406 protein-coding genes, 9 tRNA genes, 1 other RNA gene and 1 pseudogene (1 of these 417 only partly in view) are annotated in these 456049 nt (G+C 65.6%); 268 read left to right on the forward strand and 149 right to left on the reverse strand.

Annotated elements, in window-relative coordinates:
- The first annotated feature begins 57 nt into the window (after nt 1-57).
- From arcA to HNO51_RS06085, 7 genes are all read left to right on the forward strand, one after another.
- Nucleotides 58-1305: an arginine deiminase gene (gene arcA / locus HNO51_RS06055; protein ID WP_197450141.1), complete on the forward strand. Its 1248-nt coding sequence runs from the start codon at nt 58-60 to the stop codon at nt 1303-1305.
- A gap of 25 nt (nt 1306-1330) precedes the next feature.
- Nucleotides 1331-2260 carry a carbamate kinase gene (gene arcC / locus HNO51_RS06060; protein ID WP_197450142.1) on the forward strand — a complete coding sequence of 310 codons (930 nt, stop codon included), beginning with the start codon at nt 1331-1333 and terminating at the stop codon, nt 2258-2260.
- 241 nt (nt 2261-2501) lie between these two features.
- The gene (locus tag HNO51_RS06065) at nt 2502-3926 is read left to right on the forward strand and encodes an MFS transporter (protein WP_197450143.1); all 1425 of its coding nucleotides are present in this window, start codon (nt 2502-2504) and stop codon (nt 3924-3926) included.
- 192 nt (nt 3927-4118) lie between these two features.
- On the forward strand, nt 4119-5900 hold the full coding sequence (locus HNO51_RS06070; RefSeq protein ID WP_209538754.1) for an acyl-CoA dehydrogenase: 1782 nt from the start codon (nt 4119-4121) through the stop codon (nt 5898-5900).
- A gap of 86 nt (nt 5901-5986) precedes the next feature.
- Nucleotides 5987-7618 carry an acyl-CoA synthetase gene (locus HNO51_RS06075; protein ID WP_209538755.1) on the forward strand — a complete coding sequence of 544 codons (1632 nt, stop codon included), beginning with the start codon at nt 5987-5989 and terminating at the stop codon, nt 7616-7618.
- A gap of 13 nt (nt 7619-7631) precedes the next feature.
- Nucleotides 7632-8480: a 3-hydroxybutyryl-CoA dehydrogenase gene (locus HNO51_RS06080; protein ID WP_197450146.1), complete on the forward strand. Its 849-nt coding sequence runs from the start codon at nt 7632-7634 to the stop codon at nt 8478-8480.
- A gap of 71 nt (nt 8481-8551) precedes the next feature.
- Complete coding sequence (locus HNO51_RS06085; protein WP_209538756.1) at nt 8552-9325, forward strand: enoyl-CoA hydratase-related protein; 774 nt, start codon at nt 8552-8554, stop codon at nt 9323-9325.
- A 75-nt stretch (nt 9326-9400) separates the two neighbouring features.
- Here HNO51_RS06085 and HNO51_RS06090 read toward each other — a convergent pair whose 3' ends face one another.
- From HNO51_RS06090 to HNO51_RS06100, 3 genes are all read right to left on the reverse strand, one after another.
- A complete protein-coding gene (locus HNO51_RS06090) occupies nt 9401-9985 on the reverse strand; it encodes a hypothetical protein (RefSeq protein ID WP_197450148.1) in 585 nt (194 codons plus the stop codon).
- A gap of 179 nt (nt 9986-10164) precedes the next feature.
- Complete coding sequence (locus HNO51_RS06095) at nt 10165-11046, reverse strand: DMT family transporter (RefSeq protein WP_209538757.1); 882 nt, start codon at nt 11044-11046, stop codon at nt 10165-10167.
- 115 nt (nt 11047-11161) lie between these two features.
- A complete protein-coding gene (locus tag HNO51_RS06100) occupies nt 11162-11542 on the reverse strand; it encodes a Rieske (2Fe-2S) protein (protein WP_197450150.1) in 381 nt (126 codons plus the stop codon).
- A 138-nt stretch (nt 11543-11680) separates the two neighbouring features.
- On the opposite strand from HNO51_RS06100, the gene HNO51_RS06105 reads away from it, so the two are divergent.
- From HNO51_RS06105 to HNO51_RS06145, 8 genes are all read left to right on the forward strand, one after another.
- A complete protein-coding gene (locus HNO51_RS06105; protein WP_197450151.1) occupies nt 11681-12535 on the forward strand; it encodes an MOSC domain-containing protein in 855 nt (284 codons plus the stop codon).
- 87 nt (nt 12536-12622) lie between these two features.
- On the forward strand, nt 12623-13522 hold the full coding sequence (locus HNO51_RS06110; RefSeq protein ID WP_209538758.1) for an MBL fold metallo-hydrolase: 900 nt from the start codon (nt 12623-12625) through the stop codon (nt 13520-13522).
- 33 nt (nt 13523-13555) lie between these two features.
- Nucleotides 13556-13978, forward strand: a complete 423-nt coding sequence (locus HNO51_RS06115; RefSeq protein WP_197450153.1) for a protein tyrosine phosphatase family protein — start codon at nt 13556-13558, stop codon at nt 13976-13978.
- 49 nt (nt 13979-14027) lie between these two features.
- The gene (locus HNO51_RS06120; RefSeq protein ID WP_209538759.1) at nt 14028-14486 is read left to right on the forward strand and encodes a hypothetical protein; all 459 of its coding nucleotides are present in this window, start codon (nt 14028-14030) and stop codon (nt 14484-14486) included.
- Between the two features lie 270 nt (nt 14487-14756).
- Nucleotides 14757-15110, forward strand: coding sequence for a DUF488 domain-containing protein (locus HNO51_RS06125; protein WP_197450155.1), 354 nt, complete (start codon nt 14757-14759; stop codon nt 15108-15110).
- Nucleotides 15111-15204: 94 nt separating this feature from the next.
- The gene (gene trkI / locus HNO51_RS06130) at nt 15205-16707 is read left to right on the forward strand and encodes a Trk system potassium transporter TrkI (protein WP_209538760.1); all 1503 of its coding nucleotides are present in this window, start codon (nt 15205-15207) and stop codon (nt 16705-16707) included.
- A gap of 15 nt (nt 16708-16722) precedes the next feature.
- Complete coding sequence (locus HNO51_RS20960) at nt 16723-18711, forward strand: ATP-binding protein (RefSeq protein ID WP_242597216.1); 1989 nt, start codon at nt 16723-16725, stop codon at nt 18709-18711.
- A complete protein-coding gene (locus tag HNO51_RS06145) occupies nt 18701-19414 on the forward strand; it encodes a response regulator (RefSeq protein ID WP_197450157.1) in 714 nt (237 codons plus the stop codon). The genes HNO51_RS20960 and HNO51_RS06145 overlap by 11 nt, the downstream gene beginning before the upstream one ends.
- A gap of 69 nt (nt 19415-19483) precedes the next feature.
- Here HNO51_RS06145 and HNO51_RS06150 read toward each other — a convergent pair whose 3' ends face one another.
- The 8 genes from HNO51_RS06150 to HNO51_RS06185 all read right to left on the reverse strand — a co-directional run bounded on the left by HNO51_RS06150 (nt 19484) and on the right by HNO51_RS06185 (nt 25537).
- Nucleotides 19484-19927: a DUF411 domain-containing protein gene (locus HNO51_RS06150; protein WP_197450158.1), complete on the reverse strand. Its 444-nt coding sequence runs from the start codon at nt 19925-19927 to the stop codon at nt 19484-19486.
- Nucleotides 19924-20076: a hypothetical protein gene (locus HNO51_RS06155; RefSeq protein WP_197450159.1), complete on the reverse strand. Its 153-nt coding sequence runs from the start codon at nt 20074-20076 to the stop codon at nt 19924-19926. The genes HNO51_RS06150 and HNO51_RS06155 overlap by 4 nt, the downstream gene beginning before the upstream one ends.
- Before the next feature lie 72 nt (nt 20077-20148).
- Entirely contained in the window at nt 20149-20469 is a 321-nt protein-coding gene (locus tag HNO51_RS06160; protein WP_197450160.1) for a hypothetical protein, read from the reverse strand.
- 78 nt (nt 20470-20547) lie between these two features.
- Nucleotides 20548-20811 (reverse strand): DUF2933 domain-containing protein, encoded by a 264-nt coding sequence (locus HNO51_RS06165; protein ID WP_197450161.1) that lies wholly within the window; start codon nt 20809-20811, stop codon nt 20548-20550.
- Nucleotides 20808-23309, reverse strand: coding sequence for a heavy metal translocating P-type ATPase (locus tag HNO51_RS06170; protein ID WP_197450162.1), 2502 nt, complete (start codon nt 23307-23309; stop codon nt 20808-20810). Before HNO51_RS06170 ends, HNO51_RS06165 begins: the two co-directional genes overlap by 4 nt.
- Nucleotides 23310-23380: 71 nt before the next feature.
- Complete coding sequence (locus HNO51_RS06175; protein WP_209538761.1) at nt 23381-24001, reverse strand: Spy/CpxP family protein refolding chaperone; 621 nt, start codon at nt 23999-24001, stop codon at nt 23381-23383.
- Nucleotides 24002-24112: 111 nt separating this feature from the next.
- A complete protein-coding gene (locus HNO51_RS06180) occupies nt 24113-24505 on the reverse strand; it encodes a hypothetical protein (RefSeq protein WP_197450164.1) in 393 nt (130 codons plus the stop codon).
- Nucleotides 24506-24700: 195 nt separating this feature from the next.
- Complete coding sequence (locus HNO51_RS06185) at nt 24701-25537, reverse strand: Spy/CpxP family protein refolding chaperone (RefSeq protein WP_209538762.1); 837 nt, start codon at nt 25535-25537, stop codon at nt 24701-24703.
- Between the two features lie 328 nt (nt 25538-25865).
- Here HNO51_RS06185 and HNO51_RS06190 point away from each other — a divergent pair, with 328 nt between their 5' ends.
- The 10 genes from HNO51_RS06190 (at nt 25866) to HNO51_RS06235 (ending at nt 34183) form a co-directional block, all read left to right on the forward strand.
- A complete protein-coding gene (locus HNO51_RS06190; protein WP_197450166.1) occupies nt 25866-26873 on the forward strand; it encodes a L,D-transpeptidase family protein in 1008 nt (335 codons plus the stop codon).
- Between the two features lie 79 nt (nt 26874-26952).
- Nucleotides 26953-27447 (forward strand): cupredoxin domain-containing protein, encoded by a 495-nt coding sequence (locus tag HNO51_RS06195; protein ID WP_197450167.1) that lies wholly within the window; start codon nt 26953-26955, stop codon nt 27445-27447.
- 6 nt (nt 27448-27453) lie between these two features.
- Nucleotides 27454-28119 carry a response regulator transcription factor gene (locus HNO51_RS06200; RefSeq protein ID WP_197450168.1) on the forward strand — a complete coding sequence of 222 codons (666 nt, stop codon included), beginning with the start codon at nt 27454-27456 and terminating at the stop codon, nt 28117-28119.
- A complete protein-coding gene (locus HNO51_RS06205) occupies nt 28100-29428 on the forward strand; it encodes a sensor histidine kinase (RefSeq protein ID WP_209538763.1) in 1329 nt (442 codons plus the stop codon). The genes HNO51_RS06200 and HNO51_RS06205 overlap by 20 nt, the downstream gene beginning before the upstream one ends.
- 68 nt (nt 29429-29496) lie before the next feature.
- Complete coding sequence (locus HNO51_RS06210; RefSeq protein ID WP_209538764.1) at nt 29497-31428, forward strand: copper resistance system multicopper oxidase; 1932 nt, start codon at nt 29497-29499, stop codon at nt 31426-31428.
- 9 nt (nt 31429-31437) lie between these two features.
- The gene (locus tag HNO51_RS06215) at nt 31438-32208 is read left to right on the forward strand and encodes a copper resistance protein B (protein ID WP_209538765.1); all 771 of its coding nucleotides are present in this window, start codon (nt 31438-31440) and stop codon (nt 32206-32208) included.
- 178 nt (nt 32209-32386) lie between these two features.
- A complete protein-coding gene (locus HNO51_RS06220; RefSeq protein ID WP_197450172.1) occupies nt 32387-32770 on the forward strand; it encodes a hypothetical protein in 384 nt (127 codons plus the stop codon).
- Nucleotides 32771-32862: 92 nt separating this feature from the next.
- Complete coding sequence (locus HNO51_RS06225; RefSeq protein WP_242597217.1) at nt 32863-33087, forward strand: DUF2933 domain-containing protein; 225 nt, start codon at nt 32863-32865, stop codon at nt 33085-33087.
- On the forward strand, nt 33084-33746 hold the full coding sequence (locus HNO51_RS06230) for a methyltransferase family protein (RefSeq protein ID WP_209538766.1): 663 nt from the start codon (nt 33084-33086) through the stop codon (nt 33744-33746). Before HNO51_RS06225 ends, HNO51_RS06230 begins: the two co-directional genes overlap by 4 nt.
- Before the next feature lie 68 nt (nt 33747-33814).
- Nucleotides 33815-34183, forward strand: coding sequence for a cation transporter (locus HNO51_RS06235; RefSeq protein WP_209538767.1), 369 nt, complete (start codon nt 33815-33817; stop codon nt 34181-34183).
- A gap of 268 nt (nt 34184-34451) precedes the next feature.
- Here the strand turns inward: HNO51_RS06235 and HNO51_RS06240 are convergent, their stop codons facing one another.
- From HNO51_RS06240 to HNO51_RS06260, 5 genes are all read right to left on the reverse strand, one after another.
- A complete protein-coding gene (locus tag HNO51_RS06240; protein WP_209538768.1) occupies nt 34452-35549 on the reverse strand; it encodes an ABC transporter permease in 1098 nt (365 codons plus the stop codon).
- Nucleotides 35549-36646 carry an ABC transporter permease gene (locus tag HNO51_RS06245; RefSeq protein ID WP_209538769.1) on the reverse strand — a complete coding sequence of 366 codons (1098 nt, stop codon included), beginning with the start codon at nt 36644-36646 and terminating at the stop codon, nt 35549-35551. Before HNO51_RS06245 ends, HNO51_RS06240 begins: the two co-directional genes overlap by 1 nt.
- A complete protein-coding gene (locus HNO51_RS06250) occupies nt 36643-38373 on the reverse strand; it encodes an ATP-binding cassette domain-containing protein (RefSeq protein WP_209538770.1) in 1731 nt (576 codons plus the stop codon). Before HNO51_RS06250 ends, HNO51_RS06245 begins: the two co-directional genes overlap by 4 nt.
- The gene (locus HNO51_RS06255) at nt 38343-39299 is read right to left on the reverse strand and encodes an HlyD family secretion protein (RefSeq protein ID WP_209538771.1); all 957 of its coding nucleotides are present in this window, start codon (nt 39297-39299) and stop codon (nt 38343-38345) included. The genes HNO51_RS06250 and HNO51_RS06255 overlap by 31 nt, the downstream gene beginning before the upstream one ends.
- Nucleotides 39300-39416: 117 nt before the next feature.
- Nucleotides 39417-39875: an ATPase gene (locus tag HNO51_RS06260; RefSeq protein ID WP_209538772.1), complete on the reverse strand. Its 459-nt coding sequence runs from the start codon at nt 39873-39875 to the stop codon at nt 39417-39419.
- 562 nt (nt 39876-40437) lie between these two features.
- On the opposite strand from HNO51_RS06260, the gene HNO51_RS06265 reads away from it, so the two are divergent.
- Nucleotides 40438-41004, forward strand: a complete 567-nt coding sequence (locus HNO51_RS06265) for a DUF305 domain-containing protein (RefSeq protein ID WP_234283535.1) — start codon at nt 40438-40440, stop codon at nt 41002-41004.
- Between the two features lie 21 nt (nt 41005-41025).
- On the opposite strand, the gene HNO51_RS06270 is transcribed toward HNO51_RS06265, so the two are convergent.
- Both HNO51_RS06270 and HNO51_RS06275 read right to left on the reverse strand, forming a co-directional pair.
- Nucleotides 41026-42429, reverse strand: coding sequence for a heavy metal sensor histidine kinase (locus tag HNO51_RS06270; RefSeq protein WP_209538773.1), 1404 nt, complete (start codon nt 42427-42429; stop codon nt 41026-41028).
- The gene (locus HNO51_RS06275) at nt 42426-43106 is read right to left on the reverse strand and encodes a heavy metal response regulator transcription factor (protein ID WP_197450181.1); all 681 of its coding nucleotides are present in this window, start codon (nt 43104-43106) and stop codon (nt 42426-42428) included. Before HNO51_RS06275 ends, HNO51_RS06270 begins: the two co-directional genes overlap by 4 nt.
- Nucleotides 43107-43319: 213 nt before the next feature.
- On the opposite strand from HNO51_RS06275, the gene HNO51_RS06280 reads away from it, so the two are divergent.
- The 5 genes from HNO51_RS06280 (at nt 43320) to HNO51_RS06300 (ending at nt 50098) form a co-directional block, all read left to right on the forward strand.
- Nucleotides 43320-43730 carry a hypothetical protein gene (locus tag HNO51_RS06280; protein WP_209538774.1) on the forward strand — a complete coding sequence of 137 codons (411 nt, stop codon included), beginning with the start codon at nt 43320-43322 and terminating at the stop codon, nt 43728-43730.
- Nucleotides 43731-44090: 360 nt separating this feature from the next.
- The gene (locus tag HNO51_RS06285) at nt 44091-45119 is read left to right on the forward strand and encodes a TolC family protein (protein ID WP_479688691.1); all 1029 of its coding nucleotides are present in this window, start codon (nt 44091-44093) and stop codon (nt 45117-45119) included.
- The gene (locus tag HNO51_RS06290; RefSeq protein ID WP_209538776.1) at nt 45116-46576 is read left to right on the forward strand and encodes an efflux RND transporter periplasmic adaptor subunit; all 1461 of its coding nucleotides are present in this window, start codon (nt 45116-45118) and stop codon (nt 46574-46576) included. Before HNO51_RS06285 ends, HNO51_RS06290 begins: the two co-directional genes overlap by 4 nt.
- An 11-nt stretch (nt 46577-46587) precedes the next feature.
- Nucleotides 46588-49755 carry an efflux RND transporter permease subunit gene (locus tag HNO51_RS06295; RefSeq protein WP_197450185.1) on the forward strand — a complete coding sequence of 1056 codons (3168 nt, stop codon included), beginning with the start codon at nt 46588-46590 and terminating at the stop codon, nt 49753-49755.
- Complete coding sequence (locus HNO51_RS06300) at nt 49748-50098, forward strand: copper-binding protein (RefSeq protein ID WP_197450186.1); 351 nt, start codon at nt 49748-49750, stop codon at nt 50096-50098. The genes HNO51_RS06295 and HNO51_RS06300 overlap by 8 nt, the downstream gene beginning before the upstream one ends.
- 65 nt (nt 50099-50163) lie before the next feature.
- On the opposite strand, the gene HNO51_RS06305 is transcribed toward HNO51_RS06300, so the two are convergent.
- From HNO51_RS06305 to HNO51_RS06320, 4 genes are read right to left on the reverse strand one after another with little or no spacing between them, the layout of a single operon-like run.
- The gene (locus HNO51_RS06305; RefSeq protein WP_209538777.1) at nt 50164-50796 is read right to left on the reverse strand and encodes a response regulator transcription factor; all 633 of its coding nucleotides are present in this window, start codon (nt 50794-50796) and stop codon (nt 50164-50166) included.
- The gene (locus HNO51_RS06310; protein ID WP_197450188.1) at nt 50793-52373 is read right to left on the reverse strand and encodes a PAS domain-containing sensor histidine kinase; all 1581 of its coding nucleotides are present in this window, start codon (nt 52371-52373) and stop codon (nt 50793-50795) included. Before HNO51_RS06310 ends, HNO51_RS06305 begins: the two co-directional genes overlap by 4 nt.
- The gene (locus tag HNO51_RS06315) at nt 52373-53032 is read right to left on the reverse strand and encodes a 2OG-Fe(II) oxygenase (protein ID WP_209538778.1); all 660 of its coding nucleotides are present in this window, start codon (nt 53030-53032) and stop codon (nt 52373-52375) included. The genes HNO51_RS06310 and HNO51_RS06315 overlap by 1 nt, the downstream gene beginning before the upstream one ends.
- A 29-nt stretch (nt 53033-53061) precedes the next feature.
- Nucleotides 53062-53706, reverse strand: coding sequence for a CoA pyrophosphatase (locus HNO51_RS06320; protein WP_209538779.1), 645 nt, complete (start codon nt 53704-53706; stop codon nt 53062-53064).
- A 70-nt stretch (nt 53707-53776) separates the two neighbouring features.
- Here HNO51_RS06320 and HNO51_RS06325 point away from each other — a divergent pair, with 70 nt between their 5' ends.
- The 15 genes from HNO51_RS06325 (at nt 53777) to HNO51_RS06395 (ending at nt 69217) form a co-directional block, all read left to right on the forward strand.
- Nucleotides 53777-54334, forward strand: coding sequence for an NUDIX hydrolase (locus HNO51_RS06325; RefSeq protein ID WP_209538780.1), 558 nt, complete (start codon nt 53777-53779; stop codon nt 54332-54334).
- A gap of 55 nt (nt 54335-54389) precedes the next feature.
- Nucleotides 54390-55343: a sugar-binding transcriptional regulator gene (locus tag HNO51_RS06330; protein ID WP_197450192.1), complete on the forward strand. Its 954-nt coding sequence runs from the start codon at nt 54390-54392 to the stop codon at nt 55341-55343.
- A gap of 165 nt (nt 55344-55508) precedes the next feature.
- A complete protein-coding gene (locus tag HNO51_RS06335; RefSeq protein WP_197450193.1) occupies nt 55509-56807 on the forward strand; it encodes an ABC transporter substrate-binding protein in 1299 nt (432 codons plus the stop codon).
- 67 nt (nt 56808-56874) lie between these two features.
- Nucleotides 56875-57765 (forward strand): carbohydrate ABC transporter permease, encoded by an 891-nt coding sequence (locus HNO51_RS06340; protein WP_197450194.1) that lies wholly within the window; start codon nt 56875-56877, stop codon nt 57763-57765.
- A gap of 15 nt (nt 57766-57780) precedes the next feature.
- On the forward strand, nt 57781-58692 hold the full coding sequence (locus HNO51_RS06345) for a carbohydrate ABC transporter permease (protein WP_242597218.1): 912 nt from the start codon (nt 57781-57783) through the stop codon (nt 58690-58692).
- Nucleotides 58693-58703: 11 nt separating this feature from the next.
- Complete coding sequence (locus HNO51_RS06350) at nt 58704-59846, forward strand: ABC transporter ATP-binding protein (RefSeq protein ID WP_209538781.1); 1143 nt, start codon at nt 58704-58706, stop codon at nt 59844-59846.
- Nucleotides 59847-59857: 11 nt separating this feature from the next.
- The gene (locus HNO51_RS06355) at nt 59858-60577 is read left to right on the forward strand and encodes an HAD family hydrolase (RefSeq protein WP_197450196.1); all 720 of its coding nucleotides are present in this window, start codon (nt 59858-59860) and stop codon (nt 60575-60577) included.
- Nucleotides 60574-61356 carry an L-iditol 2-dehydrogenase gene (locus HNO51_RS06360; protein ID WP_197450197.1) on the forward strand — a complete coding sequence of 261 codons (783 nt, stop codon included), beginning with the start codon at nt 60574-60576 and terminating at the stop codon, nt 61354-61356. Before HNO51_RS06355 ends, HNO51_RS06360 begins: the two co-directional genes overlap by 4 nt.
- A 4-nt stretch (nt 61357-61360) precedes the next feature.
- On the forward strand, nt 61361-61984 hold the full coding sequence (locus HNO51_RS06365; protein ID WP_197450198.1) for a nucleoside triphosphate hydrolase: 624 nt from the start codon (nt 61361-61363) through the stop codon (nt 61982-61984).
- A gap of 65 nt (nt 61985-62049) precedes the next feature.
- Nucleotides 62050-63525: a mannitol dehydrogenase family protein gene (locus tag HNO51_RS06370; RefSeq protein ID WP_209538782.1), complete on the forward strand. Its 1476-nt coding sequence runs from the start codon at nt 62050-62052 to the stop codon at nt 63523-63525.
- 11 nt (nt 63526-63536) lie between these two features.
- Nucleotides 63537-65021 carry a xylulokinase gene (gene xylB / locus HNO51_RS06375; RefSeq protein WP_197450200.1) on the forward strand — a complete coding sequence of 495 codons (1485 nt, stop codon included), beginning with the start codon at nt 63537-63539 and terminating at the stop codon, nt 65019-65021.
- Nucleotides 65022-65054: 33 nt separating this feature from the next.
- A complete protein-coding gene (tal, locus tag HNO51_RS06380; protein ID WP_209538783.1) occupies nt 65055-66005 on the forward strand; it encodes a transaldolase in 951 nt (316 codons plus the stop codon).
- A 310-nt stretch (nt 66006-66315) separates the two neighbouring features.
- Nucleotides 66316-67326, forward strand: a complete 1011-nt coding sequence (gene dctP / locus HNO51_RS06385; protein ID WP_197450202.1) for a TRAP transporter substrate-binding protein DctP — start codon at nt 66316-66318, stop codon at nt 67324-67326.
- 68 nt (nt 67327-67394) lie between these two features.
- Nucleotides 67395-67922 carry a TRAP transporter small permease gene (locus tag HNO51_RS06390; RefSeq protein WP_197450203.1) on the forward strand — a complete coding sequence of 176 codons (528 nt, stop codon included), beginning with the start codon at nt 67395-67397 and terminating at the stop codon, nt 67920-67922.
- Nucleotides 67922-69217, forward strand: a complete 1296-nt coding sequence (locus tag HNO51_RS06395; RefSeq protein WP_197450204.1) for a TRAP transporter large permease — start codon at nt 67922-67924, stop codon at nt 69215-69217. Before HNO51_RS06390 ends, HNO51_RS06395 begins: the two co-directional genes overlap by 1 nt.
- A gap of 52 nt (nt 69218-69269) precedes the next feature.
- Here the strand turns inward: HNO51_RS06395 and HNO51_RS06400 are convergent, their stop codons facing one another.
- Entirely contained in the window at nt 69270-69581 is a 312-nt protein-coding gene (locus HNO51_RS06400; RefSeq protein ID WP_197450205.1) for a YqfO family protein, read from the reverse strand.
- 178 nt (nt 69582-69759) lie between these two features.
- On the opposite strand from HNO51_RS06400, the gene HNO51_RS06405 reads away from it, so the two are divergent.
- The 6 genes from HNO51_RS06405 (at nt 69760) to HNO51_RS06430 (ending at nt 77062) form a co-directional block, all read left to right on the forward strand.
- Nucleotides 69760-70266, forward strand: coding sequence for a fasciclin domain-containing protein (locus HNO51_RS06405; RefSeq protein WP_197450206.1), 507 nt, complete (start codon nt 69760-69762; stop codon nt 70264-70266).
- A gap of 121 nt (nt 70267-70387) precedes the next feature.
- Complete coding sequence (locus HNO51_RS06410) at nt 70388-71233, forward strand: fructosamine kinase family protein (protein WP_209538784.1); 846 nt, start codon at nt 70388-70390, stop codon at nt 71231-71233.
- 65 nt (nt 71234-71298) lie between these two features.
- A complete protein-coding gene (locus tag HNO51_RS06415; protein WP_209538785.1) occupies nt 71299-71700 on the forward strand; it encodes a hypothetical protein in 402 nt (133 codons plus the stop codon).
- Nucleotides 71701-71779: 79 nt separating this feature from the next.
- On the forward strand, nt 71780-73063 hold the full coding sequence (locus HNO51_RS06420; RefSeq protein ID WP_209538786.1) for an efflux RND transporter periplasmic adaptor subunit: 1284 nt from the start codon (nt 71780-71782) through the stop codon (nt 73061-73063).
- Nucleotides 73060-76227, forward strand: coding sequence for an efflux RND transporter permease subunit (locus tag HNO51_RS06425; protein WP_197450210.1), 3168 nt, complete (start codon nt 73060-73062; stop codon nt 76225-76227). Before HNO51_RS06420 ends, HNO51_RS06425 begins: the two co-directional genes overlap by 4 nt.
- Before the next feature lie 142 nt (nt 76228-76369).
- Nucleotides 76370-77062, forward strand: coding sequence for a hypothetical protein (locus HNO51_RS06430; RefSeq protein WP_209538787.1), 693 nt, complete (start codon nt 76370-76372; stop codon nt 77060-77062).
- A gap of 8 nt (nt 77063-77070) precedes the next feature.
- Here the strand turns inward: HNO51_RS06430 and HNO51_RS06435 are convergent, their stop codons facing one another.
- Entirely contained in the window at nt 77071-77688 is a 618-nt protein-coding gene (locus HNO51_RS06435) for a TetR family transcriptional regulator (RefSeq protein ID WP_197450212.1), read from the reverse strand.
- Nucleotides 77689-77867: 179 nt separating this feature from the next.
- On the opposite strand from HNO51_RS06435, the gene HNO51_RS06440 reads away from it, so the two are divergent.
- A complete protein-coding gene (locus HNO51_RS06440; RefSeq protein ID WP_197450213.1) occupies nt 77868-78899 on the forward strand; it encodes a succinylglutamate desuccinylase/aspartoacylase family protein in 1032 nt (343 codons plus the stop codon).
- Here the strand turns inward: HNO51_RS06440 and dusA are convergent, their stop codons facing one another.
- Both dusA and HNO51_RS06450 read right to left on the reverse strand, forming a co-directional pair.
- Nucleotides 78900-79937 (reverse strand): tRNA dihydrouridine(20/20a) synthase DusA, encoded by a 1038-nt coding sequence (gene dusA / locus HNO51_RS06445; RefSeq protein ID WP_209538788.1) that lies wholly within the window; start codon nt 79935-79937, stop codon nt 78900-78902.
- A gap of 226 nt (nt 79938-80163) precedes the next feature.
- Complete coding sequence (locus HNO51_RS06450; RefSeq protein WP_209538789.1) at nt 80164-80337, reverse strand: YqaE/Pmp3 family membrane protein; 174 nt, start codon at nt 80335-80337, stop codon at nt 80164-80166.
- 2122 nt (nt 80338-82459) lie between these two features.
- On the opposite strand from HNO51_RS06450, the gene HNO51_RS06455 reads away from it, so the two are divergent.
- From HNO51_RS06455 to HNO51_RS06465, 3 genes are all read left to right on the forward strand, one after another.
- Nucleotides 82460-83062, forward strand: a complete 603-nt coding sequence (locus HNO51_RS06455; protein ID WP_197450259.1) for a hypothetical protein — start codon at nt 82460-82462, stop codon at nt 83060-83062.
- Between the two features lie 155 nt (nt 83063-83217).
- Nucleotides 83218-83550 carry a TraR/DksA family transcriptional regulator gene (locus tag HNO51_RS06460; protein ID WP_197450260.1) on the forward strand — a complete coding sequence of 111 codons (333 nt, stop codon included), beginning with the start codon at nt 83218-83220 and terminating at the stop codon, nt 83548-83550.
- Nucleotides 83551-83621: 71 nt separating this feature from the next.
- Nucleotides 83622-84200 (forward strand): LptM family lipoprotein, encoded by a 579-nt coding sequence (locus HNO51_RS06465; protein ID WP_197450261.1) that lies wholly within the window; start codon nt 83622-83624, stop codon nt 84198-84200.
- 12 nt (nt 84201-84212) lie between these two features.
- Here the strand turns inward: HNO51_RS06465 and HNO51_RS20965 are convergent, their stop codons facing one another.
- Nucleotides 84213-84809 carry a helix-turn-helix domain-containing protein gene (locus HNO51_RS20965; RefSeq protein WP_234283525.1) on the reverse strand — a complete coding sequence of 199 codons (597 nt, stop codon included), beginning with the start codon at nt 84807-84809 and terminating at the stop codon, nt 84213-84215.
- Between the two features lie 243 nt (nt 84810-85052).
- Here HNO51_RS20965 and gltX point away from each other — a divergent pair, with 243 nt between their 5' ends.
- From gltX to HNO51_RS06485, 3 genes are all read left to right on the forward strand, one after another.
- The gene (gene gltX / locus HNO51_RS06475; RefSeq protein WP_197450262.1) at nt 85053-86531 is read left to right on the forward strand and encodes a glutamate--tRNA ligase; all 1479 of its coding nucleotides are present in this window, start codon (nt 85053-85055) and stop codon (nt 86529-86531) included.
- Between the two features lie 123 nt (nt 86532-86654).
- Nucleotides 86655-86730: transfer RNA gene (locus HNO51_RS06480), tRNA-Ala, on the forward strand.
- Nucleotides 86731-86761: 31 nt separating this feature from the next.
- Nucleotides 86762-86837 (forward strand) — tRNA-Glu (locus HNO51_RS06485).
- 496 nt (nt 86838-87333) lie between these two features.
- Here HNO51_RS06485 and HNO51_RS06490 read toward each other — a convergent pair.
- Nucleotides 87334-88296 (reverse strand): annotated as a pseudogene (locus HNO51_RS06490) (NAD(P)-dependent oxidoreductase); the annotation flags it as partial.
- Nucleotides 88297-88362: 66 nt separating this feature from the next.
- Complete coding sequence (gene gltA / locus HNO51_RS06495; protein ID WP_197450264.1) at nt 88363-89646, reverse strand: citrate synthase; 1284 nt, start codon at nt 89644-89646, stop codon at nt 88363-88365.
- A 462-nt stretch (nt 89647-90108) separates the two neighbouring features.
- Between gltA and sdhC the strand changes: the two genes are divergently transcribed.
- From sdhC to sucD, 9 genes are all read left to right on the forward strand, one after another.
- Nucleotides 90109-90486 (forward strand): succinate dehydrogenase, cytochrome b556 subunit, encoded by a 378-nt coding sequence (gene sdhC, locus HNO51_RS06500; RefSeq protein ID WP_197450265.1) that lies wholly within the window; start codon nt 90109-90111, stop codon nt 90484-90486.
- Nucleotides 90480-90827 (forward strand): succinate dehydrogenase, hydrophobic membrane anchor protein, encoded by a 348-nt coding sequence (sdhD, locus tag HNO51_RS06505; protein ID WP_197450266.1) that lies wholly within the window; start codon nt 90480-90482, stop codon nt 90825-90827. The genes sdhC and sdhD overlap by 7 nt, the downstream gene beginning before the upstream one ends.
- Nucleotides 90828-90830: 3 nt before the next feature.
- Entirely contained in the window at nt 90831-92603 is a 1773-nt protein-coding gene (sdhA, locus tag HNO51_RS06510; RefSeq protein ID WP_197450267.1) for a succinate dehydrogenase flavoprotein subunit, read from the forward strand.
- 14 nt (nt 92604-92617) lie between these two features.
- Nucleotides 92618-93322, forward strand: a complete 705-nt coding sequence (locus tag HNO51_RS06515) for a succinate dehydrogenase iron-sulfur subunit (RefSeq protein WP_010627754.1) — start codon at nt 92618-92620, stop codon at nt 93320-93322.
- A gap of 254 nt (nt 93323-93576) precedes the next feature.
- Nucleotides 93577-96405: a 2-oxoglutarate dehydrogenase E1 component gene (locus HNO51_RS06520; protein WP_197450268.1), complete on the forward strand. Its 2829-nt coding sequence runs from the start codon at nt 93577-93579 to the stop codon at nt 96403-96405.
- A 42-nt stretch (nt 96406-96447) separates the two neighbouring features.
- A complete protein-coding gene (gene odhB / locus HNO51_RS06525; RefSeq protein ID WP_197450269.1) occupies nt 96448-98013 on the forward strand; it encodes a 2-oxoglutarate dehydrogenase complex dihydrolipoyllysine-residue succinyltransferase in 1566 nt (521 codons plus the stop codon).
- A 51-nt stretch (nt 98014-98064) separates the two neighbouring features.
- Entirely contained in the window at nt 98065-99504 is a 1440-nt protein-coding gene (gene lpdA / locus HNO51_RS06530) for a dihydrolipoyl dehydrogenase (RefSeq protein WP_197450270.1), read from the forward strand.
- Between the two features lie 154 nt (nt 99505-99658).
- The gene (gene sucC / locus HNO51_RS06535; RefSeq protein ID WP_197450271.1) at nt 99659-100825 is read left to right on the forward strand and encodes an ADP-forming succinate--CoA ligase subunit beta; all 1167 of its coding nucleotides are present in this window, start codon (nt 99659-99661) and stop codon (nt 100823-100825) included.
- Nucleotides 100825-101697: a succinate--CoA ligase subunit alpha gene (gene sucD, locus HNO51_RS06540; RefSeq protein ID WP_197450272.1), complete on the forward strand. Its 873-nt coding sequence runs from the start codon at nt 100825-100827 to the stop codon at nt 101695-101697. The genes sucC and sucD overlap by 1 nt, the downstream gene beginning before the upstream one ends.
- A 72-nt stretch (nt 101698-101769) precedes the next feature.
- On the opposite strand, the gene HNO51_RS06545 is transcribed toward sucD, so the two are convergent.
- Nucleotides 101770-103629: a cellulose binding domain-containing protein gene (locus HNO51_RS06545; RefSeq protein ID WP_209538790.1), complete on the reverse strand. Its 1860-nt coding sequence runs from the start codon at nt 103627-103629 to the stop codon at nt 101770-101772.
- 392 nt (nt 103630-104021) lie between these two features.
- Here HNO51_RS06545 and HNO51_RS06550 point away from each other — a divergent pair, with 392 nt between their 5' ends.
- From HNO51_RS06550 to HNO51_RS06560, 3 genes are all read left to right on the forward strand, one after another.
- Nucleotides 104022-105779 carry a type I secretion system permease/ATPase gene (locus HNO51_RS06550; RefSeq protein WP_197450274.1) on the forward strand — a complete coding sequence of 586 codons (1758 nt, stop codon included), beginning with the start codon at nt 104022-104024 and terminating at the stop codon, nt 105777-105779.
- Nucleotides 105776-107089: an HlyD family type I secretion periplasmic adaptor subunit gene (locus tag HNO51_RS06555; RefSeq protein WP_197450275.1), complete on the forward strand. Its 1314-nt coding sequence runs from the start codon at nt 105776-105778 to the stop codon at nt 107087-107089. Before HNO51_RS06550 ends, HNO51_RS06555 begins: the two co-directional genes overlap by 4 nt.
- An 88-nt stretch (nt 107090-107177) precedes the next feature.
- Nucleotides 107178-108065, forward strand: coding sequence for an urea carboxylase-associated family protein (locus tag HNO51_RS06560; protein WP_209538791.1), 888 nt, complete (start codon nt 107178-107180; stop codon nt 108063-108065).
- Between the two features lie 46 nt (nt 108066-108111).
- On the opposite strand, the gene HNO51_RS06565 is transcribed toward HNO51_RS06560, so the two are convergent.
- On the reverse strand, nt 108112-110052 hold the full coding sequence (locus HNO51_RS06565) for an exoribonuclease II (RefSeq protein WP_197450953.1): 1941 nt from the start codon (nt 110050-110052) through the stop codon (nt 108112-108114).
- A gap of 194 nt (nt 110053-110246) precedes the next feature.
- Here HNO51_RS06565 and HNO51_RS06570 point away from each other — a divergent pair, with 194 nt between their 5' ends.
- The 7 genes from HNO51_RS06570 to HNO51_RS06600 all read left to right on the forward strand — a co-directional run bounded on the left by HNO51_RS06570 (nt 110247) and on the right by HNO51_RS06600 (nt 117818).
- Nucleotides 110247-111044 (forward strand): Cof-type HAD-IIB family hydrolase, encoded by a 798-nt coding sequence (locus HNO51_RS06570; protein WP_197450277.1) that lies wholly within the window; start codon nt 110247-110249, stop codon nt 111042-111044.
- Between the two features lie 153 nt (nt 111045-111197).
- Nucleotides 111198-111920, forward strand: coding sequence for a response regulator (locus HNO51_RS06575; protein WP_209538792.1), 723 nt, complete (start codon nt 111198-111200; stop codon nt 111918-111920).
- Entirely contained in the window at nt 111917-113404 is a 1488-nt protein-coding gene (locus HNO51_RS06580; RefSeq protein WP_209538793.1) for an ATP-binding protein, read from the forward strand. The genes HNO51_RS06575 and HNO51_RS06580 overlap by 4 nt, the downstream gene beginning before the upstream one ends.
- Nucleotides 113405-113514: 110 nt before the next feature.
- Nucleotides 113515-114786, forward strand: coding sequence for an ABC transporter substrate-binding protein (locus tag HNO51_RS06585; protein ID WP_197450280.1), 1272 nt, complete (start codon nt 113515-113517; stop codon nt 114784-114786).
- Nucleotides 114787-114864: 78 nt separating this feature from the next.
- Nucleotides 114865-115797, forward strand: a complete 933-nt coding sequence (locus HNO51_RS06590) for a carbohydrate ABC transporter permease (RefSeq protein WP_197450281.1) — start codon at nt 114865-114867, stop codon at nt 115795-115797.
- Nucleotides 115790-116668, forward strand: a complete 879-nt coding sequence (locus HNO51_RS06595) for a carbohydrate ABC transporter permease (protein WP_197450282.1) — start codon at nt 115790-115792, stop codon at nt 116666-116668. Before HNO51_RS06590 ends, HNO51_RS06595 begins: the two co-directional genes overlap by 8 nt.
- Nucleotides 116669-116696: 28 nt before the next feature.
- Nucleotides 116697-117818 (forward strand): ABC transporter ATP-binding protein, encoded by a 1122-nt coding sequence (locus tag HNO51_RS06600; protein ID WP_209538794.1) that lies wholly within the window; start codon nt 116697-116699, stop codon nt 117816-117818.
- A 54-nt stretch (nt 117819-117872) separates the two neighbouring features.
- On the opposite strand, the gene HNO51_RS06605 is transcribed toward HNO51_RS06600, so the two are convergent.
- From HNO51_RS06605 to HNO51_RS06635, 7 genes are all read right to left on the reverse strand, one after another.
- Nucleotides 117873-118313 carry a universal stress protein gene (locus tag HNO51_RS06605; protein ID WP_197450284.1) on the reverse strand — a complete coding sequence of 147 codons (441 nt, stop codon included), beginning with the start codon at nt 118311-118313 and terminating at the stop codon, nt 117873-117875.
- 255 nt (nt 118314-118568) lie between these two features.
- Entirely contained in the window at nt 118569-119027 is a 459-nt protein-coding gene (locus HNO51_RS06610) for a universal stress protein (RefSeq protein ID WP_209538795.1), read from the reverse strand.
- A gap of 102 nt (nt 119028-119129) precedes the next feature.
- On the reverse strand, nt 119130-120176 hold the full coding sequence (locus HNO51_RS06615; protein ID WP_209538796.1) for a YcjF family protein: 1047 nt from the start codon (nt 120174-120176) through the stop codon (nt 119130-119132).
- On the reverse strand, nt 120173-121564 hold the full coding sequence (locus tag HNO51_RS06620; RefSeq protein ID WP_209538797.1) for a YcjX family GTP-binding protein: 1392 nt from the start codon (nt 121562-121564) through the stop codon (nt 120173-120175). The genes HNO51_RS06615 and HNO51_RS06620 overlap by 4 nt, the downstream gene beginning before the upstream one ends.
- 26 nt (nt 121565-121590) lie before the next feature.
- A complete protein-coding gene (locus tag HNO51_RS06625) occupies nt 121591-122769 on the reverse strand; it encodes an MFS transporter (protein ID WP_209538798.1) in 1179 nt (392 codons plus the stop codon).
- 25 nt (nt 122770-122794) lie between these two features.
- Nucleotides 122795-123790: a GlxA family transcriptional regulator gene (locus tag HNO51_RS06630; protein ID WP_197450289.1), complete on the reverse strand. Its 996-nt coding sequence runs from the start codon at nt 123788-123790 to the stop codon at nt 122795-122797.
- 95 nt (nt 123791-123885) lie between these two features.
- A complete protein-coding gene (locus HNO51_RS06635) occupies nt 123886-124065 on the reverse strand; it encodes a hypothetical protein (RefSeq protein ID WP_197450290.1) in 180 nt (59 codons plus the stop codon).
- Nucleotides 124066-124147: 82 nt separating this feature from the next.
- Here HNO51_RS06635 and HNO51_RS06640 point away from each other — a divergent pair, with 82 nt between their 5' ends.
- Nucleotides 124148-124702: a DUF924 family protein gene (locus HNO51_RS06640; protein WP_197450291.1), complete on the forward strand. Its 555-nt coding sequence runs from the start codon at nt 124148-124150 to the stop codon at nt 124700-124702.
- Nucleotides 124703-124787: 85 nt separating this feature from the next.
- Complete coding sequence (locus HNO51_RS06645; protein WP_197450292.1) at nt 124788-125030, forward strand: GlsB/YeaQ/YmgE family stress response membrane protein; 243 nt, start codon at nt 124788-124790, stop codon at nt 125028-125030.
- Nucleotides 125031-125098: 68 nt separating this feature from the next.
- On the opposite strand, the gene HNO51_RS06650 is transcribed toward HNO51_RS06645, so the two are convergent.
- Nucleotides 125099-125779, reverse strand: a complete 681-nt coding sequence (locus HNO51_RS06650; RefSeq protein WP_234283523.1) for a hypothetical protein — start codon at nt 125777-125779, stop codon at nt 125099-125101.
- 217 nt (nt 125780-125996) lie between these two features.
- On the opposite strand from HNO51_RS06650, the gene katE reads away from it, so the two are divergent.
- On the forward strand, nt 125997-128147 hold the full coding sequence (katE, locus tag HNO51_RS06655; RefSeq protein ID WP_197450293.1) for a catalase HPII: 2151 nt from the start codon (nt 125997-125999) through the stop codon (nt 128145-128147).
- An 82-nt stretch (nt 128148-128229) separates the two neighbouring features.
- On the opposite strand, the gene gabT is transcribed toward katE, so the two are convergent.
- A complete protein-coding gene (gene gabT, locus HNO51_RS06660; protein WP_197450294.1) occupies nt 128230-129522 on the reverse strand; it encodes a 4-aminobutyrate--2-oxoglutarate transaminase in 1293 nt (430 codons plus the stop codon).
- Between the two features lie 33 nt (nt 129523-129555).
- Nucleotides 129556-131001, reverse strand: a complete 1446-nt coding sequence (locus HNO51_RS06665; RefSeq protein ID WP_209538799.1) for an NAD-dependent succinate-semialdehyde dehydrogenase — start codon at nt 130999-131001, stop codon at nt 129556-129558.
- Between the two features lie 203 nt (nt 131002-131204).
- On the opposite strand from HNO51_RS06665, the gene HNO51_RS06670 reads away from it, so the two are divergent.
- Both HNO51_RS06670 and HNO51_RS06675 read left to right on the forward strand, forming a co-directional pair.
- Entirely contained in the window at nt 131205-133670 is a 2466-nt protein-coding gene (locus HNO51_RS06670; RefSeq protein WP_209538800.1) for a DUF1266 domain-containing protein, read from the forward strand.
- Between the two features lie 319 nt (nt 133671-133989).
- Complete coding sequence (locus HNO51_RS06675; RefSeq protein ID WP_422674261.1) at nt 133990-134526, forward strand: C40 family peptidase; 537 nt, start codon at nt 133990-133992, stop codon at nt 134524-134526.
- 83 nt (nt 134527-134609) lie between these two features.
- Here the strand turns inward: HNO51_RS06675 and HNO51_RS06680 are convergent, their stop codons facing one another.
- Complete coding sequence (locus HNO51_RS06680; protein ID WP_197450297.1) at nt 134610-135497, reverse strand: LysR family transcriptional regulator; 888 nt, start codon at nt 135495-135497, stop codon at nt 134610-134612.
- Between the two features lie 109 nt (nt 135498-135606).
- Here HNO51_RS06680 and HNO51_RS06685 point away from each other — a divergent pair, with 109 nt between their 5' ends.
- Nucleotides 135607-136809 carry an MFS transporter gene (locus HNO51_RS06685; RefSeq protein WP_209538801.1) on the forward strand — a complete coding sequence of 401 codons (1203 nt, stop codon included), beginning with the start codon at nt 135607-135609 and terminating at the stop codon, nt 136807-136809.
- On the opposite strand, the gene msrA is transcribed toward HNO51_RS06685, so the two are convergent.
- Complete coding sequence (gene msrA, locus HNO51_RS06690; RefSeq protein ID WP_234283522.1) at nt 136795-137415, reverse strand: peptide-methionine (S)-S-oxide reductase MsrA; 621 nt, start codon at nt 137413-137415, stop codon at nt 136795-136797. The genes HNO51_RS06685 and msrA overlap by 15 nt on opposite strands.
- 108 nt (nt 137416-137523) lie before the next feature.
- Between msrA and HNO51_RS06695 the strand changes: the two genes are divergently transcribed.
- Nucleotides 137524-139758 carry an FAD-dependent oxidoreductase gene (locus tag HNO51_RS06695; protein WP_209538802.1) on the forward strand — a complete coding sequence of 745 codons (2235 nt, stop codon included), beginning with the start codon at nt 137524-137526 and terminating at the stop codon, nt 139756-139758.
- Nucleotides 139751-140377 (forward strand): CDP-alcohol phosphatidyltransferase family protein, encoded by a 627-nt coding sequence (locus tag HNO51_RS06700; protein WP_197450300.1) that lies wholly within the window; start codon nt 139751-139753, stop codon nt 140375-140377. The genes HNO51_RS06695 and HNO51_RS06700 overlap by 8 nt, the downstream gene beginning before the upstream one ends.
- Nucleotides 140378-140467: 90 nt before the next feature.
- Here HNO51_RS06700 and HNO51_RS06705 read toward each other — a convergent pair whose 3' ends face one another.
- The gene (locus HNO51_RS06705; RefSeq protein WP_197450301.1) at nt 140468-140950 is read right to left on the reverse strand and encodes an FKBP-type peptidyl-prolyl cis-trans isomerase; all 483 of its coding nucleotides are present in this window, start codon (nt 140948-140950) and stop codon (nt 140468-140470) included.
- A gap of 209 nt (nt 140951-141159) precedes the next feature.
- Between HNO51_RS06705 and HNO51_RS06710 the strand changes: the two genes are divergently transcribed.
- Nucleotides 141160-141444, forward strand: a complete 285-nt coding sequence (locus HNO51_RS06710; RefSeq protein ID WP_197450302.1) for a hypothetical protein — start codon at nt 141160-141162, stop codon at nt 141442-141444.
- Between the two features lie 113 nt (nt 141445-141557).
- On the opposite strand, the gene HNO51_RS06715 is transcribed toward HNO51_RS06710, so the two are convergent.
- The 8 genes from HNO51_RS06715 to mnmA form a co-directional block, all read right to left on the reverse strand.
- Nucleotides 141558-142025: an outer membrane lipoprotein gene (locus HNO51_RS06715; protein WP_197450303.1), complete on the reverse strand. Its 468-nt coding sequence runs from the start codon at nt 142023-142025 to the stop codon at nt 141558-141560.
- Nucleotides 142026-142304: 279 nt separating this feature from the next.
- Nucleotides 142305-143900: an isocitrate lyase gene (locus tag HNO51_RS06720; RefSeq protein ID WP_209538803.1), complete on the reverse strand. Its 1596-nt coding sequence runs from the start codon at nt 143898-143900 to the stop codon at nt 142305-142307.
- Nucleotides 143901-144287: 387 nt separating this feature from the next.
- On the reverse strand, nt 144288-144722 hold the full coding sequence (locus tag HNO51_RS06725) for a GNAT family N-acetyltransferase (protein ID WP_197450305.1): 435 nt from the start codon (nt 144720-144722) through the stop codon (nt 144288-144290).
- 3 nt (nt 144723-144725) lie between these two features.
- On the reverse strand, nt 144726-145898 hold the full coding sequence (locus tag HNO51_RS06730) for a cupin domain-containing protein (protein WP_197450306.1): 1173 nt from the start codon (nt 145896-145898) through the stop codon (nt 144726-144728).
- A 101-nt stretch (nt 145899-145999) separates the two neighbouring features.
- Nucleotides 146000-146563, reverse strand: a complete 564-nt coding sequence (locus tag HNO51_RS06735) for a cob(I)yrinic acid a,c-diamide adenosyltransferase (protein ID WP_197450307.1) — start codon at nt 146561-146563, stop codon at nt 146000-146002.
- A 29-nt stretch (nt 146564-146592) separates the two neighbouring features.
- Nucleotides 146593-147957, reverse strand: a complete 1365-nt coding sequence (gene purB / locus HNO51_RS06740) for an adenylosuccinate lyase (protein ID WP_209539179.1) — start codon at nt 147955-147957, stop codon at nt 146593-146595.
- A 59-nt stretch (nt 147958-148016) separates the two neighbouring features.
- Complete coding sequence (gene hflD / locus HNO51_RS06745; RefSeq protein ID WP_197450308.1) at nt 148017-148655, reverse strand: high frequency lysogenization protein HflD; 639 nt, start codon at nt 148653-148655, stop codon at nt 148017-148019.
- Nucleotides 148652-149764, reverse strand: a complete 1113-nt coding sequence (gene mnmA / locus HNO51_RS06750) for a tRNA 2-thiouridine(34) synthase MnmA (protein ID WP_197450309.1) — start codon at nt 149762-149764, stop codon at nt 148652-148654. The genes hflD and mnmA overlap by 4 nt, the downstream gene beginning before the upstream one ends.
- Before the next feature lie 137 nt (nt 149765-149901).
- On the opposite strand from mnmA, the gene HNO51_RS06755 reads away from it, so the two are divergent.
- The 3 genes from HNO51_RS06755 (at nt 149902) to HNO51_RS06765 (ending at nt 154648) form a co-directional block, all read left to right on the forward strand.
- Nucleotides 149902-150507 (forward strand): TetR/AcrR family transcriptional regulator, encoded by a 606-nt coding sequence (locus tag HNO51_RS06755; RefSeq protein WP_209538804.1) that lies wholly within the window; start codon nt 149902-149904, stop codon nt 150505-150507.
- Between the two features lie 68 nt (nt 150508-150575).
- Nucleotides 150576-151649, forward strand: a complete 1074-nt coding sequence (locus HNO51_RS06760) for an efflux RND transporter periplasmic adaptor subunit (RefSeq protein WP_197450311.1) — start codon at nt 150576-150578, stop codon at nt 151647-151649.
- Complete coding sequence (locus tag HNO51_RS06765) at nt 151646-154648, forward strand: efflux RND transporter permease subunit (protein ID WP_209538805.1); 3003 nt, start codon at nt 151646-151648, stop codon at nt 154646-154648. Before HNO51_RS06760 ends, HNO51_RS06765 begins: the two co-directional genes overlap by 4 nt.
- Here HNO51_RS06765 and HNO51_RS06770 read toward each other — a convergent pair.
- Both HNO51_RS06770 and HNO51_RS06775 read right to left on the reverse strand, forming a co-directional pair.
- Nucleotides 154645-155097, reverse strand: a complete 453-nt coding sequence (locus HNO51_RS06770) for an NUDIX domain-containing protein (protein WP_197450313.1) — start codon at nt 155095-155097, stop codon at nt 154645-154647. The genes HNO51_RS06765 and HNO51_RS06770 overlap by 4 nt on opposite strands.
- On the reverse strand, nt 155094-155702 hold the full coding sequence (locus HNO51_RS06775; RefSeq protein ID WP_209538806.1) for a pseudouridine synthase: 609 nt from the start codon (nt 155700-155702) through the stop codon (nt 155094-155096). The genes HNO51_RS06770 and HNO51_RS06775 overlap by 4 nt, the downstream gene beginning before the upstream one ends.
- A 119-nt stretch (nt 155703-155821) precedes the next feature.
- Between HNO51_RS06775 and icd the strand changes: the two genes are divergently transcribed.
- The 3 genes from icd (at nt 155822) to clpA (ending at nt 160018) form a co-directional block, all read left to right on the forward strand.
- Complete coding sequence (icd, locus tag HNO51_RS06780; RefSeq protein WP_197450315.1) at nt 155822-157078, forward strand: NADP-dependent isocitrate dehydrogenase; 1257 nt, start codon at nt 155822-155824, stop codon at nt 157076-157078.
- Nucleotides 157079-157217: 139 nt separating this feature from the next.
- A complete protein-coding gene (gene clpS / locus HNO51_RS06785) occupies nt 157218-157601 on the forward strand; it encodes an ATP-dependent Clp protease adapter ClpS (protein WP_197450316.1) in 384 nt (127 codons plus the stop codon).
- A gap of 140 nt (nt 157602-157741) precedes the next feature.
- A complete protein-coding gene (clpA, locus tag HNO51_RS06790; protein WP_197450317.1) occupies nt 157742-160018 on the forward strand; it encodes an ATP-dependent Clp protease ATP-binding subunit ClpA in 2277 nt (758 codons plus the stop codon).
- Nucleotides 160019-160126: 108 nt separating this feature from the next.
- On the opposite strand, the gene infA is transcribed toward clpA, so the two are convergent.
- The 3 genes from infA to aat form a co-directional block, all read right to left on the reverse strand.
- Nucleotides 160127-160345 (reverse strand): translation initiation factor IF-1, encoded by a 219-nt coding sequence (gene infA, locus HNO51_RS06795; protein ID WP_010627817.1) that lies wholly within the window; start codon nt 160343-160345, stop codon nt 160127-160129.
- A gap of 156 nt (nt 160346-160501) precedes the next feature.
- A complete protein-coding gene (locus HNO51_RS06800) occupies nt 160502-161251 on the reverse strand; it encodes an arginyltransferase (protein WP_197450318.1) in 750 nt (249 codons plus the stop codon).
- A 12-nt stretch (nt 161252-161263) separates the two neighbouring features.
- Nucleotides 161264-162007 (reverse strand): leucyl/phenylalanyl-tRNA--protein transferase, encoded by a 744-nt coding sequence (gene aat, locus HNO51_RS06805; protein WP_209538807.1) that lies wholly within the window; start codon nt 162005-162007, stop codon nt 161264-161266.
- A 202-nt stretch (nt 162008-162209) separates the two neighbouring features.
- On the opposite strand from aat, the gene HNO51_RS06810 reads away from it, so the two are divergent.
- Both HNO51_RS06810 and lolA read left to right on the forward strand, forming a co-directional pair.
- Entirely contained in the window at nt 162210-165272 is a 3063-nt protein-coding gene (locus tag HNO51_RS06810; protein WP_422674254.1) for a DNA translocase FtsK, read from the forward strand.
- A gap of 126 nt (nt 165273-165398) precedes the next feature.
- Entirely contained in the window at nt 165399-166025 is a 627-nt protein-coding gene (lolA, locus tag HNO51_RS06815; protein WP_422674255.1) for an outer membrane lipoprotein periplasmic chaperone LolA, read from the forward strand.
- 49 nt (nt 166026-166074) lie between these two features.
- On the opposite strand, the gene HNO51_RS06820 is transcribed toward lolA, so the two are convergent.
- The gene (locus tag HNO51_RS06820; protein WP_209538808.1) at nt 166075-167415 is read right to left on the reverse strand and encodes a replication-associated recombination protein A; all 1341 of its coding nucleotides are present in this window, start codon (nt 167413-167415) and stop codon (nt 166075-166077) included.
- A gap of 251 nt (nt 167416-167666) precedes the next feature.
- Between HNO51_RS06820 and HNO51_RS06825 the strand changes: the two genes are divergently transcribed.
- The 5 genes from HNO51_RS06825 to HNO51_RS06845 all read left to right on the forward strand — a co-directional run bounded on the left by HNO51_RS06825 (nt 167667) and on the right by HNO51_RS06845 (nt 176449).
- Nucleotides 167667-168212: a hemerythrin domain-containing protein gene (locus HNO51_RS06825; RefSeq protein ID WP_197450960.1), complete on the forward strand. Its 546-nt coding sequence runs from the start codon at nt 167667-167669 to the stop codon at nt 168210-168212.
- A gap of 113 nt (nt 168213-168325) precedes the next feature.
- The gene (gene murI, locus HNO51_RS06830) at nt 168326-169102 is read left to right on the forward strand and encodes a glutamate racemase (RefSeq protein ID WP_197450321.1); all 777 of its coding nucleotides are present in this window, start codon (nt 168326-168328) and stop codon (nt 169100-169102) included.
- 37 nt (nt 169103-169139) lie between these two features.
- Nucleotides 169140-170249, forward strand: a complete 1110-nt coding sequence (trmA, locus tag HNO51_RS06835) for a tRNA (uridine(54)-C5)-methyltransferase TrmA (RefSeq protein ID WP_209538809.1) — start codon at nt 169140-169142, stop codon at nt 170247-170249.
- Between the two features lie 203 nt (nt 170250-170452).
- Nucleotides 170453-175291: an NAD-glutamate dehydrogenase gene (locus tag HNO51_RS06840; RefSeq protein ID WP_209538810.1), complete on the forward strand. Its 4839-nt coding sequence runs from the start codon at nt 170453-170455 to the stop codon at nt 175289-175291.
- Nucleotides 175292-175408: 117 nt separating this feature from the next.
- The gene (locus HNO51_RS06845) at nt 175409-176449 is read left to right on the forward strand and encodes a quinone-dependent dihydroorotate dehydrogenase (protein ID WP_197450324.1); all 1041 of its coding nucleotides are present in this window, start codon (nt 175409-175411) and stop codon (nt 176447-176449) included.
- 86 nt (nt 176450-176535) lie between these two features.
- Here the strand turns inward: HNO51_RS06845 and rmf are convergent, their stop codons facing one another.
- Nucleotides 176536-176742 carry a ribosome modulation factor gene (rmf, locus tag HNO51_RS06850; RefSeq protein WP_111412507.1) on the reverse strand — a complete coding sequence of 69 codons (207 nt, stop codon included), beginning with the start codon at nt 176740-176742 and terminating at the stop codon, nt 176536-176538.
- 279 nt (nt 176743-177021) lie between these two features.
- Between rmf and rlmKL the strand changes: the two genes are divergently transcribed.
- From rlmKL to HNO51_RS06865, 3 genes are all read left to right on the forward strand, one after another.
- The gene (gene rlmKL, locus HNO51_RS06855) at nt 177022-179223 is read left to right on the forward strand and encodes a bifunctional 23S rRNA (guanine(2069)-N(7))-methyltransferase RlmK/23S rRNA (guanine(2445)-N(2))-methyltransferase RlmL (protein WP_209538811.1); all 2202 of its coding nucleotides are present in this window, start codon (nt 177022-177024) and stop codon (nt 179221-179223) included.
- On the forward strand, nt 179220-179582 hold the full coding sequence (locus HNO51_RS06860; protein ID WP_197450326.1) for a glutaredoxin family protein: 363 nt from the start codon (nt 179220-179222) through the stop codon (nt 179580-179582). Before rlmKL ends, HNO51_RS06860 begins: the two co-directional genes overlap by 4 nt.
- Nucleotides 179583-179690: 108 nt before the next feature.
- Nucleotides 179691-182690: an EAL domain-containing protein gene (locus HNO51_RS06865; protein WP_209538812.1), complete on the forward strand. Its 3000-nt coding sequence runs from the start codon at nt 179691-179693 to the stop codon at nt 182688-182690.
- A gap of 25 nt (nt 182691-182715) precedes the next feature.
- Here the strand turns inward: HNO51_RS06865 and HNO51_RS06870 are convergent, their stop codons facing one another.
- The gene (locus HNO51_RS06870; protein WP_197450328.1) at nt 182716-182997 is read right to left on the reverse strand and encodes a hypothetical protein; all 282 of its coding nucleotides are present in this window, start codon (nt 182995-182997) and stop codon (nt 182716-182718) included.
- A gap of 130 nt (nt 182998-183127) precedes the next feature.
- Here HNO51_RS06870 and pdxB point away from each other — a divergent pair, with 130 nt between their 5' ends.
- On the forward strand, nt 183128-184282 hold the full coding sequence (gene pdxB / locus HNO51_RS06875; RefSeq protein ID WP_209538813.1) for a 4-phosphoerythronate dehydrogenase PdxB: 1155 nt from the start codon (nt 183128-183130) through the stop codon (nt 184280-184282).
- A gap of 76 nt (nt 184283-184358) precedes the next feature.
- On the opposite strand, the gene htpX is transcribed toward pdxB, so the two are convergent.
- The 4 genes from htpX to msrB form a co-directional block, all read right to left on the reverse strand.
- Nucleotides 184359-185258: a protease HtpX gene (gene htpX, locus HNO51_RS06880; RefSeq protein ID WP_197450330.1), complete on the reverse strand. Its 900-nt coding sequence runs from the start codon at nt 185256-185258 to the stop codon at nt 184359-184361.
- A 126-nt stretch (nt 185259-185384) separates the two neighbouring features.
- Nucleotides 185385-186617, reverse strand: a complete 1233-nt coding sequence (locus HNO51_RS06885) for a pyridoxal phosphate-dependent aminotransferase (protein WP_197450331.1) — start codon at nt 186615-186617, stop codon at nt 185385-185387.
- A gap of 65 nt (nt 186618-186682) precedes the next feature.
- Complete coding sequence (ylqF, locus tag HNO51_RS06890; RefSeq protein WP_209538814.1) at nt 186683-187663, reverse strand: ribosome biogenesis GTPase YlqF; 981 nt, start codon at nt 187661-187663, stop codon at nt 186683-186685.
- 71 nt (nt 187664-187734) lie between these two features.
- Nucleotides 187735-188136 carry a peptide-methionine (R)-S-oxide reductase MsrB gene (gene msrB, locus HNO51_RS06895; RefSeq protein WP_197450333.1) on the reverse strand — a complete coding sequence of 134 codons (402 nt, stop codon included), beginning with the start codon at nt 188134-188136 and terminating at the stop codon, nt 187735-187737.
- A 151-nt stretch (nt 188137-188287) separates the two neighbouring features.
- On the opposite strand from msrB, the gene HNO51_RS06900 reads away from it, so the two are divergent.
- The 12 genes from HNO51_RS06900 (at nt 188288) to HNO51_RS06955 (ending at nt 193032) form a co-directional block, all read left to right on the forward strand.
- Nucleotides 188288-188363: transfer RNA gene (locus HNO51_RS06900), tRNA-Glu, on the forward strand.
- 47 nt (nt 188364-188410) lie between these two features.
- A tRNA-Gly gene (locus HNO51_RS06905) sits at nt 188411-188485 on the forward strand.
- 40 nt (nt 188486-188525) lie between these two features.
- Nucleotides 188526-188601, forward strand: a tRNA-Glu gene (locus HNO51_RS06910).
- A gap of 58 nt (nt 188602-188659) precedes the next feature.
- Nucleotides 188660-188734, forward strand: a tRNA-Gly gene (locus HNO51_RS06915).
- Nucleotides 188735-188754: 20 nt separating this feature from the next.
- A tRNA-Glu gene (locus HNO51_RS06920) sits at nt 188755-188830 on the forward strand.
- Between the two features lie 44 nt (nt 188831-188874).
- A tRNA-Gly gene (locus HNO51_RS06925) sits at nt 188875-188949 on the forward strand.
- A gap of 167 nt (nt 188950-189116) precedes the next feature.
- Nucleotides 189117-190079 carry an ABC transporter ATP-binding protein gene (locus HNO51_RS06930; protein WP_197450334.1) on the forward strand — a complete coding sequence of 321 codons (963 nt, stop codon included), beginning with the start codon at nt 189117-189119 and terminating at the stop codon, nt 190077-190079.
- Nucleotides 190076-190849, forward strand: coding sequence for an ABC transporter permease (locus HNO51_RS06935; RefSeq protein ID WP_197450335.1), 774 nt, complete (start codon nt 190076-190078; stop codon nt 190847-190849). The genes HNO51_RS06930 and HNO51_RS06935 overlap by 4 nt, the downstream gene beginning before the upstream one ends.
- Nucleotides 190846-191679 (forward strand): NADPH-dependent 7-cyano-7-deazaguanine reductase QueF, encoded by an 834-nt coding sequence (queF, locus tag HNO51_RS06940; RefSeq protein ID WP_209538815.1) that lies wholly within the window; start codon nt 190846-190848, stop codon nt 191677-191679. The genes HNO51_RS06935 and queF overlap by 4 nt, the downstream gene beginning before the upstream one ends.
- A 92-nt stretch (nt 191680-191771) precedes the next feature.
- Nucleotides 191772-192332, forward strand: coding sequence for a nitroreductase family protein (locus tag HNO51_RS06945; protein ID WP_197450337.1), 561 nt, complete (start codon nt 191772-191774; stop codon nt 192330-192332).
- Between the two features lie 4 nt (nt 192333-192336).
- On the forward strand, nt 192337-192840 hold the full coding sequence (locus tag HNO51_RS06950; RefSeq protein WP_209538816.1) for a YiiD C-terminal domain-containing protein: 504 nt from the start codon (nt 192337-192339) through the stop codon (nt 192838-192840).
- 104 nt (nt 192841-192944) lie between these two features.
- Nucleotides 192945-193032: transfer RNA gene (locus HNO51_RS06955), tRNA-Ser, on the forward strand.
- A 176-nt stretch (nt 193033-193208) separates the two neighbouring features.
- Here HNO51_RS06955 and HNO51_RS06960 read toward each other — a convergent pair.
- From HNO51_RS06960 to HNO51_RS06985, 6 genes are read right to left on the reverse strand one after another with little or no spacing between them, the layout of a single operon-like run.
- Complete coding sequence (locus HNO51_RS06960) at nt 193209-193778, reverse strand: cob(I)yrinic acid a,c-diamide adenosyltransferase (RefSeq protein ID WP_197450339.1); 570 nt, start codon at nt 193776-193778, stop codon at nt 193209-193211.
- Nucleotides 193779-193800: 22 nt separating this feature from the next.
- Nucleotides 193801-194712 (reverse strand): ArgK/MeaB family GTPase, encoded by a 912-nt coding sequence (locus HNO51_RS06965; RefSeq protein WP_209538817.1) that lies wholly within the window; start codon nt 194710-194712, stop codon nt 193801-193803.
- Between the two features lies 1 nt (nt 194713).
- The gene (locus tag HNO51_RS06970; RefSeq protein ID WP_209538818.1) at nt 194714-195892 is read right to left on the reverse strand and encodes a CaiB/BaiF CoA transferase family protein; all 1179 of its coding nucleotides are present in this window, start codon (nt 195890-195892) and stop codon (nt 194714-194716) included.
- Entirely contained in the window at nt 195889-196284 is a 396-nt protein-coding gene (locus tag HNO51_RS06975) for a cobalamin-dependent protein (RefSeq protein ID WP_209538819.1), read from the reverse strand. The genes HNO51_RS06970 and HNO51_RS06975 overlap by 4 nt, the downstream gene beginning before the upstream one ends.
- Before the next feature lie 34 nt (nt 196285-196318).
- Nucleotides 196319-197929: an acyl-CoA mutase large subunit family protein gene (locus HNO51_RS06980; RefSeq protein ID WP_197450343.1), complete on the reverse strand. Its 1611-nt coding sequence runs from the start codon at nt 197927-197929 to the stop codon at nt 196319-196321.
- On the reverse strand, nt 197926-198702 hold the full coding sequence (locus HNO51_RS06985; protein WP_197450344.1) for an enoyl-CoA hydratase/isomerase family protein: 777 nt from the start codon (nt 198700-198702) through the stop codon (nt 197926-197928). Before HNO51_RS06985 ends, HNO51_RS06980 begins: the two co-directional genes overlap by 4 nt.
- Nucleotides 198703-198845: 143 nt before the next feature.
- Between HNO51_RS06985 and HNO51_RS06990 the strand changes: the two genes are divergently transcribed.
- The gene (locus HNO51_RS06990) at nt 198846-200105 is read left to right on the forward strand and encodes an MFS transporter (RefSeq protein WP_209538820.1); all 1260 of its coding nucleotides are present in this window, start codon (nt 198846-198848) and stop codon (nt 200103-200105) included.
- On the opposite strand, the gene HNO51_RS06995 is transcribed toward HNO51_RS06990, so the two are convergent.
- Nucleotides 200078-200866, reverse strand: coding sequence for an IclR family transcriptional regulator (locus HNO51_RS06995; RefSeq protein ID WP_209538821.1), 789 nt, complete (start codon nt 200864-200866; stop codon nt 200078-200080). The genes HNO51_RS06990 and HNO51_RS06995 overlap by 28 nt on opposite strands.
- Before the next feature lie 322 nt (nt 200867-201188).
- Here HNO51_RS06995 and HNO51_RS07000 point away from each other — a divergent pair, with 322 nt between their 5' ends.
- A complete protein-coding gene (locus HNO51_RS07000) occupies nt 201189-202205 on the forward strand; it encodes a TAXI family TRAP transporter solute-binding subunit (RefSeq protein ID WP_197450347.1) in 1017 nt (338 codons plus the stop codon).
- Nucleotides 202206-202306: 101 nt separating this feature from the next.
- Nucleotides 202307-204328 (forward strand): TRAP transporter permease, encoded by a 2022-nt coding sequence (locus HNO51_RS07005; RefSeq protein WP_209538822.1) that lies wholly within the window; start codon nt 202307-202309, stop codon nt 204326-204328.
- Between the two features lie 142 nt (nt 204329-204470).
- On the opposite strand, the gene HNO51_RS07010 is transcribed toward HNO51_RS07005, so the two are convergent.
- The 8 genes from HNO51_RS07010 to HNO51_RS07045 form a co-directional block, all read right to left on the reverse strand.
- Nucleotides 204471-204899: an acyl-CoA thioesterase gene (locus HNO51_RS07010; protein WP_234283520.1), complete on the reverse strand. Its 429-nt coding sequence runs from the start codon at nt 204897-204899 to the stop codon at nt 204471-204473.
- 43 nt (nt 204900-204942) lie between these two features.
- The gene (locus tag HNO51_RS07015) at nt 204943-206523 is read right to left on the reverse strand and encodes an indolepyruvate oxidoreductase subunit beta family protein (RefSeq protein WP_209538823.1); all 1581 of its coding nucleotides are present in this window, start codon (nt 206521-206523) and stop codon (nt 204943-204945) included.
- Nucleotides 206516-208672, reverse strand: coding sequence for a thiamine pyrophosphate-dependent enzyme (locus HNO51_RS07020; RefSeq protein ID WP_209538824.1), 2157 nt, complete (start codon nt 208670-208672; stop codon nt 206516-206518). The genes HNO51_RS07015 and HNO51_RS07020 overlap by 8 nt, the downstream gene beginning before the upstream one ends.
- 57 nt (nt 208673-208729) lie before the next feature.
- Nucleotides 208730-210046, reverse strand: a complete 1317-nt coding sequence (locus HNO51_RS07025) for a TRAP transporter large permease (protein ID WP_197450359.1) — start codon at nt 210044-210046, stop codon at nt 208730-208732.
- A 1-nt stretch (nt 210047) separates the two neighbouring features.
- The gene (locus HNO51_RS07030) at nt 210048-210572 is read right to left on the reverse strand and encodes a TRAP transporter small permease (RefSeq protein WP_209538825.1); all 525 of its coding nucleotides are present in this window, start codon (nt 210570-210572) and stop codon (nt 210048-210050) included.
- Entirely contained in the window at nt 210565-211542 is a 978-nt protein-coding gene (dctP, locus tag HNO51_RS07035) for a TRAP transporter substrate-binding protein DctP (RefSeq protein ID WP_197450361.1), read from the reverse strand. The genes HNO51_RS07030 and dctP (HNO51_RS07035) overlap by 8 nt, the downstream gene beginning before the upstream one ends.
- A 40-nt stretch (nt 211543-211582) precedes the next feature.
- Nucleotides 211583-212680, reverse strand: a complete 1098-nt coding sequence (locus HNO51_RS07040) for a cyclase family protein (RefSeq protein ID WP_209538826.1) — start codon at nt 212678-212680, stop codon at nt 211583-211585.
- Between the two features lie 195 nt (nt 212681-212875).
- On the reverse strand, nt 212876-214174 hold the full coding sequence (locus HNO51_RS07045) for a ferredoxin reductase family protein (protein ID WP_209538827.1): 1299 nt from the start codon (nt 214172-214174) through the stop codon (nt 212876-212878).
- A gap of 286 nt (nt 214175-214460) precedes the next feature.
- On the opposite strand from HNO51_RS07045, the gene HNO51_RS07050 reads away from it, so the two are divergent.
- On the forward strand, nt 214461-215546 hold the full coding sequence (locus HNO51_RS07050; protein ID WP_209538828.1) for a cytochrome c3 family protein: 1086 nt from the start codon (nt 214461-214463) through the stop codon (nt 215544-215546).
- Nucleotides 215547-215557: 11 nt separating this feature from the next.
- Here the strand turns inward: HNO51_RS07050 and HNO51_RS07055 are convergent, their stop codons facing one another.
- The 8 genes from HNO51_RS07055 to HNO51_RS07090 are packed head-to-tail and all read right to left on the reverse strand — an operon-like array spanning nt 215558 to nt 224556.
- On the reverse strand, nt 215558-216772 hold the full coding sequence (locus HNO51_RS07055; RefSeq protein ID WP_209538829.1) for an MFS transporter: 1215 nt from the start codon (nt 216770-216772) through the stop codon (nt 215558-215560).
- A gap of 4 nt (nt 216773-216776) precedes the next feature.
- Nucleotides 216777-217709: a hydroxymethylglutaryl-CoA lyase gene (locus HNO51_RS07060; RefSeq protein ID WP_209538830.1), complete on the reverse strand. Its 933-nt coding sequence runs from the start codon at nt 217707-217709 to the stop codon at nt 216777-216779.
- Nucleotides 217706-219667 carry an aconitate hydratase gene (locus HNO51_RS07065; RefSeq protein ID WP_197450367.1) on the reverse strand — a complete coding sequence of 654 codons (1962 nt, stop codon included), beginning with the start codon at nt 219665-219667 and terminating at the stop codon, nt 217706-217708. The genes HNO51_RS07060 and HNO51_RS07065 overlap by 4 nt, the downstream gene beginning before the upstream one ends.
- Complete coding sequence (locus HNO51_RS07070) at nt 219660-220178, reverse strand: TRAP transporter small permease subunit (protein WP_209538831.1); 519 nt, start codon at nt 220176-220178, stop codon at nt 219660-219662. Before HNO51_RS07070 ends, HNO51_RS07065 begins: the two co-directional genes overlap by 8 nt.
- Before the next feature lie 11 nt (nt 220179-220189).
- Nucleotides 220190-221236, reverse strand: a complete 1047-nt coding sequence (locus tag HNO51_RS07075) for a TRAP transporter substrate-binding protein (protein WP_209538832.1) — start codon at nt 221234-221236, stop codon at nt 220190-220192.
- Nucleotides 221237-221293: 57 nt separating this feature from the next.
- The gene (locus HNO51_RS07080; protein ID WP_197450370.1) at nt 221294-222583 is read right to left on the reverse strand and encodes a TRAP transporter large permease; all 1290 of its coding nucleotides are present in this window, start codon (nt 222581-222583) and stop codon (nt 221294-221296) included.
- A 10-nt stretch (nt 222584-222593) separates the two neighbouring features.
- Nucleotides 222594-223811, reverse strand: a complete 1218-nt coding sequence (locus HNO51_RS07085; RefSeq protein WP_197450371.1) for a CaiB/BaiF CoA transferase family protein — start codon at nt 223809-223811, stop codon at nt 222594-222596.
- Nucleotides 223812-223842: 31 nt separating this feature from the next.
- Nucleotides 223843-224556 carry a GntR family transcriptional regulator gene (locus HNO51_RS07090; protein ID WP_197450372.1) on the reverse strand — a complete coding sequence of 238 codons (714 nt, stop codon included), beginning with the start codon at nt 224554-224556 and terminating at the stop codon, nt 223843-223845.
- A gap of 718 nt (nt 224557-225274) precedes the next feature.
- Between HNO51_RS07090 and HNO51_RS07095 the strand changes: the two genes are divergently transcribed.
- The 3 genes from HNO51_RS07095 to HNO51_RS07105 all read left to right on the forward strand — a co-directional run bounded on the left by HNO51_RS07095 (nt 225275) and on the right by HNO51_RS07105 (nt 229733).
- The gene (locus HNO51_RS07095) at nt 225275-227143 is read left to right on the forward strand and encodes a putative bifunctional diguanylate cyclase/phosphodiesterase (RefSeq protein ID WP_242597219.1); all 1869 of its coding nucleotides are present in this window, start codon (nt 225275-225277) and stop codon (nt 227141-227143) included.
- Nucleotides 227144-227262: 119 nt separating this feature from the next.
- A complete protein-coding gene (locus tag HNO51_RS07100; protein WP_197450373.1) occupies nt 227263-227688 on the forward strand; it encodes a DUF3617 domain-containing protein in 426 nt (141 codons plus the stop codon).
- A gap of 248 nt (nt 227689-227936) precedes the next feature.
- On the forward strand, nt 227937-229733 hold the full coding sequence (locus HNO51_RS07105) for a thiamine pyrophosphate-requiring protein (RefSeq protein WP_209538833.1): 1797 nt from the start codon (nt 227937-227939) through the stop codon (nt 229731-229733).
- A 47-nt stretch (nt 229734-229780) separates the two neighbouring features.
- Here HNO51_RS07105 and HNO51_RS07110 read toward each other — a convergent pair whose 3' ends face one another.
- Together HNO51_RS07110 and HNO51_RS07115 are read right to left on the reverse strand one after the other, a co-directional pair.
- Nucleotides 229781-232891 (reverse strand): efflux RND transporter permease subunit, encoded by a 3111-nt coding sequence (locus HNO51_RS07110; RefSeq protein WP_209538834.1) that lies wholly within the window; start codon nt 232889-232891, stop codon nt 229781-229783.
- Nucleotides 232891-234009 carry an efflux RND transporter periplasmic adaptor subunit gene (locus HNO51_RS07115; protein ID WP_209538835.1) on the reverse strand — a complete coding sequence of 373 codons (1119 nt, stop codon included), beginning with the start codon at nt 234007-234009 and terminating at the stop codon, nt 232891-232893. The genes HNO51_RS07110 and HNO51_RS07115 overlap by 1 nt, the downstream gene beginning before the upstream one ends.
- Before the next feature lie 358 nt (nt 234010-234367).
- Here HNO51_RS07115 and HNO51_RS07120 point away from each other — a divergent pair, with 358 nt between their 5' ends.
- The 13 genes from HNO51_RS07120 to HNO51_RS07180 all read left to right on the forward strand — a co-directional run bounded on the left by HNO51_RS07120 (nt 234368) and on the right by HNO51_RS07180 (nt 246858).
- Complete coding sequence (locus HNO51_RS07120; RefSeq protein ID WP_209538836.1) at nt 234368-234556, forward strand: Flp family type IVb pilin; 189 nt, start codon at nt 234368-234370, stop codon at nt 234554-234556.
- A gap of 53 nt (nt 234557-234609) precedes the next feature.
- Nucleotides 234610-235149, forward strand: a complete 540-nt coding sequence (locus tag HNO51_RS07125) for an A24 family peptidase (protein WP_209538837.1) — start codon at nt 234610-234612, stop codon at nt 235147-235149.
- 94 nt (nt 235150-235243) lie between these two features.
- Nucleotides 235244-236614, forward strand: a complete 1371-nt coding sequence (locus HNO51_RS07130; protein ID WP_209538838.1) for a P-loop NTPase family protein — start codon at nt 235244-235246, stop codon at nt 236612-236614.
- Nucleotides 236611-237426, forward strand: coding sequence for a Flp pilus assembly protein CpaB (gene cpaB / locus HNO51_RS07135; RefSeq protein WP_209538839.1), 816 nt, complete (start codon nt 236611-236613; stop codon nt 237424-237426). The genes HNO51_RS07130 and cpaB overlap by 4 nt, the downstream gene beginning before the upstream one ends.
- Nucleotides 237427-237532: 106 nt before the next feature.
- Complete coding sequence (locus tag HNO51_RS07140; protein WP_209538840.1) at nt 237533-239092, forward strand: type II and III secretion system protein family protein; 1560 nt, start codon at nt 237533-237535, stop codon at nt 239090-239092.
- Nucleotides 239093-239138: 46 nt separating this feature from the next.
- Complete coding sequence (locus HNO51_RS07145; RefSeq protein ID WP_197450381.1) at nt 239139-239435, forward strand: hypothetical protein; 297 nt, start codon at nt 239139-239141, stop codon at nt 239433-239435.
- A gap of 36 nt (nt 239436-239471) precedes the next feature.
- Nucleotides 239472-240659 (forward strand): CpaE/TadZ family protein, encoded by a 1188-nt coding sequence (locus HNO51_RS07150; protein ID WP_209538841.1) that lies wholly within the window; start codon nt 239472-239474, stop codon nt 240657-240659.
- Between the two features lie 54 nt (nt 240660-240713).
- Nucleotides 240714-242084 (forward strand): TadA family conjugal transfer-associated ATPase, encoded by a 1371-nt coding sequence (locus HNO51_RS07155; protein ID WP_242597220.1) that lies wholly within the window; start codon nt 240714-240716, stop codon nt 242082-242084.
- Nucleotides 242075-243073 (forward strand): type II secretion system F family protein, encoded by a 999-nt coding sequence (locus HNO51_RS07160; protein WP_209538842.1) that lies wholly within the window; start codon nt 242075-242077, stop codon nt 243071-243073. The genes HNO51_RS07155 and HNO51_RS07160 overlap by 10 nt, the downstream gene beginning before the upstream one ends.
- 13 nt (nt 243074-243086) lie before the next feature.
- The gene (locus tag HNO51_RS07165) at nt 243087-244058 is read left to right on the forward strand and encodes a type II secretion system F family protein (protein WP_209538843.1); all 972 of its coding nucleotides are present in this window, start codon (nt 243087-243089) and stop codon (nt 244056-244058) included.
- 36 nt (nt 244059-244094) lie between these two features.
- Nucleotides 244095-245045, forward strand: coding sequence for a tetratricopeptide repeat protein (locus HNO51_RS07170; RefSeq protein ID WP_209538844.1), 951 nt, complete (start codon nt 244095-244097; stop codon nt 245043-245045).
- A gap of 38 nt (nt 245046-245083) precedes the next feature.
- Nucleotides 245084-245536, forward strand: a complete 453-nt coding sequence (locus tag HNO51_RS07175) for a TadE/TadG family type IV pilus assembly protein (RefSeq protein ID WP_197450386.1) — start codon at nt 245084-245086, stop codon at nt 245534-245536.
- Between the two features lie 2 nt (nt 245537-245538).
- Complete coding sequence (locus HNO51_RS07180) at nt 245539-246858, forward strand: TadG family pilus assembly protein (protein ID WP_197450387.1); 1320 nt, start codon at nt 245539-245541, stop codon at nt 246856-246858.
- 68 nt (nt 246859-246926) lie between these two features.
- Here the strand turns inward: HNO51_RS07180 and HNO51_RS07185 are convergent, their stop codons facing one another.
- The gene (locus HNO51_RS07185; protein ID WP_197450388.1) at nt 246927-247823 is read right to left on the reverse strand and encodes a helix-turn-helix transcriptional regulator; all 897 of its coding nucleotides are present in this window, start codon (nt 247821-247823) and stop codon (nt 246927-246929) included.
- 356 nt (nt 247824-248179) lie between these two features.
- Between HNO51_RS07185 and HNO51_RS07190 the strand changes: the two genes are divergently transcribed.
- From HNO51_RS07190 to HNO51_RS07205, 4 genes are all read left to right on the forward strand, one after another.
- A complete protein-coding gene (locus HNO51_RS07190) occupies nt 248180-249394 on the forward strand; it encodes a BaiN/RdsA family NAD(P)/FAD-dependent oxidoreductase (protein ID WP_197450389.1) in 1215 nt (404 codons plus the stop codon).
- 190 nt (nt 249395-249584) lie between these two features.
- A complete protein-coding gene (egtB, locus tag HNO51_RS07195) occupies nt 249585-250898 on the forward strand; it encodes an ergothioneine biosynthesis protein EgtB (protein WP_209538845.1) in 1314 nt (437 codons plus the stop codon).
- A 1-nt stretch (nt 250899) separates the two neighbouring features.
- A complete protein-coding gene (egtD, locus tag HNO51_RS07200) occupies nt 250900-251865 on the forward strand; it encodes an L-histidine N(alpha)-methyltransferase (RefSeq protein ID WP_197450391.1) in 966 nt (321 codons plus the stop codon).
- 64 nt (nt 251866-251929) lie between these two features.
- The gene (locus HNO51_RS07205; RefSeq protein ID WP_197450392.1) at nt 251930-252580 is read left to right on the forward strand and encodes a TetR/AcrR family transcriptional regulator; all 651 of its coding nucleotides are present in this window, start codon (nt 251930-251932) and stop codon (nt 252578-252580) included.
- A 63-nt stretch (nt 252581-252643) separates the two neighbouring features.
- On the opposite strand, the gene HNO51_RS07210 is transcribed toward HNO51_RS07205, so the two are convergent.
- The 4 genes from HNO51_RS07210 to HNO51_RS07225 all read right to left on the reverse strand — a co-directional run bounded on the left by HNO51_RS07210 (nt 252644) and on the right by HNO51_RS07225 (nt 254818).
- Nucleotides 252644-252955: a YqjK family protein gene (locus HNO51_RS07210; protein ID WP_197450393.1), complete on the reverse strand. Its 312-nt coding sequence runs from the start codon at nt 252953-252955 to the stop codon at nt 252644-252646.
- On the reverse strand, nt 252936-253337 hold the full coding sequence (locus HNO51_RS07215) for a phage holin family protein (RefSeq protein ID WP_209538846.1): 402 nt from the start codon (nt 253335-253337) through the stop codon (nt 252936-252938). Before HNO51_RS07215 ends, HNO51_RS07210 begins: the two co-directional genes overlap by 20 nt.
- Nucleotides 253337-253669 carry an ElaB/YgaM/YqjD family protein gene (locus tag HNO51_RS07220; RefSeq protein WP_209538847.1) on the reverse strand — a complete coding sequence of 111 codons (333 nt, stop codon included), beginning with the start codon at nt 253667-253669 and terminating at the stop codon, nt 253337-253339. The genes HNO51_RS07215 and HNO51_RS07220 overlap by 1 nt, the downstream gene beginning before the upstream one ends.
- Before the next feature lie 87 nt (nt 253670-253756).
- Complete coding sequence (locus HNO51_RS07225; protein ID WP_197450396.1) at nt 253757-254818, reverse strand: phospholipase A; 1062 nt, start codon at nt 254816-254818, stop codon at nt 253757-253759.
- Between the two features lie 284 nt (nt 254819-255102).
- On the opposite strand from HNO51_RS07225, the gene mscK reads away from it, so the two are divergent.
- The gene (gene mscK / locus HNO51_RS07230) at nt 255103-258462 is read left to right on the forward strand and encodes a mechanosensitive channel MscK (protein WP_422674262.1); all 3360 of its coding nucleotides are present in this window, start codon (nt 255103-255105) and stop codon (nt 258460-258462) included.
- Nucleotides 258463-258467: 5 nt separating this feature from the next.
- On the opposite strand, the gene HNO51_RS07235 is transcribed toward mscK, so the two are convergent.
- On the reverse strand, nt 258468-259232 hold the full coding sequence (locus HNO51_RS07235; protein WP_209538848.1) for a TlyA family RNA methyltransferase: 765 nt from the start codon (nt 259230-259232) through the stop codon (nt 258468-258470).
- Between the two features lie 62 nt (nt 259233-259294).
- On the opposite strand from HNO51_RS07235, the gene HNO51_RS07240 reads away from it, so the two are divergent.
- The gene (locus HNO51_RS07240; protein WP_209538849.1) at nt 259295-260341 is read left to right on the forward strand and encodes an AbrB family transcriptional regulator; all 1047 of its coding nucleotides are present in this window, start codon (nt 259295-259297) and stop codon (nt 260339-260341) included.
- On the opposite strand, the gene HNO51_RS07245 is transcribed toward HNO51_RS07240, so the two are convergent.
- Nucleotides 260335-262386 carry a hypothetical protein gene (locus HNO51_RS07245; protein WP_209538850.1) on the reverse strand — a complete coding sequence of 684 codons (2052 nt, stop codon included), beginning with the start codon at nt 262384-262386 and terminating at the stop codon, nt 260335-260337. The two genes, HNO51_RS07240 and HNO51_RS07245, sit on opposite strands and share 7 nt — an antisense overlap.
- Nucleotides 262387-262429: 43 nt before the next feature.
- Nucleotides 262430-263653, reverse strand: coding sequence for an ATP-grasp domain-containing protein (locus HNO51_RS07250; RefSeq protein WP_197450400.1), 1224 nt, complete (start codon nt 263651-263653; stop codon nt 262430-262432).
- A gap of 211 nt (nt 263654-263864) precedes the next feature.
- On the opposite strand from HNO51_RS07250, the gene ffs reads away from it, so the two are divergent.
- Nucleotides 263865-263961: signal recognition particle sRNA small type (gene ffs, locus HNO51_RS07255), an RNA gene on the forward strand.
- Nucleotides 263962-264233: 272 nt separating this feature from the next.
- Complete coding sequence (locus HNO51_RS07260) at nt 264234-264539, forward strand: hypothetical protein (RefSeq protein WP_197450401.1); 306 nt, start codon at nt 264234-264236, stop codon at nt 264537-264539.
- Nucleotides 264540-264630: 91 nt separating this feature from the next.
- Here the strand turns inward: HNO51_RS07260 and HNO51_RS07265 are convergent, their stop codons facing one another.
- The 9 genes from HNO51_RS07265 to HNO51_RS07305 form a co-directional block, all read right to left on the reverse strand.
- Nucleotides 264631-265431 (reverse strand): amino acid ABC transporter ATP-binding protein, encoded by an 801-nt coding sequence (locus HNO51_RS07265; RefSeq protein WP_302925422.1) that lies wholly within the window; start codon nt 265429-265431, stop codon nt 264631-264633.
- A 12-nt stretch (nt 265432-265443) separates the two neighbouring features.
- Nucleotides 265444-266097, reverse strand: coding sequence for an amino acid ABC transporter permease (locus HNO51_RS07270; RefSeq protein WP_197450402.1), 654 nt, complete (start codon nt 266095-266097; stop codon nt 265444-265446).
- Between the two features lie 73 nt (nt 266098-266170).
- Nucleotides 266171-266827, reverse strand: coding sequence for an amino acid ABC transporter permease (locus tag HNO51_RS07275; RefSeq protein WP_197450403.1), 657 nt, complete (start codon nt 266825-266827; stop codon nt 266171-266173).
- A 73-nt stretch (nt 266828-266900) separates the two neighbouring features.
- Nucleotides 266901-267704 carry a transporter substrate-binding domain-containing protein gene (locus HNO51_RS07280; RefSeq protein WP_234283515.1) on the reverse strand — a complete coding sequence of 268 codons (804 nt, stop codon included), beginning with the start codon at nt 267702-267704 and terminating at the stop codon, nt 266901-266903.
- Between the two features lie 173 nt (nt 267705-267877).
- A complete protein-coding gene (locus HNO51_RS07285; protein ID WP_197450404.1) occupies nt 267878-269068 on the reverse strand; it encodes an acetyl-CoA C-acyltransferase in 1191 nt (396 codons plus the stop codon).
- A complete protein-coding gene (locus HNO51_RS07290) occupies nt 269065-270348 on the reverse strand; it encodes an ArgE/DapE family deacylase (protein WP_209538851.1) in 1284 nt (427 codons plus the stop codon). The genes HNO51_RS07285 and HNO51_RS07290 overlap by 4 nt, the downstream gene beginning before the upstream one ends.
- Nucleotides 270348-271001, reverse strand: coding sequence for a 3-oxoacid CoA-transferase subunit B (locus HNO51_RS07295; protein WP_197450406.1), 654 nt, complete (start codon nt 270999-271001; stop codon nt 270348-270350). Before HNO51_RS07295 ends, HNO51_RS07290 begins: the two co-directional genes overlap by 1 nt.
- Nucleotides 270991-271692, reverse strand: a complete 702-nt coding sequence (locus tag HNO51_RS07300) for a CoA transferase subunit A (RefSeq protein WP_209538852.1) — start codon at nt 271690-271692, stop codon at nt 270991-270993. Before HNO51_RS07300 ends, HNO51_RS07295 begins: the two co-directional genes overlap by 11 nt.
- Nucleotides 271693-271716: 24 nt before the next feature.
- Nucleotides 271717-273066, reverse strand: coding sequence for an aminotransferase family protein (locus tag HNO51_RS07305; RefSeq protein WP_209538853.1), 1350 nt, complete (start codon nt 273064-273066; stop codon nt 271717-271719).
- Between the two features lie 112 nt (nt 273067-273178).
- Here HNO51_RS07305 and HNO51_RS07310 point away from each other — a divergent pair, with 112 nt between their 5' ends.
- The 8 genes from HNO51_RS07310 (at nt 273179) to HNO51_RS07345 (ending at nt 280349) form a co-directional block, all read left to right on the forward strand.
- Nucleotides 273179-274123: a LysR family transcriptional regulator gene (locus HNO51_RS07310; RefSeq protein ID WP_209538854.1), complete on the forward strand. Its 945-nt coding sequence runs from the start codon at nt 273179-273181 to the stop codon at nt 274121-274123.
- A gap of 177 nt (nt 274124-274300) precedes the next feature.
- Nucleotides 274301-276298: a DNA polymerase III subunit gamma/tau gene (gene dnaX / locus HNO51_RS07315; protein WP_209538855.1), complete on the forward strand. Its 1998-nt coding sequence runs from the start codon at nt 274301-274303 to the stop codon at nt 276296-276298.
- A gap of 37 nt (nt 276299-276335) precedes the next feature.
- Nucleotides 276336-276662, forward strand: a complete 327-nt coding sequence (locus HNO51_RS07320) for a YbaB/EbfC family nucleoid-associated protein (protein WP_149329092.1) — start codon at nt 276336-276338, stop codon at nt 276660-276662.
- Nucleotides 276662-277267 carry a recombination mediator RecR gene (gene recR / locus HNO51_RS07325; protein ID WP_197450411.1) on the forward strand — a complete coding sequence of 202 codons (606 nt, stop codon included), beginning with the start codon at nt 276662-276664 and terminating at the stop codon, nt 277265-277267. The genes HNO51_RS07320 and recR overlap by 1 nt, the downstream gene beginning before the upstream one ends.
- A gap of 36 nt (nt 277268-277303) precedes the next feature.
- On the forward strand, nt 277304-278434 hold the full coding sequence (rnd, locus tag HNO51_RS07330; RefSeq protein WP_197450412.1) for a ribonuclease D: 1131 nt from the start codon (nt 277304-277306) through the stop codon (nt 278432-278434).
- Entirely contained in the window at nt 278431-278742 is a 312-nt protein-coding gene (locus tag HNO51_RS07335) for a YcgL domain-containing protein (protein WP_197450413.1), read from the forward strand. The genes rnd and HNO51_RS07335 overlap by 4 nt, the downstream gene beginning before the upstream one ends.
- Before the next feature lie 2 nt (nt 278743-278744).
- Entirely contained in the window at nt 278745-279194 is a 450-nt protein-coding gene (locus tag HNO51_RS07340) for a YcgN family cysteine cluster protein (RefSeq protein ID WP_197450414.1), read from the forward strand.
- Nucleotides 279195-279416: 222 nt separating this feature from the next.
- On the forward strand, nt 279417-280349 hold the full coding sequence (locus HNO51_RS07345; protein ID WP_209538856.1) for a hypothetical protein: 933 nt from the start codon (nt 279417-279419) through the stop codon (nt 280347-280349).
- Nucleotides 280350-280400: 51 nt separating this feature from the next.
- Here HNO51_RS07345 and HNO51_RS07350 read toward each other — a convergent pair whose 3' ends face one another.
- On the reverse strand, nt 280401-282491 hold the full coding sequence (locus tag HNO51_RS07350) for a S9 family peptidase (protein WP_197450416.1): 2091 nt from the start codon (nt 282489-282491) through the stop codon (nt 280401-280403).
- Nucleotides 282492-282576: 85 nt separating this feature from the next.
- Here HNO51_RS07350 and HNO51_RS07355 point away from each other — a divergent pair, with 85 nt between their 5' ends.
- The 9 genes from HNO51_RS07355 (at nt 282577) to HNO51_RS07395 (ending at nt 295535) form a co-directional block, all read left to right on the forward strand.
- Nucleotides 282577-283056, forward strand: a complete 480-nt coding sequence (locus HNO51_RS07355; protein ID WP_197450417.1) for a hypothetical protein — start codon at nt 282577-282579, stop codon at nt 283054-283056.
- 69 nt (nt 283057-283125) lie between these two features.
- Nucleotides 283126-284910 (forward strand): vWA domain-containing protein, encoded by a 1785-nt coding sequence (locus HNO51_RS07360; RefSeq protein WP_209538857.1) that lies wholly within the window; start codon nt 283126-283128, stop codon nt 284908-284910.
- Nucleotides 284903-285724 carry a class II glutamine amidotransferase gene (locus tag HNO51_RS07365; RefSeq protein WP_197450419.1) on the forward strand — a complete coding sequence of 274 codons (822 nt, stop codon included), beginning with the start codon at nt 284903-284905 and terminating at the stop codon, nt 285722-285724. Before HNO51_RS07360 ends, HNO51_RS07365 begins: the two co-directional genes overlap by 8 nt.
- A 241-nt stretch (nt 285725-285965) precedes the next feature.
- Nucleotides 285966-287633, forward strand: a complete 1668-nt coding sequence (locus HNO51_RS07370) for an AMP-binding protein (protein ID WP_209538858.1) — start codon at nt 285966-285968, stop codon at nt 287631-287633.
- A gap of 126 nt (nt 287634-287759) precedes the next feature.
- The gene (gene hrpA, locus HNO51_RS07375) at nt 287760-291782 is read left to right on the forward strand and encodes an ATP-dependent RNA helicase HrpA (protein ID WP_209538859.1); all 4023 of its coding nucleotides are present in this window, start codon (nt 287760-287762) and stop codon (nt 291780-291782) included.
- A gap of 85 nt (nt 291783-291867) precedes the next feature.
- Complete coding sequence (locus tag HNO51_RS07380) at nt 291868-292989, forward strand: beta-ketoacyl-ACP synthase III (RefSeq protein WP_197450968.1); 1122 nt, start codon at nt 291868-291870, stop codon at nt 292987-292989.
- Nucleotides 292990-293027: 38 nt separating this feature from the next.
- On the forward strand, nt 293028-293819 hold the full coding sequence (locus tag HNO51_RS07385; RefSeq protein WP_209538860.1) for an MlaA family lipoprotein: 792 nt from the start codon (nt 293028-293030) through the stop codon (nt 293817-293819).
- An 11-nt stretch (nt 293820-293830) separates the two neighbouring features.
- Nucleotides 293831-295036: a PP2C family protein-serine/threonine phosphatase gene (locus tag HNO51_RS07390; RefSeq protein WP_197450423.1), complete on the forward strand. Its 1206-nt coding sequence runs from the start codon at nt 293831-293833 to the stop codon at nt 295034-295036.
- Nucleotides 295023-295535 (forward strand): STAS domain-containing protein, encoded by a 513-nt coding sequence (locus HNO51_RS07395; protein WP_197450424.1) that lies wholly within the window; start codon nt 295023-295025, stop codon nt 295533-295535. Before HNO51_RS07390 ends, HNO51_RS07395 begins: the two co-directional genes overlap by 14 nt.
- A gap of 83 nt (nt 295536-295618) precedes the next feature.
- On the opposite strand, the gene tal (HNO51_RS07400) is transcribed toward HNO51_RS07395, so the two are convergent.
- Nucleotides 295619-296554 (reverse strand): transaldolase, encoded by a 936-nt coding sequence (gene tal, locus HNO51_RS07400; protein WP_197450425.1) that lies wholly within the window; start codon nt 296552-296554, stop codon nt 295619-295621.
- A gap of 144 nt (nt 296555-296698) precedes the next feature.
- On the opposite strand from tal (HNO51_RS07400), the gene HNO51_RS07405 reads away from it, so the two are divergent.
- From HNO51_RS07405 to HNO51_RS07435, 7 genes are all read left to right on the forward strand, one after another.
- A complete protein-coding gene (locus tag HNO51_RS07405; RefSeq protein WP_197450426.1) occupies nt 296699-297904 on the forward strand; it encodes a Bcr/CflA family multidrug efflux MFS transporter in 1206 nt (401 codons plus the stop codon).
- Between the two features lie 94 nt (nt 297905-297998).
- On the forward strand, nt 297999-299027 hold the full coding sequence (locus tag HNO51_RS07410) for a PstS family phosphate ABC transporter substrate-binding protein (protein WP_197450427.1): 1029 nt from the start codon (nt 297999-298001) through the stop codon (nt 299025-299027).
- A 103-nt stretch (nt 299028-299130) separates the two neighbouring features.
- The gene (gene pstC, locus HNO51_RS07415; protein ID WP_197450428.1) at nt 299131-300387 is read left to right on the forward strand and encodes a phosphate ABC transporter permease subunit PstC; all 1257 of its coding nucleotides are present in this window, start codon (nt 299131-299133) and stop codon (nt 300385-300387) included.
- An 18-nt stretch (nt 300388-300405) separates the two neighbouring features.
- Nucleotides 300406-301572, forward strand: a complete 1167-nt coding sequence (gene pstA / locus HNO51_RS07420) for a phosphate ABC transporter permease PstA (RefSeq protein WP_197450429.1) — start codon at nt 300406-300408, stop codon at nt 301570-301572.
- Between the two features lie 57 nt (nt 301573-301629).
- Entirely contained in the window at nt 301630-302439 is an 810-nt protein-coding gene (pstB, locus tag HNO51_RS07425; RefSeq protein ID WP_197450430.1) for a phosphate ABC transporter ATP-binding protein PstB, read from the forward strand.
- Nucleotides 302440-302496: 57 nt separating this feature from the next.
- Nucleotides 302497-302850, forward strand: coding sequence for a metalloregulator ArsR/SmtB family transcription factor (locus HNO51_RS07430; protein WP_234283514.1), 354 nt, complete (start codon nt 302497-302499; stop codon nt 302848-302850).
- A 114-nt stretch (nt 302851-302964) separates the two neighbouring features.
- On the forward strand, nt 302965-304644 hold the full coding sequence (locus HNO51_RS07435; RefSeq protein ID WP_197450432.1) for a methyl-accepting chemotaxis protein: 1680 nt from the start codon (nt 302965-302967) through the stop codon (nt 304642-304644).
- On the opposite strand, the gene arsB is transcribed toward HNO51_RS07435, so the two are convergent.
- Nucleotides 304641-305726, reverse strand: coding sequence for an ACR3 family arsenite efflux transporter (gene arsB, locus HNO51_RS07440; protein ID WP_197450433.1), 1086 nt, complete (start codon nt 305724-305726; stop codon nt 304641-304643). The two genes, HNO51_RS07435 and arsB, sit on opposite strands and share 4 nt — an antisense overlap.
- Nucleotides 305727-305857: 131 nt before the next feature.
- Here arsB and HNO51_RS07445 point away from each other — a divergent pair, with 131 nt between their 5' ends.
- Nucleotides 305858-306478 carry an ABC transporter ATP-binding protein gene (locus HNO51_RS07445; RefSeq protein WP_197450434.1) on the forward strand — a complete coding sequence of 207 codons (621 nt, stop codon included), beginning with the start codon at nt 305858-305860 and terminating at the stop codon, nt 306476-306478.
- On the forward strand, nt 306469-307272 hold the full coding sequence (locus HNO51_RS07450) for an ABC transporter permease (RefSeq protein WP_197450435.1): 804 nt from the start codon (nt 306469-306471) through the stop codon (nt 307270-307272). The genes HNO51_RS07445 and HNO51_RS07450 overlap by 10 nt, the downstream gene beginning before the upstream one ends.
- 51 nt (nt 307273-307323) lie before the next feature.
- Here HNO51_RS07450 and HNO51_RS07455 read toward each other — a convergent pair whose 3' ends face one another.
- Nucleotides 307324-308511, reverse strand: a complete 1188-nt coding sequence (locus HNO51_RS07455) for an acetyl-CoA C-acyltransferase (RefSeq protein ID WP_197450436.1) — start codon at nt 308509-308511, stop codon at nt 307324-307326.
- A gap of 167 nt (nt 308512-308678) precedes the next feature.
- On the opposite strand from HNO51_RS07455, the gene HNO51_RS07460 reads away from it, so the two are divergent.
- From HNO51_RS07460 to HNO51_RS07480, 5 genes are all read left to right on the forward strand, one after another.
- A complete protein-coding gene (locus HNO51_RS07460) occupies nt 308679-309263 on the forward strand; it encodes a TetR/AcrR family transcriptional regulator (RefSeq protein ID WP_197450437.1) in 585 nt (194 codons plus the stop codon).
- Nucleotides 309264-309437: 174 nt separating this feature from the next.
- Nucleotides 309438-311102, forward strand: a complete 1665-nt coding sequence (locus HNO51_RS07465) for an AMP-binding protein (protein ID WP_197450438.1) — start codon at nt 309438-309440, stop codon at nt 311100-311102.
- 16 nt (nt 311103-311118) lie between these two features.
- The gene (locus HNO51_RS07470) at nt 311119-311886 is read left to right on the forward strand and encodes an SDR family NAD(P)-dependent oxidoreductase (RefSeq protein ID WP_197450439.1); all 768 of its coding nucleotides are present in this window, start codon (nt 311119-311121) and stop codon (nt 311884-311886) included.
- A 91-nt stretch (nt 311887-311977) separates the two neighbouring features.
- On the forward strand, nt 311978-312430 hold the full coding sequence (locus HNO51_RS07475; RefSeq protein ID WP_197450969.1) for a MarR family winged helix-turn-helix transcriptional regulator: 453 nt from the start codon (nt 311978-311980) through the stop codon (nt 312428-312430).
- A gap of 293 nt (nt 312431-312723) precedes the next feature.
- On the forward strand, nt 312724-314535 hold the full coding sequence (locus HNO51_RS07480) for an acyl-CoA dehydrogenase C-terminal domain-containing protein (RefSeq protein WP_197450440.1): 1812 nt from the start codon (nt 312724-312726) through the stop codon (nt 314533-314535).
- A 110-nt stretch (nt 314536-314645) separates the two neighbouring features.
- Here HNO51_RS07480 and HNO51_RS07485 read toward each other — a convergent pair whose 3' ends face one another.
- Together HNO51_RS07485 and HNO51_RS07490 are read right to left on the reverse strand one after the other, a co-directional pair.
- Entirely contained in the window at nt 314646-315656 is a 1011-nt protein-coding gene (locus HNO51_RS07485) for an alpha/beta hydrolase (RefSeq protein ID WP_197450441.1), read from the reverse strand.
- Nucleotides 315653-315955, reverse strand: a complete 303-nt coding sequence (locus tag HNO51_RS07490) for a winged helix-turn-helix domain-containing protein (RefSeq protein ID WP_197450442.1) — start codon at nt 315953-315955, stop codon at nt 315653-315655. Before HNO51_RS07490 ends, HNO51_RS07485 begins: the two co-directional genes overlap by 4 nt.
- A 179-nt stretch (nt 315956-316134) precedes the next feature.
- On the opposite strand from HNO51_RS07490, the gene HNO51_RS07495 reads away from it, so the two are divergent.
- Nucleotides 316135-316395, forward strand: a complete 261-nt coding sequence (locus tag HNO51_RS07495; RefSeq protein ID WP_197450443.1) for a hypothetical protein — start codon at nt 316135-316137, stop codon at nt 316393-316395.
- Between the two features lie 20 nt (nt 316396-316415).
- On the opposite strand, the gene HNO51_RS07500 is transcribed toward HNO51_RS07495, so the two are convergent.
- Nucleotides 316416-316841, reverse strand: coding sequence for a DUF721 domain-containing protein (locus HNO51_RS07500; RefSeq protein ID WP_234283513.1), 426 nt, complete (start codon nt 316839-316841; stop codon nt 316416-316418).
- 97 nt (nt 316842-316938) lie between these two features.
- On the opposite strand from HNO51_RS07500, the gene HNO51_RS07505 reads away from it, so the two are divergent.
- The 4 genes from HNO51_RS07505 to HNO51_RS07520 all read left to right on the forward strand — a co-directional run bounded on the left by HNO51_RS07505 (nt 316939) and on the right by HNO51_RS07520 (nt 322509).
- On the forward strand, nt 316939-317331 hold the full coding sequence (locus tag HNO51_RS07505) for a hypothetical protein (protein WP_197450445.1): 393 nt from the start codon (nt 316939-316941) through the stop codon (nt 317329-317331).
- Between the two features lie 62 nt (nt 317332-317393).
- Nucleotides 317394-320132 (forward strand): preprotein translocase subunit SecA, encoded by a 2739-nt coding sequence (secA, locus tag HNO51_RS07510; protein ID WP_197450446.1) that lies wholly within the window; start codon nt 317394-317396, stop codon nt 320130-320132.
- Between the two features lie 94 nt (nt 320133-320226).
- On the forward strand, nt 320227-321456 hold the full coding sequence (gene argJ / locus HNO51_RS07515) for a bifunctional glutamate N-acetyltransferase/amino-acid acetyltransferase ArgJ (RefSeq protein WP_197450447.1): 1230 nt from the start codon (nt 320227-320229) through the stop codon (nt 321454-321456).
- A 93-nt stretch (nt 321457-321549) separates the two neighbouring features.
- Nucleotides 321550-322509 (forward strand): Nudix family hydrolase, encoded by a 960-nt coding sequence (locus HNO51_RS07520; RefSeq protein ID WP_197450448.1) that lies wholly within the window; start codon nt 321550-321552, stop codon nt 322507-322509.
- Between the two features lie 56 nt (nt 322510-322565).
- On the opposite strand, the gene HNO51_RS07525 is transcribed toward HNO51_RS07520, so the two are convergent.
- Together HNO51_RS07525 and HNO51_RS07530 are read right to left on the reverse strand one after the other, a co-directional pair.
- Nucleotides 322566-323468 (reverse strand): carbon-nitrogen hydrolase, encoded by a 903-nt coding sequence (locus HNO51_RS07525; protein WP_197450449.1) that lies wholly within the window; start codon nt 323466-323468, stop codon nt 322566-322568.
- Nucleotides 323465-324526, reverse strand: a complete 1062-nt coding sequence (locus tag HNO51_RS07530) for an agmatine deiminase family protein (RefSeq protein WP_197450450.1) — start codon at nt 324524-324526, stop codon at nt 323465-323467. The genes HNO51_RS07525 and HNO51_RS07530 overlap by 4 nt, the downstream gene beginning before the upstream one ends.
- A 162-nt stretch (nt 324527-324688) precedes the next feature.
- Between HNO51_RS07530 and HNO51_RS07535 the strand changes: the two genes are divergently transcribed.
- Both HNO51_RS07535 and HNO51_RS07540 read left to right on the forward strand, forming a co-directional pair.
- Nucleotides 324689-325930: a lipoprotein-releasing ABC transporter permease subunit gene (locus HNO51_RS07535; RefSeq protein WP_209538861.1), complete on the forward strand. Its 1242-nt coding sequence runs from the start codon at nt 324689-324691 to the stop codon at nt 325928-325930.
- Nucleotides 325923-326666 (forward strand): ABC transporter ATP-binding protein, encoded by a 744-nt coding sequence (locus tag HNO51_RS07540; protein ID WP_197450452.1) that lies wholly within the window; start codon nt 325923-325925, stop codon nt 326664-326666. Before HNO51_RS07535 ends, HNO51_RS07540 begins: the two co-directional genes overlap by 8 nt.
- 43 nt (nt 326667-326709) lie before the next feature.
- On the opposite strand, the gene HNO51_RS07545 is transcribed toward HNO51_RS07540, so the two are convergent.
- A complete protein-coding gene (locus HNO51_RS07545) occupies nt 326710-327249 on the reverse strand; it encodes a DUF2062 domain-containing protein (protein ID WP_197450453.1) in 540 nt (179 codons plus the stop codon).
- Between the two features lie 140 nt (nt 327250-327389).
- Between HNO51_RS07545 and HNO51_RS07550 the strand changes: the two genes are divergently transcribed.
- The 9 genes from HNO51_RS07550 (at nt 327390) to murB (ending at nt 336111) form a co-directional block, all read left to right on the forward strand.
- The gene (locus HNO51_RS07550; RefSeq protein ID WP_197450454.1) at nt 327390-329669 is read left to right on the forward strand and encodes a DNA internalization-related competence protein ComEC/Rec2; all 2280 of its coding nucleotides are present in this window, start codon (nt 327390-327392) and stop codon (nt 329667-329669) included.
- A 33-nt stretch (nt 329670-329702) separates the two neighbouring features.
- Nucleotides 329703-330371, forward strand: a complete 669-nt coding sequence (locus tag HNO51_RS07555) for a MotA/TolQ/ExbB proton channel family protein (RefSeq protein ID WP_197450455.1) — start codon at nt 329703-329705, stop codon at nt 330369-330371.
- Nucleotides 330368-330796 (forward strand): ExbD/TolR family protein, encoded by a 429-nt coding sequence (locus HNO51_RS07560; RefSeq protein ID WP_197450456.1) that lies wholly within the window; start codon nt 330368-330370, stop codon nt 330794-330796. The genes HNO51_RS07555 and HNO51_RS07560 overlap by 4 nt, the downstream gene beginning before the upstream one ends.
- Nucleotides 330793-332550, forward strand: coding sequence for a lipid A export permease/ATP-binding protein MsbA (gene msbA / locus HNO51_RS07565; protein ID WP_209538862.1), 1758 nt, complete (start codon nt 330793-330795; stop codon nt 332548-332550). The genes HNO51_RS07560 and msbA overlap by 4 nt, the downstream gene beginning before the upstream one ends.
- Nucleotides 332547-333557, forward strand: a complete 1011-nt coding sequence (lpxK, locus tag HNO51_RS07570; RefSeq protein ID WP_197450458.1) for a tetraacyldisaccharide 4'-kinase — start codon at nt 332547-332549, stop codon at nt 333555-333557. The genes msbA and lpxK overlap by 4 nt, the downstream gene beginning before the upstream one ends.
- A 78-nt stretch (nt 333558-333635) precedes the next feature.
- Nucleotides 333636-333845 carry a Trm112 family protein gene (locus tag HNO51_RS07575; protein WP_197450459.1) on the forward strand — a complete coding sequence of 70 codons (210 nt, stop codon included), beginning with the start codon at nt 333636-333638 and terminating at the stop codon, nt 333843-333845.
- Complete coding sequence (gene kdsB, locus HNO51_RS07580) at nt 333845-334618, forward strand: 3-deoxy-manno-octulosonate cytidylyltransferase (protein WP_197450460.1); 774 nt, start codon at nt 333845-333847, stop codon at nt 334616-334618. The genes HNO51_RS07575 and kdsB overlap by 1 nt, the downstream gene beginning before the upstream one ends.
- Before the next feature lie 9 nt (nt 334619-334627).
- Nucleotides 334628-335107 (forward strand): low molecular weight protein-tyrosine-phosphatase, encoded by a 480-nt coding sequence (locus tag HNO51_RS07585; RefSeq protein WP_197450461.1) that lies wholly within the window; start codon nt 334628-334630, stop codon nt 335105-335107.
- Entirely contained in the window at nt 335104-336111 is a 1008-nt protein-coding gene (gene murB, locus HNO51_RS07590; protein WP_197450462.1) for a UDP-N-acetylmuramate dehydrogenase, read from the forward strand. Before HNO51_RS07585 ends, murB begins: the two co-directional genes overlap by 4 nt.
- An 86-nt stretch (nt 336112-336197) precedes the next feature.
- Here the strand turns inward: murB and rne are convergent, their stop codons facing one another.
- Nucleotides 336198-339371, reverse strand: coding sequence for a ribonuclease E (gene rne, locus HNO51_RS07595; RefSeq protein WP_209538863.1), 3174 nt, complete (start codon nt 339369-339371; stop codon nt 336198-336200).
- A gap of 564 nt (nt 339372-339935) precedes the next feature.
- Here rne and HNO51_RS07600 point away from each other — a divergent pair.
- Genes HNO51_RS07600 through sppA form a run of 3 tightly spaced genes read left to right on the forward strand, consistent with a single transcriptional unit; the run spans nt 339936 to nt 342697 of the window.
- Complete coding sequence (locus HNO51_RS07600; RefSeq protein ID WP_197450464.1) at nt 339936-340883, forward strand: RluA family pseudouridine synthase; 948 nt, start codon at nt 339936-339938, stop codon at nt 340881-340883.
- A 36-nt stretch (nt 340884-340919) separates the two neighbouring features.
- Nucleotides 340920-341570, forward strand: coding sequence for an HAD family hydrolase (locus tag HNO51_RS07605; RefSeq protein ID WP_197450465.1), 651 nt, complete (start codon nt 340920-340922; stop codon nt 341568-341570).
- 23 nt (nt 341571-341593) lie between these two features.
- Nucleotides 341594-342697 (forward strand): signal peptide peptidase SppA, encoded by a 1104-nt coding sequence (gene sppA, locus HNO51_RS07610; protein ID WP_197450466.1) that lies wholly within the window; start codon nt 341594-341596, stop codon nt 342695-342697.
- On the opposite strand, the gene HNO51_RS07615 is transcribed toward sppA, so the two are convergent.
- Nucleotides 342685-343278: a Maf family protein gene (locus HNO51_RS07615; RefSeq protein WP_197450467.1), complete on the reverse strand. Its 594-nt coding sequence runs from the start codon at nt 343276-343278 to the stop codon at nt 342685-342687. The genes sppA and HNO51_RS07615 overlap by 13 nt on opposite strands.
- Before the next feature lie 119 nt (nt 343279-343397).
- Here HNO51_RS07615 and HNO51_RS07620 point away from each other — a divergent pair, with 119 nt between their 5' ends.
- From HNO51_RS07620 to HNO51_RS07700, 17 genes are all read left to right on the forward strand, one after another.
- Nucleotides 343398-343925: a YceD family protein gene (locus HNO51_RS07620; RefSeq protein WP_197450468.1), complete on the forward strand. Its 528-nt coding sequence runs from the start codon at nt 343398-343400 to the stop codon at nt 343923-343925.
- A gap of 31 nt (nt 343926-343956) precedes the next feature.
- Nucleotides 343957-344127: a 50S ribosomal protein L32 gene (rpmF, locus tag HNO51_RS07625; RefSeq protein ID WP_021820795.1), complete on the forward strand. Its 171-nt coding sequence runs from the start codon at nt 343957-343959 to the stop codon at nt 344125-344127.
- A gap of 35 nt (nt 344128-344162) precedes the next feature.
- Nucleotides 344163-345200 (forward strand): phosphate acyltransferase PlsX, encoded by a 1038-nt coding sequence (plsX, locus tag HNO51_RS07630; protein WP_197450970.1) that lies wholly within the window; start codon nt 344163-344165, stop codon nt 345198-345200.
- Nucleotides 345201-345205: 5 nt separating this feature from the next.
- Entirely contained in the window at nt 345206-346159 is a 954-nt protein-coding gene (fabD, locus tag HNO51_RS07635; RefSeq protein ID WP_197450469.1) for an ACP S-malonyltransferase, read from the forward strand.
- 71 nt (nt 346160-346230) lie between these two features.
- Nucleotides 346231-346974 (forward strand): 3-oxoacyl-ACP reductase FabG, encoded by a 744-nt coding sequence (gene fabG, locus HNO51_RS07640; protein WP_197450470.1) that lies wholly within the window; start codon nt 346231-346233, stop codon nt 346972-346974.
- A gap of 122 nt (nt 346975-347096) precedes the next feature.
- The gene (gene acpP, locus HNO51_RS07645; protein ID WP_008956801.1) at nt 347097-347330 is read left to right on the forward strand and encodes an acyl carrier protein; all 234 of its coding nucleotides are present in this window, start codon (nt 347097-347099) and stop codon (nt 347328-347330) included.
- Between the two features lie 189 nt (nt 347331-347519).
- The gene (gene fabF / locus HNO51_RS07650; protein WP_422674263.1) at nt 347520-348761 is read left to right on the forward strand and encodes a beta-ketoacyl-ACP synthase II; all 1242 of its coding nucleotides are present in this window, start codon (nt 347520-347522) and stop codon (nt 348759-348761) included.
- A 22-nt stretch (nt 348762-348783) separates the two neighbouring features.
- A complete protein-coding gene (gene pabC, locus HNO51_RS07655; RefSeq protein WP_197450472.1) occupies nt 348784-349605 on the forward strand; it encodes an aminodeoxychorismate lyase in 822 nt (273 codons plus the stop codon).
- A 93-nt stretch (nt 349606-349698) separates the two neighbouring features.
- On the forward strand, nt 349699-350703 hold the full coding sequence (gene mltG / locus HNO51_RS07660; RefSeq protein WP_197450473.1) for an endolytic transglycosylase MltG: 1005 nt from the start codon (nt 349699-349701) through the stop codon (nt 350701-350703).
- Between the two features lie 24 nt (nt 350704-350727).
- Nucleotides 350728-351381 carry a dTMP kinase gene (tmk, locus tag HNO51_RS07665; RefSeq protein ID WP_197450474.1) on the forward strand — a complete coding sequence of 218 codons (654 nt, stop codon included), beginning with the start codon at nt 350728-350730 and terminating at the stop codon, nt 351379-351381.
- The gene (locus tag HNO51_RS07670) at nt 351348-352373 is read left to right on the forward strand and encodes a DNA polymerase III subunit delta' (protein ID WP_197450475.1); all 1026 of its coding nucleotides are present in this window, start codon (nt 351348-351350) and stop codon (nt 352371-352373) included. The genes tmk and HNO51_RS07670 overlap by 34 nt, the downstream gene beginning before the upstream one ends.
- Before the next feature lie 24 nt (nt 352374-352397).
- Entirely contained in the window at nt 352398-352733 is a 336-nt protein-coding gene (locus HNO51_RS07675) for a PilZ domain-containing protein (protein ID WP_197450476.1), read from the forward strand.
- A gap of 49 nt (nt 352734-352782) precedes the next feature.
- Nucleotides 352783-353628: a TatD family hydrolase gene (locus HNO51_RS07680; RefSeq protein ID WP_197450477.1), complete on the forward strand. Its 846-nt coding sequence runs from the start codon at nt 352783-352785 to the stop codon at nt 353626-353628.
- Between the two features lie 30 nt (nt 353629-353658).
- The gene (locus HNO51_RS07685; RefSeq protein WP_197450478.1) at nt 353659-354216 is read left to right on the forward strand and encodes a DUF1285 domain-containing protein; all 558 of its coding nucleotides are present in this window, start codon (nt 353659-353661) and stop codon (nt 354214-354216) included.
- Entirely contained in the window at nt 354213-356444 is a 2232-nt protein-coding gene (locus HNO51_RS07690; protein WP_197450479.1) for an ATP-dependent helicase, read from the forward strand. Before HNO51_RS07685 ends, HNO51_RS07690 begins: the two co-directional genes overlap by 4 nt.
- Nucleotides 356441-357262: a sulfurtransferase gene (locus HNO51_RS07695; protein WP_209538864.1), complete on the forward strand. Its 822-nt coding sequence runs from the start codon at nt 356441-356443 to the stop codon at nt 357260-357262. The genes HNO51_RS07690 and HNO51_RS07695 overlap by 4 nt, the downstream gene beginning before the upstream one ends.
- 89 nt (nt 357263-357351) lie before the next feature.
- The gene (locus tag HNO51_RS07700; protein WP_197450481.1) at nt 357352-358332 is read left to right on the forward strand and encodes a Gfo/Idh/MocA family oxidoreductase; all 981 of its coding nucleotides are present in this window, start codon (nt 357352-357354) and stop codon (nt 358330-358332) included.
- A 92-nt stretch (nt 358333-358424) separates the two neighbouring features.
- Here the strand turns inward: HNO51_RS07700 and HNO51_RS07705 are convergent, their stop codons facing one another.
- On the reverse strand, nt 358425-360095 hold the full coding sequence (locus HNO51_RS07705; protein ID WP_197450482.1) for an electron transfer flavoprotein-ubiquinone oxidoreductase: 1671 nt from the start codon (nt 360093-360095) through the stop codon (nt 358425-358427).
- Nucleotides 360096-360445: 350 nt separating this feature from the next.
- Here HNO51_RS07705 and HNO51_RS07710 point away from each other — a divergent pair, with 350 nt between their 5' ends.
- The 3 genes from HNO51_RS07710 (at nt 360446) to HNO51_RS07720 (ending at nt 363031) form a co-directional block, all read left to right on the forward strand.
- Nucleotides 360446-361195 carry an electron transfer flavoprotein subunit beta/FixA family protein gene (locus HNO51_RS07710; protein WP_197450483.1) on the forward strand — a complete coding sequence of 250 codons (750 nt, stop codon included), beginning with the start codon at nt 360446-360448 and terminating at the stop codon, nt 361193-361195.
- A 14-nt stretch (nt 361196-361209) separates the two neighbouring features.
- Nucleotides 361210-362136 (forward strand): electron transfer flavoprotein subunit alpha/FixB family protein, encoded by a 927-nt coding sequence (locus tag HNO51_RS07715; RefSeq protein ID WP_209538865.1) that lies wholly within the window; start codon nt 361210-361212, stop codon nt 362134-362136.
- Nucleotides 362137-362419: 283 nt separating this feature from the next.
- A complete protein-coding gene (locus tag HNO51_RS07720) occupies nt 362420-363031 on the forward strand; it encodes a superoxide dismutase (protein ID WP_197450485.1) in 612 nt (203 codons plus the stop codon).
- 128 nt (nt 363032-363159) lie between these two features.
- On the opposite strand, the gene HNO51_RS07725 is transcribed toward HNO51_RS07720, so the two are convergent.
- Entirely contained in the window at nt 363160-363927 is a 768-nt protein-coding gene (locus HNO51_RS07725) for an ABC transporter ATP-binding protein (RefSeq protein ID WP_209538866.1), read from the reverse strand.
- A gap of 20 nt (nt 363928-363947) precedes the next feature.
- Nucleotides 363948-364352, reverse strand: coding sequence for a hypothetical protein (locus tag HNO51_RS07730; protein WP_197450487.1), 405 nt, complete (start codon nt 364350-364352; stop codon nt 363948-363950).
- Between the two features lie 169 nt (nt 364353-364521).
- On the opposite strand from HNO51_RS07730, the gene fhuB reads away from it, so the two are divergent.
- Complete coding sequence (gene fhuB / locus HNO51_RS07735; RefSeq protein WP_209538867.1) at nt 364522-366525, forward strand: Fe(3+)-hydroxamate ABC transporter permease FhuB; 2004 nt, start codon at nt 364522-364524, stop codon at nt 366523-366525.
- Nucleotides 366526-366558: 33 nt separating this feature from the next.
- On the opposite strand, the gene HNO51_RS07740 is transcribed toward fhuB, so the two are convergent.
- Genes HNO51_RS07740 through HNO51_RS07750 form a run of 3 tightly spaced genes read right to left on the reverse strand, consistent with a single transcriptional unit; the run spans nt 366559 to nt 368734 of the window.
- A complete protein-coding gene (locus tag HNO51_RS07740) occupies nt 366559-367479 on the reverse strand; it encodes an ABC transporter substrate-binding protein (RefSeq protein ID WP_209538868.1) in 921 nt (306 codons plus the stop codon).
- The gene (locus HNO51_RS07745; protein WP_209538869.1) at nt 367470-368426 is read right to left on the reverse strand and encodes a sucrase ferredoxin; all 957 of its coding nucleotides are present in this window, start codon (nt 368424-368426) and stop codon (nt 367470-367472) included. The genes HNO51_RS07740 and HNO51_RS07745 overlap by 10 nt, the downstream gene beginning before the upstream one ends.
- Nucleotides 368423-368734 (reverse strand): hypothetical protein, encoded by a 312-nt coding sequence (locus HNO51_RS07750; RefSeq protein WP_197450491.1) that lies wholly within the window; start codon nt 368732-368734, stop codon nt 368423-368425. The genes HNO51_RS07745 and HNO51_RS07750 overlap by 4 nt, the downstream gene beginning before the upstream one ends.
- A 200-nt stretch (nt 368735-368934) precedes the next feature.
- Between HNO51_RS07750 and HNO51_RS07755 the strand changes: the two genes are divergently transcribed.
- Nucleotides 368935-371121 carry a TonB-dependent siderophore receptor gene (locus HNO51_RS07755; RefSeq protein ID WP_209538870.1) on the forward strand — a complete coding sequence of 729 codons (2187 nt, stop codon included), beginning with the start codon at nt 368935-368937 and terminating at the stop codon, nt 371119-371121.
- A 134-nt stretch (nt 371122-371255) separates the two neighbouring features.
- On the opposite strand, the gene HNO51_RS07760 is transcribed toward HNO51_RS07755, so the two are convergent.
- The gene (locus HNO51_RS07760) at nt 371256-374315 is read right to left on the reverse strand and encodes a cellulose binding domain-containing protein (protein WP_209538871.1); all 3060 of its coding nucleotides are present in this window, start codon (nt 374313-374315) and stop codon (nt 371256-371258) included.
- Nucleotides 374316-374685: 370 nt separating this feature from the next.
- Here HNO51_RS07760 and HNO51_RS07765 point away from each other — a divergent pair, with 370 nt between their 5' ends.
- From HNO51_RS07765 to HNO51_RS07790, 6 genes are read left to right on the forward strand one after another with little or no spacing between them, the layout of a single operon-like run.
- Nucleotides 374686-375453, forward strand: a complete 768-nt coding sequence (locus tag HNO51_RS07765; RefSeq protein WP_242597222.1) for a DUF3450 domain-containing protein — start codon at nt 374686-374688, stop codon at nt 375451-375453.
- A complete protein-coding gene (locus tag HNO51_RS07770; RefSeq protein WP_209538872.1) occupies nt 375450-376826 on the forward strand; it encodes a MotA/TolQ/ExbB proton channel family protein in 1377 nt (458 codons plus the stop codon). Before HNO51_RS07765 ends, HNO51_RS07770 begins: the two co-directional genes overlap by 4 nt.
- A complete protein-coding gene (locus tag HNO51_RS07775; RefSeq protein ID WP_209538873.1) occupies nt 376774-377343 on the forward strand; it encodes a MotA/TolQ/ExbB proton channel family protein in 570 nt (189 codons plus the stop codon). The genes HNO51_RS07770 and HNO51_RS07775 overlap by 53 nt, the downstream gene beginning before the upstream one ends.
- Nucleotides 377336-377743 (forward strand): ExbD/TolR family protein, encoded by a 408-nt coding sequence (locus HNO51_RS07780; RefSeq protein WP_197450496.1) that lies wholly within the window; start codon nt 377336-377338, stop codon nt 377741-377743. The genes HNO51_RS07775 and HNO51_RS07780 overlap by 8 nt, the downstream gene beginning before the upstream one ends.
- Complete coding sequence (locus tag HNO51_RS07785) at nt 377740-378489, forward strand: energy transducer TonB (RefSeq protein WP_209538874.1); 750 nt, start codon at nt 377740-377742, stop codon at nt 378487-378489. Before HNO51_RS07780 ends, HNO51_RS07785 begins: the two co-directional genes overlap by 4 nt.
- Before the next feature lie 9 nt (nt 378490-378498).
- A complete protein-coding gene (locus HNO51_RS07790) occupies nt 378499-379587 on the forward strand; it encodes a tetratricopeptide repeat protein (protein ID WP_209538875.1) in 1089 nt (362 codons plus the stop codon).
- Nucleotides 379588-379623: 36 nt separating this feature from the next.
- Here HNO51_RS07790 and xthA read toward each other — a convergent pair whose 3' ends face one another.
- Nucleotides 379624-380454: an exodeoxyribonuclease III gene (gene xthA, locus HNO51_RS07795; protein ID WP_197450972.1), complete on the reverse strand. Its 831-nt coding sequence runs from the start codon at nt 380452-380454 to the stop codon at nt 379624-379626.
- The gene (locus tag HNO51_RS07800; RefSeq protein WP_197450499.1) at nt 380454-380702 is read right to left on the reverse strand and encodes a hypothetical protein; all 249 of its coding nucleotides are present in this window, start codon (nt 380700-380702) and stop codon (nt 380454-380456) included. Before HNO51_RS07800 ends, xthA begins: the two co-directional genes overlap by 1 nt.
- Nucleotides 380703-380846: 144 nt before the next feature.
- On the opposite strand from HNO51_RS07800, the gene rhlB reads away from it, so the two are divergent.
- Together rhlB and dinG are read left to right on the forward strand one after the other, a co-directional pair.
- Entirely contained in the window at nt 380847-382121 is a 1275-nt protein-coding gene (gene rhlB / locus HNO51_RS07805; protein WP_197450500.1) for an ATP-dependent RNA helicase RhlB, read from the forward strand.
- 209 nt (nt 382122-382330) lie between these two features.
- Nucleotides 382331-384466, forward strand: coding sequence for an ATP-dependent DNA helicase DinG (gene dinG / locus HNO51_RS07810; RefSeq protein WP_209538876.1), 2136 nt, complete (start codon nt 382331-382333; stop codon nt 384464-384466).
- Between the two features lie 61 nt (nt 384467-384527).
- On the opposite strand, the gene HNO51_RS07815 is transcribed toward dinG, so the two are convergent.
- Nucleotides 384528-385604, reverse strand: a complete 1077-nt coding sequence (locus tag HNO51_RS07815) for a 3-deoxy-7-phosphoheptulonate synthase (protein ID WP_197450502.1) — start codon at nt 385602-385604, stop codon at nt 384528-384530.
- Nucleotides 385605-385903: 299 nt separating this feature from the next.
- On the opposite strand from HNO51_RS07815, the gene rpoE reads away from it, so the two are divergent.
- From rpoE to acpS, 11 genes are all read left to right on the forward strand, one after another.
- The gene (gene rpoE, locus HNO51_RS07820) at nt 385904-386509 is read left to right on the forward strand and encodes an RNA polymerase sigma factor RpoE (RefSeq protein WP_197450503.1); all 606 of its coding nucleotides are present in this window, start codon (nt 385904-385906) and stop codon (nt 386507-386509) included.
- 179 nt (nt 386510-386688) lie between these two features.
- Entirely contained in the window at nt 386689-387396 is a 708-nt protein-coding gene (locus HNO51_RS07825; protein WP_197450504.1) for a sigma-E factor negative regulatory protein, read from the forward strand.
- Nucleotides 387396-388391, forward strand: a complete 996-nt coding sequence (locus HNO51_RS07830) for a MucB/RseB C-terminal domain-containing protein (protein WP_197450505.1) — start codon at nt 387396-387398, stop codon at nt 388389-388391. Before HNO51_RS07825 ends, HNO51_RS07830 begins: the two co-directional genes overlap by 1 nt.
- Nucleotides 388392-388516: 125 nt before the next feature.
- Nucleotides 388517-389941, forward strand: a complete 1425-nt coding sequence (locus HNO51_RS07835) for a DegQ family serine endoprotease (protein ID WP_209538877.1) — start codon at nt 388517-388519, stop codon at nt 389939-389941.
- A gap of 197 nt (nt 389942-390138) precedes the next feature.
- The gene (lepA, locus tag HNO51_RS07840; protein ID WP_197450507.1) at nt 390139-391956 is read left to right on the forward strand and encodes a translation elongation factor 4; all 1818 of its coding nucleotides are present in this window, start codon (nt 390139-390141) and stop codon (nt 391954-391956) included.
- A 13-nt stretch (nt 391957-391969) separates the two neighbouring features.
- Entirely contained in the window at nt 391970-392773 is an 804-nt protein-coding gene (gene lepB, locus HNO51_RS07845) for a signal peptidase I (protein WP_197450508.1), read from the forward strand.
- Nucleotides 392774-392797: 24 nt separating this feature from the next.
- Nucleotides 392798-393490 carry a ribonuclease III gene (gene rnc, locus HNO51_RS07850; protein WP_197450509.1) on the forward strand — a complete coding sequence of 231 codons (693 nt, stop codon included), beginning with the start codon at nt 392798-392800 and terminating at the stop codon, nt 393488-393490.
- Nucleotides 393487-394386, forward strand: coding sequence for a GTPase Era (gene era, locus HNO51_RS07855; RefSeq protein ID WP_197450510.1), 900 nt, complete (start codon nt 393487-393489; stop codon nt 394384-394386). The genes rnc and era overlap by 4 nt, the downstream gene beginning before the upstream one ends.
- A gap of 51 nt (nt 394387-394437) precedes the next feature.
- On the forward strand, nt 394438-395139 hold the full coding sequence (gene recO, locus HNO51_RS07860) for a DNA repair protein RecO (RefSeq protein WP_209538878.1): 702 nt from the start codon (nt 394438-394440) through the stop codon (nt 395137-395139).
- 32 nt (nt 395140-395171) lie between these two features.
- Complete coding sequence (gene pdxJ / locus HNO51_RS07865) at nt 395172-395957, forward strand: pyridoxine 5'-phosphate synthase (protein ID WP_209538879.1); 786 nt, start codon at nt 395172-395174, stop codon at nt 395955-395957.
- On the forward strand, nt 395954-396337 hold the full coding sequence (gene acpS / locus HNO51_RS07870; protein WP_209538880.1) for a holo-ACP synthase: 384 nt from the start codon (nt 395954-395956) through the stop codon (nt 396335-396337). Before pdxJ ends, acpS begins: the two co-directional genes overlap by 4 nt.
- Here the strand turns inward: acpS and HNO51_RS07875 are convergent.
- Nucleotides 396271-398991: an ATP-binding protein gene (locus HNO51_RS07875; protein WP_209538881.1), complete on the reverse strand. Its 2721-nt coding sequence runs from the start codon at nt 398989-398991 to the stop codon at nt 396271-396273. The genes acpS and HNO51_RS07875 overlap by 67 nt on opposite strands.
- A gap of 117 nt (nt 398992-399108) precedes the next feature.
- Between HNO51_RS07875 and cysM the strand changes: the two genes are divergently transcribed.
- From cysM to ppc, 5 genes are read left to right on the forward strand one after another with little or no spacing between them, the layout of a single operon-like run.
- On the forward strand, nt 399109-400005 hold the full coding sequence (gene cysM, locus HNO51_RS07880; protein ID WP_197450515.1) for a cysteine synthase CysM: 897 nt from the start codon (nt 399109-399111) through the stop codon (nt 400003-400005).
- Between the two features lies 1 nt (nt 400006).
- On the forward strand, nt 400007-401425 hold the full coding sequence (locus HNO51_RS07885) for a TRAM domain-containing protein (RefSeq protein WP_209538882.1): 1419 nt from the start codon (nt 400007-400009) through the stop codon (nt 401423-401425).
- A 2-nt stretch (nt 401426-401427) separates the two neighbouring features.
- A complete protein-coding gene (relA, locus tag HNO51_RS07890) occupies nt 401428-403704 on the forward strand; it encodes a GTP diphosphokinase (protein ID WP_197450517.1) in 2277 nt (758 codons plus the stop codon).
- Nucleotides 403701-404597: a nucleoside triphosphate pyrophosphohydrolase gene (gene mazG, locus HNO51_RS07895; protein ID WP_209538883.1), complete on the forward strand. Its 897-nt coding sequence runs from the start codon at nt 403701-403703 to the stop codon at nt 404595-404597. The genes relA and mazG overlap by 4 nt, the downstream gene beginning before the upstream one ends.
- Nucleotides 404594-407242 (forward strand): phosphoenolpyruvate carboxylase, encoded by a 2649-nt coding sequence (gene ppc, locus HNO51_RS07900; RefSeq protein ID WP_209538884.1) that lies wholly within the window; start codon nt 404594-404596, stop codon nt 407240-407242. Before mazG ends, ppc begins: the two co-directional genes overlap by 4 nt.
- Nucleotides 407243-407341: 99 nt before the next feature.
- Here ppc and HNO51_RS07905 read toward each other — a convergent pair whose 3' ends face one another.
- From HNO51_RS07905 to HNO51_RS07920, 4 genes are all read right to left on the reverse strand, one after another.
- Complete coding sequence (locus HNO51_RS07905; RefSeq protein WP_197450520.1) at nt 407342-408001, reverse strand: peroxiredoxin; 660 nt, start codon at nt 407999-408001, stop codon at nt 407342-407344.
- Between the two features lie 161 nt (nt 408002-408162).
- Nucleotides 408163-408837 (reverse strand): hypothetical protein, encoded by a 675-nt coding sequence (locus HNO51_RS07910; protein ID WP_197450521.1) that lies wholly within the window; start codon nt 408835-408837, stop codon nt 408163-408165.
- Nucleotides 408838-408970: 133 nt separating this feature from the next.
- Nucleotides 408971-409873 carry a ketopantoate reductase family protein gene (locus tag HNO51_RS07915; RefSeq protein WP_209538885.1) on the reverse strand — a complete coding sequence of 301 codons (903 nt, stop codon included), beginning with the start codon at nt 409871-409873 and terminating at the stop codon, nt 408971-408973.
- Between the two features lie 65 nt (nt 409874-409938).
- Nucleotides 409939-411867: a DNA topoisomerase III gene (locus HNO51_RS07920; protein ID WP_209538886.1), complete on the reverse strand. Its 1929-nt coding sequence runs from the start codon at nt 411865-411867 to the stop codon at nt 409939-409941.
- Between the two features lie 129 nt (nt 411868-411996).
- On the opposite strand from HNO51_RS07920, the gene HNO51_RS07925 reads away from it, so the two are divergent.
- Nucleotides 411997-413241 carry an ABC1 kinase family protein gene (locus HNO51_RS07925; RefSeq protein ID WP_209538887.1) on the forward strand — a complete coding sequence of 415 codons (1245 nt, stop codon included), beginning with the start codon at nt 411997-411999 and terminating at the stop codon, nt 413239-413241.
- 83 nt (nt 413242-413324) lie between these two features.
- A complete protein-coding gene (locus HNO51_RS07930; protein ID WP_197450525.1) occupies nt 413325-415142 on the forward strand; it encodes an SEC-C domain-containing protein in 1818 nt (605 codons plus the stop codon).
- A gap of 9 nt (nt 415143-415151) precedes the next feature.
- Here HNO51_RS07930 and HNO51_RS07935 read toward each other — a convergent pair whose 3' ends face one another.
- Entirely contained in the window at nt 415152-416519 is a 1368-nt protein-coding gene (locus HNO51_RS07935) for an AmpG family muropeptide MFS transporter (protein ID WP_209538888.1), read from the reverse strand.
- A 178-nt stretch (nt 416520-416697) separates the two neighbouring features.
- Between HNO51_RS07935 and rfaH the strand changes: the two genes are divergently transcribed.
- The 3 genes from rfaH to ccoM all read left to right on the forward strand — a co-directional run bounded on the left by rfaH (nt 416698) and on the right by ccoM (nt 418061).
- Nucleotides 416698-417240 carry a transcription/translation regulatory transformer protein RfaH gene (rfaH, locus tag HNO51_RS07940; protein ID WP_197450527.1) on the forward strand — a complete coding sequence of 181 codons (543 nt, stop codon included), beginning with the start codon at nt 416698-416700 and terminating at the stop codon, nt 417238-417240.
- 41 nt (nt 417241-417281) lie between these two features.
- Nucleotides 417282-417788, forward strand: coding sequence for an FKBP-type peptidyl-prolyl cis-trans isomerase (locus HNO51_RS07945; RefSeq protein ID WP_197450528.1), 507 nt, complete (start codon nt 417282-417284; stop codon nt 417786-417788).
- Between the two features lie 156 nt (nt 417789-417944).
- Complete coding sequence (gene ccoM / locus HNO51_RS21135) at nt 417945-418061, forward strand: cytochrome c oxidase subunit CcoM (RefSeq protein WP_276571223.1); 117 nt, start codon at nt 417945-417947, stop codon at nt 418059-418061.
- Between the two features lie 94 nt (nt 418062-418155).
- On the opposite strand, the gene HNO51_RS21245 is transcribed toward ccoM, so the two are convergent.
- The 3 genes from HNO51_RS21245 to HNO51_RS07960 all read right to left on the reverse strand — a co-directional run bounded on the left by HNO51_RS21245 (nt 418156) and on the right by HNO51_RS07960 (nt 421444).
- Entirely contained in the window at nt 418156-418887 is a 732-nt protein-coding gene (locus HNO51_RS21245; RefSeq protein WP_422674257.1) for a lytic transglycosylase domain-containing protein, read from the reverse strand.
- Nucleotides 418823-420544 carry a proline--tRNA ligase gene (locus HNO51_RS07955; RefSeq protein WP_209538889.1) on the reverse strand — a complete coding sequence of 574 codons (1722 nt, stop codon included), beginning with the start codon at nt 420542-420544 and terminating at the stop codon, nt 418823-418825. Before HNO51_RS07955 ends, HNO51_RS21245 begins: the two co-directional genes overlap by 65 nt.
- A 306-nt stretch (nt 420545-420850) precedes the next feature.
- Nucleotides 420851-421444 carry a GNAT family N-acetyltransferase gene (locus HNO51_RS07960; protein WP_197450530.1) on the reverse strand — a complete coding sequence of 198 codons (594 nt, stop codon included), beginning with the start codon at nt 421442-421444 and terminating at the stop codon, nt 420851-420853.
- Nucleotides 421445-421578: 134 nt separating this feature from the next.
- Here HNO51_RS07960 and HNO51_RS07965 point away from each other — a divergent pair, with 134 nt between their 5' ends.
- Complete coding sequence (locus tag HNO51_RS07965; RefSeq protein ID WP_197450531.1) at nt 421579-422016, forward strand: hypothetical protein; 438 nt, start codon at nt 421579-421581, stop codon at nt 422014-422016.
- 6 nt (nt 422017-422022) lie between these two features.
- Here HNO51_RS07965 and HNO51_RS07970 read toward each other — a convergent pair whose 3' ends face one another.
- The 5 genes from HNO51_RS07970 to HNO51_RS07990 form a co-directional block, all read right to left on the reverse strand.
- Nucleotides 422023-422940, reverse strand: a complete 918-nt coding sequence (locus HNO51_RS07970; RefSeq protein WP_197450532.1) for an N-acetylmuramoyl-L-alanine amidase — start codon at nt 422938-422940, stop codon at nt 422023-422025.
- A gap of 2 nt (nt 422941-422942) precedes the next feature.
- A complete protein-coding gene (locus HNO51_RS07975) occupies nt 422943-423701 on the reverse strand; it encodes a DUF3307 domain-containing protein (protein ID WP_197450533.1) in 759 nt (252 codons plus the stop codon).
- On the reverse strand, nt 423698-424339 hold the full coding sequence (locus HNO51_RS07980; protein ID WP_197450534.1) for a helix-turn-helix domain-containing protein: 642 nt from the start codon (nt 424337-424339) through the stop codon (nt 423698-423700). Before HNO51_RS07980 ends, HNO51_RS07975 begins: the two co-directional genes overlap by 4 nt.
- Nucleotides 424340-424561: 222 nt before the next feature.
- On the reverse strand, nt 424562-425740 hold the full coding sequence (locus tag HNO51_RS07985) for a vWA domain-containing protein (RefSeq protein WP_209538890.1): 1179 nt from the start codon (nt 425738-425740) through the stop codon (nt 424562-424564).
- Between the two features lie 3 nt (nt 425741-425743).
- Nucleotides 425744-426598, reverse strand: a complete 855-nt coding sequence (locus HNO51_RS07990; protein WP_197450536.1) for an AAA family ATPase — start codon at nt 426596-426598, stop codon at nt 425744-425746.
- Nucleotides 426599-426721: 123 nt separating this feature from the next.
- On the opposite strand from HNO51_RS07990, the gene HNO51_RS07995 reads away from it, so the two are divergent.
- Nucleotides 426722-427567 carry a sterol desaturase family protein gene (locus tag HNO51_RS07995; protein WP_197450537.1) on the forward strand — a complete coding sequence of 282 codons (846 nt, stop codon included), beginning with the start codon at nt 426722-426724 and terminating at the stop codon, nt 427565-427567.
- Here HNO51_RS07995 and HNO51_RS08000 read toward each other — a convergent pair.
- On the reverse strand, nt 427564-428448 hold the full coding sequence (locus tag HNO51_RS08000; RefSeq protein WP_209538891.1) for an NAD(P)-dependent oxidoreductase: 885 nt from the start codon (nt 428446-428448) through the stop codon (nt 427564-427566). The two genes, HNO51_RS07995 and HNO51_RS08000, sit on opposite strands and share 4 nt — an antisense overlap.
- Before the next feature lie 222 nt (nt 428449-428670).
- Between HNO51_RS08000 and HNO51_RS08005 the strand changes: the two genes are divergently transcribed.
- From HNO51_RS08005 to HNO51_RS08015, 3 genes are read left to right on the forward strand one after another with little or no spacing between them, the layout of a single operon-like run.
- Nucleotides 428671-429216, forward strand: a complete 546-nt coding sequence (locus HNO51_RS08005; RefSeq protein WP_172976073.1) for a TnsA endonuclease N-terminal domain-containing protein — start codon at nt 428671-428673, stop codon at nt 429214-429216.
- Nucleotides 429217-429220: 4 nt separating this feature from the next.
- Nucleotides 429221-431173, forward strand: a complete 1953-nt coding sequence (locus HNO51_RS08010; RefSeq protein ID WP_209538892.1) for a Mu transposase C-terminal domain-containing protein — start codon at nt 429221-429223, stop codon at nt 431171-431173.
- Nucleotides 431173-432183, forward strand: coding sequence for a TniB family NTP-binding protein (locus HNO51_RS08015; protein WP_152484056.1), 1011 nt, complete (start codon nt 431173-431175; stop codon nt 432181-432183). The genes HNO51_RS08010 and HNO51_RS08015 overlap by 1 nt, the downstream gene beginning before the upstream one ends.
- 177 nt (nt 432184-432360) lie before the next feature.
- On the opposite strand, the gene HNO51_RS08020 is transcribed toward HNO51_RS08015, so the two are convergent.
- The 4 genes from HNO51_RS08020 to HNO51_RS08035 all read right to left on the reverse strand — a co-directional run bounded on the left by HNO51_RS08020 (nt 432361) and on the right by HNO51_RS08035 (nt 433999).
- Nucleotides 432361-432801, reverse strand: coding sequence for a DUF411 domain-containing protein (locus HNO51_RS08020; RefSeq protein WP_152484055.1), 441 nt, complete (start codon nt 432799-432801; stop codon nt 432361-432363).
- Nucleotides 432798-432950 (reverse strand): hypothetical protein, encoded by a 153-nt coding sequence (locus HNO51_RS08025; RefSeq protein WP_023007307.1) that lies wholly within the window; start codon nt 432948-432950, stop codon nt 432798-432800. Before HNO51_RS08025 ends, HNO51_RS08020 begins: the two co-directional genes overlap by 4 nt.
- Before the next feature lie 78 nt (nt 432951-433028).
- The gene (locus HNO51_RS08030) at nt 433029-433331 is read right to left on the reverse strand and encodes a hypothetical protein (protein WP_209538893.1); all 303 of its coding nucleotides are present in this window, start codon (nt 433329-433331) and stop codon (nt 433029-433031) included.
- 119 nt (nt 433332-433450) lie between these two features.
- Nucleotides 433451-433999, reverse strand: a complete 549-nt coding sequence (locus tag HNO51_RS08035) for a Spy/CpxP family protein refolding chaperone (protein ID WP_209538894.1) — start codon at nt 433997-433999, stop codon at nt 433451-433453.
- 215 nt (nt 434000-434214) lie between these two features.
- On the opposite strand from HNO51_RS08035, the gene HNO51_RS08040 reads away from it, so the two are divergent.
- The 18 genes from HNO51_RS08040 to HNO51_RS08125 all read left to right on the forward strand — a co-directional run bounded on the left by HNO51_RS08040 (nt 434215) and on the right by HNO51_RS08125 (nt 454564).
- The gene (locus tag HNO51_RS08040) at nt 434215-434715 is read left to right on the forward strand and encodes a cupredoxin domain-containing protein (protein WP_209538895.1); all 501 of its coding nucleotides are present in this window, start codon (nt 434215-434217) and stop codon (nt 434713-434715) included.
- Nucleotides 434716-434724: 9 nt separating this feature from the next.
- Entirely contained in the window at nt 434725-435390 is a 666-nt protein-coding gene (locus HNO51_RS08045; RefSeq protein ID WP_209538896.1) for a response regulator, read from the forward strand.
- Nucleotides 435391-435412: 22 nt separating this feature from the next.
- A complete protein-coding gene (locus HNO51_RS08050; protein ID WP_242597223.1) occupies nt 435413-436705 on the forward strand; it encodes an ATP-binding protein in 1293 nt (430 codons plus the stop codon).
- 72 nt (nt 436706-436777) lie between these two features.
- Nucleotides 436778-438589 carry a copper resistance system multicopper oxidase gene (locus HNO51_RS08055; protein WP_209538898.1) on the forward strand — a complete coding sequence of 604 codons (1812 nt, stop codon included), beginning with the start codon at nt 436778-436780 and terminating at the stop codon, nt 438587-438589.
- 9 nt (nt 438590-438598) lie between these two features.
- Nucleotides 438599-439369 carry a copper resistance protein B gene (locus HNO51_RS08060; protein WP_209538899.1) on the forward strand — a complete coding sequence of 257 codons (771 nt, stop codon included), beginning with the start codon at nt 438599-438601 and terminating at the stop codon, nt 439367-439369.
- A gap of 130 nt (nt 439370-439499) precedes the next feature.
- Nucleotides 439500-439919, forward strand: coding sequence for a hypothetical protein (locus tag HNO51_RS08065; RefSeq protein WP_209538900.1), 420 nt, complete (start codon nt 439500-439502; stop codon nt 439917-439919).
- A 171-nt stretch (nt 439920-440090) separates the two neighbouring features.
- Nucleotides 440091-441257, forward strand: a complete 1167-nt coding sequence (locus HNO51_RS08070; protein WP_209538901.1) for a DcaP family trimeric outer membrane transporter — start codon at nt 440091-440093, stop codon at nt 441255-441257.
- Nucleotides 441258-441918: 661 nt separating this feature from the next.
- Entirely contained in the window at nt 441919-443175 is a 1257-nt protein-coding gene (locus HNO51_RS08075) for an ISL3 family transposase (protein ID WP_209538902.1), read from the forward strand.
- 102 nt (nt 443176-443277) lie between these two features.
- Entirely contained in the window at nt 443278-443694 is a 417-nt protein-coding gene (locus HNO51_RS08080; protein ID WP_143004405.1) for a hypothetical protein, read from the forward strand.
- Nucleotides 443695-443919: 225 nt separating this feature from the next.
- On the forward strand, nt 443920-444333 hold the full coding sequence (locus tag HNO51_RS08085; RefSeq protein ID WP_143004406.1) for a hypothetical protein: 414 nt from the start codon (nt 443920-443922) through the stop codon (nt 444331-444333).
- Between the two features lie 157 nt (nt 444334-444490).
- Nucleotides 444491-445795 carry a TolC family protein gene (locus HNO51_RS08090; RefSeq protein WP_242597224.1) on the forward strand — a complete coding sequence of 435 codons (1305 nt, stop codon included), beginning with the start codon at nt 444491-444493 and terminating at the stop codon, nt 445793-445795.
- Between the two features lie 35 nt (nt 445796-445830).
- Complete coding sequence (locus HNO51_RS08095) at nt 445831-447459, forward strand: efflux RND transporter periplasmic adaptor subunit (RefSeq protein WP_209538903.1); 1629 nt, start codon at nt 445831-445833, stop codon at nt 447457-447459.
- On the forward strand, nt 447459-450584 hold the full coding sequence (locus HNO51_RS08100; protein WP_209538904.1) for an efflux RND transporter permease subunit: 3126 nt from the start codon (nt 447459-447461) through the stop codon (nt 450582-450584). The genes HNO51_RS08095 and HNO51_RS08100 overlap by 1 nt, the downstream gene beginning before the upstream one ends.
- Before the next feature lie 280 nt (nt 450585-450864).
- On the forward strand, nt 450865-451674 hold the full coding sequence (gene lgt / locus HNO51_RS08105) for a prolipoprotein diacylglyceryl transferase (protein ID WP_089686930.1): 810 nt from the start codon (nt 450865-450867) through the stop codon (nt 451672-451674).
- Nucleotides 451675-451749: 75 nt separating this feature from the next.
- On the forward strand, nt 451750-452088 hold the full coding sequence (locus tag HNO51_RS08110; RefSeq protein WP_089677396.1) for a hypothetical protein: 339 nt from the start codon (nt 451750-451752) through the stop codon (nt 452086-452088).
- Nucleotides 452089-452134: 46 nt separating this feature from the next.
- The gene (locus HNO51_RS08115) at nt 452135-452608 is read left to right on the forward strand and encodes a hypothetical protein (RefSeq protein ID WP_089686935.1); all 474 of its coding nucleotides are present in this window, start codon (nt 452135-452137) and stop codon (nt 452606-452608) included.
- 138 nt (nt 452609-452746) lie between these two features.
- Nucleotides 452747-454087: an APC family permease gene (locus tag HNO51_RS08120; protein ID WP_209539187.1), complete on the forward strand. Its 1341-nt coding sequence runs from the start codon at nt 452747-452749 to the stop codon at nt 454085-454087.
- Between the two features lie 18 nt (nt 454088-454105).
- A complete protein-coding gene (locus HNO51_RS08125) occupies nt 454106-454564 on the forward strand; it encodes an ATPase (protein ID WP_209538905.1) in 459 nt (152 codons plus the stop codon).
- A 147-nt stretch (nt 454565-454711) separates the two neighbouring features.
- On the opposite strand, the gene HNO51_RS08130 is transcribed toward HNO51_RS08125, so the two are convergent.
- Both HNO51_RS08130 and HNO51_RS08135 read right to left on the reverse strand, forming a co-directional pair.
- Complete coding sequence (locus HNO51_RS08130) at nt 454712-454972, reverse strand: DUF2933 domain-containing protein (protein ID WP_209538906.1); 261 nt, start codon at nt 454970-454972, stop codon at nt 454712-454714.
- Nucleotides 454969-456049: the final stretch of a heavy metal translocating P-type ATPase gene (locus HNO51_RS08135; protein ID WP_242597225.1), read on the reverse strand. Its footprint extends 1463 nt past the window's final position; 1081 of the gene's 2544 nt are visible here — the last part of the coding sequence; the start codon falls outside the window, past its right edge — the gene reads right to left on this strand; the stop codon is at nt 454969-454971. The genes HNO51_RS08130 and HNO51_RS08135 overlap by 4 nt, the downstream gene beginning before the upstream one ends.

Here is a 456049-nt window from a genome sequence, read left to right on the forward strand (position 1 = left end):
CGAGGCGGTTAGCCGCTAACGGAACCGTTGGCGAGACATGCGAAAGGAGACGTCCCCATGCCGATTCAGCTAGGCGTACATTCCGAAGTCGGCAAATTGCACAAGGTGTTGGTCTGTTCGCCGGGGCTCGCCCACCAGCGCCTGACGCCGGGCAATTGCCACGAGCTATTGTTCGACGACGTGCTGTGGGTCAGCCAGGCCAAGCGTGACCACTTCGATTTCGTGACCAAGATGCGTGAGCGTGGGGTGGAAGTGCTGGAGATGCACAACCTGCTGACCGACATTTTGAAAAGCGCTGATGCAAGGAAATGGGTGCTGGATCGCAAGATTACTCCCGATCTCGTCGGGGTCGGGCTCGCAGACGAAGTTCGCGCTTGGCTGGACGACATGGAAGCAAGGCAGCTGGCGACCTATCTCATCGGCGGCATTTCGGGTGCCGATCTTCCCGAGACGGAAGGGGCGGAAGTATTGAAGATGTTTCGTGATTACCTGGGGCACTCGAGCTTCCTCCTACCGCCTCTACCAAATACCGTCTTTACCCGCGATACGACCTGCTGGATCTATGGCGGGGTCACGCTGAACCCGATGTACTGGGAGGCCAGGCGGCAGGAAACGCTGCTGACCACGGCCATCTATCGCTTCCATCCCTCCTTTACCGACGCGGAGTTTCGAACCTGGTATGGCGACCCTGAGCGCTATCATGGGCTGGCCACGCTGGAGGGTGGCGACGTGATGCCGCTTGGCAAGGGCATCGTCCTGATTGGCATGGGCGAACGCACGTCGCGACAAGCCATCGGTCAACTGGCCCAGTCTCTCTTCGAAGCCGAGGCCGCTGAGCGAATCATTGTCGCGGGGCTGCCAAGATCCCGTGCCGCCATGCATTTGGATACCGTGTTCAGCTTCTGCGATCGCGACCTGGCTACGGTGTTTCCTGAAGTGGTGCAGGGAATCGTGGCATTCAGCTTGCGCTCCGACGAGAGCAAGCCCGGCGGCATTGACCTGCGCCGCGAAACCTTGCCGTTCCTGGACGTCGTTGCCGAAGCGCTTGGCCTGAAGGCGCTGCGTGTCGTCGAGACAGGGGGCGACTGGTTCGAGTCGGAGCGTGAGCAGTGGGACGACGGCAACAACGTCGTGGCGATCGAACCCGGTGTAGTGATCGGCTATGACCGCAATACCTACACCAATACCCTGCTGCGCAAGGCCGGGGTGGAGGTGATCACCATTGACGCAAGCGAACTGGGCCGTGGGCGCGGCGGCGGTCATTGCATGACCTGCCCCATTGTGCGCGATCCGATCGACTACTAGCCGAAAGGTCAAGGAGGATGATGGCATGCGTATCGTGATTGCCCTTGGGGGCAATGCGCTGCTGCGCCGAGGCGAACCCATGACTGCTGACGCCCAGCGCGCCAATATCGGTGTCGCCTGCGAGCAGATCGCCAAGGTGGCTTCGGGCAATGAGCTGGTCATCGCCCATGGGAACGGGCCCCAGGTAGGACTGCTGGCATTGCAGGGAGCGGCCTATACCGCTGTTTCCCCCTATCCACTGGATGTGTTGGGTGCGGAAACGGAAGGCATGATCGGCTACCTGATCGAGCAGGAACTCGGGAACCGCTTGCCCGCCGAGGTACCTTTCGCCACCCTGCTGACGCAAGTGGAGGTCGAGCCCGACGATCCTGCCTTTCAGCGTCCCAGCAAGCCGATTGGCCCCGTCTACTCGGCGGACGAAGCTGAACGCTTGGCTAGGGAAAAAGGGTGGTGCATCGCGCCGGATGGTGACAGGTTCCGTCGGGTCGTGCCGAGCCCTCGCCCCAAGCGGATCTTTGAACTCAGGCCGATAAGGTGGCTGCTGGAGAAGGGCACCATCGTCATCTGCGCCGGCGGGGGAGGCATTCCTGCCGTCTATGATGAGAACCGCAAGCTGCGCGGAGTCGAGGCGGTGATCGACAAGGACCTTTGCTCGGCGCTGCTGGCCGAGCAACTGCAAGCCGACCTGCTGGTCATCGCCACCGATGTCGACGCGGCATACGTCGATTGGAGCGATCCGAGCCGCAAGGCCATCGCCAATGCACATCCGGACGCCTTGGAGGCGATCGAGTTCGCTGCCGGTTCGATGGGGCCCAAAGTCGAAGCTGCTTGTGGTTTTGCCAGGCGTACCGGCAACGAGGCGGTGATCGGCACCTTGGCCGACATCGAGGCCATCGTGAGAGGGCAGAGAGGGACACGGGTGAGCGTTGCTGCAGTCGGACTCACCTATCGCTAGCCGTGGCTGTGTGTTCGAAAGGAAAAATTGTCGAGTTGATCGTGTTAGCCAAGATAATATTCCAGCTGTTCTGACTGGTTCAATGAAAGCGATTGACTTGGTGTGCGGTGGGCGTATGATTCGCGCCGCCCCGTCCGAGCCGTAGCCCTCATTTCAGCGCTGCACAGGTGGGAGTGGGCAGCGTTCCACGGTGTTTTCTGTCATCTTTCTTTATTTCCATCTGCTGTCGAGAGGCGCGCAAATGTCGCGGCAACTGCTGGCCATGGCCCTGGCCCCCCTGCTGGGGCTCTTCATCCTGGGGATCGGCAACGGCTTCCTGGCCACGCTGATTACCCTGCGGCTGGACGCGGCCGGCGAGTCGCCGGTGGTAATCGGCTGGGTCTCCTCGGCGTACTTCATCGGCCTGGCGCTAGGGGCGATGCTCAACGACCGGCTTTTGCTGCGCATCGGCCATATTCGCGCCTATGGTAGCTTCGCCTCGCTGGTGGCGGTCACGGTGTTGTTGCAGGCGCTGTTCTTTGAGCCCTGGGCCTGGTTCGTGCTGCGCCTGATCGGTGGCTGGGCCACCGTGGGGGTCTACCTGGTCATCGAGAGCTGGCTGCTCACCTCCGGCGACCAGAAGGTGCGCGGCAGGCTGCTGGCGCTCTACATGATTTCGCTGTACGCCGCCGGGGTCGTCGGCCAGCTGTTGCTCGGCGTTACCGATGCCATGGGCGAGACCGCCCCGTTCATGGTGATCGGCATGCTGGCGTCGCTGTCGGTGTTGCCGATGGCGATGATCCCCCGGGTGTCGCCGCTGATCGATCATGCCGAGCCGCTGTCGCCGATGCGCCTGATCACCATCACGCCCACCGGCGTGATGGGCAGCTTCGGCTCCGGCCTGGCGGTGGCCGCGGTCTACACCCTGCTGCCGCTCTATCTTCAGCGCATCGGACTCTCGGTGGCGCAGGTAGGCCAGATGATGGCGGTGGTCGTGCTTGGCGCCATGCTGCTGCAGTATCCCATCGGGCGCTGGTCCGACCGTCACGACCGTCAGATCGTGCTGATCATGATCGGCGTCTTCTGCACCTTCATCTCCGTCGCCATGCTGCTGCTGCCGCTCTCGACCTGGCTACTGGCGGGGTTGCTGTTCCTGCTGGGGGGCGGCATCTTCGCGCTCTACCCGGTGGCGGTGAGCCACGCCGCCGACCGTGCCCCGGCCGGTGCGCTGGTGCGCATGAGCCAGGGGCTGCTGCTGATCAACGCCATCGGCTCGACGGTCAGCCCGCCGCTGATCTCGCCGGTGATGGCCTGGGTGGGGGATGCCGGTCTGTTCTGGGCCTTCGGTGGCATGGGTGTGTTCCTGGTGGGCTTCTTCGCCTGGCGGCGCAGCGTGCGCCCGGCACCGGTGCCGGTGGCGCCGTTTGCTCCGAATACGCCGATGTCGCCTGCGGGCGCCGAGCTCACCGTGACCGAGGAGCTGGTGCAGGGCGCTATCGAGCACGAGTACGTGGAAGACCTCTCCAATGTCGTGCCGGAAGTCGAAGTGGCTGAGCCCCTGGTCGGCCCGCCGCCGCCGGACGAGCCGCATATCGTCTACTATCAAGATGACGACGATACCGACCTGCCACCGAGCGATGAGTGCGAGCGAATCGAGGAGCCGCTTGACAGCGACGCCCGCCGCTGAGGGGGCTCTCGCGGCCTGGTGGTCTATTCTCGAGCTGTTGGCTTTCCCGAAGCGCCCGATGCCTCGCATCGGGCGCTTTGTTTTGCGTGGAGGTGCCAAATGAGCATGGCCTCGGGGCTGCGACCTAGGGATAATGGTTAACGAAAAGTAGGGAATCTACTATCGCCGTTATCATTTTCCTGAGGTAGTGCCATGTCTCCCTTTATTGCCCCCGTTCGTGACCTTCGCTTCGTGCTCGAGGAACTGCTCGAGCATCGCTCGCTCGCACTGCCCGGCTTCGACGAGGCCAGTCCCGACCTGGTCGAGGCGGTGCTGGAGGAAGCCGCCAAGTTGGCCGGGGAGGCCTGGGCCCCGCTCAATGCCAGCGGCGACCGGCAAGGCAGCGTGCGTCGTGAGGATGGCGGCGTGACCCTGCCGGACGGTTTCGCCGAGGCCTACCGAGCCTATGTGGAGGGTGGCTGGAACGGCATCGGCGTGTCCCAAGCGCTGGGCGGCCAGGGGCTTCCCGAGGTGGTGGCGAGCAGCGTGCAGGAGATGCTGCACGGCGCCAACATGGCGCTGGGGCTGTGCCCGATGCTCACCGCCGGGGCCATCGAGGCGCTGGCCCACCACGGCAGCGATGCGCTCAAGGCGACCTACCTGCCCAGGCTGGTCGAGGGCAGCTGGACCGGCACCATGAACCTCACCGAGCCCCAGGCCGGCTCCGATCTCTCCAAGGTGCGTACTCGCGCCGTGCCTGAAGACAATCATTACCGCCTGTTCGGGCAGAAGATCTTCATCACCTGGGGCGAGCACGACGCCAGCGAGAACATCATCCACCTGGTACTGGCGCGCAAGCCCGACGCCCCCGAGGGCAACAAGGGCATCTCGCTGTTCCTGGTACCTAAGTTCCTGGTCAACGACGACGGTTCGCTGGGCGAACGCAACGACGTTACCTGTGCCTCCATCGAGCACAAGCTGGGCATTCACGGCTCGCCCACCTGCACCCTGAGCTTCGGTGAAAACGACGGCGCCATCGGCTACCTGGTAGGCGAGGAGGGGCGTGGCCTCAACCACATGTTCACCATGATGAACGAGGCGCGCCACAAGGTCGGCGTGCAGGGCATCGGCGTGGCCGAACGTGCCTGCCAGCACGCCTTCGCCTACGCGCTGGACCGCGTCCAGGGCAGGGCGCGCGGCACCGAGGCCACCATCAGCGAACACCTCGACGTACGCCGCATGCTGCTCTCCATGCGTGCCCGCACCGATGCTCTGCGGGCACTGGCGCTCTACTGCGCCGCCCAGCTCGACGTGGCCCGCCATGCGGCCGACGCCGCCGAGCGCGAGGCCGCCCAGGCGCGGGTCGACGTGCTGATCCCGGTGGTCAAGGCGTTCTCCACCGACCAGGCCGTGGAAATCGCTTCGCTGGGCGTGCAGGTGCATGGCGGCATGGGCTATATCGAAGAGACTGGCGCGGCCCAACTGCTGCGCGACGCCCGTATCGCCCCGATCTACGAGGGCACCAACGGCATCCAGGCCCTCGACTTGGCCGGGCGCAAGCTCTCCCGCGATGGCGGTGCGGCGCTGAGCGGGCTGATCGACGAGGTCGAGGTTACCGCCGGTGAGCTGCGTGACAGCGGCGAGCTTGCCGCATTGGGCGAAAGCCTGGAAGCCGGTGCCGCCGACCTGCGTGCCGCCATGGCCCTGGTGCTGGAGGCGGGCCGCGATCCGGATAGCGGCCCGGACGCCGTTCAGGCCTACGCCACGCCGTTCCTGACGCTGGCCGGCCACGTACTGTGTGCCTGGCAGATGGGGCGCGCGGCGCTCAAGGCCCGCGCCGCGCTGGCAGAAGGCAGCAGCGAGCCCTTCTATCGGGCCAAGCTGGCCGCCGCCGACTTTGCCCTGCGCCAGTGGCTGCCGCTCGGTCGCGCCAACCGCAGCGTGATCGAGGCCGGCATGCAGAGCCTGATCAACTTCCCGGTCACCGCCTCCTGAGGCAACGGGCAGCGATCGGTCGACTTGCCGATCGGTGCCCTCGCGTCCAGCACTGCACAATAACGACACCACACCCGGAGCCCACCATGAACGACAGCATCTTCGAACAGGACCTGCCCAAGACGCCGGCCAACTTCGTCCCGCTATCCCCGCTGACCTTCATCGAGCGTAGCGCGTCCATCTATCCCGACTACCCGGCAGTGGTGCATGGCGATATCCGCCGTAGCTGGAGCGAGACCTGGGCGCGTTGTCGCCGGCTCGCTTCGGCGCTCGAGAAGCGCGGCATCAAGCCCGGCGAGACGGTGGCCGTGATGCTGCCCAACGTACCGGCCATGTTCGAGGCGCACTTCGGCGTGCCGCTGGCCGGCTGCGTGCTCAACACGCTCAACATCCGCCTCGACGCCGAGGCCATTGCCTACATGCTCGAGCACGGCGAAGCCCAGGCGGTGCTGGTCGACCCGGAATTCGCCGGGGTGATCGAGGACGCCGTCTCGCGGCTGGCCATCAAGCCGCTGGTGGTCGATGTGGACGATGCCCTGTACGAGGGCGAGTCGCGCCATATCGGTGAGCTGGAATACGAGGCCCTGCTGGCCGAGGGCGATCCGGACTACGCCTACCAGCTCCCCGAGGACGAGTGGCAGGCGATCTCGCTCAACTACACCTCCGGCACCACCGGCAAGCCCAAGGGGGTGGTCTACCACCACCGCGGCGCCTACCTCAATGCGGTGAGCAATATCCTCGAGTGGGCCATGCCGCACCATCCGGTCTACCTCTGGACCCTGCCGATGTTCCACTGCAACGGCTGGTGCTTCCCCTGGACCATCGCCGCCAACGCCGGCACCAGCGTGTGCCTGCGCAGGGTCGACCCCAAGCGGATCATGGACCTGATCGCCGATGAAAAGGTGACCCACTTCAGCGGTGCGCCCATCGTGCTCAACGGCCTGGTCAACCTGCCGGCGGAGCAGAAGCGCGAGTTCGATCACCCGGTGAAAGTCACCACCGCCGGCGCCGCGCCACCGGCCTCGGTGATCGCCGGGGTCGAGAAACTCGGCATCGAGGTGACGCACGTCTACGGCCTCACCGAGGTCTACGGGCCGGTGACGGTGTGCGCCTGGCGCGAGGCCTGGGATGAGCTGCCGCTGGAGCAGCGTGTCCGGATCAAGGCGCGCCAGGGGGTGCGCTACCACATGCTGGAAGCGCTCTGCGTGGCCGACCCCAGCACCCTGGAACCGGTACCCAAGGATGGCGAGACCATCGGCGAGATCCTGATGCGCGGCAACAACGTGATGAAGGGCTACCTCAAGAACGAGGCCGCCACCGAGCAGGCGCTGGAGGGCGGCTGGTACCACACCGGCGACCTCGCCGTGTGGCATCCGGACGGCTACATCGAGATCAAGGACCGCTCCAAGGACATCATCATCTCCGGCGGCGAGAACATCTCCACCATCGAAGTGGAGGATGCCATCTACTCGCATCCGGCGGTGGAGGAGGCCGCGGTGGTGGCCAAGCCCGACGAGAAGTGGGGCGAAACGCCCTGCGCTTTCGTCAAGCTCAAGGTGGGCTTCGGCGAGGTCACCGAAGCCGACATCATCGAGCATTGCCGCCAGCATCTGGCGCGCTTCAAGGTACCCAAGACGGTGATCTTCACCGAGCTGCCCAAGACCTCCACCGGCAAGATCCAGAAATTCGTCCTGCGCGAAGAAGCGCGCAAGCACTGAAGGGAGAGACACGATGAGCCAACGAACCATCGGGGTGGTCGGTGCCGGCACCATGGGGCAGGGCATCGCCCAGGTGCTGGTCGCGAGCGGCTTGCCCGTGCAGCTCTACGACGTGGCCGACGAGCAGCTCGGCCGGGCCCAGGCCGCCATCGACAAGGGGCTGGGCAAGCTGGTGGCCAAGGAGAAGCTCGGCGAGGCCGAGAAGGGCGAGGCCATGGCGCGTCTCGAGCTGACCACCTCGCTCGAGGCCCTGCGTGGCTGCGAGGTGATCATCGAGGCCGCTCCCGAGCAGCCGGCGCTGAAGGAGAAGCTGTTCCGCGATCTGAGCCGCCTGAGCCACGATGCGATACTCGCCTCGAACACCTCGTCGCTGTCGCTGACCCGTCTCGCCGCGGTGTGCGAGCGCCCGGAGCGCGTGGTGGGCATGCACTTCTTCAACCCGGTGCCGGTGCTCAAGCTGGTCGAGGTGATCCGCGCCGAGCAGACCAGTGACGCCACCGTGGCGCGCATCGAGGCGCTGGCCAGGCAACTGGGCAAGACGCCGGTGGCCATCGCCGACTCGCCGGGCTTCGCCGTCAACCGCCTGCTGGTGCCGATGATCAACGAGGCGGCATTCCTGCTCCAGGAGGGGGCCGCCAGCGCTGAGGACATCGACCAGTCGATGAAGCTCGGTGCCGCTCACCCCATGGGGCCGCTGGCGCTTGCCGACCTGATCGGCCTGGACGTCTGTCTGGCGATCATGGAAGTGCTGCAGGAGGGCTTCGGCGATCCCAAGTATCGCCCCTGCCCGCTGCTCCGACGCATGGTCGCGGCCGGCTATCTGGGGCGGAAAACGGGTCGCGGCTTCCACATCTACGAATAAGGGATTGCCGACCAACCAAGCGTTCGCTAGGGTTGGTCGGTATCGTCCAGACAACAAGCAAGGAGCCCCACATGAGCGAGAAGCTGATCGAGGTGGTCGACAACGCCGGCGTCGTGCGCCTGACCATCAACCGCCCCAAGGCGCTGAACGCCCTCAACAGCGCCGTACTCACCGAGCTGGAAGCGGTGCTCACCGAACTCGAACAGCGCAATGACCTGCGCGCGGTGCTGATCACCGGGGCGGGCGAGAAATCCTTCGTGGCCGGCGCCGACATCACCGAGATGCGCGAGAAGACCCCGGAAGAAGCGCGCGCCTTCGCCAGCCAGGCCCTGCGCACCATCAAGCGACTGGAAACCCTCCCGGTGCCGGTGGTCGCCCTGGTCAACGGGTTTTGTCTTGGCGGCGGCTGCGAACTGGCGCTGGCCTGCGACTGGGCCGTAGCCAGCGACAACGCCATCTTCGGCCAGCCCGAGGTGCTGCTCGGGGTGATTCCCGGCTTCGGTGGCACTCAGCGCCTGCCACGTCGGGTCGGGCCGGCCATGGCGATCGACCTGGTCACCACCGGGCGCAAGATCGATGCCCAGGAGGCCCTGCGCATCGGCCTGGTCAACCGCGTGATGCCCCAGGCCGAACTCGAGGCCTACGCCGAAGAGCTGACGCAGCAGCTGGCCGGCAATGGCCCCCAGGCGGTACGTGCCGCCAAGCAGGCGGTGCACGACGGCATGGACCAGGACCTCGACAGCGCCCTGGCGCTGGAGACTGCGCTGTTCGCGTTCTGCTTCGCCGGGGGGGAGCAGAAGGAGGGCATGGGCGCCTTCGTCGAGAAGCGCAAGCCGAATTTCTGAGGAATGCTCGAGCAGTTCTGACAAGGACGGCGGCGAGGTATCTCGCCGCCGTTGTTGGTTGGCAAAGCGCCTCTCTCAGGTAAGGTGATGCGTACAGCTCACTCGAGGATTGAACGACTCGAGGTGAAGGGTGCCGTCATCATTGAACCAGACATGCTGATCGTAGTGCGGCTCGAAACCGTGCGCTTCGTCGATCGTTGTGGCGGGATCGTCGGCCATGGCATCCCATGTGCGGCCGGCAAAGACGGGGGGTTCGCTGTTGCCGGCGGCATGCCAGGCCTTCTGGAACACTAGATTTTCGACACCCACAAGCTTCATTGTTCCGTCTTCCTGGGGCTCGTAGAGCAGAATGGCCGGCGCGTGGAAGTCGGTATGCAGGCCGTTGCCATCGACACGAGGATGGGTTGCCGTAATGCCGAGCAGGTCGGGGCGCAAGTAGTGCAAGCCCATGCCTCCCAGTTCGGCGTCCAATCCTTCCGTCTCAGCGCTTACGCACCTACCGGACGGGTCCGGCACGTAGCCCTCCGCCAAGGCGGTATTTATGTTCTCGAAGCGCTGCGTGGCTACGCGTATGGCGCCGACCAAGGCTGTCTCATCAAGTTCATCGACCGGCTCGGCCGCTGATACAGCTGTTGCCTGGATTAGTGCCGCAATCGCCATGACGATGCCCCCTCCAAGTACCAGGCTTGGAAGAAGGGCGCTCTTGTATCTTATTGTCATTGCCCGTGTCCTCACATGAGCGACCGCGTCAAGGGTGCGGTTCGCTATGGGAGCATAGCAAGAGCGTCGGCCCCAGAGAGGTTGATTTCAACTAATGCGAAGCGAGGCTCAGGCCGGTCTCATGCCATCTCTCGCCGCCGCCAGCGAAGCATCCCGGTGGCGATGGCGGTGCCCGCCAGGGTGATGGCCATGCCGACCATGACCTGCAGGCTGAGCCTCTCGCCCAGCAGCAGGTAGCCCCACAGCAGGGCGCTGACCGGCACCAGGAAGGTGACCGTCGAGGTAGCGGTGGCACCGGCACTCGAGATCAGCCCGAAGTAGAGCAGGAAGGCGAGCGTGGTGCTGAAGATGGCCAGCCCCAGGCCGTTGGCCCAGGCCAGGCCGCTGATCGGCTCGCTGGGCCACAGCCACAGGCCGGGGATCAGCAGGATCAGCGCCGACATGGCGGTGCTGCCGGCCGCCAGCACCCGCACCGGCAGGTGCGACAGGTAGGTCTTGGAGTAGTTGGTCGCCACGCCGTAGCAGAAGGTGGCGCCAACGGCGGCGAGGATGAACCAGCCGTCACCGCCCAGGGCGAAGTCCAGTCGGTTTGCCGAGAGCACATAGACCCCGAAGAAGGCCAGTGCCAGGCCCAGGTACTGCCGGCGCTGTATCGGGGTGGTGAAGAACAGCGCGCCGAGCAGGGCGGTGAAGATCGGCGTGGTGGCGTTGATCAGCGAGGTGAAGCCCGCCTCGAGCCGCACCGTGGCCATTGCCAGCAGGCTGAAGGGCAGCACGTGGTTGACCAGCCCCAGCAGCAGCAGGCCGCCCTTGTTCTCCCACACCAGCGTGAGATAGCGCAGGCTGAACAGCAGCGGCAGCAGCAGCAGCGAGCCGATACCCATGCGCACCAGGATCAGCGGTACCGGGCCGAATTCCGGCACCGCCACGCGCATGAAGATGAACGACATGCCCCATAGGGTCGAGAGCAGGATCAGGCGTAGGGAATCGGCCGGCGACATGCGACGTCCTTGGCAGGTAGGTGGAGAGAATAAAGAGCCTAGACCATGTCGCTGGTCTATGAATAGCCTGTTTTTTATCAATAATATTGATGTGAAATATCAGCGATCGTGCTGGTCAGGGAGACGTGCCAACGACGATCCAGCCCTTGTCGTCGACGCTTACCGGCACCGGATCGAGCGTGCAGCCGAGGCCCAGGCCGCCGGTTCCTTCGCCGCTTCGGGCCGAGAAGGTAGCATCGTGGTTGGTGCAGCGCAGCTGTTCACCATCCTGGCTGAGCACCCGCCTGCCGCGCTGGTCGAGAGGCAGGAACTGATGGGGGCAGGCGTTGACGTAGCCGAACAGGGCATCGTCCAGACGCACCAGCAGCAGCGGAAAACTGCCACGCTCGCTCTGCAGCGTCAGGCTGGAGGTATCGCCGGGAGCGATGTCATCGAGTCGGACGAGGCGCGTGCCTGGCGCCGGTGCGCTACGATATTGCTGCCATGCCTGGGTCATGACGACTGCCTTGGTTGGGGGATGGGCCGCCATTGTCGCCAATCAGGGCGTATCTGTCAGCGCCAAGCGGGAATGCGAACGCGGCCCTCTGGCGTGACGGCTGGGAAGGAAAATGGACGTGCTACAGAGGAACTGTACGTGAGAATTGCCGAACTCAATCTCTACCCGGTCAAGTCGCTGAGTGGGATTTCGCTCGCACGAGCCACCCTGGGCGAGCGTGGCCTGGCCTACGACCGCCACTGGATGGTGGTCGACCAGGTGGGGCGCTTCGTCACCCAGCGCCAGATGCCGGGCATGGCACGGGTCACGGTCCGGCTCGAGGACGACTGGCTGGTGCTGGAGCATCCCGAAGCGCAGCCGTTGGCCATCGCACTGGCAAGGCGCGACCAGCCTCGGCTGACGGCCTACGTCTGGGACGATACCTGCCAGGCGCTGGATGAAGGGGAGGAGGCGGGCCGTTGGCTCACCGCTGTGCTTGGCGACCTGCGCGGCAGCGCACTGCGTCTGGTGCGCTTCGACGACGACCACCGGCGCCCGGTGGAATCCCGCTACCTGCAGGGCGAAGCGGCACATACCGCCTTCGCCGATGGTTACCCCTTCCTGATCGCCTCGCAAGCCTCGCTCGATGCCCTCAATACCGCCTTGCAGGAGAAGGGATTGGTGCCACTGCCCATGAACCGCTTCCGGCCCAACATCGTCGTCGATGGTGCTGCCGCCTTCGCCGAAGATGGCTGGCGCGAAGTCGCCGCCACGGAGGGGCACTATCGCTTCGGGCTGCGCAAACCGTGCCAGCGCTGCAAGATCACTACCGTCGACCAGACCCGCGGCACCATCGACGTGCCCGGCGAGCCGCTGCAGACCCTGATGCAGATGCAGACCCAACCATTGCGGCCCGGGGCGTACTTCGGCCAGAACGCCACGCTGCTGGACGGAGCAGAACAGCGCATTGCCGTAGGGGATTGGCTCGAAGCGACGCCGGTCGCAGAGTGTTAAAACTTGTAGGGTTTATTTTTCCCAGGCTTTCTTGTCTCTCCTTTTGAACTAACGTAATAACTTTATTGCATTGGTTCAGGAGGAAGCATGCAGACACGTCGAGAATCCCCAGGAGCGCCAAGCGTGGCGGGCTTCTTCGATCCTGTCACTTTCAGTGTCCAGTACGTGGTGACCGACACGGCGACAGGCCGCTGCGCCATCATCGACCCGGTACTCGACTTCGAAGAGAAATCGGGAGCGACTGCCACAAGGAATGCCGATGCGCTGTTGGCGTACGTGGAACAACACGGCCTCGAAGTGGAATGGATCCTCGACACCCATCCACATGCCGACCACTTCTCCGCCGCCCAGTACCTGAAAGCCAGGACCGGTGCGCCCACGGCCATCGGCACTTACGTCAAGAAGGTTCAGGAGCTGTGGAGCGAGCTCTACCACTGGCCGGATTTTCCTGCCGACGGCAGGCAGTGGGACCGGCTGTTCGCCGAGGGCGACACCTTCCGCATCGGCGAAACGGAGGGGCGCGTGCTGTTCTCGCCCGGCCATACCATGGCCTCCATCACCTACGTGATCGGCGATGCCGCCTTCGTTCACGACACGCTTTTCCAGCCGGACTCAGGCACCGCCAGGGCCGACTTTCCGGGTGGTAACGCCCGTAAGCTCTGGCAGTCGGTCCAGCAGATACTCGCCTTGCCGGACGCTACTCGCCTGTTCACCGGCCACGACTACATGCCGGAAGGGCGCGAGCCGGAGTGGGAAAGCACGGTGTGTGAACAGAAGGCATCCAACACCCACGTGGCCGAGGGGCAGACCGAGGAAGCATTCGTCTCGCTGCGCAACGAGCGCGATGCCCAACTGCCCATGCCGAAGCTGATACTGCATTCCCTGCAAGTCAACATACGAGGCGGCAGCCTGCCCGAGCCTGAAACGAACGGCCGCCGTTACCTCAAGATACCGCTCGATGCGCTGCCGGGCGCCGCCTGGGAATAGGCGCACGCTACACTGGCACAGGAGGCCTGCTTTATGGACGTCAAACCATTGGATGATCGACTCAGCGTGATGGCTCAGCCAACCGAGGAGGATCTCGAGAGGCTCGCTCAGCAAGGCTACAGAACCGTCATCTCCAATCGGCCACGTGGCGAAGAGGATGCCCAGCCGGATCCGGAGCGTCTCAAGACCAAAGCGGAAGCGCTTGGCATGTGCTGGAAGGAGATTCCCGTCAAGCCGCGCGAATATTCGCAGCAGGACATTGATGCCTTTGCCCGTGCGCTTGACGATGCTCCTTCCCCAGTAGTGGGCTTCTGTCGCACCGGTATGCGAGTGACCCATTTGTGGGCTCTGTCCAAGGCACCGCATTGGCCGCTTTCCGAGTTGCAGGCATCTGCCGAAGCGGCAGGCTACGACCTTGGGCCTTTGCGCGAGGATCTGGCGCGACAGCAAGCATGACGGCAAAGAATGGAATGGAGTCGAAGCAAACGGAAAGGGAGGAAAGAGCATGTTGCCAACCACCACTTCACGCGTGGAGCAGAATACCGCCGCAGAAGCGAATGAGCGTATTCGGCTCCGTACAGAGGACAGCATCTACTATTTCGCCGAGCATCCTCACGAGATAGGCAACCGGCTACGTGAGCTGGATGCCGAGTGGGACATCGAGCGTACCCTGGAGGCCAATGCGGCGACGCTGGGGTTGGCGGGGGTTGCCATGGGTGCCTTCGTCGACAAGCGCTGGCTGCTGTTTCCAGCCGTCATCTCGGGTTTTCTGCTTCAGCATGCCCTGCAGGGGTGGTGCCCACCCATCGTGTTGTTCCGCAAGCAGGGGGTGCGCACCTCGACCGAGATAGACCGCGAACGCTATGCGCTCAAGGCGCTGCGCGGCGACTTTGCCCTGGCGGATGAAACTGAGGGGCTCAGCCACGATGAAAAGGTGCAACGTGTGCTGGCGACGCTCCACTGAACGAACCCACCGGAAAAAAGAAGCCCGCCGTGGTGGCGGGCAGAAGCAAGGGACTCACGACTGCTGTGCAAGAACCGGCGTGAGTACGTTCAAGGTAGCGCTATTCCAGCATTGAGAATGTCATCCATTTTCCTTCCGTTTTGTAGGAAATTGACTACATAACCTGTAAGCCGTGGGCGCAGGGGGCGTCTTGTGCTGCCGCTGGCCCCAGCTGGCTGCCTCAGCGCTTTCCTCGTCGCACCGTGCGGCAACGACAAAGGGAGCGTCGCGATGAATGTCACGCTCAAGCGAGCCTACGAACCGCCTTCGTCCCAGGATGGCTATCGCGTGCTTGTCGATCGCCTCTGGCCCCGGGGCATCTCCAAGGCCGATGCCCGGATCGATGCCTGGCCCAAGGAGGTCGCACCGAGCGATGAGCTGCGTCAGTCATTCCATGACGGCAGGCTGGGTTGGGGGGAGTTTCGCCGTCGCTACATGACGGAACTCAAGGCGCGGCGCGACACACTGCGGGAACTGGCGGAACGCGCACGAGAGGGACGCGTGACGCTGGTCTTCAGCTCGAAGGACGAACGGCACAACAACGCCGTGGTACTCAAGCAGTACCTGCAAATGCTGCGACGCTAGACAGCGTGCCGAAGCGTTGTGATTTTTACGGCTTTTTTAGGCTGGGCTGTGCTTTCATACCGTGACGTTCGGTAGAGAGATAACGGATCAGCCAATGCGTATCGCCGCTCAGGGTGCGAATGGATTAGGCTTACGGCTCAGGTACCACTGGCGCAATTGGTCGCCGGTGCTGAAGGTGATCTCCGTCCTGTGGGCGGTATTGGCCATCTTCATGGCCGTTCCTTGGATCGTCCTGGTCGTCGAACGAGATCCCGATGCCCGCGCCTTCGGGCTGTCGATGCTGCTGGTGCTGGCGGCGGTTGGCCTGGTGTGGCTGTCCACGCTGCGCACCCCGATCGAACTCAAGCCGTGGCAGATGTTCGTGCTGACCACCCTGAGCTGGGTCACTGTCAGCGGCTTTGCCAGCCTGCCGTTGGTGCTGGGGGCGCCGCAGTTGTCACCGACCAACGCCGTGTTCGAGTCGGTTTCGGCGATCACCACGACCGGCTCCACCGTGCTGACGAAAATCGATACGCTCTCCGATGGTCTGAAGCTCTGGCGGGGCATCATGCAGTGGCTGGGCGGCATCGGCATCATCGTCATGGGCATCGCCATCCTGCCGTTCCTCAAGGTCGGGGGGATGCGCCTGTTCCACACCGAGTCGTCCGATTGGTCAGACAAGGTCATGCCACGCACCGGAGGCATCGCCAAAGCCACTCTCGGTATCTACTGTGGCTTCACCCTGCTCGCCATGCTGGCCTACTGGCTGGGAGGCATGACGCCGTTGGATGCCGTCGTGCACGGCATGACGTCGCTCGCCACCGGGGGCTTCGCCAACTCCGATGCCTCCTTCGGCGCGTATGCCGGCCAGCCACACCTGCTGTGGCTGGGGTCGCTGTTCATGCTGCTTGGGGCGCTGCCCTTCGTGCTCTATATCCGCGTGCTGCGTGGCTCGCGAACGGCGCTCTGGCGTGACCAGCAGGTCCAGGGTCTGCTGCTGTTGCTGGCGCTGGTCATCCTGGTGCTCTCGCTGTGGCTGGTCTGGCTCGGCACACCGCCATTCGAGGCGCTGACCCACGTCACCTTCAACGTCATTTCGGTGGTGACCACCACCGGGTATGCTTCCGACGACTACAGTCTGTGGGGATCACTGGCCTATGTGGCCTTCTTCTACCTGACCTTCGTCGGCGGCTGCAGCGGTTCCACCAGCGGGGGCATGAAGATCTTTCGCTTCCAGGTCGCGACCATCCTGTTGCGCAACCAGTTACGTTTCCTGGTCCACTCGCATGGCGTCTTCGCTTCGCGCTACAACGGCCAGCCGCTCACCGACGACATCACGCGCGGTGTGGTGGCATTCTCATTCTTCTTCTTCCTGACCATTGCCGGGCTGGCACTGGGACTCGCGCTGATGGGGCTGGATTTCACCACGGCACTCTCGGGAGCCGCCACGGCCGTGGCCAACGTGGGGCCGGGGCTGGGGGATATCATCGGGCCGGCCGGCAACTTCGCCCCGCTGCCGGACGCCGCGAAGTGGCTGCTGTGCGTGGGCATGCTGCTCGGGAGGCTGGAGATCCTCACGGTGCTGGTGCTGCTGACGCCGATGTTCTGGCGCAAATAGGCAGGAGGCGTGCCGATGCAACGAGTGACGCAGGACGCGTCCCGCCCCGCCCCGGTAGACTCGCGGCGACCGCAAATGCTGGTGGCCCTGGGCGGGAGGAGTGAGGAGGATGCCGCTCTGGCCAGGGCGGCACACCGCTACGCGCAGCGTGAAGGTATACGATGGTGGGCCGTGCACGTGGACGACGGCCGCAGCGCGCCCAGGCAGCGGCTGGCGCTGGACCAGGTCCTGGCGCTGGTGAATCGGCTGGGCGGCGAGGTACGCATTCTGCAGGGGGCGGGACGCGCACGCGAACTGCACGAGTATGCCGTGGAGCAGGGCGTTGCCACGCTGATGGTGGGACGCACGCGTCCTTCGGGTTGGCGCATCTGGCGTCGCCCGCTGGCGGAGCGGCTGCTGCGCTATGGGGGAACCTATGATCTGGTGGTCGTTGCCGAGGCCCGCCAGCGGCGTCGCTTCCGCCCCGCTCGCCGTCGCCATTCGCCCGGGTGGCGCGAAGGCTGGGTCGTGGCCGGTAGCTTTCTCGTCGCCGTGGTCGTGGCGTGGGCGCTCGAGTTCTGGCTGGAGCTGGCCAACCTGTCGCTGATCTTCCTCGCCGCGGTGCTGGCCAGTGCCACCCTGGCGGGAACCCGTGCCGCCATGATCACCGCTGCCCTCGGGTTTCTTGCGTTCAACTTCCTGTTCACCCGGCCGCGGTTCTCCCTGGCGATGGTCGAACGCGAACAGCTGCTGACCGTGATCTTCTTCCTGCTGGTAGCGGTGGTGGTGGGGCAGCTTGCGGGCAGCGGCCGCCATCGTCTGATGGCGCTGCGCAGCAGTCGCGAGCAGAGCCACAGGTTGCTGACCTTTTCCCGTGCGCTCTCGGTTGCCACCGACCGCGAGCAGGTGCGTGACGTCGGCATCACCACCCTGGAGCGCTGGCTGGGCGTGCCGGTGGTGTTTCTCGACGAGGACGGTGAAGGGACCGGCCTGGCGGTGCGCAGTGCAGTTCCGCCCAATGCCCGGCTTGGCGCGCAGGAGGAGGCCGCCGCGGTATGGAGCTGGCAGCAGCGCAAGCCGAGCGGCGCCGGCACGGCCACCCAGAGCGCGCTGCGCTGGCGCTTCATTCCGCTGGTCGAACAGGAACGCGTGCTGGGCATCGTGGGGCTCGAGCTCGCCGTGCGCGAGCGACCGCTCGGCCCCGACCAGGAGACGCTGGTCACCACCCTGACGCGCCAGCTCGGCATGGCGCTGGAGCGCACGCGCCTGGTGGCCGAGCTGGGTGCCTCGCGGCTCTCGGAAGAGAACGAGCGATTGCGTTCGGCACTGCTGTCATCGGTATCGCACGACTTGCGCACGCCACTTGCCTCGATCATCGGTTCGGCCAGTTCGCTGAGAGAGCTCGAGCCGCAGCTCAGCCGCGCCGACAGACGCGAGCTGCTCGATGGCATCCTGGCCGAGAGCGAGCGCCTCGACCGCTATATCCAAAACCTGCTCGACATGACCCGGCTGGGCCATGGCAGCCTCAAGCTCGAGCGTGACTGGGTCTCGTTCGACGACCTGGTGACCGCCGCACTGAAGCGGCTGGGCACCACGCTGGAAACGGTACGCATCGAGCGCGAGGGGGCCGACGGACTGCCGCTGCTCTATGTCCATCCGGCACTGATCGAGCAAGCGCTGGTCAACGTCATCGACAACGCCGTGCGCTTCTCCCCGACGAACGGTCGAGTGACAATCCGCGCCGGGCTCGACGAGGCCCGCGAGTGGCTGGAGGTCCGTATTACCGACGAAGGGCCGGGTATCCCCCCGGCACAGCGCGGTGCGGTGTTCGACATGTTCATCACCGGCGGTGAGGGTGACCGCGGACCGCACGGCAGCGGCCTGGGCCTGGCCATCTGCCGTGGCATGCTGGGCGCCCACGGGGGGAGCGTCGAAGCGCTGCCCGGTCCCGATGGCAGGGGCACGACCATCGTCATGCGTCTGCCGCTGGCAGCGCAGGAGGAGCGTAGCCGCGATGACGACTGAACGAGGCCGCATCCTCGTCATCGATGACGAGCCGCAGATTCGCCGCTTCCTGCGTATCAGCCTGGTGTCCCAGGACTTCGCCGTGAGCGAGGCGGCAACGGGCAGGGAGGGGCTTACGCTCGCCGTTTCCCAGGCCCCGGATCTGGTGCTGCTGGACCTGGGGCTGCCGGACATGGACGGCCAGCACGTGCTCGACGAACTGCGCCGAGCCAGCCAGGTGCCGGTGATCGTGGTATCGGTGCGTGAGCAGGAGGCGGAGAAGGTGCGCGCGCTGGATTCCGGCGCCAACGACTACGTCACCAAGCCGTTCGGTATCCAGGAGCTGCTGGCGCGGATTCGCGCGTTGCTGCGACAGCAGAGCTCGGCAGGAAGCGGCCCGGGTACGCTACGCCTGCGGCGAGCGGGGCTCGAGATCGATCTCGCGGCGCGCAGCGTGACGCTGGCGGGCGGCGCCGTGCATCTCACGCCCAAGGAGTATGCCGTGCTCGACCAACTGGCGCGCCATGCCGGCCGGGTGGTGACCCAGACCCAGCTGCTGCGGCACGTGTGGGGCCTCTCCCACACCCACGACACCCACTACCTGCGTATCGTCATCAGCAAGCTGCGTCACAAGCTGGGCGATGACCCGCAGTCTCCGCAACTGCTGCAGACCGAGGCGGGGATCGGTTACCGGCTGCTGGTCGAACCCGTCGAGAAGCACTGAGTCGCCGTGTCGGTTGTCGGCACGGCCTCAACTGCCGGGCGCCGGCCTTGGCCGGCGCCCGGCAGGGTTTCACAGCGTCATGAACGGCATGGGCTCCTGGTCGGTGAACTGATAGACGTTCCACTCATCCCGCTTTGGCCCGGGCATGCCGGGCGTACCGATGGGCATGCCGGCCAGACCGATGCCGTCCACCTTCGGTCGCTCCTCGAACAGCCGCTCCACCGCTTCGAAGGGTACGTGACCCTCGATGGCGTAGCCGCCCATCAGGATGGTGTGGCAGGACCCCAGTCCGTAGGGCAGGCCGGCCTCCTGCTTGATCTTGCCCAGGTCCTCGTCGTCGATGATGGTGACCGAGACCCCGCGTTCCTCGAGCTGGCGCGCGTACTCGTCGCAGCAGCCGCACTGCGGGTTCTTGTACAGGGTGGCCTCCTCGGGCAGGGCGGCGTGAACGGCCGAGGCGGTACCGATCAGCAGGCTGGCGGTGAGCAGCAGGGAAGTGGCGCGACGGTTCATGAGCGTGCTCCGGTAGAGGGCTTGGTCGAGGTAAAGAGATACTTGAGCAGGGCGGCAATGCCGAGGCCCAGCAGAGTGAGTACGGCCAGCGGCATCAGCCAGCCCAGCCAGCTCATGTGGCCCATCAGGGCCAGGCAGTCGGTTGTCATGGCGAGTCTCCTTGAGAACGCTTTACGTTTGGTCGTGCGCGGGCAGCGCCTGGCGGGCGCCCGTTTGCGTTCTCAGGCTCGCGGAGGCCGCCGCGGCGGCGGCATTCGGTGGTCGGCCATGGCCAAGGCCGGGGCGACGGCCGGGAAGGGGGGCTCGACGGCACTCAGGCTGCCGAGGTGGGGCACCATGGTGCAGGCCGAACAGCGCGAGTCGCCCGAGGTGTCGTCGTCGAACTGCTGCACGGACGAGGCGACGCCGCAATCGGCTTGATGGGTATCCATGGCCGCGTGAGTCGACAGGCTGTTCAGCGCCAGCAGCAGGGCAAGCAGAAGCGCCAGGAAGCGTGCTCCCGGAGTGCGTCTGCTGTGGGTCGGCCTGGCGACATCCGTCATGGATAGTCCTCGCAATGTTGCCTGCTCATTGAAACCGATCCTGTGGCCTCCTTCAATGATCCAGCGCAAGGCGCTGGATCATTCGTCCCGGTGGTGGTCGTGGCGATGCATCAGCAGGTGCATGCCCAGGCACAGCAGCATGGGCAGCAGCAGCCAGGCGCCGCCGGCGGTCTCGCCGCGCCACAGGAGCAGCAGGAAGGCGCTCCCCATCAGCACCAGGCAAAGCGGCATCATCCAGGCATGCAGCCCCCGCGAGCGGGCGCCCCGCGGCCGTTCCGCCGAGCGTGGCCCATCGTGGTCGTGATCCTCCTGCAGGGGAGGAGTGGAGCGAAGACGGTTCATGGCGTGTCTCCCTTGTGGATGCGCGCATAACGGCGCTTGAGCAGCAGCGAATTGCCGATCACCGACAGCGAGCTGGCGGTCATGGCGATCACGCCGATCATGGGGTGGAGCAGGCCGGCGGCGGCCATGGGGATGGCGGCCACGTTGTAGCCGCTGGCCCAGAGCAGGTTCTGCACGATCTTGCCGAAGGTGGCGCGGGAAAGATGCATGGCCTCCACCACGCCGCTCAGTTCGCCGCGCACCAGTGTCACGTCGGCGGCCTCGATGGCCACGTCGGCACCGGCACCGATGGCGATACCGACGTTGGCCTGCTTGAGGGCAGCGGCGTCGTTGATGCCGTCGCCCACCATGGCCACGTGATTGCCGTGCTTGCGCTGCAGCGCGCGGATGGCATCGACCTTGCCCTCCGGCAGCACGCCGGCCTGGACCTCGTCGATGCCGACCTCGTCGGCCACGGCTCGCGCGGCGCGCTCGTTGTCGCCGGTGATCATCACCACGTGCAGGCCGAGCGCATGCATGCCGCGGATAGCCTCGACCGACTCCTCCTTGAGCGTGTCGGCCACCGCCACGATGCCCGTGGCCCGGCCATCGGCGGCGACGATGACGGCGGTGCGCCCCTTGGCTTCGAGCCGGCGCATCGCCTCGTCCAGCGCCTCCAGTCCCTCGATGCCCTGCTCCTCGAGCAGCCGGCGGTTGCCGATCAGCACCTGCTTGCCATCGATTCTGCCGGAGACACCGCGGGCGCCGGTGGAACGGAACTCGGTGACTTCACCGGGCTTGATACCGCGCTCGACGGACCCGTCGACGATGGCGCGGGCGATGGGGTGCTCCGAGGCGTTCTCGACGCTTGCCGCCAGCGTCAGCAGCTCCCTCTCTTCGACCCCTGCCGCCGTGACCACCTCGGTCAGCTTCGGCTCGCCGCGAGTAATGGTCCCGGTCTTGTCGAGCACCATGACCTTGATGTCCTTGAAGGTCTGGATCGCCTCGCCGGAGCGGATCAGGATGCCGCGCTCGGCGCCGATGCCGGAGCCCACCATCAGCGCCGTCGGCGTGGCCAGCCCCAGCGCACAGGGGCAGGCGATGACCAGTACGGCGATGGCGGCGATGAGCGCCAGCACCGGTGTGCCGGCGTCCGGGTTGACCCAGGGCAGGAAGCCTGCGCCCCAGTCGAGGATCGGGCGCAGGACATCGGGGAACAGCAGCCAGGCGGCCAGGCTTGCCAGTGAGATCAGCAGCACTGCCGGCACGAAGCGCCCGGTCATGCGGTCGGCGAACTCCTGGATGGGCACCCGCGAGCCCTGCGCCTGATCGATCAGGCGCACCACCTGGGAGAGGAAGGTGTCGCCACCGACCCGGGTGGCCCTTACCCGTAGCCGCCCCTCCTTGTTGATGGTGGCGCCGATCACGCTGTCGCCGGGGCCCTTGTAGACCGGTATCGATTCGCCGGTAGCGATGGATTCGTCGAGGTGGCTCTCGCCATCGACCACGTCGCCATCGGTGGGAATCTTGTCGCCCGGGCGCACGATCATGACGTCGCCCGGTTCGAGCTCCTTCACCGGCACCTCGACCTCCTCGCCGTCGCGCTCGACCCGGGCCGTCTTGGCGCCCAGGGTGAGCAGGCGGCGAATGGCCTGGGAGGCACGGCCCTTGGCCAGTGCCTCGAGATAGCGCCCCAGCAGGTGGAAGGTCATGATGGTGGCCGCCATCTCGATGAACGAGGTCATCGGGTAGACGAAGCCGACCAGACCGATCAGGTAGGGTGGCAGGCTGCCCATGGAGATCAGCACGTCCATGTTGAAAGTACCATTCTTCAGCGAGCGCCAGCTCGAGCGATGGGTGGCCGCACCGCCATGGAGAAAGACGACCGGGAAGGCGAGCAGGGCGACGATGGCCAGGTAGCCGGGGATCGGCTGCCAGAACATGTGCGGCATCATCAGGATCATGATCAGCGTGGTAGGCACGCCGGCGATCCACAGCCGCTTGCGCGCCTGGCGCAGGTAGCCTTCCTCGATGGCGGCAACGGCCTCGCCATCTTCCTCGGCCTGCCCGCTCACCGCGGCGACGTCGTAGCCGGCACCTTCGATGGCCTGCTTCAGCCGGTTGCCATCCGGGCCGCCTGCCTCAATGGTGACGCTGACCCGGTGGCCGGCGATGTTGGTGTCGATCCTGGTGACCCCGTCGAGCCTTTTCAGCGTATCCCGGATGATCCCGGCACAGTGGTCCGAGCCCATGCCCGGCACCGTGAGGCGGAACTGTCGGGAGCTCGCGCCGTCGTTGACCGCCGCAACATCGTAGCCGGCGCCCTCCACGGCCCTTTTCAGGACGTTGCCATCGGGTCCGTCCGGCTCAACGCTGACACTGACCCGGTGGCTGGCGATATTGGTCTGGACCTCCCCCACGCCGTACTGGCGCTGGAGCGTCTGGCGCACGATGCCGGCACAGTGTTCGCTGCCCATGCCGGGTACCGTCAGGGTTATCTTTCGCAAAGTCACAGTCATTCCCATGCTCTCCGGAGATGAAGCTTTCCGGGGGCCCTTACAAGCCACCCGGCTCGCAACGGCACCGCCCGTCAGTGGTGGGCTTCATGGTCATCGGGCGCGACCGTCTCGGGCGCGGCCGGCTGCCGCTGCTCCTCGGTCATGAGGTCCTGAAGACGGTGCTGCAGACGTACCCTTTCCGTCAGCATCTCGCCTTGCAGCTCCGCCATCCGGGCATGAAGCGCCTGGAGGGTTTCCAGTTCGGGGCGTTCGGCTTGCAGAGCGACGGCCATGTCGTCGCGGAGGTTCATCAGTTGCCCCAGACGCTGCAGCTGGGCAGGGCGATGCTCGTGGATCAACTCGCGTAGTTCGCTGCGCTGCGCCTGGTCGAGCATGGGCAAGGCGCCCTTGGATCCTCCGCCCATCATGGGGCAGGGCATCCTGCCGCCACCCATCATGCCGCTCATCCTGCCGCCACCCATCATGCCGCTCATCATGCCGCCACCCATCATGCCGCTCATCATGCCGCCACCCATCATGCCGCCACCCATCATGCCGCTCATCATGCCGGAACCCATGTCGCCGCTCATCATGCCGGGGCTTGCCACGTCGACACTTGCCGTGCCGGAGTTAACCTCCTGAGCCGTGGCGGCGCTTGCCATGGCGCCCAGTGCCAGGCCGAGGCAGAAGCAGAGGGAAAGTCGGGATATCATGTCACTCTCCTTGAGGGCATGCGCCCAAGAGGGGGCGTCGGTAGCAACCATGGGGAGATCGACAACCGACGCCATTGTGCTGGCTCATTGCTCGGCGATGCAGAGTGACGCTCAGGACCGAATGCGTCCTGTCACCAGATAGATCGGAAGCGGGGAGGGGTCGGGATGCGTTCGGGGAAAACCGAGGGCCGAGGTGCGATGGGGAAGGGCGCCCTGCCCTGGGACGAGCCCCTCGGAGCAGGCGGCGTCCTGGCTGTCGTGGCGTTCACTGCGTAGCGTGACGTCGCTTGGCTGGGCGATACGCGTGTCGTGGTGGCACTCCTCTCCATGATTGGCCGTGGTCGCCACGATGCTCGGCGTCTCGCTGCTGGCGTCGACCCCACTTGCCATGGCAGGTGGCGCCAAGAGCAGCATCGCGAGGCCCAGCGCAGCGAACAGCCAGTACCGCGCCCATGCCCAGACGGGGGCGGGCTGCGGTCGGGCGTAGGCGGGTCGTGGGGCCATGGAACCACTCTATGCGAGCCATCGGTCATTTCAGCCTAGCCGAACCGGAGCGGGCGAATCTTGACGCATATCAATCGATGCGAGACGCGTGCTGCCTCAGCCGAACAGGGGGCCGCGTTCGAGCAGGCACCATGGCGAGGCGAGACATCGGCACAAGCCGAGCTGTGCCGAAGCCTCGTCACGCGCCCTCGGGGCTCACTCCGTAGTGGAGGGAGACGCCGGCTTTCCGCGCTGCATCGGCATGCCCTGCTGCAGCTGCTGACGCTGCTCATCGGTGAGCAGATCCTGCATGGCGTTGTGCAGGCGCACCCGGTCACCCATCATCTCGCCCTGAAGCTGAGCCATGCGGCTGTGCAGTTCCTGGATGGCGTCGGGATCGGGCCTGGCCTCTTGCATCTGTGCCATTGCCGACTCGCGCAGTTCCATCATCTGGTTCATGCGCTCGGTCTGTGCGTCGCGATGCCGTTCCAACAGGGCGCTCATATCCTCGCGTTGATCGGGTTCGAGGAATTGCCACATCCCCCCTGGTCCCGCGCCATGGCAGGGTCCGAATCCCTGGCCGCCCATCATGCCGGGCCCCATGCCCATGCCGGGGCCGAAGCCCTGGCCGCCCATCATGCCGGGGCCCATGCCCATGCCGGGGCCGAAGCCCTGGCCGCCCATCATGCCGGGGCCCATGCCCATGCCGGGGCCGAAGCCCTGGCCGCCCATCATGCCGGGGCCCATACCCATGCCGGGGCCGAAGCCCTGGCCGCCCATCATGCCGGGCCCCATGCCCATGCCGGGGCCGAAGCCCTGGCCGCCCATCATGCCGGGGCCCATGCCCATGCCGGGGCCGAAGCCCTGGCCGCCCATCATGCCGGGGCCCATGCCCATGCCGGGGTCGTAGCCCTGGCCGCTCATCATGCCGGGCCCCATGCCCATGCCGGGGCCGCCGTAGCCCGGGCCGCCCATCATGCCCTGCGCCCCAGCCGAGCCGGTAAAGATCAGCGTGGCAAGGCCGAGAGAGGCGGCGATTCCGCGAAGTTTCATGATACCTCCTGGTGACGTGCACCCATCCGCTTGGTGGAGCCGGCACGATGCCGCGCCGGCGGTGACTTTCCACAGCATAGAAAGCCGGGCGTCATCGGAAATTGACGTGCATCATTAAAGCGGCTGACCTGCCGCGATGGCCAAGGGAATTCCGAGAAGAGATATTTGCGCCGCGGATGTAAGGAATGGGCACGGCGGCTGTCTTAACCTTTCGCGGACGAATAGACTAGGACGCCGATACCTTCATTCCTTGAGGATGGATAAACGAGTGAATACCGACATGACGCATCATGCCAAAGCCGGCCGACGCTTCGAGACGTCGTGGCGAATGAGTGGGCTGCTCCCGCTGCTGCTGGCCATGCTGTGGGCGTTGCCGCTGATGGCCGCCGAGGACGAACAGGCCGAGGGTGAGTGGCCCAAGGGGCACTACCCGCTACCCGAGCGGGGCGACGTTATCGGCGAGGATTACATCGTAGAGGCGCGTGACGAGGAGACCCTGCTCGACATCGCCCGTGAACACAACGTGGGCTACCAGGAGATTCGCCGCGCCAATCCCGACGTCAGCGTCTGGATGCCGGGCGAAGGCACCGAGGTGGTGATCCCGGGGCGCTTCATCCTGCCGCCGGTGGAGCGGGAGGGGATCGTGATCAACGTCGCCGAGCTCCGGCTGTACTACTATCCGCCGACAGGCGAGGGCGAGACGCCGCGGGTGGAGACCTATCCGATCGGCATCGGGCGCGAGGGCTTCGATACCCCGCTGGGCAAGACCAAGACCACCATGAATCTCAAGGATCCGGCCTGGTACCCGCCCCAGTCGGTGCGCCAGGAGGCCGCCGAGCGTGGCGAGGAGGCGCCCGCCGTGGTGCCGCCGGGGCCCGACAACCCGCTGGGGCGCCACGCCATCCTGCTCGATATCCCCGGCTATCTGATCCACGGCACCAACAAGCCGGATGGCATCGGCATGCGCGCCAGCCGCGGCTGCATTCGCATGTTCCCCGAGGACGTCGCGTCGATCTTCGAACGCGTGCCCGTCGGCACTCAGGTTCACCTCATCAACCAGCCGATCAAGGCCGGCTGGGACGGGGACATGCCCTATGTCCAGGTCTACGAGCCGCTGGGCGAGCAGGAAGCCGGCATGGCCGCGTTCATGGAGACCCTGGCCATGCTCGAAGGCAGCGACGACGAGGCCGACACGCCGTTGAACTACGAGCTGCTGCGCGAACTGCTCGAGAACCCCAGCGGCGAGGTCGTCGCGCTGACACCGGCGCCCGCGCCCGAACCCGAGGAAAAGACCGAGGAGCAGGAGAGCCTGCTGTGGGAGGAGCTGGCGGTCTAGCCAGGCATCCTTCGTTTCAGCTTGCATTCAGAGTGATGCGTTAGCGTTGTGCTTCCCTTAGGCGAATCGAGACATAACCATGTACAAGTCGCTTTTTGCAGCCCTGGTCACCCTCTGGTCGGCCAACGCCCTGGCGGCCCCCGGTCACCAGGCCAACGGTACGCAACCGGCCGACGAGGCGAAGGTGGATCGCGTCATCCAGGTCGAGGCGGAAGAGATGATGTTCGGTCCCGAGGCATTGACTGTCTCACCGGGCGAAACGGTGAAGTTCGAGATCCATAACAGCGGGGCCCTCCCGCACGAGTTCGTCATTGGCGACCGGGCGGCTCAGGAGGAGCACCGTCGCATGATGCAGGAGATGGGTGGCCACGGTCACGGCCATGGTGATCATGGCGGCCACGACATGGCCGAGGGCGAGCATGGCGGCAACATGCCTGCCGTGACCATTGCTCCCGGCGAGACTGCCATGCTCGTCTGGACGGCGCCCGAGGGGGCAGGCCAGTTGGAGTACGCCTGCAACATCCCCGGGCACTACGAAGCCGGCATGGTGGGGCAGATCGACTTCGAGGGATGAGCGGCAATGAAGCTGTTACTTCTCGAAGATGACGACCTGCTGGCGGAAAGCTTGTCGGAAACTCTGGAAGACAACGGCTACCGTGTCGACTCGGCGGCGTCGGTTCGCGCCGCCGAGTCGTTGATGGCGACCGAGGACTACGCCCTGGCGATTCTCGACCTGGGACTGCCGGACGGCTCCGGGCTCGACCTGATCGCGCGCTGGCGTGGTGAGGGGCGCCGCCTGCCGATTCTCGCCCTCACGGCGCGGGACACCTGGGAAGACAAAGTCGATGGCCTGCGTCGCGGGGCCGATGATTACCTGACCAAGCCGTTCCATGAAGCCGAACTGTTGGCCCGATTGAATGCGCTCTTGAGGCGGCAGACCGGCCGCCTGAGCCCCATCCTCAGCGTCAACGGCATACAGCTCGACGAAGACACACGGCAGGTCAGTGTCGATGGCGACGCCTGGCAGAGCCTCACCGCTACGGAGTTCCGCCTACTGCGCTACCTGATGCACCATCCCGGCCGTGTCTTGTCCAAGGCTCAGCTGCTCGATCAGCTCTACTCCCTGGAGCAGGATGCTCCCGCTCCGAATCTGGTGGAGGTCTACATCGCCAAGCTTCGGCGTCGGTTGGGCAAGAACGCCATCCAGACTCGGCGTGGCCAGGGCTATGTCCTTGCGTCGCGTTGACCGGCGCAGCCTGCGCTTCCGCCTGCTGGCCTGGCTCGGGGGCGTGGCCTTCATCGTGGTGGGCCTGACCTGGCTGATGCACGGCATTCTGCTGCACGACCTGGCGCGGAGCTTTCTCGGCGAGCGGCTGCGCCAGGAGGCGGAACATACGCTGCTCCAGTTTCGCCAAGGGCAGCTCTCCACGCCGCTCTGGCGCGCGGAGAGTCCTGCCTTCCAGGTCTTCCATCACCTCTACGTGCTGGAGCTGGACGGCGAGATCACCACCTCGCACCCACGCTGGCTCGAAGCGCTCGTGCCTTTCCTCGAAGGCGAGGACGACACCTTGGACGTGGTGGCCTGGGGAGGGCGCCATCTGCTGGTGTACCGTGCGCGCTTCGAATTCGACGGCCGCTCAGGCGTGCTGCTGATCGGCGAGGACTTCGGCCAGGTCGAGGATGGCCTGGAAGTGCTTCACTGGTGGGTGGGTGGCATCGCCGGCCTGCTGTTGGTCCTGCTCATCGGCCTCAATATGATGGCGGTCAACCGCGCACTGCGTCCGCTCTCGCGCCTTCGTCGGCAGCTCGATGAACTGCGTGCCGGGGCGCGTGACAGGCTGCATCTCGACGCGCCTTCCGAACTCGATGGCCTGGTGGAGCAGCTCAATCGTCTCATGGATGAACACGCGCGACGGCTCCAGCGTTCGCGAGAGTCCCTGGCTAATCTTTCTCATGCGCTCAAGACGCCGCTGACCGCGATCTTGCAGGTGCTGCGTGGCTCACGCCCTATCGACGCAGAGCGCAGGTTGAAGATGCAGCGTCGACTCGAGGACATGCATGCCCAACTGGAGACCGAGCTGAAGCGCTCCCGCATCGCCGGGCCCAATGCGGGGCAGCGTGCGGTGGTCCGGCGCGAAGCCGAGCAATTGATCGAGATGTTCTCGAGCCTCTATCCCGATCGGCGCTTTCGTCTCGACATCGCCGCTGCGGTGCCCACCACCGTCAGCGTCGAGCGGCAGGACTTCGCCGAAATGCTGGGTATCCTGCTGGACAATGCCGGCAAGTGGGCTTCCCGCGAGATCCATTGCCACCTGCACCAGGACGCCTCGTTGACGATTCTGGTCGAGGACGACGGTCGTGGCGTCGCGCCTGGCGACCTGAGCCGCCTGGGCCGTCGTGGCAATCGGCTCGACGAGGGCAAGCCCGGCCATGGGCTGGGCCTGTCCATTCTGCATCAGATCGTTGAACGCTATGCGGGCCGGGTCCGTTTCGAGCCTTCGCCGGTGGGAGGGCTGCGGGTCGAGATCGTGCTGCCGCTACCCGAGACGAACTGATCCATTCAGCGTGGTTTCAGTAAGCCATCGCATCATGGCGCCTGGAGTTCCCCTGACAGGAGCCATGCATGACAACCAAGAACGCCACCGGCCTTACCCTTTCCCGTCGACAGCTGCTCAAGGGCGGGGTCGCCTGCGGCTTCGGGGCTGCGGCCCTGGGGCTGGTTCCCGCCTGGGCCGATCCCTGGGGGCAGAGCAATGCCTACCCCCAGGGGGCGGTCGAGGGCAATGACATCGCCCTTGCCATTCGCCGGGAGACGCTGAGGATCAATGGGCGCAACGCGCGCCCGATCACCATCAACGGGACGAGTCCCGGCCCTCTGATCCGGCTGCGGGAGGGACAGGATGCGACGCTGCGCGTTACCAACCTGCTGGACGAGCCGACTTCCATCCACTGGCACGGCCTGATCCTGCCTCCCGCGGTCGACGGGGCACCGGGGATCAGCTTCGCCGGCATCGCCCCGGGGGAGACCTTCACTTATCGCTTCCCCGTGGTGCAGAACGGTACCTACTGGTACCACAGCCACTCCGGCCTGCAGGAACAGCTGGGCCACGCGGGACCGATCATCATCGACGCCGCCGAGCGCGAGCCGTTCCGCTTCGACCGCGAGCATGTGGTGTTGCTGACCGACTGGACCTACGAAGATCCGGCCACGGTCTTTCGCAACCTGAAGACCGCCGAGGGCTACTACAACCTGCAGGAACGGACCATCGCGGACTTCCTCACCGAGGTGCGCGAGAACGGCTTTCGCGAGACGGCCCGCACGCGCGCGATGTGGGCACGCATGCGCATGAGCTCGCGCGACATCGCCGATGTCACCGGCAGCACCTACACCTACTTGGTCAACGGCCAGGCGCCGGAGCAGAACTGGACGGCACTGTTCAAGCCGGGAGAGCGGCTGCGGCTGAGATTCATCAACGGCTCGGCGATGACCTACTTCGACGTGCGCATTCCGGGGCTGAAGATGACGGTGGTGGCTGCCGACGGCCAGCCCGTGCAGCCCGTACCGGTCGACGAGTTCCGTATTGCCGTCGCCGAGACCTACGACGTCATCGTCACCCCCGAGGCGGACACGGCGTATACGGTGTTTGCCGAATCCATGGACCGCAGCGGCTTCGCCCGCGCGACCCTGGCGCCGCGCCTGGGGATGGAGGCCGGTATCCCCGAGCGGCGCAGGATCGCCGACCGCGGCATGGAGGCGATGGGCGCGCATGGCATGGATCACGGCGACATGGCAGGCATGGACCACTCGAACATGGCGGGCATGGACCACTCGAACATGGCAGGCATGGACCACTCGAACATGGCGGGCATGGACCACTCGAACATGGCGGGCATGGACCATTCGAACATGGCGGGCATGGACCACTCGAACATGGCGGGCATGGACCACTCGAACATGGCGGGCATGGACCACTCGAACATGGCGGGCATGGACCATTCGAACATGGCGGGCATGGACCATTCGAACATGCAGCACGGCACGTCGCCTGGCGCCTCCGAGGGCGGCATGCTGCCGGCGGGGGCCGCCCAGCCTGGCTCGCAGTATGACCAGGCAGGGATCGGCATCGACCCGGAGGAGCGGCGCATCCTGATGTATCGCGATCTCAAGGCATTCCGTCCCTGGCCGGACCGCCGTGAACCGGAGCGCGAGATGGAGATCCACCTGACCGGCAACATGGAGCGCTACATGTGGTCGTTCGATGGCAAGACGTTCAGCCAGGTCGACGGCCCCATCCATTTCCGCAAGGACGAGCGGCTGCGCCTGATCCTGGTCAACGACACCATGATGGAGCACCCCATCCATTTGCACGGCATGTGGATGGAGCTGGAGAACGGGGCGGGTGAGCTCATTCCTCGCAAGCACACCATCAACGTCAAGCCGGGCGAGCGGGTCTCGGCACTGATCACCGCCGACGCCGAGGGCAGCTGGGCCTTCCATTGCCACCTGCTCTACCACATGGATGCCGGCATGTTCCGGGTCGTCAGGGTCTCGTAAGGAGTTCGCATGAAAACCAGAATGACACTGCCTGTCGCCGGCGCCACCCTTGCCTTGCTGGCCACTGTCGGGGCTCATGCCGAGGATGGCTACGACGCGCCGGGCGACTGGCCCTCTCCGATGGCGAAGCATCATGTCGGGACGGCGGTCTTCGATCGGCTCGAATACGTCTTTCCCGACAAGGAAGACGAAACCCTGGTGTGGGATTTCGAAGCCTGGTACGGCGGCGACATCAGCCGCTTCTATCTCAAGAGCGAAGGCGAGAATGTCCAGGGCGACGGAGCGGGCGCCGAGTTCGAGGCCCTCGACCTGCGCTACAGCCACCTGGTCGCGGATTTCTGGGAGCTCCAGGGCGGCATCGGTTACCAGGGCAACGTCGGCACGAACGACCATCCCGAGCGTTTCTATGGCGTCGTCGGCCTGCAGGGAACGGCGCCCTACCGCATCGAGACCAGCCTCGACCTCAAGGTCAGCGAAGAGGGCGACGCCTGGGTCCAGTTGGAAGCCGAGCACGACGTGCGCCTCACCCAGCGTTGGTACCTGCAACCCCGTGCGGAGCTGGTCGCAGCAGGCAGCACAGTGGAGGAATTTCATATGGGAAGCGGGGTGAATACGTTGAATGCCGGCTTACGGCTTCGCTACGAAATCACCCGCAAGCTTGCCCCTTATGTCGGTGCCTATTGGGAGAAAAGCTACGGCGAGACCGCCGACATGGCACGCGCCCATGGCGAGCCTACCGAAGACACCGGTCTCGTCGCTGGCATTCGCCTGTTGTTCTGATATAGCCGGTGCAGCAGCCGGACGCTGCTGCACCGGCTTTACCGTAGTGACATGGTCTAGCCAGAACAAATCGATGCTTGATCTGCATCAACTCAGGCAACGCCCTCCATTGTCATACTAAGTTCGTCGGCGCGCCCTGCCGTCTGATCAGGACCTCTGGAATGGAAGGCACATCCCGATGAGCCTGTACGAGTTGCACGGATCATTGTTCACCCGGCTGCCGGGAATACTGCTGCTCTGGCTACTGGCTTGGACGGTGGGAATCGCCTATGCCTGTTCACCTCAGATGGAAATAGGTGAGTCGGTGAGCCAGGCGATGCTTGCCGCGGTAGATGACCTGCATGCGGAGAACTGCGACAAGCACTCTCCGAGCATTACTATGGCCAGTCTCGGCAAGGTGTCAGCAGGTGATCTGCGCAACTTGACCACAGCGAGCCTGTTTCCCGGCTTGCTCTCCTTGTTCCTCTTGCCTGTCGGAGTGGGTGGAAATCTGATGCTGCCAGGTTTCTCGCCGCACTCGCCTAGCCCCATTTATCTCGCCACGGCTCGGATGCGTATCTGAGATCGGTCGTTCGCTACGACGTCTCAAGGATTACGTACCATCCGCGAGTTCGGCCCTTGAGATGGCCGCACTCCCAGCATGCGAGGTGAACCATGGATCACGACAAGCCCCCATCCGATTCCGGTGGCCTGCAGCCCATGCGCTTCAGGCTGCCCCTGGGACTCTTTCTCGCCTTCGTGGTGTATCTGCTGTGGGCCGTGCACAGGGTTCATTTCGTGCAGTTTATGCCGTTTCTCATCCTGCTGGCCTGTCCGCTGATGCATCTGTTCATGCATGGCGGGCATGGCCGGCACGGCAAGGGAGGGGACGAGACATGAACGCTGGAGGAAGCGCCTATGGGCTGTGGATACTGGTCATCCTGAACTCAGTGGTCTTCGTCTTCTTCGCCTTCAGCTTCATCAAGCCCCGCAGCGAGGCGGACTGGCGAAGTCTGGGCGCCTTCTCGGCCTTCGTGGTAGCGCTGTTCGTGGAGATGTACGGCTTTCCCTTGACCATTTACTTCCTCGCTGGCTGGTTGGCAACGCGTTACCCCGGTATCGACCCCTTCTCCCACGACAGCGGTCATCTGCTGCAGACCTTGCTGGGAGTGGAGGGAGACCCTCATTTCAATGTCCTGCATATTGCCAGCAATGTCATGATCGTTGTGGGCTTCTTCATGCTGGCATCGGCCTGGCGTGTGCTCCATCGAGCGCAACAGAGCGGCGAAGTCGCCATGACCGGCTGGTATTCGCGCTGCCGCCACCCTCAGTATGCCGCCCTTATCCTGATCATGTTCGGGTTCCTGTTGCAATGGCCCACGCTGCTGACTGTCGTCATGTTCCCGATTCTGGTCGTGGTCTATGTGCGCCTCGCCCGTCATGAAGAGCATATGAATCTGATGGAATTTGGTGAGGTATATCGAGATTATATGGAGCGTACTCCAAGGTTCATCCCCCGGATATTTCCCAAGTTCTCTACCCGTTTCCGAGGAGGGTAATTGCACACTGATCATCAAGACAGATCGGTCGAGTCTGAGTGAGAAGAAAACTAAGAGGTGAATTTGTCATGAGTAATAAAGAGCATCGCCTTGGTGTATCCGAGATCAATCTGGTAACTCGTCATCTGAAGCTGGAGCCTAACGATGAGGTGTCGATTCGAGCAGCTGTCGCCGACATTGATCAGCTCTATGGGCTGGACGGCGTGTCTTTTGACGAGAAAAAGTGGAGGCTGGATCTGGCCTATGACGCATCGAGAGTTTGCCTCGATTGCGTAGAGGATATTTTAAAGAAACATGCTGTCGAGATCAGCCATGACTGGTGGACGCGTTTCAAGGAAGAGCATTACCGGTTTGTCGATCAGAATGTGAAGGATAATGCTAATCATGAACCCTGGAGCTGCCATCAATCCCCACCCGGCAGTGGGAAGAAAAAATAGCAAGGCAGAGTTGGCCCCGGCGGATCCCGTAGCCGATGAGGGAGAGAATGGCGGCGACGGCAATCAGCACGAACAGAACGGAAGCGACAAGCGACAATCCGTGCAGGGCCCTTCTCTGAACGCTCTGTGTTGGTAGATGAGCCAAACCAGCGCCATCTGCAACAGCGAGAATGCCAACGGTACAGCGAGAACCGCAGCCACACCCTGACCTCGGTTTGTTGCCGCTGCGTCGTAGAGCTTGCAGCGCTTGAAGTGGCTGGTGGGGGTGTCATGGCAGGCGCCGAAAAATCAGCCAGGCAGCTAGGTACAATGGCATGCCTATCACCACGAGAGCGAGAGCATGCGGCCACAGGATCTCCATGCCCACACCCTTGAGGAAGATGCCCAGGGTGATTTCCAGATAGTGGCGCAAGGGGCTGGCCAACGACAGCCGCTGGAGCAGGTTCGGCATGCTCTCCACCGGCACCATGGTGCCGGACAGGAACATCAGCGGGAAGAGGCCGAAGAAGGCGAGCAGCAGGGCCTGCTGTAGAGTTCGCGAAACCGCCGCCACCAGGACGCCGAGGCCGATGGCGCTGAACAGAAACAGCGCGGTCAGGGCGAAGAACAGCGACAGGTTGCCTCTGACCGGCACGCCGAACCAGCCGACCAGCGCCAGGCTGGGGAGTACGGCGATCAGGCCGATCAACAGGGTGGGCACGGTCTTGGCGATGAACAGTTCGCCACGGCGAATGGGTGTGACCATGAGCTGCTCGATGGTGCCGACCTCCTTCTCGCGAACGATGGAGGCGGCGGGATGCACGACACCGATCATCAACCCCGCCAGGGCGATCATCGCCAGCACCGTGAAGTTGACGTTGGTCTGGTCCGGGTTGTACCAGGTGCGGAGCTGCGCGGTTACCGTCGCGAGCGGTCGCTCGTCGAGTGTGCCCTGGCGCATCCGGAAGGCCTCCACCGTCTGCAGCGCATAGCCACGGGCGACGGCCGCCGTATTGGCGTTGCTGCCATCGATCACGAACTGCAGTGCCTGACCGCTACCGCGGTAGAGTTCGCGCTCGAAATCGACGGGGATGACCAGTACCGCCTGTGCCTCACCGCGTTCCAGATACGGCTCGGCCGCCGCAACATCGCGCAGGTGCGCCACCAGACGGAAGTTGCCGCCTGCGACGAAGTCATCGATCAGGCGGCGGCTGATCGGGCTCTCGTCGGCATCGACCACGGCCAAGGGCAGGTCGCGCATCTCCATGCCCAGGGCGTAGGCGCAGATCACCACTTCGATGGTGTAGAGCCAGAAGATCAGGAACAGCACCACGGGATCGCGGAAGAATTGGATCAGCTCCTTGTGCAACAGGCTGCGCAGTCGCATCAGGCCACCTTCTTCTTGAGCCGCCAGGCCGCCAGGGCGAAGACCAGCAGGGTGTAGACGGCGACGATGGCGATGCTCGGCCACAGGACCTCGAGTCCGACGCCCTTGAGCACCACGCCACGGGAGATGTCGACGAAATAGCGTCCCGGAAAGGCCAGGGTGTAGAGCTGCACCACATAAGGCATGGTGAAGATCGGAAACAGCATGCCCGAGAACAGGAGGGAGGGCATCAGGGTCACGATCAGCACGGCCAGCAGGGCGACCAGTTGGGTACGGGTCACGGCCGACACCAGCAGGCCGATCCCCAGGGTGCAGAGCACGTACAGCAGCGATATCGCCAACAGGAACGCGACGCTGCCCCGGAACGGCACCCCAAACCAGAGAAAACCGACACCGATCACCATCGCCATCTGCACGAAGGCGATGATCGCGTAGGGCATCAGCTTGCCGGCGAGAAACTCGACGGAGGAGAGCGGCGAGGCATAGATCTGCGCGATGGTGCCGGTTTCCTTCTCCCGCACCAGGGCGAGCGCGGTGAGCAGAGGCGGGAAGGCCATCAGGATCACCGCATAGAGGCCGGGCACCACGGTGTGCACGCTGCTGAGCGAGGGGTTGTACCAGACGCGGGTTTCCAGGTGCAGGGCCGACGATGGCGCTGCATGGCCAAAGCCGCTGGCGATGGCCAGCGCATGACCGCCGACCAGCGTCGCCGTGGCGGAAAAGGTGCCGTCCACCAGCAGTTGGACCGGGCTCGGCTCGTGGCGGGCGAGGGCGCGTTCGAAACCGGGCGGGATGATCAGTGCCAAGCGGATCTCGCCGCGCTGCAAGGCGCGCTCCATCGCCTGCGGGTCACTCAATTCGCGCTCCAACCGGAAGGTCTCGCTCGCCGTGAACGCCTCGCTGAGCTGGCGGCTGGCGGGCGTACGGTCCTGATCCAGCACCCCCATCGGGATGTCGTCGACATCGAGCGTGATCGCATAGCCGAACAGCAGCAGCATGACCAGCGGCATGATCAGCGCGACGCCGACGGTGATCGGGTCGCGCAGCACCTCTTTCGCCTCCTTGGTCGCCACGGCGGCGATGCGCTTGGGGTTCATGATGCCAGCTCCCGCTGCGTGCGCTCGAGATGGCCGAGGAAGACCGCTTCCATGCCGGCGTCGGCCGGCAGCCGCAGCGCCTGGCGCAGCTGCTCGAGGGTACCAAGGGCGACCAGGCGCCCCTGGTGCATCAACCCCAGGCGGTGGCAATAGCTCGCCTCTTCCAGATAGTGGGTGGTAACGAACACCGTCATGCCGCCGCTGGCCAGGGTCTGGATCAGCTGCCAGAAGCGCTGGCGGTTGAGCGGATCAACGCCGGAGGTGGGCTCGTCCAGAAACAGCACCGCCGGGCCGTGCAGGATGCTGCAGGCCAGCGCCAGGCGCTGGCGTACCGCCGCCGACAGCTCGCTGACGCGGCGCGTCTCCATCCCGGTCAGGGCCGTCATGCCGCTGGCCCATTCGATCGCCTGGCGTCGGCGCATGCCGCCAAGGCCGTAGGCCCCGGCGAAGAAGCGCAGGTTTTCGGCCACCGTGAGATCCGGGTAGAGCGAGAAGCGCTGCGACATGTAGCCGATGCGGCCGCGCAGGGCCTGTGCCTGGGCGGTCACCGAGAGGCCGGCGACGAAGGCCTCGCCGTCGCTGGGCATCAGCAGACCGCAGAAGACCCGGATCAGGGTGGTCTTGCCGGCGCCGTTGGGGCCCAGCCAGCCGATCACCTCGCCCGGCGACACACTGACCGAGACCCGGTCGACGGCGGTGAAGTCGCCGAACCGCACGCTGAGCCGCTCCGCTCGTACCTCGCCACCCTGCGTCTCCGTGACGGCCGGTGTCACCGGCGGCGGCGCTGCCGGCGCCTGTGCCGTGCTCAGTGCGATGAAGGCCTCCTCCAGCCCCGGCGCGGCGGAAGCCAGGGTGGCGAGCCCGCGCAGCCGCGCCAGGATGGCCGGCGGCAGGTCGGCACCGGCATGCAGCTGGATGCGCAACCTGTCCGCCAACCACTGCAGGTTCAGCACCTCGGGGACGTCGCGCAGGATGGCCTGCACGGCGGCGGCCATGGCGGTCCGCACGTCGTAGATCCGCCCCTGGACCCGGGCACGCAACTGCGCCGGGCTGTCCACCGCCAGCACCCGGCCCTGGTCGAGAAAGGCGAGTCGATCGCAGTGTTCCGCTTCGTCCATGTAGGGAGTACTCACGACGACGGTACTGCCGTCCTCCCGGTAACGCCGCAGCAGTCGCCACAGATCGCGGCGCGATACCGGGTCGACGCCGAGGCTGAGTTCGTCGAGCAGCAGCAAAGGCGGGGCATGGATCAGGTTAGCGCACAGCGACAGCTTCTTGCGCATGCCACCGGAGAGCTTGCCGGCCGGCCGGTCGAGAACGTCCTGCAGCCCGGCCATGGCGAGCAGCTCCCGGCTGCGACGGCGGAAACCGTCCGGGGCGACGTCGCGGATACTGGCGGCGAACTGCAGGTTCTCGAGAACGCTGAGCCGGTCGTAGAGCGTGAACTCCTGTGACATGTAGCCGACCCGGGCATTCACCTCGGCCGCCTGGCGCACCGTGTCGAAGCCGAGTACCTTCGCTTGCCCCTCGCTGGGATCCAGGATCGCCGCCAGCAGTTGCATGAGCGTGGTCTTGCCGGCGCCGTCCGGGCCCAGCAGCCCGAAGATTTCGCCCTGCCGGACCTCCAGCTCGACCCCCCTGAGCACCTGCCGGCCGGCGAAGCGCCGCCCCAGCCCGGTGGTGCGGATCGCCGCGGTCATGGTGGCACGACCAGGGTGTCGGGCCACGGCGCCTCGTCCTGCCAGCGGATCCAGGCATCGGCCGGCATGCCAGGCTTGAGAGTGCCGTCGGGGTTGGCGAGCCGCAGGGTCACCCCGAAGACGGTGCGCGCCCGCTCGTCGGGAAGATGGACATCGCGGGGGGTGAATAGGGCGCGGTCGTCGACCGCGCTGACGTCGGCCTCGAAGTAGCGGTCCGGGAAGGCGTTGACCCGTACCCGGGCTGGGGCGCCGAGGCGGATCCGTCCCAGCGCCTGTTCGGCGACGTAGAGCTTCAGCCGGGGCCGGTCCAGATCGACCAGGATGCCCAGCGGCTGCCCGGGCGCCACTACCTCACCAACCTCTACTGCCTTGACCAGCACGGTGGCGTCGATGGGGCTGCGCAGCACGGTCCTGTCGAGCTGGAACGCGAGCTGCGCCTGTTGTTGCTCGAGCGCCTGCAGGTTGGCGGTCGCCTCCGCAAGCTGTGCTGTCAGCACCCCGACCTCACCGGCCGCTTCGCGCCGGCGATCTTCACTGCGCTCCAGTTGCTGCGCGGGAATCGTGCCGGTGCGACGCAGGGTTCGCGCGCGTTCCAGCTCGGTCTCGGCATTGCCGAGATGATGGCGCGCCGTGTCGAGCAGGCGCTCGAACCGCACCATCGCTTGTTCACCGGCGACCCGGCGCGCCTCGAGTTCGGCCTGTTGCAGACGAAGGAGGCGATCGTCCAGGCGCAACAGCACATCGTCCCTGGTGACGGCCCGGCCCTCGGCCAGATGGTTTGCCACTACGCGTCCGGGGATCTCGGCGGCCAGGCGAATCTCGGTGGCTTCGATACGGCCGCTGCCGTAGAGCAGGCCGGGCGGGAGCTCCGCCGGCCGCAATGCCAGGAAGCCTAGATAGCCCCCAACGGCCAGCAGCATGACTGCCACGATCGTCCACAGCGAGTGTCGCATTGCCGCCCCCATTGTCTCTACACCTCATCCTCCTTCATCTCGGGTGAGGTGTCGGCTGGAGAACGCTCCGGCGGCCAGTCCACAGCCGCTGCCGGAATGACAAGTTCATGGCACCTTTTAGAGATCCCTGGAGCGGTTGGTCTGGTGGAAAAGGCGCATCGCTTCATGCTGTTCCAGTTGCAGCAACTCACCGATCAGATCACGCGTCTCGGGAATCTCGGCGCGCCCCTCAAGATAGCGATAGAAATCGATGACCTGATTGTGGAGGTCGAAGATTTCCTGACAGATCTCGTCGAAGCTCATTTTCGCATAGGGCGCGCTACACGATAGGTGAGGCTTGATAGGGGCATAGGATATATAATCGTATAGCCAGGTATTCAATGCCTTGGGATCAGCTTGCTTCTCGAAACCTGCCACGACCTCTTTCAGGGCCGCCTCGTGATCCGCTAGATATGTCAGTAGCCACTTGGCTCGCTGTTCTTCCTGCTGCGTTGAGCAGTGCTTCAGGCACCGGGTCAGGTGTTCATGCAGTGCACGCGTCCACTCGATCACGTCACGAAATGTCTGAATGTTCATGGTAATCACTCGCTCTGCTTTTGTGTGACCATACTCGACATAAAATATCGAAACCAAGCATCATGCTTAATCGAGAATTAATCATGATCATGTCGTTGAAGTGGCACTGCTTCATGTAGTGCTCCAACCGTTATAGAGCTTGAAACGAATTCTTCTACTTCACGGTGCCTGGGATCCCTAGCCTCGATGCTAGAAGCCTGGGCTGGAGCTAGAGCCTCACGGAGCACCAGCGCCAGTAGCCCGGCCAACGCCCATCTTGTTACTCACCATAGCCCTCTGGTATCGCATCCTGCTTGATCGACATCAAGAGATTTGCTTTCCATTGAGGTTCGGTGACGCAGGAGCCTGGCTGGGCAGAGGGGCGGCTGTCGTCGCTAACCCTCGATCTTATAGCTGGATGGCATGCTTGGACGCCCACCCTTTCTTTCTCTGGAGTGCTTGTTATCCACCGGGACTTTGCCTAGCCTTACGTCAGCCTTCACGAACTTCGGTGTGAATCAGAGAGATCGAAGCGCCATTTTTTTGTGACGGAAGGATTCTTGTGACGGAAAGGAGTCGCGACATGAAACAAGGAGACGAGCATAACTCTCATATGCGTTCCATGTACCTACGCTTTGGGGCGATGATCCTGACGGCGATGGTGGTCATGTACGGTATGATGTTCGTTAGCGCTTGGGAATGGAGTCACGTTCGATGGAGCGAGAGTCGATTTTTCATGGCGCTGTCCATGGGCGGGACCATGGGGTTGGTCATGTTGGGTTGGATGCTCAACATGTACCAAAATGTCAAAATCAATGTGGCCATAATTGTAATAAGCCTGTTGTTTCTCGGAGGAGCGGTTTTTCTTGATCGAAGCCAGACGACCGTGCAGGACAACTCGTTCATGAGCGCAATGATTCCTCACCACTCCATGGCAATCCTTCGGTCAGAGCGAGCCGAAATAAGGGATTTTCGGGTGTGTGAGTTAGCGGTCGATATCAGCGAGGCGCAGCGGCGTGAGATATTGGAAATGGATTGGCTTATAGAAGATATAAAGAAAAACGGACCTGCAAGAAACGCAGAGGAAGCTGAGGCAAGGCCCGTTCCCGAGTTCGAGGTTAGCGCAGATCGCCAGTGCGGGGCCGAATGAAGGTGAGCGCCCTTATTGGAGTCAGGCCCAACGGGACAGAGCTTGAGTGCCGGCATGTGGGATGGCCAGGCTGAAGGTGGTTACGCCGTCGTTGGAGGAAACCGTGATCTCGCCACCGTGAGCCTTGAGGATAGACCGGGTAATGGCGAGGCCAAGCCCAGCTCCCTCACCATGGTGGCTGCGGATATTGTCGGCGCGATGGAAGCGTTCGAACAGTCGCGAAAGCTGATCGGAAGGGATGGTGTCGCCAATGTTTCGAACCGAAAGACGAACTGCATCGATGCAAGACTCGATCAAGACGGTGACGGTGCCCCCCGCATGGGTATGCCGAAGTGCATTGGAAAGCAGGTTAGCGATCGCTCGACGCAGCATTAGGCGGTCACCTGTAATGGTGGCGACACCGCTGGCCTGCATCTTGACCTGCTTTTCCTCGGCGAGGGCGTCATAGAACTCCAGCAAGGCGGCGACTTCCTGCTCCAGGTGAACCGACTCGGCTGGATTGGGCAGAAGCCCATGGTCGGCCTTGGCCAGGAACAGCATGTCGGCAATCATTCGGGCCAGACGCTCGAGCTCCTCCAGGTTGGAATGAAGAGTGTCTTGATATTCCTCTGAGTTGCGTGGCCGAGACAGGGCTACTTGGGTCTCGGTGAGCAGGTTCGACACCGGGGTGCGCAGCTCATGAGCAATATCCGCCGAGAACTCGCTGAGCCGTTGAAAGTCGGCTTCCAGTCTGTTCAGCATCCCATTGAATGCGTTGGCCAGCTCGAGCATTTCCGGCGGGGTGGCTTGGAGATCGAGCCGCTCACCCAGGCGCTCGGCGGAAAGCCGGCTGGCGGTGGCGGTGATCCGCTTGAGCGGAGCCAGGCCTTGACGGGCGACCAGCCAGCCGAACAAGGCCGTCAGCAGGGCGGCCATCGCAATGCCAGTCCAGAGGTATCGACGGATGTCCTCGAGAAAGTGCGCGTGATGCGTGATATCCAGCCCCAGCAGGACTTGTACGGGAGCAGGTACGGGTAGGGGGAGGTATTGCTGAACCTCACGGCCAATGAATTCATGGCTCGCCACGCTCCAGCGGGCGCTAGGTGGGCTAACGTCCCCATTTTTTACCGGTGCGAGAAACTCCGGTTGGTGGGCGTAGAGTATCCGTCCCGCTTCATCGCGAATGGACACGGAAAGGTTGGCATGACTCGTTAGCACGTCATCGAGGTACCTGGGCAGTGTATCCAGTGCGGTGGGGCTGTCGGCTCGGGCAAGCAGGTTTTCAATCATGCTCAGTTTTGCTGTCAATTCCATCTGATCGATGTCATCGAAGTGACCCCGAATCAGATGCTCGAGCGAGAGCCCAAGCAGCAGCAGCAGGCCTGCTACCAACAGCGAGAAGAGCGTGGCTAGCCGAGTCGTCAGGGAGAGCGGGCAGAGGATCATTGGCCGTACCCCGACTCCAGTACGTATCCCATGCCGCGTACGGTCCGGATCAACTTGTCGGGGTAAGGGCCGTCAACCTTGGCACGCAGCCGCCTGACGGCAACGTCGATGACGTTGGTGTCGCTGTCGAAGTTCATGTCCCACACCTGCGAGGCGATCAGTGAGCGGGGCAGGACTTCTCCCTGACGGCGAATCAAGAGCTCAAGGAGAGCGAACTCCTTCGCGGTGAGCTCGATACGCTCCCCGGCTCGGGTGACTCGTCGTCGCAGCAGGTCGAGCTCAAGATCGGCGGCGCGGAACACTTCCGCTTCGCGTGCCTTGCCGCGGCGTAGCAGCGACCGGATTCGTGCCAGTAGCTCGGAAAAGGCAAACGGCTTGACGAGATAGTCATCCGCGCCGAGCTCGAGCCCGCGTACTCGGTCATCGACATCGTCTCGAGCCGTCAGGAACAACACGGGAACATCCTGACCGGATCGGCGCACTACCTGCAGAATGCTCCAGCCGTCCAGACCCGGCAGCATCACGTCTAGAAGCAGTAGGTCATAGTCTTCGTTCTGAGCCAGGTGCAGGCCATCCAGACCATCACGGGCCAGGTCGACGACGAAACCGGCTTCTCTAAGGCCCTGCGCCAGATAGTCACCGGTTTTTGGCTCATCCTCAACGATCAATATCTTCATAGAGCCTCCGTCCTGCTCCGATCGAAAATGACATTTTTGTCATTTTCGAGTCAGTTTCCTGTCCTCTACTGCCACGTACTATGTCCACATGAACAAACAACAAGGGAGGTGAGTAGGCAGAGTCGTTACTCTATCATGCCTGCTGCTTGTATCAATAGCCCTGACGGTTTGGAAGTGGTTGTAAAAAAATCTCCATTAAAAGTGAGGTGTGTCATGTTTAAGAAGATTGCTCTTACCGCTGCCGTTGTCAGCATGTTCTCCGTGCCAGCCTTTGCCAATTTCGGCAGCGGGGCGAATGAGAATATTCTCAAGGAGGGCAGTACAGCCAGCACTATCATTAACTCTGGGCAGCCTCATACTTATCAGATAAATTTGGACCAGCCTACAACAGTCAGGATTGCCAGCAGTCACTTTCCGGGAATGAATTCCATACTACCGATGAAAGCCAAGTTGATCGACGCTCAGGGTGACACCGTGAAAGAGGTGAGCTCTTACGGTGGTGACTTTGAAATTCGAGAAGCTTTGCGGGCTGGCCAGTATCGTTTGGTAGTGTCAGGAAATTCGGCTCCCGGCGGGGATAGTTGGGATGTCCATCGTTATAGCTTGCATGTCGCCTTTCAGTAACCTGGTATCAGATATTTTAGATTTATGGCTGGCCGGCGCGAGTCGGCCAGTTTGGTAAATAATGCCAAGTGTTTTAATTAACACTCGGCCCAAAATATGGTGGAGCGCTGTTCTGGCAGCAGCGCTCCGGTGAGCGCGGGGTAGCTCATGGGAATTCGATTACCAATGGTGCTCGCAACGATGCTGGGCACAGCGCTTTTGTTACCTCTCCCGGCGTTATCGGGGCCGATACTGTCGCTCAGTGAAGCGGAGCGACTTGCCCGAAGGGATGATCCTGCCACGCTCCGCTATCAGGAATTGGCCGAGGCACGCCGCGAGGCCTCCGTTTCCGCCAGGCAGCTCCCCGACCCGGCGCTGATCATGGAAGTCATGGATGTGGCCCGGGACGGCTTCTCGCTCGAAGACGACACCATGACCCAGCTGCGCGTCGGCGTGCGCCAGACGTTTCCCCGAGGCGACAGCCGCAGGCTGGCGGGTGACCGGGAAGGGGCCATGGCTCAGGCCGAAGCGGCGCGCGGCAGCAATGCGGAGCGCGCTGTCGTGCGCTCAGTGCGGCGTGCCTACCTATCGCTTCACGAGCAGCGCGGGATGCTCGAGGTCCTCGAACAGAGTCAATCCCTGTTCGAGGATTTGCGCCAAATCACCGAGCGTGAGTTCGCCTCCGGTTTCGCCGAGCAGCAGGACCTGCTGCGCGCCGAGCTGGAACTGGATCGGCTGAGCGATCGTCTGCTGGCCGTTCAGGCTCAGGAAGCCGCGGCGATGGCCCAACTGGCGCGCTGGGTCGGCCAGCAGGATGCGGTACGGCCCTTGCCCACCCAACCTCCCGAGCTGGCCGAGCCGGCTGGGGATCTGCTGGGGCATCCGTTACTGGCAGTGGAGCAGGCCATCGTTGCCGCGGGGGAGCACGATGTCGAACTGGTGCGGCAGGGCTACAGGCCCCAGTGGTCGGTCGAGCTCAACTATGGCACCCCGACGGAGCGGGGCATGGGCATGCCGGATCGCCTCTCGGCGATGGTCATGGTGGATCTCCCGCTCTTTACGCGACAGCGCCAGGACCGCGATCTAGCGGCCAGCGTGCATCGGCGTGAAGCGGCGCAGCATGCCTGGGACGAGCAGGTCCGCGAGATGCAGCGTCAGCTCGATGAGACCCAGGCTCGGTGGGCACGGCTGCATGAGCGTGAGCTCCGCTATGCGCAGCGCCTCCTGCCGCAGGCCAAGGACAATGCCGAGGCCGCCGAGCATGGCTATCGCAACGGCACCACCGATTTCAATGCCTTCGTGCGTGCGCGCCTGATCGAGCTGGAAACACGCATCGAGGCAATCCGCGTCGCCACGCAGCGCCGCCTAGAGCAGGTGGATCTGCTTTACCTGTTGGGAGAGAACGTATGAAGGCCTTGGCGTTTGTCGTCCTGTTTGGTGTGGGGGCGGTGGCGGGGGGCGCTGCCGTGAGCTGGTGGCCGGATTCGTATGGGCATGTTGCCGTGGCAGCGGGCACGGCCAATGAGGAGAGAGAGATTCTTTACTACCGGCATCCGCATAACCCCTCCGTAACCTCTCCTGAGCCGCGCAAGGACGAGATGGGCATGGATTTTATTCCGATCTATGCGGGTGGCGGCGATGCGTTGCCCGGTACAGTGAGCATCAGCCCCGTAGTGCAGCAGAACCTTAACGTGCGCATCGGTTCCGTGGCTCGCGGCGATCTGGCACGCCTGGTCGAAACCGTCGGCTTTGTCGACTACGACGAATCGAGACTCAGCCACGTCCATCTGCGTACCCAGGGGTGGATCGAGGATCTCAGCGTGAGGACGACCGGAGAGCGAGTGGAGGAGGGGCAACTGCTGTTCCGCCTCTACTCGCCGGAACTGGTCAACGCCCAGGAAGAGTTGCTGCACGTGGTGCGGCGTGGTGGCAGTGCTTCTTCAGCCCGAGAGCGCCTCAGGGCGCTGGGGGTCAGTGCCGCTGAGGTTGCGGAGATCGAGCGGGCCGGCCAGCCGCGCCGACTGATCTCGGTCAGGGCTGGGCAGGGAGGTGTCGTGGAGGCGCTCAATGTGCGTGAAGGGATGTATGTCACGCCGGGCACAGAGGTAATGACGATTGCCGACCTCTCGCAGGTATGGGTGATTGCCGACCTGTTCGAGCATCAGGTGGACGCTGTTGCGCGAGGCGACGCCGCCCACGTGAAATTGCCTTTCCGCCCTGGCGAGCGTCTTGAAGGCAGGGTCGATTACATCTATCCGAGCCTCAACAGCCCGACCCGAACCGTTCAGGTACGCCTTGCCTTCGACAATCCCGGTGAGCGGCTCAAGCCGGGCATGTACGCCGATGTCCAGCTGACTACCCGCCCGCTTCAGGGTGTGCTTTACCTTCCGGCCGAAGCAGTGATCCGCACCGGCCGGCAAGATCGCGTGATCCTGGCGCTGGGGGAGGGGCGCTTCCAGGCTCGCGAAGTGCAGGTAGGGCGTCGTGCCAACGGCGACCTCGAGATCATCGAAGGGCTCAAGGAAGGAGAGCGTGTCGTTCTCTCCGGTCACTTCCTGCTCGACTCGGAAGCGTCGGCGAGCGCGGAGCTCGGCAGGATGAGCGAAGCGAATGAGGAAGAGGGTGATGACGAAGTGTGGGCCGAGGGACGCCTGCTTGGCATCGATTACGACGCCCGCGTACTGAATGTCGACCATGGACCTGTTCCGCTGCTCGGCTGGCCGGCGATGGTCATGGAATTTGCCGCAGCCGAAGACCTCGGGCTCGATGAGCTGCACGACGATATGGCGATGCGCTTCCGTATGCGTGAGCGAGAAGAATTCGTCTACGAAATCACCGCCATTGAGCCGATGGCTCACGACCACTGAGGAGTGGATCCATGATCGAAAGGGTCATCGCGTGGTCATTGCAGAATCGTCTGCTGGTGCTTCTCATGACGGCCATCTTCGTCGCCTGGGGAATCTTCTCCGGACGGCAGATGCCTCTTGATGCAATACCCGATCTGTCCGACGTACAGGTAATCGTCAAAACCAGCTATGCCGGCCAGGCTCCCCAGGTCATCGAGGATCAGGTCACCTACCCACTATCGACGGCCATGCTGGCCGTGCCCAAGGCGAGGGACGTACGCGGTTTCTCCATGTTTGGCGACTCCTACGTCTATGTACTGTTTGAAGACGGAACCGATCCCTACTGGGCGCGCTCTCGCGTGCTGGAGTACCTGAGCCAGGTGGCACCCAGCATGCCGGAGGGGGCGCAGCCTGCCCTGGGACCCGATGCCACGGGGGTCGGCTGGGTCTACCAGTACGCCTTGGTAGACCGCAGTGGTGAACTCGACCTTGCTGACCTGCGTTCGCTGCAGGATTGGTTCCTCAAGTATGAGCTGCAGTCCGTGGCAGGCGTCTCCGAGGTCGCCACGCTGGGAGGCATGGTCAAGCAGTACCAGGTAGTGCTGGACCCCAATCGGGCGCGAGCCTACGGCTTGACCCTGGCGGGGATCCGCTCCGCCATCTCCGGGGCGAACCGTGAAGCGGGCGGTTCCGTGATCGAGATGAGCGAGGCGGAATACATGGTGCGCTCGCGGGGGTACCTGACCGGCATCGAGGAACTCCGTCTGGTGCCCGTTGGCCTGGGCAGCGACGGTACGCCAGTGCTGCTCGAGGACGTGGCCGACATCCGTATCGGCCCCGCAGCTCGGCGCGGCATCGCCGAGCTGAATGGCGAGGGTGAAACCGTGGGTGCCTTGGTGGTCATGCGCCATGGCGAGAATGCGTTGGCCACCATAGAACGCGTCAAGGCGCGTCTCGACGAATTGCGCCCGAGCCTGCCGGAAGGCGTCGAGATCGTGGAGACCTACGATCGTTCGATTCTGATCCAGGAGTCCGTGAACAACCTGGCGGCCAAGCTCTTGCAGGAATTCCTCATCATCGCCCTGGTATGTGTCGTCTTCCTGCTTCATTTCCGCTCCGCCCTGGTGGCCATCATCGCACTGCCGATCGGCATTCTGGCGGCGCTGATGATCATGCAGGCCAAGGGGATCAACGCCAATATCATGTCGCTGGGTGGGATTGCCGTGACGATCGGCGCCATGGTGGATGCCGCCATTGTCATGGTGGAGAACCTGCACAAGCGACTGGAGAAGGCGCCACCGGGTGAGGACCGCTGGCATACCGTGGCGGAGGCGGCCAAGGAGACCGGTCGGCCGATCTTCTTTGCGCTGTTGATCATCGTGGTCAGCTTCCTGCCGCTGTTCACCCTTCAGGGGCAGGAAGGACGCATGTTCCAGCCCTTGGCCTTCACCGGTACCTACGCCATGGCGGCGGCGGCCGGGCTAGGCATCACTCTGGTGCCGGTCTTGATGGGGTACTTGGTGCGCGGACGCATACGCCCCGAGGCTTCACACCCCCTTAGCCGCATGCTGATTGCCATTTACCGCCCGGGGCTGGATGCCCTGCTTCGCTACCCCTGGGTGACCGTCGTGGCCGCGGTGCTGCTGGCTGCCAGTGTGATCTATCCGGCCGGCAAGTTGGGCAGCGAATTCATGCCTCAACTGGATGAAGGTGACCTCATGTACATGCCATCGTTGGAGCCCGGCGTCTCCATTGGCAAGGTGCGTGAGTTCGTTCAGCAGACCAATCGTCTGATCATGTCAGTGCCTGAGGTGGAGCGGGTGTTTGGCAAGGCGGGGCGTGCCGATACCGCTACCGATCCGGCGCCGATTGGCATGCTGGAAACCGTTATCAGTTTCAAGCCTCGCGACCAGTGGCGCGAGGGGATGACCAAGGACGACATCATCCGCGAGCTGGACGAAACGGTCAGCTTCCCGGGGGTAGCGAACGTTTGGGTGCCGCCGATCAAGACGCGCATCGATATGCTCTCGACCGGCATACGCTCGCCGGTAGGGATCAAGGTGGCTGGCTCCGACCTGGGAGAAATCGAGCGAATTGGCCGTGAGATCGAGCGCGTGCTCCATGATGTTCCAGGCACGGCTTCGGCGTATGCCGATCGCACCGCCGCCGGGCGCTACGTCGAAGTGGATATCGACCGGCGTGCCGCAGCGCGTCATGGCGTCAATGTCAGTGACTTGCAGGCCATCATCCAGACCGCAGTAGGGGGGATGAACGTCAGCGAAACCGTAGAGGGTCTTGAGCGCTATCCCATCAATTTGCGCTACCCCCAGGACTGGCGCGACTCGCTGGAGAGCCTGAGGGATCTGCCGGTCATCACATCGACGGGTGCCTTTCTCCCGCTCCAGTCACTGGCCCAAGTCGACATCGTCGATGGACCGGCCATGATCCGCACCGAGAATGCACGCCTCAACGGCTGGGTCGTGGTCGACATCCGCGGGCGCGATATCGGCACCTACGTGGCCGAGGCGCGCCAAAGGGTGATGGAACAGGTCACGTTGCCGGCGGGGTATTCGGTGACCTGGTCAGGGCAGTACGAGTACATGGAGCGAGCCAAGGAGCGCCTGCAGTGGGTGGTCCCGGTGACTGTCGTGCTGATCTTCCTGCTGCTCTACCTGTGCTTCCGTAATGCCGCCGAGACTTTCATGCTGATGGGATCGCTGCCTTTCGCCGCCGTCGGTGGTGTATGGCTGCTCCATTGGCTTGCCTACGACGTCTCGGTGGCCGTGGCGGCGGGCTTCATCCTGCTGATCGGCCTGGCGGCGGAGTTCGCCGTGGTGATGTTGATGTACGTACGAGGGGCAGTGGAACAGCGCCAGCCGCGTACCCGAGGGGAGCTGCGTGAAGCGATCATCGAGGGCGCCGTCATGCGGGTACGTCCCAAGGCCATGACCTCTCTGACTGTCGTCTTGGGTCTGAGCCCGTTGCTGCTGGATTCCGGCCCCGGCTCCGAGGCGATGCAGCGTATCGCCACTCCTGTGGTGGGCGGCATGATTTCCGCTCCCTTGGTATCGCTGTTGCTGATTCCTGTTCTCTACTGGCTGTGGCAGCGGCAAAGCCTTCCCGAGACCGCCTCGCACGAGGCGACGCCAAGTGACTTCAACCTCAAAGGAAACCACCGAGATGAAACGCAGCATGTTTAAGGTAGCCTTCGTGGCGGGCCTGCTCGCCGCTGGATCGGCCCTGGCCGGTAGCGATCACGGACATGGCAAGCATTCGAGTCCAGCAGTTGATGACACCCAGCAACAGCAGCTGCGCACGGCAGAGGGTATCGGCACCGTGCAGTCTATCGCCCAGGATGGCAGTAGCGTGATGCTGGCGCACGGGCCCATCGCCGAGCTTCGCTGGCCGGCGATGACCATGGAGATGACCCTGGCGGACCCTGCCTTGGCCGAACGGATCGGCATCGAGGATCGGGTGCGTTTCGTGCTGCGCCAGACAGGCGAGACCGATTACGAGATCGTCTCGCTCGAGCCTGTCGATTAAGCTGGGAGCGCTTGTTAGCGATAAGGAAGGACCAGACTTGCCGCTCTCTTTGGAGAGCGGCTTGCCTATTTCGGCAACGCTTCCACCAGCCCCAGCGCCACGCAGAGGCGCACCAGCTCGGCCAGGCTGCCGGCGCCCAGCGCCTTCATGCCCCGCAGGCGATAGACCTCCACCGTCTTGGCGCTGACCTCGAGATGCTCGGCGATCTCGCGGCTGGTCAGACCTTCGGCGACGAGCACCAGGATCTCGCGCTCCTTGGGCCGCAGGGCGTTATAACGCTCGCGCAGGGCGTCGAGCCGTTCACGCACCGCGCGCTGGCGCTGATGCTCGGCCAGGGCCTGCTGAACGGCATCGATCAGCTGCTGGTGATTGAAGGGCTTCTCGATGAAGTCGAAGGCACCGGACTTGAGCGCGGCGACGGCCATGGGCACGTCGCCGTGGCCGGTCATGAAGATCACCGGCACGGTGGTGTCGCGCTCGTTGAGTCGCTGCTGGACCTGCAGGCCGGAGAGCCCCGGCATGCGTACGTCCAGCAGCACGGCGTCGAAGGCGTCCGGATCGGCGGCGAGGAATGCCTCGCCATCGGCGAAGGCGCGGGTGGCCAGCCCCACGGAGTCGAGCAGCCAGGCCAGCGAGTCGCGCAGCGCCTCGTCATCGTCGACCACGGCGATACAGGGGGCGGCGGTGGGCTCGGTCACGGCTGGCTCCGGGGCGGCTGTCGACGGTAAGAGGGGCTGGGCTCGGCCAGCAGTGTACCGGTAAAGGTGGCACCGTCGGAACCGTCGGCCAGGCTCAGGCTGCCGCCCATCGCTTCCATCAGCGAGCGGCTGATGGCGAGTCCCATGCCGAGCCCTTCCGGGCGGCTGGAGTGAAACGGTGTGAAGATCGCCTGTGCCTCGTCATGCGAGATGCCGGGGCCCTGGTCGCTGACGCGGAAGGTGACCTCGCGGCGCCCGCTCCGGTGTGCGTGAATTTCCACCCGTGTTGCGCCGGGGCGTTCGCGGCTCGCTTCCAGCGCGTTGAGCAGCAGGTTGACCAGTACCTGCTCCAGGGCGATGGGGTCGGCCTGGACGCGTGGAAGCGCTTCCTCCAGCTCGTGGTCGAGGGCAATGCCGGCCTGCTGGTACTGCCACTCGCACAGACGGCAGGCGGCGTCGACCACCTCGATCAGCGCGACCGGGCGCGGCCGGGTCTGGCCCTTGCGCACGAAGGTGCGGATGTGGCGCAGGCGCTCGCCCAGCCGCTGCACCTGCGCGTCGATGCGCTCGAGGGGCAGGGTCAGGTCTCTGGCCGGGCGCCCAGGGTCGGCACGCAGCTGGATCAATGCTCCGCTGACGTAGTTGGCGATGGCGCCCAGCGGCTGGTTGAGTTCGTGGGCGATATTGGAGGCCAGTTCGCCGGTGGTGGCCAGGCGGTTGGCGTGGGCGATCTGCTCCTGGTGGCGCCGGGCCTGTGCCTCGGCGGCCTTGCGCAGGCCGATGTCACGGTTGAGCAGGGAGAGGTGGTCGGGCTCGGCGCCGGGGCCGCGGTGGGCCAGCACCACGCTGAGCACCGGCACCGGCCCCCTGGGGCCCGGCATCTCCAGTTCGCCGCTCCAGGAGCCGTAGCGGGCCACGGCGGGCAGCACAATCTCGCGCAGGATGGAAAGCGATGCCGGCGTATAGGCCCGCTCGAGGCGGGCGTCGAGCCCTTCGCGCGGCAGGCCCAGCAGCCTCCTTGCCGCCTCGTTGGAGTAGAACAGCCGCTCGTCGCCGTCGCAGAACAGCACGTAGTCGGTGGTCGATTCCACCACTCGGGCCAGGCGTTCGCGGTTGGCCTCGGCGCGAATGCGCCGCCCCACGTCGCGGGAGACGCAGAGCACGTCGATCAGCTCGCCGCTGGCCGGGTCGCGGCGGGTGCGGCTGGTGGTCTCGAACCATACGTAGTGCCCATCCTTGGCGCGGAAACGGTAGGTCTGCTGGTAGAAGCCGTCGTGGTAGTAGACCCGCGGCGACTTGTTGAGCAGGTCGGCCAGGTCCGAGGGATGGAACAGGTCGTAGGCCGACACGCCGATCAGTTCCTCGGGTTCGTAGCCGAGCAGGTCGCGGGCGGCCTTCGAGGCGTAGAGGAAGGTGCCGTCGCGGGCGTGGCGCGAGATCAGGTCGGTGGTGCTCTCCGCCAGCCATTGATAGTGGCGCTTCTCCTCGTCGAGTTCGGTGACCCTCGTTTCGAGCGCGGTGCTGCGGGCCTCGAGCTCGGCCAGGCGTGCACGCAGCGCCTCGATCTCGCTTGCCATCAGCGCGCCGGGTCCACCCGACCGCCCAGCGAGGCGTTGCGCCGGAACCAGCCGGCAATGCTGGCCCGCGGCAGGCGGGTCGGCAGCACCTCGTGGGGCACGTCTTCGGAGAGAAAGCAGGCGAAGTTGCCGGCCTCGGGACGCACCCGGGCCACCTCCCGCTCGGGGTCGTCGACGGCGAAGATCGCCATCTCGCCGCCGCCGTCCGCGGGCCAGCCGGGGTTGAGGTAGCCTACCGTGGAGACGACCCGGTTGGCGCGCCCACGAAAGCTGTCGAGATGCTTCTTGTAGAAGGCGCCCGGCGGGTAGTGGGCGAAGTGGGCCTCGTATTCGAACAGCCCCAGGTACAGCGCCTGGTTCAGCTCGCGCTGCAGCTCGCCCATGGCCTCGAGATAGCGGCGCTGGGCCAGGCTCTCGCGGTCGAGCCAGCGAATGGCATCGCCGCGGATGTCGCGGCGCAGCTGGTGCTCGTCGCCGCGACCGATGCCGGCGGCGGCCAGTGCCTCGCGCTCGGCCATCTCCGCAAGCTCCCGATGCAGGTCGTGACACAGCTCGGCGTCGAGGAACCCCTCGCCGATGAACCAGCCCTGTTCCACCAGGGCATCGATCAACTGGGGCAGGGCGCTGGCCGCGAAGGCCGGGCGAGCAAGAAGCGGCATGGGCGAGGCGGAACCTCCGGGTCAGGCAGTCAGGAAAGGCGCGTCTCGGTCTTCGAGCTGCGCAGCAGGCGTTCGGGAAAATAGCATAGCCTGCCGTGGGGCGGCTCCTCGAACAAGCTGATGGGGCGCTCGAAACCCTCCGCCAGCAGCTCCACCAGCATCATCGCCGAGAGGCCCCAGATCACCTGGCCCTGGGTATGGTAGCTGGGCACGTAGTGGGGGCGGCCGTTCACCGGGATCACGTCGGTGTGGTGGCGACGATCCTCGAGGAACAGCGCGAGCGGCACCTCGAAAATGGCGTCGAGCTCGGTCGGGTCGGGTGCCAGCGGCAGGTCCGGCGGGATCAGGCCCACGTAGGGCGTGACCAGGATGCCGTGCAGCGAGATCACGTCCGACAGGCGGCCCAGCAGCTCGACCCGCTCCGGCGGCAGGGCGATCTCCTCGTGGGATTCGCGCAGGGCGGTGGCCAGCAGGTCGCGGTCGGCCTCTTCGCGCTTGCCGCCGGGAAACGCCACCTGCCCGCTGTGGGTGTTGAGATGGCCCGCCCGGCGGGTGAACAGCAGCGTCGGTTCGGGGCGGTCGACGATCGGCATCAGGACCGCGGCCTGGGGCATGTCGAGGCGCAGGCGGTGCGGAGCGTGCGCTTGCAGGCGCTGGCGAAGTTTCTCTAACATGGAGTTTCCATCGGCTTTGGTTCCTTCTACCCGGGGGCCTTCGCCGACGTCAAGCCTGCCAGGGAGACCCATGAACTTCTGCAGCCACTGTGGCCAACCCGTGCGCTTCGCGATCCCGGCAGGGGACGACCGGCCCAGGTACCTGTGCGACGCCTGCGGCTCGATCCACTACCAGAACCCGCGTATCGTGGCCGGCACGCTGCCGGTGAGCGGTTCGCGCGTGCTGCTCTGCCGCCGGGCGATCTCGCCGCGCAAGGGCTACTGGACCCTGCCGGCGGGGTTCATGGAAAACGCCGAGACCACCCTGGATGCCGCCGCCCGCGAGACCCGCGAGGAGGCCTGCGCCGAGGTCGACATCCATGGGCTCTACACCCTGATCAACCTGCCGCACATCAACCAGGTTTACATGATCTTCCGCGCCGACCTCGCCGGCAGTTTCTCGGCCGGGCCCGAGAGCCTCGAGGTGGCGCTGTTCGAGGAGCATGAGATCCCCTGGGACGAACTCGCCTTTCCCACCATCGAGCGCACCCTGCGCCACTTCTACGCCGATCGTGACAGCGATCACTACCCGCTGCACATCAGCGACATCACCGCCGAGGATCGCGAACGCTACTTTGGTTCCGCGTAAGGGGTTCGCATGACTGGGGTTCGGCCTGATGGCCAAGCGAGAAGGAGCGGGTAACGTGGACAAGTTCGAGCTGAAGCTGGACCAGGCGGCGCGTGCGGCCTGGCTCTCCTACGTGGGAGGGCGTACCCAGGACGAGATCGCCAGCCAGCTCGGCGTGTCGCGCCCCGGCGTGCAGCGGCTGCTGGCCCTGGCGCGACAGGAGGGGCTGGTCAAGGTGCATATCGATCATCCGCTGGCCAACTGCATGGTGATGTCGGACGCCATCCTGCAGCGCTTCGGGCTCGAATTCTGCGACGTGGTGCCGGCCGACCCGGAAGCCCCCGAGAGCAGCGCCCACTACCTGGCGGTGGCGGGGGCGGAGCGGCTGTCCAAGCTGATCGAGCGCTCCGAGCCGCTGACCCTGTCATTGGGCACCGGGCGCTCGGTGCGCGCCACGGTGGAGGCGCTCAGCCGCATCGAGCGGCCCCAGCACCGCTTCGTCTCGCTGGTCGGCAACGTCGCCCGCGACGGTTCCGCCAACCGCTATGACGGGGTGATGGTGCTGGCCGACAAGACCGGCGGCGAGCGTTTCCTGCTGCCGGCGCCGGTGGTGGCCGGCTCGGTGGAGGAGAAGGAGGCGATGCTCGGCCAGCGCCTGTTCCAGGCCATCGTCGAGGTCGCCAAGGACGCCGAGGCGGCCTATATCGGCGTGGGGCGCATCGACCGCCAGGCGACCCTGTTCCAGGATCACTTCATCAGCGAGGCCGAACTCGACGAGCTGCTTTCGCGCCAGGCCGTGGGTGAGCTGCTCGGCTGGCCGCTCGACCGCAACGGCGCCGTCATCGAGTGCTCCATCACCCGGCGCGTGACCAGCCTGCCGCTGACGATGTTCCGCGACCAGACCCTGGTCGCACTGGCCGGGGGCCGCGACAAGGGCCCGGCCATTCTCGCCGCGCTGCGCGGCGGCTGGCTCAAGGGGCTCATCACCGACGAGAACGCCGCCCGCTATATCCTCGAACACGAGTGCTGACCCGGCACGTTCCGAACATAGCCTAAAGTCTAAGGGCTTTTCTTTGCCTTTTCTCGCGCCGTGATCGATCATTTGATCGTTGACTGAGTAAATTGATCAAAACAACGACTCCGGCGACCAACAACAAGTGCCCCATGGGGCAAGCCCAGCACACAGGAGCCCGACATGAAGCTCGCTTACGCCTTTCCTCTGGCCGGTCTGGCCGTTGCCACTGCGGCCCAGGCCGAGACCATCACCGTGGCCACGGTCAACAACAACGACATGGTGATCATGCAGAGCCTGACCGAGGCCTTCGAGGAGGCCCATCCGGACATCGAGGTCAACTGGGTGGTGCTCGAGGAGAACGTGCTGCGTCAGCGCCTGACTACCGACATCGCCACCGACGGCGGTCAGTTCGACGTCATGACCATCGGCACCTACGAGGCACCGATCTGGGCCGAGCGCGGCTGGCTGGTCGCGCTCGATGACCTGCCCGAGGCCTACCGCGAGGATGACCTGCTCAAGCCGGTGCGCGACGGCCTCTCCCACGAGGGCACCCTCTACGCGCTGCCGTTCTACGCCGAGAGTTCGATGCTCTACTACCGCACCGACCTGTTCGAGGAGGCCGGCATCGAGATGCCCGAGCAGCCGAGCTGGGAGGAGGTGCGTGAATGGGCGGCCGAGCTGCACGATCCCGACAACCAGCTGGCCGGCATCTGCCTGCGTGGCAAGCCGGGCTGGGGCGAGAACATGGCGTTTGTCTCCACCCTGGTGAATACCTTCGGCGGACGCTGGTTCGACGAGGAGTGGAATCCCGAGCTCGACTCACCGGCCTGGCAGGAGGCGATCGCTTTCTACGTCGACCTGCTCGGCAACTATGGCCCGCCGGGGGCCAGCTCCAACGGTTTCAACGAGAACCTGGCGCTGTTCTCGCGCGGCAACTGCGCCATGTGGGTCGACGCCACCTCGGCCGCGGGCAAGCTCTACAACCCGGCCGAATCGCAGGTGGCCGATCGCCTCGGCTTCGCTCCGGCGCCGGTAGCCGAGACGCCCAAGGGGGCGCACTGGCTGTGGTCGTGGGCATTGGCCATCCCCGCCTCCTCGGAGAAGCAGGAGGCCGCCCAGGCCTTCCTGACCTGGGCCACCTCCCAGGAGTACATCGAACTCGTCGGCGAGAGCGAGGGCTGGACCAGCGTGCCGCCCGGCACACGCGAGTCGACCTACGAGAATGAGCGGTACCAGGAGGAGGCACCCTTCGCCGGCTTCGTCCTCGACGCCATCAATAGCGCCGATCCCACCGATTCGACGCTGGAGCCGAGCCCCTATGTCGGCGTGCAGTTCGTCGGCATCCCCGAGTTCCAGTCGATCGGCACCCAGGTGGGCCAGACCATCGCCTCGGCGCTGACCGGCGATACCAGCGTCGAGCAGGCGCTGCAGAGCGCCCAGCGCGCCACCGAGCGCACCATGCAGCGCGCCGGTTACTGATCCGGCGCACCCGACCTCGCCGGGGCCATGCCCCGGCGGCCAACCCCCAACCTGACGTGGTGATGTCATGAGCAAGACGCGCGCCTCGGGGCGTACCGTCGGCGGCCTGCGCTCGCTGTCCCTGCAGGCCCCTGCGGTCACGCTGTTGCTGCTGTGGATGCTGGTCCCACTGGGCATGACCGTATGGTTCTCGCTGCAGCGCTACAACCTGCTGATGCCCGGCATGGAGAGCTTTGCCGGCCTGGAGAACTACGAGTACCTGTTCACCGACCCGGCGCTGTGGCGTGCCATGGGCAATACCTTGCTGCTGGTGGGCTCGGTGCTGGTGATCACCGTGGGCGGCGGCGTGCTGCTGGCCGTGCTGTTCCAGCAGGAGTTTCCCGGCCGCGGCATCGCCCGGGTGCTGGCCATCTCGCCGTTCTTCGTCATGCCCACGGTCAGCGCGCTGGTGTGGAAGAACATGATGATGCACCCCTCCAATGGGGTGCTGGCGTGGCTCGCCGGGGTGTTCGGCCTGCCGGCGGTGGACTGGTTCTCGTCGCTGCCGCTGACCTCGATCATCATCATCGTTGCCTGGCAGTGGCTGCCGTTCGCGCTGCTGATCCTGCTCACTGCCATGCAGTCGCTCGACGACGACCAGGTCGAGGCGGCGCGCATGGACGGGGCGGGGCCCATCGCGGTGTTCTTCTACATCACGCTGCCGCACCTCAAGCGCGCCATCAGCGTGGTGATCATGATCGAGATGATCTTCCTGTTGACGATCTTCGCCGAGATCTACGTCACCACCTCCGGTGGGCCGGGGCTGGCCACCACCAATCTGGCCTTCCTGATCTACATCCAGGCGCTGCTCGACTTCGACGTCGGCCTGGCCTCCGCCGGCGGGGTAGTCGCCATCATCCTGGCCAATATCGTCGCCATCTTCCTGGTCCGGCTGGTGGCCAGGAACCTGGAAAGCTGAGGCGAGGAGCCGCTCATGACCACTTACAAGACCAAGCAGGCCCTGCCGGCCGAGGGACACCTGGCCACCACGCCAGCCAGCGAGGTGCGGGCCCGGCACACGCCGCTGGTGCCCAGCGTCGGTGCACGGCGGATCTGGCTCACGCTGCTGGGCTGGGGGATCGCACTGTTCATCTTCTTCCCCATCCTGTGGATGGTGCTGACCGGCTTCAAGAGCGAAGCCGAGGCAATCGCCGACCCCAGCCTGATCTTCACCCCGACGCTTGAGAGCTACGTCGCCGTGCAGGCCCGGGCCGACTACTTCAAGTTCGCCATGAACAGCGTGGTGGTGGCCTTCGGCTCGACCCTGCTGGCGCTGCTCATCGCCATACCATCGGCCTATGCCATGGCCTTCCTGCCCACCAAGCGCACCAAGGGCACGCTGCTGTGGATGCTCTCCACCAAGATGCTGCCGCCGGTGGGCGTGCTGGTGCCGATCTACCTGCTGTTCCGCGACGTCGGGCTGCTCGACACCCGCACCGGGCTGGTCATCGTCTACACCCTGATGAACCTGCCGATCGTGGTGTGGATGCTCTACACCTTCTTCAAGGACCTGCCGCGGGACATCCTCGAGGCGGGGCGCATGGACGGCGCCAGCACGCTGCAGGAGGTGCTCTACCTGCTGCTGCCGCTGACCCTGCCGGGCATCGCCTCCACCGGGCTGCTGTCGGTGATCTTGAGCTGGAACGAGGCGTTCTGGAGTCTCAACCTGACCTCCTCCAGCGCCGCCCCGCTCACCGCCTACATCGCCTCGTTCTCGAGCCCCGAGGGGTTGTTCTGGGCCAAGCTCTCCGCCGCTTCCACGATGGCCATCGCCCCGATCCTGGTGTTCGGCTGGCTCACCCAGAAACAGATGGTACGCGGCCTCACCTTCGGCGCCGTCAAGTAACGAGGTATTCCATGGCAACGCTACAGCTTCATAACATCGTCAAGCGCTTCGACGACACCGAGGTGATCAAGGGCGTCGACCTGGAGGTCAACGATCGCGAGTTCGTGGTCTTCGTCGGCCCCTCCGGCTGCGGCAAGTCGACCCTGCTGCGCATCATCGCCGGGCTCGAGAGCGCCACCAGCGGCGACATCATGATCGACGGCAAGCGCATCAACGAGGTCGGCCCCGCCGAGCGCGGCCTGGCGATGGTGTTCCAGAGCTACGCGCTCTACCCGCACATGACCGTCGAGGACAACATGGGCTTCAGCCTCAAGCTCGCCGGCGTACCCAAGGAGGAGCGTCGGCGCAAGGTGCGCGAGGCGGCCTCGATCCTGCAGCTCGAACCGCTGCTCGAACGCAAGCCCAAGGCGCTCTCCGGCGGCCAGCGCCAGCGCGTGGCCATCGGCCGCGCCATCGTGCGCAACCCCAGCATCTTCCTGTTCGACGAGCCGCTCTCCAACCTCGACGCCGCGCTGCGAGTGCAGATGCGCATCGAGCTGGCGCGCCTGCACGAGGAGCTCGACGCCACCATGATCTACGTCACCCACGACCAGATCGAGGCCATGACCATGGCCGACAAGATCGTCGTGCTGCAGGGCGGCGTGGTCGAGCAGGTGGGCTCGCCGATGGAGCTCTACCACCACCCGCGCAACCGCTTCGTGGCCGGCTTCATCGGTTCGCCGAAGATGAATTTCCTGCAGGTGAAGCTTGTGGAAGCCAGTCCCACAGGCGTCGAGGTTCGCTTGCCGGACGGTGCGACCTGCATAGTGCAGGTGGATGGCACTGGCCTGAACGATGAGTCACTGACGCTGGGCATACGCCCCGAGCACCTGCAGATCGATTCCGAAGGGCCGCTCTCGGGGCGCATCGAAGTGATCGAGCGTCTCGGCGGGGTCACCTCGCTCTACGTGCGCATGCAGGACACCCTGGTCACCGTGAGCGCCGACGGCAACGTCGAGAACCGGGTCGGCGATACCCTGCGCTTCGGCTTCGACCGCACCTGCGCCCATCTTTTCGATGCCGCGGACCTGGCCCTGCCCAGCCTGGCGCGCCACCCTCTGGCCGGGCTCAACCGCCAGGACAATCGTTCCCCGTCCGTGGCGGGCGGCCAATGAGCGGGGCGGGCATGGAGACACTGATCTTCGATTGCGACGGCGTGCTGGTGGACAGCGAGATCGTCGCCGAGGCCACGCTGGCCCAGCAGCTCGGCGAGCTGCTGCCGGACATCCCCGAGGACGTCGCCCTGCGCCAGGCGCTGGGCATGACCACCGCGGCGATCCTCGCGCAGCTGGAGCGGCAGAGCGTGCATCGGCTGCCGGCGGATGCGCTGGAGCGCATCGATGGCGCCATCGAGGCGCGTCTGGCCGAGGAGCTGCGTGCCGTCGAGGGGGTGGCGGAAACGCTGGCGCGGATCGAGCTGCCGCTGGCCATCGTCTCCAACAGCCGTCGCCGGCGGGTGCTGGCCTCGCTGGCCGTGACCGGACTCGACGCCCGGCTGGGCGAGGTGCCGCTGTTCACCGCCGACGAGGTCGAACGACCCAAGCCGGCCCCCGACCTCTACCTGCTGGCGGCGCGCCGGATGGGCCGGGCGCCGGGCGACTGCCTGGTGGTCGAGGACAGCGTTTCCGGCGTGACGGCGGCCCATGCCGCCGGCATGACGGTGATCGGCTTCACCGGCGCCAGCCATATCGAGGCGGGGCACGCCGAGCGGTTGCATCAGGCCGGGGCGTGGCGGGTCCTGCCGGCCATGCACGGTCTGGAGGCATTGATCCAGCAGTGGCGCGAGCAACGCCGCACCGGCGCGAAGGTGGCCACCAGCGAAACCAACGAGGAAAACCCGAGATGAAACTGCAGGACAAGGTGGCGGTAATCACCGGCGGCGCGCGCGGCATCGGCCTGGCCATCGCCGAGCGCTATCTCGCCGAGGGCGCACGGGTCGCCGTGGCCGATATCGACGTGGCGGCGGTGGAGGAAGCGGTGGCCGGCCTGAGTCCGCTGGGCGCCGAGCGCGTGATGGGCGTGCGCCTGGACGTCTGCGACGTCGACTCCATCCAGGCGATGGTCCAGGCGGTCACCCAGCACCTCGGTGCCATCGACATCCTGGTCAACAACGCCGCGGTATTCGACATGGCGCCGGTGCTCGAGGTCAGTGAAGCCAGCTTCGACCGCCAGTTCGCCGTCAACACCAAGGGCCTGTTCTTCACCCTTCAGGCGGTGGCCCGGCACATGGTGGCTCGCGGCGAGGGCGGGGCGATCATCAACATGGCCTCCCAGGCGGGGCGCCGCGGCGAGGCGCTGGTGAGCACTTACTGTGCCACCAAGGCCGCGGTGATCAGCCTGACTCAGTCGTGCGCACTCGACCTGATTCGCTACGGCATCCGGGTCAACGGCATCGCCCCGGGGGTGGTCGACACGCCGATGTGGGACGAGGTCGATGCGCTGTTCGCCCGCTACGAAAACCGACCGCTGGGCGAGAAGAAGCGCCTGGTCGGCGAGGCGGTGCCCTACGGCCGCATGGGGAAACCGGAGGATCACGCCGGGGCGGCGGTGTTCCTCGCCTCGGACGATAGTCACTATGTCATTGCTCAAACATTAAACGTGGACGGCGGTAACTGGATGAGCTGAAAAAATGAACCCCAATATCCATGACATGGCGGTGCGTTTATTGGAGGCCGCCGAGAACCGGCAACGCTTCATCGTCGCCCTGGCCGGGCCGCCGGGGGCGGGCAAGTCGTTCCTCTCCGAGTGGCTGTGCCGCGAACTCAACGAGCGGCAGGCGGGCATCGCCGCGGTGGTGCCGATGGACGGCTATCACCTCGACAACGCTATTCTCGAGCCGCTGGGGCAGCTGCCGATCAAGGGCGCCCCGGAGACCTTCGACCCCGACGGCCTCAGGCATGACCTGGAGCGCATTCGCCGCGCCGACAGGAGCGTAGCGGTGCCGGTGTTCGACCGCCCGCTGGACCTGGCCCGGGCCGGCGGACGCCTGATCACCCTCGAGCATCGCATCGTCATCGTCGAGGGCAACTACCTGCTGCTCGACCGCGACCCCTGGCGCGAACTCCACCCGCTGTTCGACATGACCCTGCTGCTCGAAGTGGCCGACGAAGTGCTCGAGGCGCGCCTGATCCAGCGCTGGTTGGGCATGGGCCAGGAGCAACAGGGCGCCGTCGACAAGGCGCGAAACAAGGACATGCTCAATGCCCGGCTGATCAAGCGCGAGTCCATCGCGCCGGACCTCTACTGGCGCTGACCCGCGACTCGCTCGGGCCGCCACCCATTTTTCGTTCATTGCCGCCTGCGGCAAGGAGTGCCCCTATGCCTGCTCTCAGCAACGCCACGCTTCAACGACTCGATCCGCGCATCGCCGTGCCGCGTTATGACCGTCGTGAGGTGACGCCGGGCATCGTCCATATCGGCGTCGGCGGTTTTCATCGCGCCCACCAAGCCATGTACCTCGACGAGCTGATGAATCGCGGCGAGGCGCTTGACTGGGGCATCGTCGGCGTCGGCGTGCTGCCGGGCGATCGCCGCATGCACGAGGTCCTGGCCGCTCAGGATCACCTCTACACCCTGGTAGTGAAGCACTCCGGCGGCGAGCGCGAGCCGCGGGTGATCGGCGCCATGCTCGACTACCTGTTCGCCCCCGACGACCCCGAAGCCGTCATCGAGCGCATGGCCGACCCCGCCATTCGCATCGTCTCGCTGACCGTGACCGAGGGGGGCTACAACTTCCATCCCGTCAGCGGCGAGTTCGACATCGACAACCGCGACGTCCAGCACGACCTGGACAACCCCGAGGCCTCGCGTACCGTATTTGGCCTGGTGGTCGAGGCCCTGGTGCGGCGGCGCGCGCGTGGCCTGGCGCCGTTCACGATCATGTCCTGCGACAACATCCAGGGCAACGGCGAGGTGGCCAGGCGCATGTTCGCCGCCTTCGCCCGGGCCCGTGACCCGGCGCTGGGCGAGTGGCTAGAGACCGAGGTGGCTTTCCCCAATGCCATGGTCGATCGCATTACGCCGGTCACCCAGGCGGACGACATCGCCGAGCTGGCCGGCGAGTTCGGCGTCGAGGATGCCTGGCCGGTGGTGTGCGAGCCCTTTACCCAATGGGTGCTGGAGGATCATTTCGCCTGCGGCCGGCCAGCCCTCGAGCAGGTCGGCGTGCAACTGGTCGAGGACGTGGTGTCCTATGAGCTGATGAAGCTGCGCCTGCTCAATGCCAGTCACCAGGCGCTGTGTTACTTCGGCACCCTGGCGGGCTATCGCTATGCTCACGAGGTGTGCCGCGATCCGCTGTTCGTCGACTTCCTGCTCGGCTACATGCGTCACGAGGGCAGCCCGACGCTGGCGCCGGTGCCGGGGGTGGATCTCGAACAGTACCGCCAGACCCTGATCGAGCGCTTCGCCAACCCCGAGATCAAGGACACCCTGGCGCGACTGTGCGCCGAAAGCTCCGATCGGATTCCCAAGTGGCTGGTGCCGGTGATTCGCGAGCAGCTCGAGGCAGGCGGCGAGATCCGCCGCAGCGCCGCGGTGGTGGCGAGCTGGGCGCGCTACGCCGAGGGCGTCGATGAGCAGGGCGAACCGATTGCGGTGGTCGACCGCCTCAAGGAGGAACTGATGGCCCTGGCCGCCGAGAATCGCACGCGGCCCACCGCCTTCATCGGCAACCGCGAGCTGTTCGGCGACCTGGTCGAGCACGAGCGCTTCCGCGACGCCTACCTGGCGGCGCTCGAGAGCCTGCACGAACGCGGCGCGCGCGCTACCCTTGAAACCCTGGTCGGGGAGTGAGGAGCGGCGGCATGTACATCGGGGTGGATTGCGGTACCCAGAGCACCAAGGTCGTGGTGGTCGACGTCGAGGGCGAGACGATCCTCGCCGAGGCGAGTCGTCCCCATCGCCTGGTGGAGGGGGCGAACGGGCGTCGCGAGCAGGCGCCGGAGGAGTGGCTCGAGGCCTTCCGCGGCGCCTTCGAGGAGGCCATGGGCCGGGCCGGCATCGCTCGCGGGGCGATCCGTGCCATCGGCGTCTCCGGCCAACAGCACGGCATGGTGGCACTGGATGCCGAAGGCCTGCCGGTGCATCCCGCCAAGCTGTGGTGCGACACCGAGACGGCGGCGCACAACGCCGCGCTGGTCGAGCGCCTGGGCGGGGCGGCGGGCTGTCTCGAGAAGCTCGGCCTGGTGCTGCAGACCGGCTACACCGCCTCCAAGCTCGCCTGGCTGCGCGATACCAACCCGGCTGCCTATCGACGTATCGACGCCATCCTGCTGCCCCACGACTACCTCAACTACTGGCTCACCGGCGAGAAGGTGGCGGAGGCGGGCGACGCTTCCGGCACCGGCTACTTCGATACCCGTTCGCGGCGCTGGCGCCGTGACGTCTTCGCCGCGATCGCCCCGGAGCTCGATCCCTCGCGTGTGCTGCCGCGCCTGATCGACTCCCGCGAGCCTGCCGGCACGCTGCGCCCGGAGGTCGCCCGCGAACTGGGGCTGGGCGAGGGCGTGCTGGTCGCGAGCGGAGGGGGCGACAACATGCTCGGTGCCATCGGCACCGGCAACATTGCCCCCGGCATCGTCACCCTGAGCCTTGGCACCTCGGGCACGGTGTGTGCCTATTCGCCCGAGCCGGTGCTTGCCGCGAGCGACATGGTGGCCAACTTCTGCGCCAGCCATGGCGGCTGGTTGCCGCTGATCTGCACCATGAACGTGACCTCCGCCAGTACCCTGGTGCGCGAACTCTTCGACCTCGACCTGGTCGCCTTCGGCGAGCGCCTGGCCGCCGCCCCGATCGGTGCCGAGGGCGTGACGGTGCTGCCGTTCTTCAACGGCGAGCGGGTCCCGGCGCTGCCGCACGCCTCGGCCAGCTTCCTGGGACTCGACAGCCGCAACCTGACCCAGGCCAACCTGTGCCGGGCGGTGGTGGAGAGCGCCACCTTCGGCCTGCGCTATGGCCTCGAACTGCTCGGACCGCTGGCCGCCGGGGCGAGCCAGATCCGCCTGATCGGCGGCGGCGCCAAGAGCCCGCTATGGCGCCAGATGGTGGCCGACGTGACGGCGACCCAGGTGGTCTGCCCGCAAGTGACAGATGCCGCCGCGCTCGGGGCGGCGCTCCAGGCGGCCTGGTGTGAGCGTCCGGACGCCACGCTGCCCGCGCTGTGCGAGCGTCTGGTGCATCTCGACGAGGCCTCGCTGGCCGAGCCGAAGGCGACCAGCGTAAGCGCCTACGAGACGGTCTACGCCCGCTATCGCGAGGCGCTGGCCGCCCAGCACGGCATTCCGGCCTGATCCCTTCCTTCCTCAGCCTACGGAGCATTTTCCATGACGACTCGACTCGACGCCCTCAAGCAACATTCGCTGGTCGTCGCCGACACCGGCGACCTCGAGGCCATTCGTCGCTACCAGCCGCAGGATGCCACTACCAATCCCTCGCTGCTGCTCAAGGCCTTCGACCTGCCGGGCTACCAGGCGCTGATCGAGGAAGAGCTCGCCGCGGTCAAGGGCGAGACCCGCGACCCGCGGGCCCGGATCGAGCGAGCCGTGGACCGCCTGGCCGTGGCCAAAGGGGCGGAAATTGCCAAGTGGGTGCCGGGGCGGGTGTCCACCGAAGTGGCCGCCAAGCTCTCCTTCGACACCGCGGCCAGCGTGCGCAAGGCCCATGAGCTGATCGAGCTGTACGAGCGCCGAGGCGTCGGCCGCGAGCGGGTGCTGATCAAGCTGGCTTCCACCTGGGAGGGCATTCGCGCCGCCGAACGACTCGAGCGGGAGGGCATCAACTGCAACCTCACGCTGCTGTTCAGCGACGCCCAGGCCCAGGCCTGCTTCGATGCCGGCGTGTTCCTGATCTCGCCGTTCGTCGGCCGGGTCACCGACTGGTACAAGAAGGAGACCGGCAAGGAGTACGCGCCGGATGAGGATCCCGGGGTGAAGTTCGTGCGCAGCGTGTGCGAGCGCGCCGGTCGTGGCGGCTATGACACCGTGGTGATGGGAGCGAGCTTTCGCACCAGCGGCCAGGTACTGGCGCTGGCCGGTTGTCATCGCCTGACGATCTCCCCGGCGCTGCTCGAAGAGCTGGCCTCGCAGCAGGGTGACGTCGACAAGCGGGTGACGTTCCCATCTCCCGGCGAGCGCCCCGCGCCGCTCACCGAGCCCGCGTTCCGCTGGCAGCACAACCAGGACGCCATGGCCAACGACAAGCTGGCCGAAGGCATTCGCCGCTTCGCCGAGGATCAGGAGCAGCTCGAACGGCGCATTGCCGAGCGGCTGGGCTGACCACAACGCATTCCCTTGTCCATGATCCAGATCAGGGTTTCGGCTTTCGGGCCGCAACCCTATCCGTTTGCGACACTGTTCTTGGTCCCGGCGACGGCCCGGATTGCTCTGTCGAAGGCGACTTAGGGGCTTTGCGAGGAGCTAAATGGAAAGAAGTCAGAATTTTCAATATTTTTTTGGTCTTAAATTCCAAGAATTTGCCTTATTGCAGGATAATAATGCTTTTTTTTGGCTTGCGAAGGCGCATTGACCGCTTTTTTTCGGCTCGGTACATATTGGCCTGCCAACCACAACAACCGAGAGAGCCAAGATGTTCGCGACCCGCAAGATCCTGCCACGCCTGAGCGCTCTGACTCTGGGGGTCTGCCTGATAGGCAGCACCCTGGCCGCCGAAGCCGCTACTCTGCGCCTGGCCACCGACTCCGGCACCCAGGGCTCGCCGGCTGGTGATACCCTCGACGAGTGGAGCCGACTGATCGAGGAGAAGTCGGGCGGTGAACTCGAGGTCGAGGTCTACTATCAGAACGAGCTGGGCGGCCAGCAGGAGGTCTTCGACTTGCTGGTGGCCGGCGGTATCGACATGATGCTCAGCTGGCCGATGACTGCCTACGACAAGCGCATCGGGATCATTTATACCCCCTACATGACGCTCTCCTGGGACGAGGCCATTGAGGCCTACAGCCCGGGTGGCTGGGTCAACGAGCTGCTCGGCGACGTCTTCGCCGACATCGGCCTGAAGTTCTTCGGCCCCTGGCCCGAGGGCTTCAACGGCGTGGCCTCGCGCGGTCAGTACGCGCTGGACATGGAGAGTGCCGACGGCCTGACCGTGCGCACCATGACCGTCTTCCCGGCCCCGCAGACCATGCAGGCGCTGGGCTACCAGACCGCCGCCATCGATTGGGGCGAGGTCTATACCGCCTTGCAGACCGGCGTGGTGGACGGCGAAGCGGGCAACGTCATCTACTGGCCCTACGAGTACTTCCGCGACACCTTGGACTACTACGTCCACACCAAGCACTTCTTCATGACTGGCATCCTGACCATGAACATGGGCTCCTACGAGCGCCTGAGCGAGGCGCACCAGCAGGTGGTCAGCGAGGCGGCCCGCGAGGTCATGGAGCAGCAGTTCGTCGACGCCCGCGAGCGCGACGAGCACTACATCGCCAAGGCGCAGGAAGAGGGCATGGAGTATTTCGCCTTGCCCGAGGAGACCCTCGAAGATTTTGCCCGCCGCGCCCGTGAGCAGGTCTGGCCGCTCATGGAGGAGGAGCTGGGTACCGAGATCATGGACACCGTCCGCGCCAACGCCACCCCGCTGTGACGTTCTCCTCCTGAACCCTGGCGCCGGCCCGTCTTCCGGGTCGGCGTCCCCGTTGTGAGGGCCCTCGCATGCAATCCTTCCTCAAGGCCTTGGACGAGAAGGTCGGCTGGCTGCTCAACGCCGTCGCCTTCGTGACGAGTCTGCTCGTCGTCGGGCTGATGCTATTCCTGATACTGGCACGCTATGTCTTCGGTTGGTCACTGGTCGGCACCCTGGAGCTGGTCATGCTCTTTGGCATGTGGCTCTACATGACCGGTGCGATGATCGCCAGCCGGCGCCGCGAACACCTGGTGGTGGACTTCCTCGAACTGCAACTGCGCGATGCGCGCCTCAAGGCGCTGCACAAGACCCTGGTAGCGGTGATCGTGGCCATCATCAGCGCCTGCTTCGTCTACTGGGCTCAGCGCATGCTGGCTTGGGGCATCGAGCGGCCTCAGCACACCCCGGAGCTGTCGATCCCGCTGTGGGTCTCCCAGGCGGCCATCATGCTCGCCAGCGTCGGCTGCTTCTGCTATGCCCTGCGCGATGTGTGGCAGGGCATCGCGGCACTCCGCGGTGCCCGTTCCGGCTATGCGATGGCCGGGGAGGAGTCGTGATGGAAGGCCTGTTCGCGATCCTGCTGCTGCTGCTCCTGATGGGACTGGGCGTGCCCGTCGCCTGGTCTTTCGCCGGGGTGTTGGCCTACCTGGCCATGGCCTACGACGCCAACCTCGATACCCTGATGATGCAGGGCTTCCGCTCGGTGGATTCGGTGATCCTGATCGCGCTGCCGCTGTTCGTGCTGACCGGTTACCTGATGCAGAGTGGTGGCATCGCCAGCCGCCTGGTCACCTTCATCGAGACCTTGGTGGGCCGGCGTCGCGGGGGAATGGGGGCGTCCATGGTGCTGGCCTCCGGGGTGTTCGGCGCCATCGCCGGCACCGCCACCGCGGCGGTGGCCTCCATCGGCACCATCATGATCGGCCCGCTGGAGCAGCGTGGCTACCCCCGCGGCTACTCCTCGGCGCTGCTCGGCATCTCCTCGCTGCTCGGCATTCTGATCCCGCCCTCCATCACCATGATCCTCTTCGCGGTGGTGACGCGACAGTCGGTAGCGGCGTTGTTCGCGGCCACGGTGGGCCCGGCGTTGCTGCTGATCGCGGGATTGATCCTTGCCAACCGCTTCGCCGCGGGCCGGCTGTTCCAGGAGATCGCCAGCGAGGGCCTGGCCAGCGGCCAGGCGCCCTCCAAAGTGCGGGCCACCTGGCGGGCACTGCCGGCGTTGAGCCTGCCGTTCATCATCCTCGGCGGCATCTACGGTGGTGTCTTCACACCTACCGAGGCGGCGGCCGTGGCGGCCTTTGCGGCCATCGTCATCGGCTTCCTGGTCTACCGTGACCAGTCGTTCAAGCACTTTTCGCGCAGCGTGATCGCCGCCTCGGAGACCACCGGCTCGATCATCCTGATCTTGTTGTTCTCCTTCATGATCGGCCGAATCCTGGCCTTCGAGCGCGTGCCGCAGGACCTCACCGAGCTGATCACCACCCTGATCGATAATCCCTTGCTGATCCTGATCGCGGTGAATATCTTCCTGATCGTGGCCGGCGCCATCCTCGACGACGTTTCGGTAACGGTGGTAGTGGCCCCGCTGTTCCTGCCGCTGATGGTGGACACCGGCATTCATCCGGTGCATTTCGGTGCGATCGTCGCTTGCTCGGTGGTGATCGGCGCCAACAGCCCGCCGGTGGCGCCGATCCTCTACATGGCCTGCCGCATCGGCCGGGTGTCGATTCACAAGACCTTCGCGCCGGCGCTGCAACTGATCGCCTTCGTGGGTATACCAATAATGCTGGTGACCACCTTCGTGCCCGAGCTGTCGCTGTTCCTTCCGCGTCTGCTGGGCTTTCTCTAAGGCACAAACCGAAGCACGTCGCCACGGGTTTTCTGAACCCGTGGCCATTCCGTTAGAGTTCCGCCAGCTTCCACACGTCGTAGGCCGGCTCCTCGTAGGGGTGCGCGCGGCGCAGGGCGTCGACGGCAGCGCGGATGAGGTGATCCTCGCAGACCAGTTCCACCTTCACTTCCTCCACCTTCGCCAGGTCGCCGACCCGGCCGATGTGCGGGTCGGCGCCGGCGAGCGGGCGAAACTGACCGGTGCCGCGGGTCTCGAAGCAGCACGCTTCGTAGTCGCCGATGCGCCCGGCGCCGCTGGCGAACACGGCTTCCTTGACCGTTTCGGCATCCTCGAGCGGAACGTAGAAGGCAAGCTTGTACATCGTCTCTTCTCCTTGCAGTGCATGGCCCTCTCCATGATACGTCGTCGCGTGAAGAAGACTACGTGCTGCCGGGCGCGGAAAAAATACTTGTCCAAACTTTATACAGGATATAAGTTGTGTATAGGGTTTGGTCGGCTCGACGCGAACCCTCATCGTTCACCCCATGAGGTACGTAAAGATGACGACGTTGCAACGAGTGGCCATCGGTTGGGTGGGAGCAGGCATGCTGGGTGTCGCCTTGGCGGGCACCGTCCAGGCCGATCATCATGGCGACAAGCAGGATATCGTCGATACCGCGGTCGCAGCCGGGCAGTTCGAGACGCTGGCGGCGGCCCTGGAGGCGGCCGGCCTGGTGGAGACGCTCAAGGGCGAGGGCCCCTTCACCGTGTTCGCCCCCACCGACGAGGCCTTTGGCAAGCTGCCCGAAGGTACCGTGGAGAGCCTGCTCGAACCCGAGAACCGTGAGCAGCTCCAGGCCGTGCTGACCTATCACGTGGTGCCGGGGAAGGTCATGGCCGCTGATGCCATGAACCTCGACAGCGCGACGACGGTACAAGGCCAGGACCTCACCATTACCACCATGAACGGCAGCGTGATGATCGACGACGCCAATGTGATCCAGGCCGACATCGAGGCCAGCAACGGCGTGATCCATGTGATCGACAGCGTGCTGATGCCCGAGTGACGGCCATCTTCTCCGTGTCCGCCTTGCCACCCTTCGGGGTGGCTTTTTGCTGAGCTTGGGCAGCACCGACGGGCATGGCATGGTGGCGTGGTGCCACCGTACCGATCGGCAAGGAGACATCATGGAACGAACGCTGGCTGACCTGCTGGACACCCTGGGGCTCTCTTCCCGGGGGGAACTGCAAACGCTTGGGGGCGGCGACATCGCTGCCGTCTACCGACTGGAAACGTCGCAGGGAGCGGTAGTGGTCAAGCGCGACGACCCCAGGCGCGTGGCAGGCGAGGCGGATGGCCTGCTCGCCTTGCGCAAGGCGCAAAGCGCTCTGATCGTGCCCGAGGTGCTGGGCGTCGACGGCGGCTGGCTGATTCTTGAGGCGCTCGAAGCGGGGGCGCGTACGCCGCGCGCTGCCGCGGCGCTGGGCGAGGGGCTTCGCCAACTGCACGCTCACACCGCCGGCGAGCATGGCTGGCCGAGGGACAATGCCTGCGGACGCACGCCGCAACCCAATGCGCCACTCGCCGACGGGCGTGAGTTCCAGCGCGAGCGGCGCCTGCTGCCGCTGGCCCGGGCCTGCCAGGAGCGCGGCCTGATGGAGAGCCGGCTACTCGGGCGCATCGAAGCCGTGGCGCAGGCACTGGAGACCTGGCTGCCCGATGCGCCGGCCTGCCTGCTGCACGGTGATCTGTGGTCGGGCAACGTGCTCTACACGCCGCGGGGGCCAGCGATCATCGACCCGGCGGTGTATCGCCATTACCCCGAGGTGGACCTGGCCATGCTGACGCTGTTCGGCTCGCCCGGCGAGGCGTTCTTCGAGGCCTACTGGGAGGGCCGAGAGCCGACCGACTGGCCGCGACGCGAGTCGCTGTTCCAGCTCTATCCGCTGCTCAATCACCTGCTGCTGTTCGGCGGCGGTTATCGCGGCGGTGTCGAACGGGCGGTGGCTGCTCTCGAACATGTCGATCGATAGCCGGCCTATACTGGGAAACCTGGCCGAGCATGCTTGCCATGGCCATCGGCGGGGAGGAAAAGGCGATGAACGACCTGTTGCGGTTGCAGCGAACCAGCCGGTTGGCACCGATACTGGCGGCTTGGCTCGCCGTGTGGGGGACCGCCATGGCCGCCTCCGGGCCTGGTGAACGACTCCATGTGTCCGGATTCCAACCGGTGGTCTCGCCGATGGCCTGGCATCGTGAGCACTGGCGCCGGCACCGTCGGGACCCCGGCTTTACCGTTGAGCTGCCCTGGGCGCTGTTCGATCCCTACTTCTCCTGGGGGCAGGCCCCCCGACCTGTCGAGCCGCCACGCCCCGCGCCGCTGGCCCCGCGCCAGCGTGGCGAGATGTGGCGCGACGACGTGGTAGGCAGTGGCCGTGGCGGCCGCTTCGAGGAGCATCCCGAAGGGCGCATTCTGCGCAGCCGGCCACGTGGCGACTGAGCCTTCTCGATTTACATCCATACAGGCATGAATGTAAAATTTGTCGAACCTTGACGACTCCACGGGAACGACGCACATCATGAAAAGAACCTCTCGACTTGGCCGGGCCACGCTGATGGTGCTGGCCGCCAGTCTGTTGCTGGCCGCCTGTGGCCAGGAAGAGAACCCCGAGGCGCAGCAGCAGGCGGCCGCGCAGCGCCAGCCGCATCCCGTCGAGGTCGTGGCGATCGAGCGTCAGGACATCGCACTGGAAAAGTCCTACCCGTCGCTGTTGCGCAGCGACGACGAGGTTACCCTCGTGGCGCGCATCACGGGCAATCTCGAGGAGCGCCATTTCGAGCCCGGCGAGCAGGTCGAGAGAGGCCAGCGGCTCTTCTCCATCGAGCCCGACGTCTACCAGGCGGCGGTGAACCAGCACGAGGCCAACCTGCAGAGCGCCCAGGCCGAACTGTCCCGTGCCCAGCGCGACGCCGAGCGCTTCGAGCGCCTGCTGAGCCAGAACTCGGTGAGCCAGCAGCAGGTCGACCAGGCGCGCGCGGAGCTGGGCGTCGCGCGCGCTGCCGTGGCCCAGGCCGAGGCGGCGCTGGCCAGCGCCCGCATCGACTTGGCCTACGCCGAGGTCGCTGCGCCGGTGTCGGGCGTGATCGGCCTGGCGCAGATCAATGTCGGCAACCTGGTGAGCCCCGGTACCGTCCTGGCTACCATCACTCCGCTGGATCCGCTGGAGGTGCGCTTCCAGTTGCCCCAGCGCGACGCTCTCGAGCTGCGCCAGCAGCTGAACGGCCGCGGCGGCGAGTCGATACGTGCCACGTTGAACGTTCCCGGCGGTAGCGGCGCGGCCGCCCAGCAACTCGAAGGCCAGCTCGATTTCCTCGGCTCGCGCGTGGACGAACGCACCAGCACGGTCCAGGCGAGCGCCTCCTTCGCCAATCTCGACACCCGAGTGCTGCCCGGCCAGTTCGCCCGCGTCAGCCTCGAGGGGCTCAAGCGCTTCGACGTGCTGGCGGTACCCGAGATCGCCGTGACCCAGGGCCTGATGGGGCCCCAGGTGTTCGTGCTCGACGAGGACGACGTGGCCCGTTCGCGCACCGTGGAGCTCGGTGAAGTGGCGGGCCCGTGGCAGATCGTCCGCGGCGGCCTGGAGCCCGGCGAGCGGGTGGTGGTGGGCGACCCGGCCGGCATCGAACCCGGCACGCCCATCGACCCCCGGCCCTTCGAAGGCGATGCCGAGACCCTGGTCGAAGAGGTCGAGCAGGCCGAAGCCGAGGCGGAGCGACAGGCCGCCGAGGCCATGCAGGAGCAGGAAGCCGCCGAGGCCATGCCTGGGGAGGATGCCGCCGAGGGCGGTGAGGACGACGCATGAATTTCTCCAACTTCTTCATCAAGCGCCCGATCTTCGCCACGGTGCTGGCGATCATCCTCACCGTGATGGGGGTGGTGAGCATGCGGGTGCTGCCCATCGAGCAGTATCCCAGCGTGGTGCCGCCCACGGTGTCGGTGCGGGCCCAGTTCCCGGGGGCCGATGCCGAGACGGTGGCGCAGACGGTGGCTGCACCGCTGGCCGAAGCGATCAACGGCGTCGAGGACATGCTCTACATGACCTCGACCAGCGGCGACAACGGCTCCATGAGCCTCGACGTGGCCTTCGACATCGGCACCGACGGCGACATCAACACGATCAACGTCAACAATCGGGTGCAGGGCGCACTGTCGCGCCTGCCCGAGGCGGTGCAGGCCCAGGGCGTGACGGTGGAGCTGCGTTCCAGTTCGATCCTGATGCTGGTGTCGCTGATCTCGCCGCAGGGCGACTACGACAACGTCTTCATGCAGAACTACGCCACGCTCAACATCCTCGACGAGCTGCGCCAGGTGCCCGGCGTGGGCGAGGCCGAAGTGCTCGGCGGCGGCGAGTTCGCCATGCGCGTGTGGATGGACCCCGACAAGCTGGCCCAGTACGACCTGACCCCCACCGAAGTGGCCAGGGCCATTCGCGCCCAGAACACCGAGGTGCCGGCGGGCAACCTGGCGGCCACGCCGCAGCGCGATCCCCGTGCGTTCACCTATACCATCACCGCCGGCGGGCGCCTCAGCGATGTCGAGGACTTCCGCGATATCTTCCTGCGCTCCAATCCCGACGGCTCTGCGCTGCGCCTGGACGACGTGGCGCGCATCGAGCTGGGGGCCTCCTACTACGGCGTTCAGGCCCGCCTGAACGGCGCCACCATGACGCCGATCATCATCAACCAGCAGCCGGGTGCCAACGCGCTGGAAACGGCCCAGGCGGTGCAGGACACCATGGCCGAGCTGGAGTCGCGCTTCCCTCCCGGGCTCGAATACGTAGTGCCCTACGACACCACGCTGTTCATCGGCGCCTCGGTGGACACGGTGACCAAGGTGTTCATCGAGGCGTTCCTGATCGTCGGCGTGATCCTGTTCATCTTCCTGCAGAACTGGCGCTTCACGGTGATCGCCATGTCGGTGGTGCCGGTGTCGGTGCTGGCCACCTTTGCCGGCTTCTACCTGTTCGGCTTCTCGATCAACCTGCTGACGCTGTTCGCGCTGGTGCTCTCGATCGGCATCGTGGTCGACGACGCCATCCTGGTGGTGGAGAACGTCGAGCGCGTGCTCAGCGAGGACGACGAGATCACGGTGACCCAGGCGACCATCCGCGCCATGAAGGAAGTGGGCGGCCCGGTCATCGCCACCTCGCTGATCATGGCGGCGGTATTCGTGCCGGTGGCCTTCCTCGGCGGCTTCACCGGCCAGATCTACCAGCAGTTCGCGATCACCGTGGCGGTCTCGGTGGCCTTCTCGGCGCTGATGGCGTTGACCTTCACCCCGGCGCTCTCGGCGCTGTTCATCAAGCACAAGCCGAAGGGGGTGGGGGAGTCCCGGCTGAAGCGGGCACTCAATACCCCGCTACGGCTGTTCGACCGACTGTTCGCCGGCGTGACCGCCGTCTACATGTGGCTGGTCAAGGTGCTGGTGCGCTTCTGGGGGCTGGCGCTGTTGCTGACGGCGCTGGTCATCGGCGCTTCCTGGTGGCTCTACCAGATCACGCCCTCGACCCTGGTGCCCGAGACCGACCAGGGCATCGTGCTGGCCAGCGTCCAGCTGCCCGACTCCGCCTCCCTGGCGCGCACCCAGAGTTACATGGACGAGCTCAGCTCGCGCATCGAGGAGGTTCCCGGGGTGCGGTACTCCACCGCCGTGGCCGGTTACGACATTCTCTCGAGCTCGGTCAACACCGCGCGGGGGATCATGTTCATCAACATGGAGCCCTGGGACGAGCGTGAGCTGACCGCGACCCAACTGGTGGGGCGGATCATGCAGCTGGGCGCGGAGATCCCGGGCGGTTCGGCCATGGCGTTCAACGTACCGCCGATCATGGGGCTCTCCACCACCGGTGGCTTCACCGGCTACCTGCAGTCGTTCGAGGGGGCCTCGCCGCAGGAGCTGTTCCAGGCCTCGGTGCAGGTGATGCAGGCGGCCAACCAGCATCCCGCCCTGCAGCAGGTGTTCACTACCTTCAACGTCAACGTGCCGGGCTATCGCGCCGTGATCGACCAGCAGAAGGCGCTGAGCTACGGCGTGGCGTTGGAAGATCTGAACGCGACCCTGTCGAACACCTTCGGCAACGGCTTCGTCAACTTCTTCAGCTACCAGAACCGCAACTTTCAGGTCTACCTGCAGAACGAGGACAACTTCCGCAAGACCCCGGACGATGTCAGCAGCGTCTACGTGCGCGGCGGCAACGGCGAGCGCATCCCGCTCTCGGAGTTCGTCACGCTCGAGCGCCAGGCCAAGCCGGCGGTGGTATCGCGCTTCGGCGTCTATCTGGGGGCGCAGTTCCAGGGCGGCCCCGCGCCGGGCTACAGCTCGGGCCAGGCGATCGCCGCCATGGACGAGATCGTCGAGGAGACCCTCGGCGGCGGCTGGGGCATGGGCTGGACCGGCACCGCCTACCAGGAGAGCCAGCTCGGCAATACCGCCACGCTGGCCATCGTGTTCGGCATCCTGATGGTATTCCTGATCCTGGCGGCGCAGTACGAGAGCTGGTCGCTGCCGCTGGCGGTGCTCACGGCGACGCCCTTCGCCTTCCTCGGCGGCATCGGCGGCATTGTCCTGCGCGGGCTCGACACCAGCGTCTACGTGGAGATCGGCATGCTGGTGGTGGTGGGCCTGGCGGCCAAGAACGCTATCCTGATCGTCGAATTCGCCGAGCTGCAGCGCAGGGAGCAGGGCAAGTCGATCCGCGAGGCGGCCATCACCGCGGCCGAGCTGCGCTTCCGGCCGATCGTGATGACCTCGCTGGCATTCATCTTCGGTACCCTGCCGCTGGCGTTGGCGAGCGGGGCGAGCGATGTCAGCAGCCACCACATCGGCACCACCGTGGCGGTGGGTATGGCCTCGGTGGCGGTGCTCGGCAGCCTCTTCGTACCGAGCTTCTACGCCGTGATCGCCCGCATCTCCGACTGGCTCCGCCATCGGCTGTGGGGCCGGCGCGAGATGACAGCCGAGCACTGAGCGGCCATCATGCCGCCGGCAGCTGACGGGGCGCCATCCTGCGGGATGGCGCCCCGTTTCATTGCGTGAGCGGCAGCATGTCCGACGCGGGGCCCCATGGGCTAGGCTGATGGTGAGCCGAGCGAGAACTAAGGAGGCCGTCATGGAAGCGCTGCGTCAGATCGCCCTGAGTTTTCCCGTCGTCGTCTTCAGCGCCCTGCTGCCATTGGTGCTGCTCTACTGGCTGCTGGTGCTGCTGCGCCTGGCGCCGCTGGAACTGTTCGCCCGCGACAGCCTGAAGGGGGATCATCTGGCAAGCACCATGGTGGCGCTGGGCTTCGCCGGCGTACCGGTGACCTTTGCCCTTAGCGTGCTGTTGGCACTGGCGGGGGGGATCACGCTGACGATCGAGCTGGCCGTGCTGCGCTGGTTGCCGCTGGGGCTATTCCGCATTCCGGTGGGTGTGGCGGCGCTGTGGGCGGCCTTCGTGCTTGCTTCGCCCGTGGCGGCGGGCCTGTGCCATGCGCTGCATCGCCGCTTCCATCGGCTGGCGCAGGCGCAGCCGCGCTGCCTGCTGGGCGAAGTCGTGCAGGTACGCTCCGCGCCCGATGCGCAGGGCTGGGCCACGGCCACCCTGGACGACGACCCGGCGTGCGAGGTTCGCCTGCACGCCAAGCCCGACGACCTGCCCCTTCCGGGCGAGCGGCGGGTACTGGTCAAGTACGTGGCCGGTGAGGGCGCCTACCGCAGCGTGGCGCAGCGCCGCTACTGCGAGGCGCGCGAGCACCTGCGGCGGATGCGCCTGGCCCGCGGCGGCACCGGGGCGGGACATGGCGGCGCTCAGGCGCCCTTGTAACCTCGTTCCTACGAGGAAGAGCGCAGCAGCCGCAGCTGCGTTTCGATGAGCTGTGCGCCTCGCTCCTGCAGGCTGAAGGTCTCGTAGTTGCGCAGCCAATCGTGGAACAGGCCGCCGAGGATGGCCTGCAGCAACCTGGCTGCCACTTCGGGTGAGAGGTCCTGGCGCAGATGGCCCATGCGGGCGGCACTGGTGAAATAGCCGAGCAGGGCGCCGCAGGCCTCCTCGGCCATCTCGTTCTGCATCGCCAGCGGGTCGATCTCGGCGAAGGTTTCGCAATGGTGGATCAGGATCGCGTGCACGCGGCGATAGCGCGGCTGCTCGAGGCGCGCGAAACCGCTCAAGCAGGCCTGACGGATGGCTTCCAGTGGTTTGTTGGCGAGTTCCGGGTCGCCGATCTCCTCGACCAGTTCCTCGAACGGCATGCGTACCCGCTGCAGCATGGCGCGGAACAGGTCGGCCTTGTTCTTGAAGTGCCAGTACACGGCGCCACGGGTCATACCGGCCTCGCGGGCGATCTGCTCCAGCGAGGTGCGGGCCACGCCACGTTCGAGGAAGACAGCCTCGGCGGCATCGAGCAGGGCTTCGCGTGTGGCGGCGGCTTCTGCCTTGGTACGTCGGGCCATGGTGGGGCGGTTCTCCTCGGCACTGCAATGTTTTTGTCATTCTAACCCAAGCATGAGTCGCTTACATTCGTATATGTATGTCATGCTTTCCGGTGTGACGCCATCGCCCCCTGTCCCTCGTATTCCACGCAGTGGCAAGGTATAACGGATCGAACACTGTTCTGCTTCTGGAAGGGCCCATGCCCCGCGCATCTTTTGAGCTCAACGGCATCAGGATCAATCCCGGCAGCCGCCTTCAAGTCGACGTGCCGGTAGCGCGACTCTACACTCATGCTCCGCTGCACATCCCCGTCGAGGTGGTGCATGGTCGCCGCCAGGGACCGGTCATGCTGGTCTGCGGTGGTATTCATGGCGACGAGATCAACAGCGTCGAGATCGTGCGCCGGCTGATGCGCTCGCGCCAGATTCAGGGGCTCAACGGCACGCTGATCGCCGTGCCTATCGTCAACGTGTTCGGCTTCATGCAGCACAGCCGCTACCTGCCCGACCGGCGCGACCTCAACCGCTGCTTCCCCGGCAGCGAAACGGGCTCGCTGGGGGCACGGGTGGCGGCGCTGTTCCGAGAGCAGATCGTCGATCACGCCACGCACATCATCGATCTGCACACCGGGGCCATCCATCGCACCAACCTGCCGCAGATTCGCGCCCAGTTGAGCCCGGGCAGCGAGACCGAGCGCATGGCCAACGCCTTCGGCGCGCCGGTGATTCTCAATGCGGAACTGCGCGAGGGCAGCCTGCGCCACTACGCCCAGACGCGGGGTATCCCGGTGTTGACCTACGAGGCCGGCGAGGCGCTGCGTTTTGACGAGTGGGCGATTACCCCGGGGGTGCGTGGCGTGCTGCGGGTCATGCGGCGGCTGGGCATGTTGGCGGGTGAGCATCGCCGCCGGCCGCCCCCGGCGGCCGAACTGGCCAACGGTTCGAGCTGGGCGCGAGCGCCCATCGACGGCATCCTGCGTCCCAAGGTGCGCCTCGGCGCGCGGGTGAGCAAGGGTGACGTGCTGGGGAAGGTGGCGGACCCCTTCGGCAACGCCGAGGCCAGTGTGAAGGCCATGGCCGACGGCATCGTGATCGGCATGAGCCGGCTGCCGCTGGCCAACGAGGGTGAGGCGCTGTTCCACATCGCCCGCTTCGATGCCATCGAGGAGGCCGAGAGCGCCATCGAGACCTTCCACTCCAGCCTCGAGCCGCCACCCGACCCGCTCTACTGATCACGCCTCGGCAAGGCAGGGCCTGGCGGCGCTCTCGTCTCTCTCCGGCACCAGGCTCAGCGCATCGTCGAAGACCCGCAGGCAGGCGCCGTCGAGATGGCCGTTTTCGGAGAGGTGGCGGCGGAAGCGGCGTCCGCCCGGCTGGCCCTGGAACAGGCCCAGCAGGTGGCGGGTGACGTGGTTGAGCTTGGCGCCCTCCTCGAGCCGGCGGGCAATGTAGGGGCGGAAGGCGCGGGCGGCGGCATGCCGGCTCGCGGCCGGGCCGGGCACGCCGTACAGCGCCTCATCCACCTCGGCCAGCAGCCACGGGTTCTGGTAGGCCTCGCGGCCGACCATCACGCTGTCCACGTGAGCCAGCTGCTCGCGACACTCGTCGAGGGTCTTGATGCCGCCGTTGATGCCGACGTGCAGCGCCGGCCGGCTGGCCTTGAGGCGGTGCACCCGCGGGTAATTCAGCGGCGGTATGTCGCGGTTCTCCTTGGGCGAGAGCCCCTGCAGCCACGCCTTGCGCGCGTGCACGATGAACGTCTCGCAGCCGGCGTCCGCCACCGTGGCGATGAAGCGCTCCAGATCGGCGTCCTCGTCCTGATCGTCGATACCGATGCGACACTTCACCGTGACCGGAATGCTCACCGCCTCGCGCATCGCGCGCACCGCCGCGGCCACCTTCTCGGGGTGGCCCATCAGGCAGGCGCCGATCAGGTTGTTCTGCACCCGGTCGCTGGGGCAGCCGACGTTGAGGTTCACCTCGTCATAGCCCCATTCCTCGGCGATCGCCGCGCACTCGGCCAGCTCGCCCGGGTCGCTGCCGCCCAGCTGCAGCGCGATGGGGTGCTCCACCTCGCCGTAGCCGAGGAATCGCTCCCGCGGGCTGCCGTGCAGAATCGCCCCGGTGGTCACCATCTCGGTATACAGCAGCGCCTGACGGGTCAGGGTGCGGGCGAAGGCACGGTAGTCGCGGGTGGTCCAGTCCATCATGGGTGCCACCGCAAACCGGCGCGCCCGGGCCAGCGGGTCGTTTCCAGTCGTGTCGCTCATCGATGGCCTCCAGAAGTCCTGCCGTTGGATCCGGCTCATCTCGCCATTCGCCTCGCAAGTACCGATACGTCGCCGGACGCCGCATGACGCGCAGCGTGACGAGAGGCAGGGAGCGGGAATGAGATGGCCGATCATTGTACGTAAGAAGCAGCGGCGAGCCTAGAGCCGATCCAGGTACGGGCCCCGCCGCACCGTGTCCGGCGGCAGAGGCCCTTGTCTCGAATGGCTAGTGCTTCAGGATCACGTAGAACGCGTGGAGGATGCCCGGGATGAAACCCAGGAAGGTCAGCAGGATGTTCAGCCAGAAGTGGCCCTTCAGGCCGACCTCCAGAAACACGCCGACCGGCGGCAGCAGGAGGGCGAAGATCATCTTGATGGGGTCTGTTGCGGTAAGTGCCATATCAGCTCCGTTGAACGTGGCGTGCCTGTTCCTACCTCCAGCCTAGCGTATTCTCAGGCGCTGTCTGCGTGCGTTGACCTTCGACGCGGGGCCATCGGCAAGGCATCGGGGCGCATATCCTCGTTTCAAGCGCTGTGTAAGAGATATCCTACAAACACGAAGCCAATTTCGTACGCCCTTCGATATCCTGGGTTAAACCACTTTTCTCCGAAAGCAACTATCGTGGGAACAACGGGCGAGGGAGAGCCCTACAGGGAAGGCCGAGCGACGGAGCGCTCAGTACCAAGGACGCTTGGGCAGGAAGCCCGAGGTTGGTCGATAGGGAAGCGTTGATTGAAAGCCCGGCCCCAGCGGTCGGGCTTTTTTTCGCTGTGCAGGCCGCCCTGGCGAGTGGCGCTGCACGCTTTGCCCTTGCGAGAGACGCCATGGTTTCGCGTTCCTCAGGTTCGCCAAAATATCGCGTCTCGTCGCGCCTGCCCTGGCTACCGGCCGGGGCCTTTTCTTGCGCATCGACGAGGCTCTCTTCAGCGGACTCTTGTGCATTGGCTTATCCCAGGTTAAGGAACCTTTCCGCAATGAGCTGTCAGAGTAACTGCATCGGGACAGGGAAAGCCCGTCATGGAAGGCTGAGTCAGGGACGGCTCACGTACCAAGGAGGCTCGAGCAGGAAGCTTGAGGAAGAAGTAGGGAAACGAAGATATAGCCCGGCCGCCAGGCCGGGCTCTTTTTTAGGTCCATGGGGAGACTATCTGACGGCCGGGCTCATCTTTTCGCTCTGTTACACAAGGGAACGTTTCTTTTCCTTAATAGCCTTGAGTTGGGGTAAAGGCAAACTATTCTGAGGATGCAAACGAGGCATGGAAGCCTTTCAAGGCAGACAGCCTTGCGGGTCAGGAAGCCTGCGGATGGAACAGGGAAGGCCGAGTGAGGACAGGATGCCATGATGGCCAGGGAGTTCCAGAAGCGGTTATCCGCATGGTGCAGCTCATCAGCCCCCTCACTAAGTGAGGGGGCTGCTATTATTTGGCTATTATTTTTAATAGGAAATTGAATTATATCGCTTTTTTCGATTTCTGGCGATGGCTGATGACACACTTGCTCCCCTTGGTCAACCCTCTGGTAGGTGTCAAAGGTGGGGGGCTTGGTCGGCTGGGTGGGAGATAAATAGTCACTGTATTACATCCCCTGTCGGCAATGGCTTACAGAACAAAGGGACGAAATCAGCATTATTTCCTCGGCCGATCTGGCAAGCTGTGTCTGGTCGAGCCAGGGAGGCTCTCCAGGGAAGAAGCGCCAGGATGGTGTGTACAGGGAGTTGGGTAAGGATGCCGTTGTGGTGTGGAAGGAATCGACACAAGCCCGGCTGTATGGCTGGGCTTTCCTTGTGCTTCACTCAGCAGGCAACGCTTGCCTGAAGGGGGCACACCGGTGGATTGTCATAAGCTTTCGATACGTCACTGGCGATGAAGTATGGTCATTAGCCAGCGCCAAATTTCGTCGTTATTCTGTTAGGTATCTCGCAAGGAGGCGGGGAAACAGGGAAGACAGAGCAGTGGAGGCTCATTGATTGCCAAGATTACAAGGATGCATGACAGGATCGTCATGGTGAGCTGGAAAGGAACCAAGAATTGAAGCCCGGCCTTGTGCCGGGCTTCCTTTTTCCCTCGCCTTTTTCATCAAGCCTGCCCTACTCGCGCTGTGCTATGGTCTAAGCTGCGCTACGGTGTGCGCTACGGTGAGTGCCCCTGCCGCAATAAGACGAGAAGTGTTTCAGTAACGAAACGAAAAATCCTGCATTAAAAATTAACCCAAGTTAATTCATTCGCTTCCTGACGGTGGCACTGTAGGTTCCGCCATTGGGACTGGTGTATGGACTGTCATCGCATGAGCCACGAGGCTGTCAGCCAGGGAGCGGTGCCGTCCAGCGGCTCGCAACTCATGCCTCCCACGAAGCCTATCCAAGCATTGATCGGCCTTCCCCTCGGCAGGGAGGGCGTGCTCCGAAGCGTGTGCCGCAAGCCTGGCCAGTCCCTCTGTCATCGAATGAGAACCTTGCACGGAAGGAGTTTCAATCAGGCTGAACGACAGCCTCTCTCGGGACTACTGACGCAGGAGAAGAAGAATGATCGAGCTAATGTGGAAGGCAGGATCAAAGTTTCTTGACGACATGGGTCCTGGTGTCGCTATCGCACTGTTCGCCATCTTCATGTCTTGGGTGCTGTCCTGGCCTCATGGGCAAGGGCTCGCCATGGACACTGCCGACGTGGAGCCAGAGGCCATGAGGTACGAGTCGGCCCATACCACCGACTCCCGCGGCGCGGCTGAGCTGATGCACCTCGAAGGTGATGACTTGGCTCGCTATCCCAGCACCTTGGACATGCAAAGATATTATTGCTTGCTGATAGAGCGTTTGAGTTCAGGGCAGCGAGAGCAAACTGCCCCAGTATCCGTGTCGCGCTATGCGACCTTGTGCGACATCTTCACCGATGCGGCGAGGAGGGTCGACGTCTATGCCGATCGTCTCGACGGCCAGGGAGGATTCCATCCTGAGCCACATGGGTTCATGTTGCACAGGCAAGGAACGGTGCAGGCAGTCGGCCCCTTCCATGCGCAAGGTGAGTGCAGCGAGATAGCCGCGAGACTGGCCCTGATCGGTGAACAACCTTCACGCTGCAAGCCTTATGCCGAGATTCGGCAGGCCTCGCTGCTACGTGAACGGGGCTGAGGCCAAGCCGAAGTCACTGAGGCCACGACTGCCGGCAGGGCGGACGTGGCCTTTTTCGTCATCGCCCTTCGGGGGCGCGCTTGCTGTGACGCAGTGAGTGGAGGCTTGTTCCATATGCTATGTAGAAGGAAGGCAACCTTCTCGGGAGATAGGAGATGGAACAGCGTCAAGAGTGGCTCGAAGCGCTGCGCGATGAACTGATAGAGCGGGTGGATCGCTACAAGGTTCACAAGATGCGTCTGGAAAATCCCTTGGATCGGGACATGGAGGAGCAGGCGATCGAGCTCGAGAACGAAGACGTGATCGACGCCCTCGAGGACGAGGCCGAAGAGGAGCTGGGGCAGGTACTGCATGCGCTCGAGCGGATCGAGGAGGGGGAGGGCGAGCTGTGCGAGCGATGCGGCGAGCCGATCGATCCTCGAAGGATCGAGGCGATTCCCTATGCGACGCTCTGTCTCGACTGCGCCGAGCAGGAAGGAGAGCCCTGAGTGTCCTGAACGGGACGTGCCAACCGCCGCGATGCTAGTCTAGGGCATCGATTCTCGGTCAGGAGAAGGGCATGAAGGCATGGCGTCGATCCTGCGCAGGGCTGTTGGCCGTGCTGTGGCTGTCAGGCTGTGGTAACGAGGGCAGCGGCGAGGCAACGGAGGAACAGCAGCAGGAACCGCCGGCCGAGGTCATCAGCGAGCCGCCCGAGGCACCAGCCGACGTAGCTCCGCTGACGGTCGAGATCGCGGTGTCGGCTGCCCTTCGTGACGATCGTCGGCTCATGATCGAAGGGGAGACCAACCTGCCCGATGACGCGCGGCTACAGGTAGTGGTGGAGCGCGAGCTGAGCGGCGTACGCTGGCAATCGCGCACTTCGGTATCGCAGGAACGCTTCACCGCGGGGCCGTTCGGGCCGGGTAGCGGCTTGCCCGACGGTGGTTACACCCTGACCGTCCACCTGGTGGAAGCCAGCGTTCAGCCAGCGACCGTGCGCGAGCGAATCGGCGACAAGGGGGAGCATCTCGCGGGGCCGCTGGTCCGGAGTGCTCGCCATGGCCTGGGGCAGGTGGCCAGCTACTCGCGCCGCTACCTGATCGGCAGTGAGCCGCGTCGGGCCACCGATCAGGTAGAGGTGCTGGAGGTCGAATGACGCCAGGGGCCTTCAGGCATTTTCCTTGCGCCAGCGAGCCAGCAGCCTTCCCACGACGCGTTCGCTCGTATCCAGCGGAGCGGGTGCCGCCGTGGCGTCTTTTCCGGCGCGGAACAGGAGTTCGCCGCTCTCTCCATGTTCGAGTTGGCCGATATAGAGCCCCCCGGCTCCCTCGATCAGGTAGCGCCCAGGCTGGTCGCAGTTCTCCGTAGGGCCGAAGGCGGCGAGATCCCCGTTGTCGAGGTAGTCGAACCGTTCCCCCGGCGCGGGCGTGACGAGATAGCACTCACCCTGCCAATCGATACCTGCCAATATCTCGTTGGATATCGTGAACTGGTTGGCGTTGGGATCCAGCCACGGCACGGGCGGCTGGCCGCGAAGGTAAAGAGGGGTTGGTGTCAGCCGGGCCTCGTCTTCGAGCAGTTGGGCCAGCGAGCAGCCGAGGGCATCCGCCAGCGCCACCAGTCTCTCATGGCCGATCTGCTTGATGGCGCCCGATTCCCAATACGAGATCGTGACGTCGGAGACCCCGACCTTTCTTGCCAGCGCGGCCTTGTTCAGGCTCGCTTGAAGGCGCAAGTGCTTGATTCTTTCACCCAATGAATCCATTTCGATCAACCCGGCGACTGTTAATTCCCAAAGTATGACGATAGTCAATGATCTGTGTTAACTGTGCAAATTTAACGCGTCAACGATAAATGTACTTTTTAAGTGCTTTCGTTGCCAATAAGAATCATTCTATATGCGCCGGGTCATGCCGACCATCGCACGCTGGGTGATGGCGCGGCTGTCTGCCTCGATCCAGGTGCGTATAATGCCGCCATACGCATTTCCGACTGGATATAGGACGACATGACTGTACGTACTCGCATTGCGCCGTCACCCACCGGCGATCCTCACGTGGGAACCGCCTACATTGCGCTGTTCAATCTCTGCTTTGCGAGGCAGCGTGGCGGGCAATTCATCCTGCGCATCGAGGATACCGACCGTGTGCGCTCCACTGCCGAATCCGAGCAGATGATTCTCGACTCGCTGCGCTGGCTCGGCCTCGAATGGGACGAGGGTCCCGATGTCGGCGGTCCGCATGGCCCCTACCGCCAGAGCGAGCGTGGCGATCTCTACGCCGAGTACGCTCGCCAACTGATCGAGGCGGGGCATGCCTTCAAGTGCTACCGCACCAGTGAAGAGCTGGACGAACTGAGGGAGGCGCGCAAGGCGAGCGGCATGCATCTCGCGCTCAAACCCGCCGACCTGGCGCTGCCCGAGGAGGAGGCCACCCGCCGCGAGCGCGAGGGCTGGCCCTACGTGGTACGCATGAAGGTGCCCTCAGGCGGTACCTGCGTGATCGACGACATGCTGCGTGGCCCCATCGAAGTCGACTGGGCGCAGGTCGATGCCCAGGTGCTGCTCAAGTCCGATGGCATGCCGACCTATCATCTGGCCAACGTGGTGGACGACCATTTGATGGGCATTACCCATGTGCTGCGTGGCGAGGAGTGGATCAACTCGGCGCCCAAGCATCAGTTGCTCTACGAATACTTCGGCTGGAGCATGCCGGCGCTGTGCCATATGCCGCTGTTGCGCAACCCCGACAAGTCGAAGCTCTCCAAGCGCAAGAATCCCACTTCCATCAACTATTACCGGCGCATGGGATTCTTGCCCCAGGCGGTGATCAACTACCTGGGCCGCATGGGCTGGTCGATGCCCGACGAGCGCGAGAAGTTCAGCCTCGACGAGATGATGGCACACTTCGACATCCAGCGGGTCTCGCTGGGCGGGCCTGTCTTCGACCTGGAGAAGCTCACCTGGCTCAATGGGCTCTATATCCGTGAGGATCTGGATGACAGGGCATTCCTCGAGGCGCTGATGGAGTGGGCGTTCAACGAGGAGTATGTCGGCCAGATCCTGCCGCAGGTGCGGACCCGAGTGGAGACGCTATCCCAGGTCGCGCCGCTGGCCGGCCATTTCTTCTCGGGCCTGCCGGCGATCGGTGAAGCCGACTTCGACAGCGCCAAGCTGGAGCGCGAGGAGCTGCTCAAGCTGCTTCAGTTCCTGGTGTGGCGCTTCGAGGCGGTGCCGGCCTGGCACAAGGAGGCGCTGCTCGCCGAGGTCAAGGCGCTGGCCGGCCACTTCGAGCTCAAGATGAAGGAGTTCCTGGCGCCCGTTTTCATCGCCGTCACCGGCTCCACCGCCAGCACCTCGGTCATGGACGCCATGGCGATCCTCGGCTCCGACGTGACCCGGGCGCGGCTGCGTCATGCCATCGAGGTGCTCGGCGGGGTGTCCAAGAAGCAGGCCAAGCGCTTCGAGAAGGAGTACAAGGAGCTGTAAGATGCGGCTGCGCCGCTTGAAAGAAGGAAGAGCGGCGCTTCGCCCTTGAAGAGGTGGGAAGGAAACGGTTGACGAAGATGGGGTGAATCAGTAACATACGCCCCGTCTTCACGGCACGCATATGGGGCCTTAGCTCAGCTGGGAGAGCGCGACACTGGCAGTGTCGAGGTCAGCGGTTCGATCCCGCTAGGCTCCACCAATCTTGCGTGCCGAATCGTGAATGACGCTGCGTCCCATTCGTCTAGTGGTCCAGGACACCGCCCTTTCACGGCGGGAACAGGGGTTCGAACCCCCTATGGGACGCCACTTCTTTCTCATTTTTCGTTCCCCTCTTGTCCTGCCGACTCATACCGCGGCCGGTTGTTGCGCACGTTGTGTATGGTTGCGTTACTGTGCGTTTCCTTGCGTGAAAAACTCATTGAAGCGCCTATTTTCACGGCGTTTAGGGCTTGACTTGTCCACTTGTGCAATGTCCTGCCCGTCCTCCTGTGCGTAATCCCTTGAATCAGGCACTTTCCCGTGTGCAGTCGCAAAAAATCAAAATTATCAATGAGTTACGATTGGTCAAAAAGTGATCAATTTAACGGCAGGCCCCTTCTCATGCCGATTTGATGGAGTTTTCTTGCGGTTGTGAACAGGGTTATCCACAGAATGTGTGGAAAACGTCCCGGCCCTCCGGAAGCCTTGATTCGCTCCGTGTAATTTAGCGATTGTCAAGCGTTGGCTAGTACTTTTCTGGTACTTCCCGCTGAGGAGCGTCGCGGGTAGCCGACGCTCCTCGGCGGGCGGCTCGCGGCCCGGCTCAGCCGCGCCCGAGGCTGCGCAGGCGGCGCAGCAGGGAGGAGGTATCCCAGCGTCCTCCGCCGATGGCCTGCACGTCGCCATAGAACTGGTCGACGAGGGCGGTGACCGGCAGGCGAGCCTGAAGGCGGCGCGCCTGCTCGAGACAAATCCCCAGGTCCTTGCGCATCCAGTCGACGGCGAAGCCGTGCTCGTACTCGTCGGCGATCATGGTCTTGTGGCGATTCTCCATCTGCCAGGAGCCGGCGGCGCCCTTGGAGATCACGTCGATGACGCGCTGCTGGTCGAGTCCGGCCTGTTCGGCGAAATGCAGGCCCTCGGCCAGGCCCTGCACCAGGCCGGCAATGCAGATCTGGTTGACCATCTTGGTTAGCTGTCCGCTACCGGCGGGCCCCATCAGGGTCACGGCCTTGGCGTAGTGGCCGAGGGTTGCCTCGGCGCGGGCAAAATCCGCTTCCGTGCCACCGCACATGACCGTCAGCGCGCCGTTCTCTGCGCCTTGCTGGCCGCCCGAAACCGGCGCGTCGATGAAACCGATGCCTTTCGCGCGGCAGGCGCCATCGAGCTCCTCGGCGAGATCGGCCGAGGCGGTGGTGTGGTCGACCAGCAGGCTGCCCGCCGCCATGCCGGACAGCGCGCCCTGTTCGCCCACGGTGACCTGGCGAACGTCGTCGTCGTTGCCCACACAGACCAGCACCAGGTCGGCGCCCTGGGCGGCTTCCGCGGGGGTGGCGTGGAAACTGCCGCCATATTCGGTGGTCCAGGCCCTGGCCTTGGCGTCGGTGCGGTTGTAGGCGCGCACGCTGAGCCCTGCTCGGGCCAGGTGACCGGCCATGGGATAGCCCATGACGCCCAGACCGATGAAGGCGACGGTGGAGATCTGCTGTTGCATCGAGTGTTCCCCCTCTTGTGGATGGCAGCGCCGGGAGTCCGTCATGGCTCGCCTGGCCCGCATGGTAGGTCGAGACGCAGAAAGCCGCCCGAAGGCGGCTTTCCGTTGAGCATATGCGGCCGAGCCGCTTCCTCCGGCCTACTTGGCAGGATAGTCGCGCTGCGGATGGCCGGTGTAGAGCTGGCGCGGACGGCCGATCTTGTAATCGCTGGAGAGCATCTCGTGCCAGTGGGAGATCCAGCCGATGGTGCGCGACACGGCGAAGATCACCGTGAACATGTTGGTCGGGATGCCCATCGCCTTGAGAATGATGCCGGAATAGAAGTCGACGTTGGGGTAGAGCTTACGCTCGACGAAGTATTCGTCCTCCAGGGCGATCTGCTCCAGGCGCTTGGCGATCTTGAGCTGCGGGTCGTCGATGCCGAGCTCGGCCAACACCTCGTCGCAGGTCTCCTTCATCACCTTGGCGCGCGGGTCGAAGTTGCGATAGACGCGGTGGCCGAAGCCCATCAGCTTGAACGGGTCGTCCTTGTCCTTGGCTTTGTCGATGAAGCGCTGAATGTTCTCCTCGGAATCGTCGCCGATCTCGTCGAGCATCTTCAGCACCGCCTCGTTGGCGCCGCCGTGAGCCGGGCCCCATAACGCGGCAATCCCGGCGCTGATGCAGGCGAAGGGGTTGGCGCCGGTGGAGCCGGCCAGGCGCACCGTGGAGGTGGAGGCATTCTGTTCGTGGTCGGCGTGGAGCATGAAGATGCGATCCATGGCCTTGGCGTAGACCGGGTTGACCTTGTACTCCTCGCACGGGTTGCTGAACATCATGTAGAGGAAGTTCTCTGCATAGCTCAGATCGTTGCGCGGGTAGTTGAACGGCTGGCCGACGTTGTACTTGTAGGACATCGCCGCGATGGTCGGCATCTTGGCGATCAGGCGGATCGCGCTGATGACGCGGTCTTCCTCGATGGTGATGTCCAGATGATCATGATAGAAAGCCGCCAGACCGCCGACCACGCCGCACAGGATCGACATCGGGTGGGCGTCGCGACGGAAGCCCTTGAAGAAGTTGTTGATCTGGTCGTGGACCATGGTGTGATTGCGGACCCGCGACTCGAAGTCGGCATACTGCGCGTCGGTGGGCAGCTCGCCGAACAGCAGGGTGTAGCACAGCTCGACGAAGTTGGATTCCTTGGCCAGCTGATCGATGGGATAACCGCGGTGCAGCAGCACGCCCTTGGCGCCATCGATATAGGTGATGGCCGACTGGCACGAGGAGGTTGCCATGAAGCCGGGGTCGTAGGTGAACAGGCCATCGGCGCCGAGGCCGCGAACATCGACCACGTCAGGGCCCAGGGTGCCTGAGTAGACCGGCAGTTCGATCGTCTTGTCCAGGCCGTCTACCGTCAGTGTCGCTTTCCTGTCAGCCATTCTGGCCTCCTCTCGAAGTCGAATAGAACGTTAACTCATTCTTTCGCAAACCCTGTTGAACCGCTGGCCCGCGAAAAAGGTCCGCCCACTATAGAAGCGTTCCCGGGATTGTCAATTGGGCCAAAGAGACCCTCTCCTTATGCAATGCGCATCGCCTTGTATAATATTTGGGTAATAAATGGTGCTTTGCACCACTGGAGGGCGTCGCGGGCCGTCGGTTGGTCGAGAAGGCCCCCGTGAGGCCCATGCCATGAGCGTGCCGGTGGGCTTGTACCATGGTCGAGTCAGGGCGGCGCGCATTTGTCACTGGGGGTTCATGTCCCTATAATCCACACCGCGCGACTGGCAGGTACTCGTTGTCATGCCCGTCCCGGCAGCGGCGAGCCCCCTACCTCAAACCACCGCCCGCTCGAGCCTGGTCCCATCGGATGTAGAGCGAGCCAAGAGAGTGTGTATAGAGCCGTGAATAGCAAACGACCCGTCAACCTAGATCTCACCACGATACATTTCCCGCTTCCCGCCTTGACGTCGATCGCCCACCGTATCACCGGCGTTATCCTGTTCGTTGGCCTCATCTTCGCCTTCTGGGCCCTCGACAAGTCGCTGTCTTCTCCCGAGGGCTTTGCGGCCGTCAAGGACGCGTTGGCCAACAATATCCTGGCGAAGCTGATTGCCTGGGGCCTGCTGTCGGCTCTGGCGTTCCATTTCGTGGCCGGCATCAAGCACCTGCTGATGGACGCCGGCTATGGCGTGACCCTGGAGGGTGGCGTCAAGAAGGCACAGGCCACTGTGGTCCTGAGTGCCGTCCTGATCATTCTGGCGGGAGTCTGGGTATGGTAACCAATATCACCAATCTGGGTCGCAGTGGCCTCTCCGACTGGCTGATCCAGCGGGTCTCGGCCATCATCCTGGCGCTCTATACGGTTTTCATCGTCGCGTACCTGCTGTTCAATCCCGGGCTCGACTACGTCACCTGGAGCAACCTGTTTGCCCAGACCTGGATGCGCATCTTCTCCCTGCTGGCCTTCATCTCGCTTGCCGGGCACGCCTGGATCGGCCTGTGGACCGTGACCACCGACTATCTCAAGTCGGCCAGCCTGCGCATCGGCGCCCAGATCGTCATCATTCTGGCCATCTTCGTGTTCCTGGTCTGGGGCATTCAAGTTCTGTGGGGAGCCTGATTCATGTCTAACATGCGTACCTTGTCCTACGACGCCATCATCATCGGCGGTGGCGGTTCCGGCCTGCGCGCCGCGCTCGAGCTGGCCAAGTCCGGCAAGAAGACCGCCGTGCTGTCCAAGGTCTTCCCGACCCGCTCGCATACCGTCTCCGCCCAGGGCGGCATCACCTGTGCCATCGCGTCGGCCGACCCCAACGACGACTGGCGCTGGCACATGTACGACACCGTCAAGGGCGGCGACTACATCACCGACCAGGACGCCGCGGAGTACATGTGCTCCGAGGGCCCCAAGGCGGTCTTCGAACTCGAGCACATGGGCCTGCCGTTCTCGCGCTTCGACAACGGCCGCATCTACCAGCGTCCGTTCGGCGGCCAGTCCAAGAACTTCGGTGAAGGCGGCCAGGCAGCACGCACCTGCGCCGCGGCCGACCGTACCGGCCATGCCCTGCTGCACACGCTGTACCAGAACAACCTGAAGAACAACACCACCTTCCTCAACGAGTGGTTCGCGGTCGACCTGGTCAAGAACGCCAACGGCGACGTGGTGGGCTGCATCGCCATGTGCATCGAGACCGGCGAAGTGGTGCACGTTCAGTCCAAGGCCACCGTCATGGCCACCGGTGGCGCGGGCCGCATCTACGCCTCCACCACCAACGCGCTGATCAACACCGGTGACGGCATCGGCATGGCGCTGCGCGCCGGCTTCCCGATGCAGGACATGGAGATGTGGCAGTTCCACCCCACCGGCATCTACGGTGCCGGCGTGCTGGTCACCGAGGGCTGCCGCGGCGAGGGTGGCTACCTGGTCAACAAGGATGGCGAGCGTTTCATGGAGCGCTACGCGCCCAATGCCAAGGACCTCGCCGGCCGCGACGTGGTGGCGCGCTCCATGGTCATGGAGATCCTCGAGGGCCGCGGCTGCGGCGAGAAGGGCGACCATGTCTTCCTCAAGCTCGACCACCTGGGCGAGGAGGTGCTCAACAAGCGCCTGCCGGGCATCAGCGAACTGTCCAAGATCTTCGCCCACGTCGATCCGGTCAATGCGCCGATTCCGGTGGTGCCGACCTGCCACTACATGATGGGCGGAATTCCGACCAACGTGCATGGCCAGGCGATCATGCAGGACGCCGACGGCAACGATCGCGTCGTCAACGGCCTGTTCGCCTGCGGCGAGGCGGCCTGCGTTTCGGTCCACGGCGCCAACCGCCTGGGCGGCAACTCGCTGCTCGACCTGGTGGTGTTCGGTCGTGCGGCGGGCATGTTCATCGAGGGCGCGCTCAACGAGGGCATCGACTACCTCGGCGCCACCGACTCCGACATCGACGCGGCGATGAAGCGCATCACGCGCTGGAACGAGTCCACCGGCGGCGAGTCCGTGGCGGCACTGAAGACCGAGCTGCAGGGCATCATGCAGAACTCTTTCGGCGTGTTCCGCCAGGAGGAGCACATGCAGGAGGGCGTCAAGCAGCTCGCCGACCTGCGCGGCCGCATCGCCGAGGCGCACCTGGCCGACAAGTCCGGCGCCTTCAATACCGCTCGCGTCGAGGCGCTCGAGCTCGACAACCTGATGGAAGTGGCCGAGGCCACCGCCATCGCGGCGCTGGAGCGCAAGGAGAGCCGCGGCGCCCATTCGCGCTACGACTACCCGGACCGTGACGACACCAACTGGCTGAAGCACTCCATGTACTTCCCGGCCGAGAAGCGGGTCGGCAAGCGCGACGTCAACTTCAAGCCGAAGACCGTCGACACCTTCGAGCCGAAAATCCGTACCTATTAAGGGGGAGTCACGAGATGCTTCAGGTATCCATCTACCGCTACAACCCGGAAACCGACTCCGCGCCCTACATGCAGGAGTACCAGCTCGACACCCAGGGCCGCGACCTGATGGTGCTCAACGTGCTGGAGATGCTCAAGGCCGAAGACACCACCCTGGCCTTCCGCCGCAGCTGCCGCGAGGGCGTGTGCGGCTCCGACGGCATGAACATGAACGGCAAGAACGGCCTGGCCTGCATCACCTCGCTGTCCGACGTGGTCAAGGACAACAAGCTGGTGCTGCGTCCGCTGCCGGGCCTGCCGGTGGTGCGCGACCTGGTGGTCGACATGGGGCTGTTCTACAAGCAGTACGAGCGCATCCAGCCGTACCTGCAGAACGACACCCCGGCGCCGGCCATCGAGCGCCTGCAGTCGCCGGAGGACCGCGATAAGCTCGACGGCCTCTACGAGTGCATCCTGTGCGCCTGCTGCTCCACCTCCTGCCCGTCGTTCTGGTGGAACCCGGACAAGTTCGTCGGCCCGGCCGGCCTGCTGCAGTCCTACCGCTTCCTGGCGGACTCGCGGGATACCGCCACCCGCGAGCGCCTGTCCGAGCTGGAGGACCCGTTCAGCGTGTTCCGCTGCCGCGGCATCATGAACTGTGTCGCGGTGTGCCCGAAAGGGCTCAACCCCACGCGGGCGATCGGCAAGATCCGCGACATGCTGCTGGCGAATGCCACTTAAATCGTGGCGCGTAGCTTGCTATCATACTGGCCGCAGTTCGACCGCGACGTCATGTCGCGGTCGACTCGCCGACGACAAGCAAGAGAGCCGGTGCCCGAGGTGCCGGCTCTTGAGCATGAATTGCAAGGATTCCGGCCTCGCGGCCGGAGCCGCCGGGAAAGAGAAGATGCCCCTCCGGCAGGGCACCAGCCAAGCCGTCGCGGCTGGCCCGCAACGGCGCCGACAACACCCCATCAGTGTAGGGTGACCGAGAGATGCAACAAGGCATAATGGAGTTGATGTGGAACAGCTCCCACGTGAGCGGCAGCAACGTTCACTATGTGGAAGCGCTCTACGAGCAATACCTCGCCGACCCAGGTTCCGTGCCCGACGAATGGCGGACCTACTTCGATCAGCTGCCGAAAGTCGAAGGCAGTGCCACCCATGATGTTCCCCTCAGTCCCGTGCGCGATCAGTTCCAGCAATTGGCACGCGCGCGCCGGGTCGCGACGGCCGCCGCCGACAGCGGCGAGAGCAAGAAGCAGGTCAAGGTGTTGCAGCTGATCAACGCCTATCGCTTCCGGGGCCACCAGAAGGCCGATATCGACCCGCTCAAGCTGCGCAGCCAGGCCCCCGTTCCCGACCTCGATCTCTCCTTCCACCAGCTTTCTCCGGCCGATCTGGATACCGACTTCCAGACCGGCTCTTTCTTTCTGGGGATGGACAAGGCGCCGCTGCGCGAGATCGTCGAGGCACTGGAGCAGACCTACTGCCGCTCGATCGGCTGCGAGATCATGCACATCGTCGATACCGAAGAGAAGCGCTGGCTGCAGCAGCGTTTCGAATCGGTTCGCTCGGCACCCAAGTACAGCGACGAGGTACGCAAGCACCTGCTGGAGCGCCTGACCGCGGCAGAGGGCCTGGAGAACTACCTGGCCTCCAAGTACCCCGGTACCAAGCGCTTCGGCCTCGAGGGCGGCGAGGCGTTCATTCCCATGATGGACGAGTTGATCCAGCGCAGCGGTGGCTACGGGGTCAAGGAGGTCGTCATCGGCATGGCCCACCGCGGCCGCCTCAACCTGCTGGTCAACATCCTCGGCAAGAACCCCTCGGAGCTGATCGACGAGTTCGACGGCAAGAAGTTGATCGAGCGCGGCTCGGGTGACGTCAAGTACCACCAGGGCTTCAGCTCCAACGTCATGACCCCGGGCGGCGAGGTACACCTGGCGCTGGCCTTCAACCCCTCCCACCTGGAGATCGTCTCGCCGGTGGTGGAGGGCTCGGTGCGCGCCCGCCAGGACCGCCGCGACGACTTCGAAGGCACCAAGGTGCTGCCGATCAACGTGCACGGGGATGCCGCCTTCGCCGGGCAGGGCGTGGTCATGGAGACCTTCCAGATGTCTCAGACCCGTGCCTACAAGACCGGTGGCACGCTGCACATCGTCATCAACAACCAGGTCGGCTTCACCACCTCGCATCCGCAGGACACGCGCTCCACCGAGTACTGCACGGACATCGCGAAGATGGTCCAGGCGCCGATCTTCCACGTCAACGGCGACGACCCCGATGCGGTGCTGCATGCCACTCAGGTGGCGCTGGATTACCGCCAGCAGTTCCGCAAGGACGTGGTCATCGATCTGGTCTGCTACCGCCGCCGCGGCCACAACGAGGCCGACGAGCCGTCCGGCACCCAGCCAATGATGTACCAGAAGATCAAGGAGCATCCTTCAGCGCGGACCCTTTATGCGCAGCGCCTGGTGGAGCAGGGGGTGCTGTCCGAAGACGAAGCCCAGGCGATGATCGAGACCTATCGCGAGGATCTCATGGCCGGCAACCACGTGGCTAACGCGCTGGTGCAGGAGCCCAATACCTCGTTGTTCGTCGACTGGAAGCCCTACCTCGGTCACGAGTGGAGCGGCTACGCCGAGACCGGGGTCGAGATGAAGCGCCTTCAGCGGCTCGCCGCGCGCATGTGCGAGATCCCCGACGGTGTCGAAGTGCAACGGCAGGTCGCCAAGATCTACGAGGACCGCCGCAAGATGCAGGCCGGCGGTCTGGGCCTGAACTGGGGCTTTGCCGAAACCTTGGCCTATGCCACGCTGCTCGACGAGGGCCATCCGGTGCGTATCACCGGTCAGGACGTGGGCCGTGGCACCTTCTCCCACCGCCACGCCGTGGTGCACAACCAGAAGGATGGCACCACCTACGTGCCGCTGCAGCACATGTCCGACGGTCAACCGCGTTTCACCATTCACGACTCCTTCCTCTCCGAGGAGGCGGTGCTGGCGTTCGAGTACGGCTACGCGACTACGGCACCCAACGACCTGGTGATCTGGGAGGCGCAGTTCGGCGACTTCTTCAACGGCGCCCAGGTGGTGGTCGACCAGTTCATCTCCTCCGGCGAGACCAAATGGGGGCGGCTGTGCGGGCTGACCATGCTGCTGCCCCACGGCTACGAGGGGCAGGGGCCCGAGCACTCCTCCGCACGCCTCGAACGCTTCCTGCAGATGTGCGCCGAGCACAACATGCAGGTCTGCGTGCCGACGACCCCGGCGCAGATCTTCCACCTGCTGCGTCGCCAGGTGATCCGCCCGCTGCGCAAGCCGCTGGTGGTGATGTCGCCGAAGAGCCTGCTACGCCACAAGGAGGCGACGTCCAGTCTCGACGACCTGGCCAACGGCCATTTCCACATGGTGCTGCCGGATCAGGGCAACCTCGAGGCCCAGCGCGTCAAGCGCGTCGTCATGTGCGCCGGCAAGGTCTACTACGACCTGGCGGCCTGGCGTGCCGAGAACGAGCGCGACGACACAGCCATCGTGCGCATCGAGCAGCTCTATCCCTTCCCCAAGGAGGAGCTCTTCGAGGCGCTCAAGGACTACGTCAACCTCGAAAGCATGGTGTGGTGCCAGGAGGAGCCGCTCAACCAGGGCGCCTGGTACTCGAGTCAGCACCACATGCGGGCCGTGGCCGATACGCTCAAGAACGGCCTGGGAGGCGAACTCAAGTTCGCCGGTCGACCGGCATCGGCGGCACCCGCGGCGGGCTACATGTCCGTGCATACCGAACAGCAGCGCCAGCTGGTGGAAGACGCCTTCAACGTCTGAGCAACTCCACCGGGACGAGAGAGAACATACAAGGGAAACGACATGGCTACCGAGATCAAAGCGCCCACCTTTCCGGAATCCGTTGCCGAAGGCAGCGTGGCGGCCTGGCACAAGAAGCCGGGGGACAGCGTCGAGCGCGATGAGCTGATCGTCGAGATCGAAACGGACAAGGTGGTGCTCGAGGTGGTGGCGCCGGAAGCCGGCACCCTCTCTGAGGTGCTGGTCGAGGAGGGCGATACCGTGCAGTCCGAGCAGGTGCTGGGCAAGATCGGAGCAGGCGCCGCCAAGGGCGGCGAGCAGAAGAGCGAGAAAGGCAACGAGAAGGCCGACGCCAAGGCCGAGCCGAAGAGTGAAACCAAGGCGGCACCGGCCGCCGGCGGCCAGATCCACGAGGTGAAGGCACCGACCTTCCCCGAGTCGATCCAGGAAGGCACCGTGGCCACCTGGCACAAGAAGGTGGGCGAGGCGGTCAAGCGCGACGACGTGCTGGCCGACATCGAGACCGACAAGGTGGTGCTCGAGGTGGTGGCACCGGCCGATGGCGCCATCGCCGAGATCAAGGCCGAAGAGGGCAGCCAGGTCGAATCCGAGGCGGTACTGGCGATCTTCACCGAAGGTGCCAGTGGTACTGGCGGCCCCGACACGGCAGCCGACAAGACGCCGAAGGCTTCTGCCGACGACGGCGCCGGCGACGAGAAGATCGGCGACAAGATCCTGGCGCCGGCCGCGCGCAAGCTGGTCGCCGAGCACGACCTGGATGTCGGCAAGATCGACGGCACCGGCAAGGGCGGTCGTATCCTCAAGGAGGACGTGCAGCGCGCCGTGAAGGCCGGCACGGCCAAGAAGAGCGCGGCGCCGGCCGCCGCACCCAAGCAGGCCACCGCGACAGCGCCGGTGGTCGAGGGCGAGCGCCCCGAGAAGCGCGTGCCGATGAGCCGCCTGCGCCAGACCATCGCCAAGCGCCTGGTCCAGGCCCAGCAGACCGCCGCCATGCTCACCACCTACAACGAGGTGGACATGGGCGCGGTGATGGAGCTGCGTGCCCAGTACAAGGACACTTTCCTGAAGGCCCACGACGTCAAGCTCGGCTTCATGGGCTTCTTCGTCAAGGCGGCCTCCGAGGCGCTCAAGCGGTTCCCCGACGTCAACGCCTCCATCGACGGCACCGACATCGTCTATCACGGCTACCAGGACATCGGCGTGGCGGTTTCCACCGACCGCGGCCTGGTGGTGCCGGTGCTGCGCGATACCGACAGCATGAAGATCGCCGACGTCGAGAAGGGCATCGTCGACTTCGGCAAGCGCGCGCGTGACGGCAAGCTCGGCATCGACGAGATGCAGGGCGGCACTTTCACCATCACCAACGGCGGCATCTTCGGCTCGCTGATGTCGACGCCGATCCTCAATCCGCCGCAGACCGCCATCCTGGGCATGCACAAGATCCAGGAGCGTCCCATGGCCGTCAACGGCAAGGTCGAGATCCGGCCGATGATGTACCTGGCCCTGTCATACGACCACCGTATGATCGACGGCAAGGATGCGGTGCAGTTCCTGGTTACCATCAAGGAGCTGCTCGAGGATCCGGCGCGCCTGCTGCTGGATATCTGACGGCGCCCGTTTCAACGGAATCAAACGCGAACCGATCAACAGGAAAACCACATGGCCGACAAATTTGATGTGATCGTCATCGGTGCGGGCCCCGGGGGCTACGTGGCCGCCATCCGTGCCGCCCAACTGGGGCTGAAGACCGCCTGCGTCGAGAAGTGGGTCAACAAGGAAGGCAAGACCGTGCATGGCGGCACCTGCCTGAACGTGGGCTGCATCCCTTCCAAGGCACTGCTCGAGACGTCCCACAAGTTCGTCGAGGCGCGCGATCACTTCGCCGAGATCGGCATCGACCTGGAACCGCCCAAGGCCAACGTGGCCAAGATGCTGGAGTTCAAGAACTCCGTCATCGCCAAGAACGTCGGCGGCATCAGCGCGCTGTTCAAGGCCAACGGGGTCACGGCGATCGACGGTACCGGCAAGGTGACCGGCGCCAAGCAGGTCGAGGTCACCGACCACGACGGTGGCAAGACCACCTATGACGCCGACAACATCGTAATCGCCGCGGGCTCGGTGCCGGTGGAGATTCCGCCGACCCCGCTGCACGAGGACATCGTCGTCACCTCCACCGGCGCGCTGGAGTTCACCGAGGTACCGAAGCGCCTGGGCGTGATCGGCGCCGGTGTCATCGGCCTGGAGCTGGGCAGCGTGTGGAGCCGCCTGGGCGCCGAGGTCACCGTGCTCGAGGCCATGGACACCTTCCTGCCGATGGTCGACAGCGCCATCGCCAAGGAGACCCAGAAGCTGCTCAAGAAGCAGGGCCTGGACATCAAGCTCGGCGCGCGTGTCACCGGCTCCGAGGTCAAGGGCGGCGAGGTCGTGGTCAAGTACAGCGACGGTAGCGGCGACCAGGAGCAGACCTTCGACAAGCTGATCGTCTGCGTCGGCCGTCGCCCCTATACCCAGGGCGTGGTCGCCGAGGGCGTCGGCGTGGGCCTCGACGAGCGCGGCTTCATCCACGTCGACGACCAGTGCCGCACCAGCGTGCCGGGCATCTATGCCATCGGCGACTGCGTGCGTGGCCCGATGCTGGCGCACAAGGCCTCCGAGGAGGGCGTGATGGTGGCCGACATCATCGCCGGCCACAAGGCCGAGATGAACTACGAGGCCATTCCCAGCGTGATCTACACCTCGCCCGAGGTGGCCTGGGTCGGCATGAACGAGCAAGAGGCCAAGGCCAAGGGCATCGAGGTCAAGACCGGCAGCTTCCCGTTCTCGGCCAACGGCCGGGCGCTGGCCAACAACGCGCCCGAAGGCATGGCCAAGATCATCGCCGACGCTGAGACCGATCGCATCCTGGGCGTGCACATCGTCAGCCAGCACGCGGGCGAGCTGATCGCCCAGGGCGTGATCGCCATGGAGTTCGGCTCCAGCGCCGAGGACCTGGCGTTGACCTGCTACGCCCACCCGAGCACTTCCGAGGCGATCCACGAGGCGGCCCTGGCGGTGGACGGCCATGCCATCCACATGGCCAACCGCAAGAAGCGCAAGTAAGCCAGCCCATGCAGTACAACAAGCGCCATCCAGCGGGATGGCGCGTCGTGCCCGGCCATGTACCGGGGGCGGACGGGGGTGACCCGACAACGACCGTCGCAGGCGGTGTTTCGCGGTTACCATTCGAGTCACATGCAACCAATGGCATGAATCGATGAACCTTCACGAGTATCAAGGCAAGCAGCTGTTTGCTGATTATGGTCTGCCGGTTTCCAAGGGCTTCGCGGTCGATACCCCCGAGGAAGCGGCGGAAGCCTGCAGGAAGATCGGCGGCGACATGTGGGTCGTCAAGGCCCAGGTTCACGCCGGCGGCCGCGGCAAGGCCGGCGGCGTCAAGCTGATCAAGAGCCCGGAGGAGGCCAAGGCCTTCGCCGAGCAGTGGCTGGGCAAGAACCTGGTGACCTACCAGACCGATGCCAACGGTCAGCCGGTTGCCAAGATCCTGGTCGAGAACTGCACCGACATCGCCAGCGAGCTCTACCTGGGGGCGGTGGTCGACCGTGCCACGCGCCGGGTGGTGTTCATGGCCTCCACCGAGGGTGGCGTCGAGATCGAGAAGGTCGCCGAGGAAACCCCCGAGAAGATCCTCAAGGCCGAGATCGACCCGCTGGTCGGCGCCCAGCCGTACCAGGCGCGTGAGCTGGCCTTCGCCCTGGGCCTGAAGGGCGACCAGGTCAAGCAGTTCACCAAGATCTTCCTGGGCCTGTCGCGTCTGTTCCACGAGAAGGACCTGGCGCTGCTCGAGATCAACCCGCTGGTGATCACCGACGAAGGCAACCTGCACTGCCTCGACGCCAAGATCAACCTGGACAGCAACGCCCTGTATCGCCACCCCGACCTGCAGGCGATGCGCGACCCCTCCCAGGAGGACGAGCGCGAGGCCGAGGCGGCGGCATGGGAGCTGAACTACGTGGCGCTGGAAGGCAACATCGGCTGCATGGTCAACGGCGCCGGCCTGGCCATGGGCACCATGGATATCATCAAGCTCAACGGCGGCCAGCCGGCCAACTTCCTCGACGTGGGCGGCGGTGCGACCAAGGAGCGCGTGGCGGAAGCCTTCAAGCTGATCCTCTCGGACGACTCGGTCAAGGCGGTGCTGGTCAACATCTTCGGCGGCATCGTGCGTTGCGACATGATCGCCGAGGGCATCATCGGGGCGGTCGAGCAGGTTGGCGTCAACGTGCCGGTGGTGGTGCGTCTCGAGGGTAACAACGCCGAGCTGGGTGCCGAGAAGCTGGCCTCCAGCGGACTGAACATCATCGCTGCCACGAGCCTCACCGATGCGGCTCAGCAGGTCGTCAAGGCAGCGGAGGGCAAGTAATGAGCATCCTGATCGACAAGAACACCAAGGTCATCTGCCAGGGCTTCACCGGCGGGCAGGGGACCTTCCACTCCGAGCAGGCGATCGCCTACGGCACCAAGATGGTCGGCGGCGTGACCCCGGGCAAGGGCGGCCAGGAGCACCTGGGCCTGCCGGTGTTCAATACCGTCAAGGAAGCGGTCGAGAAGACCGGCGCCGAGGCCAGCGTGATCTACGTGCCGGCCCCGTTCTGCAAGGACTCGATCCTCGAGGCGGCCAATGCCGGCATCAAGCTGATCGTGTGCATCACCGAGGGCATTCCCACGCTGGACATGCTCGACGTCAAGGTCAAGTGCGACGAGCTGGGCGTACGCCTGATCGGTCCGAACTGCCCCGGCGTCATCACCCCAGGCGAGTGCAAGATCGGCATCATGCCGGGTCACATCCACAAGCCGGGCCGCGTCGGCATCGTGTCGCGCTCCGGCACCCTGACCTACGAAGCCGTCAAGCAGACCACCGACCACGGTTTCGGCCAGTCCACCTGCGTGGGCATCGGCGGCGACCCGATCCCGGGTTCCAACTTCATCGACATCCTCGAGATGTTCGAGAAGGATCCGGCGACCGAGGCGATCGTCATGATCGGCGAGATCGGCGGTACCGCCGAGGAAGAGGCGGCGGCCTTCATCAAGGCCAACGTGACCAAGCCGGTGGTCTCCTACATCGCCGGTGTCACCGCGCCTCCGGGTAAGCGCATGGGCCATGCCGGTGCGATCATCTCCGGTGGCAAGGGCACCGCTGACGAGAAGTTCGCCGCGCTGGAGGATGCCGGCGTGCGGACCGTTCGCTCCCTGGCCGAGATCGGCGATGCACTGAAGGACGTCACTGGCTGGTAAGAGCAGCGACGACCACCGATAGGCGAAGAGGGCGCTCCTTGCGGGCGCCCTTTTTCTGGCCTGTGCGTCGCTTCAGCCGAGCAGGCCGAGGTCGCTGCCGTCGTGCATGCCGAGCAGGGCGACATCCAGGCCATCCGCGCCGGTAACGGCGTCGGGCGTGGGAGCGTCGCCCTGGGCGCGATAGGCGAAGCGCCACGCCTCGCCGGGGGCGAGCTCGCCGGCGTCGTCGTCGCGGATGAGGTAGGCATCACCGTCGCGGCTCAGCTCGCCGTTCCACAGGGTGTCGATCGTATCGTCGGTGGTCAGCCGCAGCTCGGGTGCCGCAAGCGCTTCGTCGGTCACGTTCTCGACGAAGATCTCGGCGACGTAGCCGTCGTCCCAGCGCCGGGTCGTGCTGCCTGCTACCAGCAGCTCGGCGCCGTCGTCCAGCAGCCCGTCGGGAATGGCATTGCCGCCGAGAATGGCATCGGCGTCAGGAACGTCGAGTGCCGCGGCCTGGTAGATGCCGCGGGAAGCCGTGTGCAGCACGGTGCCGTCGGCGAAGCTGACCAGCTCGATTTCCTCGAGCGTGTCGGTGGCGCCCATGTCGCTGTGGATGTTGACCCGGTCGCCGTCGAAATCGATCTGGTAGGCATCGAGCCCGCGGGCGTAGCGCACCGTGTCCATGCCATCGCCGCCGACCAGGCGGTCGTCGCCATCGTACCAGTCGTCGCCGGGCCCCCCCTCCAGCAGGTCGTGGCCGGCGCCGCCGGTCAGCGTGTCGTGGCCCAGCCCGCCGTTGAGGTAGACGCCGTCGTCGCTGCCCTGCAGCACGTCGCTGCGACGCGAGCCCAGCACGTAGTCGAAGCGGACCTGGTTGGCGTCGGCATCGGTGATGGCGCCGAAGCTCTCGCCGCCGGCATTGACCCACAGCGTGGGGGAGAGCTCGTCGGAATCGGCGTTGCGGATGGCCTGCGCCACCCTGACCTCGTTGTCATGGTCGCGTCCGCCGTGAAAGTTGATGTCGCGGTCGGTGAAATCGACCTCGATCTCGTTGCCGACGGAGGAGCGCCAGGAGGCGAACAGCACCCCATGGCGCATGCCGCTGTCCTCGAGGTGGCTGAAGCTGCCGTCATAGCTCTCCTTCAGCTCGAAACCGTAGCCGTTGCCGCCGCTGCCCTTGTTGAAGGCGCCCTCGGCGCGCAGGGAGTCGGCCTCGAGATCCAGTGAGCGGGCGATATGGAAGGCCGTGGAGGGACCGTTCACGACCGCGACATCCTCCAGCCGGGCATCGCCGGTGCCATCCAGGCGAATGGCCTGGTAGCCGGTCAGATGGCTGCGGGCATTCGAGAACGCCGCGGCGTCCGGGGTACCCAGCTCATAGTCGACGCTGAATCCCTCGAGAGAGACGTTGTCGGCAGGCACGATCTGCTCGAGCTGAGCCTGCCCCTGGGAAAAGTCGAAGTGCGCGCCGCGGTCGAGCGTAATGGTGTCGCCGTTCACGGCCTCGACTCTGGCCATGCTGGTGCGTAGCTCGGCATATTCCTGCTTGCGCCAGGTGGTGTCGCCGATCGCGTCGAGGAAGGCCGTGTCGTTGTCCTGCCAGATCCTGACCGTATCGCCCTGCGCCAGGCCATGCCCGACACCGAGTCGCACGCTGCGCTCGCCTTCCGCCAGGTCGGCCGCGAGCGTGCCGAGCGTCACGCCCTGCACGTCGCCTTCGATGCCGATGCCGAAGCCAGCGCTGTCGTCCAGGGCGGTATCGGTGAATGTCAGGGTGGTGGCATCGGTGCCCGCCCCCTTGAGCGTGATGTCGGAGCGGTTGATGCGCAGGGCCTGGTCGAGTCGGTAGTCACCGGACTCGAATAGCAGGGTCGATCCACCTGGGGCGGTGTCGATCGTCTCCTGAAGCGCTCGTGCCGATGTGCCGCGGGCGACATCGATGGTCGGCATGTTGGTTCCTCCTGATGAGTCATTCTCGGCCCCGTGGCATCGCTGCCAGGAGGCCATGCGATCTGCAGCGGCATCTGTTATCTTCCGCTTCGCTGCGCATGCTAGCGAGCCTGGCGCCGGAGGCAAGAGCGCTCGGGCGACGCACGTATGTAAGTGCGGGGGGTTTTTACATTTAATCGAGAGATCGGGCTGCTCGATTTCGATATTTAATTGAAACGCTGGGTGTTTTTTTGTCAAAGTCAAGTTCGGTACTTTTCCGCCTTACTTTTCATCTCATTAATACACAAAAAAATTAATAAGTTAGCCGAGTGCCCGGGGGCGGTTTGCTAGTGTGCCGTTCTGCAAGCCTCGGTAAGGCCCCGCATCGTTTTCCCATCGATTCCGTGAGCGCCATGTCTTCAAGAACGCAAAACGACTTACAGCATGCATTGCGCCGTTGCCGGCCTGCGCTGCTATGGGTGGGCGGCTTCAGCCTGTTCATCAACCTGCTGATGCTGACGCCAGCACTCTATATGCTGCAGGTCTACGACCGGGTCATCGCCAGTGGCAGCAAGGAGACCCTGCTCATGCTGACCCTGGTGACACTCTTTCTGCTGGCCGTCATGGTGGGATTGGAGTGGGTGCGTTCCCGACTGCTGGTGCGGGTGGGCAACCACCTCGATGCCCAGGTGAGCGGGCACCTGTATCGCGCCATGTTCCGCCGTGGCTTGTCGTCGCCGGGAGAGGGCAGCGGGCAGCCCCTCGACGATCTCCGCACGGTGCGCCAGTTCCTTTCGGGCCAGGGCCTGTTCGCCTTCTTCGATGCGCCCTGGGTGCCCATCTATCTGGCCATCCTGTTCCTGTTCAACGTGTGGTTCGGGGTCTTCGCGACCGGTGCGGGGCTGCTGCTGCTGGGGCTGGCGATCATCAACGAGAAGGTGTCCAAGCGTCTGCTGGCCGAAGCCGGGCATGCGCACATCCAGGCCCAGGCGCAAGTCGGCAGCAACCTGCGCAATGCCGAGGTGGTGCAGGCCATGGGCATGCTGCCGGCGATCATGCGGCGCTGGGAGGCGCGTCATGTGCAGTCGCTGATCAAGCAGTCCCAGGCCAGCGATCGCAGCGGCGGGCTGAGCAATCTGTCCAAGGGGCTGCGCATCCTGGCACAGTCACTGATACTCGGGTTGGGTGCACTGCTGGTGCTGGAAGCGAGCATCACGCCGGGCATGATGATCGCCGCCTCGATCATCATGGGGCGGGCCCTGGCGCCCATCGACCAGATGATCGGCAGTTGGAAGGGCTTCGTCGGCTGCCGGGACGCCTACCGGCGGCTCGACGCGCTGTTGCGTGACGTGCCGGCGCAGACGCGCCGCTTGTCGCTGCCCGAGCCCCGCGGGGAGGTGGCGGTCGAGGCCTTGACCCTTACGCCGCCGGGAGCGGCCAAGCCGGTGCTTCGCGAGCTCGACTTTCACATTGCGCGAGGTGAGCACGTCGGCATCATCGGGCCGAGTGCCGCCGGCAAGACCACGCTGGCGCGTGCCCTGCTGGGTGTCTGGCTGCCCGAAACGGGGGCGGTTCGGCTCGACGGTGCCGACCTGGGGCACTGGAACCGTGACGAGCTGGGTCCGCACCTCGGCTACCTGCCTCAGGACATCGAGCTGTTCGATGGCACGGTCAGCCAGAACATCGCGCGCTTCGGCGAGGTCGATGACGCGCAGGTGGTTGCAGCGGCAAAGAAGGCGGGGGTGCACGACATGATCCTGCGCCTGCCCGAGGGTTACGAGACGCCCATCGGGGCCGGCAACGGCTCGCTCTCGCCCGGGCAGCGTCAGCGTATCGGCCTGGCGCGGGCGCTGTATGGCAAGCCTGCGCTCGTCGTGCTCGACGAACCCAACGCCAATCTCGACGATGCCGGAGAGCGGGCGCTGGCCGAGGCGCTGCGCCAGCTCAAGGCGGAAGGGACGACGCTGTTCGTCATCAGCCATCGGCGCAGCGTGCTGGCCGAGGTCGACAAGCTGCTGGTACTGAACGAGGGGCGCCTGCGCCTGCTGGGCGCTCGCGACGAGGTGCTGGCGCGTCTCGCCGCGCCGGGAGCCCGTCGGGCGAAACCGGGCAGGCCGTCCCTGTCACGAGAATCGCGTGCTGAGCTGACGGCAGCAGAGGAGGGGCCATGAACCGCGAACACCTCACGCCAGCGGCGCTGCCCATCGACGGTCGTCGCTATCGTCACCTGGGGTTGCTCATCCTGCTGATCGCCTTCGGCGGGTTCGGTGGCTGGGCGCTGGCCGCCAACCTGGCGGTCGCCGTCGTGGCCCCGGGCAAGGTCTCGGTCGCCTCGTTCAAGAAGACGGTGCAGCACTACGAGGGCGGCATCGTCAGCGAGATCCGCGTGGCCGACGGCGATCATGTCGAGGCCGGCGAGGTGCTGGTGGTGCTCGACAACACCCGCGCCGCGTCGCAGCTGCAACTGGCGAGAACCCAGTACCTGATCAACCGGGCCAGTGAAGTGCGCTTGACCGCCGAGCTCGCCGAGGCGGCGACCCTGGCGTTTCCCGAGGAGCTGCTGGCGAGCGATTCCCAGCGTGTCAGCGAGGTGCTGGCGGTGCAGCACGGCCTGTTCTTCTCACGGCGACAGTCGCTGCAAGGTACCCTGGAGACCCTCGATCAGCAGACCCGTCAGTACGAGGAGCAGCGCGAGGGCCTGGAATCGCTGGTGGAGTACAACCGCCGACAGATCGCTTCGCTGCGCGAGGAGGCGGACGACCTGCGCAGCCTGTTCGAACGCGGCCACGGCGATCGGCAACGACTGCGTGAGCTGGAGCGGGACATTCTCGAACTCGAGGGAGAAACCGCTCAGCAGCAATCCGTCATTGCCCGCATCGCGGCGCAGATCAGCGAGAACGAGCTGCAGAAGCAGATCCACCGCCAGGAGTTCCAGGCGGAGTCCGGCGAGCAGCTGCGCGAGGTCCAGGAGCACATCACCGACGCCGAGGAGCGGATCACGGCGCTGGCCGACGAAGTGCGTCGGACCACGGTGACCGCGCCGGTGGCGGGAACCGTGGTCGGCATGCAGCTGCATACGCTCGGGGCGGTGATCGGGGCGGGCGACCCGATCCTGGAACTCGTGCCCAGCGACGAGGGCTTCGTGGTCGAGGCGCGCGTCCCGGCCAGCGACGTCGACAGCCTGTATGTCGGCCAGGCGGCCGAGATCCGTTTCAGCGCCTTCAACCAGGGGCTCACCCATGCCGTCGACGGCGAGGTGATCCATGTCTCGGCTGACAGCTTCGAGGACGAGCGCACCGGGCGTGACGTCTATCGGGTGCGGATACGGGTCACCGAGGCGGGGCGCGAGGAGATGACCTCCGACATGCGGCTGCTCGCCGGTATGCCCGCCGAAGTCATGATCCATACCGGCGAGCGCACCTTCGCCAGCTACCTGGTCAAGCCGATCGGCGACGTGCTGGCGCGGGCCATGCGCGACTAGCCGGGCCGCATCGAGCGTTGAGGTGCGTGATGGGTGGGCGCGGCGTCATGGGTTACGCTGGGGGAAACGCTTCGCAGGAGATTGTCCCATGGCGCAGGTTCCCGCCGCCTACCAGGCGACCCGAGGCTCGGTCCTCGATGTCGATCGCGATTTCTACGTGCGCCTGACCGAGCCGGACGCCCGGGAGCGGGTCGATTCGCTGGTCGTGCCGATCCGTGACGGTCGAGCGTGGAAAGTGCCCGCGGGCCATGTGCTGCGACTCTCGACCCAGGAGGGGCCCCAGGTCGGTGACTTCAACCTGTGGCACCTGCACAACCCGCGCGAGCGCTTCTGGGCCTCGCGCACCCGCCAGCTGCAGCGTGCCCATGTTTCCACCTTCGACCGCCTGTGGTCGACGCTACCCTACCTGCGCCCCATGGCGACCATCATCGCCGACACCCTGGCGAACTATGGCGTCGATGGCAGCGGCATGGACGAACAGGGTGGCCGCATACACGACCTGCTGGGTACCCGCTGCGACCCCTACGTCAACCGCCTGCTCACCGGCGAGGACTTCGATCACCACTGCCACTCCAACCTGGTGCGCGCGGTATTGCCGCATGGCCTCACCGAGTTCGATGTGCACGACGTGCTCAACGTCTTTCAGTGCACCGGGCTCAACGACGACGACCAGTACTTCATGAAAGCCTGCCCGGCACGGGAGGGCGACTATCTCGAATTGTTCGCCGAGATCGACCTGCTCTGTGCGCTGTCGTGCTGTCCGGGGGGCGACCTGTCGCTGGATCTTTGGGGCCCCAGTGCCGGCGACCCGCTGCTGACCTGCCACCCCATCGGGGTCGAGGTGTTCCGCCTGGACGGGTCGCTGCTGGAGGGCTGGCAGCCACCCGCGCCGTCACCCTACGCCGGCGGCCACGGCCTCACGGGGCCTGCCATTGACTGGGCGGGGGAGAAGCGAAGGCGGTCAGGTCAGGGATAAACGGGCGACAGCGCCAGGCCCGAAGGCCGGACGCTGTCGGCGAGCTTCACGCGCTGGGGCGTGCCACCAGCGAACGGGTCTCCTCGCGCGCCTCGACCAGCTCGACGCGAATGCGGTCGCCGAGCTTGTAGCGCTCCTCGCCCTCGATCAGGATGCGGCCCTCCTTGTCGTCGATGGCGATCTTGTCACGGTCGCTGTGCAGCATCGGCGCCGGCACGAAGGCGGTGGCGCCGTTGGCGACGAGGCGCACGCGCATGCCGCCGCGGCTGATGCCGAAGATCTCCGCATCGAAGGCCTGCTGCGCTTCGGCCGCCGGCGTCAGATAGCGCACGTAGAGCCAGTCCTTGACGTCGCGCTCGGCCATGCGGTTGAGCCGGCGCCGCTCGGTGAGCTGCTCAGTCAGGGCCTGGGTCGCCTCCGCCGGGGCCTGCTCGCCCTTGAGCACGCGCTTGATCAGGCGGTGGTTGACCATGTCGCCGTACTTGCGGATCGGCGAGGTCCAGGTGGCGTAGGCGGCCAGGCCCAGGCCGAAGTGCGGGCCGGGCCGGGCGGACATGCTGGTAAAACCCTGGAATCGGCGCAGGCGGGCGTCGAGCCAGGCGTCGTCGCGGCTCTCCAGCGCGCGCTTGAGCTCCTTGTAGCGCGGCAGTTCCGAAAGCGCCTCGAGTTCGACCTCGATCTGCTGGGCGGTGAGGAACTCGTGGGCGGCCTGGGCCTTTTCGGGATCGAAGGCGCGGTGCACGTTGAAGATGCCGTGGCCGACGTGCTCGGCGAGCAGGTGGGCGCAGCAGGCGTTGGCCGCGATCATCGACTCCTCGATCATGCGGTTGGCGATGCGCCGCTCCTCGATGCGGATATCCAGCACGTTGCCCGCCGGGTCGAGGTCGAAGACGTAGTCGGGGCGGTCCTTGAACACCAGCGCATGCTCGGCGCGCCAGGCAGCGCGAGCCTCGGTCATGTCTCGCAGCGCGCGTAGCTGACCGGCGATCTCCTCGGCCGGGGTCCATTCGCCCTGGCCCTCGAGCCAGTCGGAGACGCGGTCGTAGACCAGCTTGGCCCGGGAGCGCAGGGTGGCCGCGAAAAAGCGGTAGTCGCCCAGGCTGCCGTCGGCTTCGACGTCCAGGGTACAGGCCAGCACCGGACGCTCCTCGCCCTCGCGCAGCGAGCACAGGTCGTCGGCAAGCTGCTCGGGCAGCATGGTGACGTTCTGTCCCGGCAGGTAGACGGTGAAAGCGCGGGTGCGCGCCTCCAGATCGGCGGCATGGCCCTCCTCGACGTAGGCGGTGGGGTCGGCGATGGCGACCGTCAGGCGCCAGCCGCCGCCCTCGCGTGGCTCGATGCGCAGGGCATCGTCCATGTCGCGGGTCTTCTCGCTGTCGATGGTGAAGAACGGTTCCGCGGTGAGGTCCTGGCGTTCGAGCCCTTCGTCGCGCAGCGGCCAGTCGTCGCCGGCGTCGGGGCACTCCTGTTCCAGGGCGTGGCGGGCCAGCGTCACGCGCCACGGCACGGCGGGGTCGTCGGCCTTGGCCACCAGCTCGTCGATCTGAGTGAAGAAGGCACGGTCGTCGGGCTTCAGCGGGTGACGCACCAGGCGTGCCACGACCCAGTCGCCATCGCCGATGCTCGCCTCGTCGAGACTGTTCTTGATGCGCGCCTTGAGCGCGTTCTTGATCGAGGGGTGGTCGGGCACCACCGCCAGGCGCCCCTCGCGTTTCTGCACCCGGGCGATGAAGCGGCTGAGGCCTGCCTCGATCAGCGTATCGGGTTCGACGGAGGTCTTGTCACCGTTCTCGTGGATCACGGCCTGGACACGATCGCCATGCAGCACCTGTTTCATGGCCGGGGGCGGCACGAAGTAGGACTGACCGTCGTCGGTTTCGAGAAACCCGAAACCCTTTTCCGTGGCCTTGATTACCCCCTCGGCGCGGGGCGTGGTCTCACGAATCTGTTGCTTGAGCTGGGCGAGCAGCGGGTTGTTCTGCAGCATGATCACGAACGTGTGGCGGGGTGGGAGGGCCACTATACGGATTCCTGTGGCCGGCGCCAAACGCCGGCGTAGCCGCTGACGGTAAATCATAGGCTTGGATTGAGTGATTCGCGATGAGCGCGCCGTGCTCTTTGGCTGGGCAAGCCCTGCGGGCTGCGTTAGCCTCTATCGGGTACACGACGCAATGGACGCCCATGACACCGCACCTGATCGTCTCCGACCTCGACGGCACGCTGCTGGATGCCAACCACGACCTGCACCCCGAGACCATCGAGACTCTGCGCCAGTTGGCCGAGCAGGGCCACCATCTGGCCTTTGCCTCGGGGCGGCATTACCGCGACATGCTGGCCTTTCGCGAACGGCTGGGCGTGCCGATTCACGTCATCAGCACCAACGGTGCCTACCTGCACGGCCCCGACGGCGAGCTGCTGGCCTCGCGCCATCTCGAGGCCGAGCTGGCGCGCGAGCTGATCGCGCTCGAGCGTCACGACAGCGTGCGCCTCAACCTCTATCTCGAGGAGGAGTGGCTGATCGATGCCCCCGAGCCGCGCCTGCTGGCCTACCATGCCCATACCGGCTTCGGCTATCGTGTGGTCGAGCCGACGAGTCTCGACGGGGAGGGGGTCGGCAAGGTGCTCTACATCGGCGAGCCCGAGCGGCTGGCGGGGCTTGAGGCAACAGTCCGCGCGAGCCACGGTGAACGCCTTCACGTCACCTATTCCACGATCAACTCGCTCGAGATCATGGCCGGCGGCGTCAACAAGGGCACAGCGCTGGAGGCATTGCTCGCCGCCCTCGGGATCGACAGCGAGCGCTGCCTGGCCTTCGGCGACAACCTCAACGACACCGAGATGCTCAGCCTCGCCGGCGAGGCGCATGTGATGGCCAATGCCCACCCCGAGCTGGCCCAGCGGGTGCCCGTGGCGCGGCGCATCGGCCACCACGCCGAGACGGCCGTGGCCCGGCACCTGCGGGAGCGGTTTGCGCTCTAGGTTCATGCTGTAAGCGTGCGTCTGCCTGTAGTGGCACGCTGCGACGTTGGTCTATGTCCTCTTGCCGTGCCGACCCGGCTTGCCCATCATCGGGGCGCATAACGACAACGATTCACGGCGCTGCCAAGGCTGCGCCCCTGCCATCGGACGACGATGACGACAACGCCCGCCACCCTGATCGTGGTCGACGACGACCCCGAGATCCGCGAACTGCTGGTCGACTACCTCGGGCGCCACGGCTACCGTGCCTTGGCCGCCGAGGATGCCGAGGCGCTGCATCGCCTGCTCGCAAGCGAAGCCCCCGACCTGCTCATCGTCGACATCATGCTGCCCGGCGACGACGGCTTTACCATCTGCCGCGACATCCGCCGCGGCAGCGACGTGCCGATCATCATGCTCACCGCCAGTGCCGACGAGACCGACCGTATCCTCGGGCTGGAGCTCGGCGCCGATGACTACCTGGGCAAGCCGTTCAATCCGCGCGAGCTGCTCGCGCGCATCAAGGCGGTGCTGCGCCGGGCGCGGGGCGGCGGCGCCGGCGATCCGGCCCGGGCGCGCCTGGTGGCCTTCGGGCCCTGGCGGCTCGACCGCATGACCCGCGAGCTGATCGATGAGCGTGAGGCGCGCACGCCGCTCTCGGGTGCCGATTTCCAACTGCTGCAGGTCTTCCTCGAGCACCCCGAGCAGGTGCTGTCGCGCGAGGCGTTGTATGAGCTGACCCGCGGCCGGCCGGCCCCGCCGCTGGACCGCTCCATCGACGTGCACGTCTGCCGGCTGCGCCAGCGCCTGGGCGAGGACACCCACTACCATCAGCTGATCCGCACCGTGCGCGGGGCCGGCTATGTGTTCACCGCGCGGGTCGAAGCGCTGACGTGAAGGCGGAGCGTCTCAGGCGCTGGCGCCGACGCCTGGTGCCCCTGCTGCCGCGCACGCTGCGCGGTCGCTTCGTGCTGATCATGATCGTCGGCGTGCTCACCGCCCAGCTGGCCAGCTACACCGTGTGGACCTCCCAGGTGCGCTCGAGCCAGCTCGAGCAGCTCGACGAGCTGTCGCGCAACATCGCCTACAGCGTGGCCTCGACCATGCGCTTCTTCCGCTCGCTGCCCTACGAGTATCGCCATATCGTGCTCGACCAGCTGCGCAACATGGGCGGCACGCGCTTCTTCGTCAGCGTCAACGAACGCCGCATTCCGGTGCAGGACATCGGCTCGGGGCCGGAAAAGGCGCTGGTGGTGGACAACTTCCGCGAGATCCTGACCCGCGAGCTCAACATCGACGACGTGCTGGTGGAGTTCTCCCGCCCCGAGACCCTGCGCGTCTACAACAATGAGGTGCTGCTGCACGACCTGCCGCCGCGCTGGGGCCAGCACAGCCTGCTGATGGAGCCGCTGTCACCGCCGATCCTGGTGGTGCAGATGGAGCTCGGCCCGGAGACCTGGCTCTACGTCGCCACGCTGCTGCCGGTGCCCGACCTGTTCAACGAGTACCGCTGGCTCTCCGGCGAGCGGCTGTTGGCGAGCCTGATGGTACTGCTGACGGTGATCGGCCTGTCGCTGCTCGGCATTCGCAGCGTGACGCGCCCACTGGCGCGGCTGTCGCGGGCGGCGCGCCAGCTCGGCGACGACCTCGATGCGCCGCCGCTGCGCGAGACCGGCCCGCGTGAGGTCGCCGCCACCGCGGTGGCCTTCAACCGCATGCAGGAGCGCATTCGCGACCAGGTCGACGAGCGCGAGCGGCTGTTCTCGGCCATTTCCCACGACCTCAAGACGCCCATCACACGGCTGCGCCTGCGCGCCGAGATGCTCGACGACCCGCTGCAGCGCGAACGCTTCTGCGCCTCGCTCGACGAGCTCGACCTGCTGGTGAAGGGCGCCCTGGCATCGGTCAAGGGCTTCGACCTGCACGAAGCGGTGGAGCCGGTCGATCCCCGGGTGGTGCTGCAGGAGCTGGCCGACGAACTGGCGCTGCAGGGCGGGACGGTGTGCGTCTCGGGGCACGCCGAGCCGCTGGCGGTGAAGCCGCTGGCGTTCAAGCGCTGCCTGGCGAACCTGGTGGAGAACGCGGTGTTCTACGGTCGGCGCGTCGAGGTGACGCTGAAGGATTCTCCCGAGCGACTGGCGGTCGTCATTCGCGACCACGGCCCGGGCATTCCTGAAACGCAGCACGAACGGGTCTTCGCTCCCTTTGTGCGGCTCGAGCCTTCACGCAGCCGCAACACCGGCGGCAGCGGGCTCGGGCTTGGCATCGCCCGCCATATCGCCCGCGCCATGGGCGGCGAGATCGCGCTCGCCAACCATCCCGAGGGAGGCCTCGAGGTCACGCTCCACCTGCCGCGACCGAGCAATGTTACGGCCTTGTAATATTGCCCCAATACTTTGAAGGACTAGGTAACCCCAAAGAAGGCAGCTCTCGGTTAGCGTTACTGACACGCCGGTATAACCGGGTTCAATAACAACAGCAGGAGCATGCCATGCCTTCGTTCGCGCGATCGTTCAACAAGACCACACTCGCCCTGGCCACCGCCGCGGCGGCTTCGTTGGCGTTGCCCAGCGCCAATGCCGCCGAGGTGGAGGTGCTGCACTGGTGGACCTCGGGCGGCGAGGCCCGCGCGGCCAACGTGCTCAAGGAATTGATGGAAGCGGAAGGCTACGGCTGGGAGGATTTCGCCGTGGCCGGCGGTGGCGGTGAAACCGCCATGACCGTGCTCAAGTCCCGGGCGATGTCCGGCAACCCGCCGTCGGCGGCCCAGATCAAGGGGCCGGAGATCCAGGAGTGGGGCGAGCTCGGCCTGCTCGGCGAACTCGACGAAGTGGCCGAAGCCGAGGGCTGGGACGAGCTGCTCCCCCCCACCGTTGCCGAGGTGATGCGCCACGACGGCAGCTACGTCGCGGTGCCGGTCAACGTGCACCGGGTCAACTGGCTGTGGGCCAACCCCGAGGTGCTCGAGGCGGCCGGGGTCGAGATGCCGACCACGCTGGACGAGCTGTTCAGCGCCGGCGAGGCGATCCGCGAGGCGGGCTATATCCCGCTGGCCCACGGCGGCCAGGCGTGGCAGGACGCCACCGTGTTCGAGACCGTGCTGCTGGCCACCGGCGGCACCGAGTTCTACCAGCAGGCGCTGGTCGAGCTCGACGAGGAAGCCCTGGGCGGCGAGCAGATGGTCGAGGCGCTGGAGACCTTCAAGCGCCTGCGCGAGCTGATGGACGACGACATGTCGGGCCGCGACTGGAACATCGCCACCTCCATGGTGATCGAAGGCACCGCCGGCATGCAACTGATGGGCGACTGGGCCAAGGGCGAGTTCACCGCCGCCGGCCTTACCGCCGGCGAGGATTATCTGTGCGCCGCCGCGCCGGGCACCCAGGACGCCTTCACCTTCAACATCGACAGCCTGGCCATGTTCCGCGTCGAGGGCGAGGAGCGCGAGGCCCAGCAGGCCCTGGCACGGCTGGTGCTGGAGCCAACCTTCCAGGAAGCCTTCAACCTGGCCAAGGGCTCGATTCCCGCCCGCCCTGACCTCGACATGGGCGAATTCGACTCGTGCGCGCAGCAGTCCATGCAGGACTTCCAGCGCACCGCCGAGGAGGACGGCCTGGTACCCAGCATGGCCCATGGCATGGCCGTGCGCGCCGACGTCCAGGGCGCCATCTTCGACGTGGTGACCAACTACTTCAACTCGCGTGACATGGCCGCCGAAGAGGCTGCCCGGCGGATGGTGAACGCCGCCCAGGCCGCGCTCTAACCCGCCGCAAGCGGGGCCGGGCCTGGAATCCCCAGGCCCAGCCCCGGTGGCACGCCGTTCACGCCCGAGGTTTCCGCTATGTCCCTGTCCAGTTACGCGGCGCAGCCGGCCACCGGTCCCGGTTCCCGGCGCAGCCGCTCAGGCCCGCTCCAGGCCTGGCTGCCCAAGCTGGTGCTGGCCCCGTCGGTCGCCATCTCGCTGTGCTTCGTCTACGGCTTCATGCTGTGGACCTTCATTCTCTCGTTGACCAACTCGCGCATGCTGCCCAGCTACGACTTCGTCGGCTTCGCTCAGTATGCCCGCTTGATGGCCAACGACCGCTGGTGGGTGGCGTCCACCAACCTGGTGCTGTTCGGTGGCCTGTTCGTGGCCATCTGCCTGGCGCTGGGGCTGCTGCTGGCCATCCTGCTCGACCAGCGCATCCGCCAGGAGGGGGCGCTGCGCACCCTCTATCTCTACCCCATGGCGCTGTCGTTCATCGTCACCGGCGTGGTGTGGAAGTGGCTGCTCAATCCCGGCCTCGGCATCCAGGCCATGGTGCGCGGCTGGGGCTTCGAGAACTTCCGCTTCGACTGGCTGGTCGACCCCGACATGGCCGTCTACACCCTGGTGATCGCCGCGGTGTGGCAGGCCTCGGGCTTCGTCATGGCGCTGTTCCTCGCCGGGCTGCGCGGCGTCGACGACAGCATCCTCAAGGCCGCCCAGCTCGACGGCGCCAGCCTGCCGCGCATCTACTGGCGGGTAGTGATTCCCTGCCTGCGCCCGGTGGTGTTCAGCGCGGTGATGATCCTCTCGCACATCGCCATCAAGAGCTTCGACCTGGTGGTGGCGTTGACCGGTGGGGGCCCCGGCTATGCCTCCGACCTGCCGGCCACCTTCATGTATGCCCATGCCTTCACTCGGGCGCAGATCGGCCTGGGCTCGGCAAGCGCCATGCTGATGCTGGGTGGCGTGCTGGCGATCCTGATTCCCTATCTCTACTCCGAGCTGAGGAACCGCCGCCATGGATAACGTCATTCGACGCCGCACCGTCGGCGCGCGGCTGGCCCGTGCCGCGCTCTATGCGGTGCTCCTGCTGGCCGCACTGTTCTATCTGCTGCCGCTCGCGGTGATGCTGATCACCTCGCTCAAGCCGCTGGCCGAGATCACCCCCGGCACGCTGCTCTCGCTGCCCCGGGAGCCGACCCTGGCGCCTTGGGCCAAGGCCTGGGGCGAGGCCTGCACCGGCATGCGCTGCGAAGGCGTGGGCGTCTACTTCTTCAATTCCATCGCCATCGTCGTGCCGGCCGTACTGATCTCCACGATCATCGGCGCGCTCAACGGCTACGCCCTGACCAAGTGGCGCTTCAAGGGCTCGGAGCTGGTCTTCGCGCTGATGCTGTTCGGCTGCTTCATCCCGTTCCAGGTGGTGCTGCTGCCCATGGCGCAGACGCTGGGCTGGCTGGGACTGTCGAGTTCGCGGGCGGGGCTGATCCTGGTCCACGTGGTGTTCGGCATCGCCTTCACCACGCTGTTCTTCCGCAACTTCTACGTGGCGGTACCCACCGAGCTGGTGTCGGCGGCCAAGCTCGATGGCGCCGGCTTCTTCCGCATCTTCTGGCGCATCCTGCTGCCGGTGTCGGCACCGATCATCGTGGTCTCGGTGATCTGGCAGTTCACCCAGATCTGGAATGACTTTCTGTTCGGCGTGGCGTTCTCGGCCCATGACACCCAGCCGGTCACGGTGGCACTCAACAACCTGGTCAACACCTCCACCGGCGTGCGCGAGTACAACGTCGACATGGCGGCGGCGATGATCGCTGCACTGCCCACGCTGATTGTCTACGTGCTGGCCGGCAAGTATTTCGTCCGTGGGCTCACGGCCGGCTCGGTCAAGGGCTGAGCCACCGAACAACAAAGAGGTTACCGAAATGGCAGCGCTGGAAATCAATAACGTTTGCAAGGACTTCGGCAGCGAGCAGGTGCTCAAGGACGTGAGCCTGGCGATCGATTCGGGCGAGTTCCTGATCCTGGTGGGGCCCTCGGGCTGCGGCAAGTCGACGCTGATGAACGCCATCGCCGGGCTCGAGCCGGTCACCTCCGGCGAGATCCGCATCGCCGGCGAGGACGTCACCTGGCAGACCCCGGCCGAGCGCGACATCGCCATGGTGTTTCAGTCCTACGCGCTCTACCCGAGCATGACGGTACGTCAGAACATCAGCTTCGGCCTGGAGATGCGCAAGGTGCCCAGGGCCGAACGTGAGGCCGCCGTGGAGCGGGTGGCCGACCTGCTGCAGATCACCCACCTGCTCGATCGCAAGCCTTCGCAGCTCTCCGGCGGCCAGCGCCAGCGCGTCGCGATGGGCCGGGCGCTGGCCCGCGAACCCAAGGTCTACCTGTTCGACGAGCCGCTCTCCAACCTCGACGCCAAGCTGCGCGTCGACATGCGCACCGAGATCAAGAAGCTGCATCAGCGTCTCGGCACCACCATTGTCTACGTCACCCACGACCAGATCGAGGCGATGACGCTGGCCGACTGCATCGCGGTGATGCGCGACGGTCGAATTCTCCAGCTCGGTTCGCCCGACGAGGTCTACAACGATCCGGTCGACCTGTTTGTGGCCGGCTTCATGGGCTCGCCGTCGATGAACTTCATTGCCGCTACCCTGGAGGGCGAGAGTGGCGCGTACCGGCTGCGGGTGGCAACGCCGGGAGAGGAGGCGCTGGAGCTGCCCTGGCCGCAGGAGCGCGAGGCGCCGACCATGGCCGGTCAGGTGGGGCATGCGGTGCTCCTGGGGCTGCGCCCCGAGCACTTCGCCGAGGACGATGCGCGGCTCGGCGAGTTCAGCGAAGGCGTGCCGTTCACGCCGCGCATCAGCGTGGTAGAGCCCACCGGGGCGGATATCCTGCTGCAGCTCAAGCTCGGCGAGGGCGAGGCCACGGCGCGGGTGGGGCCCAAGTGCAAGGTCAAGGCGGGCGAGCGGCTGACGCTGCGCATCGACATGGGGCGCGCGGTGCTGTTCGATCCCGCCACGGAGAAGCGCCTGGCCTGAGCCGGTGCCGCGAAAGGCCGCCGGCACCGGGCCGTCGGCCTGCCGGCCGACGGCTCAGCGAACGGTGATCACGGTGCACTCGGCGACGTGGCTGACCTTGTGCGAGACGCTGCCGACCACCAGCCCGCGCAGGTCGCTCAGGCCGCGGCTGCCCATGACGATGGCTTCGACACCGCGTCGGCGTGCCTCGCTGACGATGGTGCGGGCCGGGTCGCCCTGGCCGACCACCGTCTCGATGTGCTGGATGCCCTTGGCCCGTGCCGCCTCGGCCGCCTTGTCGACGACCTGCCTGCCGATCTCCTCGCGTTCCTGGCGAGACGCCTCGATGGCGATGGCGCCGATGCCCCACACCAGCGTCGTCTCGTGGGAAAGCTCCTCGGGGATGTGGAGGATGTGCAGGGTAGTATCGGCCTGACTGGCCAATTGGCAGGCGACGTCAAGGGCCTTCTTCGCGCCTTCGGAGCCGTCGACGGGAACCAGGATGGATTGGTACATGTCACTTTCCTTATCCGCTGTGGGGAATGGATACCCCGAGCCTAGCCCCTTGTACGCGAGACGTCATGACCGGCGTCAAGCCCTCGACTGATCGCCTGCCATTCACTTGGAATCTTCCAGCTTTCGAAGCTGCTGCCAGAGTTCGCTGCGCAGGTCGGCCATGCGCGGCGCCTCGCCCTTGGCGAACAAGAGCGGTGGGGTTCAGGTGCTGAGTGGCAGGCCGAGGCGCGCCGAGAGGCGCCCGGCTAGGGAAGATCAGCGTACGGTGATCACCGTGCACTCGGCGACATGGCTGACCTTATGCGAGACGCTGCCGACCACCAGCCCGCGCAGGTCGCTCAGGCCGCGGCTGCCCATGACGATGGCCTCGACGCCGCGACGGCGTGCCTCGCTGACGATGGTGCGGGCCGGGTCACCCTGGCCGATTATCGTCTCGATTCGGCTCGCGCCATTGGCGCGTGCCGCTTTTTCGGCGCTGTCGATGATCTGCTGGCCGATGTCCTGGCGAGCCCGAGGTTCCTGCCTCTCCTGGCGTGACGCCTCGATGGCGATGGCGCCGATGCCCCATACCAGCGTCGTCTCGTGAGTGAATTCCTCGGGGATGTGGAGGATGTGCAGGGTGGTATCGGCCTGGCTGGCCAGCTGACAGGCGACCTCAAGGGCTTTCTTGGCGCCTTCGGAACCGTCGACGGGAACCAGGATGGATTGGAACATGGCGCTTTCCTTATCCGTGGTAGTGGATGGATACCCCGAGCCTAGCCCCTTGCACGCGAGACGTCATGACCGGTATCAAGTCCTCGCCCGATCACCTGCCATTCACTTGGTATCTTCCAGCTTTCGAAGCTGCTGCCAGAGTTCGCTGCGCAGGTCGGCCATGCGCGGCGCCTCGCCTTCGGCGAACACCAGCGGGCGGGTCAGGCGCAGGGTACGCAGGCCGAGGCGGGCGCTCAGCAGGCCCACCCCCATGCCCTGGCCGGCACGCGCCGAGAGGCGGCCGGCCAGATTCAGCGAGAGCAGCTCCATGCCGGCATCGCCGGCCATCTCGGTGGCGCCGGCGAAGGCCATGTTGTAGAGCACGTTGCGCAGCAGGCGCAGGCGGCTGGCGTAGCCGAGCTCAAGCCCGTAGAGACGGCAGATGCGGTCGATCATGGCCAGGCTGCGCCACGCCACCAGGAACATGTCGACCAGCGTCAGCGGGCTGACCGCCACCATCACCGCCGTCTCGCCGGCCATGCGCGAGATCAGCCGCCGGGCCTGGCGATCGCGCGGGGCCAGCAGGTGATGCGCCAGCAGCTGCTGCACCTCCGCCCCGGCGTGGTGCGGCTCGCGGGCGGCGAGGAAGGCCTGCCAGTGGGGATGGTCGTCGTCGAGCCCGAGCTGGCGCTTGAGCACCCGGGCCAGCTCGAGCGCTTCCCGGGCATCGGCCCGAGGCAGCGTCGCCAGCCGGCTGCGCAGGGCGTCGTGCCGTTTCAGGCGGCGCAGCCGCCAAGCCTCGCGCACGAGCGCGCCGGCCCCCAGGGCGATGGCGCCGAGCCCCAGCAAGTGCCAGCCGCCGCTGAGCCAGTCGCCGCCGAGCAGTGCCTCGGGCAGGCGCATGGCCATTTCGGCCGTGCCCAGCGCGATGCCGCCGCCGAGCAAGGCCAGTAGCCCCCAGCGGCGCTTGCGCGGTCGGCCGAGGCTGGCCTCGAGGTCGCGCTCGGCGCGGCTCGCCGGGGGCTCCGCCACGGGGCGGGTGGGCAGCTGGCTGTCGAAATCGAGGCGTGGCCGCGGCGGCTCGATGCCCGGCGAGGTCGGCTCGTCGAGGGTGAAACGGCGGGCCGGTCGCGGGTCGTCGCCCTGCGGCTCGTGGCGGCGGTCGTTCATTGCAGCTTGTCTCCGATCAGCCAGTCGAGGGCGGCATCGAGCCGGATGTGGGGCAGCGCGCCGCCCTCCCGCGGGGCAGGGCGGAAGGCGCGAAAGTCGAACCCTTGGCGAGCCCAGAAGTCGGTCTCCGGCAGTTTGGCGGGCACCTCGCCGGGAAACACCAGAACCTCCTCGCCCTCCAGGGTGGTGCCGCGCAGGGCCGGGCTGCGCTCGTTCCTGTGGTTCACCTCGTGGGCCTCGGTGGCACGGATCGCCGCCAGCGACAGCGCCTTGACCGGCACGTTGGCGTAGCGCAGGTCCTGCAGCGGCTCGGCGAGCAGGGCCTCGAGCAGCGCGGTCAGGTTGGCGTGCTGTTCCGGGGTGACGTGGTCGGCCTTGGTCGCGGCGATCGCCAGCTTGTCGATGCGTGGCGCGAACAGTCGCGAGAGCAGGCTGCGCTTGCCGTAGTCGAAGCTCTGCATCAGCGTGGCCAGCGCCTGGGAGAGGTCCTCGAAGCGCTCGGGACCGGCATTGAGCGCGCCGAGCACGTCGACCAGCACGATCTGGCGGTCGAAGCGGCGGAAATGATCGCGATAGAAGGGCCGCACGATATGGTGCTGATAGTGACGAAAGCGGGCCGCCAGGGTGGCATAGATACTCTCCGGAGGCAGCTTGGCCAATGCCCCTTCGTCGGCCTCCGCCAGCGCCGGCAGCGGGAAGAACTGCAGCACCGGGGCGCCCTCCAGGTCGCCGGGCAGCAGGAAACGACCCGGCTGGAGGTTGGCGAAGCCCGCCTCGCGGGCGGCTTGCAGGCTTCTGGCATAGAGCGCGGCGATGTCGGCGAGCTCGGCCTCGTTGGCTTCGGCGGCGGGGTCGAGCCTGGCCGCGGCACGCTCCCATTCGGCCAGCAGGGCGCGGCGCTGCTCGCCGGCGCCGGCGAGCATGGCGCGGCTCCAGCCCGGGTAGTCATGGCCCAGCAGCGGCAGGTCGAGCAACCATTCGCCGGGGTAATCGAACAGGTCGAGGCTGAGCTCGGCGGTCTCGCCGCGCAGCAATGCGCGCCTGGCCGGGCGGTAGCGGATCGACAGGCGCAGCTCGCTGATGCCGCGGGTGGGCTCCGGCCAACGTGGCGGCTCGCTGTCGAGCGACGCCATCGCCTGATCGTAGGGAAAGCGCGGTACGCCCAGATCGGGCTGGCTGACCCGGCGGGCGCCCAGCAGGCGGCCCTGCCGGGCCGCCGGCATCAGGTCGAGCCGGGCCTCGAGGCCGGCATGGCGCAGCTGGTTGACCAGCGAAGTGAGAAAGGCGGTCTTGCCCGAACGAGAGAGTCCGGTGACCGCCAGGCGCAGTTGGCGGTCGCGGCCGCGTTCGATCAGATTGGTCAGCTCCCGGGTGAGCGACTGGCGCATCGGCGAGGAATCCCTTCACAGCAGTGTCAGCCGCTAATGTGAGGGTCTTGGCGGCGTCTGGCAAGGCGCTGCCAAGCCAATAGCGCAATGGGTACCAGCGACAGCGGCACCAGCAGCGCGTTGAGCAGCGTCCAGCCGAGCAGGTTGACCAAGGGGCCCGCCAGCAGCGCGGTGACGGCCACGGTGGAGAAGACCAGGAACTCGTTGGCAGCCTGGGTGCGGGCTTTCTCCACCGGCCGGTAGGCCTCGGTCAGCAGGCCGGTGGCGGGCAGGAAGGTGAAGTTCCAGCCCAGCCCGAGCAGGATCAGGGCGAAATGAAAGCCCGCCACGCCCGCCTCGACCTGGGCGGCCAGGCCGCTCGCCGCCAGTAGTACGCAGCCCGTGGCGATCATGCGCGGTGCACCGAAGCGCGCCGTCAGGTGGCCGGTGGCGAACGAGGGCAGGAACATCGCCAGCACGTGCCACTGGATCGTGGTGGCGACATGATCGAAGTGATGGCCGGCGCCGGACATCGCCAGCGGGGTGGCAGTCATCGCCAGGTTCATCACGCCATAGCCGATCAGCGCCGAGAGCACCGCCACCAGGAACACCGGCTGGCGCACGATCTCACCGAGCGGCCGCGGCCTGCCGTCGCCGTGGGTCGTCTCGGGCGGCGGCAGGCGGGTCGCCAGCAGCACCAGCAGCGCCACCAGGTAGAGCGCGCCCAGGCCGAGGAAGCTGCCGAGAAAAGGGGTGGTGGCCGCCTCGCGGCTGATGCGCGCCAGCCACGGGCCGAAGAAGGCGGCCAGCACGCCGCCGCCCATGACCAGACCGATGGCGCGGTCGCGCAGCGCCAGGGGCGCGGCTTCCACCGCGGCGAAGCGGTACAGCTGGCCGAAGCCGATGCCGATGCCGATCAGCCAGGTGCCCAGCATGAACGGGAAGAAGGCCTCGGCCACCAGGGCCTGGGCGGCCACCGCCACGCCGATGAGCCCCAGCAGGTTGCCCAGCAGGAAGCCGCGCTTGCGCCCCAGCCGCGCCATGATCAGCGAAGCGGGAATGGTGGCGCACATCAGTCCCAGCCACTGGGTGGCGACCGGCGCCGTGGACCAGGCCGGGTCGGGCGCGAGGCGCGCGCCGATCAGCGGCGAGACCGCGATCAGCAGGATGTTGCCGCTTACCAGCAGCGCCTGGCACAGCGAGAGCAAGGTGACATTGAAGGGCATGGCAGCCTCCCGGGCAGAGCATTCCTCAGCGGAAAGTGGGCAAAGCTCGGCCGCCGGGGCCGAAGCGTTGATAGTACAGAGTGGGGGAAACGCCGTAGTGGCGCTGGAACAATCGTCGCAGTTGCTCTGCGCCACCCAACCGCCACTGGCGGGCCAGGCGCTCCAGCGGCGGCGCTTGCTCGCTGGCGACCAACGCCTGGCGGGCCTGCTCCAGCCGCAGGCGGGTCAGGTAGGCGCCTGGCGTGGTGGCGAGCTGCTGGCGAAATAGGCGCGACAAGTGTCGCGGTGTGACCCCGATAGACTCTGCCAGCGTCTCCAGCCTGTACGGCGCGGCGGGGTCGGCGTGGATGCGGTCGAGCAGGCGACGCAGCGAGCCCCTCGTGCGGTGCTGGCTGGCCAGCACCTCGCTGAACTGGGATTGGCCGCCGGGTCGGCGCAGGAACAGTACCAGCTCGCGAGCGACCCGCCCGGCCAGGTCGCTACCGTGGTCGGCCTCGAGCAGCGACAGGGCCAGATCGATGCCGGCGGTGACCCCGGCACTGGTGAAGCGTCCCGCCGACTCGACGTAGAGCGCGTCGGGCACAACTTGGATCGTGGGATACTCGCTGGCCAGCTGGGCGCAGTGTCGCCAGTGGGTCGTGGCCTGGCGTCCCTCCAGCAGGCCGGCCGCGGCGAGCAGGAAGGCGCCGGTGCAGATCGACCCCAGCCGGCGTACTCGCCGTGACTGTTCGCCCAGGGCATCGAGCAGCCCCGTATGCTGCTGCTGCGCCAGTACGCCACGCCCCCCTGCCACCAGCAGCGTGTCCACGGGTCCGACAGCGGAGAGCTCGCGCCAGGCGATGTCGGCCTGCAGCGGCAGGCCACCGTTGGTCGCCACGCTGCCCGGCGCATCGGCGGCGAGGTGCAGACGGTAGAGCGGCCGTCCGCTCACGTCGTTGGCCGAGGCGAAGACCTGCCAGGGGCCGCTGATATCCAGCAGCTGGCAGTCAGGGTAGGCGAGAAGGACGACGGTGCGCGACATGACGATCCCCACGACGAGTCAGGCTCAGTCTCGACCGAGCGGGGCAGGTCTGCAACGACGAATATCCCACCGATAAGGACATGATCGGTGGCGGGTCATGCTGCCATCAGCCACTGGGCCCAGATCGGTATCGTGGCAATGAAGAAGCCCAGCCCGGCCAGGACATAGCCCGGCCAGCGTTTCTCCAAGCGCTGGGCGAGCGTCAGACCGACGAGGCAGATCACCAGGCCGACGAGATTGAAGACGAAGGTGAACATGCCGAGCATGGGCGTCATGGCAGCTCCCGTGGCGCGTGAAAGGTGAAAAACGCGAAGTGCAGGGGCATGATATCAGCAGCCCACGCGACGAGGACACGACATGGACGCGAGACTGCCCGACCGCGATGCGGTCATCGCCTTCTGGTTCGAGGAGCTCGAGCCGGCCCAGTGGTTTCGCAAGGATGCCGGGCTCGACGGGACGATCCGCGATCGCTTCGCCGCCCTGCACGATGCGGCGGCGGCCGGCGAGCTGTGGCAATGGCGCGATACACCCCGCGGACGGCTGGCCGAGATCCTGGTGCTCGACCAGTTCTCGCGCAACCTCTTCCGCGACGATTCACGCGCCTTCGCCCAGGATGCCATGGCGCTGGTGCTGGCCCAGGAGGCCGTGGCCCAGGGCTGCGACCGCGAGCTGGAGGTCGGCTGGCGTCGCTTTTTCTACATGCCCTACATGCACAGCGAGTCGCTGGCGATCCACGGCGAAGCGCTGCGGCTGTTCGACCAGCCCGGGCTCGAGGACAACCTGCGCTACGAGCACCTGCACCGCGACATTCTGCTGCGCTTCGGCCGCTATCCGCACCGCAACGCCATCCTGGGGCGGGAGTCGAGCGAGGAGGAGCTGGCGTTCCTGGAGCAGCCCGGTTCGTCGTTCTGAGCTACGCTTTGCAGGAAAGTCGCGCTCAGGCACTATCGAGGTGCTCAATCGAGACCGCATCGATCAAAAGGAGAGGAGAGACGACATGGGACTTATCGCCTGGCTGATCATCGGTGGGCTGGCCGGCTGGATCGCCGGCAACATCATGCGCGGCGGCGGCTTCGGCATTCTGCCCAATATCGGCGTGGGCATCGTCGGGGCGGTGATCGGCGGTTTCCTGTTCCGCCTGCTGGGGCTCCAGGCCGGCGGCTTCATCGGCTCGCTGGTCACGGCCACGGTGGGGGCGGTAGTGCTGCTATGGATCATTTCCAAGATCCGACAATCCTAGTTTCGGTGGCATGAGACGAATCGGCCCGGGCAGTTGCCCGGGCCGATTCGTTCGTGATGAGTGTGGCATCAGAAGGTGTAGCTCACCCCCACGACCGCCACCGGGTAGATCGGCCACTCGTTGGCTTCGTCCTCGAGACGCTGCTCCTCCTGGCGGATCTCTTGACGCAGCTGGGCCGACAGCGGATTGTCCATGTCTTCGAATCCCTCCGAGGTTCTCAGCGACACGTCCGGATCGGTGGGGATCACGCCGATCTCGGCGAAGACGCCGAAGCCGCTGCGATGCGCCTGACGCCAGCCGAGGCCGGCGTAGGGCTGTACGCCGTCGACGAGGGTCGCCTTGCCATGCAGGGTACCCAAGAGTTCGGCATCGTAGGTGCGGCCATTGAAAGCATAGGACCCATTGCGTGGCCGGCCCACCACGTCGGCATCGATATCGGGCAGCATGAGGCCGGCGCTGAGGAAGAAACCGCTGGCGAAGGGGTAATAGTCCAGCGTCAGCTTGCTGGCCGCCAGGTTGACGTCACCGTCATAGTCGACGTCGTCGGTGCGGTAGTCGGTGTTCCAGTCCAGCCCGCCGGTATAGCGGGCAGAGACGCCCAGGCGTTCGCTGAAGCGCCACGCCAGGTCGGCGCCCGCGCCGGTGGTGCCGGCAACGGCACCCAGCGTCATGCGGCCATCCTGCGCATGCGCCTGGCTCGTGCCCAGCAGGCACAGGGCGATCAGGCCGGTGGTCGTCATCCTTTTCATCGACTCGCTCCTCGGTTTGCCATGGCTCGTGGCGGCGCGCCGCCTCGTTCGGCTAACCAGTATCGACCGCCACCGGACGGGGCATAACCCGATTAATGTTTTCTTTTGTTGCTATAGCCTGAGGCGATTGGCGACCCACGAGGGCGGGGCTACCTTTCAGGCGGAGCGCCACGTACACGAGGGAGGAAGGATCCACACTGGCTGAAGGAGCACGAGCATGGCGAACAATCCCTACACCACGCCCAACAGCGGCAAACCCAACGACACCGGCTTCAAGACCGACGCGAAGAGCAAGTCGGACAGCCTGGAGCAGTATCGCAGCGATGCCACCGGCCACGACCTGCGCACCAACCACGGCACCCGCATTGCCGACAACCACAACTCGTTGAAGGCGGGCGAGCGGGGGCCGACGCTGCTCGAGGACTTCATCTTCCGCGAGAAGCTCAACCACTTCGACAACGAGCGCATCCCCGAACGCATCGTGCACGCCCGCGGCGCGGCGGCGCACGGCTATTTCCAGCCCTACGACAACGCCGCTCAGTATTCCAAGGCGAGCCTGTTCCAAGACCCCGCGAAGAAGACGCCGGTGTTCGTGCGCTTCTCCACCGTCCAGGGCTCGCGCGGCTCCAACGACACCGTGCGCGACGTGCGCGGCTTCGCCACCAAGTTCTATACCGACGAGGGCAACTGGGACCTGGTGGGCAACGACATGCCGGTATTCTTCATCCAGGATGCGATCAAGTTCCCCGACTTCGTCCATGCGGTGAAGCCTGAGCCGCACAACGAGATCCCCCAGGGACAATCGGCCCACGACACCTTCTGGGACTTTGTCTCGCTGATGCCGGAATCGACCCACATGGTGCTGTGGACCATGTCCGACCGCGCCTTCCCGCGCCACTACCGCAACATGGAGGGCTTCGGCGTTCACACCTTCCGCCTGATCGACCGGCAGGGCAAGGCGCGCTTCGTCAAATTCCACTGGAAGCCGCTGGCCGGCACCTGTTCGCTGATCTGGGATGAGGCGCAGAAGCTATGGGGGCGCGACCCCGATTTCAACCGCCGCATGATGTGGGAGGACATCGAGAACGGCGACTTCCTGGAGTACGAACTCGGCATCCAGGTGGTCGAGGAGGAGGACGAGCACAGCTTCGACTTCGACCTCCTCGATCCGACCAAGATCATTCCCGAAGAGCAGGTGCCGGTCACGCCGATCGGCAAGATGGTGCTCAACCGCAACCCCGACAACTATTTTGCCGAGACCGAGCAGGTCGCCTTCAACCCGGCCCACGTGGTGCCGGGCATCGATTTCAGCAACGACCCGCTGCTGCAGGGCCGGTTGTTCTCCTACCTCGATACGCAGATGCTGCGCCTGGGCGGGCCCAACTTCCACGAGATCCCGATCAACCAGCCGGTGTGCCCGTTCCACAACAACCAGCGCGACGCGATGCACCGCCAGACCATCAACAAGGGCCAGGCCTCCTACGAGCCCAACTCCATCGACGGCGGCTGGCCCAGCGAGACCCCGGCGGCGCCCGAAAACGGCGGCTTCGAGTCCTATCAGGAGCGCGTCGATGGCCGCAAGATTCGCGCCCGCAGCCCGTCGTTCGGCGATCACTACTCCCAGGCCACGCTGTTCTGGAACAGCCAGACCGAGGTGGAGAAGGAGCACATCATCGCCGCCTACACCTTCGAGCTCTCCAAGGTGCAGCGCCCCTGGATCCGCGAGCGCGTGATCAGGGAGATCCTGCCCAATATCGATCTCGAGCTGGCCCGCCGGGTCGGTGAGAACCACGGTATCGAGGCGCCGAGCACCAAGCCGGCGCCGCCCGAGGAACTGGGCAAGAGCTCGCAGCTGGAGTCGCCCGCACTGAGCCTGATGGCGCGCCTGCCCGGCAATATCAGGTACCGCAAGGTGGCGATCCTGGTGGCTAACGGAGTCAATGGCGATCAGGTCGAAGCGCTCAAGAAAGCGCTCGAGGCCGAAGGCGCCCAAGGTATGGTGATCGCGCCGAGCATGGCGCCGGTAACGGCGGCTGGCGGTAATAGCGTGACGCCCGATGCCATGCTCAACGGCATGCCCTCGGTGGCGGTGGATGCGGTGGTCGTGCCCGGCGGCAGCGACAGCGTGGATGCGCTGGCTCGGTCGGGGCAGGGGCGCTACTACGTGCAGGAGGCCTACAAGCACCTCAAGGCGATCGCCGCCGTGGGCGAGGGCAAGCTGCTGCTGGATGCGGCGGACGTGCCCACCGGCGAGGAGGGCGTGCTGACCGCTGCCACGGTGGACGATGTCTTCGCGCCGCTGCGCGACGCCATGGGGCAGCATCGGGTATGGGCACGTGACGCAAAAGCGAATGATATTCCAGCCTGATAGCCTATAGCGCTCGACGACACTCGTGAAAACGCCCGCCGGCATCGACTGCCGGCGGGCGTATTTTTTACTGCACGCAAGATCAGGCGGTGGCCTTGCTGCCGACCAGCTCCTTGAGCGCGGCTTCGACGATGTCCAGGCCTTCCTCGAGGATCTCGTCCTCGATGGTGACCGGCATCAGGAAGCGGATGGTATTGCCGTAGAGACCGCAGGAGAGCAGGATCAGCCCCTTCTCGCGGGCCTTCTTGCACAGCGCGGCGGCCAGGTCGGCATCAGGCGTGTGTTGGCTCTTGTCCGATACCAGGTCGATGGCCGCCATGGCGCCCATGTGGCGGGCGTTGTCGACGCAGTCGAAGTCGCTCTGCCACTGGCTGAAACGCTTGGCCAGCTTGTCGCCCAGGGCCATGCTCTTCTCGAGAATGTTCTCTTCCTCGAACACGTCGAGCACCGCCAGGGTGGCCGCGCAGGAGAGCGGGTTGCCGGTATAGGTGCCGCCCAGCGAGTTGGGGCCGGAGGCGTCCATCACCCGGTCGGTACCCACCACGGCGGAGATCGGCATGCCGTCGGCCATGCTCTTGGCCATGGTGATGATGTCCGGCTCGACGCCGCTGTGCTCGATGGCGAACAGCTTGCCGGTACGGCCGAAGCCCGACTGCACCTCGTCGACGATCATCAGCATGCCGTGCTCGTCGCAGATTTCGCGGATCGCCTTGAGGAAGCTGGCCGGGGCCGGGTAGAAACCGCCTTCGCCGAGCACCGGCTCGAGCACGATGGCGGCGGTGTCGCGGGGATTGGCGTCGGTCTTGATCGCCATCTTCAGGCCGCGGATCGCCTCGTCCTCGCTGACGCCGTGGTAGGGCACCGGATAGGGGGCGCGGAAGACGTTGCCCGGCATGCTGCCGAAGTCGCTGGCGTAGGGCGCGACCTTGCCGTTCATGGCCATGGTCATGAAGGTGCGGCCGTGGTAGCCGCCGTCGAAGCAGATCACGTTGTTCTTGCCGGTGGCGGCGCGGGCGATCTTGACCGCGTTCTCCAGCGCCTCGGCGCCGGAGTTGGCCAGCATCACCTTGGCGTGTCCACGCACGGGCGTGACCTGGCTCAGGCGCTCGGCCACCTTGACGTAGCCCTCGTAGGGCATCACGGTCTGGCAGGTGTGCATCACGCGGTCGAGCTGGGCCTTGACCGCTTCCACCACCTTGGGATGGCGGTGGCCGATGTTGAGCACGCCGATGCCGCCGGCGAAGTCGATGATACGATTGCCATCGGCGTCCCAGATCAGCGCGTTCTCGGCGCGGTCGGCGAACTGGGTGGCGGGGCTGGCGGCGCCGTTGGCCACGTAGCGCTGCTTGAGTTCGTTGAGCTGTGCGTTGTTCATCTTGCCTCCCTTCTGCTTGGACGTTGCGGGCGATCAAAGGCCGCCGACACAGACGTATTTTAGTTCAGTGAATTCATCCAGGCCGTGATGCGAGCCCTCGCGTCCCAGGCCCGACTCCTTGACGCCGCCGAAGGGCGCCAGCTCGGTGGAGAGAATGCCCTCGTTGACCGCCACCATGCCATATTCCAGCCCCTCCATGACATGCCAGATACGGCGGTAGTCGCGGGCGTAGAAATAGGCCGCCAGGCCGAATTCGGTGGCATTGGCCATGGCAATGGCCTGGTCGTCGCTGTCGAAGCGGAATACCGGCGCCAGTGGGCCGAATGTCTCCTCGCGGGCCACGCGCATCGCGTCGGTGACGTCGGCGATCACCGTGGGCTGGAAGAAGGTGCCGCCGAGTGCATGGGGCTCGCCGCCGCACACCAGCCGGCCGCCCTTCTCCAGGGCGTCGGCGATGTGGGACTGGACCTTGTCCACCGCGGCAGGGTTGATCAGTGGCCCCTGCACCACGCCGTCGTCGAGGCCATTGCCGACCTTGAGTTGAGCGACGCGGGCGGCAAGCTTGTCGACGAAGGCGTCATACACGCCGGACTGGACGAGCAGGCGGTTGGTGCACACGCAGGTCTGGCCGGAGTTGCGGTACTTCGATGCCACCGCCCCCTCGACCGCGGCGTCCAGGTCGGCATCGTCGAAGACGATGAAGGGCGCGTTGCCGCCGAGTTCCATGGAGGCCTTCTTGACCGTGCCGGCGCACTGGGCGAGCAGCCTCTTGCCCACCGGCGTGGAGCCGGTGAAGGAGACCTTGCGCACCCGCGGATCGGTGGTCAGCACCTCGCCGATCTCGGCGGGGCGGCTCGCCGTGACCACGTTGAGTACGCCGGCGGGGAAGCCGACGTCCTCGGCCAGCCTGGCCAGCGCCAGAGCGGTCAGCGGCGTGGCCTCGGCGGGCTTGATCACCACCGGGCAGCCGGCAGCGAGTGCCGGGGCGCACTTGCGCGTGATCATCGCCAGCGGGAAGTTCCACGGGGTGATGGCCGCGACCACGCCGATCGGCTCGCGAAAGACCAGGATACGCTTGTCGGCACCGTGGCTCGGCAGGGTCTCGCCCGCCATGCGCTTGGCCTCCTCGGCATAGAACTCGACGAACGACGCGCCGTAGGCCACCTCGCCGCGGGACTCGGCCAGCGGCTTGCCCTGCTCGAGCGTCATCAGCCGCGCCAGCGGTTCCCGATGGGCCATGATAGCGTCGAACCAGGCGCGCAGCAGGGAGGCGCGCTGCTTGGCCGGCAGGCGGCGCCAGGCCGGCCAGGCCGCTTCGGCCGCGGCCACGGCAGTGCGGGCATCGTCCGCGGTGAGGTCGGGCACGCGGGCCAGCGTCTCGCCGGTAGCGGGGTTGGTCACGCTGAAGCGGCGCTCGGCGTCGCACCACTGGCCGTCGATATAGGCCTTGTCGATGAAGATCTCGGCAGGAAGTGACATGGAGGCTCCGGGGTGTTGATTATCTTGTTTGGCGAGTGTGCATTATTTAAAACGTTTCGCCAAGCCTCCGCTCGCCGGCCCGCAATGCTTTTTTTGCCGCCTAGAGCCATCGGCGTGCGCCGCGCTTTCCGCTACACTAGGCGCCGATTTCCCCGGTGCGGCAGTGCTGCATCATTCTCTGTGGTTGAACGTCGAGGTGAGACTTGGTCGATCCCCTTTACGCCTGGTGGGCTCAACAGCTGGTCCTGTGCGACTGGGCCTTCGAGCCCGAACCCGACACGATCGAGGTCCGGGCGGCCAGCGCCAGGTTGCAGGCGCTGGGCGTCAGCGATCGCGGTGAGCTGGGCTGGCGTCTGGTCGAGGCCTTTGGCACCGGCACTGCCGACCCGGCACGCTTGTTGGCGGCGCTCGAGCTGCTCGCCCTGGCAGGATCGGCTGGCTGGCTCAGCGAATCGCGTCTGCGCAACTGGCTGGTGCGCTTGACCGACGAGATCACTCGCCAATACCCCAACCTGGAGAGCTGGCTCGGGGCGCTGCGACACGCCAAGAGTGCCGAGGGCTGGGTGCGCGGAGACGACGGCTTCTGGGAGGCCTGCGAGGCGTTGGCCGTGCTCGAACGTGACGGAGAGGGCGTGACCTGGGACACCCTGACCGAGTGGGTAGCCCTGCAGCGCCAGGACAAATCCCTCTCGCTCTGGCCCGATGCGCCCCACGCCCATGGCTGGCGCCTGCGGGCGGCCTTTGCCCCGGTGGTGGAAGTGCCGCCTGGCGAGGTGGATTGGCCCGATGCCAAGGAGTGGCTGTGGCGCTACTGGCAGATCGACGACCGCGCGGGGCTGGTGCAGAGCCTGCTGTGGCTGGCGGGCTATGGCCATCGCCAAGGCTGGGATCTCGATGCCACGCGCCTGCTGGCGGCCTCGGGCGACGAACGCCAGGCCTGGCTCGACGGGCTCGCCAGCGCCGAGCGCGACTACGGCCGGGTGCTGCTGGCCTTCATCGAGCGCGGTGAGCCGCTGGAATGGGCTGCCTGGGACTGGCTGCGGCTGGTCGACCTGGCCTGGGCCGGTGCCTGTGCGGGCTGGCTCGACGTGACCGAGGCCCGCGATTTCGCCAGCCATGGCGCCGACCTGGTGCTGCGCCGTTACAGCGACTGGTCGGCGCTGGCGCGGGCCTATCAGCGCGGCTGCAGCCTGTTCGAGGGGCAGGATCGATTGCCCGACATGCAGCGGGACTGGAATCTTCTGCTCAACTCGCCCGTCAGCCCCTGGCGGGCACCGCTGCAACAGCTGCTGAGCGAGGAGGAGCGGGAGTCATCGCGGCGTTCGATCCTGGCCTGGCGGCGCCCGCCGCGGCACTGGGTGCTGGCGCTGGCCTCGGTGCGCGAGCCCGAGTTCGGCATGCGCCAGGGGCCTCCCGTGGCGGTTGCCGTCGAGCGGCGTGGCGAGGCCCTGCGCTACCTCGACGAGACTCTCGGGCTCCACCCCGACGAGGGCGTGGAGGCGCTGGCTCGCTACTGGCTGCCGGCCCAGGCGCACCATCTCAACCAGCTGGCGGCCGACGCCGCCCACGGCGCTCTGCCCGCCGCCACCACCCCGTTTGGGCGGCCCGAAGCTGAAGATCGGGAAAGCCTCGTGGCGCTGAAGCAGGGCAGCCGCCATGCGGCGACCATCCACATGGCCGAGAAGTACGCCTTCTATCTCCAGATGGCCATGGACAGCGAGGCATTCGATGGCGAGGCGCTGGAGGCCCTGGCCGAGGCGCTGCGCGGCACGCTGTGTCGCTTCTACCCCGATGCCCGTCGTCTACTTGAGGCCTGGTCGCAGTGGGAGCGCCTGTTGCCGGAAGGCGAGCATCCGCCGCTGATCAACGAGATCCGCTGGCACCTGGACGATCCGGGGAGTCCGTTTCATTGGCTCGACTGGCATTCGTCCCAGTGGCGCGAGCCCGGCCCGCGCCCGACACTGTCGCGCTTCACCGCCATGGCGCTGGTGGGCCCGCTCAACAGTGCCGCCTGGAGCGAGCCGCACGTCGAGAGCGAGCGAGAAGCGGTCTCGATTCGCGAGTGGATCGATGGCCACTACGGCCTGCACGGCGAAGCCGAACTGCACGAGTTCCTCGATTTCCTGCTCGAGGCGGGCGACCGCCAGGAGTACCAGATCAATTACGCTCCCTATACGCTCAATACCCAGCGGCTGGCCTCGGAGATCGCCATGCTGGAGAGCGGCGACTGCAGCGAGGAGGATCGCACCCACCTGCTGCGCCTGCAGCGGGTGCGCGACAACACCGATGGCTGCAACGAACTGGACATGACCGCCTGGGACGTGGCCCAGGCGGTGGACCTGGCGATTGCCGGGCGCCAGCTCGGCTGGCTGGATGGCACCGCTTTCAGCCGTGTGCTGGAGCGCGCCCATGCGCTGGCGGCAGAACACTACGGCAGTTGGGAGGCGTACGCCCGCGGCCTCTACGCCGGGTTCTCCTTCTTCATGGGCGAGACCTCCGAGCGCAAGAGCTTCCTCGACGGCTTTCGCCAGGCCCTGGTCGCGTGGCTCTCGGGAGCACCGCCGCTGGCCGGCCCCTGGGCGAGCCTGGATTTCCCCGGTGCCAGGCCGCGCCACTGGGCGCCGATGCATATCGACACGCTACCGGGCGACGTCAAGACGCTACATTAGGCTCGCCCTGATCAGGAAGTGTGGTTTATAGTCAGCGAGTTTGATGAGATGGCTTCCTGAGGGAAGCCTTCACGTGAATAATCGTCGCGAGCCGGCGCAAGGCCGCTCTGGCAGTGGTACGGGCAGCGAAATGGCCAGGCACCACTGCCACAGCGATCCTCCCCGAGTAGCAGGTAGGGCTTGTCGCCCGACCCGGGAGTGCGTGCGGCTCAGGGATAGAGGACCTTGCAAGATGTTGGCCACGGGATCGAGTCGTATCGCTGTGCTCGGTATGTCGCTGGCGTTGCTGTCCGGTTGTGCAGGGCCATCGACATCGTCGCTGGAAGCGCCGGACGACTACTTTGCACGACAGCTACCCGGCATGTCGTCTTCCTCCAACCCGATGATGTCCCCGGTGGACAACCCCATCCTGCGCGTGAGCAGCCTGCACAATCCGCCGCCCGAGCTGGTGCGCGAGGCGCTGCTGGCGCAGCACGAGCGCTGGGCCGGCACGCCCTACCGGATTGGCGGCACCGGCCGCAACGGGATCGACTGCTCCGCGCTGGTCCAGGCCATCTTCAGCGAAACCTTCCGCCTGCAGCTGCCGCGCTCCACCGGCGAGCAGGTGCGAGAGGGCACGCAAATTTCCCGCGATGAGCTGCAGATTGGCGATCTGGTCTTCTTCCGCCCGCCGGGGCGCTACGACCACGTTGGCATCTACGTCGGCGACGGCTATTTTCTGCACGCCTCCACCTCACAGGGGGTGATGCTCTCCGAGCTCGACAACAGCTACTGGCAGCGCTACTACTGGCAGGCGCGCCGGACCCTGGAGCCCACCACCCTGGCGCAGCGCGTCATCGAGCCCGACGAAGGCTGAGAAGCGCCTGCGCTCGGCGCTCTGCCCAGTTCCCATCCATCGCTCGCTAGCGTTAAAGACGCGTCAGCGCTGGCGCTTCGCTCTCACAAGACTTCGCGATGGGCGATGACGTACTCCACGAAGGCGCTTTCCGCCCGCGACAGGTAGGCGTCCCGCGCCCAGGCCAGCGACAGGTCGAGCCAGGCCGGGGTGTCGAAGGAGACCGCGGCCAGCTCCGGCTCGTCGACCACCCGGCGCAGGAAGGTGGTGATGCCGAAGCCCTGGCGCACGATCGCCTTGGTCAGGGGGATCAGGTTCGACTGGAAGGCGATGTTGGCGGCTAGGCCGGTCTGGCGTGAGAGCGCGTCGACGAACTCACGATGAAAGTAACCGTCCTGGAACAGCACCAGCGGCTCCTGGAAGAACTCGGAGGCATTCACGCGGCTGCGCCGCGCAAAGGGGTGCGAGCGCGGCACGCAGACCACCATCTCCTCCCGCGTCAGGTGGCGCCGTTCCAGATGGCGGCTCTGGTCGTCGTCGATGACCACGCCGAGGTCCAGCTCGCCGCCGGCAATCATGCTCTGCAAGCGCCGCGCGCCGGCCTCCACCACGGTCAGACGAATGCCCGGATGGCGCGCCTTGAATCCCATCAGCAGTGGCGGGAAGTAGTAGGAGCCGAGCATCGAGGGTATGCCGATGCGAACTTCGCCCTTGACCAGCCCATGCAGCTCGCGCATGGCCAGTTGGGCGGTCTCGGCGCGCGTCAGCAGCTCTCGGGCGTGGGCATACAGAGCCGTGCCCTCGGGCGTCAGCGCGATGCGTCGCTCGTGGCGGTGGAACAGCGTCAGCTCCAGCTGGCGCTCGAGGTTGGCGATGGTCTGGCTGACCGCCGACTGGGCCACGTGGAGCTCGCGAGCCGCGGCGCTGAAGCCGGCTCGGTCGGCGACGGTGACGAAGACCCGCAGGGCACGCAGGTCGAAGGGGAGGGACATGGTGCTCCTCGATAAGCTGAGCAGATGGTAGCCATCGTTTAATTCTGTTTGGCTTATCATAAGCCATGCCCGATCATGTCCGACAGCTCCATTCCGCTCAGGTGGTCGCATGATCGTCGCTCGCTCCCGCGCCTGGTGGCGCGCCACCCTGGCGCTCTGCCTCGGCTCCATCCTGGTCTTCGTCAACCTCTACGCGCCGCAGCCGCTGCTGCCGGAGCTGCGTCAGCTGTATGGCGTGTCGACCCTGGGGGTCAGCCTGGTCATGTCGGTCGCCACGCTGTCGCTCGCCGGCGCGCTGCTGGTCTTCGGCCCGCTGTCCGACGCCATCGGCCGCGGCGGGATCATGCGCGTGACGCTGCTGCTCGCCGGGCTGTGCTCGCTGGCACTGGCCTTCGCCCCCACTTTCGAGACGCTGCTGGCGGTGCGCCTGGTGCAGGGCTTCGTGCTCGGTGGGTTGCCGGCGGTGGCCATTGCCTGGATGGGCGACGAGTTCGACCGCCCGGCGCTGATGGCGGCCGTAGGCCTCTACATCGGGGCCAATACTCTGGGCGGCATCGGCGGGCGGCTGATCGGCGGTGGCGTCGGCGAGATCGGCGGGGCCGGCGCCGGCTTCCTGACGGTGGGCCTGGTGACCCTGGCCGGGGTGGCGCTGTTCTGGAAGCTGCTGCCGGCGCCGCGTCAGTTCACGCCGCGCCGCTTCGAGCTGCGCGGTGCCCTGGCGGACCTGGGCGGGCACCTGCGCCACCCGCTGCTGTTGGCCGCCTACCTGCTGGGTGGCATCAACTTCCTGATCTTCATCAACCAGTACAGCTACATCACCTTCCGCCTGGCCGATGCTCCGTTCGGGCTGGGCGCCCGATGGCTGGGCATGATCTTCCTCACCTACCTGGGCGGTACCCTGAGCTCGGCACTCTCGGGCCGCCTGACGCGGCAACTCAGCCAGCCGGCCTGCATGGCGCTGGGGGTGCTGATCCTGATGGGCGGCACCCTGATCACCCTGGCGGATTCTCTGGCCTGGATCGTCGCCGGGCTGACCATCAACGCGGTAGGCTTCTTCCTGGCCCACTCCATGGCCTCGAGCTGGGTCGGCCGCCAGGCGCAGCGGGCGCGGGGCAGCGCCTCGGCGCTCTACCTGGTCTTCTACTATCTGGGGGCGAGTCTCGGCGGTTTCTGGCTCGAGCCGTTCTGGCAGCGCGGGGGCTGGTTCGGCGTGGCCATCGGCTCCTGGCTGCTGCTCGGCGTCACGCTCGCCATCGCGCTGTGGCTATGGCGCAGCGAACGCTGTCCGGGGCGGGTGTCAATGGCCCGCTAGGCCGCCAGCCTCGTCGCCCCAGATCTCCTTCAGGCGCTCCTCGCGGCCGCAGGCCGACTTGTAGAAGTTGTAGCGCACGGGATTCTTGCGGTAGTAGTCCTGATGGGACTCCTCGGCGGGATAGAACGCCTCGAAATCGCTGATCTCGGTGACGATCTCCCTGTCGAAGCGCTCGGCGAGTTCGGCGCGCGTGGCCTCGGCCAGTTCGCGCTCCTCCGCGCTGGCGGTATAGATCACGCTGCGGTAGCTCTCGCCCTTGTCGCAGAACTGGCGATCGACGGCAAAGGGATCGACGTTGCGCCAGAACACGTGCAGCAGTTCGGCGTAGTCGACCTCGGCGGGGTCGTACTCCACCCGAACCACTTCGGCGTGTCCCGTGTCGCCGTCGACCACCTGGCGGTAGCTGGGGTTCTCGAGGTGGCCGCCGCTGAACCCGGACGTGGTCGAGACCACGCCCTCGACCTTGTCGAAGGCCTCCTCCACGCACCAGAAGCAGCCACCGCCGAACACGGCGCTGGCCGTCGCTTCGTCCGCGAGGCCCTTGCCGACGGGCATCACCAGTAGAAACGGTATCCACGGCAAGATGTTGCGTTTCCCGATCATCATGACCCACCTCGTTGCTGGCGTTGCAGAGTGTAAGGTTGGAAGCTGTCCGACGACACAGGTTCCGTATAACCTCTGTTTAAAGTGTACCTCCAATCCCGGGAGTCGCCCGTGAGGCATCGTCGTCTACTGCTCGTACTGGTACTGGTCGCCATCGTAGCCGCCTACTTTCTCAGCGGTGCCAACGAGGCGCTGACGCTGGCCAACCTGCAGGCCGAGCAGGTGCGCTTCCAGGCCTGGCTGGCCGATGATCCGCTCACGGTGGTGGGCGGTTTCTTTCTCTTCTACGTGATCATGGCGGCGCTGTCGCTGCCCGGTGCCACGCTGTTGACCCTGCTCGGCGGCGCGCTGTTCGGGCTCGGCTGGGGGCTTCTGATCATCTCCTTTGCCAGCACCCTGGGCGCCACCCTGGCCGCCCTGATCGCCCGAACCCTGGCCCGGGGGCCGTTGGAGAGGCGCTTTGCCGTGCAACTCGAGCGCATCAATGCCGGGATCCGCCGCGAAGGCGCCTTTTACCTCTTCACCTTACGCCTGATCCCGCTGTTTCCCTTCTTCGTCATCAACCTGGTAGTGGGGCTGACGCGCATGCGCCTGTGGACCTTCTATTGGGTCAGCCAGCTGGGCATGCTGCCGGGCACGGCGGTCTACGTGAATGCCGGGCGCGAACTCGGCAACCTGCAATCGCTCTCCGGCGTCCTCTCGCCGGGACTGATCGGCTCGTTCGTGCTGATCGGCCTGTTTCCATGGCTGGCTCGCGGCCTGGTGGCCATTGCCAAGCGTCGGCGCCTGGCGCGCCGCTACCGCCGCCCGGCGCGCTTTGACTACGACATCGTGGTGATCGGCGGCGGCTCGGCGGGGCTGGTGGCAAGCTACATAGCGGCGGCAGTGAAAGCGCGAGTGGTGCTGGTGGAGCGTGACCGGCTGGGCGGCGACTGCCTGAACACCGGCTGCGTACCGTCGAAGGCGCTGATCCGCGCCTCACGGGTAGCCGAAGACATTCGCGGAGCCGGCCGCTATGGTATCCATGCCGGCGAGCCGCAGGTCGATTTCGGCGCGGTGATGGCGCACGTGCAGCGTGCCATACGCCAGGTGGAACCCCACGACAGCCGTGAGCGCTACGAGGGGCTCGGCGTCGAGGTACTGGCCGGCGAGGCCCGTCTCCTGGATCCGTGGCGGGTATGCGTGAACGGCGATACGGGCGAGCGAGTGCTCACCACGCGGCACGTGATCATCGCCAGTGGGGCGCGGCCGAAGGTGCCGCCCTTGCCCGGGCTCGAGGCCATTGAGATCCTGACGTCAGACAATCTGTGGCAGCTCGAGGCCCTGCCAGAGCGGCTGGTGGTGCTGGGCGGCGGCCCCATCGGCTGCGAGCTGGGCCAGAGCTTCGCCCGCCTGGGCAGCCGGGTGAGTCTGGTCGAGATGGGGCCCCAGCTGCTGCCCCGCGAGGACCACGATGCTGCCGATACGCTGCGGTTGCGGCTCGAGCAGGATGGGCTGGAGCTATGGCTCGACACCCGCGCCGTGCGCGTGGTACCGAACGCGGATGCCGATGGTGGCCATGCGCTGGAGGTGGAGCGTCGCCTGGCCTCGGGCGAAGCCGAAGTGCATCGGCTGCCCTTCGATCGCCTGCTGGTCGCGGTGGGGCGCCAGGCCAATGTGGCCGGCATGGGGCTCGAGGCGTTGGGCGTCGAAACGCGTGCGGACGGCACCCTGGCCGTTGACGAGAGCCTGCAGAGCGTGCTGCCCAACGTCTGGGCCTGCGGCGACGTGGCCGGCCCCTTCCAGTTGACCCACGCCAGCGGCCACCAGGCCTGGCATGCCGCGGTGAATGCGCTGTTCGGCGAGCTCAAGCGCTTCCGCGTCAGCTACCGGGCGCTGCCGGCAGTGACCTACACCGAGCCGGAGGTGGCGCGGGTGGGGCTCAGCGAGGGCGAGGCGCGCGCCCGCGGCATCGACTTCGAGGTGACCCGCTATGAACTGGCAGAGTTGGACCGCGCCATCGCCGAGGGCCGGGCCGAGGGTTTCGTCAAGGTACTGACGGTGCCGGGAAAGGATCGCATCCTCGGGGCGAGCGTGGTGGGGCAGGGCGCCGGCGAGCTGCTGGCCGAGTTCACCCTGGCGATGACCCACGGCCTCGGCCTGAACAAGCTGCTGGGGACGGTGCACCCCTATCCCACCTGGTCGGAGGCGGCCAAGGCCACGGCAGGAGTATGGAAGAACGCCCACAAGCCCGAGCGTCTGCTGGGCTGGCTCGAGAAATACTTCGCCTGGCGCCGGGGAGCCGTGGCGGCGGGGGCCGAGACACCACGGGAGACCAAGGGGGAGACGAGGAGGCAGGATGCTTGACCGCTGGGCCATGCCGCTGACGCAGGCGCCGCTGGCGCTCATCGCCCGGCGACTCATGCGCTGGGGAACCCGGCCCGACCAGGTCACCCTGGTGGCCTTCGGCATCGGCATGCTCAGCCTGCCGCTGTTGGCCCTGGAGTGGTACCTGGCGGCGCTGGTGGCGATCCTTCTCAATCGCCTGGGTGACGGGGTGGACGGCGCCCTGGCCCGGCTCGCGGGCCGTGCCAGCGATGCCGGCGGCTTTCTCGACATCGGCCTCGACTTCGTCTTCTATGCGGCCGTGGTGCTCGGCTTCGCGCTGGCCGACCCGGATGCCAATGCGCTGGCAGCGGCCTTCCTACTGTTCGCCTTCATCGGCACCGGCACCTCGTTCCTGGCCTTCGCCATCATGGCGACCCGCCACGGACTCGAGCGCCCGCGCTTCCAGCAGAAGGCCTTCTACTATCTGCACGGCCTGACCGAGGGTACCGAGACCATCCTGGCCTTCGTGCTCTTCTGCCTGCTGCCGAGTCACTTCGCCTGGCTGGCCACGCTCTTCGCCGTCGCCTGCCTGATCACCACCTTCACCCGGCTATGGGGAGGCTATCGCACCCTGCGCGGCCTCGAGGTGAAGGGTTAGGCGCCGCCGAGCCCATAGGCCAGGACCCGAACGACAGAAGGGGCAGCCTTGGCTGCCCCTTCGGAACCGCTCGCACGAGGACTCGACGACTCAGTGCTCGACGCCGCCTTCACCGTGCACGTGGCCGTGCTCGATCTCTTCCTGGCTGGCTTCGCGCACGTTGGAGATCTCGACGTCGAAGTTGAGCTTCTGCCCGGCCAGCGGATGGTTACCGTCGACCGTCACGGTATCGCCTTCCACCTTGGTCACGGTGACCATCAGCGGGCCGCCCTGGGTCTGGGCCTGGAACTGCATGCCCGGTTCCACGGACTCGACGCCCTGGAAGGCGTCACGCGGCACTTCCTGGACGAGCTGGGGTTGAACCTCGCCGTAGCCCTCTTCGGGAGAGACGGTCACGTTAAGCTTCTCGCCGGCCTCACGGCCTTCGAGCTGTTTCTCGAGCCCGGGAATGATGTTGCCGGCGCCGTGGAGATAGGTCAGCGGCTGACGGCCTTCCGAACTGTCCAGCACCTCACCTGCATCGTTGGTCAGGGTATAGTGGAACGCGACAACGGAATTCTGCGCAATCTGCATTGATGAACCTTTCGGTGAGAGCATGTAGACACTATGGTAACGCGCGACATCCGCACTGTCAGGGGGGATGCGTTTTTTTCAGCTTGCCGAGCCTTGCCCTGAGCGTCATTCACGCCTTTTGGCGTGGTTGCGCCCTCATGGCCCCACGGCTACCCTAGCGGGATTCCTTTCCTGTCCGATCCTAGCCAACCTCTGCCTGGAGCGAATCCATGACCGAAATCGTGATCTGGTTGATTGCCTTTGTCCTCATCCTGTTCTTCAGCATCAAGATGTGGGAGACGTCCGTCAGCGCTGGTTTGAACAAGGTGATCCCGCGCGTCATCAAGAGCGACGACGACAACCGCTGGGTCTGGTCCGTGGCGCTCGCCGTGCTGGGTGCCACGACGCTGGTGCGCCCCATCGACATGCTGCTCACCGCGATCGTCATTGCCGTGTTGGCGTTGATCGTCAAGAAGGTGGCCGGCTGGGCCATGGGCAAGGCCAACTTCCACTGAGAAGCGGCTGGCCGCCTGGATTGGCGGCCGACATGTAGAGAGGGCCCGCAGCAGGCTGCGGGCCCTCTCGTATTTTCGCGACGGGGGCTGTAGCGGCCCTCGTGCAGCCAGACTCAGTAAGGCGCCACGCTGACGTTGGCGCCGCTGCCGATCATGCGCACGCGCTGGCCGACCTGATAGGGGCGATCGGCTTTCTGCACGATCACGACGTTCTGGCCGTCGTCACGTCGAATCTCCATTTCCCAGGCGCGCACGCGGTTGGCCGACTCCTCTGCGGCGCTACCCGCCACGGCGCCGCCGATGACGCCCGCGGCGGTGGCCAGCTGGCGGCCCGAACCGCCGCCCACCTGGTTGCCGAGCAGCCCGCCGATCACGGCCCCGCCGCCGGTGCCGATGATGCCGCCCATGCGGCTGTCGGCCTGGATCTGCACCTGGCGCAGCGCGGTGATGGTGCCGAAGGTCACGGTCTGGGCGGTTCCGGCCTGGTTGCCGCGGTAGACGTCACCGCCCATGGTCGAGGTGTTGGCACAGCCGGCCAGGGTCAACATGCCAATGGCCAGCACGGGAACAAGACGCTTCATGTACACCTCCTGAGGCAAGGCATGCCCGTCCTGTGGCATCGCCGTTACCGGGTTATGGAAACAGTGTTTGCTAACTAGCTTAACCAGCCATGCCACATTTGACCAGCACTGGATGACGGGGTGCCGTGCTTCGCTGCGTCAAAGTCGGCAAAAAACAAGGAAGATGTGACGCCCCCGTTTCCGGCCGGGTGGCGAGCAGAATATAGAGCAGGGCCATGACGAAAAAAGGGAGGCGCGAGGCCTCCCAAGGGTTCCAGTCGTTCTACCGTGTCGCCATGCTCAGCCGAACTGGTTCATGGTGTTGTCCTTGCCGCCGGCCTTGAGTGCCGCTTCGCCGTGGAAGAACTCCTTGTGGTCGTCGCCGATGTTGGAGCCGGCCATGTCCTGGTGCTTGACGGTGGCGATGCCTTCGCGGATCTCGCGGCGCTGTACGCCCGCCACGTAGGCCAGCATGCCCTCGTCGCCGAAGTAGCCCTTGGCCAGGTTGTCGGTGGACAGGGCGGCGGTGTGGTAGGTCGGCAGCGTGATCAGGTGGTGGAAGATGCCGGCTTCGCGCGAGGCGTCGCGCTGGAAGTTCTGCGTCCATTCGTCGGCCAGCTTGCCAAGCTCGGTGTCGTCGTACTCGGCGCTCATCAGCTTGGCGCGATCGTAGGCGGAGACGTCCTTGCCTTCCTTCTCCCAGGCGTCGAACACCTGCTGGCGGAAGTTCAGGGTCCAGTTGAACGAGGGCGAGTTGTTGTAGACCAGCTTGGCGTCCGGCACCACTTCGCGGATGCGGTTGACCATACTGGCGATCTGGCCGACGTGGGGCTTCTCGGTCTCGATCCACAGCAGGTCGGCGCCGTTCTGCAGGCTGGTGATGCAGTCCAGCACCACGCGGTCCTCGCCGGTACCCGGCTTGAACTGGTAGAGGCCGGAGGCCAGGCGCTTGACCTTGACCAGCTTGCCGTTCTGCTTGATCACCACGTCGCCGTTGTCGATGTCGGAGGCGGAGGTGATCTCGTCGCCATCGAGGAAGCTGTTGTACTGGTCGCCCAGGTCGCCCGGCTCCTTGGTCACGGCGATCTTCTGGGTCAGTCCGGCGCCCAGGGAGTCGGTGCGGGCGACTATCACGCCGTCTTCCACGCCCAGCTCGAGGAAGGCGTAGCGCACGGCATTGATCTTGGCCAGGAAGTCCTCGTGAGGCACGGTGACCTTGCCGTCCTGGTGGCCGCACTGCTTCTCGTCGGAAACCTGGTTCTCGAGCTGGATGCAGCAGGCGCCCGCTTCGATCATCTTCTTGGCCAGCAGATAGGTGGCCTCGGCGTTGCCGAAACCGGCATCGATATCGGCGATGATCGGCACCACGTGGGTCTCGTGGCTGTCGATCTTGGCGATCAGTTCGTCGGCCTTGGCCTTGTCACCCGCCTTCTGGGCGGCTTCCAGGTCACGGAACAGGTGGTTGAGCTCCCAGGCATCGGCCTGACGCAGGAAGGTGTAGAGCTCCTCGATCAGGCTCGGCACGCTGGTCTTCTCATGCATGGACTGGTCGGGCAGCGGGCCGAACTCGGAGCGCAGGGCGGCGACCATCCAGCCGGAGAGGTAGAGGTAGCGGCGCTTGGTGGTGCCGAAGTGCTTCTTGATCGAGATCAGCTTCTGCTGGCCGATGAAGCCGTGCCAGCAGCCCAGCGACTGGGTGTACTGGGCGCTGTCGGCGTCGTAGGCGGCCATGTCCTCACGCATGATCTTGGCGGTGTAGCGGGCGATGTCGAGACCGGTCTTGAAGCGGTTCTGGGCGCGCATGCGGGCGGCATTCTCGGGGCTGATGCTCGCCCACTTGCCCTGCTGGGCCTCGCGCAGTTGAGCCAGTGCCTTGATGTCGTCTTTGTATGACATGGTGCCATCCTTCCGATCTGAGGTGGGGTCGTCGGCTTCGATTGCCATGCGGCGGCGCTCGCTGCCTCGTCGGTCGCTTGAAGCTGCATCGGGCCGGCCGGGCCGGGTTATGCTGCAGCTGCGAAGTGTTACCAGATTCAACCAGCTGACAGGGATTGTCTCTACGGCCTTGGTCGAATCCGAGTCGGCGTTAAAACGGATCGGGTCGGGAGTTTTTTCGCTTGCTACCGAACAGGTGTTTTAACGCTGTCATGACACCACTATGCCCGTGCCTCCTGGCCTGGACAATCATCACTTGGGGGAAAGAAGGGTTGTAGTTCGACTACAGGAGCAAACGTTCGGCACCTTTTCCTGTAGTCGAATTTCGCCGGAAGGAAGCTTGGGCCACTAACGATCTTTCAGGGTAAGGCGCATGTTGCGGTGCGGAATTCCGGCGTCGAGGAAGACCTCGCCGAACGCCACGAAGCCCAGGTTCTCGTAGAAGGCGAGGGCATGGGTCTGGGCGGCCAGTTCGACCCGGTCATGACCCAGGCGGTGCGCCGCCTCGATGGCGGCCCGCATCAGCGCCGCGCCGACGCCCAGGCCGCGCGCTTCGCGCAGCACGGCCACACGGCCGATATGCCCGTCGGGCAGCAGCCGGGCGGTGCCGAGGGGCGCCTCGCCGCGCAGGGCGAGGAAGTGGCGGCACGCGTCGTCGCGACCGTCCCACTCCTCTTCCAGGGGCACCTGCTGCTCCTCGATGAAGACCACGCGGCGGATCTCGCCGGCCTGGTCACCGAGCTCGGCCCAACTGCCTTCGTGTATCTCGATGGGGTCGTCCACGCGTTACTCCTCCTCGTCGGGCCAGGTCAGGCTGCCGGCATCGAGCAATGTGGCAAACAGCTCGGCGGCTCCCTCGTGCGCCAGTAGTTCAGCATCGAGAGGAGTCTCCGAGGCCACGGCCCGAGCCAAGGGCAGGGTGCATTCGACTCCGTCGCCGTCGGCGAAGAGGGTGGCGCGATGCTCGCCCAGGGCACGCCAGGCGAAGCGCGAGCCGGGGCTGCGCAGGAGTTCCTCCCCCTCCTGTAGTAAGGCGACAAGCTCATCGACGTCCGTCGGGGCCTCGCTGGGCACCAACTGGTCGACGTACTTGGGCTGGGTCATCACCCGGCCGAACCACTGGGCGAGCTGGACCGGGTCGTCGAGGGTGGCCAGGATCAGGTGGCGCATGCGCTCGAGCGCGGCATCGTCGAGCTCCGTCGGGTCGGCGGGCGGCGCCATGCCGGCATCGGCGTAGCGCAGCGAGGGGGGCAACTGCTCGCCGAGGTAGTCGGCGAAGGAAGTGATCGCTTCGTCCGCCGAAGGCGCGCGGAAACCCACCGAGTAGGTCATGCAGTCGTCGGACTGGCTGATGCCGTGATGCGCCCAGCCCGGTGGCAGGTAGAGCATGTCACCCGGCTCCAGCACCCAGTCGTCGCCGGGTTCGACCTCGAAGCGCTCGAGGATGCGCAGATCGATGCCGGGAATGATCGGGGCGTCGTCGGACACCTTGCCGCCGAGCTGCCAGCGACGCCTGCCGAGGCCCTGGATCAGGAACACGTCGTACTGGTCGACGTGGGGGCCGACGCTGCCACCCGGCGGGGCGTAGCTGATCATGACGTCGTCGAGCCGCCAGCGCGGCAGGAAATCGAAATGGTCGAGCAGTTCGGCCACCTCGGGCACGTAGTGGTCCACGGCCTGCACCAGCAGGGTCCAGTCGCGCTCGGGCAGCTCGCCGAACACGGCCTCGTCGAAGGGGCCATGGCTGACCTGCCACGGGCCGTCGGGTCCTGCCTCTTCCACCAGGCGTGCCTCGACGCCCTCCTCGCAGGCGAGCCCGGCCAGTTCGTCGGGGTCGAGAGGGCTCTCGAAGTCGTCAAGGGCACCGCGGATCAGCAGCGGCTGGCGCTGCCAGTAGTCACGCAGGAACTCGGCAGGCGTGAGGCCACCGAGCAGGCTGAGAGGGGCGTTGCTTGGCATGGTGTCTCGCTATTCGGCAGAAGGCACGAAGAGCCGCAGGGGCGCCGTTGGCGGCCCTGCGGGGGAAAGGGATAATGGTAGCGTATCGCGGCGTGCGGGGCTCAGCGGTTGGCGCCGGGCACCCAAAGCACGTCGCGCTCGCCGTTGCCGTTGGCCCGCCGCGCGAGCACGAACAGCAGGTCGGAGAGCCGGTTGAGGTAGCGCAGCACCTCGGGGTTGACCGTCTGCCCGGTCATCAGTGCCGTGACCTCGCGTTCGGCGCGTCGGACCACGGTGCGCGCCAGGTGCAGGTGAGCGGCCAGCGGCGTACCGCCCGGCAGGATGAAGGAGCGCAGGGTGGCGAGCTCGGCGTTGCAGGCGTCGATTCTGCCCTCGAGATACTCCACCTGGGCCGTCGTGACCCGCAGCGGCGGGTACGCCGGCGCCTCCTGCTCCGGCGTGCACAGGTCGGCGCCGACGTCGAACAGGTCGTTCTGTACTCGGGCCAGCAGGTCGTGCAGCTCGCCCTCGGCGTGAAGCTGAGCCAGGCCGATGACGGCGTTGCTCTCGTCCACGCTGCCGAAGGCCTCGACGCGCGGGTCGTGCTTGGCCACGCGCGTGCCGTCGCCGAGGCCGGTGTCGCCCCTGTCGCCGGTGCGGGTGTAGATCTTGGTCAGCTTGACCATGGCGGCACCCTCCTCAGTGGCCGTTGGGATCAGAGCCGGCGGGCCTGGGCCTCGGCGTTGCCGACGTAGGTGGCCGGCGTCAGCGCCTTGAGCTCGTCCTTCACCTCGGCCGGCAGTTCGAGCGTGTCGATGAAGGCGGCAAAGCCGGCCTGGTCGATGCGCTTGCCGCGGGTCAGCTCCTTGAGCTTCTCGTAGGGCTTCTCGATGCCGTAGCGGCGCATCACCGTCTGGATCGGCTCGGCGAGCACCTCCCAGCTGGCGTCGAGGTCCTCGGCCAGGCGCGCCGGGTTGGCCTCGAGCTTGCCGATGCCCTTGAGCGCCGCGTGATAGGCGATCAGGCCATAGGCCAGGCCGACGCCGAGGTTGCGCAGTACGGTGGAGTCGGTGAGGTCGCGCTGCCAGCGTGAGATCGGCAGCTTCTGCGCCAGATGACCGAGAACGGCGTTGGCCAGGCCCAGGTTGCCCTCGGAGTTCTCGAAGTCGATGGGGTTGACCTTGTGCGGCATGGTCGAGGAGCCGATCTCGCCGGCCACGGTCTTCTGCTTGAAGTAGCCCAGCGAGATGTAGCCCCACACGTCGCGGTCGAAGTCGATCAGCACGGTGTTGAAGCGGCAGATGGCGTCGAACAGCTCGGCGATGTAGTCGTGAGGCTCGATCTGGGTGGTGTAGGGGTTGAAGGCCAGCCCCAGGCCCTCGACGAAGGTACGCGCGTTGGCCTCCCAGTCCACGTCGGGGTAGGTCGCCAGGTGAGCGTTGTAGTTGCCCACCGCCCCGTTGATCTTGCCCAGGATCTCGACGCTCTCGATCTGCTTCAGCTGGCGGCGCAGGCGGTAGGCGACGTTGGCCATCTCCTTGCCCAGCGTCGTCGGAGTTGCCGTCTGGCCGTGGGTGCGCGAGAGCATCGGCAGGCCGGCATGCTTCTGGGCCAAACGCGCGACCTCGTCGGCTACCTGGTGCATCACCGGCAGCAGGGTCTTGAGGCCGTCGGCGAGCATCACGCCGTGGGAGAGGTTGTTGATGTCTTCGCTGGTGCAGGCGAAGTGCACGAACTCGGTGATCGCGTGCAGCTCGGGTTGTGCGGCGATCTTCTCCTTGATGAAGTACTCCACTGCCTTGACGTCGTGGTTGGTGGTGCGTTCGATCTCCTTGATGCGCTCGGCGTCGGCCAGCGAGAAGTCGCGAATCATGGCCTCGAGAAAGGCGGTGGCCTCGGCGGAGAGCGGCGGCACCTCGACGATGCCGCCCTGCTCGGCGAGACGCTGCAGCCAACGGATCTCGACCGTGACGCGGGCGCGGATCAGGCCGAACTCGCTGAAGTGCTCGCGCAGCGCTTCGGCCTTGCCGGCGTAGCGGCCGTCGACGGGGGAAAGGGCGGTAAGAGCGGTGAGGGGCAGGGAAGCGGCTTGCATGATCGTTGTCCGGTGCGTGTAGGAGTGAGAGGGAAAAGCAGGCATCAGCCCAGCTGGTCCAGGGCCTTCCTGAGGGCGCTGCGCTGGAACACCAGCTTCCAGCGCCGGCCGCCCTGCTGGTGCCAGAGCAGGGCGAAACGGATGCCGCCGAGCAGGATGGCACGCACCCGTTCGGGCATCATGCGGCTCTGCAGCATCGAGGGGTCGCCCTGCACCACGATGCGCGTCTTCAGGGTCGAGAGCGTCTCCTGGTAGGCCTCGCCGAGGCTGGCAATGACGTTCTCGTGGGTGGCGCCGAAATGCTCGGCCTGGCCCTGGATGCGACTCAAGTGGCGACCGAGCGTGCTCATCATGTCACTGTCGCTACGCAGCTTGTTCATCAGCAGCAGCAGCGAGAAACCGTAGCGCAGCACCACCGGGTTGGCCTGCGTGCGCCCCACCACGGCCTCGAGCACCTCGAGGCCGCGGCGCAGGTTGTTGGGGTGGCCGCCGTAGATCGCCTCGAAGCTTTCGGGATCGGTATCCAGGGTGGCGCGAATCAGGGTCTCCCAGGGGCGGGTGTCGACCTGGCCGGTGCGGGCCAGTTCGTCGACCAGGCTGGCGGCCTGGAACACGCCGGCCAACGCCAGGGCCTGACGCGCCGTGGCGGAGTCGGGGGCGCGATGGATGGGGGTGGTGTTCATGCGCCGGCCTCCGTGGCGTTCCAGGTCTCGCGGATCACGCCGCCGCCGAGGCAGATCTCGCCGTCATAGAGCACCAGCGACTGGCCGGGCGTGACGGCGCGCTGAGGGTCAATGAAGCGAACCTCGACGCCGCCATCCGCGCGCGTGCGCATATGACAGGGCACGTCGCCCTGGCGGTAGCGGGTCTTGGCGGTATAGCGGCCCTCGGCGGCGGGCGGCTCGCCGGCCACCCAGTCCATCGCCTCGGTGGCCAGCGAGTCGGTGTAGAGCAGCGGGTGATGCTTGCCCTGCACGGCGATCAGCACGTTGCGCTCGAGGTCCTTGCCCGCCACGTACCACGGCGCCTCGGGATGGTTGGCCAACCCGCCGATGCCGAGCCCCTGGCGCTGCCCCAGGGTGTAGTACATCAGCCCCATGTGCTCGCCGATGGCCTCACCTTCGGGCGTTTCGATCACCCCCGGCTGGGCCGGCAGGTACTGCTGCAGGAAGTCGCGGAAGCGTCGCTCGCCGATGAAGCAGATGCCGGTGGAATCTTTCTTGCGTGCGGTGGCCAGGCCGTGACGCTCGGCGATGGCACGCACCTCGGGCTTCGCCAGTTCGCCCACCGGGAACAGCGTGCGGGCGATGGCGGCCTCCGGCACGGCGTGCAGGAAGTAGCTCTGGTCCTTGTTGGCGTCGAGCCCCTTGAGCAGGCGCGGGCGGCCGTCGCGCACGCCGCCGCGCACGTAGTGGCCGGTGGCGATCTTCTCGGCACCGAGCATCTCGGCGTACTCGAGGAACACCTTGAACTTGATCTCGCGGTTGCACAGGATGTCGGGGTTCGGCGTGCGTCCGGCCTGGTACTCGGCCAGGAAGTGCTCGAACACGTTGTCCCAGTACTCGGCGGCGAAGTTGGCGCTGTGCAGCTTGATGCCGAGCTTCTCGCACACGGCCTGGGCATCCGCCAGGTCGGCCTTGGCGGTGCAGTACTCGGTGCCGTCGTCCTCGTCCCAGTTCTTCATGAACAGGCCTTCGACCCGATAGCCCTGCTCGAGCAGCAGCAGGGCGGAAACGGAGGAGTCGACGCCGCCGGACATGCCGACGATCACCTTGCCTGAGGTGGCGGTCATGGACGCTCTCGGGATTGAGTGGTTCGCAAATGGGCGGGGATTATACCTCATGTTGTCGCATGGCTCATCTGCCGAGAGGCTGCGCGAAGAGGGATACTGTAATTGACCGGCCGGCCAATCAAGACTATCGTTGCGAGATGAACCAGAGAGCCCAGACCCGAGACCCGGAACTGACCCGCGCGCGCATCCTCGACGCGGCCGAAGCCCTGTTCGTCGAACAGGGCTTCTCCGCCGTCAAGCTTAGTGCGCTGGCGCGTTCGGCCGAGGTCACCAAGAGCCTGATCCATCATCACTTCGGCAACAAGGAGCAGCTGTGGGAGGCGGTCAAGAACCGTGCCTTCGAACGCTACTTCACCGCCCAGATGGCGATGCTCGAGGAGGCCGGCGAGCCGGATGCCGCGCTGCTGCGCAGCTCGGTGGAAGCCTACTTCCATTTCCTGCGCGACAACCCCGGCGTGGTGCGGCTGTTCGCCTGGACCCACCTGGAGGGGGACAGCCACTGCGGCGAGCTCGACAACCAGCTCGTCGGGGCGGGGGCAGAATGGGTGCGCCAGGCCCAGCGGCGCGGGCTGCTGCGCCAGGACCTCAATCCTACCCATGTCATCGCCGTGTTCGTGATGACCTGCACCCAGTGGTTCGAGGCCAAGTGCCATCACGAGCACTGGCCGGGCATGGGCAGCGACGAAGCGTTCCTGGAGGATTTCCTGAAGATCTTCATGGAGGGGGTGCTACCCCGGGGCTGAGCGTTTTTTTGGGCTCATAACTGACCGGCCGACCAGTTCATGGGACCGGTGTGTGGAGGAGCATGATGATGCGGAGGGTGAAAGGGGGAGTGGCGGCCTCGCTGGCGCTGGCCGCGGCACTGCTGGCGGGCTGCGATGCGGCGCCGGCCCAGATCGAGCGGGACGAGGTGCCGCTACCCGGCGTGCGCGTCGAAGCGGTGCGCCTGTCCCAGGACGAGGTGAGACATCGCTTTCCCGGGACGGTACGGGCCAGCGCTCGCGCGGCACCCGCCTTCCTGCACGGCGGCGTGCTGCAGGAGAGGCTCGTGACACGAGGGCAGCGAGTCGAGAAGGGCGAGCCGCTGGCCACCCTGCACAACCCGGCCATGGCGCCGGCGCTGGCGGCCGCCGAGGCGCGGGTGCGTGAACTCGATGCCAGCCTGAGCCGCCTGGGGCGCGACGTGGAGCGCGCACGCACGCTGCGCGAGCGTAACCTGAGCACCGAGGAGGAGCTGGACCGCCTGCGTGCGGAGCGCGAGGCCACCGCCCAGGCGCGCGAGCGGGCCGTGGCGCAACGCGATGAGGCCCGGGCGCAGCTCGACGAGCTGACCCTGCGCGCGCCCTTCGCGGCCGAGGTGACCGATCTCGAGGTCGAGCCCGGTGACTTCGTCGCGGCCGGGCAGCCCGTGCTGAAGCTGGCCGGGCTCGACGGGCGAGAGGTCGAGCTTCGCGTGCCGGGTCGCCTGGCCGCGCGCCTGGAGACGGGGCAGGAAGCAGCGCTGACCTCGCGGTCCGGGGCGCAGCGCCTGGCGGGGCGGGTCGCCCACGTCGGCCGCGCGGATGACAGCATGGCACCGATCATCGTCACCATCGAATCCGAGCCGACCCCGGCGCTGGGTGAATCGCTGCACGTACAGCTGGTGCTCGCCGCCGACCCGCTCATGCAGGTGCCGCTGGCGGCGGTGGTCGATCCGGGCGGCCATGCGCCGCACGTCCTGATGCTGGACGCAGACGAGTCGGTGCGTCATGTCGCCGTGACGCCGGGACGTCTGGCCGACGGCTGGGTGTCGGTGAGCGCCGAGGGGCTGGCACCGGGCGACAGGGTGGTGACGGCCGGTCAGGGGCGCCTGGAAGAGTCCGCGCAGGTCAGGGTGCTGCCATGAGCTGGCTGCTCGCCTCGCTGCGCTACAAGCGGCTCATTCTCAGCATCACGCTGCTGCTGGCCCTGCTCGGCCTGGCGGCCTGGGTGGCGATGGATCGCCAGGAGGACCCCTTCTTTCCCTATCGCTTCGGCCAGGTACTGGTGCCCTATCCCGGGGCGGAGCCGGAGCAGGTCGAGCGGCTGGTGCTCAACCCGCTGGAGGAGGAGCTGGCGCAGATCGAGGAGGTCAACGACATCATCGGGACCTCCCGCCTCGGCGTGGCCCACGTCACCATCGAGATGCACGAGCACGTCTACGATACCGACGCCGCCTGGGAGCGAGTGCGCATCGCCGTCGACCGGGCCAGCCGTGAGTTTCCCGACGGCGTGGGCGAGGCCGAGATCAGCGACCGCGACTCCGATGCCCATGGCATCGTGCTCGCGGTGACCGGCTCCGACGATCTCCTCGAACTGCGCGAGGCGGCCAAGCGGCTGCGCCGCGACCTGTTCCGGCTCAAGGAGATTGCCCGTATCGACGTGCTGGCCGACCCGGGCCAGCAGGTGGTGATCGGCTGGGACGATACCCTGGCCGAGCTGACCGGGCTCGACGCCCGTGCCCTGGGCGACCAGCTCGCCGCGCGCAACCTGACCTCACCCGGTGGCAGCCTGTCGCTCGGTGGGCGGGCGCTGGTGCTCGATCCGCGCACCGAGTTCGGTTCGCTGGAGGAGCTGGCCGATACGCCGATACGCACCCGGCGCGGCGACCAGGTGCCGCTCGGCGAGCTGGCCGACGTCCATCTCGCTCCCCAGGAGCCCGCCACCGAGCGGCTGTGGCACGATGGCCGCCCGGCGGTGGCGCTGGGGCTGGTACTCGCCAACGAGCGGGTCAACGCCGCGCGCTTCGGCGAGCGGCTGCGCGCGCTGGTGGAGGAGCTGCGCCCGGCCTACGCGCCCCTGGCGATCGAGGAGACCTTCTACCAGCCGCGCTGGGTCGAGCGACGGCTGGCGGAGCTCGGCGTCTCGCTGCTGCTGGGCATCGGCATTCTCGGCGTGCTGCTGTTCCTGGCCATGGGGCTGCGCCTGGGGCTGGCCGTGATGGTGGTCGTGCCGCTGGTGACCTTCTCCTCGCTGGCGCTCTACGCCATGGGCGGCGGTGTGCTGCACCAGATTGCCGTGGCCGGCATGGTGATCGCGCTGGGCATGCTGGTGGACAACGCCATCGTCATGGTCGAGAACATCCAGTGGCACCGCGACCAGGGCCGCTCGGCGGCCCAGGCCGTGACCCGCTCGGTACGCGAACTGACCACGCCGCTGCTGGCGGCCACGGGGACCACCCTGGCCGCCTTCGTCCCGCTGTTGCTCTCCAGCGGCAATACCGCCGACTTCACCCGCGCCATTCCGATCATGGTGATGCTGACCCTGGCGGTGAGCTACGTGTATGCCGTGTTCGTCACCCCGGTGTTCGCCGCGGGCATCCTCAAGCCGCGGCTGGGCGCGCGGCGCGAGCGGCTGCAGGCAGCGGGGGGGCGCCTGGGGCGGATCGCCGTGCGCTGGCCGGCCTGGGTATTGGCGGGGGCCGGGGGGTTGCTGGTCGGCGCGCTGGCGATGATGCCGCTGCTCGACCAGGACTTCTTCCCCGATACCGATCGCAACCAGTTGGTCGTCGACCTCAACTTCCCCGAGGGCACCCACCTCGACACCACCGCGCACCAGGCCGAGGTGCTGGCCACGGCCTTGGCCGAGCGACCGGCGGTGCGGGCGGTGCATCGCTTCGTCGGCTTCAGCGGCCCGCGCTTCTACTACAACCTGGTCGAGCAGCCGCGCCAGCCGCACCTGGCGCGGCTGGTGGTGGAGGCCGACGATGCCGACGATCTGGCCGGGCTGATGGCCTGGGTGCGGGCCGTGGCGCCGGAGCGGCTGCCGGAAGCCGAGGTGGTGGCGCGGCGCCTGGGCCAGGGGCCGCCCTTGGAAGCCCCGGTGGAGATTCGCGTGTTCGGCGAGGATCGAGCGGCCCTGGCCGAAGCCGCCGCGCGCATCCTCAGCGTGGTGCGCGAGGCCGAGGGCGCGCGCGATGCGCGTCACCGCCTGGGTGAAGGGCTGGCCACGCTGCGGGTCGAGACCGACGATGCCCGCGCCGCCGAGTACGGGCTCTCGCGGCGTGACGTGGCCACCGCCCTGGCCGGTGCCAGCCGCGGGGTCGAGGTCAGCATCTGGCGCGCCGGGCGTGACCCTGCGCCGCTGCTGGTGCGCTCGCCCGAGGGGGAGCGTTTCTCCACCGACGGGCTGGAGGGGCTGCGCCTCGCCGCCGCCGATGGAAGCCCGGTGCCGCTCGGCGAGATCGCCTCCCTGGCGCTGACCTGGCGCCCGGCGGTGATCCAGCATCGCGGGCTGCGTCGCATGACGGTGGTGTTGGCCGAGGTGGCCGATGGCTGGACCTACGATGGTGTCCTCGGCGAGGTCCTGCCGCGCCTGGAGGCGCTCGAACTGCCCGCCGGCGTCAGCTATGCCGTGGGCGGGGCGGCCGAGTCGGCCGGTGACGCCAACACGGCGCTGTTCCAGACCCTGCCGTTCGGCGGGCTGTTGCTGGTGATCTTCCTGCTGGCGCAGTTCAACTCCTTCCGTCAGCTGGCGATCGTGTTGACCACCGTGCCGCTGTCGATCATCGGCGTGGTGCCGGGGCTATGGTTGACCGGGCAGCCGTTCGGTTTCACCGCGATCCTGGGCGTGGTGGCGCTGGTCGGCATCGTGGTCAACAACGCCATCGTGTTGATCGACCTGATGAACGCCAACCGCAAGCAGGGGCTCGACGTGAAGGAAGCGGTGGTCTCGGCGGTGGCCCGGCGCACGCGACCGGTGCTGCTGACCACCGCCACCACCGTGGCTGGCCTGGTGCCGCTGACCCTGACCCAGTCGACGCTGTGGCCGCCGATGGCCTGGGCGATCATCTCCGGCCTGGTCGCCTCCACGCTGTTGACGCTGCTGGTGATCCCCGCGCTCTACCGCCTGCTGATACGGGATTAGCGCTCGTGCAGCACATCCATGGGATAGAACCGGCTGGCCAAGGCATCGCGCACGCGGCGAAGCACCAGCGGGCTGCGCAGTCGCCCTTCGCGCTCCAATTCCTCGACCTCCTCGAGGGTCAGCCAGTGCACGGCGAGGATGGCGGGGTCGAGCGGGTTGCCCAGGTGGGCCAGGGCCATGCCGAAGAACCCGTGGCTATGGAAGGTCTCGCCGTTGGGCGTCCGATAGACGTAAAGGCCCAGGTAGTCGGTGATGCCGACCTGCCAGGCGGTCTCCTCGCGCAGCTCGCGCAGCGCCGCCTCCTGGATCCGCTCGCCAGGCTCCAGGTGGCCGGCGGGCTGGTTGAAGAGGGTGGTCTGGCTGCCGCGTGGGGCCTCTTCCACCATCAGGAAGCGGCCGGCGCGCTCTACGACGGTGGCCACGGTAACGTGCGGGTGCCAGCGGCTCATCGAGGACCTCCTTGACGGCGCGGCGAGCGCCTTGGCGTGTTGCGCGGGGCATGCAGGGTCTCCCTGCGCCACTCTCCCGGGGCCAGCCCGTCCAGGCGCCAGGGGCCGATGGCCACGCGTACCAGGCGCAGGGTGGGGTGGCCGACATGGGCCGTCATGCGCCGGACCTGACGATTGCGACCCTCGCTGATGGTCAGTTCCAGCCAGGTCGTGACTGGGTGCCGCTTGGGGTCCACCGGCGGCGTGCGCTGCGGCAGTCCGCTAGCTTCCAGGCGCCGCACCTTGGCCGGCCGGGTCATGCCATCCCTCAGCTCGACGCCCTGGCGCAGGGCGGCCAGCGCCGTCTCATCGGGGTCACCCTCCACCTGCACGCGATAGGTCTTGGGCTGCTTGTGGCGAGGGTCGCTGATGCGCTGGATCAGCGCGCCGTCGTCGGTCAACAGCAGCAGTCCTTCTGAATCATAGTCCAGCCGTCCGGCCGCGTAGATGCCGGGCACGTCGATGACGTCCGCCAGTGTGGCGCGCGGCGTTGCGTCCGCGTCGCGCCGGTCGGTGAACTGGGAGAGCATGCGATAGGGCTTGTGCAATAGATAGATGGCGCTCATTCGACGAAGGTCTTGCTACCATAGATTGTCGACAAATTAAGGAGGCAAGCCTACTCCGAGAGACAGGGGCAATGCTATACTCCGCGCTCCACTGAACAGACCAGACAGGGGAGTTCTCAATGGGGTTCCAGAAAATTGTCGTCCCAGAAGGCGGCGAGAAGATTACCGTCAACGCCGACAACACCCTGAACGTGCCGAACAATCCGATCATCCCGTTCATCGAGGGTGACGGTATCGGCGTCGACGTGACGCCGGCCATGAAGATCGCCATCGATGCCGCCGTGCAGAAGGCCTACAACGGCGAGCGCAAGATCCACTGGATGGAAGTCTACGCCGGCGAGAAGGCCACCCAGGTCTACGACCCCGACACCTGGCTGCCCGAAGAGACCCTTGAGGCCGTCAAGGACTACGTGGTCTCCATCAAGGGCCCGCTGACGACCCCCGTGGGCGGTGGCATTCGCTCCCTGAACGTGGCCCTGCGCCAAAAGCTCGACCTCTACACCTGCCTGCGCCCGGTGCGCTGGTTCGAGGGCGTGCCGAGCCCGGTGAAGAAGCCCGCCGACGTCGACATGGTGATCTTCCGCGAGAACTCCGAGGACATCTACGCCGGCATCGAGTGGAAGGCCGGTACTGCCGAAGCCGACAAGGTGATCAAGTTCCTGCGCGAGGAGATGGGTGTCACCAACATCCGCTTCCCCGAGAACTGCGGCATCGGCGTCAAGCCGGTCTCCGTCGAGGGCACCAAGCGCCTGGTGCGCCAGGCCCTGCAGTACGCCGTGGACAACGACCGCGAGTCGGTGACCCTGGTGCACAAGGGCAACATCATGAAGTTCACCGAGGGTTCCTTCAAGGACTGGGGCTACGAGCTCGCCAAGGAGGAGTTCGGTGCCGAGCTGCTCGACGGCGGCCCGTGGATGCAGTTCAAGAACCCCAAGAGCGGCAAGACCATCGTGGTCAAGGACGTCATCGCCGACGCCATGCTGCAGCAGATCCTGCTGCGCCCGGCCGAGTACGACGTCATCGCCACGCTGAACCTCAACGGTGACTACCTCTCCGACGCCCTGGCGGCCGAAGTGGGCGGCATCGGCATCGCGCCGGGCGCCAACCTGGCCGACGCCGTGGCCATGTTCGAGGCCACCCACGGCACCGCGCCGAAGTATGCCGGCCAGGACAAGGTCAACCCCGGCTCGCTGATCCTCTCTGCCGAGATGATGCTGCGCCACATGGGCTGGGTCGAGGCAGCCGACCTAGTGCTCAAGGGCATGGAGAAGGCTATTTCCAAGGGCGAGGTCACCTATGACTTCCATCGCCTGATGGACGATGCCAAGCTGCTCAAGTGCTCCGAGTTCGGCCAGGCCGTCGCCGACAACATGTAAGCGGCCCGCCGGACCCATCGGGGCCCCCGTCCGCCAGGCGGACGGGGGCCTTTTGCGTATCAACCTGAACCCTGTCGGCCTCTCGTCGTCTAACCTGAGACTCGAGATGGCCGGCTTGCCGAGATGGTGTGTGGCTTTTATGTTCAAGACAGAAGACCTGAACGTATGGGCATCGGTCGGTGTCGCGGCAGGCATGACGCGGCCTGTGCGCCCCGAACAGGAAGACGAAGGCGACCTGGCGGTCCAGCCGGCCGATCCCGAGGTGGCCCGCCCACCGATGTACAAGGTGATCCTGCACAACGACGACTACACCCCCATGGAGTTCGTGGTGGAGGTGCTGCAGAGCTTCTTCCACATGGACAGCGAGACTGCCGTGCAGGTGATGCTCACGGTGCACACCCAGGGCAAGGCCACCTGCGGGATCTTTACCCGCGACATCGCGGAAACCAAAAGCCACCAGGTCAATCAATATGCAAGAGAGTGTCAGCATCCGCTGCTCAGCGACATCGAGGCGGCGGACTGACTCCCGGTCTGCTCGAGACGGGGTGGGAATGGCAGTCGTTGAGTGAAGAGACTTGCAACGGCGGCGTTTGTGCCCGATGTTGAAGGTGCCGGACCACGAAAGATCCGATGCAAGCCCTAAGCGGCGAGAAGGGGACTGCCATGCTGAGCAAAGAACTTGAACTGACCCTGAACACGGCGTTTACCGTGGCTCGCTCCAAGCGCCACGAGTTCATGACCGTGGAGCACCTGCTGCTGGCACTGCTCGACAACGCATCAGCGGCAGACGTGCTGAGAGCCTGTGGGGCCAACCTCGACAAGTTGCGGTCCGATCTGCAGGATTTCATCAATTCCACCACCCCTCTGATCCCCGAGGACCAGAGCGACCGTGAGACCCAGCCGACGCTGGGCTTCCAACGCGTGCTGCAGCGTGCCGTGTTCCACGTGCAGTCCTCCGGCAAGAGCGAGGTCACCGGAGCCAACGTGCTGGTCGCCATCTTCTCCGAGCAGGAGAGCCAGGCGGTCTACTTCCTGAAGCAGCAGAACGTGGCCCGGGTCGATGCGGTGAACTACATCGCCCATGGCATTTCCAAGGTGGCCGGCCACGGTCAGAACCCTTCGTCGTCGCCCAGCGACGCCGAGGAGGCCGAGGAGGGGGGTGGCGAGACCAGCGCCAACCCGCTGACCGGTTATGCCACCAACCTCAACGAACAGGCACGGATGGGCAAGATCGATCCGCTGATCGGCCGCGAGCACGAGCTCGAGCGGGTGATCCAGATCCTCGCCCGGCGGCGCAAGAACAACCCGCTGCTGGTCGGTGAGGCCGGCGTGGGCAAGACCGCCATCGCCGAGGGTCTGGCCAAGCGCATCGTCGAGGAGGACGTCCCCGAGGTGATCGGCGACGCCGTGGTCTACTCCCTCGACATGGGTGCGCTGCTGGCCGGCACCAAGTACCGTGGCGACTTCGAGAAGCGCCTGAAGAGTCTGCTGGCGGAGCTCAAGAAGCAGCCCAATGCGATCCTGTTCATCGACGAGATCCATACGGTGATTGGCGCCGGGGCGGCCTCGGGCGGCGTAATGGATGCCTCGAACCTGCTCAAGCCGCTGCTCTCCTCGGGCGAGCTGCGCTGCATCGGCTCCACTACCTTCCAGGAGTTCCGCGGGATCTTCGAGAAGGACCGGGCACTGGCGCGCCGCTTCCAGAAGGTCGACGTCATGGCGCCCTCGGTGGACGACACCATCCGTATCCTCAAGGGGCTGCGCTCGCGCTTCGAGGAGCACCATCGGCTCAAGTATACCGATGCGGCGCTGGAGAGCGCGGCACGCCTGGCGGACCGCTACATCAACGATCGCCACCTGCCCGACAAGGCCATCGACGTGATCGACGAGGCCGGCGCCCACCAGCGGCTGCTGCCGCCGGAGGTGCGGGTCGACACCATCGACGTCGACCAGGTCGAGGCGGTGGTGGCCTCCATCGCGCGGATTCCGCCGAAGAGCGTCTCCAGCTCCGACCGCAAGCTGCTCGAGAACCTCGATCGCGACCTCAAGATGCTGGTGTTCGGCCAGGACGAGGCGATCGACAGCCTCTCCGCCGCCATCAAGCTGTCGCGTGCCGGGCTCAAGTCTCCCGACAAGCCGGTGGGCAGCTTCCTCTTCGCCGGCCCCACCGGGGTGGGCAAGACCGAGGTGGCGCGCCAGTTGGCGCGGATCATGGGCATCGAGCTGGTGCGCTTCGACATGTCGGAGTACATGGAGCGCCACACCGTGTCGCGGCTGATCGGTGCACCGCCGGGCTACGTCGGCTACGACCAGGGCGGGCTGCTGACCGAGGCGATCACCAAGCAGCCGCACTGCGTGCTGCTGCTGGACGAGATCGAGAAGGCGCATCCCGAGGTCTTCAACCTGCTGCTGCAGGTGATGGACCATGGCCGCCTGACCGACAACAACGGCCGCGAGGCGGACTTCCGTCACGTGATCGTGATCATGACCTCGAATGCCGGTGCCGAGCAGCAGGCGCGTCGCTCCATCGGCTTCCAGCACCAGGACCACTCGACCGATGCCATGGAGGTCATTCGCAAGACCTTCTCACCGGAGTTCCGCAACCGCCTGGACGGCATCATCCAGTTCCACTCCCTGCCGACCTCGGTGGTGCGCAGCGTGGTCGACAAGTTCCTGGTGGAGCTGCAGGCGCAGCTCGACGAGAAGCGGGTTCAGCTGGACGTGGACATGGCCGCGCGCGATTTGCTGGCCGAGAAGGGCTACGACCCCAGCATGGGCGCAAGGCCCATGGCGAGGTTGATCCAAGAGAAGCTCAAGAAGCCCCTGGCGGAGCTGATCCTGTTCGGCGAGCTGTCCGAACACGGTGGGGTGGTGCACGTCACGGTGGAGGATGGCGAGTTGCACCTGTCCACGGAGTCGGAATTGGCCGACGCTCCTTGACCTCGCCGGTCGTTGCCGTTGCGCGACCTTCGCACAGCGCCCTGTCTTCGGACGGGGCGTTGTCGTGTCGTGCGGGACAGGCGGGTCGCCGTGAACCCTGCCGTGCAATCAGCGCGAGCGGTAGACGATGCGGCCCTTGGTCAGGTCGTAAGGGGTCAGTTCGACCTTGACCTTGTCGCCGGTGAGAATGCGGATGTAGTTCTTGCGCATCTTGCCCGAGATGTGGGCAGTCACGACGTGGCCGTTCTCCAGCTCGACGCGAAAGGTGGTGTTGGGAAGGGTGTCGACGACGACGCCTTCCATCTCGATATGGTCTTCACGTGCCATATAGGCAGTTCCTCGCTGATGACGTTGGTGTGCCGTGCCTGATCGAAGCATCGGCTTGTGTGCAGCACGACAGCGGACGCGCTTTAACGTCGCATCCGTGCCAAGGATAGCGCGATATTGTGCCGCAAGCCGGGCGTCAAGGCAAAGCGGGCCGAATCACGTCGATGCCGCGGTAGGCAGCAGGCGCCGCCAGTGGCGCCCCTCCAGCACTTCCAGGGGGCGGTAGGTCTCCTTGTAGGCCATCTTGCGGCATTCGCGAATCCAGTACCCCAGGTAGACGTGGGGTAGCCCCTCGCGGTAGGCCTCGTTGACCAGGCTCAGCACAGCGAAGGTACCCAGCGAGCGGCGCTCCCATTCGGCTGCCGGATCGAAGAACGTATAGATGGCGGAGAGGCCGTGTTCCAGGCGGTCGAAGGCGGAGATGGCGAGCAGTCGCTCCCCGAGGCGGAACTCGAGCAGCCGCGAATAGGGCTCGTCCAGGGTCAGGAAGGTGCGGTACTGCTCGCGGCTCGGCGGGTACATGTCGCCGTCCCAGTGGCGCGTCTCGATGTAGCGCTCGTAGAGCGCATAGTGCTCGGGGTCGAACAGCGCCGGCCGTTCGATCAGGCGCAGGTCGGCGTTGCGCCTGGCCACCCGTCGCTGGCTGCGGCTGGGCTGGAAGTCGTCGACCGGTATGCGCACCGATACGCAGGCGTTGCAGCCTTCGCAGTGGGGCCGATAGAGGTGGTGGCCGCTGCGCCGAAACCCCAGCAGGGCAAGCGAATCGTAGATGCCCAGACCGTGGGACTCCTGGGGATCGAGAAACAGGGTCGTGGCTTCGTGCCCCTCGAGGTAGCTGCAGGCGTGGGGTACCGTCAGGAAGAAGCGAAGGTCCCTGATCGGATGGCGAGGCGTATTGCTGCTCACGTGATTCGCCTCCTAAGTGAGAGCGGTCAAGGTCTCGACGCAGGGTGGGTCATCGGGCAGTGCCCAGCAGGGCAGTGGATGCTGGCCGTCCGTGGCTCCCGGCGTCGCCAGGCATGATTCAAGATAGTTGATGAACTCGGTGCGGGCGATGTCCCGCGCGCCCAGGCGGGCCAGGTGATGGGTGCGCATCTGGCAGTCGATCAATCGCCCACCACCGGCGCGCATGGCGCGCACCAGGTGAACCATGGCCACCTTCGAGGCATCGCTCGCGCGCGAGAACATCGATTCGCCGAAGAACACCGGACCCATGGCCACGCCATAGAGCCCGCCGACCAGTTCGCCCTGCTGCCACGCTTCCACCGAGCGCGCATAGCCGAGCCGGTGCAGCGTCACGTAGGCGGCATGCATCTCCGCGGTGATCCAGGTGCCGGGCTGGCCCTGGCGCGGAGCCGCACAGGCCTCGACCACGCGGCTGAACTCCCGGTTGAAGGTCACCGTGAAGCGGCCGTTGCGCAGGCGCTTGGCCAGGCTGCGGGACACGTGCAGTTCGTCGGGAAAGAGCACCATGCGCGGGTTCGGGCACCACCAGAGGATCGGCTGGTCGTCGCTGTACCAGGGAAAGATGCCGCGTCGATAGGCCGCCAGCAACCACTCCGGGGTCAGCTCGCCACCCGCTGCCAGCAGCCCCTCCGGGTCGCGCAGGGCGCGCGAGACGGGAGGAAAACGCACAGGGCGCTCGGGAAGCCAGGACAGCATGCGGTGGCGCTCCTCGTCGGCGTTGGTTTCCCTAGTCTGCCGCCGGAGCCGATTTGGCTCAAGCAGCGGTCATGGCCACTGTGCCGGGGGCGGGAGTCCCGGTATGATGGCGGCTGAATTCATTCTGCTTCATGTGAGTTGGAAAGGCACCGTCCCGCTACGGTGCGAGGGGGTTGGCGAGTTGAGTGTAAAGGAAAAGGGCGTGCCGCGGCACGCAGCGGAGGAGGACTCCCAGCAGCCGACCACGCGCCTGTCGCTCCACCTGCACGGCGTGGCCCGGGAAGGGGCGACCATCATCCTGCTGGCGGCCTGCGTGTTCCTGCTGCTGGCGCTGTTCAGCTACCAGCCGGCGGATCCCGGCTGGTCCCGCCGTGGGCCGGAAACCGTCGTCGCCAACTGGATGGGGCCCTTCGGCGCCTGGCTGGCCGACGTGCTCTATTCGCTGTTCGGGGCCAGCGCCCTGTGGTGGCCCGGTATGCTGGGCTTCGCCGGCTGGCGGCTGATCCGTACGCGCAGGGTGCAGCTCGAATGGGACGCGACCGCCGTGGCCGTGCGTCTGGGCGGCCTGGTGCTGCTGCTGCTGGGGACGACGACGCTGGGGGCACTGCACTTCTACAGCCCTGACAGCGTGCTGCCCTATGCTTCGGGGGGCATCCTCGGCGAGGGGCTGGTCGGGGCGCTGGTGCCGCTGGTCGACTCGGGCGGTACCGGCCTGCTGGCAGTGGCGGCGATGCTGTGCGGTTTCCCTCTCTTCAGCGGCGTCTCCTGGCTGACGGTGATGGATGAGCTCGGCCACCGCTTCTTGCGCCTGTGGCGCTGGGCGGCCACGCCCTTCGGTCTCTCCCGTGACCGGCACGAGCCGGCCTGGGACGAGGATGACAGCCAGGCGGAGGAGGAGCCCGAGCCGGAAGCGCGGCCCGAGTCGCCTCGCCGCCGCTGGCGCTTCTGGCGTCGCCGCGAGCCGCTGACGCCCACGGGGCAGGCAGGGCAGCGCGAACCGGGCCTGGCGTCCTCCTTCGGCGACGACGGCGATACCGACATCCCCTGGGACGTGCCCGAGCGCACACCTTCGGCCAAGCGCCCGGAAGCCGCCTATAGCGCGCGGCAGGGCGAGGCGGCTACGGCGGCGCGGTCGGCCGCTGCCGCGGAGGCTCCGCCGGTGCCGGGCTTCGGTGGCGCACGCGCCGCGGAGGCGCCGATGGCCACTACGGTGCTCAAGGCTAGCCGCGACGAAGAGCCCATCCCGGCCGCTGCCATGCCGCTGCGCGCCACGAAGAGTGACGAGGCTGCCTCTGCCGAGCCGACAGACGGCGCCCGCCGGGAGGATGCCGACGCGTCGGCGACACCCCAGGCGGATGACAGGGCCAAGGCGGGTGAGCGGCACGACTCGCCACGGCGCGAACCGGCGCTGGGCGACCTGCAGCCGGAGGAGCCGGTCGATGCGCACGAACCGCGCCTGAGCTGGAACGACATCGGCCTCGCGGACGATGAGCGGGACGACGCCGATGACGAACGCGCCTCGCCGGCGGCGCGGTACGACGAGCAGGAGGAGACGCCGAGTCGCTACGCCGATCAGGCCGAGGGGCTGCGGACGTGGCGTGAATCGGCACCGCACGCCCAGGAGGAGGCGCATGAGGGCCGCGTGGCGACGGCGGAACAGGCGCGTGAGGCGGCCGAGGAGCCCGACGGCCCAACGCTGTGGACGGTGGAGCACCTGCAGAGCCAGCGTCCCGTGCTCGACGACATGCCGGAGCCGGACGGCGAGCTGCCGAGCCTGCGCCTGCTGACGCCGGCTGAGCCGCACCACCAGAACTACACCGAGCAGCAGCTGGCCGACATGGCCGAGTTGCTCGAGACCCGCCTGCGCGAGTACGGCGTCAAGGCCGAGGTGGTGCACACCTGGCCGGGGCCGGTGATCACGCGCTTCGAGATCAAGCCCGCCGCCGGCGTGAAGGTGTCGAAGATCAGCAACCTGGCCAAGGACCTGGCCCGTTCGCTGATGGTCAAGAGCGTGCGCGTGGTGGAGGTGATCCCCGGGCGGCCGACGGTGGGCATCGAGATACCCAACCCGCACCGGGCGATGATTCGTCTGCGCGAGGTGATCGACTCCGACCGCTACCAGCAGGAGGCCTCGGCGCTGACCCTGGCGCTGGGTCAGGACATCGGCGGCGGCCCGGTGGTGGCCAACCTGGGCAAGATGCCTCACCTGCTGGTGGCCGGCACCACCGGCTCGGGCAAGTCGGTGGGGGTCAACGCGATGCTGATCTCGATGCTGCTCAAGGCCACGCCCGAGGAGCTGCGCCTGATCATGGTCGACCCCAAGATGCTGGAGCTGTCGGTCTACGACGGCATCCCGCACCTGCTGGCGCCGGTGGTCACCGACATGAAGGAGGCGGCCAACGCGCTGCGCTGGTGCGTGGCCGAGATGGAGCGGCGCTACAAGCTGATGGCCGCGATGGGCGTGCGCAACATCGCCGGCTTCAACGGCAAGCTCGACGAGGCCGAGCGCGCCGGCGCCCAGGTGGCCGACCCGCTGTGGGAGCCGCAGCCGTGGGAGATGCACGAATCGCCCCCGGTGCTCGAGAAGCTGCCCTACATCGTGGTGGTGATCGACGAATTCGCCGACATGTTCATGATCGTCGGCAAGAAGGTCGAGGAGCTCATCGCGCGCCTGGCGCAGAAGGCGCGGGCGGCCGGTATCCACCTGATCCTGGCGACCCAGCGTCCCTCGGTGGATGTGGTGACCGGCCTGATCAAGGCCAACATCCCTACCCGCATGGCATTCCAGGTGTCGTCGAAGGTCGATTCGCGGACCATCCTCGACCAGGGTGGCGCCGAGAACCTGCTGGGCCATGGCGACATGCTCTACCTGCCGGCCGGCGCCGGGCTGCCGACCCGCGTGCACGGCGCCTTCGTCGACGACGACGAGGTGCACCGGGTGGTCGAGGACTGGAAGCGTCGCGGCGAGCCGGAGTACATCGAGGAAATCCTCTCCGGCGGCGTCTCGGCCGAGGCGTTGGCAGGGCTCGAGGCCGAGGGCGGCGAGGGCGGCGGCGACGCCGAACAGGACGCCCTCTACGACGAGGCGGTGCAGTTCGTCACCGAGAGCCGGCGCGCCTCCATCTCGGCGGTACAGCGCCGCTTCAAGATCGGCTACAACCGCGCCGCGCGCCTGGTCGAGGCCATGGAGGCGGCCGGCGTGGTCTCCTCGATGGGCTCCAACGGCGGGCGCGAGGTGCTGGCGCCACCGCCGGTAGGCAACTGATTCCGGCGCCAGGTGGCAACCCAACCTTGCATCAATCATGAAAGCGTCGGCGGGCATGCAACCCGCCGGCGCGCAGCGGGTCCGAGAGACAGGATCCACGTGGACCTGCCCAGGGAGAGAGAATCGATGATGAAGAAGACCCTAGCTGCACTGGCCCTGACCCTTGCCGCCCCGGCAGTCGTCCTGGCCAGTGAAGGTGCCGAACGCCTGACCCGCATGCTGGAGCCGCTGCAGACCTATGAGGCGAGTTTCGAGCAGCTGATTCTCGACGGCAGCGGCGAGCGGCTGCAGCAGGCCAACGGCCACATGTGGCTGTCGCGTCCCGGCAAGTTCCGCTGGGAGGTCGACGCGCCCTACCAGCAGGAAGTGGTCTCGGATGGCAGCGAGGTCTATCTCTACGACCCCGACCTGGAGCAGGTCACCGTGCAGGCGCTGGACCAGCGGGTCACCCATACCCCGGCGCTGCTGCTCTCCGGCAGCGCCCGCGAGCTGACCGAGAGCTATGAGGTGTCGCGTCAGCAGCAGGGTGGCAGCGAGACCTTCCGTCTGGTGCCGAAATCGGTCGACACCCTGTTCGAGGAGCTGCAGATGACCTTCAATGACGAGCGACTGGCCGCGCTGCAGATGATCGACAGCACCGGCCAGGAGACCGTTATCGAGTTCAGCGACGTACGGACCAACCAGGACATCGACGACGGCCGCTTCGCGTTCGAGATCCCCGACGGCGCCGACGTGATCCGCGACACGCACTGAGTCCCGCCGTCAGCCCGCCAGCGCCGCCCTCGAGGCGGCGCTGGCGTTTCTACTCGTCCCCGCCGCGGTCGGCCCGGGCGTCCAGCTCGGCGCGCCAGGCCATCAGCTGGGCGTAGCGCTTCTCCTGGCCGTGCTCGCTGGGTTGGTAGAACGCCTCGTGGGACAGGCCTTCCGGCCAGCAGTCGTGGGCGCTGCCCGCCGGGTAGCCCTCCGGCTCGTTGTGGGCGTAGCGATAGCCGTGGCCGTGGCCGAGGGATTCCATCAGTCTGGTCGGGGCGTTGCGCAGGTAGATGGGCACCTCCAGACGCGGCTGGGCGGCAACGAACGCCTTGGCGCGCTTCCAGGCCTGGTCGATGGCGTTGCTCTTGGGCGCGATGGCGAGGTGGATGGCGGCGTGGGCGATGGCGCGCTGGCCCTCGTAGTCGCCCAGGCGCAGGTAGGCGTCCCACGCCGCCATGACCAGCGGCAGCGCACGCGGGTCGGCGTTGCCGACGTCCTCCGAGGCGATCGCCGCCAGTCGTCGAATCACGTCGAGCGGGTCGCCGCCGCCCTGGATGAAGCGGGCGATGTAGAGCAGGGCGGCATCCTGGCGCGATGAGCGCACCGACTTGTGGATCGCCGAGAGCAGGTCGTAGTAATGGTCGCCCTGCTTGTCGAAAGCGCTGGCCTGGTGGCCGAGCGCGGCGTCCAGCGCTTCGCGCGGCAGCCGTTCGCCTTCGCCCTCGGGCACGGTGAAATCGCAGGCGGTCTCGAGCATGCCCAGCGCACGGCGTGCGTCGCCGGCGGCGGCACGGGCCAGGATGGCCAGCACTTCGTCATCGACCGCGATGCGGCGCCGGCCCAGCCCGCGCTCCTCGTCGCGCAGGGCGCGCCGCATCACCTCGACGAGCTCGCTCTCGTCGAGCGAGGTGAGCACATGGACGCGAGCGCGCGAGAGCAGCGCCGAGTTGACCTCGAAAGAGGGGTTCTCGGTGGTGGCGCCGATCAGCGTCAAGAGGCCCGACTCAACGTGGGGCAGCAGGGCATCCTGCTGGCTCTTGTTGAGGCGGTGGATCTCGTCGAGGAACAGCAGGGTGGGGCGGCCCTGGGCCTGCATGGCCCTGGCCCGTTCCACGGCGGCGCGAATCTCCTTGACGCCGGCCATCACCGCGGAGAGCCGCTCCAGGTGCGCGCCGGAGTGCTCGGCGAGGAGCTCGGCCAGGGTGGTCTTGCCGGTGCCGGGTGGCCCCCACAGGATCATCGAGCGCACGCTGCCGCTCTCGGCCATGCGCCGCAGCGGCCTGCCCGGCCCGACCAGCGCCTGCTGGCCCACGTAGTCGTCGAAGCGTCGGGGCCGCATGCGAAAGGCCAGCGGTGCGGAATCGTCGGGCGCCTGGCCGAAAAGATCCATGGTGTTTCTCCTCCTGCTGCCGTGCGAGGTCGGTCAGACGGCTAGCACTAACTCAGTGGGTTGCAATACGACCTTGGGCGATGTGCGAGATCCAGCCAAAGGGACTAGGGTTGAGACTGCATCCTGCCATTTCGTGCCGTGTCTTGATTGCGACGAGGCCGTAGCCCGATAGCGACAAGACTGAACCTGCTTGCTTCCCGTGAATCCAATTCCTATACCCGCTCATCGTTAGAGGAGGCCTCGACATGCCCATGCTGACCCAGTTGCGTCAGGATCATGCCAATATGGCGCGCATGTTGCACGTTCTTCAGCTCAAGCAAAAGGCCTTGGTGGCCGGTGAACGCCCCAACTTTCAGCTGGTTCGTGAGGTTGTCGACTACATTCTCGACTACATGGAAGGGTTCACCATCCCCCTCGAGCGCATCTGCTCGGAGCGGCTGCGGACCCTGGTGCCGGAGTGCCGGGAACTCACCGAGCGGCTGTCGCGCGACTATCAGGCGCTCAAGCCCCGCCTGATGCGGCTGTCCAATGACATCGACATGATCCTGATGGACGCCGTGGTCCCGATGGACCGCTTCGCCGAGGACCTCAAGGCCTACTTGGATGCGCATCGCGCCTACCTACGCGACGAGCGTGAGCTTCTCTTCCCCCTGATCCGCGATCACTTCGACGATCAGGACCTGGAACTGCTGGCCCAGGCGCTGCCGGAGGATGCGGCGGCCAAGCTGGAGCGGCTTCAGGAAGCCTATCCGGAGCTCTACGCCGAGCTGTGTGAAACCGAGGAACCGGCCGCCTGACGGGGCCGGAGCGCGATGAACCGGCGATCGGAGGCTTCTGCTCGCTCGGCATGCTGCTAGAATAGGCCCTCTTCTGGTAGCAGCCGAGCGACTTCCATGAGTTCCGTTTCGCCATGTCCGGCCCGATACTGATTTTCGATTCCGGCGTCGGCGGCCTGTCGGTCGTCCCTTCGCTGCGGCATCGGCTGCCCGATGCTGCCTTGGTGTATGCCTGCGACAATGCCATGCTGCCCTACGGTACGCGCCCCGACGACTGGCTGGTGGCGCGCATTCTGGCGGTGTGCGAGGCGGCTGTTGCCGCAAGTGGCTGCTGCGTGCTGGTGGTGGCGTGCAATACCGCCAGCACCCTGGCGCTGGATGCCCTGCGTGCCCATCTCATGGTGCCCGTGGTGGGAACGGTACCGGCGATCAAGCCTGCCGCCGCCATGAGTGCCAGTCGCCACATCGGCCTGCTGGCGACCAGCGCCACCGTGGCGCGCCCCTATACCGACCGGCTGATCGAGGCCTTTGCCAGCGACTGTCGGGTCACGCGGGTGGCGGCCGACCCCCTGGTGCGCGAGGCCGAGCGCCTGCTGGCCGGCGACGAGCCGGATCAGGCCATCATCGACGCCGTCACGGCGCCGCTGTGGGAGTCCGCCGATCTCGATACGGTGGTGCTCGGCTGCACCCACTTCCCACTGCTTGGCGAGAGGTTGATCGCGGCGTCGCTACGTCCGGTGCGCCTGGTCGACTCCGGCGAGGCCATTGCGCGGCGCACCGCCGAGGTGGCCGGCGACCCCGCCCCCGTGACCGGCCGCGACCGGAGCCTGGCCACGGCGCCCGATGCGCGACTCGCCCGGGCGCTGGCCCACTTCGATTTTGACGAACCGCGCCTGCTGATCGCCGGCTGACTGCCTTCCCTACGCTCTGCACACGACAGGAGATGCCGTGCCCATTCCCGTTGTCGATCCCGCCCGCTACGAGGCGCAGCTCGAGGCCAAGCGCGAGCGCATCGAACGCCAGTTCGCGCGCTTCGCCCCGCCTTCGCTGGAGGTGTTTCCCTCACCGCCGAGCCATTATCGTCAGCGCTGCGAGTTTCGCCTGTGGCACGAAGGCGACGACCTCTACTACGCCATGTTCGAGGTCGATCGCGACGACCCCAAGCAGAAGCGGGTGATCCGGCTGGACGACTACCCGGTCGCCAGCCGCCGCATCAACGAATTGATGCCGCGGCTGCGCGAGGCGCTGCTGGAAAGCGACGTGCTGCGCCGCCGGCTGTTCCAGGTCGAGTTCCTGACCACCCTCTCCGGCGAGGCCCTGGTCACGCTGATCTATCACCGCCCGCTGGATGCGGCCTGGGAAGAGGAGGCGAAGCGGTTGCAGCGGCGGCTCGACATCCAGGTCATCGGCCGCTCGCGCAAGCAGCGCCTGGTACTCGCGCGCGACCACGTCTGGGAGCGGCTGGAGGTGGAGGGGCGCACCCTGCACTACCAGCAGGTGGAGAACAGCTTTACCCAGCCCAATGCCGAGATCAGCCGCGCCATGCTGGCCTGGGCGCGCGACGTGACCCGGGGCAGCCAGGCGAGCGACCTCGTCGAGCTCTACTGCGGTAATGGCAACTTCACCGTGGCGCTGGCCGAGAACTTCCGCCGCGTGCTGGCCACCGAGATCTCGCGCACCTCGGTGGCCAGTGCCCAGCAGAACCTGGCGGCCAACGGCATCGACAATGCCGTGGTGGGGCGCATGTCGGCGGAAGAGTTCAGCGCCGCGCTCAAGGGCGAGAAGGGCGGCCGGCGGGTCTCGGAAATGGCGCTGGCGGAATACGACTTCTCCACCGTGCTGGTGGACCCACCGCGCGCCGGCCTCGACGAGGCCAGCTGCCGCCAACTGAGCGAATATTCGCGAATCGTCTATATTTCATGCAATCCGGATACGTTGGAGCGCAACCTGGAGGCGCTGAGCCGCACCCATCGAATGATCCGTTTCGCGCTGTTCGATCAGTTTCCCTGGACCCACCACTGTGAATGCGGGGTGCTGCTGGAGAAAATCTCCGCCTGATCGCCGGCTGGCCTGGGCAGGAATGGCCGCTGTTGTCAAGTAGCGAAACGTACCGCCTCGATGCACAAGCGACATGCTCCATGAGAAGGCTGGCAAGTCGATAGGGTGCAGCGCAGGGCTGCAGTAAGCTTCCCGTCACGTGGCCGCGAGTCACGCCGATTCTTTCCCAGGGCCGTTACGGCCCCAGGCAGCCGAGGTGAGGGATGCAATACGAGACGATCGAAGTTGGCCGGCAGGAAATACTCAAGCAGCTGCGCGAACGCCTGGACAGCCGACTCGAGAAAGCGCGGGCCGAAGAGGTGGAGGCCTTCGCCCGCCATTTCTATGCCACGGTGCCGCTGGAGGACCTGGCCGACCGCCGGCTGGACGACCTCTATGGTGCCACCCTGTCGGTATGGCACTTCATCCAGCACTTCGATCACGCCTCGCCCAAGGTGCGCGTCTTCAATCCCGACTTCGAGGAGCATGGCTGGCAGTCCTCGCATACGTTCGTCGCGGTGCTGCACGAGGACATGCCGTTCCTGGTCGACTCGGTACGCATCGAGCTGAACCGGCGCGGCCTGACCGTGCATGCGATCCACAATGCCGTGCTGGCGGTGGAGCGCAACCGCGGACACGACCTTCTGCAGGTCGGTTCGCCGCGCGACGTCAACGCGCCCGCCAATCGCGAGTCGCTGATCGCCATCGAGATCGACCGCCACTCCAATCCCGAGGTGCTGGCCGACATCGAGCAGTCGCTGCAGGAAGTATTGCGCGACGTGCGTATCGCCGTGGGCGACTACGAGGCGATGAGCGAGCGCGCCCGCGAGGCCGTCGCCGAACTCAAGGCCGGCCGCCCCGAGCAGATCGAGCCGGGCGACCACGAGGAGGCGATCGCTTTCCTCGAGTGGCTGGTGCGCGACAACTTCACCTTCCTCGGCTACGACGCCTACACCATCGAGACCGATGCCGAGGGCGACCGCCTGGTCAAGGCCGAAGGGAGCGAGCTCGGTGTGTTCCGCCTGGACCTGCCGCGCTACCAGGAGCGCATCCGTACGGAGCTGGGCATCGAGGGCAACCGCTTCGTGCTGGTGCCCCAGCTGCTCTCGTTCGCCAAGAGTTCGCATCATGCCCGGGTCCACCGGCCCACCTACCCGGACTACATCTCGATCGATCGCTACGACGAGCAGGGGCGGGTCATCGGCGAGCACCGCTTCCTCGGCCTGTTCACCTCCAGTGTGTACAACGAGTCGCCGCGCAACATTCCGCTGCTGCGCCACAAGCTCAAGGCGGTGATGGAGATCGCCGGCTTCAATCCCAAGGGGCACAACGGCAAGCAACTGCTGCAGATCCTCGAGGTCTACCCGCGCGACGACCTGTTCCAGATCGATACCCAGGAACTGGCGCGCACGGCGCTGGGGATCCTCGACATCCGCGAGCGCCGGCGGGTGCGGCTGTTCATCCGCACCGACCGTTCCGGGCGCTTCCACTCCTGCCTGGTGTTCGTGCCGCGTGACGTGTTCTCCACCGACCTGCGCGTGCGCATCCAGAACCTGCTGTGCGAGGAGCTCGACGCCACCTTCGGCGACTTCAACACCTACCTCTCCGAATCGATCCTCGCCCGTATCCAGTTCATCCTGCGCTTCCGCGGCGACACCCCCCGCGAGGTCAATCTCAAGCGCCTGGAGGCCAAGGTCGCCCAACTGGCCCGCAGCTGGCGCGACGAGCTGCACGAGGCGCTGGTGGAAGGCTTCGGCGAGGAGCAGGCCAACCGCCTGATGGATCGCTTCCGCGACGCCTTCCCGGCCAGCTACCGTGACGACTTCGGCTCGCGCACCGCCGTCTTCGACCTGCAGCACCTGGCCGACCTCGACGCCGGCGAGCCGCTGGCGCTGACCCTCTATCGCCTGGTGGAGGAGGAGGGCAGCGGCGTCAACCTCAAGCTGTTCCAGCGCAATCGCCCGATCCCGCTCTCCGACGTGCTGCCGGTGATGGAGAACCTGGGGTTACGGGTAATCGGCGAGCGCCCCTATGAGTTCGTCACCCCCGACATGCGCTACTGGCTGCACGACTTCGACCTCGAGCACCACACCGCCACCGAGGTCAGCCTGCAGCAGATGCGCGAGCCGTTCATCGAGGCGTTCAAGCGCATCTGGGCCGGCGAGGCCGAGAACGATGCCTTCAACCGCCTGGTGATCGCCGCCAACCTGGACTGGCGCGAGGTGGCCATGCTGCGTGGCTACGCCCGTTATCTGAAGCAGATCCGCTTCGGCATGTCGCAGGACTACATCGCCACCACGCTGACCAGCTATCCGGAGATCACCCATGAGCTGGTGACCCTGTTCAAGCTGCGCTTCGACCCCGAGCGGCGCCCCGAGGAGGGCGAGGTACAGGCTTGCATCGAACGCCTCAATCGTCACCTCGACGGCGTCGCCAGCCTCAACGACGACCAGCTGCTGCGTCGCTTCATGGAGCTGATCCGCGCCACCCTGCGTACCAACTACTACCAGCGCACCGCCGACGGCAGGTTCAAGGACTACATCGCCTACAAGCTCGATCCCAAGCGGGTCACCGGCATGCCCAAGCCGCGACCGGCATACGAGATCTTCGTCTGCTCGCCGCGGGTCGAGGGCGTTCACCTGCGCGGCGGCAAGGTCGCCCGAGGGGGGCTGCGCTGGTCGGACCGCCAGGAGGACTTCCGTACCGAGGTGCTGGGTCTGGTCAAGGCGCAGCAGGTCAAGAACGCCGTGATCGTGCCGGTGGGTGCCAAGGGCGGCTTCGTCTGCAAGCGCCTGCCCGAGGGCGGCGACCGCGATGCCATCCAGCAGGAGGGCATCGCCTGCTACAAGACCTTCATTCGCGCGCTGCTCGACGTGACCGACAACCTGGTCGGCGGCGAGGTGGTGCCGCCCCGGGACGTGGTGCGTCACGACGACGACGACGCCTACCTGGTGGTGGCGGCCGACAAGGGCACCGCAACCTTCTCCGACATCGCCAACGAGATCTCTGCCGAGTACGGCCACTGGCTGGGTGACGCCTTCGCCTCCGGCGGCGCCAACGGCTACGACCACAAGAAGATGGGCATCACCGCGCGCGGGGCCTGGGAGTCGGTGAAGCGCCACTTCCGCAACCTCGGCCTGAACACCCAGCAGGAAGAGTTCACCGTGCTCGGCATCGGCGACATGGCCGGCGACGTGTTCGGCAACGGCATGCTGCTCTCCGACAAGATCCGCCTGCTGGGCGCCTTCAACCACTTGCATATCTTCGTCGACCCGCATCCCGACGCCGCCGCCACCTTCGTCGAGCGCCAGCGGCTGTTCCAGCTGCCGCGCTCGAGCTGGGAGGACTTCGACGCCGCGCTGATCTCCGAGGGCGGCGGGGTGTTCAAGCGCAGCGCCAAGTCGATCCCGATCTCACCGCAGATGCAGGAGGTGTTCGGCATCGAGGAGGAGCGCCTGTCGCCCAACGACCTGATTCGCGCCATGCTCAAGTCCCGCTTCGACCTGCTGTGGAACGGCGGCATCGGTACCTACGTCAAGGGCAGCCTGGAAACCGACGCCATGGTCGGTGACAAGGCCAACGATGCGCTGCGCATCAACGGCAGCGAACTCAACTGCCGGGTGGTCGGCGAGGGCGGCAACCTGGGCCTGACCCAGCGCGGCCGCATGGAGGCCGCCGCCAAGGGCGTGCTGGTCAACACCGACTTCATCGACAATGCCGGCGGGGTCAACTGCTCCGACCACGAGGTCAACATCAAGATCCTCATCGACGAGGTGGTCAAGCGTGGCGACATGACCGAGAAGCAGCGCAACCAGCTGCTGGCCGACATGACCGAGGAGGTGGCCGAACTGGTCATTCTCGACAACTACCGCCAGACCCAGGCGCTGGACCTCTCTCAGATCCTGTCGCGCTACGGCATCGGACCCTACCGGCGCTTCATCGGCGAACTGGAGGCCGCCGGCCAGCTCGACCGTGAACTCGAGTTCCTGCCCTCCGACGAGGAGATGCAGGAGCGGGTCAATGCCGACCAGGGCATGACCCACCCGGAACTCTCGGTGCTGATCTCCTACGCCAAGAGCGTGCTCAAGGGAGACGTGCTGGCCTCCGACGTGCCCGACGATCCCTATATCCAGCAGTACGTGGAGCGTATCTTCCCGCGCGTGCTGGTCGAGCGCTTCCGGGACGAGATGTACGCTCACCGCCTCAAGCGCGAGATCGTCACCACGCAGGTGGCCAATGACCTGGTCGATCACATGGGTATCGTCTTCGTGCGCCGCCTGATCGATTCCACCGGGGCCAGTCCCGCCGATATCGCCCGCGCCTACATCATCGCCCGCGACAGCTTCCAGCTCTCCGACCTGTGGGAGCGGATCGAGGCGCTGGACAACCAGGTGCCGAGCCAGGTGCAGTACGCCATGATGCTCGACCTGATGCGGCTGATCCGGCGCACCACCCGCTGGTTCCTGCGCCAACGCCTGGGGCTCTCCACCCGCGACGCCATCGAGTACTTCGCGCCGCGGGTCGCCCAGCTGCAGGAGGGCATCGGCGAGCTGCTGCGCGGCGAGGAGCGCCGCCGCTGGGAGCAGAAGCGCGGCGAGCTGCTCGATGCCGGCGTGCCCGAGGAGCTGGCCGCCACGGTGGCGGCCTCGGGCAGCCTCTACGGCGCGCTCGGCATCATCCAGGCCGCTCGCCAGACCGACGAGAAGCCGCAGCGTGTCGCCGAGGTCTTCTTCGAGATCGGCGACCGACTCGAGCTGCCGTGGATGATCCAGCAGGTCAGCAACCTCGATGTCCGCGACAGCTGGCAGGCCCAGGCCCGCGAGACCTTCCGCGACGACATCGATCGCCAGCAGCTGGCCCTCACCGCCAGCGTGCTCAAGTCCGAGGACGGCCGCGAGCCCGACGAGCGCGTCGATCACTGGCTGGCTTTGCACGCTTCGCTGCACGAGCGCTGGTGCCGCCTGATTGCCGAAGTGCGCAGCGGCAGCCAGGCGAGCTTCCCGCTGTTCGCGGTGGCAGTGCGTGAGCTGGTCGACCTGGCCGAGAGCAACGGCGAGGCCTGAAGGCGCGAAACAGCCTGAGCGATAGACGAACCCCGCCGATGGCGGGGTTCGTCGTCTTGGGCCTGCGGCGCTGCTATAATCCGCCCGCCTCGCCACTGCCAACTGCCAGGAGCTGCCATGTACGCGCTTGCCCGTTCGATCCTGTTTCGCCTCGATGCCGAAACCGCCCACGGCCATGCGCTCTCGGCTCTCGACCTGGCTCATCGCCTCAGGCTGGCAGGTGTGCTGAGTGGGGCTCGCGTCGACGACCCGGTGGAGCTGATGGGGCTGCGCTTTCCCAATCGGGTTGGGCTGGCGGCGGGGCTCGACAAGAACGCCGATCACCTCGATGCGCTGGGAGCGCTCGGCTTCGGTTTCGTCGAGGTCGGCACGGTGACGCCCAGGCCGCAGGAGGGCAATCCCCGGCCACGCCTGTTTCGCCTGCCCGAGGCTGGCGCCATCATCAACCGCATGGGCTTCAACAACGCCGGGGTCGACCATTTGATCGAGCGAGTGAAGGCGGCGCACTTCGACGGCGTGATCGGCATCAACATCGGCAAGAACCTCACCACACCGGTGGAGCGAGCCGTGGACGACTACCTGACCTGCCTGGAGAAGGTCCACGCCCACGCCGACTACGTGACGGTCAACATCTCCTCGCCTAACACCCCGGGGCTGCGCAACCTGCAGTTCGGCGAGCACCTCGATGCCCTGTTGGGTGCCCTGCGCGAAGCGGCCGACCGCCTGGACCAGGCCGCCGGCCGCCGGGTGCCGCTGGCGGTCAAGATCGCTCCGGACATGAGCGCCGAAGAGGTGGGCCTGGTGGCGGCGAGCATCGCCGGCAGCGGCATCGACGCGGTGATTGCGACCAATACCACGGTGTCGCGTGAGGCGGTGACCGGACTTGCCCATGCCGACGAGCAGGGCGGGCTCTCGGGGCGGCCGGTGTTCGAGCCCTCCAACCGGGTGATCCGCGAACTGCGCCGCCACCTGCCCGAGTTACCGATCATCGGCGTGGGCGGCATCGACAGCGGCGAGGCGGCGGTGGCCAAGCTCGACGCCGGTGCCGACCTGGTCCAGCTCTATTCGGGCTTCATCTATCGCGGGCCGGCACTCGTCGGCGAGTGTGCTCGGGCGCTCAGGGCATATGGCAAGGGGGCGGCAGGCGAAAGCCGGTAACAAGAAAGCCCGCGCAAGGCACGGGCTTAGCTCTTTCCTCGCCACCCTGGCGGTGACAAGGGGACGATCGGTTGGTGAGAAAGTCGTTACATTACCATCGGGTTCTTGTGAATCCCGGAGACGCCGGTCATGCCGGCCCACTGGTCTCCTCGGCCTTCACGCCAACCACTCATCCAATATTCACGTATGTTGACATCCTGACTGGGACAGTCGTCGCGGGAGCGCCCGGAAATGCCGGCCTTGTAGCCATGAAGATAGGCGCGTTGGAAGCGATCACGTTTCTGTCTTTTCATCGGATGACCTCTTGTCAAGGTACCAATTTGGAGCGCGCGACATGCACGCTCCGGCGTTCCACCGTTCGCCTCGCCGTTATTCATTCCCTTGACGACGGCAGAGCGAGGTCATGCGAGCCCAAAACGGGTTCGCCAAGTGAACGCATGCGTCTTTACAGTAGCTACCATGACTACTCTTAGCCCATCATGGGGGCCATTGTCGACCTATGTTTCGTCATAAGATCGAGACAAATTTGTAACGAAAGGAATATGCCCGGCCGAAGGGGGCGGGAACGCTTCATGAGTGAGTCATCGCAACGCGCAACAAGGCCTTTCCTGGCCACCTGCCCCAGGGGGCTGGAAGAGCTGCTCGCCGACGAACTGCGCGCGCTGGGGGCCGAGCCGCACAAGACCACGGTGGCCGGGGTCCACTTTCGCGCCGACCTCGAGGTCGCCTATCGCGCCTGCCTGTGGTCGCGGCTGGCCAACCGCATCGTGCTGAGCCTGTTGCGCGAGGAGAACATCGAGCGCCCCGAGGCGCTGCATCGGGCGGTGGCCGGCGTCGACTGGTCGCAGCACCTGCGCCCCGGCGCTACCCTGGCGGTGGATTTCCACGGCCGCAGCGAGCAGATCCGCCATACCCGCTTCGGCGCCCAGACCGTCAAGGACGGCGTGGTGGACGCGCTGCAGGCGCAGGGTCGGCCGCGCCCCGGTATCGACCTGCAGCGTCCCGACCTGCGCCTCTACGCCCACCTGCACCGGGGCCGGCTGACGCTGGGCGTGGACCTTTCCGGCGACAGCCTGCATCGGCGCGGCTATCGGCGCGACGTGGGCCACGCGCCGCTCAAGGAGAACCTCGCCGCAGCCCTGCTCATCCGCGCCGGCTGGCCGCAGCGTCTGCGCGACGGCGAGGCGCTGGTCGATCCGCTGTGCGGCGCGGGGACGCTGTTGATCGAGGCAGCGCTGATGGCTGCCGACATGGCGCCCAACCTCGGCCGCGTACGCTTCGGCTTCCATGGCTGGGCGCAGCACGACGAGGCGTTGTGGGCCGAACTCAAGCGCGAGGCCGAAGCGCGTGCCAGCATCGGCCGCAAGCGTTGCCGCAACCGGCTCTACGGCTTCGACCAGAGCCCGCCGGCGCTGGCGGCGGCCAAGTCCAACGCCATGCGCGCCGGCATTCCTGCGCTGATCGCGTTCTCCGGCGCCTCGCTCGGCCAGCTGCGGCGGCCGGCCGAACTGGATGAGGAGGCGCGGGGCCTGGTCATCACCAACCCGCCCTACGGTGAGCGCCTGGGTGAGCTGCCCGAGCTGGTCACGCTCTATGGCGAGCTGGGCGAGGGTGTGCGCCGTGCCTTCCCCGGTTGGCGCCTGGCGGTGTTCACCGCCAACCCGGACCTGGGTCATCGCATCGGACTGCGGGCCGACAAGCAGTATTCGCTGAAGAACGGCCCGCTGGAGGCCAAGTTGCTGTTGATGGACGTACAGGCCGGCGCAGGCGAGGAGAGCAAGACGGCGGCAGGGTCGGCAACGGCTCCACGCAGCGAGGGCGCGCAGATGTTCGCCAACCGGCTTGAGAAGAACCGCAAGCGGCTCAGGAAATGGCTCAAGCAGAGCGGCGAGGCCTGCTACCGCCTCTACGATGCCGACATGCCGGAGTATGCCTTGGCGGTGGACGTCTACGACGGCCGGGTCCATGTGCAAGAGTACGCGCCGCCGCGCTCGGTGAACGCCGACCAGGCGCAGAAGCGCCTGTTCGATGCGCTTCAGGTCATCCCCGAGGTGCTCGACGTCGACCCCGGCCAGGTGGTGATCAAGCGCCGCGAGAAGCAGAGTGGCAAGGCGCAATACCTCAAGCAGGCCGCTACCGGCGAGCGCTTCCAGGTGCGCGAGGGGCGCGCACGGCTATGGGTCAATCTGCGCGACTACCTCGACACCGGGCTGTTCCTCGATCACCGCCCGGTGCGGCGCATGCTCGCCGAAATGGCGCCGGGCAGACGCTTCCTCAACCTGTTCTGCTACACCGCCGCGGCCACCGTGCAGGCGGCGCTCGGCAGCGAGGAGGCGGGCGGCGCCGTGGACAGCGTCAGCGTCGACCTTTCCAACACCTACCTGGAGTGGGCGCGCGACAACTTCGCCCTCAACGGCCTCGACCCCGCCCGCCACCGCGTGGTGCGCGACGACTGCCTGCGCTGGCTGGAAACCGCCAGGGCCGAGTTCGACCTGATTTTCCTCGACCCGCCGACCTTCTCCAACTCCAAGAAGATGGAGGGCACCCTGGACGTGCAGCGCGATCATGTACGCCTGGTGACGCTGGCCATGGCGCGGCTGGCCCCGGGCGGCACCCTGGTGTTCTCCAACAACCAGCGTCGCTTCCAGCTCGATGAGCAGCTGACGGAACGCTTCGCGGTGGAGGACATCTCGGCGCGCACCTTCGACCCCGACTTCACGCGCCGCTCCGACATCCACCACGTATTCCTGATTCGTCATCGGGAGGTCGCATGACCCGGCTGACCCTTTACACCACCCTGGGCTGCCATCTGTGCGAGCGCCTCGAGACCCTGCTGGCCGTGCTGCATCGCGGTGAGTATCGCCTGGAGCGGGTCGAGATCAGCGACGACACGGCGCTGATGGCGCGCTACGCAGTGCGCATTCCGGTGCTGGCGGATGCCGCGGGCGATGAACTCGACATGGGCTTCGAGCCGCCCAGGCTGGCGGCCTGGCTGGAGGCGCGGGGCCGGCTCGACAGCAGCGCCTGGCGGCGGCTGCAGGCGGGCGGGCTCGAGCTCGAGCCGGAGCCGTCACCGGCGCGGGAGCGTGAGCCCTTGGCCCGGCGCCCCGCGGGACGGCGCTATCTCGGCTAGCGTCTACGTTGACCCAACGTAGGCCAGGAGAGGCCGTCGCCGTGGTGGGGGCTCGCCGTTTTAACAACAATCATCAGGCATGGATCGTGAACGCACAGGGGGTGGAAAATGAGGGCACCGCAACGAAGGCGGTGGCAGTACACCGCCCTGGGCTGTACGCTGCTGCTGGCGCTTGCGGACACGGTGTCGGGGGCGGCGGAGCCGGTCGGGATACAGCTGAGCGACGAAGAGCGCCGCTTCCTGGAAGCGAACGAGCCGATCGTCTTCGTTAGCCAGAGCCGCTACCCTCCCTTCGAATTCCTCGACGACAACGGCGAGCGACACGGCATGATGGTCGAGCTGGCCCAGTGGATCGCCACCGAGGCCGGCTTTCACGCGCAACTGACCGATACCGTCTTTCAGCAGGCCCAGGAACGAGTGCTGAGCGGAGAAGCCGACGTCCTGACGAGTTTCTTCTACAGCGAGGCGCGCGACCGTCGGTTCGATTTCACCCAGACCGTCTTCGAGGTGCCCGCCGCCATCTTCGTCGCCGTCGAGAGGCCCGACATCGCTCGGATAGAGGATCTCGACGGCAAGCGTGTCGCCACGCAGCGCGGCGACTATGCCATGGAGTACCTGGCCTCGCGGGACATCGAGGTCGAGCTGATCCAGACCGATGATTTTGCCGGTGCCGCGCGAGCCGTGATGGAAGGCGCTGCCGATGCCATGGTGGGCGACGAGCAAATCGTTCGCTACTACCTCTACAGCAGCGGGTTGCACGAAGCCATGAAGCGGGTCGGCGAGCCGCTCTACGTCGGGCTCAACGCCATGGCGGTGGCCGAAGGCAACGTGCTGCTTCAATCGATTCTGGACAAGGGCATCGACCATGCCCGCACCAGCGGGACGCTCGACCGGCTGCACGAGAAGTGGGTCGGCGCCGAGCTGCCCGGCCGACGCGTCGAATGGCGCGACTACTGGCTCTACGGGGCAGGGCTGGCGCTGGTGGTCGCCCTGGTCGTGGCCTGGAATGTCAGGCTGCGCCAGCTGGTCCGGCGCAAGACCGCAGATCTCGAGCTGGCAGCCAGCGTGTTCCGACATGCTCGGGAGGGCATCGTCATTACCGATGCCAAGGGCGACATCCTCGAGGTCAACGAGGCCTTTACCCGTATCACCGGTTACCGCCGGGACGAGGTGCTGGGCAGGAATCCTCGCATGCTCCAATCGGGCCTGCAGGAGGAGGGGTTCTATCGGGCGCTATGGCAGGAGCTGCTGGAGAAGGGAGCCTGGGAGGGCGAGCTGTGGAACCGGCGCAAGAGTGGCGAGACCTACCCCGAGCTGCTCACCATCTCGAAGGTCTGCGACCGCCAGGGCCAGGTGTCGCATTTTCTCGCCGTGTTCACCGACATCAGCCGTCAGAAGGAGTACGAGCGCCAGCTACAGAACATGGCCTTCTTCGACAGCCTGACCGAACTGCCCAACCGGATCTTGCTGGCCGACAGGCTGCGTCAGGCGATGCTGGCGGCCCGGCGCAGCGGCTGCAAGGTGTCGTTGGCCTACCTCGACCTGGATGGCTTCAAGGAGATCAACGACCGCCTGGGCCATGGCGTTGGCGACCGGGTGCTGGTGACGATAGCCGAGCGCCTGACCTCGGCCCTGCGAGAAGCCGATACGGTCGCCCGCCTGGGCGGCGACGAGTTCATCATCGTGCTGCCCGAGCAGAGCGATGTGAGCAACGTGAGCAGCCTCATCGTACGCCTGCTGCGCCGAATCGCGGAGCCGATCGAGATCGAGGGAACCTGCCTCTACGTCTCTGGCAGCATCGGCGTGGTGCATTTCTCCCCCGAGGACGAGATCGAGCCCGAGCAGCTCATCCGCCAGGCGGACCAGGCCATGTACCAGGCCAAGCAGGCGGGAAAGAATCGCTTTTACGTATTCGATGCCGAGCACGACCGCGCGGTGCGCGGGCACCATGAGAGCGTCGAGCGCATGCGCGACGCCCTGGCCAATGGCGAGTTCGTGCTCTACTACCAACCCAAGGTCAACATGTCCACCGGCGAGGTCGTCGGCGTCGAGGCGCTGGTCCGCTGGCAACATCCCGAGCGAGGCCTCCTGGCGCCTGCCGCCTTCCTGCCGACGATCCAACAGCATCCGCTGGCCATCGACCTGGGCGAGTGGGTGCTGGCCCAGGCGTTGAGCCAGTTCGAGGCCTGGGCCAACGCCGGCATCCGGCTGCCGGTCAGCGTCAACATCGACGCCATTCACCTGCAGCAGGCCGACTTCGTCGAGCGCCTGCGCGCCGAGATCGAGCGCCACCCGAGCGTGGCGCCGGGCGATCTTGAGCTGGAGGTGCTCGAAACGAATGCGCTTGAGGATATCGCCCATGTGGCGAGCGTGATGAAGGCATGCCGGGCGTTTGGCGTCGAGTTCGCGCTGGACGATTTCGGCACCGGGTACTCCTCGCTGACGTACCTGCGCCATTTCCCTGCCACCATGCTCAAGATCGACCGCAGCTTCGTGCGCGACATGCTCGATGACCCCGAGGATCTGACGATTCTCGAAGGCGTGCTCGGGCTCGCCGTCGCGTTTCGTCGCGACATCATTGCGGAAGGCGTGGAGACGCTGCTGCATGGGCGCATGCTGCTGGCGATGGGCTATCAACTGGGGCAAGGCTACGCCATCGCCCGGCCCATGCCGGCGAAGGCGGTGCCGGCCTGGCTCGAATCATGGCGCCCCGACCCGACCTGGCGCCATCGCCAGCGCGCCCAGCCGGAAGAGCTGCAGGCGATTTATGCCATGGTCGACCACCGCGCCTGCGCTGCCGGCCTGCTGCACTACCTGAAAGGCGAGCGCGCGGAGCCGCCGGCGGCGAGCTGTCGCAAGAGCCGGCTGGAGCAATGGCTGTCGGCCCTCGACGAATTGTCGGTCAAGGGGGGGGAGCACACGGCGCGAATCGCCGCGCTCTGTGCCGTCTACGACCGCCTGGCCGAGGAGGCGCTGACGCTGAAGGGCCATAGGGACGACGAGGAAGTCAAGCGGCACGCACGCCAGATGGAGGGGGTGAGCGAGGAGCTGCTGGGCCTGTTGCAGTACTGGATCGACGCCAGCGAAGCCGTGCGCGACGATCTGTAGCGTACCAAGCCCCGGCGCGTGCCGCCTACAGCGCGTCCAGCAGCGAGAGCTGGCGCACCGCGGCCTGGCCCTCGGCGCTCTCGGCGTCCACTTCGAGCACCTTGCGCAGGCCGCGGGACGACTGGATGGTGGCCTCGTCACCGAGCCACATCAGCGCCTGGTCATGGTCGTCGGCCAGCATGTGCTTCAGCCCACCGAACTGAGTGCCGATCTGGCCCCAGGCGCGGCTGAAGATCCAATCGCCGAACATGTCCTGGTGAATGTGCACCAGCACGTAGTCGTGTTCACTTTCCCAGCGGACGATCACGAAGGCTCCACAAGCATCGGGGCGCGGCCGGGAGGCAGCGCCAAGGGTTCGTGCGGTATTGTAAGGCTTCACGCTGGCGGCACAAGTCGTGCCGGAAGCCCAAGCCACCATTTCATCAAGGAGCAAAAGCGTGAGGATTCTCGTCGATGCCAACGTACCCGGTGCCGAGGCCTGTTTCGGCCCGCTGGGCGAACTGGTCAGGATGCCGGGGCGAGAGATCGACGCCGCGGCCCTGTGCGATATCGACGCGCTGGTGATCCGCTCCATCACCCGGCTCGATGCGGCGACCCTCGACACGGCCGGGGCGCAGGGCATGCGACTCCGTTTCGTCGGCACCTGCACCATCGGCACCGACCACGTCGACCGGGCGGCGCTGGCGCGTCACGGCATCGCCTTCGCCAGCGCGCCGGGCTGCAACGCTGAGGCGGTGGTCGACTACGTGCTGGGCAGCCTGCTGACCCTGGCGGAGCGCCAGGGATGGCGGCTCAGCGAGCGCCGCGTGGGGATCGTCGGCGTAGGCAACGTGGGCGGGCGGCTGCTGGCGCGACTCTCCGCCATGGGCATCGCTTGCCTGGCCTGCGACCCGCCCAGAGCGGAAGTGGAGGGGCTTGAAGGTTTCGAAACGCTGGAGACGCTGATCGGTGAGTGCGACGTGCTCTGCCTGCATACCCCGCTGGTGCGCGAGGGGCCCCACGCCACCCATCACCTGCTCGACGCCCGGCGCATCGCCGAGCTGGCGCCCGGCACGCTGCTGCTCAATGCCGGGCGCGGCGACTGCATCGATGGCCAGGCGTTGCGCCAACGCCTGGCGGGGCAGGGCGACATCAGTGCCGTGCTGGACGTCTGGGAAGGGGAGCCGGCCATCGACCCGGCGCTGCGCGACCTGGCGCAGATCGCCACGCCGCACATCGCCGGCTACAGCCTCGATGGCAAGCTGAGGGGGACCTACCAGATCTATGCAGCACTGTATCAGCATCTGGGCTTGCCGAGGCGACTCGGCCTCGCCGACCTGTTGCCGCCACCGCCGCTGCCCCGGCTCCGGCTCCAGGGCGGTCTCGATCCCGACGAGGCCCTGCGGTGCTGCCTGCGCGCGGTATATGACGTGCGCCGCGACCATGACAGCCTGCGGCGCGAGAGCCGCCGGCGCGGCATGGCCCAGGGCTTCGATGCCTGCCGCGCGAACTACCCGCTGCGCCGGGAACTCTCGACCCTGACGGTGGAACTGGGGGACGGAGCCCAGGCGCTGGCGCCGTGGCTGCAAGGGGCGGGCCTGAGCCTGGCCTGACGGTTCCTCGGTCGCAAGCCCGACAACGCAAAGGGCTCGCCATGAGGCGAGCCCTTCGGCTTCGAGAGGCGTTCCCTCAGCGGTAGGCGGCTTCTTTCAATGCCCGGATACGATCGTCCAGCGGCGGGTGGCTGGCGAACAGGCGTTCCATGATCTTGCGGGTCTGGCCGGCGTTGATGCCGAAGGCGGTCAGGGTCTCGGGCATTTCATTGGGCATTTCGCTCTCGGCCTTGAGCCGGGCGAGCGCGTTGATCATCGCTCCGGTACCGGCGAGCTGGGCCCCCGCGGCGTCGGCGCGATATTCGCGGAAGCGCGAGAACCAGGCAACGATGGCCGAGGCGATCAGGCCGAACACGATCTCGGCGACGATCACCACCGCGAAGTAGCCCATGAAGCCGAGCCCTGCGCCTTCGTTGCGCGAACGCAGGAAGTTGTCCACCAGATGCGCCACCACCCGGGCGAAGAACATCACGAAAGTATTCACCACGCCCTGGATCAGCGCCAGGGTGACCATGTCGCCATTGGCCACGTGGCCGATCTCGTGGGCCAGCACCGCGCGCACCTCCTCGGGGCGCATGCGGTTGAGCAGCCCGGCGGAGACGGCCACCAGGGCATCGTCCTTGTTCCATCCGGTGGCGAAGGCGTTGGACTGCTGCGCCGGGAAGATGCCGACCTCGGGCATCTTGATGCCGGCCTGCTGGGAGAGCTCGGCCACGGTATCGAGCAGCCACTTCTCGGTGGCGTTGCCCGGCTGGGTGATCACCACCGTGCCGGTACCGCGCTTGGCCATCCACTTCGACAGGAACAGCGAGATCATCGAGCCGGCCATGCCGACGACGAAACAGAAGATCAGCAGGGCGTTGAAGTTCATGCCCTGCTCGGTCAGGTAGCTCTCCACCCCGAGCAGGCGCAGCGTGATGCTGGCGACGACGATCACCGCCAGGTTGGTGCCCAGGAAGAGCAGTATTCTCATCATCGTCAGGAGTCTCCGGTGGCAAAGGGTGGGCCGTCACTATGGCCCAGACGAAATCTGCTGAATTAGATACGGCCCGTTAATGGAGGTTTCAAGTGCGCGGTGTAAAAAACCGCTCTGCTCCGACGGTTACTGGCGATAGCGCGACAGGAAGCGGGCGAAGCGATCCAGGGCGTCGCCGAGCTGGTCGGCCCAGGGCAGGGTGACGATGCGCACGTGGTCCGGTTCCGGCCAGTTGAAGGCGGTGCCCTGCACCAGCAGGATCTTCTCCTGCAGCAGCAGGTCGAGCACCAGCTTCTGGTCGTCGTGAATGGGGTAGACCTTGGGGTCGAGCCGCGGGAAGGCATAGAGCGCGCCCTTGGCCTTGGTGCAGCTCACCCCGGGAATCGCATTGAGCTTGTCATAGGTGATGTCGCGCTGTGCCAGCAGGCGGCCGCCGGGCAGGATCAGGTCGTTGATCGACTGGTAGCCGCCCAGGGCGGTCTGGATGGCGTGCTGGGCCGGCACGTTGGCGCACAGACGCATCGAGGCAAGCATGTTGATGCCCTGGATGTAGTCGCGCGAGCGCTGCATCGCCACGCCGCCCGAGAGGATCATCCAGCCGGAGCGGAAGCCGGCGCAGCGGTAGCTCTTGGATAGCCCGTTCAGGGTCACCACCAGCTGGTCCTCGTCGGCCAGCGCCCCGGTGGAGACGTGCTCGGTATCGTCGTAGAGGATCTTGTCGTAGATCTCGTCGGAGAACACCACCAGATCGTGCTCGCGGGCGATGGCCAGCAGCTCGCGCACCACTTCGGGGGGGTAGACCGCGCCGGTGGGGTTGTTGGGGTTGATGATCACGAGGGCGCGGGTGTGCCCGGTCACCTTGGCGCGCACGTCGGCGATGTCCGGTGCCCAGTCGGCCTGTTCGTCACAGCGATAGTGCACGGCGTGGCCGCCGGCAAGATTGGCGGCGGCGGTCCACAGCGGGTAGTCGGGGGCCGGGATCAACACCTCGTCGCCATCGTTGAGCAGCGCCTGAAGTGCCATCACGATCAGCTCGGAGACGCCGTTGCCGATGAAGATGTCCTCGATGCCGACACCGGGAATCTCCTTGCGCTGGCACTCCTGCATGATCGCCTTGCGCGCCGAGTAGAGTCCCTTGGAATCGCAGTAGCCCTGGGCGGTGGGCAGGTTGCGCATCACGTCCTGGAGAATCTCCTCCGGCGCCTCGAAGCCGAACGGCGCGGGATTGCCGATATTGAGCTTGAGGATGCGCTGGCCTTCGTCCTCCAGCCGCTTGGCGTGCTCGAGCACGGGGCCGCGGATGTCATAGCAGACGTTGTCGAGCTTGTGCGATTTCCTGAACAGGGTGGGCGTGTCCATTGAGGTGTCCGAGATTGCTGTGGTGTCCGGTGGCTCCGGTCAGCCGTACTGCCGGAACTCAGTGATTATGCGGAGTTATGAGCGCCGCCGCCATCGTTGTTCGCTGCTTCGGCGGCGGTATCTTCCCCCTCCGCGGGAGCGGGGATATCGGCCGGGGTTTCCAGCGTCAGGGGGCCCAGCTTGCCGTCGCGCAGCTCGTGCAGCAGCACCTCGGCGCCGCGGTGCAGGTCGACTTCGCCGCCCGGGCGCAGGCCGCCGCGGCGGCTGGCGATCTCGGTGAGGATCGCATGTCCGTCGAAGCCGGCCACGGCCAGCAGGTCGATGCGCTGGGGGCCGTCGGCCTCGACCTGCTCTGCCTGGGGGTTGGGGGCGTAGGGTGGCAGTTCGCTCAGCTTGTAGCGGGCCCTGAGCGCCTCGGGGTAGCGCCGGGCCAGCTCGGCGGCGGTAACCACGGCGACGTCGACATAGTCGATGGCGGTGTCGCGGATGGCGCCGGTGGCCGCCAGACGGTAGGCGCTGGCCTGATCCTCGATCTTCGGCCACAGCACCCCAGGGGTGTCGATCAGCGCGACCCGCCCGGCGATGCGCACCTTCTGCTGGCGCTTGGTCACCGCCGGTTCGTTGCCGGTCTTGGCGATGGCCTTGCCGGCCAGGCCGTTGATCAGGGTCGACTTGCCGACGTTGGGAATGCCCATGACCATCACCCGCACGTCGCGGTCGGCGCGCACCTGGCCGGCCAGCTCGTGGCACAGCTTGGGGATGCGCTTGAGCTCACGGGCGTTGGTGGTGGTCACGGCAAGGGCCCGGGTATCGGGCAGCGAGTCGAAGTGAGCGACCCATTCACGAGTACGCTGCGGGTCGGCCAGGTCGGCTCGCGAGAGGATCTTGAGCACCGGCTTGTGGCGAGTCAGGCCGGCCAGCATGGGGTTGGCGCTGGAGTAGGGCAGGCGGGCGTCGAGTACCTCGATCGCCACGTCGATTTCCGGCAGCGCCTCCTGGATCTGGCGGCGCGCCTTGTTCATGTGTCCCGGATACCAGCCGAGCATGTGCCACTCCTGCAAACGTACGAGGCCGCCCATCATAGCAGAAGGGCAGCCTCGGCAGAGCAGCGGGCGGGCTATTCGCCGGGATGGAAGGCAATGGCCACCGAGTTGATGCAGTAGCGCAGCCCGGTGGTTTCAGGCGGGCCGTCGGGGAAGACATGTCCCAGGTGGGCGTCGCAGTGGGCGCACACCACCTCGGTACGGCGCATGCCATGGGACTCGTCGAAGCGCTCCTCGACGGCCGCCTGGCCGAGCGGGCGGTCGAAGCTCGGCCAGCCGCAGTGGGATTCGAACTTGTGCTCGTTCTCGAACAAGGGAGCGTTGCAGCACACGCAGTGGTAGATGCCGTGCTCGTCGGTCACTCGGTAATCGCCGCTGAAGGGACGTTCGGTGCCCTGCTGGCGCGTCACCCGGTACTGCTCCGGCGTGAGTTGGGCTTGCCACTCGGCATCGCTCTTCTCGATCTTCTTGCGCATGGCCTCTCTCCTGCTGGTGCGTCCTCACATCAGACATCCATAGCTTGGCTGTTTTCCCTGGCTTCGGCCAACCCAGGCCGACAGTTGACAGCTTCGGGGGGCTTGAGTAACATTCGCGCCACCTCGTTGAGGCAGAGAGCGAGACGGCTGCGTCCCATTCGTCTAGTGGTCCAGGACACCGCCCTTTCACGGCGGGAACAGGGGTTCGAACCCCCTATGGGACGCCACTCGTTTCACGCTCGTTTCGACAGGTACCGGAGTGCAGGACCGAAGTGCGGGAATAGCTCAGTGGTAGAGCATCGCCTTGCCAAGGCGAGGGTCGGGAGTTCGAATCTCCTTTCCCGCTCCAAATTCTGTTTCGGCAGAATGCGCAGGTTCGCTCCAGCTGCGTCCCATTCGTCTAGTGGTCCAGGACACCGCCCTTTCACGGCGGGAACAGGGGTTCGAACCCCCTATGGGACGCCACTTTCCGGTTGCACCCGCGATAGCGGTTGCATTGCTGATAGCTTAGACTGTCGTGCATGCGGGAATAGCTCAGTGGTAGAGCATCGCCTTGCCAAGGCGAGGGTCGGGAGTTCGAATCTCCTTTCCCGCTCCAGCGCACTGTCTGGCTGCTGCGTCCCATTCGTCTAGTGGCCTAGGACACCGCCCTTTCACGGCGGGAACAGGGGTTCGAACCCCCTATGGGACGCCACCTTTCGGTTATACTTGTCGAGCAGGATGACCGATACCGATCAAGCGGGAATAGCTCAGTGGTAGAGCATCGCCTTGCCAAGGCGAGGGTCGGGAGTTCGAATCTCCTTTCCCGCTCCAGTTTTCTTCTCAGCCTTGAAGATGCCAAGGCTCGGCCCCCCACATTAAATTTCGATGACCTTGCCCATGGGCGAGGACAATCGCGTTTTTCCTGTGCCAGGCTTGAAAAACCCCTTCGCGCCCTAATCTCTTGAACTCGCTTTTTCATCCCAACGCAAGGATGTCCCATGGCCGAACCGGCGCTGTCGATCCGTGGCCTGACCAAGGTCTACGGCAACGGCTTCCACGCCCTGAAGGGCATCGATCTCGACGTCGAGCAGGGCGACTTCTTCGCCCTGCTGGGCCCCAACGGGGCCGGCAAGTCCACCACCCTGGGGGTGGTCTGTTCACTGGTGCAGAAGACCGCCGGGCAGGTCTCGATCTTCGGCATCGACATCGACCGCGACTTCGCCCGTGCGAAGTACCACCTGGGCGTGGTGCCCCAGGAGTTCAACTTCAACCAGTTCGAGAAGGTGCTCGACATCGTGCTGGCCCAGGCGGGCTACTACGGCATGCCGCGGCGCGAGGCCCTGCCGCGTGCCGAGCGGCTGCTGAAGGACCTCGGCCTGTGGGACAAGCGGGGCGGCAGCGCGCGCATGCTCTCCGGCGGCATGAAGCGCCGCTTGATGATCGCCCGCGCGCTGATGCACCGGCCCAGGCTGCTGATCCTCGACGAGCCCACCGCCGGGGTCGACATCGAGCTGCGCCGCAGCATGTGGGAGTACATGCGCCGCATCAACCGCGAGGAGGGCACCACCATCATCCTCACCACCCACTACCTCGAGGAGGCCGAGAGCCTCTGTCGCAACGTGGCGATCATCAATCACGGCGAGATCGTGCGGAACACCAGCGTGCGCGGCCTGCTCGCCGAGCTCGACACCGAGACCTTCCTACTCGACCTGGCACACCCGGTGGAACGAGCTCCCCACGTCGAGGGCTTCGAGGTGCGCCAAGTGGAGGCCGCCCAGCTCGCCGTGGTGGTGCACCGCGGCCAGCGCTTGAACGACGTCTTCGGCGCCCTGGGCGAGCAGGGCATCGAGGTGGTCTCGATGCGCAACCGCGCCAACCGGCTGGAGGAGATGTTCGTGTCGATGGTGGAGCAGGGCAGCGAGGAGCGCCTCCAGGCCGAACAGGCGGAGGCGGGCAAATGAACGCTAGCCAGATCGCCATCGCCCTCTGGACCCTGGTGGTCAAGGAGATCAAGCGCTTCACGCGCATCTGGCCGCAGACCCTGCTGCCGCCGTCGATCACCATGGCGATGTACTTCATCATCTTCGGCAGCCTGATCGGCTCGCGCATCGGCGAGATGGACGGCTTCAGCTACATGGACTTCATCGTCCCGGGGCTGATCATGATGGCGGTGATCACCAACAGCTACTCCAACGTGGCGTCTTCCTTCTTCTCCAACAAGTTCCAGCGCAGTGTGGAGGAGATGATGGTCTCGCCGATGCCCAACTGGGTGATCCTTTCCGGGTTCGTGCTGGGCGGCATGGCGCGCGGCCTGGGCGTGGGACTGATCGTGACCCTGGTATCGCTGTTCTTCACCCGCATCAGCGTGGCGCACCCGCTGCTGACCGTCGGCGTGGTGGTGCTCACCGCGGCGCTCTTTTCCATCGGCGGCTTCATCAACGCGCTGCTGGCCAACAAGTTCGACGACGTCTCCATCGTGCCGACCTTCGTGCTGACGCCGCTGACCTACCTGGGCGGGGTGTTCTACTCGATCTCGCTGCTGCCGACCTTCTGGCAGAACGCCTCGCTGCTCAACCCGATCCTCTACATGGTCAACGTCTTCCGCCACGGTTTCCTCGGTGTCTCCGACATTCCGGTAGGCTGGGCGCTGGCCGCCATCGTCGCCTTCATCGTCGTGCTCTTCACCGTCGCCTTGTGGATGCTCGAGCGCGGCAAGGGGATACGTTCATGACACATCGCCCCGATACGCTCGAGCACGCCCCGCTGGGGCGCGAGTCGGCCTACCCGGAGCACTACAATGCCGGACTGCTCTATCCCATTCCCCGCGCCGCCAATCGCGCGCCGCTGGGTATCGAGGAGGGCAGGTTGCCCTTCGTCGGCGAGGACGAGTGGCATGCCTTCGAGGTGAGCTGGCTCAACGCTCGCGGCAAGCCGCTGGTCGCCGTGGCGCGCTTCCGCCTGCCGGCCGAGTCGCCCAACCTGATCGAGTCGAAGTCCTGGAAGCTCTATCTCAACGGCTTCAACCAGACCCGCTTCGACAGCCGCGAGCAGGTGATCGCGACCCTCGAGCGCGACCTGGCGACAGCCGCCGGCGCCCCGGTGGCCGTCGAGCTGTTCGGTGTCGACGACGAGGCGCTCGCCGTCTGCCGGCTGCCCGGCGAATGCCTCGACGACCTCGATATCGAGATCGACGCCTACACGCCCAGCGCCGAGCACCTCACGGTCGGCGAGGAGATCGTCGAGGAGACGCTCACCTCGCACCTGCTCAAGTCCAACTGTCCGGTCACCGGCCAGCCCGACTGGGGCAGCGTGCTGATTCGCTATCGCGGCCCCAGGCTCGAGCGCGAGGGCCTGCTGCGCTACCTGATCGGCTACCGCCAGCATCAGGACTTCCACGAGCACTGCGTCGAGCACATCTTCATGGACTTGATGGCCCGCGCGAAGCCCGAGCGGCTGCTGGTGCTGGCGCGCTACGTGCGCCGCGGCGGGCTCGACATCAGCCCTTGGCGCGCCACGCCGGGCGAGCGCCCGCCCGAGCCGCTGCGCCTGTCGAGACAGTAGGCCTGGCGAGCCCCTCGGCCCGGCACGACAGTAAACGGGGCAGCTGGTAGAGTTTGATCGATCTCTTTCGACGACTTGGCATGGGAAATGGTATGGACGCACTCACCCTGTTGCATCAGCGCAGTTCGATGGGCAAGTTGATGGGCCCGGCACCGAGCCCCGAGCAGATGGAGGCGATCTATCGCGCCGCGCTGCGCGCACCGGACCACAAGGAGCTGCGACCCTGGCGCTTCATCGAGTTCACCGGCGAAGGGCTCGAGCGGTTGGGCGAACTCTTCGCCGAAGCCGAGTACCGCGAGGACCCGAGCATCGAGGATGCTGCCCTGGACGCCGCCCGCAAGAAGCCGCTGCGCGCGCCGATGATCATCGCCGTGATCGCCAAAGTCACCCCCGACGTGGAGAAGGTGCCGAAGATCGAACAGGTGATCTCCGCCGGCTGCGCCGGCCACGCCATACTGCTCGCTGCACACGCCCTCGGGCTCGGCGCCATGTGGCGCAGCGGCAAGTACGCCTTCGATCCCACGGTGCGCAAGGGGCTCGGCCTGGAGGAGGAGGATGAACTGATCGCCTTCCTCTACCTCGGCCAGCTCGGCGGGCGCCACAAGCCTATCGCCGAGCACCGTATCAGCGACTTCGTCGAGCGCTGGACCTGACGCCATGCGTGAAGTCGGCGTTCCCCATCCGCGCCTGCCGCTGCCCGCCCCCGGGGAGCGAGACGACCCGCAGGCCTTCCTCGCCTGGCTCGGTGAGGCCATTCCCATGGTCGAACACCTCGGCATCCGCGAGATGCGCCAAGAAGGGGAGCGCCTGGTGTGGGAGCTCGCGCTCGTGCCCAACCTCAACGACAAGGGCACCGGCTTCGGCGGGGCGCTCACCGCCCAGACCACCCTTCTTGGCTGGTGCTGGACCACGCTATGGCTGCGTGAGCGCGGCCATGCTCGCGACGTCGTGGTGGCCGAGGCCCGCCAGCGTTTCCTGGCCCCCGTTACCGGCGACTACCGCCTGGTCTGCGAGCCCGAGGGCGAGCAGGGCCCCGGAACGCTGGCCGAACGCTTGGCGAGCCGGGGTCGCGGTCGGATCGCCTTGGTGCAGCAGCTCTGGTGCGGCGATACCCTGTGCCTCGAAGCCCACGGCGACTACGCCGTGCTGCCCATCGCATGACCCAGCGAAAGCCGAAAACCGGCTTGCAAACGCGGACTTAAGCCGTTAGACTTTGCGCCGTTCTGACGCACAAGGGCACTGCCCGGGCGATGGAACCACAATGTGGAGAGGTGTCCGAGTGGTCGAAGGAGCACGCCTGGAAAGTGTGTAAGTCGAAAGGCTTCGAGGGTTCGAATCCCTCCCTCTCCGCCACAGAACATGAAAAAGCCGCTGATCTCAGCGGTTTTTTTCTTTAATAGCTTCTTTTACCCCATCCTCCCTGCTTTTCTCTCGGCTTTCTTGGACCATATCCAAGCTAGGCCAGGCAAACCCTAGGGGCTTTGACCTTGGTAAGAAATTTCTCGCATTTGTCTGTGAGATGATTAGCTCTAGCCTTGTCTATTCGCCCCTGGTACCCAGAGCACATCTTGGGCGCCATTGGCATTGGCTCTGCGCGCCGCGACGAATAATAGGTCGGAGAGGCGATTCATGTAGCGCAAAGCCTCAAGATGGGTTGGGGCTAGTTCCACCAGTTGACTAATAAGTCTCTCTGCTCTTCGGGCGATGGTGCGGGCCATATGCAAGTGAGAGGATAGCAGGGTCCCGCCAGGGAGAATAAACGAGCGCAAGCTCTTTAGGTCTGAATTGAGCTCATCAATGCGCTTTTCGAGAAATTCGACCTGTGACGAGGTGACACGCAAGGGCGGATAGGGTGGGGCATCTTGCTCGGGCGTACACAGATCGGCGCCGACATCAAACAAATCGTTCTGGATCCTGGTCAGCAGGTGTGTCATGCCCCCTTCGGCGTGACACTGCGTCAAGCCGATGGCGGCGTTGGTTTCGTCCACCGTACCGTAAGCCGCCACCCGCAGGTCATGCTTGGCGACCCGGCTGCCATCGCCGAGGCCAGTTTCTCCCTTATCGCCGGTGCGGGTATAAATCTTGGTAAGCTTTACCATCCCGGTTCCTCCTGCGAGGGCTTTATCTCTGGGTATCCCGGACGAGAGATTGAAGGATGTCATCATAGGCCTCGGCCAGGCTCTTGGCGTCGAGCAACTGGGGCTGATGCTCCAGCAATTCGGAGACGCGACGTACGATCAGCGATTGAACGTGATAGTGGCGCCGACGCCGTATCGTTTCGCTGGCGCTGCTGTGCCCTGCCTGCCAGGCGAGGTGTTCACTAATGGCAGAGTCCAGCTTGGCCAGCCCCTCTTCGTGCTGCTGGCTGACCTCGATCACCGGGGGGCGCCACGCTGCCTGAGAGCGCTGAACGATGCCGCGGATTTCCGAGGCACTCTTCTTGGCGCCGGGGAGGTCAGCCTTGTTGATCACGTAGATATCGGCCAGTTCAAGCACCCCTGATTTCATCGCCTGGATGGCATCGCCGGCGTTGGGCTGCAGGACCATCACCAAGGTGTCCACCGAGTGGCGAATGGCGTGCTCGGCCTGGCCCACGCCTACCGTCTCCAGCAGCACTTCACGAAATCCGTAACTCTCTACGGTTTCCAGTAGATCCAGCACGTTGTCTGCCAGGCCGTCGTTGGAACTGCGGCTAGCCAGCGAGCGTATGTAGAGTTCGGGTTCGTTGGCGATGGCATCCATGCGGATGCGGTCGCCGAGAATCGAGCCGCCGGTCAGTGGGCTGGTGGGGTCGATGCCGAGGATGGCGACGCCGCCTTGGTCGCGGCAGGCGGCCAGCCGAAGCTTGGCGAGCCGACTGATCAGGGTGCTCTTGCCGGCGCCTGGTGCGCCGGTAAAACCGATACGTGCCGTCTGCATGGAAGGCTCGGGGCGCTGGTCACTGTGCGCCAGGCTTTCCGCCACCGACGCCTGGGCCAGGCGGGTCAGCTCGCGGCCGAGTGCGCGGCGCGAACGAGGGGCAAGACCACTCATGTCAGCCTCCGCTAGCGTTGTGCGAAACGTGACTCTGCCCATCCAGTTCTTCGAACTCCCCGGCATCTTCGTCGAGTAGCGGCGGGGGGCCGTAGTGAGTCGGCTGGCCCTGGAGCTTGATGGGGTTTCCCACCATACGGATCTCGCCATGTGGCGTGGGCACCGAGACGACCATCTGCCGTGAGCGCGTCAACTCAGATTCCAGGGCATCCTCCAGGCTCTGGACCCCGGCCACGACCACGCCGAGAGGGGCGAGTCGTTCGACCCAGCTGTCGGTGGAGCCCGTGGCCAGCACTGCCTGGACATCGGCGATCACCGCCTCGCGATTCGCGGTGCGTGCGGCCATCGTGGCGTAGCGCGTATCGGTGATCCAGGCTTCGCAACCGATTTCACGGCAGAAGTCCGCCCAGAAACCGTCATGCGTGATGAACAGTGCCAAGTGACCATCCAGGGTAGGAAAGATCTGGGCCGGAACGATATAGGGGTGGCCGCCGCCGGGGTAGCGCTGTGCCTTTTGCCCGGCGTTGAGGTAGCCGCCTGCCAGGTAGTTGAGCTGCGATAGCATGGTGTCGTAGAGGGAAACGTCCACCTGGCCGCCCTTGCCCTCGACCAGCTTGGCGGTGAGCCCCAATGCGCCCATGATCCCGGCGGAGTTGTCGACCACGGAGTAGCCGGTCTTTACTGGCGGGCCATTCGGGTCACCGGTCATGGCCATGACGCCGGCCAGAGCCTGAATGACGTAGTCATAGGCGGGCTTCTCGGCGAAAGGGCCCTCGAGGCCGAAGCCTGTCAGTGCCAAGCAGACGATCTTGTCGTTGTGCTTGCGCAGGGCCTCATAGGTCAGCCCCAGCTTGCGGACGGCCGCGGGCCGCACATTGGTGAGCAGGGCGTGTGAATTGGCTGCCAGCTCGCCCAGGCGCTGCTGTCCCGCCTCGCTGGTCAGATCCAGGCTGATGCTGCGCTTGTTGCGGTTGAGACTGGCGAAGTAGGCATTGTGGGGTCCGATGAAGTGAGGGCCGATCTGGCGACCAATGTCGCCCTTGCCGGGGGCCTCGATCTTGATCACCTCGGCGCCCAGGTCGGCAAGCAACATGCCGCAGTAGGGGCCCGCCAGCATGTGGCTCACCTCGAGGATACGGATGCCGCTGAGCGGGCCTGGGGGGGCGGTGGTATGGCTCATGATAGCTCCCTCTCGATGGCGCGGATGACGTCTTCCAACGGCATCTCGGCGGTGAACACGCCGCAGACTCCGGCTTCAAGCAGCGCTTCACGGTCCTTCTCGGGAATGGTGCCGCCCACGAAGATCTTGATATCGCTGGCGTCGTACTCTTCGAGGCAGCGCATGGTGTCGCTGACCAGCGCCATGTGGCTGCCGGACAGCATGCTGAGCCCCACCACGTCGACATCCTCATCCACCGCCACCTTGGCGATATATTCCGAGCTCTTGCGCAGCCCGGTGTAGATGACGTCGGCACCGGCGTCGCGAAGCGCCAGGGCGATCACCTTGGCGCCCACGTCATGGCCGTCCAGGCCGGGTTTGGCGATCAGGATTCTCTTTCCTTTCAAGCTCATGGGGTGTCTCCACTGGGGATGGGTGAGGGCCGGCTCACAGTCGAATGGGTTCCTGAAACTCGCCCCACTGCGATTTGAGCGTGGCGACCATCTCGCCCACCGTGGCATAGGCGTGGCAGCAATCGATCAGGTAGGGCATGAGATTTTCGTCATCCTTTGCTGCGGCCCGCTCCAGTGCCTTCAGCGTCTGCTCCACCTTGGCCGAGTCGCGCTCGTCCAGGACGCGCCGATACTTCTCCTGCACTCGCTGCGCGGCCTGCGGGTCGACCTTGAACACCTCCCCGAAGTCGTCGCTCTGATCGTCACGGCGGAAGTAGTTTTGTCCGACGATGACGGTCTCTCCCTTGTCGACCTTCTGCTTGCGCTCATGGGCACGCTCGGCGATGCGCGCCTGCAGGTAGCCATCCTCGATTGCCTTCTCCACGCCGCCGTATTCATCGATTTCTTCGATGACCCGGCGCGTCTCCTCTTCCATCTTGTCGGTCAGCCATTCCACATAGTGGCTGCCGCCCAAGGGGTCCACGATCTTCGAGATGCCGCTCTCGTAGGCAATGATCTGCTGGGTGCGCAGGGCAATCTCGGCGCTGAATTCGGTAGGGATCTGGAAGGCCTCGTCGTAAGCGCAGGTGAAGACCGACTGTGCGCCGCCCAGGGTGGCTGCCAGCGTCTCGATGCCCACGCGCACGATGTTGTTGTAAGGCTGGGCGGCGGTCAGCGAGGAGCCACCGCAGACCACCCCGAAGCGGAAGCGTTGTGCCTTGGGGTCGGTGATGCCGAAGCGCTCCTCCAGCAGGGCTGCCCAAAGGCGCCGTGCCGCGCGGAACTTGCAGACTTCCTCGAAGAAATCCATGTGGACGTAGAAGAAGAAGCTCAGTCGGTTGGCGAACTTGGCGGCATCGCCACCACGGCGAATCAGCTCTTCCACGTAGGCCAGGCCATTGGCCAGGGTATAGCCCAGCTCCTCTACCGCGGTGGCGCCCGCGTCGCGCACGTGGGCGCCGGCGATGCTGATCGGGTTGAAACGCGGGGTCTCGCGGTTGGAGAACAGGATCGTATCCGAGATCAGGCGCATGGAGGGGCGCACCGGGAAGATCCAGGTGCCGCGGGCCACGTACTCCTTGAGAATGTCGTTCTGGATGGTGCCGGTGAGCTTTTCGCGTGGCACGCCCTGCTTGTCAGCCACCGCACAGTACATGGCATAGACGATGGCCGCGGTGCCGTTGATGGTGAAGGAGGTGGAGATACCGCCCAGGTCGATGCCATCGAAGAGAATTTCGGCTTCGGCGAGGTTGGATAACGAGACGCCTACCTTGCCGACTTCAGAGCGCGCCATGGGATCGTTGGGATCAAAGCCGCACTGGGTGGGGAGATCAAGGGCCACCGAAAGACCCGTCTGGCCGCTTTCCAGCAGGAAGCGATAGCGCTCGTTGGTGTCCTCTGCGGTGCCGAAGCCTGAGTACTGGCGGAACGTCCATAGTCGCCCGCGGTAGCCGTTGGGAAAGATGCCGCGTGTATAGGGTGGCTCGCCGGGGTTGCCCGGGTCGGGGTGGCGAAGCATGTCGGCGGTGATTCGCTCGGGAATCTCGATACCGGAGGCGGTATGCGGCGCAGGAATGGGGGGTGTGCGGTTTCCGGAATCGCTCATGGAGATTTCCTCGTATTCAGAATCTTGTCGGCGGCTTCCCAGTGATCGTCATGTGTCCAGGTGGCGACGAGATGGCGGGTCTCGATTTCGGCCAGTTCTGCTTTCGACAGACCGTCGGCATGGCTCAGCGCAAGGGCCTTGAAGCCCCGCAGAACCTGAGGTGCCTGGGCGAGCATGGGCTTGGTGAACTGCTCGACACACTGCTCGAGCGTCTGACCCTCTTCGGCCACTTGGTCGATCAAGCCGATGCGCTGTGCGGCATGGGCGTCGAGTAGCTCGGATCGGGTCAGCAGGCGCAATGCCAGCGGTGCCGGGAGACGGCTCAACAGGCGAGCGCCCCCGCCCCAGGCGGTCGTGATGTTGAGCTTGCCCTGAATGAAGCCAATGCGGCTGGTGGGCGGGGCGATGATGAAATCGCAAGCTACGGCGAGTTCTGCGCCACCGCCAATGGCATCGCCATTGAGGGCTGCGATGACGGGAACCGGAAACTGGCTCACCGCATCGAGCGCGCGCCTTGCCTCGTGGCTCATGGTGGTGGCTTGTTCTTCGCTGCGTACCTGAGCGAGATCCCGCAGATCGCCACCGGCGGCGAAGCTCTTGTCACCGGCACCGGTCAGCACGACCACTTTCCACTTGGGTTCGGCGGCGTGCTCAGTGAAGACATCGGCGAGTTCGTTGAGCACCGCCCGGGACAAGGCGTTCCGCTTCTCGGGACGATGGATGGTCACCCTCAGCAGAGGGCCTTGCGCGTCGACAAGGAGGTGTTCGGCCATGGAGGCACTCCGACGGAAGATGTTGACGTTGTTTATTTCCGCATAATGAATAAACATACTCATATGTGAAATTATCTGTCAAGTTGAGTGCCCTTCTGCAATCCACTCCCCGGACTGGGCACCGAGGTGAAAGGAGGCATGACATGCCGAAGTCCCCACCACCCACCGCGCCGCTTGCCCCACCTTTGGCCTCTAGGTGGGAGGCGTGGATCGTGGTGGCGTCAACCACTTGGGTTCAGGCATTGACCAGTGCCGCCATGCTGCTGATACCTGTGTTGGCACCGCAGATAGCGGCCGATTTCGGCATCCCCACCAGTCTGGTGGGAATGCAAGTGAGCCTGCTGTATGGCATTGCCATGCTGGTGTCGTGGCAGGCGGGGTCGTTGGCGCGGCGCCTCGGTGCCTGTCGCTCCAGCCAAGTGGCCATGGCGTTGGTCATGCTGGGCTGCGCGGTGGCAGGGGGCGGTACGCCGGCCGCGCTGCTGCTTACCACGCTGCTTCTCGGCGTTGCCTACGGCTTGACCAACCCCGCGGCGGCACAGCTTCTGGCGCGTTATACGCCGCTGCGCCATCGCAACCTGCTCTATTCGATCAAGCAGTCCGGTGTGCCGCTGGGTGGTGTGCTGTCGGGTTCCCTGGCGCCGTCACTTGCCCAGGCCTGGAGCTGGCATGCCGCGTTTCTCGTCTTGAGCCTGGCCGCGCTGCTCACCGCCCTGGCTTTGCAGCTGCGGCGCCGCGAATGGGACAGTGACCGCGCGCCCACCACGCTGCTGCGGGGCTCCGGCAGCCTTGCCGTACTCTATCGGCGTCCGCCGATTCTGTGGTTGGGGATGGCTGGGTTCTGTCTGGCTGCGGCTCAGTTGTCGCTGCTGAGCTTTACCGTGGCGTTCATGGTGGAAGAGCTGCTGATTACCCTGGTTACGGCCGGGGTCATCATGTCGGTCGTGCACGCTTCTGGGGTCTTTGGCCGGGTTGGCTGGGGGATGCTGGCCGATCGCTTGGGGAAGAGCGTGCCCGTGTTGTGCGGCCTGGCCATTGCCATGTTGGTGTTGTTCGTCGCGGTCTCACTGCTAGGGCCCGACACCCCGGTCTGGCTGGTAATAGGGCTACTGAGTGCAGCCGGGGGCACCGCGATAGGCTGGAACGGCGTTTACCTGTCAGAGGTGGCGCGGCGCAGCCCACAGGCCGAGGTAAGTGAGGCCACCGCCGCGGTTCTGGTACTGACCTACATGGGAGTGCTGACCGGCCCCGCGTTGTTCAGTGTCATCGTCTCGCTCGGAGGCAGCTACTCCGTCGGCTTCCTGCTTCCGGTGTTGGTATCGCTGATGGCGCTGTTCTGTCTGCGGCGCGCAGTGCGAGTGTATGGGACGTCGTCTCAAAGCGAGGCAAGCCGGTCACCATGACGGATCAGGGCCTCGCGGTACCGCTCGTAGTGACGGGACATGCGTTCCATCGGCCCGGCAATGGCCAGCCCCAATGTTTCACCGAACACCGGGCGGGCGATAGCGAGCGCCATCACGTCATCGACATTCTCTCCGCGAGTGACGAAGTAGCCGCGACGCTGGCCATTGAGGATGTCATCCAGAAGTTGGTCGCGGTCGGTAATGGTGCTCGCTGTCACGCTGGGCAAGGGAAGACGCTCCAGCAGACTCTGCAACCGCATGCCGCTTTCCTCGCCGAGCATGGCCTTGCCGATGGCGCTGGAGTGTAGCGGTTTAGCGTCCCCCGGGCTCGCCGCGTAGCGCACGGTATGGGTGCCTTCGATGATATCGAGATACACCACGCTGGAGTCCTGGCGCTTCCCGAGAATCACGGTTTCACCGAGTTCATCCCGAAGGTCCTGCAGCAGGGGCGAGACACTCTCGAGCAGCGGATCATGCGAGGCGATCGACTGGGCGATCTGCAGCAGCCGCTTGGTCGGGTAGACGCGCTTCTTTTGCTCCAATACATAGACGTAACCCAGGGTCTGCAGCGTCTTGACCAAGGCGTGGCAACTGCTGACCGGGGCATCGATGCGCTTGGCAAGATCCGTCAGCGCGAGGGGGGTCTGGGCTTCGGCAAAGGCTTCGAAGAGGCTCAGGGTGCGTGCCGCCGTCTTGACACTTTCGGGCCGGGAAGGGGCTTTCTGGCCAACGCCGGTGCTGACGCTAGAGGATTGCTTCATAGTGATTCGTCCAATGCTCTTGAGGTACCGCCGAACGATGCCTGGCGACTGACCGCTTCCTCGCAATCTCGCCAGGGTACTTGATGCGCGAGCGTTTACGAAATTCGGTCAGGTGGGGCTTCCATTTTATTCTGTTTGCTGAATAGTATTACACATGCGTGAAAATCTGCTAGGTTTGTACTGAGCATGACAGCCAGCCGGCATGGCCTAGAGGACATTCACTCCGCGGTCTTGCACACCGGCACACGATGACATCACGAGAAGGACGACATCTCCGAGCGAAAGCCAACGCACCATGGAAACGCCAAAGAGGACAACAACAATGCACACCAACAAGCATGGCACCTCCTTTCGACTGAACGCCTTGACTCTCAGCGCAGCAGGCATTCTTGCGCTCGGCCTAGTGCCGCTGGACACGGAAGCCCAGGCTCGTCTGGCCATGGGGGGCACCCACAGCGGTTCGGCGTTCTATTCCTACCAAGTCGCTGTCGTATCCGATTGGAACGATAACCTCGACGGCGTCAATATGAGTATCCAGGAATTGGGGGGAGCCTCTGCCTCGACCCAAGGACTGCTGAGAGGCGAAGTCGATATGGGCATCGCAGTGACCTCTTCCGATCATCAGGCCATGCAGGGTGATGGCGAGTATGGCTCGCCGGCTGAGAACCTGCGCACCCTTTATTTTTTCGCGCCTCTACCACTGAACTGGGTTGTTTCGGCTGATTCTGATATTCATTCGCTGGAAGACCTCGCCGGGCAGGATTTCAACTCCGGAGGCCGAGGAACCGCTACTGAAGGACAGACCGAGACGGTTCTCGAGATTCTGGGTATAGAACCCAATTACTATCGTGCCGGGGCTAGCGATGCGCTTGACGCCTACCAGAACCGACGCCTGGATGCTTTTGTCAAGGCCGGCTTGCATCCCGATGGCTATATTCAGCAGGCGCATTCATCACGTCCAGTTCGGCTGCTTTCCATGACACGGGAACAGGCAGAGCAAGTCGCTGGCGAACGCGCCTACTTCAGTGTCGGCGAGATCGATTCCCAGGACCATTACGGAGAACAGCAAAGCCCTCTAGTGACCATACAGACCGGCATCGGCATCAACACGACCAGCGAGTTGGATGAGGAGATCGCCTACGAAATCGTGGCGCGTGCCTTCTCCGAAGCTGGCATCAAGGCAGCGGCCGATGGTTATGCCCCTGCGGCTGATATCGATCCGCTACAACTCACGCTCAATGCCAGCGTGGCACCGTTGCATGCAGGCGTGGTGCGCTACTTGAAGGAACAGGGCCACGACGTTCCGGACCGTCTGCTTCCGCCTGAATATACCGAGTAAGTGGTGCTTGGCGGAACCTCAACAACGCGTATAAGGCGGAGAAGGAGCTACGGCTCTGCTCCGCCTGCCTAATGTGAGTTCAAGACGTCGGGGCTTCCTCTATGAGTTCAGATGAACGCGTCACGCATTTACGCCGCTTCGGCGGTGTCGCAGGCTGGCTGGTTGGAAGCCTGGCATTGGCCTGGATTCTGTTTCACGTCGTGACGGCCGGTGTGGGCACGCTTCCCAATTATCAACAGCGTGCTGTCCATCTCGGCGGGGCACTGTTCTTTGTATTTCTGCTCTACCAGGGGCGCCCCCGTTTCCCGCGCCTGCAGCTGTTCCTCATCGACCTGCCTTGTGCCTGTGCCTGTGTGGTGTTGTTGGGTTACGTGTTCGTCAATTATGACGCTATCGTCATGAGCAACTGGTACGTGAACGAGGCGATAGAAAAGGTCTTTGGTGTTTCGCTGTTCCTGCTGCTGCTCGAGGCGGTGCGGCGTACCCTGGGTTGGATGTTTGTCGGGCTGATCGCGGTGTTTTGCTGTTATGCCTACTTTGGGCCCTATCTTCCGGACCCGTTCGGGCACAGAGGTCTCTCGCTCGAGCGGATGATTTACGTCTTCTACCTGGGCAACAACGGGGTGCTGGGCACGCTCATGGGAATTTCTGCCACGGTGGTGGCACTGTTCCTGATTCTGGGGGCGCTGCTCAACGTCAGCGGGGCAGGCGACACCTTCATTCGCATTGCCATGCGCCTGGGCGGGCGTTTACGTGGCGGGGCGGGCATGGTGGCGGTTATCGGTAGTGCCTTCATGGGCATGATCAACGGCAGTACGGTGGCGAACGTGACCAGTACCGGCGTACTGACCATCCCCCTGATGCAACGGCTGGGTTTCAATCGCAACCTGGCTGGCTCCATCGAGGCTGTCGCTTCCACTGGCGGACAGATCATGCCACCCATCATGGGCCCCGGCGCCTTCTTGATGGCGGAGTTGCTGGGAATCCCCTATCTGGAGGTGGTGAAGGCCGCCCTGGTACCCTCGGTGCTGTTCTTTATTGCATTGCTATTGGGGGTCTATCTGATGGCCCGTCGCTATGGGCTGGAGGCGTTGCCGCCGCAATTGATCCCATCCCGCAGGGAGACCTTCGAGCCATGGGCCATGGCCAACCTGGTAATACCGATCGGGATATTGCTGTTTTTCATTCTGCAACATTACACCATCCAGACGGCGGTGTTCTGGTCGCTGATGTCGATTCTCTTGTTGATGGCCGTCAGCTCGCTGCTGCCGCAACGTAAGAGTATTACCGAAGCCAGCGATCGCTCGAGTGATCTGGTGGGGCTCGAGGCGCCAACACCACGGCCAAAGAAAGCATCGGTACGAGGACGCATGGCCGAGTTACTACGTGCCACCTATGATGGGCTCTACAGCGCCTCGCTCAGCGTGGTGTACATCGCAATGATCATCGCTGCCGCCCAGGTGATGGTCTCGGTGATCAACCTGACGGGGCTCGGGGTCACGCTGTCGCAGGTGATCCTCTCCATCGGTGGCGACTACCTGATCGTCTCGCTGTTGCTGACCATGGCGTTGGCCATCGTACTCGGTATGGGAATGCCGACCCCAGCGGCTTATGCCGTAGGAGCCGCGGTTCTGGCTCCGCCCCTGTTGAATCTTGGTTTCGACCGCCTGCCGTCTCACCTTTTCCTGTACTTCTTCGCCAGTGTTTCGGCAATCACTCCGCCAGTAGCGGCAGGGATATTCGCCGCTATCGCAATCAGTGGTGGAAGCTTCCTCGGCACCGCCCGCTATGCGCTGACCCTGGCCTGCAGTCTCTTCCTGCTGCCATTCCTGTTCATTCTCAACCCTGAACTGACCCTGGCCGGTGATCCATTGACCATTGTGCTTGCCGTGCTCAGTGCGATGCTGGGAATTGGATTCCTGTCGGTGGCCGCCATCGGTCAACTGGGGGAGAGCATGAGACTGCTACCGCGCCTCATGGTAGGCGCGGGGGCCATCGTCATGGTCACCCCCGGCCTGTGGTTTGACATGGTAGGCATGGTGGGCGTGCTGGTGGGCCTGTTGCTGCATCGCTGGTGGTCCAGCTCCGGCCAAATCGTCAAAGGACGCGATGAGCATGCTTGATGAAACGAGGTCGATACTGGAAAAACACATCCCTCAGAGGAATTCTCTGTGGGACGTGTTTCGGGAAGCGCTTGCCCAGCGCGGCCGGTTGCCAGTGAGCGGGCGGGGTTGATGCCAAGTGCAGTGGCCGTGTTCGCTCTTCTCAGGTGTCGTTTCGCGAGAAGTGCTGGCGCATGGTCTCTGGCCAGGGCAGGGGCCGACCGGTCGTCAGGTCGATCAGCACTACGGTTACCTGGCATGTCAGGCGGTTCTGTTCCTTGCTCGTGGCGGTGATCTCGAGCTTGAGGCTGGTTCGTCCCGCATGTAACGGGACAAGGTGGAAAGCCAGGTTTTCACCCAGCCGGCTCGGTGCATGGAACTGAGTCTCGATAGCGACCGTAGGAACGCTCCTTCCCGACGCCACAAGCTGGTTGAATCCGCTTTGCACCACCTCTTCGAACCAGTCTTCGACGGTGGCATTGATCATCTCGAAGTAGCGCGGGTAAAAGACGATGCCGGCCGGGTCGCAGTGTTCGAAGCGTACCTTGCGTTGGGTGGTGTAGGTCATGTTCTTGTTCTCACTCTCGCTCATGTTCAGCCCTCGAGATGTCGTCCCGGTTGTCACCATTTAATTCCTAGAGCTGTTTCACGGCGATGCGTGAAGTGTCGACTTCCTGGTGCATTTCCGGCTTCCATTCACCCACGCTGCGCTGCAGGGTTTCTCCCTTCTCGTCGGCCAGAGCCGCATCGCGAAGCTGGCGCAGGCGAGCGGCGGCATCCGGTTCACTGCCGAAGCGTTCGAAGGCCAGCATTACGGTGTTGAAGCTGGCCAGGCCCCGCTGATGGGTGTCGCCATAGCCTTTCACCAACCCCTGGGCCTTGATGACCTCTAAGGCCACATCCGGGGAGATGGCGAGCGCGCGATCGACCGCGGCCAGCCAGGCCGCGATGCGCTGCCACTCATCACGATAGCGTAGGGTACGCCTGCGCCAGCGCCTCAGGCTCGCCACGCTCAGCAGCAGTAGAAATCCTCTCAGCCGCTGGGGGCTGATGCGTCGCCCGTGTTGGGTCGCCTTGGCCAGTGGCCGGCGCACCCAGTTGGTACGCATCACCCAGCTCCCGAAGGCGGCCGGCAGGGTGTCGCAGATCTCTTCGACGCGCGGATGCATGAATTCGGCGGTGTAGACGAGCTGCTCCGGCTCGGCCTTGACCTCATTGCGCACCCGGTCTTGACGGCTGCGGCGGATCTTCAGGTCGGCGACTCGAATGGTGTCCTCGTAGCTCATCCACAGCGCCAGGTGGCGGGCCAGCTCGCGTAGAAGGGGTACACGCTGCTCTTCTGCTGCTGGCATGTGCTTTCTGCGCTCCTGAAGCAGACGCAGGTACTCTCTGGCGTATTCGAGATCCTGATAGTCGATCAGGCGCAGCGCGCCCTCGCGCACCACTTGACGCACCGATTCGGGAAAGCGACTGCCGATCTCGGCCAGCATGGCGTCGAGTTCCGAGTCGCCGGCATTGGATGAGGCTTTCGCTTCTCTGGGGGTGGTGTCGCTCGGCGCGGCATGGGGTTCTGCCCCCTGTGCCTGCTGGTAGCTTTCGTCGAAGGTGCGAAGGCTCGCCTCGACCCCGATGCCGCCGTCGCGTATCGCCTGCTCGAACGCTTCGCGAGGAAAGGGCAACGTCTGGCTGCCGGCCAGTGCACCGAACAACACGGCACTGATCACACTGCCCTGACGGCGTGCCGTGGCTTCCATGTCGAACTCGATGAAGCGCAGGGCATGCCGGCGAAGCTGCTCGCGTATCGGTTCGGAATCGAGAATGCCGTTGCCCATGGCGCTCTTCTCGGTGATGCCATAGACGCGGTGGCTCGAGGCAATCACCGTGCTGCGGTCCGGTGTCACGAGCCCGCGCTCCAGGGCCCGGCCGGCCTCCATGAACTCGGCGGCCAGGACGATATCGACATCGCCCGGCGAGGGCATGAGCGCCAGTACCGGTGCCTGTCCCGCGCGCTCGGCCTCGGCTTCGGGAAAGAGTTCCAGGTAGTAGATAGTGGCCCCCGTGCGCTGGGCGACGCCGGGCACCGAGGTAGCCTGGGCCAGATAGCCATTGCTCTCGGCCAGGTGGACGATCCAGTCGGAGAGCACACCACCTCCCTGGCCGCCCATGGCCATGATGGCCAATGTGATCGGTCGTGTGGCTGCGGTCATTTCAGGCATGGGTCTCTCCGAATGATTGAGCGGCTGGAGGCAGAGGAGATAGGCGTTTCTCGTGCCATGCCTGCAGGCGTTGGATGATGCCCTGGCGCCAGCGATGCTTCAGGCGATCCCAGCGGTTGGGGTGGCTGATGACATCGGCGCGATAAAAGGAGGGGCAGAGCACGGCGGCATGTGCCGCCTCGCCACACAGGCCACAGCCCACGCAGGTATTGTCGACCTGGGCGATGGGATGCTCACGCAACGGATCGGGATTGGGCTGTATCGAGAGGGAAGGGCAGCCGGATATGCGGATGCAGGCGTGGTCTCCGGTGCAGGTATCGCTGTCGACGCCAAAGCGCTGGCGAACGGTGCGTTTGCCCTCCTTGAGGGCCTGGCGCACCTTGGGCTTTTCGCGCCGCTGCAGGTTCAGCATGCACTCCGACTGGGCGATGATCACCTTGGGCCCCTTGGCCTTGGTGGTCAGCGCCTCCGTGAGCGTTTCCTTCATGCGCTGCACGTCGTAGGTGCGGTCGATGACCCGCACCCACTTGGCGCCCACCCCCTTTACCGCTTGCTCGATGGGGATATTGGTATGGCGGATGGGGTTTTCGGCGCGTGAGGAGGGCAGGTCCTGCCCGCCGGTGGCCGCCGAGTAGAAGTTGTCCACGATCAGCAGCACATCGTCGTCGCCGTTGTAGACGGCATTGGCCACGCCATTGGTCAGGCCGTTGTGCCAGAAGCCGCCGTCGCCCATCACGCTGATGGCGCGCCCGCCCTTGGAACCGTGAAAGGCCGACGCCGCGGAGGCGCCCAGGCCGTAGCCCATGGTGGTATTGCCGATGTTGAAGGGGGGCAGGATCGAGAACAGGTGACAGCCGATATCGCAGCTGACGTGACGCGGCCCCAGCTCGCGTTCGACGAGCTTCATGGCGGTGAAGATGGGCCGTTCGGGACAGCCGGTGCAGAACCCGGGCGGACGGGGCGGCAGGGTGGGGGCCGCTTGGTCTGGGGCGGGAGCCGCCTCGGTGTATGGCAGCAGCTCAGGTGCGGCGGCGGTGAGGAAGCCGCGCAGGCCCTCCAGCATGACCTTGCCGGTGTATTCACCGGCCTTGGGCAAGACATCCTTGCCATGCAGCCGCGTGTCGATATCGGCACGACGCAGGATACTGGCCAGTGCCTGCTCCAGGTAGTCGGGCTGCCCCTCCTCGATCATCAGTACGGCACGCTTGTCGGCGCAGAAGGCAGCTAGTTCACTGTCCACCAGCGGGTAGGTGACGTTGAGCACATGCAGGGGAATGCGGCTATTGCCGAAGGTGTCGGCCAGGCCCAAGCGCTCGAGCCCGCGAATAACGCTGTTGTAGAGCCCGCCCTGGAGAATCAGCCCGACCTCGGCATGCTCGCCGGGAAAGGTCTCGTTGAGGCCGTGCTCCTGTATGAACTTGATGGCGGCCGGCCAGCGTGCGTTAACCTTCTCGTGCTCGTGTTGAAAGCTGGCCGGGGGCAGCACGATGCGGCTGGTGTCGCGAACCGGATTGGCCAGGGCCTCGTCAATGGTAAAGCCGGGTGATCGGTTGTCCTGAGTCTGGAAGCGTCCGTGCACATGGCAGGCACGGATACGCAGTTCCAGCATCACCGGGGTATTGCTGGCTTCCGATAGCTCGAAGCCCATCTCAACCGCCTTGACGATGGAGGGCAGGTTGGGGCGCGGATCGAGCAGCCAGATCTGACTCTTCATGGCGAAGGCATGGGTACGCTCCTGCATGATGCTCGAACCGTCGCCATAATCTTCCCCGACAATGATCAACGCGCCACCGGTCACGCCTCCCGAGGCCAGGTTGGCCAGTGCATCTGACGCGACGTTGGTACCCACCGTGGATTTCCAGGCCACGGCACCGCGCAGGGGATAGTTGACCGAGGCGGCCAGCATGGCGGCGGCGGCGGCCTCGCTGGCGTTGTTCTCGAAATGCACCCCCAGCTCTTCGAGAATCGGCTGGGCGTCATGAAGCACATCCATCAGATGAGAGATCGGTGCACCTTGGTAGCCGCCAACATAAGCGACTCCCGACTGCAGCAGCGCCTTGGTGACGGCAAGAATGCCCTCGCCGTGGAAGGTTTCGCCTTCGCCGAGGCGCAGCTTCTTGGTTTCCTCGACAAATGTTCTTTCAGCCATTGCGGAGTCCTCGTCGCTTGGGGCGCTTGGCCCTCGGCGTGAGTGTTGTCACAGGGTTCACTTCATCAGGCTTGGCAAGCCGGTAGCCAGCCAAGGCAGCGCAACCACCAGCGCCAGAACCAGCATCTGCAGAAGCAGAAAGGGAAGGGCGGCCTGGTAGACCTGGGTCAGGCGGATACCGGGTGGAGCGACGCCCTGCATCACAATCAGCAGCAGCCCGAAGGGAGGGGTCAGGAAACTGATCTCCATGGCGACGAGGAACAGTACGCCGATCCAGATCGGGTCGATGCCCAGGCTCGCGACGAGCGGCATGAAGAAGGGCAGGGTAATCATGATCATGCTGATCTGGTCGGCAAAACAGCCCAGTACCAGCAGCACCAGCAGCATGCCCAGCACGACCATCAGCGGGGTCAGTTCCCAGCCGGTCACCACTTTCAGCAGTCCATTGGTGGCGCCGGAAAAGGAGAGCAACTGGGAAAACGTGGTGGAGGCCACCAGCACGAACAGGATCATGACCGAAACCTTGGCCGTCTCCATCAGCGATTTGCTCAGCGCCTCCTTGGTCAGACAGCGATAACACAGTGCCGCTAAGGTGGCCGCGACAGCGCCGAAGGCGGCGGATTCCGTCGGCTCGGCCCAACCGGCCAGCAGGCTGCCCACCACGGCCACGAAGATACCACTCAGAGGAAGGACATAGACGCAGAAGGGCTGCCAGCGCTGCCAAGCGGTGAGGCTGTGATCGCCGTCATCCGCCGGTGCCAGATCGGGATTCCTCGTGCAGCGGATCATCACATACATGAGCACGGCAGCTCCCATGAGGATGCCGGGGATGATGCCGCCAATCAGCAGTTGCCCGATGGAAATACCGGCCAGACTGCCGAGGGTCACCGCCAGTGCCGACGGCGGTATCAGCATGGCGATACCGCCCACTGCCATGATCGGTCCCATGGCAATGGAAGGGTGGTAGCCCCGCTTGAGCATATCCGGCAGCAGCGAGCTTCCCATCATGGCGGTGTTGGCGATGCTCGACCCGGAGAGGGTGGCGAAAGCGGTGCCGCCAAGTACCGAGACGATGCTCAGGCGACCGGGAACGCGCTTGATCAGCCGCTCGATGGCGGTAATCGCCTTGTAGGCGAGGCCTGTATGGAACAGAACCTCGCCCATGAGTACGAAGAGAGGGATGGGTATCAGCGAGAAGCTGGTGATGGCTTCAGCGCTATTGCGTGCCATCTGCATGATACCCATCTCGCCGCCCATGAAGACATAGGCACCGACGAGATTGATCGCGATAAAGGCGAACACCACCGGCAGTCCTAGGGCCATGAGGAGGATAAGCCCACCTACCAGCAGCAGTAGTGCTGATTGCCACTCCATGTCAGCTCTCCCGTGGCGTAATAAGGCACCAAAGGCGGCGCAGGAACTCGAGGGTCAGCAGGGCGAAGCAGGAGGTTGGCAGGATGAACGTCCACCACTCGGGAAAAACGAAGGATTTGTAGACCATCGAGCCTCGGCTCAGGTAATCGCTACCGGTAATCAGCAGGTAATGGCCAAAGCCCAGGCAGACCAGGGCGCCGAGCAGGTTGATGCCCATTTCCAGATATCTCCGGTATGCCTTTGGCAGCGCCTGCTGTAGAAGATCGACCCGCACGTGGGCCCCGTGATAAAGCACCCAGGGGGCTGCCAGAAAGGTGGCGGCAGCAATGGCATATTCGCTGCCTTCCACCGTGCCGTAGATCGAGCCGAACCCCAGGTTTCGGCTCAAGACATTGAGCACAATGACAATCGATACAATGCCGATAATGATACCTGCGGCGAGGCCGCAGGTTTGCATGACGTAATGATACGCCTTCGACAACGGTGAACGTGCGACTGGCTTATCGACAAGAGTGGTGTCATTCACTGTCCAGAATCTCTCTCAAGCGCTCGGCGTTCCCGGCATGTTCTTCTGCCAGCCGTTCCCACTGCACTCGATAGGCCATCTCCAGGTAACGCTCGCGCTCCTCGCCCTCGAATTCGATGGTCTCGATGCCGGCTTCGGCCTGACGACGCTCCTCCTCTGCGTTGATCTCTTCGTTGAGAGCGTTCTGCTCCTCCAGCCAGATCGCCTTTTCGGTGAGGTAGTTACGCTGTTCGTCGGTGAGGTTGTCCCAGGTGTCCTGGTTCACCAGAACGCCGACCTCCACGTGATAGAAACCGGGGTCGACGCGGTAGCGGGTGTGCTCCTGCCAGCCGAGGTCGAAGATGCCCTGGATGGGCCAGCCATAGCCATCCACCGTGCCCCGCTCCAGCGCGGTATAGACCTCGCCGGGCGGAGTCTGGGCGGCTTCGCCTCCCATTTCCTCCACGAAAGCGCGATACACCGGCGTGATGCGCATGCGCAGACCGTTGAGCTCCGGGCTGCTGATCGGCTCGTTGAGGTACAGGTGGTAGCGATTGCCATAGTTGGTATAGGCCAGGTAATGCACGTTCATCTGCTCGCGCCACATCTCTTGTAACTGCTCGAAACGGCCCGTTTCCCGTAACTCTTCGGGGGAGTAGCGCGTCAGGTTGAGCGCATGGGCGGCCGGCAGTGAACTGGTGTAGAACGCCGAGGTAACAAACGCCATGTCCACCACGCCGTTGCTCACCGCGTTGCCTACTTGAAAGGGGGGCATGGTCTCGGGGCCACCGATGAAGTCGATGTCGATCGGTGCCTCGGTATCGTTCTCGATCTCCTCGAGAAACATCTCGAAGGTGTGCGGGATGGCTGTGCCGGGAGTGAAGGCACTGACGGTGCGCAGGGTTGCCGTCTCGGCCGAAGCCTGACTCATCAGTCCCAGAGAGACCAAGGCGGTGCCGAAGGTAATAGGCCAGCGGATGTTGCGCTTCATTGTGTATCTCCGTTGTTATTGTCGTGAGGGGTTCGCGATGTCAGTCGCGTGTCGGTGTACCGATGGCAACGGGTCTGACCGGTGCCTGTGCGGCTCCCTTCGTCACGGGAGGAAGAATCATGGTGCACGAGGTCCAGACTCGATCCGCGGCCAACTCGTCCAGCCGCGCATTTTGAATTTGATAGATGCCTGATTGCGTCAGGTTGTAATGGTGGATGGCAAAGGGCAGCCCATCCGGAACCCCTTCAGGGATTGCCTCGCCCGTCAGCATTCCTTCCGGGGCGGGGTCGGTGAAGGGGTTGTCCAGGGCGACCAGCACAATGGCCTGTTCCTCCAGCCACTCCACGGTATCGAAAGCCAGCCCCGGACCCTGGGCATAGTAACGCTCGTCGTCGCTGTTCCAGAGCTTGCCCCAGCCGGTATGGATGTAGAGCACATCGCCGGGCTGCAGGCCGCGCCAGGCGAGTCCCTGGGCTTCGATCATGCCTTGGAGGTCGTCACGAGTGATCAAGTCGCCGGCTGCGAGTGGCTCGCCCTCGTTGAGGTAGGCCGCGGCATCCAGCAACACGGCAGAGGTAACGATAGGTGGCAGATTCTCGAGTCCGAGTCGATCCAGGGGGGCCTCGGGGGCCGGTTTCACCTCTTCCTGGGTGAAGCCGCCGTAGTAACGCAGCGCCTCGGAGGGAAATTGCCCTTCACCGTTCCAGGGCTCTGGAAGATGAGCGAAATGGCCGAGCCCGTCGATCTGGGTGCCCTGCCCGCCGATGTTGCCGTTGATCGATTCGGTATTGAATCCGTGACGAGTCCCCGGAATGCCGCTGGAAGGGTCGAAGCGGTTACTTTCCGGTTCGGCGAAAGGAGATTGCGGCATCGACGCGCTGCGGGGATAGGCCAGCTCGTATGCCTGTGCTTCGGGCTGCATGAGGTGACTGGCACAACGCTGCCAAGTGCTCGGACCTTGGGTATTCGCCATGCCGGCTTCATCACCATCCTGCCAGGGAGGTAAAGGCACCTGTTGAGCAGCGTTCTCTCCTTGATTCTGCTGCTCGTTTGGCTCAGCCGCCAAAGGCAGGGAGGCAGACAGTACTGCCACACAGATGGCCGAAGGAACTGCTGACAAGCGGGCTTTCATTGTCATTGTTACCTAGCTTGTTGTTTTTTAAAAAATTACCTTACCTGTCTCGTCACACTTTGCAGCGAGATGGCCATCTCAGACTAGAAAGGAATTCGTGATAGTTCAAGGTTGAAGTTTCAAGCTTGAAGATTTTCTTGTTAATAAAACCTGCAAGTCTTTGCTCATGTCTGGGGCGCGTAGCCGAGCGCTCCACACTGCTCAGCTAGCGGCCAGGGCGAACATCGCCACCCCCAGCGCCAGGCCGGCGCCGATGGCGGCAAAGCGGCGGGTGCGGCGGCGATCCTGGCGCGACGAGCCGGCAGTGTAGTCGAAGCGCTCATAGAGGATGCGCCGCATCGGCATGCCCACGTCGAGAAGCGCGTCCGAGACCGCCGTGACCATCCCGCCGGGGCCGCACATGAGCACGACAGAGCGTGCCAGGTCGAGCCCTTCGAGAAGCGTTGTCAGCCGTTGCCGATCGAGCCGGCCGACCTCGCCGCGGTAGTCGGGGGCGGAGCTCTCGGAGAGCAGGAGCACGTGAAGGTCGAGCCGCGTGCGGGCCGCCTCGATCTCGTCGAGGCAGGCGAAGTTCGCCGGGGCGCCGACGGCGTAGGCGAGCCGAACGGGACGTCGCTCGCCCCGCGCCAGCATGTCGCGCAGCAGGCCCATGATCGGCGCGATGCCGACCCCGCCCGCGATCAGGATCACGGCCTCGGCGTCGCTGCCCTCCAGCACGAACTCGCCGTAGGGCCCGTCGAGCCCGATCGGCGTACCGGGCACCAACGCGCCCACCGTGCTCGTGAAGTCCCCCACCTCCTTGATGATCAGCCTGGTGCCGGGATCGAGGGGGCTGTCGGAGAGCGAGAAGGGGTGATCCAGGAGCGGAAACCGTCGCCGCCCGACGGTCAGCCAGACGAACTGGCCGGCGCGGTAGATCAGGGGTGGCGTGCCGGGGGCGGGCTCGACATGCAGCTGCCACATCCGGTCGGCGACGCGCGAGACGCTGGCGAGCGTCCACGGGTGCCGGTGCAGCTTGAACCAGCGCCAGCCATAGAGCACCCCGACCACCGCTGCGACAGCGACGCCGGTGGCGAGCCAGATCGGCGGCAGCGGCGAGGCGGAGGTGAACCGGCCGGCCGCGAAGGCATGGTGCAGGCTGCCCGCTACCGCCAGGACCCCGAGTGGCAGGTGCGTGGCCCGCCAGGTCTCGTAGCGCCACGGTAGTTTCTCGCGAAGCAGCGACGTGACGAGCAGCAGCGCGAAGGCGGCCCAGGCCACGACCCCGCTGCGGTAGTGCGGCAAAGTCAGGTAAACCTCGAGTCGCTCGCGCCCCAGCGCCGGTGCGTCGAGCCAGGTGGGCAGCACGTAGAACAGCGGATGCAGCACCACCGCGACCAGTACCCACCACGCCGCGATCTTGTGGAACGCCATGATCTTGTCGATGCCGAGATGGCGCGAGACGCGATCGAAGCGGCCCGAGGTCACGAACTGTACCGCCATCGCGACGACCGCAACCATGCCGAGGGCCGCCGCCGCGTGCTCCCACGGGTCGGCCGGCGCGGCGCGGCCGAACAGCGCCACCGCGAGCGGCAGCAGGACGACGCCGAGGTAGAGGGCTGCAAGCGCGGGACCCGGCAGGCGAACCGCATGGCGGCCGGTCTCATGGGAGGTGCTGTCTTTGGGGTCTGTCATTGTGTTTCCGAATGTAAGCCCCTCGTCTATGATCGAAGATAGACCAAACCCGGACGACACGGGCCTCGGGCGTCCGTGGCAACAGGTCGCAGTGCAACAGGAAGGGGACCCTATGTTCAGCCAGTGTATCCGTCGTATTGCCGTCATTGCGACGCTCGCCTTGGCATCTCCTGCCCTGGCGCAGAATGATGACGCCGCGCTCTCCGCGATCGTCGAGGCGTGGCTCGCGGCGCCGCACGGCGACTACCGGTCGCCGGCGTTCACGTACTGGAATGCGGAAGGCGAGGTACCGACGAACTGTGCGGCCTGCCATTCCCAGCCGGGCTTTATCGACTTTTTGGGCGCAGATGGCAGCACGGCGGGCGTCGTCGATACCCCGGCGGCAATCAATGCGCCCATCGGATGCGCCTCCTGCCATACCACCGCCGCGCATGAGCTCGACGCGGTGACGTTTCCATCGGGCGTCAGTGTCGCGGCGTTGGGCGGGTCGGCGGTCTGCACGGCCTGCCATCAGGGGCGTGCGTCCAGCGACACGGTCGCCGCACGGGTCGAGGGCCTCGACGAGGACGCGGTCGTCTCCGAGCTCGGCTTCATCAACGTGCACTATGCTGTCGCGGCGGCGACGCTGCACGGCGCGCACGTTCGCGGCGGCTACCAGTATGCCGGGCGCGACTATGTAGGGCGCTTCCCGCACGTGCCGAGCGCGAGCAACTGTACCTCCTGCCATGATCCCCACACGACCCGGGTCGCCACCGAGACGTGCCTGAGCTGTCACCGCGGCGTCGACGAGATCACCGCGATCCGCACACGCCACGGCGACTTCGACGGCGACGGTAACACCGCCGAAGGCATTCACGGCGAAATCGAGACCCTGCGCACCCGCCTCGGCGAAGCGATCGTCCGCTATGCCGAAGAGGTCTCAGAAAAGCCGATCGGCTACGCCGCGGATACCTTCCCCTATTTCTTCGCCGACAGCGACGGAAATGGCGACATCAGCCCCGACGAGGCCATCTTCCCCAACCGCTACCAGAGCTGGACGCCGCGCCTGCTGAAGGCGGCCTACAACTACCAGTTCGCGAAGAAGGACCCCGGCGCCTACGTTCACAACCCCGGCTATGTATTGCAACTGCTTCACGACAGCCTCGCGAGCCTGGCGGAGCGCATCGAGGTGGAGGTGCCGGCGCAACGGCGCCAATGACGGGCACCTGGTTACCTCTCGATATGGTGATAGGCCTCACCCGCGTCGCGCAAGACAAGCGCCCGGCGCGCCTGGCGAATCAGCCACAGCCCGAACAGCGAGATTCCTCCCAGCAGGGCGAAGAGCGGGGTGTAGCGTCCGACCAGGCCGTGCAGCAGGGTGACCAGCGGTAACCCCAGCAGGACACCGCTGTAGGTGAACACCAGGCAGCCGCCGGCGGCGTCGGCGATGCGTTCGGGTGGGGCCAAATGGGTGATCTCGGCCATGAAGACACCGTTCCAGCCCAATGAAGAAAGGCTCAGCAGACACAGCAGCGTGACCACCAGCCACTGCGGCCAGGCCGGCGTCATCACGGCCACGAGCAAGGCGCCTGCGGTGGTCGTGCAGGCAATGATGGCGAGCGTGATCAGACGGTCGCCCAGGCGATCGCCGACCCAGCCCCAGCCGATGCGCCCCACCACACCGCTGACCTGCACCGCCGACATCACCAGGCCTGCTTGCACCAGGCCGAAGGCGAGATCCTCGACCAACAAGGCCACGGTGAAGGCCGAGACCGATAGCTGGATAGCCGAGAAGCACAGGCTGAACAGGGCGACATGGCGCAGCGCGCGCTGCCGCCATACCAGCAGCAGGCCGGCAAAGGGGGTGACGAGCAGTTGGGTACGCGGTTCTCGCTGGTCGTCCCACGCTTGCCGTGTGCGCTGAAGGGCGAGAATTCCCCCCGCTGCCAGCGCCGTGAGCGTGAGCAGGCCGGCCTGCCAGCCCACCGTCAGGGCAAGTGCCGGGGCGCTGGCACCGGCCAACACCCCGCCGAGCGGCACGCCGGCCTGCTTGAGCGAGAAGATCAGCCCGCGATGCTCGGCTGGGGTGAAGCGCACCAGCAGCACCGAGGCGGAAGGATTGGTCATGCCGTAACCCAGCCCGGCAATCAAGGAAGCCAACGCGAAGACCGGCAGCGATGGAATGGCCAGCAGGGCGGCCGCGCTGCCCAACAGGCCCAGCGAGAGCTGACTGGTACGGCACGGGCCCAGGCGTCGGGTCAACGGCCCGCCGATCATCGCTGACAGCATGGCGCCGGCGAAGATCAGGCTGACCTGCAGGCCCACCGTGGCTGAGGAGACCCCCAGCGCTGCTGCCAGTTCCGGGGCGATGGCGGCAGGAAACAGGGCCACCAGCGAGGAGAAGGCCAGCACCAAGGTGGTGGCCAGCAGGACGATCAACGGCACGATGTCAATCAACCTTCTCGCGGGGGACCTGGCGCAGGTGGCTGGCGGTCTGGCCGCCGGGCAGCGCGGCGATCAGGTCGGCGGCCTGGAGCAGTGCCGGCAGGTCGATGCCGGTGGCGACCCCGCCGCCGTGCAGGGCGTAGAGCAGGTCCTCGGTGGCGGTGTTGCCGGTGGCGCCGGGGGCGAAGGGGCAGCCGCCCAGGCCCGAGCAGGCGGTGTCCACCGCCGTGGCGCCGTGGTGGATGGCGAACAGCGCATTGGCCACGCCCATGCCGTAGGTGTCGTGGCCATGGAAGGCCCACCCAAGCCCCGGCTGAGCGTGACGCTCACGCAGGCGGGAGAAGTGGTCGGCCACCTGGTAGGGGCTGGCGCGGCCGGTGGTGTCGCACAGGGCCACCTCCAGCGGCAGCTCGCCGGCCAATTCGAGTGCCCTGCCGAGCACGCGATCGACCTGCTGCCAGGAGACGGTGCCCTCGAAGGGGCAGTCGAAGCTGGTGCCCAGGTCGAGGCGCAAGCGGGTGCCTTCGCTCTGGCGCAGGCAAGCGATGACCCGGCCCAGATCCTCTAGCGACTCGTCGGGGCTGCGCCGCACGTTGCTCTGGTTGTGCGACTCCGATACCGAGACCACGTAGACCACCTCGCGGATGCCGCATGCCAGCGCCCGCTCGGCGCCCTTGAGATTGGGCACCAGCGCCGAGAGGCGCACGTCAGGTCGGTCGGCGAAGGCCGCCACCAGTTCGCCGGTGTCGGCCATCTGCGGAATCGCCTTGGGGCTGACGAAGGAGCCGATCTCCAGGCGCGCCACCCCGGCGTCGAGCAGCGCCTCGATGCAGCGCCGCTTGTCGATGGTAGGCAGCGGGTCGCGGATCGACTGGAAGCCGTCGCGGGGGGCGACCTCGACGATTTCCACGTGTGGCGGTGGCTTGAGTGCCGTCATGACACGCTCTCCTTGGTAGACGAGATACCGCGTTCCCGCAGCCAGTTGATCACACCGCCGGCGGTGAGAATGGCCACCTGGCGCGGGCTTAGCTCATGCACGAGCTCGAGCGGAGCGCCGTCGAGCGTGGCCTGGATGCGCCTCCCGGCGGCCAGTTGGCGCGTCAGGTCGTCGATGGCCAGGGTCTGCCCCTGCTCGATCCGGTCGTAATCCGTCGGGTCGGCGAAGGTCAGCGGCAACACCCCGAAGCAGGGCAGATTCTGCCAGTGGATCCGCGCAATGCTTTTGGCGATCACCACCTGCAGGCCGAGCAATCGTGGCACCAGCGCGGCGTTCTCGCGACTCGAGCCCTGCCCGTAGTTGCTGCCGCCGATGATGGCGTGCCCCGCATCGCCACGCTCCCTGGCGCGCGCCACGTAATCCGGGGCCAGCGCCTCGAAGGTGTGCTCGGCCGAAGCATGGACGTTGCTCCACAGCGGCAGCACGCGTGCGCCGGCGGGCATGATGTCGTCGGTGGAGACGTTGTCGCCGGTCTTGAGCAGGATGGGAACCTCGATGCGGTCGGGCGGCGGGTTCAGCACCGGCAGCGGCGGCGTGTTGTCGGTGGCGAGCAGCGACACGTGCCGTGCGCGCTCGGGAGGCAGCGGTGGCACGAACCAGTCGTCGCTGAGCGTCATGCGCGCCGGCTCGCGCACGTGCGGGTAGGGCATGGCGAGGGTGCGCGGGTCGGTGATCGTGCCCGTCAGAGCCGAGGCCGCCGCGGTTTCCGGGCTGCACAGGAAGACGCTGTCCTCCCGGGTACCGGAGCGACCCGGGAAGTTGCGCGGCACGGTGCGCAGGCTGTTGCGCCCGGCGGCGGGGGCCTGACCCATGCCGATGCAGCCGTTGCAGCCCGGCTGGTGCAGGCGCGCGCCGGCTTCGACCAGGGCCGCGAGGTGGCCTTCGGCGATCAGCGCGGACAGCACCTGGCGAGTCGAGGGGTTGATGTCCAGCGAGACCTCGCTGGACACGCGGCGCCCCTTGACGACTTCGGCCACCACTGCGAAATCGCGGTAGCCGGGATTGCCGGAGGAGCCGATATAGGCCTGATGCAGCGGTTCTCCCGCGACCTGGGCAACAGGGACCACCTTGTCGGGGCTGGAAGGCAGCGCGATCAGCGGCTCCAGCGCCGCCAGGTCGATATGCTCGTCGCGGTCATAGCGACAGCCCGCGTCGGCGGTCAGCGGTTGCCAGTCGGCCCCCCGATCCCGCGCGCGCAGAAAGTCTCGCGTCACCTCGTCGCTGGGAAAGACGCTGGCGGTGGCGCCCATTTCGGTACCCATGTTGGCCAGCACATGGCGATCCATGGCGTCCAGAGTGGCCAGGCCGGGGCCGTAGTACTCGAGAATGCAGTTCCTGGCTCCGGCGACTCCGTGGCGGCGCAGCAGCTCGAGAATGACATCCTTGGCACTGACCCAGTCGGGCAGCTCGCCCTCCAGGCGGACGCCGATGACTTCGGGCATCGGCAGGTAGAGCGGCTCGCCGGCCATGGCCATGGCCACTTCGATGCCACCGGCACCGATGGCCAGCATGCCCAGGGCGCCGGCGGCGGTGGTGTGGCTGTCGCAGCCCACCAGACTCTGGCCGGGCACGCCGAATCGCTCCATGTGCACGGGGTGGCTGATGCCGTTCCCCGGCCCGCTGTACCACACGCCAAGGCGTTCGCAGGCGCTCTTCAGGAAGAGATGGGCATCGGCGTTGATATTGTCCGGCTGCAGCAGGGTGTGGTCGATGTATTGCACGCTGGGGGTGGTGTGTACTCGTTTCAGGCCCATGGCATCGAGCTCAAGCATGACCAGGGTGCCGAGAATGTCCTGCAGCAGCGCCTGGTCCATGCGCAGGGCAATCTCCTGGCCTGGAACCATCTCGCCACCCACCAGGTGGGCCCGGATCAGCTTATGACTCAGGGTGTCAGCCATGGGGTACCTCCTCGTCGAGACCGTGGCGCAGACGGGGCAGGGCGCGGGCGGCATCCATCAGGAACTGCAGGCCGAGCGTGGCAAAGCCGATGGGCAGCAGGGCGTAGGGAAAGACCATCGGCGTGCCCAGCGAACTCGAGACGCGCTCGCTGTATTCGTAGGCCTGCAGCGCCATGATGCCGCCTCGCCACACCAGGATGGCGCAGAACACCACGCCGAGCAGGCCGGTGACGATGTCGATCGCGGCGCGGCTGCGCGGCGGCAGCTTGTCCTTGAAGAAGGTGATGCGGATATGCGCATCGTGGCGCTGGGCTTCGGCGGCGCCGATCACGGCCAGATAGACCAGCAGAAAGGAGTTGATCTCCAGGCTCCAGCTGGTCGGGGCCGCGAAGGCGTAGCGCATGATGGCGTCGTAGCAGATCGACACCATCATGAACACCAGCACCGCCATCGAGGTCCAGCGCAGGACGGCCATCAGGCCGTCCCAGCTGCGCGTGGCAGAAGCGGTCATGGGCGCTCTCCTTATGCCTCGCCCAGGGCCAGCGCAATGGCACGGCTGCCGACTTCTTCGCCGACCTCGCCCTTCCAGTGGTCCCAGACGTCCTGGACGCCGGCATTGAAGGTCTCGAGGTCCTCCTCCGTGGGCTCGATGATCTCGATGCCGGCGTCCTCCACTTGCGGCCAGTACTCGTTGGGATAGATATCGTTGTTGCAGTATTCGATGAAGTTCTCGTCGTACCAGTCGGCGGCCTGCTGCAGCACGCCACGCACGTCGTCGTCGAGGTTGTCCCAGGTGTCGCGCAGCATGAACGGCGCCACCGAGAAGCCGGTGATCGGCAGCTTGTAGCAGTACTTGAGCTGCTCCTGCAGGCTGCGTCCGATGATCGTCGAGATGTTGAAGATACCGGCATCCACGGTGCCGCGTTGCAGCGCCATATAGGTTTCCGACGAGGGGATGCGGGCCGCCCCCACGTTGTAGGGTTCGAAGGCCTGGGTGGCCTCGAAGCCGACGATGCGTATCTTCTTGCCGCGTACCTCGTCGAGGCTGCGGATCGGGCTCTTCTCGGTGCTCCACAGGTACTCGGGTTCGAGGATGCCGCCGCCGGAAGTGAGCAGGTAGAGATTATCCTCGGCGAGCACTTCGTTGATCAGCTCCATCAGCGGACTGCCCTGGCGCAGGCGCTCCGGGTGGCGATAGAGCTCGCCCACGACCCCGGGCAGACCGGTCACGCCGAGGATGGGGATCGAGCGGGTGATGTACGAGAAGGTGTGGAACATGAAGTCGATGCTGCGCGAGCGCAGCGCGGGCAACTGCTCGTCCACCTTGAGCAGCTGGCCGGAATCGTAGAACTCCACCGTCAGCGCATCGCCGCCGCTCTCCTGGAGCATTTCCACGAAGCGATTGGAGCCGTAGGTCAACGCCTTGTAGGAGTCGGGCAGGTAGGTGACTCCGGTGAGGGTGGTGGCGGCGTGGCTGTGGGGAGCGAGCAGGCTCTGGGTACCGAACAGGGTGGCGCCGGCAGTGGCGAAGGTGCCGTACTTGAGTATTTGGCGACGGGACAAGGTCATGGTGAGTCTCCCTTTGTTGTTGTAGCGGTTCATTTCACTGACGTTGCTACGCCGGGGCTACATCAGCCCCGGTAACCACAGGCTGAGGCTGGGCACGAACACGAACAGCATCAGCACGAGGAACTGCACGGCGACGAAGGGCAGGGCGCTCTTGATGATTTCCTCCACCGAGAGTTCGGGGCAGACCCCGCGCAGGGCGTAGAGGTTGAGCCCCACCGGAGGCGTGACTACGGCGATCTCCAGGTTGAGCACCATGACGATGCCGAACCACAGCGGGTCGTAGCCCAGGGCGATGACCAGCGGCAGCAGCACCGGCGTGGTCACCACGATCAGCGACACCGCGTCGACGATCATGCCCAGCAGGATCAGCAGCAGCATCACCGCCAGCAGGATCGCCCAGGCGGGCAGCCCGGTGGCGGTGAGTGCCTCGGTGAGCATCTGGGGCACCCGCACCATGTTGAGGTAGTCGCCGAAGATCTTGGCGCAGCCGATGATCAGCAGAATGGCGCCGCTGATGCGGGCGGTGGTGCCGAGGATCTCGAGGAACTTGGCCCAGCTGAGGCTACGGAACACCAGGGTGGCGATCAGAAAGGCGCCGGCCGCGCCGATGCCGGCGGCCTCGCTCGGGGTGGCCAGGCCCGAGTAGATGGAGCCCAGCACGGCGACCACCAGCAGGGCGGCGTGCCAGATGTTGGCCAGGCTTGCCCAGCGCTGCCTCCAGGTGAAGCGCTCTTTGCTGGCCGGCGCCTCGGCCGGGTTCAGCCGCACACGAAGGTAGATGAACAGCGACAGGGCCAATGCCAGCACGATGCCGGGCACGATGCCGCCGATGAACAGGTCGGCCACCGAGACGCTGGACACCGCCCCGTAGATGATGAACGGCACGCTGGGGGGAATCAGCATGGCCAGCGCGCCGGCGCTGACCACGGCACCGGCCGCCAGCGAGCGGCTGTAGCCGCGCTGGAGCATCTGCGGCACGGCGATGGAGCCCACCGCGGCGACGCCGGCGAGGCTCACCCCCGAAACGGCACCGAACATCGCCGAGGCACCCACCGAGGAGATCGCCAGGCTGCCGCGCAGCCAGTTGAGCCAGCGCACCGCGGCGGTGAACAGGCTCGAACCCACCGGTGTCGCCCCGAGGAAATTGCCCATCAGGATGAACAGCGGCAGGGCGATCAGCTCGAAGGCGTTGAGCTGGCCGAACAACGACGACGGGGCGAAGAAGAACGCCAGCGAGCCGCGGGCCATGTAGAGGCCGATCAGCCCCGACAGCCCCAAGGCGAGGAAGATCGGAAAGCCGATCACGATCAGCCCCACGAGGACGACCAGAACGATGATGGGCTCCATGGCGGCCTCCTCAGATCACACCGTCGGCGCGCAAGGCCTCGATGGCCTCGGCGGTGAGTCCGAGCCAGTCGGAGAGCACGGCCGCGGTGTGCTCGCCCAGGGCCGGACCTACGTGGCGCACCCGCCCCGGCGTCTCGCTGAGGCGCGGGAACACGTTCTGCATGGGCAGCGGTCGGCCCCGGCGATCGGGGACCTCGACGATCGATTCGCGGGCCTGGAAGTGGGGGTCGTCGAGCATGTCGGGGGCGCGGTAGACGAGGCCTGCCGGTACCCCGGCATCGGCCAGGATATCGACGACGTGCTGGGCATCGTGCTGCTGTGTCCAGGCGGCGATCAGGTCGTCGATGGCCTGCTGGTTGTCGCCGCGGGCCCGGTGGGTGGCGTAGTCGGGATGGTCGGCCAGGCGCGGCTGGCCCATCGCCTCGCACAGCCGGCGGAACACGGTGTCCTGGTTGGCGCCGATGATAATGTCGCGTCCGTCGCGGGCCGGATAGGCGTTGGAGGGCGCGATCTTGGGCAGGAAGCTGCCGCTGCGCTCGCGTACCTTGCCGGCGCGGGCATATTCGGGGATCAGGTTCTCCATCATCGCCAGCACCGACTCGAAGATCGAGCTGTCGACTACCTGTCCGTGGCCGGTACGATCGCGCTGATGCAGCGCCATCATGGTGCCCAGTGCGGCGTGCAGCCCGGCCAGGGTGTCGCCCAGTGAGATGCCGACGCGCACCGGCGGACGGTCCGGATAGCCGCTCAGGTAGCGCAGCCCGCCCATGGCCTCGCACACCGAGGCGAAGCCGGCGCGCGAAGCGTAGGGGCCATCCTGGCCGAAGCCGGTGACCCGTACCATCACCAGCCCGGGGTTGTCGCGGGAGAGTGTGTCGTAGCCCAGCCCCCAGCGCTCCATGGTGCCGGGGCGAAAGTTCTCGACCAGCACGTCGGCCTGACCAGCCAGCTCGCGCAGCAGTTCCTGGCCCCGCGGCTGCCGAAGGTCGAGGGTCACCGACTGCTTGTTGCGGGCGATGACGTTCCACCACAGGGGCTCGCCGTTCGCAGGGTCCGCCTCGCCCCACTGGCGCATGGCGTCGCCCTTTCCGGGTGGCTCGACCTTGGTCACCTGGGCACCGAAGTCGGCGAGCACCTGGCCGCAGTACGGGCCGGCGATCAACTGACCAAGCTCGAGAACCTTGATGTCGTCGAGGGGGAGCGGGGGAGTGGTGTCGTGTGTCGTCATTGTTGTTGTGCTGCCTCTCGCTGGGGCTGGATCAGCCGGGAAGTGCCTGTGGGTCGTCAGGCGCGTCGGGGAATCGCACGTGCAGGGCCTGAGCGGCCAGCAGATGGGAGCGCATCACGCTCTCGGCCCAGGTGGGGCTGCCGGCGGCGATCGCCTCGAGGATCTCACGATGGTGGCGCATGCTGCGGCGCAGGTTGGCCAGGTCGTAGTTACCGAAGTTGCGCCGGATCACCGAGGTCCGCACCACGCCGTCGAGCACCGCTGCCAGGCGCTGGTTGTCGCTCGCGGCGATCAGCTCTCGGTGAAACTCGTGGTTGAGCCGTGCGATCTCGTTGCGCATTTCCGGTTCCCGCTCGATGCGCTCGACGAGGGCTTCCATGCGGTTGGCCAGTGTTTCGAGATACACCAGGCGGGTTCGTTCCATCCGCTCGCTGGCCAGCCTCACGGCCATGGGCTCGAGCACCAGGCGCAGTTCGAAGACCTCGCGAGCGTCCCGCTCGGTCCAGGCCACAACCCGTGCACCGTGGTGCGGAATCGCCTCCAGCCAACCCTCGGATACCAGCTCGCGTAGCGCCTCGCGTACCGGGGTGCGGCTCACGCCGAGCTCCCGTGCGACGCTGGCCTCGCGCACGTACTCCCTGGCTCGGTAGTGGCCGTCGAGGATTCGTTGCTTGACCACGTTGTGGACCTCGGCGGTGGCGGTTCGCACCGCACGAGGTGTTTCGGCAATGGCAGGTTGCGTCATCGTCGTCTCACAGATTGCATGCAATTTAGACTATAGAAACGAATTCCTCGGGCCATTAACGCGACATTGGTCGAAGATTGCATGCAATTCGGATGGGGATAACACGGAACGCGCTTCTGGGCCTCATTGCCGGCGTCTCGGTGTGGGGTGACATTCAGCATGCAGGGGGCGGCCGGAGGAGGGCGCCAATCTTCAGGCATGAGGTAAAGGCTCATGCTCCTGTTGTAGGTATTTTTCCTACACCGCTTGTCGGTTATTTCCTACAAGAGAACTTATCTCAGGTTAACGGTGTTTTGCTGGAAGGCTGCCATGCTGTCGATAAGGGCAAGGAAGCTCCGCAAGGAAGCCGGGTCAGGAAGACGCCACCCCAAGGATGCCCGGTGAGGATGACCGGGAGAGCGGCAAGGACGCAAGGGTTCGCCCGGCCGCAAGGCCGGGCTCTCTACCTATTCCTACCTTTAGACAGATCCCCTTTGCTTTGGCTCGCTATCGTAACGCTTACGTTCCCCCAAGCCTGAAAAAGCCGCCATCCAGGCGCTGATTCTTTGCTTTCGCTTCATTGCCCGCGGGGTGATGATGGAGAGTCGGCTGCCATGGGAGCGAAGGGGCGGCGCCGTAGAGCAGAGCGGGTCGGCGAAAGCGAGCGCATCGCTAGCGTTGATCAGTTATTTTAGAATGATCTGCTATAACCATGCGTATCCTTTCAACGGGTGACGGGATGTCCAATTCAGACTGGCGGGCCAGGGCTCGTCGATTCACGCTCGCCGGGCTGCCGGCCGGCCTGCCGTCGGTGGCGTTCGCCTCGGCGGGGCTGGGAGCCATGCCGGCCGTCGGCTGGAGCGTGGCGGCGCTGGTCGTGGCGCCGGTTCTGGCACTGGCCGGTCTGGCATACCGCCGCAGATTGCTGAGTGAAGTCGAGCGGCTGCGGGTCAGCCGCGAAGAGCTGACCACCATTCTCGACAGCCTCGACGCCTGCATCTACGTCAAGTCGAGCGATTTCCGCTACCAATACGTCAATCGCAAGGGCTGCGAGCTCGTCGGACTGCCGGCCGAGTCGGTCCTGGGCAAGACCGACCGTGATCTCTTCGATTCGGTCACGGCGGCGGAGCTGCACTTCAATGACCGGCGGGTCATCGAGCAGGGCGAGAAAGTCGTCACCTTCCTGTCGATCAAGCTGCCGTTGCGCCGGGCCGATGGCTCGATTCATGCACTCTGCGGGATCTCCACCGACGTCACCGAGTATCGCGAGATCCAGGAGAGCAAGCACCGGCTGACCTTCTACGATTCGCTGACCGGGCTGCCCAACCGGCGCCTGCTGCTCGATCGCCTGGAGATGGTGGTCAAGGGCACACGTCGCAGCGAGCGCTACGCGGCCCTGCTGTTCATCGATCTGGACGACTTCAAGGTCATCAACGAGACCCAGGGGTTGCAGCGGGGCGACCGCTTCCTGCGACGGGTGGCGCAGAAGCTGGAAGAGGTCGTGCGCGAGAGCGACACCCTGGCGCGGCTGGGGGCCGATGAGTTCGTGCTGCTCATTCACGACCTCGGCCTCGACGTGGAGCAGGCGGCCCATGCCGCCGAACGCGTGGCCGAGAAGTTGCTGGGCCAGATCACGAGCGCCCAGGCCGACGACGAACAGGTACTGGCCCTGCCGATCTCGGCGAGCATTGGCATCACCTTGTTTGCCAACGGCCAGGCCAACGTCGACAGCGCCATGCGCCAGGCCGACATGGCCCTGCAGCAGGCCAAGTTGGCGGGCGGCAATACCCTGCGTTTCTTCAACGCCGACATGCAGGCCGACGTGATGGAGCGGGTCCATCTCGAGGCCGACCTGCACCAGGCGCTGGCCCGCGACGAGCTGCGCCTGCACTACCAGGTCCAGGTGGACGACCGCGCCAGGGTGACCGGCGTCGAGGCGCTGATTCGCTGGGAGCACCCGCGCCGTGGCCTGGTCCCCCCCGGCCTATTCATTCCGCTGGCGGAGAAGAACCGGCTGATACTGCCGATCGGCTACTGGGTGCTGGAGACCGCCTGCCGTCAGCTGGCCGCCTGGTCGCAGGAGCGCGGCAAGGAAGCGCTGACGATCTCGGTCAACGTCAGCTCGGTGCAGTTTCACCAGCCCGACTTCGTCGCCCGCGTGCAGCACACCCTGGAGGGAACGGGGGCCGACCCCGCGCGCCTGGTCCTCGAGGTCACCGAGAGCCTGCTGATGGAAGAGCCGGAGCGGGTGCGCAACATCATGCTGCGCCTCAGCAAGCTCGGCATCCGCTTCTCCCTCGACGATTTCGGCACCGGCTATTCGTCGCTGAACTACCTGAAGCGGCTCCCCCTGGACGAGCTCAAGATCGACAAGTCGTTCATCGAAGGCGTGCTCGACGATCCGGTCGATGCCGCCATCGTCACCACTACCATCACCCTGGCGAACAGCCTCGGGCTCGAGGTCACGGCCGAGGGCGTCGAGACGGAGGCGCAGCACCGCTGGCTGCTGGAGCATGGCTGCGAGGCCTTCCAGGGCTATCTGTTCGGCCGCCCGCTGGCGCTGGAGGAGCTGGCCCTGGGCGAGCAGGCCAGCGCCACGCTCCCCTGAGCCAAGTCGGGCACGAGTCGCGCTTCCTCCTCTTCCTGCGGCCGCTGGGGTAAGCTGGGCGTGTCGAGTCGCAGAGAAGCGCGCTTCTTCACCACGATCATTCACAACGGAGACCTTTCATGTCCTTTAGACCCTTGCTTGCTGCCGCCGTGCTGATCCTGCCGCTCACGGCCATGGCCGAGTCACCCAACATCGTGCCGGGTCAGTGGCAGTTTTCCAGCACGACGACCGTCAAGGGCGACGTGCCGATTCCCGACCAGACCGACAGCCACCAGGAATGCATCGCCCAGGGCGACCTGGACGACGCCGATTTCCAGTTCCTCGAAGTGGAGGAGGGCTGTGAGCTGCTCGAGCACAACGTCTCGGCGGATGGGGTCGACTACAAGATGATCTGTCGCGCCGACGGTGGCGAGGCCAATATCGACGGCCGCATGGATTTCCTGGGCGAGCGCGTCGAGGGCAGCGTGAACATCGACACCGAATCGCCCATGGGGCAGATGCTGCTGGAGACCAGCATCGAGGGCGAGCGACTCGGCGACTGTTGAGGGCATGGCCGAGCCGGATGATGACGGGGCCACCCTTGGGGTGGCCCTTTGCATGCGCATCAGGCTGGAAGTCATGCCGATTCTTCCTTGCCGCTTCCGTCCGCAACGGGACGAATGAACGCCACCAGGCCGCTCGTCATGTCACGTTGACCATCTCGAATCCTCTGGCTATAGCTCTAGTGTCTTTCATGGAAGGAATGTGCCGGGAGTCCGAAGCCGAGCACTGTCGATGCTATCGGAGGGCAGGTATGAGTGAACTGGTCAGCGACTTCATCATCAGCCGTCTGGGCGAGTGGGGCGTCAAGCGCATCTACGGGTATCCAGGCGACGGCAGCAACGGGATCATGGGGGCTCTGAACCGAGCGGGCGACCGCTTCGAGTTCATCCAGACGCGCCACGAGGAAATGGCGGCGTTCATGGCTTGCGCTCATGCCAAGTTCACCGGCGAGGTCGGGGTCTGTACAGCGACATCCGGACCGGGGGCCATCCATCTGCTCAATGGGCTCTACGACGCCAAGAAGGATCACCAGCCCGTGGTTGCAGTCGTCGGCCAGCAGGCGAGGGCCGCGCTGGGGGGCGAGTACCATCAGGAGGTGGATCTCGTCTCGCTGTTCAAGGATGTTGCCCACGAATTCGTCTACATGGCGACCAGTCCCGCCCAGGTCCGTCATCTGATCGACCGCGCGATGCGTATCGCGCTGTCGGAGCGCACCGTGACCGCCATCGTCATACCCAACGACCTGCAGTCGCAGCCGGCGGTACAAACGCCAGCGCATGCCCACGGCACCGTCCACTCGGGGGTCGGCTATGCGCGGCCGCGCGTGGTGCCTCATGAAGAGGAGCTGCGGCGCGCCGCCGCCGTGCTCAACGAGGGCGAGCGAGTCGCCATCCTGGTGGGTGCCGGGGCGCTGGGCGCCGTCGACGAGGTGATCCAGGTGGCGGAGCGGCTCGGCGCCGGGGTCGCCAAGGCGCTGCTCGGACGCGCGGCGCTGCCCGACGACTTGCCCTTCGTGACGGGCTCGATCGGATTGCTGGGAACCAACGCCAGCTGGGAGCTGATGGCCAACTGCGACACGCTGCTGATGATCGGCTCGGGGTTTCCCTATTCCGAATTCCTGCCCGAGGAGGGGCAGGCGCGCGGCGTACAGATCGACATCGATCCGCGCATGCTGAGCATTCGATACCCGATGGAAGTGAATCTGGTCGGCGACAGTGCGGGTACGCTGCAGGCCTTGCTACCGCATCTCGAGCAAAAGACCGACCGCGACTGGCGCGAGCATATCGAGAAGAGCGTTGCCCAGTGGTGGGAGGTGCTCGAGCAGCGTGCCATGGCCGAAGCCGACCCGATCAACCCACAGCGCGTTTTCTGGGAACTGTCGCCGAAGCTGCCCGACAACTGCATCCTGACCAGCGATTCCGGCTCCGCGGCGAACTGGTATGCGCGTGACCTCAAGCTGCGCCGCGGCATGATGGCCTCGCTCTCCGGTGGCCTGGCCTCCATGGGCAATGGCGTGCCTTATGCCATTGCCGCCAAGTTTGCCTACCCGGATCGCGTCGCCATCGCCTTGGTCGGCGATGGGGCGATGCAGATGAACGGCTGTGCGGAGCTTGTCACCGTTGCCAAGTACTGGCAGCGCTGGGCCGATCCGCGCCTGATCGTCATGGTCCTCAATAACCAGGACCTCAATCAGGTGACCTGGGAAATGCGCGTGATGGAGGGCGACCCGAAGTACGAGGCGTCGCAGAACATCCCCGACTTCCCCTATGCCGAGTATGCCGACCTGATCGGCCTCAAGGGAATCAAGGTCACCGAGCCCGAGGCCCTGGCCGGTGCCTGGGATCGCGCCCTGACGGCCGACCGCCCGGTGGTGCTGGAGGTCGTCACCGACCCCAACATTCCGCCGATTCCGCCCCATATCAAGCGTGAGCAGGCCCAGGCCTACATGTCGGCGCTGCTGCACGGCGATCCGGAGGCGCTGGGTACCGTCAAGGCCTCGTTCAAGCAGTTTGCGCGGCAGTTCGTGCCCAAGGTGCGCCGGCATTGACTGAGCGGGGCCGGCGCGCTCGTGGCCCCGGCGCACGCCATATCGGGTTACGAGTTCGGCGCGCGTGCCATCTCTTCTTCCAGGCGCTGGCGGATCACGCCGGGCGAACCGGTGCGGCGGGCCAGCAGGTCGTAGGCCACCGGCACCACGAACAGGGTGAAGAAGGTGGCGGCCGCCACGCCTGCCATGATGACGGTGCCGATCACCATGCGCGCCTCGGAGCCCGCACCGCTGGAGACGATCAACGGAATGGCGCCGGCCATGGTGGTCACGGCGGTCATCAGGATCGGCCGCAGGCGGGTCACCGAGGCATCGAGCAGGGCGTCGCGAAAGGCGAGGCCCTGGTCGCGCAGCTGGTTGGCGAACTCCACGATCAGGATGCCGTTCTTGGCCGCCAGCCCGATCAGCATCACCAGGCCCACCTGGCTGTAGATATTGAGCGACTGGCCGGTGAGCAGCAGGCCGAGCAGGGCGCCGCTCATCGCCAGCGGCACGGTGAGCATGATCACGAAGGGATGGACGAAGCTCTCGAACTGCGCCGCCAGCACCAGGAACACCACCAGCGCGCCCAGCACCAGCAGGAAGGTGGTCGCGCCGCTGGCCTCGCGGTAATCCCGCGAGGGGCCGGCCACGTTGGTCTGGGCTTCCGGCGGGAGGATCTCGGCGGCCGTCCGCTCCAGGTACTCGAGGGCCTCGCCCAGCGGATAGCCGCCCTCCAGGTTGGCCTCGATGGTGATGGCGCGGATCCGGTTGAAGCGGTTGAGCGTGCTGGCGCCGGCGAAGTCGGTCAGGGTCACCAGGCTCGCCAGGGGAATCAGCTCGCCCGAGCGGGCCGAGCGCACCTGGATGTTGTCCAGCGCGCGCGGGCTGTTCTGCCTGGCGCGGTCGCCCTCGACGATGACGTCGTACTCTTCGCCGTTGTCGACGTAGCGGGTCACGTTGCGCCCGCCCAGCATGACCTCCAGGGTGCGCCCGATCTCGCTTACCGTGACCCCGAGCGATGCCGCGCGCTCGTAGTCGATGTCCACCCGCAGCTGCGGCTGGGTTTCGCGGTAGTCGCTCTCCAGGTCTGACAGGCGCGGGTTGTGTTCGCGAATGTGCTCGAGCATCAGGTCGCGCCACTCGGCGAGCTGTTCGTAGGTGCCGCCGCCGAGCACGAACTGCACCGGCTTCTGCACGCGCTGGCCGAAGCCTTGGCGCATCACCGGGATGGCCTGGATGCCGGGCAGGTCTGCCAGGCGCCGGCGCACGTCGTCCATGATCTCCCAGGCGCTGCGTCGCTCCCCCCACTCGGCCAGGTTGATGATGGCGAAGCCGCCGTTGAAGTTCTCGATGTTGCCGAAGCCGCGCGGGGCGCGCACCACCACGCGCTCGAGCTCGCCCGTATCCACCAGTGGCTGCAGGCGCAGTTCGATCTCGTCCATGTAGTCCATCATGTAGTCGAAGGTGGCGCCCTCCGGCCCGTTGATCAGGATGAAGAAGTTGCCGCGATCTTCGCGCGGGGTGTACTCGTTGGGCAGCCGCTCGGCCATCCACAGGGTGGCGACCACCAGCGCGACGAACACCGCCAGCACGGCCAGGCGCGCCTTGAGCACCGCTTCGAGCAGCGTACGGTAGAGGCGCTGCGAGCGCTCGAGCAGCCACTGCACGCCACGCGCTGCCAGGCTGTCGTCCATGCCCGGCTTCAGGATCTTCGAGGCCATCATCGGCGTGAGGGTCAGCGCCAGCAGGCTGGAGATGGCCACCGCCGCGGCCATGGTCAGGGCGAACTCGGAAAACAGGCGGCCCACGTTGCCCTGCAGGAAGCTGAGCGGCACGAACACCGCGATCAGTACCAGGGTGGTGGCGATCACGGCGAAGGCGATCTGGCGGGTGCCGCGGAAGGCCGCCACCAGCGGCGTCTCGCCGTAGTCGTGCATGCGGCGGTTGATGTTCTCCAGCACCACGATGGCGTCGTCGACGATCAGCCCGATGGCCAGCACCAGTGCCAGCAGCGTGAGCAGGTTGATCGAGAACCCCATCACCGCCAGCGCGATGAACGAACCGACAATGGCGATGGGCACCGTCACCGCGGGGACCAGAGTGGTACGCACGTTGCCGAGGAACATGAAGATCACCACCACCACCAGCCCCATGGCGATGAACAGCGTCAGCACCACCTGCTCGATGGCACCTGCCACGAACACCGAGGCGTCGAAGTTGAGGCTCAGCTCCATGCCCTCGGGCAGGGTGGCCTGCAGCCGCTGCATCTCCGCCTGGACGCCCTGGGAGAGTTCCAGCACGTTGGCAGTGGACTGCATCATCATGCCGAGCCCCACCATCGGCACGCCGTTGGCGCGGAAGATCGAGCGATCGTCCACCGAGCCGACCTCGACCCGGGCCACGTCGCCCAGGCGGATCAGATAGCCATCGCTGCCCTGGCCGATGGCCAGGCGCTGGAAATCTTCCGCTACGGCGAAGGCGCGTGGCAGGCGCACGATGAACTGGCGCTCGCGGGATTCGATCGCGCCGGCGGGCAGCTCGACGTTTTCGGCGCGCAGTGCGTTTTCCACGTCGCCGACGGTGAGGTCTCGCGCGGCCAGGGCGTTGCGGTCGATCCATACGCGCATGGCGTAGTCGCTGCCGCCGCCCACGCGCACCCGGGCCACGCCGGGCTGCACCGAGAGGCGATCGGCGAGGTAGCGGTTGGCGTAGTCGGTCAGCTCCGGTATGGAGTAGCCCTCGCCGGAGAGGCTCAGCCACAGCACGACATCCTCGCTGGAGTCGGTCTTCTGCACTTCGGGTGGCTCGGCGTCGTCAGGCAGGTTGCGCTGGGCGCCACTGATGCGGTCGCGCACGTCGTTGGCCGCGGCATCGATGTCCATCTCGAGGCCGAATTCGATATTGATCCGCGAGTGGCCGTCCTCGCTCGACGAGGTCACCACCTCGATTCCCTCGATGCCGGCGATGCGGTCCTCCAGCACCTGGGTGATGCGCGACTCGACCACGTTGGCCGCGGCGCCGGGGTAGCGGGTGTCGATGCTGATCACCGGCGGGTCGATGGAGGGATACTCCTGCAGCGAGAGCCGCTGCAGCGAGAGCAGGCCGAAGGCGACGATCAGTAGCGCCAGTACCGTCGCCAGCACCGGCCGCTGGACGGAAACGTCGGACAGGCGCATCAGGCCTCTCCCTCACCGCGATTCGCCTCGAGAATCTCGCGGATCGAACTCTCCTCGCTGGCGATGCCCAGCAGCCGCACCCGATCGCCCTCGCGGGCGCGCTGTACCCCGTGGGAGACCACCAGTTCGTCGGGCTCGAGCCCCTCGAGGATCTCGGCCTGGCCGGTGCGGCGCTCGCCGACCTGCACCTCGCGGCGCTCCAGGCGATTCTCGTCGGCCTCGTCGATCACCAGCACGTACTGACGGTCGCCGCTGGGGATCAGCGCCGACTCGGGCACCACCACGGCCTGGCGTGGGCGGCGCTGCAGCACGACCTCCATCAGCATGCCCGGGCGCAGGCGCAGCTCGGGGTTATCGAGCTCGGCGCGCACCGTGACGCTGCGGCTGACGGGGTCGACCCGGGAGCCGACGCTGGCCACCTCGCCCTCGAAGACCTCGTCGGGAAAGGCCACGCTGCGTGCGCTGAGCGGCAGCCCGGGCGCGAGGATCGCCAGGTAGACCTCCGGCACGCTGAAGTCGAGCTTCATCACGTCGAGCTTGTCCAGCGTGACCAGCTCGGTGCCGGGAGTGACCAGGCTGCCCAGGCTGATGTTGCGAAAGCCCACCACGCCGTCGAAGGGCGCGCGCAGACGGTAGTTGGTCAGCCGCGCCTCCAGCGCCTGGATCTCGGCTTCCACCTGGCGCAGCCGCGCCTGGCTGTCCTCCACGTCGGCCCGCGGCGCCATGTTGCGGCTCTGCAGCTGGCTCAAGCGGTCGACCGCGCCGCGGCGCTCGTCGCGCAGGGCCTGGGCGACGCGCAGCTGGGCGCGCTCCTCGCTATCTTCCAGCCGGATCAGCAGCTGGCCGGCCTCCACCGCTTCACCATCGGTGAAGTTCAGCTCGGCGACGATCTCGGTCACCGTGGCCGAGAGCGTCACGCTCTCGTCGGCGCGCAGGGTGCCAAGCGCCTCCAGCGGGTCGGACCAGGGCTGCAGCTCGGCGCGGGCGCCGATCACCGCGGTGCGCTCCTGGGCCGCCGCAGGCAGGCCGGCCAGGGCGAGCGTGGCGGCCAGCCACGCCAGGCCGGCCAGCGAGGCCAGCCGCCGGGAAACAAAGAGAAGAGGGCGCGATGTGTTCATAGGGGCTCTTGTGATGATTCGGCAGTCGCAGGGGGGCGCATCCTTGGCCGGTTCCTTGACAGCCTACTCGTTCTGGCGGCAGCGAATGTGACAACAAATTCACAACGACGGTTCTACCTTGTGCTTTTGATCGTATAAGCCTTGTATATTTTTCTCAATGAGTACCTCGCCTGTGCCCTACCGCGCACTTTTTTCCTCGCTTGCGCAAGATTCTTTCACTGCTCGCAAGGATTCTCCAAGCGTAACTGGTTTGTAACGACGATGCTCAGTCACGTGGGCGCTCGGAAGGCCCGACGCTCCCGAACGAAACCATGCATGAATCTAGCAAGGTTACTGACGCAAACCGAAGGAGAAAGTCATGAACAAGCTGATGCAAGGGATCGAGCGTTTCTGGAAGGAAGAAGAGGGAACCGAGGTGGTGGAATGGGCCTTGGTAGGTGGGTTAATTGTGGCTGTAGGTGCCGCCGTTTTCACTGGTATAGGTACGCAGGCTAAAGCTTATCTGAACGATATTCTTGTAGCCCTTGGTGGCACTGCTGTTTCATGAGATGTGCAAGGACGTCAAGGCAACTTGACGTCCTTTTTACTGAGGATATGAATATGTCTCAGCAAGTTTATCTCATTCTAGGTGCCTACCTGATGGTAAGTATATACTGGGACATTAGTACTCGGCGTATTCCTAATATTCTCATCATGACCGGGGCTACTGTGGGGATTCTGCTGCAGGGTTGGGCAGCGGGAGCCGGCGGTGTCCTGGCCGCCCTCTACGGTCTTCTGGTGGGGTTGGCCATTCTGATGCCGGGCTACCTGATGGGCTTTACCGGTGCGGGTGATGTCAAGCTAATGGCGGCGATCGGCACGTTCCTGGGTCCATTTGGTGTCTTTAAGGCGGGTCTCGCCAGCATCGTGGTAGGCGGAATCATCGCGCTGCTATTTGCCGTATCGGCATTATTCAATCGCACGACTTTATCTCCCTGGAGCCGCTACGGATTGATGATGAGGACGTTGGTAGTAACGGGAAGGCCGATCTATATCGCGCCCAGAGAGGGCGAGGTGATGGGCAGGAAGTTTCCCTTCGCGGTGTCGATCGCGATCGGCACGACGGGATGGATGCTCTGGCACTGGTCGCTGGTTGGATAGGGATGTGTCGCCGAGAAGCCATAACAAACGACCAGCGGCCATTGCCAGGTAATCGAAGGAATAACACGCTTTGTAAACCAATGTGAGGCTCGCCATGCTCCAACCAGCGCCGATGTTGCACCCCGCCGATGCTGAGGGCTCGGCAGCCCGACGGGCACCGCGCCCCGGCACGGTGGCGGAGACCGGGCTGTCGCTGCTCTACCTGGGCGACCTGCTGGTCAAGCAGCTCTTCGAGCAGGGTGTGATGGATCTGCATCATCTCAGCCACGAGAGTGCGCTCGCCGGCAGCGTGGTGGAGGAGGTGTGCCGCTTCCTGCGCGAGGAGGGGCGGGTGGAGGTGCGCGGCCAGGGCGAAGCAGGGGCGCTGCGCTTCGGCCTTACCGACCGCGGCCGCGCCTCGGCGCTGGAGGCGTTCGCCCGCGATGGCTACAGCGGCAAGGCGCCGGTCCCCCTGGAAGCCTATAACGCAAGCATCCGCGAGCAGGCGCTCAGTGAGGTGGGCATCCAGCGCGACACGGTTCGCGAGGCCTTTGCCGATACCGTGATCGACCCCGCCCTGCTCGACCAGTTGGCGCCGGGGCTGCACTCCGGCCGCGCCATGTTCATCCACGGCCATGCCGGTACCGGCAAGAGCTATATCGCCCGCCGCCTGGTAAGGCTGCTGGAGGGCGAGGTGCTGGTGCCCCACGCCATCCTGGTGGGCGGCAAGGCGGTGCGCTGCTTCGACCCCGCTGTGCACCAGGCGCTGGAAGACCCAGTCGAGACCTCGTCCACGGCCCGGCTCTACCTGCAGCATGGCCACGACCCCCGCTACGTGCGCTGCCACCGCCCCTGTATCGTCACCGGCGGCGAGCTGACCATGGAGCGGCTCGAGGTGCAGTACGACGCCGCTACCCGCATCCACCAGGCACCGGTCCAGCTGCTGGCCAACAATGGCATGCTGGTCATCGACGACCTGGGCCGCCAGCGCATGAGCCCTACCGAGCTCTTCAACCGCTGGATCGTTCCGCTCGAGGAGCGTCGCGATTTCCTGGCGCTGGCCAACGGCTACCACTTCAGCGTGCCTTTCGACGTGGCGCTGGTGTTCTCCACCAACCTCGACCCGCTGTCGCTGGCCGATGCCGCCTTCCTGCGCCGCATCGGCTACAAGATTCGCTTCGCACCGCTGGACCCGGACGCCTACCGGCGGGTCTGGGCGCAGCAGTGCCGCGAGAGCGGCATTCCCTTCGACTCGGCCCTGGTCGATTTCGTGATCTTCGAGCTGCATGCGCGCCTCGGCGTGCCGCTGCTGGCCTGCCATCCGCGCGATCTGCTGGGGTTGGCGGTCGATCACCTGCGCTACTGGGGCGGCGAGGCACCCGACCGGGAGGTGCTCGCCTGGGCCTGGCAGACCTATTTCGGCGATTTCTCTGACTCCGACGCCGGAGACGGGGAAACCGCCCTCAACCGGAGGGATGCACCATGAAACGCAAGGGTATCTTCGCCATGTTCTCGCTTTCGCTGGTCATGGCGCTGGGGGCCGCCGGGGTGGCCATGAACTGGATGCAGACGCAGTCCGGCGACGAGGGCGATCCCGATGTCACCCAGGTGGTGGTGGCTGCCCTGCAGGTACCGTTCGGCAGCAAGGTCGAGGCCTCCGATCTCAAGATGGTGAACATGCCTAGGGACGTGGTGCCTCCCAACAGCTTCCACGACATCGAGCAGGTCGTCGGCCGGGTCAGCAACCAGGTGATCTACCCCGGCGAGGTGGTGCTGGCGGGCAGGGTCTCCGAGCACATGGGCGGCAGCGCGCTGGCCGCGCTGCTCGATCCCGGCATGCGCGCCATGAGCGTACGCGTCGACGATGTGGTCGGCGTGGCCGGCTTCCTGCTGCCCGGCAACCGCGTCGACGTGGTCTCCAGCAAGCGCAACGGCAGCCGCGACAGTGTCGAGTCGAAGACGGTGCTGCGCAATCTCAAGGTGCTGGCGGTGGACCAGATCGCCAGCCAGGAGCGCGACGGCCCGGTCATCGTGCGTGCCGTCACCCTCGAAGTCTCGACCCAGGACGCCGAGACGCTGGTCAAGGCGACCCAGGAGGGCAAGGTGCAGCTGACCCTGCGCAATCCGCTGGAACAGGAGGAGACACCCGACCTGCTGGCCTCCCAGCGCGAGCTGCTCAACGTCGAGCCGCCCCGCGAGCGCACCGCGCCGCCACCGCGCACCACCGTGGCCCAGGCACCGCGCCAGGTGACGGTGATACGCGGAACCCAATCGAGCACCGTGAGCGTACGGAACTGAAAGCCGCCTGAGAAGCGGCAGAAGACCCGGCGGTAGTGCCGCCAGGATAAGAAAGACGGCGATATCCGGTGGCGCCGCGACTAACGAACAGGCAGGGAGAATCGACATGGTCATTCGAAACGAGGTGTGGAGAGGGTATCTATGGGCCCTTGTGGCAGCCATCATCCTGGGGTGGGCCATCGATATTGAGGCGCAGGAGCGCCCGCGCAGCGTGGCCATGCCGGTGGAGGGGCGATCGGTGTCGGTGGCGGTGGAGCTGAACAAGGCCCAGGTGCTGCAGTTCCCGCGGGCGGTGCGGGTGGTCTCGGTAGGCAATCCCGAGATCGCCGATCTGGTGGTGATGGGGTCGCGCCAGCTGTACGTGCTGGGCAAGTCCACCGGGACCACCAACGTGGTGCTGTGGGACCAGTCGGAGAACATCCAGGGTACGCTCAACGTCACCGTGACCCATGATCTCGAGGCGCTCAAGAGTCACCTGCACGTGCTGCTGCCCGATGAGAGCATTCAGGTGCGCTCGTCTCAGGACGGTATCGTGCTCAGTGGCTCGGTATCCAGTGCCCAGCGGCTGGAAACCGCCCTGCAGCTTGCCCAGCGCTTTGCCGGCGGCGAGGAAGGGACGGTGCTCAACCTGATGCAGGTCGGCGGTGCCCAGCAGGTGATGCTCGACGTCAAGGTGGCGGAGGTGTCGCGCTCGCTGGTCAAGCGGCTCGAGGCCAACTTCAACGTCTTCAATGTCGGCTCGTCAGCGTTCCGCGGCGGGGCTGTCAGCGGTGGGGCCACCTTCCCCGATGCCGTCTTCGAGGGAGCCGAGGGCCTGGGGGGCCGGGTGCCGGTGTTTGGTGGCGGAACGCCGATCGGCCCTGTTGTCGATGAGTTTGCCCCTGCGACCGCGACCATTGAGGATACCGGCATCTTCGCCAGCTATCTGCGCGGCGACTATCTGCTCAACCTGGTGCTCGATGCGGCCAGCCGCGAAGGGGTGGCCAAGATTCTTGCCGAGCCCAACCTGACCACCCTGACCGGCGAGCCGGCACGCTTCCTCGCCGGCGGTGAGTTTCCCATCCCGGTGCCCCAGGGCGACGGCCAGGTCGCCATCGAGCACAAGGAGTTCGGCGTGGGGCTTGGCTTCCTGCCGGTGGTGCTGGACTCCGGCACCATCAACCTAAAGGTGGATGTCTCGGTCTCCGATCTGGTGCCGGCCAACAGCCTGCAGGTCGGGGTGGGTAGCGGCGTGAGTGCCCAGTTCTTCGTGCCGGCCCTGAGCAAGCGCAGCGCCAGCTCCACGCTGGAGCTGGCTACCGGCCAGACCATTGCCATCGCCGGCATGCTCAACGAGAGCCTGCGCGAGAATGTCTCCAAGCTCCCCGGGCTCGGGGAAGTGCCCGTACTTGGGGCGCTGTTTCGCAGCCAGGAGTACATCAAGGACCAGACCGAGCTGGTGATCTTCGTTACGCCGCGGCTGGCGCGTTCTTTTTCGCCCGAGCAGGTGCGTCTGCCTACCGGTTCCTTCGTGCCCCCCAGCGACCTCGAGTTCTACCTGCTGGGCAGCTTCAGATCCCTCGATGAGGAGGGTGGCACGCGCCCCAGGCCCTCGAGCCTGGATCTGGAGCTGATGTCGAGCAGCTCGGAAGGTGGTACCGAAGGGCGCTTCGGCCATGATCTCTGAACGCCGCTCACTACTGCTACGTCAGCCTAGCCAAGGGGAACGCACCATGAGCGATTACCACATGAACGAGAGTGCTCGAGGCAAGGGTACCGCTATTTCACGGTCCGCTATTCAAGGGCTGGCAATCATTGCCCTCGCCATGGTCCTGACGGCGTGCATGGCACCGCGGCCGGGGGCCGACCTGCCACCCTACGGCGACAGTGTGCGCCATACCAAGGCGATCCAGACCTATGAGCCCGGCGATGAAGTGCCATCGCTGCATGGCGCCAAGGCGGCCGAGGCGATGCGCGTTTATCGCTTGCCGGCTGCCGGGGGTGGCCAGGCGCCCAGTGCCGAACAATGAACGGCCCACTTATTCCGACCACAGGCAGGTGACACCATGCGAAAACGGCTCGAGATACTGCTGGCAGGGAGGGCCCAGGAGGAGCTGAAGGCTCTGGAGGCGCTGCTGTGCAGCCAGGGCAACATCCAGGTGACCTCGGTGTTGATGGTCAATGGCAATGTCGATCCGCTGGAGGGCGTTGCCCCTTTGCCTGATGCCCTGGTGCTGCTTGTCGGCAACCGCTGGGAGGCCGAGCTGACGGCGGTACAGGAGCGCCCGGCCAGCGAACGTCCGCCACTGCTGGTGGTGGGTCCCAAGGGCAACGTGGAAATGATCCGCCTGGCCATGCGTGCCGGCGCCAGGGACTTCTTCTCGCCGCCGGTCGATGACAGCGAGATCATGCAGTTCCTGCGCGAACTGGCCAACGACCGTCAGCAGGAGCCGGGGAAGGTGGCGCGCACCACTGCGGTGATCAATGCCAAGGGGGGCTCTGGGGCCAGCCTGGTGGCGGCCAACCTGGCCCATCGCCTGGCCCACCGGGAGCGCGAAACGGTGCTGGTGGACATGGACGTGCAGTTCGGCTCGTTGCCGCTTTATTTCAACCTGGTGCCCGACCACGGTCTGGTGCGGGCGCTGGAGTCGGCCGACAGTCTCGATGGCCTGGCGCTGGAGGCTTACCTCCAGCGTCATGAGAGCGGCCTGGCGCTGCTCGCCTCGTCGCCAGGCGATCACCTGGGGCTCGGTGAGGTACCCGAGGCGCGGGTCGAGCAGCTTCTTCAGGTGCTGGGTGGAAACAACGACGAGGTCGTGATCGACCTGCCGCGCTGGCTCAACGGTGCCACCGCCTGCGTGCTGGAACACGCCGACCAGGTGCTGATGGTGATGCAGCAGAGCGTGGCCCATCTCCACGATGCCCAGCGGCTGCGCGACATCCTTGTGCATGAGCTGCGTATCTCGCCAGCGCGGATCAGTGTGGTCGTCAACCGCTACGACAGGAAGAATGACGTCGGCCTCGGTGCGATCAGCGACGCCCTGCCGGGCCTGACGCTCCATACCCTGCCCAACGACTTCAAGCGTGCCAGCCACAGTATCAATGTGGGTAGCCCTCTGCGCGACATCGCTCCCAAGGCGCCATTGACCCGTCAGCTCAAGGGGCTCGCCGAAGCCTTGGACGCACCCTCGCCCGGGGCCGGCATGGTTCGCAAGCGCTCGCTGCTGGGCTGGGCCTTGCCGAGAAGACATTGAGCCTGCCCCGTGGCAATGACGACAACACACAAGAGAGTCATCAGGAGTACGGCCATGAATCAGCACGAGCGCATGAGCATGACACCGGGAACCGAGGGCGAGCTACGTGCCGGCTGGGCTAGCCGCGGCGCCGTGCGGTTGTCGCGAGAGGAGCAGGAGTACAAGCAGAAGCTCTTCCGCAAGCTGGTCAAGGTCATGGACCTGACCCTGCTGAGTACGCTGGATGAGCGAGAGGCGCGCCTGCAGGTGCAGCAGGTATGCGAGTCGTTGATGAGCAAGGAATCCTTGCCGTTCAACGCCGGGGTTCGCCAGCGCATCGTCACCGAGCTGCAGGACGAGGTGCTGGGCCTGGGGCCGCTGGAAACCCTGCTCGCCGACAAATCGGTATCCGATATCCTGGTCAATGGCACCACGCCCATCTACGTGGAGCGCCACGGCAAGCTGGAGCAGACAGCGCTGCGCTTCGACAGCGACGCTCACCTGATGTCGATCATCGACCGCATCGTCTCCAGTGTTGGCCGTCGCATCGACGAGTCATCGCCGATGGTCGATGCGCGCCTCAAGGATGGCTCGCGGGTCAACGCGGTGATTCCGCCGCTGGCCATCGATGGCCCCATGCTCTCCATTCGCCGCTTTGCCGTCGAGCGCCTGGGCATCGATAGCCTGATCGAGTACGGCAGCGTGTCGCCGGAAATCGCGCGGCTATTGGAAAAGGTGGTCAAGGCGAGGCTCAACGTGCTGGTTTCCGGCGGTACCGGCGCCGGCAAGACCACGCTGCTCAACATCCTGTCGAGCTTCATTCCCCACGACGAACGCATCGTTACCATTGAAGATTCGGCCGAACTGCAGCTGCAGCAGCCCCACGTGGGTCGCCTCGAGACTCGCCCGCCCAACATCGAGGGCAAGGGCGAGATCAGCCAGCGCGACCTGGTGCGCAACAGCCTGCGCATGCGGCCCGATCGAATCATCGTCGGCGAAGTGCGGGGGGGAGAGGCCTTCGACATGCTGCAGGCGATGAACACCGGCCACGACGGCTCGCTGACCACCATTCACGCCAATACGCCACGCGATGCGCTGACGCGAATCGAGAACATGGTGGCGATGAGCGGCTACCAGCTGCCGCCGCAGGCGCTGCGTTCGCAGATCGCCTCGGCCATCGACGTGGTGGTGCAGGTCGAACGCCAGGAGGATGGCGTGCGACGTCTGGTCAGCGTTCAGGAGGTCAACGGCCAGGAGGGCGAGATCATCACCATGTCCGAGATCTTTCGCTTCGATCGCGAAGGTGTCGATGCCGACGGCAAGGTACTCGGCCGCTACGTGGCGACGGGGGTGGTGCCGGGCTTCCATGATCACCTGAAGCGGCGCGGGTACGATCCCGGCCTGGAGATCTTCCAGAACGCGAGAGGCGTGCGGTCATGGATCTGAGCAGCCTGCTGAACATCGAGCTCTCCGATCAGACGATCGTCATCGGTATGGTGTTCATCGCCGCTTTCCTGCTGATGCAGAGCTTTTTGGTGCCCGCGTTCGGCGAGAACCGCCAGGCACAGAAGCGGCTCAAGAAGCGCCTGCAGGCGATCTCCGGCGAGGCCAGGACGGGGCAGGTCTCGCTGGTGCGGAGTCAGTACCTGCGTGAGCTCTCGCCGCTGGAGCGGGCAATCGAGCGACTGCCAGGCTTGGCGCGCGTGCGCCAACTGGTCGAACAGAGCGGACAAGAGACGCCGGCCTACCGCGTGGTGCTCTACTCGATCTGCCTGGGCGGCATCGCGGGTGTGCTGGGTTTCCTGCTGCTGCCTCAACCCCTTCTCGGCGTGCCGCTGGGGCTGGGTGTGGCGTCGTTGCCCTTCATGCGCCTGCTGCGCCTGCGCAACCAGCGTCTTGCCAAGTTCGAGGAGCAGCTTCCCGATGCGTTGATCATCATGTCCCGGGCGCTGCGTGCCGGCCACCCGTTCAGCGATGCCATGCATCTGGTGGCCGAGGAGATGGCCGAGCCCATCGCCGGCGAGTTTCGCACCACCTTCATGGAGATCAGCTACGGCGGCGACATGCGCAATGCCATGCTGGGCCTGCTGCGGCGGGTGCAGAGCGTGACGGTGATGATCTTCGTCACCTCGGTGCTGATTCAGAAGGAAACCGGTGGCAATCTCGCCGAGTTGCTCGATGGCCTGGCCTCGGTAGTGCGCGATCGCTTCCGCTTCCAGCGCAAGGTGAAGACGCTTTCCGCCCAGGGGCGCATGGCGGCCTGGATCCTGTCATTGCTGCCGTTCGTTCTCGCCGGCGTGCTTACCGTGGTCTCGCCCAATTTCATCCCCATGCTGACCCAGGACCCGGTCGGGCGCCAGCTGGTGGTCGCGGCCTTCGTGATGATCGTCATCGGCATCCTGTGGATGCGCAAGATCGTGCGCATCGAGGTATAGAGGAGGGCATGAAATGGAACGATTGATGCAGTGGCTGCAGCCGCTCAGCGACAGGTTCGAGGACCCCGAGTCAATCCAGCTGGCCTTCGCCAGCCTGCTGGGCTTGGCCATCTTTGCCCTGCTGATTGCCGTCATGTTCGTGGTCATGGGACTGTCCGATCCGCTGCGCCGCCGCCTGCGCAGCCTGGAAGCGAGCGGCGCCAGCGGTACGGCGAATGCGGAAACCGGCCTGCGCGAATGGCTTGGGCCCATGGGCGAACGGCTCGTGCCCACCGAGGAAGAAGCACGCAGCCGTATCGCCCTGGAGTTGCGCCGGGCCGGCAAGCGCTCTCCCGGGGCGGTCAACCTCTTCTTTGGCGTTCGCCTGTTGCTCACCGTGGTGCCGCCCATTCTGCTGTTGCTGGTGGTCGTGCCCTTCGTGCGCCTGGAGCCGGTGGTCAGCGTGATGCTGGTGGCAGGGTCGGCGATCGCCGGTTACCTGTTGCCGCGCTTCTGGTTGGAGCGTGCGATCAAGCGTCGCACGCGGCTGCTGCGGCGTGGCCTACCGGATGCCCTGGACCTGCTGGTGGTGTGCAGCGAGGCGGGGCTGGGCCTGGCGGCGGCGATCCAGCGCGTGGCGCGCGATCTGGAAATCAGCCACCCGGAGCTGGCCGAGGAGCTGCATCTGTTCGGCCTGCAGACCCGCGCCGGCATGGACAACAAGGCGGCGTTGCGCGATCTGGAGGAGCGCACTGGCGTCGACGACATTCGTGGTCTCGTCACCACCCTGCTGCAGAGCATGCGCTTCGGCACCAGTATCGCCATGACGTTGCGCCTGTTTGCCGTGGAACTGCGTGACAAGCGCACCCAGGAAGCCGAAGAGAAGGCCGCCAAGGTCAGCACCAAGATGCTCTTCCCGCTGATCTTCTGCGTCTTTCCCAGTTTCTTCGTGGTGGCCCTGGGGCCCCCGCTGCTGGGCGCCATGGCGGCCTTGGCCGGTCGTTGAGCCTTCCACCCCACCACTGAGCCTCAGGAGAGTCGCATGAAACTCACGCTCAAGAACACGGTTGTCGGTATCTCACTGGCCCTGTTGCTGGGAGGCTGTGCCAGCAACGCCCAGCGCCAGTCAGGCTCGGATCCCTATGCGTCACTGGGGGATGGGGGCTCGTCGGTCGAGTACAGCACGGCGTTTCCCGTTGCCTCGCCCGAAGAGGCCTACCGCAACGGGGCGGCTGCCCTGCGCGGCAACGACGTCGACCGGGCACTGTTCGAGTACCTGCGCGGTCTGCGCATGGAGAAGTCGCCCAAGGCGGACCCTCTCTATCGAATCGGCATCATTCACCATGGCCGCGGCAATCACGACCTGGCCGAGAAGGCGTATCGCTGGGCCATGGAGATCGACGGCAGCCACATGGGGGCGCGCACCGCGCTGGGCATCGTGCTGCTCGAACAGCGCGACTACGACAATGCCGAACAGCAATTGCAGCCGCTCGCCTCACGTCCCGATGTGCCCTGGCAAGCGCATAACGCCCTGGGGGTGATCGCCGACATCCGCGGCGACTTCGAACGGGCTCGGCGCCACTACGAAAAGGCGCTGGAGGCAAGCCCCAGCACACCGCTGGTGCTCAACAACCTGGGTTATTCGCGCTACCTGGCCGGTGACTGGGAAGGCGCGCGACTCTCCCTGCGCCGTGCGGTGAGCGCCAACCCCCGCTACGAGCTGGCCTGGCGCAACCTGGGCCTGGTCTATGCCCGCGAGGGCGACTTCGAGACGGCAATCGAGGCGGTGGCGCGCAACGGCGACCGGGCCAAGGCCTACAACGATATCGGCTACATCTCGATGCTCGAAGGGCGCTACGAGGATGCCATGGGCTTCTTTGACGAGGCGATGCGCCTCTCGCCGGCTTATTACGTCACCGCCAGCGAGAACGCCAGGAACCTGGAGGGGCTGCTGCGCCGAAACGGCGACAGTCGAGGTGTGCGTGCGAACTGACCCCAACGGGCCTGGAGTCATCTGCGGAGGAACGGAACATGAAGGGGAACAGGTTTCAAGGCAGGTCACTTCGCCGACAGCAGGGCACCGAGACCGTGGAATTCGCCATCTCGGCCACACTCTTGTTCCTCCTGCTGTTTGGAATCATCGAGTTCAGTGTCGCGCTCTTCGACAAGGCGACGCTGACCAATGCCAGCCGGGAAGGGGCCAGAAGGGGGATCCTGTTCGAGCCTGCGCCTCGCGATCTCGTCGCCGAGGACAATGCCATCGAGCAAGCGATCCGTGACTATGCCGAGCAGTACCTGATATCGCTTGGCGGGACGGCCGAGATGGTTATCGACATTCAGCGGTCCGATGTCAACATGCCGCCTGGCAGTGAAGTCACCGTTACCGTTGACTATCCCTATCAGTTCCTGCTGTTGCCCAGCTTTCTCGGAACATTGGGCGGCGTCCTGGAGCTCTCTTCCACCACTACCATGCGAGCGGAATGACCATGAATACCAGTCAACGACAAGCAGGTTGGCGCCATGGCTCTCCTCGACGGCAGGGAGGGGTTTCCATTGTTCTGGTGACGCTGGCGCTCTTCATGCTGCTGGCCTTTACGGCGCTCTCGGTAGACGGTGGAAATCTGTTCGTAGCAAGGAATGAACTGCAGAATGCCTCTGATGCCGGTGCATTGGCCGGGGCTCGCTTCCTGTACGTGAAGGACGGCTCGCGAGTCAATGACGGTACCGAACCCTATGATGGGGTCAACTACAAGAGTGCCGAAGCCTGGGCAACGGAGGCGGCCCAGTCTAACAATAGCCAGAAAGAGACTGTCGAAGTGCTGAGTGTCCAACGAGGCCACTGGAGTTTTGGTCTGGCCCCTGGTTCTACGCGAGGCTTCACACCCAACATGTCTGATGTGGAACCTGTGGACCTGGCCGGGAAGACAGCCGAAGAGTTAGATAGCAACCCAAGCTTCATCAACGCCGTCGAGGTGGTGACAGCCCGGGATCAGACACCAGTGGAGGCCTTCTTCGGTCGCGTGCTGGGGTTCGACGAGGGCTACAAGGCGTCGGCCCGGGCGGTGGCGTACATTGGCTTTGCCGGCAAACTGCGCCCGGAGGACGTCGACCAGCCTATCGCCATGTGCCGCGAAGCCATTACGGATGGGGATACCTATTCATGCGATGTGGGGCGCTTCATTCCCGAAGGCGATCAGACGGGGGGCTGGACCAATTTCCAGCACGATGATAGCGGAGCCTCAAGTGCCAGTGAGTTGAAGGCCTTGATTTGTGGCGACGGCAACCCCGAAGAGATGCGCTTCGGTGAGGATATTTCCACCAATAACGGCCAGGTACAGGCCGCTTTCCAGGCGCTCTACGACTGCTGGGTAGAAGAGACAGACAAGGAACGCTTGTGGAACCTCACGTTACCCGTCGTTGACTGCCAGGATGGCATTGCGCCAAGCAACCCTCTGGTGGGAGCAGTCAATCTGAACATCGCCTGGATCGTAGATCAAGCCAACAAGATCGATGACGATGCGCCTTGGCAAATGGAGGAGCCTCCCGAAGATAGTGAGGGAGTGTCTCCTGGCACTTGGTCCAATGCCGATCCTGATGGTGTGACGCGCTGGGATGACTTTGTCACTGCGATGAATATTCGAGATTCCGACGGCGATCTAGCAAAGTGGAGCAGTGATTCGCAGGAGAGCGGCTGGCGCCAGAAGAGTATCTATTTTCTGCCTAGCTGTAGTTACCACGAACCCAAGGGTCAGACCGGCGGCGAGAACTTCGGCATTCTCGCGGAAATACCCGTTCTGGTGGATTGATGCGCTTTTGGCGCTGGCCGGCTCCCTGCCTTTGCGGTCAGCGCCCTTTTTCTTCACTACGTATGCTGTCAGTCACGAGCGTTGCCCACTGGCACAGCCACCATTTCACCCTCCATGCAGGGGGGAGGCGCGGCGTTCTCGGACGAGGCGAGGGGTAAGGGGGAGGTGTCGTGGTGAAAGAGCCCCTGACGATATAGCGTCGGCGTCTTCCCCATGTGCTTCTGGAAGGTACGCGTGAAATAGGAGAGGTCGCGAAAACCGACGCTGAAGCAGACATCCGTGACCGACATCCTGGGATTGGCGAGCAGCCGCTTGGCCTCCTCGATGCGTCGTTCCAGCAGGAATCCCTGAAAGGTATTGTCGGTGAGCTTGCGAAACAGCCGGCTGAGCTGGAAGGGGGTGAGGCCGCACTGCTCGGCGACGTCGGCCTGGACCACTTTCTGGTGCAGGTGCTGCTCGATGTAGCTGATGGCGCGGTCCAGCTGGATGCGCTGATGGTTGGCCGAGTGGCAGTGAAGCCGGGCTTCGGGGGGGATCTGGTTGCTCAACTCCGCCACCTGCTTTCTCGCCGGCGTGCCGGCGTTGGCCGAGCGCAGCTGAAAGAGGCTCTCCATGACCGCCATGAATCGGGAGAGGTCGACCGGCTGGACGAAGTAATCCCATACCCGGGTGCGGAAGGCCCATACCGCCAGGCTCTCCGAATGGGCCTGGGTGATCATGAGCAGGGGCACCGAGGCGGCACGCTGCTTGGCCTGCCTCAAGTCGGTCAGGCCCTGCAAATCGGGGTAGTCGTACTCGAAGCAGGCGGCGATGGGCGGATGAGAGAGCAGGATGGGGAGGGGGTCCTGCTCTTGTGTGACGAACTCGATCGTATAACCTTTTTTTCGCAGGGCTCGTACATACTCCTTTTCCACGGGGTTATTGAGCGTACGTAGCACAACGAGAACGTAGGCGTGGGTGGACATAGGCGACGTCCCTCCGGAATCCCTTGCGTGATAAAGCGTTATAAACTCTTCTTGGTGGTTTTGTTGATATGTTATTTTTTGTGTAGGCTGAAGGTTGAGTGTAACTTTTTGTGCTGAGTGTCACTTACCCAATGTAATTTAAGATCGTGGATTAACCCGGGTTATATTTCTCATCCTTTAGTCGTATTGCTCTAATGCAAAAAACTGTATTAGAGCATGTTTAAGTAACACCTGGCGGTAGCAAAAAGAACCTACTCGACGTATCGATCGGCCGTGGCCGGTTGTCAGCGAATTCTGCTAGAATCGGCCGCTTTTCCGATCAAGCCCTTCCTGACTCCTCCAGCTACGGAAATGCCATGCCGTCTTCAAGGTTCGACGTCGTGATCGTCGGTGCGGGTGCCGCCGGGTTGATGTGTGCGCTCACGGCGGGTCATGCGGGGCGGCGCGTGCTGGTGCTCGACCACGCCAACAAGCCCGGCAAGAAGATCCTGATGTCGGGGGGCGGGCGCTGCAACTTCACCAACCTGGCCAGCGGGCCGGCCAACTTCTTCTCGGCCAATCCGCACTTCTGCATCTCGGCGCTGAAGCGCTATCGCCCGGAGCACTTCGTCGAACTGGTGGAGCGGCACGGCCTCGATTACGTGGAGAAGGCGCCGGGCCAGCTGTTCTGCGCCCATTCCGCCAAGGCGCTGCTCGACGTGCTGCTCACCGAATGCGAGTGGGCCGGAGTGGAACTGCGCTTGAAGACCTCCATCGAGCGCATCGAGGCCGCCGGCGAGGGCATGCGGCTCGCCACCTCCATGGGGCGTATCGAGGCCGGTGCCGTGGTGATCGCCACCGGCGGTCTGTCGATCCCCACCATGGGGGCCACCGGCTTCGGCTATGACGTCGCCCGCCAGTTCGGCCTGGGGGTGACCGCGACGCGCCCGGCGCTGGTGCCGTTCACGCTGACTTCGCAATGGAAGGCGCGGGTGGCCGACCTGGCCGGCGTGAGCTGCGACGTGGCGGTCAGCGCCGTACGTGGCGGCCAGCGCCTGGGGCCGGGGCGCGAGCGTCGCTATCGCGAGCCGATGCTGTTCACCCACCGCGGCCTGTCCGGCCCCGGCATGCTGCAGATCTCGAGTTACTGGCAACCGGGCGACGAACTCGAGATCGACCTGCTGCCCGGGCTGGACCTGCCCGCAGCGCTTGCCGAGGCGCGCCGGACCACGCCGCGCCGCCAGCTCTCCACCTGGCTCGGCGAGAACTTGCCGCGTCGCCTGGCCCAGGCACTGGTCGAGTGGCACGGCGAGGATCCTGTCCTGGCCGAACTCTCCAATGCCCGCATCGAGGCGTGGCAGCAGCGCCTGGGGCGTTGGTGCCTCAAGCCGGCCGGCACCGAGGGTTGGCGCACCGCCGAGGTGACCCTGGGCGGGGTCGACACCGCACCGATATCGTCGAAGGACTTCAGCGTCGAGGGGGTGCCTCAGCTGCGTTTCATTGGCGAAGTGCTCGACGTTACCGGTGAGCTCGGCGGCCACAACTTCCAGTGGGCCTGGGCTTCCGGCGTGGCCTGCGGTCTGGCGCTGTAGGGCCCGCGCTCGGTCACCCGCTGCGCGGGCGCGACAAAACCTTACCTAACGTAACCAGAAGCGGCGCGGGGCGTTGCTACGCTGGTGGCATCGGTTCGTCTCGGAGCCTGTCGGATTTGACCGATCGTCACGAGAGATCAGCGTCACGTCCGACAGGCTCCCAGGATGGGGTTCGTCAAAGGAGTGCGCCATGCCCCCGCTAGCCCACGAGTTGAAAGCTCACCACCAGTTGGATACCTCCGATACACAGCACAAGAAGGAGTGGCTGAGACGTTACCAGCGCGTTCGCCGCGCCTCAGAGCAGCTCTGCGAGCCGCTTTGCACCGAGGACTACGTGATCCAGAGCATGGATGACGTCAGTCCACCGAAGTGGCATCTCGCCCACGTCACCTGGTTCTTCGAAGCTTTCCTCCTCGCTCCCTTTCAGCCTCGCTACCGAACGCCCGACCCCGCCTACGACTCTCTGTTCAATTCCTACTACGAGACTCACGGCGTGCCGTTTCCGCGGCCCCGGCGCGGAACGCTGTCGCGTCCCACGGTGGCCGATGTCTACCGCTTCCGCGCCCATGTCGATGCGGCCATGGCGTCACTGCTCGAGTCGCCTCCGCCCGAGCATGCCGCCGAGATCCTGCGCCGCGTCGAGCTGGGGCTTCACCACGAGCAGCAGCACCAGGAGCTGCTGCTCATGGACATCAAGCACATCCTGGCCCAGAACCCGCTGTGCCCGGTCTATCGCGACGACCTGGCACCGCCGGTGGCGGCGGAACCCGGTGAGCCGGCCTGGCTCGAGCATGACGCCGGTATCCGCGAGATCGGCCACGACCTGCAATCGGGCTTTGCCTACGACAACGAGGGACCGGTCCATCGCCAGTTCCTCGAAGCGTTCCAACTGGCCAGCCGCCCGGTGACCAACGGCGAGTACCTGGCCTTCATCGAGGACGGCGGCTACGCGCGCCCCGAGCTGTGGCTCTCCGATGGCTGGCAGCAGGTCGGCCAGGCGGGCTGGCAGGCGCCGCTGTATTGGGTCCAGCGTGACGGCGAGTGGTATCACTTTACCTTGGGCGGGCTGCGGCCGGTGGACCGGCAGGCGCCGGTGGCCCATGTCAGCTTCTTCGAGGCCGACGCCTATGCCCGTTGGGCGGGGGCACGTCTGCCCAGCGAGGCGGAGTGGGAGGTGGCCGCCAGGGACGTGGGCGTAGCGGGCAACTTCGTCGAGCGCGACCACCTGCAGCCGGTGGCGGCCGCGGCCCGGGGGCGGGCCGCGCGCCAGTTGTACGGCGACGTCTGGGAGTGGACCGGCAGCGCCTACCGGCCCTATCCCGGCTATCGCCCGCTGCCGGGCACGCTGGGGGAGTACAACGGCAAGTTCATGTCCGGGCAGATGGTGCTGCGCGGTGGCTGCTGCGCCACACCGGTCGATCACATCCGGTCGACCTACCGCAACTTCTTCCCGCCCCATGCCCGCTGGGCATTTTCCGGTTTCCGGCTCGCCAGGGAGGCTTGATATGGATCCGCTCGTACGCTTTCACGACCAGCACCCGCCGGAGGCGGCGGGTTCGCTCTGCGAGGAGCTGCTGGCAGGCCTCACCGCCTCGCCCAAGTGCACGTCGCCCAAGTTCTTCTACGACCGGCGCGGCTCCGAGCTGTTCGACGCCATCTGCCTGCAGCCCGAGTACTACCCGACCCGCACCGAGGAGGCGATCCTGCGCGCCGCCGCCGCGGACATCGCTGAAGTGGTGGGTCGTGACGCCACCCTGATCGAGCTGGGCAGCGGCGCCAGCCGCAAGGTGCGCCTGCTGCTCGAGGCGTTGCACCCGGCCTGCTACCTGGGCGTGGACATCTCCCGCGACTTCCTGCTCGAGAGCACTCGCTGCCTGGCGGTGGATCATCCCTGGCTCGAGGTGCATGCCGCCTGGGCCGACTTCACGCGCCCCATGGCCTGGCCGGAGGGCCTGGCGGGTGAGCGCCCCGTAGCCTTCTTTCCCGGCTCGAGCATCGGCAACTTCACCCCCGAGGAGGCCGAAAGCTTCCTCGAAGGGCTGGCCGCGCTGCTGCCGCCGGGCGGGGGACTGCTCGTCGGCGTCGACCTGATCAAGGACCGGGCGATCCTCGATGCGGCCTACAACGACGCGGCCGGCGTGACCGCGGCCTTCAACCTCAACCTGCTGCGGCGCCTGCGACACGAGTTCGAAGCCGAGGTCGAGCTGGACGGGTTTCGCCATCGCGCCTTCTACAACGAGGCCGATTCACGCATCGAGATGCATCTGGTGAGCCTGCACGACCAGGCTATCCGCATCGCGGGGGAGCGGGTCGACTTCGAGGCCGGCGAGAGCCTGCATACCGAAAATTCCTACAAGTACAGCATCGCCGGCTTTCGCGAGCTGGCCGGCCGCGCGGGTTTCGAGCCGAGGGCGCACTGGACCGACCGTGACTCGCTGTTCTGCATCCACTATCTGGAGCGTGCGGGCTGATGGCTCCGCCCGGAATCCGGTCTATGCTGCATGACAGAACCATGCCGGAAGCAGAGGGCCCGCCATGACCATGATCGCGATTCAGGATTCCTCCACCTCCGAGGCGTCCCCCTTCGCCGACCGTATCGTCGACGAGGCCGTGCGCCAGGCCGAGACGCACGGCTGGCGGGCGGTGCGGCTGTCCGAGGTGGCACGCAGCCTGGAGCTGCCGATGTCCGTGGTGCTGGAGCGCTTTCGCGACATGGACGACGTGGCCAACGCCTGGTTCCAGCGGGGCTGGCGCGCCATGCTGGCCGCGAAGCCCGACACCTTCGACGACTGGCCGGAGCGGGTGCGGATCGAGCACTGCCTGCAGGCCTGGTTCGATGCCTACGCGGCGCATCGGCAGGTGACCGTTCAAATGCTCAAGGCCAAGGCGCACCTGCCGCATCCGCATACCTGGGTGCCGATGGTCTTCGACCTGTCGCGCACCGTCCAGTGGCTGCGCGAGGCGGCGCGTCTCGAGGCGCGCTACGGCACCCGGCGTGCCCAGGTGGAGGAGATGGCACTGACCAGCCTGTTCCTGGCGGCGCTGGCGGTATGGGCCTCCGACACCAGCGAGGGCCAGCGTCGCACGCGTCGCTTCATCGAGAAACGCCTCAAGCGCGGCGAGAGCTGGATGAAGTGGGTCCCGGGCGTGGCTCACCGGCGCCATCACGCCGAGGCGCAGCTATAGGGCAGTAAGGCCATATGAAGGTCATATGGAAGGCACTGTGCCGCGCCTGACACGCGACCGGCTTCAGCGGACCTGCTGCAGGATTCGCCGCGCCCGGTTGAGCAGCAGGCCGCCGGCAGCGAGTCGCCTGACCATGCGCAGCAGCGAGCTGGGGTGGCGTGCGCCGCCGACCAGCAGGGCGCCGCCGGCCAGGTACACCAGCCCCCGATAGCGCTTGATGCGCTGCCAGCCCGCATCGAGGGCCGCGGAGGCGTGTTGCCAGCGCTCCGCCTCGACCAGGATGTCGATGCGCTGCTGCTCGATGGCGGCAACGAGGGCGGCCTTGCGCTGCGCACGGGACTGCCGGCGGTTTCGGTCACTGTCGCGACGGGTCACGCTGCTCCTCCACCAGGTGGCGGTCCAGGGCGAGCTGGGCCAGGGTCTCCTTGAGCAGGGTGTGGCGGCGGGCCTGACGCAGGGCCAGGGCGGCGGTCAGGCCGCCGCCGGCCAGCAACACGGCGGCGCAGAGGAGCATGGCCGCCAGGCGGTGGGTATCCCAGAACAGCACCACCACCAGCAGCACCAGCATGCCCAGCCCCAGCAGCAGCAGCACCAGGCTCAGGCCCAGCAACAGCAGCAGGGTGACGAGGCGGGCACGCTCCTCCTCGAGCTCCAGCACGGCGAGGCGCAGGCGCGTCTCGCCGGTGGCCACCAGGCTAGCCAGTAGCCGCTTGCCGATGATGAACAGGCGTTGTACCGGTCCGTCACTCGACGCCATCAGCGACGCCCGATGAGCATGCCGATGACCACGCCCACCACGGCGCCGATGCCGATACTGGTCCAGGGATTGTCGTGCACGTAGCGGTCGCAGGCGTCGGCCTGGTGGTGCAGAGTGTCGCGGGCTTCGCCGTAGAGCCGTTCACCGCGCGCTTCGAGTCGCTCGCGGGTCTCCTTAAGCCGTTTCTCGGCACGCGTCCGGAGCTCCTTGATATTGCTGCGTGAATCGTCAGCCGTGGCGCTGACCAGTTCCTCCAGGGTGTGGGTGAGTTGCTGCAGATCTACCTTGAGCTGGCGGGTGGTTTCGTCGACGTGCGGAGTTCGCGTGGCCATGACACTCTCCCTTGCTGGCTGGTTGACAGCCTCAGCATAGCATTAGCGACTGCGACTTCAACGCCGTTGCACTCGGTGCCCGAGGGCTCAATCCGGAAACAGGCGGCTGCTGCCCGAGAAGATCGGGTTGAGGCTGAAGCCGATGCCGATGCGCTGGGTGCGGTGATCGTAGTCGATCATGCTGTCGCCGTAACCGTAGAAATACTGCACGTGGCCGCGGATGTTGCCGTGCAACGGCCAGGAGTAATCCACTCGCGTGCCCATGTGGCCGGCGCTGGGGTTGCCGTGCCATTCCACGCCGATCTCGCTGTCGCCGAAGCGGCGCGCCACGCCGATGGTACCGTAGCCCATGTAGCGCTCGATGTCGGGGTTGTCGTCGTCGCCCTCTGACTCGGGTATGCGCCAGTGGGGCGCTACGCTGACCAGCCAGTCGTCGTTGACGAAGGTCGATTCCAGGATCATGCGGTTCCAACTGCGCGACATCTCACCCGAGCGCCCGTTGGACTGGTGATTGAAGCTCAACCGATTGTTGACGTTGGTCCAACCCAGCAGCGACCAGCGATTCTCGAAGTCGATGAAGACCTCCGGCTCGTAGTTGGTCTCGCGGAAGGGCGAGGAGGAGTCGGCGTTGTAGGCCTGCCACCAGCTGCGCTGGGTATAGGCGAAGTAGAGATCGCCGCCGTAATCGCCGAAGAGTCGTTCGATCAGGTTGAACTTGGCGCTGAACTGGAACTTGACCTCGGCGCGGTCGGGGGTGCCGTCGCGGTCGACGTCGCCGAAGACGGCCTCGTTGGGGCGGCGATCGTAGTTCAGCGGCAGCAGGTAGTTGCGCCGATGGGTGGTGATCGCGAAGGGATTGCGCGACGATTCCCGTTCGAGCTGGCGGCGCTCCTCCATGGGCTCGAGCTCTTGCTCCGAGGCGATGGTGATGACCTCGCCAAGGCCGAGACGGCGCTCGCCGGACTGCAGCCGGTCCTGGGCCAATCGCTGGCGCAGCGAATCCAGCTCCTGGCCGAGCGTATCGATGCGCGCCTCGATCGCCGCGCGCTCTTCTGCACTGAGCGGGCCTTCCTGGGCCACGGCGCTGCCGGCGGCCCCGGCCAGCAGCAACGCAAGAAGAGTCTGGTATGACGAAGGACGAAGCATCATGGCAGCGGGACCGAAGGAAGCGTGTGTGCCGTTTCTACCATGTCCGGGGGCCAAGTCAACCATGCGCCGATCTATCGACTCCCGCTAATCCTGCGGCGCTGGCGGCTTAATGAGCGGAATAGTGACGGCTCCCCATTGCCTTGCGCTGCTGCGGGACCGAGAATCAGCACCACGCCGCGAGATCCCGCCAACCGAGAGCTAGAGTGAACGAATTGCCTTATCCAGTGCACCGCCGTCGCTGCCGGGCCACTCGGCCGGCCTGGCGCTTTCCCGTCTGGTTCGTCCTGCTGCTGTTGCTGTTTGCCTGTGGTCGGGTGGTGGCCGAGGAGACCCTGCCCGATCGCAGCGTGGTGGAAGAGCGCCTGGCCGAACTGCGCCCCGAGGAGGGCGCGAGCGTAACCGACGCCGAACAGCGCGACATCGACGCGCTCGAGGCCACGCTGAGCGCGCTCGAGCAGTTGCAGGGGGTAGAGGAGCGCCTCGAGGCCCTGGAGCAGCGGCTGGAGGAGGCGCCCGGCGAGCTGTTGCGCCTGGAGCGGGAGCTCCTCGAGGAGGAAGAGGCGGCGCTCGATCGCACCATCGCCGAGCTCGACGACATCCCGCTGGATGAACTGGAGTATCGCCAGCAGGAGGCGGTGTTCGAGCTGCAGCAGCAACAGGACCGACTGGCCGATGTCAACGCCCAGCTGCTCTCCGCCCAGACCCTGCCGGAGCGTGCCCAGCAGGCCATTGCCGAGGCGATGCAGACCGCCGAGCGTACGCGCCGCTCGCTCGATGTGCTGGAGGGGCAGGGGGCGAGCGACGATTCGCCGCAGCTGTGGCAGCTCAAGGTCGAGCGGCGTCTGGCCGAACGCACGCTACGCCTGCGACAGCGCGAGCTGGGCAGCAATACGCGGCTGCGCGAACTGGCGCAGCAGCGGCGCGACCTGCTGACACAGCAGATAGCGCGCCAGGAAGCCGAGCTGACGCTGCTGCAGAGCGTGATCGACCGTCAGCGCCGCATGGCCACGGAACAGGCGATCGCCGATGCCGCGCGAGACGACCCGCTGCTCGAGGCCGGCCACCCGGTACTCGAACGCGCCCAGCAGATCAATCGTGATCTCAGTCTCGAGCTGCTGCGGGCCAACGACCGCCACAACGGGCTGGTGCGCGAAAGCCTGGCGGTTCGTAGCCAGCTCGACCATGTCCGCCAGCTCGAGCGGAGCCTCAACGAGCAGATCGAGGCGATTCGCGGCAGTCTGCTGCTGTCGCGCATCCTGCGCGAGCAGCGCCGCTCATTGCCCCAGGTCGATGCCAGGCGCAACCTGCAGGACGAGATCGCCGACCTGCGCCTGCGCCAGTTCGACCTGGTGCGCCAGCGCGACAGCCTGCGCCAGAGTGAACGCCTGGCCAACCAGCGTCTCGAGGAGGCCGGGGTCGAGGTCAGCGAGGCGCTGGTGGAGTCGCTGCAGGGGCTCTACCATTCACGCCGCCAACTGGTCGACCAGCTCGAGCAGACCTACGGCGGCCTGCTGAGTGCGGCCATCGAGCTGCAGCTCAACCAGCAGCAGCTGCTGGACACCTCTCGCGAGCTGCGCACGACCATCGACGAGCAGCTGTTCTGGATCGCCAATACCCGGCCGCTGGATCTGGCCTGGTTTCGCCATCTGCCCGCCAACCTGGTCACCGAATGGCAGCAGGGCGAATGGCGCGAGGTGCTGCCGGTGCACTGGCGGACCCCCGGGGGCGAAGCCCTGGCCGGTGCGCCGTTCGTGCTGGTGGCGGTCGTGCTGCTGGGGCTTCGGCGTCGCGTGCAGCGCCGGCTAACCGCGCTGCACGAGCAGATCGGCCGGCTGCGCAGCGATTCCCAGGCGCATACGCCGCTGGCGGTCGGCCTCAATGCCCTGCTGGCCCTACCCGGCCCGCTGACCCTGGCGGGCGTCGGGGTCTCGCTCGGCGCCATCGAATCGGGGATCGCATCGGGGCTGGGGCAGGCCTTCCTGCACCTGGCCCTGGCCTGGGCCTTCCTGGCCTGGTCGCGACGCCTGCTGGTGCGCGACGGGGTGGCGACCAAGCACTTCTACTGGCCGTCGGGCTATGTCTCGCGGCTGCGCTGGCTGCTAGGCTGGCTCGGCGTGGCGCTGGTGCCGGTACTGCTGATCTCTGCCCTGGCCCGCGATGGCGAGATCAGCCTGACCACGCGGCCCATCGCCCTGACGCTGCTGCTGGCCGGGCTGCTGGCCATGAGCGTGCTGCTCGCACGGCTGATCCTGGCGCATACCCCCTTCTTCGGCGTCAAGCTGTTCCGCCTGATACTGGGGCTACTGATGGCCGCCGTGCCGCTGGTGCTGGTGGGGCTGATCGTTTCCGGTTTCGAATACACGGCGCTGAGCCTGATCGGCCGCTTCGTCATCACGCTCTATTTGCTGGCGATGTGGATCCTGGTCGAGGCCTCGGTGGTGCGCGGCCTGGCGGTAGCGGCTCGCCGCCTGGCGTTCCGCCGGGCGCTGATGCGGCGCCGGACCCAGGCCCAGGAGGGCGCCGAGGGCGGGCTCGAAGTGGTCGAAGAGCCACCGCTGGACATGGAGCAGATCAACCAGCAGTCGCTGCGTCTCTCCAAGCTGCTGTTGCTGATCGGCTTCGCCCTGCTGCTCTACTTGGTGTGGTCCGACCTGCTCACGGTGCTGGGCTACTTGGACGACGTGGCGATCTGGGAGGCGGGAGAAGGGGTTGGCTCGGAGCTCGTCACCAGCGCGCTGTCGGTCGCCGATATCTTCACCGCGGCGCTGATCTTCGTGCTGACCCTGGTGATGGCGCGCAACCTGCCGGGTCTGCTCGAGGTCATGGTGCTGTCGCGACTGGAGCTCAAGCAGGGCAGCGCCTACGCCATTTCGACGCTGCTCTCCTACACCATCGTCGGGACCGGCCTGGTGGTGGCTCTGGCCACCCTGGGCGTGGCCTGGAGCCAGCTGCAGTGGCTGGTGGCGGCGCTGGGCGTGGGCCTGGGCTTCGGCCTGCAGGAGATCTTCGCCAACTTCGTCTCGGGCCTGATCATCCTGTTCGAGCGGCCGGTGCGCATCGGCGACACCATCACCCTGGGCAACCTCACCGGCACGGTGAGCCGGATACGCATCCGGGCCACCACGGTGACCGACTTCGATCGCAAGGAGATCATCATCCCCAACAAGACCTTCGTCACCGACCAGTTGATCAACTGGTCACTGTCGGACACCATCACCCGGGTCGTGCTCTCCTTCGGTGTTGCCTACGGCTCGGACCAGCGCCTGGTGCACCGGCTGCTGCGCCAGGTCGCCGACGAGAACCCCCGAGTGTTGAGCGACCCCGAGCCGCAGGTATTCTTCATGAACTATGGCGAGAGCACGCTCACCTTCGAGCTGCGGGTCTTCGTCAACTCGCTCGGCGACCGGTTGTTCGCCACCGACGAGATCAACTGCCGGATCGGCGAGCTGTTCGCCGAGCACGAGATCGACATCGCCTTCAACCAGCTCGATGTGTGGTTGCACCGCGCCGATGACGGCGCCAAGAAGAAGGTGCAGACGTTGACGCCAGAGGACGACTGTAGCGAGAACTTTCCGCCTCCCGGGGCGGGTGGCGATCCGGGGGACATCGAGATCGGCGGAGGCGGCGGCGACGGCGGGCGTTGAGGCCGTCAGCGTTTCACCGCGTGCAGCAGGAACTCCCGGTTGCCGTCGCCGCCGGTGATCGGGCTCTGCTGCCAGTGTCGTATCGCCAGATCCAGCTCGTCGCAGCAGGCACGAATGGCGGCTTCCACCTCGCCGTAGCGCCGCGGGTCGGTCACGATGCCGCGTGCGTTGACGCCGCCCGGACCCACCTCGAACTGCGGCTTGACCAGGCTCAGCAGCTCGCCACCCGGGCGCAGCAGGGCGGCGAGCTGCGGCAGGATCAGCGTCTGCGAAATGAACGAGACGTCCATCACCGCCAGATCGGGTGCCGCCGCACCCTGGGCGGTGAGCGCCTCGCGCAGGCGGGGCTCGCCGGCCATGCTACGGGCGTTGAGTCCCTCCAGGCAGGTCACGCGGGTGTCGTTGCGCAGATCGGCGTCGAGCTGGCCATGGCCCACCTCGATACCGATCACGTGGCGTGCACCGAAGGCCAGGGCGCAGTCGGTGAAGCCGCCGGTGGACTGGCCCACGTCGAGTACCAGCTTGCCTTCCAGCGTCATGCCCAAGGCCTCGATCAACGCTTCCAGCTTCAGGCCCGCGCGTGATACGTAGCGCTCCTCGGGATCCTCGGTCACTACCAGAAGGGTTTCCTCGGGCAGCTTCTCCCCCGGCTTGTGCAGCACTCGCCCGGTCTCCGCCAGGCTCACCCGGCCATGGCGGATGAGCCGTTGGGCACGCGTGCGCGAACGGGCCAGGCCCTGGGAAACGAGCAGTTGGTCGAGGCGGGGCATGGCGACTCCGGCAGTCAGACGCGGGGCGGGCATTATGGCATACTCGTTTCGTTAGCCGGTTAATGGAAGGGAGCCGTGTGGAACGCACCATAGGTAAGGCACTGGCCAGGTCTCTGGGCATCGGCGCCTTGGGTGGGGTGGTGTTCCAGCTCATCGGAATGCCGCTGGCTTGGATGCTAGGCCCACTGGTGGCCAACCTGGTGGTCTCGGCGAGGGGCGTCGATGTCGGCGTCCCCGAGCCGCTGCGGGAAGTCTTCCTCGGCGTGCTCGGCCTGGTGCTGGGCAGCCAGGTGACCCCGCAGCTGGCCGAGCGCGTACTCGACTGGCCGCTCTCCGCCGCGCTGCTGCTGCTCGGCGTGGCTGCCTCGACGGCGGCGGCAGCGGCCTGGTACCGGCGCTGCGGCTTCGACTCGGTGAGCGCCTGGTTCGCCTCGGCGCCCGGCGCGATGACGGCGATGATCCTGATGGGCGAGACGTGCGGCGGCGACCCGCGACGCATCGCCGTCGCCCAGTCGCTGCGCGTGGTGCTGGTGGTGCTGCTCCTGCCGCCGCTGTTCTGGCTCTTCGAGGGGGCCAGCGGTGCCGAGGTGGCCGCCGCCGTGGACCGAGAACCCTCGTCCCTCTGGATGCTGCTGGCATTGCCGCTGCTGTTGCCGCTGGGCCGCCGGCTGCGGTTGCCCTCGCCGACGCTGCTGACGCCGCTGCTGTTCGCCGGCGCGCTCTCCGGCTTCGGCATCGCCAGCCTCGGCCTGCCGGATGTGGGCATGAACCTGATGCTTTGGGTGCTGGGCTGTGCCATCGGCTCGCGCTTCCGCGGGCTCTCCTCGGCGCGGCTGGGGCGCTACCTGTTCGAGGCCTTCGTCGCCACCCTGGCGGCGCTGGCGGTGCTCGCCGGCTTCGCCGAGCTGATTCACCGCTGGGTCGGTGTGCCGCGGGACGTGGCGCTGCTGGCGCTGGCGCCCGGCGGCATCGGCGAGATGGCGATCCTGGCGGTGGCGCTGGACCTGGACCCGGTCTTCGTGGCCTTCCACCACCTGTTGCGCATGGTGGCCCTGATGCTGTTCGCCCCGTTCTGGGCGCGCTGGCTGTCAGTGCGTCTCGATCAGTAATCCTGCGGGCGCGGGCCGGAATCGGCCTGGAAATCCGCCGAGGGGATACGGTCGGCGCCCCAACTGCGGTGGATGTACTGGGTCACCCGGTCGAGCTCCTCCTGGCTGATCTGGGCCAGCTCGCCGCGCTCCAGCGGGTCGTAATGGAAGATGTAGAGACGCGAGGCGAACTGCTCGAAGGGTAGCGAGGCCTCGCCGAAGCGCTCGCCGTTTCCGGCGGTGCTGACGCGTACGTCATCGCCCCAGTCCTGGCCGCTATCATTGTTCGGGTTGTAGAAATAGACCCGCATCACGTCCGACGGATCCAGCGAGACTCGCAGGATGGTGATGGCATGCCAGCCGATGAACCGCGCCGCGCTGTCGGTGACGGCGATACCTGCCGGCTGTGGATGGATGAGCGGCTGGTTGCCGTTGTAGTAGGGGTGGTAGCTGGCGTAGAAGTGGCGCAGGAAAGTTTCCAGTTCATGCAGCTGGCCGGTGGCGACATCGACGTTGATGCGAAAGCCACGGCCCGACCACCAGCCGTGAAATTCCGGATTGACCCAGCGATGCGGGTCGCCTTCGCGATCGGCGCAGCGCCTGCCCATTTCCGCATAGATGCGGTCGAGATGTGGCACCACGATCAGCGACACCGGATCGAGGTCCATGGGCAGGCTCTGGGCTACGCCGCCAAGACTCGCCATCGAGGAGATGGCCTCGCCCTCGAAATGCATGACGATCTCGTCGTCGCGGGCCGCCCAGGCCACCATCTGCAGCAGGTAGTCGGGGTCGTTGTAGGCCCACATGGAGAGCGCCCGTGCCGACTGGCAGGTCGGGTTGTTGCCCTGACCCACGCCCAGTGGCAGTCCGAGCATGCACAGTACGCCTTCCAGCAGGCGAGCCCGCGGCGAGACGGCTTCCCCCAGGGCCAGGTTGAGTCGTGCCTGGGACCATTCGGAGAGCGACAGCCCCAGTTGCCGCCACAGGGCAGGCGCCACGGGGGGCTGGTAGAGGATGCCGCGCTCCAGCATCAGCGCCAGGCCGTAGACGGCTTGTGACGTGGGGGGATGCACCGCGCTGCGGATCAATGCATGCACCAGCTCTCGATAGCACATCAGGCAGTCGCGCCCGGTCGAGGAGAGGCCCAATGCCTCGGCAAGCAGGTGATCATTATGGTCGACGAGGTGCCTTAACAGCACCGGATGGTAAGGTGACACCAGCCCGGTATCGTGCATGGCCCGAGCAAAGCCGGTGGCCTCGCCCTGCAGGGCGGCATTGTCCATGCTTGCCAAGCGCTCACGATACACCTCAAGCCCGGGGTCTTCGCGACAACCCTGGGACGGTCCGTAGAGCGAACTCACCAGACGATCGGCGCCCTGGCCGCTAATGCCCAAGTCGATATCGGGGTCGGCCTGGCAGATGGCGATCTGGGTGATCATCTGCTTGACCGAGTCGACCTGGATCGGGCGCTGCTGGAGAATGCGCCAGATCTCCTCGATCAGCTTGTCGATGATGTGCTCGTAGCCGATGCGCTCGGCCAGATGGCGAAACAGATGCCGGGGAATCTGCGCCAGCCGGCCTTGGGTTTCCCGCTCGGCCTCGCTGGGCGTGCTGAACAGCAGCCACAGGTTGAGGGCCATCACCTGGGTCAGGTAGTGGTGGGCCTGCTCGGCGGAGATCAGCGTGTGCGAGTAATCGCCTTTGGCCACCGCCAGCAGCCTGAGCTCGCTCAATGCCTCGATCACCACGGTATTGGCTTCCGCGCTCTTGAGCGAATAGGTGGTGAGGTAGGGCAGCAGATACTGCGGGGTGGCCCAATCCGAATCGAGGAACACGCCGGCCTCTTCCAGCGCCCTGGCACGAGACTCCAGGGCCGCCGCGCCACCCGGCTGGAGCAGCACGCGGCGAGCCGTGTCCAGAACGCGGGGGAGCTTGCCGGGCTTGGCGAAATCTCGCGCCTCGCCGAGTAGGGCGATTGCCTCGTCCAGGTGAGCCAGCAGACCCTGCAGCTTTTCATCGCTCGCCGGGGGCTGGCCGTTATCCTGCGTGTCGCGGTTGTTGGCCACGCCGACTCCTTGTCTTCAAACTGTTCCATCCATGACGCCTTGCTCAGACGTAGAAATCAAGTTCTTCCTGTTGCTTGAGCAGATCCCGCAGTCGATGCGGATCGTCGCCCTTGAAGTAGATCAGGCCCCAATGGGTACCGAAGGCGGTACGCTTGGTCACGGTTTCCTCCAGGGGCGGGGTCAGTTCGTGGGACTCGAAGTAGGGGTCGTCCTCGACCTCCTCGGGAATCTCCAGGCGGCTGACCACACGACGTCGTGGGTAGACCCCGAAGCAGCCGGCATAGCACTTGGCATCTTCCACCTCCTTGGGAAAGAAGGCCTTGACCTCCTCGGCGGTACTCTTCGGATCGAACACCAGCATGCTGGCCTGGTAGGCATTGAAGCCGTAGACCCGCTCGAGAAGCTCGAACACCTTGAAACCCGGCGGGCGATAGGCGACTTCACCGAAGTACATCTCGCCGTCGCTGGTGACGAAGTACTCGGGATGGATCAGGCCGAAATCGATATCGAAGGCCTTGATCAGCTTTTCGATCTGGGCGGTGATCTGGGGACGGTACTGCTCGAGCTCCGGCGAGGCGGGAACGAAAACGGAGTAGCCCAGGGTGACGTACTCCGAGATGTTGAGAAAGGCGATCTTGCCGTCGTGGATCCACGCCTCCACGGCGAACTCCCAGCCGTCCAGGTGCGATTCCATCAGCACGGGGAACTCCTCGTCGGGAATCGTATCGACCTCGTCGGGGGTGCGGATCACCCGGTGCCCCAGGCAGCCGGCCTTGTCGAAGGCCTTCAGGTGGATAGGGTCGTTGGGATCGCCGTCGAGCTTGAGCAGCGTCTGGTTGACGCGCTTGAGAAAGCGTATGACGTCACCTTTGTCGTGAGCCTCTTCGAAGATGCCCACGCGGATGCCGCCAAGCTGGGCGCGACGCTTCATCAGCGCCTTGTCGCGCAGCAGCAGCGATTGTCCGTAGAGCCGCGGCTTGTCGAGCAGCACCGAGTTGATGGCGCCGGCCCATTCCACGGTCTCCTCGAACAGCGGGATCGCCACGTCCACGCCCCGCTCCTTGAGCGTCTCGGCGATCTCCATCGAGCGATCGTTGAGCCGTTCGAAATTCCATGAAATATGGGGTATATCATGCTTCTGGCAGTACTCCTCAGCCCACTCGGGAGCCACGACGATATAGCGACGGTCGAAGTTCTCGGCGGCTTCGATGGCGTTGAGACTCCAGCCAAGCAGCGCAATATAGCCCTTGTTGGGATCTTTATTCATGGTGCCCCTCCTGAGCGTTTGGTTGTCGTGCTTGTGCCTCGCTTATTCTTAACCCTACACGAAATATCAACGTTACACATGGTTTGGCACCCCCGGGCTTTTCAGGCGCGCTTGCCGGCCTGAGCGGCCACTGGTATAGTGCACGCGCACTCGGCAAGCCATTGATGCAACGCCGGGTTCGAAGCCTCAAGGCTTCGTGTCGTGGTGGCCTCGTCGGTCCTCCCGCAACGCTAAACCGCAAACCCCGCCAGGCCCGGAAGGGAGCAACGGTAGTGGTGGCCGCGTGTGCCGGGATGTGGCTGTCGGGGCCGCCTCCATTTCGGCCTCCCGCCCGTGCACCCGCTGTCTCCTCATTCTCGATCGTCCGATCACATCACACTGCGGTGTTCGCTGTTCTCGATCTTCTTCGGCCGTCCTGCACGGCATGGCGTCGTGCGTGCGTCCTGCCGGAAAGAGCCGGCATGTCTCGTTCCCGGGGCGTTGAGCCGAGAGCGGGGCGCCTGGCTTGTTAGACCTTGGTAGAATTAGACTTTAGTGGTATCATGCGGCGCAGCAAACCCCTTGCGAGAGGAAGTGCACCATGCAGATCGACACCACGCCCAACGCCGGCATCCAGCGCAGCCTGCGCCAGTGCCTGTCGAACGCCGCCTTCCTGCTCTACCAGCAGGGCCACGTGCTGGAGACCATCACCATTCCCTTCCGCGGTCTCGATAGCCGCGCCCTGCGCCAGCTGCGCGAAGCCTCCCAGGAGTGGCCTGCCTGCCAGCGCGTGCTGGAGAGCAGCGAGGCCGCCGTCTACAACGAGCAGGGACGTTTCGTGCTGAGCGCCATGGGGCGCGAGCTGCTGTTCGACATGTTCGGCCAAGGGGCGGCGGACTGCGCCTGAGTCGGGCAACCCTCAGCCGGGCGGCAGGATAATCCAGTAGCGGGGAGGCCATTGGCCTCCCCGCTGCCGTATGCGGCGCCGCGGCGGCGGCTCAGGGGAGTGCTTGCGCCGCGGTCTGGCTCGCCAGGTGCTTGCGCAGAAAATGGCGGGTGCGATCCTGATCGGGGTGGGTGAACAGGCGCTCGGGGGTGTTCTCCTCGACCACCACGCCGCCGTCCATGAACATGGCCCAGTCGGAGACGTCGCGGGCGAAGGCCATCTCGTGGGTGACGATGAGCATGGTCATGTGTTCTTCGGCGAGGCGCTTCATGACCTGGTTCACCTCTTCCACCAGCTCGGGGTCCAGCGCCGAGGTCGCTTCGTCGAACAGCATGACCTTGGGCTGCATGGCCAGGGCGCGTGCAATGGCGACGCGCTGCTTCTGTCCGCCCGACAGGGAACTGGGGTAGGCCGAGGCCTTGTCGGCCAGTCCCACGCGCTCCAGAAGCTCCATGCCCAGCTCCCTCGCGCTCCTGGCGTCCATCCCCTTCAGTTTCCTCGGCGCCAGGGTCACGTTGTCGAGCGTCGAGAGGTGCGGAAACAGATTGAAGTGCTGGAACACCATGCCCATGTTCTGGCGGATGTGGTTGATGTGCCGCTCGAAGGCGAGACCCTTCAGGTCCGGCCGGTTGACCTGGACGCCATCCAGCAGAATGCTGCCCTCGTCGATCACTTCCAGATAGTTGATGGATCGAAGCAGCGTGCTCTTCCCCGATCCCGACGGGCCGATGATCGAGATGATCTTGCCGCGTTCGACCTTGAGGTCGATACCCTTGAGCACCTCGAGGTCACCGAAGCGTTTCTTGACGCCCTTGAGCTCCACCATGGGAGTGTCTGTTGTTGCTGTTGTCATGTCAGGTCCTTGTTATCTACGAATGGCGGCACGGCGCTCCACCCACGATTGGCCGGTTTCCATCACAATGTTGATCAGGTAGTAGATGGCCGCGATGGTGATATAGAACTCGAAGGGCCGGAAGGTCACGCTGATGGCATATTGGGAGAGGTAGACCAGCTCGGCGATGCCGATGGCGGAAAGCACCGAGATGTCCTTGACCATGATGATCATGTTGTTGCCGAGCTGAGGAATGGCGCGATAGAACGCCTGTGGAATGATGATGTGGAAGAGCGTGGCGAGATGGCCGAAGCCCAGCGAGCGCGAGGCTTCGTACTGACCGTTCGAGACCGACTTGATGGTGGCGATGAAGATGTCGGCGTTGTAGGCCATGTAGTGAAAGCCGAGTCCCAGCACGCCTACCGCGATGGCGGGGATCAACACCCACTGTCCGATACCGAAGTACAGGAAGTAGAGCTGGAGCAGCAGTGGGGTGGTCATGAACAGCCAGATCAGGAAACGCAGCGGCCAGCTCACGGCTTTTCTCGTGTAGAGGGAGATCACGGCGACGAGCTGGCCGCCGATGATCGACAGAAGGGCGACCACCACGCCGATCAGGAGTGTGGCACCGATGCCCTTGATGAGAATCGGAAAATAGGTGATGACGGGGCTGAAATCGAATTCCATGGCGGCTTAACCCTGGTGGTTCCATTGTCCGGCGGCGCTATCGGCGCATCGGTTCCATTGCGTGTTCAATGCCCTAGAGATAGGTGTATCGCGTGGCGCGACGGTAGAGGAGCTCGACGATGCCCATCACCGCGTAGATGATGACGATGTACATCAGCGCGCTGAGCGAGAAGACCTCCAGGGGCTTGTAGGTGGACCCGGTCAAGCGCTGGGCCTGGTAGGTCAGCTCGACCACGGAGATGATGGAGACCAACGACGAGTTCTTGACCAGGATGATGGCGAGCACGCCGATGGAGCGAATCATCAGGCCCGCCGACTGAGGCAAGATGATGTGGCGTAGCGTGGCTAAGCGGCCAAACCCCAGCGACCGTGAGGCCTCATCCTGCCCGCTGTCGACCGATTCGATGGCGCCGCGAATGGCTTCGCTCATGTAGGCGCCGATGTTGAAGGCACCGACCACCACGCCGCAGGTGAAAGGATCCAGGCGCAGGCCGATCGCGGGTCCGCCGTAGAAGACCAGCAGCAGCTGGACGAAATAGGGGGTGCCGCGGACGACGCTGATGTAGGTGCGGGCCAGCCAGCGAACGGGAAGATGGCGTGAGGTGCGAAACGCCACCAGCGCCGAGGCGATGAAGAAACCGAAGAACAGGCCTCGAGCCGATATGTCGATGGTGATCCACGCCGCTTTCACCAGCAGTGGCGCTATCTCCATCATCAGGTTGATGTCCATGGTCCCCTCGACCTCTTATTGTGTATGAACCCCTCGGGCCAGCAGGGCTCGTGCCCTGCCGGCGCACGAAACTTCAGTCGAACTCGACCCCTTCGCCGATCCACCTGTCGACGATCCCCTGGTAGGTGCCATCCGCCTTGATCTCGGCCAGTGCCGTATTGAGCGCTTCCTTCAGCTCCGGCGTGTTCTTCTGGATGGAAATGGCCGCGGGCCAACTGGGCAATTCGCCGACATCCACCTGCTTGATGGCGAGGTCCTGCTCGTTGAGCGCCACGTAGACGGGAATGTCATCGGCGACCATGACGTCGATGCGTCCCGTGGTCAGCGCGTTCAACATGTCGGGCAGGCCCTGGAAGGTCTGGTTGCGCCATTTGCCTTCGCCATGCTCGGTGGCCCACTGATTGCCGGTCTCTCCGAGGGTGGAGCCGACGTTCTTGCCTTCGAAGTCGTCGATCCCGTTGACGTCGTCGGTGCCCTCCTGCACCCAGATGGAGAGTCCCGAACGGTAATAGCTGTCGGTGAAGTCCACGGCCTTTTCGCGCTCTTCCGTCACGCTCATGCTGCAGATGCAGGCGTCGAAGCGGCCGCCGGCCAGGGCGGCGACGATGCCGTTCCACGGCGAGGTCTGGATGTTGGCCTCGACGCCCATCCTGTCGGCCAGGGCATTGGCGATATCCACATCGAAGCCGACCAGGTTGCCGGACGTGTCGACATAGCTGAAGGGAGGATAGGCGCCGGAGTTGGCCACCTGGAAGACGTCGTCCCGGATCTCGGGTAGATCTCGCGCCTGGACCGGCAGGCTGGCCAGGGAAACGGCGCCGATCAGTGTCATGGCCCCGATCATGGAACGGTGGAACGGTTTGTTGTGATTTGTCATGTCGATTCCTGCTCTTGTTGGTGTATGTCTGCGGGCTTGCAGCACATGCAGCGTCGCGGCATGCCTCGCCGTTGCTGCCGTCCATCGCAGCGGTTCTGGGCCTCGCGGCCTTATTGCTTCCTGTTATATTGCTAAATTCAAATATTCTAGCCTAGCAAGCATTGACCGTGCCGTCACATGCGCTCCAGGATCACGGCGATGCCTTGGCCGCCACCCACACAGGCCGTGGCGCAGCCGAAGCGACCGCCATCGTGAGCGAGGATGCGCGCCAGGGTGCCGGCCAGGCGCACGCCGGTGGCCCCCAGCGGGTGGCCCAGGGCCAGGGCGCCGCCCCAGACGTTGACCCTGGCGGGGTCGAGCCCGAGCTGGCGCATGGCGTGAAGCGGCACGGCGGCGAACGCCTCGTTGATCTCCCAGGCGTCGATCTGCTCCGGACGCAGGCCGGCCTGGGCCAGTGCTCGCTCGGCGGCCGCGGCGGCTCCGGCGCCCATGGACTCCGGGGCCACGCCCACATCGGCGAATGCCACGATGCGGGCCAGCGGCCTGGCACCATGGTGCTCTACTGCAGCTGCCGACATCAGCAGCGTGGCGGCGGCGCCCGAGGTCAGCGGCGAGCTGTTGCCGGCGGTGACCCGGCCGCCTTCGAGAAACACCGGGTCGAGCCCGGCGAGCCGTTCCGCGCTGGTGTCGGGCCGAATGTTGGCGTCTCGCACGATCGTTTCACCGGCGGGGTTGGCCAGTGCCAGACGCTCGCCGTCGAAGCAACTCTCCGCCTCGGCCCGCGCCGCGCGGCGGTGGGATTCGAGGGCGAAGGCGTCCATCTCCTCACGCGCGATGCCGGTCGATGCCGCCAGGCGCTCGGCGGTAAGGCCCATGTTCAGCGCCACGTCGAGTTCGAGCCAGGGAGCGTTCTGCAGGGTAGCGGGGGTGGTCAGTACGCCTTCCTTGAACAGCGCGGGGCCCATCGGCACGCGGGTCATGTTCTCGAAACCGCCCGCCATGGCCACTTCCACCGCGCCGGCCTGGATCTCGCGGGCGGCGCTGCGCAGGGCGGCCAGCCCCGAGCCGCACTGCTGGTCGATCTGGCGGCTGGCACACGCGCGGCCCTGCGGGCCGAGCCGCTGTGACAGCCACAGCGGGTAGCGGCCGCCGAAGCTCCACTGCTCCTTGACCGGCAACGCACAGCCGATGCTGAACTCCTCCACAGCGTCGGGGGCGAGGCCGCCGCGCTCGAGCAGGGCGTCGATCACCCGGGCGAGCAGGGCATCGCCGCGGGTCTCGGCCCAGCCGTCCACCTCCGGCTTGCGCGGGTGGGCGCGGGTGAAGGCACTGCGGGCGTAGTCGACGAGATACGCTTCCTTCATGAACGATCTCCTGCGGCTCTGGCCATCTCCGCCCAGCGATGGATGAACAGCGCGTAGGTGGTCAGCACGTGACGGATCGAGTCGATCTCGACGCACTCGTCGACACCATGGATGCGCTGGGCCACCGGCCCGTAGCAGGTGCCGTTGATTCGCCCGCTGACGTGGAAGGCGCGCAGGTCGGTGGTGCAGGTGGAGAGGTAGGTGGCCGGCGGCTCGCCGAGCAGGTCCCGGTGGCAGCGCGAGAGCAGGGCGATGCCCGGTGCCTCGAGGTCGATTAAGTGACCCTCGGAGCGGAAGCCATGGAACTCCACCCGGGGTGCGGGGCTACCATCGGCAAGCTCGGCGTGGCGTGCCGCGATGCACCGCCGCACACGCTCCATCACCTCGTCGGGCATCATGCCCGGCGGGAAGCCGACGCGGCCCTCGAGGAGGGCATGGGCGGGCACGCTGGAGGCCCAGTTGCCCCCCTCGATCTTGCCGATGCTGAGGTTGAAGGGGCTGTCGAGGGCGTCGTAGGGGGCCTGGCGCGGCAGGCCGTTGATCTCCGCCTCCAGCGCCTTGAAGGCCGGCAGGTATTCGACCAGGGTCTCGATGGCGTTGCGCCCGGCGCGGGTGTCGAGCACATGGGCCGGCACCCCCTCCAGGTGCATGCGGAACCACAGCACTCCGACCTGGCCGGCATAGATCCGGGGGCCGAAGGGCTCGGGGATCAGCACGAAGTCGCCGCTGTAGCCCTGGTGCAGGCAGGCCAGGGCACCGTTGCCGGTGCACTCCTCCTCGATCACCGTCTGTAGGGTCAGCGGGAAGTCGATGGCCACGCCGGCCTCGCGCACCGCCTGCACGGCCAGGGTCATGGCGGCGATCCCGGCCTTCATGTCGCCGGCGCCGCGCCCGTAGAGCCAACCGTCCTGCTCCCAGGGCTCCCACGGCGGGCGGGTCCACATGTGGGTGGGTTCGGCGGGCACCACGTCGAGGTGGCCATTGAGCACCAGGTGCGGCCCCGGAGCGTCGGCGTTGAGCCGGGCCAACAGATTGTAGCGTCCCGCACAGTCCCATTCGACGGGGGCCCGATGGGGATGGTCGGCGAAGCCGGGTGCATCCAGCGGTACCCGGGTGACCGGCAGATCGAGGCGCTCGAACCAGCGCTCCATCGTCTCCAGCGCGCCGTGCTCCTCGCCCAGCACGCTATAGCCGCGCACCAGGTCGCGGGTCAGCGCCAGGGTGTCGTCCATCAGCGCTTCGCAGCGTGCGACGATGCGCTGCTCGATGGCGCTCAGCATCAGAATCTCCCCAGTCGACGCTCGTCGACGATCAGCTCGGCTTCGGTGGCCTCGCGCAGCTCGGCCACGCTCAAGCCATCGGCGATATCCACCACGGCGAGCCCTTGCGGCGTGACGTCGAGCACCGCCTTGTCGGTGACGATGCGCGACACGCAGCGCTCGGCGGTGAGCGGCAGGCGGCAGCGCTTGAGTATCTTGGGGTTGCCGTGCTTGTCGTTGTGCGAGCACAGGATCACCAGGCGCCTGACCTTCTGCGCCAGCTCCATGGCGCCACCGATGCCCGGCGAGAACTTGCCGGGGATCTTCCAGTTGGCCAGGTTGCCCAGTTCATCCACCTCGAAGGCGCCCATGAAGGTGAGGTCTACGCGGCTGCGGCGGATCATGGCGAAGGACATGGCGCTGTCGAACACGCTGGCGCCGGGGCGGGTGGCGATGTAGGCGCCCCCGGAGTCGATCATGTCCCAGTCGGGAGCTTCGTCGTCGCGACGTGGACGACAGCCCAGCACGCCGTTCTCGGAGTGCACCAGCACCTCCATCTCGTCGGGCAGGTAGTGGAACAGCTGGGTGGGCAGGCCGATACCGAGGTTGACGATCTGCCCCGGGATCACCTCGCGGGCGGCGCGGGCGAGGATGCGTTGCTGATCAGCCGACATGGGCGCGCCTCCCTTGTTCGCTGGTGTCGCGAGCGACCTCCACTACCTGGCTGACGAAGGCGCAGGGGGTGTGGATCGCCTCGAGGACCAGGCTGCCGGGCTCGTCGACCCGGTAGGCCTGGGCGATGACGGTATCGGCGGCCATGGCCATCAGTGGGTTGAAGTTGCTCGCAGTGGCACGGTAGATCAGGTTGCCGTAGCGGTCGGCGCGCTCGGCGTGGACCAGGGCGAAATCGGCGTAGAGCGCCGGCTCGATGCCCCAGGTGCGGCCATCCAGCTCGATTTCGCGGCGCTTGCCGGCGATCTCGGTGCCCTGGCCGATGTCGGTGATGAAGGCGTGATGGCCGGCTCCGGCGCTGCGGATCTTCTCGGCGAGCAGCCCCTGAGGGAACAGCTCTACCTCCAGCTCGCCGCGGTTCATCGCCGCGATGGCGTCACGGTTGAGGCCAATGTGCGAGGTGATCAGGCGACGCACCCGACCGGCCGCGATCAGCTTGCCGATGCCGATGCCCGGCTCGTTGGCGTCGTTCTTGATCAGGGTGAGGTCGCGCTGGCCCTGGGCCAGCAGCTCGTCGACCAGGGCGAAGGGCGTGCCCGGCGAGCCGAAGCCGCCGACCATGATCGAGGCGCCGTGCGGAATGGCGGCGATGGCCTCGTCGATGTCGCGATGTTTCTGATTGAGAAGCGTCATGAGGGTGCCTTTTCCATCTGGCGGTCAGGGTGTCGCGGCCTTGGCGTTCGAGGCGGTCACCTCGCGGTCGAAGCGCAGCATGGTGCGTTCGAGCCGGAGCAGCAGCTCGGCGGTGTCGGCGGCGTCGATGGTCAGCGGCGGGGTGACCAGGAAGTGGTCGCCGGCCACGCCGTTCAGTGTCCGCCGTGGGTAGATCAGCAGTCCCTCTTCCCTGGCCAGCGCCGTGATGCGGGCGAAGCGGTTCTGCTCGGCGGGGAAGGGCGCCTTGGTATCGGCATCGGCGACCAGCTCCACGCCCCATAGCAGCCCCAGGCCGCGCACGTCGCCGACCCAGGGGAAGCGGGCCTTGAGCGCCTGCAGTCCCTCCTTCAGCTCGCGGCCGCGGGCCGCCACGTTGTCGAGCACGTGCTCGCGCTGCATGGCATCGATCACCGCCAGCCCGGTGGCGCAGGCCAGCGGGTTGCCGGCATAGGTATGGCCGTGCTGGAAGCCGCCAGAGGCCATGACCGTCTCGACGATATCGGCACGCGACAGCACCGCCCCCACCGGGTAGTAGCCGGCACCGAGCCCCTTGGCGGTGGCCAGCAGGTCGGGCGTAACGCCGTAGTGCTGGTAGGCGAACCAGGCCCCGGTACGGCCGACGCCGGTCAGCACTTCATCGAGAATCAACAGGCAGCCGAACTCGTCGCACAGCGCACGAATGCCTTCCAGGTAGCGCCGGTCGAGCAGGCGCGCGCCGGTGCTGGCGCCGCCCACCGGTTCGAGTACGAAGGCGATGATCGTCTCGGGACCGGTGGCCTCGATGGTGGCGCGGGTCTCTTCCAGCACCCGTGCCACGTGCCGGGCGTCGTCGGCGTCGCCATGACGAAAGAAATCGGGGCCAGGCACCTTGAGCGACGCGGTAGTGATGTCGGCGAAGGGGGCTTCCAGCGGCTCGTAGCCGGTCACGCCCAGCGCCCCCAGGGTGCTGCCGTGATAGGAGGGGCGCAGCGAGACGAAGCGCTGGCGCTGCGGCTCGCCCCGGGCGACGAAGTACTGGCGCGCCAGCTTGAGCGCCGACTCCACCGCCTCCGAGCCGCTGGAGACGAAGAACACCTTCTCCAACTGACGATGGGTAAGGGTCACCAGCGTCTCGGCCAGGGCGACCGCCGGGGCATTCTCGAACTGGGTGCGGTAGGTGAAGGCGACCCGGTCGAGCTGGGCAAGCATGGCGTCGCGGATGTCGGCCCGACCATGGCCGAGGTTGCAGGCGATGGCGCCGGAGCAGCCATCCAGGTATTGGCGGCCGGACTCATCCCACAGGTAGACGCCCTTGGCGTGGCTGACTTCGGGCAGGGTGGGGCCGGCCTGGTAGAACAGAGGCGATGGGTCCATTTGGCTCGCTCGTTATCATTATGTGTCGGTGAACGGTTGTTCAGCAGTCTATGTAGCGAAAGCCAAGTATTTCAATATATGATCTTTTTATTGAATTCGATGAGTTTTGGTCATGGCGGATGTCAATATCCACTCGCTCAAGGCGCTGGCGATCTTCAAGACCCTGTTCGAGGCGGGTACCGCCTCCCAGGCGGCGCGCACTCTGGGCATCACTCAGTCGGGGGTGAGCCGCTCGCTGGCCCAGCTCGAGGAGAATCTGGGCATCCAGCTGTTCCTGCGCGAGAAGAACCGCCTGGTGGCGACGCCCGAGGCACGCGAACTCTACGATGAGATCCTGCGCCTGATGGGCAACATCGAGGAGCTGCGCCACAGCGTGCTGGCGCTCAAGGAGTTCGGTACCTCGCGGCTGCGCATCGCCGCAGTCCCCGGGCTGTCGTTCGGCTTCGTGCCGCGGCTGGTGGCGGCGCTGCTGGCGGAGAACCGGCAGTTCAGCGTCAGCCTCGACATGATGTCGAGCCACGAGGTGCAACTGGCAGTGGAGTCGAGTCACGCTGACATTGGCTTCGTCACCCTGCCGATCACATCGCGGGTGCTGCGGGTGGAGCCTTGGTTCACCACCGAGGCGCTGTGCCTGATGCCACGGGAACATCCCTTGGCGGCTCGCGAGCGCGTCGACGTGCAGGACCTGCGCGACCAGCATCTGGTGATCAGCAACCAGCCGAGCATCAGCACCAACCCGCTGCTGGAGCTGGCCAGCCAGCACCGCGTGCGGATCGCCGGCAAGACAGAGGCCAACATCGGCACCATCCCCGCTCTGGTGGCCAGCCATGTCGGCATCACGGTGATGAACCCGATCACCGCCCAGGATCAGCTCGCTCCCCGAGACGACGTGGTGATGCGCCCCTTCTCGCCGGCCATGACCTTCAGCTTCGGCCTGATCTACCGTGACAACTGGAAACAGGCCAAGGTGCTCGACTTCCTGCGCCGGCGCGCCCGGGCGTTGCTCGGGACCTATCCGGCCATGGCGCTCGACGACGCGCTGAGCCGGGAGCCATAGCCTGCCGGCCGCGGTGCAGGCAGGCGTACCGCGAAGGGGCGAACTTTGCGCCTTTGGCCACAGCCGGTAGAATGAGGACTTTCGCGTTCGGCGCGTCGACCGGACTTTCGCCGGGGCGAAGCAGGCCCTGCTCCGACCGGCTGCCCGCCAGCCCCGCTGCAAGGAATTCGTGCTGCAATGAGCTATCAGGTTCTGGCCCGCAAGTGGCGGCCGCGTACGTTCCATGAACTGGTCGGCCAGGAGCACGTCCAGCGTGCGCTGGTGAACGCCCTCGACCAAGGGCGTTTGCACCACGCCTACCTGTTCACCGGCACGCGAGGCGTCGGCAAGACGACTCTGGCAAGAATACTCGCCAAGTGCCTCAACTGTACCGCCAAGGGGCACGGCGACGACGGGATCACCTCCACGCCCTGCGGCCAGTGCGACAGCTGCCGAGCCATCGACGAAGGCCGCTTCGTCGATCTTCTCGAGGTCGACGCCGCCTCGCGCACCAAGGTGGAGGACACCCGCGAGCTGCTCGACAACGTGCAGTACGCCCCCACCCAGGGGCGCTACAAGGTGTACCTCATCGACGAGGTGCACATGCTCTCCACCAGCAGCTTCAATGCCTTGCTCAAGACGCTGGAAGAGCCGCCGCCCCACGTCAAGTTCCTGCTCGCCACCACCGACCCCCAGAAGCTGCCGGCCACGGTGCTGTCGCGCTGCCTGCAGTTCACGCTCAAGAACATGCCGCCGGAGCGCATCGTCGGCCACCTGGCCAAGGTGCTCGAAGCCGAGGGCATCGGTTTCGAAGAGAGCGCCCTGTGGCTGCTGGGCCGTGCCGCCGACGGCTCCATGCGCGATGCCATGAGCCTGACCGACCAGGCGATTGCCTTCGGCCAGGGGCAGGTCCGCCATGCCGATGTCGCCGCCATGCTCGGCACCCTGGACCACCGCCATGTGCTGGCGCTGGTCGAGGCCCTGGCCGACGTCGACGCCCCCCGGCTGCTGGCCGAGATTGGCCAACTGGCCGAGCAGGGGCCGGATTTCGCCGCGGTGCTCGACGACATGACCGCCGTGCTGCACCGCCTGGCCGTGGCGCAGATGGTGCCGGATGCAGTGGACAACGGCCACGGCGATCGCGAGACGGCGCTGGCCCTGGCCTCGCGCTTCACTGCCGAGGACGTGCAGCTCTACTACCAGATCGGCATCCAGGGGCGTGGCGACATGACCCACGCGCCCGACCTGCGCACGGCGCTGGAGATGACCCTGTTGCGCATGCTGGCCTTCCGCCCCCAGGGCGTGCCCCAGCCGGCGAAGACACCGCTGCCGCTGCGTGGCGCGGGCAGTGGCGGCACGCCCGCCGCACCCGCGGGCGGGGAGGGCGAGCCGCCGGCCGAGGCCCGCGGGGAGGGGGGGACGCCCACCGCCGCGTCGCGTCAGCCCGAGCCGACGTCGGCGCCGAGCCCCCCGCTGGCGGACGCCGAGGCCGAGCGGGCGCCCGAACCGCCGCCGCCCTGGGAGGAGCCCGCCCTGCCGGTGCCGGACGAGCCCGTCGAGGCACCCGCCGCGCCCGCGCCGAGCGCCCCCGTCGTCTCCCGCGCGGCAACGCCTGTCGCGGAGCCGGACGCCAGGGAGCAGGCGTCTGCGCCCCCTCCCGCCGCCGCTCAGGACACGGTGTCACGCATGGAAGAGGGCGATACCGCCGTCCTCGAGGCGCCGAATCCCGGCCTCGCCCCCCCCGACCCGGTCGCCGCAACGCCGCCACCGTCGGCTGCCGCCCCCGGGGAGCGGTTCGACCATGACCGCTGGCTGCAGGACTTCGAATCTCTCGGGCTGGGTGGGCTGACACGCAACCTCGCCGCCCACTGCGTGGTCGAAGCCGATGACGGCCGTCGGCTGACGCTGCGCCTGGACCCGTCGCAAGAGGCCATGAACGCCGAGATCCACGTGCGTCGCGTGCAGGAGGCGCTGGCGGGCATCGGCATTGCGCGGCAGCTCGTCATCGAGCCCGGGGCCTTGCCCACCCAGGTGGAAACGCCCCGGCAGCGCGCCGATCGGATCGCCGCCGAACGCCACGCCGAGGCCGTGGCGGCCCTGCAGCGCGACCCGCATGTCAGGCAGCTCCAGGACACTTTCGGTGCACGCCTGATCGAAACGACCGTCAAGCCGGCGGAAACGGCACCAAGGGCCTGACACCCGCGGTTTCATTTGCCAATCGAGAGGAACGATCATGATGAAAGGTGGAATGGGCAACCTGATGAAGCAGGCCCAGGAGATGCAGCAGAAGATGCAGCGTGTCCAGGAGGAGATCGCCAAGGCCGAGGTGACCGGCGAGGCCGGCGCCGGCATGGTCAAGGTCACCATGAACGGCCGCCACGACGTGAGCAAGGTCGACATCGACCCCAGCGTCATGGAGGAGGACAAGGAGCTGCTCGAGGACCTGCTGGCCGCGGCGGTCAACGATGCCGTGCGCAAGGTCGAGACGACCTCGCGCACCAAGATGGAAGAGGCCACGGCAGGGCTGAACCTGCCACCGGGTTTCAAGATGCCCTTCTGATGAGTTTTTCCCCTCTTGTCGAGAGATTGATGGAGTCGCTGCGGGTGCTGCCGGGCGTGGGGCCCAAGACCGCGCAGCGCATGGCGATGCATCTGCTCGAGCGCGACCGCGACGGTGGGCGCCGCCTGGCCGACGTGCTCGCGCAGGCTCTCGAGCAGGTGGGTTATTGCCGGCGTTGCCGCACCCTCACCGAGGAGGAGGTCTGCGGCCTGTGTACCAGCGCCAGGCGCGACGATGCCCTGCTGTGCGTGGTAGAGTCGCCGGCCGACCAGTTGGCCATCGAGGAGGCGGGAGGCTACCGCGGGCGTTATTTCGTCCTTCACGGCCATCTTTCGCCACTGGATGGCATCGGCCCCGAGGACATCGGTCTCGACCGGCTCGAGGCGCGTATCGCCGAAGGTGGCGTCAGCGAGGTGATCCTGGCCACCAACCCCACCGTGGAGGGCGAAGCCACGGCGCACTACATCGCCACCCAGCTCATGCCTCACGGCGTCACGCTCTCGCGGCTGGCCTATGGGGTGCCCATGGGGGGCGAGCTCGAGTATGTCGACGGCGGCACCCTCAGCCGTGCCTTCAACGGGCGCCTGCCGTTTCGCGGCGATTGACGCCGTTACCCTGACTTCACCCAGCTGGACGAACGCATGACCCTGACCCCCGAGATACGCTGGATCGATACGCCCGAGGCGCTGGATGCCGCCTGCGCCGAGGTGGCTCAGGCCGAGGTGATCGCGCTGGACACCGAGTTCTTCCGCGAGAAGACCTTCCATCCGGTGCCGGCCCTGATCCAGTTCTCCGCTGGTGGCCCGGCCTGGCTGGTCGACCCGCTGGCGGTCGGCTGCACCGATGCCTTTCGCCGGCTGCTGGGCGAGGGGCCGCTGAAGCTGCTGCATGCCAGCAGCGAGGATCTCGAGGTGCTGGCGCACTGGGCAGGCGTGACGGTGGCCCCGCTGGTGGATACCCAGGTGGCCCAGGCCCTGCTGGGGGAGGATCCCGCCATGGGCTACCAGCGCCTGGTACAGCACTGGACCGGTGAGACGCTGCCCAAGGACGAGACCCGTTCCGACTGGCTGCAGCGTCCGCTGAGCGAGGCCCAATGCCTCTACGCGGCTCTCGACGTGGTGTTCCTGCTCAGGGTCTGGGAGCACCAGCGCGATGCGCTGGAACGGCAGGGGCGGCGCGAATGGCTGGAGGCCGACTGCCGCGAGCTGCTGGCCCAGGCACTGCGCAGCGACGAGGCGGACGGGCAGTGGTACCGCCGCCACCGCCAGCTGTGGCGGCTCTCGCCCCGGCAGGTCGAAGCCTACCGGCTGCTGACCACCTGGCGCGAGGGCGAAGCCCGGCGACGCAACCTGCCACGGGGCTGGTTGTTCAACGACCGGGTGCTCTACGGCATTGCCGAGCGCATGCCCGAGAATCGCCATCAGCTCGCCGGGATCGACGACATCAAGCCGAGCCAGATCAAGCGCGATGGCGACACCCTGCTGGCACTGGTGAAGCAGGCGCGACAGTGCGAGGCCGAGGCGTTGCCGCCGGCGCAGCCGTCACCGCTGGGAGCGGAGTACAAGCGTCGCATGAAGGCACTCAAGCGCGTCGTGAACGAACGTGCCGAGAGGCTGGGGGTGGCGCCGGAGGTGCTGATGCGCCGGCGTGACCTCGAAGCCCTGATTGCGGCCGACCTGGCCGCCGAACCGCTACCCCTTCCCGGCGGCTGGCGTGGCGACTGCCTCTCGGCTCCCCTGGTACAGGCACTGGACGAGGTGAAAGCCGAATGACGGACGACCGTATGCAAGGCGACAAGCTGCTGTGCGAGATCTACAAGAGTTCGCGCAAGGAAGAGATGTATCTCTACGTGGACAAGCGCCGCGGCCTGGCCGAGGTGCCCGAAGCGCTGCTCGAACGCTTCGGCAAGCCGGTCCCGGCCATGACCCTGGTCCTGACGCCGGAGAAGACGCTGGCGCGAGCCAAGGCGAGCGACATCATGGCGGGGATTCGCGACAAGGGGTACTACCTCCAGCTGCCGCCGGCCAAGGAGGCGTACCTGTTGGACCTCTACCGGACCCCCACCGAGGCACGCTACTGATCATGCGTGAGCGTTTCTGGGAGCGCTTCGATCTCGAGGAGCTCACCGCCGAGGAGTGGGAAGCGCTGTGCGATGGTTGTGGCCAGTGCTGCCTGCTCAAGTTCCAGGATGATGACAGCGGCGATCTCGCCGTGCTCGGCGTGGCCTGCGAGCTGCTGGATATCCACAGCTGTCGCTGCAGCGACTACCCCAACCGCCAGGCGCGGGTGCCCGACTGCGCCCGGCTCACGCCACAGCGTGTCGACGAATTCCGCTGGCTGCCTAAGTCCTGCGCCTACCGCCGCATTGCGGAAGGGCGTCGGCTCGCCGGTTGGCACCCGCTGATCTGCGGCGACCCCGAGCGGGTGCATCGCAAGGGGATCAGCGTGCGCAGTTTCGCCATTTCCCAGCGGGACGTTCCCGAGGACGCGCTGGAAGACCACATCATCGCCATACTGCCGATTGACGGCTGATCCCTCCAGGATTCGAGGTGCCTGGTACTTTTCGAGCCTGCGCCTCACCCATCGCCTTTCGCTTTCTCATCAGTCGCCTGCTACGGCATTTTCACGCGAGTGGCTTATAGCCATTTCTCCCGTTCGCCATGATGCTGAGTGTTGCCATCTGTAATTTTATGTTTCTTTCAGAGGGCAATGCGAATGGCCCGGCTGCCTGGGCAAGGTTGATGGGAGGGGAACATGAGACGGATATGGATGACGACGGCAGGCCTGGCGCTTGGCGTCATGACGACGAACGTCCTGGCACAGGCGCCGCTCTGGAGCGAGCCGCTCAGCGACGAGACCATGGCCGAGCGCTGGCATGCGCTCTTCAATGAAGGCGTCGTGCTGAGCGATGAGGAGCTGCAAGAGCTGCTGAAGTGGCTGCCGCCGCCGGGAGCCGGGGGGCTGGGGGCGGGGCTGGACGGCTCCGTGGGCGGCGAGGGTGGCCTGGTGAGCACGCGCACCTCGCCACCCAGCAATAACGGCAGTGGTGGCAGCGGCGGCGACAACGGCGGCGGCGACAACGATGGCGGCGACAACGACGGCGGCGACAACGACGACGGCGACAACGACGACGGCGACAACGACGGCGGCGACAATGACGACGGCGACAATGACGACGGCGACAATGACGACGGCGACAACGACGGCGGGGACAACGACGGCGGCGACAACGGCGACGGCGACAACGGCGGCGGCGACAATGACGACGGCGACAACGACGGCGGGGACAACGACGGCGGCGACAACGGCGGCGGCGACAACGGCGGCGGGGACAATGGCGGCGGCGATGATATCGGCGGCGGCTCCGGCGGGACGGGAAACGGCGGAGGTGAAGGCGGCGGCGGTGGTTCCGGTGGCGGTGACGGCGGCGGCTCCGGTGGCGGTGACGGTGGCGGCTCCGGTGGCGGTGACGGTGGCGGCTCCGGTGGCGGTGACGGCTCCGGTGGCGGGGATAGCGGCGGCTCCGGTGGCGGTGACAGCGGCGGCTCCGGTGGCGGGGATAGCGGCGGTTCCGGTGGCGGTGACAGCGGCGGTTCCGGCGGCGGGGATAGCGGCGGTTCCGGTGGCGGTGACAGCGGCGGTTCGGGTGGCGGCAGCGGCGGGGGTGCCGGGGGTGGCGGCGCCTGAGCGTTCATCCCAACGTGAAGACCCGGCCTCGGCCGGGTCTTTTGCTTACGGTCAAGGCTCCTTGTCGTCGAGCCCCAGCGCCCAGAGAATGAAGGCGTCCTGGCGAGCATTGTCGTGCCACGCCTTGAACCGGCCCGAGGCGCCGCCATGCCCGGCGGTCATGTCTGTGCGCAGCAGTATCGGCCCCCGCGCAGTGCCCATCTCGGTCAGCCGCGCATAGAGCTTGGCTGGCTCCCAGTAGGGGACCCGGGAGTCGTGCCAGCTGCCCTGGAGAAACAGGGCGGGGTAGGGCTGGGGGGAAAGGTTGTCCAGCGGCGAGTAGGCGCGGATGCGCTTGCGCGCGTCGGGCTCGTGGGGGTTGCCCCACTCGGTGTACTCGGCGGTGGTCAGCGGCAGGTCGGGATTCTCCATGGTGCGCAGCACGTCGACGAAGGGGACATCGAGCACCGCGGCACAGAAGGCTTCGGGGGCCAGGTTGAGGCTGGCGCCGACCAGCAGCCCTCCGGCGCTGGCGCCATAGGCGGCGATCCGTTCGCCGTCGCTGAACCCCTTCTCCACCAAGGCGTTGCGTGCGGCGAGGAAGTCGCGAAAGCTGTTTTCCTTGTGCTCGAGCTTGCCAGCGAGGTACCAGGGCTCGCCGCGGTCGCCGCCGCCGCGTACGTGGGCGACGGCGAAGGCGACGCCGCGCGCGAGCAGCTCGAGCCTGGCGACCGAGAACCAGGGGTCGAGGACCTCGCCATAGGCACCGTAGCCGTAGAGCAGGGTGGGCAGGGGATGGCCGGCGAGGTCGGCGCGCATGACCACCGACACCGGTATCCGCTCGCCATCGTGGGCGCGTGCCCAGATGCGCTCGCAGCACAGGTCCGCCGGCTGCAGGTTGCCGTGGATCGGCTGGGTCTTCAGCACCCGGCGCTCCCCGCTGTCGAGGTCGTGCTCGAGCCAGCGTACCGGCATGACGAAGGACTCCTCGCGCAGGCGCAGCCGGCGACTGTCGAAATGCGGCACGTCGCCTAACATTACGCTGCAAGGCGATTCCGGCAGCGGCAGGCGTTCGTCGCGTCGCGGCGAATGGCTCGCGTCGAGTTCGACGATGCGTATACGAACCTGTGCCTCGTGGTGGTCTCGCTCGGTGATGGCCAGGCCCCAATCGAAGGCCTCGACGTCTTCGAGCGTGGTGTCGTCGCGGTGGCCGATCAGCGGTCGCCACGGGGCGTCGAGGTCGTGTTCGTCGGCCACGTCCAGGCGAAAGTGGGGGCCGTTGCGGTTGTGCAGGATGTAGAAATGACCGGGACGGTGCTCCAGTCCGTACTCCACGCCCTTCTCCCGCGGCCGGAAGCAGCGCGGCGCCTGTCCTGGCGACAGTGCCGGCAGCAGGTGGCATTCGCTGGTGTCCTTCGAGGCGCTCTCCAGCACCAGCCATTGGCGCGAGCGTGTCTTGCCCAGGCCAAGCCAGAACTCGGGGTCCCCCTCGCGCAGTACCAGCGAGGGTTCGCCGGCCTGGCCCTGCGCGAGCGGCAGGCGCCAGATGCTGTCTGGCCGCTGGGTGGCATCGTAGCGGGTGAACAACAGCGTGGCGTTGTCTTCGGCCCAGGTCAGCTCCGGGCCGATCTCCTCCAGCAGCCGGCATGGCTCGCCGTCGGGCAGCGCCTTGAGATAGAGCGAGAAGCGCTCGTCGCCGCTGGTGTCCTCGGTCCAGGCCAGCCAGCGTTCGTCCGGCGACAGCGCCATGTCGCCCAGCTCCAGGTAGTGGTCCGGCGTGGCACGAGCCTGCAGATCGAGAAAGACGCTCGCTTGCGTTGGTTGGCCGTTGGGGTGACGCCACCACACCGGGTAATCGGCATCGGCCGCCGTCTCGCTCCAGTAGGTATAGTGATCCAGGGCGGTGCGCAGGCCGTGAACGGTCAGTTCGCGACGTGCGAGATGGCCGTGGTAGAGCCGCTCGATCAGGCTCCCGAGTGGTGCCATCCAGGCCTGGGATTCCTCGTTGGCGGCCTCGAGGAAGGCCTGAACGCGGTCATCGTCGCGCTCCTCCAACCAATGCCACTCGGGGTCCTCGGCGCGTCGAAATCGTTCGACCGGCGAAGGGAGGGGCTCGGTGTGAGGCGCAGCGGGAAACGGACGATGTGGCGGCTGTGCTTTCATTGGGGCGCGTGTACCATACTCAAGGTGACTTTCCATCCTGTACGATCCGCCAAGGGGCGAATCGTGACGCGAGAACGAGGTATCGATGCTGACATCCGATTCGATGTCCCTACTATGGCTGACCTACTTGGGTTTGTCGCTGGTCGTGCTGGTGACCGGTTACCTGGGGTTGGCCTTCCTACCGCGCCTGCTGCGCCTGCCGATCACCTGGATGGTGGCGGGCATCCTGTTGATGCCGACCCGGTTCCGGTTGCCGCTGGTGGAGGAGGGAGAGTTCTATACCGGCATGGCACCGGCGGTGGTGGTAGCGGCCGTTGCCTTGCTCGAGCGCAACGTTTCAGGGTTGGTCTCGTCCGGCCTGCTGGTGGGCGCCGGAGCCCTGCTGGGTATCGCCGTGGGCATTCTCCAGGCATGGCTGCTGCGCAGGGAGGCCACGCCCGACGCAGGGGGGCAGGGAAAGCGCAAGCAGAACGACGACGAGTCGCACGATAACAGCAGGCGCAATGGCCGGTCTGGCGAGCAGCTGCGCCGGCAGCACGAGCGCCGGGAGCCGAAACTCGGCTAGGGAGCCCCGATGGGGAGGGAGTGGAACAAGATATGGCACAGGCTGGCCGCTCTGGCCGGATGCCTGGTCGTGTCGAGCTGCCTGTCTGCCGCTTCACTCGACGAAGCGCACCCGGAAGTCCGGGTCATCATCGACGTTTCCGGCAGCATGCGTCACAACGATCCCGACCAGTTGGCCATCGAGGCGCTGGAGCTGCTGGTCACCCTGGTACCCAATGGGGCCAGGGCCGGCATCTGGACCTTCGGCGAGCGGGTGGCGAACCCGATGCCGCCAGGACCGGCCAATCTCGAATGGCGTGATCGCGCCCGGGCGCTGTCCAGCCTGTTGGTCAACTACCAGCAGTACACCGACATCGAATCGGCCATCTACCAGGCAGCGGCGGGTGAGGAGGTCGCGGGCCCGCGCCATCTGGTGCTACTCACCGACGGCATGATCGACCTGCCCGACTGGCGCGGCAGCAAGCCGGCCATCGACAGGGCCTCGCGCGAGGCGCTGCTCGATGAGCTCGGCCCGAGACTGGCCGAGGAGGGCGTCGTGGTACACGCCATCGCCTTTTCCGACGAGGCCGACCTCGACCTGGTGGAGCGCCTCGCGCAGATGACCGGCGGGCTGTCTGCGCCGGTCGCCGGCCCCGATGCCCTGCTGGGCGCCTTCCTCGCCATCGTCGACCGCATCTTTCCCAGCGACCGGGTGCCGGTCACCGACCAGCGGTTTCTCATCGAGCCGGGCCTGCGGGGCTTCACCGCGCTGCTGTTCCGTGGCGAGGGCGGTGAGGAGCCGGAGCTGGTGGGGCCGGATGGCCGGCGCTATTCCGCGGACTCGCCGCCCGAGGGCGCCGAGTGGCGTAGCGAGTCGCGCTACGACCTCGTCCAGGTACCCAGCCCCCAGCCGGGACAGTGGCGACTCGAGGGCGCGCCGGGGCAGGATAGCCGGATCACGGTCGAGTCGCCGCTCAGCCTGCAGACGGCCGGCGTGCCGAGTACGCTCTACCTGGGCTTCGACGTGCCGGTGGAGGCCTGGCTCGCTCGCGATGGTGAGACAGTGGCCGTCGAGGCGCTGCCTGCGCACCTGCGCCTGACCGCGGAGCTGCACGATGACTCGGGATCGGTGCAGTCGGCCGTGGCCCTCAAGCAACAGGAAGCGCGATTCGTCGGTCGCTTGCCCGCACCCGCGCTGCAGGGGACTGCCCAGTTCGTCGTTCGCGCCGAGGGCCAGGGCTTTCGGCGCCAGCGGGTGCAGCCCATCAACGTGCTTCCGGCCGTGGCCGCGCAGCATGACGAGGCCGGCCAGCAGGTGCTCCTCGCCGCCGAACACCCCTCGCTCGATCGTGACAACACGCGCCTCTATGGCCAGCTCCAGGGGGCTCGTCTCGAGGCGGAGCCCGTCGCCGAGCGGCGCTGGAGCATGGCGCTGCCCGAGCTGGACACGGCCCTCAGCGTACCCTTGATCCTGCGCGGCGAAGTCACCCTGGAAGGCGAGACGCGCGAGCTGTACCTGCCGCGGCTGATGTTGTTCTCCGAGGTCGACACGGCGATCGACCAGGTTGATGCCAGCCCTGCCCTGGAAGTGGCACGCTTCCACGAGGAGTTGTCACCGGTGCGCGAGCGAGCCGGATCGGCATTGCCGGAGCCGGTCGAGCGTGTCGTCAGGCACGTGCAGGCGCTGCCGCGGATCGCCCAGGAGCGCTGGCGGGAATGGCGCCCCATGCTGGCCGGGCCGCTCGAGGAGACCTTGGACGAGCCGCGTTGGCGCTGGCTGCTCGGTACCCTGCTGGCTGCCCTCGTGCTCTTGCTGCTGTTGTGGAGAATTGCGCGGCGACGCCGTGCAGCGCCCCGGGAGGAGCCGCATGTGTGAGCTGCTGGGCATGAGCGCCAACGTGCCCACCGACATTTGCTTCAGCTTCACCGGCTTCCTGCATCGCGGCGGCGGCACCGGGCCGCATCGCGACGGCTGGGGAATCGCCTTCTACGAGGCGGGCGGCTATCGCGACTTTCGCGACCCGCACCCCTCGGTACGCTCCCCCATTGCGCGGCTGATCACCGACTATCCGATCAAGTCGCACATTGCCATCAGCCATATCCGTCAGGCCAACGTCGGCGAAGTGCGCCTGGCGAATACCCATCCGTTCACCCGCGAGATGTGGGGGCGAACCTGGTGCTATGCCCATAACGGCCAGCTCGAGGCGTGGCAGGGCCTGCCGCTGAATTTCTACCGGCCGGTGGGCGACACCGACAGCGAACACGCCTTCTGCTGGCTGCTGGCTTCGCTGCGCGAGCGCTTCCCCGAGCCGCCCGTGCTGACGGAAGACGATGCCACGCTGGGCGAGCGACATGCGGCGCTCTGGCGGCGGCTTCACCGGCTGTGCGAGACGCTGCGGGCCATGGGCGTGTTCAACCTGCTGCTGGCCGACGGCGAGTTCCTCTACACCTACTGCTCGACGAAGCTGGCCCATATCACTCGCCGCGCCCCGTTCGGCAGTGCGGAGCTCTCCGATGCCGAGCTGACGGTCAATTTTGCCGAGCACACCACGCCCGACGACATCGTCTCGGTGATCGCGACCGAGCCATTGACCTGCAACGAGGCCTGGGTACGCATGGTGCCGGGTGAGCTGCTGGTGTGGCGCCACGGTCGCGTCGTCGCGCGCCTCATGGCCGAGTCCGCAGGCTGAGGTTCCTGCTGCCTGCCGGCTTGCCTTTCTACTGCCTTTTGCCCAGTTTGATAGTCAGCGGGGCGTCCACGCGGGGTGCCTATTGAATGAACGGTTGTTTGAATCGTTCGTTTTACAGCCGGGTGATGCCTGGTATATCGTTAGGGGCAGTAAATTTGGGGCAGTAAAATAGCCCGTCAAAATAACAACGGACGAGGTCGAGGGGTGAGCGACCGCCGCCGACGCTGTGGAGATAGCGCCAATGAGTGAGCAAGCCAACGCCGGTATCCTCAACGGTCCCGAGCTGAAGGGCATGGAGAAGTATCGATCGCTGATGGACGTCTTCCATGCGGCGGTGAAACGCTTTGCCGACAACCCGGCATTCACCTGCATGGGGCAGACCCTCACCTTTGCCGAGCTCGATCGTCTGTCGGCCGATTTTGCCGCCTGGCTGCAGCACGAGACCGGGCTGCAGCCGGGCGATCGCATCGCCATCCAACTGCCCAACGTACTGCAGTTCCCGGTGGCGGTGTTCGGCGCCCTGCGCGCCGGGCTGGCGGTCGTCAACACCAACCCGCTCTACACCGAGCGCGAGATGGCCCACCAGTTCAAGGACTCCGGAGCACGGGCGATCCTGATCCTGGCCAACATGGCGAGCAAGCTCGAGAAGGTGCTCGATCGCACCGACATCGAGCACGTGCTGGTCACCGAGCTTGGTGACCTGCACGGTTTCCCCAAGCGCTTCCTGATCAACGCCGTGGTCAAGCACGTCAAGAAGATGGTGCCGTCCTATTCGCTGCCGATGGCGGTACCGTTTCGCAAGGCGCTCCGAGACGGCGCCTCGCGCCAGCACCGCGAGGTCGAGCGGGGGCTCGACGACATCGCCGCGCTGCAGTACACCGGGGGCACCACCGGCATGCCCAAGGGCACCATGCTCACCCACTGCAACCTGGTGGCCAACATGCTCCAGGCGGAGGGGGCCATCGGGCCTGGCTTGGCCCAGGGCAAGGAGGTGGTGATCGCGCCGCTGCCGGTCTACCACATCTACACCTTCACGGTGAACTGCCTGTTCCTGATGGAGACTGGCAATCACTCGATCCTGATCACCAATCCCCGTGACCTGGACAACTTCGTCAAGGAGCTGCAGAAGATCAAGTTCTCGGGTTTCATCGGCCTCAATACCCTGTTCAACGCACTGTGCAACCGCGAGGATTTCCGCAAGCTCGATTTCTCGCGCCTGCACCTGACGATTTCCGGTGGCATGGCGTTGACCAAGGCGGCGGCGAGCCGCTGGGAGGAGATCACCGGATGCCCCATCGCCGAGGGCTACGGGCTCACCGAGACGTCCCCGATCGTCAGCTTCAACCCAATCGACGCCATCCAGCTCGGCACCATCGGCAAGCCGGTGGCGGGCACTTCGGTGAAGGTGGTCGACGCCGACGGCACCCCTCTGCCGCTGGGCGAGCCGGGCGAGCTGTGCGTCAAGGGCCCCCAGGTGATGAAGGGTTACTGGAACCTCGACGAGGAGACGGCCAAGGTGCTGACCGAAGATGGCTGGTTCCATACCGGCGACATCGCGGTACTGCAGGAGGATGGCTACATCCGTATCGTCGATCGAAAGAAGGACATGATCCTGGTGTCCGGCTTCAACGTCTATCCCAACGAGATCGAGGACGTCGTCGCCAAGCATCCGGGCGTGGTCGAGTCGGCGGCGGTCGGGGTGCCCGACGAGAACAGCGGCGAGGCGGTCAAGCTGTTCGTGGTCGCAAGGGACGAAAGCCTGGACGAGAAGAGCCTGCGCGAGTGGTGCAAGAAGGAGCTGGCCGGCTACAAGGTGCCGCGGTTCGTCGAGTTCCGCGACGAGCTGCCCAAGACCAACGTCGGCAAGGTGCTGCGGCGCCAGCTTCGCGACGAGCAGGGGGAGCGCTAGGGCCGCGTCGGGTTGGCGACGGCCGGCACGCCCGGCATTGGCCGAGCTTCGGCCAGCAGCGTTACAATGACCTGCCCGCTCCGGCATACCGGGGCGGGCAGGTTTTTCCTTGGCAAGAGGCGTTTCGTGAGTACCGCTACCCCCGCTGGACATACCGATGACAAGATCGAGCTGCAGCGCCTCGAGCAGGCGCTGGGCGAGGTCATGTTGCGCGATCGCGAGCCCCTTTCGCGCAGGCTGAACGGCCTGGCGCGGCGCCTGCGCGAGGGCAAGCCGGTTGACCGCGGCCTGGCCGAGGTGGCGCGCGACGTCGAGCGTTCCGCGGCGCTGGCGGCCAGCCGCCGGGCCCGGCCGGTGGCGCTGAACTATCCTCCCGAGCTGCCGGTGGCAGAGCGCCGCGACGAGATCCTCGCCGCTCTGCGCAAGCACCAGGTGGTGGTGGTGGCCGGCGAGACCGGCTCCGGCAAGACCACCCAGCTGCCCAAGCTGTGCCTGGAGCTGGGCCTCGGGCGGCGCGGCCTGATCGGCCACACCCAGCCGCGGCGGCTGGCGGCGCGCTCGGTGGCCACGCGCCTGGCCGAGGAGCTCGAGGTGCCGCTGGGCGAGCAGGTGGGCTACCAGGTGCGCTTCACCGACCAGACCGGCGACGCTACCCTGGTCAAGCTGATGACCGACGGCATCCTGCTGGCCGAGACCCGCCACGACCCGGATCTCAGTCGCTACGAAGCGATCGTCATCGACGAGGCCCACGAGCGCAGCCTCAACATCGACTTCCTGCTCGGCTACCTCAAGCGCCTGCTGCCGCGCCGGCCCGAGCTCAAGCTGATCATCACCTCGGCGACCATCGACGTGGCGCGCTTCGCCGAGCATTTCGCGCTGCCCGGCGCCGACGGCGAACCCAGGCCCGCCCCGGTGGTAGAGGTCTCGGGCCGCACCTACCCGGTCGAGGTGCGCTATCGTCCGCTGGTGCGCGAGGAAGAGGATGAGGCCGACCGCACCCTGCAGGAGGGCATCCTCCACGCCGTGGCGGAGATCGAGCAGACCGAGCGCGACAGGCGCTGGTTCCACGGCCCCCGCGACATCCTGGTGTTCCTGCCCGGCGAGCGCGAGATCCGCGAGACCGCGGACACCCTGCGGCGTGCCGACCTCAAGGCCACCGAGATCCTGCCGCTCTATGCGCGGCTCTCCAACGCCGAGCAGAACCGCGTCTTCGCCCCGCATGCCGGGCGTCGCATCGTGCTGGCCACCAACGTCGCCGAGACCTCGCTCACCGTGCCCGGCATTCGCTACGTGATCGACCCGGGACTGGTGCGCATCAGCCGTTACAGCTACCGCGCCAAGATCCAGCGCCTGCCGGTGGAGCCGGTCAGCCAGGCCAGCGCCGACCAGCGCAAGGGTCGCTGCGGGCGGGTGGCCGAGGGGGTGTGCATCCGCCTCTACGACGAGGAGGATTTCCTCTCACGCCCCGAATTCACCGACCCCGAGATCCGACGCACCAACCTGGCGTCGGTGATCCTGTCGATGCTTTCCCTCAAGCTTGGCGACATCGAGCAGTTCCCCTTCGTCGATCCCCCCGACTCGCGCTTCATCAAGGATGGCTTCCGCCTGCTGTTCGAGCTGGGCGCGGTGGACGAGGCCAACCGCCTGACGCCGGTAGGACGCAAGCTCGCCCGGCTGCCGATCGATCCGCGCCTGGCGCGCATGGTGCTGGCGGGCGCCGAGCAGGGCGGGCTGCGCGACGTGCTGGTGGTGGTCTCGGCGCTGGCGGTGCAGGACCCGCGCGACCGCCCGGCGGAGAAGCGCCAGGCCGCCGACCAGGCCCATCGTCGCTGGCACGATCCGGACTCCGACTTCGTCGCGCTGCTCAACCTGTGGCAGGGCTTCGAGGCTGCCCGCGACGAGCTCAGCGGCAACCAGCTGCGGCGATGGTGCAAGGAGCACTACCTCAACTACCTGCGCCTGCGCGAGTGGCACGATACCTTTCGCCAGCTGCGCCAGCTGCTGCGCGAAATGGGGATCGAGGTGCCGGCACCGTTGCCCGAGCCAGCGCAGGACGGGGAAGAACATGACCGGGCCCGCCAACAGGCGCGCCGCCAGAGTGCCGTGCAATTGCACAAGGCGCTGCTGCCGGGCCTGCTCTCGCATCTGGGCATGCTCACCGAGAACCGAGAGTACCTGGGGGCGCGCAACCGCAAGTTCGTCATCCATCCCGGCTCGGGGCTGGCCAAGAAACCACCCAAGTGGCTGATGGCCTTCGAGCTGGTGGAGACCACCCGGCTGTTCGCCCGGACCGTGGCCAGGATCGAGCCGCAGTGGGTCGAGCCCGCGGCCGGGCACCTGGTCAAGCGCAGCTACAGCGAGCCGCACTGGGAGATGAAGCGTGCCCAGGTGGTGGCCAAGGAGCAGGTCACGCTGTTCGGCCTGCCCATCGTCAGCGGGCGCAGCGTGCACTACGGCCCCATCGCCCCGCGGGAGGCACGCGAGCTGTTCATCCGCCGCGCCCTGGTGGAGGGCGATTTTCGCACCCGGGGCGAGTTCTTCGACTACAATCGCGCCCTGGTGGAAGAGGTCGAAGAGCTCGAGGACCGGGCGCGCAAGCGCGACATCCTGGTCGACGAGGAGACGCTGTTCGCCTTCTACGATGAGCGGATTCCCGCCGACATCGTCAACGGCAAGGGCTTCGAGGCATGGCGCAGGAAGGCCGAAGCCGACGATCCCGATATCCTCAAGTTCGACCGCGCCGTGCTGCTGGCGCGTGAAGCGAAGGAGGTCACCCAGGCCCAATACCCCGACGAGCTGTTGCTCGGCGGAGTGCGCTATCCGCTCGACTATCGCTTCGAGCCCGGCGCGCCGGACGACGGCGTGACCCTGACGGTGCCGGCGGCGATGCTGCCGCAGCTGCCGCGGGCACGGCTCGAGTGGTTGGTGCCGGGGCTGCTGCGTGAAAAGTGCATCGCCCTGCTCAAGTCGTTGCCGAAGGCGATTCGGCGCCAGGTGGTGCCGATTCCCGACTGGGTCGACGCCGCGTTGGAGACGCTGACGCCCGACGACGTACCGCTCACCGAGGCCCTGGGCGAGTTCCTGCGTCGCCGCACCGGCGTGAGGGTTCACCCCGACGACTGGCGCACCGATCAGCTCGAGCCGCACCTGATCATGAACGTCCGCGTGGTTGACCACGAGGGCCGGCCGCTGGGCCAGGGACGCGACGTGCGCGAGCTCGAGCGCCGCTTCGAGGCGGCGGCGGGCGAGGGCGCCCGAGCGCTGGCCGCCGAGGTCAGCGAGGCGCCCGACGTCACCGGCCTGCCCGAATCGCCATTGCCCCAGTCGCGGGTGACGACCCAGGCAGGCATCCGGGTCGAGGCGTATCCGGCATTGGTGCCCGAGGGCGAGGCCTTCCGTGTCGAGCTGTTCGACCACCCCGGCAAGGCCGAGCAAGCGCACCGCCGTGGCGTGGCTCGGCTGGCCATGGCCCGCCTGCCGGACCAGGTGCGCAGCATCCAGCGGCTGAAGGAGCTCGAGGCGTGTGCCCTGCTGTTCACCAAGGTGGGCAGCAAGCGCGAACTGGTCGACGATGTGGTCGAGGCGGTATTCGCCCGCACCGTGGCGGCGTCGCCGCTGCCGCGCTCGGCCGCCGAGCTCGAGGCGCGACTCGAGGCGACCCGTGCCGAGCTGGTGCCGGGCGCCGAGGCGCTCGTCGCCACGCTCAAGCGCTCGCTCGAAGGCCATCTGGCCGTGACCAAGGCACTAAAGGGCAACCTCAACCTGGCACTGGCCCTGGTATACAGTGATCTCAAGGCCCAGATGCAGCGGCTGGTACATCCCGGCTTCGTGAACGAGGCGGGGGAGTGGCTGGAGGAGTACCCGCGCTACATGGAGGCGGCACTGATCCGGCTGGAGAAGGCGCCGCGCGAGCGCATGCGCGACCAGATGCACATGCAGGAAGTCCAGGATTTCGAGGCGCGCCTGGCCGCACGGCGCGAGAGCCAGCGCCGCGGTGGTCACGAGGATCCCGAGCTGGTGGAGTTCGGCTGGTGGATCGAGGAGCTGCGGGTGTCGCTGTTCGCCCAGCAGCTCGGGACCCGCATGCCGGTATCGGTCAAGCGCCTCGAGCGGCGCTGGATGGAGCTGGTGGGGCAGGGTCAAGGCTGACCCTGGCGCGCCGATATACGAGACATGAGGCATCGGTTCGCCGATGCCGAGCCTGCGGCGAGACGGCCGCACGAGGGAGAACATGATGACAGACGTCGTGATTACCGGTACGGGGCTGTTCACGCCGGAGCACGCCATCGACAACGATGCCCTGGTGGCGTCGTTCAACGCCTGGGTGGACGCCGAGAACGCGCGTCACGCCGCCGCCATCGAGGCCGGTGAGCGCGAGCCGCTGCTGCACTCCAGCAGCGACTTCATCGTCAAGGCGTCCGGTATCCACAGCCGCTACGTGATGGACGCCGCCGGTATCCTCGATCCCGAGCGCATGCGCCCGCGCCTGCCGCAGCGCGGCAACGACGAACCCTCGATCCAGTGCGAAATGGGCCTCGCGGCGGCGCGCCAGGCGCTCGAGGCCGCCGGCGTCGCCGCCGCTGACATCGACATGGTGATCGTCGCCTGCTCCAACCTGGAGCGCCCCTATCCCGCGGTGGCGGTGGAGCTGCAGGCGGCGCTGGGGACCGGGGGGCATGCCTTCGACATGAACGTGGCCTGCAGTTCGGCCACCTTCGCCATCGACCTGGCGGCTGGCGCCATACGCGGCGGCAACGTCAGGCGCGCCCTGGTGGTCAGCCCCGAGATCTGCTCGGCCCACCTCAACTTCCGCGACCGCGACAGCCACTTCATCTTCGGCGATGCCTGCACCGCCATCGTGATCGAGGATGCCGCGCTGGCCACGGCCGAGACCCGTTTCGAGATCCTCGGCACGCGGCTGGCCACGAAATTCTCCAATGCCATTCGCAACAACGCCGGTTTTCTCAATCGGGTCTCCGACAGCGATCCCCTGGCCAGCGACAAGCTGTTCGTCCAGGAGGGGCGGCGGGTGTTCAAGGAAGTCTGCCCCATGGTGGCGGCGCTCATCGGCGAGCACCTGGCCAGCCTTGAGCTCTCCGGCGACAGCCTCTCGCGCCTGTGGCTGCACCAGGCCAATCGCCACATGAATGACCTGATCGCCCGGCGGGTGCTGGGCCACGACCCCGAGCCGGGCCAGGCGCCGATCATTCTCGACCGCTACGCCAATACCAGCTCGGCAGGTTCGATCATTGCCTTCCACTTGCATCATGCCGACCTGCCCCCGGGCGCACTGGGGGTAGTCTGCTCGTTCGGTGCCGGGTACAGTGCCGGCTGCGTGGTGGTGCGTCGTCTGTGACGCATCGCCTCACGCCAACACATGAGGAGACGTAGCCGATGGTCGTGAAGCAGACCGGTATTGTCACCCGCCTTCTGGCCGTCCTGGCGGCCGTAGCCATGCTGGCGGGCTGTGCCGGGCGGGTGGCCGAGGAGGAGCGCCATCCCGATGACCCCTGGGAGGGCTTCAATCGCCGGGTGTTCACCTTCAACGAGGCGATCGACAGGACCGTGCTCAAGCCGGTGGCGCGCGGCTATCGCAACGTCACGCCGCAACCGGTGCAGACCGGCGTCGGCAACTTCTTCTCCAACCTGGGCGAGATCCGCACCACGCTCAACAGCCTGCTGCAGGGCAAGCCGGCCAATGCCGGGCTGGCCACGTCACGCTTCCTGATCAACTCGACGGTCGGCATCGTCGGCCTGTGGGATTTCGCCACCCACATGGGCATCACCGCCGAGGAGGAGGATTTCGGCCAGACCCTGGGCGCCTGGGGCGTAGGCGAGGGGCCCTATCTGGTGCTGCCCCTGCTGGGACCGAGCACGGTCAGGGATACCTCCGGCTTGCCGCTCGACATGTATACCTACCCGCTGACCTACGTCGAGGACGACAAGGTACGCTATGGTCTGACCGCGCTGCGCATCGTCGACGCGCGGGCAGGCTTTCTCGACCAGGAAGAGTTGATCCGTGGAGACCGCTATGTCTTCATTCGCGATGCGTACCTGCAGCGCCGACGCTTCGAGGTGTCGGACGGCGACCAGGGCGACGACCCCTTCGCCAGCGACGACTTCGATTTCGAGTTCGACGACGCCGATTTTGACGACGCCTTCGACAATGCCGAACCCGCCGATTGAGGCCTGAGCCGATGGATGCAGCCAAGCCGTTGATCGGCCTACTCGACGAGCCCGGCGCCTATCGCGACGCTCTGGCCGACACCATCGCACGCGACGGTCTGGCCGTGTATGCCGCGGAACGCCTCGAGGACCTGCCGGCGGAAACAGTGCTGGTCGTGGCCCATGCCCAGGCGATTCCCAGCCTGGCGTGGTCGAGCCTGACGGAGCGTTTGCCTACCATCGTGGTCAGCGATTCACGGCTCGACGCCGACCTGCTGACGGCGGTCGACGTGGGGCTGGTGGACTACGTCGTCGAGCCCATGCGCCACGGCCAGCTGCTGCGGCGGATGATCCGCAAGGCGATCGAGCTGCGGCAGTTGGAGAATGAGCGCAAGCACGACCGCGAGCGCCTGGCGCAGCTCAATGCGCACCTGGAAGAGCTCAACGAGAGCCTGGAAACGCACCTGGCGCTGCTGCGCCTCGACCAGCAGGCGGGAGGGCAGATTCAGCGCAAGCTGCTGCCGCCCCATCCCCAGTCCATCGGTGGCGTGACCTGCGACTACTGGCTGATCCCGTCGCTCTACCTCTCGGGGGACTTTCTCGATTTCCAGCGCTTTGACGAGCGCTATACGCTGTTCTATTTTGCCGATGTGTCCGGCCATGGGGCCTCGTCCGCGTTCGTCACCGTCCTGCTCAAGTACCTGTTCAACCGCTGGCTGGGCGACTGGGATGCCCGCCAGCCCGAGGCGTTGCCGGCGCGCTGGCTGGCGGCCCTCAATCGCGAGCTGCTCGATGCCGGGATCGGCAAGCATGCCACGCTGTTCGTCGGGGTCATTGACCAGCAGACCCGCGAGCTTCACTATTCGCTGGGTGCGCAATTGCCGAAGCCACTGCTGGTGGCGGATGGCGAGGTGCTGGAGCTGCCCGGAGAGGGCATGCCGGTGGGCCTGTTCCCCGACGTGGAGTATCCACGTTTGAGGTATAGGTTACCGCCGAACTTCCGGTTATGGTTGTGTTCGGATGGAATTCTGGAGTGCCTGCCGGGCGAGACGCTCGACGCGCGGCTCAGGGAACTCGAGCAACGAGTGCTGACCTGTACGACGTTGGAGCGGCTTCGCGACAGCCTGATGCTGGACACTCCCCGCGACATCGATGCCGAAGGGGATGACGGCGGACAGGAACTGCCCGATGACCTGACGATCATGATGTTGAGCGGATTTGGCAATGATCACGAATGAAGGCCGCGTCCAGGCGGCGTTCGACTCCGGTGTCTTCGTGCTCAAGCTGTGCGGCGACGTACGCTTGACGCTCTGCGCGACGCTGGATACCCAGGCCCAGCAGCTTGCCCGGACGCCGGGCCTGCAGTCCCTGATAATCGACCTGCGCGAGGCCACCAACGTGGACTCCACCGCCCTGGGCTTCCTGGCCAAGGTCGCCATGGCGGTCAAGGATCGGATCCTCTACAAGCCCACCATCGTGGTGAACAACCCCGACGTGCAGCGCATGCTCGAGGTCATGGGCTTCGCCCAGTACTTCGCCATGGTCGAGGCCCCGCTCACCGAAGCCTGCGAGCTCAGTGACCTGCCCGAGGTCCCCGCCGACATGGAGGAGATGCGCCTGCGGATCCTCGAGGCGCATCGCATCCTGATGCGCATGAGCGAGCACAATCGGGAAGAGTTCCAGCCGCTGGTCGAGATGCTGGAGGCGCAGGAAACCTCGCACAGCGACAAGCACTAGCCCCGCTTTCCTACGGCGTGGCGCCTGGTGAGACGCCACGCCCGTCGCGCCGCTTCGCGGCCTGTTCCGGTGACCGAGCCCCGTTACTGGCGCAGCTCGCCCAGCAGCTTCTCCAGCTTGCGTTGGTCAGCGGTGAACTTGCGTATGCCTTCGGCCAGTTTCTCGGTGGCCATGGCATCCTCGTTCATTTCCCAGCGGAACTCCGACTCGTCCTGGGGCTCCGGCGGCGAGGTCTCGGCGCCGGCCGGGCTCAGCCGGCGTTCGAGTCGCTCTTGGCTCTCGGCCAGTTCGCCGAGCAGGGCGGGGGAGATGGTCAGGCGATCGCAGCCGGCCAGCGACAGGATCTCGCCGACGTTGCGGAAGCTGGCGCCCATCACGATGGTCTTGTAGCCGTGCCCCTTGTAGTGCTCGTAGATGCGCCTGACCGACTTGACGCCGGGATCGTTGTCACCGCTGAAGTCGGCATCCGGCCACTCCGCCCGGTACCAGTCGAGAATGCGGCCGACGAAGGGCGAGACCAGCGTCACGCCGGCATCGGCGCAGGCCTGGGCCTGGGCGAAGCTGAACAGCAGGGTGAGATTGCAGTGAATGCCCTCCCGCTCCAGGCGACGGGCGGCGCGAATGCCCTCCCAGGTCGAGGCGATCTTGATCAGGATGCGCTCGGGACCGATGCCGTGGCGATCGTAGCGCTCGATCAGCGAGCGCGCGCGGGCCAGGGTCGCCTCGGTATCGAAGGAGAGCCGGGCGCTGACCTCGGTGGAGACGAAGCCGGGTACCAGGCTGCTGATCTCGCTGCCGATCTCGACGGCAACGGCATCCAGGGCGTCGTCGATGTCGGTGGCCTGCCGGGCGATCTGCCCCAGGCGCTCGCGTCGGTCCTCATGCTGGGCGGCCTGGAGGATCAGCGAGGGGTTGGTGGTGGCATCGGTGGGCTGGAAACGGCGGATGGCGTCGATGTCGCCGGTGTCGGCCACCACGGTGCTCATCGTCTTGAGTTGGCTAAGCAGGTCCTCTGCCATGACGGTCTCTCCTGAGGGTCGGTATCGGGCCACTTTAGCAACTGGAGGGAGTAGCGAACAGCCGCCTGGCCGAGGCAGCGCGCCGGGAGTTACGCTATGATTAGCGTCCTAGCTTTTTCTCCCCCAGGTCGCAACGGAGCTCTCTTGACCCTCTCTGCCCGACGCGTGGCCCTGCTGGTGGCAACCAACACGGCGCTGGCGCCCTTCGCCATCGACGCCTATCTGCCTGCCATGGCGGCGCTTGCCGACAGCATCGGTGCCAGCATCCACCATACCGAACTCTCGCTGAGCGCCTTCCTGGCCGGCTTCGCCCTGGGCCAGCTGCTGTTCGGGCCGCTCTCCGACCGGGTGGGGCGCAAGCCGGTGCTGCTGGGGGGCCTGGTGGCCTTCCTCCTGGCCAGCCTGGTGATCACCAGCGTCGATTCGTTGTCCGAGCTCCTGGCGTGGCGCTTCGTACAGGCGCTGGGCGGCGGGGCCACGGTGGTCAACTCGGCGGCCATCGTGCGTGATTGCTTCAGCGGTCGCGAGGCGGCCAAGGTGATGTCGACCATGGCAATCATCATGCTGCTGGCGCCCCTGGTGGCGCCGGTGGTGGGCAGCGGGCTGCTCTATCTCGGCGACTGGTGGCTGATCTTCGTCTTCCTTGCCGGCTATGCCGCCTTCCTGATGTGGCTGATGGGTACCCGGCTGCCGGAGACCCGGGATCCCGGCGCGCCTGCCGCCTCGCCGCGCCAGATGCTGGGCAACTACGCCAGCGTGCTGCGCCACCGCGAGGCCATGGGTTACGTGTGCGCGGCGTCGATGTCCTTTGCCGGGCTGTTTGCTTTCATTACCGCTTCGCCGTTCCTCTACCTGGAGCACTATGGGCTGAGCCCGGGGCACTATCCGCTGGTATTCGGCGTCAACGTGGTCACCATGGCCGCCTCCAATCGCCTCAACATTCGCCTGCTGCGCTGGCGCAGCCCGCAGCAGAATCTGCGCCTGGGGCTGGCCATCCAACTGACGGCGGCCTCCGGGCTCGCCCTGCTGGTCGCCACCGGGCTGGAGTCGCTATGGAGCGTGGTGCCGCTGGTCATGCTGTTCGCCGGCACCATCGGCCTGGTGGCACCCAATGCCATCTCCTCGCTGCTCGACCACTTCCATCACATGAGCGCCACGGCGGCGGCCCTGCAGGGCAGCATCCAGTTCTCCTGCGGGGCGCTGGCCGGGGTGCTGGTGGGTGCCTTCCAGATCGACAGCGCCTGGCCCATGGTGGCCACCATGCTGGGGGCATCGCTGGCCGGCAACCTGGGGCTGCGCCTGCTGGCGGGCCGGGCGGGTCTGACGCCGGACGGATCCGGGCGGCGATAAAGTTTGGTCACATTGTCACGAAGCTGTCATCGAGTCGCGGCATCTTATGCCATGCAAAGGCGAGATACCTTTCTCATCGACAGGAGTGACCCGCATGAACCGCACCAACCAGGGCCGTGTCTTCAAGGCTACGATCGTCGCCGCCGCCGTCATGGGCGTAGTGGGCGTCGCACAGGCTCGCGATCAGATCCGCATCGTCGGCTCCAGCACCGTCTACCCGTTTGCCAGCTACGTGACGGAAGAGTTCGGTGCCGTCACCGATTATCCGACGCCGGTGATCGAGTCGACCGGCTCCGGCGGCGGCATTCGTCTGTTCTGCAACGGTGTGGGTGAGGGCACTCCGGATATCTCCAACGCCTCGCGCCGCATCAAGCCCTCCGAGCTCGAGCGTTGCGAAGAGAACGGCGTGACCGAGGTCACCGAGGTCAAGATCGGCTCCGACGGCATCGTCTTCGCCCAGTCCAGCGCCAACGAAGCGCTCGACCTGACCCTCGAGCAGCTGTTCCTCGCCGTGGCCGCCAAGGTGCCGGTCGATGGCGAGCTGGTGGACAACCCCTACGAGAAGTGGAGCGACATCGACGCCTCGCTGCCGGATCGCGAGATCTCCATCTACGGCCCGCCCAGCACCTCGGGTACCCGCGATGCCTTCGAGGAACTGGTCATGGAGGCCGTATCCAGCGAGATGGACGTGTACGGCGAGGAGGGCTATACCGAGATTCGCGCCGACGGTGCCTACATCGACGCGGGTGAGAACGACAACCTGATCGTCCAGCGCCTCTCCGAGGATACCAAGGCCTTCGGCATCTTCGGCTACTCTTTCCTCGTCGAGAACCCGGACGCCCTGACCGCCGCCAGCATCGATGGCGTCGAGGCGCAATCCGAAGCGATCAGCGCCGGCGACTATCCGATCGCCCGCTCGCTGTTCTTCTACGTCAAGAACCAGCACGCCCAGGACGTGCCGCCGCTGTACGACTATGTCGAGATGTTCGTCTCCGAGGAGATGATCGGCGAAGGCGGCTACCTGACCGACCTCGGCCTGATTCCGCTGCCCGAGGCGGAGCGCGAGCAGACGCGCGGGAAGGTGGAGGAGCGTGCCAGCCTGCAGGTTTCCGACCTGAAATAAGCAGGTAGCAGGCAGGGAGGCCTGGTTCGGCCGGCAGCCTACGGGCTGCCGGCCGTCGCACGTTCCGGCAGCCACCTGCCGTCGTCGTCACCGAGAGAGAGATATGCAGACCAACCACCTTCTGACACTCTTCCTAGGCGGCCTGCTGTTGCTGGGTCTGGTTGCCTTCACGCTGGGGCGAACCAAGGCTGCCAGGGTCCGAGCGTCGGGCCAGGCCATGTACGCTCAGCCCGATCAGTATGCCTGGTTCACCGTGATTGCCACCGCCGGTCCGGCGCTGCTGGTCGGCGCCGTCGGCGCCTTCCTCATGCTGCTGCTGGGCGCCGAGATTCCCACTGCCTACTTGCTGACGGTCAGCCTGGCAGTCGCCGCCATCGGTGCCGCTGTCGGCATCCGCTGCGTGCGTCCCGACTTCCACGCTCGACAGGCAATTGAGCGAGTGATTCGCTGGCTGCTGGTGAGCGCTGCGCTGATCTCGATATTCACCACCTTCGGGATTCTGTTCTCGATCGTCTTCGAGGCGCTGCGCTTCTTCCAGATGCACAGCTTCTGGGACTTCATCACCGGGACCGTCTGGAACCCCGGGGCGAGTTTCCTTGCCGCGGCAGGCCGCGCCGACGAGGGCGGTAGTGCTGCCCAGTTCGGCTCGGTACCGCTGTTCGCCGGTACCTTCATGATCACCGCGATCGCCATGCTGGTCGCCATCCCCATCGGCTTGCTGGCCGCCATCTACATGGCGGAGTTCGCACCCCGGCGCGTGCGCACCTTGGCCAAGCCGACCCTCGAAGTACTCGCCGGCATACCCACCGTGGTCTATGGTTTCTTCGCGGCGATTACCGTGGCGCCGATCATCGTCAACCTCGCCAATGCCATCGGGCTGGATGCGTCCTACAACAACGCGCTTGCCCCCGGCGTGGTGATGGGCATCATGATCATCCCCTTCATCTCTTCGCTCTCCGATGACGTGATCAACTCGGTACCGGACAGCATGCGCCAGGGCTCATTGGCCCTGGGAATGACCAAGGGCGAGACCATTCGTGACGTGGTCATACCTGCGGCGCTGCCCGGCATCATCTCGGCCTCGCTGCTGGCGGTGTCGCGTGCCCTGGGCGAAACCATGATCGTGGTGATGGCCGCCGGCATGCGGCCCAACTTGACGGCCAACCCGCTCGAGGACATGACCACCGTGACGGTGCGCATCGTGGCTGCGCTGACCGGTGATCTGGAGTTCGAGAGCGCCGAGACGCTCTCGGCCTTCGCCCTGGGGCTGGTGCTGTTTGCCGTCACCTTGAGTTTGAATCTGGTATCCGTGCTGATGATCCGCCGCTTCCGCGCCAAGTACCGCGTCAACAACCTGTAACGCCGAGGACACGACCCGATGAGCCAATCCTTCGACGTCATCAGCGCACAGCTGAAGAAGCGTCACCGCCGGTCGGCGCGGCTGAAGTGGATTTCCATGAGTGCGCTGGGGCTGGCAGGCCTGTTCCTGGTGCTGTTCTTCGCCGACATGCTGAGCAAGGGGCTGCCGGCCTTCCAGCAGGCCTATGTCCAGGTCGAGCTGGAGTACAACGAGGATGCGACCCGCATGGGGCGCGCCGCCATGGACCCCGAGGTGGCCCGGCTGGTGAGTCGTACCTTCGAGCGCCTCATTCCGGGCATGATTCGCAACGACCCCGACCTGCTGGGCACCAGCGAGACCCGCTGGGTGCTGGCCAACAGCCAGGTCGACCAGTACCTGAAGGGGCATGCCAACAAGCTGCGCGACAACGAGCGCGAGGCAGTCGACGAGCTGGTCGAAGCCGGGCGAATGGCGCTGCGCTTCAACACCACCTTTTTCACGCGTGGTGATTCCAAGATGGCCGAGAGCGCGGGCATCCTGTCCGCTGCGGTGGGTACGGTGCTGACCATGCTGGTGACGCTGGCCATTTCCTTCCCCATCGGGGTGATGACGGCGGTCTATCTCGAGGAGTTCGCGCCCGACAATCGCCTGACCCAGCTCATCGAGATCAACATCAACAATCTGGCGGCGATTCCTTCGATCCTGTTCGGTCTGCTGGGCCTGGCGATCTTCATCGGCTTCTTCGGTGTGCCGCGCTCGTCGCCGCTGGTAGGCGGGATGACGTTGGCACTGATGACGCTTCCCGTGATCATTATTGCCACCCGTACGGCGCTGCGCAGCGTACCCGACTCGATCCGCCACGCCGCCTTCGGCGTGGGCTGTTCGCGCTGGCAGGTGGTGCGCGACCACGTGCTGCCGCTGGCCATGCCGGGCATCATGACCGGCTCGATCATCGGCCTGGCCCAGGCCATGGGCGAGACGGCACCGCTGATCATCGTCGGCATGGTAGCCTTCATTCCCGACGTTTCGGCCTCGTTCACCCAGGCCGCCACCGTACTGCCGGCACAGATCTTCACTTGGGCCGGCGAGCCGGAGCGCGCCTTCGTCGAGAAGACCGCGGGCGGCATTCTGGTCCTGTTGTCCATCCTCATTTTCCTCAACGCCAGTGCCGTCATCCTGCGCAAGAAATTCGAGCGCCGCTGGTAGGCCAACCGAGGTCACGAATCGATGAACATTCAAGTTTCCGAGCGGAGTAGTACCCCCATGTCCCGACCCCAGACCGGCCAGCCGGTGACGCACAACCCTGATGCCAACCATGAATTGAGCATCCGCGTGCGCGACCTCAGTCTCTGGTACGGCGACACCCAGGCGCTGAAGAGCCTCAACATCGACCTGTATCAGAAGAACGTCACCGCACTGATCGGCCCGTCGGGCTGCGGCAAGTCGACCTTTCTGCGCTGTCTCAACCGCATGAACGACCTGATCCCCGGCGTGCGCATCGAGGGGCTGGTGGAGATGGATGGTCGCGACGTCAACGCCCGCAAGATGGATGAGGTGGCGCTCAGGCGCCGCGTGGGCATGGTGTTCCAGAAGCCCAACCCGTTTCCCAAGTCGATCTACGAGAACATCGCCTATGCCCCGCGCATGCACGATCTGGTCGGGCGCAAGGCCGAGCAGGACGAACTGGTGGAGCGCGCCCTGCGCGACGCCGGCCTGTGGGAGGAGGTCAAGGACAAGCTGCACCAGCCCGGTACCTCGCTGTCGGGCGGCCAGCAGCAGCGCCTGTGCATCGCGCGGGCGATCGCCGTGCAGCCCGACGTGATCCTGATGGATGAGCCGACCTCGGCGCTCGACCCCATCTCCACCGCCACCATCGAGGACCTGATGGACAAGCTGAAGAAGCAGTTCACCATCGTCACGGTGACCCACAACATGCAGCAGGCGGCGCGGGTGGCCGACTATACCGCCTTCTTCCATCTCGGCGAGATCATCGAGTACAACGACACCAAGACGATGTTCTCCACGCCGGCCACCAAGAAGGCCGAGGACTACATCACCGGACGTTACGGCTGAGACGGGCGGGTCGGCTGCGGTAAGATGGAGGCAGACTCAGCAACCGCGAGAGATGGCGTGCCCTCAGCGACCCCGACCCGCCTGTTCAAGTGCCTCGCCGACGAGACTCGCCTGCAGTTGACGCTGCTGATCCGGCGCGAGGGTGAGCTGTGCGTGTGCGAGATGACCCATGCACTCGGCGAATCCCAGCCCAAGATATCGCGCCATCTGGCGCAGCTGCGCGAATGCGGGCTGCTGCAGGATCGCCGCGACGGCCAGTGGGTCTATTATCGGCTGGCCGAGCGCCTCGCCGACTGGATGACGGCCGTCCTCGCTGCCGCCGAGGCCGGTGAGGCGTCCCGCCTGGATGCCTTGCAGGCGCGATTGCAGCATATGGGCAATCGCCCGGAGCGCCGCGCCGCGCTCTGTTGATCTTCCTGCCGTCAGACGTTGCCTACCCCGAACTGTCATCTTCAGCTGTTACTAATCTACCCGCGGGCGGCCTGCATGGGCCGTGTCGGATGACAACCAGGACGCGGGGAAGGTATGCAACGATTCCAAGACATGACGGTACGGCTCAGTTGGTCGCTGGTGCTGGTGGCTTTCAGCGTGTTGATCGCGGGAGCCGGTGGGCTGGGCCTGGTTTCCAATCATCTGAGCCGCGACGCCTTCGGTACGCTCAATCGTCTCAACGTGGAGCAGGCGGGTGCGCTGAACCGCACCTATACCAGCCTGCTTCAGGCACGCCTGGACATGGACCGCGCCGCCGAGCTGATGCGGGCGCCGGCCTTCGAGCTGCCGGGACCGGTGCTGGAGCGTGCGGGGGGCAGCCTGGCCGGCGCCGAGCGAGCCTTCCGGGCGTTTCTCGACATGCCCGTGGCCGAGCAGCGCGGGGCGGATGTCGAGGCGCTCGTCGAGCGCTACCGGTCGCTGGTGGACAACAACATGAAGCTGCAGATGCTGCTGCTCGAGGAGGGCGATGACGCCGGCTATCGCTCCGGGCAGTCTCGCGTTCACGACAGTGGCCAGGCCTTCGTCGAGGCGGCCGATGCCTTTCTTGCCGGCTCGACGGCACGGGGCGAGGCCCTGACGCGGCGCTTCGAGCGCCTGGCCAATGGCATGACCTGGGCAATCCTGGCGGCGCTGCTGCTCGCGGTCGTGTTGATCGCCGGCGTCATCTGGGGCGTCACGATTAACGTCATCCGGCCGCTGCGACGCATCGTCGAGCACTTCCAGCGTATCGCGAGGGGCGACCTGTCCGCCCCGGTGGAGGCGAGGGGGCGCAACGAGATCGGCCAGCTGTATGCCGAGCTCGCCACCATGCAGCGTTCGCTGATCGGGACTGTGGGCCTCCTGAGCAGCGCCAGTGACAGCGTCCACCTGGGCAGTCGCGAGATGGCCTCACACAACCAGGCGCTGGCGGCCCGGACCCGCCAGCAGGCCGTGGCGCTCGAGCAGACCGCCGCCAGCCTGGAGCAGCTGACGGCGACGGTTGCCAGCAACGCCGACAATGCCCGTCAGGTGGGCGAGTCGGCGGAGGCCGCCACCCAGCGTGCACGAGAAGGCGAGGGCGTCATCACGCGCTTCGTCGCTACCATGGACGAGATCCATGGCCACTCCGACGAGATCGCCAGCATCGTCGGGGTGATCGAGTCGATCGCCTTCCAGACCAACATCCTGGCGCTCAACGCCTCGGTCGAGGCGGCTCGCGCAGGCGATCAGGGCCGGGGCTTCGCGGTGGTGGCAAGCGAGGTCCGCGCCCTGGCATCGCGTAGCGCCGAGGCAGCGCGGGACATCCAGCAGCGCATCCAGGCGTCCCGGGCGAGCGTGGCCGAGGGCAACGTCCTCTCGCTGCGGGCCGCCGAGCATACCCGGGGCATCATGGCGGCCATCGAAAGGGTCGATAGGCTGATGGAGCAGGTCGTACACGCCTCGGCAGAGCAGCGGCTCGGCATCGAGGAGGTGAACCGGGCCATGGGGCAGATGGAGGCTTCCACCCGTGACAGCAGCCTGCTCGTCGAACAGGCCGCGGCAGGTGCCGGCGAGCTCGAGGTGCAATCGCTGCGCATGCAGGAGCAGGCCCAGCGCTTCGTGCTGCCCGCTGCGCAACCTGCCCATGGCATGACCGGGTCATGGGGGCCGCCTGCGGTTGGTTCCCGGCAGAAGCCCGAAGACACGGAGACGCCCGTGCAGCGCCCGATTGAAACGCTGCTCGAGCCGGCTTAGCCCTGGCCCACGCTGGCTGGTGAAAAGAGGTGTCGGGTGTTGTTGGCGATGCGCACCAGGGCCAGCATCAGCGGCACCTCCACCAGCACGCCCACCACCGTGGCCAGCGCCGCGCCGGACTGCAGGCCGAACAGCGCGATGGCGGCGGCCACGGCCAGCTCGAAAAAGTTGCTGGCGCCGATCATCGCACCGGGGGCGGCCACGTTGTGCGGCACTCTCCAGGCCCTGGCCCAGCCGTAGGCGATGTAGAAGATCAGGAAGGTCTGCACGATCAGCGGAATCGCGATCAGTACGATGTGCAGTGGGTTGGTGAGGATCACGTCGCCCTGGAAGGCGAACAGCAGCACCAGGGTGACGATCAGACCGATGGGAGTGATCGGCCCCACCCGCTTCATGAAGACATTGTCATACCATTCATTGCCGTGGCGGGCGATGAGAAAGCGCCGGGTCAGATAGCCGGCGGTCAGCGGAATGACGATATAGAGCAGGACTGACAGCGCCACGGTATCCCAAGGCACCTGGACGTTGGAGACGCCGAGCAGAAACACCACGATGGGGGCGAAGGCGAACAGCATGATCAGGTCGTTGAGAGCCACCTGTACCAGGGTGTAGGCAGCGTCGCCACGGGTCAGGGTGCTCCAGACGAAGACCATCGCGGTGCAGGGCGCGGCACCCAGCAGGATCGCGCCTGCCAGGTACTGCTGTGCGAGAGGCTCGGGGATCAGCGGACGAAACACCACCATCAGGAAGAACCAGGCGATGACGAACATGGTGAAAGGCTTGATCAGCCAGTTCACCGTGGTGGTGATGATAAGCCCCTTGGGCTGGCGGCGAACGCCGAGCACGGCGGCGAAATCGATCTGGGCCATCATCGGGAAGATCATGGCCCAGATCAGGATTGCCACCGGGATCGATACCTGGGCGACCTCGAACCGGGCTAGTGTTTCGGGCACGGCAGGGGCGAACTGGCCGAGCAGCACACCGGCCACGATGGCAAGCGCTACCCACACGGAGAGAAAGCGCTCGAATCGCCCCATGCCTTTGGCGGAGGAGGGAGCCTGCGAGAGAGTGTCGTCGGACATGTACCGCTCCTGCACGCGAAGGGATGGGCGAAAGATATATGCTTTTCCATATGTGAGCAATGCCGCCAGGCGTGTCGAATCCAGGGCCTGCGCTGCTATGATTCGGCCAACGGCTATGATGGGGAAGCGACTTGGGCCCAACCGAACCTCTGCGGCTCGCCGGCGTCGGCATCGGTGCGCTGAATGGCATCGACCTTAAGGTCTCGCCCGGCGAGATCGTCTGCCTCTCCGGGGCCAGCGGTTCAGGCAAGAGCCGACTGCTGCGCGCCGTGGCCGACCTCGAGCCGCATGCCGGCGAAGTCTGGCTGGGCGGGCAGGCCCAGTCGCAAACGCTCGGCCACGCCTGGCGGCGTCGGGTGATGCTGGTGCCCGCCGAGAGCCACTGGTGGGCGGAAACGGTGGCCGAGCACTTCGTCAAGCTGCCAGGGGCTGCCGAACTACAGACGCTGGGGCTGGCGGAAGACGCCCTGACCTGGCAGGTGGGGCGGCTCTCCACCGGCGAGAAGCAGCGCCTGGCGCTGCTGCGGGCCGTGAGCCGCGAGCCCAGGGCGCTGCTGGTCGACGAGCCCACCGCCAACCTGGACGCCGAGACCGGCGCGCGGGTGGAAGCCTGGCTGGCGGCGCGTATTCATGAGCGCGGCTGGCCGACGCTGTGGGTCGCCCATGACCGCGGGCAGATCGCCCGGGTGGGGCGCCGCCACTGGCGGATCGCCGGCGGACGGCTGGAGGAGGTGGAGGTCGCATGGACGTGATTGCGCTCTCCTGGTGGCAGCTGGCGCTGGCGGCGACAATGGTGATGCTTCTCGCCGGCTGCACCGCCGCGATGCGGCTGGGCATGAGCCGCAGCCTGCTGATTGCCGCGCTGCGTACCGTGATCCAGCTGGCGCTGGTCGGTCTGGTGCTCGAGGCGCTGTTCGCCGCCGAGCGACTGGCATGGGTCGTGCTGATGGCGCTGGCCATGCTGCTGGTCGCCGGGCGCGAGGTGATGGCGCGCCAGAAGCGCCGCCTGCTGGGTGGCTGGGCCTTCGGCATCGGCACGCTGTCGATGTTTCTCTCCTCGTTCACCGTCGCCGTACTGACCCTGACGGTCGTCATCGGCCCCGAGCCGTGGTATCGCCCGCAGTACGCCATTCCGCTGCTGGGCATGCTGCTTGGCAACACCATGACCGGGGTGGCCTTGGCGCTGGATCGCCTGACCGATACCGCCTGGCGTCAGCGCGGCGTGATCGAGAACCGCCTGATGCTCGGCGAACCCTGGCAAGTGGCGATCGGCGACATTCGTCGCGAGGCGATGCGCAGCGGGCTGATGCCGATGATCAATGCCATGGCCGCCGCGGGGGTGGTCAGCCTGCCGGGCATGATGACGGGGCAGATACTCGCCGGCACGGCGCCAAGCCTGGCGGTGAAGTATCAGATCCTGATCATGTTCGCGATCACGCTGGGCACCGGCTTCGGCACCTTGGTTGCGGTGGCCGTGGGCAGCCGTCGCCTGTTCGATGCCCGCGAGCGGCTGCGGCTCGATCGCCTGTCGCTGCCCCGTTCATGACGACGCCCGCAGCCCCTGCCGGGGCTGCGGGCGTCTGGTGGCAGGGGTGGCTCAGTCGATCAGTTCGACCGCCACCGCGGTGGCCTCGCCGCCGCCGATGCACAGGCTGGCGATACCGCGCTTGCCGCCACGGGTGCGCAGGGCATGGATCAGCGTGGCGATGATGCGCGAGCCGGTGGAGCCGATGGGGTGGCCCTGGGCGCAGGCGCCGCCGTAGACGTTGACCTTGTCGTGGGGGATGTCGAGCCCGTCCATGGCCAGCAGGGTGACCACGGCGAAGGCCTCGTTGATCTCGAACAGATCGACGTCGGCCACACTCCAGCTGAGCTTTTTCATCAGCTTGTCGATGGCGCCCACCGGGGCGATGGTGAACTCGCTGGGATGCTGGGAGTGGGTGCTATGGCCCAGCATGCGTGCCAGGGGCCTGGCGCCGAGCCGGTCGGCGGCGGCCTGGCTGGCCAGGATCAGCGCGGAGGCGCCGTCGGAGATCGAGCTGGAGTTGGCGGCGGTGATGGTCCCGTCCTTGGCGAAGGCGGGGCGCAGCTGGCGGATCTTGTCGAGCTTGGCCTGGAATGGCTGCTCGTCGTGCTCGACCACGCTCTCGCCCTGGCGGCTGGTGACGGTGACCGGCGCCATTTCGGCCTTCAGGTGGCCGGCGTTGGTGGCCTCCATGGCGCGCTCCAGCGAGGCGATGGCGAAGTCGTCCAGGCGCTCGCGTGAGTAGCCGCGCTCGCTGGCGATGTCCTGGGCGAACACGCCCATCAGCTTGCCGGTCTCGGCGTCCTCGAGGCCGTCGAGGAACATGTGATCCTTGAGCTCGCCGTGGCCCAGTCGATAGCCGGTGCGCGCCTTGGTCAGCACGTGCGGGGCGTTGGACATCGACTCCATGCCGCCGGCCAGGATCACCTCGCCGCTGCCGGCACGGATCAGGTCGTGGGCCAGCATGGTCGCCTTCATGCCCGAGCCGCACAGCTTGTTGATGGTGGTGGCACCGATGCCATCGGGAATGCCGGCCTGGCGCATCGCCTGGCGGGCGGGCCCCTGCTTGACGCCACCCGGCAGCACGCAGCCCAGGATGCCTTCGTCGATGGCGCTGGACTCGATGCCGGCGCGCTCGATGGCGGCGCGAATGGCGGTGGCGGCGAGCTCCGGAGCGGTCAGGCTCGAGAGGCTACCCAGCATGCCGCCCATCGGGGTGCGGGCGGCGGAAAGGAACACGATGTCGGTAGGGCTGCTCATGGTGGCGCTCTCCTGTCGAATCATCCGTTGTGTTTGTCGTCCTCGAGAGCTGACCTCGACAGGGCTCTCGAGCGTATCGTTGGGCGTGCTCTGCAGCAGTCGCGTTGACCTGCCGGCGACGCTGTGCTTTTCTCAAGATCAACCAAGCAAGCGCTAGTGTAAACCCGATGAATGTCGTTAACGAGTCCCCACGCCGCAAGGAATTGACCCGTCTGGCCGCTCAATTGTTCGTCCAGGAGGGCTTCGATCGCACCACGGTGCGCATGCTCGCCCAGGAGATGGGCATCAAGTCCGGTAGCCTGTTCCACCATTTTCGCGACAAGCAGGAGATCCTCGCCGCCGTCATCGAGGAGGGCACCCAGAACGCCCTGACGCTGGCGCGCCAGGCCCTGGAGGAGTGCGGGGAATCAGCCAGCGAACGCCTGCACGCCATGGCCCGGGCTCACCTGCAGACGCTGCTGACCGACCGCAACGCGCATGTCGTCGCGCTCTACGAGTGGCGCCGGCTGGACCCCTCGGCACGGGATCACCTCAGCCATCTGCGCGACGCCTACGAAGAACTCTGGGAGCAGGTCATCGACGAAGCCCTGGTCGCCGGGCTCATCCATGGCGACCGTTTCCTGGTGTCGCGCTTCGTCATGGGCGCTTTGAATTGGACGGTGCGCTGGTACGACCCCGAGGGGCCGCGCAAGCCGGACGACCTGGCCCATGAGCTGGTGGCCATGATCACTTCCTCCTCTCGCGCTTCCTGATCCCGGCTTCCTGACTCGACCAAGGTCTAGCCTACGACCGCTACCGCGGGGGTTGCCCCGTCCCGGCTTTGCTTCTAGTTTGTACCTAGCGCTTGCTAGGTTGACGCTTACGTCAACGGCATCTAAGCAGTAAGAGTTCAACAACAAGCACAATCCGGCACAAGAGGGCAGTCAATGAGCACGCCAACCCTTCCTGCGTATTCCACCTACTACGGGCGTTTTTCCATCGATGCGGTCATTGACCGTCTCGATGATCACGGCGACGGCAAGTTCAACGCCTACGAGTCCTGCTGCGGCCGCCACCTGCGTGCGGGACGGGGCGACGTGCTGGCGCTGGTTCACGAGGATACCCAGGGCAACGTCAACCGGCTCACCTACGCCGAGCTCGAGGCACAGAGCGCCCGGCTGGCCGGCTGGTTCGCCGAGCGTGGCCTCGGGGTCGGCGATCGCATCGCCTGCATGCTGCCGCGCTCTCGCGAGCTGCTGGTCGCGGTGCTGGCCACTTGGCGTATCGGGGCGGTCTATCAGCCCTTGTTCACTGCCTTCGGCCCCGATGCCGTCGACTACCGCCTGGGCCGGGCCGACACCAAGCTGGTGATCACCGATCACGCCAACCGCTTCAAGTTCGACGGCCTCTCCCAGTGCCCGCCGGTGCTGGCGGTGGGCGGGCCGAGCGAAGGGCATGCCAGCGACCTCGACTGGAGCGAGGCGCTGGGTCATTCACCGATCCAGGCCAACCCGCCACGGCTCTCGCCGGAAGCACCGTTCCTGCAGATGTTCACCTCGGGCACCGTGGGCAAGCCCAAGGGCGTGGCGGTGCCGCTCTCCGGCATGCCGGCCTTCGCGCTCTACATGGAGCTGGCCATCGACTTGCGCGAGAGCGACCGCTTCTGGAACATGGCCGACCCCGGCTGGGCCTACGGGCTCTACTACGCCATTGCCGGGCCGCTGCTGCTGGGCGTGACCACGCACTTCTGCGAGGCCGGCTTCAGCGCCGAAGGAGCGTTGGCGTTCATGCAGCGGCACCGCATCACCAACTTCGCCGCCGCCCCGACCGCCTATCGCCTGATGAAGGCCTCGGGGCTGTTCGACAGCGCCCACGAGAGTCTCGAGCTGCGCGTGGCCAGCTCCGCCGGCGAGCCGCTCAACACCGAAGTGGTGACCTGGGTCGAGCGCTCGCTGGGCTGTCCGGTGATGGATCACTACGGCCAGACCGAAACCGGCATGACCTGCTGCAACCATCATGCCCTGGAGCATCCCAAGCACGTCGGTGCCATGGGCGTGCCGATGCCGGGCTATCGCCTGGCCATTCTCGACGCCGAATACAACGAGCTGCCCCCGGGGGAGCCCGGCGTGCTGGCGGTGGACATCGAGCGTTCGCCGGCGCACTTCTTCGCCGGCTATACCTGGCAGGAGAAGCATCCGTTCGCCAAGGGGTACTACCTGACCGGCGACGTGGTGATCCGCAACGAGGACGGCACCTTCCAGTTCGCCGGCCGCGACGACGACATCATCACTACGGCCGGTTACCGGGTCGGGCCCACCGACGTGGAGAACACCGTGCTGACCCATCCGGCCGTGGCGGAATCCGCCGCGGTGGGCCAGCCCGATGACATCCGCGGCGAAATCATCAAGTCCTATGTGGTGCTGCGCGAGGGCTTCGAGGCGAGCGACGAGCTGGCCGAGGAGATTCGCCAGCGCGTGCGCGAGCGACTCTCCACTCACGCCTTCCCGCGGGTGATCGAGTTCGTCGATGCACTGCCCAAGACGCCCAGCGGCAAGATCCAGCGCTTCAAGCTGCGCGCCGATGCCGCCGAGAAGGCCGAGGCAGCCAAATGAACCGGGAGACAACCCAATGCAAGTGAAGGACCGTACCTTTCTGATCACCGGCGCCGCCTCCGGCCTGGGAGCGGCCACGGCCGAGCGGCTCGTTGCCGGCGGCGGCCGGGTGGTGCTGTGCGACCTGAGCGTGGACGTCGATGCCCACGCCGAAAAGCTGGGTGAGGCGGCCCGCGCGGTGCGCGGCGACGTGACCTCGGCCGAGGACATGCAGGCGGCGGTCGACGCCGCCGTCGCCCTTGGCGGTGAAGCGGGGCTGGCCGGCGTGGTGCACTGCGCCGGTGTGGTCAGCGTGGCCAAGCTGGTCGATCGCGAAGGCAACCCCGCCGATCTCGAGGCCTATGCGCGTACCGTGCAGATCAACCTGATCGGCACCTTCAACGTGATGCGGCTGGCGGCCTCCGCCATGGCGAAGAATGGACCGAACGACGACGGCGAGCGCGGCGTCATTGTCAATACCGCCTCCATTGCCGCCTTCGACGGCCAAGTGGGGCAGTGCGCCTACAGCGCCTCCAAGGCCGGGGTGGTGGGCATGAGCCTGCCGGCGGCACGCGAGCTGTCGCGCCATGGCATCCGGGTGATGGCCATCGCGCCTGGGGTGTTCCAGACGCCGATGATGAGCGAGATTCCCGACGAGGCCGCCAAGGCACTGGCCGCCTCGGTGCCGTTCCCCAAGCGCCTGGGAAAGCCCGATGAGTTCGCCCGCCTGGCCGAACAGATCATCACCAACGCCATGCTCAACGGCGAGGTGATCCGCCTGGACGGGGGCATTCGCATGCAGTGAGCGTTGGCAGCGGCGCCTTGGCAGGCATCGGCTGGCGCGCTAGCGTAGGGCGCACGACGAGACGCACGACAAGAACAGGGGAGCCCCCGTGATGGCCAGTCAGGAGATCGGCGCCGACCTCAAGCTCGACAACCAGCTCTGCTTCACGCTCTACTCCACCTCGCTGCTGATGACCAAGTTCTACAAGCCCCTGCTCAAGGGGCTTGGCCTTACCTACCCGCAGTACCTGGTGCTACTGATCCTGTGGCAGGAGGATGGACTGAGCGCCGGGGCCATCAGCCGCCACCTGATGACCGATACCGGTTCGCTCACTCCCGTATTCAAGCGCCTGGAGGCCGATGGGTTGCTCCGGCGGGTGCGCAGCCGTCGCGACGAGCGGGTCGTGGAGCTGTTTCTCACCGAGCAGGGGAGGGCTTTGCAGGCCCGCGCTCAGGAGATCCCCGACTGCGTGGTAATGGCCAGCGGCCAGCCGGCCTCGGAGCTCGTCGAGCTCAAGGCGCGGCTGGAGGCGCTACGGGAGAAGCTGCAGGAGGCTATGCCCTAGGAACAAGGCGGGTCCTGTGCCCGGCATGGGTGGGTTTGGTTTTTATCTTGCGCGCCATTGTTTATCACTCCATATGTATGTGCGCTATTTTCTTGCTTTCTGTACGCTTCCTGAACACCTCTCCCGTGGCATAGGGCGCCTGGCCGGGCTCGTGGGTGAGCCGAGAATTAAAACGGGCGCTTGACTCCAAGGCTTCGGCGAGCTAGTTTCAAACACATGTTTGAAAGCGGCCCTCGCTGCTTTCACTCGCCCGCTTTCAGGCGACCTAATGGCGACCTTTGTGGAGAGTAGAGATGCCCGACTACCAGGCCCCCCTGCGCGACCTTCGCTTCGTGATGGATGAGTTGCTGGACTATCCCGCACACTATGCCCGGCTGCCGGGCGGTGAAGAGGCCACGCCCGACGTGGTGGCCGCCATCCTCGAGGAGGGGGCGCGCTTTGCCCGCGAGGTACTGCTGCCGCTGAATCAGAGCGGTGACCGGGAGGGCTGCCTGCTGGAGGGCGGCGAGGTCAAGGCGCCCAAGGGGTTCCGTGAAGCCTACCAGCAGTACGTCGAAGGCGGCTGGCCGAGCCTGGCGGCGGACCCCGCCCACGGCGGCCAGGGGCTGCCGCACTCGCTGGCCATGGTACTCAACGAGATGGTGTGCTCCACCAACCTGGCCTGGGGCATGTATCCCGGGCTGTCCCATGGCGCCGCCGATGCGCTGCGTCATCATGGCACCGAGGAGCAGCAGGCCACCTACCTCACCAAGCTGGTGGAGGGCGTGTGGACCGGCACCATGTGCCTGACCGAGCCGCACTGCGGCACCGACCTGGGGTTGATCAAGACCCGCGCGGTGCCCACCGCCGACGGCGCCTACGAGATCACAGGGACCAAGATCTTCATCTCCGCGGGCGAGCACGACCTGGCCGAGAACATCGTCCACCTGGTACTGGCCAAGCTGCCGGATGCGCCGGAGGGCTCCAAGGGCATCTCACTGTTCGTGGTACCGAAGTTCTTGCCCGACGCCGAGGGCAACCCGGGCGAGCGTAACGGCGTAGCCTGTGGCTCGCTGGAACACAAGATGGGCATCCACGGCAACGCCACCTGCGTGATGAACTTCGATGCCGCCCGCGGCTTTCTCGTCGGGCCGCCCAACAAGGGGCTGGCCTGCATGTTCACCATGATGAACGCCGCGCGCCTGGGCGTGGGCATCCAGGGCCTGGGGCTGACCGAGGCGAGCTTCCAGAATGCCCTGGCCTATGCTCGCGATCGCCTGCAGATGCGTGCCCTCTCTGGCCCGCAGGCCCCCGAGAAGCCCGCCGACCCGATCATCGTTCACCCGGACGTGCGGCGCATGCTGCTGACCCAGAAGGCCTTTGCCGAGGGAGGCCGGATGCTGGTGCTGTACACCGCCCAGCTGCTCGATGTCGTCGAACACGGCCAGGACGCCGCCGAGCGCGAGCGCGCCGAGACCCTGCTGGGCCTGCTGACCCCAATCGTCAAGGCGTTCCTCACCGAGGTGGGCTTCGAGGCCACCAACGAGGGCGTGCAGGTCTTCGGCGGCCACGGCTTCATCCAGGAGTGGGGCATGGAACAGCTGGTGCGCGATTCGCGTATCACGCGCCTCTATGAAGGCACCACCGGCATCCAGGCCCTCGACCTGCTGGGCCGCAAGGTGCTGATGAGCCAGGGCGAGAGCCTCAAGGTCTTCACCAAGGAGATTCACAAGTTCTGCAAGGCCGAAGAGGGCAACGCCGAGCTGGCCGAGTTCATCGCGCCGCTGGCCAAGCTCAACGCCGAGTGGGGCGAGCTGACCATGGGCATTGGCATGAAGGCCATGAACGATCGCGAAGAAGTCGGGGCGGCCAGCGTCGACTACCTGATGTACTCCGGTTACGTGACGCTGGCCTACCTCTTCGCCCGAGCGGCCAGACAGGCGCGCGAGGCACTGGCGGCGGGCGGCGGCGACGCCGCCTTCTACGAGGCCAAGATCAAGACGGCGCGCTTCTACTTCCAGCGCCTGCTGCCGCGCACCCTGGCCCATGTGCGCATGATCCAGGCCGGTGCCGAACCGCTGATGGCACTGTCCGCGGAGGAGTTCGGCCTCGGCTTCGAGATCTGACCCCTACCAGGCACTCTCTCGGTCAGTGCGACTGATCGGTGTCTTGCGGCGGGCCCTGCCCGCCGCTTTTTTTCGTCCTGTTGAATTCACCTGCCCGGCGACGTTAGCGCTCAATCGCAGTGCGAAGCCAGCGTGCTCTCACGTGTGACCTCGTAGCCTGAGGGCAGCTTGCCACCGGGCGCAAGCAGCCAGGCTGCGAGGTCCTGCTCGGTGCGGTCGCGCCGCGTGTAGCGTGTCAGCATGTGGTAGCCGCCGGGGTAGAGCGCGAGGCGGATCCCTTCATCGTCGGGGAGGCGTCGCAGCAGGGCGCAGTAGGCTTGCATGGGGATGATCTGGTCCTCGTCGCCGTAGAGCACCAGGGCGGGTGGCGGCAGCTCGCTGGCGGCCTCGAGGGCAAGCCCCATGGTGCGGGTCAGGCCGTAGAGGGTGTCGACCCGCGCGCTGCGCAGGATCAGCGGGTCGCTGGCCAACTGCCGCTTGATCGCCTCGTCGTCGGTCGGCTCGATGCCCAGGCGACGGGGGGTGCGTATCGAGAAGCTGACCTGGGGGATCAGGCGCACGCCCAGCCATAATCCGAGGCGCTGGTACCAGGGCATGGCCTCCCTGCTCCACACGGCCGGGGAGATCAGCACGCTGCCGTCCACCGGGGGCGGCTCGTCGGCGCTCATGGCGAGCAGCGTCACCGCGGCGCCCATGCTCTTGCCGACCAGGTACAACGGCGTATCGGGGTGGCGCTCGCGCAGCAGCGCGGCGAGCAGGAGGACGTCGTCACGCAGCCGCTGGTAGCCGGGCCACACTCGACGCTGCGCAGTGGTGCCGAAGCCGCGCTGGTCGTGGGCATAGACCTCGATGCCATGTTCGTTCAGGGCGCTGGCCATGATCTCGAAGCTGCCGGCATGGTCGTTGAAGCCGTGTATCGCCAGCACCACGACCTCGGTTTCCTCCGTTGCAGGCCAGTGGCGCAGCGGCAGGCGGTAGCCATCGCCGGCAATGACCTGGTAGGAGGTCAGCCGGGGCTCGCTGCCGCCGGGCCCCGGTGTCTGCAGCTCCGGTCCGGCGCAACCCTCCAGCAGGAGTGCCAGGGGTACGAGCAGTGCCGCGGTCCAGCCAGGCCGCTTCATGACAGCGCGGGATAGCCCAGGGTGCGGCGCAGCCGTTCGGCATGGCGGGCCACCCAGTCCCGGTCGATGGGCCCCCAGTCGGTGATCTCGTAGCGGCCGCTGTTGTGGCGTTCGCCCGCGGCGGGACGAAATTCGCAGCGCATGTCCAACTCCTCGAGCGCCTTGAGCGTATCCTGGGCGGTACGCCGGGGCATGCCGGTCGCGGCGATGATGGCCGGCACGCTGGCGATGCCGTTGGCAATCAGATGGGCGAGATAGAGGCGACGATAGAAGCTGGACTGGGTCTTGCTTGGTGACATGGGCGACCTATTGTAGCGCAAGGGGCGGTTGACCAGCATAGCGCCGGGCGTGGTGCGGCTCCAGACCGGGTCGGCCGCAGGGGGTGTCCCGGCCTGCGTCATCACCTACAGTGAAAGCGAATGGCCCAAGTTCGAACCGGTGCCGGTTGCGGCCGGCATGGTCAGGCGGGAGGAGAGCGATGACCGTCAAGCACGTTGAAAAGAAGGAGCTGCTGGCCCAGGTAGGACGCTGCATGTTCGGGGAACGGCTGGTGGTCGAGCGCGAGGGCAAGCGCTTCTCGGCGCGTGTCCAGCATGTGGGGGTCACCGGCGTGAAGGTCGTGCCCGAGACGATGTTGGTCGAGCACGAGGGTGAACCCGGCGACATCAACGGGATTACCGTCTCCTATGACGACATTCGCGAAGTCGACATCGACGGTACCATCTTCCGCCTGGCGTGAGCGACGCGGGGCAGGTCGCGCTAGAGATCTCGCTCGGCGTGCGAGGCGAGGCGTTCCAAGGCGCGCTTGAGGCGCGGGTCGTCGACGTCGGCGGCGCAGGCGGAGATTTCGTCCGCGGCCGGGGCCGGCAGCGTGCGCACCTGGCGGGGTGGCACCTTGAGCGGGCGCACGGGGCGCACCTTCAGGCTGAAGCCGGTGACCGTGGCGAATTCCGGCAGCTGGTGCAGCAGCTCGAGCAGCCGTGGCTGCTCATAGCGCAGCCAGGTCAGCCACACCGCACGATCGGTGAGCAGGGTCAGCTTGCCGTCGCGATAGCCTCCTACGAACAGGTGCTCACGCACTTCCTCCGGGAGGTGCTCGCGAAGGTGCTGCTGGGCCCGGGCGACCAGCCTGGCCGTGCGCATCAGCGGCGCCAGCTCGCCCTTGCCTCCCAGCAGGCGAGACATGGGCTGTGCTCGTGAGCGCTTAACCTTTATACTCATGGGCTTGTTTCTCGTCCGAACCAACACGCCAAGCCTAGCACGCTCGGAGACCCGCGACAGCATGACCGCCGCCCAGCCACAGGATCGTAGCGTCGCCAGCCCGTCGGCTGCGTCGCCTCGCTGTCGTCAGCGGTCGCGCTGGTGGCTGGCCGGGCTGCTGGTAAGCTGCCTGCTGCCGGCCGGCCTGACCCAGGCGGAAACGCTGCGCCTGGCCGAGCGGGTGGTACAGACCTGCATTCTCGCCCCCACGCTGATGCGTGCCCGCTGTCGCTACGTGGCCCGCCGCCGCGCCTTGCCACGCTGGCCGCAGCGGCGCCCGATGGCCGTGGCAAGGCGTGTCGTGCCAAAGCGCCTGGCGCCCCCGCGTCGCTGGGCGGCCGCCCATGACGTCCTTTCCCGCCGCGGGCCTCCCCGCGTGCCGCGTCGTCCCCAAGCCAACCCATGCTGCCGGTGACGGCTGGTTCCCGCCAGTCCTGAACAGCGCCGGCTGAACGCGACACGCAGAATGGACGTTTCATGATCAATTCTTTGTTACGCAAGGTCGTCGGCTCCAAGAACGACCGCGAAGTCAAACGCATGCAGCGCCAGGTGGCGCAGATCAACGCGCTGGAACCGCAGTTCGAGGCGCTCGACGATGCCGCGCTCCGGGCGCGCAGCGAGGAGTTCCGCCAGCGCCTTTCCGCCGGCGAGAGCCTCGATGACCTGCTGCCCGAGGCGTTCGCCACGGTGCGCGAGGCCAGCAAGCGCGTGATGGGCATGCGCCACTTCGACGTGCAGATGATCGGTGGCATGACCCTGCACCGCGGACGCATCGCCGAGATGAAGACCGGCGAGGGCAAGACCCTGGTGGCGACGCTCGCGGTCTATCTCAACGCCCTGCCGGGCAATGGCGTGCACGTGGTGACCGTCAACGACTACCTGGCGCGCCGCGACGCCGAGTGGATGCGCCCGCTGTACGAGTTCCTCGGCCTTTCGGTGGGCATCATCTACTCGGGGCAGACGTCCGAGGAGAAGCGTGCCGCCTATGCCTGCGACATCACCTACGGCACCAACAATGAATACGGTTTCGACTATCTGCGCGACAACATGGCCTTCTCGCTGGAGGACAAGGTCCAGCGCGGCCTGAGCTTCGCCATCGTCGACGAGGTCGACTCGATCCTGATCGACGAGGCGCGCACGCCGCTGATCATCTCCGGCGCGGTGGACGAGAACACCGAGCTCTACAAGGTGGTCGACCGCCTGGCGGCCCAACTGGAGAAGGGCGAGGTCTCCGAGGACGACGAGGCGCCCGTCAGCGGCGACTTCCTGCTCGAGGAGAAGCACAAGCAGGTCGAGATCACCGAGGCTGGCCACCACAGGGTCGAGGAGCTGATGCGCGCCGAGGGGCTGCTCGGCGAAAACGATTCGCTCTACGCTGCCCAGAACCTCAACCTGCTGCACCACATGCATTCGGCGCTGCGCGCCCGCCATCTCTACCACCGCGACGTCGACTACATCGTCGCCAACAACCAGGTGGTGATCGTCGACGAGCACACCGGGCGCACCATGCCGGGGCGGCGCTGGTCCGAGGGCCTGCACCAGGCGGTGGAGGCCAAGGAGGGCGTACCCGTGCAGCGCGAGAGCCAGACGCTGGCCTCGACCACCTTCCAGAATTATTTCCGCCTCTACGACAAGCTGGCCGGCATGACCGGCACCGCCGATACCGAGGCCTTCGAGTTCCGCCAGATCTACGGCCTCGACGTGGTGGTCATCCCCACCAACCGGCCACTGATCCGCCGCGACCTCAACGACCTGGTCTACCTCACCGCGGAGGAGAAGTTCGAGGCCATCATCGACGACGTCAAGGCCGAGACCGAGGCCGGCCGCCCGGTGCTGGTGGGTACCGCCTCCATCGAGACCTCCGAGTACCTGGCCGGGCTGATGAAGCAGGCCGGGCTGCGCTTCAACGTGCTCAACGCCAAGCAGCACCAGAGCGAGGCCGAGATCATCGCTCAGGCCGGTCGCCCCGGGGCCATCACCATTGCCACCAACATGGCCGGTCGCGGTACCGACATCGTGCTGGGCGGCAACTGGGAGGCCGAGGCGGCCAAGCTCGACAACCCCAGCGCGGCGCAGATCGAGACGCTGCGCGAAGAGTGGCGGGTGCGTCACGAGGCGGTGCTGGAGGCCGGCGGCCTGCACGTGATCGGCTCCGAGCGCCACGAGTCGCGGCGCATCGACAACCAGCTGCGCGGCCGTGCCGGCCGCCAGGGCGACCCGGGCTCGACGCGTTTCTTCCTCTCCATGGAAGACAGCCTGATGCGCCTGTTCGGCTCCGACCGGGTGCAGCGCATGATGAAGGCGCTGGGCCTGGAGCGCGGCGAGGCGATCGAACACAAGATGGTCACCAATGCCGTGGAGCGGGCGCAGAAGAAGGTCGAGAGCCGCAACTTCGACATCCGCAAGCAGTTGCTCGAGTACGACGATGTCGCCAACGACCAACGCCGCGTGATCTACGAGCAGCGCAACGAGATTCTCGCCGCCGAGGACGTTTCCGAGAACGTGCTGGGCATCCGCGACGAGGTGCTCGATCTCGCCATCAGCGACTTCGTGCCGCCGCAGAGCCTGCCGGAGCAGTGGGACCTGGCCGGCCTGCAGGAGCATCTCAAGACCGAGTTCCATCTCGACGCACCCGTAATCGAGTGGTCCGAGCAGGACGAGCGCTTCCACGAGGAGCAGCTGCGCGAGCGTCTGCACGAGATGCACCGCGGCATCTATCGGGAGAAGATCGAGATTGCCGGCGCCGAGCTAATGCGCCGCTTCGAGAAGCAGATCATGCTGCAGGTGCTCGATACGCGCTGGAAGGAGCATCTGCAGTCGATGGATCACCTACGCCGCGGCATTCATCTGCGCGGCTATGCGCAGAAGAACCCCAAGCAGGAGTACAAGCGCGAAGCCTTCGAGCTGTTCCAGACGCTGCTGGCCAACATCAAGGCCGACATCACGCGGATCACCAGCCACGTGCAGGTGCGCCGCCCGGAGGAGGTCGACGAACTCGAACGCCAGCGGCGCGAGGCGCTGGAGCGTGAGAAGGCCGCCGCTGCCAGCCGTCACGAGGCGCCCGAACTTGCCGAGGGCGAGGAGCCGGCCGGGGCCGCGATGCCGGCGGCCGACGCGCGCCCCGTGCGTCGGGAAGGACCCAAGGTGGGGCGCAACGATCCCTGCCCCTGTGGGTCGGGCAAAAAGTACAAGCAGTGCTGCGGCCAGTTGAGCTGAAGCGAATGCCTGCGCGCCGTGTGCCTGGCGGCGCGTTTGCGTGCGGGGCCGCTCGGCCATCAGATCGTGCTGTTAACTGAGGAGTGAACGTTCCATGGCGGTGGGTGAGACACGTTTTCCGGCCATGCCGGCCATCGAGGGGCTGCGCCTGGGTACCGCCATGGCGGGCATCAAGAAGCCGGGCCGGCGCGACCTGGTGGTGATCGAGATTGCCGAGGGTGCGCGGGTGGCGGGCAGCTTTACCCTCAACGCCTTTTGCGCCGCGCCCGTTACCGTGGCCAAGGAGCACCTGGCGACCTGCCAGGCGCGCGGTGAGGGGGCCCGCCTGCTGGTGATCAACACCGGCAACGCCAACGCCGGCACCGGCCAGGCCGGCCTGCGCGATGCCCGGGCGACCTGCGCCGAGCTGGCCGGGCTCGCCGGCGTGTCGGCGGACAGGGTGCTGCCGTTCTCCACCGGGGTGATCGGCGAGCCGCTGCCGATGGAGCGGCTGCTGGGCGGCCTTGCGCCGGCGCTCGGGGCGCTTGGCGCCGACAGCGAAGCGTGGCAACAGGCCGGCGAGGGCATCCTGACCACCGATACGCGCCCCAAGGGGGCCAGCGTGACCCTGGAGCTGGGCGGGGGCAGGGTGATCATCAACGGCATCAGCAAGGGCTCGGGCATGATCAAGCCCAACATGGCGACCATGCTGGCCTTCGTCGCCACCGATGCCACCATCGAGCAGGCGCTGCTCGATTCGCTGCTGCGCGAGACGGTGGATCGCTCGTTCAACTGCATCACCGTGGACGGCGACACCTCGACCAACGATGCCTGCATGCTGATCGCCACCGGCCGCGGTGCCACGGTTGCCAGCGACGAGGAGATCGCGCTGTTCCGCAACGGCTTGCAGCGGGTCATGACCGAGCTGGCACAGGCGATCATCCGCGACGGCGAGGGCGCCACCAAGTTCGTCACGCTCGAAGTCACCGAGGCGGCGAGCCGCGAGGAGGCGCTGGAGGTGGCCTTCACCGTGGCGCACTCGCCGCTGGTGAAGACGGCGCTGTTCGCCTCCGACGCCAACTGGGGGCGCATCCTGGCGGCGGTGGGGCGCGCCCCGGTACGCGACTTCGACGTCGAGCGGGTGACCATCGACCTGGGCGACGTGAGACTGGTCGAGAACGGCGGCCGGGCCCCGGGATACACCGAGGAGCAGGGTAGTCGGGTGATGCGCGAGGCGGAGATCGTCATCCGTATCGCGCTGGGCCGAGGCGAGGAGAGCGCCACGGTATGGACCTCCGATCTGTCCCACGATTATGTCAGCATCAATGCCGATTATCGCAGCTAGGCCATCGCAGCTAGACAGGGCCGCGACGCATGAACATCACCCCTGCGCCGCTCGTGACGGTGCGGGACCAGCGGGTAGGAGTCAATGAACGTAATGGTGAAGAGAAGGGTGCACGTGGCGGCGGCCGCCATCATCAGCAGCGATGGCCAGAAGGCGCTGATCGCCCGCCGTCCCTCCAACGTCGATCATGGTGGTCTGTGGGAGTTTCCGGGTGGCAAGCTGGCGCCCTACGAGACCGGCCTTGAGGGGCTCAAGCGCGAGCTGCACGAGGAGCTCGGGGTGGAGATCCGGCGCGCGCAGCCGCTGATTCGCGTGCATCACGAATATCCCGACAAGCACATCCTGCTCGATGTCTGGCAGGTGCATGAGTTCAGCGGCGAGCCGTTCGGGCGCGAAGGGCAGGCGGTGCGCTGGGTGCCGCTCGACGAGCTGGTCAACTACCCGTTCCCGGCGGCCAATCTGCCGATCCTGCAGGCGGTGATGCTGCCGACCGAGTACCTCATTACCGATGAGGAGCAGGACGAGGCGGTGTTCGATACCTGTCTCGAGCGGGCGCTGGTGGAGGATCGCGTGCGCCTGGTCCAGCTGCGGGCCAAGACCCTCGACGAAGCCGCCTACCTGGAACGTGCCGAGCACGCCCTGGCGCTGTGTCGCCGGCATGGGGCGCGCCTGCTGCTGAATGGCGAGCCGGAGCTGCTGGGTCGCGTCGACGCAGACGGCATCCACCTGACCAGTGAGCGGCTGATGAGTCTGGAGCGGCGGCCCATTGCCGAGAGCAAATGGCTGGCGGCATCGACCCACGATCGCCAGCAGCTCGGTCAGGCCGCCCGTATCGGCTGCGACTTCGTCACCCTGTCGCCGCTGCGCACCACGCCGTCGCACCCCGAAGTGGCGCCGATGGGCTGGCATGACTTCCAGCAGTTGGTGGAGCGCGCCGCCATGCCGGTGTTCGCGCTGGGCGGCATGACCCGCTTCGACGCCAACCACGCCCGTGCCGTGGGTGCCCAGGGCATCGCCTCGATCCGCGATTTCTGGAAAGCGCCGGAGGCCTGAGTTCCAGCCCGTCGGCCGCGCGGGCATGGCTCGCTCGGCCACCCGCCGCGATTCGTTCAGTCTCTATAGCGCCGGGTCAGGTCGCCATAGGCGTCGATGCGACGGTCGCGCAGGTAGGGCCAGATGCGCCGCACGTCCTCGCCGCGGCTCATGTCGAGCGTGACCAGCAGGCGTTCGGCCTCGGTGCCGGCGTGGGCCAGCAGCTCGCCCTGAGGGCCGGCGACGAAGCTGCCCCCCCAGAAGTCGATACCGTCGCCGACGCCGGAGTGGTCCGGTTCGTGGCCGACGCGGTTGGCGACGATCACCGGCAGCCCGTTGGCCACCGCGTGGCTGCGCTGGATCAGCGTCCAGGCCTCCTTCTGGCGTGACTTCTCGCCGTCGTCGTCGCCGGGGCTCCAGCCGATGGCGGTGGGGTAGAGCAGCACTTCCGCGCCGGCCAGTGCCATCAGGCGCGCCGCTTCCGGATACCACTGATCCCAGCAGACCAATAGCCCCAGCCGGCCCACCGAGGTGTCGATGGGCTGGAAGCCCTGCTTGCGGCTGTCGTCCTGATCGCCCGGGGCGAAGTAGAACTTCTCGTAGAAGCCCGGATCGTCGGGGATGTGCATCTTGCGATAGACGCCGACCTGGCCGCGGTCGCGGTCGTAGACCACGGCGGTGTTGTGGTAGAGGCCCGGGGCGCGGCGCTCGAACAGCGAGCCCACCAGCACGATGCCGAGTTCGGCCGCGAGCGCCGCCAGGCGCTGGCCGGTGGGGCCGTCCAGAGGCTCGGCCAGGTCGAACAGCTCGGTGGCCTCGTACTGACAGAAATAGTGCGTGGCATGCAGCTCCTGCAGCAGTACCAGCTCGGCGCCGGCAGCCGCCAACTCGCGCACGCCGGCTTCGCTCTCGGCCAGGCTGCGCTCCTTGTCCGGCCAGGCGGGTTGCTGGACCAGGCCGACCTTGAGGGTGCGGGTCATGAGGTTTCTCCTTGCTGTGTAGCGGCGTTCAGGCTGCCCAGGGGGAGCTGCATGGTGAGACAGTGCAGGCTGCCGTGCTGGCGGATCACGCTAAGGCAGTCGATCGGCACGATGTCGCGGTCGGGGAAGGCCTCGGCCAGAGCGGCGAGCGCCCGGCTGTCGGCGGCGTCACCATAGACAGGCACCAGCACCGCGGAGTTCACGATCAGGAAGTTGGCATAGGTGGCCGGCAGCCGGTGGCCGTCCTCCGGATCGTAGCAGGGGCGCGGCCACGGCAGCGGCACCAGGCGGTAGGGCTCGCCGTCGGCGCGGCGAAACGCCTTGAGCTCGGCCTCCATGGCGGCCAGCGCCGGGTAGTGCGGGTCGGCGTCGTCGTCGCAGCGCATGTAGGCGATGGTGGCCGGGTCGCAGAAGCGTGCCAGGGTATCCACGTGGCTGTCGGTGTCATCGCCTTCGAGGTGGCCATTGGCCAACCACAGCACGCGCTCGATGCCGAAATCGGCCCTGAGCATGCCCTCTACCGCCCCGCGGTCGAGCTGCGGGTTGCGGTTGGGGTTGAGCAGGCAGGCCTCGGTGGTGAGCAGGGTACCTGCGCCGTCGGTGTCGATGGCGCCGCCTTCAAGCACGACGTCGCGCCCCTCGATCGGGCAGGCGTAGACGCCGGCTTCGGCCAGCCGGCGGGTCAACCGGTCGTCGCGTCCGGCCTCGAACTTGCCGCCCCAGCCGGTGAAGACGTAATCCAGCAGCACGGGCTGGCCGTCGCGCTCGATGGCGATGGGGCCATGGTCCCGGGCCCAGGTGTCGTCGGCCTCGGCCACGGCCAGCCGCAGGCGCGAGGCATCGACCCCCAGGTTGGCGAAGCGCCGTGCGAGATGGCTGCGGGTGGCGGTGTCGGGCACCGCGATCAGCACCTGCTGATAGCGCGCGATGGCCACTACCATCGCTTCCATGGTGGCCTCGATGCGCTCGAGCAGCGGCGCCCAATCGCTGGTCGGGCTGGGCCAGGTGAGCTGGATGGCATCCTGAGGATGCCATTCGGGAAGCAGGCGGTTGGCCATGAACGAAGCCTCTTGAGTCGCGTCTTAAGACGGTGCCGGTAGCGAGTCGGCGCAATGTAGGCGTGCATCGACAATCTTGCAAGCACTGGGCAATCCACACGCACCCGATGCAGCGCAGCGCAAAAAACCGTACCATGGCCCCCTCTGACAAGGAACGCGATGATGCTCGACCGCCTGCCACTGTTGATCGGGTTGCGCTATGTGCGCGCCAAGCGCCGCAACCACTTCATTTCCTTCATCTCCATGACCTCCATGCTGGGCCTGATGCTGGGCGTGGCGGTATTGATCCTGGTGCTCTCGGTGATGAACGGCTTCGACCACGAGCTGCGCACGCGCATCCTCGGCATGGTGCCGCACACCAAGATCGAGTCGCGCAGCGGCCTGGTCGAGTGGGAGGCGCTGGCCGACCAACTGATGCAGCGTGAACGGGTGATCGGCGCCGCGCCCTACGTGCAGCAGCAGGGCATGTTCTCGGTGAGCGGACGCAACGAGGGCGCCATGGTCAATGGCATTCACCCCGACTGGGAGGGGCGAGTCTCGATCATCGGCCGCCACATGCGCCAGGGCAGTCTCGACGACCTGCAGCCAGGCGAGTGGAACGTCGTGCTGGGTTCGCTGCTGGCGCGCCACCTGGGCGTCGGCGTGGGTGACCGGGTCACCTTGCTGGTGCCCGAGGCTTCGATCACGCCGGCCGGCGTCTTCCCGCGCCTCAAGCGCTTCACGGTGAGCGGGATCTTCAGCGTCGGGGCCGACCTCGACGCCAGCCTGGCCTACGCCAACATCGAGGACATGCAGGCCCTGGCGCGCCTGGGTGATGCGGTAGGCGGGCTGCGCCTCGAGCTGAACGACCTGTTTGCCGCCGGTGCCGAGACCCGTGCCATCATCGATCAGTTGGGCGGCGGCTATCGCGGCATCGACTGGACCTTCTCCCATGGTAACCTGTTCCAGGCCATCCAGATGGAGAAGCGCATGATCGCACTGCTGCTCACGGTGATCATCGCCGTGGCCGCCTTCAACATCGTCTCGACCCTGGTCATGGTTGTGACCGACAAGCACGCCGACATCGCCATTCTGCGTACCATCGGCGCTACGCCACGTTCGATCATGGGCATCTTCGTGGTGCAGGGTCTGGCGATCGGCGTGATCGGCATCGCCATCGGCGTGGGGCTGGGTATCCTGCTGGCACTGACCGTCTCCGATCTGATCGGCTGGGTGGAGTCGACGCTGGGCATCCAGTTCCTCGATGCCGGGGTCTATTTCATCAGCGATCTACCGTCGCGCCTGCACTGGGACGACGTGCGAGACATCGTCGCCGCCGCCTTCGGCTTGACCTTCCTCTCCACTCTCTATCCGGCCTGGCGCGCCTCGCGCGTGCAGCCCGCTGAGGTACTGCGCTATGAGTGATTCGGCCACCGCGAACCACGAGAGCCTGTTGCAGCGTACGGCCAGCGGCAGGGTGATGCTGGCCTGTCGTGACCTCACCCGCGTCTATCGCGAGGGGCCGCAGGACGTCACCGTGCTCGATGGCCTCTCGCTCGAGGTGCGCGCTGGGGAACGGGTCGCCGTGGTGGGCAGCTCGGGGTCGGGCAAGACCACGTTGCTCAACCTGCTGGGGGGGCTCGATCGTCCCACCCGCGGCGAGGTGAGCATCGCCGGTGAGTCGTTGCTCGAGCTGGGTGAGGCGGCGCTGGGCAGGTTTCGCAACCGACACATCGGCTTCGTCTATCAGTTCCACCATCTGCTCGCCGAATTCACCGCGCTGGAGAACGCGGCGCTGCCGCTGATCGTGCGCGGCCAGCGCAAGAAGGCCGCCGAAGCCAGGGCGCGCGAGCTGCTGGTCAAGGTGGGCATCGAGCACCGGGCCGACCACAAGCCTGGCGAGCTCTCGGGGGGGGAGCGCCAGCGCGTGGCCATCGCCCGGGCGCTGGTCACCGACCCCAGTCTGGTGCTGATGGACGAGCCGACCGGCAACCTCGACCAGGCCACCGCGGCCAGCATCCTGGCGTTGATGGACGAGCTGGCCCGCACCACGGAGTGCGCCTTCGTCGTGGTGACTCATGACCCTTCGCTTGCCGCGCACCAGGATCGGGTGATGAGGTTGGACGGGGGGCGCCTCACCGAACAGGGCGAGAGAGGCTAGCGTCGAGGCGTTCGAGACCCTTCCAAGCCCCCGCTCCGGGGGCTTAGTCGTTCATGTCACGGCGCCGCAGGCGTCGCTTCAGGGTACGCTGCTTCCAGCTGCGTGAGATGCGCCAGCGCCATACCAGGCGTACCAGCAGATTCGCCAGAATGGCCAGCACGATGGCCGTTGCCACCGAGCCAAGCGCCAAGGCGGGCAGAATGTCGGCCATGCGTTCGGCGATCCAGCGGGTCGAGATGCGGGCGGGGGCTTCGCGCGCCGGGGTGTCCATCAGCCAGGCGCCGATGCGGTAGTTGCCGTAGAAGACCAGCGGCATGGTCAGGGGATTGGTGATCCATACCAGGCCCACGGAGAGCGGAAGGTTGCAGCGCAGCAGCCAGGCGCCGAGGGCGGCCACCACCATCTGGCAGGGGATCGGCAGCATGGCGCTGAACATGCCCACGGAGAAGGCGTTGGCCACGGTTCGCCGGGTGAGCACCCATAGCCCGGGATCGCCGATCATGCGGCTCATGAAGCGCAGCGAACGCTGGCGCCTGAGCGTCTCGGGATTGGGCATGTAGCGCTGCAGGAATCGGCGCGGCATGTCGGATTGGCTCGCTGCTTCGTGACCCGGGTATTATCCATGTCTGGGGGGAGAGCCGCCATGCCGTGGGCGGAATGTGGCTCAACGGGACGAGGCGTGTCCGGGGCAGGAAAGAAGGGGGCGAGGGAGTGCGACTGGGCATGGCGATGCCGCTGGCGTTGGCGGTGCTGGCCGGCGTGGGCCTGGGGCGCTGGGCGCCGCCGGGACTGTTCGAGATCTGGGCGCTGTGCCAGCTGTGGCGGGTCGCGCGGGGGGAGTGGCGGGGCGTCGCGCTGGGGGCGGTGGTCGCTCTCGCGGCGTCCCAGGTGCTGTTGGCCAGGGGTGCCGTGCTGCCCGACGGCCTGCTGCGAGCCGACCTCGCCCTGGAAGGGCGCATCGAGTCGGTCCAGGAGGAGGGACGGCTCAGTCGGTTGATGCTGCGCGTGGAGTCGTGCAGGCCGTTGGACTTCGCCAGGTTGCCGTGCGACTCCCTGCGCCGGGTGCGGCTGAGCTACTTCGAGGCGCCGGTGATCGCGCCGGGCGAACGCTGGACCATGACCGTGCGGCTGCGGCCACCGACGGGATTCGCCAACCCCGGGACGTTCGACTACAGCGCCTGGTTATGGCGCGAAGGCATCCAGGCGACCGGCTACGTGCGCAGCGAGCCCGCCGCCGAGCGGCTGGAGGCGGCATCCACCTCGCTGCGGCAGCGGGCGCTCGGCTATCTCGATGAGCGGGAGCTCTCCCCGCAGACCGTGCGCTGGCTGGCCGCCCTGACCCTGGGAGCGGGCGAGCGGCTCACGCGAGACGACTGGGACCTGCTCAACGCCAGCGGTACCACCCATCTGATGGTGATCTCCGGCCTGCATGTCGGGCTGGTTGCCGCCTTCATGCTGCTGGTCGCACGCGCTCTCGCTCGACTGCTCACGCCGAGCCGCTGGCGCATGGCGGTATGGCCATGGTGGCTGGCCGGCGTCGCGGCCGTGGGCTATGCCTGGTTGGCGGGTCTGCAGCCGCCGGCCATGCGCGCCATGATCATGACCCTGGTGGGACTGTGGGTGGCCAGCGGTCGCCATGCGCCCGGCCCCTGGCAGGCGTGGTGGCTGGCCTTGGGTCTGGTGGTGCTGTTCGACCCGCTGTCGGCGTGGCGCCCGGGGCTGTGGCTGTCGTTCCTGGCCGTGGCGCTGCTGATCCTGATCTGGCAGGGGCGACCGCGCCCCCGGGGCGTGAGCGGCTGGGGCTGGGGGTTGCTGCGCACCCAGCTGTTGCTGGCGCCGCTGATGGCTGCCGCCGTGCTGCTGGCATTCGCCCGCCTGGCACCGGCGGCGCCGCTGGTCAATCTGGCGGCGGTACCGCTGGTGAGCCTGGTGCTGGTGCCGCTCGGGCTGCTGGGCTGGCTGTTCGCGCCCTTGCCCTACCTCGGCAGTGCGTGTTGGTGGCTCTTCGAGCACGCTACCCGGCTTCTGGTAGGCGTGCTGACGCTGTCCGTGGAGCGCCTGCCGCTGTGGTGGCCCGCGCCGGAGCAGGTCTGGCCGCTGGCGTCGATGCTCGGCCTCGTGACGTTGCTGTGGGCGCTGCCCGGCCTGGCCAGGGCGCTGCGCCTGGGAGCGACGCTGCTGCTGGTGCCGGCCATGCTGGGACTCTCACCTTCCGTGCCCGAGGCGAAGACCCTGCGGGTCAGGGTGCTGGACGTCGGCCAGGGCCAGTTGATCGAGCTGCGCAGTGCCAACTATCGCTTGCTCTACGATACCGGGCCCCGTTTCGCCTCGGGCTTCGCTCCGCTGAGTTCAGTATGGCCGGCGGGCCAGTATTTCGATGAGGTGGTGGTCAGCCACGGCGATCTCGACCATGCCGGTGGCCTCAGCGTGCTGACCGAGCGACATGCGGTGGGGCGGTTCCTGGCGCCACCCGGCGAGTCGCTCGAGGCGCGCTACGAGACCTGCCTGCGCGGTCAGGCCTGGCAGCGGGACGGCGTCTCCTACCGGGTGCTGTGGCCGCCCGAGGAGACGACGGAGCTGTCGGGCAACGACCGCTCCTGCGTGCTGGAGGTGACGGCGGGTCGCGATCGCCTGCTGATCACCGGTGACGTCGGGCGTGACATCGAGCGCCTCTTCCTGCTCGAGGTGGCGCAGCCGGTCACGCTGCTGGTGGCAGGACATCATGGCAGCCGCACCAGTTCGGGGCCGCAACTGGTACAGTGGGCGACGCCGCGTCATGTGATCTACAGTGCGGCGCGCCACGGCGCCTTCGGCCATCCCCATGACGAGGTGGTGCGGCGATTCCGGCGGGCCGGCAGCTGCCAATGGAACACCGCCCTGGATGGTGCCGTGACGTTCTGGCTCGGTCGCGACGCGGGCGGCGAGCCCCTCGCCATGCGCGGCATGCCCTGGCGCCGCGGCGGTGTCGAAGGCAGGTGCCTTGCGGTAGAATCGCGCCATTGATCGCCGCGCTCGTTGCGTGAAGAGGGGAAGACGATGGACATGATGGATGCACTCATCGCCGGCGGCTGGCTGATGATCCCGCTGCTGGGATGCTCGCTGCTGGCAACGGTGATCATCATCGAGCGCCTCTGGACCCTGCGCGCCAAGCGTATCGCACCCTACGGCTTGGGGCAGGAGGTCTGCTCGCTGGTCGCCCGTGGCCAGGTCAATCTCTACTGGCTGGAAGGTCACTCGCCGCTGGGGGGGGTGCTGGCGGCCGGGCTGCGCAACGCCCGGCTGGGCCACGAACAGGTCCGCGCCCGGCTGCAGGAGGCGGCCACCGCGGTGATCCACGACATGGAGCGCTTCCTGAGTCCGTTGGGTACCATTGCCGCCATCACCCCGCTGATCGGGCTACTGGGCACCGTGGTGGGCATGATCGAAGTGTTCGCGGTGATCGTTTCCGCCGATGGTGCCAGCCGCACCGCCGAGCTGGCCGGCGGCATCTCGCGTGCCCTGGTGACGACCGCGGCGGGCCTCACCGTGGCGATCCCGGCGCTGATGTTCCACCGCTACTTCCTGCGCCGAGTCGAGGACATCACCGTGCGCATGGAGGAGCAGGCCGGCCAGGTGGTGGAGTTCCTCGCCCACTATCGCGGCGAGCTGGGCTTCAGCGAACAGCGCGAGGGCGAGCGCCCCGCCGCGGAGGCCCGGGGCTCGTGAAGTTCACGCGCCGTCGCCGCGACCCGGTGGAGGTCAATCTCACGCCGCTCATCGACGTGGTCTTCCTGCTGCTGATCTTCTTCATGGTATCGACCACCTTCGAGACCCGGCAGGCGCTCGAACTCACGCTCCCCGAGAGCACCGCGGGGGTCGACCTCGAGGTCTCGCCGGTCACGCTGACGGTGACGGCGCAGGGGGGGTACCGGCTGGGAGAGCGCGAGTTCGACGCCGACGAGCTCGGCGAGGCGCTCTCCACCGAGGCCGAGCAGGCCAGGCTGCACGGGCTGGTGATCGAGGCCGATGCCCGGGCCGTGCACGCCGACGTGGTGCGGGCGCTGGACCAGGCGGGAGGGCTAGGCATTCGTCAAGTTCGCATCGCCACACGCGAAACACAGGCAACATCCACGCAAGCGGAGACACCGTGACTCAAGACCGGACCCAACACTCGGGCTGGGCCCTCTACAAGCAGCTGCTGGCCTACGTCAAGCCGCACTGGATCTCCTTCACCCTGGCGATCGTCGGCTATGCGCTCTATGCGGCCTCGAGCACGGCCCTGGCCGAGATGATGAAGCGTCTGATCGACGGCATCCAGGATCCGGACGCCGCCTTCCGCTTGTTCCTGCCGCTGTTCGTGGTGTTCATGTTCGCGGTCAGGGGGCTCGGGACCTTCCTCGGCACCTACTTCATGAGCAACGTGGCGCGCAACGTCGTGCATGCGCTGCGCTGCAACGTGTTCAACCACATGCTGCACCTGCCGGGACGCTTCTTCGATTCGCACTCCAGCGGGCATCTGATCTCACGGGTCACCTACCACGTGGAGCAGGTCACCGGGGCGGCGACCAATGCCATCACCATCCTGCTGCGTGAAGGGCTGTTCGTGATCGGTCTGCTGGCCTACCTGCTGTGGACCAACTGGATGCTGACCCTGCTGTTCCTAGCCGTGACGCCGTTGATCGGCGGCGTGGTGAGCTACGCCAGCAAGCGTTTCCGGCGCATCTCACAGCGCATCCAGAGCTCCATGGGCGACGTGACCCACGTCGCCTCCGAGGCGCTCACCGGCTATCGCGTGGTGCGCACCCACGGCGCCGAGGGCTTCGAGAAGGCGCGCTTCGCCCGGGCCAGCGACTACAACCGCCAGCAGAAGATGAAGGAGGCCTTGACCAAGGCCATCAGCACGCCGGTGATCCAGCTGATGATCGCGGTGTCGCTGGCCATCCTGGTGTGGCTGGCGATGTCGCCGGCGCTGCTGGCCAACATGACGCCCGGTGAGTTCGTCGCCTTCATTACCGCCGCCTCGCTGATGGCCAAGCCGGTGCGCCAGCTCACCGAGATCAACAGCGAGATCCAGAAGGGCATCGCCGCGGCCGGGGAGCTGTTCGGCCTCCTGCGGGTGCCGACCGAGCCCGACGAGGGGACTCGCGAGCCCGATCGCCTGCGCGGCAGGGTCGAACTGCGCGGGGTGCACTTTCGCTACGGCGACGATCAGCCCGAAGTGCTCAAGGGCATCGACGTCGTCATCGAGCCCGGCGAGATGGTCGCCATCGTCGGCCGCTCGGGAAGCGGCAAGTCGACCCTGGCCGGGTTGTTGCCGCGTTTCTACAGCCCCACGGCAGGCCAGGTGCGGATCGACGACGTGCCCATCGACGAATACCGCCTGGCGCCGCTGCGCCGCCAGATCGCCCTGGTGTCGCAGCAGGTGACCCTGTTCAACGCCAGCGTCGCCGACAACATCGCCTATGGCGTGCCGCATGCCGATCGCAGCAGCATCGAGGCGGCGGCGAAGGCGGCCTATGCCCACGAATTCATCGAGCGTCTGCCCAGCGGCTACGACACCATCGTCGGTGACAACGGCGTGATGCTCTCCGGCGGCCAGCGCCAGCGCCTCGCCATCGCCCGGGCGATCTTCAAGGATTCGCCGCTGCTGATCCTCGACGAGGCGACCTCGGCGCTGGACACCGAATCGGAGCGCTACATCCAGCAGGCGCTCGAGGTGGTCTGCCACGGGCGAACCACCCTGGTCATCGCCCACCGGCTCTCTACCATCGAGCGCGCCGATCGTATCCTGGTGATGGAGCAGGGCCGAATCGTCGAGCAGGGCAGCCATGCCGAGCTGCTGGCCCGCGACGGCGCCTATGCCGCCCTGCACCGGCTGCAGTTCCAGGAAGCTTCGGTGTCATGAGCCGGGGCCTGGGCGAGCGCTGGCTACGGGCGGCCTATGGCGACGCCGCTTGGCTCAGGGCGCTGCGGCCGCTGGAGGCGCTGTATCGCTGGGTGCAGGCGCGTCGCGCGGCGGCCTATCGCGAGGGGCGGCGCACGGCATGGCAGGCCGGGGTCCCGGTGATCGTGGTCGGCAACGTGACCCTGGGCGGTACGGGCAAATCTCCCCTGGTGGCCTGGCTCGCCCGCCATCTGAAGGCGAGTGGCTGGCGGCCGGGCATCGTGTCGCGGGGCTATGGCGGCAAGACGGGGCAGGGGGCAGGCTATCCTTTACGCGTCACGACGCAGACGCCGGCCGCCCGCAGCGGTGACGAGCCACGCATGCTGGTGCGCCAGACCGGCATGCCGGTGGTGGTCGATCCCGACCGTCCACGTGGGGTGCGGGCACTGCTCGAGCAGGGCTGCGACATCGTGCTCAGCGACGACGGCCTGCAGCACCTGGCGCTGGGGCGTGACATCGAGCTGGTGGTGGTCGACGGCCGCCGCGGCTTCGGCAACGGGCGCTGCCTGCCGGCAGGCCCGCTGCGCGAACCCTTGTCGCGCTTGAACGAGGTCGATGCCGTGCTGGTCAACGGCGAAGCCGCCTTTGCACCGCCAGACGGCGCTTACCGCTTTCGCCTGGCGCCGGCCCGCTGGCGTGCATTGGCCGACGATGCGCTGTTTCCCCTGGCGCCGCTGCCTTTTCGCGGGCCGGTGCATGCGGTGGCGGGGATCGGCAATCCCGGGCGCTTCTTCGATACCCTGGCGGACCTGGGCGTCGAGGCGAAGCCGCATGCGTTTCCCGACCACCACCGTTTCACGGCGGAGGATCTGGCCTTCGACGATGACCTGCCGGTGGTGATGACGGCCAAGGATGCCGAGAAGTGCGACGCCATGACCCTCGCGCAGGGCTGGGTGCTGGAGGTCGAGGCCGAGCCGTCGGCAGACTTCGTGGCCTGGCTGGACAGGCGGCTGGCCGGGCTGCGATAGCGCCCTTGGCCACGTCGGCAAGAGTAGCAAATCAGGCGGGGCGCAGCCCCGCGACGGTCGGACGAGAGAGGTGAAACGATGGACAAGGAACTGCTGGCCATGTTGGTTTGCCCGCTGTGCAAGGGCAAGCTCAAGTACGACCGCGAGGCCCAGGAGCTGGCGTGTCACTATGATGGGCTGGCCTACCCGATACGCGATGGCATTCCGGTCATGCTGCCCGAGGAGGCTCGCCGGCTGGAGGTCGACGAGAAGCTGCCGCCGTCGTCCGGCCGTACCGGAGAGGCGTGATGGGGACGGACAACGCCTTCGTCGCGGTGATTCCGGCGCGCTTCGGCTCCTCGCGCCTGCCGGGCAAGCCGCTGCTCGACCTCGCCGGCGAGCCCATGGTGGCCCATGTTTGGCACCGAGCCTGCGAGAGCGCAGCCAGCCGCGTGGTGGTGGCCACGGACGATGCGCGTATTCGTGACGCCATGCTGCCGCTGGGCGCCGAGGTAGTGATGACGCGGGCCGACCATCCTTCCGGCACCGACCGCCTGGCCGAGGTCGCCGAACACCTGGGGCTCGCCGACGACGCCGTGCTGGTCAACGTGCAGGGCGACGAACCGCTGATCCCGCCGCGTCTCATCGACCAGGTCGCCAGGCGACTCCATGACGATCCCGGCGCCTCCATTGCCACGCTTGCCGAGCCCATCGCCGACGTCGAGACGCTGTTCAATCCCAATGTGGTCAAGGTGGTGCGGGCGCTTTCCGGCCGCGCCCTCTATTTCTCGCGGGCCCCCATTCCCTGGGATCGCGAGGCCTTTGCCGCGCGGCCCGAGTGCCTCGGGACCGATGCCTGGCTGCGCCATATCGGCCTGTATGCCTACCGCGCCGCGTTCCTGGCCGAGTATCGCGACTGGAGCCCTTCGGCGCTGGAGCGGCTGGAGCAGCTCGAACAGCTTCGGGCGCTTCACCATGGCCACGCCATACAGGTGGCGCTGGCCGCCGAGCCCAATCCAGCCGGCGTCGATACGCTCGAGGACCTGGAGCGCGTCAGGGCGCTGCTGAGCACGAGGAAGTAAGGAGGGAGGATGCGCGTTCTGTTCGTCTGTCTCGGCAATATCTGCCGTTCCCCGACCGCCGAAGGCGTGTTTCGCCGCGAACTCGAGGCGGCCGGGCTGGCCCACCGCGTGGAGGTCGATTCGTGCGGCATCGGCGATTGGCACGTGGGCAGGGCGCCGGACCCACGCTCCGCGGATGCCGCTCGCCGGCGCGGCATCGACCTGAGCGAGCTGCGCGCGCGCCAGCTCGCGGCCGATGATTTCACGCGTTTCGATTACCTCCTGGCCATGGACCACGATAATCTCGCGGCACTGAGGGCGCAGTGCCCCGGCGGGTGCCGGGCCCACATCGGCCTGTTCCTCGACTTTGCCGGCCATATCGACCGCGCGGTACCCGACCCCTACTACGGCGGCGAGGGTGGCTTCGAGGAGGTGCTCGACCTGATCGAGTCCGCTTCTCGCGGCCTGGTCGAGGAGATCGCCTCGCGGCTCGAGGGGCAGCGGCCTTGAGCGATACCCTGCTGGCCGATTACGACCTGAGTTCGGCCAATACCCTGGGGCTGCCGTGCCGCGCCGAGCGCTTCGCTGCGCCGGCGGCGCTCGAGCCGCTGCGCCGCTGGCTGCGCCTGGCGAGTGCCCGGGCGTGGCCGCTGACCGTGTTGGGCGGTGGCAGCAACCTGATCCTGCCCGAGCGGTTGCCGGGGTTGGTGCTTCAGCCGGCGCTGCGCTACTGGTGGCTGGAGCGTCGAGGTGACAACGTGCTGGTGCACGTCGGGGCGGGGGTCGAGTGGCATCCGCTGGTCATGGCGCTGGCCGGCCGTGAGCTGTGGGGAACCGAGAATCTGGCGCTGATTCCGGGCTCCTGCGGTGCCGCACCGATCCAGAACATCGGCGCCTACGGTGTCGAGCTGTGTGAAGTGCTCGAAGCGGTCGACGTCATGTTCGTCGAGGATGGCCGTTGCGCGCGGCTGACGGTGGAGGAGTGCGCCTTCGGCTATCGCGACAGCATCTTCAAGGGCGAACTGGAGAGCAAGGCGATCGTCACCGGGCTGACCCTGCGCCTCTCCCGCGAGCCTCAGCCGCGCCTAGGCTATGGCGATCTGGCCCAGCGGGTAGGCAGACACCCCGGGCCGCTCGAGGTGGCCGAGGCAGTTTGCGCCATTCGGCGCGAGAAGCTCCCCGATCCCGCTGTGCTGGGAAACGCCGGCAGCTTCTTCAAGAACCCCATCGTCGAGCGCAAGCAAGCCGCTCAGCTGTTGGCAACATGGCCCGACATGCCGCTCTTCGAATTGCCGGATGGGCGCGCCAAGCTGGCCGCCGGCTGGCTGATCGACCGCTGTGGTCTCAAGGGGTGGCGGGCCGGCCACTTCGGTGTCCACGAGCGTCAGGCGCTAGTGCTGGTGCACTTCGGCGGCGGTAGTGCCGGCGAGCTGCTGGCGGTTGCCGAGCGCATCGTCGAGCGGGTCCAGGCCCGCTTCGGCGTCTCGCTCGAGCGCGAGCCCCGGCTGGCCTGAGCGCACGTCGCCATCTGAATGGCTCCGTATGAAAATGGCCCGCGCAGGTGAACTGCGCGGGCCATTTGGCCTGGGCCGGGGCTGGATCAGCCCTGGCTGCCTTTCTGCCCCTCTTGCTCGCGACGGCGAATTTCGCGCGGATCGTTATGCGCGCGGCGCCGACGCCGTGAGGCCGCCTGCGATTGGGCCGGTTCCGCCGGTTCGCCGCTCGTCTCGGGCTTCTTGGCCTCCGTTCCGGACTGTTCCGGCTTGGGCGTCTCGGTCTTCGCCGCCTCGGCGGGCGTCTCCGCCGGCTTGGGCGCGTCGGCCTTGGGCGTCTCGGCCTTGGGCGTCTCGGCCTTCGCCGTCTCGACGGGCGTCTCCACCGGCTTGGGCGCATCGGCCTTGGGCGTCTCGGCAGGCTTCTCCGCCGGCTTGGGCGCATCGGCCTTGGGCGTCTCGGCAGGCTTCTCCGCCGGCTTGGGCGCGTCGGCCTTGGGCGTCTCGTCCTTGGGCTGGTTGGCCTTGGCCGGCTCGGCAGGCTTCTCCACCGGCTTGGGTGCATCGGCCTTGGGCTGCTCGGCCTTCGCCGGCTCGGCGGGCGTCTCCACCGGCTTGGGTGCATCGGCCTTGGGCTGCTCGGCCTTGGCCGGCTCGACGGGCGTCTCCGCCGGCTTGGGCGCATCGGCCTTGGGCTGCTCGGCCTTGGCCGGCTCGGCGGGCGTCTCCACCGGCTTGGGTGCATCGGCCTTGGGCGTCTCGGCCTTCGCCGGCTCGGCGGGCGTCTCCATCGGCTTGGGTGCATCGGCCTTGGGCGTCTCGGCCTTCACCGGCTCGGCGGGCTTCTCCACCGGCTTGGGCGCATCGGCCTTGGGCGTCTCGGCCTTCGCTGGCTCGGTGGGCGTCGGCTGCGGCCTGGACGCTTCGCCTCTGGCCTGCTCAGGCTTCCCTTCGGGCTTGGCTTGCGACTTCGGCTGCTCGGCCTTCACTCCTTCGACGGGGGCCTGCTCCGACGGCTCGCTCTTGCTTGGTTCGGCCTGCTCGCCCGCTTGCAGGCGCTTCTGCTCGGCCTCGGCCTGCGGGTTGATGGCGTGCTGGCGCGAGCGGTTGCGCGGGTTGTTGCGCGTGCGCTTGGGCTTGCCATCGTCCGTCTTGGCGGGCTCGACCGCTGACTCGACGGGCTTCTCCTGAGGTTCGGCCTTCTGACGGCGGGGTGCCTCGTCACGGCTGCGGGGCTTGTTGCCCTGGCGACCCTCTTCGCCAGCCTGGGACCTGTCGGCACGGGCCTGGTTGCGGCCGCGGCCGCTACGGCCTTCCCCGCGGCCGGCAGCAGCGTCCTGGCGTGCCTCCTGGCGGGAGTCACTGCGGGCACTCTCCTGCTGGCGAGCCTGGCCGCGTTGGCTACGACCGTCGTCCTGGGCGTCGCTGCGCGAACGCCGCCGCTGGCGACCGTTGCGCTCGCCACGCTCTTCGTCGCCGCTACGGGCCGGCGATGACGCGGTCGGCTTGCGGGTTTCGGTCGGCGTGGCGGTATCGCTCTCGGTACCGCCGAGCAGCTTGCTGACGCCTTTGAGCAGCCGGCCGAGCACGCCGGCGGCGGGAGCGGCAGCGGCAGCGGCAGCCGGAGGAGCGGGCGGCGGCGGGGCTTGCTCCTGTTGCAGGGAGGCCGGCGCCGGCTCGTTGTGGATCACCGTCTTGACCGCCGCCTCGGTGCGGGCGACCGGCTTGGCGATGCTCATGTCCGGCTCCTTGCCGATCTCGGTATGCACCGAGAGCTCGAAGCTGGACTTGTCCTGGTCGCCTTCCTCCTCGATATGGTCGTCACGCAGGCGCTGCACGTCGTAGTGCGGCGTGTCCATGTCGGGGTTGGGCAGCACCAGAACGCGCACGCCCTGGCGCTTCTCGATATCGGCGAGCACCGCACGCTTCTCGTTGAGCAGGTAGGTGGCCACCGGCACCGGCAGAATGGCGCGGATCTGGGCGCTGCGCTCCTTCATCGCCTCCTCTTCGATCAGGCGCATGATCGACAGCGACAGCGAGCGTACGTCGCGGATGGTGCCCTGGCCGTTGCAGCGCGGGCAGACCACGCCGCTGGTCTCGCCGAGAGAGGGGCGCAGCCGCTGGCGCGACATCTCCATCAGGCCGAAGCGCGAGATGCGGCCGATCTGGACCCGGGCGCGATCGAGCTTGAGCGCGTCGCGCATGCGGTTCTCGACCTCGCGCTGGTTGCGCGCCGGGCTCATGTCGATGAAGTCGATCACCACCAGGCCGCCGATGTCGCGCAGGCGCAGCTGGCGAGCTATCTCGTCGGCCGCCTCGAGGTTGGTCTGAAGCGCGGTCTCCTCGATGTCGCTGCCACGGGTGGCGCGCGCCGAGTTGATGTCGATGGAGACCAGGGCCTCGGTGTGGTCGATAACGATGGAACCGCCGGAGGGCAGCTTCACTTCGCGCTCGTAGGCAGTCTCGATCTGGGATTCGATCTGGAAGCGCGAGAACAGCGGGACTTCGTCGGCGTAGAGCTTGATCTTCTGCTGGTACGAGGGCATGACCTGGCGAATGAAGGCCAGGGCGCGCTGGTGTACCGTCGGATCATCGATGAGAACCTCGCCGATGTCCTGACGCAGGTAGTCGCGCATGGCGCGGATGATGACGTCCGACTCGCGGTAGATCAGGAACGGCGCGGGGCGCTTGCCGGCCTCCTCGGTGATCGACTCCCATACCTGCACGAGGTAGTTGAGGTCCCACTGCAGCTCCTCGCTGCTGCGACCGATGCCGGCGGTGCGCACGATCACGCCCATCTTCTCCGGCACGGTGAGCTGGCCCATCGCCTCCTTGAGCTGGGTGCGTTCGTCGCCCTCGATGCGTCGAGAGATACCGCCGGCACGGGGGTTGTTGGGCATCAGCACGAGGAAGCGGCCGGCCAGGCTGATGAAGGTGGTCAGCGCTGCCCCCTTGTTGCCGCGCTCCTCCTTGTCGACCTGAACGATGACTTCCTGGCCTTCCTTGAGCACCTCCTTGATGCTGGGGCGTCCCGACGTCTCCTTCAGGAAGTACTCGCGGGAGATCTCCTTGAGCGGGAGGAAGCCGTGACGATCGGCCCCGAAGTCGACGAAGGCGGCTTCGAGGGAGGGCTCGACGCGGGTGATCTTGCCGCGATAGATATTGGCTTTCTTTTGCTCCCTGGCACCCGATTCGATGTCCAGGTCGTATAGGCGTTGTCCATCTACCAGCGCGACGCGCAGCTCTTCGGGCTGGGTCGCATTGATGAGCATCCGTTTCATGTTGTCTCGCAAACTGGACGCGCCGGTAGGCTTCGAAGAAGGCGAACCTCTGGGTGCTGCGTGCTTGTGCTCAGCGCATGTCGCGGATGCGCAGTGGCGCCCGATCGTACCGGTACCCGAAGCGGGCCCGGCACGACATGATCATGTTGAGTACGTGGCGGAGGCAGGACATGTCTCGGTGGGGCTTCTCCCATCCGGCCCTGCGGTCACCGCCAGACACCTGGCATTCATCGATTCGCCAACGCCGGCCACCGGCACGATGTGGAACGATTCCCGTGGCCACCGCTCGCCTGTGTCGCGAGTCGGGTCCGGGCGTGGCGTCACTGCTTGTCTTCTTTACTTGCTGCTATCACTCGTCGGCGGCGGGACCTGCGGTAAGGGAGTCGTCGCCGCCCGATTTCGTCGCTCCGGCCTGCGTGTCTGTCGTGCAGGCGCCATGGGACCGAAGGGATCCATCCGAGCGAGCTGGCAATATAGCAGTATTGCCCAGGCGCAGCAATTGGCGCAGTGCATCGACGAGTGCGTTAGAATGCTGCCTCACAACAGATTTTCAGCAGGAGAGTCATGGCCGAGGGTCGCGACGTACAGTGGGTGGAAGTGGGCGAGGGCCAGTCGGGCCAGCGGGTCGACAACTTCCTGATAACACGCCTGAAGGGCGTGCCGCGAACGCTGGTCTACCGCATCGTGCGCAAGGGCGAGGTGCGGGTGAACAAGAAGCGCGTGAAGGCCGACTACCGCCTGCAGGTGGGCGACATGGTACGGATCCCGCCGCTCAAGCTGGCCCCGCGCGAGGCCGTCAAGCAGGTCAGCGAAGGGTTGCGCAACCTGCTCGCCGGCAGCGTGCTGGTGGAGGGGCCAGGCTGGCTGGTGCTCAACAAGCCGGCCGGGCTTCCCGTGCACGGCGGCAGCGGGGTCAAGATCGGCCTGATCGAGGCGCTGCGCCAGGTACGAGAGGACCTCGACTTCCTCGAGCTGGTCCATCGCCTCGACCGCGACACCTCGGGCTGCCTGCTGCTGGCCAAGTCGCGGCCGGCGCTGCTGACGCTCAACGAGGCGCTCAAGCGCCACCAGATGGACAAGCGCTATCTGGCGCTGGTGGCGGGGCGCTGGCCGGCGCGCCGCGAGTTCGTCAGCGCGCGTCTCGATCGCTACGATGCCGGCAACGGTGAGCGCCGGGTGCGCGTGGATGCCGCCGGCAAGGTGGCGCGTACCCGCTTTGCCGTGCGCGAAGCGCTGCCCAGGGCCACGCTGATCGAGGCCGAGCCGGTCACCGGGCGCACGCATCAGATTCGCGTGCATGCCGCCCATGCCGGTCATCCCCTGCTCGGCGACGACAAGTACGGCTCCCGCGAAGGCGAGGCGCTGGCGCGGCACCTGGGCCTGGCGCGCCTGTTCCTGCACGCCGAGTCGCTGACCTTCCCTGAGCCCGGCAGTGGACGGCCGGTGCAAATCCGTGCGCCGTTACCCGACGAGCTCGAGACGGCGCTGGCGCAAGCCCGCGGCAGCCGCTGAGTCCGAGCCGCCATGGGAATCACGACCGGAGCCGCTATGCGCTATCGACTGGTGATCTTCGACTGGGACGGCACCCTGATGGATTCCGCCGCCCGTATCGTTGCCTGCATGCAGGCGGCGGCCCGCGATGCCGGCTGGGGGCACCTCGAGGAGGCGGCGGTGCGCGACATCATCGGCCTGGGGCTGCCCGAGGCCATCGACCGGCTGTGCCCGGGCATCGATGCCGAGCGCTTCGAGCTCCTGCGCAGCCGCTACGCCCATCACTTCGTCGAGGGTAATCGCACGCCGATGCCTTTCTTCGCTGGTGTCGAAGCCGGCATCGCCACGCTGCGTGAGCCGCGGGCGAGACGCCTGGCGGTGGCCACCGGCAAGAGCCGGCGTGGGCTCGAACGTGTCTTCCGCGAGAGCGGCAGCGGCGGCTGGTTCCATGCTAGCCGCACCGCCGACGAGACCCGTTCCAAGCCGCACCCCCAGATGCTCGAGGAGCTGCTGGTCGAGCTCGACGTGCCTGTCGAGGAGGCGGTGATGGTGGGGGATACCGAGTACGACATGGAGATGGCTCGCGCCCTGGGGATGGACCGGGTGGCGGTGACCTGGGGGGTCCATGCCCCGGAGCGATTGGCGGCGAGCCGTCCCGTCTATACTGCCCAGGCGGTAACCGAGCTGTTCGACTGGCTGAACCGATAGCAGGCGAGAGGGAAGACGACCCGATGAGCGATGACAAGCGTCAGGATGAGGGCAGGCATGATCGCGACGAAGATCGCTGGACCCAAGGGCCGGAGTTGACGCCTGAGCAGGCGCGTCGCGAGCGACAGGCGGGGAGCGAGGAGCCGGTGCCGCCGGCGGAGAGCGCCGAAGCGCTGCGGGAGCGTCAGCGACTGGCGCAGCTGGAGATGCTCGACCGCTGGGTCGACGGGGTGTTGGTCGAGCAGCGCCGCTCGCGGCGCTGGAAGCTGTTCTTCCGCTTCTTCTTCATCGTGCTGATCCTGGCATCGTTGGCCGCTATCTTCTATGGCGTGTTCGGGGACCCGACGTCGGAGCCGGAGCGACAGCACCTGGGGGTGGTCAAGGTGGAGGGTGTGATCGACAGCGAGTCGCCGGCCAGCGCAGAGCGCATCATCGAGGGCCTCAATCGGGCCTGGGACTCGCCCAATGCCGCCGCCGTGGTGCTGCACATCAACAGCCCCGGGGGCAGTCCGGTGCAGTCCCAGCGTGTCTACAACGAGATCCTGCGCCTGCGCGAGGAGGGCGACAAACCGATCATCGCCGTCATCGAGGACGTCGGCGCCAGCGGTGCGTACTACATGGCAGCGGCGGCCGACGAGATCGTGGCGGCCCCGGCCAGCCTGGTGGGGTCGATCGGTGTGATCTTTGCCAGTTTCGGCTTCGAGGAGGCGATCGAGCGCCTCGGCATCGAGCGGCGCATCTACGTCAGCGGCGAGAACAAGGACTTCCTCGATCCTTTCTCCGAGGTGGATCCGGAGGTGCGCGACTTCTGGCAGGGGGTCATGGATATTACCCATGGCCAGTTCATCGAGGCCGTGCGCCAGGGGCGCGGTGAGCGCCTGGTCGAGGACGAGCGGCTCTTCAGCGGCCTGGTCTGGAGCGGGCAGCAGGCCCTGGAGCTGGGGCTGATCGACGGCATCAGCAGCCTCGATGCCCTGAGCCGCGAGCTGTTCGGCGAGCTTCGATTGCACAATTACACGCCGCGACTGGATCCCTTCGAGCGCCTGAGCCGCCAGTTCGGGCGGGTCGCTGCCGAGTGGGCGGGGCTGCCCTCCAGCCGCGCGCCGGTACGCTATCAGTTGCCTTGAGCACCCAACGGGTCGAGGCCCGCTTCGCGTAGCAGCTGGCACAGCCGAATCAGCGGCAGGCCGATCAGCGTATTGGGGTCGTCGCCCTCGAGCTTCTCGAACAGGGCGATGCCGAGTCCCTCCATGCGAAAGCTGCCGGCGCTGTCGAGCGGCTGCTCGCGCTCCACGTAGCGGGCGATCTCCGCGTCGCTGAGCCGGCGAAAGCATGCGTCGTAGCGCTCGTGGCAGACCCAGTGGCGCGCGTTGCGCGTATCGATAAGCGCCAATCCGGTGAAAAAGGTCACCCGGTGGCCGGAGAAGCGCGCCAGCTGTGCCCGGGCCGTGGCCTCGTCACCGGGCTTGCCGAGGATGTCGCCGTCGAAGGTGGCGACCTGGTCGGAGCCGATCACCAGGTGGTCGGGATACTCCTCGGCCACCCGGCTGGCCTTGGCCAGCGCCAGGCGGTGTACCAGGGGCTCGGGTGCTTCGCCGGGGTGCGGTGTCTCGTCGATGTCGGGGCTGGCCCAGGCGTAGGGCAGCCCCAGGCGGTCGAGGAGTTGGCGGCGCCAGCGGGAGCCGGAAGCGAGAACGAGTCGAGGCATGAAGCCCTCCTGCAGTGCGTGGTAAGAAGAGGCGTTCGGGGGTCGGGCAGGCGGGTAGTGTAACTTGTTGAGAGGGCGTCTTTGACAGGGGCTGGGGGAGTGCCTATCATTGCGCGCCTATGTTGACCTCACGACTTCCCAACAGGGTCGAGCCCTATCGGCTCGCCGCTCGTGGCGAAAGCCTCTCCGGCCTGATGGCGCTCGACCAGTTCGAGCGCCTGGCCGAGCAGGTCGGTGCCCAGGCGGGCGACTGCCAGGTGTGGCTCGATTTCGGCATCGATGCCCAGGGCCGCCGCGAGATTCGCGGTCGCCTCGAGGCCGAGCTGCAGCTGCCTTGCCGGCGCTGCCTCGAACCCATGGCGCAGCATGTCGAGAGCGAATTCCTGCTGGGCATGGTCTCGAGCGATGCGCTGGCGGCAGAGCTGCCGAGCACCCACGAGCCGGTGCTGGTGGAAAACGAACAGCTGAACCTGCTGGCGGTGGTCGAGGATGAACTGATCCTCAGCTTGCCCCAGGTGGTTTACCACGACGAGGCGCATTGCCGCGTCTCGCGCGACCAGCTGAGCAGCGGCGAGGAGGCCGAATCGAGCGAGCCGACTCCCGCGAGTCCTTTCGAGGTGCTGCGTCACCTCAAGGGCAAATCCTGATTGTTTATCGTCTCACTTCGGAGTGACACCCATGGCAGTTCAACAGAATCGTAAGACCCGTTCCAAGCGCGGCATGCGCCGCAGCCATGACGCCCTGAGTGCGCCGACCCTGTCCCAGGACAAGGAAACCGGTACCACTCACCTGCGCCATCACGTCTCTCCTGACGGTTTCTACCGTGGTCGCAAGGTGGTCGACGCCTGAGTCGACTCGTCGTCGATGACCGTCGGCACTTGAACGTGCGGATTGCCATCGATGCGATGGGCGGAGACGCCGGCCCCGCCGTGGCCGTACATGGTGCGGCCGCTGCCGTCCAGGCCTGGCCGGGGTTGGCGATCGACCTATTCGGTCCGGGCGACCAGCTGTCAAGCGCGCTCGAGAATCTGCCGCGGCATCTCGCCGCGGCCGGTTCGCATCTGTCCGTTCACCATGCGCCGGGCGTGATTCACCCGAATCAGCGGCCCTCCGACGCGCTCAGGCGGGGCGACGATACCAGCATGGCGCGGATGCTCGCCCATGTGGCCAGTCGCGATGCCGCCGCCGGTGTCAGTGCCGGCAATACCGGCGCCCTGATGGCCTTGGCCCGGCGAGCGTTGGGGACCGTGGCGGACATTCCGCGCCCGGCCATCTGCACGGCCATCCCCACCCGTGGCGACGGGCGCTGCTATCTGCTGGACCTCGGCGCCAACGTAGACGTCAGCGCGGAGCGGCTGGTGGACTTCGCCCGCATGGGTGAAGTCATGGCGCGTCATGTGGATGGTCTCGCCGCTCCCAGGGTGGCGCTGCTCAACGTGGGCAGCGAAGGCACCAAGGGCAGCGAGACGGTGCGTCAGGCGGATGCGCTGCTGGATGCGCTTGGCTCACTGAACTATATCGGTTTCATCGAGGGGGACGGCATCTTTGCCGGCTCCGCCGATGTGGTGGTGTGCGATGGTTTCGTCGGTAATGCGGTGCTCAAGGCCAGTGAAGGATTGGCGCGCATGTTGATCGAGCGTGTTCAGACGACCTTCGAGTCGCACTGGAGCAGCCGCCTGGTCGGTGTGCTGGCGAGGCCGGCGCTGCGCCGGCTGAAAAACGAGCTCGATCCGGTGCGCTACAATGGCGCCAGCCTGCTGGGGCTCGACGGCATCGTCATCAAGAGCCACGGCAGCGCCGATGTCACCGGCTTCTCCTATGCCGTGTCGCGGGCCGTGCAGGAGGTCGACCGCGGCTTGCCGGGGCGGCTCGCCATGGAGCTGGGTACCCGGTGTGACAGCACTCAACAAGAGCAATGGTGAATGACATGACTCAACCCCTTGCCCTCGTCTTTCCCGGGCAGGGCTCCCAGCAGGTGGGCATGCTGCGGGAGCTGGCGGAACGCTACAGCGTCGTGCGCACGACCTTCGAGGAGGCCGCCGATGCTCTGGGTTACGACCTGTGGAAGGTGGTCCAGGAGGGGCCCGGCGAGGCTCTCAACGCGACCGCCTGTACCCAGCCGGCACTGTTGACCGCCAGCGTGGCCATCTGGCGCGTCTGGCAGGAGCTGGAGGGACCGCGCCCAGGCGCCATGGCGGGTCATAGCCTGGGAGAATACAGCGCCATGGTGTGTGCCGGTGTCATGGGCTTCGCCGATGGCGTGCGCCTGGTGCGCCTGCGCGGCGAGGCGATGCAGGAAGCGGTGCCGGTCGGTCGTGGCGCCATGGCGGCCATCCTGGGGCTCGAGGATGCCACCGTTGAAACGGCCTGCGCCGAGGCCGCGCAGAATGAGGTGGTGGCGGCGGTGAACTACAATGCCCCGGGGCAGGTGGTGATCGCCGGCGACAAGGCCGCCGTGGAGCGGGCCATTGCCCTGTGCCAGGAGGCAGGAGCCAAGCGTGCCATGCCGCTGCCGGTGTCGGTGCCTTCGCACTGCGCCCTGATGCGTCCGGCCGCCGAACGGCTCAAGGCCGCCATGGCCGATCTCGACATGCGTCCGCCGCGCTATACCGTCTACCAGAACGTCGATGCCCAGGCGCATGCCGATGTCGAGACCCTGCGCACGCGCCTGGTCGAGCAGCTCTATCAGCCGGTGCGCTGGACCGCCTGCGTCGAGGCGATGGAGGCAGCGGGTGCCTCGGTCTTCATCGAGTGCGGGCCGGGCAAGGTGCTCACCGGCCTCGGCAAGCGCATTGCCAAGGGCAGCAAGGGGCTGGCGGTCAACGATCCCGACAGCCTCGAGGCGGCGCTTGGCCTGGCGCGTGAGGCGGTCGGCCAGTAAGGCACGGCCGGCCCATACAACGAGGGGCATCGAGCCCCAGGACCCAACAGCAGTCGGAGCGGGAACAGGTTATGTCCAGCGAACGCAGAATCGCCCTGGTGACCGGCGCCAGCCGCGGCATCGGTCAGGCCATTGCCCATGAGCTTGGCCGTCAGGGGCGCGTGGTGATCGGCACGGCCACCACGGAGTCGGGTGCGGCCAGGATCGACGAGGACCTGCGTGCCAACGGTATCGAGGGCGCCGGCAGGGCGCTCGACGTGACCGACCAGGCCAGTGTCGATGCGCTGGTCAAGGCCATCACCGAGGAGTTCGGGGCACCCACCATCCTGGTCAACAACGCCGGCATCACGCGGGACAACCTGCTGATGCGCATGAAGGAAGACGAGTGGGATGCGGTGCTCGACACCAACCTCAAGTCGGTCTATCGCGTCACCAAGGCGTGCCTGCGCGGCATGACCAAGGCCCGCTTCGGCCGTATCGTCAGCATCAGCTCGGTCGTGGCGACCATGGGCAATCTCGGCCAGACCAACTATGCTGCCGCGAAGGCAGGGATGGAGGGGTTCACTCGCGCCCTGGCGCGTGAGGTGGCGTCTCGGGCCATCACCGTCAATGCGGTGGCGCCGGGCTTCATTGCCACCGACATGACGCGGGCGCTGCCCGAAGAGCAGCATCAGGCGCTGCTGACCCAGATTCCGCTGGCGCGCCTCGGCGAGCCCGGGGAGATTGCGGCTGCCGTCGGTTTCCTGGCAAGCGACGCCGCTGGCTACATCACCGGCGAGACGCTGCAGGTCAACGGCGGCATGAACATGCGTTGAAGCCCCCGCGGGTCGGTGGTTGCGCCGACGGGGGGGCGTCTATAAACTACCCCGCAGCTTGAGTTTGCGGACCAAACGGCTGGTCATCTGAACGGCTAACTTGAACGACTGGAGTACGTATAATGAGCACCATCGAAGAGCGCGTGAAGAAGGTTGTGGCCGAGCGCCTGAACGTCAAGGAAGAGGACATCCAGAACAGCTCCTCCTTCACCGAGGACCTGGGCGCCGATTCCCTGGACACCGTCGAGCTGGTCATGGCGCTCGAAGAGGAATTCGATACCGAAATCCCCGATGAAGAAGCCGAGAAGATCACCACCGTTCAGGAAGCCATCGATTACGTCAACGCCCACCAGTAAGGGCGCGGTCGTCACCGCTTGCTGAGGTGAAGGGCCCTGCGAGGGCCCTGGAAAAGCCGTCCTGAGTCCCAGGGCGGCTTTTTGCTTTGTGTCGAGCCGTGGCTGCCCAAGCGAGGAGCATGTCCGGTATAATGCGCGCAATGACGGCCCTGGAGAAGGGCCGTGTCATCAAGGTTGTCTGGAGGATTTCTGATGGCTCGTAGAGTTGTGGTGACCGGGCTGGGGCTGGTCACGCCGGTGGGCAACACCGTCGAGGAGAGCTGGGAGAACATCCTGGCCGGCAACAGCGGTATTGCCCCTATCGAGCATTTCGATGCTGCCGGCTTCAACACTCGCTTCGGCGGTTCGGTCAAGAACTTCGACATCAGCCCGTACCTGAACCCGAAAGATGCGCGCAAGATGGACCTGTTCATCCAGTACGGCGTGGCGGCGGGAGCGCAGGCCATCCGGGATGCCGGCATCGAGTGCACCGAAGAGAACGCCGAGCGTATCGGCGTGGCGATCGGTTCCGGCATCGGCGGGCTGCCGATGATCGAACAGAACCACAACGCGATGCACAAGGGGGGGGCGCGTCGGATCTCGCCCTTCTTCGTGCCGGGATCCATCATCAACATGATCTCCGGCAACCTGGCCATCCAGCACGGCTTCCGCGGGCCCAACATCGCCATCACCACGGCCTGCACCACCGGCACCCACAACATCGGCTACAGTGCCCGCACCATCGCCTACGGCGATGCCGACGTGATGATCTGCGGCGGGGCCGAGATGGCCACCACGCCGCTGGGGCTGGGCGGGTTCTCCGCCGCTCGGGCGCTGTCGACCCGCAACGACGACCCCCAGGCCGCCAGTCGCCCCTGGGACCGCGACCGTGACGGCTTCGTGCTGTCTGACGGCGCGGGTATCCTGGTGCTGGAGGAGTACGAGCACGCCAAGGCGCGCGGGGCGCGGATCTATGCCGAGCTGACCGGCTTCGGCATGAGCGACGACGCCTACCACATGACCGCGCCGCCCGAGGACGGCAGCGGGGCGGCACTCTCCATGCGCAATGCCATCCGCGATGCGCGCATCGACCCCGCCCAGGTCGACTACATCAATGCGCATGGCACCTCGACGCCGGCGGGCGACCTGGCCGAGAGCCGAGCGGTCCGCAAGGTGATGGGCGAGGCGGCCAACTCGGTGGCGGTGAGTTCCACCAAGTCCATGATCGGCCATCTGCTGGGGGCCGCCGGCGCCGTCGAGGCGGTGTTCTGCATCCTGGCGATTCGTGACCAGGTGGCGCCACCGACGATCAACCTGGACAATCCCCAGGAGGGCTGCGACCTGGATTACGTGCCGCATACTGCGCGCGAGATGAAGATCGACGTGGCGCTGTCCAATTCGTTCGGCTTCGGTGGCACCAACGGGACCCTGGTCTTCTCCCGGCTGCGCTGAGCCGGGCTGTCGAGGGCGTGACATGACCCGGTCGCTATCGGATACGCCGATTGCCGCCGACGATCGCGGCCTGGCCTATGGCGACGGGCTGTTCGAGACCGTGCTGGTGCGCGATGGTGAACCCCAGCTGTGGCCGCAGCACATGGCCCGCCTGGCCAGGGGGTGCCGTGCCCTGGGCATTCCCATGCCCGCTGCCGCCGAACTCGACGGCCTGCCCGGCCAGGCGGGGGCCGGCCTCATGGTGCTCAAGCTGATCGTGACCCGAGGCAGTGGAGGCCGAGGCTACCTTCCCCCGTCACCGGCCGAGCCGCGCTTGCTGTGGCAGCTGTCCCGCTTCGCACCCCAGGTAGAGCGCTGGGAGGCGGGCGTGCGGGTGCGGCATTGCCGTTTGCAGTTGGGCATCCAGCCAGCGCTCGCGGGGCTCAAGCACCTCAATCGGCTCGAGAACGTACTGGCACGCAGCGAGTGGGACGACCCCGAGGTGGCCGAAGGGCTGCTCTGCGACAGCCAGGGGAGCCTGGTCGAAGCCACCTGCATGAACCTGTTCTGGCAGCGCCGGGGGCGCCTGGAGACGCCGCGGCTGGACGGTAGCGGCGTGGCCGGAACGCTGCGTGCGGCCCTGATGGAGCGCCTGCCGATCACGGAGGTCGTCGCGGGGCCGGAGGTGCTGGCCGAAGCCGAGGCCGTGTGGCTCGGCAATTCGCTCCAGGGGCTCTGGCCCGTGATACGTCTCGATACCGCCGATGGCGCCATGCAGCGGTGTTGGACGCTGGCCGGCCTCCGCCGCGACATCCAGCGCGAGGCCCATGAGCTGCTGGGATACCCGGCCGAATTTGGGCATTGAGCTGCGCGGCTGGGCATGCGAAGCGAGATTCGCCGGCCTGGTTCCGCGGACGGAATGTACTGGGCAATGAAGAGTGGGCAACGAGGAAGACGCATGCTGCGTTTGGTGAAGTTTCTGGTGGTGTTGGCCCTCCTGGCCGCCGTGGCGGCCTTCGCCGGCTATCGCTATTGGCAGAGCCGGCTCGAGGCGCCCATTGCGGTGGAGGAGGAGACCCTCTACGAGGTGCCGCGCGGGGCGGGGTACAACCGGGTGATCGCGGATCTGGCGGCACGCGGTGCGATCGAGGACGAGTGGGCGTTTCGCCTGTTGACGCGGATCGAGCCCGAGGCGATCCCCCAGCTGCGCACCGGCGAGTACATGCTCGAGCCGGGCATGAGCGGGCGCGAGCTGATCGAGCTGCTCGGCAGCGATCGCGTCGTCACCTACCCGTTGACCATCCCCGAAGGTTGGACCTTCCGCCAGATGCGCGCCCGACTCGATGCCGCCGCCAAGCTCGAGAACCGTACCGCGGATCTTAGCGATGAAGAGATCATGGCGCTGCTCGAGCGCGAGGGACGGCACCCCGAGGGCTGGTTCTTCCCCGATACCTATCGCTACCACAAGGGCATGAGCGACGTGGATATCCTGCGCCAGGCGCTTGCACGCATGGAGCAAGTGCTGGACGAGGTCTGGGAGGCGCGTAGCGACAACCTGCCCATCGAGACGCCCTACGAGGCGCTGATCATGGCCTCGCTGATCGAGCGCGAGACCGGCGCTCCCGAGGAGCGTCGCGAAATCGCCGGTGTCTTCAAGCGGCGCCTGGAGCGCGGCATGCGCCTGCAGACCGACCCTACCGTGATCTATGGCATGGGCGAGCGCTACGAAGGACGCATCACCCGCGCCGACCTGCAGGAATCGACCCCATACAACACCTATACCATCGACGGAATGCCGCCAACGCCCATCGCCATGCCGGGGCGCGCCTCGCTCGAGGCCGCCGTCGACCCGCTGCCCGGCGAGACCCTTTACTTCGTTTCGCGGGGCGACGGTACGCACCATTTCTCACGTACGCTGCGCGAACACAACAATGCCGTGAACCGCTACATCCGCAACCGTTGAGCGGCCGGACGCACAGGAGCCCCGATGCAACAGCGTGGACGATTCATCACCCTGGAAGGCGGCGAGGGAGTCGGCAAGTCGACCAACCTGGCGTGGGTGGCTCAATGGTTGACGGCGCATGGCGTCGAGGTGGTGCGCACCCGGGAGCCGGGAGGTACGCCGCGAGCCGAAGCCATTCGTGAACTGCTGCTCTCACCGCAAGCCGACGAGCCGCTCGACGCCGATGCCGAGCTGCTGCTGGTGTTCGCCGCTCGCGCTCAGCACCTGGCGCAGCGTATTCGCCCGGCGCTCGCCCGCGGCGCCTGGGTGCTCTGCGATCGTTTCACCGATGCCACCTTCGCCTACCAGGGCGGGGGACGTGGCATCGACCCGGCACGTATCGCCGAACTGGAGCGCTTCGTGCAGCAGGGCCTAGAGCCGGACCTGACGCTGCTGCTCGATATGCCGGTGGACGCGGCCCAGCGGCGCCTGCAGGGCCGTTTGGCAGCTGGCGGCCATACCCGCGATCGTTTCGAGCAGGAGCATTCCGCCTTCTTCGAGGCCGTGCGTGGCGTCTACCTGGCACGGGCCAGGGCGGCGCCCCGACGGGTGGCGGTCATCGATGCCGACGCCCCCTTGGAAACCGTGCAGGCGCGCCTTTCGGCATGCCTGGAAGAGCGAGTGAGGGAGTGGCTGTGAGCGAGCCCTCCCTGCCGATCCCGCTGCCGTGGCACGAGCCGTTGTGGCGTCGGTTCCTGGCGCTGTACCGTGGCGCTCGGCTGCCTCATGCGTTGTTGCTCTCGGGGCCGCATGGCGTCGGCAAGCAGCGCTTCGCCGATGCCCTGGTCGCACAGCTCCTGTGCACCTCGCCGGGCGAGGTGGCCTGCGGCCAGTGCCACGGCTGCCGCATGCTGGCGTCCGGCTATCATCCCGACCTGCTGCGCGTGTCGCCTGATGAGGGCAAGCGGCAGATCCGTATCGACCCCATTCGCGAGGTCAACGCCTTCGTCGCCCAGACGGCCCAGCAGGGCGGCCATCGCGTGATCGTGCTGTCGCCGGCCGAGGCGATGAACGTGGCCGCCGCCAACGCCTTGCTCAAGAGCCTGGAGGAGCCGGGGGAGCGCACCCAGTTCGTGCTGCTGGCGGACGTGCCCTCGCGCATGCTGGCCACCATTCGCTCGCGCTGCCAGCACTGGAGCCTGCCGTCGCCTTCACCCGAGCATAGCCTGGCGTGGCTGGGCGAGCAGCTGGGCAGTCGTGAGGAAGCCGCGTTCTGGTACCGGGTCTCGGGCGGCCTGCCGCTGCTGGCGGTCGAGCTGGCGACCCCCGACTCCCGGGCGCTGCGCAACCAGTTGCACGAGACCTTCGATGCCCTGGTGCGCGGCGCCGAGCCGGTGGCCGAGGCGGCGCGCCTCGACCGCCAGTCCCTGGAATCGATCCTGTGGTACGGTATTGCCTGGCTCGAGGATCTCATTCGCCTGGGCCTGTCGGGAGAGGCCGACGAGGTGCGCAATCCCGACCTGCTGCCGCTGTTCCGCCAGGCGGTCAAGAACGCCCGGGTGCAGGATTGGTTCCGGCTGCTGGACTTTGCCCGCGAGCAGCGCCGACTGTTGGCAGCGGGCGGCAACCCCAATCCCCAGCTGGTCCTCGAGGCCTGGCTGGTCCGCTGGTCGACCCTGCTGCGCTCCTGAGCGGGGCGAAAGGGAGGAGCACTCATGGCGCCGCAGAAGGCCCTGTCATTGACGATCCAGGACGAGCAGACGCTGCTCTCCGCCTATATGCCGCTGCTGGAGCGGGGCGGCATCTTCGTGCCCACTCGCGAGCGCTACGAGCTGGGCCAGGAGGTCTATCTGCTGCTGACCCTGCCCGGCGAGAGCGAGCGGGTCCCGGTGACCGGCCAGGTCGTCTGGGTCTCGCCCGATGGCGTGGCGGGGCGGCGGGTGCCGGGTATCGGTATCCACTTCAGCCCCGAGGACCACGGCGTGCGAGACCGCATCGAGACCCTGCTGGCCGGGCAACTGGACAAGGGCGCCCCGACCTATACCCTGTGAGCGGACAGCACTGCGTTCCGCGCCATACACCTGACGAGTTTCCCCCTGCATGTTTGTCGATTCGCACTGCCACCTCGACCGCCTCGACCCCGCCACTCACGAGGGCAGCCTCGCCGCCGCCCTGCAGGCGGCCCGGGCTCGCGACGTACGCCAGTTCCTGGCCGTCGCCGTGACGCTGGACGACGTGCCGACGCTGGCCGGGATCGCCCGGGAGCACGCCGACGTGGCGATTTCCGCCGGCGTGCATCCGCTGCATCTGCTCGACTGCGAACCCGAGCTCGAGAGCATCAAGGAGACCGCCGAGCGTTTCGGAGTCGTGGCCATCGGCGAGTGCGGCCTGGACTACCATTATCTCGACAAGGCGCCCGAGCGCGTGCCGTCGCGGGAGATCCAGCGTGAACGCTTCCGCCGCCAGCTGGTCGCCGCCACCGAGCTCGAGCTGCCGGTGATCGTGCATACCCGCGACGCCCGCGAGGACACCCTGGCGCTGATTCGCGAGCACAGCGACCCGGCCATCGGCGGGGTGCTGCACTGTTTCACCGAGGACCTCGAGATGGCACGGGAGGCAGTGCGCCACGGTTTCTACATCTCGCTGTCGGGTATCGTCACCTTCCGCAACGCCGAGTCACTGCGCGAGGTGGCTCGCCGGGTGCCGCTCGACCGCCTGCTGATCGAGACCGACAGCCCCTACCTGGCACCGGTGCCGCATCGCGGCCGGCCCAACGAGCCGGCCTGGGTGGTGGAAGTGGCGCATTGCATCGCCGGCGAGCGCGGCATCAGCGTCGAGGAGGTGGCCATGCAGACCACGGCCAATTTCTACCGGCTGTTTCGTCACGCCGCTCCCGAGGTGTCCGCCGAGACACGAGAGGTGTTGGCGCGGGCCGGTCTGGTATAGCCGGAAAACGACGAAATATCGGGGGCAAGCATGAATCTGGATCCGCTGCTCAACCATGTAGTAGCCGATGGTGCCATTCCGCCAGTGGACCGCTGGCAGCCGACCCAGACAGGGGAAATGGATCTGGAAATCGCCGCCGACGGCCGCTGGTTCCATGACGGCCGCGAGATGTCACGGCCGCGCCTGGTGCGGCTGCTCTCGACGCTGCTGCGCCGAGAGGAGGACGGCCACTACTACCTGGTGACACCGGTGGAGAAGCAGCGCATCCGCGTGGTCGACCGGCCCTTTATCGTGGTCGACGCCGAGCACGACGAAGCCGCCGGCGACTGGTGGCTGACGACCCACGCCGGCGATCGCCTGCGCCTGGATGAGGAGCACCGGCTGCGCGTCAGCGCCACGCCCGATGGCGTCCTGGTGCCTGAGGTCCCGGTGCGCTTCGGCCTTGCCGCCCGCCTGGGGCGTAACGTCTACTACCGCCTGGTGGAGCACGCCGAGCAGCGGCAAGCAGAGGGTGGCGTGATCGAGCTGGGGCTTACCAGCGACGGCTGCTGGCAACCCCTGGGCGAACTGCCCGACGAGGCTTCGTGAGGCTGACGGAAGAGCAGCGTGCCGTCGTCGAGCATGGTGCCGGCCATGCGCGGGTCGCTGCCGTGGCGGGCGCCGGCAAGACCACCACCCTGGTCGCTCGCGTGCTGCACCTGCTCGAGCGCGGCGTACCGGCGAGCCGGATCCTGGTGCTGATGTTCAATCGCTCGGCGCGCGAGGATTTCCAGCGGCGGCTCGTCGAGATGGCCCCCGCCGGACAGCGCCTGCCCGACGTGCGCACTTTCCATTCGCTGGGGCATCGCCTGACCGCCAGCCTGACCCGCTGGGGGGCGCTGGCCCCGCGCCGGCTGGTGGCCGCCGACTGGCAGGTCGAGCGGCTGCTGCGCCAGGCGACCCTCGAGGTGCTGGAGGATGACGAGCGGCGCGAGCTGGCACTGGAAGCCGATACCCTGGAGGCACTGGCGCACTTCTGCGGGCTGGTGAAGGCCGAGATGGTGCCGGCGGCCACGCTGCTGGAACGGCTCGACCATGACGAGGGCTGCGAACACTTCGCTGCGGCCTTCGAACGGCTCGAGGCGCTGCTGGCCGAGCACAGCCTGATGACCTACTCGGACCTGCTCTACCGCCCCCTGCGTGCACTGGAAGCCGACCCCGGCCTGGTGCGGCGGGTCCAGGGCTTCCTCGATCAGGCGATCATCGACGAGTACCAGGACATCAACCAGGCTCAGCTGCGCCTGCTGGCGCTGCTTGCCGGCCGCCATGCCGACGTGATGGCGGTAGGGGATGCCAACCAGTGCATCTACGAGTGGCGCGGCGCCCATCCCGACACCATGCGCGAGCACTTCACCGCGACCTTCGGTGCGGCCATCGACTACCCGCTCTCGACCACCTTTCGCCATGGCCATGCGCTGGCGCTGCTGGCCAACCATGCCATTGCCGCCAACCGTCGGCGCCCCGACCAGCTGTGCCTGGCCGCGCCCGGCAACCCGAACACGGCACTGGCCATCGAGCAGGGCAGTGCGGCGCTCTTGACGACGCTCGACCGCTGGTGCCGCGCGGCAAGAACGCTCGACGAGGCATGCCTGCTGGTGCGCAGTTGGGCGCTGTCGGTTCCCGTACAGCTGCAGCTGCTGCAGGCCGGGATTCCGTTCCGCCTCTCCCGTGAGGATCGCTTCGTCTTTCGCCTGCCGCTGGTCCAGGCCCTGGCCGGCTACCTGCGTCTGGCGCGCACGCCGACCCTGCTGCACGACCCGGCGCACCTGCTGCGCCTGCTCGAGCAGCCCACGCCCTTCGTTGCCCGCGAGCGCCTCGCTGCCCTGGCGCAGCGTCTGGCGCAGACCCAGCACTATCCCGAGCGCGACGATCCCCTGCTGGCGGGCCTCAAGCCCGTGCAGCGACGCAACCTGAAGCGCCGCTGGGCGCTGCTTTGCGAGCTGCCGCGGCTCGGCGCCTGGCCGCCGGCGCGCCTGCTGGCACACATCGTCGAGGCGCTGGATGCCGAAAAGGTGCTCAAGCGTGCCGCCGCGCGTCGTGAGAAGGGCGAAGAAGACGTGCGCCTGCTCGACGTGCTGGTCGAGCAGGCCGGCGAGACACAGGACATCGACACCTTCCTCGAACTGCTCGAACGTCCCGTGGAGAATCATGCCGATGGCCTTTTGATCACCACCGTGCATGGGGCGAAGGGGCTGGAGTGGCCGCTGGTGGTGGTCGCCGGCGTCAACGAGGAGGATTTCCCGCATTACAGCCGCGACAACCCGCTCTCTCCCGAGCGCCTGGAAGAGGAGAGGCGGTTGTTCTACGTCGCCGTGACGCGGGCCCGCGAACGTCTGATGCTGCTGCACGACGGCGGCGATCATCGCCCCAGCCGCTTCCTGTCCGAGACGGCCTGGGAGGACTGTCAACACGTCGCGGCCCGGCTGGCGGAACCGGCGGCAGGCGATGCCGTCCTGGCGGTGGCGTCGCCCGGGCTGGTCTCGCGTTACCTGGCCGCCGTCGGCTACGCTGGCATCGAACTGACGCAACGGGGGCACGCGGTCGGCGAGCCGGGCGCGGCCTATGCCATACCGCCCTATCATCCCGGACAGCGGCTGCGACATGCGGTATTCGGCGAGGGAGTGGTCGTGGTGGTGGAGGGCGACCCCGCTGACCCGGTGATCGAGGTAAACTTCAAGCAGGCCGGGCGGCGTCGCTTGCTCGCCTGCCGGGCGCCCATTGAACTGCTCGCTGGCATGAAGGAGCCCACAGCGTCCATCCAAGGAGAACGCGCATGAGCCAGGTACTCATCTCGGCCAAGGAACTCGCCGATTCGCTGCAAGGCGGCCATCCCCCGCGAGTGCTCGACTGCCGCGCGCGGCTGGGCGACGGTGATGCCGGTCGTCGGCTGTGGGAAGCCGGCCATGTGCCCGGTAGTCTGCATCTCGACCTCGATCGCGACCTGGCGGCCGAACCCGGCGGGGGCGGTCGCCATCCTCTGCCCACCCCCGAGGCCTTTGTCGCCACGCTGCAGCGGCTCGGCATCTCCCCGGACGTTGCCGTGGTGGTGCTGGACGACATGGGCGGTCAGCTGGCCGCAGCGCGGGCCTGGTGGATGCTGGCCGTGTGGGCGGGACACCCCGACGTCCGCGTACTCGACGGAGGGCTGCGCGCCTGGCAGGAGGAGGGCGGCGAGCTCATGCTGGGGCAGGAAGTGCGACCCGAGCCGAGCCGCTGGCAGCCGAGTTTCGACGATAGGGCCTTCATGAGCGCAGACGAAGTCTTCTCCGGGCGGGAACTCAAGCTCGATGCCCGCAGCGAGGAGCGCTTCCGCGGCGAGGCCGAGCCCATCGATCCGGTGGCCGGGCACATTCCCGGAGCAGTGTGCCGCCCCAGCGCCGCCAATCTCACCGAAGCGGGGCGTTTCAAGTCTTCCGAGGTGCTGGACGCCGAGCTTCCCCCTGACGAGGCGGTGGTGGCCTACTGTGGTTCCGGTGTGACCGCCTGCCACAACGTCCTGGCCTATGCCGTTGCCGGTCGCGCTCTGCCTCGGCTCTATCCGGGATCGTGGAGCGAATGGATTCGAGACCCGTCGAGACCAGTGGCGCGTGGCTGACTGAACTAGGCTTTACTCATGCGAGTGATCTCTTGCGTCAGCCGATGGGCTTCAGCGAATGGCGGACAAGGAAACCGAGGGAGAACACCATGAATTTTGCCCTCATCGGTGCTGCCGGATACATCGCGCCTCGCCACATGCAGGCCATCAAGGAGATGGGACACGCCCTGGTGGCGGCTTACGACATCAACGATTCGGTAGGCATCATCGACTCCATCTCCACCGAATGCGCTTTCTTCACCGAATTCGAGAGTTTCATGGAGCACGCCTGGTGGCTCAGGCGGCAGCGGGGCAGGGGAATCGACTACTGGGTGGTCTGTTCTCCCAACCACCTGCACAGCGCCCATATCACCGCCGGTCTGTATCTGGGCTGCGACGTGATCTGCGAGAAGCCGCTGGTGTCGACGCCGGCTCAGCTCGATGAGCTGCGCAGTATCGAGCAGGAGACCGGACATCGGGTCTACAGCATCATGCAATTGCGCCACCACCCGGCCATCCACGAGCTGCGCGACAAGGTGATGCACGAGCAGCGCAATGGACGATACGAGGTCGAGCTGACCTACGTCACGGTACGCGGCCCCTGGTACCTGGCCAGTTGGAAAGGCGATCCACGCAAGTCGTTCGGCGTGATGGCGGAAATCGGCATCCACTTCTTCGACATGCTGCATGTGATCTTCGGTGGGCTCGAGAGCCAGGCGCTGCACTACCATGACGAGCACAAGGCTGCCGGCTACCTCGAGTATGAAAAGGCCCGGGTGCGCTGGTTCCTCTCCATCGATGCCGAGGACCTGCCCGAACGTGCCAGCGGTCAGTCATCCACGTTCCGCAGCATCGCCTGCGACGGGGAGGAGTTCGAGTTCTCCAGCGGCTTCAACGACCTGCACACCGTCAGCTATCGCGAAATTCTCGCCGGCCGTGGTTTCGGCATCGAGGCCGTGCGCCACTGCCTCGAGACCGTACATGGGCTGAGTCTGGACACCCCGGCGCTGCCACGCGAGGGGGAGGCGCACCCCCGGCTGTCCCGACTGGTGCCGGTATCCTCACGGGCCGCCGTCGATCGCCGCCACTGAGTGAGGGGCGGCGATCGGCGATGGCCCTGGGGCTTCGCCGCAACCACGAAGGGCGCGCCAATGGCACGCCCTTCGCTTGTTCGCTACCGCTGCTACATGTTGGGGTAGTTGGGCCCGCCGCCGCCTTCGGGCGCTACCCACTTGATGTTCTGCGCCGGGTCCTTGATGTCGCAGGTCTTGCAGTGCACGCAGTTCTGGAAGTTGATCTGGAATCGCGGCTTGCCGTCGTCGTCCTCGACCACTTCGTAGACCCCGGCCGGGCAGTAACGCTGGGCCGGTTCGGCGTACTTGGGCAGGTTCTCGCGAATGGGAAGCTCCGGGTCCAGCAGCTTCAGGTGGCTCGGCTGGTCCTCCTCGTGATTGGTGTTCGACAGGAACACCGAGGAGAGCTTGTCGAAGGAGAGCTTGCCGTCGGGCTTGGGGTAATCGATCTTCTCGAACTCGGCGGCCGGCTTCAGGGCCGCGTGATCCGGGGTGGTGTCGTGAAGGTTGGGCAGCTTGCCGCCGAGCAGTTGGTTGACAAAGTTGTAGGCACCACCGCCCACGGTGCCGTACTTGTGAAGCGCCGGGCCGAAGCTGGCGGTCTCCTTGAGCTCGGCGTAGGCCCAGCTCGACTCCCACTTCTCGCTGAAGGCGGTCAGCTCCTGGCCCCCTTCGTCGCCGCCGGCGATGGCCTCGAACACCGCCTCGGCGGCCACCAGGCCGGATTTCATCGCCGTGTGCAGGCCCTTGATCTTGGCGAAGTTCAGCGTGCCGGCGTCGCAGCCGATCAGCAGCCCGCCGGGGAAGGTCATCTTCGGCAGGCAGTTGAGGCCGCCCTTGGTGATGGCCCGCGCGCCATAGGCGACCCGCTTGCCGCCCTCAAGATGCTTGGCCAATACCGGATGATGCTTCATGCGCTGGAACTCGTCGAACGGCGAGAGCCAGGGGTTCTGGTAGGAGAGGTCCATGATCAGGCCGACGACCACCTGATGGTTTTCGGCGTGATAGAGGAACCAGCCGCCGTGGGTGTCCTTGGCCAGCGGCCAGCCCGAACCATGCAGGACCAGCCCCGGCTCGTGCTGCTCGGCGGGGATGTCCCACAGCTCCTTGAGGCCGATACCGTAATGCTGGGGGTCGCGACCCTCGTCGAGCCTGAAGCGCGAGATCAGCCCTTTGCCCAGATGGCCGCGGGCGCCCTCGGCGAACAGGGTGTACTTGGCGCGCAGCTCCATGCCCGGCATATAGCTATCCTTGGGCGTACCGTCGGCGGCCACGCCCATGTCGCCGATGAGGATGCCGCGCACGGTGCCGTCGTCGTCGTGAATGACCTCCTGGGCGGCGAAGCCGGGGAACACCTCGACGCCGAGTTCCTCGGCCTGTTCGGCCAGCCAGCGGCACAGGTTGCCGGCGCTGATCACGTAGCGCGTGAGGTCGCCGCCGGTATTGTGCATGCTCTTCGGCACCAGGGCGTTGGGCAGCTTCTGGGCTTTCTGGGCGTCCCTGAGCAGGTAGACCTCATCGCGGGTGGCCGGGGTGGTCAGCGGCGCGCCGCGCGCCTCCCAGTCGGGGAACAGCTCGGCCAGCGCGCGGGGCTCGAACACGGCGCCCGAGAGAATGTGGGCACCGACTTCGGAACCCTTTTCCACCACGCACACCGACAGCTCCTGGCCGGCCTCGCCCGCCTGCTGCATCAGGCGGCAGGCGGCCGACAGGCCCGAGGGGCCTGCGCCGACGATCACCACGTCGAAGTCCATCGAATCGCGTTCTACTTGCTCAGACATCCACTCGCTCCTCCCTCGGTTTCGGCGTCGGAGCAGCTGCCACCAACGTCGAAGGAAAATAAAACGGTCGTTTGCTTCTCGATATTCTCCATGATAGGCATAATAAACGACTCAGGACAGCCCTACGATGGCAATGTATGACGCCACCACCCGCAGCGGCGGGGAAGGGATTGTTGCGACAGGCCTGGCTGTGGCAAATTGGCAAGGTTTTGCGAGACGGCGCCTATCAAACGCTTGCATGAAACGTATAAAGGAATAGCAAACGGTTCTAAGGGGTCGCTGACCTTTAGCGAAGGACGTCAGCGAGTCCAAAACCAAACGGTTCACCCACTGAACCAAGCGAGGACACCATGAAAGTACTCGTCGCGGTCAAACGCGTCATCGACTACAACGTCAAGATCCGCGTCAAGCCGGATCACTCCGACGTCGACCTCACCAACGTCAAGATGGCCATGAACCCCTTCTGCGAGATCGCCGTGGAAGAGGCGGTGCGGCTGAAGGAGCGAGGGGTCGCCACCGAGGTGGTCGCCGTGACCGTCGGCCCCAAGGCCGCCCAGGAGCAGCTGCGCACCGCGCTGGCGCTGGGTGCCGACCGCGCCGTGCATGTCGAGACCGAAGAGCGCGTCGAGTCGCTGGCCGCGGCCAAGCTGCTGGCCAAGGTGGTGGAAGAGGAGCAGCCCGGTCTCGTCATTCTCGGCAAGCAGGCCATCGACACCGACAACAACCAGACCGGGCAGATGCTCGCCGCCCTGGCCGGCCTGCCCCAGGGCACCTTCGCCTCGGAAGTGAAGGTCGAGAACGACAAGGTCCAGGTCACGCGTGAGGTCGACGGCGGCCTGCAGACCGTCGAGCTGACCCTGCCGGCGGTGATCACCACCGACCTGCGCCTCAACGAGCCGCGCTACGCCAAGCTGCCCGACATCATGAAGGCCAAGAAGAAGCCGCTCGACGTCAAGTCGCCGGCGGACCTCGGCGTCGAGGTGACAAGCCGGCTGACGCTGGAGAAGGTCGAGTCACCGGCCGAGCGCAAGGGCGGCATCAAGGTGGGCTCCGTCGACGAGCTCGTGGACAAACTCAAGAACGAAGCCAAAGTGCTTTGAGGGGAGCCGATTTCATGAGCATCCTGGTACTTGCAGAACATCACGACGGCCAGCTCGCCGGCGCCACCGCCCATGTGGTCGCGGCGGCCCAGGCGATTGGCGGCGACATCGACGTGCTGGTGGCCGGCGAGAACGTCGGTGCCGTGGCCGAGGCCGCCGCCAGGCTCGACGGCGTGAGCAAGGTGCGGGTGGCCGACCACGCCGCCTATGCCCACCAGCTCGCCGAGCCCCTGGGCGCGCTGCTGGTCGAGCTCGCCGGCGACTACCGCCACGTGCTGGCCGCCGCCTCCACCACCGGCAAGAACGTGCTGCCGCGCGTCGCCGCCCTGAAGGACGTCAGCCAGATCTCCGAGATCGTCGAAGTGGTTGATGGCGACACCTTCAAGCGCCCCATCTATGCCGGCAATGCCATTGCCACGGTCAAGAGCGCCGACGCGCTCAAGGTGATCACCGTGCGCACCACGGCGTTCGATGCGGTGGCAGAGGGCGGCAGCGCCAGCGTCGAGAGCGTCGAGTTCGTGGCCGAGAATAGCCAGTCCACCTTCCTCAAGCAGGAGCTGGCCCAGAGCGACCGTCCCGAACTGGGCGGGGCGCGGGTGGTCATCTCCGGCGGTCGCGGCATGGGCAGCGGCGAGAACTTCAAGCTGCTCGAGGGTATCGCCGACAAGCTGGGCGCGGCCATCGGTGCCTCGCGTGCCGCGGTGGACGCCGGCTTCGTGCCCAACGACATGCAGGTCGGCCAGACCGGCAAGATCGTCGCGCCGGAGCTCTACATCGCCGTGGGCATTTCCGGGGCGATCCAGCACCTGGCCGGCATGAAGGACTCCAAGGTGATCGTGGCGATCAACAAGGACGAGGAGGCGCCGATCTTCCAGGTGGCCGATTACGGCCTGGTCGGTGACCTGTTCGAGATCCTGCCGGAGCTGGAACAGAAGCTTTAAGAAGAAGATCGGGATCTTCCAAGTCGCGCTCTCGACAGTCAGCGGCCTGGTCGGTGACCTGTTCGAGATCCTACCGGAGCTCGAGAGCAAGCTGTAAAACGCACCCATGCGTGACGAAGCCGGCCCTATGGCCGGCTTCGTTCTTTTAGGCTGCTCATCAGGCTTGGCTATATCAAGCCTATGCAATCGCTATTAGCGTGAATCGTCACTCTTTGCCATGCTTGCTGGATGCAGTCATGGGGATTGTTTCCCCGTTATCCGTTGTTTTCATGGAGGAGCGAACATGCCGCATACATTGCCCGAGCTTCCTTACGCTTACGATGCGCTAGAGCCCCATATCGATGCGATGACCATGGAGATCCATCACTCGCGTCACCACAAGACCTATGTCGACAAGCTCAACGCCGCGCTGGAGGGTACCGGGCTGGAAGACGTTCCCGTGGACGAGCTGATGGCCAGTATCGATCGCGTTCCGCAGGAGAAGCGGCAGGAGGTCATCAACAACGGCGGCGGTCACTCCAACCACGCCAAGTTCTGGCAGATGATGGCTCCCAATGGGGGCGGCCAGCCCCAGGGCAGGGTGGCCCAGGCCATCGATAGCGAACTGGGCGGTTTCGATGCCTTCAAGGAAGCCTTTACCAAGGCCGCTCTGGGCCGCTTCGGCAGCGGCTGGGCGTGGCTGAGCGTCACTCCCGAGAAGAAGCTGGTGGTGGAGAACACCCTCAACCAGGACAGCCCGCACATGCATGGCAACACCCCGGTGCTGGGCCTGGACGTGTGGGAGCACGCCTACTACCTGAAGTACCAGAACAAGCGCCCTGATTACGTGAATGCCTTCTTCAACGTCATCAACTGGGAGGACGTCGAGCGCCGTTACCAGCAAGCGGTCTCCTGACGTCGCCGCGAGGCCTTTGCCCGGACATCGCCGCAGCCCACTGGCTGCGGCGATTTCGTCTGTCAGGGCGCTGCGCCAGCGCGGCGCATTTCGGTGTAGATGGCCGGCAGGGGAGAGACGCGAGTCGCTCAGTGGGCGACGGCGATGCGGTGTTCGCCGCTGGGGTGCGGCATGACGCGCATGGGCAGACCGTAGATGGCTTCCAGCGTGGCTTCGGTCATCATCGTGTCGGGAGCCCCGTGAGCCAGGACCCGGCCGCCGTGGAGCGCGAGCAGTTCGTCGCAGTAGCGCGAGGCCATGTTGATGTCGTGCAGCACGATGACCACCCCGAGCCGCAAGTCGTTGCACAGCTGGCGAATCAGCGCCAGCACCTCCACCTGATGCGCGATGTCCAGTGCGGCCAAGGGTTCGTCAAGCAGCAGGAAGCGGCTCTGCTGGGCCAGCAGCATGGCCAGCCATACGCGCTGCCTTTCGCCGCCCGACAGGGTATCCACCAGGCGGTCGGCGAAGGCTTCGGTGTGGCTGAACTCGATGGCGCGCCGAATGGCGGCCTTGTCCTCGGCGGTATGACGCCCCAACAGGCCGTGCCAGGGATAGCGACCGAAGCCGATCAGCTCGCGACCGATCAGGTTCTCGGCGCTGGGGAGATGCTGGGGCAGATAGGCGACCCGGCGGGCGAATTCGCGCTGGCCCCATGCGCTCAGTGGGCGGCCGTCGAGGCGGATCTCCCCTTGACTCGCCGGCTGCTGTTGAGCGAGCAGCTTGATCAATGTCGACTTGCCCGACCCGTTATGTCCGATCAGGCCGTAAATCTTGCCTTCCTCGAAGCGATATTCGACGGGCTCGAGCAGGCGCTTGCCGTTGACCTCGAAGGTGGTGCCGTTGACTTCGAACATGCGGGTTCCCTTGTGAGTGCCTACCAGCCCAGCCAACTGAGCAGCCGCTTACGAGGTGAGGTGGCGCGGCTGCTCGAGGCTCGGTCACGCTTTCCCGACAGCTGCAGCATGGCCTCCTGCAGAGGCGCCATGATCGCATCGAGATGATGCTGGCAAAGCCGTCGGTTGAGGGCGCCGGGACACTGGGCCATGAGCAGGCCGCAGTGGTAGGTGGCAGTGTTCAGTGATGCTTCGACGTGCTTGAAGGGCGACGCTTCCCAGCGGCAGCGCTGCAGCTCGCGGCAGAGCAGCCGGAGCGTATGTGCATCCAGCCAGCAGGGGGTCTCGTCGCCGGCGGGGGAGCGAGCCACCGCTTGGCGTATTGCCTGAAAGGAAACATGCAGGAAGACGCAGGTGTAGTAGAGCCGGGAGCGTTGCGATGGCATAGGATCGCCCTCATCGCACTAATGAGATTGATTTGCATTTTGGATGCGAAGCGGGCTCCTGTCAAACTCGCTCTACTTTGAATGAGAATAGGTCGTAACACGGTTCTATTGATAATCGTTTTCAGCTAGGATGCCGCTGCAACTCGCGAAGACGATCAGGAGCCAAGGCATGCCAGGGGGAGTGCGGACATTCGAGCAGGTGAAGGGTGGGCTCTCGCCGTTGCGTGCCTGCTTGTTGCTGAGCCTGCCCCTGGTATTGCTGCTCGGGAACGGGCTGTTGGATCAGGGCGGTATCGTATTGGGGCTGAAAGCACTGGTCGCCCCTTCGTTACAGGAGTCTCGTGAGCTGCTGCTGCACTACGCTTGGTGGCCGCGGCTCACGGTGGCGCTGCTGGCCGGCGGCGGGCTGGCATTGGCCGGGGTCCTGATGCAGCAGGTTCTGCGCAACCCGCTGGCATCGCCCACGACCCTGGGAGTGGCCTCGGGCGCCAACCTGGCGCTGCTGGCGGCGACCCTGCTGGCACCGGGACTGCTGGCGCTGGGGCGTGAATGGGTGGCCTTGGCCGGCGGTGGGCTGGCGATGGCCCTGGTGTTCCTGCTCGCCTGGCGCCGGGGGCTGGCGCCCGTGGTGGTGGTGTTGGCGGGGCTGGTGGTCAACCTCTACCTGGGGGCGCTGGCGACGGCGCTGTTGCTGTTCAATCACGAGCTATTGTCGGGACTCTTGATCTGGGGGGCCGGATCGCTGGCGCAGAACGGCTGGAGCGGAGTCGCCACGCTGTGGCCGCAGCTCACCGTCGGTAGCGTGGCGGCCATATGCCTGTTGCGTCCGTTGGCGGTGCTGGAGCTGGACGATGCCAGTGCCAAGAGCCTTGGCGTTTCGCTCAAGGCGCTGCGTCTTGCCGGCCTGGGGCTGGCCGTCTTTTTGACCGGTAGCGTGGTGAGCGTGGTGGGCATCATAGGCTTCATCGGCCTGGCGGCGCCCAACATCGTGCGGTTGGCCGGAGCGCGTCGCCTCGGCCAGCGCCTGCTGTGGGGGACGTTGCTGGGAGCCGTGCTGCTGGCGACGACCGATCTGCTCTTGCAGCAGTTCAGCGGGGTGCTGCCGACGCTGGTACCCACCGGGGCCGTGACCGGGGCCCTGGGGGCGCCGCTTCTCATGTGGCTGATACCACGCTTGAAGCTGCAGGCCAACCGAGCGCCTCAGCCCGCCGCCGTGTTGGCCAACCGGCATCCCGCACCTGAGCGGCTGGCCGTGCGCCTGGCCACCGCTTTGCTGCTGGCGATCGGGCTGGGGCTGCTGCTGGGACAGGGCGCCGATGGCTGGTATGGGTTGGCACCCCATGACTGGAGTGTGATGCAGTGGCGCGTGCCGCGGGTCACGGCGGCGGCGGCCAGTGGCCTGATGCTGGCCATTGCGGGCACGTTGCTGCAGCGGCTTTCCGCCAACCCGATGGCAAGCCCCGAGGTGCTGGGAATCAGCGGTGGCTGCGCCATCGCGCTGATGCTGGGGATCTTCCTCATACCCGCGCCCACCAGCGGGATGCTGGTCGCAGTGGGAACTCTGGGGGCATTCGCCTCGCTGCTGGTCCTGGTGGCGTTCAATCGCCGCAGCGGCTTCGTGCCCGAGCGCCTGCTGCTGTGCGGGGTGGCGATCGGCGCACTGTTCGATGCAGTGCGAAGCGTGATGCTGGCGGGGGGCGATCCGCGCGGCCAGCAGATGATGGCCTGGCTGGCGGGTTCCACCTATTACGTCGACCTCGGCAGCGCCCTGGTAGTGGGAACGATGGCGGCGCTGCTGGCGCTCTGTACGCTGCCGCTGTCGCGCTGGCTGGACATCCTGCCGCTGGGAGCGCCCACCGCACTGGCGCTGGGGATTTCATTGAATCGCGCTCGCCTGGGGCTGCTGCTGCTGGTGGCCCTGTTGACGGCCTGTGCCACCTTGATGGTCGGGCCGCTCTCCTTCGTTGGGCTGCTGGCACCGCACATGGCCCGGTTGCTGGGGCTGTCCCGGGCGCGCCACCATCTGCTGGGGGCGGCACTGGTGGGCATGTTGCTGATGGTACTGGCCGACTGGGTGGGGCGTCAGGCCATCTTTCCCTATGAGATCCCTGCCGGCCTGGTCGCCTCGCTGATCGGTGGCGCCTACTTCATGTGGGGCCTGAGGAGTTTGTAAGCCACCGGACCCGGCGCGGAAGCCATGCCGGTATCAGGGTTGCCGATCCAGTCGGCTGCGATCACGCCTGTGCTCACCCAACGCCGTAACGAGCAGCTCGGCGAAGCGCTGCGCCGAGGGCAGGGCGCCGAAGCTCCAGACCGGCGGCAGGGTAATCAGGCTCTCCTCGCGAACACTGGGGTGGTACTGCCAGAGGGCGCTGTCGGCGAGCTTTTCCTCGACGCCGGTCGGGTAGGGTTCCACTACCACCAGGCGGGCTTCCAGGCCAACGAGTGCCTCCAGCCCGACCAGCGAAAAGCCCCAGTAATTGGTCTCGCCTTGCCAGGCATTCTCCAGGCCCAGGCGGTCCATCACGGCCTGGAAGAGGCCATGCTCCCCGAAGACCCGAACATGGCGTTCGTCCATGAACTGGATGACCAGCAGCGGTGACGTTTCTTCCGGCAGTGCTCGACGCAGTGACTCGAAGCGTGCCTCGGTGGCGGCGATCAGCGCTTCGGCTTCCTCCTGGCGCCCATGCGCCATGCCGAGTTCACGGGTCAGGCTGAGGATCTGGCTCCAGGTGTCCCCCTGCGGCGTGTAGATCTCCCGGATATCGACCGCTCCGATCTGCTCCAGGCGGGGTGCCAGGTGGCCGAACATGGGGGAAATGAGGATATGCGCCGGATCGAGTTGTGCGAGCAACTCGACGTTGGGCTGTGAGCGAAGCCCGATATCCGCCACATTTGTCGGCAGCCGGGGTTCGCCGACCCAGTTGTGATAGTCGCCAACCTGGGCGACCGCATCGGGTGGGTGGTCCAGGGCGACCAGGGTCTCGGCCAGCGTCCAGTCGAGAGTGGCCAGGCCACCATCGGCGCTGGCCATGGCCGGGGTCGTGGCCAACCACAGCCAGCCGAGCATCCGGGCCAGGCGCGGGGTTCGTGTCGGGTGTCGAAAACTGAAAAGCGTCACGAACATGACGTGACTCGAGCGGCGCGGCCTTCGGCGACCTCGACCTGTGTGGCCACCCAGACCTGGCTCGCCGCCGGCGGCCCCACGGCCAGGTCGGCACAGGTATCGTAGCGCCGGAGCATCCTGGGTTCGCAGCGCACCGCGAGCCGCCCCTCGTCGCCTGCGCTACGCCAGCGCACTTGCAGCCAATCCTGGCGCGGTTCGTGCCCTTTGCTCGAGGGGGCCACCGTCACGTCCGCATGAATGCCACACGAGGCCAGCCACTCCAGTGCCGCGACCTGGGCGCACTGCTGCACCGGGCTGAGCCGGGAGTCGCCGCGATAGCAGGGCAGGTAGGGGCGGTCTGCCATTTCGGCTTCTAGCAGCGGCAACACGTCTTCGGTAGCGATGCGGCCATACTTGCGCAGCGCGGGAAAGGCCACGGCGCTGGCTGCGAGCCGACAGCCGCCCAGGTGGGTGCTCTCCCACACTTCGAAGGGCAGGGCGCGCTTCGCTACCGCTGCCTCCAGTGCCTTGTAGGCGGCATAGCCGAACTTGGCGCAGCACTTGTCCTTCTTGCCGTGGGTGCAGCACAGCAGCAGCGACCCTTGGGGCGGGCCCATTTCCCAGCGCGTGAGGGGTTCGCCCCGCTGCAGTGCGTCCAGAACAGCCGGCAGTTCGGCGCGTGGCATCTCGTAGCGGCGATTCTCCGGCATCAGATAGAGCCGGTGATGCTCCCCGGGCTGGTCGCGGCGATGAATCAGGTTGACCCGCCGCCCCGCCTCGGCGATGGCCTCGAGCTGAGCCGCTACGTCATCGGGCATATCGCTGGCCCGGCGCAGGCTGCGCCGCCATTTCGACCGCGGCCAACTGAGCAACAGGTTGCGCTCGGCGTGGGCAGCACTGCCCGCCAGCGGGTCGCCCATGGCGAGGCTCTCCCGGGCGCAGAAGTGCTGGGTGGCTCTGGTACTCATGCGGGTAGCTCCTCATTGAGTCTGCCAAGAGCAGCGGCACTGCCCAGGGCCGGGATGCAGACCGGCCGACCGGTGTTCGGGGCGCGTATGACGTCGGCGTCGAGATCGAATACCTGCTTCAGGTTGGCCGCGGTGAAGACCGCTTCAGGCGGGCCGCTGTGCTCGATGCTGCCGTTGGGGCCCAGTAGCGCCGTGAGACGGCTCTCGGCGACGCGGAAGTCCACGTCCTCGAGAACGCGACGATCCCCGTAGCCGGCCGTGATGTCTTCGCCTTCAAGGCTTGTGAGCACAGTAGGTGTGGGAGCCATCGATACCAACCGTTAAAATCTGGTGCCAAGTATAAGCGTTTCTCATTATCGATGCGACGCGTATAGAGTGGATGACCCTCCTGTCGGCTACCGGCTTGCCTCGCCCAACCCCTGCCGAAGGCAATTAAGATTTTGCTTGCTAAAATTTAATCTAATTCATTATCATTCGCTATACACTATCATACTGAGGCCTGTCCCACATGTTACGCCCCGTCCCCCTCTCAGCTGATTTCGATCCACTTGCCAAGGCTGTTCGGAAGGCTTTAGGGCTAGCTACCGTCAGTGTCATGATGGTGGTATCTCCATCGCTGCTGGCACAGGAAGCTGGGCAGACCGCCGCTTCTGCCAATGAGCTTGAGACGATCACCGTTGAGGCCGAGGCGCTTTCTCTTGTCACGGAGGGCTCCGACAGCTATCGCGTTCCGCGCACTAGTACCGCTACGCGCCTCGACCTAACGCCTCGCGAGACCCCGCAGTCGGTGTCCACCGTGACTCGGGCGCAAATGGACGATTTCCAGCTCGATACCGTCAATGACGTGCTCGAGAGTACCCCGGGCGTGACGGTTGAGCGGCTCGAGACGGATCGCACCTATTACACCGCTCGCGGGTTCGAGGTGTCGAATTTTCAGGTCGATGGCCTTCGGGTGCCGATGCCTTACAACAACGTTCACGGCGACATAGACACCGTTGTCTATGATCGTGTCGAAGTGGTGCGCGGTGCGACGGGGCTGATGTCTGGCTCGGGCAACCCCGGCGCGACCATTAATTTCATCCGTAAGCGACCCACGGATCTGCCTCATGCCAGCGTCACTGCCAGCGTGGGCTCATGGGAGCATCGGCGTCTAGACGTGGACGTGGCAGGGCCGCTCGACGGCGAGGGAAAGGTGAGAGGGCGCCTTGTGGCCTCGGGGCTACAGACCGATTCCTATCTGGATCGCTTGAGCCGCGAGCGCGGGCTGCTGTATGGCGTGTTGGAAGCGGATGTCAGCGACACCACCCAGTTGACCGTGGGGCACACCTGGCAGCAGAACGATACCGACGGCAACATGTGGGGTTCACTGCCGCTGTATGATTCGGCCGGCAATCCAACCAACTACGATGTTTCCACTTCATCAGCACCCGACTGGTCCTATTGGGATGTGGAAACGCGGCGCAGCTTTCTGGAGCTGGCTCAAGAACTCGGAGAGAACTGGACACTCAAGGGCACTGTGACGCACCTGGACATGCTCTCGGATACCCAGTTGCTCTACATTTATGGTATGCCGGATGCCGCGACTGGCCGAGTCGATGCCAGTCAGCTCACCATCAGTAAATATGACCGGCATCTGGAGCAGTGGATAGCCGACTTGCACGCTAAAGGCGACATCGAACTGCTTGGGCGGACTCATCAGTTGGTGCTGGGCAGTGACTGGAGCCAGAGTCGTAACCAGCAGAGTTCTTTGTACGATGCAGCATCCCAAGGCTTGCCTCCGCTGAACGAGTGGAATGGCAGTTACCCTCAGCCCAGCTTTGGCGAACCGTCGTTTGGTAACGATGCGACTGTCAAAGAGAGAAGTTTCTACAGTGCGGCCAAGCTGGACCTTGCCGATCGCTGGACGGGTGTCGTGGGGGCGCGTCTGAGCTGGCTGGATACCGTTGGCGAACAATATGGCAGCTCACAGGATACGACTTACAACAGCGTTCTGACGCCCTATGCCGGTCTGATCTTCGATGTCACCGATCAGGCGTCGGTCTACGCTAGCCATACCGAAATCTTCCAACCACAGACCGAGATCGACCGCAACGGCGACTATCTCGAACCCATCGACGGGGTGGCACAGGAAATTGGTATCAAGGCCGATCTGTTCAACGGTGGGGCCGATGCTTCCCTGGCGCTGTTCCGCATCGAGCAAAACAACGTGGCCCAGCCGGCTGGTACCTTGCCCGATGGCACATCGATCTACATGGGTGGAGACGGAATCACCAGCGAGGGTGTCGAAGTGACACTGGCAGGCGAACTCGCCGAGGGTTGGCAGGCCAGCGTCGGCTATACCTATCTGGAGATCGAGGATGCCGAAGGAGAGGCGACAAATACCTACATTCCTCGCAATATGCTGCGTGCGATGACTAGCTATCGTCTGCCGTTCATGCCACAGCTCAAGGTTGGGGCCAGGGTGCGCTGGCAGGACGAAATCCATCGCGAGCGTGATTATCTCCCTGGCGAGACGCGGCAGGACGCCTATACCCTGGTCGATCTGATGGCCAGCTACGACATCAGCGAAAGCCTAACTGCTTCCTTGAACGTCAACAACGTGACCGACGAGGAGTACCTGACGAGCCTCAAGTGGGATCAGGCTTTCTCCGGTGCGCCACGCAGTGTGATGGCTAACCTGACTTGGCGATACTGATTCGAGACTAGCTGAAGCTTCAAGGCTCATCCCGCTGCGTGGGGTGGGTCTTCTGCGTTAGGAACCTTCCGAGCAAAGGAAACGGGCAAATACGCCCGGCACATGGCCGGGCGTGGTCACGACAGCAGCCCTGACTAGAGCAGGAAATCCTCGGTGCGCAGGCCGTCGACGCCCAGCACGTTGATCTGCAGGTCGACGACGCCGTCGCCGTTGACGTCGCCCTGTACCAATCCGCCTTCGTTGCGCAGCTCGCCTGCCGTGCCGCTGAAGGCGGCGTTGCCGACCCAGGCAAACGCCTGCTCGCCTTCGCTGGCCAGATCCGCATCGATGCCCGAGAGGTCGATCAGGTCGCCTTCACCGCGGTCGAAGTCGACGATGATATCGCTGTCGAAGGGCGTGGACTCGTAGGTCGAGAGGTAGACGAAGCGATCGCCCCCCTCGCCGCCGGTCAGGCTGTCGGCACCCAGGCCACCGTAGAGGGTATCGCTGGCCGCCGTGCCCAGAAGGACGTCGTCGCTTTCGCCGCCGATGAGGCCATCGTCCTCCACGGTGGGTATGCCAACCAGCTCGCCTTCGGCGTTGAGGTTTTCGGGCAGGGCCTGGCTGTCATCGCGCACCTTGTAGGAGACGCGCCATGTCTCGCCGGGATCCAGCACCGTGCCGCCATTGAGAGCGTTCACCACATAGCCTTCCTCAGTGGCCGTATATTCTCCGTTCCACATGTCGGTAATGGTCCCGGGGAGGCGGAAGCTCACCAACGGCTGCTCGATGACGACGTCCGAGATGTTGGTGACCAGCACCTCGCTCATGTAGCCGCCCGACCAGGTCTTGGTGACTTGGCTGGTGAGCACCAGGAAATCCGCCGCGGTGGGGGCAGGGGCGAGTGCGTCGAGCAGCACGGGATCTGCCGCCTCGCCGGCAACCAGGTCCTCTGGGTGGAGGGTCAGGCCGGTACCGTTCAGGGTCAGCGAGGTCGGCGCCTCGCTGACCGGCGCATAGGCCTTGAAGGAGAAGCGCATGACACCGTCCGCCTTGAGCGTATCACTGCCATCGTAGGCGATCCGGTACGTATCGCCGTCACGCGCTAGCAGGGTGGCGCCGTAGAAGGTGGTGATCTCCGCGGGTAGCGTGAAGGAGATCTCGGGGCTGGCGACATCGCTGGCCGAGTGGTTGGCGATCTCCACGCGCATCACATAGCCGCTGGTCCAGCGGCTGACCACACTCAGTCCCACTTCCATGTCGCTGGCAGTGATAGTGGGTGCGGTTACCGTCTCATCGGCAATTTCCGCCCCCGACTCGAGGACGTCCGAAATCGGAGATGACACGGCGATGTCGCTCATGTCTTCTTCCGCCCCGGCGAGGATCTCCTCCGGCGTAGGAGCGCTCGGTACCTCTCCCTGGGAGAGGGTGCGGGTGGCGACATCGAGCATGATGCCATCGGCGAACAGCACCCTTTCGATGCCGACCAGCGTATCGGTGTCTTCGCTGCCACCCGCCATGTGAATGCTGCCGTCGTCGTCGAAGCGAACGGTATAGGCGTCGTGGTTCTGCTCCATGTGGGCGGTGTCGATACCGGCGCCGCCGTCGAGAACATCGTTGCCCCGGCCGCCACGCAGGATGTCGTTTCCGGCGCCGCCGATCAGCGTATCGTGACCCAGGGCGCCGTCGAGATAGACGCCGTTGTCGGTTCCCTGGATGGTGTCGTCACGGCGCGAGCCGATCACATAGTCGAACGTGATCTGGTTGGCACCGGCCTCGGTGATGGCACCGAACGTCTCGCCGCCGTCGTTGTACCACACGACGGGCGAGAGCCCGTCGGAATCGGCGTCGCGGAGGGAGCGCTCGACATGCACGCTATTGCCATGGTCCTGGCCGCCGTGGAAATTGATGTCGCGATCCGTGGACGTTACGTGAATGTCGTTGCCCACCGAGGAGCGCCACGAGGCGAACAGCACGCTATGACGCATGCCCGAGTCCTCGAGGTTGCTCAGGGTGCCATCGTAGCTCTCGCGCAGCTCGAAGGCATAGCCATTGCCCCCGCTGCCCTTGTTGAAGGCGCCGTGCGCACCGAGCGAGTCGGCATGCAGGTCGAGGGAGAGGGCGAACTCGAAGGCGGTAGAGGGGCCATTGACCACTTCGATGTCGCTGAGGTGGGCAGCCACCGTACCGTTCAACTTGATCGCCTGGTAGCCGGCCAGATCCGGGAGTGTGTTGCTGAACGATGCCTTGTCGGGCGTACCCAGCTCGTATCCCAGCGTGAAGCCCCGCAGGGTCACGTTCTCCAGCGCATCGTAACGCTGTATCTTGGCCGCGCCGCCGTCGAAATCGAAGTGGACGCCTCGGTCGAGCATCACCGTGCCGCCGTCCACCGAGACCACCTTGGCCATGCTGGTGCGCAACGGAGCATTCAGTTTCTGCCAGGAGGTATCGCCGATCTCGGCGAAGTACTCTTCCGTGTTGTCCTGCCAGATGCGTACGGTATCGCCGGCCTGCAAGCCATGGTCGGTCTTGAGCGACAGAGTGTCGTCGCCCAACGCGGCATTCTGCTGGAGATAGCCGGCAAACTGAGTCGCCTTGCTCTCCACCAGGAAGGCATGCGAGTCGCCCGCGGCGAGGGCTTCGTCGGTGAAGGTGATGCGCGTCTCGCCGCGCCCGGCTCCCACGATGCTGATGTCGGAGCGAGAGATGGCGATCATGGCATCGAAGCGATAGTCACCGGCCGCCAGATGCAGTGTGGCCCCCTCCGGGGCGTCGTCGATCAGTGCCTGCAACTCAGCGGCAGTGGTATCGGGGCCGACGATGGCCTGGCCGTTGTCGTCGAACAGGCTGGCGACCGACTGGGTCTCGACGGTCTCGGCGAGCAGCAGCGTCTGCGCTTCGGGTGAGAATTCGGGAGTGGTGCCATTGACCGTCAGTTCGAAGGGCATCCGTCCGCTTTCGGTCAGTACCTTGAACTTGAAGCGCACCGTCTCGCCCGGGGCGATGTCGTTGTCGGTGTCGTCGTCGACGATGGTATAGCGATCGCCGCTGTGTGCCTCGACCACGCCATCCCAGATATCGGTGATGGTGCCGTCCAGTGTGAATTCGACCCGATAGTCGACGATCGATTGGGTTCCCTGGTTGGAGAGGAAAATCTCCATCACGAAGCCGCCATTCCATTGGCTGCTGAGAGAGGCATCGATGAAGGGACGCATGGAGCTACCGCCTGAAGAATGAAAAGCAGGCCGCCGGGGGCGGGCAGGTTGTCGGCTGCGGCAGAAACAGTGCCCATACGGGCGCCGGGGGGGGCGCGTCGCATGGTCGGGCAGTCAGTTGCCCACTGTCGTCCCTGGGGTCGTTCTAACGGGCAGGACGAGGGTACTGTAGCGTTTCGTTTCGTTTCGCTTAATGAAGAAAAGCGTACCTTTCATTACGCAATTCCTAAGCCGGTTTGGCCGTAACAGAGGGCCGAATGGGCCGAGGGAGCCGGGGTGAGTGGATTGATAACAATTATCATTAGTGGCATCATCGGACACCGCCCAACCATGGCGACCATTCGCCGTTACACGTCTGGGGAGTTAGCCAGTGAGATCGTTTCGTCAACCCTGCCTTCTGTGTTTGCTCTGGCTGGGTCTTGTCACCGCAGCCAGCGCCGACCCCGCTGTTCGCGAAGAGGCCAGGCAGGCCCAGCGCAGCCAGGCCGAGTTGCAGGCGCGTATCGACGCCGCCGATGACGCATCGCGGGCCATGCTCGAGGAGCTGCGCGAGCTGGAGCGCGCCGAACGGCGGCTGGCACGCGAGAACGCCGAACTCGCCCCGCGGATCGAGCGCCAGGCGGAGTCCCTGCGCCGGCGTGAGCAGGCTCTGGATACCCTGGAGGAGACCCGCGACGCCTTGCCGGCACTCCAGGCTCGGATGGTCGATCGGCTCGAGCGGTGGATCGAGAGCGATATGCCCTTCCTGCGCGAGGAGCGCCTGGCACGCGTCGCCAGCCTGCGTTCACGGATCGGTGAGCTGTCCGCCGCCGAGCGCTGGGAGCGGATCGTCGAAGCCTGGCGCGCCGAGCTGGAGTACGGTCGCGAGGTCGATGCCTGGCGCGGTTACCTCGGCGATGGGGAGTCGCGTCGCGAGGTGGACTACCTGCGCCTGGGTCGCGTGGGCTTCTACTATCTGACGCCGGACGGCCGCGCCGGACGAGCCTGGCAGGCCGATGCGGGCAGCTGGGCGGCGCTGGACGAGACACAGCGGCGCGAAGTTCGCAACGGGCTACGCATCGCGCGCGACCGCCGCGCACCGGAACTGCTCAGCGTGCCGCTGTCGCAGCCGCTCGAGTCAGTGGAGGACGACACATGACAGTGACACGTGTTGCCGCGGGCCTGCTGGCAGCGCTCTGGCTGAGCACTGGCCTGACTCAGGTGCAAGCCCAAACGGAACCGCTCGAAAGCCTGCGTGCCGAGCGCGAAGCCGCCGAGGGCCGTGACCGCGCGCGCCTGGCCGAGCTGGTCGAGGATCGCGAGGCGCTCGAGGCGGCCCTGGAAGAGGCGCGCGCCTCGCATGCCGAGGCCGAGGCGCGTCACGCAAAACTGCAGCAGAGGGCACGCGAGCTGGATGAACGAGCCGAAGCCATCGAGGCGCGCCAGAACGAGCAGGGCGACGAACTCGAGGCGATCCTGGCGTCGCTGAAGCGGCATAGCGGCGAGCTGCGCGACGGTCTGGCGGACAGCTGGCTGCTCGTCGGCGGTGCCGAGTTGCCGCCCCGCCTCGATGATGCCGAGGTGCTCGAACTCGAGCATCTCGAAGCCTTCGCCGACAGCCTGGTCGGACTGACCGTCGACACCGGCCGCGTGATCCGCTTCGAAGCCCCGGTAGCGGATGCCGGTGGGGAAGTTGCCCCCCGTGAAGTCGTGCGTCTGGGCGATTTCGCCGCCTTCACCGACAGCCACCTGCTACGCCGGGGTGCCGATGGCGAGGGGCTGTCCGTGGTCGAGCGCACGCCGCCCGAAGTGGTCGACGGCCTCGCGGCCTTCCATGCCGGTGAGTCGCGGGAGCTGACACTGGACCCGACCCGTGGTGAGGTGATGGCGGCCCTGGCGCAGCGTCCCAGCCTGCCCGAGCGTTTCCACCAGGGCGGTGCCGTGGGCTACGTGGTGGTCGGCCTGGGCGCCATCGGCCTGCTGGTGGCGCTGCTGCAGTATGCCTACCTGCTCAAGGTGACCCTGGCCATGCGTCGCCAGCTGCGCGATCTCGACGCCCTGCGCGAGGACAACCCGCTCGGCCGCGTGCTGCTGCGCTTCGGGGCGCTGAGGGACGACCCGGTGCCGGAAGCGCTGGAGGCCCGCCTCGACGAAGCGGTGCTGGCCGAGCTACCGCGCCTCGAGCGCGGCCAGCCGATCGTCAAGCTGCTGGCCGCCGTGGCGCCGCTGCTGGGGCTGCTGGGCACCGTCACCGGAATGATCGTGACCTTCCAGGCGATCACCGTATTCGGCACCGGCGATCCGCAGCTGATGGCCGGCGGCATCAGTCAGGCGCTGGTGACGACCGTGCTGGGCCTGATCACCGCCGTGCCGCTGCTGTTCGCGCATACGGCGCTGGCGGGTCGCAGCCGTCGCCTGGCGGGGCTGGTGGAGGGACAGGCCAGCGCCGCCCTGGCCGAGCAGCTCGAGCAGCGCCCGCATGGGCCCGACAGCATCACCGGGAGTGCTCGCCGTGATCCCGCTCTGGCTTGAGCCGCTGCAGCGCCTGGTCGAGGCGGGCGGCTCGGTCCTGGTGGTGATCGCGCTGGTCGCCATGCTGCTGTTCAGCCTGGCGCTGGAGCGGGTGTGGTATTTCCGCATCACCTACCGCCACGCGCGGCGTGCCCTGATCGCTCGCTGGGCGGCGCGCCAGGATCACTTGAGCTGGAGCGCGCTCACGCTGCGCGAAGCCTGGGCGCGGGAGCTGATCGGGCGGCTGCGCCGGCCGCTGCCGTGGCTCAGGCTGCTGGTGGCGCTGTGCCCGCTGCTGGGGCTGCTGGGCACGGTGACCGGCATGATCGCCGTGTTCGACAGCCTGGCGATGACCGATACCAGCCAGGCCCGCGCCATGGCCGATGGCGTAGCCCGGGCTACCCTGCCGACCCTGACCAGCATGGCGGTGGCGGTGGTGGGGCTGTTGTTCACCAGCCGCCTCGAGCAGATCATTCGTCGCGAGGACCAGCGGCTGCACGACCGCCTGGCCCGTGCCGTGGAGGATACCGATGCGTAGACGCCGCCTTGGCGCCGATGACGGCGAGGCCAGCGAAGTCAACCTGACGCCGATGCTGGACGTCGTCTTCATCATGCTGATCTTCTTCATCGTCACCACCAGCTTCATCAAGGAGAGCGGGGTGGAGATCGAGCGACCCGAATCCAGCGCCGCTTCCCCGCGGCCCGATGCCCAGGTGATGGTTGCCATCACGCCCGAGGGGGCGGTGTGGGTCGACGGTCGCGCGGTGGATCTGCATCGCGTTGGTGGCGAGGTGGCCGGGCTGGTCAGCGACGACGGCTCGGTGGTGATCCAGGCCGACCGCGACTCGACGACCGGCCTGCTGATCGAAGTGATGGATCGCATCCGCGAGGCCGGCGTGGAGCAGGTGGCGGTGGCCGCGAGCCGGAGCCGGTCGTGACGCGCATTCCTTTTTCCTCGCTGGGCGGGGTGGCTCTCGCCCTGCTGCTGTTCTGGCTGCTGGCCCTGCTGGTGGCGCCGCCCGAGGAGGAGTTCGACGTCATCGACGAGAGTCTGACGATGAGCATGATCGAGGCGCCCGAGGTCGTGGAAGAGGAGGTGGCGGAACCCAGCGCCGAACCGCCGCCTCCCCAGGCCGAAGCGACCCCGCCGCCTCGGCCGGAGCCGCTGCCCCCGCTGGAGAGCGAGATCGCCATGCCCGAGCCGGAGCTGCCGCCGGAGACGGTAGAGCCGCTCGAGCTCGACACCAGCCTGCCCGAACTCAGTGAGGTCCGGCCGGAGCCGCCGCCGCAGCCCGCTCCGGAGCCCCGGCCCGAACCCGAGCCGGAACCAGCGCCCGAGCCGAGCCCGTCACCGGCGGCGCCGAGCGCCACGCCGGAGTCGGCAGCCGAACAGGCGGCTCCCGCCGAGCAGGGGCCGGTGGATGTCGGCCAGATCGCCCCGACCAATCGCGTACCGCCGGAGTACCCCCTGCGTGCACAGCGGCGCGGCCTGGAAGGGCACGTGGAGCTGCAGTTCCTGATTCGTCCCGACGGCAGCGTCGATCGCTCATCCATCCGTGTGGTCGAGTCGCAGCCACGAAACGTCTTCGATTCGGCCGCCGAGCAGGCCGTGGCGCGCTGGCAGTTCGAGCCGGCCAGCGGCGTGCGGCGTGCGCGGCAGCGCCTCGAATTTCAGTTGAGGTGAGCCATGGCGATGCGTGCCTTACGAAATCTCCTGGTTTGTGGTCTCGTCATTGGTGCGGGGCTGTTGGTCGCGCCGATAGCAGCGGCCCAGGCGCCGGCGCTCTCCGGCGATATCATCGCCGACCTGGAGCGGCTCCAGCAGGCGCTACGGCAAGGCGAACACGAGCGGGTGGCCGAGCGTGCTCGTGCCCAGGCGCAGCGCTTCGAAGGTGGCAATGCCGCCGACCGCTGGGCCGGCGCCCTGTATCGTCAACTGGCCGCGGGTGCCGCGGCCGGAGTAGGGCAGCACGAAGCAGCCGCCGAGCAACTGCGCCAGGCGCGACGCACCCAGGAGGCACCGCAGGCGCAGCGTGACCGCTGGCTGCAGGAAGAGGCCCGGCTGCGCTTGGCGGCCGGCCAGACGGAAGAGGCAGTAACGCTGTGGCTCGACTGGCATCAGCGACATGACGGCAGCCCCGACGACCGTTGGCGCCTGGCGCGTGCCTTGGCGGAGCTCGAGCGCTGGGAGGAAGCGGCGTCGTGGGTCGAGCGCGCCCTGGCCGCCGACCCGACCCCGGGCGAGCGCCGCCAGGCGCTGGCGGCTACCGTGTTCCAGCGTGCCGGGCGCGGCGAGCAGGCGCTGGAAAGCCTGGAAACTTCGCTGAACGCGCAGGCCGAGCCCGCCGCATGGCGCCGGGCGGCGGCATTGGCCCAGGGGCTGGGCGACGCGCAACGGGCCGCGGCGATCTGGGAGGCCGGCTGGCGGTTCGGGGTGCTGGCAGGGGAGGACGATCTACGCCAGCGCATCGAGCTGCACCTGGCCGCCGGCACGCCCGCCCGGGCCGCGGAATACCTGCAGGTGGCGCTGGAGGATGGGGCACTGCCCGACACCCAGGACAATCGGCGTCTGTTGGCTCGCGCCTGGGAAGCGGCCCGCGATCGCGAGCGCGCGCTCGAGGCCTGGCACGTGCTGGCGCGGCGCAGTGGAGAAGGCCAGGACTGGCGGCGCCTGGGCCTGCTGGCGCACGCCTGGGGGCGGCCCGAGCTGGCCCGGCAGGCCATGCAGCAGGCGCAGCGTCGTGGAGAAGAGATTGACCCGCGCTGGCTCTCGACCCGCTAGGGAGAAGCTTCCCTTGCGGGGCGAGATATCAGGACTTCAGATGTCGAAGTCGGTCCACACCGGGGCGTGATCCGAAGGCCGTTCCATGCCGCGCAGGTCGTAGTCGATGCCCGCGTCGCGCACCTGCTTGGCCAGGGGATCGGTGACCAGGATGTAGTCGATGCGCAGCCCGCGCCGGGGTTCGCGTTCGAAACCGCGGGAGCGGTAGTCGAACCAGCTGAAGCGGTCATCCGCCTGGGGGTGGCGCACGCGATAGCTGTCGGTAAGCCCCCACGCCTTGAGCGTGCCGAGCCACTCCCGTTCGATGGGCTGGAAGCTGGTCTTGCCTTCGCGCAGCCAGCGCTTGCGGTTGTCCTCGCCGATGCCGATGTCGATGTCCTCGGGGGAAATGTTGAAATCCCCCATCACCGCCAGCCGCTCGTCGGGGCGGTGCCGTTCGCGCAGCAGTTGGATCAACTGGGCGTAGAACTCGCGCTTGTTGGGAAACTTGGTCGGGTGGGCGACGTTCTCGCCCTGGGGAAAGTAGCCGTTCCACACGGTCAGCGTCTCGCCATCGGCGGTGCGCAGCCGGGCCCCGATCAGGCGGCGCTGGGACTCCTCGCCGTCGCCGGGCAGGCCGAAGAAGACCTCCTCCGGGCCGCTGGGGCAGAGCGCCTTGTGACACATCAGCGCGACGCCGTAGTGACCCTTCTGGCCGTGAAAGTGAACGTGGTAGCCCATGGCCTCGACCGCCTCGCGGGGAAACTCGTCGTCGTGGACCTTGGTTTCCTGCAGCCCGATCACCAGCGGCTGGTGGGTGGCGATCAGCGCCTCGAGCTGGTGCATGCGGGCGCGCAGCCCATTGATGTTGAACGAGACCAGGCGTATCACTCGTCACGCTCCTCGCTGGATGTCGATGTACTTTCGGGATGGATGGCGATGCTGGCGCCCTGTTCCTGGCGGGCCAGCTTGCGCGCTGCCTGCAGCTTGCGCTGCTGGCGCTTCTTCTGGGTGAAGCGGCGCGACGAGGTTACCTGGTCAGGGTTCTCGTGGCGCCACTTCTTGTAGTCCTTGCGCTTGCCGGTGCGGATGGTCACCTTGTCGGCCAGCGAGCGAGTCTTCTTGCGGCGTGTCATCGGGCCTGGCTCCAATGGGTGTCTTGTGGCAGCAAAGCGCCATTCTACCAGTCCAATGCAAGAGGCGCGCCCTCGACGCCATAGGCTGGTACAATATGCGGCTGTACAAAGTTCATCCATTGCTACGGACAAGACATACAGCCTATGAGCGAGTCGGAACAGACCACAGCCCCGGCCGAGAACCGCAAGCCCAAGCGTCGTCGTCGCAAGCCGCGCCGCCGCCAGTCGAACTGGGATCTGCGCCAGTTTCAGGTGCCTGCCGTGGCGGGCAAGTGGCGCTTTCACGACTTCGATCTGCCCCTGCCGCTGATGCGTGCCATTCATGCGCTGGGTTTCGAGTACTGCACGCCGATCCAGGCCGAGGCGCTGACCCACACCCTGCTGGGTGGTGACGTGGTCGGCAAGGCCCAGACCGGCACCGGCAAGACCGCCGCCTTCCTGATCTCGATCCTGGCCTACTTCCTCGAGGAGGAGGTGCCGGACGGGCAGAAGCCCGGTGCCCCGCGCGCGCTGATCGTCGCCCCGACCCGAGAGCTGGCGCTGCAGATCGAGAAGGACGCCAAGGCCCTGGCGCGCTTCACCGAGCTCAATGTGGCCAGCGTCGTCGGTGGCATGGACTACCAGAAGCAGCGCGAACACCTGGGCAAGAAGCTCGACATTCTGGTGGCCACGCCCGGGCGCCTGCTCGACTTCCACGAGAAGCGCGACGTCGACCTGACCCAGGTCGAGATCCTGGTGCTCGACGAGGCCGATCGCATGCTGTCGATGGGCTTCATCCCCGACGTCAAGCGCATCATTCGCCATACCCCGAAGAAGGAGGAGCGCCAGACCTTCCTGTTCTCGGCCACCTTTTCCCAGGACATCCTCAACCTGGCCAGCCAGTGGACGCATCAGCCGGCCCACGTCGAGATCGAGGTCACGGTCGACAACAAGGCCAACATCGATCAGCGCGTCTACATGGTCAGCGATGACGACAAGCCGAAGCTGCTGATCAACCTGCTCAAGCAGGAGAGCTTCGACCGGGTGATGGTGTTCGGCAACCGCCGCGACCTGGTGCGCAAGCTCGAAGGTCTGCTCAAGAAGGCCGACGTGAACGTGGCGATGCTCTCCGGCGACGTGCCGCAGAACCAGCGCATCAAGACCCTGGAGCGTTTCCGCGAGGGTGAGGTGCAGGTGCTGGTGGCCACCGACGTGGCCGGCCGTGGCATCCATATCGAGGATGTCAGCCACGTGATCAACTACACCCTGCCCGAGGATCCGGAGGACTACGTTCACCGTATCGGCCGTACCGGCCGTGCCGGGGCCACCGGGGTGTCGATCAGCTTCGTTGGCGAGGAGGACGCCTTCTCGCTGCCCGAGATCGAGCGCTATATCCAGGACAAGCTGCCCTGCGAGCATCCGCCCGAGGGGCTGCTTTAAACCATCGTGTTTCGCTGAGTTGAGCGCTGATGTGCTTGCCTGGCCAGTACCGCCGTGGCGGGGAGGCCGTCGACAAGGTCTTCGAGGAGGCGCTGTGAACCCATCCCTGGGCGCTACTTTTGCCATCCATGGCAAAAGACCTCCTGTTCGACCTGTCCCCGGCCTCGCACATGCCGGGCAAGTCCCTTCGGCCTCGAAAGGGAGCGCTCATGCTGGATGACGTCCTCAAGGGCGAGATACAGGGCGCCTACCGCCGCGTGCTGGAGGCCCAGGGGCTGACGCCACGCTACGGCCAGCGGCTGATGATCGCCGAGATCGCCCGCACGCTCAGCGCCATCGAGGCCGACGATGCCGGCCGGCGGCTCTCCGACGAGCACGTCTGCGTGCTCGAGGCGGGCACCGGCACCGGCAAGACTCTGGCCTACCTGCTGGCGGCGCTGCCGGTGGCCAAGGCCAGGGGCAAGCGCCTGGTGGTGGCCACCGCCACCATCGCCTTGCAGGAGCAGGTGCTGCTGCAGGACCTGCCCACCCTCAAGGCCCATAGCGGCCTCGACTTCGACTACGCCCTGGCCAAGGGGCGCGGACGCTACGTCTGCCTGACCCGCCTGGAGCAGGCGCTGGATGGCGTCGAGGACAACCCCACCCTGTCGCTGTTCGAGCAGAGCCTGGCCCAGGGCGCCGGCGATCATTTCCAGGCGCTGGTGCAGGAAATGGCCGACGCCTACGGCAGCGGCCGCTGGGAAGGGGATCGCGAGAGCTGGCCGGAAGCCATCGAAGACCCCGACTGGCGGCGCCTGACCATCGATCACCGCCAGTGCACCAACCGCCGCTGCGGCCATTTCGGCGCCTGTGCCTTCTTTCGTGCCCGGCGTGACCTGGAAAGCGCCGACATCATCGTCGCCAACCACGACCTGGTGCTGGCCGACCTGTCGCTGGGTGGCGGCGTAGTGCTGCCGCCCCCCGGCGACTGCATCTACGTCTTCGACGAGGGCCACCATCTGCCGGACAAGGCGTTGAATCACTTTGCCCACCGGGTGGGTATCAACGGCACCCTGCGCTGGCTGGGCAACCTGAAGAAGTCGCTGACCGAGCTCCACCAGGCGCTGGCGATACAGCCGACCCTGGCGCGGCTGCTGGCCGGCCTGCCGGAGGCCATCGCCGCGCTGGAGCCGCGCCTGGGCGAGGCCTTTTCACTCGGCCACCAGCTGGCCGGACGCCAGCATGGGCTGGAAGAGGGCGAGGAGAGTCACCAGTACCGCTTCGAGATGGGGCGCGTTCCCGAGGCCCTGCGTCAGCATGCGGGCAACCTGCTGGTGGGCTTCGCCGAGCTTTCGCGCACGCTCGAAACCATGAGCGACATCCTGCGCGAGAGCCTCGATCCCGACAAGCACACCGGGCTGCCGCGTGAGCAGGCCGAAGCGTGGCTGCCGCTGCTGGCGCTGTTGCATGGCCGTGCGCTGGAGGCGCATGGGCTGTGGGAGGCCTACGCTGAAACCGACATGGAAGGCGAGGCGCCGAGAGCGCGCTGGCTGACGCTGGAGCGTTTCGGCAGCGATCCCGAACTGGTCTTCTCGGCGAGCCCCGTGTCGGCGGCACCGACCCTGGCCAGGAGCCTGTGGGGCAGCTGCTTCGGTGCCGTGGTGACCTCGGCCACGCTCACGGCGCTTGGTCGCTTCGAGCGCCTGCAGGAACGCGCCGGGCTGGCCAATCGCTACCGCTACCAGCGCCTGCCGAGCCCCTTCGACTACTCCCGCGCGGTGCTCAGCGTGCCGCGCGAGGCCGTGGACCCCGGCGACCGCGACGCCCACGAGCGGGCCATCGTCGATTTCGTCAGCGGGCTCGGCGAGAAGGAGGCGGTGCTGATGTTGTTCTCGTCGCGGGCGCAGCTGCGTGCGGTGGAAAAGGTGCTGCCGGCGAAGTGGCGCGAGCGGGTGCTGGCCCAGGACCGGCTGCCCAAGCGCGAGCTGATCGAACGCCATCGGGCGAGGGTGGATGCCGGGAAGGGCAGCGTGATCTTCGGCCTGGCCAGCTTTGCCGAGGGCATCGACCTGCCCGGCGACTACCTGACCCACGTGGTGATCACCCGGCTGCCGTTCGCCGTGCCCGACGATCCGGTGGGGGCGACCCTGGCCGAGTGGATCGAGAGCCGGGGCGGCAACCCCTTCATGCGCATCAGCGTGCCCGATGCCTCGATCAAGCTGGTGCAGGCCTGCGGCCGACTGATTCGCAAGGAGGCCGATCAGGGGCGCATCACGTTGCTCGACCGTCGCGTGCTGACCCGGCGCTATGGCCAGGCATTGCTCGATGCGCTGCCGCCGTTCATGAGAGAGATCGATGGCGTCTAGATGTACTGCGCTGCCAGCAAAAGGCCCGCATGTGCGGGCCTCTGATGGAGCGCAGTCGACGTTAGCTTCGGCGTCGTTCGGCCAGTACCGGGGTGAGCTTCCGGGCCATGCGGGTCAGGGTCTCCTCGGTGGTGGCCCAGTCGATGCAGGCGTCGGTAATGGAGACGCCGTACTGCATCTGGCTATGATCGTCGAGGATCTTCTGGCTGCCCCAGCCGAGGTTGGATTCGACCATCAGCCCCATGATGGAGGTATTGCCCTCGAGGATCTGGTTGGTGACGTTCTCCAGCACCAGCGGTTGCAGCGCCGGATCCTTGTTGGAATTGGCGTGGGAGCAGTCGATCATGATGTTGGGCTTGATCTCGGCCTTCTTCAGCTCCTGCTCGGCCAGTGCCACGCTGACGCTGTCGTAGTTGGGCTTGCCGTTGCCGCCGCGCAGCACCACGTGGGCGTAGGCGTTGCCGCGGGTGCGGATGATCGCCACCTGCCCGCTCTGGTTGATGCCGAGGAAATTGTGCGGGTGCGACACCGACTGCAGCGCGTTGATCGCCACGTCGAGGCTGCCGTCGGTACCGTTCTTGAAACCCACCGGGCTGGAGAGGCCGGAAGACATCTCGCGGTGGGTCTGGGATTCGGTGGTGCGGGCGCCGATCGCCGACCAGCTGATGCAGTCCTGCAGGTACTGCGGCGAGATCGGGTCCAGGGCCTCGGTGGCCAGCGGCAGGCCGAGCTCGGAGAGTTCGACCAGCAGCTTGCGGGCAATGTGCAGACCCTCCTCGATCTCGAACGAGCCGTTGAGATGCGGGTCGTTGATCAGCCCCTTCCAGCCGACCGTGGTGCGGGGCTTCTCGAAGTAGACGCGCATCACGATATAGAGGCTGTCCTTCACCTCGTCGGCCAGGCGACGCAGGCGGCGCGCATAGTCCAGGGCGGCATCGACGTCGTGGATCGAGCAGGGGCCGATCACCACCAGCAGGCGCGGGTCGCTGCCGTCGAGAATGTTCTGGATGGTCCGGCGGCCCTCGATCACCGTTCTCTCGGCGACGTCGCCGAGGGGGATTTCGTTCTTGAGGGCTTCGGGGGTGATCAGTACGTCCTGGGACAGGACGTTGAGGTTGCTGACCTGCTGATCTGACATGTTGCTACCTGTGTCGTGGTGCGTTGATGGCAAGAGGATGAACTACTATACACCCGCCGAGGAAGAAATCCGCAATCGCAACGGAACCCGGCGGCCCCCTGGTTGTCACAGCGCCGGCGGCATGGCGGCCGGCTTGATGCGCGGCCAAGAAACAGGAACACTTGTCGAAACGGGCGATGACGTCCAGGGACTTACAGCGGCCAACGGGCTCCAGGTTGATACCATGCATGCAGACTACCTAACGACGAATTCGTCGCTCATCCCGCTTCGGGGTTCCTCCCCTGCCTGGGGGAGCGTGAATGGGTAACCGGGAAACCGATCAACAGCTCGTTGAGCGTGCACAAAAAGGCGATACGCGAGCCTTCGACCTGCTGGTCAAGAAGTACCAGCACAAGATCATCGGGTTGATCGGACGCTATATCCAGGACCACGCCGAGGTGCAGGACGTGGCCCAGGAGGCCTTCATCAAGGCCTACCGGGCGCTTGGCAAGTTTCGCGCCGAGAGCGCCTTCTATACCTGGATGTACCGCATCGCCATCAACACGGCGAAGAACCATCTGGTGTCGAAGGGGCGGCGGCCGCCCGGCAGCGATCTCGACATCGTCGACGCCGAGATCCTCGACCATACCGGACGCCTGTCGGACATCGAGACGCCGGAGTCGTCGCTGGCCCGGGACCAGCTCGAAACGGCCGTGTTCGAGGCGATCGAGAACCTGCCCGACGATCTGCGCACGGCGATCACCCTGCGTGAACTCGACGGGCTCTCGTATGAGGATATTGCCAATATCATGCAGTGCCCGGTGGGCACGGTGCGGTCGCGAATCTTTCGTGCCCGCGAGGCAGTGGACCAGCACATCCAGCCGCTGGTGACCACATCGCGTACGCGGGAATCGATCACGGAATGAAGTTTTCGATACTGTTTTTGCTTCGACGCTGAACTGTCTCGCGTCGATGACGTCTGAAGCATTGACTGCTGTATGACAGCGGCAACATGGGCTGTCGGCATTCCGGTTGGGTGCGGTCGGGAATGCCGGGAATCATTGATAGCAAGGCAGGGTGCCTTGTCGATGTGGGGGTGTGAGGAATGAGTCAGAATGCACGGGAATCGCTTTCTGCCCTGATGGACAGCGAAGGTGATGATCTCGAGCTGCGCCGAGTGCTGAAGACGCTCGAGAGCGAGCCGGATGCGGCGGAGGCATGGCGGCGCTATCACCTGATGCGCAGCCTGCTGCGGCGGGATCATGACATCGATGTCAGCACGGACCTGTCGGCCGGAATCATGGCCAGGCTGGAAGCCGAACCGGCGCCCACCATGGAGACGCCGCGCATCGCACCGCGCCGCTCCTACCCCCTTGCCCGCAGTGCGGGAATTGCCGCCGCCGTCACGCTGATGGTGATCAGCGGGGTGCAGTTCTACCAAGGCAGCGATTTCACCACGAGCGGTGGCGATGCCCAACTGGCGGGCAGCGAGGCACGCTCCGCTGCCACCCAGGCGCCGCGCAACCTTGCCGCCCAGGCGGGAAGCGGCGGCCAGGCGACCCCCGTGGGCATGCCGTTCTTCTCTCCGGCGGCCTCGGGCGGGCAGTCCGGCCTGATGCCGGTGGGAGCCAGCTTCGATTCCCCTCTGTTCATGACGCCCAATCCCCGCCAGTCGCAGCGCACCGACCAGGAGCAGGCGCGCCTGCTGCAGTCCTATCTCGATCGCCACGCCGAAGGCGCGACCTATCGCAGCGGCGATGTGTGGATGCCTCTGCTGCGCGGCTCGGGTAACGAGACACTGGGGCAGCGCTGATGGCAGGCAGGCGTATCGCAAGGCGCCTGGCTCTCCTCAGCAGCGCTGCGCTTCTGACCCATCTGTCGCCTGTCGTTGCCGAAGCCCCGGCAGGGCAGGCCGACGCCGGGCGGTTCGACTGCCGTCAGTTGGCCGACTGGGAGCCGCCCGAGACGCCGCTGGAGTGGTTCGAGCGCAGCCTATGGGCCAACCATTGCCTCGTGTTCCAGGCACGCGCCGTGCGCATCGGTATCGATGGGGTGCGTACCCTGGCACTCTCGCGAGACATCCAGGACGGGGTCGAGCGAGAAGTGGCGCGTTTTCTCGACGGACCGCCGGTGTTCTTCGAACGCAGCGGCCACATCAGCCGCATGAACTGGTCAAGCGCCGATGAGAGTGCGCCGGCTTCCCCGGCGGGTATCGCGCGCCATGTGGACCAGTACTACCGGCTCTCCCTGGGCAATGACGAACGCATCGCCAACCGTGGTGCCGTACGCCTGGACATCGAGCCGCTCGACGGGATGCGCTTCGGCCAGCGTCTGTGGCTCGACGCCCAGACGTCGCTACCGCTGAAGCGCGAACTCATCGACGACCGTGGGCGAGTCGTCGAGACATTCCAGTTTACCGAACTACAGTCGCCACGCTTGCACGAGGGCGGGGTGATACTGGAAGACTACCGCGAGCCACCTCGGCAGTCCTGGTTTCCCACCTGGCTGCCCGACGGCTTCGTCGACCAGCCGATCGGCAGCGAGGCGGAGCCGCAGGATCGAGAGCGGCCGGTGGGACATCGCATCTACAGCGATGGCCTCTCGACGCTCAGCCTGTTCGTCGAACCGATCGAGGAAGGGCACGAGCGGCTCATCCCCGGGCTGCATCGCCTGGGGATCTCACTCGCCGTGGTGCGCCACGTGGTGGCTGACGAGCGGCCCCACCAGGTCGTCGTCATGGGCGAGCTGCCCCCACGGGTACTCGTGCAGGTGGCGGAGAATCTGGCCTGGCGCGAGTCGCCGGAGTGATTGCCCCCGTCACGTGCAATTCGTCGTGAATCCTTGGCCACCAACAAGTACGAGCCACCTTGAAAAGCGACGCGTGGCTCCCTAGTTACCGCTTGAAACGACGTTAAGCTGATGCAGGAGCTCATATGAAACCGTTGACGCGACAGTTCTCTCTCTGGGCGCTGCTGTTGGCCGTGCTGCTGTCGTGGCAGTCTGCCTTCGCCCGTGACCTGCCCGACTTCACCGAGCTGGTCGAGCAGGCTGCTCCCGGGGTGGTCAATATCTCGACCACCCGGGCCATGCCGGATCGTTCGCAGGGCTTCGAGGGGTTCGGCGGCCAGGAGATACCCGAGATCTTCCGCCACTTCTTCGGCGACCGCTTCCCGATGCCGCCCGGAGGCGGTGGCCCTGGGCGGGGCGGTGAGCGGCAGTCGCTGGGGTCCGGCTTCGTCATCAGTGAAGATGGCTACATCCTGACCAATGCCCACGTGGTCGAGGGAGCCGACGAGATCCTCGTGCGCCTCAACGACCGTCGAGAGCTGCAAGCCGAACTGGTCGGGGCCGATACCCAGACGGACGTCGCCCTGCTCAAGGTGGACGCCTCGGATCTGCCGACGCTGAACATGGGCGATTCCGACGAGCTTCGTGTGGGGGAGTGGGTGGCCGCCATCGGCTCTCCCTTCGGCTTCGACCATTCGGTGACCGCCGGCATCGTCAGTGCGATCAACCGCACGCTGCCGCGTGATGCCTACGTACCCTTCATCCAGACCGACGTGGCGATCAACCCCGGCAACTCGGGCGGGCCGTTGTTCAACCTGGATGGTGAAGTGGTGGGGATCAACTCGCAGATCTTTACCCGCAGCGGCGGCTTCATGGGGCTGTCTTTCGCCATTCCCATCAACGTGGCCATGGACGTGGCCAGCCAGATTCGCGACGACGGCCGCGTGCATCGTGGCTGGCTCGGGGTGATGATCCAGCCGGTGTCTCGCGACCTGGCCGAGTCGTTTGGCATGGACAGCCCCAGCGGCGCCCTGATTGCCGATCTCGACCCCGCGGGGCCGGCGGCACAGGCGGGCCTGCAGGCGGGCGACATCGTGCTGGAAGTCGACGGGGAGGAGGTCGAACGCTCGCGCAACCTGCCGCGCCTGATCGGTCGGGTCACGCCGGGCAATGAAGCCGAGCTGACCATCCTACGCGACGGGGAGCGCCAGGAGATCGCGGTGACCATCGGCGACTGGCCCGACAGCGAGCAGTCCGAGCAGGCGAGCGGCGGTGGGTCGGATGCCCAGGCGCGGCTGGGCATCGCCGTGGCCGAGCTCGATGAGGCCGAGCGTCAGCGCCTCGGGATCGACAGCGGTGTGCTGGTGCGTGACGTCGACCCCCGCGGGGCGGCGGCCGAGGCCAAGATCCTGCCGGGCGACGTGATCGTCAGCCTCGACCACCACGTCGTGGAGAGCGCCGAGCAGCTGCGCGAACTGGCTGCGAACCTGCCCACCGATCGCGCCGTACCCGTGCGCCTGTATCGCGAAGGGCGCTCCCTGTTCGTGGCGTTGCGCCTGGGGCGTGACTGAACCGACCCGGTGCCGGACGAGTACAGGACACCTCCCGCCTTGGCGGGAGGTGTTCGTGTTTTTTCAGGGCTCAGGCCGCTGAGCTGTCCAACCTCGGGTCATGCCGGTACAATACCGGCCATCGAATTCTCATGACGTTAGCGGGCGCCGATGACTCTGCCGCTGCCGCGCTCGTGTCGAACACCGGATTGGGCTAGATGAGCAACGAAGCAAGCAACGAAAAACTGAAGCACATTCGGAATTTCTCGATCATTGCCCATATCGACCACGGCAAGTCGACCCTGGCGGACCGCCTGATCCAGACCTGCGGTGGGCTTTCCGAGCGCGAACTGAAGGAGCAGGTGCTCGATTCGATGGATCTCGAGCGCGAGCGCGGCATCACAATCAAGGCCCAGTCGGTCACGCTCGACTACCAGGCCCAGGATGGCAATACCTACCAGCTCAACTTCATCGACACCCCGGGGCACGTGGATTTCTCCTACGAGGTGTCGCGTTCACTGTATGCCTGCGAAGGGGCACTGCTGGTGGTGGATGCGGCCCAGGGCGTCGAGGCGCAGTCGGTGGCCAACTGCTACACCGCCATCGAGCAGGGGCTCGAGGTGCTGCCGGTCCTCAACAAGATGGACCTGCCCCAGGCCGATCCCGACAAGGTCTCCCACGAGATCGAGGAAATCATCGGGCTGGACGCCACCGACGCCTGTCAGGTGTCGGCCAAGAGCGGGCTCGGCATCGATGCGCTGCTCGAGCGCCTGGTACGCGACATTCCGCCGCCCAAGGGCGACCCCGAGGGGCCGCTGCAGGCACTGATCATCGATTCCTGGTTCGACAACTACCTCGGCGTGGTCTCGCTGGTGCGCATCTTCGACGGCACCCTGAAGAAGGGCGAGAAGATCCGCATCAAGTCCACCGGGCGTGACTGGCAGGCCAACGAGGTGGGCATCTTCACGCCGCTGCGCAAGGAAACCAACATCCTGCGTGCCGGCGAGGTCGGTTTCGTGGTGGCCGGCATCAAGGATATCCACGGTGCCCCGGTGGGCGACACCATCACCCACGCCAAGACCCCGGATGTGCCGCGTTTGCCCGGCTTCCAGAAGGTCAAGCCGCAGGTCTATGCCGGCATGTTCCCGGTCAGCGCCGACGACTACGAGGATTTCCGCGATGCGCTGGAGAAGCTGGCGCTGAACGATGCCTCGCTGGAATACGAGCCCGAGAACTCCGACGCGCTGGGCTTCGGCTTCCGCGTCGGCTTCCTCGGCACCCTGCACATGGAGATCATCCAGGAGCGGCTCGAGCGCGAATACGACCTGGATCTGCTCACCACGGCGCCTACCGTGGTCTATGAACTGGCGATGAAGAACGGCGACGTCAAGTACGTCTCCAATCCCTCTAAATTGCCCGACATGGCCGACGTGGATGAGATGCGCGAGCCGATCGTGCGTGCCAGCATCCTGGTGCCGCAGGAGTTCGTCGGCAACGTCATCATGGAGTGCGAGAACCGTCGCGGCAACCAGCTCGACATGCAGTTCCTCGGCAGCCAGATCCAGCTCACCTACGAGCTGCCCATGAGCGAAGTGGTGATGGACTTCTTCGACCGCCTCAAGTCCATCTCCAAGGGCTATGCCTCGCTGGACTACAACTTCGAGCGCTTCGAGGCGGCCAAGCTGGTGCGCCTGGACGTGTTGATCAACGGCGACCGGGTCGACGCCTTGGCGGTGATCATCCACCGCGACCATGCCCATTCGCGCGGCCGCGTGCTGGTCGAGAAGATGAAGGAACTGATTCCGCGCCAGATGTTCGACGTGGCGATCCAGGCCGCCATCGGCGGCCAGGTGGTGGCGCGCTCCACGGTCAAGGCGCTGCGCAAGAACGTCACCGCGAAGTGCTATGGCGGTGACGTGACGCGCAAGAAGAAGCTGCTCGAGAAGCAGAAAGCGGGCAAGAAACGCATGAAACAGGTCGGTCGGGTGGAAATTCCCCAGGACGCCTTCCTGGCCGTGCTCAAGGTGAACGACTAGGAACGCCGACGCTATGGATTTTTCACTTTTGTTGGTGGTGGCCGTGGCCGCCACCGGCCTGATCTGGCTGCTCGACATCGTCTGGCTGCGTCCCGCCCGGCGCCAGAGGCTGGCCGCCGTGGAGGCGGGCACCACCGAAGGACTCGACGAGACCGCCCGTGAGCGGGCGATGAAGGAGCCCTGGCCGGTCGACTATGCGCGCTCCTTCTTCCCCGTGCTGCTGGTGGTGCTGCTGCTGCGCAGCTTCCTGGTGGAGCCGTTCCAGATCCCTTCCGGTTCGATGCGTCCGACCCTCGAGGTGGGCGATTTCATCCTGGTCAACAAGTACGCCTACGGCCTGCGCCTGCCGGTGACCCATACCCGCGTCCTCGAACTCGGCGAGCCCGAGCGCGGCGACGTGATGGTATTCCGCTTTCCCAGCGAACCCTCGGTGAACTTCATCAAGCGGGTGGTCGGGCTGCCGGGCGACACCGTGCGCTACGAGGACAAGCAGCTCTACGTCAATGGAGAACTCGTGCCCAAGCAACTGCTGGACGAGACGCCTTCCTCGGCGCCCGGCGAGTGGCTGCTGGAGGAGCGACTGGGCGAGGTCAGCCATCGTATCTACAATAACCCACGTGACCCGGGTCCCCGCGTGCGCGAGATCGTCGTGCCCGACGGGCACTATTTCACCATGGGTGACAACCGCGATCATTCCAACGACAGCCGCTACTGGGGCTTCGTGCCCGAGGAGAACGTCGTCGGCCGGGCGTTCGCCGTGTGGATGCACTGGGATGGTGGCTTGCCCAGCTTTACCCAGGTTCGCCGCATCCATTGATGGACCAGAAATAACAGGAATGACGTGAGCAAATCCCTTACCGCCTTCAGCCGCCGCATCGGCCACAGTTTTCGCGACGACTCGCTGCTGGAACTGGCCATGACCCACCGCAGCTTCGGAGGCCAGAACAACGAGCGTCTGGAGTTCCTCGGCGACTCCATCGTCAACTTCGTCATCGCCGAGGCCTTGTACGAACGCTTCCCGCAGGCCCGGGAAGGGCAGCTGTCGCGTCTGCGCGCGCGCCTGGTACGTGGCCAGACCCTGGCCGAGCTGGCCCGCGAGATGGCCTTCGGCGAGTGCCTTCGCCTGGGTTCCGGCGAGATGAAGAGCGGCGGGCACCGGCGCGACTCGATCCTCGCCGACGCGGTCGAGGCCGTGCTCGGGGCGATCTATCTCGATGCCGGCATGGACGTGGCCCGGGCCCGCGTGCTGGCCTGGTACGCCGAGCGCCTGGAGTCGATCGACCTGCAGGACACCCAGAAGGATCCCAAGACCCGTTTGCAGGAGTTTCTGCAGTCGCGCCAGTCGCCATTGCCGCGCTACGAGGTCGTCTCGGTGGAGGGCGAGGCCCACGACCAGACCTTCACCGTGGAGTGTCACGTCGAACTGCTGGCTTCCCACACCCTGGGCACTGGGTCCAGCCGCCGCCACGCCGAGCAGCAGGCCGCCGAACTCGCGCTGCTCCAGTTGGAGAATCGCAAGGGACAGAAAGCATGAGCGAGACATGTGGCTTCGTGGCCATCGTTGGTCGCCCCAACGTCGGCAAGTCGACCCTGATGAACCGGATTCTCGGTCAGAAGGTCTCGATCACCTCACGCCGGCCCCAGACCACCCGGCATCAGGTCATGGGTATCAAGACCGAGGGGGAAGCGCAGTTCATCTACGTCGATACGCCGGGCATCCACATCCTCGGGCGCGACCGTAACAAGGCGATCAATCGCTTCATGAACCAGGCGGCCACCCAGGCCCTGCGCGACGTCGACTGCGTGGTCTTCATCATCGACCGCACGCGCTGGACCGACGAGGATCAGGTGGTGCTGGCGCGGCTCGAGCACGTCGAGGCGCCGGTGATCCTCGCGGTCAACAAGGTCGACCGGCTCGAGGACAAGAGCACGCTGCTGCCGTGGCTCGGCGAGGTCGGAGCGCGGCGCGACTTTGCCGCCATCATTCCCATCTCGGCCAAGCATGGCACCAACGTGCCGGAGCTCGAGGCGGAAGTGGCCAAGCATCTGCCCGAGGGGACGCATCATTTTCCCGACGATCAGATCACCGACCGGAGCCAGCGTTTCCTGGCGGCCGAGCTGGTGCGCGAGAAAATCATGCGCCAGCTCGGCGACGAGCTGCCCTACCAGGTCACGGTGGAGATCGAGGAGTTCCGCGACGAGGGCAGGGTGGTTCATATCAGCGCGCTCATCCTGGTGGAGCGAGACGGACAGAAGAAGATCCTCATCGGCGACAAGGGCGAGCGGATCAAGAGCATCGGCCGCGAGGCGCGGCTCGACATGGAGCGCGCATTCGACGCCAAGGTCATGCTCAACCTGTGGGTCAAGGTGAAGCGCGGCTGGTCGGACGACGAGCGGGCGCTGAAGAGCCTGGGTTACGACCTGGACTGAGACTGCCCCGACCTGTCTGCGCTTGTCCCCACTTCGTTCAGGCGACCCACCATGCAGCCGCAGCCGGCCTTTCTCCTTCATAAACGCCCCTATCGCGAGACCAGTGCACTGGTCGAGCTGTTCACCCTCGAACATGGCCGTGTGCGCGCGGTGGCCCAAGGGGTGCAGCGCCCAGGCTCGCGCTCGCGGGGTCGGCTGCAGCCCTTCGCCCCGCTGCACGTGACCTGGGTGGGCGAAGGCGAGCTCAAGCGCCTGCGCCTGATGGAGAGCCGCGGCGCGGCGGCGCTGCTCGCCGGCGAGGGCCTGCTGTGCGGCCTCTACGCCAACGAGCTGCTGACGCGAACGCTGCCGGTCGAGCTGCCGACGCCGGAGGTGTTCGCCTTCTATGCCGCCCTGCTCGAGGCGTTGCCACGCCCGGAGGGCCGTGCCGTGGCGCTGCGGCGCCTGGAATTCGCCCTGCTCGATACGCTGGACGCCTCGCCGCGCTTTACCACGCCGGAAGGCGGCGAACTCGACCCTCACGGCCGTTATCGCTTCGATACCGCATCGCGGGCCTTCGTGCCCGGCGAGCCGGGGCTCGACGGGCGCACCCTGCGCCTGCTGGCCGGCGGCGACTGGGCGGCACCGGGCCTGGCCGGCCCAGCCAAGGCGATTGCACGTGCGGCGCTGGCTCCCTTGCTCGGTTCGCGTCCGCTGCGCTCCCGCGAGCTGATGCGCCAGCTTGCCGAGCGGCGCCGTTCCCCCTCACACTGAAAGTGTTTCCTATCGACCCGCTGGAGAACGTCATGCATCCCCCGCGCATACTGCTCGGCGTCAATATCGATCACATCGCTACGCTGCGTCAGGCGCGCGGCACGCGCTATCCCGACCCCGTCCAGGCGGCGCTGCTGGTCGAGGAAGCCGGCGCCGACGGCATTACCGTGCACCTGCGCGAGGATCGACGGCACATTCAGGAGCGCGACGTGCGCCTTCTCACCGAGGTGCTCAACACGCGCATGAACCTGGAGATGGCGGTGACCGAGGAGATGCTGACGCTGGCCGAGGAGGTCCGCCCGGCGCACGTCTGCCTGGTGCCCGAGAAACGCGAGGAACTCACCACCGAGGGCGGCCTGGACGTGGCCGGCAATATCGATGCGATCTCCGCCGCCTGCCGGCGACTGGCGGCGGTGGGCTGCGAGGTGTCGCTGTTCATCGACCCCGAGCCCGACCAGATCGAGGCGGCCAGTCGCGCCGGGGCGCCGGTGATCGAGCTGCACACCGGGGCCTATGCCGAGTGCACCGGCGAAGCGGCGCGGCAGGAGCACGCGCGGCTGACGGCGGCGGCAGAGATGGCGCTGGAGCTTGGGCTCACCGTCAATGCCGGCCACGGCCTGCACTACCACAACGTCGAGGCGATCGCGGCGATTCCGGGGCTGCACGAGCTCAACATCGGCCATGCCATCATCGCCCGGGCGCTGTTCGTCGGGCTCAAGGAAGCGGTGGCGGAGATGAAGCGGCTGGTGATCGCCGGCCAGGAGGCTGGCTTCGTCGCCTCGCTGGAGGCGCACGACCACGACCACGATCACGCATGATCATCGGCATCGGCACCGACATCGCCCGGGTGGCGCGCTTCGAGGCCGCCATGGTGCGCCACGGGGAGCGCTTTCCGGCACGCGTGCTGGGTGAGTTGGAGCGTGAGCAACTGGCCAGGCGTGGCGACCGGGCGGCGTTTCTCGCCAAGCGCTTCGCCGCCAAGGAGGCCTTCGTCAAGGCGCTGGGCACCGGGTTGCGTCATGGCATGCGCTGGGCCGAGATCCAAGTGACCAACGATGCCCTGGGTCGCCCGTCATTGATGCTGTCGGGGCGGGCTCACGAGCTTGCCGCCACGGCAGGGGTCCGGGCCATTCATCTGTCCTTGAGCGACGAGGCCGAGCTGGCGCTGGCGATGGTCGTGCTGGAAGGGTACTCCTGATACGCGGCATGCCACTCGCCGAGGCGCTCGATGGCCTGGAACAGGTCGTCGATCAAGGCGTCGACGTCTGACATCCCACGCGAGCGCAGGCGCGTTTCCAGCGTTTCCGCCACCAGGGCGAGTTCGGGCGCACCGCAGTAGCGGCAGGCGCCGTTGAGCGAATGCACCACGTCCAGCAGCTTCTCGGGGTCGCCGGTGGCCAGGGCGTCGCGCAGCTCGCCCACGGTCTTCGGTAGCGACGCGACGAGCTCGCCCAGCAATTCGCGCGCCAGGCGCTCGTTGCCGTTGGCCAGGCGGGTGCCGAGCCCCATGTCGACGACGGCCAGCTCGCTGGCGAGCCCTGACTCCTGCGCGGCGGGCAGCGTGGGCAGTAACGTCGCCGGGCCGACATGGCGATGCAGAACGGCCTCCAGGCGGTTGGAATCCACCGGCTTGACCAGCACTTCCTGCATCCCCGCCGCCTGCAGCCGCTCGCGTTCGCTCTCGTGCGCATGGGCGGTGACCGCGATGACCGGGCAGTTCGACCAGTGTCCGCCCAGGCGGCGCAGGGCCTGGGTGGTCTCGATGCCGTCCATGCCCGGCATGCGTATGTCCATCAGAGCCAGGTGAAAGGGGGGACCCTCTGCCAGCGCCAGGGCCTCTTCACCGCTGGCGGCTTCGACCAGTTCCAGGCCGGGGCGCTGCAGCAATTCGCGCAGCAGGCGGCGGTTGATGGCATTGTCATCGACGACCAGCACGCGGGTCTGACGCTCCTTGACGGTGTCAGGGCAGCGTTTCGCCTTGCTGCAGCGGCGCAGGGCATCCGCCAGGGCCTGGCGCGACGCCGGCTTGCTGAGGATCTCGCAGCCGCCGGGCAGGTGCAGGTCCGGCATGTCGAGCGGTGCGACGTTGACCAGTAGCAATACCGGGCAGGGGCTCGCCTGCAGTCTCGCCCGCCACTCGTCGAGCAGCGCCTCGTTCAGCTCGGTGGGCAGCGCCGCGACCAGCAGCGACGGGTAGGGCGGCGTCAGCTCCGGCTGGTGCAGCTCTTCCACCTGGCCGCCCCACAGCGTGAGCAGGTGATTCAGCGCGTGACGCGTCGGCGCGTGCGGCTCGTAGAGGGCGACCCGGTCGTTGTCGAGGATGGGGTCGGGCGCAAGCTCTGCGGCGTCGATGACGTCCAGCGGCAACGTGAAGGAGAACGTCGAGCCCCGTGACGGTTCGCTCTCCACGGTGATCTGTCCGCCCATCTGCTCGACCAACTGGCGACTGATCGCCAGGCCCAGCCCGGAGCCGCCATAGTGGCGCGAGTGGCTGGCGGCGGCCTGGCGGAAGGCCTGGAACAGGCTGTGCTGTTCCTGCGGGGTGAGCCCGATCCCGGTGTCGCTGATGCTGACGCGCAGCAGGGCGCGGCCCTGGGCGTTCTGCTCCTCGAGCATCACCCTCACGATGACCTCGCCCTGTTCGGTGAACTTCAGCGCGTTGTGGATCAGGTTGGTCAGTACCTGGCGGATGCGCAGCGGATCGCCACGCAGCAGCGAAGGCACGTCGTCGTAGACCAGGCCCAGCAGGTGCAGCCCCTTCTGATGGGCCAGCGGTGCCTGCTGGCCCAGCGCCTCGTCGACCAGCGACACCATGTCCAGTTCGGCGCGGTCCAGCTCGAGGCGGCCAGCCTCCATGCGCGAGAAGTCGAGCACATCGTTGACCAGGGCGAGCAGGTTGTCGCAGGCGATCTGCACCTGGTCGAGCCACTCGCGCTGGCGAGGTTCGAGGCGCGAGCGTCCCAGCAGGCGGCAGAAGCCGACGATGCCGTTGAGCGGGGTGCGTATCTCGTGGCTCATGCTGGCCAGGAACTCGGACTTGATCCGGTTGGCTTCGAGCGCCCTGCGATGGGCCAGGTCGAGTTCGATGTTCTTTATCTCGATGGTCTCCATCGACTCTTCCAGGTCGGTGGTGGTCTGCTCGATCTGGCGCTGCATGTTCTCGTGGGATTGCCTGAGTTCATCGCCGAGTGCATTCACATGGCGCGCCAGGCGCCGCAGCTCGGGGGCGCCGGCCTCGACCAGGCGCGCCTCGAAGTCGCCGCCACGCAGCCGCCGCAATGCCTCGGCGGCATCGTCCAGGCTGGTGTCCACCCGCCGGCCGAGCGCCGAGGCGATCACGAACAGCAGCAGCCCGAGGATTAGCAGGCCCAGCCCCGTGATGGCGAGGCGTCGATAGTAGCCGAGGGTGAGCGGGCGGCTGTCCACGTCGAGCTCCAGCCAGGTGCGGCTGGTCACGCTGCCCTCCAGGTCGGTGGGGGCGAGCGGAACCATCAGGCGCCAGAGGTCGCTGCTGGTGTCGAGGTGTTGCTCGAGCGGTGGCGTCGTCGCGACCTGGGCGCGATTGCGGCCCAGCTCCAGCTGGATCATGCCGCTGTCGGAATAGATCCCCACGCCGCGCGCCTCTTCGATGTCCAGCAGGCGCCTGGCCATGCCGTCCAGCCGCGACTGGTCGGCCTCGATGACGGCCCGGGCCATTTCGGGGGCCTGCTGTTCGACGGCGGTAATGATGCGGTCGTGCAGGGCCGCCTTGCGCCATTCGGTATCCAGGTGCAGCACGAATGCCGCCACGAGCAACAGCACCAGCAGGGGAAGACACAGTATCCACAGCGTCAGGCGATTTCCGAGCGACATCGGCATTCCTTGGTCACGGGCCTTTCCGCTCAGTATGCCACATTGTCGAGGCATGCCTGTCCAGCGCTTGACGGCACGGATATACTAGCGAAAAGACCTTACCCTAAGGACGCTTACATGCAGTTCCCTACCATCGAGGATATCGTTGGGCATACGCCGTTGATTCGCCTCAAGCACATCACGGCAGGGCGCAACAACACGCTGCTGGCCAAGCTCGAGGGCAACAATCCCGCCGGCTCGGTGAAGGATCGTCCGGCACTGTCGATGCTGGAGCAGGCCGAGGCCCGGGGCGACATCTCGCCAGGCGATACCCTGATCGAAGCCACGTCGGGCAACACCGGGATCGCGCTGGCCATGGCCGCGACGATCAAGGGCTACCGCATGATCCTGATCATGCCGGAGAGCGCCTCGAGCGAGCGCAAGCAGGCCATGGCGGCCTATGGCGCCAAGCTGATCACGGTCAGCAAGGAGGGCGGCATGGAGGAGGCGCGCGACCTGGCCGAGACGATGATCGCGCGCGGCGAGGGCAAGCCGCTCAATCAGTTCGCCAACCCCGACAACCCGCTGGCGCACTACCGCGGTACCGGCCCCGAGCTGTGGGAGCAGACCGGCGGCACGATCACCCACTTCGTCAGTTCCATGGGCACCACGGGAACGATCATGGGCGTATCGGCGTACCTCAAGGAGCGCAACCCCGACATCCAGATCATCGGCCTGCAGCCGGAGGACGGCGCCAGCATTGCCGGCATCCGGCGCTGGCCCAAGGCGTACCTGCCCAGCATCTTCGATGCCAGCCGGGTCGACCGCGTGCTCGACATCGGCCAGCACGAGGCCGAAGAGCACATGCGACGCCTGGCCCGGGAGGAGGGCATTCTGGCCGGTGTCTCGTCCGGGGGAGCCCTGGCGGGCGCACTGCGCGTTGCCGAGGGCGTCGAGAACGCGGTGATCGTCTTCATCGTCTGCGACCGCGGCGATCGCTATCTCTCGACCGGGCTGTTCGCTCCGGAGGCTTGAGGTGGCAATGCTTGGCAAGCGACGGCCGGCGCGACAGCGAACCGGCGTCTCGGGGCTGCAACGACGTGGGGGCGACGCACCGGCTGCCGCGACAGCGGCGGCAGAGGCGACGGTGGTCATCGAACGGCTCGCCCACGATGGCCGGGGCGTGGCGCATGCGGCCAGCGGCAAGACCCTGTTCGTCGAAGGGGCGCTGCCCGGTGAGCGCGTCGAGGTGGCGGTACACCGCACGCGCAAGCGCTACGACGAGGCCCATGTCCGCGAGCTGCTCGAGCCGGCGGCCGAGCGGGCCGAGCCTCCCTGCCTCCACTATGGCCAGTGCGGCGGCTGCGACCTGCAGCATCTCGCCGTCGAAGCCCAGCGCGAGCACAAGCGGACGGTACTCGTCGAACTGCTCCAGCGAGAGGGCCTCGAACTGGCCGAGCCGCCCGAATTGCTGGCGGGAGAGGCGCTCGGCTACCGCCGACGAGCCCGCCTGGGCGTCAAGGTGGATGCCCAGGGGCGCGTGCATCTCGGTTTTCGCGCACGTCACGCCAGCCGGCTGATCGACATCGAGACCTGTCAGGTGCTGCAACCCGACCTGTCGGCGCTGCTCGAACCGCTGCGCGAGCTGTTGGCAGGGCTCGAAGCGCCACGCCTGGTCGGGCACCTCGAGCTGGTGGCATCCGCCACGCATCGCGTGGTGGTGGTGCGCCAACTGCGCGACAACCGCGCAGACCGGCATCGCTGGCAGGCGTTCGGCCAAGCCCATGGCGTCGGCGTGGCTCGCCTGTTGGGGCGCGAGGCGCCGAGCCTGGAGTGGTTGGGCGAGGCGCCGGCGCTCGACTACCGCTTGCCCGGGGGCGACGCGGAACTCGAGCTCGGCTTTGCGCCGGGTGATTTCATCCAGGTCAACGACCAGATCAATCGGGCGCTGGTGGCGACGGCGCGGCAGTGGCTGGCGCCGGTGGCCGGCCAGCGCGTGCTGGACCTGTTTGCCGGCATCGGCAATTTCGGCCTGCCGCTGGCGCTCGATGGCGCCGTGGTCACGGCGGCGGAGGGCAGCCCTGCCATGGTCGCCAGGCTTCAGCACAATGCGAGGCGCAACGGGCTCGACATCGAGGCCCAGCAGCTCGACCTCAACGACCAGGTGGCCGTGGCCCAGCTCCTGGCACGGCTCGCGCCCGAGGCGGTGGTGCTGGATCCGCCCCGCGACGGGGCCGATGCGGTGTGTCGCGCATTGATCGAACGCCCCGTGGCGCGGCTGGTCTACATTGCCTGTGACCCTGCCACGCTGGCGCGCGATGCGGCACGACTCGTGCATGGCGGTTATCGTCTCACTCGGGTGGCGGTGGCCGACATGTTCGTGCACACCTCGCACCTGGAGTCCCTGTTGCTGCTCGAATACGGTGCAACGCGGCCGTCATCGCAAGGAGCCTAGAGATGGTGAAAGTTCGCGACGACCAGCCACTGACGGACAATGGTGACGTCGATATCGGTCACTGGCTGGAGCGCCTTCAGGAAGACGTCAAGCTGCGCGACCCGGGGGAAATGCGCGAGGCGTGTGAACTCGCCAGGCGCCTTACCCGGGAGGCCGACCGCCCCCACAAGGCCTGGCTGCCCCAGGACACGACCTACCGCATGGGCCTCGAGATGGCGGACATCCTGGCCCTGCTCAAGCTCGACCAGCCGGCACTCGAAGCCGCCGTGCTCTATCGCGCCGTGCGCGAAGGGCTGATCTCTGCCGATGCCGTGGCGCGCCAGTTCGGCAAGGAAGTGGCGCACCTGATCGAGGGCGTGCTGCAGATGGCGGCCATCAGCAACGCCCAGGTGCCCAGCCAAGGCCTGGTCCAGCACGACCAGCAGGACAACCTGCGCAAGATGCTGGTCACGATGATCGACGACGTGCGCGTGGCGCTGATCAAGATCGCCGAGCGCACCTGTGCGCTGCGCCAGGTCAAGGACGCCCCGCGCGAGAAGCGCCTGCAGGTGGCCCGCGAGGTGTTCGACATCTATGCCCCGCTGGCCCATCGGCTGGGCATCGGTCAGGTCAAGTGGGAGCTCGAGGACCTCTCCTTCCGCTACCTGCACGAGGACGACTACAAGGCGATCGCCCGTCAGCTGGCCGAGAAGCGCCTCGACCGCGACCGCTACATCCACGACGTGGTCGAAACCCTCAAGGGCATGCTCGAGGCCCAGGGCATCAACCGGTACGAGGTCAACGGTCGCGCCAAGCACATCTACTCGATCTGGCGCAAGATGAAGCGCAAGCGCATCGACTTCTCCCAGGTCAACGACGTGCGCGCGGTGCGCATCCTGGTGCCGGAGGTGGCCGACTGCTACACCGTGCTGGGGTTGGTGCACTCGCGCTGGCACCACGTGCCCAACGAGTTCGACGATTACATCGCCAACCCCAAGAAGAACGGCTACCAGTCGTTGCACACCGCCGTGCTGGGGCCCGAGAACAAGGTGCTGGAGATCCAGATCCGCACCTTCACCATGCACGACGAGGCCGAGCTCGGCGTCTGCGCCCACTGGCGCTACAAGGGGCACGACACCGGCGGCAAGAGTACCAGCTACGAGGAGAAGATCGCCTGGCTGCGCCAGGTCCTCGAGTGGCAGGACGAGGTCGGCGACTTCAGCGACCTGCGCGAAGGGCTCTCCAGCGACGTGGCGCCGGACCGCATCTACGTGTTCACGCCGGACGGCCACGTCATCGACCTGCCGCGCATCGCCACGCCCATCGATTTCGCCTACCGGGTGCATACCGAGGTCGGCCACCGTTGCCGCGGGGCCAAGGTCGATGGCCGCATCGTGCCGCTCACCTACAAGCTAAGGACCGGCCAACAGGTCGAGATCCTCACCGCCAGCAAGGGCGGTCCCAGCCGCGACTGGCTCAACCCCAGCCTCGGCTACGTGCGCACTTCGCGCGCGCGGGCCAAGATCCAGTCGTGGTTCAAGCACCAGGCCCGCGAGCAGAACCTGGAGGAAGGCAAGGCGCTGTTCGATCGCGAGATGAAGCGTCTCGACGTGGAGGACATGGACCTCGCCACCCTGGCGCAGAAAGTCAACTACCAGACCCCCGAGGACATGTACGCTGCGCTGGGGGCGGGGGACCTTCGCATCGGCCAGGTACTGCACCAGGCCCAGCAGCTGTTCGGCGAGACCGACGACCAGGAGCAGCTCGATCGCCTGCTGGCCAAGCCGCGGCGCGACTCGGGCAAGGGGGCCGCCAGCGACATCACCGTGCTCGGCGTGGGCAATCTCAAGACCAGCATGGCCAACTGCTGCCATCCGGTGCCCGGCGAGCCGATCGTCGGCTTCATCACCCAGGGCCGCGGCGTCACCGTGCATCGTCAGGACTGCCCCAACATCCTGCAGCTGCGCCTGGACGAGCCGCAGCGGGTCATCGAGGTGGAGTGGGGGCAGCGTGCCCGTACCCAATACCCGGTCGACATCGAGATACAGGCCTGGGACCGTTCCGGCCTGTTGCGCGACGTCACCGGCATTCTCGGCAACGAGAAGGTCAACGTGCTGTCGGTGAACACCCTGACCGATACCCGCGACGGCATCGCCCGCATGCGCATCACCGTGGAAGTCGATGGCTTGGAGACGCTGGGCAGATTGTTCTCGCGCATCCAGCAGCTGTCCAACGTGATCGAGGTCCAGCGCCTGCGCACGGGCGCCAAGGGAGCCAAGCACAAGGGGAGCGGCCCATGAGCGAGACCCGCCACGCCATCGACGACCTGCTGACGCTGATGGCCGTGCTGCGCGACCCCGGGCAGGGCTGTCCGTGGGATCTCGAGCAGGACTGGGACAGCATCGTGCCGCACACCCTCGAGGAGGCCTACGAGGTGGCCGATGCCATCGAGCGTCGTGCCTGGGAGGAGCTGCCCGGCGAACTCGGCGACCTGCTGTTCCAGGTGGTCTACTACAGCCAGTTCGCCCGGGAAGAGGGGCGCTTCGACTTCCACGACGTGGTGCACACCCTGACCGACAAGATGGTGCGTCGCCATCCCCACGTCTTTCCCGATGGTACCCTGGCGTCGCGTCGCCCGCCCGGCGTGAGTGCCGAGCAGGTCGAGACGCAGTTGGTCAACAGCCGCTGGGAGTCGCTCAAGGCAGATGAACGTGCCGCCCGCGGCGAGGAGGAGACGCCGGCCTCGGTGCTCGACGACGTGCCGCGCCTGCTGCCGGCGCTCTCGCGTGCCGCCAAGCTCTCCAAGCGCGCGGCCCGGGTGGGCTTCGACTGGCCCGATGCCGCCGGCGTGATCGCCAAGATCCGCGAGGAGCTCGACGAGGTCGAGCAGGCCCTGGCCGAGGGCGACCACCGCCATGCGGCACGCGAAGTGGGCGACCTGCTGTTCGCCGTGACCAACCTGGCGCGTACCCTCAAGGCCGACCCCGAGCAGTGCCTGCGCGAGACCAACGCCAAGTTCGAGCGGCGCTTCCGCCACGTCGAATCGGCCTTGGCCGAGCGCGGCGTGACCACCCGCGACGTCGACCTGGCCACCATGGAGGCGCATTGGCAAGAGGCCAAGCAGCTCGAGCGCACAGCTTCCGCACCCTCAGCGGGACATTTCGAATCGACTTCAGGAGGAGATCGGCCATGAGTGGCGATCTGCACGAATCCCTACGCGACAACGTACGCATCCTCGGCGACAGCCTGGGCCGCACCATCGCCGATGACCTGGGCAAGGGCTTCGTCGACCGCATCGAGACCATCCGCGGCCTGGCCAAGAGCGGCCGACAGGGGGACGTGCAGAGCAGTCGCGAGCTGATCGAGTACCTGCGCAAGCTGCCCGACCGCGACCTGCTGCCGGTCACCCGTGCGTTCAACCAGTTCCTCAACCTGGCCAACATCGCCGAGCAGCACTACCGGGCGCGCTTTCGTCGCGTGGAGGATTACAAGCCCGGTTCGCAGCCGGTGCTGTCGGAACTGCTCGAGCGGGCTCGCGATGCCGGCCATGCGCCGCGCAAGCTGGTGGAGAGCCTGGCCACCATGCGCGTGGAGCTGGTGCTGACCGCCCACCCCACCGAGGTCATCCGGCGAACCCTGATCCAGAAGTACGATGCCATCGATGAGTGCCTCACCGTGATCGAATCCTCGCTGGACTATCCCGAGCGGGCCAGCCGCGCCCGTGGGCGCCTCGAGGAGCTGATCAGTCAGGCCTGGCACACCGACGAGATCCGTCACGAACGGCCGACGCCGGTGGACGAGGCCAAGTGGGGCTTCGCGGTGATCGAGAACTCGCTGTGGCAGGCGGTGCCGGCGTTCCACCGCGATCTCGACAGCCTGCTGCTTGAATCCGCCGGCGAGCGCCTGCCGCTGGATGCCGCACCGATCGTCTTCGCCTCGTGGATGGGCGGCGACCGCGACGGCAATCCCAACGTCACCTCGCGGGTCACCCGTGAGGTGCTGCTGCTGGGGCGCTGGATGGCGGCGGACCTCTACCTGCGCGACCTGGAACAGCTCAAGGCCGAGCTTTCCATGTGGAAGTGCAACAGCGCGCTGCGCGCCGAGGTGGGCAACGTCGCCGAGCCCTACCGCGAGCTGCTCAAGCGCCTGCTGCAGCGGGTCGAGGCGACCCGCGACTGGGCCAAGGCCCAGCTCGACGGGCGCAGCTACGAGGGTGGTCCGATCATCGAGAACAGCGACCAGCTCTACGCGCCGCTGCTCACCTGCTACCGTTCGCTGTGCGATGTGGGCCTCGACACCATCGCCAACGGCGCCCTGCTCGACACCCTGCGTCGAGTGGCGGTATTCGGCGTGACCCTGACCAAGCTCGACATCCGCCAGGAGGCGAGCCGCCACGCCCTGGTCATGGAGGAACTGACCCAGACCCTGGGGCTCGGTCACTACCGCGACTGGAGCGAGGAGCAGCGCCAGGCCTTCCTGCTGGCCGAGCTGGAATCGCGCCGGCCGCTGATCCCGAGGCGCTGGGAGTGCTCGGCCGAGACCCGCGAGGTTCTCGATACTTTCCTGGTCATCGCCAACGAGCAGTCCGAGGCGCTCGGCACCTACATCATCTCCATGGCCGGCCAGCCATCCGATGTGCTCACGGTGGCACTGCTGATGAAGGAGGTCGGGGGTGTCGTGTCGCTGCCCATCGCCCCGCTGTTCGAGACTCTCGACGACCTCAACCGCGCCGGCGACGTGATCGACCGCCTGCTGGCGCTGCCGGGCTATCGGGCACTGGCCGGCGAGCGCCAGGAGGTGATGATCGGCTACTCCGATTCGGCCAAGGACGCCGGCCAGCTGGCGGCGGCCTGGGCCCAGTACCGCGCGCAGGAGCGGCTGGTGGAGGTGTGCCGTCACCACGGTGTCGACCTGACCCTGTTCCATGGCCGCGGCGGTGCGGTGGGGCGCGGCGGTGGTCCGGCCTATGCGGCCATCCTGTCCCAGCCGCCGGGCTCGGTGAACGGCAGCCTGCGCGTCACCGAGCAGGGCGAGATGATCCGCTTCAAGTTCGGCCAGCCCGACATCGCCCTGCGTTCCATGGAGATCTACGCCTGTGCGGTGCTGGAGGCGAGCCTGCTGCCGCCGCCGGCGCCCGAGCCGCACTGGCGTGAGGAGATGGACCGGCTGGCCGGGATCGCCCACCGCGCCTATGTCGGCGTGGTACGCGAGGATCCCGACTTCGTGCCCTATTTCCGCGCGGTGACGCCGGAGGGCGTGCTGGGGCATCTGCCGCTGGGCTCGCGCCCGACCAAGCGTCGCCAGGATGGCGGGGTGGAGACCCTGCGTGCAATTCCGTGGATCTTCGCCTGGACCCAGATTCGCCTGATGCTGCCGGCCTGGCTGGGCAGCGGCGAAGCGTTCTCGGCGCGGATCGAGGAGGAGGGCGGCCTCGAGGTGCTACGCGAGATGCGCGATCGCTGGCCCTTCTTCGGCACCTACCTGGACATGCTGGAGATGCTGCTGGCCAAGGCTGACGTGGGCATCGCCTCCTACTACGAACAGCGCCTGGTCGACGAGCCGGCGCTCAAGGAGCTGGGCGCCCAGCTGCGCCAGCGCTTCACCCGGCTGCAGTCGGTGGTGCTGGAAATTCTCGACCAGCCGCAGCTGCTGGAACAGACCCCTCTGATCCGCCAGGCGATCGAGGTACGCAACCCCTACATCGACCCGCTGCATGGCCTCCAGGCGGAGCTTTTGCAACGTAACCGCGACGCCGACGGCGCCATCAGCGGCGAACTCTCGCGCGCGTTGATGGTGACCATGGCGGGGATTGCCGCGGGGTTGCGCAACACGGGCTAACGAGTGTCTGCGCTCGTGCCTTGGTCCTGTCGTTACGCCCAGACATGAATCGCCCCGGCTTGGCCGGGGCGATTCATGTGCAGTAGGTTCAGCCGTGTCTTACTGGGGCTGCTTGACGGTACGCAGGTAGGGCTTGATGGTGGTGAAGCCTTCCGGGTACTTCTTCTTGGCCTCCTCGTCGCTGACCGCTGGGGGGATGATCACATCGTCCCCGGGTCGCCAGTTCACCGGCGTAGCCACGGTGTGCTTGGCGTTGAGCTGGATCGAATCGAGCAGGCGCATCACCTCGTTGAAGTCGCGGCCCGAGGTCATCGGGTAGACCAGCATCGCCTTGACCTTCTTGTCCGGCCCGATGATGAACACCGAACGCACCGTGGCGTTGTCGGCCGGCGTGCGGCCCTCGGCGCTGCCGCTCTCCTCGGCGGGCAGCATGTCATAGAGCTTGGCGACTTCGAGCTTGTCGTCGCCGATCATCGGGTAGTTGGGCGCGGTGCCCTGGGTTTCCTCGATGTCCTTGGCCCAGGCGGCGTGGTTGTCGACCGGATCCACCGACAGGCCGATGATCTTGGTGTTGCGCTTGTCGAACTCGGGCTTGAGCCTGGCCATGTAGCCCAGCTCGGTAGTGCACACCGGGGTGAAGTCCTTGGGGTGCGAGAAGAGAATGCACCAGCTGTCACCGATCCATTCGTGAAAGTTCAGCGTACCCTGGGTGGTTTGCGCCGTGAAATCGGGCGCGGTATCGCCGATTCTGAGACTCATCTTCGTGACTCCAGGAACAGGTTCAGGGATGGTGGCCACGGCAGTGCGCGACCAGCCAGTTCACTATAGGCCATGATGCGTAAGAACACCCGGCTATGACAATAGGGGTAGGGCCAACCTAAACGATCTATGGTTCGGCACGCCGAAGCAGGGCCGGCCACCTAGAAAGCGTAGTGGAGCGAGGCCGTGATCAGGTTCAGGTGGGCCATGCTGGGCGCGTCGATCTCCTCGAACTCCAGCCGGCTCACCAGCCGGTTGTGCTGAAGTCGGGCGCCGAAGCCCTGGATGCGGGCGGTGCCGTTCGCCGCTGCGTAAAGCGGCTCGCCCTGGGTCACCGGGTCGCCCTCCCACTCGGCGAAACCCGACTTGGCGTAGAGCCCGAACCGGCCCATGCGTACCCCTGCGACCAGGCTGCCGCCCAGGGTGGTCGTGTTGACCAGCATGGCCTGGTCGGCGTAGCGGGTCGGGACCTCATCGCTTTCGCGATAGGTGAACTCGGCACCGAGGTCGAGGTGTGGCAGGTCTGCGGGCGAGAACCCCGCCGTCACGCGAAAGCCCGAAGTGTGGCCATCGAGCGTCTCGAGGTCGCCCCCCTCCAGCACGACCCCGTTGTCGAGGTACATCAGGTCGCTGGTTCTGCTGGCGTAGGAGGGTCGATTCAGCGGTGAGAAGGTCAGGGATGCCAGCAGGTCGCGAGAGGCCTCGGCGTAGGCGGCTTGCTCGCTGTACGGGGGGGCGCGCTCACCCTGAGGCAAGCCTGCATCTGCCATGGCCACGAGGGGCAACAGCGTGAGGCCGGCGGCCACGGTGATGGCACCTCTGAAACACGTGCTCATGTTTCTGACCCATTTCCCTGTGCGATACGCGTCGCTTTCCGGAACCGGCGAAGCGAAACACGCGCCTAGCTTGGGCGTACGAAGCTAATTACAAGAGCTTAGCAGCACGATAGCGCGATCGCCAGACGACTTCTCAACGCTGGCTCGGGGCGACGAGCAGGGAGTCGTCGAGTTCGCTCAGGCAGGGGGCGGCGATATCGTGACGACGGGCGGCGGCCAGCAGGGGCCCGAGAATGGCCTCGCGCTCCGTGGGCCTTCCGGCCAGCACGTCCTGCAACATGGAGGCGCGGTTGCCGGCGGTTGCCGCCACCACCCGCCACACCAGCGCGTCCCAGCCTCCTGCGGGGGGCGAAATGCCCTCTGCCGCCATGATCCTGGCCACTTCGTCGATGACCCGCTCCACCATGGGGCGGAAGGGGCGATCGCGCAGCTGGCCGTTGCGGATACGAAAGCGCGCCACCAGCGGGTTGATGGCCGCGTTCACCGCCAGCTTGTGCCACAGTCGCGTTTCGATGTCCTCCACAGCATCGGCGGCCAGCCCCGCCTGGCCGAGCAGGGTAGCCAGCTCAAGGCAGCGCCGGGAGTGGCGATTGGCGAGGTCGCCGACATAGGTCACGCCACGGCCGGCATGCACCACGCCGTCGTCACCGGCCAGCCAGGCCCCCTCGGTGGTGGAGGCGCACAGCACCGGCCCCGGATGGCGGCGGTCGAGGTCGGGCTGTACCCGATAGCCGTTCTGCCACAGCACCAGCGTCGGCGCGCCGGCCAGCCGCGCCATGACAGCAGCGTAGGCGGCTTCGGCATCGTAGGCCTTGGTGGTCAGGTGTACGAAGGCCGGCGTCGCGGATGGCAGTCGCCCGACCTCGAACGTCGCAACGCGGCGGGACCGGCGGCTGCCGTCCGGTGTGGTCAGCGTCTGGATCGCGGGCAGCGTCCGCCGCCCGGCGAGCGCCACCGGTGCGACCTCGGCCAGGGACAGCGCCAGCAGGCGGCCCAGGGCGCCGGGGCCCACGATCAGGTGGGTCTGGTCGTTCATGTGAAGCCTTGTGAGACGAACACCGGCAGCCAGCATACCGCGGCGGGTTGCCAGAGCAAGCGGCATCATGCCTTCGCGCGTGGCTTGCGGCGTGTCCGGGCCGAGGCGCTGCGCCCACGTCGGCTCTTGCCGGCCGCTGTGCGCCGTTTCGCCACGTCGGTGGCTTCGCCCTGTGCCGTGGCCATGGCCTGGCGCAGCCGGCCCGCATCGGCGCTGCCCAGCAGGCTGCGCAGGTCATCGACCAGTGCGGCGAGGAACGGTGCGGGGTCGTCGTCGCGTTCGGCGATGGCCGTCAGGCGCTGCTCCCACAAGGCGGTGCGCTCCGGGCGTGAAGCGGCCTCGGGCAGCGAGGCGATCAGGCCGCTGCCGAGGCGGGTGGCGCGCAGGGTCTTGTGTCGGCGCACCAGGTAGCCGCGCTCGATCAAGGTCTCGATGATCCCGGCACGGGTGGCCTCGGTGCCCAGTCCGTCGTGCTCACGCAGGGTGCGCTTGACCGCGGGGTCGTCCACGTAGCGGGCGATGTTCATCATCGCCTTGATCAGGCTGGCGTCGGTGAACGGCTCGGGCGGTCGGGTCTCGCGCTCCTCGACCTCGCAGGCCTGGACCCGGCAGGGCTCTCCCTCGCGCATGGCCGGCAGCGGCGGCGCCTCCTCGCGGGTGGTGAACAGCGGCTTCCAGCCGGGCTGGAGCAGCTCCTGGCCGCTGGCGCGGAAGCACTCGTCGAGGATGCTGAACTCCGCCTTGACCTCGCGCGCGATCAAGGGTGGGTAGAACTGGGCCAGCACGTTGCGTGCGATCAGGCGGAACACGTCGGCCTCGGCGCGCTCCAGCCGCTCGAGTGCGGCCGGCTTGCCGGTGGGGGCGAGGGCATGGTGAGCGCCCACTTTCTTGTCGTCCCAGGCCTTGGAGCGCAGGGCGAAGTCGGCGCCGGCGAGCCAGCCGCGAAGGGTCTCATCCTGGCCGCAGGCGCTACTCAGGGTCGCGTGCGCCTGGGCCAGGTGCTCCTGGGGCAGGTAGCGACAGTCCGAGCGAGGGTAGGTGATCAGCTTGTGGCGCTCGTAGAGCCGCTGGCAGATGTCCAGCACCGCCTGGGCGGAGAGTCCGAAGCGGCGCGCGGCGTCCACCTGCAGCGCCGAGAGCGAATAGGGCAGCGGGGCCGACTGGCGCTTCTGGCGTGTCTCGAGCGAGGTGAGCCGTCCCTCGGCGCCGCGCAGGCGCGCGGCCAAGGCCTCGGCCGGTGCGCGTTCGAGCAGCCGCCCCTGGTCGTCGAGTCGGTGGCTTTCGCCGGGCTGCCACCAGGCGCGCAGCTGGCCGTTGGCGATCGCCAGGTCGACCCACAATACGTAAAAGGGGTAGGCGACGAAGCCTCGAATCTCGGCGTCACGGCGGACCACCAGCCCGAGCACCGGGGTCTGTACCCGGCCCACCGAGAGCACGCCCTCGTGGCCGGCCTGTCTCCCGGTCAAGGTCCAGGCACGAGTGAGGTTGATGCCGTACAACCAGTCGGCGCGGGCGCGCGACTCGGCGGCCCGGTAGAGCGGCTGGTAGCGGGCGTTGTCTTCCAGTCGCGCCAGGGCGCGCTGCACCGCCGGCCGGTTGAGGTCGCTGACCAGCAGGCGTGCCACCGGCCCCTTCCAGCCAAGGTGTTCGATCACTTCCTGAACCAGCAGTTGCCCTTCGCGATCCGGATCGCCGGCATGCACCACTTCGCGGGCCTGCTTGAGCAGCTTGCGGATGACGGCGAGCTGCCCCCTGGCCTTGGGCCGCGGGGTTAGCTGCCAGCGGCTTGGCAGGATTGGCAGATGGTCCAGTCGCCACTGCTTGAAGGCGGGGTCGTAGGCATCGGGCGGGGCCTGCTCCAGCAGGTGTCCGAGGCACCAGGTCACCACGCTGTCGCCGGCGTGAAGGGCACCGTCCTCGCGGCGTACGCCACCCGGCAGGGCGTCGGCGATGGCCCGGGCCAGGCTGGGTTTTTCGGCGATGATCAGGCGCATGTCACCCTTCCGTGCAGTCGTGTTGGTGGATATTCTTACAGTAATCGACCATCGAGGCCAGGGGGTTAGGGCGCCGCGTGCGGTACCATCCCCGTTGCGAAGGCCACCGTCAGGCAGAGGAGTGCCATCATGCGGGAACGGGGTAGGACACGGCGACTGTTCGGACTCGGGGCGCGTACCGGTGGCACCCTGCTGCGCAGTCGGCTCGGCGGCGAGGCGGACTGGCGCGCGCTGGGCGAGGCCCTGTTCGAGGGGCTTTCCGAACTCAAGGGCCCGGCGATGAAGCTGGCCCAGATCATGGCGCAGTGGGACGACCTGCTGCCGCCGGACCTCGCCGACGAGCTTGGGCGCCTGCAGCGCCAGGCCGAGCCGATGCCGTGGGAAGGCATACAGCGTACCCTGGTCGAGCAGTACGGCGAGCTGGGCGACAACTTCCGCGAGATCGAAACCAGGCCCTTCGCCAGTGCTTCCATGGGACAGGTGCATCGTGCGGTGACCCATGGCGGCGATTCCCTGGTGCTCAAGGTACAGTACCCGGGGCTGGCCGAGGTGCTGGAGGGCGACCTGGCTCAGCTCCAGCGCATCATGCGCCTGGGGCGCTGGTTCAAGGTGCCCCAGGCGCGCCTGGATGCGCTGTTCGAGGAACTGGCTGCCAGCCTGCGCAGCGAGCTCGACTATCACGCCGAGGCTTGCGCCCTGGCGCGCTATCGCCAGCGCTATGCGCATCTGGCGGGCCTGGCGATACCCGAGCCGCTTCCCGAGTTCTCCGGCCCGCGCGTACTGGCCATGCGCCATGTGGCCGGTACGCCGCTGCGCGAGCTGGAAGGAGCGGACGACACCCTGCGTCAGCGCATCGCCGCGACGCTGGCCGACTGGCTCACCGAGGAACTGTTCGTCCACGGCGAACTGCACGCCGACCCGCATGCCGGCAACTTCGCCGTCGACGCGGCAGGCCGGCTGGTGATCTACGACCTGGGCGCGGTGATCCCGGTGCCCGAGGCGCACCTCAAGGCGATGATGCAGCTGCTCGACGCCACCCTGGCCGGCGACCCCATGGCCATGGATGAGGCCCTGCGCCGGCTGGGCGGGCGCCAGGGGCAGGGGGCGCCGCTGGCGCTTTATCGCGATGCCGCCGAGGCGGTGGCGCCGCTGTTCGCGCCCGGGCCCCAGGACTTTTCGGACGTTCGAGTGCATCGCCGCCTGCGCGATCTCACGCCCCGAGTCTGGGCGGCCATGGACCGCCTGCAGCCGCCGGCCGACGTGCTGCTGCTGTCGCGCACGCTGAACGGGCACTACTGGAATCTGGTGCGCCTGGGGGCCCGCCTCGACATGCACGCCCGCACCCGGCCACTGCTGGCCTGGGCGAGGCGTTGAGCCATGTGCGACCGCTCTTGCGTGCAGCACCGAGCCGCGCTTCCCTGTTACTATATTCGCCTTTTGAACTGGCGGAGAGTGTGATGCTGGCAGTATGGGTGGAACAGCTGCTGGGCTATGCGTCGGGGGCCCTGGCAGCCATCCGTGAGGAGGAGCGCTATCCGGCCCTGATGGCCTGGGCGCGTGAGGAGGGTGCCGAGCTGATGGGCGGCGACCTGGCCATGGCCCAGGCGTTGGCACCGATCCTGTGGAGCCAGACCCCGCTCGAACGCGCCGGCTTTACCTGCGAACCCTTGGCGCGCCCCGGCCGCAACGAACCCTGCTGGTGCGACTCCGGGCGCAAGACCAAGCACTGTTGCGGTGCCGTCGCGATGCCCGCCGAAGTACCCGACCACCTGATGTGGATGCTTTCGCTGCGCGACTGGAAGGGGCCCACGCTCAAGGCGGCGCTCGAGAGCGGCCATGCCCCCGCCCAGGCCCTGCTCGAGGCCGGGCTGATCGCCGCCGAGACGGGCCAGCGCGGGCGTGCCCAGCAGATCCTCGAGTCGTTGTTCCAGCGTGCCGACTGGTCGCGCCTGCCGGCCCAGGCCGAGCCGGCCTTCGAGCTGTTGATCGATCTCTACCAGGAGCGCGGCTTCATCCGCAAGCGTGCCGAACTGCTCGACGAGGTGCTCGAGCGCGGCCCGCTGTTCCTGCGCGGCGTGGCCCTGGAGCGGCTGTGCCTGATGCACCTGGACAACGACGACCTCGACAGCGCCCGTTCCGCCTTCGTGCGCGCCCAGCAGGCGCTGCCCGACTCGCCGACCCTGGCCTATATCGAGGCCATGCTGCTGCTGCACGAGGGGCACGAGGAGGAGGCCGCCGAACGCGCGCGCTTCTGGTTCCGGCGCCTGGCGCGCAAGGGCGAACTGGAGCCTGACCAGCTGCAGTTCCTCGCCGACCTGGCGGAAAACCCCGGCGCTACCCTGGCCGACCAGCTGCTCAACGCCGAGGAGGACCTGGCCGAGCCGCTGGCCTCGCTGCAGGAGCTATTGGCGGAATTGCCCACTGCGCGCGGCCTGGACGTGCGCCGCACGGCCGCAGGGGAGCTGGAGTACCACAGCAGCGCGCGGGAGGACACCCTGTACGCCGCCTGGCAGAAGCATTTCCAGGTCGAGGTGGATGACGAGAGCGCGCTGGGCCTCAAGGGCGATCCCTGGATCCAGGCCGGTGACTGGCTGCGCGAACTCTGCGCGCATCCCGAGTGGCTCGACTCGCCGCGAGTGGTGGAGTCGCTCACCCTGGCCCTGACCAGCCGCTTCGGCAGCCTGCCGTGGATGTCGCCGAGCCTGTTCGAGCCGCTCGCCGATCGCCTGGAGCGCTGGCTCGAGCGGATCCGCGGCGAGGGTGAGGGTCCCTTCCTGTGGGACAGTGCCGACAATGCCGTGCTGCTGCGTACCGGCCTGGCCCTCGTGGTCGGCATGGAGCGAGGGGCTCGGGAGCGCTCCCGTCGCCTGGCCGAGCGGCTGCTGACGCTCGACGACCAGGACAGCCTGGGCCTGCAGGAGCTGGTGCTCGACCAGCTGCTGCGTGAGGGGCGCGACCGTGAGGCGCTGGCCGTGACCGAGACCCGCCGCGATGACACCCCGGTTCTGGGGCTGTTGATGGGTCGGGCGCTGGCGCTGTTCCGGCTGGAGCGCCTCGACGAGGCCAACGAGGCGCTGCGCGAGGTGCGCCGCCACAACCCCCATGCGTTGCCCATGCTGTGCGCCGAGCAGACCCGTCCCGTGCCGTCGGGCCCGGACAGCGTCGCCGAGCCCGGCACCCGCGCCGAGGCATGGCAGTACCGGACGCTGATGCGCGACCAGTGGCGCACCACGCCGGGAGCGCTGGCGTGGCTGCAGGAGCAGATCGACGCCTGAGACGCTGCGTCAGGCCGCGCGGGGGGCGGGGGGCGGCACCAGTGCCTTGTCGCGGCTGATCCAGATCGCCAGCGCGATGGCCGGCAGCCCCAGCGCCGTGGAAATGACGAAGAAGGTGGCGTAACCCTCCGCCGCCACGACCATCCCGCCGAAGCCGCTCAGGAACTTGCCCGGCAGTGTCATCAGTGAAGAGAACAGCGCGTACTGGGTCGCGGTGTAGGCGCGCGAGGTCAGGCTCGACAGGAAGGCGATGAACACCGCGCTGGCCAGGCCATTGGCCAGGTTGTCGCCGACGATCGCCATCACCAGCATCGGCAGGCTCTGGCCGGCCAGCGCCAGGCCGGCGAAGAGCAGGTTGGTCAAGGTCGCCGCCGTCGCCCCCAGCACCAGGATCGGGCCGATGCCGTAGCGCGCCACCAGCAGCCCGCCCAGGATGCCGCCGCCGATGCTCATGGCGATGCCGAACACGTTGGTGACGTTGGCGATGGTCTCCAGCGAAAAGCCCATGTCGATGTAGAGCGGATTGGCCATCGAGGCCATCGCCAGGTCGCTGATGCGGAACACCGCCACGAACACCAGCAGCCACAGCGCCTTGAGCCGATGCCGGGAGACGAAATCGGTGAAGGGGCACACCACCGCGCCGATCAGCCAGGCACCCATCCGGCGCAGCAGGCGCGGCTTGCCGCGGCTGAGGCGAATGAAGGCGCGCACTCGGGGTTCGTGAATCAACTGGGTGGTCAGCGACAGCCGCTCGGGTTCGGGGCGCAGCAGCACCGTGATGACCCCCACGCCGACCAGCAGCGCCATGGTCAGGTAGGCGGCCTGCCAGGAGAGCCATGCGGCCACGTAGAGGGCGCCGGCCCCGGCGGCCAGCAGCCCGCCGCGATAGCCGATGATGTAGGTCGAGGCCATGGCCGCCTGCATGTCGTCCGGCGCCGATTCGATGCGAAAGGCATCGATGGCGATGTCCTGGGTGGCCGAGCCGAAGGCCACCAGCAGGGCGAAGCCGGCCACCAGCGCCAGGTTCTGCTGCGGGTCGAGGCTGGCCAGACCCACCAGCCCGCCGGCAATCATCGCCTGGGCCAGCAGCATCCAGCCGCGTCGCTGGCCGAAGGCGCGCGTCAACGCGGGCAGGGCCAGGCGATCCACCACCGGTGCCCAGAAGAACTTGATCGAATAGAGCATGCCGATCCAGGCAAAGAACCCGATGGCGGCTACCTGGACACCGTCGCTGCGCAGCCAGGCCGAAAGGGTCGAGAACACCAGCAGGAACGGCAAGCCGGCCGAGAAGCCCAGGAACAGCATGGTGATCACGGGGGCGCGCAGGTAAATGCTCAGGGCGGCTCCCCAGCTACGCTGAGGGGTGGGGATGGTCATGCGTGGCGACACTCCTCGATGGTAGATGGCCGGTGGGGCGGCCCGCTGCCGGCAACAGTGTTAGAATGGCCCACCGCTCGGCGGAGGCGGGCGGCCCGGCAGGCCCCATTGTTCGGCCGCTCGATTGTTGCAGAGGCCCGGCATCGATGCCAGCAGGATATCCCGGTAGGAGACCTTCATGAGCCACAGCGAACGTCAGCCGATCGAAGACGAGAACGATAGCCTGCCGCGCTGGTATGTCGTTCAGTGCAAGGGAGGGGAGTCCTTCCGTGCCGCGGAGCACCTCGCCAACCAGGACTACGAGCTGTTCCACCCCATTCTGCAGGTCCAGAAGAAGCGTGGCGGCAAGCTGGTATGGCTGGATGAGCCGCTGTTTCCCCATTACCTGTTCATTCGTCTCGACCGCGTCGCCAGCAACTGGCGACCGATCCGCTCGACCCGTGGCGTGCTCAGGATCGTCACCTTCGGCGACCGACCCTTGCCGGTCGCCGAGGAGCTGGTGGCCATGCTGCGTGAGCAGGGCGCCCAGGGCCAGGAGAACGTCGCCAACGTCTATTTTCGCGCCGGCGAGAAGGTCGAGATCACCGAAGGGCCGTTCAAGGATCTGCAGGCGGTCTTTGCCAGTCACAAGGGCGACGAGCGGGCCATCGTGCTGCTCAACCTGCTCAATCGCCAGCAGCAGCTGGAGATGCCCGTGGCGAACCTGCGCCCGCGCTCGTGATCGCCTGGCACCAGCCCCGCCAACGACCAAAGGAGACCGCCATGAACATCGCCCCGCAGCGGGTCGTGACCCTGCACTATGTGCTCCGCGATGAGCGGGGCCATGTACTCGACGACTCGCGGGCCCGTGCCAAGCCCCTCGAGTACCTGCATGGCCACGACAACATCCTGGCCGGCCTCGAGCGCGCCCTGGCGGGCCACGTGGCCGGCGACAGGTTGAGTGTCACGCTGCCTCCCGAAGAGGCCTACGGCGAGCGCAACGACGACCTGGTCCAGCAGGTCGGTCGCGGCGCCTTCCCCCAGGAGGGCCTGGCGCCCGGCATGCGCTTTCAGACCCCCGGGGACGACGGCCCCCAGATCGTCACCGTGCGCGAGGTTGGTGACGATACGGTAGTGATTGACACCAATCACCCCCTGGCCGGGCACACCCTGGGCTATGCGCTGGAAGTGCTCGAGGTGCGCCAAGCGACGCGCGCCGAGCTGGCCAAGGGGCATCCCCTTGCCGCGGGGGTCGAGCCGTCCCAGGTCGAGGATCGCAAGGTTCCCTGACCTCCTGCCCCCCGAATCCCCTCGAAAAACTGACCTGCATCAATTCGCTGCGCGGCGTTCCAGGCGGCCGAGGCGAAATTTGATGCAGGTCAGTTTTCCATGAGCGTCAACCGGCTAGAGTGAACCCATCACATCAGGTGACGGGGAGAAACCACCATGTACTGGGATGATGCAGTCGTTTTCGGGCTGGTAACCGTCGCGATGATGGTCGCTTTCATGGCAGGTTGGATCGGCTTCGTGATTCGCGACCACCGTCGCAAGCGCAAGCACTGAGCCAGCCAGCAGAGCAAGTCGTCAGGGGAGGGGGGATTTTCCCCCCAGTAGCCGGCCCAATTGGGCCGGCATTTTTTTATTCGTCTACGCTGCTTCAGCGCGCGATCCACCAGTGGTCGGTCCAGGCGCGCATCACCCGTTCGGGATACCAGGTCTGCCCCAGGCTGCCGTTATAGCGGGCCAGCGCCCGGGTGAGGTCGCCGCGCTCCACGGCCAGGTAATGGGCGAGAATGGTGCAGCCATAGCGCAGGTTGAGCCAGGGGTCCATCAGGTCGTCGGCCGTGCGACCCAGCTCGCGGATCCAGAACGGCATGATCTGCATCAGCCCCACGGCGCCGGCGGAGGAGACGGCCTCCGGCTGGAAGGCGCTCTCGACCTGGATGACCGCCAGCACGATCTCCGGGGCCAGGCCGGCCAGGCGGGCCTCATGGTAGATCCGGGTGAGCATCTCGCCGCGCAGGGGCTGGTCGCTGACAAAGCGAGCGAGCCTGGGTTCCATCTCGCTCATCCACTGGCGCGCCGCCCACACCTGATCCGGCGAGGGTGGCGTGGTGACCAGCGTATCGAGGGTCTGGCGCAGCGAGGGCGGCACGTCGGGCTCCACCCGCACGCGCTGGCGGGGCGAGGATTGCAGCGCAACGGGCAGGGCGTCGAGGAACCCCGTGGCTTGGATGTCGCCATCACCGCCCGGGGCCTGCGCCGCCGCCGGCAGGGTGACGAGCAGGCCGGCCGCGGCCAGCAGCGCCGCGGCCAGCCCTCGATTACCCCCCGACCCGCTCGCGCAGGAACTCGACGATCGTCTCGGCAGGCACCATGGTCGCTTCACTGTCACGCCGCCCCTTGTACTCCAGCTCGCCGTTATCCAACCCGCGGTCGCCGACCACCAGGCGATGGGGAATGCCGATCAGCTCCTGGTCGGCGAACTTCACGCCGGGGCGCAGGTCGCGGTCATCCAGCAGCACGTCGATGCCGGCGGCGGTCAGCGCCTGGTAGAGCCGCTCGGACTCCTCGCGTACGCGCTGCGACTTGTGCGCGTTCATCGGCACCAGGGCCACCTGGAAGGGGGCGATGGCGTTGGGCCAGATGATCCCGTTGTCGTCGTGGTTCTGCTCGATGGCGGCGGCCACCACGCGGGTGACGCCGATGCCGTAGCAGCCCATCCAGGGGTGGGCCGCCTTGCCGTTGTCGTCGAGCACCGTGGCGTTCATCGCCTCGGAGTACTTCTTGCCCAGTTGGAACACGTGGCCGACCTCGATGCCGCGCTTGATCGAGAGGGTGCCCTTGCCGTCCGGCGAGGGGTCGCCCTCGACCACGTTGCGGATGTCGGCGACCTTGGGCAGCGCCACGTCGCGTTCCCAGTTGATGCCGAAATAGTGCTTGCCGTCGACGTTGGCGCCGGCGCCGAAGTCGCTCATCAGTGCCACGCTGCGGTCGATGATGACCGGCATGTCGAGGTTGACCGGGCCCAGCGAGCCGGGGCCGGCGCCGACTGCCGCGCGGATCTCCTCCTCCGTGGCCATGGTCAGCGGTTCGGCCACCTCGGGCAGGTTCTCGGCCTTGATGGCGTTGAGTTCATGGTCGCCGCGAACCAGCAGGGCGATCAGGCCGCCTTCGGTGGCGCGGACCATCAGCGTCTTGATGGTCTTCTCGATGGGCAGGCCATGCTGTTCCACCAGGGCGGCGATGGTCCTGGCATTGGGTGTGTCGACCAGGCGCAGCGCCTCGCTCGGCGCGGCGCGCTCGGGCGTGGTGCCGAGCGGTGCGGGCAGTGCTTCGGCCTTCTCGATGTTGGCGGCGTAGTCCGATTCGGTGGAGAAGATGATGGCATCCTCGCCGGAGTCGGCCAGCACGTGGAATTCATGGGAATCGGTACCGCCGATGGCGCCGGTGTCGGCCAGCACGGGACGGAAGTCCAGGCCCAGACGGGTGAAGATCCGCACGTAGGCGTCGTACATCGCCTGGTAGGTCTCCTTGAGGGAGGCCTGGTCGATGTGGAAGGAGTAGGCGTCCTTCATGATGAATTCGCGCGAGCGCATCACCCCGAAGCGGGGCCGGATCTCGTCGCGGAACTTGGTCTGGATCTGGTAGAAGTTGGCCGGCAGCTGCTTGTAGCTGGAGAGCTCGCGGCGCATCAGGTCGGTGATCACCTCTTCATGGGTGGGGCCGACGCAGTAGTCGCGCTCGTGGCGGTCCTTCAGGCGCAGCAGCTCGGGTCCGTACTGCTCCCAGCGGCCGGACTCCTGCCACAGCTCGGCAGGCTGCACCGCCGGCATCAGCACTTCCTGGGCGCCGGCGCGATCCATCTCCTCGCGCACGATCCGCTCCACCTTGCGCAGGGTGCGCAGGCCGACCGGTAGCCAAGTGTACAGGCCCGAGGTAAGGCGGCGGATCATGCCGGCACGCAGCATCAGCTGATGGCTGATGACCTCGGCGTCGGCAGGCGTTTCCTTGAGGGTGGCGATCAACAGTTGAGTGGCGCGCATGGGTCCGGCGTTTCCTTCCAGCATGGCTGACATGAGTCGAGGTGCCGCGGCGGGCGGCGTTCGGGGCATTGTACGGCCAACGGGTAACGGCGGCAAAAGCGTTGTCTGCCTCGGGGCTGATCCGTCGACAGGGCTTCAAGGAGGCGCTGTGAACCCATCCCTGGGCGCGACTTTCGCCCTGCTTCGCTCGCGCATCCTGCTCCGCTCGCAGGACCGGGGCTGGCCATCCATGGCCAGCCCGTTCGGAGCAGTGCTCCTCACCCCTGGCAAATGACCGCCCTGTCCCCGGCGCCCCTCGTGTGACTGCTATCCCAATGACTTCAGCCAGAACACCATCGGCTTGTCGCTCTCCTCCGGCTCGCCGATGTCCTTCCAGCGGAAGGTGGTGGCGAGCTCCGGGTGGCGCTCGTAGCCCTGCGAACGCCAGAAGCCGTGCAGCGGCACGTAGCCCTCCGGCTTCAGCGGATGGTCGTCGGGGCGCTCCACGGCGCAGAAGGCGACGGTGGCAAAGCCGCGCTTGGCCGCATGACGCTCGCGCTCGGCGAGGAAGGCCTTGCCGATACCCCGGCCGCGGTAGCTCGGCAGCAGTACCGATTCGCCGTAATAGAAAACGCTGTCGATATCGAAGCCGGCCTGTTCGAACGGCGTGCGGAATTCTTCCACGTCCTCGGCCAGCGGCATGCCCGTGGCGGCCCCCACCAGGGCATCGCCATCCTCGGCCAGCACGAACAGGCTCTCGGAACACTCGGCGTAGCGGCGCAGGTAGTTGGCCTCGTAGTCGAAGCTGCCGTCGTAGAGATAGGGGAAATCGCGGAACACGGTGATGCGCAGATGAGCCAGTTCCTCCAGTCGTGGCTCGATGGCGCTGCCCTGGCAGGTATGCAGTGCGGTGTTGCTCATGTGGGCCTCCGTGAAAGATGCAAACGCTCGTATTAGTTTTCACTGTGGTAATCTCCCGCCATTCTCCATGGCGGCGCCAGGGGCGGCAATCGTCCGGCGTCGGTAACCCGACCTTACTGCGGAGCACTCCTACCATGAGGATCCAGATTCGTCGTGCCCTGGCCGGGCTGGTGCTAGGCGTGTCGATCACCGCCCTGGTGGGCTGCGGTACAGTCTTTCATCCCGAGCGCAAGGGCCAGATGAGCGGTCGCATCGATCCGGTGGTGGCCATCGCCAACGGCGTGGGGCTCTTGTTCTTCATCGTCCCGGGGGTGATCGCCTACGCCGTGGATTTCTCCAACGGCACCATTTATCTCCCAGGCGCGCCAGACAGCGCCGGCGTCGATGCCTTGAAGATGGACGGGAACATGGACGTGCCGTCGCTGGAGCGTCTGCTCTCCGAGAAGACCGGCAAGCCGGTCAGCCTCGACAGCGAGATGGTGCGGGTCGAGGAGGTGGAAAGCCTCGACGAGGCCCTGGCGCTGGTACGCATGGCCGGCATCAACGACCGCGAGCGGCTGGCGACGATGTAGGAGGAGTCATTCGGGCGCCGTTTCCTCGAGCCGCTCCAGTTCGAGGGGACGATACGTTTCCAGCAGCGCCCAGAGAATCGCGGCGGTTTCGGCATCCGGCTGCCCGCGATAGTTGGCAGGGCGGAAGCGCATCTGGAAGGCGCGCAGCACGGCGCGGGTCTCGCGGTCCAGCTCCCCCGTTGCCTCCAGCCGGTAGCCCCAGCTTCTGAGCGCTTGCTGAAGGGTGGCGAGTGGCACGCTCTCGGCTTCGAAACGGGCCTGCCAGCGAGCCACGGCTTCCTCATTCGGCCATACGCCGATGCCGGCCTCATGGAGTTGGCGCCAGGGAAACTGCGGGCCAGGGTCGATCTTGCGTGTCGGCGCGATGTCGGAGTGGGCCACCACGTCGGTGGGGTGGATGTCGTGGCGTTCGATGATGTCGCGGGAGAGGGCGATCAACGCCTCGATCTGTGCCTCGGGGTAGGGTGCCCAGCCGATCTCCACCGACGCCTCCGGGGCCTCTTCCAGCAGCCGTTCCACCTCGGCATAGGGGCGGTCGGGCCCGGTATTGACGATCTCGACGCCGATCGAGGTGTCGTTGAGGTCGGTGCGGCCCTTCCAGGCGCTGGCGCCGGCATGCCAGGCGCGGCGCTCCTCGTCGACGAGTTGATAGACCCGCGGCTGGCCACGGTGTTCTCGTGCCGGCAGCGGCAGCACGTAGTGGGCGCTGACATGGGGGCCGGTGAGTACGGCCAGCGATTCAGCCTCGTCGACGTCGGTGTAGTGGATCACCAGGTGACGCACGCGGCTGGTGTGCGAGGGTGAGACGTGGGTGTGGTCCACCACGTAGCCGTCGCGCCGCTCGAGCGGTTCCGGCGCGGCGCAGCCGGCGAGCCAAGCGCCCGCCATGGCGATGCCCAACAGGGTGGTCCAGCGTTTCGGCATGCTCAGCTCCCCTGTACCACCAGCCGTATCAGCAGGCCGAGCACCATCGCGGTCGAGACGCTGAGCAAGGTGCCCATCAGCACGTACTCGGTCAGCTTGCGATCCTGGGCGCCGCGCAGTTCGCCGAAGCGCAGCACCGACTTGGCGGCCAGCAGGAAGCCGATGGCGGTCAACTGATCGAGCAGTACCAGGGTCAGCACCAGCACGCGCTCGGCCATGCCGATACGTGCGCCGGCAGCGATGAGCGTGCCCGGATTGTCGATCTGCGCGCTCCAGCGTTGTATCACCAGGGCAATGACGATCGACAGCGGGCGAGTGACGAGCAGGTAGGCAACGACGATGCCGAGCACCCGGGGCGTGAACAGCCAGTGCCAGAATGCAAGCAGCGGCTGCCAGTGGCCCAGCCAGGCCAGCCACACGCCCAGCAGCACCAGCAGATGCAATGCCTGGTCGAGCATGAACCAGCGCAGCCTCGTCGGCGACAGGTAGGCCTTGCCGAGATCGATCATGGCATGACTCACGGCGATCGCTGCCGCGCCACCCAGGACCACGCCCCAGGACGCAGCGGTAGCGCGGCTCAGGGTGGCCGCGCCCAGCACCGCCAGGGCCAAACCGCCATGGAGTGCCGCGTGCAGGTAGAGCTGGGGGGAGCGCACCTTGCGCACCAGGCGAGCCTCGACCCAGCGGCTCGGCTGCAAGGCGAAGTCGCCGAGCAGATGGACCAGCACCAGCCCCAGCAGCAGCGAGAGATCGGCATTCATCGTGAGTCGTCCTTGAAGCGTTGGCCGAGGTGGCGAAGGTAGTCCTCGAGCAGTGCCCAGCGCGCGGCGCGTAGCCGCTTGTGCACGCTGGGCTGGCTAATGCCGAGCCGCTTGGCGAGCGCCTGTTGGGATTCCTCGTGCCACAGGCTGAGATAGACGGCCTCGGCGGCGTAGCGCGACCAGCCGTCGATCAGGTCGTCGACGAAGCGGGTCAACAGCGCCAGGCACTCGCTGCCGTCCTCCTCGACCAGGCTGAGACACAGGTGCGAGGTGCCTTCGCTCATGGCATCCAGCGTCTGGCCGGAGCGCACGAACACCTCGCCGCTGGCCTCGGTGACCCGCTGTTCGGGTTGCCAGCGATCCTTGCCGATGGCGACCGCGATACGCGCATCCCAGCGCTGGCGCTCCTCCGAGTGGCGAATCAGGGCTGCGCGCAGCAGCACCGCGGCGGGCAGGGCTGCCGCCGGGTCGGGCAAGGCGATCTGGAACCCATCGCCACGATACCGCTCGCCTTGGCCACCGTAGCGCTCGGTGATCGACTCGAGGGCGGTATCGAGTATCTTGAAGAGCCGCTTGGGGTCGCTGGCCTTGCGCGAATCGACCAGATCGCCCGTGAGTACGGCGATGCGCTGCGCCATGAGCATGTTCTACGCGTCGGTGATGTCAGGATAATAGCCTTTGAAGGCTATTTTTCAAGCTAATAACCAAATAGGGCTATAGCGAGTCTATCCGCTAGAACCTCCGGCCCGGCCGGATAGCGTGGATGTCATGTTAAAACTGTATGAAAATACAGTATAGGGGTGGGCTTGGTGTGGGGCAAGCGATCCTGAGCCGAATCGCTCCTGCTCGCGGCGCCTGGGTCAGCGCGCCAGGTCGCGCATGGCATTCTCCAGGCCCTCCAGGGTCATGGGATACATGCGGTCGTCGATCAACTGACGGATCAGCTGGGTGGAGTGGGTATACTCCCAGGCTCGCGGCGGCATGGGGTTGAGCCAGGCCAGGCGGGGGAACTTGTCGGCCAGGCGCTTCAGCCATACGGCACCGGCCTCCTCGTTGAAGTGCTCCACGCTGCCGCCGGGGTGGGTCACCTCGTAGGGTGACATGGCGGCATCGCCGACGATCACCACCTGGTAATCGCGGCCGTAGGTATGCAGCACGTCCATGGTGGGGATGCGCTCGCTGGTGCGCCGATAGTTGCTGCGCCAGACCCCTTCGTACAAGCAGTTGTGGAAGTAGTAGTGCTCCAGATGCTTGAACTCCGAGCGGGCGGCGGAGAACAGCTCCTCGCAGACGCGAATGTGATCGTCCATGGAGCCGCCCACGTCGAGGAACAGCAGCACCTTCACCGCGTTGTGGCGCTCCGGGCGCATGCGCACATTGAGCAGGCCGGCGTCGCGGGCGGTGTCGCGGATGGTGGCGTCGACGTCGAACTCCTCGGCCGCACCCTGGCGGGCGAACTTGCGCAGCCGGCGCAGCGCCATCTTGATGTTGCGCGTGCCGAGCTCGAGGGAGTCGTCGTAGTCGCGGAAGCGACGCTCGTCCCACACCTTGATTGCCCGGCGGTGGCGCGAGCCCTCCTGGCCGATGCGAATGCCTTCGGGGTTGTAGCCGTAGGCGCCGAAGGGGCTGGTGCCGCCGGTGCCGATCCACTTGTTGCCCCCGGCGTGACGCTCCTTCTGCTCCTCGAGGCGCTGCTTGAAGGTTTCGATCAGCTTCTCGAGCCCGCCCAGCGATTCGATCTGGGCCTTCTCCTCCTCGGAGAGCTGCTTTTCGAACTCACGGCGCAGCCAGTCGTCCGGGATCAGCGCCTCGATGGCGGCGTCCAGGTTCTCCAGGCCATCGAACCAGGCGGCGAAGGCGCGATCGAAGCGGTCGAAGTGGCGCTCGTCCTTGACCATCACGGTGCGCGCCACCTGGTAGAACGCCTCCATGTCGGCGAATACCACGCCGCGCTCGACCACCGCATGCAGGTCGAGCAGCTCGCGCAGCGATACCGGCACGCCGGCGCGCTTCAAGGTCTCGAACAGGCCGATGAACATGGCTCAGCGCCTCTGGTTGCCTTGACGACGCATCATGAACGCCAGCCGTTCGAGCAACTGGGTATCCTGCTCGTTCTTCACCAGCGCACCGGCGAGCGGCGGGATCGCCTTCACCGGGTCGCGATGGTAGAGCGCCTCACGGGCCAGCTCGTCGGCCATCAGCAGCTTCAGCCAGTCGACCAGCTCAGAGGTGGAGGGCTTCTTCTTCAGCCCCGGCGCCTGGCGCAGGTCGAAGAACACCTCCAGCGCCTGGCTGACCAGCTTCGGCGCGATATCGGGGAAGTGCACGTCGACGATGGCGGCCATGGTCTCGCGGTCGGGGAACTCGATGTAGTGGAAGAAGCAGCGGCGCAGGAAGGCGTCGGGCAGCTCCTTCTCGTTGTTCGAGGTGATGACGATGATCGGCCGATGCTTGGCGGAGATGGTCTCGCCGGTCTCGTAGACGTGGAATTCCATGCGATCCAGCTCCTGGAGCAGGTCGTTGGGGAATTCGATGTCGGCCTTGTCGATCTCGTCGATCAGCAGCACCACGCGCTCGTCGGCGGTGAAGGCTTCCCACAGCTTGCCGGGCTTGATGTAGTTCTCGACATTTTCCACGCCCTCGACGCCGAGCTGGGAGTCGCGAAGGCGGCTCACCGCGTCATACTCGTAGAGGCCCTGGGCCGCCTTGGTGGTGGACTTGATGTGCCAGGTGATCAGTTGAGTGCCCAGCGAGTTCGCCAGCTCCTCGGCCAGCAGGGTCTTGCCGGTGCCCGGCTCGCCCTTGATCAGCAGCGGTCGCTCCAGGGTCACGGCGGCATTCACCGCCTGCTTCAAGGCATCGGTAGCCACGTAGGTAGAGGTCGAATCGAAAGCCATGGTCATGCCTCGGCGTAGCATCGTGTAGGGGAGAGTCAAACAAGTGTACGGAAGGGTGGAGCAAGGGACAAATCCCGCTCGGAAGCGATACCATCAGGGCAGGAATACGCCGGAGCCATGATCATGAGCGAGATACTACTGCTTCACGAACCGCTCATCCGCCTTGGCATCTTCCTGCCGGTGCTCGCGGCCATGGCGCTGTGGGAGTTCCGCGCCGCGCGCCGTGAGCAGCGAATACGGCGCTGGCAGCGCTGGCCCGGCAACCTGTCGATCCTGGTGCTGGATACGCTGGCCGTGCGTCTGCTCTTTCCCCTGGCGGCGGTGGGAGCCGCCCTGGTGGCCGCCGAGCACGGCTGGGGGCTGTTCCATCTGCTCTCGGCGCCGCTGTGGCTGGCGCTGCCGCTCTCGCTGCTGCTGCTGGACGCGGCGATCTATTTCCAGCATCGACTGTTCCATGCCGTGCCCTGGCTGTGGCGCCTGCACCGCATGCACCACGCGGATCTCGAGTTCGACGTGACCACCGGTCTGCGTTTCCATCCGCTGGAGATCCTTGTCTCGATGGGCATCAAGATCGCCGTGGTAATGCTATTGGGGGCACCGGCCGTGGCGGTGCTGATCTTCGAGGTGCTGCTCAATGCCACTTCCATGTTCAATCACGGCAACGTGCGCCTGCCCGAGTGGCTCGACCGCCGGCTGCGCCTCATCGTGGTGACGCCCGACATGCATCGCGTTCATCACTCCATCGTGCGCCGCGAAACCGATAGCAACTTCGGCTTCAACCTGCCCTGGTGGGACCGGCTGTTCGGCACCTACCGCGACCAGCCCGCTGCCGGGCACCTCGGCATGACGCTCGGCATCGACGCGTTCCGCGACCCCCGCGAGCTGAGGCTGGACCGCATGCTGATCCAGCCCCTGCTGAATCCCAGGCCGCCTGCCGCGCAGCGCGGCGGGCAGGAGCCGCAGGGTTAGTCTTTCTTCCGGCGGTATGTTTCCACCAGCGTCGCCGGGTCGTGCTCGGCGTGGCCATGATTGACATGGGCGCGCATCAACTGGGCCGCAAGACCGCTCATGGGCGTGGCGCTACCGGCGCGCTGGCTCTGGGCCAGCGCCAGGTCGAGATCCTTGAGCAGGGTGCGCAGGTGCCAGGCCGGGCTGTCGAACTCGCTCGCCGCCATGCGCGGAACGAGGATCCGGAACGGCTTGGAATCGGCGAAGCCGCCGGCCAGCGCCTCGGTCAGGCGGCTGGCGTCCACACCGCTGGCCTCGGCCAGGGCCACCATCTCGGCGATCACCGCCGCCTGGCAGCCGACGATCATCTGGTTGCACACCTTGGTGACCTGGCCGGCGCCCACCGGGCCCATGTGCGTGACCCGCGCCGAGAGCGGGGCGAGCAGGGGGCGTACGGCGTCGACGTCCGCCTCCGCGCCGCCGCACATGATCGCCAGGCTGCCGGCCTCGGCCCCCGCCACGCCGCCGGAAACCGGTGCATCGACCCAGCGCATGCCACACTCCTGTTCCAGCCGCTCGGCAAAGCGGCGCGTTGCCGCCGGGTCGCTGCTGGAGAGGTCGACCAGGCGCTGGCCCGCGAGGCCATGCGCCGCTACGCCGCCCTCGCCGAACACCACCTCTTCCACCACGGCGGTATTGGCCAGGCACAGCATCACCACGTCCACGCCCGCCATCAACTCGCCGATGGAGCCGGCAAGCGTGGCGCCGGCCTCGCGCAGCGGCTCGGCCTTGGCCGGGGTGCGGTTCCACACCGTGACGGCAACGCCGGCCTGCAGCAGGCGGCGCGTCATGGGGTCGCCCATCAGGCCGATGCCGATGAAGCCGAGGCGGGGCTGTGTCATGTCGTTCTCCAGTGCGGCGAGGATGAGTGGCTTAGCATGCTGTCGTTTGCACCATAAATCTGCATAGATTCCCAGATAGTTTGCATAATTTGCAGGATAAGCCTGCATAGCCTAGCTTGCTTTGTAACCTTACCCACATGGTAGCAAGCTATGTACAGGCGTCGCCTCAAGCATTCCCGCGTCAAGAATTTGTACAAGTTCGCTAGCCCTAAGATGAATAGGGTGCTAACTGTTGAGTCCTCACTAGAATTTGATGCATGTTTTCATTTCGAGTATACACCCTCTATAAGCTCCTATGAGGCACAACCTGAAGGCTTCTACTATTCATTTGGCGACAAAAAACTACCTTATACTCCAGATTTTCTAATTTTCGATAAATCTCGTGGTTCTAGTTTCATTGAGGTGAAACCATATGCTGAGCTCGAGAATGAAGATTTCAAGGAAAAATTTATCTGTCGCCAAAAAAGTGCCATGGAAAATGGTATTCCACTATTGCTGGTAACAGATAATCAAATCAGAGTAAACCCAGTCTTGTGCAATCTTAAACTCCTCCATCGATATTCCGGGTTAAAGACGCTAACACCACTTCACCTGATGTTGCTGGACATCGTTAGGAAGAGTGGGAAGGTGCGAGTACGAGATTTGGTGCATGAAACGGGGGAGCCAAGCAGTGCTGTACTTACATCTGTAATTTCATGGTTGGCAATTGGTGAGATGAGTAGTGATCTCTCAGTGGCTAAGTTAGGGGTTGACTCGGTCGTGTGGTGATGATGTGGACGATTATGGTCATGATCTCGGGCTGGATCTATTTGAAGATGAATTCATAGAACCTTGCAAGCCTGAAACTAAATCAGCTGCCGCCAAGCATTCCCATAATGATGCTTTTTTTCGTGAAATTTGTGTTCCCGAATCCAGTGATGGAGGTGGCAGGCCTCTTGATACATATCCTGATAAACTTCGAGATGAAGCACTAAGACGTTTAACATATATACAGTATTTTAAAAAAAGAATCAGTGGTGGTTGGACGGAGAAGAACCTCAAGCCATTACTAGGCGGCGCTGAGATCTTACAAACTCTAGATGGTCCAGTTCCAAGCTGGAGAACACTGGCTGGCTGGCATAGCGCATATAAAAATAATGGATTTTCAGTGGAGGCTCTAATCCCAAAGCACCATAAGAAAGGAAATAGGAAGAACAAGATGGAAGATGATGGTCACTATTTTTGGCGAGCAATGAGTGAGAAATATATGCGTAAGGAAAGGCCGTCTATAAGGTTTGCTTACGTGTATTATTGTGATCTAATTAATCTTGCAAATAGAGGTGTGATCTCCGGGAAGCTGAACCCGATGAGTCAGACAGCATTTTATCATAGAGTATCTAATATTCCGCCTTATGATGTCGATTTGGCAAGATATGGTAAGCGATACGCGGATCGAAAATATAAACCTGTAGGTGCACATGTTCAGCCTACTAGAGTGCTAGAAAGGGTTGAGGTTGATCACACCGCTCTAGATCTTATGCTGTTGGATGATGAATTGTTGGTCGTGTTGGGAAGACCATATATAACGGCATTGATTGACTCATATAGCAAATGCCTAGTTGGCTTTTATATTGGTTATAAAGAACCCGGCTATGACTCGGTTCGAAAGGCCCTTATTAACGCTATGCTGAGCAAGGGGTATGTGAAGAAAACGTATCCAATGGTTAACTGTGATTGGCCATGTGAAGGGAAGATTGAAGCTCTGGTAGTGGATAATGGCGCCGAGTTTTGGAGTAAGAGTCTTGAATTGGCATGTCAATCGGTTGTAAGTGATATTCAATATAATCCCGTTGGGCGCCCATGGCTAAAGCCTTTGGTTGAAAGATTTTTTGGGCAGATTAACCAAAATTTCCTGATTTCAATGCCAGGTAAAACATTTTCCGGTATTGACCAGTTGGAAGATTATAATCCGGAAAAAGATGCTGTCATGCGATTTTCCACTTTTATGGAGCTTTTTCATAAGTGGGTTGTGGATGTGTATCACCAAGACTCCAATAGCCGTAAAGACAGCGTTCCAATTATCTCATGGGAACAAGGAGTTAAGGAATTCCCTCCTATAATTTATCGCGATGATGATGAGTTCCGAGTCAAGATGGAATTGGCCCCCACGATTGATCGTGTGTTGGGTAAAGATGGAGTGAGGTTTGCATGCTTGAGATACTCAAGCGTTGAGCTTGATGCTGTCAGGAAGCTGACTCCTAATTCTGGTAAAAGCCGTGGTGTTAAGGTTAAAGTAAAGATTGATCCTGATGACCTTTCTAAGTTGTATGTATATCTCCCCGGTGAAGATGGGTACGTTATAGCTAATGCTGTAGATCCTGATGATTACACTGTGGGGTTGTCGTTATTTCAGCATCAAACAAATCGGAGGTTTCAGCGAAGGTTCATCCATTCCCAAGTAGATAGGGTGGGGTTATCTGAATCCAGGTTGTATATCGAGGGGCGTATAAGAGATGAGGTCGAACTCCTTAAGAGCGGCCCGAAGAACAAAAAATCCGTTAGTGGAATGAAGAAGTTGGCCAGATATAAAAATATTGGTAGTGATGGGGCTTCTTCGGTATGTTCTGAGAATGAGAGTAACGCTAAAAAAATCCCAGAAGAAAATGTTAGTGAAAATAATGGTTCGAGTAGTAATTCGATACTTGATGAGTGGGAGTCGAATGTGTCCGGTTGGGATCCATACTGATGTTTGAGCTTGAACCAAATGATAGGGAAAGGCTGAAAAGTTTCATTGATTGCTTTGTGGAGCACCCAGTTCTCACGACGGTTCTTCAAGATTTTGATCGGCTGAGAGCTTATCGTAAATTAGGCGGTGAGCCACAGTGCATGCTGCTTATCGGTGATACAGGGTCAGGTAAAACTCATCTGATCAATCATTACAAATCTAGGGTTGATGTGCGCCGAGAAGGTGATGTTTTAATTAAGCCATTATTGGTAAGTCGTATCCCCAGTAAGCTTAATCTCGAACAGATGATGATTCAGATGCTCAGCGATCTTGGGCAATTTGGTAGTGAGTATCGCCGTGGTAGAAGTCGTGATATTGGTTTGACGGAATCATTGATCAAGGCGTTGAGACGCTGTAAAACAGAGTTAATAATAATAAACGAGTTTCAAGAGATTCTCGAGTTCAAGTCGGCTCGTGATAGGCAGGTCATTGCCAATCGATTAAAGATGATCAGCGAGGAGTCACAGATCCCTATCGTTTTGGTTGGGATGCCATGGGCTGCACAAATTGCTGAAGAGCCACAATGGTCTTCCCGCCTAATTTGCCGTAGAGTTATTCCATATTTCAAATTGTCAAATGGACCAGAAGAGTTTGTAAGATTTCTTAAGGGGTTGGCGGTCAGGATGCCTTTCGATACGCCGCCAAGATTGGAAGATAAAAATATAGCATTACCCCTTTTTTCTTATAGCCGGGGGGAGGTCCGGCGTCTAAAAGCATTGCTTAATGAGGCTGTTACTATTGCAATGGTCGAAGGTGCTGATTCACTTGATTTGGCGCACCTTGTCAAGGCATACCAAGTCATGTTTCCCGGCCAGAATAATCCATTCAAAGAAAAACCAGAAAGCCTTCTGTTTAGTGAGGTTTCAAGATATTCAGATTATAATCCTCTTGCAGTATCAGAGGAAGAAGCCTTTGTTCCGACTCAGTTTATTGACTCTCTGAGTCTAAATGAAATATTGAAGAAGTCCTGATTAAAATATTGGTTTCCTGAAAATCATTCGAAACCCATGAAAGCATCTAGGTTGTAGATATAGAGTTCTCCCTTAGGTAGTTGATTAATCGTTTATTTATTGAATGGCTTGTTGAAGCCACGGATCTGAAGAAAAAGCTCCGACTTGAGTCGGAGCTTAATCAGTCTGACCTAGTTTTCAGAGCGTCATGAAAGACTTGGACTCCCCGTCGCGGAATTGGTAGACGTTCCAGTCTTCCTGCTTTGGGCCCGGCATCCCGGGGGTCCCGATAGGCATGCCGGCCAGGCCGATGCCATCGGTGTCCGGACGCTCCTCGAATAGTTTCTCCATCGCCACGAAGGGAACATGCCCCTCGATCACGTATTCACCCATCTCGATGGTGTGGCAGGCGCCGAGCCCGTAGGGCAGGCCGACGCGCTCCTTGACCTTGCCCAGCTCCACGTCATCGACGATGGTCACGCTGACACCGCGCTCCTCAAGCTGGCGGGCGTACTCGTCGCAGCAGCCGCACTGGGGATTCTTGTAGAGGGTGGCCTCGGTCGGCGATGCGGCCTGGGTGGTGCCGGCGCCCAACAGCAGCGCGGTGGAGAAAAAGAGGGTGGGGGCAAAGCGGTTCATGAGCGGTTCTCCTGGGTGTGACGGGAAACGAACAGGTATTTGACGAGGGCGGCAATGCCTAGGCCAAGCAAAAGCGTGACCGTCAGCGGCATCAGCCATCCCATCCAGCTCATTGAGTCCATGAAGGCGAAGCATTCGTTGCTGAACATAACAAGACTCCTGACGAACGTGCAGATAAATCCGGTGGCAGGCCGATGGCCAGCATCACCGAGGCGTTGGATGCACGGTCAGGGTCTGGGAGGTTCGCGCGGGGGCGGGGCGATGAATTCGACCTTGGCCGGTCCGGCGGTGTCGGCCAGGGTGTCGGGGGTGGCAGGAATGACGAGAAGCGTCGCCGCCAGGGCCGCGCAGCCGGCGCATTCAGGATCGGCGTGATCGAACAACTCGACCTCAGCCGTGCTGCAGTCAGCGGCGCAGCTCTCCTTGGCCGCCTGGCCGGCCAGGCTGGTCACCGACAGCAGCACCACGAGCAGCAATGCCAGCAAGCGTCCTCCACGTGTGCGGTGCTGTGATACGGTCGGTGCGGTCATGGTGATTCCCTCGACTTCCTTGCGTCATTCTGTGCCAGTCATCCGGTTGACCACCTTGACCCAGCGCAATATGGAGCGAGATGGCTGAGCGATGCCCGCCAGGCGGCGGGCATCGGGTATCACTGCGGGTTGTTGTCGGAGGAAGGGTCCTGCTTCAGCTGCTCGCGCTGCTCATCGTTCAGCAGGTCCTGCATCCGATTACGCATGCGCACCTTGTCCGCCATCATCTCGCCCTGGAGGGTGGCCATCTGACCATGGAGTGCCTGGACTTCCTCCGGATCAGGACGCTCCGCCTGCATCAGCAGCATCATGTCGTCACGCAGGTTCATCATCTCGCCCATGCGTTCGAAGTGGGCGGAACGTTGTTCCCTGCGCATCTCGCGCAGGGAACTCAGCTGCTCCTCGTCGAGCATTTCGGCCATGCCGCCCATGTTCGCCATCATCGGACATGGCATCATTCCGCCTTGACCGCCCATCATCATGCCAGGGCCCATGCCGCCTTGGCCGCCCATCATCATGCCGGGGCCCATACCGCCCTGACCGCCCATCATGCCGCCTTGTTGCATGCCCTGACCCTGTTGCATACCTTGCGCAGAGGCGGCACCGCTGGTGACGACACCCATGCTGGCGGCCAGGGCGATGGCGAGAAGCTGCTTGTGCTTGATCATGTGCTGTACTCTCATCTTGCTGATGGTAGAGAAATCGCCTTACCCACCCCGGGAAGGCAGTCATGGCTTCAGTTCAGTTATGAGCTTACAACCTATGGGTGGGCCCAATGTCAAGGTGTGATGTGGATTGACACTATTTTTTGCTTTGTTCAGCTTGTCTTCAGGTTTGTGCGTTACAAGTGAACTCCCCTGACTCAACTAAAAGAGGGCATATCATGCGCAAGACTCTACTGACCCTAGCACTCGGCCTCGCTACGACAGCTGCTTTTGCAGCAGGTGAGCACGGCGGTTCACATTCATCAGTGAACAATGCTGAGGTCGATCGCACCATCCGCGTCGAGGCGGGTGACATGTGGTTCGACTCGGAGAAGCTCAACATTGCTCCCGGCGAAACAATCAAGTTCGAAATTGTTAATACTGGTAACGTGGAGCACGAATTCGTCATCGGTGATGCCGAGGCTCAGGAAGCACATCGCAAGATGATGCAGGAGATGGGGGGTAGCCATGGCGGTGGTGGTAGCCATGGTGGTCACGGAGGCCATGACATGGCCGAAGGCGAGCATGGTGGCAACATGCCGTCAGTGACCATCGCTCCGGGTGACACCGCAGAGCTTGTATGGACTGCCCCCCAGAATGTGGACGGGCTGGAGTACGCCTGCAACATTCCGGGCCATTATGAGGCCGGCATGTCCGGGAATATCGATTTACAGGGGTAAGCTTTTCACATGAAACTGTTGCTTCTGGAAGATGACGACCTTCTCGCAGAGAGTCTGGCCGAAAGTCTGAAAGACAACGGTTACCGGGTTGACTTGGCCACTTCGCTGAAAGTGGCCAGGTCACTTATGGCAACCGAGCACTATGAACTGGTAGTCCTCGACCTCGGTCTTCCAGATGGCTCGGGGCTGGATTTGCTCAAGAAGTGGCGTAAGGATGGATACGACCTTCCTGTTCTGATTCTGACGGCTCGAGATACATGGGAAGATAAGGTCGTAGGTCTTGAAGAAGGTGCTGATGATTACTTGACAAAGCCCTTTCATGAGCCTGAGCTAATAGCCAGGATTAGAGCACTACTTCGCAGGAAGTTTGGCAGTACGTCGCATGAGCTTTCTCTCAATGGTATTACGTTGGATGAGGCAAGCCGATCTGTCAGCGTCAATGGGGGAGCTTGGCAGTCATTGACCGGAACTGAATTTGCCCTTATGCGCTATTTTATGCATCATCCTGATCGAGTGCTTTCTAAAGAACGCCTCCTCCAGCAACTTTACGCATTGGATCAAGATGCGGCGACGCCTAATATTATTGAAGTGTACATTGCCAGATTGCGACGTCATGTAGGGAAATCGTCGATACAGACTCGGCGCGGGCAGGGGTATGTCTTTGTTACGAATTGACCCACGGAGCCTGCGAATCCGCTTGCTGGGTTGGCTCTCTGGTATTGCCATCATCGTGACCGGAGCCACATGGCTGCTGCATGGTATCTTGCTTCAAGACCTGGCGCGCGATTTTCTCGGAGAGCGCCTGAAACGAGAAGCCGACCATGCGATTGAACAAGTCCAAAAGGATCATATTGCTACCCCCATCGTGCTGGATTCCGCCAGCCGTGGTTTTCAAGCCTTTCACCACTTGTACGTTCTACGCTTAGGAAGCGATATCTCCTCTTCAGACCCACGTTGGGTGAAGGCACTGGACTTTTTGTTGGATGACACCAGTGATGATCTCGTGGAAGTCAGGGATGGTGAGCAACATTTATTGGTATATCGGCGGTCTTTCTCTTTGGAGGAAGAGCGTGGGGTGCTTCTTGTTGGTGAAGATTTTTCTCAGGTAGAAGCGGGGCTGCATGAGCTTCACTGGTGGGTAGCGGCTATTGCGGCAGTTCTGTTACTGCTCCTGGTGCTGCTGAATATTCTGGCGGTCAATCGAGGCTTGATACCTCTCTCACGCCTACGGGATCAACTTGGAGAACTTCGAACTGGAGATCGAGAGCGTCTATCCTTGGATGTTCCCTCTGAGCTAGATAGCTTCGTCATTCAGCTCAACCGATTCATGGATGAGATCGATAGTCGTTTGCAACGATCTCGCGACTCGGTAGCAAACCTGTCTCACGCACTCAAGACGCCGCTCGCGGCGGTGACCCAGGTGCTGCGAGGGACGCGTCCTATTGATGATACTCGTCGCCAGAAGCTGGTGCAGCGTCTCGAGGAGATTCACGCCCAACTGGATGCAGAACTTAGGCGGTCAAGGATTGCGGGACCAAACGCGGGGCGTATGTCTGATCTCCATCGTGATTGCACAAGGTTGACCGAGATGTTTCGAGGTCTTTACCCAAACATTAATTTCACCATGAGCTTGCCGGGGGAATTTGAGAAACGTGTACCCATCGAATCTCAGGACTTTTCCGAAATGCTAGGGATTGTGCTTGACAATGCCGGCAAGTGGGCCAGTAGCAAAGTGGACAGTCGCATTGTGCTCGATGATGTCCTCAGGATTACCGTTGAGGATGACGGTCCTGGTGTTCCAGTAGATGACCTGCCTCGCCTTGGCCAGCGCGGCCGGCGGCTGGATGAAAGTCATCCTGGGTATGGCCTTGGCTTGTCTATTCTGTGGCAACTCATGACGCGCTATGCCGGGAAAGTGAGGTTTGAGCCCAGTGCACTGGGGGGCTTGTGCGTGAGGATGGAGGTGCCCATCAAGGAATCTACCGATTAATTGCGCATTTTCAGGCCTGTTTCAGGTTCGTCAGTCAAACTGGCTCGCGTCAAACATGGACGGGAGTCACACATGGCAAACTCGCGCGTCATCACGCACCCGATGTCACGTCGTCAGATCCTCAAAGGCGGTGCGGCGCTTGGCCTTGGGTCGGCAGCGGCCCTTAGCCTACGTCCTAGCTGGGCCAACCCCTGGGGTCAGACCAATGTCTATTCCAAGGGAGTCGAAGAGGGGCCGGAGGTGTCGCTGGCCATCCGCCGCGAATCGATCCTGATCGACGGCAAGGAGGCACGCCCGATCAGCATCAACGGCACCAGCCCCGGGCCGATGATCCGGCTCAAGGAAGGCCAGGACGCCGTGCTGCGGGTCACCAACCTGCTCGACGAGCCCACGTCCATCCACTGGCATGGCCTGATCCTGCCGCCTGGGATGGATGGCGTACCGGGAGTGAGCTTTCCCGGCATCGCGCCGGGCGAGACCTTCACCTACCGTTTCCCCGTTCGCCAGAACGGTACCTACTGGTATCACAGCCACTCCGGCCTGCAGGAGCAGCTCGGCCATGCTGGCCCGCTGATCATCGATGCCGCCGGACGCGAGCCCTTCCGCTACGACCGTGAGCATGTGCTGCTGCTCACCGACTGGACCTTCGAGGACCCCATGTCGGTGTTCCGTAACCTGAAGACCGCCGAGGGCTACTACAACTTCCAGGAGCGCACCATCGCCGACTTCTTCGCCGACGTGCGTGAGGAAGGCTTTGCTGCCACCGCCGAGATGCGTGGTATGTGGGCGAAGATGCGCATGAGCTCTCGCGACATCGCCGACGTCACCGGCAGCACCTACACCTACCTGCTCAATGGTCATTCCCCCGAAGAGAACTGGACGGCGTTGTTCCAGGCCGGTGAGCGGGTCCGCCTGCGGGTGATCAACGGCTCGGCGATGTCCTACTTCGATGTGCGTATTCCCGGATTGAAGATGACCGTGGTGGCAGCCGACGGTCAGCCGGTGCAGCCGGTACCGGTCGACGAGTTCCGGATAGGGGTGGCCGAGACCTACGACGTGCTGGTCGCCCCCGAGGACGACACGGCCTATACGATCTTCGCCGAGGCAATGGATCGCAGCGGTTACGCCCGCGCCACCCTTGCGCCGCGCGAGGGCATGGCCGCCGAGATCCCCGAGCGACGCAAGATTGCCGACCGCGGCATGGAGGCCATGGGGGCCCACGGCATGGAGGGCATGGACCACTCCGGGATGGGCGGCTCAGACATGCAGGGCATGGATCATTCCGGCATGAACGGCTCGGACATGCAGGGCCTGGATCACTCCAGCATGCAGGGCATGGACCATTCCAACATGCAGGGCATGTCGAATGAGCGCAGCAGGATCAATGCCAACGGCATGTTGGCGGCGGGGGCGGCCCAGCCGGGATCCCGCTACGACCAGGCCGGCATCGGCATCGACCCGGAGGCGCGACGCATGCTGGTCTACCGGGACCTCAAGGCCTTCACTCCCTGGCCGGACCGCCGTGAACCGGAGCGGGAACTGGAACTGCACCTCACCGGCAACATGGAACGCTACATGTGGTCCTTTGACGGCAAGAAGTTCAGCGAGGTGACCGGCCCCATCCGCTTCAACAAGGACGAGCGCCTGCGCCTGATCCTGGTCAACGACACCATGATGGAGCACCCCATCCACCTGCATGGCATGTGGATGGAGCTGGAGAACGGCCAGGGCGAGCTCATTCCTCGCAAGCACACCCTGAACGTCAAGCCCGGGGAGCGCGTCTCGGCGCTGATCACCGCCGATGCCGAGGGCAGCTGGGCCTTCCACTGCCACCTGCTCTACCACATGGATGCCGGCATGTTCCGGGTCGTCAAGGTTTCGTAAGGAGAAGGCATGAATAACAGAATCCCACTGACCGCCGCCGGTGTCCTGCTGGCCACGACAGCGTTTTCCGTCGCCCAGGCAGAGGACGGCTACGATGCTCCGGCCGGCTGGCCGTCACCGGTTGTGGAACACAATATGGGCATGGCACTGTTCGACCGGCTCGAGTACGTCGTGCCCGACAAGGGGGAAGAGGCCGTGGTTTGGGACTTCGAGGCCTGGTACGGCGGCGACGTCAACCGTGTCTACCTGAAGTCCGAGGGCGAGAACGTCCAGGGCGATGGCGAGGACGCCGAGTTCGAATCCCTGGAGCTTCTCTATAGCCGGTTGATCGCTGACTTCTGGGAGCTGCAGGGTGGCGTGGGCTACCAGGGCGGGGTCTTCTCGGACGATCATCCCGAGCGTTCCTATGGCGTGATTGGCCTCCTAGGTACCATGCCTTATGTCTTCGAGGTTGATGCTGCTCTGCAGGTCAGCGACGAAGGCGACGTCTCGGCCAGTTTCGAGGGTGAGTACGACCTGCGTCTGACCCAGCGCCTCTACCTTCAGCCACGCACCGAGATCGCCGTTGCCGCCAGCGAGGTCGAGGAGTTCGGCGTTGGCAAAGGCCTCAACGCCGTCCGCGCAGGATTGCGGCTGCGTTACGAGATAACCAGGCGCTTCGCGCCCTATGTCGGCGCCTACTGGGAAAAGCAGTATGGCGATACGGCCGATCTTACCCGGGCCAGCGGTGGTGCGACCGAAGACACCGGCGTCGTGGCGGGAGTGAGGCTGATGTTCTGACCCTAGTTGTGTTTTTGATGCGGGCGCCACCGAAAGGTGGCGTTTTTTCACAATTCACGATTGGATTTTCAGTTCTATTTCAAGTTGTATCGCTACCATGAGAGTGTCATCAACCAAGGAGGATGCTCTCATGAAGCTCAAGATCGTCACTTTAGGGATCGCAGTGGCAAGTGTACTTTCAATGCCGACTATGGCCGCTATGGGGGGCTCCGCTCCTCAGGAATTACCGGTGCTGGATAGAGGCATTTCCTCCACGCAGATTCTGGCGAACGGACATCCGAAACGCTTCCAGATCAATATCGATCAACCTACCACGCTGAGGGTAACCAGCGAGCAATTCCCCGGCGTATCGGGCTCAGGCGTCCGGATCATGGCCACGCTGTATGACGATTCCGGTCGTCGTGTGGCGGAAGCATCCAGTCCGCGAGGTCACTTCCAGCTCTCACGCCAGCTGCAACCAGGTGCATACGAGGTGGAAGTCTCAGGATGGTCGTATACCCAAAATGCGGATAATCTCAGCAATCGGTATCAGCTACACGTCGCCTATTGATTCCCCTTGTCAGTCATGATGTGAACCAGAAGGGCCAGCCGTGAGCTGGCCTTTTTTTATAGAAGACTGGTATCTCGTCACGGAATATTCAGCGTAGATTCAGAATCATTTGCTAATTTAATGGTGTCGTAAGCGGCGTCAATTACAAGCTATAGACATTGAGGTGTCATCATGTGGAATAACAAGAAGGCTCCCTTGATCAATATGACGGCCATAGCCTTGGCAATCGGATCGACGTCTGCGTCGGCCCTGGAAACCGAAGTGGGAGAGACCACTGTAGGGCTTTATGGTTACGCCAGGCTGAATATGGCCTATAACTTCGATCGGGATGCCGGATCGGCAAACGAAGGTTATTTTGGAGAAGTCGAAAGGTCGGAAGGTAAGGTCGGTGATCAGTTTCAGATATCCGCCACCCAGAGCCGCATTGGCTTTCGAACCAGCACGCCTGTCGATGGAAGCATGCTTGACACCGTTATCGAGGGGGACTTCTGGTCCTACAACGATGACAATCCTCGATTCAGATTACGGCATGCCTATGGGTCATGGAATGGCATCCTTGCTGGGCAGACTTGGTCGAATTACACCACCTTTGTCGCTTCCACGCCCACACTGGATTTCTTTGGAACGGCGGGTGGCAATGGCTATGGATCTCGCGTAGCTCAACTTCGCTACACAATGGGCCATCTCTCGATGGCCGTCGAAGACCCTAAAGCTCAGTTGGCCGAAAATATAGATGGCTCCGTGCCAGGAGGGGCTTCGCTACCGGACAATGACGATGCCGTATCATCGATTCCTGCGTTGAGCCTGCGCTATGAAGATAGTATAGGGGACTTTTCCTATTCCCTTGCAGGTATCGCGCGACAGCTGAAATACGATACTGGAAGCGAAAAGGACACGAAAATGGGTTATGGGGCATTTGCTGGCGGCTCTTACGGTATTGGGCCAGTGACTTTGAGAGGAATTGTACACGCCAGCGAAGGTGCCAACAGCTACCTCTACCTGTCTGGCGATTTCTTCAACGGTGCCGATGCCTATGTCGATACCGACGGTAAGCTGCAAACGCTATCGGGCAATGGTGCGGCGGCAGGCGTCTCATTACAACTCTCACCAAAGTATAGCCTTAATGCTTCTTACGGCTATACCGATGTCGATCTTGGTGATACCTCAGTGCAGGGGAATGCCGGTAGAAAAAACCAGAATGCTTTTGTCAACGTTATGTGGACACCCAGTGAGCGCTTGATGTATGGCATCGAGTACGGCTACTTCGAAACGGAGCTGGCCGATGGCCGTGAAGAAGACGCGAGCCGTGTGATGGTGGCTGCCCAATATAGTTTCTAGGATGGATGAGCTAGTAGCATAGCAGAGAAGCTGTTTTGATCCATTGGCTTGGGTGTATGCCCAAGCCTTTTTTTGGTGCGCCAGGCATGGCGCGTTAAAGACATGACCGAGATTGGTTTTTATGGGTCCTATTAAGGGTGAATCCAGATGTGTGGCGCTCTCTGATGCTGTCATCCAACAGGAAAGGAGAATTGTTTTGAAATTCAAGCTCGCACTCGCTGTTGTAGTTATTGGGGTAGCCACCACCCCGTGGATCGCAAGTTTCGGCCACTCGAGGCGTAGGAAGTACTACTCAAGGAGAGAGCGACATCTAGCGGCATATTGTCTGGTGGATTCCCTCATGAATACGTATTATCACGCCTCATTCATGGGGCGGGCTGGTGGGATCGTCTGTTCGGCACCTACCGGGGCCAGCCTGCCGCCGGCCATCTCGGCATGACGATTGGCATCGAGGAATTCAGGGAACCGCGGGACCTGCAGCTAGACCGTATGCTGCTCCAGTCCTTCGTGAACCCTCACCAGGACGGGAAGCGACAGCGCCTTTGAGGTCGCTGCTCTTTCGTTCCTGCCAACCAGAAAATACGGCTCTTCGTCGTTGGGTGTGGAATTCGCCCCCTGAGCTGGGCCAGGATATGGCCTCCACGACGACAGGAGGCATGGCATGGACGGCACCCAGATTCTGACCCTCGGCCTGGGCCTGGAAGCGCCCTGGATCCTCAAGGACCAGCACCTGGATACCGCCGTGTCACCCCACCGGCTGGACCTCTACGTCGAGGCCGAGCGGGGCAGCCTCTACCCCTGTCCTGACTGCGGCAAGGCCTGCCCGGCTCACGACTTCGCCGACAAGACCTGGCGGCATCTGAACTTCTTCCAGCACCACTGCTACCTGCATGCTCGCGTGCCGCGTACCAAGTGCCCGGTGCATGGCGTCAAGCGTATCGAGGTCCCTTGGGCGCGGCCGGGCAGCGACTTCACCCTGCTGTTCGAGCAAGCCGCCATGTCGTTGGTCAAGGAGATGCCGGTGCTGGCCGTCTCCCGGCAGCTGGAGATCTCCGACAAGCGGCTGTGGCGCATCGTGCATCACTACGTCGGTCGGATGCTGGGGGAGCTGGACCTGTCCAAGGTGGCCACCGTCGGTGTTGATGAAACCGCCTCCCGGCGCGGCCAGCGCTATGTGACGGTGTTCCTCGATATGCAGCGCAAGCAGGAGCCGGTGATCTTCGCCGTCCCCGGCCACGGCAAGGACACCATCAAGGCCTTCAGCGCCTTCCTGGCGGCTCATGGCGGCGATCCGGACAACGTGGCCGAGGTCGTCTGTGACATGTCACAGGCCTTCCTGAGCGGCGTGGCCGAGCATCTTCCCAGGGCCGAGGTCACGGTCGACTGGTTTCATATCGTGCAGACCTTCACCAAGCGGCTGGACGAGGTACGCAAGAAGGAGCGCCGGGAGCAGGGACACCCCAAGTCGCTGCGCTGGGCCCTGCTGAAGAGCCTGGAAAACGAGAACCTGACGCCCAAGCAGCTGGCGGCGCTCCAGGAACTGGTGGCTGACCAGAGCGCCACGTCCGACGCCTGGGTGATCAAGGAGAAGCTGCGCTGGATCCAGAAGGCCCCGACACCGCGAGCGGCCCGGTGGCGTATCACGAACTACCTCAAGGTCATGAAGGCGGCGGTCTCGGAGAAGCCACTGCTGAAGCCCATGGGAAAAGCTCTGGAGACGCTGGAGCGGCACACCGACGCGGTGGTCAGGCGCTGGATCTCGGGGCTGACGAACGCGCGACTGGAAGGGATGAACGGCTTGTTCCAGGCGGCTTGGTCACGCGCACGCGGCTACCGGAACGAGGCCAACTTCATCGCCATGATCTACCTGATTGGTAGCCCAGTGGGCCGCCTGTTCGATCAGGCCAAATCCACGTGAAGAGACGAAGAACCTTTTTTTTACCCTTCACCTACGTATATTCAGCTCTATTTCAAGTTGCACCACTATCATGACAGTGTCACCAAAACGGAGAGACCTCTCATGAAGTTCAAGACAATTACTTTTGGAATGGCAGTGGCAAGCATGTTTTCAATGCCTGTCCTCGCCAATATGGGAGCCAGTGTCCAGGAGATGCCGGTTTTGGAAAGAGGAGTATCTCCTACACAGATCCTGGCTAATGGACACCCGAAACGCTTCCAGATTAAGATTGACCAGCCCACGACGCTGAGAGTCTCAAGTGAACACTTTGCGGGAGTGTCGAGTCAGGGTAATCAGATCAAAGCGATATTATATGATGATGCCGGTAACCGTGTAGCGGAAGCATCCAGCCCTCGAGGTCACTTTCAGCTCAACAGACAGCTGCAACCTGGGAGTTATCAAATTGAAGTGTCAGGATCATCACTGGGAGGCAATGCTGAGAGTGATCGTAACCGGTATGAGCTTCATACTGCATACTGAATGAAGTAGTCGGGGCAGATTTTTTTCATCATAGTGGCCAGCCTTGAGCTGGCCTTTTTTATTACAGACCAATCATGGGTAATTTTTTGGGGAACCACAAATGATGTTGGCAATGCAAGTGAACAGTTATGACCTGTGTCATGGTTTTTAAGTCTACCTGTTAAGCCTGGGTTCAGGTAGGAGGGGTAGTCTAGCCCTGTCATCAAACAGAAATGGAGAGTTGACATGAAAATCAAATTTGCACTTGCCGCCGCCATTATTAGCATCGTTGCTACTCCGGCATTTGCGAGCTTTGGTCATACTGAATCCCAAGGCAGGCAGCTGACGGAGGGGATTACGTCTGGTGGGATTTTGACCAGCGGCTTCCCACATGAATATGCACTTTCGTTAAACGAAAGTTCGGAGGTGAAAATTGCCAGTGATCACTTTCCAGGATCATCAAGTCTTACACTTGGGATGAAGGCAAAGTTGATGAATGATTCAGGGAAAACTATTGCGGAAGTAGATTCATTCAATGGAGACTTCACGATTGATGAAAAGCTCGAGAAAGGCGAATATCGCCTGATGGTATCAGGTGATAGTGGTGGGCTTGGTGATAGTGATATGCACCAGTACAGTCTGCATGTAGACATTCAGTGATGCGCGGTGGTTGGCCAGCTAATGCTGGCCAACCAGCGTCCCAGTAAGATTTTGGTTTTCCGAATAGATTTCCAGTCATGGTGTATTATGGCTGAGTATTTAATTTAGTTATGATGATGTTTTGCTGTGTGGCATAACCTTTTCGTGGAGATCTGCTGTGATCAAGGCTGCATTATTACTCACCGGTGTCTTGGGTGTCGCCTGGATGCCAGCTATTGCTGTTGCCGGAAGTGAAGCGGACAGTTTGCAAAAAGCGATACAGATAGCCATTGATCAAGACCCTTGGTTAACCGGAAGTATGTCCACTGAAGCCGCCCTTGAGAACGAGGCCATTGCATCGGCCCAGCTACCTGATCCCCAGATTTCATTGAAAGCGGGAAATCTGCCGGTTGATACCTTTGACTTGAATCAAGAAGGTATGACCCAGTTCAGCGTAGGAATCAGTCAGAAATTTCCCAGAGGAGATAGCCTGGCGCTTGCCAAGCAACAAAAGCAGCAGATTGCGGCCCAACAGCCGATGTTGCGGCAGGATAGGGAAGCCAGAGTCGAGGCTACGGTCAGCCAGCTTTGGCTGGAGGCCACTCGAGCTCAGCTGAGCATCGAGCGGATAGAGCGTGATCGTAGCTTGTTTGAGCAGCTAGCTGATGTCGCCGAGGTGAGTTATTCGTCCGCCTTTGGAATGACCCGCCAAGACGATGTGATTCGTGCTCAGTTGGAGTTGACTCGCCTGGAGGACCGGTTGACCGATCTCAGGCAGCAACAGGAGGCCGTTGAACGACAGCTATCTGAATGGCTGGGGAGCGACGCGATAATGCCGGTAGTGGCGGATTTCCCCGGGCTGGAATTGGAAGAACCTAAGCTTTTCACTGCCGTTGAGCGTCCCAATCGTCAGGCATGGTATGAGCGGGTGAGGTATCACCCTGCCGTGCTGGCAGTCGATAAGTCGATTGATGCCATGGAAATTGGAGTCGATGCAGCGAGGCAGCAGTACAAGCCAGAATGGGGTGTGTCGGCTCAGTATGGCTACCGCGAAGACGACCCCATGGGTGGGAGCCGAGCGGATTTGTTCTCCGTCGGCGTCACATTCGACGTGCCTATCTTTACGGAAAATCGACAGGACAAGCGAGTGGCGGCGGCTGCCTCTCGCCATGAATCAGTGCAATATCAAAGGGAAAGCTTGATACGTGAACTGATTGCCAGGCTAGAAACAAATTGGGCTAAGTTGTCGCGGCTTGATGAAAGGCTTGCACTGTATGGGAATCGCTTGTTGCCAGAGCTGAGCGAACAGGCCGCAGCTTCCCTGAATGCCTATAACAATGACGATGGTGATTTTGCAGAAGCCGTGCGGGCACGAATTGATGAAACCAATGCGAGTGTGGAGCTCATAGGCCTGAAAGCCCAACGACTCAAGGTGATCTCGGATATCAACTACCTGCTGTCCCAAGGCACGTCCGCACGCTAACTCACGACTTATCGAGCCTGAAAAGAGACATCACGATGAATCCAATGGGTAGGTACTTTTTCGTCATATTGTTAGGCGTCATTCTGGGCGTGACCGGCAGTATGGTCCTGGGAGGCAACACATTCATCCTGAATGCAGTAGAAACTGCTATTGGAAACGATAGTAGTGAGACTGGGGTGGAAGAGAGGGGGGAGCGCGCTCCCCTTTACTGGGTGGCGCCGATGGATCCTAACTATAAGCGAGACAAGCCTGGGAAATCCCCGATGGGGATGGACCTCGTACCGGTTTATGATGATCAGGACGAAGGGGATACTCCTGGCACAGTAAAAATTTCTCCTGATGTCGTCAACAATCTTGGTGTCAAAACAGGCACAGTCGAAAAGGATACCTTTGACACTACGGTAAGGACAGTTGGCTATGTCCAATACGATGAAGACAAGCTGGTACATATCCATCCCCGCGTCGAGGGGTGGATAGAAAAGTTATTTGCCAAGTCCGAAGGCGATCGCGTTACCCAAGGTCAACCGCTCTACTCGATCTATTCGCCGACGCTCGTGAATGCACAGGAAGAATTGTTGCTTGCAATGAACCGCGGCAACCAACGTCTGATTTCTGCCGCCTTGGAAAGGCTGCGCGCGTTACAAGTTCCCACTGAAGCCATCCAGAGTCTCAAGGATACACGCCAGGTCAGCCAGACGATCATCTTGCGCGCACCTCAGAGTGGCGTTTTGGACAACTTGCAAGTGCGTGAAGGAATGTTCGTGAGCCCGGGAATGAGCATGATGAGTATTGGCGTTCTTGATCATGTGTGGGCTGTCGGAGAGGTGTTTGAGCGCCAGGCAGCGTTGATCGCTGAGGGAGATGAGGTTCGCATGACTCTTGACTATCTACCCGAACGGGAGTGGACAGGGGTGGTGGACTATATATATCCAAGTATTGATAGTGAGACGCGTACGGCTCGTGTAAGGGTGCGTTTCGCTAACGATGACCTGGCGCTAAAACCTGGAATGTTTTCTCAGCTGACCATTATGTCCGATACGACGACTGAGGCATTGCAAATACCCCGTGAGGCCTTGATTCGCACCGGAAGCCAGTCGCGTGTCGTTCTTGCATTGGGTGATGGAAAATTCAAATCGATCGAAGTCGACGTCGGGCGCGTGGGTTGGGAAACCGTCGAGATATTATCGGGCCTTGAGGAGGGCGATCGCATCGTTACGTCGGCTCAGTTCCTTCTGGATTCCGAGTCAAGTCGAACATCAGACTTTCGACGAATGGAGCATAGTGACAGTGCTGAAGAGGCCGATGAGAATTCCCTTGTTGAGACCGTATGGGTGCCGGCACGCATCGAAGATGTCATGCCGGATCATGGCATGGTGACGCTATCCCATGCCCCCATCGCGGCGTGGAACTGGCCGGCCATGAGCATGGATTTCCAGGTTGCTGATACGGTTAGCCTTGAACAGCTGAAAGACGGTATGGACATCCATGCCGAACTCGAACGGATTGCGGAAGACAAGTTCGCTCTACGCGGTGTGCATGTTGATGATGTGAAGACCAAAGCACCCAGCGATGAGGGCATGGATCACGGAGAAACCAGTAATGCGGAACGCGGCCAGCAAGACGTGATGAGCCATCAAGGCCATGCAACTGGGGAGAGCAAGTAATGATTCCTGCGTTGATCCGTTGGTCAATAAGCAACCGTTTTCTCGTGCTTCTTGCTGCCGTGATTCTGGCGGGGGCGGGAATCTATTCAGTCAAGAATACCCCGATTGATGCTCTACCGGACTTGTCAGATGTGCAGGTGATCATCAAGACCAACTACCCGGGCCAGGCTCCGCAGGTCGTCGAAGATCAAGTCACCTACCCGCTCACCACGGCCATGCTGTCGGTTCCCGGGGCGGCAACGGTACGCGGATACTCCTTCTTCGGTGACTCCTACGTCTACGTGATCTTTGATGAGGATACCGATCCCTACTGGGCACGCTCTCGTGTGCTGGAGTATCTTTCTCAGGTGGCGCCTACGCTGCCGGACAGTGCGCGCCCACAGCTTGGCCCTGATGCCACTGGCGTGGGGTGGGTCTATCTCTACGCCCTCATCGACAAGACTGGCCAACATGATCTCAGTGAGTTGCGGAGCTTGCAGGACTGGTTCCTGAAGTATGAGCTTCAGACCGTGTCGGGCGTCTCTGAAGTCGCGGCGCTTGGCGGCATGGTCAAGCAATACCAGGTCGTGGTAGATCCGGAGAAACTGCGTGCCTTCGACATTCCCCTGGCTCACATCCAGACCGCTATACAGCGGGCCAACCAGGAAGTTGGCGCCTCGGTCGTCGAGATGGCCGAAGCCGAGTACATGGTGCGCGCCACTGGTTATATCCAGAGTCGTGAGGATCTTGCCAGTATCCCGCTGGGTGTGGATGACAATGGAACGCCTCTGCTGCTCAAGGATGTCGCCGACATCGGGATGGGGCCCCAGATGCGTCGTGGCATTGCCGAACTGAACGGGGAAGGTGAGACCGTCGGCGGCATCGTCGTCATGCGCACAGGAGAGAATGCCCAGAAGACGATCGATGGGGTCAAGGCCAAGCTTGAGCAGCTCCAGTCCAGCCTGCCGGAGGGGGTGGAGGTCGTGACGGTCTATGACCGTTCAGGCTTGATCGAAAAGGCGGTAGACAACCTGCTGCGTGGCTTGCTCGAGGAGTTAGCCATCGTAGCCTTGGTATGCGTGCTCTTCCTGTTCCATCTGCGCTCTGCGTTAGTGGCGATGATCAGCTTGCCGATGGGCATTCTCACTGCCTTCATCATCATGAACTGGCAGGGCATCAACGCCAACATCATGTCGCTTGCGGGTATCGCCATAGCGATCGGTGCCATGATCGATGGCGCCGTCGTATTGATCGAGAATTTGCACAAGCACATGGAGCGTACACCGTTGACGCGTGAGAACCGCTGGAAGGTGGTGGCCGACTCGGCGGTGGAAGTGGGACCGGCTCTTTTCTTCAGCTTGCTGATCATCACTGTCAGCTTTGTTCCTGTCTTTACCCTCGAGGCCCAAGAGGGGCGAATGTTTTCACCCTTGGCCTTCACCAAGACCTATGCCATGGCAGCCAGTGCCGGGCTGGCGGTCACCTTGGTTCCGGTGCTGATGGGCTATTTCATCCGCGGCCGCGTACTTCCTGAGCACAAGAATCCGGTCAATCGACTGCTGGTCGGGGTCTACATGCCGGTACTCAAGGCGGTATTGAGATTCCCAAAGACGACCATCGCCCTGGTGCTAGCGATAACCCTGGTAGGTTTCTGGCCGGTCAGCAAGATTGGCAGCGAGTTTATTCCACCCCTGGATGAAGGGGACTTGATGTACATGCCGACCACTTATCCAGGGCTGTCGATCGGCAAGGCGCGGGAGCTCCTTCAGCAGACCGATAAACTGATTGCCAGCGTACCGGAGGTGGACACGGTGTTTGGCAAGATCGGACGGGCCGACACGGCTACCGACCCTGCGCCGCTGACCATGATCGAAACATTCATTCAGCTCAAACCGCGGGAAGAGTGGCGAGAGGGGATGACCACCGACAAGCTCAAGAAGGAACTCGACAGCCTGGTGCGGATACCGGGGGTATCCAATGCCTGGGTGATGCCGATTTCGACGCGCATCGATATGCTGGCGACCGGGATCAAGACGCCGGTGGGCATCAAGGTGGGCGGAGAAGATCTCAAGCAGATTCAGTCCATCGGACAGCAGCTGGAGACGATCCTTAGCGATGTTCCTGGTACCGCTTCGGTCTATTCCGAGCGGGTGGCCGGAGGTCGCTATATCAAGGTTGATATCAACCGCGCTCAGGCGGCGCGCTATGGCCTGAACATTGCCGACGTGCAACAAGTGGTGGCGACCGCTATCGGTGGTCAGAACATTACTCAGACCATCGAGGGATTGGAGCGCTACCCGGTCAACCTGCGCTACCCACAGGATTACCGGGACTCCCCCGAGCGGCTGGCCGAGCTGCCGATCGTCACCGCCAATGGGCAGCGTATCGCGCTAGCAGACGTGGCGGACATCTACGTGGAGGACGGTCCACCGGCGATCAAGAGCGAAAACGCACGCCCTAACGGTTGGACCTTCGTGGATATCGAGGGTGTGGATGTCGGCACCTACGTGCAGCGCGCCATGGATGTCGTGGCGGAGGAGCTCGAGCTACCCACCGGATATTCGGTGACGTGGTCCGGGCAATATGAATACATGCTGCGTGCCAAGGAGAAGCTGAGCTATGTGGTGCCTTTCACGTTGGCCATCATCGTGATCCTGCTCTACATGAGCTTCAAGCGCTTCAGTGAGGTAGCCATCATCATGGGCACGCTACCACTGGCCATGGTAGGGGCCATCTGGCTGATGTATCTGCTGGGCTATAACTTCTCCGTGGCCGTGGGAGTGGGATTTATCGCTTTGGCCGGGGTGGCAGTCGAGATCGGAGTGATCATGCTCGTTTATCTCAACCAGGCCTATCAGCAGATGACCGAGCGCTGTCAACACAAGGGAGTAGAACCCCGTCGTGAGACACTTCGCCACGCCGTGCTGCACGGTGCTGCCCTGAGGGTGAGACCGGTAATGATGACGTCGGTCTCGACGATTGCCGGTCTTCTGCCGCTGATGTACAGCTCCGGCACGGGGTCCGAAATAGTCAGCCGCATTGCGGCCCCGATGGTGGGCGGTATGTTGAGCGCGGTGATACTGACGCTTCTGGTATTGCCTTGTGTCTACTATCTGTGGAAATGCCGCCATGTGAACCATTCATAACGTCAGGATCGACTAGGCTGGGTGGCACATTCTAGATACTCGAATGCCGTATCTCGAGAGCACCCAGCCTAAAACGAATCGTCAGTGGTACTTGATGTGAGGCACTCCAGCGATGCCCCCCTGGTGTTGGGTTGAATTTTCACTTCGTGAGTCAAGATTCAGCTTGTATTCAGGCCATGAGGCTATGCTGGTAGATAAGAGAGCACGCTTGGCTATTCGCTAACCCGCTGGCGTAGCGTCGAACGGTTCATAGAAGCTTGAAGGTCGCGAGGAAATTGCCATGATTGCGTACCCACAGATCGATCCAGTGGCATTCTCCCTCGGACCGGTACAGCTACATTGGTATGGCCTAATGTACGTGGTGGGGCTGACGGCCGCATGGTGGCTGGGGCGGCGGCGAGCGCACCGCCTCGGCCTGACCCACGATGATATCGGTGACCTGATCTTCTATGGCGCTCTGGGCGTCATCATCGGCGGCCGCCTGGGCTTCGTGTTGTTCTATGGGCTCGATCAGCTCCTGACCAACCCCTTGTGGCTGTTCATGGTCTGGGAAGGGGGCATGAGTTTCCATGGGGGCCTGGCCGGCGTACTGATCGCCGCGTGGCTGTTCGCTCGCCGTCACCGCCTGGCCTACCTTCAGCTGACCGATTTCATCGCCCCGCTGGTGCCGATCGGTCTGGGGGCAGGGCGTCTGGGCAACTTCATCAATCACGAGTTGCCGGGGAGGGCCAGCGAAGTGCCCTGGGCGATGATCTTCCCTCCCATGCTGGGCTTGGGGCCTGAACCCCGACATCCATCAGCACTCTACGAGTTTGTCCTGGAGGGTGTGGTGCTGTTTGTCGTGTTGTGGTGGGTGTCACGGAAACCGCAAACTCAAGGGCTTATCTCGGGTCTATTCCTGCTTCTGTATGGCACCTTCCGTTTCATCGTGGAGTTTGTGCGCTTACCCGATCCTCAATTGGGCTTCATCGCCTTTGATTGGCTCACTATGGGACAGTTGTTGACGGTACCAATGTTGGCAGCAGGTGCGTTCCTGGTCACCACTGCATGTCGTAGTCAGCGAACCATGGTTGCTACATCGGACCGATAAGCAAGACAAGTGATATGAGGTATGTCGATAATATTGGAAGAACGTTAACGATATTACAGTACGAGGAGAATTCTCATGGCACACAGAGAGCATCGGTTGGGAGTTTCTGAAACGACCTTGGTGAACCGACACTTAAAGCTTGATTCCAGCGATCTGGATGCGGTGAAAGCGGCTGTTGCAGATATTGATGAGCTATACGGGCTAGACAGTGTTTCGTTCGATGAGAAGAAACGAAAGCTTCACCTGGCCTATGATGCCTCACGTCTCTGCCTCGACTGCGTCGAAGATATTCTCGACAAATATGCGGTCGAAATCAGTCGTGGTTGGTGGAACCGCTTCAAGGAGGAGCATTATCGCTTTGTCGATCAGAATGTGAAGGACAACGCCAAGAAGGAGCCTTGGAGCTGCCATTGAATGGTAGTCATAACCGCGCATGGGCTAGCCTTGAGGTGAACACTGCATGAAGCTACGCTTACTCCGCTCGGCGCCGGAACTTCATGTAGCGCTCTTTGCCTTTCTGCTGAATCTTCCCTGGGAGTTTCTTCAGGTTCCGTTGTATGCGGGCATGCCTGTGATGCCACATTGGGAAGCTGTGCAGGCTTGTACCCAGGCAGCCCTTGGCGATGTATTGATCACGTTGATGGCGTATTGGTCGGTGGCCGTATGGCATCGACGTCGTGACTGGCTTCGGGGCTATGGGGCCAAGGAGTGCCTGGGCTTCGTGCTGGTGGGCGTCGGTATCACGGTGGCGATGGAGTGGCACGCTACGTTATTCAGTCAACGGTGGGAGTATGCACCGCTAATGCCCCGTGTGCCGTGGTTGGGCACCGGCCTCTCGCCGTTACTCCAATGGTTGATCTTGCCACCGCTGATACTGTGGATGGCGCGTCGTCATCGGCTAGGTTCGGAGGTTGTATCCAAAGAAAATATTTGACTATTGGGTTGCACATAGGTTCTACACTTTGATTCTGTCGTGTTGAATTACGCGCTACTATTCGTCATTGGGCGAGTCTCAGAATGTCAAGAGGGCTTTCCTTTCGGTAGGGTCTGGTTTCATTCACCCATGAGAGAGATGATGCAGTCAATGGATAGAACGCCACAGTACAAGCAGAATAGCCTCTCGCTGGTCGGTGCGATTGCCTTAGGGACCGGGGTCATGATTGGCGCTGGTATTTTTGCTTTGACGGGACAGATGGCCGAGATGACGGGAGTGCTTTTCCCGTTAGCCTTCTTGTCAGCGGCACTAATCGTCTCTTTCAGTGCTTATTCCTACGTGAAAATGTCCAATGCCTATCCGTCAGCTGGTGGTATTGGCATGTACCTCAGCAAGGCTTATGGACCAACTCTGACCACCGCTTTCCATGCGCTTTTAATGTATTTCTCCATGGTGATAGCACAAAGCTTTTTGGCGAGAACCTTTGGGTCCTACACGCTAGAGCTTTTCGATTTTGGGGATAGGTCACTGCTTGTCCCCTTATTGGGTGTTGCGCTGCTGATATCTGCGTTTTTACTAAACCTCTCCGCCAACAAGCTGATTCAGGGTGTTGCGTCAGTACTCGGGTTCATAAAAATTGGTGGGATCATCTTGTTCGGGGTCGTCGGTGTCATCATCGCCGACTCGGTCGGCATGGAAACCTCGGCGTCGACGCCCGAGGGATCTCTGTCAGGCTTTCTAGGAGCAACCGCGTTGGGGATCCTGGCCTTCAAGGGGTTCACGACGATCACCAATAGTGGTTCAGAGATAAAAGATCCCCATCGCAACGTCGGCAGGGCGATCATGATCTCGATCGCCCTGTGTGTGGTGATCTATGCGCTGGTGGGCTTCGCTGTCGCCAGTAATCTGTCGCTGAGCGAGATAATCGAAACGAAAGATTATTCGTTGGCGGCTGCTGCCCGTCCTGCGCTGGGGGAGGCCGCCGTCTGGTTCACCGTCATTCTCGCCATGCTGGCCACCGCGGGTGGTATCATTGCCAGTATATTTGCGGTCTCACGCATGTTGGCAATGCTGACGGAAATGAAGCTGGTGCCACATCGCCACTTTCATATGCCAGGCAGTATCCAGAAGCATACCTTGGTCTATACGGTCGTGCTTGGCTTGATCTTAACGGCATTCTTTGACCTCAGTCGTATCGCTGCGCTTGGAATCATTTTCTATTTGATTATGGATATAGGTATTCATTGGGGGGTATTGCGTCATCTGCGTAAGGAAGTTGGTGCAAGCGCAGCGGTGCTAGTGATTGCTATACTCTTGGATGTAGCCGTGTTGGTAGGCTTCCTTTGGGTCAAGGCTACGACAGATTATTTAGTGTTAATTGTTGCTCTCGTTGTGATGGTGGCAATCTTGATTGTCGAGCGACTCTTTATCTCTCGCAAAGGAGTCTCAAGTTTAGACGACAGAACTCATTCACATTGATGTTGAAGGGTAGGGATCATGGAGATACGGACCTTTGGTGACCTGATTGACTGGACGCGGCAGCTTCATGAGCATTTGGCATGTTGTCTCTCTCACTGTGCCGATCATAATGAAGAAGAGCGTGCCAAGATGCTTCTTAATTATCTGGCAGCTCATGAGCATGAGATGGAGTATGTTGTTGGTGAGTTAAAAAATCGAGCGGATCCCAAAGCATTGAATACCTATGTGTATGATTATCTGGAGCACAAGCCGATCCGGACGCATCGGACCTGTGATGCCCCCTATGCCGCGCTGGGTTTTAATGAGATCTGCCGGGAGATTTTTGATTTCCATGATCAAGTGACGGATCTTTATCGTACCTTGGTGGGCAAGGCGGAGATTCCTGAAGCAAGGGAGTTGCTTGAATCCCTTCTTGAACTGGAACAGCACGAAGCGATGCGCCTTGTTCGGCAGACTGGGAGGATGGACGATCTGTAAGAAAATGATGTCTGGATCTGTTATAGCTGCCTGATCGCTACCCTCGGCATAACATCTGTCCTGACTGTTCCTAAAGTAACGTACCAGAACGGCATCGGCATTGCGTGTCTGGCACCGATGCCGATTGTCCTGTTTTTTTTATATCTGCTATTCATCTCGGTCGCGCTGATCATGCCCGACATGACGGTGCATCAGAAAGTGCATGCCGAGACAGAGGGCCAGGGGCAGCAGCAGCCAGGCGACGCTGCTCAGTGATTGCCCGCGCCACATGACCAGCAGCACGGCGCCTCCCATCAGCACCACGCAGGCGGTCATCATCCATTTATGGAGTGCCCCGGCAGGGGAAGGCGGCTCTTTCTGTGATTCGGCCTCTCCCGAGGGGGTCTTGGTGGACTCTGGTCGTTTCATGCGCGGTCGCCTTTGGCTTGGGCCGATGGGGTGGCAGTGGAAGGCTCTCCGCGGGGCTGCTCACGGGCGTAACGCCGCTTGAGCAGCAGCGAGTTGCCGATCACCGAGAGGGAGCTGGTGGTCATGGCGATGACGCCGATCATCGGGTGCAACAGGCCTATGGAGGCGATGGGGATGGCGGCCACGTTATAGGCGCTGGCCCAGATCAGGTTCTGGACGATCTTGGCGAAGGTGGCTCGCGAGAGGTGCATGGCGTCCACCACGGCGGTGAGCTCGCCGCGTACCAGGGTCACGTCCGCCGCCTCGATGGCCACGTCGGCCCCGGCACCGATGGCGATGCCCACGTTGGCCTGCTTCAGTGCCGCGGCGTCGTTGATGCCGTCGCCGACCATGGCCACGTGGTTGCCGTGTTGTTCCTGCAGCGCGCGGATGGCATCAACCTTGCCTTCCGGCAGCACACCGGCCTGGACCTCGTCGATGCCCACCTCTTCAGCTACGGCGCGGGCGGCGCGTTCGTTGTCGCCGGTGATCATCACCACGTGCAGACCGAGATCATGCATGCCGCGGATGGCCTCCACCGACTCCTGCTTGAGGGTGTCGGCCACGGCCACTAGGCCGAGTGCCTGGCCGTCGGCAGCGACGATTACCACGGTGCGGCCCTTGCCCTCGAGCTCGCCCATGGCGTCATCCAGGGCCTCGAGGCCGGTCACGCCTTCCTCTTCCAGCAACCGGCGATTGCCGATCAGCACCACTTCGTCGCCAACCTTGCCCGAGACACCGCGCGCACCGGTGGAACGGAACTCGCTGACCTCGCCGGGTTTCACATCACGCTCCCGGGCACCGTCGACGATGGCTCGGGCGATAGGGTGCTCCGAGGCGTTCTCCACGCTCGCCGCCAGGGTCAGCAGGCGGTTTTCGTCGACGCCTTCGGCGGCGATGGCCTCGGTGAGTTTTGGTTCGCCGCGGGTGATGGTGCCGGTCTTGTCGAGCACCATCACCTTGACGTCCTTGAAGGTCTGGATCGCTTCGCCGGAACGGATCAGGATGCCACGCTCAGCACCGATGCCGGAGCCGACC

The sequence above is a fragment of the Billgrantia sulfidoxydans genome (assembly GCF_017868775.1).
In the GTDB taxonomy this organism is placed as follows: domain Bacteria; phylum Pseudomonadota; class Gammaproteobacteria; order Pseudomonadales; family Halomonadaceae; genus Halomonas; species Halomonas sulfidoxydans.

Bases quoted from the DNA above. Each gene is read 5' to 3' on its own strand.
- HNO51_RS06960 (WP_197450339.1), bottom strand. From the start codon at position 193,778: ATGGTAAAGCTTACCAAGATTTATACCCGCACCGGCGATAAGGGAGAA.
- fabG (WP_197450470.1), top strand. From the start codon at position 346,231: ATGTCCAGCGAACGCAGAATCGCCCTGGTGACCGGCGCCAGCCGCGGC.
- HNO51_RS06860 (WP_197450326.1), top strand. From the start codon at position 179,220: ATGACCCGGCTGACCCTTTACACCACCCTGGGCTGCCATCTGTGCGAG.
- HNO51_RS06285 (WP_479688691.1), top strand. From the start codon at position 44,091: ATGGAAGTCATGGATGTGGCCCGGGACGGCTTCTCGCTCGAAGACGAC.
- HNO51_RS07980 (WP_197450534.1), bottom strand. From the start codon at position 424,339: ATGGCGCAGCGCATCGCCGTACTCACGGGCGATCTGGTCGATTCGCGC.
- HNO51_RS07490 (WP_197450442.1), bottom strand. From the start codon at position 315,955: ATGTCACCAAGCAAGACCCAGTCCAGCTTCTATCGTCGCCTCTATCTC.
- HNO51_RS07725 (WP_209538866.1), bottom strand. From the start codon at position 363,927: ATGTTCGAAGTCAACGGCACCACCTTCGAGGTCAACGGCAAGCGCCTG.
- HNO51_RS07600 (WP_197450464.1), top strand. From the start codon at position 339,936: ATGGCCGAGGGTCGCGACGTACAGTGGGTGGAAGTGGGCGAGGGCCAG.
- mnmA (WP_197450309.1), bottom strand. From the start codon at position 149,764: ATGACCGCCACCTCAGGCAAGGTGATCGTCGGCATGTCCGGCGGCGTC.
- HNO51_RS08015 (WP_152484056.1), top strand. From the start codon at position 431,173: ATGTTTGAGCTTGAACCAAATGATAGGGAAAGGCTGAAAAGTTTCATT.
- HNO51_RS07975 (WP_197450533.1), bottom strand. From the start codon at position 423,701: ATGAATGCCGATCTCTCGCTGCTGCTGGGGCTGGTGCTGGTCCATCTG.
- tal (WP_197450425.1), bottom strand. From the start codon at position 296,554: ATGGCAGAGGACCTGCTTAGCCAACTCAAGACGATGAGCACCGTGGTG.
- fabD (WP_197450469.1), top strand. From the start codon at position 345,206: ATGACTCAACCCCTTGCCCTCGTCTTTCCCGGGCAGGGCTCCCAGCAG.
- HNO51_RS07755 (WP_209538870.1), top strand. From the start codon at position 368,935: ATGTTACGCCCCGTCCCCCTCTCAGCTGATTTCGATCCACTTGCCAAG.
- HNO51_RS07945 (WP_197450528.1), top strand. From the start codon at position 417,282: ATGAACATCGCCCCGCAGCGGGTCGTGACCCTGCACTATGTGCTCCGC.
- HNO51_RS06320 (WP_209538779.1), bottom strand. From the start codon at position 53,706: ATGTTAGAGAAACTTCGCCAGCGCCTGCAAGCGCACGCTCCGCACCGC.
- HNO51_RS06410 (WP_209538784.1), top strand. From the start codon at position 70,388: ATGGAACGAACGCTGGCTGACCTGCTGGACACCCTGGGGCTCTCTTCC.
- HNO51_RS06775 (WP_209538806.1), bottom strand. From the start codon at position 155,702: ATGAGCGCCATCTATCTATTGCACAAGCCCTATCGCATGCTCTCCCAG.
- HNO51_RS07780 (WP_197450496.1), top strand. From the start codon at position 377,336: ATGCGTAGACGCCGCCTTGGCGCCGATGACGGCGAGGCCAGCGAAGTC.
- queF (WP_209538815.1), top strand. From the start codon at position 190,846: ATGACACATCGCCCCGATACGCTCGAGCACGCCCCGCTGGGGCGCGAG.
- sucC (WP_197450271.1), top strand. From the start codon at position 99,659: ATGAACCTTCACGAGTATCAAGGCAAGCAGCTGTTTGCTGATTATGGT.
- HNO51_RS06760 (WP_197450311.1), top strand. From the start codon at position 150,576: ATGCGGAGGGTGAAAGGGGGAGTGGCGGCCTCGCTGGCGCTGGCCGCG.
- HNO51_RS07350 (WP_197450416.1), bottom strand. From the start codon at position 282,491: ATGAAAGCACAGCCGCCACATCGTCCGTTTCCCGCTGCGCCTCACACC.
- HNO51_RS06405 (WP_197450206.1), top strand. From the start codon at position 69,760: ATGACGACGTTGCAACGAGTGGCCATCGGTTGGGTGGGAGCAGGCATG.
- HNO51_RS07775 (WP_209538873.1), top strand. From the start codon at position 376,774: ATGGGCCCGACAGCATCACCGGGAGTGCTCGCCGTGATCCCGCTCTGG.
- HNO51_RS07495 (WP_197450443.1), top strand. From the start codon at position 316,135: ATGACCGTCAAGCACGTTGAAAAGAAGGAGCTGCTGGCCCAGGTAGGA.
- HNO51_RS06980 (WP_197450343.1), bottom strand. From the start codon at position 197,929: ATGAGCGATTCCGGAAACCGCACACCCCCCATTCCTGCGCCGCATACC.
- HNO51_RS07715 (WP_209538865.1), top strand. From the start codon at position 361,210: ATGAGCATCCTGGTACTTGCAGAACATCACGACGGCCAGCTCGCCGGC.
- ylqF (WP_209538814.1), bottom strand. From the start codon at position 187,663: ATGCTCGGCTGGTATCCGGGACACATGAACAAGGCGCGCCGCCAGATC.
- HNO51_RS07125 (WP_209538837.1), top strand. From the start codon at position 234,610: ATGTCTCAGCAAGTTTATCTCATTCTAGGTGCCTACCTGATGGTAAGT.
- egtD (WP_197450391.1), top strand. From the start codon at position 250,900: ATGGATCCGCTCGTACGCTTTCACGACCAGCACCCGCCGGAGGCGGCG.
- HNO51_RS07985 (WP_209538890.1), bottom strand. From the start codon at position 425,740: ATGTTCATCGGCCTGTTCGAGACCTTGAAGCGCGCCGGCGTGCCGGTA.
- HNO51_RS07365 (WP_197450419.1), top strand. From the start codon at position 284,903: ATGTGTGAGCTGCTGGGCATGAGCGCCAACGTGCCCACCGACATTTGC.
- HNO51_RS07285 (WP_197450404.1), bottom strand. From the start codon at position 269,068: ATGAAGGAAGCGTATCTCGTCGACTACGCCCGCAGTGCCTTCACCCGC.
- HNO51_RS06615 (WP_209538796.1), bottom strand. From the start codon at position 120,176: ATGAACGACCGCCGCCACGAGCCGCAGGGCGACGACCCGCGACCGGCC.
- HNO51_RS06930 (WP_197450334.1), top strand. From the start codon at position 189,117: ATGGCCGAACCGGCGCTGTCGATCCGTGGCCTGACCAAGGTCTACGGC.
- cpaB (WP_209538839.1), top strand. From the start codon at position 236,611: ATGAAACGCAAGGGTATCTTCGCCATGTTCTCGCTTTCGCTGGTCATG.
- hflD (WP_197450308.1), bottom strand. From the start codon at position 148,655: ATGAACACCACCCCCATCCATCGCGCCCCCGACTCCGCCACGGCGCGT.
- pstC (WP_197450428.1), top strand. From the start codon at position 299,131: ATGCAGACCAACCACCTTCTGACACTCTTCCTAGGCGGCCTGCTGTTG.
- HNO51_RS08000 (WP_209538891.1), bottom strand. From the start codon at position 428,448: ATGACACAGCCCCGCCTCGGCTTCATCGGCATCGGCCTGATGGGCGAC.
- HNO51_RS06280 (WP_209538774.1), top strand. From the start codon at position 43,320: ATGTTTAAGAAGATTGCTCTTACCGCTGCCGTTGTCAGCATGTTCTCC.
- HNO51_RS08020 (WP_152484055.1), bottom strand. From the start codon at position 432,801: ATGAACCGCTTTGCCCCCACCCTCTTTTTCTCCACCGCGCTGCTGTTG.
- HNO51_RS06755 (WP_209538804.1), top strand. From the start codon at position 149,902: ATGAACCAGAGAGCCCAGACCCGAGACCCGGAACTGACCCGCGCGCGC.
- HNO51_RS06400 (WP_197450205.1), bottom strand. From the start codon at position 69,581: ATGTACAAGCTTGCCTTCTACGTTCCGCTCGAGGATGCCGAAACGGTC.
- HNO51_RS07670 (WP_197450475.1), top strand. From the start codon at position 351,348: ATGCCTGGAAGAGCGAGTGAGGGAGTGGCTGTGAGCGAGCCCTCCCTG.
- HNO51_RS20960 (WP_242597216.1), top strand. From the start codon at position 16,723: ATGCAACGAGTGACGCAGGACGCGTCCCGCCCCGCCCCGGTAGACTCG.
- clpS (WP_197450316.1), top strand. From the start codon at position 157,218: ATGTTCAAGACAGAAGACCTGAACGTATGGGCATCGGTCGGTGTCGCG.
- HNO51_RS07545 (WP_197450453.1), bottom strand. From the start codon at position 327,249: ATGCCGCGCCGATTCCTGCAGCGCTACATGCCCAATCCCGAGACGCTC.
- pstB (WP_197450430.1), top strand. From the start codon at position 301,630: ATGTCCCGACCCCAGACCGGCCAGCCGGTGACGCACAACCCTGATGCC.
- HNO51_RS07830 (WP_197450505.1), top strand. From the start codon at position 387,396: ATGGCAGGCAGGCGTATCGCAAGGCGCCTGGCTCTCCTCAGCAGCGCT.
- HNO51_RS06710 (WP_197450302.1), top strand. From the start codon at position 141,160: ATGACCGAAATCGTGATCTGGTTGATTGCCTTTGTCCTCATCCTGTTC.
- HNO51_RS07915 (WP_209538885.1), bottom strand. From the start codon at position 409,873: ATGAACGACCAGACCCACCTGATCGTGGGCCCCGGCGCCCTGGGCCGC.
- HNO51_RS06635 (WP_197450290.1), bottom strand. From the start codon at position 124,065: ATGACGCCCATGCTCGGCATGTTCACCTTCGTCTTCAATCTCGTCGGC.
- dinG (WP_209538876.1), top strand. From the start codon at position 382,331: ATGCTGGATGACGTCCTCAAGGGCGAGATACAGGGCGCCTACCGCCGC.
- HNO51_RS07745 (WP_209538869.1), bottom strand. From the start codon at position 368,426: ATGAGTACCAGAGCCACCCAGCACTTCTGCGCCCGGGAGAGCCTCGCC.
- HNO51_RS07240 (WP_209538849.1), top strand. From the start codon at position 259,295: ATGGAAGGGAGCCGTGTGGAACGCACCATAGGTAAGGCACTGGCCAGG.
- HNO51_RS06080 (WP_197450146.1), top strand. From the start codon at position 7,632: ATGAGCCAACGAACCATCGGGGTGGTCGGTGCCGGCACCATGGGGCAG.
- HNO51_RS06455 (WP_197450259.1), top strand. From the start codon at position 82,460: ATGATCGAGCTAATGTGGAAGGCAGGATCAAAGTTTCTTGACGACATG.
- HNO51_RS06315 (WP_209538778.1), bottom strand. From the start codon at position 53,032: ATGCCGCTTCTTGCTCGCCCGGCCTTCGCGGCCAGCGCCCTGCCCCAG.
- HNO51_RS08110 (WP_089677396.1), top strand. From the start codon at position 451,750: ATGGCACACAGAGAGCATCGGTTGGGAGTTTCTGAAACGACCTTGGTG.
- HNO51_RS08025 (WP_023007307.1), bottom strand. From the start codon at position 432,950: ATGTTCAGCAACGAATGCTTCGCCTTCATGGACTCAATGAGCTGGATG.
- HNO51_RS06700 (WP_197450300.1), top strand. From the start codon at position 139,751: ATGCTTGACCGCTGGGCCATGCCGCTGACGCAGGCGCCGCTGGCGCTC.
- HNO51_RS07130 (WP_209538838.1), top strand. From the start codon at position 235,244: ATGCTCCAACCAGCGCCGATGTTGCACCCCGCCGATGCTGAGGGCTCG.
- HNO51_RS07060 (WP_209538830.1), bottom strand. From the start codon at position 217,709: ATGACGGCACTCAAGCCACCGCCACACGTGGAAATCGTCGAGGTCGCC.
- HNO51_RS06100 (WP_197450150.1), bottom strand. From the start codon at position 11,542: ATGACCCAGGCATGGCAGCAATATCGTAGCGCACCGGCGCCAGGCACG.
- HNO51_RS07260 (WP_197450401.1), top strand. From the start codon at position 264,234: ATGCAGATCGACACCACGCCCAACGCCGGCATCCAGCGCAGCCTGCGC.
- HNO51_RS07995 (WP_197450537.1), top strand. From the start codon at position 426,722: ATGAGCGAGATACTACTGCTTCACGAACCGCTCATCCGCCTTGGCATC.
- HNO51_RS07205 (WP_197450392.1), top strand. From the start codon at position 251,930: ATGACCATGATCGCGATTCAGGATTCCTCCACCTCCGAGGCGTCCCCC.
- ppc (WP_209538884.1), top strand. From the start codon at position 404,594: ATGAGTGGCGATCTGCACGAATCCCTACGCGACAACGTACGCATCCTC.
- HNO51_RS06430 (WP_209538787.1), top strand. From the start codon at position 76,370: ATGGAAGCGCTGCGTCAGATCGCCCTGAGTTTTCCCGTCGTCGTCTTC.
- HNO51_RS07065 (WP_197450367.1), bottom strand. From the start codon at position 219,667: ATGGCTGACACCCTGAGTCATAAGCTGATCCGGGCCCACCTGGTGGGT.
- HNO51_RS07180 (WP_197450387.1), top strand. From the start codon at position 245,539: ATGAATACCAGTCAACGACAAGCAGGTTGGCGCCATGGCTCTCCTCGA.
- HNO51_RS06640 (WP_197450291.1), top strand. From the start codon at position 124,148: ATGGACGCGAGACTGCCCGACCGCGATGCGGTCATCGCCTTCTGGTTC.
- HNO51_RS06245 (WP_209538769.1), bottom strand. From the start codon at position 36,646: ATGAACCCCAAGCGCATCGCCGCCGTGGCGACCAAGGAGGCGAAAGAG.
- HNO51_RS06550 (WP_197450274.1), top strand. From the start codon at position 104,022: ATGTCTTCAAGAACGCAAAACGACTTACAGCATGCATTGCGCCGTTGC.
- HNO51_RS06585 (WP_197450280.1), top strand. From the start codon at position 113,515: ATGCCTTCGTTCGCGCGATCGTTCAACAAGACCACACTCGCCCTGGCC.
- HNO51_RS07555 (WP_197450455.1), top strand. From the start codon at position 329,703: ATGGACATGATGGATGCACTCATCGCCGGCGGCTGGCTGATGATCCCG.
- HNO51_RS06645 (WP_197450292.1), top strand. From the start codon at position 124,788: ATGGGACTTATCGCCTGGCTGATCATCGGTGGGCTGGCCGGCTGGATC.
- HNO51_RS07965 (WP_197450531.1), top strand. From the start codon at position 421,579: ATGAGGATCCAGATTCGTCGTGCCCTGGCCGGGCTGGTGCTAGGCGTG.
- HNO51_RS07970 (WP_197450532.1), bottom strand. From the start codon at position 422,940: ATGCCGAAACGCTGGACCACCCTGTTGGGCATCGCCATGGCGGGCGCT.
- HNO51_RS06205 (WP_209538763.1), top strand. From the start codon at position 28,100: ATGTCCTTGCGTCGCGTTGACCGGCGCAGCCTGCGCTTCCGCCTGCTG.
- HNO51_RS06990 (WP_209538820.1), top strand. From the start codon at position 198,846: ATGCCGAAGTCCCCACCACCCACCGCGCCGCTTGCCCCACCTTTGGCC.
- HNO51_RS07390 (WP_197450423.1), top strand. From the start codon at position 293,831: ATGGATGCAGCCAAGCCGTTGATCGGCCTACTCGACGAGCCCGGCGCC.
- HNO51_RS07575 (WP_197450459.1), top strand. From the start codon at position 333,636: ATGGACAAGGAACTGCTGGCCATGTTGGTTTGCCCGCTGTGCAAGGGC.
- HNO51_RS08030 (WP_209538893.1), bottom strand. From the start codon at position 433,331: ATGACCGCACCGACCGTATCACAGCACCGCACACGTGGAGGACGCTTG.
- lolA (WP_422674255.1), top strand. From the start codon at position 165,399: ATGATGAAGAAGACCCTAGCTGCACTGGCCCTGACCCTTGCCGCCCCG.
- lepB (WP_197450508.1), top strand. From the start codon at position 391,970: ATGGATTTTTCACTTTTGTTGGTGGTGGCCGTGGCCGCCACCGGCCTG.
- rhlB (WP_197450500.1), top strand. From the start codon at position 380,847: ATGAGCGAGTCGGAACAGACCACAGCCCCGGCCGAGAACCGCAAGCCC.
- HNO51_RS07320 (WP_149329092.1), top strand. From the start codon at position 276,336: ATGATGAAAGGTGGAATGGGCAACCTGATGAAGCAGGCCCAGGAGATG.
- lgt (WP_089686930.1), top strand. From the start codon at position 450,865: ATGATTGCGTACCCACAGATCGATCCAGTGGCATTCTCCCTCGGACCG.
- HNO51_RS06705 (WP_197450301.1), bottom strand. From the start codon at position 140,950: ATGCAGATTGCGCAGAATTCCGTTGTCGCGTTCCACTATACCCTGACC.
- dnaX (WP_209538855.1), top strand. From the start codon at position 274,301: ATGAGCTATCAGGTTCTGGCCCGCAAGTGGCGGCCGCGTACGTTCCAT.
- rnd (WP_197450412.1), top strand. From the start codon at position 277,304: ATGACCCTGACCCCCGAGATACGCTGGATCGATACGCCCGAGGCGCTG.
- HNO51_RS06240 (WP_209538768.1), bottom strand. From the start codon at position 35,549: ATGCGACTGCGCAGCCTGTTGCACAAGGAGCTGATCCAATTCTTCCGC.
- HNO51_RS08130 (WP_209538906.1), bottom strand. From the start codon at position 454,972: ATGAAACGACCAGAGTCCACCAAGACCCCCTCGGGAGAGGCCGAATCA.
- acpS (WP_209538880.1), top strand. From the start codon at position 395,954: ATGATCATCGGCATCGGCACCGACATCGCCCGGGTGGCGCGCTTCGAG.
- HNO51_RS06110 (WP_209538758.1), top strand. From the start codon at position 12,623: ATGCAGACACGTCGAGAATCCCCAGGAGCGCCAAGCGTGGCGGGCTTC.
- rpoE (WP_197450503.1), top strand. From the start codon at position 385,904: ATGGGTAACCGGGAAACCGATCAACAGCTCGTTGAGCGTGCACAAAAA.
- HNO51_RS06120 (WP_209538759.1), top strand. From the start codon at position 14,028: ATGTTGCCAACCACCACTTCACGCGTGGAGCAGAATACCGCCGCAGAA.
- HNO51_RS06845 (WP_197450324.1), top strand. From the start codon at position 175,409: ATGTACGCGCTTGCCCGTTCGATCCTGTTTCGCCTCGATGCCGAAACC.
- HNO51_RS07460 (WP_197450437.1), top strand. From the start codon at position 308,679: ATGAATGTCGTTAACGAGTCCCCACGCCGCAAGGAATTGACCCGTCTG.
- HNO51_RS07310 (WP_209538854.1), top strand. From the start codon at position 273,179: ATGGCGGATGTCAATATCCACTCGCTCAAGGCGCTGGCGATCTTCAAG.
- HNO51_RS06290 (WP_209538776.1), top strand. From the start codon at position 45,116: ATGAAGGCCTTGGCGTTTGTCGTCCTGTTTGGTGTGGGGGCGGTGGCG.
- HNO51_RS07395 (WP_197450424.1), top strand. From the start codon at position 295,023: ATGATCACGAATGAAGGCCGCGTCCAGGCGGCGTTCGACTCCGGTGTC.
- HNO51_RS06820 (WP_209538808.1), bottom strand. From the start codon at position 167,415: ATGGATCTTTTCGGCCAGGCGCCCGACGATTCCGCACCGCTGGCCTTT.
- HNO51_RS07770 (WP_209538872.1), top strand. From the start codon at position 375,450: ATGACAGTGACACGTGTTGCCGCGGGCCTGCTGGCAGCGCTCTGGCTG.
- HNO51_RS07790 (WP_209538875.1), top strand. From the start codon at position 378,499: ATGCGTGCCTTACGAAATCTCCTGGTTTGTGGTCTCGTCATTGGTGCG.
- HNO51_RS06440 (WP_197450213.1), top strand. From the start codon at position 77,868: ATGCCCCGCGCATCTTTTGAGCTCAACGGCATCAGGATCAATCCCGGC.
- HNO51_RS06950 (WP_209538816.1), top strand. From the start codon at position 192,337: ATGCGTGAAGTCGGCGTTCCCCATCCGCGCCTGCCGCTGCCCGCCCCC.
- HNO51_RS08075 (WP_209538902.1), top strand. From the start codon at position 441,919: ATGGACGGCACCCAGATTCTGACCCTCGGCCTGGGCCTGGAAGCGCCC.
- HNO51_RS06995 (WP_209538821.1), bottom strand. From the start codon at position 200,866: ATGAAGCAATCCTCTAGCGTCAGCACCGGCGTTGGCCAGAAAGCCCCT.
- HNO51_RS06125 (WP_197450155.1), top strand. From the start codon at position 14,757: ATGAATGTCACGCTCAAGCGAGCCTACGAACCGCCTTCGTCCCAGGAT.
- HNO51_RS06935 (WP_197450335.1), top strand. From the start codon at position 190,076: ATGAACGCTAGCCAGATCGCCATCGCCCTCTGGACCCTGGTGGTCAAG.
- HNO51_RS07480 (WP_197450440.1), top strand. From the start codon at position 312,724: ATGCCCGACTACCAGGCCCCCCTGCGCGACCTTCGCTTCGTGATGGAT.
- sppA (WP_197450466.1), top strand. From the start codon at position 341,594: ATGAGCGATGACAAGCGTCAGGATGAGGGCAGGCATGATCGCGACGAA.
- HNO51_RS06985 (WP_197450344.1), bottom strand. From the start codon at position 198,702: ATGGCCGAACACCTCCTTGTCGACGCGCAAGGCCCTCTGCTGAGGGTG.
- HNO51_RS06095 (WP_209538757.1), bottom strand. From the start codon at position 11,046: ATGTCGCCGGCCGATTCCCTACGCCTGATCCTGCTCTCGACCCTATGG.
- HNO51_RS07175 (WP_197450386.1), top strand. From the start codon at position 245,084: ATGAAGGGGAACAGGTTTCAAGGCAGGTCACTTCGCCGACAGCAGGGC.
- HNO51_RS06680 (WP_197450297.1), bottom strand. From the start codon at position 135,497: ATGTCCCTCCCCTTCGACCTGCGTGCCCTGCGGGTCTTCGTCACCGTC.
- clpA (WP_197450317.1), top strand. From the start codon at position 157,742: ATGCTGAGCAAAGAACTTGAACTGACCCTGAACACGGCGTTTACCGTG.
- HNO51_RS07500 (WP_234283513.1), bottom strand. From the start codon at position 316,841: ATGTCTCGCCTGCTGGGAGGCAAGGGCGAGCTGGCGCCGCTGATGCGC.
- HNO51_RS06255 (WP_209538771.1), bottom strand. From the start codon at position 39,299: ATGCGACACTCGCTGTGGACGATCGTGGCAGTCATGCTGCTGGCCGTT.
- HNO51_RS06180 (WP_197450164.1), bottom strand. From the start codon at position 24,505: ATGGCCCCACGACCCGCCTACGCCCGACCGCAGCCCGCCCCCGTCTGG.
- HNO51_RS06555 (WP_197450275.1), top strand. From the start codon at position 105,776: ATGAACCGCGAACACCTCACGCCAGCGGCGCTGCCCATCGACGGTCGT.
- HNO51_RS07730 (WP_197450487.1), bottom strand. From the start codon at position 364,352: ATGCCATCGCAACGCTCCCGGCTCTACTACACCTGCGTCTTCCTGCAT.
- HNO51_RS07070 (WP_209538831.1), bottom strand. From the start codon at position 220,178: ATGACCGCTTCTGCCACGCGCAGCTGGGACGGCCTGATGGCCGTCCTG.
- mazG (WP_209538883.1), top strand. From the start codon at position 403,701: ATGAGCGAGACCCGCCACGCCATCGACGACCTGCTGACGCTGATGGCC.
- HNO51_RS06420 (WP_209538786.1), top strand. From the start codon at position 71,780: ATGAAAAGAACCTCTCGACTTGGCCGGGCCACGCTGATGGTGCTGGCC.
- HNO51_RS08035 (WP_209538894.1), bottom strand. From the start codon at position 433,999: ATGATCAAGCACAAGCAGCTTCTCGCCATCGCCCTGGCCGCCAGCATG.
- HNO51_RS07190 (WP_197450389.1), top strand. From the start codon at position 248,180: ATGCCGTCTTCAAGGTTCGACGTCGTGATCGTCGGTGCGGGTGCCGCC.
- HNO51_RS06415 (WP_209538785.1), top strand. From the start codon at position 71,299: ATGAACGACCTGTTGCGGTTGCAGCGAACCAGCCGGTTGGCACCGATA.
- HNO51_RS06395 (WP_197450204.1), top strand. From the start codon at position 67,922: ATGGAAGGCCTGTTCGCGATCCTGCTGCTGCTGCTCCTGATGGGACTG.
- HNO51_RS06575 (WP_209538792.1), top strand. From the start codon at position 111,198: ATGACGACAACGCCCGCCACCCTGATCGTGGTCGACGACGACCCCGAG.
- gabT (WP_197450294.1), bottom strand. From the start codon at position 129,522: ATGAACAACGCACAGCTCAACGAACTCAAGCAGCGCTACGTGGCCAAC.
- HNO51_RS07410 (WP_197450427.1), top strand. From the start codon at position 297,999: ATGAACCGCACCAACCAGGGCCGTGTCTTCAAGGCTACGATCGTCGCC.
- HNO51_RS06730 (WP_197450306.1), bottom strand. From the start codon at position 145,898: ATGCCAAGCAACGCCCCTCTCAGCCTGCTCGGTGGCCTCACGCCTGCC.
- htpX (WP_197450330.1), bottom strand. From the start codon at position 185,258: ATGATGAGAATACTGCTCTTCCTGGGCACCAACCTGGCGGTGATCGTC.
- HNO51_RS06210 (WP_209538764.1), top strand. From the start codon at position 29,497: ATGACAACCAAGAACGCCACCGGCCTTACCCTTTCCCGTCGACAGCTG.
- HNO51_RS06225 (WP_242597217.1), top strand. From the start codon at position 32,863: ATGGATCACGACAAGCCCCCATCCGATTCCGGTGGCCTGCAGCCCATG.
- rmf (WP_111412507.1), bottom strand. From the start codon at position 176,742: ATGAAAAGACAGAAACGTGATCGCTTCCAACGCGCCTATCTTCATGGC.
- HNO51_RS07145 (WP_197450381.1), top strand. From the start codon at position 239,139: ATGAGCGATTACCACATGAACGAGAGTGCTCGAGGCAAGGGTACCGCT.
- HNO51_RS06885 (WP_197450331.1), bottom strand. From the start codon at position 186,617: ATGGACACGCCCACCCTGTTCAGGAAATCGCACAAGCTCGACAACGTC.
- msrA (WP_234283522.1), bottom strand. From the start codon at position 137,415: ATGATGATCGGGAAACGCAACATCTTGCCGTGGATACCGTTTCTACTG.
- HNO51_RS07120 (WP_209538836.1), top strand. From the start codon at position 234,368: ATGAACAAGCTGATGCAAGGGATCGAGCGTTTCTGGAAGGAAGAAGAG.
- arcC (WP_197450142.1), top strand. From the start codon at position 1,331: ATGCGTATCGTGATTGCCCTTGGGGGCAATGCGCTGCTGCGCCGAGGC.
- era (WP_197450510.1), top strand. From the start codon at position 393,487: ATGAGCGAGACATGTGGCTTCGTGGCCATCGTTGGTCGCCCCAACGTC.
- HNO51_RS06360 (WP_197450197.1), top strand. From the start codon at position 60,574: ATGAAACTGCAGGACAAGGTGGCGGTAATCACCGGCGGCGCGCGCGGC.
- pabC (WP_197450472.1), top strand. From the start codon at position 348,784: ATGACCCGGTCGCTATCGGATACGCCGATTGCCGCCGACGATCGCGGC.
- HNO51_RS07540 (WP_197450452.1), top strand. From the start codon at position 325,923: ATGAGTGATTCGGCCACCGCGAACCACGAGAGCCTGTTGCAGCGTACG.
- HNO51_RS07270 (WP_197450402.1), bottom strand. From the start codon at position 266,097: ATGGAATTCGATTTCAGCCCCGTCATCACCTATTTTCCGATTCTCATC.
- HNO51_RS06340 (WP_197450194.1), top strand. From the start codon at position 56,875: ATGAGCAAGACGCGCGCCTCGGGGCGTACCGTCGGCGGCCTGCGCTCG.
- egtB (WP_209538845.1), top strand. From the start codon at position 249,585: ATGCCCCCGCTAGCCCACGAGTTGAAAGCTCACCACCAGTTGGATACC.
- HNO51_RS06265 (WP_234283535.1), top strand. From the start codon at position 40,438: ATGAAACAAGGAGACGAGCATAACTCTCATATGCGTTCCATGTACCTA.
- HNO51_RS07045 (WP_209538827.1), bottom strand. From the start codon at position 214,174: ATGGTTGCGGTCGTCGCGATGGCGGTACAGTTCGTGACCTCGGGCCGC.
- HNO51_RS07955 (WP_209538889.1), bottom strand. From the start codon at position 420,544: ATGCGCGCCACTCAACTGTTGATCGCCACCCTCAAGGAAACGCCTGCC.
- HNO51_RS07680 (WP_197450477.1), top strand. From the start codon at position 352,783: ATGTTTGTCGATTCGCACTGCCACCTCGACCGCCTCGACCCCGCCACT.
- HNO51_RS08040 (WP_209538895.1), top strand. From the start codon at position 434,215: ATGCGCAAGACTCTACTGACCCTAGCACTCGGCCTCGCTACGACAGCT.
- HNO51_RS06945 (WP_197450337.1), top strand. From the start codon at position 191,772: ATGGACGCACTCACCCTGTTGCATCAGCGCAGTTCGATGGGCAAGTTG.
- lepA (WP_197450507.1), top strand. From the start codon at position 390,139: ATGAGCAACGAAGCAAGCAACGAAAAACTGAAGCACATTCGGAATTTC.
- HNO51_RS07250 (WP_197450400.1), bottom strand. From the start codon at position 263,653: ATGAATAAAGATCCCAACAAGGGCTATATTGCGCTGCTTGGCTGGAGT.
- HNO51_RS06355 (WP_197450196.1), top strand. From the start codon at position 59,858: ATGGAGACACTGATCTTCGATTGCGACGGCGTGCTGGTGGACAGCGAG.
- HNO51_RS07075 (WP_209538832.1), bottom strand. From the start codon at position 221,236: ATGACCTTGTCCCGTCGCCAAATACTCAAGTACGGCACCTTCGCCACT.
- HNO51_RS08115 (WP_089686935.1), top strand. From the start codon at position 452,135: ATGAAGCTACGCTTACTCCGCTCGGCGCCGGAACTTCATGTAGCGCTC.
- HNO51_RS07470 (WP_197450439.1), top strand. From the start codon at position 311,119: ATGCAAGTGAAGGACCGTACCTTTCTGATCACCGGCGCCGCCTCCGGC.
- HNO51_RS07005 (WP_209538822.1), top strand. From the start codon at position 202,307: ATGAGTTCAGATGAACGCGTCACGCATTTACGCCGCTTCGGCGGTGTC.
- HNO51_RS07550 (WP_197450454.1), top strand. From the start codon at position 327,390: ATGGCGATGCCGCTGGCGTTGGCGGTGCTGGCCGGCGTGGGCCTGGGG.
- HNO51_RS06605 (WP_197450284.1), bottom strand. From the start codon at position 118,313: ATGTACCAATCCATCCTGGTTCCCGTCGACGGCTCCGAAGGCGCGAAG.
- cysM (WP_197450515.1), top strand. From the start codon at position 399,109: ATGCAGTTCCCTACCATCGAGGATATCGTTGGGCATACGCCGTTGATT.
- HNO51_RS07695 (WP_209538864.1), top strand. From the start codon at position 356,441: ATGAGCCAGGTACTCATCTCGGCCAAGGAACTCGCCGATTCGCTGCAA.
- HNO51_RS06085 (WP_209538756.1), top strand. From the start codon at position 8,552: ATGAGCGAGAAGCTGATCGAGGTGGTCGACAACGCCGGCGTCGTGCGC.
- HNO51_RS07450 (WP_197450435.1), top strand. From the start codon at position 306,469: ATGGACGTGATTGCGCTCTCCTGGTGGCAGCTGGCGCTGGCGGCGACA.
- HNO51_RS07875 (WP_209538881.1), bottom strand. From the start codon at position 398,991: ATGTCGCTCGGAAATCGCCTGACGCTGTGGATACTGTGTCTTCCCCTG.
- HNO51_RS07930 (WP_197450525.1), top strand. From the start codon at position 413,325: ATGCTGGCAGTATGGGTGGAACAGCTGCTGGGCTATGCGTCGGGGGCC.
- murI (WP_197450321.1), top strand. From the start codon at position 168,326: ATGTCCGGCCCGATACTGATTTTCGATTCCGGCGTCGGCGGCCTGTCG.
- HNO51_RS07220 (WP_209538847.1), bottom strand. From the start codon at position 253,669: ATGGCCACGCGAACTCCGCACGTCGACGAAACCACCCGCCAGCTCAAG.
- HNO51_RS08045 (WP_209538896.1), top strand. From the start codon at position 434,725: ATGAAACTGTTGCTTCTGGAAGATGACGACCTTCTCGCAGAGAGTCTG.
- HNO51_RS06295 (WP_197450185.1), top strand. From the start codon at position 46,588: ATGATCGAAAGGGTCATCGCGTGGTCATTGCAGAATCGTCTGCTGGTG.
- odhB (WP_197450269.1), top strand. From the start codon at position 96,448: ATGGCTACCGAGATCAAAGCGCCCACCTTTCCGGAATCCGTTGCCGAA.
- HNO51_RS06215 (WP_209538765.1), top strand. From the start codon at position 31,438: ATGAAAACCAGAATGACACTGCCTGTCGCCGGCGCCACCCTTGCCTTG.
- HNO51_RS06570 (WP_197450277.1), top strand. From the start codon at position 110,247: ATGACACCGCACCTGATCGTCTCCGACCTCGACGGCACGCTGCTGGAT.
- HNO51_RS07050 (WP_209538828.1), top strand. From the start codon at position 214,461: ATGTTCAGCCAGTGTATCCGTCGTATTGCCGTCATTGCGACGCTCGCC.
- HNO51_RS06970 (WP_209538818.1), bottom strand. From the start codon at position 195,892: ATGAGCCATACCACCGCCCCCCCAGGCCCGCTCAGCGGCATCCGTATC.
- rlmKL (WP_209538811.1), top strand. From the start codon at position 177,022: ATGAGTGAGTCATCGCAACGCGCAACAAGGCCTTTCCTGGCCACCTGC.
- HNO51_RS06145 (WP_197450157.1), top strand. From the start codon at position 18,701: ATGACGACTGAACGAGGCCGCATCCTCGTCATCGATGACGAGCCGCAG.
- HNO51_RS06545 (WP_209538790.1), bottom strand. From the start codon at position 103,629: ATGCCGACCATCGATGTCGCCCGCGGCACATCGGCACGAGCGCTTCAG.
- HNO51_RS07740 (WP_209538868.1), bottom strand. From the start codon at position 367,479: ATGTTCGTGACGCTTTTCAGTTTTCGACACCCGACACGAACCCCGCGC.
- HNO51_RS07935 (WP_209538888.1), bottom strand. From the start codon at position 416,519: ATGACCATCCCCACCCCTCAGCGTAGCTGGGGAGCCGCCCTGAGCATT.
- HNO51_RS06275 (WP_197450181.1), bottom strand. From the start codon at position 43,106: ATGAAGATATTGATCGTTGAGGATGAGCCAAAAACCGGTGACTATCTG.
- HNO51_RS06770 (WP_197450313.1), bottom strand. From the start codon at position 155,097: ATGAGCCGCTGGCACCCGCACGTTACCGTGGCCACCGTCGTAGAGCGC.
- HNO51_RS07535 (WP_209538861.1), top strand. From the start codon at position 324,689: ATGCTCGACCGCCTGCCACTGTTGATCGGGTTGCGCTATGTGCGCGCC.
- HNO51_RS07165 (WP_209538843.1), top strand. From the start codon at position 243,087: ATGGAACGATTGATGCAGTGGCTGCAGCCGCTCAGCGACAGGTTCGAG.
- HNO51_RS06310 (WP_197450188.1), bottom strand. From the start codon at position 52,373: ATGGCAAGCGAGATCGAGGCGCTGCGTGCACGCCTGGCCGAGCTCGAG.
- HNO51_RS06665 (WP_209538799.1), bottom strand. From the start codon at position 131,001: ATGTCACTTCCTGCCGAGATCTTCATCGACAAGGCCTATATCGACGGC.
- HNO51_RS07920 (WP_209538886.1), bottom strand. From the start codon at position 411,867: ATGCGCCTGATCATCGCCGAAAAACCCAGCCTGGCCCGGGCCATCGCC.
- icd (WP_197450315.1), top strand. From the start codon at position 155,822: ATGGGGTTCCAGAAAATTGTCGTCCCAGAAGGCGGCGAGAAGATTACC.
- HNO51_RS06715 (WP_197450303.1), bottom strand. From the start codon at position 142,025: ATGAAGCGTCTTGTTCCCGTGCTGGCCATTGGCATGTTGACCCTGGCC.
- HNO51_RS07185 (WP_197450388.1), bottom strand. From the start codon at position 247,823: ATGTCCACCCACGCCTACGTTCTCGTTGTGCTACGTACGCTCAATAAC.
- arcA (WP_197450141.1), top strand. From the start codon at position 58: ATGCCGATTCAGCTAGGCGTACATTCCGAAGTCGGCAAATTGCACAAG.
- mltG (WP_197450473.1), top strand. From the start codon at position 349,699: ATGCTGCGTTTGGTGAAGTTTCTGGTGGTGTTGGCCCTCCTGGCCGCC.
- HNO51_RS08085 (WP_143004406.1), top strand. From the start codon at position 443,920: ATGAAAATCAAATTTGCACTTGCCGCCGCCATTATTAGCATCGTTGCT.
- HNO51_RS06435 (WP_197450212.1), bottom strand. From the start codon at position 77,688: ATGGCCCGACGTACCAAGGCAGAAGCCGCCGCCACACGCGAAGCCCTG.
- HNO51_RS07815 (WP_197450502.1), bottom strand. From the start codon at position 385,604: ATGTCAGATCAGCAGGTCAGCAACCTCAACGTCCTGTCCCAGGACGTA.
- HNO51_RS06425 (WP_197450210.1), top strand. From the start codon at position 73,060: ATGAATTTCTCCAACTTCTTCATCAAGCGCCCGATCTTCGCCACGGTG.
- arsB (WP_197450433.1), bottom strand. From the start codon at position 305,726: ATGTCCGACGACACTCTCTCGCAGGCTCCCTCCTCCGCCAAAGGCATG.
- HNO51_RS07080 (WP_197450370.1), bottom strand. From the start codon at position 222,583: ATGGAGCCCATCATCGTTCTGGTCGTCCTCGTGGGGCTGATCGTGATC.
- ccoM (WP_276571223.1), top strand. From the start codon at position 417,945: ATGTACTGGGATGATGCAGTCGTTTTCGGGCTGGTAACCGTCGCGATG.
- HNO51_RS06075 (WP_209538755.1), top strand. From the start codon at position 5,987: ATGAACGACAGCATCTTCGAACAGGACCTGCCCAAGACGCCGGCCAAC.
- HNO51_RS06450 (WP_209538789.1), bottom strand. From the start codon at position 80,337: ATGGCACTTACCGCAACAGACCCCATCAAGATGATCTTCGCCCTCCTG.
- HNO51_RS07370 (WP_209538858.1), top strand. From the start codon at position 285,966: ATGAGTGAGCAAGCCAACGCCGGTATCCTCAACGGTCCCGAGCTGAAG.
- HNO51_RS07235 (WP_209538848.1), bottom strand. From the start codon at position 259,232: ATGCCCCGCCTCGACCAACTGCTCGTTTCCCAGGGCCTGGCCCGTTCG.
- HNO51_RS07085 (WP_197450371.1), bottom strand. From the start codon at position 223,811: ATGACGACACACGACACCACTCCCCCGCTCCCCCTCGACGACATCAAG.
- HNO51_RS20965 (WP_234283525.1), bottom strand. From the start codon at position 84,809: ATGGATTCATTGGGTGAAAGAATCAAGCACTTGCGCCTTCAAGCGAGC.
- HNO51_RS08095 (WP_209538903.1), top strand. From the start codon at position 445,831: ATGAATCCAATGGGTAGGTACTTTTTCGTCATATTGTTAGGCGTCATT.
- rne (WP_209538863.1), bottom strand. From the start codon at position 339,371: ATGAAACGGATGCTCATCAATGCGACCCAGCCCGAAGAGCTGCGCGTC.
- HNO51_RS07090 (WP_197450372.1), bottom strand. From the start codon at position 224,556: ATGACGCAACCTGCCATTGCCGAAACACCTCGTGCGGTGCGAACCGCC.
- secA (WP_197450446.1), top strand. From the start codon at position 317,394: ATGATCAATTCTTTGTTACGCAAGGTCGTCGGCTCCAAGAACGACCGC.
- argJ (WP_197450447.1), top strand. From the start codon at position 320,227: ATGGCGGTGGGTGAGACACGTTTTCCGGCCATGCCGGCCATCGAGGGG.
- HNO51_RS06070 (WP_209538754.1), top strand. From the start codon at position 4,119: ATGTCTCCCTTTATTGCCCCCGTTCGTGACCTTCGCTTCGTGCTCGAG.
- lpxK (WP_197450458.1), top strand. From the start codon at position 332,547: ATGAGCCGGGGCCTGGGCGAGCGCTGGCTACGGGCGGCCTATGGCGAC.
- HNO51_RS06300 (WP_197450186.1), top strand. From the start codon at position 49,748: ATGTTTAAGGTAGCCTTCGTGGCGGGCCTGCTCGCCGCTGGATCGGCC.
- fhuB (WP_209538867.1), top strand. From the start codon at position 364,522: ATGCCAGGGGGAGTGCGGACATTCGAGCAGGTGAAGGGTGGGCTCTCG.
- HNO51_RS06975 (WP_209538819.1), bottom strand. From the start codon at position 196,284: ATGAGCTTGAAAGGAAAGAGAATCCTGATCGCCAAACCCGGCCTGGAC.
- rpmF (WP_021820795.1), top strand. From the start codon at position 343,957: ATGGCAGTTCAACAGAATCGTAAGACCCGTTCCAAGCGCGGCATGCGC.
- HNO51_RS07800 (WP_197450499.1), bottom strand. From the start codon at position 380,702: ATGACACGCCGCAAGAAGACTCGCTCGCTGGCCGACAAGGTGACCATC.
- HNO51_RS07015 (WP_209538823.1), bottom strand. From the start codon at position 206,523: ATGCCTGAAATGACCGCAGCCACACGACCGATCACATTGGCCATCATG.
- HNO51_RS06260 (WP_209538772.1), bottom strand. From the start codon at position 39,875: ATGAACATTCAGACATTTCGTGACGTGATCGAGTGGACGCGTGCACTG.
- HNO51_RS07750 (WP_197450491.1), bottom strand. From the start codon at position 368,734: ATGGCTCCCACACCTACTGTGCTCACAAGCCTTGAAGGCGAAGACATC.
- rfaH (WP_197450527.1), top strand. From the start codon at position 416,698: ATGAGCCACAGCGAACGTCAGCCGATCGAAGACGAGAACGATAGCCTG.
- HNO51_RS07760 (WP_209538871.1), bottom strand. From the start codon at position 374,315: ATGCGTCCCTTCATCGATGCCTCTCTCAGCAGCCAATGGAATGGCGGC.
- HNO51_RS06590 (WP_197450281.1), top strand. From the start codon at position 114,865: ATGTCCCTGTCCAGTTACGCGGCGCAGCCGGCCACCGGTCCCGGTTCC.
- HNO51_RS07170 (WP_209538844.1), top strand. From the start codon at position 244,095: ATGAAACTCACGCTCAAGAACACGGTTGTCGGTATCTCACTGGCCCTG.
- HNO51_RS06595 (WP_197450282.1), top strand. From the start codon at position 115,790: ATGGATAACGTCATTCGACGCCGCACCGTCGGCGCGCGGCTGGCCCGT.
- HNO51_RS07525 (WP_197450449.1), bottom strand. From the start codon at position 323,468: ATGACCCGCACCCTCAAGGTCGGCCTGGTCCAGCAACCCGCCTGGCCG.
- aat (WP_209538807.1), bottom strand. From the start codon at position 162,007: ATGCTGTCCTGGCTTCCCGAGCGCCCTGTGCGTTTTCCTCCCGTCTCG.
- lpdA (WP_197450270.1), top strand. From the start codon at position 98,065: ATGGCCGACAAATTTGATGTGATCGTCATCGGTGCGGGCCCCGGGGGC.
- HNO51_RS06115 (WP_197450153.1), top strand. From the start codon at position 13,556: ATGGACGTCAAACCATTGGATGATCGACTCAGCGTGATGGCTCAGCCA.
- dctP (WP_197450202.1), top strand. From the start codon at position 66,316: ATGTTCGCGACCCGCAAGATCCTGCCACGCCTGAGCGCTCTGACTCTG.
- HNO51_RS07990 (WP_197450536.1), bottom strand. From the start codon at position 426,598: ATGGCTTTCGATTCGACCTCTACCTACGTGGCTACCGATGCCTTGAAG.
- HNO51_RS07140 (WP_209538840.1), top strand. From the start codon at position 237,533: ATGGTCATTCGAAACGAGGTGTGGAGAGGGTATCTATGGGCCCTTGTG.
- acpP (WP_008956801.1), top strand. From the start codon at position 347,097: ATGAGCACCATCGAAGAGCGCGTGAAGAAGGTTGTGGCCGAGCGCCTG.
- HNO51_RS07530 (WP_197450450.1), bottom strand. From the start codon at position 324,526: ATGGCCAACCGCCTGCTTCCCGAATGGCATCCTCAGGATGCCATCCAG.
- HNO51_RS06610 (WP_209538795.1), bottom strand. From the start codon at position 119,027: ATGTTCCAATCCATCCTGGTTCCCGTCGACGGTTCCGAAGGCGCCAAG.
- HNO51_RS07485 (WP_197450441.1), bottom strand. From the start codon at position 315,656: ATGAAGCGGCCTGGCTGGACCGCGGCACTGCTCGTACCCCTGGCACTC.
- HNO51_RS06170 (WP_197450162.1), bottom strand. From the start codon at position 23,309: ATGACTGTGACTTTGCGAAAGATAACCCTGACGGTACCCGGCATGGGC.
- HNO51_RS06560 (WP_209538791.1), top strand. From the start codon at position 107,178: ATGGCGCAGGTTCCCGCCGCCTACCAGGCGACCCGAGGCTCGGTCCTC.
- gltX (WP_197450262.1), top strand. From the start codon at position 85,053: ATGACTGTACGTACTCGCATTGCGCCGTCACCCACCGGCGATCCTCAC.
- HNO51_RS07465 (WP_197450438.1), top strand. From the start codon at position 309,438: ATGAGCACGCCAACCCTTCCTGCGTATTCCACCTACTACGGGCGTTTT.
- HNO51_RS06650 (WP_234283523.1), bottom strand. From the start codon at position 125,779: ATGAAAAGGATGACGACCACCGGCCTGATCGCCCTGTGCCTGCTGGGC.
- HNO51_RS07685 (WP_197450478.1), top strand. From the start codon at position 353,659: ATGAATCTGGATCCGCTGCTCAACCATGTAGTAGCCGATGGTGCCATT.
- HNO51_RS07215 (WP_209538846.1), bottom strand. From the start codon at position 253,337: ATGGCGTCGAGTGACGGACCGGTACAACGCCTGTTCATCATCGGCAAG.
- HNO51_RS07150 (WP_209538841.1), top strand. From the start codon at position 239,472: ATGCGAAAACGGCTCGAGATACTGCTGGCAGGGAGGGCCCAGGAGGAG.
- HNO51_RS07925 (WP_209538887.1), top strand. From the start codon at position 411,997: ATGCGGGAACGGGGTAGGACACGGCGACTGTTCGGACTCGGGGCGCGT.
- sucD (WP_197450272.1), top strand. From the start codon at position 100,825: ATGAGCATCCTGATCGACAAGAACACCAAGGTCATCTGCCAGGGCTTC.
- HNO51_RS06515 (WP_010627754.1), top strand. From the start codon at position 92,618: ATGCTTCAGGTATCCATCTACCGCTACAACCCGGAAACCGACTCCGCG.
- HNO51_RS06230 (WP_209538766.1), top strand. From the start codon at position 33,084: ATGAACGCTGGAGGAAGCGCCTATGGGCTGTGGATACTGGTCATCCTG.
- tal (WP_209538783.1), top strand. From the start codon at position 65,055: ATGACGACTCGACTCGACGCCCTCAAGCAACATTCGCTGGTCGTCGCC.
- HNO51_RS07115 (WP_209538835.1), bottom strand. From the start codon at position 234,009: ATGAACACATCGCGCCCTCTTCTCTTTGTTTCCCGGCGGCTGGCCTCG.
- HNO51_RS07110 (WP_209538834.1), bottom strand. From the start codon at position 232,891: ATGCGCCTGTCCGACGTTTCCGTCCAGCGGCCGGTGCTGGCGACGGTA.
- HNO51_RS06735 (WP_197450307.1), bottom strand. From the start codon at position 146,563: ATGGTCAAGCTGACCAAGATCTACACCCGCACCGGCGACAGGGGCGAC.
- HNO51_RS07345 (WP_209538856.1), top strand. From the start codon at position 279,417: ATGAGACGGATATGGATGACGACGGCAGGCCTGGCGCTTGGCGTCATG.
- HNO51_RS07835 (WP_209538877.1), top strand. From the start codon at position 388,517: ATGAAACCGTTGACGCGACAGTTCTCTCTCTGGGCGCTGCTGTTGGCC.
- HNO51_RS07605 (WP_197450465.1), top strand. From the start codon at position 340,920: ATGCGCTATCGACTGGTGATCTTCGACTGGGACGGCACCCTGATGGAT.
- HNO51_RS07000 (WP_197450347.1), top strand. From the start codon at position 201,189: ATGCACACCAACAAGCATGGCACCTCCTTTCGACTGAACGCCTTGACT.
- HNO51_RS06390 (WP_197450203.1), top strand. From the start codon at position 67,395: ATGCAATCCTTCCTCAAGGCCTTGGACGAGAAGGTCGGCTGGCTGCTC.
- HNO51_RS06165 (WP_197450161.1), bottom strand. From the start codon at position 20,811: ATGAACCGTCTTCGCTCCACTCCTCCCCTGCAGGAGGATCACGACCAC.
- HNO51_RS07675 (WP_197450476.1), top strand. From the start codon at position 352,398: ATGGCGCCGCAGAAGGCCCTGTCATTGACGATCCAGGACGAGCAGACG.
- HNO51_RS06965 (WP_209538817.1), bottom strand. From the start codon at position 194,712: ATGAGTGGTCTTGCCCCTCGTTCGCGCCGCGCACTCGGCCGCGAGCTG.
- HNO51_RS07380 (WP_197450968.1), top strand. From the start codon at position 291,868: ATGACAGACGTCGTGATTACCGGTACGGGGCTGTTCACGCCGGAGCAC.
- HNO51_RS07620 (WP_197450468.1), top strand. From the start codon at position 343,398: ATGTTGACCTCACGACTTCCCAACAGGGTCGAGCCCTATCGGCTCGCC.
- HNO51_RS07275 (WP_197450403.1), bottom strand. From the start codon at position 266,827: ATGGACATCAACCTGATGATGGAGATAGCGCCACTGCTGGTGAAAGCG.
- tmk (WP_197450474.1), top strand. From the start codon at position 350,728: ATGCAACAGCGTGGACGATTCATCACCCTGGAAGGCGGCGAGGGAGTC.
- HNO51_RS06325 (WP_209538780.1), top strand. From the start codon at position 53,777: ATGAACTTCTGCAGCCACTGTGGCCAACCCGTGCGCTTCGCGATCCCG.
- msrB (WP_197450333.1), bottom strand. From the start codon at position 188,136: ATGCGCAAGAAGATCGAGAAGAGCGATGCCGAGTGGCAAGCCCAACTC.
- HNO51_RS07010 (WP_234283520.1), bottom strand. From the start codon at position 204,899: ATGAGCGAGAGTGAGAACAAGAACATGACCTACACCACCCAACGCAAG.
- HNO51_RS07225 (WP_197450396.1), bottom strand. From the start codon at position 254,818: ATGATGCTTCGTCCTTCGTCATACCAGACTCTTCTTGCGTTGCTGCTG.
- HNO51_RS07475 (WP_197450969.1), top strand. From the start codon at position 311,978: ATGGCCAGTCAGGAGATCGGCGCCGACCTCAAGCTCGACAACCAGCTC.
- HNO51_RS07025 (WP_197450359.1), bottom strand. From the start codon at position 210,046: ATGGAGTGGCAATCAGCACTACTGCTGCTGGTAGGTGGGCTTATCCTC.
- HNO51_RS06370 (WP_209538782.1), top strand. From the start codon at position 62,050: ATGCCTGCTCTCAGCAACGCCACGCTTCAACGACTCGATCCGCGCATC.
- HNO51_RS07265 (WP_302925422.1), bottom strand. From the start codon at position 265,431: ATGACAACAGCAACAACAGACACTCCCATGGTGGAGCTCAAGGGCGTC.
- HNO51_RS06685 (WP_209538801.1), top strand. From the start codon at position 135,607: ATGATCGTCGCTCGCTCCCGCGCCTGGTGGCGCGCCACCCTGGCGCTC.
- trkI (WP_209538760.1), top strand. From the start codon at position 15,205: ATGCGTATCGCCGCTCAGGGTGCGAATGGATTAGGCTTACGGCTCAGG.
- HNO51_RS07720 (WP_197450485.1), top strand. From the start codon at position 362,420: ATGCCGCATACATTGCCCGAGCTTCCTTACGCTTACGATGCGCTAGAG.
- HNO51_RS07155 (WP_242597220.1), top strand. From the start codon at position 240,714: ATGAATCAGCACGAGCGCATGAGCATGACACCGGGAACCGAGGGCGAG.
- HNO51_RS07340 (WP_197450414.1), top strand. From the start codon at position 278,745: ATGCGTGAGCGTTTCTGGGAGCGCTTCGATCTCGAGGAGCTCACCGCC.
- HNO51_RS06155 (WP_197450159.1), bottom strand. From the start codon at position 20,076: ATGACAACCGACTGCCTGGCCCTGATGGGCCACATGAGCTGGCTGGGC.
- pstA (WP_197450429.1), top strand. From the start codon at position 300,406: ATGAGCCAATCCTTCGACGTCATCAGCGCACAGCTGAAGAAGCGTCAC.
- HNO51_RS06235 (WP_209538767.1), top strand. From the start codon at position 33,815: ATGAGTAATAAAGAGCATCGCCTTGGTGTATCCGAGATCAATCTGGTA.
- HNO51_RS08120 (WP_209539187.1), top strand. From the start codon at position 452,747: ATGATGCAGTCAATGGATAGAACGCCACAGTACAAGCAGAATAGCCTC.
- HNO51_RS07705 (WP_197450482.1), bottom strand. From the start codon at position 360,095: ATGTCTGAGCAAGTAGAACGCGATTCGATGGACTTCGACGTGGTGATC.
- HNO51_RS07960 (WP_197450530.1), bottom strand. From the start codon at position 421,444: ATGAGCAACACCGCACTGCATACCTGCCAGGGCAGCGCCATCGAGCCA.
- HNO51_RS07290 (WP_209538851.1), bottom strand. From the start codon at position 270,348: ATGCTGAGCGCCATCGAGCAGCGCATCGTCGCACGCTGCGAAGCGCTG.
- HNO51_RS07505 (WP_197450445.1), top strand. From the start codon at position 316,939: ATGACCGCCGCCCAGCCACAGGATCGTAGCGTCGCCAGCCCGTCGGCT.
- HNO51_RS07825 (WP_197450504.1), top strand. From the start codon at position 386,689: ATGAGTCAGAATGCACGGGAATCGCTTTCTGCCCTGATGGACAGCGAA.
- HNO51_RS06565 (WP_197450953.1), bottom strand. From the start codon at position 110,052: ATGCTGCAGAACAACCCGCTGCTCGCCCAGCTCAAGCAACAGATTCGT.
- HNO51_RS06765 (WP_209538805.1), top strand. From the start codon at position 151,646: ATGAGCTGGCTGCTCGCCTCGCTGCGCTACAAGCGGCTCATTCTCAGC.
- HNO51_RS07300 (WP_209538852.1), bottom strand. From the start codon at position 271,692: ATGACGCTTCTCAATCAGAAACATCGCGACATCGACGAGGCCATCGCC.
- HNO51_RS08100 (WP_209538904.1), top strand. From the start codon at position 447,459: ATGATTCCTGCGTTGATCCGTTGGTCAATAAGCAACCGTTTTCTCGTG.
- HNO51_RS06345 (WP_242597218.1), top strand. From the start codon at position 57,781: ATGACCACTTACAAGACCAAGCAGGCCCTGCCGGCCGAGGGACACCTG.
- recO (WP_209538878.1), top strand. From the start codon at position 394,438: ATGCAGCCGCAGCCGGCCTTTCTCCTTCATAAACGCCCCTATCGCGAG.
- HNO51_RS06625 (WP_209538798.1), bottom strand. From the start codon at position 122,769: ATGCCCTTCAATGTCACCTTGCTCTCGCTGTGCCAGGCGCTGCTGGTA.
- HNO51_RS08060 (WP_209538899.1), top strand. From the start codon at position 438,599: ATGAATAACAGAATCCCACTGACCGCCGCCGGTGTCCTGCTGGCCACG.
- HNO51_RS07615 (WP_197450467.1), bottom strand. From the start codon at position 343,278: ATGCCTCGACTCGTTCTCGCTTCCGGCTCCCGCTGGCGCCGCCAACTC.
- HNO51_RS08065 (WP_209538900.1), top strand. From the start codon at position 439,500: ATGAAGCTCAAGATCGTCACTTTAGGGATCGCAGTGGCAAGTGTACTT.
- HNO51_RS06185 (WP_209538762.1), bottom strand. From the start codon at position 25,537: ATGAAACTTCGCGGAATCGCCGCCTCTCTCGGCCTTGCCACGCTGATC.
- HNO51_RS06520 (WP_197450268.1), top strand. From the start codon at position 93,577: ATGCAACAAGGCATAATGGAGTTGATGTGGAACAGCTCCCACGTGAGC.
- HNO51_RS06160 (WP_197450160.1), bottom strand. From the start codon at position 20,469: ATGACGGATGTCGCCAGGCCGACCCACAGCAGACGCACTCCGGGAGCA.
- HNO51_RS08125 (WP_209538905.1), top strand. From the start codon at position 454,106: ATGGAGATACGGACCTTTGGTGACCTGATTGACTGGACGCGGCAGCTT.
- sdhA (WP_197450267.1), top strand. From the start codon at position 90,831: ATGTCTAACATGCGTACCTTGTCCTACGACGCCATCATCATCGGCGGT.
- HNO51_RS06190 (WP_197450166.1), top strand. From the start codon at position 25,866: ATGAGTGGGCTGCTCCCGCTGCTGCTGGCCATGCTGTGGGCGTTGCCG.
- HNO51_RS06150 (WP_197450158.1), bottom strand. From the start codon at position 19,927: ATGAACCGTCGCGCCACTTCCCTGCTGCTCACCGCCAGCCTGCTGATC.
- HNO51_RS06630 (WP_197450289.1), bottom strand. From the start codon at position 123,790: ATGTCGCGCACCGTCGTCCTTCTCGCCTACCCTGACTGCCAGCTGCTG.
- HNO51_RS07095 (WP_242597219.1), top strand. From the start codon at position 225,275: ATGTCCAATTCAGACTGGCGGGCCAGGGCTCGTCGATTCACGCTCGCC.
- HNO51_RS07910 (WP_197450521.1), bottom strand. From the start codon at position 408,837: ATGAGCACGTGTTTCAGAGGTGCCATCACCGTGGCCGCCGGCCTCACG.
- HNO51_RS07355 (WP_197450417.1), top strand. From the start codon at position 282,577: ATGCTGACATCCGATTCGATGTCCCTACTATGGCTGACCTACTTGGGT.
- sdhD (WP_197450266.1), top strand. From the start codon at position 90,480: ATGGTAACCAATATCACCAATCTGGGTCGCAGTGGCCTCTCCGACTGG.
- HNO51_RS06065 (WP_197450143.1), top strand. From the start codon at position 2,502: ATGTCGCGGCAACTGCTGGCCATGGCCCTGGCCCCCCTGCTGGGGCTC.
- HNO51_RS07020 (WP_209538824.1), bottom strand. From the start codon at position 208,672: ATGGCTGAAAGAACATTTGTCGAGGAAACCAAGAAGCTGCGCCTCGGC.
- HNO51_RS06600 (WP_209538794.1), top strand. From the start codon at position 116,697: ATGGCAGCGCTGGAAATCAATAACGTTTGCAAGGACTTCGGCAGCGAG.
- recR (WP_197450411.1), top strand. From the start codon at position 276,662: ATGAGTTTTTCCCCTCTTGTCGAGAGATTGATGGAGTCGCTGCGGGTG.
- katE (WP_197450293.1), top strand. From the start codon at position 125,997: ATGGCGAACAATCCCTACACCACGCCCAACAGCGGCAAACCCAACGAC.
- HNO51_RS07520 (WP_197450448.1), top strand. From the start codon at position 321,550: ATGGTGAAGAGAAGGGTGCACGTGGCGGCGGCCGCCATCATCAGCAGC.
- HNO51_RS06465 (WP_197450261.1), top strand. From the start codon at position 83,622: ATGAAGGCATGGCGTCGATCCTGCGCAGGGCTGTTGGCCGTGCTGTGG.
- HNO51_RS07710 (WP_197450483.1), top strand. From the start codon at position 360,446: ATGAAAGTACTCGTCGCGGTCAAACGCGTCATCGACTACAACGTCAAG.
- dusA (WP_209538788.1), bottom strand. From the start codon at position 79,937: ATGAGCGACACGACTGGAAACGACCCGCTGGCCCGGGCGCGCCGGTTT.
- pdxJ (WP_209538879.1), top strand. From the start codon at position 395,172: ATGCATCCCCCGCGCATACTGCTCGGCGTCAATATCGATCACATCGCT.
- infA (WP_010627817.1), bottom strand. From the start codon at position 160,345: ATGGCACGTGAAGACCATATCGAGATGGAAGGCGTCGTCGTCGACACC.
- HNO51_RS06460 (WP_197450260.1), top strand. From the start codon at position 83,218: ATGGAACAGCGTCAAGAGTGGCTCGAAGCGCTGCGCGATGAACTGATA.
- HNO51_RS08055 (WP_209538898.1), top strand. From the start codon at position 436,778: ATGGCAAACTCGCGCGTCATCACGCACCCGATGTCACGTCGTCAGATC.
- HNO51_RS06090 (WP_197450148.1), bottom strand. From the start codon at position 9,985: ATGGCGATTGCGGCACTAATCCAGGCAACAGCTGTATCAGCGGCCGAG.
- HNO51_RS06825 (WP_197450960.1), top strand. From the start codon at position 167,667: ATGCTGACCCAGTTGCGTCAGGATCATGCCAATATGGCGCGCATGTTG.
- HNO51_RS07700 (WP_197450481.1), top strand. From the start codon at position 357,352: ATGAATTTTGCCCTCATCGGTGCTGCCGGATACATCGCGCCTCGCCAC.
- HNO51_RS07040 (WP_209538826.1), bottom strand. From the start codon at position 212,680: ATGACAATGAAAGCCCGCTTGTCAGCAGTTCCTTCGGCCATCTGTGTG.
- HNO51_RS06335 (WP_197450193.1), top strand. From the start codon at position 55,509: ATGAAGCTCGCTTACGCCTTTCCTCTGGCCGGTCTGGCCGTTGCCACT.
- HNO51_RS06200 (WP_197450168.1), top strand. From the start codon at position 27,454: ATGAAGCTGTTACTTCTCGAAGATGACGACCTGCTGGCGGAAAGCTTG.
- HNO51_RS07280 (WP_234283515.1), bottom strand. From the start codon at position 267,704: ATGACAAATCACAACAAACCGTTCCACCGTTCCATGATCGGGGCCATG.
- HNO51_RS07160 (WP_209538842.1), top strand. From the start codon at position 242,075: ATGGATCTGAGCAGCCTGCTGAACATCGAGCTCTCCGATCAGACGATC.
- HNO51_RS08070 (WP_209538901.1), top strand. From the start codon at position 440,091: ATGTGGAATAACAAGAAGGCTCCCTTGATCAATATGACGGCCATAGCC.
- HNO51_RS06720 (WP_209538803.1), bottom strand. From the start codon at position 143,900: ATGTCATACAAAGACGACATCAAGGCACTGGCTCAACTGCGCGAGGCC.
- HNO51_RS07105 (WP_209538833.1), top strand. From the start codon at position 227,937: ATGAGTGAACTGGTCAGCGACTTCATCATCAGCCGTCTGGGCGAGTGG.
- kdsB (WP_197450460.1), top strand. From the start codon at position 333,845: ATGGGGACGGACAACGCCTTCGTCGCGGTGATTCCGGCGCGCTTCGGC.
- relA (WP_197450517.1), top strand. From the start codon at position 401,428: ATGGTGAAAGTTCGCGACGACCAGCCACTGACGGACAATGGTGACGTC.
- HNO51_RS07385 (WP_209538860.1), top strand. From the start codon at position 293,028: ATGGTCGTGAAGCAGACCGGTATTGTCACCCGCCTTCTGGCCGTCCTG.
- HNO51_RS07335 (WP_197450413.1), top strand. From the start codon at position 278,431: ATGACGGACGACCGTATGCAAGGCGACAAGCTGCTGTGCGAGATCTAC.
- gltA (WP_197450264.1), bottom strand. From the start codon at position 89,646: ATGGCTGACAGGAAAGCGACACTGACGGTAGACGGCCTGGACAAGACG.
- HNO51_RS06220 (WP_197450172.1), top strand. From the start codon at position 32,387: ATGAGCCTGTACGAGTTGCACGGATCATTGTTCACCCGGCTGCCGGGA.
- HNO51_RS07585 (WP_197450461.1), top strand. From the start codon at position 334,628: ATGCGCGTTCTGTTCGTCTGTCTCGGCAATATCTGCCGTTCCCCGACC.
- HNO51_RS07100 (WP_197450373.1), top strand. From the start codon at position 227,263: ATGTCCTTTAGACCCTTGCTTGCTGCCGCCGTGCTGATCCTGCCGCTC.
- HNO51_RS07295 (WP_197450406.1), bottom strand. From the start codon at position 271,001: ATGTCGGCTGATCAGCAACGCATCCTCGCCCGCGCCGCCCGCGAGGTG.
- HNO51_RS07455 (WP_197450436.1), bottom strand. From the start codon at position 308,511: ATGAGCAGCCCTACCGACATCGTGTTCCTTTCCGCCGCCCGCACCCCG.
- dctP (WP_197450361.1), bottom strand. From the start codon at position 211,542: ATGAAGCGCAACATCCGCTGGCCTATTACCTTCGGCACCGCCTTGGTC.
- HNO51_RS08080 (WP_143004405.1), top strand. From the start codon at position 443,278: ATGAAGTTCAAGACAATTACTTTTGGAATGGCAGTGGCAAGCATGTTT.
- HNO51_RS06350 (WP_209538781.1), top strand. From the start codon at position 58,704: ATGGCAACGCTACAGCTTCATAACATCGTCAAGCGCTTCGACGACACC.
- HNO51_RS06865 (WP_209538812.1), top strand. From the start codon at position 179,691: ATGAGGGCACCGCAACGAAGGCGGTGGCAGTACACCGCCCTGGGCTGT.
- HNO51_RS06195 (WP_197450167.1), top strand. From the start codon at position 26,953: ATGTACAAGTCGCTTTTTGCAGCCCTGGTCACCCTCTGGTCGGCCAAC.
- HNO51_RS07905 (WP_197450520.1), bottom strand. From the start codon at position 408,001: ATGAGTCTCAGAATCGGCGATACCGCGCCCGATTTCACGGCGCAAACC.
- HNO51_RS06365 (WP_197450198.1), top strand. From the start codon at position 61,361: ATGAACCCCAATATCCATGACATGGCGGTGCGTTTATTGGAGGCCGCC.
- HNO51_RS07435 (WP_197450432.1), top strand. From the start codon at position 302,965: ATGCAACGATTCCAAGACATGACGGTACGGCTCAGTTGGTCGCTGGTG.
- xylB (WP_197450200.1), top strand. From the start codon at position 63,537: ATGTACATCGGGGTGGATTGCGGTACCCAGAGCACCAAGGTCGTGGTG.
- HNO51_RS07305 (WP_209538853.1), bottom strand. From the start codon at position 273,066: ATGGACCCATCGCCTCTGTTCTACCAGGCCGGCCCCACCCTGCCCGAA.
- HNO51_RS06840 (WP_209538810.1), top strand. From the start codon at position 170,453: ATGCAATACGAGACGATCGAAGTTGGCCGGCAGGAAATACTCAAGCAG.
- HNO51_RS06175 (WP_209538761.1), bottom strand. From the start codon at position 24,001: ATGATATCCCGACTTTCCCTCTGCTTCTGCCTCGGCCTGGCACTGGGC.
- HNO51_RS06620 (WP_209538797.1), bottom strand. From the start codon at position 121,564: ATGCGCCAGTCGCTCACCCGGGAGCTGACCAATCTGATCGAACGCGGC.
- HNO51_RS06270 (WP_209538773.1), bottom strand. From the start codon at position 42,429: ATGATCCTCTGCCCGCTCTCCCTGACGACTCGGCTAGCCACGCTCTTC.